The organism is Pseudomonas lactis (assembly GCF_001439845.1).
GTDB classification, from domain to species: domain Bacteria; phylum Pseudomonadota; class Gammaproteobacteria; order Pseudomonadales; family Pseudomonadaceae; genus Aquipseudomonas; species Aquipseudomonas lactis.
Genome location: NZ_JYLO01000002.1, coordinates 1 through 456,915 on the forward strand (window position 1 = coordinate 1; position 456,915 = coordinate 456,915).

General features: G+C 60.7%; 429 protein-coding genes, 1 tRNA gene, 1 rRNA gene, 1 other RNA gene, 4 pseudogenes and 1 riboswitch (1 of these 437 only partly in view). Of the genes and pseudogenes, 228 read left to right on the plus strand and 208 right to left on the minus strand.

Going from position 1 to position 456,915, the window contains the following annotated elements:
• The first annotated feature begins 2 nt into the window (after window positions 1–2).
• Window positions 3–118, plus strand: a 5S ribosomal RNA gene (rrf, locus tag TX24_RS02785).
• Window positions 119–450: 332 nt separating this feature from the next.
• A complete protein-coding gene (locus tag TX24_RS02790; RefSeq protein WP_057709665.1) occupies window positions 451–1,824 on the plus strand; it encodes an MFS transporter in 1,374 nt (457 codons plus the stop codon).
• A gap of 60 nt (window positions 1,825–1,884) precedes the next feature.
• Here the strand turns inward: TX24_RS02790 and TX24_RS02795 are convergent, their stop codons facing one another.
• The 4 genes from TX24_RS02795 to flgA form a co-directional block, all read right to left on the minus strand.
• Window positions 1,885–2,634 carry a flagellar brake protein gene (locus TX24_RS02795; protein ID WP_014719585.1) on the minus strand — a complete coding sequence of 250 codons (750 nt, stop codon included), beginning with the start codon at window positions 2,632–2,634 and terminating at the stop codon, window positions 1,885–1,887.
• A gap of 96 nt (window positions 2,635–2,730) precedes the next feature.
• Entirely contained in the window at window positions 2,731–3,201 is a 471-nt protein-coding gene (locus tag TX24_RS02800) for a flagellar protein FlgN (protein ID WP_003193583.1), read from the minus strand.
• Window positions 3,202–3,249: 48 nt separating this feature from the next.
• On the minus strand, window positions 3,250–3,573 hold the full coding sequence (flgM, locus tag TX24_RS02805; protein ID WP_003193581.1) for a flagellar biosynthesis anti-sigma factor FlgM: 324 nt from the start codon (window positions 3,571–3,573) through the stop codon (window positions 3,250–3,252).
• 141 nt (window positions 3,574–3,714) lie between these two features.
• On the minus strand, window positions 3,715–4,479 hold the full coding sequence (flgA, locus tag TX24_RS02810) for a flagellar basal body P-ring formation chaperone FlgA (protein WP_003193579.1): 765 nt from the start codon (window positions 4,477–4,479) through the stop codon (window positions 3,715–3,717).
• Window positions 4,480–4,553: 74 nt separating this feature from the next.
• Between flgA and TX24_RS02815 the strand changes: the two genes are divergently transcribed.
• From TX24_RS02815 to TX24_RS02845, 7 genes are all read left to right on the plus strand, one after another.
• The gene (locus tag TX24_RS02815) at window positions 4,554–5,486 is read left to right on the plus strand and encodes a chemotaxis protein CheV (RefSeq protein ID WP_003193578.1); all 933 of its coding nucleotides are present in this window, start codon (window positions 4,554–4,556) and stop codon (window positions 5,484–5,486) included.
• 42 nt (window positions 5,487–5,528) lie between these two features.
• A complete protein-coding gene (gene cheR, locus TX24_RS02820; protein WP_014719581.1) occupies window positions 5,529–6,356 on the plus strand; it encodes a protein-glutamate O-methyltransferase CheR in 828 nt (275 codons plus the stop codon).
• 313 nt (window positions 6,357–6,669) lie between these two features.
• Complete coding sequence (gene flgB / locus TX24_RS02825) at window positions 6,670–7,077, plus strand: flagellar basal body rod protein FlgB (RefSeq protein ID WP_003193573.1); 408 nt, start codon at window positions 6,670–6,672, stop codon at window positions 7,075–7,077.
• A gap of 3 nt (window positions 7,078–7,080) precedes the next feature.
• A complete protein-coding gene (flgC, locus tag TX24_RS02830; protein WP_003193572.1) occupies window positions 7,081–7,524 on the plus strand; it encodes a flagellar basal body rod protein FlgC in 444 nt (147 codons plus the stop codon).
• A 16-nt stretch (window positions 7,525–7,540) separates the two neighbouring features.
• Window positions 7,541–8,266 carry a flagellar hook assembly protein FlgD gene (gene flgD / locus TX24_RS02835; RefSeq protein WP_003193570.1) on the plus strand — a complete coding sequence of 242 codons (726 nt, stop codon included), beginning with the start codon at window positions 7,541–7,543 and terminating at the stop codon, window positions 8,264–8,266.
• A gap of 31 nt (window positions 8,267–8,297) precedes the next feature.
• Window positions 8,298–9,608: a flagellar hook protein FlgE gene (gene flgE / locus TX24_RS02840; protein WP_003193569.1), complete on the plus strand. Its 1,311-nt coding sequence runs from the start codon at window positions 8,298–8,300 to the stop codon at window positions 9,606–9,608.
• 177 nt (window positions 9,609–9,785) lie between these two features.
• Complete coding sequence (locus tag TX24_RS02845) at window positions 9,786–10,883, plus strand: hypothetical protein (RefSeq protein WP_169878732.1); 1,098 nt, start codon at window positions 9,786–9,788, stop codon at window positions 10,881–10,883.
• Between the two features lie 92 nt (window positions 10,884–10,975).
• Here TX24_RS02845 and TX24_RS02850 read toward each other — a convergent pair whose 3' ends face one another.
• Complete coding sequence (locus tag TX24_RS02850) at window positions 10,976–13,870, minus strand: ribonucleoside-diphosphate reductase subunit alpha (protein WP_003193565.1); 2,895 nt, start codon at window positions 13,868–13,870, stop codon at window positions 10,976–10,978.
• An 860-nt stretch (window positions 13,871–14,730) separates the two neighbouring features.
• Between TX24_RS02850 and TX24_RS02855 the strand changes: the two genes are divergently transcribed.
• Together TX24_RS02855 and TX24_RS02860 are read left to right on the plus strand one after the other, a co-directional pair.
• Entirely contained in the window at window positions 14,731–15,456 is a 726-nt protein-coding gene (locus TX24_RS02855) for a response regulator (protein WP_057709666.1), read from the plus strand.
• Window positions 15,453–17,063, plus strand: a complete 1,611-nt coding sequence (locus tag TX24_RS02860; protein ID WP_003193562.1) for an ATP-binding protein — start codon at window positions 15,453–15,455, stop codon at window positions 17,061–17,063. Before TX24_RS02855 ends, TX24_RS02860 begins: the two co-directional genes overlap by 4 nt.
• 103 nt (window positions 17,064–17,166) lie before the next feature.
• Here the strand turns inward: TX24_RS02860 and TX24_RS02865 are convergent, their stop codons facing one another.
• Window positions 17,167–17,883: a 4'-phosphopantetheinyl transferase family protein gene (locus TX24_RS02865; protein ID WP_057709667.1), complete on the minus strand. Its 717-nt coding sequence runs from the start codon at window positions 17,881–17,883 to the stop codon at window positions 17,167–17,169.
• Window positions 17,884–18,021: 138 nt separating this feature from the next.
• Here TX24_RS02865 and TX24_RS02870 point away from each other — a divergent pair, with 138 nt between their 5' ends.
• From TX24_RS02870 to TX24_RS02880, 3 genes are read left to right on the plus strand one after another with little or no spacing between them, the layout of a single operon-like run.
• On the plus strand, window positions 18,022–18,330 hold the full coding sequence (locus TX24_RS02870; protein WP_003193560.1) for a hypothetical protein: 309 nt from the start codon (window positions 18,022–18,024) through the stop codon (window positions 18,328–18,330).
• Between the two features lie 18 nt (window positions 18,331–18,348).
• Window positions 18,349–19,026: a response regulator gene (locus tag TX24_RS02875; RefSeq protein ID WP_003193559.1), complete on the plus strand. Its 678-nt coding sequence runs from the start codon at window positions 18,349–18,351 to the stop codon at window positions 19,024–19,026.
• The gene (locus TX24_RS02880; protein WP_019817208.1) at window positions 19,023–20,369 is read left to right on the plus strand and encodes an ATP-binding protein; all 1,347 of its coding nucleotides are present in this window, start codon (window positions 19,023–19,025) and stop codon (window positions 20,367–20,369) included. The genes TX24_RS02875 and TX24_RS02880 overlap by 4 nt, the downstream gene beginning before the upstream one ends.
• Window positions 20,370–20,871: 502 nt before the next feature.
• On the opposite strand, the gene TX24_RS02885 is transcribed toward TX24_RS02880, so the two are convergent.
• From TX24_RS02885 to TX24_RS02895, 3 genes are all read right to left on the minus strand, one after another.
• Window positions 20,872–22,485: an NAD(P)/FAD-dependent oxidoreductase gene (locus TX24_RS02885; protein ID WP_003193556.1), complete on the minus strand. Its 1,614-nt coding sequence runs from the start codon at window positions 22,483–22,485 to the stop codon at window positions 20,872–20,874.
• Window positions 22,486–22,570: 85 nt separating this feature from the next.
• On the minus strand, window positions 22,571–23,242 hold the full coding sequence (locus tag TX24_RS02890) for a COG3650 family protein (RefSeq protein WP_032895666.1): 672 nt from the start codon (window positions 23,240–23,242) through the stop codon (window positions 22,571–22,573).
• A 96-nt stretch (window positions 23,243–23,338) separates the two neighbouring features.
• Window positions 23,339–23,938 (minus strand): short chain dehydrogenase, encoded by a 600-nt coding sequence (locus tag TX24_RS02895; RefSeq protein ID WP_034135345.1) that lies wholly within the window; start codon window positions 23,936–23,938, stop codon window positions 23,339–23,341.
• 217 nt (window positions 23,939–24,155) lie between these two features.
• Between TX24_RS02895 and TX24_RS02900 the strand changes: the two genes are divergently transcribed.
• Window positions 24,156–25,070, plus strand: a complete 915-nt coding sequence (locus TX24_RS02900; RefSeq protein ID WP_003193552.1) for a LysR family transcriptional regulator — start codon at window positions 24,156–24,158, stop codon at window positions 25,068–25,070.
• On the opposite strand, the gene TX24_RS02905 is transcribed toward TX24_RS02900, so the two are convergent.
• From TX24_RS02905 to TX24_RS02945, 9 genes are all read right to left on the minus strand, one after another.
• The gene (locus tag TX24_RS02905; protein WP_003193547.1) at window positions 25,061–25,546 is read right to left on the minus strand and encodes a DoxX family protein; all 486 of its coding nucleotides are present in this window, start codon (window positions 25,544–25,546) and stop codon (window positions 25,061–25,063) included. The genes TX24_RS02900 and TX24_RS02905 overlap by 10 nt on opposite strands.
• Entirely contained in the window at window positions 25,543–26,319 is a 777-nt protein-coding gene (locus TX24_RS02910; protein ID WP_003193545.1) for an HvfC/BufC N-terminal domain-containing protein, read from the minus strand. The genes TX24_RS02905 and TX24_RS02910 overlap by 4 nt, the downstream gene beginning before the upstream one ends.
• Window positions 26,316–27,194 (minus strand): MNIO family bufferin maturase, encoded by an 879-nt coding sequence (gene bufB, locus TX24_RS02915; protein WP_003193544.1) that lies wholly within the window; start codon window positions 27,192–27,194, stop codon window positions 26,316–26,318. Before bufB ends, TX24_RS02910 begins: the two co-directional genes overlap by 4 nt.
• Window positions 27,195–27,216: 22 nt before the next feature.
• Window positions 27,217–27,513, minus strand: a complete 297-nt coding sequence (locus TX24_RS02920) for a BufA1 family periplasmic bufferin-type metallophore (protein ID WP_056786908.1) — start codon at window positions 27,511–27,513, stop codon at window positions 27,217–27,219.
• Between the two features lie 246 nt (window positions 27,514–27,759).
• Window positions 27,760–28,461 (minus strand): ABC transporter ATP-binding protein, encoded by a 702-nt coding sequence (locus tag TX24_RS02925; protein WP_003193540.1) that lies wholly within the window; start codon window positions 28,459–28,461, stop codon window positions 27,760–27,762.
• Between the two features lies 1 nt (window position 28,462).
• Window positions 28,463–29,230 (minus strand): high-affinity branched-chain amino acid ABC transporter ATP-binding protein LivG, encoded by a 768-nt coding sequence (livG, locus tag TX24_RS02930; RefSeq protein ID WP_003193538.1) that lies wholly within the window; start codon window positions 29,228–29,230, stop codon window positions 28,463–28,465.
• Complete coding sequence (locus tag TX24_RS02935; RefSeq protein WP_003193536.1) at window positions 29,227–30,480, minus strand: high-affinity branched-chain amino acid ABC transporter permease LivM; 1,254 nt, start codon at window positions 30,478–30,480, stop codon at window positions 29,227–29,229. The genes livG and TX24_RS02935 overlap by 4 nt, the downstream gene beginning before the upstream one ends.
• Window positions 30,477–31,400, minus strand: a complete 924-nt coding sequence (gene livH, locus TX24_RS02940) for a high-affinity branched-chain amino acid ABC transporter permease LivH (RefSeq protein WP_003193535.1) — start codon at window positions 31,398–31,400, stop codon at window positions 30,477–30,479. Before livH ends, TX24_RS02935 begins: the two co-directional genes overlap by 4 nt.
• 227 nt (window positions 31,401–31,627) lie before the next feature.
• Entirely contained in the window at window positions 31,628–32,755 is a 1,128-nt protein-coding gene (locus tag TX24_RS02945; RefSeq protein WP_003193533.1) for a branched-chain amino acid ABC transporter substrate-binding protein, read from the minus strand.
• 341 nt (window positions 32,756–33,096) lie between these two features.
• Here TX24_RS02945 and TX24_RS02950 point away from each other — a divergent pair, with 341 nt between their 5' ends.
• The gene (locus TX24_RS02950) at window positions 33,097–33,399 is read left to right on the plus strand and encodes a DUF2288 domain-containing protein (protein ID WP_003193531.1); all 303 of its coding nucleotides are present in this window, start codon (window positions 33,097–33,099) and stop codon (window positions 33,397–33,399) included.
• 227 nt (window positions 33,400–33,626) lie between these two features.
• Here TX24_RS02950 and TX24_RS02955 read toward each other — a convergent pair whose 3' ends face one another.
• Both TX24_RS02955 and TX24_RS02960 read right to left on the minus strand, forming a co-directional pair.
• Window positions 33,627–35,888 carry a putative bifunctional diguanylate cyclase/phosphodiesterase gene (locus TX24_RS02955; RefSeq protein ID WP_057709668.1) on the minus strand — a complete coding sequence of 754 codons (2,262 nt, stop codon included), beginning with the start codon at window positions 35,886–35,888 and terminating at the stop codon, window positions 33,627–33,629.
• Between the two features lie 139 nt (window positions 35,889–36,027).
• On the minus strand, window positions 36,028–36,396 hold the full coding sequence (locus tag TX24_RS02960) for a YkgJ family cysteine cluster protein (protein ID WP_003193526.1): 369 nt from the start codon (window positions 36,394–36,396) through the stop codon (window positions 36,028–36,030).
• A gap of 253 nt (window positions 36,397–36,649) precedes the next feature.
• Between TX24_RS02960 and TX24_RS02965 the strand changes: the two genes are divergently transcribed.
• A complete protein-coding gene (locus TX24_RS02965; protein WP_003193525.1) occupies window positions 36,650–37,996 on the plus strand; it encodes a spinster family MFS transporter in 1,347 nt (448 codons plus the stop codon).
• Window positions 37,997–38,162: 166 nt separating this feature from the next.
• Here the strand turns inward: TX24_RS02965 and rapA are convergent, their stop codons facing one another.
• Window positions 38,163–41,009 carry an RNA polymerase-associated protein RapA gene (gene rapA / locus TX24_RS02970; protein WP_057709669.1) on the minus strand — a complete coding sequence of 949 codons (2,847 nt, stop codon included), beginning with the start codon at window positions 41,007–41,009 and terminating at the stop codon, window positions 38,163–38,165.
• A 219-nt stretch (window positions 41,010–41,228) separates the two neighbouring features.
• Between rapA and TX24_RS02975 the strand changes: the two genes are divergently transcribed.
• On the plus strand, window positions 41,229–41,570 hold the full coding sequence (locus TX24_RS02975) for a hypothetical protein (protein WP_003193522.1): 342 nt from the start codon (window positions 41,229–41,231) through the stop codon (window positions 41,568–41,570).
• Here the strand turns inward: TX24_RS02975 and TX24_RS02980 are convergent.
• The 3 genes from TX24_RS02980 to TX24_RS02990 form a co-directional block, all read right to left on the minus strand.
• Window positions 41,567–42,748, minus strand: a complete 1,182-nt coding sequence (locus TX24_RS02980; RefSeq protein WP_003193521.1) for an aminotransferase class V-fold PLP-dependent enzyme — start codon at window positions 42,746–42,748, stop codon at window positions 41,567–41,569. The genes TX24_RS02975 and TX24_RS02980 overlap by 4 nt on opposite strands.
• Window positions 42,745–43,215 (minus strand): RidA family protein, encoded by a 471-nt coding sequence (locus TX24_RS02985; RefSeq protein WP_057709670.1) that lies wholly within the window; start codon window positions 43,213–43,215, stop codon window positions 42,745–42,747. Before TX24_RS02985 ends, TX24_RS02980 begins: the two co-directional genes overlap by 4 nt.
• Before the next feature lie 91 nt (window positions 43,216–43,306).
• Window positions 43,307–44,179: a LysR substrate-binding domain-containing protein gene (locus TX24_RS02990; protein WP_057709671.1), complete on the minus strand. Its 873-nt coding sequence runs from the start codon at window positions 44,177–44,179 to the stop codon at window positions 43,307–43,309.
• A 133-nt stretch (window positions 44,180–44,312) separates the two neighbouring features.
• Between TX24_RS02990 and TX24_RS32095 the strand changes: the two genes are divergently transcribed.
• The 8 genes from TX24_RS32095 (at window position 44,313) to TX24_RS03025 (ending at window position 50,500) form a co-directional block, all read left to right on the plus strand.
• Window positions 44,313–44,474, plus strand: a complete 162-nt coding sequence (locus TX24_RS32095) for a hypothetical protein (protein ID WP_003193515.1) — start codon at window positions 44,313–44,315, stop codon at window positions 44,472–44,474.
• A gap of 143 nt (window positions 44,475–44,617) precedes the next feature.
• Window positions 44,618–44,734, plus strand: coding sequence for a cytochrome c oxidase subunit CcoM (ccoM, locus tag TX24_RS32720; protein ID WP_019817835.1), 117 nt, complete (start codon window positions 44,618–44,620; stop codon window positions 44,732–44,734).
• A gap of 244 nt (window positions 44,735–44,978) precedes the next feature.
• Window positions 44,979–45,584, plus strand: a complete 606-nt coding sequence (locus TX24_RS03000) for a DUF4823 domain-containing protein (protein ID WP_003193513.1) — start codon at window positions 44,979–44,981, stop codon at window positions 45,582–45,584.
• A gap of 15 nt (window positions 45,585–45,599) precedes the next feature.
• Window positions 45,600–46,160: a DUF1285 domain-containing protein gene (locus TX24_RS03005; RefSeq protein WP_034135341.1), complete on the plus strand. Its 561-nt coding sequence runs from the start codon at window positions 45,600–45,602 to the stop codon at window positions 46,158–46,160.
• A gap of 70 nt (window positions 46,161–46,230) precedes the next feature.
• Complete coding sequence (locus TX24_RS03010) at window positions 46,231–46,944, plus strand: GntR family transcriptional regulator (protein ID WP_003193511.1); 714 nt, start codon at window positions 46,231–46,233, stop codon at window positions 46,942–46,944.
• A complete protein-coding gene (locus tag TX24_RS03015; protein WP_003193509.1) occupies window positions 46,941–47,942 on the plus strand; it encodes an ADP-ribosylglycohydrolase family protein in 1,002 nt (333 codons plus the stop codon). Before TX24_RS03010 ends, TX24_RS03015 begins: the two co-directional genes overlap by 4 nt.
• A gap of 187 nt (window positions 47,943–48,129) precedes the next feature.
• Entirely contained in the window at window positions 48,130–49,596 is a 1,467-nt protein-coding gene (locus tag TX24_RS03020) for a purine-cytosine permease family protein (RefSeq protein WP_003193507.1), read from the plus strand.
• Window positions 49,589–50,500 (plus strand): PfkB family carbohydrate kinase, encoded by a 912-nt coding sequence (locus TX24_RS03025; protein ID WP_057709672.1) that lies wholly within the window; start codon window positions 49,589–49,591, stop codon window positions 50,498–50,500. The genes TX24_RS03020 and TX24_RS03025 overlap by 8 nt, the downstream gene beginning before the upstream one ends.
• Before the next feature lie 117 nt (window positions 50,501–50,617).
• On the opposite strand, the gene TX24_RS03030 is transcribed toward TX24_RS03025, so the two are convergent.
• The 4 genes from TX24_RS03030 to TX24_RS03045 all read right to left on the minus strand — a co-directional run bounded on the left by TX24_RS03030 (window position 50,618) and on the right by TX24_RS03045 (window position 52,985).
• Entirely contained in the window at window positions 50,618–50,998 is a 381-nt protein-coding gene (locus TX24_RS03030) for a Rho termination factor N-terminal domain-containing protein (protein WP_003193505.1), read from the minus strand.
• Window positions 50,999–51,046: 48 nt separating this feature from the next.
• Entirely contained in the window at window positions 51,047–51,313 is a 267-nt protein-coding gene (locus tag TX24_RS03035; RefSeq protein WP_032895690.1) for a hypothetical protein, read from the minus strand.
• Between the two features lie 51 nt (window positions 51,314–51,364).
• Entirely contained in the window at window positions 51,365–51,703 is a 339-nt protein-coding gene (locus TX24_RS03040) for a hypothetical protein (protein WP_003193500.1), read from the minus strand.
• A gap of 85 nt (window positions 51,704–51,788) precedes the next feature.
• Complete coding sequence (locus TX24_RS03045) at window positions 51,789–52,985, minus strand: MFS transporter (protein WP_057709673.1); 1,197 nt, start codon at window positions 52,983–52,985, stop codon at window positions 51,789–51,791.
• A gap of 188 nt (window positions 52,986–53,173) precedes the next feature.
• Between TX24_RS03045 and TX24_RS03050 the strand changes: the two genes are divergently transcribed.
• The 6 genes from TX24_RS03050 (at window position 53,174) to TX24_RS03075 (ending at window position 59,130) form a co-directional block, all read left to right on the plus strand.
• Window positions 53,174–53,653: a GNAT family N-acetyltransferase gene (locus TX24_RS03050; protein ID WP_003193496.1), complete on the plus strand. Its 480-nt coding sequence runs from the start codon at window positions 53,174–53,176 to the stop codon at window positions 53,651–53,653.
• A 234-nt stretch (window positions 53,654–53,887) separates the two neighbouring features.
• A complete protein-coding gene (locus tag TX24_RS03055; protein WP_057709674.1) occupies window positions 53,888–54,709 on the plus strand; it encodes an SDR family oxidoreductase in 822 nt (273 codons plus the stop codon).
• A 32-nt stretch (window positions 54,710–54,741) separates the two neighbouring features.
• Window positions 54,742–55,722 (plus strand): substrate-binding domain-containing protein, encoded by a 981-nt coding sequence (locus tag TX24_RS03060; protein WP_003193492.1) that lies wholly within the window; start codon window positions 54,742–54,744, stop codon window positions 55,720–55,722.
• On the plus strand, window positions 55,719–57,218 hold the full coding sequence (araG, locus tag TX24_RS03065; protein ID WP_057709675.1) for an L-arabinose ABC transporter ATP-binding protein AraG: 1,500 nt from the start codon (window positions 55,719–55,721) through the stop codon (window positions 57,216–57,218). The genes TX24_RS03060 and araG overlap by 4 nt, the downstream gene beginning before the upstream one ends.
• Window positions 57,219–57,240: 22 nt before the next feature.
• Window positions 57,241–58,206: an L-arabinose ABC transporter permease AraH gene (gene araH / locus TX24_RS03070; RefSeq protein WP_057709676.1), complete on the plus strand. Its 966-nt coding sequence runs from the start codon at window positions 57,241–57,243 to the stop codon at window positions 58,204–58,206.
• 120 nt (window positions 58,207–58,326) lie between these two features.
• Window positions 58,327–59,130 (plus strand): IclR family transcriptional regulator, encoded by an 804-nt coding sequence (locus tag TX24_RS03075; RefSeq protein WP_003193487.1) that lies wholly within the window; start codon window positions 58,327–58,329, stop codon window positions 59,128–59,130.
• Here the strand turns inward: TX24_RS03075 and TX24_RS03080 are convergent, their stop codons facing one another.
• Window positions 59,131–60,183, minus strand: coding sequence for an NAD(P)-dependent alcohol dehydrogenase (locus tag TX24_RS03080; RefSeq protein ID WP_003193485.1), 1,053 nt, complete (start codon window positions 60,181–60,183; stop codon window positions 59,131–59,133). It lies immediately after the preceding gene.
• 180 nt (window positions 60,184–60,363) lie between these two features.
• Between TX24_RS03080 and TX24_RS03085 the strand changes: the two genes are divergently transcribed.
• A complete protein-coding gene (locus tag TX24_RS03085) occupies window positions 60,364–61,257 on the plus strand; it encodes an AraC family transcriptional regulator (RefSeq protein ID WP_003193483.1) in 894 nt (297 codons plus the stop codon).
• 168 nt (window positions 61,258–61,425) lie between these two features.
• Here the strand turns inward: TX24_RS03085 and TX24_RS03090 are convergent, their stop codons facing one another.
• Window positions 61,426–63,090, minus strand: coding sequence for an electron transfer flavoprotein-ubiquinone oxidoreductase (locus TX24_RS03090; RefSeq protein WP_003193481.1), 1,665 nt, complete (start codon window positions 63,088–63,090; stop codon window positions 61,426–61,428).
• Between the two features lie 516 nt (window positions 63,091–63,606).
• Here TX24_RS03090 and TX24_RS03095 point away from each other — a divergent pair.
• From TX24_RS03095 to TX24_RS03160, 14 genes are all read left to right on the plus strand, one after another.
• Complete coding sequence (locus TX24_RS03095) at window positions 63,607–64,356, plus strand: electron transfer flavoprotein subunit beta/FixA family protein (RefSeq protein ID WP_003193480.1); 750 nt, start codon at window positions 63,607–63,609, stop codon at window positions 64,354–64,356.
• A gap of 2 nt (window positions 64,357–64,358) precedes the next feature.
• Window positions 64,359–65,288 (plus strand): electron transfer flavoprotein subunit alpha/FixB family protein, encoded by a 930-nt coding sequence (locus tag TX24_RS03100; RefSeq protein WP_057709677.1) that lies wholly within the window; start codon window positions 64,359–64,361, stop codon window positions 65,286–65,288.
• Window positions 65,289–65,360: 72 nt separating this feature from the next.
• On the plus strand, window positions 65,361–66,176 hold the full coding sequence (locus tag TX24_RS03105; protein ID WP_057709678.1) for a substrate-binding periplasmic protein: 816 nt from the start codon (window positions 65,361–65,363) through the stop codon (window positions 66,174–66,176).
• A 9-nt stretch (window positions 66,177–66,185) separates the two neighbouring features.
• Window positions 66,186–66,548 carry a DUF4398 domain-containing protein gene (locus TX24_RS03110; RefSeq protein WP_003193475.1) on the plus strand — a complete coding sequence of 121 codons (363 nt, stop codon included), beginning with the start codon at window positions 66,186–66,188 and terminating at the stop codon, window positions 66,546–66,548.
• The gene (locus tag TX24_RS03115; RefSeq protein ID WP_003193474.1) at window positions 66,545–67,357 is read left to right on the plus strand and encodes an OmpA family protein; all 813 of its coding nucleotides are present in this window, start codon (window positions 66,545–66,547) and stop codon (window positions 67,355–67,357) included. Before TX24_RS03110 ends, TX24_RS03115 begins: the two co-directional genes overlap by 4 nt.
• Before the next feature lie 267 nt (window positions 67,358–67,624).
• Window positions 67,625–69,064 carry an aminotransferase-like domain-containing protein gene (locus tag TX24_RS03120; protein ID WP_003193472.1) on the plus strand — a complete coding sequence of 480 codons (1,440 nt, stop codon included), beginning with the start codon at window positions 67,625–67,627 and terminating at the stop codon, window positions 69,062–69,064.
• Window positions 69,065–69,157: 93 nt separating this feature from the next.
• Window positions 69,158–69,649 carry a hypothetical protein gene (locus tag TX24_RS03125; RefSeq protein ID WP_057709679.1) on the plus strand — a complete coding sequence of 164 codons (492 nt, stop codon included), beginning with the start codon at window positions 69,158–69,160 and terminating at the stop codon, window positions 69,647–69,649.
• Between the two features lie 162 nt (window positions 69,650–69,811).
• On the plus strand, window positions 69,812–70,066 hold the full coding sequence (locus TX24_RS03130; protein WP_003193468.1) for a YkgJ family cysteine cluster protein: 255 nt from the start codon (window positions 69,812–69,814) through the stop codon (window positions 70,064–70,066).
• A 41-nt stretch (window positions 70,067–70,107) separates the two neighbouring features.
• Window positions 70,108–70,713 (plus strand): START domain-containing protein, encoded by a 606-nt coding sequence (locus tag TX24_RS03135; protein WP_034133560.1) that lies wholly within the window; start codon window positions 70,108–70,110, stop codon window positions 70,711–70,713.
• 103 nt (window positions 70,714–70,816) lie between these two features.
• Window positions 70,817–71,053 (plus strand): hypothetical protein, encoded by a 237-nt coding sequence (locus TX24_RS03140; protein ID WP_014719530.1) that lies wholly within the window; start codon window positions 70,817–70,819, stop codon window positions 71,051–71,053.
• Between the two features lie 213 nt (window positions 71,054–71,266).
• The gene (locus TX24_RS03145; protein WP_003193463.1) at window positions 71,267–71,608 is read left to right on the plus strand and encodes a ribonuclease E inhibitor RraB; all 342 of its coding nucleotides are present in this window, start codon (window positions 71,267–71,269) and stop codon (window positions 71,606–71,608) included.
• Window positions 71,609–72,054: 446 nt separating this feature from the next.
• On the plus strand, window positions 72,055–73,464 hold the full coding sequence (locus TX24_RS03150; RefSeq protein ID WP_003193461.1) for a circularly permuted type 2 ATP-grasp protein: 1,410 nt from the start codon (window positions 72,055–72,057) through the stop codon (window positions 73,462–73,464).
• A gap of 4 nt (window positions 73,465–73,468) precedes the next feature.
• Window positions 73,469–74,419, plus strand: a complete 951-nt coding sequence (locus tag TX24_RS03155; RefSeq protein ID WP_003193459.1) for an alpha-E domain-containing protein — start codon at window positions 73,469–73,471, stop codon at window positions 74,417–74,419.
• Window positions 74,416–75,198, plus strand: a complete 783-nt coding sequence (locus tag TX24_RS03160; RefSeq protein WP_003193457.1) for a transglutaminase family protein — start codon at window positions 74,416–74,418, stop codon at window positions 75,196–75,198. Before TX24_RS03155 ends, TX24_RS03160 begins: the two co-directional genes overlap by 4 nt.
• 145 nt (window positions 75,199–75,343) lie before the next feature.
• Here TX24_RS03160 and TX24_RS03165 read toward each other — a convergent pair whose 3' ends face one another.
• Window positions 75,344–76,150 (minus strand): c-type cytochrome, encoded by an 807-nt coding sequence (locus tag TX24_RS03165; protein WP_057709824.1) that lies wholly within the window; start codon window positions 76,148–76,150, stop codon window positions 75,344–75,346.
• Window positions 76,151–76,797: 647 nt separating this feature from the next.
• Here TX24_RS03165 and TX24_RS03170 point away from each other — a divergent pair.
• The 3 genes from TX24_RS03170 (at window position 76,798) to TX24_RS03180 (ending at window position 81,095) form a co-directional block, all read left to right on the plus strand.
• The gene (locus TX24_RS03170) at window positions 76,798–78,003 is read left to right on the plus strand and encodes an acetyl-CoA C-acetyltransferase (RefSeq protein WP_057709680.1); all 1,206 of its coding nucleotides are present in this window, start codon (window positions 76,798–76,800) and stop codon (window positions 78,001–78,003) included.
• 16 nt (window positions 78,004–78,019) lie between these two features.
• Window positions 78,020–80,164: a 3-hydroxyacyl-CoA dehydrogenase NAD-binding domain-containing protein gene (locus TX24_RS03175; RefSeq protein ID WP_057709681.1), complete on the plus strand. Its 2,145-nt coding sequence runs from the start codon at window positions 78,020–78,022 to the stop codon at window positions 80,162–80,164.
• A gap of 205 nt (window positions 80,165–80,369) precedes the next feature.
• Window positions 80,370–81,095: an amidotransferase gene (locus TX24_RS03180; protein WP_034133557.1), complete on the plus strand. Its 726-nt coding sequence runs from the start codon at window positions 80,370–80,372 to the stop codon at window positions 81,093–81,095.
• Here TX24_RS03180 and TX24_RS03185 read toward each other — a convergent pair.
• The 3 genes from TX24_RS03185 to TX24_RS03195 all read right to left on the minus strand — a co-directional run bounded on the left by TX24_RS03185 (window position 81,092) and on the right by TX24_RS03195 (window position 83,838).
• Window positions 81,092–82,063 carry a magnesium and cobalt transport protein CorA gene (locus tag TX24_RS03185; RefSeq protein ID WP_003193449.1) on the minus strand — a complete coding sequence of 324 codons (972 nt, stop codon included), beginning with the start codon at window positions 82,061–82,063 and terminating at the stop codon, window positions 81,092–81,094. The two genes, TX24_RS03180 and TX24_RS03185, sit on opposite strands and share 4 nt — an antisense overlap.
• 147 nt (window positions 82,064–82,210) lie before the next feature.
• The gene (locus TX24_RS03190; protein WP_057709682.1) at window positions 82,211–82,933 is read right to left on the minus strand and encodes a 1-acylglycerol-3-phosphate O-acyltransferase; all 723 of its coding nucleotides are present in this window, start codon (window positions 82,931–82,933) and stop codon (window positions 82,211–82,213) included.
• Between the two features lie 212 nt (window positions 82,934–83,145).
• Complete coding sequence (locus TX24_RS03195; protein ID WP_003193445.1) at window positions 83,146–83,838, minus strand: crotonase/enoyl-CoA hydratase family protein; 693 nt, start codon at window positions 83,836–83,838, stop codon at window positions 83,146–83,148.
• Window positions 83,839–84,159: 321 nt separating this feature from the next.
• Here TX24_RS03195 and TX24_RS03200 point away from each other — a divergent pair.
• Window positions 84,160–84,249, plus strand: a tRNA-Ser gene (locus TX24_RS03200).
• A 133-nt stretch (window positions 84,250–84,382) separates the two neighbouring features.
• Here the strand turns inward: TX24_RS03200 and TX24_RS03205 are convergent.
• The 14 genes from TX24_RS03205 to TX24_RS03275 form a co-directional block, all read right to left on the minus strand.
• Window positions 84,383–85,576, minus strand: a complete 1,194-nt coding sequence (locus tag TX24_RS03205; RefSeq protein ID WP_057709683.1) for an Arm DNA-binding domain-containing protein — start codon at window positions 85,574–85,576, stop codon at window positions 84,383–84,385.
• 306 nt (window positions 85,577–85,882) lie between these two features.
• Window positions 85,883–86,179, minus strand: coding sequence for a hypothetical protein (locus TX24_RS03210; RefSeq protein ID WP_057709684.1), 297 nt, complete (start codon window positions 86,177–86,179; stop codon window positions 85,883–85,885).
• Window positions 86,169–86,873, minus strand: a complete 705-nt coding sequence (locus TX24_RS32375) for a hypothetical protein (RefSeq protein ID WP_057709685.1) — start codon at window positions 86,871–86,873, stop codon at window positions 86,169–86,171. The genes TX24_RS03210 and TX24_RS32375 overlap by 11 nt, the downstream gene beginning before the upstream one ends.
• Window positions 86,874–86,884: 11 nt before the next feature.
• Window positions 86,885–87,136 carry a hypothetical protein gene (locus TX24_RS03220; RefSeq protein WP_057709686.1) on the minus strand — a complete coding sequence of 84 codons (252 nt, stop codon included), beginning with the start codon at window positions 87,134–87,136 and terminating at the stop codon, window positions 86,885–86,887.
• On the minus strand, window positions 87,133–89,124 hold the full coding sequence (locus TX24_RS03225; protein WP_057709687.1) for a DNA cytosine methyltransferase: 1,992 nt from the start codon (window positions 89,122–89,124) through the stop codon (window positions 87,133–87,135). The genes TX24_RS03220 and TX24_RS03225 overlap by 4 nt, the downstream gene beginning before the upstream one ends.
• Window positions 89,117–89,584 carry a DUF2528 family protein gene (locus TX24_RS03230; RefSeq protein ID WP_082628739.1) on the minus strand — a complete coding sequence of 156 codons (468 nt, stop codon included), beginning with the start codon at window positions 89,582–89,584 and terminating at the stop codon, window positions 89,117–89,119. Before TX24_RS03230 ends, TX24_RS03225 begins: the two co-directional genes overlap by 8 nt.
• 261 nt (window positions 89,585–89,845) lie before the next feature.
• Window positions 89,846–90,193: a DUF7673 family protein gene (locus TX24_RS03240; RefSeq protein ID WP_057709688.1), complete on the minus strand. Its 348-nt coding sequence runs from the start codon at window positions 90,191–90,193 to the stop codon at window positions 89,846–89,848.
• Window positions 90,194–90,218: 25 nt separating this feature from the next.
• Window positions 90,219–91,076, minus strand: coding sequence for a hypothetical protein (locus TX24_RS03245; RefSeq protein ID WP_057709689.1), 858 nt, complete (start codon window positions 91,074–91,076; stop codon window positions 90,219–90,221).
• Window positions 91,077–91,101: 25 nt separating this feature from the next.
• On the minus strand, window positions 91,102–93,819 hold the full coding sequence (locus TX24_RS03250; RefSeq protein ID WP_057709690.1) for a toprim domain-containing protein: 2,718 nt from the start codon (window positions 93,817–93,819) through the stop codon (window positions 91,102–91,104).
• A gap of 12 nt (window positions 93,820–93,831) precedes the next feature.
• Window positions 93,832–94,065: a hypothetical protein gene (locus TX24_RS03255; protein ID WP_057709691.1), complete on the minus strand. Its 234-nt coding sequence runs from the start codon at window positions 94,063–94,065 to the stop codon at window positions 93,832–93,834.
• A 76-nt stretch (window positions 94,066–94,141) separates the two neighbouring features.
• Entirely contained in the window at window positions 94,142–94,513 is a 372-nt protein-coding gene (locus TX24_RS03260; RefSeq protein WP_057709692.1) for a hypothetical protein, read from the minus strand.
• Complete coding sequence (locus TX24_RS03265; RefSeq protein ID WP_057709693.1) at window positions 94,513–94,809, minus strand: ogr/Delta-like zinc finger family protein; 297 nt, start codon at window positions 94,807–94,809, stop codon at window positions 94,513–94,515. Before TX24_RS03265 ends, TX24_RS03260 begins: the two co-directional genes overlap by 1 nt.
• Window positions 94,809–95,279, minus strand: coding sequence for a YmfL family putative regulatory protein (locus TX24_RS03270; RefSeq protein WP_057709694.1), 471 nt, complete (start codon window positions 95,277–95,279; stop codon window positions 94,809–94,811). The genes TX24_RS03265 and TX24_RS03270 overlap by 1 nt, the downstream gene beginning before the upstream one ends.
• 29 nt (window positions 95,280–95,308) lie before the next feature.
• Complete coding sequence (locus TX24_RS03275; RefSeq protein WP_057709827.1) at window positions 95,309–95,509, minus strand: DNA-binding protein; 201 nt, start codon at window positions 95,507–95,509, stop codon at window positions 95,309–95,311.
• Between the two features lie 84 nt (window positions 95,510–95,593).
• Here TX24_RS03275 and TX24_RS03280 point away from each other — a divergent pair, with 84 nt between their 5' ends.
• The 3 genes from TX24_RS03280 (at window position 95,594) to TX24_RS03285 (ending at window position 96,923) form a co-directional block, all read left to right on the plus strand.
• Entirely contained in the window at window positions 95,594–95,932 is a 339-nt protein-coding gene (locus TX24_RS03280) for a helix-turn-helix domain-containing protein (protein WP_057709695.1), read from the plus strand.
• Between the two features lie 215 nt (window positions 95,933–96,147).
• On the plus strand, window positions 96,148–96,309 hold the full coding sequence (locus TX24_RS31755) for a hypothetical protein (protein WP_157255539.1): 162 nt from the start codon (window positions 96,148–96,150) through the stop codon (window positions 96,307–96,309).
• Between the two features lie 173 nt (window positions 96,310–96,482).
• Complete coding sequence (locus TX24_RS03285; RefSeq protein WP_134327138.1) at window positions 96,483–96,923, plus strand: hypothetical protein; 441 nt, start codon at window positions 96,483–96,485, stop codon at window positions 96,921–96,923.
• 5 nt (window positions 96,924–96,928) lie between these two features.
• Here TX24_RS03285 and TX24_RS03290 read toward each other — a convergent pair whose 3' ends face one another.
• The 26 genes and pseudogenes from TX24_RS03290 to TX24_RS03405 form a co-directional block, all read right to left on the minus strand.
• Window positions 96,929–98,233 carry a phage late control D family protein gene (locus TX24_RS03290; protein ID WP_057709697.1) on the minus strand — a complete coding sequence of 435 codons (1,305 nt, stop codon included), beginning with the start codon at window positions 98,231–98,233 and terminating at the stop codon, window positions 96,929–96,931.
• A complete protein-coding gene (locus TX24_RS03295; protein ID WP_057709698.1) occupies window positions 98,230–98,670 on the minus strand; it encodes a phage tail protein in 441 nt (146 codons plus the stop codon). Before TX24_RS03295 ends, TX24_RS03290 begins: the two co-directional genes overlap by 4 nt.
• 6 nt (window positions 98,671–98,676) lie before the next feature.
• On the minus strand, window positions 98,677–101,415 hold the full coding sequence (locus tag TX24_RS32380) for a phage tail tape measure protein (RefSeq protein ID WP_057709699.1): 2,739 nt from the start codon (window positions 101,413–101,415) through the stop codon (window positions 98,677–98,679).
• Window positions 101,405–101,524: a GpE family phage tail protein gene (locus TX24_RS30245; RefSeq protein ID WP_073843658.1), complete on the minus strand. Its 120-nt coding sequence runs from the start codon at window positions 101,522–101,524 to the stop codon at window positions 101,405–101,407. The genes TX24_RS32380 and TX24_RS30245 overlap by 11 nt, the downstream gene beginning before the upstream one ends.
• Window positions 101,525–101,532: 8 nt before the next feature.
• Complete coding sequence (locus TX24_RS03305) at window positions 101,533–101,868, minus strand: phage tail assembly protein (RefSeq protein ID WP_057709700.1); 336 nt, start codon at window positions 101,866–101,868, stop codon at window positions 101,533–101,535.
• 48 nt (window positions 101,869–101,916) lie between these two features.
• The gene (locus tag TX24_RS03310) at window positions 101,917–102,432 is read right to left on the minus strand and encodes a phage major tail tube protein (RefSeq protein ID WP_057709701.1); all 516 of its coding nucleotides are present in this window, start codon (window positions 102,430–102,432) and stop codon (window positions 101,917–101,919) included.
• 57 nt (window positions 102,433–102,489) lie between these two features.
• Entirely contained in the window at window positions 102,490–103,665 is a 1,176-nt protein-coding gene (locus TX24_RS03315; protein ID WP_057709702.1) for a phage tail sheath protein, read from the minus strand.
• A gap of 110 nt (window positions 103,666–103,775) precedes the next feature.
• Window positions 103,776–104,375: a phage tail assembly chaperone gene (locus TX24_RS03320; protein WP_057709703.1), complete on the minus strand. Its 600-nt coding sequence runs from the start codon at window positions 104,373–104,375 to the stop codon at window positions 103,776–103,778.
• 8 nt (window positions 104,376–104,383) lie between these two features.
• A complete protein-coding gene (locus tag TX24_RS03325; RefSeq protein WP_057709704.1) occupies window positions 104,384–106,342 on the minus strand; it encodes a phage tail-collar fiber domain-containing protein in 1,959 nt (652 codons plus the stop codon).
• Complete coding sequence (locus TX24_RS03330) at window positions 106,339–106,956, minus strand: phage tail protein I (protein WP_057709705.1); 618 nt, start codon at window positions 106,954–106,956, stop codon at window positions 106,339–106,341. The genes TX24_RS03325 and TX24_RS03330 overlap by 4 nt, the downstream gene beginning before the upstream one ends.
• Window positions 106,956–107,867: a baseplate J/gp47 family protein gene (locus TX24_RS03335; RefSeq protein ID WP_057709706.1), complete on the minus strand. Its 912-nt coding sequence runs from the start codon at window positions 107,865–107,867 to the stop codon at window positions 106,956–106,958. Before TX24_RS03335 ends, TX24_RS03330 begins: the two co-directional genes overlap by 1 nt.
• On the minus strand, window positions 107,864–108,208 hold the full coding sequence (locus TX24_RS03340) for a GPW/gp25 family protein (RefSeq protein ID WP_057709707.1): 345 nt from the start codon (window positions 108,206–108,208) through the stop codon (window positions 107,864–107,866). Before TX24_RS03340 ends, TX24_RS03335 begins: the two co-directional genes overlap by 4 nt.
• Entirely contained in the window at window positions 108,205–108,777 is a 573-nt protein-coding gene (locus TX24_RS03345) for a phage baseplate assembly protein V (RefSeq protein WP_057709708.1), read from the minus strand. Before TX24_RS03345 ends, TX24_RS03340 begins: the two co-directional genes overlap by 4 nt.
• Window positions 108,778–108,838: 61 nt before the next feature.
• Window positions 108,839–109,297, minus strand: coding sequence for a phage virion morphogenesis protein (locus tag TX24_RS03350; protein WP_057709709.1), 459 nt, complete (start codon window positions 109,295–109,297; stop codon window positions 108,839–108,841).
• Window positions 109,287–109,769, minus strand: coding sequence for a phage tail protein (locus tag TX24_RS03355; protein WP_057709710.1), 483 nt, complete (start codon window positions 109,767–109,769; stop codon window positions 109,287–109,289). The genes TX24_RS03350 and TX24_RS03355 overlap by 11 nt, the downstream gene beginning before the upstream one ends.
• Window positions 109,766–109,951 (minus strand): annotated as a pseudogene (lysC, locus tag TX24_RS32385) (Rz1-like lysis system protein LysC); the annotation flags it as partial. The pseudogene lysC and the gene TX24_RS03355, both read right to left, overlap by 4 nt.
• Window positions 109,866–110,309 carry an Rz-like lysis system protein LysB gene (lysB, locus tag TX24_RS03360; RefSeq protein WP_057709711.1) on the minus strand — a complete coding sequence of 148 codons (444 nt, stop codon included), beginning with the start codon at window positions 110,307–110,309 and terminating at the stop codon, window positions 109,866–109,868. The gene lysB and the pseudogene lysC, both read right to left, overlap by 86 nt.
• Window positions 110,306–110,509 carry a hypothetical protein gene (locus TX24_RS03365; RefSeq protein WP_057709712.1) on the minus strand — a complete coding sequence of 68 codons (204 nt, stop codon included), beginning with the start codon at window positions 110,507–110,509 and terminating at the stop codon, window positions 110,306–110,308. The genes lysB and TX24_RS03365 overlap by 4 nt, the downstream gene beginning before the upstream one ends.
• Window positions 110,506–111,351, minus strand: a complete 846-nt coding sequence (locus tag TX24_RS03370) for an N-acetylmuramidase domain-containing protein (protein ID WP_057709713.1) — start codon at window positions 111,349–111,351, stop codon at window positions 110,506–110,508. Before TX24_RS03370 ends, TX24_RS03365 begins: the two co-directional genes overlap by 4 nt.
• Complete coding sequence (locus TX24_RS03375) at window positions 111,348–111,626, minus strand: phage holin family protein (protein ID WP_057709714.1); 279 nt, start codon at window positions 111,624–111,626, stop codon at window positions 111,348–111,350. Before TX24_RS03375 ends, TX24_RS03370 begins: the two co-directional genes overlap by 4 nt.
• A 1-nt stretch (window position 111,627) precedes the next feature.
• The gene (locus TX24_RS03380) at window positions 111,628–111,981 is read right to left on the minus strand and encodes a putative holin (RefSeq protein WP_019818195.1); all 354 of its coding nucleotides are present in this window, start codon (window positions 111,979–111,981) and stop codon (window positions 111,628–111,630) included.
• Between the two features lie 27 nt (window positions 111,982–112,008).
• Window positions 112,009–112,221: a tail protein X gene (locus tag TX24_RS03385; RefSeq protein ID WP_057709715.1), complete on the minus strand. Its 213-nt coding sequence runs from the start codon at window positions 112,219–112,221 to the stop codon at window positions 112,009–112,011.
• Window positions 112,221–112,682, minus strand: a complete 462-nt coding sequence (locus TX24_RS03390) for a head completion/stabilization protein (protein WP_057709716.1) — start codon at window positions 112,680–112,682, stop codon at window positions 112,221–112,223. Before TX24_RS03390 ends, TX24_RS03385 begins: the two co-directional genes overlap by 1 nt.
• Before the next feature lie 105 nt (window positions 112,683–112,787).
• On the minus strand, window positions 112,788–113,489 hold the full coding sequence (gene gpM / locus TX24_RS03395; protein ID WP_057709717.1) for a phage terminase small subunit: 702 nt from the start codon (window positions 113,487–113,489) through the stop codon (window positions 112,788–112,790).
• Between the two features lie 10 nt (window positions 113,490–113,499).
• Window positions 113,500–114,552, minus strand: a complete 1,053-nt coding sequence (locus TX24_RS03400) for a phage major capsid protein, P2 family (protein WP_057709718.1) — start codon at window positions 114,550–114,552, stop codon at window positions 113,500–113,502.
• A gap of 46 nt (window positions 114,553–114,598) precedes the next feature.
• On the minus strand, window positions 114,599–115,444 hold the full coding sequence (locus TX24_RS03405) for a GPO family capsid scaffolding protein (RefSeq protein WP_057709719.1): 846 nt from the start codon (window positions 115,442–115,444) through the stop codon (window positions 114,599–114,601).
• 153 nt (window positions 115,445–115,597) lie between these two features.
• On the opposite strand from TX24_RS03405, the gene TX24_RS03410 reads away from it, so the two are divergent.
• From TX24_RS03410 to TX24_RS03420, 3 genes are all read left to right on the plus strand, one after another.
• Complete coding sequence (locus TX24_RS03410) at window positions 115,598–117,358, plus strand: terminase ATPase subunit family protein (protein ID WP_057709720.1); 1,761 nt, start codon at window positions 115,598–115,600, stop codon at window positions 117,356–117,358.
• Complete coding sequence (locus TX24_RS03415) at window positions 117,358–118,380, plus strand: phage portal protein (RefSeq protein WP_057709721.1); 1,023 nt, start codon at window positions 117,358–117,360, stop codon at window positions 118,378–118,380. Before TX24_RS03410 ends, TX24_RS03415 begins: the two co-directional genes overlap by 1 nt.
• Before the next feature lie 157 nt (window positions 118,381–118,537).
• The gene (locus tag TX24_RS03420; RefSeq protein WP_057709722.1) at window positions 118,538–119,332 is read left to right on the plus strand and encodes a DNA adenine methylase; all 795 of its coding nucleotides are present in this window, start codon (window positions 118,538–118,540) and stop codon (window positions 119,330–119,332) included.
• On the opposite strand, the gene TX24_RS03425 is transcribed toward TX24_RS03420, so the two are convergent.
• The 3 genes from TX24_RS03425 to TX24_RS03435 form a co-directional block, all read right to left on the minus strand.
• Window positions 119,329–120,009 carry an SOS response-associated peptidase family protein gene (locus TX24_RS03425; RefSeq protein WP_057709723.1) on the minus strand — a complete coding sequence of 227 codons (681 nt, stop codon included), beginning with the start codon at window positions 120,007–120,009 and terminating at the stop codon, window positions 119,329–119,331. The genes TX24_RS03420 and TX24_RS03425 overlap by 4 nt on opposite strands.
• A gap of 23 nt (window positions 120,010–120,032) precedes the next feature.
• On the minus strand, window positions 120,033–120,371 hold the full coding sequence (locus TX24_RS03430) for a hypothetical protein (protein WP_057709724.1): 339 nt from the start codon (window positions 120,369–120,371) through the stop codon (window positions 120,033–120,035).
• Between the two features lie 1,093 nt (window positions 120,372–121,464).
• Window positions 121,465–121,833 carry a winged helix-turn-helix transcriptional regulator gene (locus TX24_RS03435; protein WP_003193365.1) on the minus strand — a complete coding sequence of 123 codons (369 nt, stop codon included), beginning with the start codon at window positions 121,831–121,833 and terminating at the stop codon, window positions 121,465–121,467.
• 97 nt (window positions 121,834–121,930) lie between these two features.
• Here TX24_RS03435 and TX24_RS03440 point away from each other — a divergent pair, with 97 nt between their 5' ends.
• Complete coding sequence (locus TX24_RS03440) at window positions 121,931–122,683, plus strand: NADPH-dependent F420 reductase (protein ID WP_057709725.1); 753 nt, start codon at window positions 121,931–121,933, stop codon at window positions 122,681–122,683.
• Between the two features lie 127 nt (window positions 122,684–122,810).
• Here the strand turns inward: TX24_RS03440 and TX24_RS32390 are convergent.
• Window positions 122,811–122,921 (minus strand): annotated as a pseudogene (locus tag TX24_RS32390) (short-chain dehydrogenase); the annotation flags it as partial.
• A gap of 313 nt (window positions 122,922–123,234) precedes the next feature.
• Here TX24_RS32390 and TX24_RS03445 point away from each other — a divergent pair.
• From TX24_RS03445 to TX24_RS03455, 3 genes are all read left to right on the plus strand, one after another.
• On the plus strand, window positions 123,235–123,534 hold the full coding sequence (locus tag TX24_RS03445) for a 7(1) septoil knot domain-containing protein (protein WP_003193360.1): 300 nt from the start codon (window positions 123,235–123,237) through the stop codon (window positions 123,532–123,534).
• Between the two features lie 198 nt (window positions 123,535–123,732).
• Window positions 123,733–124,860, plus strand: coding sequence for a saccharopine dehydrogenase NADP-binding domain-containing protein (locus tag TX24_RS03450; protein ID WP_057709726.1), 1,128 nt, complete (start codon window positions 123,733–123,735; stop codon window positions 124,858–124,860).
• A 2-nt stretch (window positions 124,861–124,862) separates the two neighbouring features.
• Window positions 124,863–125,360, plus strand: a complete 498-nt coding sequence (locus tag TX24_RS03455) for a DUF2269 family protein (protein WP_003193355.1) — start codon at window positions 124,863–124,865, stop codon at window positions 125,358–125,360.
• 51 nt (window positions 125,361–125,411) lie between these two features.
• Here TX24_RS03455 and TX24_RS03460 read toward each other — a convergent pair whose 3' ends face one another.
• The 6 genes from TX24_RS03460 to TX24_RS03485 form a co-directional block, all read right to left on the minus strand.
• On the minus strand, window positions 125,412–125,615 hold the full coding sequence (locus TX24_RS03460) for a hypothetical protein (RefSeq protein WP_082628741.1): 204 nt from the start codon (window positions 125,613–125,615) through the stop codon (window positions 125,412–125,414).
• Complete coding sequence (locus tag TX24_RS03465; protein WP_057709727.1) at window positions 125,612–126,064, minus strand: thiol-disulfide oxidoreductase DCC family protein; 453 nt, start codon at window positions 126,062–126,064, stop codon at window positions 125,612–125,614. The genes TX24_RS03460 and TX24_RS03465 overlap by 4 nt, the downstream gene beginning before the upstream one ends.
• 132 nt (window positions 126,065–126,196) lie before the next feature.
• On the minus strand, window positions 126,197–126,829 hold the full coding sequence (locus tag TX24_RS03470) for a hypothetical protein (RefSeq protein WP_003193350.1): 633 nt from the start codon (window positions 126,827–126,829) through the stop codon (window positions 126,197–126,199).
• Between the two features lie 101 nt (window positions 126,830–126,930).
• Window positions 126,931–127,266: a hypothetical protein gene (locus TX24_RS03475; RefSeq protein ID WP_003193349.1), complete on the minus strand. Its 336-nt coding sequence runs from the start codon at window positions 127,264–127,266 to the stop codon at window positions 126,931–126,933.
• 185 nt (window positions 127,267–127,451) lie between these two features.
• A complete protein-coding gene (locus tag TX24_RS03480; RefSeq protein ID WP_003193347.1) occupies window positions 127,452–128,030 on the minus strand; it encodes a DUF4337 domain-containing protein in 579 nt (192 codons plus the stop codon).
• 53 nt (window positions 128,031–128,083) lie between these two features.
• The gene (locus tag TX24_RS03485; RefSeq protein WP_057709728.1) at window positions 128,084–128,968 is read right to left on the minus strand and encodes a LysR family transcriptional regulator; all 885 of its coding nucleotides are present in this window, start codon (window positions 128,966–128,968) and stop codon (window positions 128,084–128,086) included.
• Between the two features lie 94 nt (window positions 128,969–129,062).
• Between TX24_RS03485 and TX24_RS03490 the strand changes: the two genes are divergently transcribed.
• Complete coding sequence (locus TX24_RS03490; protein WP_014719514.1) at window positions 129,063–130,031, plus strand: NAD-dependent epimerase/dehydratase family protein; 969 nt, start codon at window positions 129,063–129,065, stop codon at window positions 130,029–130,031.
• On the opposite strand, the gene TX24_RS03495 is transcribed toward TX24_RS03490, so the two are convergent.
• The 3 genes and pseudogenes from TX24_RS03495 to TX24_RS30255 form a co-directional block, all read right to left on the minus strand.
• Window positions 130,018–130,374: a DUF2784 domain-containing protein gene (locus TX24_RS03495; RefSeq protein ID WP_057709729.1), complete on the minus strand. Its 357-nt coding sequence runs from the start codon at window positions 130,372–130,374 to the stop codon at window positions 130,018–130,020. The genes TX24_RS03490 and TX24_RS03495 overlap by 14 nt on opposite strands.
• 51 nt (window positions 130,375–130,425) lie before the next feature.
• The gene (locus TX24_RS03500; protein ID WP_003193344.1) at window positions 130,426–130,752 is read right to left on the minus strand and encodes a helix-turn-helix domain-containing protein; all 327 of its coding nucleotides are present in this window, start codon (window positions 130,750–130,752) and stop codon (window positions 130,426–130,428) included.
• Window positions 130,736–130,987 (minus strand): annotated as a pseudogene (locus TX24_RS30255) (type II toxin-antitoxin system RelE family toxin); the annotation flags it as partial. The gene TX24_RS03500 and the pseudogene TX24_RS30255, both read right to left, overlap by 17 nt.
• 223 nt (window positions 130,988–131,210) lie before the next feature.
• Here TX24_RS30255 and TX24_RS03505 point away from each other — a divergent pair.
• Complete coding sequence (locus TX24_RS03505) at window positions 131,211–131,897, plus strand: HAD-IA family hydrolase (protein WP_003193342.1); 687 nt, start codon at window positions 131,211–131,213, stop codon at window positions 131,895–131,897.
• Window positions 131,898–132,024: 127 nt separating this feature from the next.
• Here the strand turns inward: TX24_RS03505 and TX24_RS03510 are convergent, their stop codons facing one another.
• A complete protein-coding gene (locus TX24_RS03510) occupies window positions 132,025–132,771 on the minus strand; it encodes a 3-oxoacyl-ACP reductase family protein (protein ID WP_003193340.1) in 747 nt (248 codons plus the stop codon).
• A 107-nt stretch (window positions 132,772–132,878) separates the two neighbouring features.
• Here TX24_RS03510 and TX24_RS03515 point away from each other — a divergent pair, with 107 nt between their 5' ends.
• Window positions 132,879–133,802: a LysR family transcriptional regulator gene (locus tag TX24_RS03515; protein WP_057709730.1), complete on the plus strand. Its 924-nt coding sequence runs from the start codon at window positions 132,879–132,881 to the stop codon at window positions 133,800–133,802.
• A gap of 181 nt (window positions 133,803–133,983) precedes the next feature.
• Here the strand turns inward: TX24_RS03515 and TX24_RS03520 are convergent, their stop codons facing one another.
• From TX24_RS03520 to TX24_RS03530, 3 genes are all read right to left on the minus strand, one after another.
• Window positions 133,984–134,712, minus strand: a complete 729-nt coding sequence (locus TX24_RS03520) for an aspartate/glutamate racemase family protein (RefSeq protein ID WP_034136192.1) — start codon at window positions 134,710–134,712, stop codon at window positions 133,984–133,986.
• 13 nt (window positions 134,713–134,725) lie between these two features.
• Window positions 134,726–136,255: an NCS1 family nucleobase:cation symporter-1 gene (locus tag TX24_RS03525; RefSeq protein ID WP_003193334.1), complete on the minus strand. Its 1,530-nt coding sequence runs from the start codon at window positions 136,253–136,255 to the stop codon at window positions 134,726–134,728.
• A 490-nt stretch (window positions 136,256–136,745) separates the two neighbouring features.
• Window positions 136,746–137,480, minus strand: a complete 735-nt coding sequence (locus TX24_RS03530) for a phosphoadenylyl-sulfate reductase (RefSeq protein ID WP_034136191.1) — start codon at window positions 137,478–137,480, stop codon at window positions 136,746–136,748.
• A gap of 151 nt (window positions 137,481–137,631) precedes the next feature.
• Here TX24_RS03530 and thrH point away from each other — a divergent pair, with 151 nt between their 5' ends.
• Window positions 137,632–138,249, plus strand: a complete 618-nt coding sequence (gene thrH, locus TX24_RS03535) for a bifunctional phosphoserine phosphatase/homoserine phosphotransferase ThrH (RefSeq protein WP_003193330.1) — start codon at window positions 137,632–137,634, stop codon at window positions 138,247–138,249.
• Between the two features lie 110 nt (window positions 138,250–138,359).
• Here the strand turns inward: thrH and pabB are convergent, their stop codons facing one another.
• The 4 genes from pabB to rloA all read right to left on the minus strand — a co-directional run bounded on the left by pabB (window position 138,360) and on the right by rloA (window position 142,866).
• Complete coding sequence (pabB, locus tag TX24_RS03540; RefSeq protein ID WP_057709731.1) at window positions 138,360–139,703, minus strand: aminodeoxychorismate synthase component I; 1,344 nt, start codon at window positions 139,701–139,703, stop codon at window positions 138,360–138,362.
• A gap of 101 nt (window positions 139,704–139,804) precedes the next feature.
• Entirely contained in the window at window positions 139,805–140,791 is a 987-nt protein-coding gene (locus TX24_RS03545; protein ID WP_003193326.1) for an alpha-L-glutamate ligase-like protein, read from the minus strand.
• Window positions 140,791–142,323, minus strand: a complete 1,533-nt coding sequence (gene rloB / locus TX24_RS03550) for an osmotic stress tolerance membrane protein RloB (RefSeq protein ID WP_057709732.1) — start codon at window positions 142,321–142,323, stop codon at window positions 140,791–140,793. The genes TX24_RS03545 and rloB overlap by 1 nt, the downstream gene beginning before the upstream one ends.
• Before the next feature lie 18 nt (window positions 142,324–142,341).
• Entirely contained in the window at window positions 142,342–142,866 is a 525-nt protein-coding gene (rloA, locus tag TX24_RS03555) for a retropepsin-like aspartic peptidase RloA (RefSeq protein WP_014719501.1), read from the minus strand.
• Window positions 142,867–143,136: 270 nt separating this feature from the next.
• Here rloA and TX24_RS03560 point away from each other — a divergent pair, with 270 nt between their 5' ends.
• From TX24_RS03560 to prpD, 6 genes are all read left to right on the plus strand, one after another.
• A complete protein-coding gene (locus TX24_RS03560) occupies window positions 143,137–143,850 on the plus strand; it encodes a GntR family transcriptional regulator (protein ID WP_057709733.1) in 714 nt (237 codons plus the stop codon).
• Complete coding sequence (gene prpB / locus TX24_RS03565) at window positions 143,847–144,740, plus strand: methylisocitrate lyase (RefSeq protein ID WP_003193320.1); 894 nt, start codon at window positions 143,847–143,849, stop codon at window positions 144,738–144,740. Before TX24_RS03560 ends, prpB begins: the two co-directional genes overlap by 4 nt.
• Before the next feature lie 42 nt (window positions 144,741–144,782).
• Complete coding sequence (gene prpC / locus TX24_RS03570) at window positions 144,783–145,910, plus strand: bifunctional 2-methylcitrate synthase/citrate synthase (protein WP_014719499.1); 1,128 nt, start codon at window positions 144,783–144,785, stop codon at window positions 145,908–145,910.
• A gap of 124 nt (window positions 145,911–146,034) precedes the next feature.
• Window positions 146,035–148,629: a Fe/S-dependent 2-methylisocitrate dehydratase AcnD gene (acnD, locus tag TX24_RS03575; protein WP_003193315.1), complete on the plus strand. Its 2,595-nt coding sequence runs from the start codon at window positions 146,035–146,037 to the stop codon at window positions 148,627–148,629.
• An 11-nt stretch (window positions 148,630–148,640) separates the two neighbouring features.
• Window positions 148,641–149,831 carry a 2-methylaconitate cis-trans isomerase PrpF gene (gene prpF, locus TX24_RS03580; RefSeq protein ID WP_003193313.1) on the plus strand — a complete coding sequence of 397 codons (1,191 nt, stop codon included), beginning with the start codon at window positions 148,641–148,643 and terminating at the stop codon, window positions 149,829–149,831.
• A gap of 155 nt (window positions 149,832–149,986) precedes the next feature.
• Entirely contained in the window at window positions 149,987–151,471 is a 1,485-nt protein-coding gene (gene prpD, locus TX24_RS03585; RefSeq protein ID WP_057709734.1) for a 2-methylcitrate dehydratase, read from the plus strand.
• Window positions 151,472–151,602: 131 nt separating this feature from the next.
• On the opposite strand, the gene TX24_RS03590 is transcribed toward prpD, so the two are convergent.
• Genes TX24_RS03590 through TX24_RS03610 form a run of 5 tightly spaced genes read right to left on the minus strand, consistent with a single transcriptional unit; the run spans window position 151,603 to window position 157,125 of the window.
• A complete protein-coding gene (locus TX24_RS03590; protein WP_003193309.1) occupies window positions 151,603–152,331 on the minus strand; it encodes an alanyl-tRNA editing protein in 729 nt (242 codons plus the stop codon).
• Window positions 152,332–152,333: 2 nt separating this feature from the next.
• On the minus strand, window positions 152,334–153,326 hold the full coding sequence (locus TX24_RS03595) for a serine O-acetyltransferase (protein WP_003193308.1): 993 nt from the start codon (window positions 153,324–153,326) through the stop codon (window positions 152,334–152,336).
• 37 nt (window positions 153,327–153,363) lie between these two features.
• A complete protein-coding gene (locus tag TX24_RS03600; protein ID WP_003193306.1) occupies window positions 153,364–154,278 on the minus strand; it encodes a PLP-dependent cysteine synthase family protein in 915 nt (304 codons plus the stop codon).
• A 16-nt stretch (window positions 154,279–154,294) separates the two neighbouring features.
• Window positions 154,295–156,157 (minus strand): molybdopterin-synthase adenylyltransferase MoeB, encoded by a 1,863-nt coding sequence (moeB, locus tag TX24_RS03605; protein WP_057709735.1) that lies wholly within the window; start codon window positions 156,155–156,157, stop codon window positions 154,295–154,297.
• A 23-nt stretch (window positions 156,158–156,180) separates the two neighbouring features.
• Window positions 156,181–157,125, minus strand: a complete 945-nt coding sequence (locus TX24_RS03610) for a DMT family transporter (RefSeq protein WP_032900824.1) — start codon at window positions 157,123–157,125, stop codon at window positions 156,181–156,183.
• A 109-nt stretch (window positions 157,126–157,234) separates the two neighbouring features.
• Here TX24_RS03610 and TX24_RS03615 point away from each other — a divergent pair, with 109 nt between their 5' ends.
• A complete protein-coding gene (locus TX24_RS03615; protein WP_003193301.1) occupies window positions 157,235–158,659 on the plus strand; it encodes an aminotransferase-like domain-containing protein in 1,425 nt (474 codons plus the stop codon).
• Window positions 158,660–158,799: 140 nt separating this feature from the next.
• Here the strand turns inward: TX24_RS03615 and ppsR are convergent, their stop codons facing one another.
• Window positions 158,800–159,618, minus strand: coding sequence for a posphoenolpyruvate synthetase regulatory kinase/phosphorylase PpsR (ppsR, locus tag TX24_RS03620; RefSeq protein ID WP_003193298.1), 819 nt, complete (start codon window positions 159,616–159,618; stop codon window positions 158,800–158,802).
• A gap of 178 nt (window positions 159,619–159,796) precedes the next feature.
• On the opposite strand from ppsR, the gene ppsA reads away from it, so the two are divergent.
• The 8 genes from ppsA to TX24_RS03660 all read left to right on the plus strand — a co-directional run bounded on the left by ppsA (window position 159,797) and on the right by TX24_RS03660 (window position 167,935).
• Entirely contained in the window at window positions 159,797–162,172 is a 2,376-nt protein-coding gene (ppsA, locus tag TX24_RS03625; RefSeq protein ID WP_032895796.1) for a phosphoenolpyruvate synthase, read from the plus strand.
• Between the two features lie 106 nt (window positions 162,173–162,278).
• A complete protein-coding gene (locus TX24_RS03630; protein ID WP_003193294.1) occupies window positions 162,279–163,268 on the plus strand; it encodes an alpha/beta fold hydrolase in 990 nt (329 codons plus the stop codon).
• Window positions 163,269–163,497: 229 nt separating this feature from the next.
• On the plus strand, window positions 163,498–163,989 hold the full coding sequence (gene rraA, locus TX24_RS03635) for a ribonuclease E activity regulator RraA (protein ID WP_003193293.1): 492 nt from the start codon (window positions 163,498–163,500) through the stop codon (window positions 163,987–163,989).
• Window positions 163,990–164,014: 25 nt separating this feature from the next.
• A complete protein-coding gene (locus tag TX24_RS03640) occupies window positions 164,015–165,010 on the plus strand; it encodes a zinc transporter ZntB (protein ID WP_003193292.1) in 996 nt (331 codons plus the stop codon).
• 86 nt (window positions 165,011–165,096) lie between these two features.
• Window positions 165,097–165,342 (plus strand): hypothetical protein, encoded by a 246-nt coding sequence (locus TX24_RS03645; RefSeq protein WP_003193290.1) that lies wholly within the window; start codon window positions 165,097–165,099, stop codon window positions 165,340–165,342.
• A gap of 2 nt (window positions 165,343–165,344) precedes the next feature.
• Complete coding sequence (locus tag TX24_RS03650) at window positions 165,345–166,169, plus strand: mechanosensitive ion channel family protein (RefSeq protein WP_003193288.1); 825 nt, start codon at window positions 165,345–165,347, stop codon at window positions 166,167–166,169.
• An 87-nt stretch (window positions 166,170–166,256) separates the two neighbouring features.
• Entirely contained in the window at window positions 166,257–166,847 is a 591-nt protein-coding gene (gene sigX / locus TX24_RS03655) for an RNA polymerase sigma factor SigX (protein WP_003193286.1), read from the plus strand.
• 107 nt (window positions 166,848–166,954) lie between these two features.
• Entirely contained in the window at window positions 166,955–167,935 is a 981-nt protein-coding gene (locus TX24_RS03660) for an OmpA family protein (RefSeq protein WP_003193285.1), read from the plus strand.
• Between the two features lie 60 nt (window positions 167,936–167,995).
• Here the strand turns inward: TX24_RS03660 and cobA are convergent, their stop codons facing one another.
• The 8 genes from cobA to TX24_RS03700 all read right to left on the minus strand — a co-directional run bounded on the left by cobA (window position 167,996) and on the right by TX24_RS03700 (window position 179,272).
• Window positions 167,996–168,739, minus strand: coding sequence for a uroporphyrinogen-III C-methyltransferase (gene cobA, locus TX24_RS03665; RefSeq protein WP_003193282.1), 744 nt, complete (start codon window positions 168,737–168,739; stop codon window positions 167,996–167,998).
• Window positions 168,740–168,749: 10 nt separating this feature from the next.
• A complete protein-coding gene (locus TX24_RS03670; RefSeq protein ID WP_057709736.1) occupies window positions 168,750–171,458 on the minus strand; it encodes a nitrate reductase in 2,709 nt (902 codons plus the stop codon).
• Complete coding sequence (gene nirD / locus TX24_RS03675; RefSeq protein ID WP_003193279.1) at window positions 171,458–171,775, minus strand: nitrite reductase small subunit NirD; 318 nt, start codon at window positions 171,773–171,775, stop codon at window positions 171,458–171,460. Before nirD ends, TX24_RS03670 begins: the two co-directional genes overlap by 1 nt.
• On the minus strand, window positions 171,772–174,225 hold the full coding sequence (nirB, locus tag TX24_RS03680; RefSeq protein WP_020302634.1) for a nitrite reductase large subunit NirB: 2,454 nt from the start codon (window positions 174,223–174,225) through the stop codon (window positions 171,772–171,774). The genes nirD and nirB overlap by 4 nt, the downstream gene beginning before the upstream one ends.
• A gap of 233 nt (window positions 174,226–174,458) precedes the next feature.
• Window positions 174,459–176,126 (minus strand): bifunctional protein-serine/threonine kinase/phosphatase, encoded by a 1,668-nt coding sequence (locus tag TX24_RS03685; protein ID WP_057709737.1) that lies wholly within the window; start codon window positions 176,124–176,126, stop codon window positions 174,459–174,461.
• On the minus strand, window positions 176,126–177,337 hold the full coding sequence (locus tag TX24_RS03690; RefSeq protein ID WP_003193275.1) for a nitrate/nitrite transporter: 1,212 nt from the start codon (window positions 177,335–177,337) through the stop codon (window positions 176,126–176,128). The genes TX24_RS03685 and TX24_RS03690 overlap by 1 nt, the downstream gene beginning before the upstream one ends.
• Window positions 177,338–177,483: 146 nt before the next feature.
• Window positions 177,484–178,059, minus strand: coding sequence for an ANTAR domain-containing response regulator (locus TX24_RS03695; protein WP_003193274.1), 576 nt, complete (start codon window positions 178,057–178,059; stop codon window positions 177,484–177,486).
• Between the two features lie 13 nt (window positions 178,060–178,072).
• The gene (locus TX24_RS03700; RefSeq protein ID WP_003193272.1) at window positions 178,073–179,272 is read right to left on the minus strand and encodes a CmpA/NrtA family ABC transporter substrate-binding protein; all 1,200 of its coding nucleotides are present in this window, start codon (window positions 179,270–179,272) and stop codon (window positions 178,073–178,075) included.
• A 246-nt stretch (window positions 179,273–179,518) separates the two neighbouring features.
• Between TX24_RS03700 and TX24_RS03705 the strand changes: the two genes are divergently transcribed.
• From TX24_RS03705 to TX24_RS03725, 5 genes are all read left to right on the plus strand, one after another.
• Window positions 179,519–180,250 (plus strand): secretin N-terminal domain-containing protein, encoded by a 732-nt coding sequence (locus tag TX24_RS03705; protein ID WP_003193269.1) that lies wholly within the window; start codon window positions 179,519–179,521, stop codon window positions 180,248–180,250.
• A gap of 15 nt (window positions 180,251–180,265) precedes the next feature.
• Window positions 180,266–180,481 (plus strand): FliM/FliN family flagellar motor switch protein, encoded by a 216-nt coding sequence (locus tag TX24_RS03710; RefSeq protein ID WP_003193267.1) that lies wholly within the window; start codon window positions 180,266–180,268, stop codon window positions 180,479–180,481.
• 166 nt (window positions 180,482–180,647) lie between these two features.
• Window positions 180,648–181,037, plus strand: a complete 390-nt coding sequence (locus tag TX24_RS03715; RefSeq protein WP_044275094.1) for a winged helix-turn-helix domain-containing protein — start codon at window positions 180,648–180,650, stop codon at window positions 181,035–181,037.
• Window positions 181,024–181,491 (plus strand): transglycosylase SLT domain-containing protein, encoded by a 468-nt coding sequence (locus tag TX24_RS03720; protein WP_057709738.1) that lies wholly within the window; start codon window positions 181,024–181,026, stop codon window positions 181,489–181,491. The genes TX24_RS03715 and TX24_RS03720 overlap by 14 nt, the downstream gene beginning before the upstream one ends.
• Window positions 181,492–181,576: 85 nt before the next feature.
• Window positions 181,577–182,596 (plus strand): quinone-dependent dihydroorotate dehydrogenase, encoded by a 1,020-nt coding sequence (locus TX24_RS03725; protein WP_003193260.1) that lies wholly within the window; start codon window positions 181,577–181,579, stop codon window positions 182,594–182,596.
• A gap of 121 nt (window positions 182,597–182,717) precedes the next feature.
• On the opposite strand, the gene rmf is transcribed toward TX24_RS03725, so the two are convergent.
• Window positions 182,718–182,933 carry a ribosome modulation factor gene (rmf, locus tag TX24_RS30260; protein WP_002553055.1) on the minus strand — a complete coding sequence of 72 codons (216 nt, stop codon included), beginning with the start codon at window positions 182,931–182,933 and terminating at the stop codon, window positions 182,718–182,720.
• 532 nt (window positions 182,934–183,465) lie between these two features.
• Between rmf and rlmKL the strand changes: the two genes are divergently transcribed.
• Both rlmKL and TX24_RS03740 read left to right on the plus strand, forming a co-directional pair.
• Window positions 183,466–185,730, plus strand: coding sequence for a bifunctional 23S rRNA (guanine(2069)-N(7))-methyltransferase RlmK/23S rRNA (guanine(2445)-N(2))-methyltransferase RlmL (gene rlmKL / locus TX24_RS03730; RefSeq protein ID WP_034128371.1), 2,265 nt, complete (start codon window positions 183,466–183,468; stop codon window positions 185,728–185,730).
• 253 nt (window positions 185,731–185,983) lie between these two features.
• Window positions 185,984–188,368, plus strand: a complete 2,385-nt coding sequence (locus TX24_RS03740; RefSeq protein ID WP_057709739.1) for a sensor domain-containing diguanylate cyclase — start codon at window positions 185,984–185,986, stop codon at window positions 188,366–188,368.
• 147 nt (window positions 188,369–188,515) lie between these two features.
• Here the strand turns inward: TX24_RS03740 and dacB are convergent, their stop codons facing one another.
• Window positions 188,516–189,976, minus strand: a complete 1,461-nt coding sequence (gene dacB / locus TX24_RS03745) for a D-alanyl-D-alanine carboxypeptidase/D-alanyl-D-alanine endopeptidase (RefSeq protein ID WP_003193256.1) — start codon at window positions 189,974–189,976, stop codon at window positions 188,516–188,518.
• Between the two features lie 236 nt (window positions 189,977–190,212).
• Here dacB and TX24_RS03750 point away from each other — a divergent pair, with 236 nt between their 5' ends.
• Window positions 190,213–190,557: a YggL family protein gene (locus tag TX24_RS03750; protein ID WP_003193255.1), complete on the plus strand. Its 345-nt coding sequence runs from the start codon at window positions 190,213–190,215 to the stop codon at window positions 190,555–190,557.
• Between the two features lie 37 nt (window positions 190,558–190,594).
• Here the strand turns inward: TX24_RS03750 and TX24_RS03755 are convergent, their stop codons facing one another.
• The gene (locus TX24_RS03755; protein ID WP_057709740.1) at window positions 190,595–191,785 is read right to left on the minus strand and encodes a benzoate/H(+) symporter BenE family transporter; all 1,191 of its coding nucleotides are present in this window, start codon (window positions 191,783–191,785) and stop codon (window positions 190,595–190,597) included.
• A gap of 339 nt (window positions 191,786–192,124) precedes the next feature.
• On the opposite strand from TX24_RS03755, the gene TX24_RS03760 reads away from it, so the two are divergent.
• A complete protein-coding gene (locus TX24_RS03760) occupies window positions 192,125–192,889 on the plus strand; it encodes a GntR family transcriptional regulator (protein WP_003193251.1) in 765 nt (254 codons plus the stop codon).
• A gap of 152 nt (window positions 192,890–193,041) precedes the next feature.
• Here the strand turns inward: TX24_RS03760 and guaD are convergent, their stop codons facing one another.
• The 4 genes from guaD to xdhA form a co-directional block, all read right to left on the minus strand.
• Window positions 193,042–194,346 carry a guanine deaminase gene (guaD, locus tag TX24_RS03765; RefSeq protein ID WP_057709741.1) on the minus strand — a complete coding sequence of 435 codons (1,305 nt, stop codon included), beginning with the start codon at window positions 194,344–194,346 and terminating at the stop codon, window positions 193,042–193,044.
• A 12-nt stretch (window positions 194,347–194,358) separates the two neighbouring features.
• Complete coding sequence (gene xdhC / locus TX24_RS03770) at window positions 194,359–195,198, minus strand: xanthine dehydrogenase accessory protein XdhC (protein WP_057709742.1); 840 nt, start codon at window positions 195,196–195,198, stop codon at window positions 194,359–194,361.
• A gap of 65 nt (window positions 195,199–195,263) precedes the next feature.
• Complete coding sequence (gene xdhB / locus TX24_RS03775; RefSeq protein WP_057709743.1) at window positions 195,264–197,690, minus strand: xanthine dehydrogenase molybdopterin binding subunit; 2,427 nt, start codon at window positions 197,688–197,690, stop codon at window positions 195,264–195,266.
• On the minus strand, window positions 197,683–199,131 hold the full coding sequence (xdhA, locus tag TX24_RS03780) for a xanthine dehydrogenase small subunit (RefSeq protein ID WP_003193245.1): 1,449 nt from the start codon (window positions 199,129–199,131) through the stop codon (window positions 197,683–197,685). The genes xdhB and xdhA overlap by 8 nt, the downstream gene beginning before the upstream one ends.
• A gap of 280 nt (window positions 199,132–199,411) precedes the next feature.
• Between xdhA and TX24_RS03785 the strand changes: the two genes are divergently transcribed.
• From TX24_RS03785 to ligA, 4 genes are all read left to right on the plus strand, one after another.
• Window positions 199,412–200,071 carry a GntR family transcriptional regulator gene (locus TX24_RS03785; RefSeq protein ID WP_034136171.1) on the plus strand — a complete coding sequence of 220 codons (660 nt, stop codon included), beginning with the start codon at window positions 199,412–199,414 and terminating at the stop codon, window positions 200,069–200,071.
• Between the two features lie 2 nt (window positions 200,072–200,073).
• Window positions 200,074–203,562: a chromosome segregation protein SMC gene (smc, locus tag TX24_RS03790; protein WP_003193241.1), complete on the plus strand. Its 3,489-nt coding sequence runs from the start codon at window positions 200,074–200,076 to the stop codon at window positions 203,560–203,562.
• Window positions 203,563–203,820: 258 nt separating this feature from the next.
• The gene (gene zipA, locus TX24_RS03795; RefSeq protein WP_003193239.1) at window positions 203,821–204,684 is read left to right on the plus strand and encodes a cell division protein ZipA; all 864 of its coding nucleotides are present in this window, start codon (window positions 203,821–203,823) and stop codon (window positions 204,682–204,684) included.
• Window positions 204,685–204,771: 87 nt separating this feature from the next.
• A complete protein-coding gene (gene ligA / locus TX24_RS03800; protein ID WP_003193237.1) occupies window positions 204,772–207,138 on the plus strand; it encodes an NAD-dependent DNA ligase LigA in 2,367 nt (788 codons plus the stop codon).
• 14 nt (window positions 207,139–207,152) lie between these two features.
• On the opposite strand, the pseudogene TX24_RS32395 reads toward ligA, so the two are convergent.
• A pseudogene (locus tag TX24_RS32395) lies at window positions 207,153–207,275 on the minus strand (outer membrane lipoprotein carrier protein LolA); the annotation flags it as partial.
• 48 nt (window positions 207,276–207,323) lie between these two features.
• Between TX24_RS32395 and TX24_RS03805 the strand changes: the two are divergent.
• From TX24_RS03805 to TX24_RS03820, 5 genes are all read left to right on the plus strand, one after another.
• Window positions 207,324–208,490 carry a zinc-binding metallopeptidase family protein gene (locus tag TX24_RS03805; RefSeq protein ID WP_057709744.1) on the plus strand — a complete coding sequence of 389 codons (1,167 nt, stop codon included), beginning with the start codon at window positions 207,324–207,326 and terminating at the stop codon, window positions 208,488–208,490.
• A 98-nt stretch (window positions 208,491–208,588) separates the two neighbouring features.
• An RNA gene (ffs, locus tag TX24_RS30270) (signal recognition particle sRNA small type) lies at window positions 208,589–208,685 on the plus strand.
• Between the two features lie 150 nt (window positions 208,686–208,835).
• Window positions 208,836–210,797 carry a hypothetical protein gene (locus tag TX24_RS03810; protein ID WP_057709745.1) on the plus strand — a complete coding sequence of 654 codons (1,962 nt, stop codon included), beginning with the start codon at window positions 208,836–208,838 and terminating at the stop codon, window positions 210,795–210,797.
• A gap of 158 nt (window positions 210,798–210,955) precedes the next feature.
• Window positions 210,956–212,002 carry an N-acetylmuramidase family protein gene (locus TX24_RS03815; protein ID WP_057709746.1) on the plus strand — a complete coding sequence of 349 codons (1,047 nt, stop codon included), beginning with the start codon at window positions 210,956–210,958 and terminating at the stop codon, window positions 212,000–212,002.
• Between the two features lies 1 nt (window position 212,003).
• Window positions 212,004–212,594: a hypothetical protein gene (locus tag TX24_RS03820; RefSeq protein ID WP_003193204.1), complete on the plus strand. Its 591-nt coding sequence runs from the start codon at window positions 212,004–212,006 to the stop codon at window positions 212,592–212,594.
• 127 nt (window positions 212,595–212,721) lie between these two features.
• Here TX24_RS03820 and TX24_RS03825 read toward each other — a convergent pair whose 3' ends face one another.
• Complete coding sequence (locus TX24_RS03825) at window positions 212,722–213,585, minus strand: LysR family transcriptional regulator (RefSeq protein ID WP_003193202.1); 864 nt, start codon at window positions 213,583–213,585, stop codon at window positions 212,722–212,724.
• 98 nt (window positions 213,586–213,683) lie between these two features.
• Here TX24_RS03825 and TX24_RS03830 point away from each other — a divergent pair, with 98 nt between their 5' ends.
• The 6 genes from TX24_RS03830 (at window position 213,684) to TX24_RS03855 (ending at window position 220,346) form a co-directional block, all read left to right on the plus strand.
• Window positions 213,684–214,625 carry a DMT family transporter gene (locus TX24_RS03830; protein ID WP_003193201.1) on the plus strand — a complete coding sequence of 314 codons (942 nt, stop codon included), beginning with the start codon at window positions 213,684–213,686 and terminating at the stop codon, window positions 214,623–214,625.
• 77 nt (window positions 214,626–214,702) lie between these two features.
• Window positions 214,703–216,763 carry a DNA polymerase III subunit gamma/tau gene (gene dnaX, locus TX24_RS03835; protein ID WP_057709747.1) on the plus strand — a complete coding sequence of 687 codons (2,061 nt, stop codon included), beginning with the start codon at window positions 214,703–214,705 and terminating at the stop codon, window positions 216,761–216,763.
• 43 nt (window positions 216,764–216,806) lie between these two features.
• Entirely contained in the window at window positions 216,807–217,145 is a 339-nt protein-coding gene (locus TX24_RS03840; RefSeq protein WP_003193199.1) for a YbaB/EbfC family nucleoid-associated protein, read from the plus strand.
• Between the two features lie 141 nt (window positions 217,146–217,286).
• Window positions 217,287–218,321: an NADP-dependent oxidoreductase gene (locus TX24_RS03845; RefSeq protein ID WP_003193196.1), complete on the plus strand. Its 1,035-nt coding sequence runs from the start codon at window positions 217,287–217,289 to the stop codon at window positions 218,319–218,321.
• 66 nt (window positions 218,322–218,387) lie between these two features.
• Window positions 218,388–218,990, plus strand: a complete 603-nt coding sequence (recR, locus tag TX24_RS03850; protein ID WP_003193195.1) for a recombination mediator RecR — start codon at window positions 218,388–218,390, stop codon at window positions 218,988–218,990.
• Between the two features lie 207 nt (window positions 218,991–219,197).
• Window positions 219,198–220,346: an acyl-CoA dehydrogenase family protein gene (locus TX24_RS03855; protein ID WP_057709748.1), complete on the plus strand. Its 1,149-nt coding sequence runs from the start codon at window positions 219,198–219,200 to the stop codon at window positions 220,344–220,346.
• A gap of 109 nt (window positions 220,347–220,455) precedes the next feature.
• Here the strand turns inward: TX24_RS03855 and TX24_RS03860 are convergent, their stop codons facing one another.
• Window positions 220,456–221,004 (minus strand): adenine phosphoribosyltransferase, encoded by a 549-nt coding sequence (locus TX24_RS03860; RefSeq protein WP_003193191.1) that lies wholly within the window; start codon window positions 221,002–221,004, stop codon window positions 220,456–220,458.
• A 76-nt stretch (window positions 221,005–221,080) separates the two neighbouring features.
• Window positions 221,081–221,815 carry a fumarate/nitrate reduction transcriptional regulator Fnr gene (gene fnr, locus TX24_RS03865; RefSeq protein ID WP_005790290.1) on the minus strand — a complete coding sequence of 245 codons (735 nt, stop codon included), beginning with the start codon at window positions 221,813–221,815 and terminating at the stop codon, window positions 221,081–221,083.
• 154 nt (window positions 221,816–221,969) lie between these two features.
• Between fnr and TX24_RS03870 the strand changes: the two genes are divergently transcribed.
• A complete protein-coding gene (locus tag TX24_RS03870) occupies window positions 221,970–222,431 on the plus strand; it encodes a hypothetical protein (protein ID WP_003193188.1) in 462 nt (153 codons plus the stop codon).
• A gap of 6 nt (window positions 222,432–222,437) precedes the next feature.
• Here TX24_RS03870 and hemN read toward each other — a convergent pair whose 3' ends face one another.
• The 16 genes from hemN to ccoN (TX24_RS03950) form a co-directional block, all read right to left on the minus strand.
• Window positions 222,438–223,820, minus strand: a complete 1,383-nt coding sequence (gene hemN, locus TX24_RS03875) for an oxygen-independent coproporphyrinogen III oxidase (protein ID WP_003193186.1) — start codon at window positions 223,818–223,820, stop codon at window positions 222,438–222,440.
• A gap of 103 nt (window positions 223,821–223,923) precedes the next feature.
• A complete protein-coding gene (locus TX24_RS03880; protein WP_032895833.1) occupies window positions 223,924–224,607 on the minus strand; it encodes a sulfite exporter TauE/SafE family protein in 684 nt (227 codons plus the stop codon).
• Window positions 224,600–224,812, minus strand: coding sequence for a cbb3-type cytochrome oxidase assembly protein CcoS (gene ccoS / locus TX24_RS03885; RefSeq protein ID WP_003193184.1), 213 nt, complete (start codon window positions 224,810–224,812; stop codon window positions 224,600–224,602). The genes TX24_RS03880 and ccoS overlap by 8 nt, the downstream gene beginning before the upstream one ends.
• Before the next feature lie 22 nt (window positions 224,813–224,834).
• Window positions 224,835–227,285 carry a heavy metal translocating P-type ATPase gene (locus TX24_RS03890; protein ID WP_057709749.1) on the minus strand — a complete coding sequence of 817 codons (2,451 nt, stop codon included), beginning with the start codon at window positions 227,283–227,285 and terminating at the stop codon, window positions 224,835–224,837.
• A 125-nt stretch (window positions 227,286–227,410) separates the two neighbouring features.
• A complete protein-coding gene (locus TX24_RS03895) occupies window positions 227,411–227,950 on the minus strand; it encodes a FixH family protein (RefSeq protein ID WP_003193179.1) in 540 nt (179 codons plus the stop codon).
• A gap of 14 nt (window positions 227,951–227,964) precedes the next feature.
• The gene (gene ccoG / locus TX24_RS03900) at window positions 227,965–229,368 is read right to left on the minus strand and encodes a cytochrome c oxidase accessory protein CcoG (RefSeq protein WP_032900812.1); all 1,404 of its coding nucleotides are present in this window, start codon (window positions 229,366–229,368) and stop codon (window positions 227,965–227,967) included.
• Window positions 229,369–229,575: 207 nt separating this feature from the next.
• Window positions 229,576–229,986: a type II toxin-antitoxin system VapC family toxin gene (locus TX24_RS03905; RefSeq protein ID WP_003193176.1), complete on the minus strand. Its 411-nt coding sequence runs from the start codon at window positions 229,984–229,986 to the stop codon at window positions 229,576–229,578.
• The gene (locus tag TX24_RS03910; RefSeq protein ID WP_003193175.1) at window positions 229,986–230,240 is read right to left on the minus strand and encodes a type II toxin-antitoxin system Phd/YefM family antitoxin; all 255 of its coding nucleotides are present in this window, start codon (window positions 230,238–230,240) and stop codon (window positions 229,986–229,988) included. The genes TX24_RS03905 and TX24_RS03910 overlap by 1 nt, the downstream gene beginning before the upstream one ends.
• A gap of 167 nt (window positions 230,241–230,407) precedes the next feature.
• Complete coding sequence (gene ccoP, locus TX24_RS03915) at window positions 230,408–231,385, minus strand: cytochrome-c oxidase, cbb3-type subunit III (protein ID WP_003193173.1); 978 nt, start codon at window positions 231,383–231,385, stop codon at window positions 230,408–230,410.
• Window positions 231,382–231,567: a CcoQ/FixQ family Cbb3-type cytochrome c oxidase assembly chaperone gene (locus TX24_RS03920; RefSeq protein WP_057709750.1), complete on the minus strand. Its 186-nt coding sequence runs from the start codon at window positions 231,565–231,567 to the stop codon at window positions 231,382–231,384. The genes ccoP (TX24_RS03915) and TX24_RS03920 overlap by 4 nt, the downstream gene beginning before the upstream one ends.
• A gap of 5 nt (window positions 231,568–231,572) precedes the next feature.
• On the minus strand, window positions 231,573–232,181 hold the full coding sequence (gene ccoO / locus TX24_RS03925) for a cytochrome-c oxidase, cbb3-type subunit II (protein WP_003193167.1): 609 nt from the start codon (window positions 232,179–232,181) through the stop codon (window positions 231,573–231,575).
• Window positions 232,181–233,623 (minus strand): cytochrome-c oxidase, cbb3-type subunit I, encoded by a 1,443-nt coding sequence (gene ccoN / locus TX24_RS03930; RefSeq protein WP_057709751.1) that lies wholly within the window; start codon window positions 233,621–233,623, stop codon window positions 232,181–232,183. The genes ccoO (TX24_RS03925) and ccoN (TX24_RS03930) overlap by 1 nt, the downstream gene beginning before the upstream one ends.
• 462 nt (window positions 233,624–234,085) lie before the next feature.
• Window positions 234,086–235,033, minus strand: a complete 948-nt coding sequence (gene ccoP, locus TX24_RS03935) for a cytochrome-c oxidase, cbb3-type subunit III (protein ID WP_003193162.1) — start codon at window positions 235,031–235,033, stop codon at window positions 234,086–234,088.
• A complete protein-coding gene (locus TX24_RS03940; RefSeq protein WP_003193161.1) occupies window positions 235,030–235,230 on the minus strand; it encodes a cbb3-type cytochrome oxidase subunit 3 in 201 nt (66 codons plus the stop codon). The genes ccoP (TX24_RS03935) and TX24_RS03940 overlap by 4 nt, the downstream gene beginning before the upstream one ends.
• A 3-nt stretch (window positions 235,231–235,233) precedes the next feature.
• Window positions 235,234–235,842, minus strand: a complete 609-nt coding sequence (gene ccoO / locus TX24_RS03945; RefSeq protein WP_003193159.1) for a cytochrome-c oxidase, cbb3-type subunit II — start codon at window positions 235,840–235,842, stop codon at window positions 235,234–235,236.
• A 10-nt stretch (window positions 235,843–235,852) separates the two neighbouring features.
• The gene (gene ccoN, locus TX24_RS03950; protein WP_003193158.1) at window positions 235,853–237,277 is read right to left on the minus strand and encodes a cytochrome-c oxidase, cbb3-type subunit I; all 1,425 of its coding nucleotides are present in this window, start codon (window positions 237,275–237,277) and stop codon (window positions 235,853–235,855) included.
• 79 nt (window positions 237,278–237,356) lie between these two features.
• Here ccoN (TX24_RS03950) and TX24_RS03955 point away from each other — a divergent pair, with 79 nt between their 5' ends.
• Complete coding sequence (locus TX24_RS03955) at window positions 237,357–238,049, plus strand: alpha/beta family hydrolase (protein WP_003193156.1); 693 nt, start codon at window positions 237,357–237,359, stop codon at window positions 238,047–238,049.
• Between the two features lie 115 nt (window positions 238,050–238,164).
• Here TX24_RS03955 and TX24_RS03960 read toward each other — a convergent pair whose 3' ends face one another.
• Window positions 238,165–239,730, minus strand: a complete 1,566-nt coding sequence (locus TX24_RS03960; RefSeq protein WP_003193153.1) for a methyl-accepting chemotaxis protein — start codon at window positions 239,728–239,730, stop codon at window positions 238,165–238,167.
• A 205-nt stretch (window positions 239,731–239,935) separates the two neighbouring features.
• Complete coding sequence (locus TX24_RS03965) at window positions 239,936–240,727, minus strand: CPBP family intramembrane glutamic endopeptidase (protein ID WP_003193151.1); 792 nt, start codon at window positions 240,725–240,727, stop codon at window positions 239,936–239,938.
• Between the two features lie 421 nt (window positions 240,728–241,148).
• Here TX24_RS03965 and TX24_RS03970 point away from each other — a divergent pair, with 421 nt between their 5' ends.
• On the plus strand, window positions 241,149–242,009 hold the full coding sequence (locus TX24_RS03970) for a DMT family transporter (protein WP_034136158.1): 861 nt from the start codon (window positions 241,149–241,151) through the stop codon (window positions 242,007–242,009).
• Between the two features lie 112 nt (window positions 242,010–242,121).
• Here the strand turns inward: TX24_RS03970 and TX24_RS03975 are convergent, their stop codons facing one another.
• Entirely contained in the window at window positions 242,122–243,003 is an 882-nt protein-coding gene (locus TX24_RS03975) for a DMT family transporter (RefSeq protein ID WP_034136157.1), read from the minus strand.
• 161 nt (window positions 243,004–243,164) lie between these two features.
• Between TX24_RS03975 and aceK the strand changes: the two genes are divergently transcribed.
• The 5 genes from aceK (at window position 243,165) to TX24_RS04000 (ending at window position 251,397) form a co-directional block, all read left to right on the plus strand.
• Complete coding sequence (aceK, locus tag TX24_RS03980) at window positions 243,165–244,874, plus strand: bifunctional isocitrate dehydrogenase kinase/phosphatase (RefSeq protein ID WP_003193146.1); 1,710 nt, start codon at window positions 243,165–243,167, stop codon at window positions 244,872–244,874.
• 207 nt (window positions 244,875–245,081) lie between these two features.
• The gene (gene hrpA, locus TX24_RS03985) at window positions 245,082–248,993 is read left to right on the plus strand and encodes an ATP-dependent RNA helicase HrpA (RefSeq protein ID WP_057709752.1); all 3,912 of its coding nucleotides are present in this window, start codon (window positions 245,082–245,084) and stop codon (window positions 248,991–248,993) included.
• A 314-nt stretch (window positions 248,994–249,307) separates the two neighbouring features.
• Entirely contained in the window at window positions 249,308–250,429 is a 1,122-nt protein-coding gene (locus TX24_RS03990) for a beta-ketoacyl-ACP synthase III (protein WP_003193141.1), read from the plus strand.
• Window positions 250,430–250,552: 123 nt separating this feature from the next.
• A complete protein-coding gene (locus TX24_RS03995) occupies window positions 250,553–251,167 on the plus strand; it encodes an RNA polymerase sigma factor (protein ID WP_003193139.1) in 615 nt (204 codons plus the stop codon).
• Window positions 251,161–251,397: an anti-sigma factor family protein gene (locus TX24_RS04000; RefSeq protein WP_003193137.1), complete on the plus strand. Its 237-nt coding sequence runs from the start codon at window positions 251,161–251,163 to the stop codon at window positions 251,395–251,397. Before TX24_RS03995 ends, TX24_RS04000 begins: the two co-directional genes overlap by 7 nt.
• 104 nt (window positions 251,398–251,501) lie before the next feature.
• Here TX24_RS04000 and TX24_RS04005 read toward each other — a convergent pair whose 3' ends face one another.
• The gene (locus tag TX24_RS04005; protein ID WP_003193136.1) at window positions 251,502–252,824 is read right to left on the minus strand and encodes a putative porin; all 1,323 of its coding nucleotides are present in this window, start codon (window positions 252,822–252,824) and stop codon (window positions 251,502–251,504) included.
• A 285-nt stretch (window positions 252,825–253,109) separates the two neighbouring features.
• On the opposite strand from TX24_RS04005, the gene TX24_RS04010 reads away from it, so the two are divergent.
• The 3 genes from TX24_RS04010 (at window position 253,110) to TX24_RS04020 (ending at window position 254,816) form a co-directional block, all read left to right on the plus strand.
• Window positions 253,110–254,234: a GNAT family N-acetyltransferase gene (locus tag TX24_RS04010; protein ID WP_003193134.1), complete on the plus strand. Its 1,125-nt coding sequence runs from the start codon at window positions 253,110–253,112 to the stop codon at window positions 254,232–254,234.
• Window positions 254,235–254,311: 77 nt separating this feature from the next.
• Window positions 254,312–254,590, plus strand: coding sequence for a BrnT family toxin (locus TX24_RS04015; protein WP_003193132.1), 279 nt, complete (start codon window positions 254,312–254,314; stop codon window positions 254,588–254,590).
• Window positions 254,568–254,816, plus strand: a complete 249-nt coding sequence (locus tag TX24_RS04020; RefSeq protein ID WP_003193130.1) for a BrnA antitoxin family protein — start codon at window positions 254,568–254,570, stop codon at window positions 254,814–254,816. The genes TX24_RS04015 and TX24_RS04020 overlap by 23 nt, the downstream gene beginning before the upstream one ends.
• 148 nt (window positions 254,817–254,964) lie before the next feature.
• Here TX24_RS04020 and aqpZ read toward each other — a convergent pair whose 3' ends face one another.
• The 5 genes from aqpZ to TX24_RS04045 form a co-directional block, all read right to left on the minus strand.
• Window positions 254,965–255,666, minus strand: coding sequence for an aquaporin Z (gene aqpZ, locus TX24_RS04025; RefSeq protein ID WP_003193127.1), 702 nt, complete (start codon window positions 255,664–255,666; stop codon window positions 254,965–254,967).
• Between the two features lie 175 nt (window positions 255,667–255,841).
• Window positions 255,842–257,674, minus strand: a complete 1,833-nt coding sequence (locus TX24_RS04030) for an ABC transporter ATP-binding protein (protein ID WP_003193125.1) — start codon at window positions 257,672–257,674, stop codon at window positions 255,842–255,844.
• 82 nt (window positions 257,675–257,756) lie between these two features.
• Window positions 257,757–258,320 (minus strand): peptidylprolyl isomerase A, encoded by a 564-nt coding sequence (locus TX24_RS04035; protein ID WP_003193124.1) that lies wholly within the window; start codon window positions 258,318–258,320, stop codon window positions 257,757–257,759.
• Window positions 258,321–258,323: 3 nt separating this feature from the next.
• Window positions 258,324–259,127 (minus strand): alpha/beta fold hydrolase, encoded by an 804-nt coding sequence (locus tag TX24_RS04040; protein ID WP_057709753.1) that lies wholly within the window; start codon window positions 259,125–259,127, stop codon window positions 258,324–258,326.
• A 14-nt stretch (window positions 259,128–259,141) separates the two neighbouring features.
• A complete protein-coding gene (locus tag TX24_RS04045; RefSeq protein ID WP_003193120.1) occupies window positions 259,142–260,065 on the minus strand; it encodes a PA3225 family LysR-type transcriptional regulator in 924 nt (307 codons plus the stop codon).
• A gap of 49 nt (window positions 260,066–260,114) precedes the next feature.
• Here TX24_RS04045 and TX24_RS04050 point away from each other — a divergent pair, with 49 nt between their 5' ends.
• The 3 genes from TX24_RS04050 (at window position 260,115) to TX24_RS04060 (ending at window position 262,253) form a co-directional block, all read left to right on the plus strand.
• The gene (locus TX24_RS04050) at window positions 260,115–260,429 is read left to right on the plus strand and encodes a hypothetical protein (protein ID WP_003193119.1); all 315 of its coding nucleotides are present in this window, start codon (window positions 260,115–260,117) and stop codon (window positions 260,427–260,429) included.
• 151 nt (window positions 260,430–260,580) lie between these two features.
• Window positions 260,581–261,180: an FMN-dependent NADH-azoreductase gene (locus TX24_RS04055; protein ID WP_003193118.1), complete on the plus strand. Its 600-nt coding sequence runs from the start codon at window positions 260,581–260,583 to the stop codon at window positions 261,178–261,180.
• A 203-nt stretch (window positions 261,181–261,383) separates the two neighbouring features.
• Window positions 261,384–262,253, plus strand: coding sequence for a carboxylate/amino acid/amine transporter (locus tag TX24_RS04060; protein WP_003193117.1), 870 nt, complete (start codon window positions 261,384–261,386; stop codon window positions 262,251–262,253).
• Here TX24_RS04060 and TX24_RS04065 read toward each other — a convergent pair.
• The gene (locus tag TX24_RS04065) at window positions 262,210–263,238 is read right to left on the minus strand and encodes an NADP-dependent oxidoreductase (protein WP_057709754.1); all 1,029 of its coding nucleotides are present in this window, start codon (window positions 263,236–263,238) and stop codon (window positions 262,210–262,212) included. The two genes, TX24_RS04060 and TX24_RS04065, sit on opposite strands and share 44 nt — an antisense overlap.
• Before the next feature lie 61 nt (window positions 263,239–263,299).
• Window positions 263,300–264,088, minus strand: a complete 789-nt coding sequence (locus tag TX24_RS04070) for an SDR family NAD(P)-dependent oxidoreductase (RefSeq protein WP_034136147.1) — start codon at window positions 264,086–264,088, stop codon at window positions 263,300–263,302.
• Window positions 264,089–264,213: 125 nt separating this feature from the next.
• Between TX24_RS04070 and TX24_RS04075 the strand changes: the two genes are divergently transcribed.
• A complete protein-coding gene (locus TX24_RS04075; protein WP_003193112.1) occupies window positions 264,214–264,780 on the plus strand; it encodes a TetR/AcrR family transcriptional regulator in 567 nt (188 codons plus the stop codon).
• A gap of 16 nt (window positions 264,781–264,796) precedes the next feature.
• On the opposite strand, the gene TX24_RS04080 is transcribed toward TX24_RS04075, so the two are convergent.
• A complete protein-coding gene (locus TX24_RS04080) occupies window positions 264,797–266,089 on the minus strand; it encodes a mechanosensitive ion channel family protein (RefSeq protein WP_003193111.1) in 1,293 nt (430 codons plus the stop codon).
• A gap of 192 nt (window positions 266,090–266,281) precedes the next feature.
• Here TX24_RS04080 and TX24_RS04085 point away from each other — a divergent pair, with 192 nt between their 5' ends.
• On the plus strand, window positions 266,282–267,628 hold the full coding sequence (locus TX24_RS04085) for a DEAD/DEAH box helicase (RefSeq protein ID WP_003193110.1): 1,347 nt from the start codon (window positions 266,282–266,284) through the stop codon (window positions 267,626–267,628).
• Window positions 267,629–267,691: 63 nt separating this feature from the next.
• Here the strand turns inward: TX24_RS04085 and TX24_RS04090 are convergent, their stop codons facing one another.
• Window positions 267,692–267,961 carry a hypothetical protein gene (locus TX24_RS04090; protein ID WP_057709755.1) on the minus strand — a complete coding sequence of 90 codons (270 nt, stop codon included), beginning with the start codon at window positions 267,959–267,961 and terminating at the stop codon, window positions 267,692–267,694.
• A gap of 153 nt (window positions 267,962–268,114) precedes the next feature.
• Between TX24_RS04090 and TX24_RS04095 the strand changes: the two genes are divergently transcribed.
• The 5 genes from TX24_RS04095 (at window position 268,115) to copD (ending at window position 272,497) form a co-directional block, all read left to right on the plus strand.
• Complete coding sequence (locus TX24_RS04095) at window positions 268,115–268,504, plus strand: hypothetical protein (RefSeq protein WP_003193108.1); 390 nt, start codon at window positions 268,115–268,117, stop codon at window positions 268,502–268,504.
• Window positions 268,505–268,629: 125 nt separating this feature from the next.
• A complete protein-coding gene (locus TX24_RS04100) occupies window positions 268,630–270,345 on the plus strand; it encodes a copper resistance system multicopper oxidase (protein WP_057709756.1) in 1,716 nt (571 codons plus the stop codon).
• Window positions 270,346–270,355: 10 nt separating this feature from the next.
• Entirely contained in the window at window positions 270,356–271,183 is an 828-nt protein-coding gene (locus TX24_RS04105) for a copper resistance protein B (RefSeq protein WP_057709757.1), read from the plus strand.
• A gap of 49 nt (window positions 271,184–271,232) precedes the next feature.
• Window positions 271,233–271,619, plus strand: coding sequence for a copper homeostasis periplasmic binding protein CopC (gene copC, locus TX24_RS04110; RefSeq protein WP_003193103.1), 387 nt, complete (start codon window positions 271,233–271,235; stop codon window positions 271,617–271,619).
• On the plus strand, window positions 271,616–272,497 hold the full coding sequence (gene copD / locus TX24_RS04115) for a copper homeostasis membrane protein CopD (protein WP_057709758.1): 882 nt from the start codon (window positions 271,616–271,618) through the stop codon (window positions 272,495–272,497). The genes copC and copD overlap by 4 nt, the downstream gene beginning before the upstream one ends.
• Here copD and TX24_RS04120 read toward each other — a convergent pair.
• The 3 genes from TX24_RS04120 to TX24_RS04130 form a co-directional block, all read right to left on the minus strand.
• Window positions 272,494–273,360, minus strand: a complete 867-nt coding sequence (locus TX24_RS04120) for a DUF6279 family lipoprotein (RefSeq protein ID WP_057709759.1) — start codon at window positions 273,358–273,360, stop codon at window positions 272,494–272,496. The genes copD and TX24_RS04120 overlap by 4 nt on opposite strands.
• Before the next feature lie 66 nt (window positions 273,361–273,426).
• Complete coding sequence (locus TX24_RS04125) at window positions 273,427–274,149, minus strand: TorF family putative porin (RefSeq protein ID WP_034136144.1); 723 nt, start codon at window positions 274,147–274,149, stop codon at window positions 273,427–273,429.
• 210 nt (window positions 274,150–274,359) lie between these two features.
• On the minus strand, window positions 274,360–274,539 hold the full coding sequence (locus TX24_RS04130; protein ID WP_003193095.1) for a hypothetical protein: 180 nt from the start codon (window positions 274,537–274,539) through the stop codon (window positions 274,360–274,362).
• A gap of 323 nt (window positions 274,540–274,862) precedes the next feature.
• Here TX24_RS04130 and TX24_RS04135 point away from each other — a divergent pair, with 323 nt between their 5' ends.
• Together TX24_RS04135 and TX24_RS04140 are read left to right on the plus strand one after the other, a co-directional pair.
• Window positions 274,863–275,699: a CvfB family protein gene (locus TX24_RS04135; protein ID WP_019820451.1), complete on the plus strand. Its 837-nt coding sequence runs from the start codon at window positions 274,863–274,865 to the stop codon at window positions 275,697–275,699.
• Between the two features lie 111 nt (window positions 275,700–275,810).
• Window positions 275,811–276,209, plus strand: coding sequence for a DUF2177 family protein (locus TX24_RS04140; RefSeq protein ID WP_057709760.1), 399 nt, complete (start codon window positions 275,811–275,813; stop codon window positions 276,207–276,209).
• On the opposite strand, the gene TX24_RS04145 is transcribed toward TX24_RS04140, so the two are convergent.
• The gene (locus TX24_RS04145; protein WP_057709761.1) at window positions 276,153–277,331 is read right to left on the minus strand and encodes an MFS transporter; all 1,179 of its coding nucleotides are present in this window, start codon (window positions 277,329–277,331) and stop codon (window positions 276,153–276,155) included. The genes TX24_RS04140 and TX24_RS04145 overlap by 57 nt on opposite strands.
• 104 nt (window positions 277,332–277,435) lie before the next feature.
• Between TX24_RS04145 and ptrR the strand changes: the two genes are divergently transcribed.
• Both ptrR and TX24_RS32725 read left to right on the plus strand, forming a co-directional pair.
• Window positions 277,436–278,329, plus strand: coding sequence for a putrescine utilization regulator PtrR (ptrR, locus tag TX24_RS04150; RefSeq protein ID WP_034136141.1), 894 nt, complete (start codon window positions 277,436–277,438; stop codon window positions 278,327–278,329).
• A gap of 142 nt (window positions 278,330–278,471) precedes the next feature.
• Window positions 278,472–278,594, plus strand: a complete 123-nt coding sequence (locus tag TX24_RS32725) for a PA1414 family protein (protein WP_003193089.1) — start codon at window positions 278,472–278,474, stop codon at window positions 278,592–278,594.
• Window positions 278,595–278,722: 128 nt separating this feature from the next.
• Here TX24_RS32725 and TX24_RS04155 read toward each other — a convergent pair whose 3' ends face one another.
• Together TX24_RS04155 and speB are read right to left on the minus strand one after the other, a co-directional pair.
• Entirely contained in the window at window positions 278,723–280,105 is a 1,383-nt protein-coding gene (locus TX24_RS04155; protein WP_057709762.1) for a sodium:solute symporter family protein, read from the minus strand.
• Window positions 280,106–280,239: 134 nt separating this feature from the next.
• Entirely contained in the window at window positions 280,240–281,190 is a 951-nt protein-coding gene (gene speB, locus TX24_RS04160; protein ID WP_003193086.1) for an agmatinase, read from the minus strand.
• 244 nt (window positions 281,191–281,434) lie between these two features.
• Between speB and TX24_RS04165 the strand changes: the two genes are divergently transcribed.
• The 7 genes from TX24_RS04165 (at window position 281,435) to TX24_RS04195 (ending at window position 289,219) form a co-directional block, all read left to right on the plus strand.
• Complete coding sequence (locus TX24_RS04165) at window positions 281,435–282,328, plus strand: LysR family transcriptional regulator (protein WP_057709763.1); 894 nt, start codon at window positions 281,435–281,437, stop codon at window positions 282,326–282,328.
• A 7-nt stretch (window positions 282,329–282,335) separates the two neighbouring features.
• Entirely contained in the window at window positions 282,336–282,935 is a 600-nt protein-coding gene (locus tag TX24_RS04170; RefSeq protein WP_057709764.1) for a tRNA-uridine aminocarboxypropyltransferase, read from the plus strand.
• 105 nt (window positions 282,936–283,040) lie between these two features.
• Window positions 283,041–283,943: a cysteine synthase CysM gene (cysM, locus tag TX24_RS04175; protein WP_003193080.1), complete on the plus strand. Its 903-nt coding sequence runs from the start codon at window positions 283,041–283,043 to the stop codon at window positions 283,941–283,943.
• On the plus strand, window positions 283,943–285,295 hold the full coding sequence (gene rlmD / locus TX24_RS04180; RefSeq protein ID WP_057709765.1) for a 23S rRNA (uracil(1939)-C(5))-methyltransferase RlmD: 1,353 nt from the start codon (window positions 283,943–283,945) through the stop codon (window positions 285,293–285,295). Before cysM ends, rlmD begins: the two co-directional genes overlap by 1 nt.
• 121 nt (window positions 285,296–285,416) lie before the next feature.
• Window positions 285,417–287,660, plus strand: a complete 2,244-nt coding sequence (gene relA, locus TX24_RS04185; RefSeq protein ID WP_003193076.1) for a GTP diphosphokinase — start codon at window positions 285,417–285,419, stop codon at window positions 287,658–287,660.
• 154 nt (window positions 287,661–287,814) lie between these two features.
• Entirely contained in the window at window positions 287,815–288,648 is an 834-nt protein-coding gene (gene mazG, locus TX24_RS04190; RefSeq protein ID WP_057709766.1) for a nucleoside triphosphate pyrophosphohydrolase, read from the plus strand.
• 25 nt (window positions 288,649–288,673) lie between these two features.
• The gene (locus TX24_RS04195) at window positions 288,674–289,219 is read left to right on the plus strand and encodes a DUF2058 domain-containing protein (RefSeq protein WP_003193073.1); all 546 of its coding nucleotides are present in this window, start codon (window positions 288,674–288,676) and stop codon (window positions 289,217–289,219) included.
• Between the two features lie 65 nt (window positions 289,220–289,284).
• Here the strand turns inward: TX24_RS04195 and TX24_RS04200 are convergent, their stop codons facing one another.
• The 7 genes from TX24_RS04200 to purM form a co-directional block, all read right to left on the minus strand.
• Window positions 289,285–291,405, minus strand: coding sequence for a TonB-dependent receptor (locus TX24_RS04200; protein WP_057709767.1), 2,121 nt, complete (start codon window positions 291,403–291,405; stop codon window positions 289,285–289,287).
• Window positions 291,402–292,628, minus strand: coding sequence for an MFS transporter (locus TX24_RS04205; RefSeq protein WP_057709768.1), 1,227 nt, complete (start codon window positions 292,626–292,628; stop codon window positions 291,402–291,404). Before TX24_RS04205 ends, TX24_RS04200 begins: the two co-directional genes overlap by 4 nt.
• Window positions 292,618–294,543, minus strand: a complete 1,926-nt coding sequence (locus TX24_RS04210) for an IucA/IucC family protein (RefSeq protein WP_057709769.1) — start codon at window positions 294,541–294,543, stop codon at window positions 292,618–292,620. The genes TX24_RS04205 and TX24_RS04210 overlap by 11 nt, the downstream gene beginning before the upstream one ends.
• A 186-nt stretch (window positions 294,544–294,729) precedes the next feature.
• The gene (locus TX24_RS04215) at window positions 294,730–294,918 is read right to left on the minus strand and encodes a hypothetical protein (protein WP_003193064.1); all 189 of its coding nucleotides are present in this window, start codon (window positions 294,916–294,918) and stop codon (window positions 294,730–294,732) included.
• Between the two features lie 364 nt (window positions 294,919–295,282).
• On the minus strand, window positions 295,283–295,996 hold the full coding sequence (locus TX24_RS04220; protein ID WP_003193062.1) for a DUF3108 domain-containing protein: 714 nt from the start codon (window positions 295,994–295,996) through the stop codon (window positions 295,283–295,285).
• Window positions 295,997–296,004: 8 nt separating this feature from the next.
• Window positions 296,005–296,655 carry a phosphoribosylglycinamide formyltransferase gene (gene purN, locus TX24_RS04225; RefSeq protein WP_003193061.1) on the minus strand — a complete coding sequence of 217 codons (651 nt, stop codon included), beginning with the start codon at window positions 296,653–296,655 and terminating at the stop codon, window positions 296,005–296,007.
• Window positions 296,655–297,713: a phosphoribosylformylglycinamidine cyclo-ligase gene (gene purM, locus TX24_RS04230; RefSeq protein ID WP_014719398.1), complete on the minus strand. Its 1,059-nt coding sequence runs from the start codon at window positions 297,711–297,713 to the stop codon at window positions 296,655–296,657. The genes purN and purM overlap by 1 nt, the downstream gene beginning before the upstream one ends.
• 341 nt (window positions 297,714–298,054) lie before the next feature.
• Between purM and TX24_RS04235 the strand changes: the two genes are divergently transcribed.
• The 5 genes from TX24_RS04235 to TX24_RS04255 all read left to right on the plus strand — a co-directional run bounded on the left by TX24_RS04235 (window position 298,055) and on the right by TX24_RS04255 (window position 302,655).
• The gene (locus TX24_RS04235) at window positions 298,055–299,095 is read left to right on the plus strand and encodes a DUF2066 domain-containing protein (RefSeq protein WP_003193058.1); all 1,041 of its coding nucleotides are present in this window, start codon (window positions 298,055–298,057) and stop codon (window positions 299,093–299,095) included.
• Between the two features lie 55 nt (window positions 299,096–299,150).
• Window positions 299,151–300,224, plus strand: a complete 1,074-nt coding sequence (locus tag TX24_RS04240) for an AI-2E family transporter (protein ID WP_003193054.1) — start codon at window positions 299,151–299,153, stop codon at window positions 300,222–300,224.
• 203 nt (window positions 300,225–300,427) lie between these two features.
• Window positions 300,428–301,132: a DnaA regulatory inactivator Hda gene (hda, locus tag TX24_RS04245; protein WP_003193052.1), complete on the plus strand. Its 705-nt coding sequence runs from the start codon at window positions 300,428–300,430 to the stop codon at window positions 301,130–301,132.
• A 209-nt stretch (window positions 301,133–301,341) separates the two neighbouring features.
• Window positions 301,342–301,971, plus strand: coding sequence for a C40 family peptidase (locus tag TX24_RS04250; protein WP_003193051.1), 630 nt, complete (start codon window positions 301,342–301,344; stop codon window positions 301,969–301,971).
• Between the two features lie 144 nt (window positions 301,972–302,115).
• Window positions 302,116–302,655, plus strand: a complete 540-nt coding sequence (locus TX24_RS04255) for a C40 family peptidase (protein WP_003193049.1) — start codon at window positions 302,116–302,118, stop codon at window positions 302,653–302,655.
• 123 nt (window positions 302,656–302,778) lie between these two features.
• Here the strand turns inward: TX24_RS04255 and TX24_RS04260 are convergent, their stop codons facing one another.
• Window positions 302,779–304,092, minus strand: coding sequence for a PQQ-dependent sugar dehydrogenase (locus TX24_RS04260; protein ID WP_057709770.1), 1,314 nt, complete (start codon window positions 304,090–304,092; stop codon window positions 302,779–302,781).
• Between the two features lie 99 nt (window positions 304,093–304,191).
• Window positions 304,192–304,438: riboswitch (cobalamin riboswitch) on the plus strand.
• Between the two features lie 79 nt (window positions 304,439–304,517).
• Between TX24_RS04260 and cobO the strand changes: the two genes are divergently transcribed.
• From cobO to TX24_RS04330, 13 genes are all read left to right on the plus strand, one after another.
• Entirely contained in the window at window positions 304,518–305,129 is a 612-nt protein-coding gene (cobO, locus tag TX24_RS04270) for a cob(I)yrinic acid a,c-diamide adenosyltransferase (protein WP_003193046.1), read from the plus strand.
• Window positions 305,126–306,508 carry a cobyrinic acid a,c-diamide synthase CobB gene (locus tag TX24_RS04275; RefSeq protein WP_057709772.1) on the plus strand — a complete coding sequence of 461 codons (1,383 nt, stop codon included), beginning with the start codon at window positions 305,126–305,128 and terminating at the stop codon, window positions 306,506–306,508. Before cobO ends, TX24_RS04275 begins: the two co-directional genes overlap by 4 nt.
• Complete coding sequence (gene bluB, locus TX24_RS04280; RefSeq protein ID WP_034136132.1) at window positions 306,505–307,155, plus strand: 5,6-dimethylbenzimidazole synthase; 651 nt, start codon at window positions 306,505–306,507, stop codon at window positions 307,153–307,155. The genes TX24_RS04275 and bluB overlap by 4 nt, the downstream gene beginning before the upstream one ends.
• Entirely contained in the window at window positions 307,152–308,060 is a 909-nt protein-coding gene (cbiB, locus tag TX24_RS04285) for an adenosylcobinamide-phosphate synthase CbiB (protein WP_003193041.1), read from the plus strand. The genes bluB and cbiB overlap by 4 nt, the downstream gene beginning before the upstream one ends.
• Window positions 308,053–309,042: a threonine-phosphate decarboxylase CobD gene (cobD, locus tag TX24_RS04290; RefSeq protein WP_003193039.1), complete on the plus strand. Its 990-nt coding sequence runs from the start codon at window positions 308,053–308,055 to the stop codon at window positions 309,040–309,042. Before cbiB ends, cobD begins: the two co-directional genes overlap by 8 nt.
• A complete protein-coding gene (locus TX24_RS04295) occupies window positions 309,039–310,490 on the plus strand; it encodes a cobyric acid synthase (protein ID WP_057709773.1) in 1,452 nt (483 codons plus the stop codon). Before cobD ends, TX24_RS04295 begins: the two co-directional genes overlap by 4 nt.
• 202 nt (window positions 310,491–310,692) lie before the next feature.
• The gene (gene cobU, locus TX24_RS04300; RefSeq protein WP_003193037.1) at window positions 310,693–311,214 is read left to right on the plus strand and encodes a bifunctional adenosylcobinamide kinase/adenosylcobinamide-phosphate guanylyltransferase; all 522 of its coding nucleotides are present in this window, start codon (window positions 310,693–310,695) and stop codon (window positions 311,212–311,214) included.
• Window positions 311,211–312,266, plus strand: a complete 1,056-nt coding sequence (gene cobT, locus TX24_RS04305; protein ID WP_034136129.1) for a nicotinate-nucleotide--dimethylbenzimidazole phosphoribosyltransferase — start codon at window positions 311,211–311,213, stop codon at window positions 312,264–312,266. The genes cobU and cobT overlap by 4 nt, the downstream gene beginning before the upstream one ends.
• A complete protein-coding gene (cobC, locus tag TX24_RS04310; RefSeq protein ID WP_003193034.1) occupies window positions 312,263–312,838 on the plus strand; it encodes an alpha-ribazole phosphatase family protein in 576 nt (191 codons plus the stop codon). The genes cobT and cobC overlap by 4 nt, the downstream gene beginning before the upstream one ends.
• A 2-nt stretch (window positions 312,839–312,840) precedes the next feature.
• On the plus strand, window positions 312,841–313,569 hold the full coding sequence (locus TX24_RS04315; protein ID WP_034136223.1) for an adenosylcobinamide-GDP ribazoletransferase: 729 nt from the start codon (window positions 312,841–312,843) through the stop codon (window positions 313,567–313,569).
• A gap of 42 nt (window positions 313,570–313,611) precedes the next feature.
• Window positions 313,612–314,016 (plus strand): MarR family winged helix-turn-helix transcriptional regulator, encoded by a 405-nt coding sequence (locus TX24_RS04320; protein WP_003193031.1) that lies wholly within the window; start codon window positions 313,612–313,614, stop codon window positions 314,014–314,016.
• A gap of 54 nt (window positions 314,017–314,070) precedes the next feature.
• A complete protein-coding gene (locus TX24_RS04325; protein WP_003193030.1) occupies window positions 314,071–315,279 on the plus strand; it encodes an MFS transporter in 1,209 nt (402 codons plus the stop codon).
• Window positions 315,280–315,426: 147 nt separating this feature from the next.
• Complete coding sequence (locus tag TX24_RS04330) at window positions 315,427–315,978, plus strand: glutathione peroxidase (RefSeq protein WP_034136127.1); 552 nt, start codon at window positions 315,427–315,429, stop codon at window positions 315,976–315,978.
• Window positions 315,979–316,043: 65 nt separating this feature from the next.
• Here the strand turns inward: TX24_RS04330 and TX24_RS04335 are convergent, their stop codons facing one another.
• The 4 genes from TX24_RS04335 to TX24_RS04350 all read right to left on the minus strand — a co-directional run bounded on the left by TX24_RS04335 (window position 316,044) and on the right by TX24_RS04350 (window position 319,203).
• Window positions 316,044–317,321: an OmpP1/FadL family transporter gene (locus tag TX24_RS04335; RefSeq protein ID WP_003193026.1), complete on the minus strand. Its 1,278-nt coding sequence runs from the start codon at window positions 317,319–317,321 to the stop codon at window positions 316,044–316,046.
• A gap of 146 nt (window positions 317,322–317,467) precedes the next feature.
• Window positions 317,468–317,950, minus strand: a complete 483-nt coding sequence (locus TX24_RS04340) for a hypothetical protein (protein ID WP_003193024.1) — start codon at window positions 317,948–317,950, stop codon at window positions 317,468–317,470.
• Between the two features lie 279 nt (window positions 317,951–318,229).
• The gene (locus TX24_RS04345; protein ID WP_003193022.1) at window positions 318,230–318,454 is read right to left on the minus strand and encodes a hypothetical protein; all 225 of its coding nucleotides are present in this window, start codon (window positions 318,452–318,454) and stop codon (window positions 318,230–318,232) included.
• A 443-nt stretch (window positions 318,455–318,897) separates the two neighbouring features.
• Window positions 318,898–319,203, minus strand: coding sequence for a hypothetical protein (locus TX24_RS04350; RefSeq protein WP_003193020.1), 306 nt, complete (start codon window positions 319,201–319,203; stop codon window positions 318,898–318,900).
• Between the two features lie 457 nt (window positions 319,204–319,660).
• Here TX24_RS04350 and TX24_RS04355 point away from each other — a divergent pair, with 457 nt between their 5' ends.
• Together TX24_RS04355 and TX24_RS04360 are read left to right on the plus strand one after the other, a co-directional pair.
• A complete protein-coding gene (locus TX24_RS04355; RefSeq protein WP_003193019.1) occupies window positions 319,661–319,984 on the plus strand; it encodes an SEL1-like repeat protein in 324 nt (107 codons plus the stop codon).
• A 175-nt stretch (window positions 319,985–320,159) separates the two neighbouring features.
• Window positions 320,160–321,524, plus strand: coding sequence for a DNA recombination protein RmuC (locus tag TX24_RS04360; protein WP_169856798.1), 1,365 nt, complete (start codon window positions 320,160–320,162; stop codon window positions 321,522–321,524).
• Between the two features lie 201 nt (window positions 321,525–321,725).
• Here the strand turns inward: TX24_RS04360 and TX24_RS04365 are convergent, their stop codons facing one another.
• The 3 genes from TX24_RS04365 to TX24_RS04375 all read right to left on the minus strand — a co-directional run bounded on the left by TX24_RS04365 (window position 321,726) and on the right by TX24_RS04375 (window position 326,307).
• Window positions 321,726–325,196, minus strand: coding sequence for a hybrid sensor histidine kinase/response regulator (locus tag TX24_RS04365; protein WP_003193015.1), 3,471 nt, complete (start codon window positions 325,194–325,196; stop codon window positions 321,726–321,728).
• A 119-nt stretch (window positions 325,197–325,315) separates the two neighbouring features.
• Window positions 325,316–325,699 carry a YbaN family protein gene (locus TX24_RS04370; RefSeq protein WP_019818414.1) on the minus strand — a complete coding sequence of 128 codons (384 nt, stop codon included), beginning with the start codon at window positions 325,697–325,699 and terminating at the stop codon, window positions 325,316–325,318.
• 20 nt (window positions 325,700–325,719) lie between these two features.
• Window positions 325,720–326,307 (minus strand): UPF0149 family protein, encoded by a 588-nt coding sequence (locus tag TX24_RS04375; protein ID WP_003193011.1) that lies wholly within the window; start codon window positions 326,305–326,307, stop codon window positions 325,720–325,722.
• Window positions 326,308–326,583: 276 nt separating this feature from the next.
• Here TX24_RS04375 and recQ point away from each other — a divergent pair, with 276 nt between their 5' ends.
• Window positions 326,584–328,713 carry a DNA helicase RecQ gene (gene recQ / locus TX24_RS04380; protein WP_034136124.1) on the plus strand — a complete coding sequence of 710 codons (2,130 nt, stop codon included), beginning with the start codon at window positions 326,584–326,586 and terminating at the stop codon, window positions 328,711–328,713.
• A 121-nt stretch (window positions 328,714–328,834) separates the two neighbouring features.
• Complete coding sequence (locus TX24_RS04385; protein WP_003193007.1) at window positions 328,835–329,269, plus strand: MarR family transcriptional regulator; 435 nt, start codon at window positions 328,835–328,837, stop codon at window positions 329,267–329,269.
• A 129-nt stretch (window positions 329,270–329,398) separates the two neighbouring features.
• On the opposite strand, the gene TX24_RS04390 is transcribed toward TX24_RS04385, so the two are convergent.
• Window positions 329,399–331,588 (minus strand): patatin-like phospholipase family protein, encoded by a 2,190-nt coding sequence (locus TX24_RS04390; RefSeq protein ID WP_057709774.1) that lies wholly within the window; start codon window positions 331,586–331,588, stop codon window positions 329,399–329,401.
• A gap of 83 nt (window positions 331,589–331,671) precedes the next feature.
• Between TX24_RS04390 and TX24_RS04395 the strand changes: the two genes are divergently transcribed.
• Complete coding sequence (locus tag TX24_RS04395) at window positions 331,672–331,959, plus strand: Rdx family protein (RefSeq protein WP_003193004.1); 288 nt, start codon at window positions 331,672–331,674, stop codon at window positions 331,957–331,959.
• Window positions 331,960–331,993: 34 nt separating this feature from the next.
• Here TX24_RS04395 and TX24_RS04400 read toward each other — a convergent pair whose 3' ends face one another.
• Complete coding sequence (locus TX24_RS04400; RefSeq protein WP_003193002.1) at window positions 331,994–332,275, minus strand: hypothetical protein; 282 nt, start codon at window positions 332,273–332,275, stop codon at window positions 331,994–331,996.
• 130 nt (window positions 332,276–332,405) lie between these two features.
• Window positions 332,406–333,290 (minus strand): DMT family transporter, encoded by an 885-nt coding sequence (locus TX24_RS04405; RefSeq protein ID WP_003193000.1) that lies wholly within the window; start codon window positions 333,288–333,290, stop codon window positions 332,406–332,408.
• A 144-nt stretch (window positions 333,291–333,434) separates the two neighbouring features.
• Here TX24_RS04405 and TX24_RS04410 point away from each other — a divergent pair, with 144 nt between their 5' ends.
• Window positions 333,435–334,244, plus strand: a complete 810-nt coding sequence (locus TX24_RS04410) for a UDP-2,3-diacylglucosamine diphosphatase (protein WP_003192999.1) — start codon at window positions 333,435–333,437, stop codon at window positions 334,242–334,244.
• A gap of 176 nt (window positions 334,245–334,420) precedes the next feature.
• On the opposite strand, the gene TX24_RS04415 is transcribed toward TX24_RS04410, so the two are convergent.
• The 3 genes from TX24_RS04415 to phhA form a co-directional block, all read right to left on the minus strand.
• Window positions 334,421–335,614, minus strand: coding sequence for an amino acid aminotransferase (locus TX24_RS04415; RefSeq protein WP_057709775.1), 1,194 nt, complete (start codon window positions 335,612–335,614; stop codon window positions 334,421–334,423).
• Entirely contained in the window at window positions 335,614–335,970 is a 357-nt protein-coding gene (locus TX24_RS04420) for a 4a-hydroxytetrahydrobiopterin dehydratase (protein ID WP_003192995.1), read from the minus strand. Before TX24_RS04420 ends, TX24_RS04415 begins: the two co-directional genes overlap by 1 nt.
• A 98-nt stretch (window positions 335,971–336,068) precedes the next feature.
• Window positions 336,069–336,860 carry a phenylalanine 4-monooxygenase gene (phhA, locus tag TX24_RS04425; protein ID WP_003192992.1) on the minus strand — a complete coding sequence of 264 codons (792 nt, stop codon included), beginning with the start codon at window positions 336,858–336,860 and terminating at the stop codon, window positions 336,069–336,071.
• A 257-nt stretch (window positions 336,861–337,117) separates the two neighbouring features.
• On the opposite strand from phhA, the gene TX24_RS04430 reads away from it, so the two are divergent.
• From TX24_RS04430 to TX24_RS04610, 37 genes are all read left to right on the plus strand, one after another.
• Complete coding sequence (locus TX24_RS04430; RefSeq protein ID WP_003192990.1) at window positions 337,118–338,683, plus strand: sigma-54-dependent phenylalanine hydroxylase transcriptional regulator PhhR; 1,566 nt, start codon at window positions 337,118–337,120, stop codon at window positions 338,681–338,683.
• Between the two features lie 714 nt (window positions 338,684–339,397).
• Window positions 339,398–340,138: a flagellar basal body rod protein FlgF gene (locus tag TX24_RS04435; RefSeq protein ID WP_003192988.1), complete on the plus strand. Its 741-nt coding sequence runs from the start codon at window positions 339,398–339,400 to the stop codon at window positions 340,136–340,138.
• Between the two features lie 62 nt (window positions 340,139–340,200).
• Entirely contained in the window at window positions 340,201–340,986 is a 786-nt protein-coding gene (flgG, locus tag TX24_RS04440) for a flagellar basal-body rod protein FlgG (RefSeq protein WP_003192986.1), read from the plus strand.
• A gap of 52 nt (window positions 340,987–341,038) precedes the next feature.
• Complete coding sequence (gene flgH, locus TX24_RS04445; protein WP_003192984.1) at window positions 341,039–341,734, plus strand: flagellar basal body L-ring protein FlgH; 696 nt, start codon at window positions 341,039–341,041, stop codon at window positions 341,732–341,734.
• Window positions 341,735–341,740: 6 nt separating this feature from the next.
• A complete protein-coding gene (locus tag TX24_RS04450) occupies window positions 341,741–342,850 on the plus strand; it encodes a flagellar basal body P-ring protein FlgI (RefSeq protein WP_161793221.1) in 1,110 nt (369 codons plus the stop codon).
• A 4-nt stretch (window positions 342,851–342,854) separates the two neighbouring features.
• Window positions 342,855–344,114, plus strand: a complete 1,260-nt coding sequence (flgJ, locus tag TX24_RS04455; RefSeq protein WP_057709776.1) for a flagellar assembly peptidoglycan hydrolase FlgJ — start codon at window positions 342,855–342,857, stop codon at window positions 344,112–344,114.
• Between the two features lie 10 nt (window positions 344,115–344,124).
• On the plus strand, window positions 344,125–346,170 hold the full coding sequence (gene flgK, locus TX24_RS04460) for a flagellar hook-associated protein FlgK (RefSeq protein WP_032895936.1): 2,046 nt from the start codon (window positions 344,125–344,127) through the stop codon (window positions 346,168–346,170).
• 14 nt (window positions 346,171–346,184) lie between these two features.
• A complete protein-coding gene (locus TX24_RS04465; RefSeq protein ID WP_034136121.1) occupies window positions 346,185–347,795 on the plus strand; it encodes a flagellar hook-associated protein 3 in 1,611 nt (536 codons plus the stop codon).
• Between the two features lie 276 nt (window positions 347,796–348,071).
• A complete protein-coding gene (locus TX24_RS04470; RefSeq protein ID WP_003192977.1) occupies window positions 348,072–349,001 on the plus strand; it encodes a ketoacyl-ACP synthase III in 930 nt (309 codons plus the stop codon).
• A 401-nt stretch (window positions 349,002–349,402) separates the two neighbouring features.
• Window positions 349,403–351,118 carry a flagellin N-terminal helical domain-containing protein gene (locus TX24_RS04475; RefSeq protein WP_057709777.1) on the plus strand — a complete coding sequence of 572 codons (1,716 nt, stop codon included), beginning with the start codon at window positions 349,403–349,405 and terminating at the stop codon, window positions 351,116–351,118.
• Window positions 351,119–351,194: 76 nt separating this feature from the next.
• Entirely contained in the window at window positions 351,195–351,542 is a 348-nt protein-coding gene (locus TX24_RS04480; RefSeq protein ID WP_057709778.1) for a flagellar protein FlaG, read from the plus strand.
• An 82-nt stretch (window positions 351,543–351,624) separates the two neighbouring features.
• Complete coding sequence (fliD, locus tag TX24_RS04485) at window positions 351,625–352,992, plus strand: flagellar filament capping protein FliD (protein ID WP_057709779.1); 1,368 nt, start codon at window positions 351,625–351,627, stop codon at window positions 352,990–352,992.
• A gap of 128 nt (window positions 352,993–353,120) precedes the next feature.
• Window positions 353,121–353,510, plus strand: a complete 390-nt coding sequence (gene fliS / locus TX24_RS04490) for a flagellar export chaperone FliS (protein WP_014719355.1) — start codon at window positions 353,121–353,123, stop codon at window positions 353,508–353,510.
• A 25-nt stretch (window positions 353,511–353,535) separates the two neighbouring features.
• On the plus strand, window positions 353,536–353,832 hold the full coding sequence (gene fliT / locus TX24_RS04495) for a flagellar protein FliT (RefSeq protein WP_003192968.1): 297 nt from the start codon (window positions 353,536–353,538) through the stop codon (window positions 353,830–353,832).
• 169 nt (window positions 353,833–354,001) lie between these two features.
• Window positions 354,002–355,474 (plus strand): sigma-54 dependent transcriptional regulator, encoded by a 1,473-nt coding sequence (locus tag TX24_RS04500; protein WP_003192966.1) that lies wholly within the window; start codon window positions 354,002–354,004, stop codon window positions 355,472–355,474.
• A 110-nt stretch (window positions 355,475–355,584) separates the two neighbouring features.
• Window positions 355,585–356,796, plus strand: coding sequence for a sensor histidine kinase (locus TX24_RS04505; protein ID WP_057709780.1), 1,212 nt, complete (start codon window positions 355,585–355,587; stop codon window positions 356,794–356,796).
• A gap of 4 nt (window positions 356,797–356,800) precedes the next feature.
• Window positions 356,801–358,180: a sigma-54-dependent transcriptional regulator gene (locus tag TX24_RS04510; protein ID WP_003192962.1), complete on the plus strand. Its 1,380-nt coding sequence runs from the start codon at window positions 356,801–356,803 to the stop codon at window positions 358,178–358,180.
• Window positions 358,181–358,463: 283 nt separating this feature from the next.
• Complete coding sequence (fliE, locus tag TX24_RS04515) at window positions 358,464–358,793, plus strand: flagellar hook-basal body complex protein FliE (protein WP_003192959.1); 330 nt, start codon at window positions 358,464–358,466, stop codon at window positions 358,791–358,793.
• Window positions 358,794–358,809: 16 nt separating this feature from the next.
• The gene (fliF, locus tag TX24_RS04520) at window positions 358,810–360,585 is read left to right on the plus strand and encodes a flagellar basal-body MS-ring/collar protein FliF (protein WP_003192958.1); all 1,776 of its coding nucleotides are present in this window, start codon (window positions 358,810–358,812) and stop codon (window positions 360,583–360,585) included.
• Window positions 360,578–361,594 carry a flagellar motor switch protein FliG gene (fliG, locus tag TX24_RS04525; protein ID WP_003192957.1) on the plus strand — a complete coding sequence of 339 codons (1,017 nt, stop codon included), beginning with the start codon at window positions 360,578–360,580 and terminating at the stop codon, window positions 361,592–361,594. Before fliF ends, fliG begins: the two co-directional genes overlap by 8 nt.
• A gap of 10 nt (window positions 361,595–361,604) precedes the next feature.
• Window positions 361,605–362,369, plus strand: coding sequence for a flagellar assembly protein FliH (fliH, locus tag TX24_RS04530; protein WP_003192956.1), 765 nt, complete (start codon window positions 361,605–361,607; stop codon window positions 362,367–362,369).
• Window positions 362,359–363,717: a flagellar protein export ATPase FliI gene (fliI, locus tag TX24_RS04535; RefSeq protein WP_003192955.1), complete on the plus strand. Its 1,359-nt coding sequence runs from the start codon at window positions 362,359–362,361 to the stop codon at window positions 363,715–363,717. The genes fliH and fliI overlap by 11 nt, the downstream gene beginning before the upstream one ends.
• Window positions 363,718–363,720: 3 nt before the next feature.
• Window positions 363,721–364,170 carry a flagellar export protein FliJ gene (fliJ, locus tag TX24_RS04540; protein ID WP_003192954.1) on the plus strand — a complete coding sequence of 150 codons (450 nt, stop codon included), beginning with the start codon at window positions 363,721–363,723 and terminating at the stop codon, window positions 364,168–364,170.
• Window positions 364,171–364,352: 182 nt separating this feature from the next.
• Complete coding sequence (locus TX24_RS04545; protein WP_057709781.1) at window positions 364,353–364,658, plus strand: STAS domain-containing protein; 306 nt, start codon at window positions 364,353–364,355, stop codon at window positions 364,656–364,658.
• The gene (locus TX24_RS04550) at window positions 364,655–366,373 is read left to right on the plus strand and encodes a fused response regulator/phosphatase (protein WP_057709782.1); all 1,719 of its coding nucleotides are present in this window, start codon (window positions 364,655–364,657) and stop codon (window positions 366,371–366,373) included. Before TX24_RS04545 ends, TX24_RS04550 begins: the two co-directional genes overlap by 4 nt.
• Window positions 366,374–366,403: 30 nt before the next feature.
• Entirely contained in the window at window positions 366,404–366,760 is a 357-nt protein-coding gene (locus TX24_RS04555; protein ID WP_057709783.1) for an Hpt domain-containing protein, read from the plus strand.
• A 161-nt stretch (window positions 366,761–366,921) separates the two neighbouring features.
• Window positions 366,922–368,205 carry a flagellar hook-length control protein FliK gene (locus TX24_RS04560; protein ID WP_057709784.1) on the plus strand — a complete coding sequence of 428 codons (1,284 nt, stop codon included), beginning with the start codon at window positions 366,922–366,924 and terminating at the stop codon, window positions 368,203–368,205.
• Between the two features lie 262 nt (window positions 368,206–368,467).
• Window positions 368,468–368,968, plus strand: a complete 501-nt coding sequence (fliL, locus tag TX24_RS04565; RefSeq protein WP_003192946.1) for a flagellar basal body-associated protein FliL — start codon at window positions 368,468–368,470, stop codon at window positions 368,966–368,968.
• 9 nt (window positions 368,969–368,977) lie between these two features.
• Entirely contained in the window at window positions 368,978–369,946 is a 969-nt protein-coding gene (gene fliM, locus TX24_RS04570) for a flagellar motor switch protein FliM (RefSeq protein WP_003192943.1), read from the plus strand.
• A 43-nt stretch (window positions 369,947–369,989) separates the two neighbouring features.
• Window positions 369,990–370,457, plus strand: coding sequence for a flagellar motor switch protein FliN (gene fliN / locus TX24_RS04575; RefSeq protein WP_003192941.1), 468 nt, complete (start codon window positions 369,990–369,992; stop codon window positions 370,455–370,457).
• Window position 370,458: 1 nt separating this feature from the next.
• Window positions 370,459–370,893: a flagellar biosynthetic protein FliO gene (fliO, locus tag TX24_RS04580; protein WP_057709785.1), complete on the plus strand. Its 435-nt coding sequence runs from the start codon at window positions 370,459–370,461 to the stop codon at window positions 370,891–370,893.
• On the plus strand, window positions 370,893–371,636 hold the full coding sequence (gene fliP / locus TX24_RS04585) for a flagellar type III secretion system pore protein FliP (protein WP_003192937.1): 744 nt from the start codon (window positions 370,893–370,895) through the stop codon (window positions 371,634–371,636). The genes fliO and fliP overlap by 1 nt, the downstream gene beginning before the upstream one ends.
• Window positions 371,637–371,640: 4 nt before the next feature.
• Window positions 371,641–371,910 (plus strand): flagellar biosynthesis protein FliQ, encoded by a 270-nt coding sequence (fliQ, locus tag TX24_RS04590; protein WP_003192936.1) that lies wholly within the window; start codon window positions 371,641–371,643, stop codon window positions 371,908–371,910.
• A 4-nt stretch (window positions 371,911–371,914) separates the two neighbouring features.
• On the plus strand, window positions 371,915–372,700 hold the full coding sequence (gene fliR / locus TX24_RS04595) for a flagellar biosynthetic protein FliR (RefSeq protein WP_003192935.1): 786 nt from the start codon (window positions 371,915–371,917) through the stop codon (window positions 372,698–372,700).
• A 3-nt stretch (window positions 372,701–372,703) separates the two neighbouring features.
• Window positions 372,704–373,840 carry a flagellar biosynthesis protein FlhB gene (gene flhB, locus TX24_RS04600; protein WP_003192934.1) on the plus strand — a complete coding sequence of 379 codons (1,137 nt, stop codon included), beginning with the start codon at window positions 372,704–372,706 and terminating at the stop codon, window positions 373,838–373,840.
• A gap of 532 nt (window positions 373,841–374,372) precedes the next feature.
• Window positions 374,373–374,591, plus strand: a complete 219-nt coding sequence (locus TX24_RS04605; protein WP_244175815.1) for a cold-shock protein — start codon at window positions 374,373–374,375, stop codon at window positions 374,589–374,591.
• A gap of 17 nt (window positions 374,592–374,608) precedes the next feature.
• Window positions 374,609–374,812, plus strand: a complete 204-nt coding sequence (locus TX24_RS04610; RefSeq protein ID WP_057709786.1) for a cold-shock protein — start codon at window positions 374,609–374,611, stop codon at window positions 374,810–374,812.
• A gap of 113 nt (window positions 374,813–374,925) precedes the next feature.
• Here the strand turns inward: TX24_RS04610 and TX24_RS04615 are convergent, their stop codons facing one another.
• Window positions 374,926–375,180, minus strand: coding sequence for a DUF6124 family protein (locus tag TX24_RS04615; RefSeq protein ID WP_057709787.1), 255 nt, complete (start codon window positions 375,178–375,180; stop codon window positions 374,926–374,928).
• A gap of 404 nt (window positions 375,181–375,584) precedes the next feature.
• Between TX24_RS04615 and flhA the strand changes: the two genes are divergently transcribed.
• The 15 genes from flhA (at window position 375,585) to yegS (ending at window position 391,162) form a co-directional block, all read left to right on the plus strand.
• Window positions 375,585–377,699 (plus strand): flagellar biosynthesis protein FlhA, encoded by a 2,115-nt coding sequence (gene flhA, locus TX24_RS04620; protein ID WP_019818353.1) that lies wholly within the window; start codon window positions 375,585–375,587, stop codon window positions 377,697–377,699.
• 11 nt (window positions 377,700–377,710) lie between these two features.
• Window positions 377,711–379,027: a flagellar biosynthesis GTPase FlhF gene (gene flhF, locus TX24_RS04625; RefSeq protein WP_003192914.1), complete on the plus strand. Its 1,317-nt coding sequence runs from the start codon at window positions 377,711–377,713 to the stop codon at window positions 379,025–379,027.
• 105 nt (window positions 379,028–379,132) lie between these two features.
• Complete coding sequence (gene fleN, locus TX24_RS04630) at window positions 379,133–379,966, plus strand: flagellar synthesis regulator FleN (RefSeq protein ID WP_003192912.1); 834 nt, start codon at window positions 379,133–379,135, stop codon at window positions 379,964–379,966.
• Window positions 379,963–380,703 carry an RNA polymerase sigma factor FliA gene (fliA, locus tag TX24_RS04635; RefSeq protein ID WP_003192909.1) on the plus strand — a complete coding sequence of 247 codons (741 nt, stop codon included), beginning with the start codon at window positions 379,963–379,965 and terminating at the stop codon, window positions 380,701–380,703. Before fleN ends, fliA begins: the two co-directional genes overlap by 4 nt.
• A 167-nt stretch (window positions 380,704–380,870) precedes the next feature.
• Window positions 380,871–381,245 carry a chemotaxis response regulator CheY gene (locus TX24_RS04640; protein ID WP_003192908.1) on the plus strand — a complete coding sequence of 125 codons (375 nt, stop codon included), beginning with the start codon at window positions 380,871–380,873 and terminating at the stop codon, window positions 381,243–381,245.
• A gap of 18 nt (window positions 381,246–381,263) precedes the next feature.
• Window positions 381,264–382,052: a protein phosphatase CheZ gene (locus TX24_RS04645; RefSeq protein ID WP_003192906.1), complete on the plus strand. Its 789-nt coding sequence runs from the start codon at window positions 381,264–381,266 to the stop codon at window positions 382,050–382,052.
• Window positions 382,053–382,063: 11 nt separating this feature from the next.
• The gene (locus tag TX24_RS04650; protein WP_057709788.1) at window positions 382,064–384,268 is read left to right on the plus strand and encodes a chemotaxis protein CheA; all 2,205 of its coding nucleotides are present in this window, start codon (window positions 382,064–382,066) and stop codon (window positions 384,266–384,268) included.
• 48 nt (window positions 384,269–384,316) lie between these two features.
• Window positions 384,317–385,447, plus strand: a complete 1,131-nt coding sequence (locus tag TX24_RS04655; protein ID WP_003192904.1) for a protein-glutamate methylesterase/protein-glutamine glutaminase — start codon at window positions 384,317–384,319, stop codon at window positions 385,445–385,447.
• Window positions 385,447–386,187, plus strand: a complete 741-nt coding sequence (locus TX24_RS04660) for a flagellar motor protein (protein ID WP_003192902.1) — start codon at window positions 385,447–385,449, stop codon at window positions 386,185–386,187. The genes TX24_RS04655 and TX24_RS04660 overlap by 1 nt, the downstream gene beginning before the upstream one ends.
• Window positions 386,188–386,338: 151 nt before the next feature.
• Window positions 386,339–387,226, plus strand: a complete 888-nt coding sequence (motD, locus tag TX24_RS04665) for a flagellar motor protein MotD (protein WP_034136106.1) — start codon at window positions 386,339–386,341, stop codon at window positions 387,224–387,226.
• A 51-nt stretch (window positions 387,227–387,277) separates the two neighbouring features.
• Window positions 387,278–388,066 (plus strand): ParA family protein, encoded by a 789-nt coding sequence (locus TX24_RS04670; protein WP_057709789.1) that lies wholly within the window; start codon window positions 387,278–387,280, stop codon window positions 388,064–388,066.
• A complete protein-coding gene (locus tag TX24_RS04675) occupies window positions 388,066–388,857 on the plus strand; it encodes a CheW domain-containing protein (protein WP_003192897.1) in 792 nt (263 codons plus the stop codon). The genes TX24_RS04670 and TX24_RS04675 overlap by 1 nt, the downstream gene beginning before the upstream one ends.
• 79 nt (window positions 388,858–388,936) lie before the next feature.
• Window positions 388,937–389,419, plus strand: coding sequence for a chemotaxis protein CheW (locus TX24_RS04680; RefSeq protein ID WP_003192896.1), 483 nt, complete (start codon window positions 388,937–388,939; stop codon window positions 389,417–389,419).
• The gene (locus TX24_RS04685) at window positions 389,420–389,812 is read left to right on the plus strand and encodes a DUF2802 domain-containing protein (protein ID WP_003192894.1); all 393 of its coding nucleotides are present in this window, start codon (window positions 389,420–389,422) and stop codon (window positions 389,810–389,812) included.
• A 429-nt stretch (window positions 389,813–390,241) separates the two neighbouring features.
• A complete protein-coding gene (yegS, locus tag TX24_RS04690) occupies window positions 390,242–391,162 on the plus strand; it encodes a lipid kinase YegS (protein ID WP_034136104.1) in 921 nt (306 codons plus the stop codon).
• Here yegS and TX24_RS04695 read toward each other — a convergent pair.
• The 3 genes from TX24_RS04695 to TX24_RS04705 form a co-directional block, all read right to left on the minus strand.
• Window positions 391,121–391,780, minus strand: a complete 660-nt coding sequence (locus TX24_RS04695) for a response regulator transcription factor (protein WP_057709790.1) — start codon at window positions 391,778–391,780, stop codon at window positions 391,121–391,123. The genes yegS and TX24_RS04695 overlap by 42 nt on opposite strands.
• Window positions 391,777–392,670, minus strand: coding sequence for a sensor histidine kinase (locus TX24_RS04700; protein ID WP_003192890.1), 894 nt, complete (start codon window positions 392,668–392,670; stop codon window positions 391,777–391,779). Before TX24_RS04700 ends, TX24_RS04695 begins: the two co-directional genes overlap by 4 nt.
• A gap of 258 nt (window positions 392,671–392,928) precedes the next feature.
• Window positions 392,929–393,375 carry a hypothetical protein gene (locus TX24_RS04705; protein WP_003192888.1) on the minus strand — a complete coding sequence of 149 codons (447 nt, stop codon included), beginning with the start codon at window positions 393,373–393,375 and terminating at the stop codon, window positions 392,929–392,931.
• Between the two features lie 549 nt (window positions 393,376–393,924).
• On the opposite strand from TX24_RS04705, the gene TX24_RS04710 reads away from it, so the two are divergent.
• Together TX24_RS04710 and TX24_RS04715 are read left to right on the plus strand one after the other, a co-directional pair.
• On the plus strand, window positions 393,925–394,860 hold the full coding sequence (locus tag TX24_RS04710) for a chemotaxis protein CheV (RefSeq protein ID WP_003192887.1): 936 nt from the start codon (window positions 393,925–393,927) through the stop codon (window positions 394,858–394,860).
• A gap of 38 nt (window positions 394,861–394,898) precedes the next feature.
• The gene (locus TX24_RS04715) at window positions 394,899–395,705 is read left to right on the plus strand and encodes an MOSC domain-containing protein (RefSeq protein ID WP_003192885.1); all 807 of its coding nucleotides are present in this window, start codon (window positions 394,899–394,901) and stop codon (window positions 395,703–395,705) included.
• A 49-nt stretch (window positions 395,706–395,754) separates the two neighbouring features.
• On the opposite strand, the gene ppnP is transcribed toward TX24_RS04715, so the two are convergent.
• From ppnP to TX24_RS04755, 8 genes are all read right to left on the minus strand, one after another.
• Complete coding sequence (gene ppnP, locus TX24_RS04720; protein WP_003192883.1) at window positions 395,755–396,039, minus strand: pyrimidine/purine nucleoside phosphorylase; 285 nt, start codon at window positions 396,037–396,039, stop codon at window positions 395,755–395,757.
• A gap of 190 nt (window positions 396,040–396,229) precedes the next feature.
• Window positions 396,230–396,772, minus strand: coding sequence for a 3'-5' exonuclease (locus TX24_RS04725; RefSeq protein WP_003192881.1), 543 nt, complete (start codon window positions 396,770–396,772; stop codon window positions 396,230–396,232).
• Between the two features lie 74 nt (window positions 396,773–396,846).
• Complete coding sequence (locus TX24_RS04730) at window positions 396,847–398,730, minus strand: acetyl/propionyl/methylcrotonyl-CoA carboxylase subunit alpha (RefSeq protein ID WP_057709791.1); 1,884 nt, start codon at window positions 398,728–398,730, stop codon at window positions 396,847–396,849.
• Between the two features lie 109 nt (window positions 398,731–398,839).
• Entirely contained in the window at window positions 398,840–399,601 is a 762-nt protein-coding gene (locus TX24_RS04735; protein WP_057709792.1) for an enoyl-CoA hydratase/isomerase family protein, read from the minus strand.
• On the minus strand, window positions 399,598–400,755 hold the full coding sequence (gene atuD, locus TX24_RS04740; RefSeq protein WP_032895979.1) for a citronellyl-CoA dehydrogenase: 1,158 nt from the start codon (window positions 400,753–400,755) through the stop codon (window positions 399,598–399,600). Before atuD ends, TX24_RS04735 begins: the two co-directional genes overlap by 4 nt.
• Window positions 400,756–400,823: 68 nt before the next feature.
• A complete protein-coding gene (atuC, locus tag TX24_RS04745) occupies window positions 400,824–402,437 on the minus strand; it encodes a geranyl-CoA carboxylase subunit beta (RefSeq protein WP_057709793.1) in 1,614 nt (537 codons plus the stop codon).
• Between the two features lie 4 nt (window positions 402,438–402,441).
• On the minus strand, window positions 402,442–403,314 hold the full coding sequence (locus TX24_RS04750; protein WP_057709794.1) for an SDR family oxidoreductase: 873 nt from the start codon (window positions 403,312–403,314) through the stop codon (window positions 402,442–402,444).
• 12 nt (window positions 403,315–403,326) lie between these two features.
• Window positions 403,327–405,105 (minus strand): acyclic terpene utilization AtuA family protein, encoded by a 1,779-nt coding sequence (locus TX24_RS04755; protein ID WP_057709795.1) that lies wholly within the window; start codon window positions 405,103–405,105, stop codon window positions 403,327–403,329.
• Between the two features lie 150 nt (window positions 405,106–405,255).
• Between TX24_RS04755 and TX24_RS04760 the strand changes: the two genes are divergently transcribed.
• On the plus strand, window positions 405,256–405,879 hold the full coding sequence (locus TX24_RS04760) for a TetR/AcrR family transcriptional regulator (RefSeq protein WP_034136096.1): 624 nt from the start codon (window positions 405,256–405,258) through the stop codon (window positions 405,877–405,879).
• Window positions 405,880–405,971: 92 nt separating this feature from the next.
• Window positions 405,972–406,760: a substrate-binding periplasmic protein gene (locus TX24_RS04765; protein WP_057709796.1), complete on the plus strand. Its 789-nt coding sequence runs from the start codon at window positions 405,972–405,974 to the stop codon at window positions 406,758–406,760.
• Between the two features lie 526 nt (window positions 406,761–407,286).
• On the opposite strand, the gene TX24_RS04770 is transcribed toward TX24_RS04765, so the two are convergent.
• Complete coding sequence (locus tag TX24_RS04770) at window positions 407,287–407,838, minus strand: RNA polymerase factor sigma-70 (RefSeq protein WP_003192867.1); 552 nt, start codon at window positions 407,836–407,838, stop codon at window positions 407,287–407,289.
• Window positions 407,839–408,139: 301 nt separating this feature from the next.
• Between TX24_RS04770 and TX24_RS04775 the strand changes: the two genes are divergently transcribed.
• The 3 genes from TX24_RS04775 to TX24_RS04785 all read left to right on the plus strand — a co-directional run bounded on the left by TX24_RS04775 (window position 408,140) and on the right by TX24_RS04785 (window position 424,734).
• Entirely contained in the window at window positions 408,140–408,892 is a 753-nt protein-coding gene (locus TX24_RS04775) for a thioesterase II family protein (RefSeq protein ID WP_003192866.1), read from the plus strand.
• Between the two features lie 51 nt (window positions 408,893–408,943).
• Window positions 408,944–421,840 carry a non-ribosomal peptide synthetase gene (locus tag TX24_RS04780; protein ID WP_057709797.1) on the plus strand — a complete coding sequence of 4,299 codons (12,897 nt, stop codon included), beginning with the start codon at window positions 408,944–408,946 and terminating at the stop codon, window positions 421,838–421,840.
• Between the two features lie 167 nt (window positions 421,841–422,007).
• Window positions 422,008–424,734 (plus strand): hypothetical protein, encoded by a 2,727-nt coding sequence (locus TX24_RS04785; RefSeq protein ID WP_003192863.1) that lies wholly within the window; start codon window positions 422,008–422,010, stop codon window positions 424,732–424,734.
• Window positions 424,735–424,808: 74 nt separating this feature from the next.
• On the opposite strand, the gene dsbG is transcribed toward TX24_RS04785, so the two are convergent.
• Genes dsbG through dsbD form a run of 3 tightly spaced genes read right to left on the minus strand, consistent with a single transcriptional unit; the run spans window position 424,809 to window position 428,118 of the window.
• Window positions 424,809–425,570, minus strand: coding sequence for a thiol:disulfide interchange protein DsbG (gene dsbG / locus TX24_RS04790; protein WP_044274929.1), 762 nt, complete (start codon window positions 425,568–425,570; stop codon window positions 424,809–424,811).
• Window positions 425,546–426,391 (minus strand): TlpA disulfide reductase family protein, encoded by an 846-nt coding sequence (locus tag TX24_RS04795; RefSeq protein WP_057709798.1) that lies wholly within the window; start codon window positions 426,389–426,391, stop codon window positions 425,546–425,548. The genes dsbG and TX24_RS04795 overlap by 25 nt, the downstream gene beginning before the upstream one ends.
• Window positions 426,391–428,118, minus strand: a complete 1,728-nt coding sequence (dsbD, locus tag TX24_RS04800) for a protein-disulfide reductase DsbD (RefSeq protein ID WP_057709799.1) — start codon at window positions 428,116–428,118, stop codon at window positions 426,391–426,393. Before dsbD ends, TX24_RS04795 begins: the two co-directional genes overlap by 1 nt.
• 175 nt (window positions 428,119–428,293) lie before the next feature.
• Between dsbD and TX24_RS04805 the strand changes: the two genes are divergently transcribed.
• The 5 genes from TX24_RS04805 (at window position 428,294) to TX24_RS04825 (ending at window position 433,419) form a co-directional block, all read left to right on the plus strand.
• Window positions 428,294–428,974 carry a response regulator gene (locus TX24_RS04805; protein ID WP_032895992.1) on the plus strand — a complete coding sequence of 227 codons (681 nt, stop codon included), beginning with the start codon at window positions 428,294–428,296 and terminating at the stop codon, window positions 428,972–428,974.
• Window positions 428,974–430,293 carry an ATP-binding protein gene (locus TX24_RS04810; RefSeq protein WP_057709800.1) on the plus strand — a complete coding sequence of 440 codons (1,320 nt, stop codon included), beginning with the start codon at window positions 428,974–428,976 and terminating at the stop codon, window positions 430,291–430,293. Before TX24_RS04805 ends, TX24_RS04810 begins: the two co-directional genes overlap by 1 nt.
• 122 nt (window positions 430,294–430,415) lie before the next feature.
• Window positions 430,416–431,183 carry an N-acetylmuramoyl-L-alanine amidase gene (locus tag TX24_RS04815; RefSeq protein WP_057709801.1) on the plus strand — a complete coding sequence of 256 codons (768 nt, stop codon included), beginning with the start codon at window positions 430,416–430,418 and terminating at the stop codon, window positions 431,181–431,183.
• Window positions 431,184–431,711: 528 nt separating this feature from the next.
• Window positions 431,712–433,112, plus strand: a complete 1,401-nt coding sequence (locus tag TX24_RS04820) for an aspartate aminotransferase family protein (RefSeq protein ID WP_057709802.1) — start codon at window positions 431,712–431,714, stop codon at window positions 433,110–433,112.
• 82 nt (window positions 433,113–433,194) lie between these two features.
• Complete coding sequence (locus TX24_RS04825) at window positions 433,195–433,419, plus strand: MbtH family protein (protein WP_003192847.1); 225 nt, start codon at window positions 433,195–433,197, stop codon at window positions 433,417–433,419.
• A gap of 109 nt (window positions 433,420–433,528) precedes the next feature.
• Here TX24_RS04825 and TX24_RS04830 read toward each other — a convergent pair whose 3' ends face one another.
• From TX24_RS04830 to minC, 8 genes are all read right to left on the minus strand, one after another.
• Window positions 433,529–434,875 (minus strand): amidohydrolase, encoded by a 1,347-nt coding sequence (locus TX24_RS04830; protein WP_003192845.1) that lies wholly within the window; start codon window positions 434,873–434,875, stop codon window positions 433,529–433,531.
• Between the two features lie 16 nt (window positions 434,876–434,891).
• Complete coding sequence (locus tag TX24_RS04835) at window positions 434,892–437,057, minus strand: mechanosensitive ion channel family protein (RefSeq protein WP_034136087.1); 2,166 nt, start codon at window positions 437,055–437,057, stop codon at window positions 434,892–434,894.
• Between the two features lie 72 nt (window positions 437,058–437,129).
• A complete protein-coding gene (locus TX24_RS32100) occupies window positions 437,130–437,306 on the minus strand; it encodes a hypothetical protein (protein WP_164692207.1) in 177 nt (58 codons plus the stop codon).
• Window positions 437,307–437,496: 190 nt separating this feature from the next.
• Complete coding sequence (locus TX24_RS04840; RefSeq protein ID WP_003192841.1) at window positions 437,497–438,786, minus strand: M18 family aminopeptidase; 1,290 nt, start codon at window positions 438,784–438,786, stop codon at window positions 437,497–437,499.
• Window positions 438,787–438,981: 195 nt separating this feature from the next.
• A complete protein-coding gene (locus TX24_RS04845) occupies window positions 438,982–439,617 on the minus strand; it encodes an RluA family pseudouridine synthase (RefSeq protein ID WP_003192838.1) in 636 nt (211 codons plus the stop codon).
• A 201-nt stretch (window positions 439,618–439,818) separates the two neighbouring features.
• Window positions 439,819–440,073, minus strand: a complete 255-nt coding sequence (gene minE / locus TX24_RS04850) for a cell division topological specificity factor MinE (RefSeq protein WP_003175252.1) — start codon at window positions 440,071–440,073, stop codon at window positions 439,819–439,821.
• A 3-nt stretch (window positions 440,074–440,076) separates the two neighbouring features.
• The gene (minD, locus tag TX24_RS04855) at window positions 440,077–440,889 is read right to left on the minus strand and encodes a septum site-determining protein MinD (RefSeq protein WP_003192835.1); all 813 of its coding nucleotides are present in this window, start codon (window positions 440,887–440,889) and stop codon (window positions 440,077–440,079) included.
• Between the two features lie 199 nt (window positions 440,890–441,088).
• Window positions 441,089–441,826 carry a septum site-determining protein MinC gene (minC, locus tag TX24_RS04860; protein ID WP_003192832.1) on the minus strand — a complete coding sequence of 246 codons (738 nt, stop codon included), beginning with the start codon at window positions 441,824–441,826 and terminating at the stop codon, window positions 441,089–441,091.
• A 119-nt stretch (window positions 441,827–441,945) separates the two neighbouring features.
• On the opposite strand from minC, the gene TX24_RS04865 reads away from it, so the two are divergent.
• Together TX24_RS04865 and TX24_RS04870 are read left to right on the plus strand one after the other, a co-directional pair.
• Window positions 441,946–442,881 (plus strand): lipid A biosynthesis lauroyl acyltransferase, encoded by a 936-nt coding sequence (locus TX24_RS04865; protein ID WP_003192830.1) that lies wholly within the window; start codon window positions 441,946–441,948, stop codon window positions 442,879–442,881.
• A gap of 30 nt (window positions 442,882–442,911) precedes the next feature.
• The gene (locus TX24_RS04870) at window positions 442,912–444,060 is read left to right on the plus strand and encodes a patatin-like phospholipase family protein (RefSeq protein ID WP_057709803.1); all 1,149 of its coding nucleotides are present in this window, start codon (window positions 442,912–442,914) and stop codon (window positions 444,058–444,060) included.
• 108 nt (window positions 444,061–444,168) lie between these two features.
• Here TX24_RS04870 and TX24_RS04875 read toward each other — a convergent pair whose 3' ends face one another.
• From TX24_RS04875 to puuE, 8 genes are all read right to left on the minus strand, one after another.
• Window positions 444,169–444,954: an outer membrane protein OmpK gene (locus TX24_RS04875; RefSeq protein ID WP_003192827.1), complete on the minus strand. Its 786-nt coding sequence runs from the start codon at window positions 444,952–444,954 to the stop codon at window positions 444,169–444,171.
• A 23-nt stretch (window positions 444,955–444,977) separates the two neighbouring features.
• The gene (locus TX24_RS31760) at window positions 444,978–445,346 is read right to left on the minus strand and encodes a hypothetical protein (protein WP_137204238.1); all 369 of its coding nucleotides are present in this window, start codon (window positions 445,344–445,346) and stop codon (window positions 444,978–444,980) included.
• A gap of 44 nt (window positions 445,347–445,390) precedes the next feature.
• A complete protein-coding gene (locus TX24_RS04880; protein ID WP_032896003.1) occupies window positions 445,391–446,734 on the minus strand; it encodes a nucleobase:cation symporter-2 family protein in 1,344 nt (447 codons plus the stop codon).
• 195 nt (window positions 446,735–446,929) lie between these two features.
• On the minus strand, window positions 446,930–448,213 hold the full coding sequence (locus tag TX24_RS04885) for a urate hydroxylase PuuD (protein WP_003192825.1): 1,284 nt from the start codon (window positions 448,211–448,213) through the stop codon (window positions 446,930–446,932).
• A gap of 51 nt (window positions 448,214–448,264) precedes the next feature.
• Entirely contained in the window at window positions 448,265–448,768 is a 504-nt protein-coding gene (locus TX24_RS04890) for an ureidoglycolate lyase (RefSeq protein ID WP_003192823.1), read from the minus strand.
• A 135-nt stretch (window positions 448,769–448,903) separates the two neighbouring features.
• A complete protein-coding gene (gene alc / locus TX24_RS04895; RefSeq protein ID WP_017137848.1) occupies window positions 448,904–449,899 on the minus strand; it encodes an allantoicase in 996 nt (331 codons plus the stop codon).
• Between the two features lie 41 nt (window positions 449,900–449,940).
• Window positions 449,941–450,456: a 2-oxo-4-hydroxy-4-carboxy-5-ureidoimidazoline decarboxylase gene (uraD, locus tag TX24_RS04900; protein ID WP_003192819.1), complete on the minus strand. Its 516-nt coding sequence runs from the start codon at window positions 450,454–450,456 to the stop codon at window positions 449,941–449,943.
• The gene (gene puuE, locus TX24_RS04905; RefSeq protein WP_003192817.1) at window positions 450,453–451,379 is read right to left on the minus strand and encodes an allantoinase PuuE; all 927 of its coding nucleotides are present in this window, start codon (window positions 451,377–451,379) and stop codon (window positions 450,453–450,455) included. Before puuE ends, uraD begins: the two co-directional genes overlap by 4 nt.
• Window positions 451,380–451,808: 429 nt before the next feature.
• On the opposite strand from puuE, the gene uraH reads away from it, so the two are divergent.
• Window positions 451,809–452,162, plus strand: a complete 354-nt coding sequence (gene uraH, locus TX24_RS04910; protein WP_003192814.1) for a hydroxyisourate hydrolase — start codon at window positions 451,809–451,811, stop codon at window positions 452,160–452,162.
• Between the two features lie 155 nt (window positions 452,163–452,317).
• Window positions 452,318–456,915, plus strand: the 5' portion of a protein-coding gene (locus TX24_RS04915; RefSeq protein ID WP_244175813.1) for a dermonecrotic toxin domain-containing protein. Its footprint extends 592 nt past the window's final position; the window shows 4,598 of its 5,190 coding nt (coding positions 1–4,598); the start codon lies at window positions 452,318–452,320; its stop codon lies off the right edge, out of view.

Consider the following 456,915-nt stretch of genomic DNA (forward strand, 5'->3'; position numbering starts at 1 on the left):
TTCTTGACGACCATAGAGCATTGGAACCACCTGATCCCATCCCGAACTCAGTAGTGAAACGATGCATCGCCGATGGTAGTGTGGGGTTTCCCCATGTGAGAGTAGGTCATCGTCAAGATTAAATTCCGAAACCCCAATTGCGAAAGCAGTTGGGGTTTTGTTTTGGGCGCTTGAAAGTCGGACGCCTGCGAAGCTTGCACAGTGTTCTATCGAAATCTTTTGTGCAGATACCCTAATACGAGTCGAACCTTGCGTGTGATCAAGGTTCACAGGTGGTGCGCCGTGTATTTATCTCCACGGTTATGTACCTCACAGACACCCATGTGGCGTCTGAGCTGTGAAACAAAATAATCCCCGTAAACAGGCTCTGCCGCCTGTCCGGATTCAACTGCCCCGGACTATCATGCTGATAGCCCTACCCCTTACCGCAAGGAGCCGCTCGGAACGCCGATGCGCCAGATCTGGAAATCTTTTCGAGCCCTTTATTTCGCCTCCTTGATGATGCTGATCGGCTCCGGCCTGCTTAGTACTTATCTGGCTTTGCGTCTGGCAGCAGACAATGTCGACAGCTTGTGGGTCGGTGCGCTGATGGCTGCCAACTATTTTGGCTTGGTGCTGGGCGGCAAGCTCGGGCACCGCCTGATTGCCCGGGGCGGGCATATTCGTGCCTACGCCACCTGCGCGGGGATCGTCGGCGCAGCAGTGCTGGGTCACGGTTTGGTTGATTGGCTGCCAGCCTGGATTGTGCTGCGGATGATCGTGGGCTTGGGGATGATGTGCCAGTACATGGTTATCGAGAGTTGGCTCAATGAGCAGGCGGATGCCAAGCAGCGTGGCGTAGTGTTCAGCGGCTACATGATTGCGTCCTACCTTGGGCTGGTACTGGGCCAGTTGATCCTGGTCATGCATCCCCATCTGGGGCTTGAGCTGTTAATGCTCGTGGCGCTGTGCTTCGCGCTGTGCCTGGTCCCGGTGGCCATGACCCGGCGCATTCACCCGGCTCCACTGCACCCGGCCCCGATGGAGCCGCGCTTTTTTATCAAGCGCGTGCCGCAGTCGCTCAGCACCGTGTTGGGTGCTGGGTTGATCGTCGGTTCGTTCTACGGCTTGGCACCGCTCTACGCCTCTCAGCAGGGCCTGACAACTGAGCAAGTCGGCCTGTTCATGGGTAGCTGCATTTTTGCTGGATTGGTCGTGCAGTGGCCGCTGGGCTGGTTGTCGGACCGCTATGATCGTGCGCTGCTGATTCGCTGCTTTGCCTTGTGCCTGGCGGTGACGGCCTTGCCGTTGGCAATCATGACGCAGGTACCGTTGGAAGTACTGTTCGTGGCAGGCTTCTTCTGTTCGCTGGTGCAGTTCTGTCTTTACCCTTTGGCTGTGGCCTTTTCCAACGACCATGTGGAAGGCGATCGTCGGGTGTCACTGACGGCCATGTTGCTGGTGACCTACGGGATCGGCGCCAGCGTGGGGCCGCTGTTGGCAGGTGTGGTGATGAAGCTATTCGGCAGCCAGATGCTCTATGCGTTTTTCAGCTTGTGTGCGTTGATCCTGGTGTGGCGCATTCGACCCAAGGCTGTGACCAACCTGCATCAGGTCGACGACGCACCGCTGCATCACGTGGCAATGCCCGACAGCATGTCCAGTTCGCCCTTGGTGGCTGCCCTTGACCCGCGGGTGGATGAGCAGGTGGTACAGGAGCAGATGCAAGTGACTGTGCCTGATCCAGAGCCCGCCCCTGAAACCGAGGAGCCGACGAGCGAAGAGTCGCACGAGCCACCAGACCCGGACGAGCATCCCCATGACTTAAGCAGGGCACGCCCCTGAACGAAAAAACGGGCAGATCCCATCAGGATCTGCCCGTTTTTTTATCTCAGCGTCTAACGCTCAAAGATCGTCGTCTTTATCGAAGCGCCGAGCTTCACGTTGTAATTGGTAGACAAAGCGCTCCACTTGGCGCTGCACCAAACCACTCATGTTGTGAAAGCGCACGCCGGCAAAGGTGGTGTTGATCTTGTCTTCGAAGTGCAGGTAGCGCAGTTCCACAGAGGTGGTCATGCTGCCGAAGGGCAGGGCAGCGATAAAGCGGTCATAGACCTGGCCCAACTGCAGACGCTCGGAGATATCGCCTTCAAAGCGCAATTTGCAGCCGGTTGCCGAGATATCCAGCAGCTTACCGCTGATAGGCGCCTTGAGCTTCTCGCCACCCAACTGAATGTCCACCAATTGCGCGAGCTTAAGAGCGGCGCGGAAGGCATTGCGTCGTTGGTGGTAAACCACTTCGCCGGGCAGGCTGCCGCTGTAGATGCGGTGGCCGCCTTTTTCGCTGATGGTCAACGTGCCATTGCTTTCCCAGGCAACCCGCACACCCTCATGGAAACCTTCGATACGGAAGGCTTCGCCATTCTCAAGATAGCGTTCACCGTCACGGGGAATCATTTCGTCCAGTACCAGCGTCTTGCTGTCCCGGTCGATGTCCACCAGGTAGCTCTGGAAGCGCTGGCTGCGTTCGTGGAAAGTGATGATCAGTGGGTCATGGCTTTCTTGCAGCATCCGCAACGTGCTGGCGATTTCCAGAGGCGTGGTGAGCACCTTGGGTGGCTGCGGTGCATCTTCCGCATTAAGGGCGTTGAACACGGTTCTTCCATCTCCAGGCAAAATACGACTACACGCAAGAACCGGCATTTTGCCAGTATGTAGCGCGCCTTGGATAGGCCACGCTGTAAACCGGCGTCAGGCTTGGCTGCGGGTGCTTGGCTTGACCAGGCGTGAGGTGGAGCCTTGGGCGTTGTAAAGGGCCGGAGGCTCTCCGCCGTGCAGTATGCGCAGCTGATTGGCGGTCGTGGCTTGCTGAAGCTGGATCGACTGACCGTTGAGCAGGTTGGCTTCCTGGCACTGGGCAAGCAAATGATTGAGTTCTTTGCTTTGTGCCAGCAGTTGATCGCCAACTGAAGAGTGGCTGGCCAGTTGTGCCAGGCCATCATGATCGGCAGGCAGACCCAGGCTGATCAGAATCTCACTACGCTTTTTGCCATGCTGTTCAAGCAAGACAATCAGCGATTGTTTGCGCGCCAGGATTTCTTCCAGCAAGCGCATATCCCGGCCGTACAAGGCCAGGGATTCTTCCTTAAGCAGCTCGAGCAATTGTTGCGTCGGCGCCAGATCATCAATGATCAGTTGGAGCAAATGTTCGTCGTGGTGCATGGCTGGCCTTGGGTTTTAAGCGTCCAAAAGCCCTGCGCAGGCCTTTGCCTAGCGCTCGGCTTCGAAGTTGAGCAGCTTGCTGGCTACACGGTTGCTGTCGACTTTATAGCTGCCATCGGCGATCGCCTGTTTCAACTCGGCCACGCGGGCTTTATTGACGACGGGTTGATCGCGCAGCGAGTCAGTGACCTTTTGCAACTGTTGAGCCTCATTGCTCAGGTGTACCGATTCCCCACTCTGGCTGGCGGCGGCCTGCTCTGCTTTGGCAGGCAAGGGCTGCGGCTTGGCTTCTACGCTGTCCTTGGCACCGCCGGTGCGCGTATTGCCGGGCAAGGCCGGGGCGTTATTCAAACGACTGAAATCAATGACCATGTTGAAAAACCTCTGGGTATTTGGACGCTTGCCATGTTTTCGGCCATACCCGGGCAAACTTTAGGCTCGATTGACAATAAACCTGTTCGGCTCAATATCCAGCACACAGTGTAGGAAAAGCTGGCATTTGATTCCAGTCATCTATAGCGCCACCTCGACCTGACCTGGCGCGGTGACTCGCGCCTTGATCACGCGATTGGAGTTGAGGTTCTTGACACGGATCTGTTCGCTCATGCCGCCATTGGACAACGCCTCTCCCGGCATCCTGACGTTCAGGCCGCCACTGCTGGCGGAAATCACCACCTGGTCACCCTTGCGAATCACCTCGGCCTGTTCCAGATGAACCAGCGTGAGGACTTGGTCGGTGACCACCGGTCGCGTGAGTTTCTGCCCGACGGCCTGGTCCAGCGACGTCAGGTAGCCTTGGTTGATCAGGCTGATGTCCCGCTCGCGCAACGCCACATCGTCGTAGCCGATGATGCCGGTGCGCTTCAACGGTCTCGCCACGACCACCACGTCGCGAAACAGCTTGACCTGAGCCGGTACAAAAACCGTCCAGGGCGAGGCGCCCTCACAGCGCACCTTTACGGTCACACGGCCGATGGGCTGGGCGGGGCTTTCCAGGGTGGCTGTCAATTCCTTGTCGCACAGTGGCATGCGCAAACGGGGGTCCAACTGGTTGACCTGGATTTCATAACGCCCCGGCGTCTGGGTGGTCGCCAGATAATCTTCTACAGTGAACTCAAGAAAGCCTTGGGTGACGCCGATAAGTAGATCAGGCAGGGTAACGTTGTCGGCGCGGGCCGTGACGCCCAGGCCCGAGACAAGCAGCGCCAGCGCGGCGCAGAGCAGTCTGCGGTAGCGTGAGCGGCCAGGGTGTCGGGAAACTGTCGTTTTAATATCCATACTCAGTAAATAGCAAAGCTCGTGCCGTTTAGTGTTGGGTACGCGTCGTACCCCTAGGATTTAGGAGTCTGGGCATGGCAGGTGTAATGGATTCAGTAAACCAGCGCACACAGCTGGTAGGGCAGAATCGCCTGGAGTTGTTGCTTTTCCGCCTGGATGGCAATCAGTTGTATGGCATCAACGTGTTTAAAGTGCGTGAAGTGCTGCAATGTCCCAAATTGACGATCATGCCCAAGTCCAGTCCGGTAGTGTGTGGCGTGGCCAACATTCGTGGCGCGACCATCCCGATTCTTGACCTGGCAATGGCCACGGGGGCCGCGGGTTTGCAAGACCGCCAGAACCCTTTCGTGATCATCACCGAATACAACACCAAGACCCAGGGTTTCCTGGTGCGCTCGGTGGAGCGCATCGTCAATATGAACTGGGAAGAGATCCATCCGCCGCCCAAGGGCACGGGGCGCGATCACTACCTGACGGCGGTGACGCGGGTCGACAACCAGTTGGTGGAAATCATCGACGTGGAGAAGATCCTCGCCGAAGTGGCCCCCACCTCGGAAACCATCTCCGTCGGTGTGGTGGATGCCGAAACGGCACACAAGGCGGTTTCGTTGCGCGTGTTGACCGTGGACGACTCTTCCGTAGCGCGCAAGCAAGTCACACGTTGCCTGCAAACCGTCGGGGTGGAGGTGGTGGCCCTCAATGACGGGCGCCAAGCCCTGGATTACCTGCGCAAGCTGGCGGACGAGGGCAAGAAGCCCGAAGAAGAATTCTTGATGATGATCTCTGACATCGAGATGCCGGAAATGGATGGCTACACGCTCACGGCCGAGATACGTAACGATCCACGCATGCAAAAATTGCATATCATCCTGCATACTTCGTTGTCGGGGGTATTCAATCAGGCAATGGTCAAGAAGGTCGGTGCGGATGACTTTCTGGCCAAATTCCGTCCTGATGACCTCGCATCCCGGGTAGTCGACCGGATCAAGGCAGCAGATCACGGCTAGGGGATGTCCCCCGGCGGTCACACGATTTAAGAGGCGGCATCATTGTCTACGGGTAATTTGGATTTCGAACAGTTCCGGGTCTTCCTGGAAAAAGCCTGTGGCATATTGCTCGGTGAAAACAAGCAGTACCTGGTATCCAGCCGCCTCAACAAGCTGATGGAACAGCAGGGCATCAAATCCCTGGGTGAGTTGGTCCAGCGGATCCAGGGTCAGCCGCGCAGTGGGCTCAAGGAAATGGTGGTCGATGCCATGACCACCAACGAAACCTTATGGTTTCGCGATACCTATCCCTTTGAAGTGCTCAAGAACAAAGTGTTGCCCGAAGCCATCAAGGCCAGCCCGGGCCAGCGCCTGCGTATCTGGTCGGCGGCCTGTTCTTCGGGGCAGGAGCCGTACTCGATCTCGATGTCCATCGACGAGTTCGAGCGAACCAACATGGGCCAGTTGAAAGCCGGTGCGCAAATTGTGGCCACGGATTTGTCCGGCACCATGCTCACCAACTGCAAGACCGGTGAGTACGACAGCCTGGCCCTGGGCCGAGGCTTGTCCCAGGAACGCCTGCAACGCTACTTCGATCCCAAAGGGGCAGGGCGTTGGGCGATCAAGGCGCCGATCAAGAACCGCGTCGAATTTCGCTCGTTCAACCTGCTCGACAGCTACGCCAGCCTGGGCAAGTTCGACATGGTGTTCTGCCGCAACGTGCTGATCTATTTCTCGGCTGAAGTGAAGAAAGACATCCTGTTGCGCATCCATGGCACCCTCAAGCGCGGAGGTTATCTGTTCCTCGGTGCTTCCGAGGCGCTCAATGGGCTGCCGGATCACTTCCAGATGGTGCAATGCAGCCCTGGGATCATCTACCAAGCCAAGTAGTCTGGATGTATGCAATAAAAACTGTGGGAGCCGGGCTTGCCCGCGATGTCGGTGTGTCAGTCGATGAATAGGTCGGCAGGTACTGCGCCATCGCAGGCAAGCCAGCTCCCACATTTTTTTCTCGGCAAGCTGGAGTAAAGCGGCAAGCCCCATTGCCGCTTTACTGGCACTACGCGGAAATCGCTTGCCGCTTTTCTGGCATAGTCGCCGGCAACTTCCCTCGAGGCCCTTGATATACGGGCTCCCGCAAGATTGGCATGCACCTTGCTATAACCCTGCTAACGAACAGCAGGTCAGCCTAAAGGTTTCCGCCATGAGCATCAGCTTCGATAAAGCGCTCGGTATCCACGAACAAGCCCTGGGCTTCCGCGCCCAGCGTGCCGAAGTCCTGGCCAACAACATTGCCAACGCCGACACCCCGAACTACAAGGCTCGGGACTTGGACTTCTCCGCTGTGCTCGCCGCACAACAGGACAAGACCAAGAACGGCACCTTCGCCTTGAATATGACCAACAGCCGTCATATTGAAGCGCAAGGCCTGAGCAAGGGTGACGAGTCGCTGCTGTATCGCACACCGATGCAGCCGTCGATCGACCAGAACACCGTCGACGCCCAGCTGGAGCAATCGAACTACGCCGAAAACTCGGTGAACTTCCAGGCCAGCTTCACCCTGCTCAACAGCAAATTCAAAGGGCTGATGTCAGCCCTGCGCGGAGAGTAAGCCATGTCCCTGTCCAGTGTTTTCAATATTGCCGGCAGTGGCATGAGCGCGCAGACCACGCGTTTGAACACCGTCGCCAGTAACATCGCCAACGCCGAAACCGTCTCCTCGAGCATTGACCAAACCTATCGCGCCCGCCACCCGGTGTTCGCCACCATGTTCCAGGGGGGGCAGGCAAGCGGCAGCGATTCGTTGTTCCAGAGCCAGGACGCCGCCGGCTCCGGTGTGCAGGTGTTGGGCGTGGTTGAAGACCAGAGCAACCTGGAGGCCCGTTACGAGCCCAACCACCCGGCCGCGAACGAAAAGGGCTACGTCTACTACCCCAACGTCAACGTGGTCGAGGAAATGGCTGACATGATCTCTGCCAGTCGCTCGTTCCAGACCAACGCGGAAATGATGAACACCGCCAAAACCATGATGCAGAAGGTTCTGACCCTGGGTCAGTGATAAGGGGCGCCAAATAATGGCCATCGTTGATACGTCAAACAACACGGCGGTTCAGGACCTTTTCAATTCCAAGGTCAAGACTGCGACGAACAACAGCAGCGTCAGCGACGCTTCCAAGACGGCGACGGGCAACCAGTCGCTGGGCAAGGATGCGTTCCTGCAACTGCTCGTCACCCAGCTGAAAAACCAGAACCCGCTGTCGCCCCAGGACAACGGCGCGTTCGTCGCGCAGCTTGCACAGTTCAGCAGCCTGGAAGGCATCAATACCCTGAACGACTCGGTGAACAACATCTCCAGCAACTTCAGCTCGTCGCAGGCGCTGCAGGCTTCGTCGCTGGTGGGGCGCTCGATCATCATCCAGACCGACAAGGCCATGGTGGATACCAGCAAGAGCATGACCGGTTCGGTGGCAGTAACCTCGGCGGTGGGCAATGTCTCCGTCAAGATCACCGACAAAGACGGCAACGTGGTGCGCACCGTTGACATGGGCGCCCAGAGTGCCGGTACCCAGAGCTTTATCTGGGATGGCAAGAACGACAAGGGCGAGGTTGCCCCAGCTGGCACCTACACCTTCAATGCCACCACCAAGAACGACAAAGGCGACGCAGTGGCCTTGACCACTTCGCTGCCCGCCACGGTCACCAGCGTGACCCTGAGCAAGACCGGCGGCGAAATGCTGCTCAACCTTGCAGGCGGCATGGGCAGCGTCAAGCTGTCGCAAATTCAGACTATCGGTACATAGAGCCGGCTAAATACGGCAGAGGGAGAGAAACATGTCTTTTAATATCGGCCTTAGCGGCCTCTATGCGGCCAACAAACAACTGGACGTGACCGGCAACAACATCGCCAACGTCGCGACCACTGGCTTCAAGTCATCCCGTGCGGAATTCGCCGATATCTACGCGGCTTCCAAGCTGGGCACTGGCCAGAACAGCATCGGCAATGGTGTGAACCTGGCGGCGGTGTCCCAGCAGTTCACCCAGGGCGACGTCAACGGCAGCGGCGGCATCCTCGACATGGCGATCCAGGGCGGTGGCTTCTTCGTACAGAAGGGCAGCGACGGTTCGCTGGAGTACACCCGTAGCGGCGCTTTCCGTGCGGACAAGGACGGCTACATCACCAACAACACCGGCACTTCCCGCCTGCAAGGGTATGCCGCGGACGATAATGGCAAGATCAGCAAGGGTGGCTTGGTCGACCTGCAACTGAATCTGGCGAACCTGCCGCCCAAGGCGTCCACCAAGGTCGACTCCACCAGCAACCTGAACTCCTCGGAGCCGGTGATCGACCAGACGGCCAAGCCGTTTGATCCAACCAAGACCGAAACCTTCACTACCCAGTACAGCACCACCTTGTACGACTCCCAAGGTAACGCGCACCCGATGGTGCAGTACCTGGTGAAAACCGACGGCAACAAGTGGAATGCCTATACCCTGATTGACGGTCGCAACCCCGATGGTTCGGCTCCGACCGGCACCCCTTCGACGCCACCTGTGCCGTCGACATTGACCTTTGACGGCGCTGGCAATCTGACTACCGTCGTCACCAATGGTGTGTCCGACAAGACCCTCACCGTTGCCGGTTGGGTTCCCGGAAAGGTAACTGACGGCGTATGGAAGGCTAACGGTGCGGATGCCAACCCGGGTGGTATCGCCATCAACATGGCCAACATTACCCAGTACAACTCGGCCACCTACCGTAACCCTCCGGTCACCGATGGCTATGCCACCGGCCAGATCACCGGCCTGAAAATCGACGGCAGCGGGGTCCTGTTCGCCACTTTCAGCAACCAGCAGAGCAAGGCCATCGGCCAGATCTCCCTGGCCAGCTTCAACAACGAGCAGGGCCTGCAGCCAGCCGGTGCGACCACCTGGAAAGAGACCTTCGCCTCGGGCCAGCCGGGTTATGACAACCCGCAAGCCGGTACCCTGGGTTCGATCGTGGCCAACTCCCTGGAGAACTCCAACGTCAACCTGACCAGCGAGCTGGTGGACCTGATCAAGGCCCAGAGCAACTACCAGGCGAACGCCAAGACCATCTCCACCCAAAGCACCATCATGCAGACCATCATTCAGATGACCTGATGCCACCGCGCTAATACCCGCACACAAAAAGGCCCCTCGATCGAGGGGCTTTTTTGTGCGCGCGCGTTACTAGTTTACCGCTTGTTTCACCTCGCCTTACTGCTGGAACGCCCACCGCCCATTGCGCCACGTACGGGGCACGGGCGCCTGTCGCCCATCGATCAGCGGGAGAGAGGTATGGCGATGTACAAGCAGTGGGAAGGGGTGCCAGCAGGCAGCCATTGGTTTGTTCTGAATAACTACAGCGCCGGTCTATACAGACGCAAAAGTCAGTCGGATGAGCCCGGGGGAGGCAAGTCCTCTGATGCTGAATCGGTGAGGCAACTGCTCAATGAGTTGAGAGATGCCGAGAAAACATCCAAGAGCCAAACCGTCCAAGACCTTCGTGACAAGTTGAACGAGAAGCGCGAAGAGCTGGGTGATGAGAAATTCAAGGAGATCATGCAGGCGTTGATGGCGAAGGCGGACGTCTCCTGGCTGGAGATGCTGCGCCGTCTGATGAAGCAATGGTTTCCGGAAATCGACGATACATCACCCACACCTTCGCCGCCTTCTCCTCGCCCGTCGCCAGGTGGTGGCGGTGGGGGCGGTGGGGGCAGGCCAAGCCCCGGTAATTTCGGGCCCAGCGAGCCCATGAGTAATCTGCCGATTACCGAAGGTTCCAAGCACTTTAACTACAAGCCTGATCAAAGTAACCCAGGGAAAAAGCCGGACAACATCTGGAGTGGATTCAGCCAGGGGCCCGATGGCAACTGCGTCACGGTGTCAGCGATAAAGGGCGCAATGATGAAGTTCGGCCAGAAACCCACCGACGTTTTCAAGGAGGTAAAAGAGACGGCAGACGGTTATCACGTGAAGATGCGCGACGGCTTCGAACTTAATCTATCCAAGGATGAATTAAAGCAGGCGGCCAGGTATGCGCAGTTCAAGGGGGACAATCCGGGGATGATGACGGATGCCAACTTCATGTTCGCAGCGAGCGCCAAGCGGGCACAGATTGAAGGTAATGGCCTGGACGACAACCCTAGTCAATCCAAAAGAAGCTTCGCCCACGCGATGCAAAGTTTGAACAACGGCGAAATGCCCCACGAAGCATTGGATCGCCTGGGGTTGAAAGGGCTATACAGGCAGTCTTCAAGCAGTGAGCTGGCGAGCGGCAAGCTCGGTGTCGTGGCCTACGATCGCCATTCGATGGCGGTCATCGACGGGCGGGTGGAGTTGTGGGGGCGCAGAGGTGGCGCGCCCAAGCAAGGTATTGCGTACGCGTTTCTCTAAGGCGATAAGCAAAAAGCCCGATAAACCCTATGCAGTCGGGGTCTATCGGGCTTTTTCAAACCAGAGGGGCAATCCCCCTGGACTGGCTCAGCTTATTGGCAAGCTTCGCAATCGGGTTCGTCAATCGCGCAGGCCTTTGGCACAGGTGCCGGGCCGGCTGGCGCTGCGAGTACCGAGTCATCACCGTGGTTACCGCTGGAAACAGCGTTCAGCTTACCGGTGTTGATGGTCGACTTCTCGGTGCTGGTCGCGGCCAGGGCACGGAGGTAGTAAGTGGTTTTCAGGCCACGGTACCACGCCATGCGGTAGGTCACGTCCAGCTTCTTGCCCGAGGCGCCGGCGATGTACAGGTTCAGGGACTGGGCCTGGTCGATCCATTTCTGACGACGGCTGGCGGCGTCAACGATCCACTTGGTGTCCACTTCGAACGCGGTCGCGTAGAGCTCTTTGAGTTCTTGCGGGATGCGTTCGATCTGCTGCACGGAACCGTCGTAGTACTTCAGGTCGTTGATCATGACCGAGTCCCACAGGCCGCGCGCTTTGAGGTCGCGAACCAGGTATGGGTTGATCACGGTGAATTCGCCAGACAGGTTCGATTTCACATACAGGTTCTGGTAGGTCGGTTCGATCGACTGCGACACGCCAGTGATGTTGGCGATGGTGGCGGTCGGCGCGATGGCCATGATGTTGGAGTTACGAATACCTTTCTGCACACGGGCACGTACCGGCGCCCAGTCCAGGGTTTCGTTCAGGTCAACGTCGATGTACTTCTGGCCACGGGCTTCGATCAGGATCTGTTGCGAATCCAGCGGCAGGATGCCCTTGGACCACAGCGAACCCTGGAACGTCTCGTAGGCGCCACGCTCGTCTGCCAGGTCGCAGGAAGCCTGGATCGCGTAGTAGCTGACCGCTTCCATGGACTTGTCGGCGAACTCGACGGCTGCATCGGAGCCGTAAGGAATGTGCTGCAGGTACAAAGCGTCCTGGAAGCCCATGATCCCCAGGCCAACCGGGCGGTGCTTGAAGTTGGAGTTCTGCGCCTGTGGCACCGAGTAGTAGTTGATGTCGATGACGTTATCGAGCATGCGTACGGCGGTGTTGACGGTGCGTGCAAGCTTTACGGTGTCCAGCTTGCCGTTGACGATGTGGTTCGGCAGGTTGATCGAGCCCAGGTTGCAAACGGCGATCTCGTCCTTGTTGGTGTTCAAGGTGATCTCGGTGCACAGGTTCGAGCTGTGGACCACGCCCACGTGCTGCTGCGGGCTGCGCAGGTTGCATGGGTCCTTGAAGGTCAACCATGGGTGGCCGGTTTCGAACAGCATGGACAGCATTTTGCGCCACAGGTCTTTGGCCTGGATGGTCTTGAACAGCTTGACCTTGCCTGGGTACTCGGTGAGGGCTTCGTAGTACTCGTAGCGCTCTTCGAAGGCCTTGCCGGTCAGGTCGTGCAGGTCCGGTACTTCGGATGGCGAGAACAGGGTCCACTTGCCGTCATCGAAGACGCGCTTCATGAACAGGTCCGGGATCCAGTTGGCGGTGTTCATGTCGTGGGTACGACGACGGTCATCACCGGTGTTCTTGCGCAGCTCGATGAACTCTTCAATGTCCATGTGCCAGGTTTCCAGGTAGGCACACACAGCGCCTTTGCGCTTGCCACCCTGGTTCACGGCAACGGCGGTGTCGTTCACCACTTTCAGGAACGGTACGACGCCCTGGGACTTGCCGTTGGTGCCCTTGATGTACGAACCCAGTGCGCGCACCGGTGTCCAGTCGTTACCCAGGCCGCCGGCGAATTTGGACAGCATGGCGTTGTCGTGGATCGCGTGGTAGATGCCCGACAGGTCATCCGGCACGGTGGTCAGGTAGCAGCTCGACAGCTGTGGACGCAGGGTACCGGCGTTGAACAGGGTCGGGGTCGACGACATGTAGTCGAAGGACGACAGCAGGTTGTAGAACTCGATAGCGCGGTCTTCTTTGTTCTTCTCTTCGATCGCCAGGCCCATGGCCACGCGCATGAAGAACACTTGCGGCAGTTCGAAGCGGATACCGTCCTTGTGGATGAAGTAACGGTCGTACAGGGTTTGCAAGCCCAGGTAGGTGAACTGCTGGTCACGTTCGTGGTTGATCGCCTTGCCGAGCTTTTCCAGGTCGAAGGTGGCCAGGATCGGGTTCAGCAATTCGAATTCTATACCTTTGGCGATGTAGGCCGGCAGGGCCTTGGCGTACAGGTCGGCCATCTCGTGGTGAGTGGCGCTGTCGGCGACTTTCAGGAAGCCCAGGCCTTCGGCACGCAGGGTGTCCATCAGCAGGCGGGCGGTCACGAACGAGTAGTTCGGCTCACGCTCTACCAGGGTACGGGCGGTCATCACCAGGGCGGTGTTGACGTCGGTCAGGGCTACGCCGTCGTACAGGTTCTTCAGGGTTTCGCGCTGGATCAGGTCACCGTCGACTTCTTCCAGGCCTTCGCAGGCCTCGGTGATGATGGTGTTCAGGCGGCCCAGGTCCAGCGGTGCGAAGCTGCCGTCGGCCAGGGTGATGCGGATCGACGGGTGCGCTTGAACGGCGGCTTCTTCGGCCGGGGAACGTACGGCACGCTCCTTGGCGCGCGAGTCACGGTAGATCACGTAGTCGCGGGCCACTTTCTGTTCGCCGGCACGCATCAGGGCCAGTTCGACCTGGTCCTGGATTTCTTCGATGTGGATGGTGCCGCCCGATGGCATGCGACGCTTGAAGGTCGCGGTGACCTGTTCGGTCAGACGGGCAACGGTGTCGTGGATGCGCGACGAAGCGGCAGCGGTGCCGCCTTCAACTGCAAGAAACGCTTTGGTGATGGCGACGGTGATTTTGTCATCGGTATAAGGAACGACAGTGCCGTTACGCTTGATCACGCGCAGTTGGCCAGGTGCAGTGGCGGACAGATCCAGGTTCGAATCAGCGGCCTGCGGCACGGAGCCTTGCGGGTTCTCGCGAGTTGTGTCGGTTTGCATGAGGGGGTGTCTCCACATTCTATATTTATTTGGGCACCATCACGGTGCCCACCGTTCCGTCCTGAAGCACTTACAGCAGGCCTGGGCCTGGCATAACAACTTCGGGACAGGAGGAAGGGAGCTCATCGCGCCGCTTCCATGCCGAAGTCTTTGGTTCGGGGCCGGGGAGCCCTTCGCCGTATTCCTGGTGGGTGACAGTGGCCCCATTCAAGCCCTGCAACACCCGTACCGTTTTCTGCCAATCGGGCTGGAAAACGGTTGCCATCCGCGTGCGCGGTTTGGGCTTTCAAAAAATGCTTTGGTTCAACCAAACACGAGCAAGAAAGCGCTTGAGTTTCTTGCCGGATATGTGTTTGGTCTTTTCGCTGAAAACCCTACATGTAGGGTTTTTTTAGCGCCGAGGTACAAGATAATGCGTTTTGGGGGGCTTAGCAACGCACTACCTGTGGATAACGCTGTGGGTAAAATGTGTATGAATCATGGAACACCCGTGTAGGCCGCATTACTACTGGATTACACCGTTTGTCACCGAATATTCCCGGGTAGAAACTGCCGGCGGGAATTTTGAGGGCGCGAACCCTACCACAAAAAATCGCCATGACCGAATGGATTTCCCGGCTTGTGTTCAAGGGGCGGTGCATGGCTACAATCGGCCTTTGTTATGCCCTCACAACATGACAAACAGGCTATGCCTGCTGAAGATCAATAGGTGGGAGCTGGCTTGCCTGCGATGGCGGTGTATCAGCCACCCACAGGCTCGCTGACCCACCGCCATCGCAGGCAAGCCAGCTCCCACACCGACCGTATTTCACATTCGATTGTGTCGGCCAGAAGAAATTCTAATAACAACGAGGTAGCGCATGGAGCAAGAAGCCTGGCAGATACTGATCGTCGAGGACGACGAGCGACTCGCCGAGTTGACCCGTGAGTACCTGGAAAGCAACGGCCTGCGCGTGTCGGTAGAAGGCGATGGTGCCAAGGCCGTGGCGCGCATCATCGCCGAGCAGCCGGACCTGGTGATCCTCGACCTGATGCTGCCCGGCGAAGACGGCCTGAGCATCTGCCGCAAGGTGCGCGAGCGCTATGACGGTGTGATCCTGATGCTCACCGCGCGCACCGATGACATGGACCAGGTGCTGGGCCTGGACATGGGCGCCGACGACTATGTGTGCAAACCCGTGCGCCCGCGTTTGTTGCTGGCGCGTATCCAGGCGCTGCTGCGCCGCAGTGAACCGGTGTTGCCCGTTGCAGTGGAAAACCAGCGCCGCCTGCAGTTTGGTCCGCTGGTGGTGGACAATGCCTTGCGCGAAGCCTGGTTGCATGAGGGCAGCATCGAACTGACCAGCGCGGAATTCGACCTCTTGTGGCTGCTGGTTGCGAACGCCGGGCGCATCCTGTCCCGCGAAGAAATCTTCATCGCCCTGCGCGGCATTGGTTATGACGGCCAGGATCGCTCGATTGACGTGCGTATCTCGCGCATTCGCCCAAAGATCGGCGACGATCCGATCCACCCACGCCTGATCAAGACCATCCGCAGCAAAGGCTACCTGTTCGTCCCCGAAGCCGCTGCCGATATGCCGCTGTGAACTCGATCTTCCTGCGCATCTACGGCGGCATGTGCGCGGCGCTGATCCTGGTGGCGCTGCTCGGCGCCCTGGCGCTGCACCTGCTCAATGACGTGCGCAGCGGCCAGTACCGTGAGCGCCTGGCTCACGGCACCTTTGCGTTGATGGGCGATAACCTGCAACCCATGAGCACCATTGAACGCCAGCGCGCTTTGGCGGTGTGGGAGCGTTTGCTGGGCATTCCGCTGGAGCTGCGCACGTTCACCGACGCGCAATTGGACCTGGGCCAGCGCAACCGCCTGCAACGCGGCCAGGTCCTGGTGGAACAGACCGGCCCCCACGCGGCGCGGGTGCTGCGGTTGGTCAGCGAGCAAGAGCAACTGGTGCTTACCGGCGAGGTGCAGCAGATCAGCGAGCAATTGGCCCGTGCGACTATTTACCTGCTGGCCGACGAACTGGTGCGTTTCCCGGTGGCCGAACAACCCCAGCGTCTGGCCGACATCAAGCACGCCAAGGGTTTTGGTTTTGAAATGCACTTGACGGCCCTTGACCAGGCCGACATGGACGACGACCAGCGTCGTCGCGTGGCGGAGGGCGATACGGTGATGGCGCTGGGCAAGGGCGGCGATTCGATTCGCGTGTTTGCCGGGATGGTCGGCACCCCGTGGGTACTGGAGATCGGCCCGCTGTACCAGATGAACCCTTACCCGGCGCAGTGGCTGATCCTGATCACCTTGATCGGCCTGACCCTGATCGGCTTGATCGTCTATCTGCTGGTGCGACAACTGGAGCGCCGGCTCAAAGGTCTGGAGGCGGCGGCCACGCGTATCGCCAAGGGCAACCTGGAAGTGCGCGTGCCGGCTCGCGGCGCCGATTCGGTCGGGCGCCTGGCGGCAGCTTTCAATGGCATGGCTGAGCACTTGCAGCAATTGCTGGCGATTCAGCGCGAGTTGGTTCGCGCGGTGTCTCACGAGCTGCGCACACCGGTCGCGCGCCTGCGCTTTGGCCTGGAGATGATCGGTGACGCCGCCACGCCGCAAGCGCGACGCAAATACCTGGAAGGCATGGATGGCGATATCCAGGACCTCGATGGCCTGGTGGACGAGATGCTCACTTATGCCCGCTTGGAGCAGGGTGCGCCGGAGCTGAATTTCCAGCGCGTGGACCTGAATGCATTGCTCGACCAGGTGATTGGCGAATTATCGCCATTGCGCCCGCAGGTCACCGTCACCCGGGGTATTTGCCTGTCCTCGGCGCATTGGGATGACGCCTGGGTCGATGCCGAGCCGCGCTACCTGCACCGCGCCCTGCAAAACCTGGTGAGTAACGCCATGCGCCATGCCAAGGGCCAGGTGCTGATCAGTTATCAGGTAGGGCAGGTGCGTTGTCGCATCGATGTGGAAGACGACGGCCCCGGCGTGCCGGAAAGCGCCTGGGAGCGGATCTTCACGCCGTTCCTGCGCTTGGATGACAGCCGTACCCGCGCCTCTGGCGGGCATGGCCTGGGGTTGTCGATCGTGCGGCGGATTATCTATTGGCACGGCGGGCGGGCGTTGATCAGCAAGAGCAACAACCTGGGCGGGGCGTGCTTCAGCCTGAGCTGGCCCAGGGATCAGGATAAGCCCTGAAACCCAACTGTAGGAGCGAGCTTGCTCGCGAAAAACCTCAACGATAACGCGTGCTGCCTGAATAAACGCGGCGCCTGTGAGTTTTTCGCGAGCAAGCTCGCTCCTACATTGCGACAGCCACCAGGCTCAACAACTGCTCCCCTTGCACCACAAACTGCCCTTCCAGCTCTTTGCCATGGCCCCACTCTTGCGAAAGATCGGTCAGCAACCGCAGACGCACTCTCCCAGCCGCTGACCACTCCAACACCTCGGCATGCTCGAAATAAAAGCGCTTGTGCACGATCGGATAGAGCGCCTTGAACAGGCTCTCCTTCACCGAAAACGTCAGCGTCACCAGCAAGGTCTGTTGCTCACGGGGCAGGGCGGCCATGCGTTGCAGCTCATCGGCGGTCAGGATCTCCCCGGCCAGGCGGTCCGCCCTTTCCGGTGACAGCAGGTGCTCCAGGTCCATGCCCAGCCCGCGCCATTGCGCCTTGTGCCCGACAATCGCCGCAGCGTGCCCGGTGCTGTGGGTGATGGAACCACTGATATGCCCTGGCCAGACCGGGGCGCGGTCTTCGCCAATGGCCGGGATGCAGTGCAGATGATCGAGTCGTTGCAGTGCTTCGCGCGCGCACAGGCGGCCGGCGAGAAATTCCGCCTGGCGCTTGGCGACCGAGCGCTGGATGCTCGCCGGCGGCGGTACATCGCAGCGCTGGAAATCGCCCGGGCTCAATAAAGCTGGGTCGAATCGCGTGCTCAAAAACACCGTGCCCGGCAAGGGAACCGGCAACGGCCAATGATCATCGAGTGGGGTGCAGCAAGCGGGTAGGGGCGTCATGCGCGGTATTTTGCCGAGTTGGCGGGCCAGTGGATAGCCCGGTGCGGTTCAGCTGCGGTTCAGAGCCTGTTCAGGGGGAGTTCAGGGGCGCCTGCGTAGTCTGGACCCCACAGCCCAAACGCGTATGAGGTAACCACCATGACTGCGATCAAAAAGCTGATGTTGGCCTTGACCATGCTTGGCGCCACTGCTGGCGTGCAGGCGTCCGATGGCGCCTTTGCGGCCTTTGGCAGCGAGAAAACCAAGAAATCCAGCAACCTGATCCATCGTGTCAGCTTCGAAGACGCCGGCACCCAGGCCGCGCCGTGGGGCCAGGCCCTGGGCGCTACCCCTGCGCAACCCGACTATCGCAGCGGCTACGCGCACCTGACCGGCCACTACAATGGCATAAAACTGCGCCCCCAAGAGCTGCAGGGCCGCTATGATATCCCCCTGTCGGCTAGTTGAATTGCAGTGGAGAACCTTATGAAATTGCTGGTGGTGGAAGATGAGGCGCTGCTGCGTCATCACCTGTTTACCCGCCTGACCGACAGCGGGCATGTGGTCGAAGCCGTGGCCAATGCCGAAGAAGCCCTGTACCAGACCGGCCAATTCAACCATGACTTGGCGATCATCGACCTTGGCCTGCCCGGTATGGGCGGCCTGGACCTGATTCGCCAGTTGCGCACCCAGACCAAGACCTTCCCGATCCTGATCCTCACCGCCCGCGGCAACTGGCAGGACAAGGTGGAAGGCCTGGCGGCTGGGGCCGACGACTACGTGGTCAAGCCGTTCCAGTTCGAAGAGCTGGAGGCGCGCATGAACGCCTTGCTGCGCCGCTCCAGCGGTTTTACTCAATCGACTATTGTTGCCGGGCCGCTGCTGCTAGACCTCAACCGCAAGCAAGCCTCCCTGGACGAGCAACCCCTGGCGCTGACCGCCTACGAGTATCGGATCCTCGAATACTTGATGCGTCATCATCAGCAAGTGGTCGCCAAGGACCGCTTGATGGAGCAACTGTACCCGGATGACGACGAGCGCGATCCAAACGTGATCGAAGTGCTGGTCGGCCGCCTGCGCCGCAAGCTGGAAGGCCCGGCCGGGTTCAAGCCGATCGATACCGTGCGTGGCCTGGGCTACCTGTTCAATGAGCGCTGCCGTTGATTCGTTCGCTACGTGTGCGCCTGATGCTGGCGGCCGCCACCCTGGCCGTGCTGTTTATGCTCGGCTTGTTGCCGGCCATGCAAGGCGCATTCAGCCTGGCGCTGCAGGATTCCATCGAACAGCGCCTGGCCTCGGATGTGACCACGCTGATTTCCGCGGCGCGGGTCGACAATAACCGCCTGCTGATGCCGGCGCAGTTGCCCGATGAGCGTTTCAACCTCACCGACAGTCGGCTGTTGGGCTATATCTACGACCGTGAAGGCCATCTGGTATGGCGCTCGCGGGCGACCCAGGAAGAAAACATCAACTACAAACCGCGCTACGACGGGCGCGGCAACGAGTTTGCGCGGATTCGCGAGGCCAATGGCCAGGAATTCTTCGTGTATGACGTCGAGGTCCGGCTGCTGGGAGGCAAGAGCGCGGCGTTCAGCATTGTCGCCCTGCAGCCGGTACGCGAATACCAACTGACCCTCGAAGGCCTGCGCGAGAACCTCTACCTCGGGTTCGGCGCGGCCTTGCTGGTGTTGTTGACGCTGTTGTGGCTGGGCCTGACCTGGGGCCTGCAAGCCCTGCGGCGCCTGAGCCATGAACTCGACCAGATCGAAGGCGGCACTCGTGAAAGCCTCAGCGAAGAACACCCCCGCGAACTGCTGCGCCTGACCGGCTCCCTCAACCGCTTGCTGCACAGCGAGCGCGAACAGCGTGCGCGCTACCGCGACTCACTCGATGACTTGGCCCACAGCCTGAAAACGCCACTGGCGGTGTTGCAGGGCGTGAGCGAAGACATGGCCCAGCGCCCCGAAGAACGTAGCCAGGCGTGGGTGCTGCAATCGCAGATCGAACGCATGAGCCAGCAGATCGGTTACCAACTGCAGCGTGCCAGCCTGCGAAAAAGTGGCCTGGTGCGTCACCAGGTACGCCTGGAACCGGTGGTGCAAAGCCTGTGCGATACATTGGAAAAGGTTTATCGCGACAAGCGGGTCACCGTGACGTTTGATCTGCCGCAGGCCTGCGAGGTGCCCATCGAAAAGGGCGCGTTGCTTGAAATGCTCGGCAACCTGCTGGAAAACGCCTACCGCCTGTGCCTCAAGCAAGTGCGTATCAGCCTGGTGGAAAACCTCGATGGCATTGAGCTGTGTATCGAAGACGACGGCCCTGGTGTGCCACCGGACCAGCGTGCACGGATTCTGCAGCGTGGCGAACGGCTCGACCGCCAGCACCCGGGGCAGGGGATAGGGCTGGCGGTGGTCAAGGACATCATTGAAAGCTATCACGCGCGGTTGACGTTGGGAGATTCAGCGTTGGGTGGGGCGGCGTTCAGGATTCACTTTCCTGCCTTGTGATCTTGACCTTAAGCGCCCCGTTAAACCACGCTGGCCGTAATTCGACAGTGATTTGGGGGGTAAACCGGCAGGGATGCCGGTTTAGCCGCCCCGCGCCATGGATGGCGCGGGGCGGCGGCCCACGGATTCAAGACTGTGTTCGGGCACACCGAGCCTAGGCGAGGTGCCGAGTGGTGGGGCAAGAGCGTTTTGCTTACTTTTGACTGGGCCGGCAATCCGGCTTTTCAAAAGTGAGCCGCTGTCAGAGCGGAACCCTAGGTGGCCGTTACCGCAGCAATGGATATGTACACAATCCAACTGTGGTGACTGTCAGACCGTCTTCGCAGGCAAGCCAGCTCCCACATTTGGATCGTGGTGTGTCAGTTAGATCAGCGTCGGCTGTCAGTCCGTCACGGGAGCAAGCTCCCTCGCCACAGGCCCAGCGTCGTATCGAAGTTGTGTAGATACCTATGCTCATCGCAGGCAAGCCACACATTGGATTTATGCTTGCCGCCAGTGTGCTTTAGGCCTCGATGCCGAGCATATCCCGCGCCAGCGCCTCGGCGATCCGGATCCCGTCGACACCCGCCGACAGAATCCCACCGGCATAGCCTGCGCCTTCACCGGCCGGGAACAGGCCTTTGACGTTCAGGCTCTGCATCGATTCATTGCGGGTAATGCGCAACGGGGACGAGGTGCGGGTCTCGATGCCGGTCAGCACCGCATCGTGCAGCGAGTAGCCTTTGATCTGCTTCTCGAACGCCGGCAAGGCTTCGCGGATGGCTTCGATGGCGAAGTCCGGCAAGGCCAGGGCCAGGTCGCCCAATGACACGCCAGGTTTGTAGGACGGTTCCACACTGCCTAGCGCGGTGGAGGGCTTGCCGGCGATGAAGTCGCCCACCAGTTGCGCGGGGGCCTCGTAGTTACTGCCGCCGAGGATGTAGGCGTGGGACTCCAGGCGCTCCTGCAACTCGATACCCGCCAGCGGGCCGCCCGGGTAATCCACCTCGGGGGTGATGCCTACCACGATGCCCGAGTTGGCATTGCGCTCGTTACGCGAGTATTGGCTCATGCCGTTGGTCACGACGCGATGGGGTTCCGAGGTCGCAGCCACGACGGTGCCGCCCGGGCACATGCAGAAGCTGTAGACCGAACGGCCATTCTTGGCGTGGTGCACCAGCTTGTAGTCCGCTGCGCCCAGCTTCGGGTGGCCAGCGTATTTGCCCAGGCGTGCGGCGTCGATCAGCGACTGCGGGTGCTCGATACGGAAACCCACCGAGAACGGCTTGGCTTCCATGTACACGCCACGGTCGTGGAGCATGCGGAAGGTGTCACGGGCGCTGTGGCCCAGGGCAAGAATCACGTGCTTGGAGAGGATTTGCTCGCCGCCGTCGATGACCACGCCGTTCAACTGGCCGTCTTCGATCAGCACGTCGGTGACCCGCTGTTCGAAGCGCACTTCACCGCCCAGGGCGATGATCTGCTCGCGCATGTTTTCCACCACGCCGGTCAGGCGGAAGGTGCCGATGTGCGGCTTGCTGACGTAGAGGATTTCTTCCGGCGCACCGGCCTTGACGAACTCGTGCAGCACTTTGCGACCGTGGAATTTAGGGTCCTTGATCTGGCTGTACAGCTTGCCGTCGGAGAAGGTACCGGCGCCGCCTTCACCAAATTGCACGTTGGATTCGGGGTTGAGCACGCTTTTGCGCCACAGGCCCCAGGTGTCCTTGGTGCGTTGGCGCACTTCCTTGCCGCGTTCGAGGATGATCGGCTTGAAGCCCATCTGTGCCAGCAGCAGCCCGGCGAAAATCCCGCAGGGGCCAAAGCCCACCACGATTGGCCGCTCAGCCAGGCCTTCCGGCGCCTGGCCCACCACCTTGTAGCTGACGTCCGGTGCCGGATTGACGTTGCGATCATCGGCAAACTTGAGCAGCAGAGGGGCTTCACCCTTCACGTTCAGGTCGACGGTGTAGATGAAGCACAGCTCAGAGGTCTTTTTACGCGCATCGTAGCTGCGCTTGAACAGGGTGAAATCGAGCAGGTCATCACTGGCGATGCCCAGGCGCTGCACGATGGCCGTGCGCAGGTCTTCTTCGGGATGGTCGATGGGCAGCTTGAGTTCAGTGATTCGTAACATGACAGGATCCGGTAGGCGGCGGGCAAGAAGGCCGGCTGTTTTGCAAACCGGCGATTATAAGCCCCAATGGCGACTTTCCGTCAGGTTAATCGTCCCGCGAGCCGCCGAACGCCGCGCAACCGCGCTGCACCTGGCCGTTCACGCGCAACTCGGCGCTCATGTGTTGCAGGCTGCCGCTCACACTGTCGACGCAGCGCTGGGGCGCCACCCACAGTTCGATGTGCTGGTTATTGGCCTCGGTCATCAGGTTGAAACGGCCGTCGCCCAGTTGTTCCTCGACGTACGGTACTGCCAAAGGTGGCTGGCCTTCGCGTTCCAGCACCATGCCCTTGGCCGTGACATTCATTGCCCAGGCGGGTTTATGGCCATTGGCCCGCAGGATCATGCGCTTGAAATCCGGGTCGGAGCAGGCTGAGGTCGAGCGTTCGACGCGATACAGCTGTTGCAGGTCCACTGAGCCCTGGGTGCCGCTGGCGACGCCGGAAAATTTGCCACGCAGGTCGGCAAACAGCATGCCCTGCTGGCCGGCCAGCGAGGCCGCTTCCTGCAGGACGCTGGTGCCGCCGGTGTCGTTGACCACGTAGCTGCGCTGGTCGCCGCATGGCTGAAACAGCAGTTTGCCGTCCACCGCCGTCAACTCACCCTGCATACGGGTCAGCCCGACAGTCGATGGCTTGGCCGGCTCGCTTTCAAACAATTGGCAAGCGGCGAACAGAGGAAGCAAGGCAAACAGGGCGAGGGTACGGGCGGCGCGCATTATCGGGTCTCCAGGCAAGTGCCGCCACGTTACGCAGGCTGGCCGTGCATCACAAGCCCGCTTGCCAGCTTCAGGCGTTTCTTACGGATCTCACCTTCAACCTACGATAAAGGTCTGACCGGTTTGCAGGCCCTCGACGCTTTTCGCGTAAGCCAGCGCCACATCGGCGGCGGGGGCAGGTTTATAGCCGCGGAAATAAGGGGCATAGCTGCCCATGGCTTCCAGCAACACCGTCGGGCTGACCGAGTTGATGCGCAGGCCGCGTGGCAATTCAATGGCCGCCGCTTTGACGAAGGCATCCAATGCACCGTTGACCAAAGCCGCCGAAGCGCCGGTGCGGATCGGATCACGGTTCAGAATGCCGCTGGTGAACGTGAACGAAGCGCCATCGTTGGCGTACTCACGACCGATCAACAGCAGATTGACCTGGCCCATCAGCTTGTCACGCAGGCCCAGTTCGAAATCGCTGTCGTTCATGTCTGCCAGGGGCACGAAGTTGACGTTGCCTGCCGCGCAGATCAGGGCGTCGAACTTGCCGGTCTGCTCGAACAGCCTGCGGATCGAGGCGCTATCGCTGATATCCACCTGAAAGTCGCCGCTGGTGCGGCCGATGCTGATCACTTCGTGGCGCTGGGCCAGTTGCGCCTTGACCGCTGAACCGATGGTGCCGCTGGCACCGATCAATAGGATTTTCATCGTGCTGTTCCTCTGGGCTGATTCCCTGTAGGAGCGAGCTTGCTCGCGAAGAACGTCAACGATCACGCGGTAAAACTGACTACACGGCGGCGATCTTGAGTTTTTCGGGAGCAAGCTCGCTCCTACAGTGGTATGGGTTTGCATTCAGTCTAGTGTGGCTTTTTAGTCGGATAAACGCGCTAATAGGCAACCTTTGGTTTTCAAATGGAAACAATCCATGAGCGAAATGGATGACCTGGCGGCGTTCGCCGTGCTGATCGAGGCCGGTAGTTTCACCGTAGCGGCCGCACAATTGGGCTGCAGCAAAGGGCAGTTGTCCAAGCGCATCAGCCAGTTGGAAGCGCAGTTCGCCGTGGTACTGCTGCACCGCACCACGCGCAAGCTGAGCCTCACCGCTGCCGGCGCGGCGTTGCTGCCCCAGGCACAAGCGTTGGTGGTGCAGGTGGAGCGCGCCCGTCAGGCCTTGGCGCGACTCAAAGATGATTTGGCCGGCCCTGTGCGTATGACCGTTCCGGTGTCGTTGGGCGAAACCTTCTTCGATGGTTTGTTGCTGGAATTCTCCAAGCAGTATCCCCAGGTGCAGATCGAGCTGGAGCTCAATAACAGCTACCGAGACTTGGCACGGGATGGCTTTGACTTGGGCGTACGCTCCGGCGCCATCGAACATGAACGCCTGGTGGCCAAACCCTTGCTGGCCTGGCATGAAATGACCTGCGCCAGCCCGGCTTATCTGGAACAGCATGGCGAACCACTGACCCCGGCGGACCTGGCGGCGCACAGCTGTCTGCTCAACAGCCATTACAGCGGCCGCGAGGAATGGTTGTACCACCAGCAACACGAATTGCTGCGGGTAAAGGTGAGCGGCACCTTCGCCTCCAACCACTACAACCTGCTGAAAAAAGCCGCGTTGGTCGGCGCCGGTATTGCCCGCCTGCCGTCCTACGTTCTACCCGCGGAACTGGCTGACGGCCGATTGCGCTGGCTGCTGCGCGACTATCAGACACGCAGCATGCCGATGTACCTGGTGCATCCCTACCAGGGCGGCCTGCCACGGCGTACCCAGGTGTTGGCCGACTACCTGGTGGACTGGTTCAAGCGCAGCGGCGAAGCGCTGGATCGGCTTCAGCGATAGCGGCGGGCAATCAGGTGGTCGATGGACAGGCAGCCTGGGCCTTTGGCAAGCAACAGCAATAACAGCGCAAGCCAGGTGCCGTGAGTGGGATAGGCGTCAGGGTAGACGAACAGCTGGATGGTCAAGGTCATGCCGATCAAGGCCAGGGCCGAAAAACGCGTGGCGAACCCCAGCAGGATCAATACCGGAAAAAAATGTTCGGCAAAGGTTGCCAGGTGCGCGGCCACCTGCGGCGACAGCAGAGGCAATTGGTATTCGCTGCGAAATAAAAACAGGGTCGAGGCGGCAAGTTTGGGCTCACCCCATTGGAAGGTGCCGCTGATCAGGTCAATGGCAAAGCCTTCGACCTTGGTCTGGCCAGACTTCCAGAACACCGCCGCAATGGAGAAGCGCGCGATAAAGGCGATCAGGCTGTAAGGGATTTTTTCAAACAGTGCGACGGTTCGCTTTACCAGGCAGGGAGCGGGAAAGTTCATGGCGATACCTCTGGTTGCAGATGTAAATGGGTGATGGCGTCGTGGCTGATCAACAGCGTAAGACATTGGTGCAAATCGAATTCGTCAGAGGCTTGCAGGGCGTCAGCGATGGCCATCTCCAGCCCTGCGCCTTGGTTGAGTCGGTTGATAAAGGTCACAGACCCGCGGTCGATGGCGAATACCTTGACCGCCAACCCTTGGCGCAAGACCATCGCGCCTTGGGCATACCAGGGGTTCAAAGTGGCGATAGCCCCGTCGACCTGATGCGCCGCCCAAACCGATACCACCGCGTAGGAAGATTCCAGCGTGGCAAGTGACGGATGCAGTCGTACACGCAGTTGTCCCAGTTGTGCGCAGCCTTGCAGTTGCCGAAGTACGCTGTGCTGATCCAGAACCTGGCAATCCGCCGCGTGATAAGCGCGGACCCTCAAGCGTTCCAGCCGGGCGACATCGGCCAGGTAGGGCACGCTTGAGGCCGGTTCGAAAGCCTGGATAAAGTCAGCGAACGTGCCGCCGTACTCACTGATCAACGGGCTGATAGGCGGGTGGGCCTGGACATACAGGCCGGCCATGGCGCGGAAAAACTCATCGCCGACCAGTTGCCGCGCCACCGGGTAGGCGGCCGCCAAAGCATTGATCAACGCGCTATGGACATTGTTTCGATACACCGCAAAGCGGCTCGTCGGCTCAGCACCGTTGCTGCTGAACACGCCCTCGGGGCAGGTTGCTTGCGGGGCCAGTAAAGCCTGGGCAAATGCCTGCTGAATACTCATCGGGCCACCTGCGACAAATACCCTTCGGCCTGTCGGGCCTCTGCTTGCAGCACGCTGAACGCGGGCACCTGGTTATCCCGCTCGATCAGCGTGGCCACCGCTCCCGTCCGTGCCAATACCTGTGCATACAGCTGCCACACGGCGTTATCGATTGGCGCACCGTGGTCATCGATCAGCAGGCGGTCGCCCAGGCTGTCGGTGTCTTCGGCAAAACCGGCCAGATGAATCTCACCCACTGCGTGCAATGGCAGGGCATCGATGTAGGCCAGCGGGTCGCGCTGGTGATTGATACAGGACACGTAGACGTTGTTGACGTCGAGCAGCAGGCCGCAACCGGTACGGCGGACGATCTCACTGATGAAGTCGGTTTCGTCCAGGGTGGAGCGCTGGAACTGCAAATAGGTGGACGGGTTTTCCAGTAGCATCGGGCGCTTGAGCGTGCTTTGTACCTGGTCGACGTGTGCGCACACCCGGTTTACGGTGCTGGCGTCGTAGGCCAGGGGCAGCAGGTCGTTGAGAAACACCGGGCCGTGGCTGGACCAGGCCAGGTGTTCGGAAAAAGACTGGGGTTGGTAGCGTTCGATCAGCGTGGCCAGGCGAGCCAAGTGCTCGCGGTCCAGAGGGCCTTCGCCGCCGATGGACAGGCCGACGCCGTGCAGTGACAGGGGGTATTGCGCACGAATCAACCCCAGGTAGTGATGAAACGGGCCGCCGGCCACCATGTAGTTTTCGGCGTGTACTTCGAAAAAACCGATGTCGGGGCGGGTCTCGAGCACCTCAGTGAAGTGCTCGGTCTTGAGCCCCAGCCCGGCCCGATAGGGCAGGCCGGGCGCCTGAGCCGGTGAGACCGCGTGTTGGGCTGTAAGCGTCATCATCAGTACTCAGGCTGCGCGGGGTTCAGGATTTGGCGGTGAAGGCCGCTTCCTGGCCAAAACCGGTCGGCGAGGTGGTGCTTGGGGTCTGGGTGCATGTGCCGGCGGGGACCAGTTTCCAGGCATTGGCCTGGTCTTTGGTTTTAGAGGTGCCCGCGCAGGAAGTACCGGCGCCTGCGGCGCAATCATTCTTGCCGGCTTCAGCCACGCCGTAGCACTTCTGCATGTCGTCGGCCGCGTGGGCGGTGGTGGTCAGGGCGGACAGGCTCAGGGCAGAACCAAGGGCCAGAACGAGGGTGGCAGCGGACAGTTTGGTGGTCATGGTGTGTCTCCAGCAGTGGTTGAATGCGCAGGCTTGATTGCCTGCATGCACCACTAGAGAGAGCTCGACGAATTGCGTTACACAAACTTCGAAAATAAATTCAATAGTACGGTTCACACCAAACAAATGTGGGAGCGGGCTTGCTCGCGAATGCAGTGTGTCAGCCAACAGTTTCCGGCTGATTCACCGCATTCGCGAGCAAGCCCGCTCCCACATTTTTGATCCGGTTTCTATGGCAGCCTGTGTTTAGCCGCCCAGGTACGCCTCCCGCACTTTCGGATCGGTCAGCAATTGCTCACCGGTGCCCTGCATCACCACTCGGCCATTCTCCAGCACATAGGCGCGGTCAGCGATTTTCAGCGCCTGGTTGGCGTTCTGCTCTACCAAAAATACCGTCACCCCGTCCTTGCGCAGCTGTTCGATGATGTCGAAGATCTGCTGGATGATGATCGGTGCCAGGCCCAGGGAAGGCTCGTCCAGCAGCAACAGCTTTGGCTTGCTCATCAGCGCCCGGCCGATGGCGAGCATTTGCTGCTCGCCGCCGGACATGGTGCCGCCGCGCTGGCTGAAACGCTCCTTGAGGCGGGGGAACAGGTGCAGCACCTTGTCCATCTGCTCCTGGTAATCGCCCTTGTCGGTAAAGAACCCACCCATGGCCAGGTTCTCTTCGACGGTCAGGCGCGAGAACACTCGACGGCCTTCGGGCACCACCGCAATGCTCTTGCGCATGATCTCTGCCGAGTGCTTGCCCACCAGTTCTTCACCCATGTAGCGGATGCTGCCACTGTAGGCTTGCGGCGAACCGCACAAGGTCATCAGCAAGGTCGATTTGCCGGCACCGTTGGCGCCGATCAGGGTGACGATCTCACCCTGGCGTACTTCCACATTGACGCTGTGCAGGGCCTGGATCTTGCCGTAGAAAGTGGAAACGTTTTCGAATTGCAGCATTTTACGCTTCCCCCAAATAGGCTTTGATCACTTCAGGATTGTCGCGGATCTGCTCCGGCGTCCCGTTGGCCAGCGGCGTGCCCTGGTTGATCACCACGATGTGGTCGGAGATGCTCATGACCAGTTTCATGTCGTGTTCGATCAACAGCACCGTGGCGTTGTTTTCCTCACGCAGCACACTGATCAGCGCCTTGAGGTCTTCGGTTTCCTTGGGGTTCAGGCCGGCGGCAGGTTCGTCGAGCATCAGGATGCGCGGGCGCGTCATCATGCAACGGGCGATTTCCAGGCGCCGTTGCTGGCCGTAGGCGAGGGTGCCAGCCGGGCGGTTGGCGAACTCGGTCAGGTTGACCTTGTCCAGCCAGTACGCCGCGTATTCCATGGCCTCGCGCTCGCTTTTGCGGAACGCCGGGGTCTTGAACAGGCCGGCGAAGAAGTTGGTGTTCAAGTGACGGTGCTGGGCGATCAACAGGTTCTCGACTGCCGTCATGTCCTTGAACAACCGCACGTTCTGGAAGGTCCGCACCACGCCTTTGCGGGCGATTTCGTGGCCGGCCAGGCCCTGAATCGGTTGGCCGTCCAGCAGGATGCTGCCACCGCTCGGCTTGTAGAAACCGGTGAGGCAGTTGAACACCGTGGTCTTGCCGGCGCCGTTGGGGCCGATCAGTGCTACCACTTGTTTCTCTTTGACGGTCAGGGCCACGCCATTGACCGCCAGCAAACCGCCGAAGCGCATGCTCAGGTTTTCGACTTTCAGGATCTCGCGGCTCATTTGCGCAGCTCCATGTGTGGACGTTGCATGGGCAGCAGGCCTTGAGGACGCCAGATCATCATCAGCACCATCATGGCGCCGAACATCAACATGCGGTATTCGCTGAACTCACGCATCATTTCCGGCAGCAGGATCATCACGATGGCCGCCAGGATCACGCCCAGTTGCGAGCCCATGCCACCCAATACCACGATGGCGAGAATGATCGCCGACTCGATAAAGGTGAACGATTCCGGCGTCACCAGGCCTTGGCGAGCGGCGAAGAAGCTGCCGGCAAAACCTGCGAACGCAGCGCCCAGGGTGAATGCGGAAAGCTTGATGATGGTCGGGTTCAGGCCCAGGGCGCGGCAGGCGATTTCATCTTCGCGCAACGCTTCCCACGCGCGCCCGATGGGCATGCGCAGCAGGCGGTTGATCACGAACAGGGCCGCCAATGCCAGCAACAGCGCGACCAAGTACAGGAACACCACTTTGCTCACCGGGTTGTAGGCAATCCCGAAGTACTCGTGGAAGGTCTGCATGCCTTCGGCGGCGCTGCGGTCGAACGACAGCCCGAAGAATGTCGGCTTGGGGATGCTGCTGATGCCGTTGGGGCCACCGGTGATGTCGGTAAGGTTACGCAGGAACAGGCGAATGATTTCGCCGAAGCCCAGGGTCACGATGGCCAGGTAGTCACCGCGCAGGCGCAGCACCGGGAAGCCCAGCAGGAAGCCGAACGTCGCCGCCGCCATACCGGCCAGTGGCAGGCAGATCCAGAAGCTCCAGCCCAGGTAATGCGAGAGCAGCGCGTAGGTGTAGGCACCCACGGCGTAAAAGCCCACATAACCCAGGTCGAGCAGGCCCGCCAGGCCCACCACGATGTTCAGGCCCAGGCCCAGCAACACGTAGATCAGGATCAGCGTGGCAATGTCGACCGCGCCGCGCGAGCCGAAGAACGGCCAGATCAGCGCCGCGATGATCAGCCCGATGATGATGTAGCGCTGGGTGCGCGGCAGGGTCAGAAATTGGCTGACCTTGGGCGACACCAACGGGCCACGGTTGCCCTTGAACAGGGCTCCAACCTGCTGGGTGAACAGTACACGCAGGAACATCAGCACCGAACACAGCGCGATGACGGTCAGGGTGACAGGCCCGGTGCCATGCACTTCAAGGTTGATGCCGACAATGCTCAGCTTGAGACCGAGTACCGGAAAGGCCACGGCCCAGACCAGCAAGGCGCTGAAAAACGCCGATTTAAGATATCTGCTCATACTTTCTCAACCTCCGGACGGCCCAGGATGCCGGTCGGACGGAACAACAGCACCAGAACCAACAGGCCGAACGCGACGACGTCCTTGTACTGGTCACCGAAGATATCGGCGCCAAAGGCTTCGGCCACACCCAGCACCAGCCCGCCGAGCATGGCGCCCGGAATGCTGCCGATGCCGCCCAATACCGCCGCGGTAAAGGCCTTGAGGCCCACCAGGAAGCCGGCGTTGGGGTTGATCACGCCGTATTGCATGCTCAGCAACACGGCCGCCACGGCCGCCAGCGCAGCACCAATGACGAAGGTCAGGGCGATGATGTTGTTGGTGTTGATGCCCAGCAGGTTGGCCATCTTGATGTCTTCGGCACAGGCCCGGCAGGCGCGCCCCAGACGGGAGCGGGAGATGAACAGCGTCAGGCCCAGCATGGCCACCAGGGTGACCACGAAAACCAGAATCTGCATGTACGAAATCAGCACTTCTTGTGCGCCACCCGGGCCGAAGGAGATGCTCCCCGGAATCAGGTTGGGAATGGACTTGTCCTTGGAGTCCTGGGACAGCAATACGGTGTTCTGCAGGAAAATCGACATGCCGATGGCAGAAATCAGCGGGATCAAACGGTTGCTGCCCCGCAGGGGACGGTAGGCAACCCGCTCGATGCTGTAGCCATAGGCACTGGTCACGATGATCGATGCCAAAAACGCAGCGGTCATCAACAGCGGCAGGGAGTGGATCCCCATCATGGCCAGCCCGGCAAGGGCGATGAAGGCCACGTAGGAACCAATCATGTACACCTCGCCATGGGCGAAGTTGATCATTCCAATGATGCCGTAAACCATTGTGTAGCCAATGGCTATCAAGGCATAGGTGCTGCCAATGGTCAGGCCATTAACCAGCTGTTGGAAAAAATGATAGATCTCAGGCATTACAGCGCTCCTAAAAACCCGATACGCATTTCACTGGTGGAGTCATTTCCGGCTCGGTGCCCTGTTCTGTGACCAGGTTGCACAAAGCGTTTGCCAGCGAACCGCTGGTGACGGTTTTAAGATTTTCAGGTGAGCCAGCGCCCGGATCGCGGGTGACATGGCCCATAAACCTCGTAAAACAAAGCCCACTGCTTGCACAGTGGGCTTGTTGACCAGTAACGCCTGGCTTACTGAGGGGAAACTTCGGTTTTTGGTTTACCGAAGTGCCATTCGTAGACCACGAACTTGAAGTCCTTCAGGTCGCCCTTGGCGTCGAAGCTCAGGTCGCCCGTAGGGGTCTTGAAGGTACCGGCGTGGATGGCCTCGGCCACTTTGGCGGTGTCTTCGCTTTTGGCCGCAGCAATACCACCGGCAATCACTTCAACTGCCGAGTAGGCCGGGAACACGAACGGACCGGTTGGGTCCTGCTTGTTCTTGGCGAACTCTTCGACGATGGCTTTGTTGGCAGGGTCGGTGTCGAAGGATTTCGGCAGGGTCACCAGCAGGCCTTCGGAAGCGCCCTGGGCGATTTGCGAGATGGAGTCGTTACCCACGCCTTCCGGGCCCATGAACTTGGCGTTCAGGCCTTTTTCCTTGGCTTGGCGCAGGATCAGGCCCAGCTCAGGGTGGTAGCCGCCGTAGTAGACGAAGTCGACATTGGCTTGCTTGAGTTTCTGGATGATCGAGGAGAAGTCTTTGTCACCGGCGTTCAGGCCTTCGAAGACTGCAACCTTGGTGCCTTTTTCTTCAAGGGTCTTCTTCACGGCGCTGGCGATGCCTTCACCGTATTGCTGCTTGTCGTGCAGTACGGCGACGATTTTCGGCTTCACGTGGTCGGCGATGTAGTTGCCGGCCGCTGGGCCTTGCGCGCTGTCCAGGCCAATGGTGCGGAAGATCAGCTTGTAGCCACGGGAAGTGATTTCAGGGCTGGTGGCAGCCGGGGTAATCATGATGACGCCTTCGTCTTCATAAATATCCGACGCTGGCTGAGTGGAGCTGGAGCAGAGGTGGCCGACGACGAACTTGACGCCATCATTGACCACTTTGTTGGCAACGGCCACGGCTTGTTTTGGATCGCAAGCGTCGTCGTATTCCTTGGCTTCAAGCATCTTGCCGTCTACGCCGCCCTTGGCGTTGATGTCTTTGATGGCTTGCTTGGCACCCATGAATTGCATGTCGCCGTATTGCGTCACCGGACCGGTCTTGGGACCGGCGATGCCGATCTTGATGGTGTCGGCTGCGAACGAATGGCCGGCAACCCCAGCCAGGACCATAGCGGCAAACAGTTTGGAAATCTGCTTAGTAGCCTTATTCATAGTGCTCCACTCTTACTGTTGTATTTTTTATAGTTCTAGCGGCCTTGTGAGCTGCAGAACCGGATCAGATATCGCGGATATCCCCCCGGCATTGCCCTGGCAACTGTACCGGTACAGTGTAGAGCGCTGGCTGATCGCTTGAAAAGCTGGCAGCTGGGGGCAAAACCTGGGTATGTCGCTTAAATGAAAGAAAAAGACAGAATCGCGGCGGGTTGCTAACAGCTTTCAAGGCATTCCTTGGCTTTCCTGGCGCTTTCAATCGCTACTTCATTTGCTACTGGGTTTTTCTGCCTGAGCGACGGGGCTATGATTGCGCCGATTTTTTACTCAGGTGAATTCCCATGACGCAAGAACCAAGCACCCTCTATGCCAAGCTGCTCGGTGAAACAGCCGAAATTTCCTGGAAGGAGCTTGAACCGTTCTTTGCCAAGGGTGCCCTATTGTGGGTCGATGCCAGCCTGGATTTGATCGAGGCCGCCGAAGGAATGGCCGAAGACAACCGTGACAAAGTCGCCGCCTGGCTAGCTGCCGGGAGTCTTGGCGAAGTGTCTGCATCGCGGGCGTTGGACCTGGTGGAACGTGATCCGAGCTTGTGGGCAGTGGTGGTCTCGCCATGGATTCTGATCCAGGAAAGGGCGGCGTAAGAATTGCCAGCACTAAAAAGGTGCGTATTTTTCACGCGGTGAAGTGTGTAGGGGAGTAACCGCTTATCGCGTGATGGCACCTTGCCGTAGCGAAAGATCACAGGCGAGGGTGACGTAAACGTCACGGGCACAGTTCAGGTCGTCGGGAAATAGCCGCGCAATTGTTTCGGCGTATGACTCAGCGCTGCAGCGCGCGCATTCAAATCGTCAGCTTGCGCGTCTTGGTCTCAGCGGATCGGCCTGACAATAGAAGGCGGGCCGATACGTCCCGCAGCTGGGTCGTTTGGCGGTGGAGCGTCTTTGCCTTCCACGCTGAGCGGATATAGCGGATTACGCATGGCAATCCCCTGCATCACGCCGATGATGTCGTCGAAGGGCACCGCCGGGCTGAGCAGGTAGCCCTGGATGTAGTCGCAGCCATGCTTGAGCAACAGCTCGAACTGCGCCTGGGTTTCCACGCCCTCGGTGACCACCTGCAAGTGCAGGGTGTGGGCCATGCCAATAATCGCTTGGACAATTTCGCTGTCTGCGGTGGATTTGGGGATGTCCTGGATAAACGAGCGGTCGATCTTCAAGGTGTTGAGCGGCAAGCGCTTGAGGTAAGCCAGCGACGAATAGCCGGTGCCGAAGTCATCGATGGCCAGTGACACACCCAGGGCGCGAATCTGCCGCAACAGGGCCAGGGTGCTGCTGATATTGCCCATCAACGCGTTTTCAGTGACTTCCAGTTCCAGGCGGTTGGTGCCGATGCCGGCGAAGCGCAGGGCGTCTTCGATTTCATCGGCCAGTTCGTCACGCGCCAGGTTCAACGCAGAGCAGTTCACCGCCATGATCAACTCGGTGTCGCCCCGGTCAGACAACAGGCTCAGGTCGTGACAGGCCTGGCGCAATACCCAGTGGTCCAGCTCGGCGATCAGCCCGTTGTTCTCGGCAATGCCGATAAAGCGGTCCGGGGCCAGCAGCCCGTGTTGGGGGTGTTGCCAGCGCACCAGGGCTTCCAGGCGCGTGACCTTGCCCAGCTTCATGTCGAAGATCGGTTGATAAAACAGCACCAACTGGCTGCGCGTACGTAAGGCGGCGCGCAGTTCTTCTTCCAGTTGCAGCTCAAGAAAGGCACGGGTTTTAAGGTTGGAACTGAAGAAGTTCAAGCAATTGCGCCCGGCATCCTTGGATTGGTACAGCGCCAGGTCGGCGGTTTTAAGCAGTTCTTCGCAGGTGTGGCCGTCTTCGGGAAACAGGCTGATGCCGATGCTGGTGGTCATCACCATGCGCCGACCGGCCAGTTCGATGGGTTCTTTCATCTTCTGCATGATGCGCTGGGCCATGTGCCGGGCTTCGTCGCGGTGATGAATATTGACCAGGATGCAGAACTCATCGCCGCCAAAGCGTGCCACCACATCTTCATGGCTGCGTATCGAACCTTTGATATGCCCGGCGAGCACCGTGAGCAGCTGGTCGCCCGCATCATGGCCCAGGCTGTCATTGATACGCTTGAAGTGGTCGATATCGAGGAAGATCACCGCCATCATGCCCTGAGTGCGGGTTTTTTCCGCGACTTTCTCCGCGAAGATCTGATTGAAACCACGGCGGTTGAGCAGGCTGGTCAACGCGTCGAAGTGGGCCACTTGTTGCAGCGAGGCGCGGGCCTGGTCGAGTTCGCTGAGCAGCGCGTTGACCCGGCGCAGGTCGCGCTCCTTGTGTTGCAGCTTCTTGTCGGCCAGGGCTGCGCTGACGCTGCTGCCGATCACCAGCAAGGTGATCATCGCGACTGAGAGGCCCAGTTGAATCGGGTTGTCATCGGCCCGCAACGACAGATCCGTGCCGCTGGGCACCAGCATTTGCATGGCCGCCATGCCGGTGAAGTGCATGCTCAGGATCCCGGCGCCGAGCACCAGGCTGGCGGCGTATTTGAGCAGTTGGTGAAACACGCCGGCCCCATTGCGCAGGTAACTGGACAGCAACAACGCCGCCAGGCTGGCGCCCATGGCAATCGCCACCGAGGCCAAAAACAGCCGTGTTTCGAAGTACACCTGGGCCTGGGAACGCATGGCCGACATGCCCACGTAGTGCATCAGCGCGATGCCCAGGCCCATCCACACCGAAGCTACCAGGTATTGATGAAAACGCAGGTGGGTATGACTGAGGGTCTGCATGGCGAGCAGCGACGCGATCAGGGCAATCAGCAGCGAGACGAACGTCATGATCAGTTCGTAGTGAATGGCAATGGGCGCTTGGAAGGCCAGCATGCTGATGAAGTGGGTCGACCAGATGCCGCCTGCCAGGCAACCCGCACCCAGCCAGCGCCAATGGCGGCGGGCGGTGGGGTCTTCGACATGGCCGACACGTTCGGCCATGTCCAGGATACCGAAACCCGCCGCGCAGGCGACCAGGTACGCCAGCAGCACCAGAAACGGGTTATGAGTGCAATTGAGCAATAAATGCCCGCTGTCTGGAAGGTCGGTAAAAAAATGCTGCCCCAGCCATTCCATAGCTTATCCCGTCACAGAGCCCTGTCACTGCCAGCGGCGATGACCCATGAGGTCGAGTATAGGAGTCTCTCGAAATTTGCCATCAGTAATGGCGTTTTGATCTCAAATTATTTTGATATGCCTTCCATAGCGTTTGGTGCTAAGCGCTGATGGGCAGGTCGAGTTCGAAGTGCGGGGCCTCCAGCGGGGCCAGGCCAAATGCGGCACGGGCGGCGTCGCAATCGACATTTTGCACGCCCTGGCTCCAAGACGCCTCGAACTCACGGCATACACTGGAGCGTTGTTCATAAATTGAGCAACTGGTGGCTTGTCCGACTTCACCTTCAAGGCTGCAGCACCGTGCCGGCTTGCGGTCGGTGCCGATCATCGCCACGCGGCTGGGGTTGATCTGCACCACCAGCTCATCGGGCACCGTGCCCCCGGACGAGGCGCACTCACCCCAAAAGAAAGACACGCGAAAGTGTGAACAGCAGGCACCGCAATTCAGACACGGACTGGCTTCGGACATGGGCGTCATCAATAAGAAAAGTAGGAGGAGGGTGCTGCGAAAGGCTCGCCATTCTATCCGTGCCATGGCCGTTGGGAAGAGGGGTACGCACTTATATTTTCGTGGGCAAAATCCCCTGTTGCCTGGGTGAAATCATGCCCTATCAGCTTTACGAATCATTACAGACAATCACCGCCAGCCTGACTATGTTGCAGTGACCTGAGCAGGATGCACCGGGCATCGCAGCTCTCATAACAATAAAAGAGACGGACCCATGCAGAACTCGACCCAAGCGGCGAATGCCTGGCGCATTCTGTTCCTGCTGTTCCTCGCCAACCTGTTCAATTTCTTTGACCGTACCATTCCCGCGATCATCATCGAGCCCATCCGCATGGAATGGCACTTGAGCGACTTTCAGCTCGGTATCATCGGCACCGCCTTTACCATCGTCTACGCCATTGCCGGGCTGCCGCTCGGGCGCCTGGCCGACACCGGTTCACGCAGCAAGTTGATGGGCTGGGGCCTGTTTGCCTGGAGCGGGCTGACGGCGGTCAATGGCATGGTCGGCAGTTTCTGGACCTTCCTGCTGGTGCGCATGGGCATTGGCATTGGCGAAGCCAGCTATGCACCGGCGGCCAATTCGCTGATTGGCGACCTGTTTCCCGCCCACCGCCGCGCCCGAGCCATGGGGATTTTCATGCTTGGCCTGCCGTTGGGCCTGTTGCTGGCGTTCTTTACTATCGGTGCGATGGTCAAGGCGTTCGACAGCTGGCGCGCGCCCTTCTTTATCGCGGCGGTGCCGGGGCTGATCCTGGCGGTGTTTATGTTCTACATAAAAGAACCCAAGCGCGGCGCGGCGGAAACCGTGCAGGTTTCCCAGGAGCGCGTCGACCGCCCGATCCGCCGCGTGCTGGCCGTGCCGACCTTCCTGTGGCTGGTGCTGGCCGGGTTGTGCTTTAACTTCGCTACCTATGCGTGCAACTCATTCCTGGTGCCGATGCTGCAACGCTATTTCCTTATGCCGTTGCAGGACGCGGCCGTCGCGACCGGCGTCATCGTCGGCCTGACCGGCCTGGTGGGATTGACGCTGGGCGGCTGGATTGCCGACAAGATTCATCAGCGTGTCGCCAATGGCCGGTTGTTGTTTGCCGCGTTCAGCTTGATCATCTCCACGGTTACCACCGCCTGGGCATTGCATGCCGGGCGTGTCGAAATCGGGGTGTTTGTCGCGCTGTTCAGTGTGGGCTGGTTGTTTGCCTACAACTTCTATACCTGCGTGTATACCGCGATCCAGGACGTGGTCGAACCGCGTTTGCGCGCGACGGCGATGGCGCTGTTTTTTGCCGGGCTGTATTTGCTCGGCGGTGGCATGGGGCCGGTGGTGGTCGGGGCGCTGTCCGATCACTTTGCTCATTCGGCGATGTATGCGGACGGGGCGCAGCAGATGACCGAGGCTTATAAAGCCGTGGGCTTGCATGACGCCATGTACCTGATTCCGGTGGCGCTGTTCTTGACCATGCTGTTTCTGTTCCAGGCCTCGCGCAGTTTTGTGCGTGATGCCAAGCGGATGAAGGAAGGGTTGAGTGCGGTTGAGGTGCCGGCAACTGCGGTAACGGCGTGAGACCGAGTGATCGTTCCCATGCTCTGCGTGGGAACGCCGCTCTGGACGCTCTGCGTCCGCTTTAAAGTCGTGACGCAGAGCGTCACATGATGCATTCCCACACAGAGCGTGGGAACGATCTCTAAAAAGGCCCGCACTAAGCGGGCCTTTTACGTTCAGCGGTTTATCAACCTGCCACCAGCACCCGAATCGCTTCCAGTCGCAACGCCGCTTTATCAAGCATGGCCAGGCCTTGCTCGCGTTGGTTGCGCAGGGCAACCAGCTCGCTGTCGCGCACGGTCGGGTTGACCGCTTGCAACGCGGTCAGGCGCGCCAGCTCTTCGTCGGTGTCTGCCGCGAGGCGACGCTTGGCTTCGGCCACGCGTTCGGCGTGACGTGGGGCGATCTTCTCTTCGCCGGCGTTGATGCGCGGTGTGAGTTGGTCCCGCTGCGCCTGCACGAATTTGTTCGCGCTGGCCCGTGGCACGCTTTCCAGCTGGTCATTCAAGGTCACGAACGACACGCGGCCCGACAGGTCATTGCCGTTGGCATCCAGCAGGCAGCGCAAGGCGGCCGGCGGTAGGTAGCGGCCCAGTTGCAGGGAGCGCGGGGCGACCACTTCGCTGACATACAGCAGTTCAAGCAATACGGTGCCTGGCTTGAGCGCCTTGTTCTTGATCAGCGCCACGGCGGTGTTGCCCATGGAACCGGACAGCACCAGGTCCATGCCGCCTTGCACCATCGGGTGCTCCCAGGTGATGAATTGCATGTCTTCGCGCGACAGCGCCTGGTTACGGTCGTAGGTGATGGTCACACCTTCGTCGTCGCCCAGGGGGAAGCTGGCGTCGAGCATTTTTTCGCTGGGCTTGAGGATCAGCGCGTTTTCCGAATGGTCTTCGCTGTCGATGCCGAACGCGTCGAACAGGGTTTCCATGTAGATAGGCAGGGCGAACTGGTCGTCTTGTTCGAGGATGTCCTCGACCAGCGCATCGCCTTCGCCGGCGCCGCCGGAGTTGAGTTCCAGCAAGCGGTCGCGACCGGTGTGCAACTCCTGCTCCAGGCGCTCGCGCTCGGCACGGGCTTCGTCGATCAGGGCTTGCCACTCGCTGTCGTCGGCAGCTTCCAGCAAGGGCAGCAGGCGTGGGCCGAACTGATGCTGCAAGGCGTTGCCGGTCGGGCAGGTGTTGAGGAAGGCATTGAGCGCTTCGTGGTACCACTGGAACAGGCGCTCTTGCGGGCTGGTTTCCAGGTAGGGCACGTGCAGTTCGATCACGTGTTTCTGGCCGATCCGGTCCAGACGCCCGATGCGCTGTTCCAGCAGGTCGGGGTGGGACGGCAGGTCGAACAGCACCAGGTGATGGGAAAACTGGAAGTTGCGGCCTTCACTGCCGATTTCCGAGCAGATCAGCACCTGGGCACCGAACTCTTCATCGGCAAAATAAGCCGCCGCGCGGTCACGCTCCAGGATGTTCATGCCCTCGTGGAACACCGTGGCCGGAATGCCGGAGCGCACGCGCAGGGCGTCTTCCAGGTCCATGGCGGTTTCGGCGTGGGCGCAGATCACCAGGACCTTGGTGCGCTTGAGCATTTTCAGCTGGTCGATCAGCCACTCGACCCGTGGGTCGAAGCGCCACCAGCGGTTCTCTTCCTCGATGTCCGGTTGCGCCTGGAAGCTGACTTCCGGGTACAGCTCGGCGTGTTCGCCCAGGGGCAGTTCGAGGTATTCGTCCGGGTTCGGCAGCGGGTAGGCGTGCAGCTTGCGCTCGGGGAAGCCTTGCACCGCGGCGCGGGTGTTGCGAAACAGCACGCGGCCGGTGCCGTGGCGGTCCAGCAGCTCACGCACCAGGCGGGCACTGGCTTCGGTGTCGCCATCGTTGACGGCGGTGAGCAGGGCTTCACCTTCGTCGCCGAGGAAGCCTTGAATGGTCTTGTGTGCGGTCGGCGACAGGCGGCCCTTGTCCAGCAGCTCCTGCACGGCTTCGGCCACCGGGCGATAGTTTTCGCTCTCGGCGCGGAAGGCTTGCAGGTCGTGGAAGCGGTTCGGGTCCAGCAGGCGCAGGCGCGCAAAGTGGCTGTCCTGGCCCAATTGTTCCGGGGTGGCAGTCAGCAGCAGTACGCCAGGAATCACTTCGGCCAGCTGTTCGACCAGCGAGTATTCGGCGCTGGCCTTGTCTTCGTGCCACACCAGGTGGTGGGCTTCGTCGACCACGAGCAAGTCCCAACCGGCGGCAAACAGCGCATCCTGGGCCTTCTCGTCGTCCACCAGCCATTCCAGCGCAACGAGTGCAAGCTGGGTGTCTTCGAACGGGTTGGTGGCATCGCTTTCGATAAAGCGCTCTTCATCGAACAGCGCAACCTGCAGGTTGAAGCGGCGGCGCATTTCCACCAGCCATTGGTGCTGCAGGTTTTCCGGAACCAGGATCAGTACGCGGCTGGCACGGCCCGAGAGCAGTTGGCGATGGATCACCAGGCCCGCTTCGATGGTCTTGCCCAAGCCCACTTCGTCCGCCAGCAATACGCGTGGCGCGATACGGTCAGCGACTTCGCGGGCGATGTGCAGTTGGTGGGCAATCGGTTGGGCGCGTACGCCACCCAGGCCCCACAGCGAGGACTGCAACTGGCGGCTGGTGTGTTCCAGGGTGTGGTAGCGCAGCGAGAACCACGCCAGCGGGTCAATCTGCCCGGCGAACAGACGGTCACTGGCCAGGCGGAACTGGATGAAGTTGGACAGTTGGGTTTCCGGCAGGGTGACCTGCTCGTTCTGCCCATTGAGGCCGTGGTAGACCAGCAGGCCATCGACGTCGTCGACTTCCTGTACGGTCATTTTCCAGCCTTCGAAATGGGTGATGGTGTCACCCGGCGAAAACCTCACGCGAGTGAGGGGCGCATTCCGTAGCGCATACTGGCGCGTGTCGCCAGTGGCCGGATAGAGCACGGTCAACAAGCGGCCGTCCTGTGCCAGAACGGTGCCTAACCCCAGCTCTGCTTCGCTGTCACTAATCCAGCGTTGCCCCGGTTGATACTGCTGCGCCATGCTGCCTGACTCCCGCCGTGAAAAAGCCGACTATGTTAACGGAACACGGCCCGGCGCCCAAGAACTCTGACAAAAACTACGCTGTTTGTACGGGCCGGCGGAAATTGAATCGACGGATGGCGGGCACTTGAGAGTGTCGACTGAGTCACAGCTTGGCACGCGGGTGCTCAAGTCACCCTGCCACCCGCCGACAGCCTGTTGATCAGGAGAATAATTATCATGCTGCCACCCATGCTGCCCGTCAGCGTTGTGCCGGTCACGTCGCAACTCGACCCGGCACGCCAGAAGCCGGATATTCCGCCGGTGGTGCCCGTTCAAGCGGGCTCCAACGAGAGCACGATCGACCTGAAAAAAGGCGATGCCGAGCAATCGACCTTTCTGTTGCGCGAAGAGCAGCGGCGCCAGCAGGAGCAGCAGAAACGCCGGCGTGAAGCCGACGACGACGCGCAGCAGCATTTGCCGATTCCTGGCGACTTGCTCAACGCTGACAACACCGTGCCCGTGGCGCCGCTGATCGAAGACGCGCCGCGCCAGGGACTGTGGGTGGATATCGAGGTCTAGCCCTTCAGTTCGCGCAGGGCCTTCACCAGCAACTCAATCTCGTCATCGGTGTTGAGCGGGCTGACCGAGATGCGCGCAATGCTGGTCAACCCACGCGCTTGCATGTCCAGCGGGGTGTAGGCCACGCCATTGGCGCCGATGTTGATGCGCTTTGACCCCAGGCATTGTTTGAGTTCAAAACTATCCCAGCCGGCCAGGTTGAACGCGATCAAGCCTGAATGCGTGTTGCCCAAGTCGTGCAAGCTAATCCCCGGTATCTGACGCAGTGCTTCGCGGATTCGCGCGCTGGTCTGCAAGACTCTTTGCCATACCCGCTCAATTCCCAGTTGATTGATCTCGTGCAACGCGTTGCCCAGGCCGGCCAGCAGGGCGAAGGACACTTCGCTGGTTTCAAAGCGTCGCGCGTCGTTGCGCAGGTCGAAGCCTTCGGCGGTCCAGGGCGCTGAAAACACGTCGCGTTGGGCCGGGTTCAGGTGCTGGAGGAACTCCGGCCGGATGTACAGCAGTGCGGTACCGCGAGGCCCGCGCAGGTGTTTGCGGCCGGCAGACTTGAGCACATCGCACTGCAACGCTTGCACATCCACCGGCAGCTGGCCGACGGCTTGGCCCGCGTCGATGAAGTAGGGAATGGCATGCCGCCTGGCCACATCGCCGATGGCCTGGGCCGGGTTGATCAACCCCCCGTTGGCCGGCAGCCAGGTGAGGTCGATCAGCTTCACCTTGGCATCGAGCATTGCCTCCAGTGCCACCGGGCAGGCGGCGCCGCTGGCATCGCACGGGATGACCTCCACCCGCGCCCCGGCTTGAACGGCCAGTTCCATGCTCGCCAGGTTACCGCCCCATTCATGGCGCCCCACTAGAATTCGATCGCCCGGCTGCCACGGCCCCAGCGCCTGGAAGGCCATGCTCCAGGCCGTGGAGCCACTGCTGGCGAAGGCAATCGACGAAGCGGGCGCATTGAGCAGTTGCCCGGCGGCTCGGCGGGCCTTTTCCACTAAGACGGCACCTTGTTCGCCGGCCTCCATCGGGCCGTCGCGCGCTTCGCGTTGCAGCTGGTCGATGATGGCGTCGAGCGTCGCCTGGCTGGGCAAGGATGCCCCGGCGTGGTTGAAGTGCACGATGCCGGATTGGCAACCGGGCGTGGCCTCTCGCAAGTGCTGCACTTGCAGCGGGCTCATGGCTGCAGCTCGAAAATGGCATCTACCTCCACGGCGACGCCAGCCGGCAAACTGCAGACCCCTACGGCAGTGCGCACGTGTCGACCCTTGTCGCCGAGGGCGTTGACCAGCAGGTTCGAGGCGCCATTGGCGACCACGCTCTGGCGCTGGAAATCGGCGCTGCTGGCAATGAACACACCCAGACGCAGGACGCGCACCACCCGCGACAGGTCATCGCCCAGCGCATCGCTCAATTGCCCCAGCAGGCCCAGCGCCGCCAGTTCTGCCGCTTGGGCGCCATCTTCATCGCTGAGGGAGTCACCCAGGCGGCCAAGGTAGGCGGGTTTGCCATCGAGCAGGGGAATTTGCCCGGAGATGAACAGTTGATGCTGGCTGCTCACATGATTGATGTAGTTGGCCGCGGGTTGGCTGGGCGTGGGCAGTGTCAGGCCGAGGGCGTGTACGCGCTGGCGGATGGAGTCGGTCATGGTCAAACCCTCTGGTGTCAGAAGGTTCCAGCATGTTGGCGGTGGCGAGGGGCGACAAACGGATAGATCTCACTCGACGTATCGAAAAAACTCACGCGTCGGCGCACGCTTGTTTTAACCACTGGCTGAAGCATTCAGCCGCCTCACTGAGCGGCCCCTGGGGGGCGATCAGCCAATAGCCGATGTCGCTGTGATAGGGCGGCCAGTCAAAAGCCTCCACCAGGCTGCCGTCCTGGAGCCTGCGTTCGATCAGGCGATGGCGGCCCATGGCGATTCCCTGGCCGGCCACGCTTGCTTCGACCACGATGTTGTAGTCATGCAGCATCACGCGGGGGTGGTGATCGAGGTTGACCTGGTAATGGGCGGACCAATCGGTCCACTCGAAAGGGCGGTGCGAGGTCGCCATCAACAACGGGCCACTGGCGACCTGCCGGGCTTTGAATGCAGGGCTGCATACGGGTGACAGGGTTTCGGCCATCAGGCGCGTGGCGTGCACATCGGGCCAGTCGCCCTTGCCGTAGCGGATGGCCAGGTCAACCTCGGCCGTGGCGACGTTGGCCAATTGAATCGCGGGCAGCAACTCCACCTGGATATGCGGGTAGCGCTGTAGAAACTCGGCCAGGCGCGGCGCCAGCCACAGCGTGGCAAAGGACGCCAGCAAGCCGATACGCAACACATTGGCGCTGGGCGCACCCCGTTGGTTGCGCGTTGCAGCGGCGATGGCGTCCAGGGCAGGGCGGATCTGCTCGTAGTACGCTTGCCCCGCCAACGTCAGGTCAATCGCACGGGTACGCCGGATAAACAGCGGCTTGCCCAAGTGGTGTTCAAGCTTATGCACCTGGTGGCTCAGCGCACTTTGGGTCACCGACAACTCGTTGGCCGCCTTGATAAAACTCAAGTGGCGCGCCACGGCTTCGAAGGCGCGCAGGGCCAACAGTGGCGGAAGGTCGTTGTGCAAGGCCACCTGGATGCGCCTCCTGGGCAGGGTAGAAAGCGCCGATTCTGGTCGATGGCCTGCATTTTGTCGCCCGCTTAATTGCCGTCGGGCGGGGCAGGCCGCATTATTGAGGCATTCCCGCCACGACGTAAGCCAAGCCATGAGTGATGACGACAAGCTGATCGACCTGAACGCCGAACGCGCCAAGCGCGTGCACGACCTCAATGACAAACGCTTGAATGAAGTGCGCCAAGCCTTTGAACAAGCCATGCCTCTGGGCAAGCCCAAGAAAAAGCCCAAGAACAAACCGAAAAAGCGTTGAAACACCCTGCATCCGTTGATGCAGGTCAGTTATTCCCCTTCTTTACGCGCCGTTGTGGGCGATATTGATCCTGGTCAATTTCCCACCGCGCCTTCTCCATTAACTTAGCCCTATCGCAACAGGGCAAGTGCAGGAGGCCGGTCATGTTTTTCGATAATGTGGTTTTTGCCGGAGTGCTGACTGTTAGCCTCATGGTGTTGTTTTTTGTAGGGTTTGGATTTTTTATCTGGAAAGACGCGAACAAGCGTAAAAAACCTTAAGTTTTTCCGGGTTACATGAGCACGCAAGGCATTTTGGGCGACTTCGGTCGCCCTTTTTTTTGGCTGTTAATTGATGGATGAACAGCTCCCTCGCCACAGGTCCAGCGTCGTACCGACGTTGTGTAGATACCTATGCGCATCGCAGGCAAGCCCCACATTTGTCATGCGCTGTTCGAACTGGCGTAGAACCTGCATCCCACGCCCCATTCGCCGGTTTCCTGTCACCGGCCCCTGGAGGATTAGGATGCGTAGTCTGGTTTTGCTGCTGGCGTCATTGGCCCTGGGCGGTTGTATGACCGTCAGTGATATGGCCGAAGGCACCCGCTATCAGATGAGCGATGCCGGGCTGCTCGACCACAGCGATACGCGGCGTACTGCCTCGGTGCGCATACAGCCGGACTCCTTTGTGTTTATCGCCCAAGGCGCCTTCGTGCCGCCGGGCAGCGCCTACCCGCGGCCCAATGTGGTGGCCGAGGAAGCATTCAATGGCTTCGTCGAATATTTCCCCATGGTGCGCCGCGCCCGCCAGCCGGAAGGGCTGGAACAGGCCATGGCCGAAGCCCGCGACGCCGGTGCTCACTACCTGCTGTATTGCCGCTTTGCGGCAGCCGATGACCGCATCGGCAACGCCGACGAGTGGACCGACCAACAAGCTCTGGACCGCCTTGGCCTGGACAGCGGGGTGATCCAAGTCATGTTGATCGAGACCAGCACCCAGTATTTGATTGATACTGCACGTATTCGCAGTCGTGGCGGTTTACTGACGTTCCACGACACATCGCCACAAGATTTGATTGCCCGTCCCCTGGCGCAATATGCCCGCGGTTTACTGGGCATGAGCAATCAGTAAACAGAGGAGCCCGTCATGACCGATTCCGCCAAGGCCAATGATTTATTGGCCCAACTGCCCAAGGGCAAAGGGCCGGCACCGGTGCATCTGTGGAACCCGGCTTTCTGCGGCAATATCGACATGCGCATCGCCCGTGACGGCACCTGGTTCTACCAGGGCACGCCCATCGGGCGAAAGCCGATGGTCAAGCTGTTCTCCAACATCATCCGCCGCGATGGCGATGATTATTTCCTGGTGACGCCGGTGGAGAAGGTCGGCATCCAGGTCGATGATGCGCCCTTTGTCGCCGTGACCCTGAACGTGCAAGGGCAGGGCGAAAGCCAGGTTTTGCGCTTTACCACCAACGTCGATGAACAGGTCGAGGCAGGCCTCGAGCACCCGCTGCGGGTGGTGATCGACCCCGTCACCCAGGAACCGGCACCCTACGTGCGCGTTCGCACCAATCTTGAAGCCCTCGTGCATCGCAACGCTTTTTACCAGTTGGTGGAGCTGGCAGTGAGCCGTCCGATCAACGGTCAAAACTGGCTTGGCGTATGGAGCAGCGGGGAGTTTTTCCCCATCGGCCTGGAGCCCTGAGGCGGTTTTTGTCTTCAGCCTGAAATAATCCTCTTGCGGCAAATGCGCGCTTTCGGTTATCAATTTGTACATGATTAGACATGTTCGATTTGATAAGAAAAAACGCGTCGTCGACGAACTCATCCGCCGTATCGAGGGTGGGGTCATGGCCGACGGCTTCCTGTTGCCCGGCGAGCATCAACTGGCCGAGGAATTTGCGGTCAGTCGTGGCACGCTGCGTGAGGCGCTGTCCGAGCTCAAGCGTCGCAACTACATCGCCACCCAAAGTGGGGTCGGCTCGATCGTCACCTTTGACGGCATGGTGCTGGACCAACGCAGCGGTTGGGCCCAGGCCTTGGCCGATACGGGCGCCCAGGTAAGCACTGACATCCTGCGTTTCGAGGCCGTCACGCGCCCTGATCTGTTCAGCCGTTTCGGCACCGACCAGTTCATTACCCTCGACCGCCTTCGGCGCACCGCAGACGGCACAGCGGTGTCCCTGGAACGCTCGCTGATGCCGGCCGTTGGCGACCTGGAAAGCCTGCCGCGCATTGGCCTGATCGATAACTCCTTGACCATCACCCTGGCCGCCTACGGCTACGTCGGGGCCGAGGGCGATCAGTGGATCGGTGCCGAGCCGCTGAGTGATGAAGATGCCGAATTACTCGGGCGTCCCAGCGGCACAGTATTTCTCAAGGCTGCGCGCACCACCTATGATCGTCGCGAGCGTTTCATGGAACATGTCGAAAGCCTGCTCGACCCGCTGCACTTTCGCCTGCATCTGCAGTTTGGAGCGTCGAAATGACCCGCGAAAATCGCGCCCTTGGCGCCTTCTATGGCCTGGCCCTGGGCGATGCTTTGGGTATGCCCACCCAATCCTTGAGCCGCGAGCAGGTACAAAAGCGCTTCGGTGCCATCACCGCTCTGGAAGACGCCGACGCCGACCAGCCCATTGCACCGAACATGCCTGCCGGCTCCATCACCGATGACACCGAGCAAGCCATTCTGGTCGCCGAGTTATTGGTGCAAGGCCAGGGCCAGATCCAGCCCGCTGTGCTTGCCCAACGCTTGATCGATTGGGAAGCGGGCATGCGCGCCAAAGGCTCCCAGGACTTGCTCGGGCCGTCCACCAAGCGCGCGATCGACATGATCCTCGCCGGACATACCCCGGAGGAATCCGGGCGCTACGGCACCACCAATGGCGCGGCCATGCGCATCACCCCGGTGGGCGTCGCCGCTGATGTCAGCGACCCGGGGCGGTTTATCCAGGCGGTGATCCAGGCGTGCCAGGTCACCCATAACACCAGCTTGGGTATTTCCAGCGCTGCGGCCGTGGCGGCAGTGGTCTCGGCCGGCATCAATGGCGTGGACCTGGGGGAAGCCCTGAATATCGGGACCCAAATGGCTCGGCAGGCTGAAAGCCATGGTCACTGGATCGCGGGTGGACGCATTTCTACCCGCATTAGTTGGGCTCGCACTCTAAGCGTCGGCAGCGGCGATAAAGCGTTGTTTGCCGACCTGCTTTACGAGTTGATTGGTACTTCGGTGGCTTCCCAGGAATCGGTAGTGGTGTCGTTTGCCCTGGCGCAGCAAGTGGCATCGGGCGACATGAACGCCTTCGAAGCCCTGTGCCTGGCAGCCAGTCTGGGTGGCGACACCGATACCATTGCCGCGATCCTCGGCGCCATGCTGGGGGCGTGCCTGGGCATGCAGTGCTGGCCTGAGGCGTTGGTTGAACAGGTCAAGCGAGTCAATGGCCTGGACTTGCAGCCGCTGGTCAAAGCCTTATTGGCCTTGCGATAAACACGGAACTAATTGTGGGAGCTGGCTTGCCTGCGATAGCGGTTTTCCAGTGGCGGATGAGCTGGTTGCCCCACCGCAATCGCAGGCAAGCCAGCTCCCACATTAAAAACGTTGGGTCAGGAAGACCGGATAAAGATTCGACTCGCTGCCACAACCACAACAATACAGGCACCAGGAGCACCCTTTCATGAGCAGCCCCTCTTCCGGCCAAAGCGCTGGGCAATTGGAAACACGCGGCATCGAGCCGGTCCCGGAAGGCGAGTGCAACGGTCATCCGCTGCAACTGTTCTGGGTGTGGTTTGCGGCCAATATCAGCATCCTCGGTTTGCCCCTTGGCGCGACGCTGGTGGCGTTTCGTGGCCTGGCCATCTGGCAGGCGATCATCGTTGCGATTCTTGGCGCCGCTGGCTCCTTTGCCGTGGTGGGCATTATCTCCATCGCTGGCCGCCGCGGTCGCGCGCCCAGCCTGACCTTGTCCCGCGCCATCTTCGGGGTGCGCGGCAATATCGGCCCGACCTTGGTGTCGCTGATGTCGCGCCTGGGTTGGGAAACCGTCAACACCACCACCGCAGCCTTCGTGTTGCTGTCATTAAGCTCCATCCTGTTCGGCTCGGCAGTGGAGGCGAAAAGCGCGCCGGTGCTCACCCTGATCTTCATTGCCATCTTCGTGCTGCTGACCCTGGCCGTATCGGGCCTGGGCCACGCCACGTTGCTGGTGATCCAGAAGTGGGCGACCTACGTCTTCGGCGGCTTGAACATTCTGGTGGGCGGCTTTCTGTGCGCCACTATCGACTGGAGCGCGGTGTTCAACGCCACCCCCGCGCCGTTGAGCGCGATGATCATTGGCGTGGGCACCATGGCTGCCGGTACCGGTATCGGTTGGGCCAACGCCGGTGCAGACATGTCGCGTTACCAGCACCGCAGCGTCAAGGCCGTGCGCCTGGTGGCCTCCGCTGCGTTTGGCGCAGGCATCCCGCTGGTGCTGTTGATCACCCTCGGCGGCCTGTTGTCGGTGGGCAACAATGACCTGGCGTCGGCCACCGACCCCATCATCGCGATCCGCGACATGCTGCCGACCTGGATGGCCGTGCCGTACCTGATCACCGCGTTCGGCGGGCTGTTGCTGTCGAACAACCTGTCGGTGTATTCGGCCGGTCTCACTACCTTGACCCTGGGCTTGAAGGTCAAACGCGTGCATGCGGTGATCGTCGATATCGTCGCGATCTTTGCCGGCTCCATCTACTTCATGCTGATCGCCGACAGCTTTTATGGCCCGTTCATCACCTTCATTTCGCTGCTGGCGGTGCCGATCACGGCGTGGGTCGGGATCTTCGTGGTCGACTTGATTCACCGGCATTACTACAGCCCCACCGACCTGCTGGACGTCAGCCCCAGCAGTGCCTACTGGTATCGCGGCGGCGTGGAGTGGCGCGCATTTGGCGCCTGGGCGGTGGCCATTGTGTTGGGGTTCAGCTTCACCACCATTGGCACCACCGCCGAAAACATCTGGTTTGCCGGGCCGCTGTCCGACTCCTGGCTGGGCCATAACGGCCTGGGCTGGATCGTAACCTTCCTGGTAGCGGGCGGAATATATGCAGTATTGGGCGGGGCGTCTGACCGTCGTCCGGCTTTAGTCGAGAGCGCCAATGTCTAGATTGCTGCACACCGGCCAGGTCATTGTCGACCTGGTCATGGGCCTCGACACCCTGCCGGCAAGCGGCGGTGACGTGCTGGCCAACTCCGCCAGTTTTCAAGTGGGTGGTGGTTTCAACGTAATGGCTGCGGCGCGGCGCAATGGGTTGTCGGTGGTTTACCTGGGTCGCCATGGCGAGGGGCGCTTTGGCGAGCTGGCGCGTGCCGCGATGCAGGCCGAAGGTATTGAAATGGCCTTGGCGGCCAGCGCAGGCAAAGACACCGGCTTGTGCGTGTCGCTGACTGAAGCCAGCACCGAACGCACCTTCATCTCCCATCTCGGCGCCGAGGGTGAGTTGAGCGCCGACGACTTGGCTCGGATCGTCCCGCGTGTCGATGATTACGTATACCTCAGTGGCTACAGCTTGCTGCTTGAAGGTAAGGCGCAGCCTTTGCTTGACTGGTTGCAGGCGCTACCGCGAGAGATCGTGGTGGTGTTCGACCCAGGCCCGATGGTCAAGGCGCTGGACTCCGCGTTGATGCGCGCGTTGTTGCCGCGTATCGACATCTGGACCAGCAATGGCCCTGAAGCCCTGGCGTTTACCGGGGCGGCGGATATGAGTCAGGCGCTGCCCATGCTCAATCAGCACTTGCAGGCACTGCTGGTTGTGCGTGATGGGCCAAATGGTTGCTGGGTAGGGCGAGGGGCACAGATCGAGCATGTCCCTGGATTCAAGGTTCAGGCCGTGGACAGCAATGGCGCGGGGGACGCACATGCGGGAGTATTTATTGCCGGGTTGGCGAATGGCTTGAAACCGGTTGAGGCGGCGCGTCGAGCGAACGCAGCGGCGGCATTGGCGGTAACCCGCTGGGGGCCAGCGACCTCGCCCGGCACTGCTGAGGTCGATGCATTAGTGACTGAATAAACGAGGCCCAAAAATGTGGGAGCGGGCTTGCTCGCGAAGGCGGTGTGTCAGTTAAAGCATGTGCTGACTGATACTCCGCCTTCGCGAGCAAGCCCGCTCCCACAATGGGTTCTGCGTTTAGCCTGCTTTTTTCAGGGCTTGGATCAACTCATCTTTGCGCATGGTTGAGCGTCCTGAAATATTCTTTTCCCGCGCCTCTTTCATCAAGCTTTCCTTGGTCTGCGTACCCAATGAAGCGCGACTGCTGCGCGGGTGGCCTTCACGGCTGGCAGCGGCGCGCTTGGCCGATTCCTGCCGGTCCTGGGCCTTCTTGGTCGGTGCTTTGCGCCTGCCTGATCCGCCGGTTTTCTCACCGCCGCCAGACTGTTTGTTCACGGTGGCCCAGGCACGAGCTTCGGCTTCGTCCTTGGGCAACCCTTTGTGCTCATAACTGTCTTCGATATGAGCGGCCTTGCGTTTCTGTTCGTCGGTGTATTTGGCTTTGCTTCCACGAGGCATCGCTAAAACTCCTTCTGGCCCCAGTCGCGGGGCCAGGCCAGAAATGGATTACTGAGTACTTTGGGCGTCGAGCTTGCGCGCTTCATCCACACCAGAAGCGGTGAGCTTGATCGGCAGGTTCAACGCGTATTCGCCGGCGTCGTCGGTGGTCACATGCCCATCCTTGATCAGCCCGCGGTCTTGCAGGAACGCCAAGACACTGGCGACCTCTTTTTCACCGCGGTAATTGTCCAGCACCTCCTTGCCCAAGCCTTGCGGGTGAGCGTGCAGCAGGCGGGTGAGGACTTCTTTTTCAAGGTTTCTATCGACGTTCATGCGTACCTCTTCACGGGGAAATGGTCGGGTGTAGGTCGTACCAAGGGTGCATCAAGGCGCTGGTTGTTTCTGCGCGCCCGGGATGTTCGAGTCGTCGCCCTTGTTGATCTTCGGCTCATTGTTGCTCGTGCCTGGGCCCATCTTGCCGTTGCCCACGGCCGCCGGTGCCTGGCGCTGGGTATCGTTGCCTTTGGTGCGTGGGTCGGCGCTGTTGTCGATGATCGCGCCACCGTTGGTGTCCATGCCGGTGCCCATGGATTTTTGCGACTCGGTGGTGGCGTCCGGCGTTGGATCGGTGGGGCCGGTGGTCGAGCTGGCCGCGAAGGCGCTCAGGGACGCGGCAGACAACAGGCCGGTGAGGGCGAGGGCAGCAAATTTGGAATTTTTCATCAGGGTGTCTCCATATGATTAATGTCCTTACCCTGTATTGGTCTGCCCGCGATTGTTGATCGTGCCGGGAGGGCGACGAACGGTATCAGCTCACCTGTATCACTTTGTGTGCCGATACTCGGCGCGCTATCAAGCGTGCCACCGTGATCGCCCAGTTGAGGGCCGCGATCACCAGTACGCTCAGCATCATTGTCGCAAGGCCGAAGTCGACGATGATCTTGCCTGCGAGCCAGGGAAACCCGAAGACGCCGATAAAGTACGCCAGGCTGAACAACAACAACGCCTGGGAAGTGGTGCCGCTGGGCGCTTCGTTGGTCACCAGGCCGTTGATCACTGAATACGTCAGGCCATACCCGATCCCTAGCGTGGCGGCGGCGAGCACATAACTGAGGTTGCCGCTGACACCAAACGCGAACAGCGCGATCGCGCCGAACATCACCCCCGATAACACACAGGCAGCCTGGTACGCATCGCGCTTGACCACGAAGCCTGCGATCAGCAAGCGGCTGGTGATTGCTGCTGTCAGGAAGCCCGCGAAGAACAGTGAATAGTCGAGCTTATGAGCCACGGCATAGCTGGTCTGGAACGAAGACAGCCCCCCGAATACGCAGCCACCCAGGCCGACCATCAGGATGGCGAACGCCGCCTTGGAAGACAGTATGCGGCGGCTTGCGCGCCAGGAAATCCTGGCGGTTGGCATATTCGCGTGCTGTCGCAACCGGGAGCCCATGCGCCAGAACATCACCACCCCGGCGAGGCTGGCGAGCCCGGCGATATAGAACGCGGTGGTCAGGGGCAGGTCCAGCGCAGTGGCGGCGCGTCCCAGCAAAGGGCCGGAACCTATGCCGCTCAACATACTGCCCGAGAGCAAGGCGAAATATTTGGCCCGCTGGCGTGGTTCCACTAGCAGCGTCACGATGATTGGGCCCAGGGTATAGAACACGCCCCAGCCCAAGCCAAGGGACAATCCAAACAGCATCAAGCCTTGGCCAAACCCCGGCGTCAGGGCAAACCCCAGGCAGGCCACCACCAACAATAGGCCGGTACTCGCAATTGCTCGCGCCGCGCCCAGCGCATCAGCCAGGTGCCCGGAAAACACGACCGCCACAAAAGTGCTGAGCATCGCCGTGGCAATGACACTGCCCGCGTCGTGTTCATTACCGCCACGGGCATGGATCAGCAGTGACAACAAAAAGGTCGAACCGTAAGACAGTGACAGCAGGAAGCTGGCTAGGCAGAACAGCGCGAATGTCTTGGTGCCCACTGGTGGCGTGGCGTGCATGAGCAGGTCTCTGATCGTTGGATTTATGCCCATTGTTTACCATGGGCGTGCGCAGGCTTTGTTCTGTGGTTGCCGATGCTTGCATCACCCCGCACCGGAGTGAAACGCGCTCGTCGGCATCAATTGCACTGCAAACGGCCATCAAATCGCCTTAGTATGTGGCCTTTGAATTTGCCCAAGGCTCGCCCATGACCATCGAGATTCGCCCCGCCGTGCCCAGCGATGCTGCGCAAATCCTGACCTTCATCACTGAGCTGGCCGAGTACGAGAAAGCCCGGCATGAAGTGATCGCCAGCGTGGTGGACATCGAACGCAGCCTGTTCAGCGAAGGTGCCACGGCCCATGGCCTGATCTGCTTGCGCGATGGATTGCCGATTGGTTTTGCGGTGTTCTTTTTCAGCTACTCCACGTGGCTGGGTAGTAACTGCCTTTACCTGGAAGACCTGTATATCAACCCGGAACAACGCGGCGGTGGCGCCGGCAAGAAGTTGCTGCGTCACCTGGCCAAGATCGCCTGCGACAACGGTTGCGGGCGCTTTGAGTGGAGCGTGCTGGACTGGAACGAGCCCGCGATTGCCTTCTACAAATCCATCGGCGCCCAGCCTCAGGAAGAATGGGTGCGTTATCGCATGGAAGGCGATGCCTTGCGCGACTTCGCCCTAGGCTGAAGCTTCTTTCGTAAAGTCCCTAAAGATCCAATGTGGGAGCGAGCTTGCTCGCGAATACGGTGTATCAGTCAGCACATGCTTTAACTGACACACCGCATTCGCGAGCAAGCCCGCCCCCACATTTTTAGATTTGCTCATTATATGGGACGATAATTTATATATTGAGATATTTCAGGCGATGGGTTTATAGTCGCCAGCATCAGCACTCACTACAAAAAATAAAAAGGTGAAGCGATGCAGGCACATCCGTTGTCCCTACCCGCCGTGCCCGAGCCCACTTACGGCGAGCGGCTGAAGAACAAGGTGGTGATCATCACCGGCGCCGCCCAAGGCATTGGCGAAGCCATCGTTGCCTGTTTCCAGGCCCAGCAGGCGCGGTTGATCATTGCCGATATCCAGGGTGACAAAGTCGAGAAAATCGCCGCCCATTGGCGCGAACGCGGCGCGCAGATTTACGCCCAACCGGTTGATATCACTTCCAAGGAACAATGGCAGGCACTGGTCAACCTGGCCATCGAGCGCTTTGGCCGCGTGGATGTGCTGGTCAACTGTGCCGGGGTCAATGTGTTCCGTGACCCGCTGGAGATGAGCGACGAGGACTGGCGCCGCTGTTTCGCCATCGACCTCGACGGCGCCTGGTACGGCTGCCGTTCGGTGTTGCCGCACATGATCGAGCAGGGCATCGGCAACATCATCAATATCGCGTCCACCCATTCCAGCCACATCATTCCCGGTTGTTTTCCTTACCCTGTCGCCAAGCACGGCCTGCTCGGCCTCACCCGTGCCTTGGGCATCGAGTACGCGCCCAAGGGCATCCGCGTGAATGCCATCGCCCCCGGCTATATCGAAACCCAGCTCAACGTCGATTACTGGAACGGTTTCCCAGACCCCCACGCCGAACGCCAGCGCGCGTTCGACCTGCACCCGCCCAAACGCATTGGCCAGCCCATCGAAGTGGCCATGACGGCTCTGTTCCTGGCGACCGACGAGGCGCCCTTTATCAATGCCACTTGCCTGATGATCGATGGCGGGCGGTCTGTGATGTACCACGACTAAAGCGTTTTTCAATAACAAGAAGGAGGTGGTCCATGTTCAAGCAAACACTCGGTGCCGTGGCACTGGCGATGGCGTTCAGCGGCTGGGTATCGGCTGAAGAAGTGAAGATCGGTTTCCTGGTCAAACAGGCTGAGGAACCCTGGTTTCAAACGGAGTGGGCATTCGCGGAAAAGGCCGGCAAAGAGCATGGTTTTACCGTGATCAAAATCGCCGTGCCCGATGGTGAAAAGACCTTGTCGGCTATCGACAGCCTGGCCGCCAACGGCGCGAAAGGCTTTGTGATCTGCCCGCCAGACGTGTCCCTGGGCCCGGCCATCGTCGCCAAGGCCAAGGTCAACGATTTGAAAGTGATGGCCGTGGATGACCGATTTGTCGATGCCAAAGGCAACTTTATGGAAGAGGTGCCGTACTTGGGCATGGCCGCATTTGAGGTGGGCCAGAAGCAGGGCGCTGCCATGGCCGCCGAAGCGAAAAAACGCGGTTGGGACTGGAAGGACACCTACGCGGTGATCAACACTTTCAACGAGCTCGACACCGGCAAGAAGCGCACCGACGGCTCGATCAAATCCCTGGAGGAGGCCGGTATTCCGAAGGATCACATCCTCACCGCTGCGCTGAAAACCCTCGATGTGCCCGGCAGCATGGACGCCACCAACTCGGCCCTGGTCAAGCTGCCGAGCGGGGCGAAGAACCTGATCATCGGCGGCATGAACGACAACACCGTGCTCGGTGGCGTGCGCGCCACTGAGAGCGCCGGCTTCAAGGCCGCCAACGTGATCGGCATCGGCATCAATGGCACCGACGCCATCGGCGAATTGAAGAAAGCCGACAGCGGTTTCTTCGGCTCCATGCTGCCCAGCCCGCATATCGAAGGCTATAACACCGCGCTGGCGATGTATGAATGGGTCACCACTGGCAAGGAACCGGCCAAATACACCGCCATGGACGAGGTGACCTTGATCACCCGCGCCAATTTCCAGGAAGAACTGACCAAGATCGGCCTGTGGAAATGAGCGGCGCGGCCCTGCGTTTCAATGGCATCGGCAAGGAGTTTCCCGGTGTGAAAGCCCTGGCGCAGATCAGCTTTGAAGCGCGGCCGCATTCGGTGCACGCGCTGATGGGCGAGAACGGCGCAGGCAAGTCGACCCTGCTGAAAATCCTCGGCGGCGCCTACATTCCATCCACCGGCACCGTGCAAATCGGCGCGCAAACCATGGCGTTCAAATGCGCCGCCGACAGCATCGCCAGCGGTGTGGCGGTGATTCACCAAGAGCTGCACCTGGTGCCGGAAATGAGCGTGGCCGAGAACCTCTTTCTCGGGCATTTGCCCACGCGCTTTGGCGTGGTCAACCGAGGCCTGCTGCGCAAGCAGGCCCTGACCTGCCTCAAGGGCCTGGCCGATGAAATCGACCCCGACGAGAAGCTCGGGCGCCTGTCCCTGGGCCAGCGCCAATTGGTGGAAATCGCCAAAGCGCTGTCCCGCGGCGCCAACGTGATCGCCTTTGATGAACCCACCAGCAGTTTATCGGCGCGGGAAATCGACCGCTTGATGGCGATCATCGCGCGCCTGCGCGATGAGGGCAAAGTGGTGCTCTACGTGTCCCATCGCATGGAGGAGGTGTTCCGTATTTGCGATGCGGTGACGGTGTTCAAGGACGGCCGCTACGTGCGCACCTTCGAGGACATGAGCACACTGACCCATGACCAGTTGGTGACCTGCATGGTCGGTCGCGATATCCAGGATATCTACGATTACCGCCCGCGCGAGCTGGGCGAAGTGGCGCTCAAGGTGGACGGCTTGCTCGGTCCCGGCCTGCGTGAACCAATCAGTTTCCAGGTGCGCAAGGGCGAGATCCTGGGCCTGTTCGGGCTAGTGGGCGCGGGGCGTACCGAGCTGTTTCGCCTGCTCAGTGGGTTAGAGCGCGCCAGTGCCGGCAGCCTGGAACTGTGCGGGCAAGCGCTGCAACTGCGCTCACCCCGCGACGCCATCGCCGCCGGGGTATTGCTGTGTCCGGAGGACCGCAAGAAAGAGGGCATCATCCCGCTGGGCAGCGTCGCTGAAAACATCAACATCAGCGCCCGTGGCGCCCATTCCACCTTCGGCTGGCTGTTGCGCGAAGGCTGGGAGAAAGGTAACGCCGACCGGCAGATCCAGGCGATGCGGGTCAAAACGCCGAACGCGGCGCAGAAGATCATGTACCTGTCCGGCGGCAACCAACAGAAAGCCATCCTTGGCCGCTGGTTGTCGATGCCGATGAAGGTGTTGCTGCTCGACGAACCCACTCGCGGTATCGACATCGGCGCCAAGTCGGAGATCTACCAGATCATCCATAACCTGGCGGCCAGCGGCATTGCGGTGATCGTGGTGTCCAGCGACCTGATGGAGGTGATGGGTATCTGCGACCGCATCCTGGTGATGAGTGAAGGCGCCTTGACCGGTGAGTTACCCCGCGCCCAAGCGGATGAAGCGCGCCTGCTGCAACTGGCGCTGCCACAGTCGCGGGCTTGAACAAGAACAAGAGGGTTTGGCTATGTCTCAGGTAAAAACAGCAAAGGGCTTCTGGCCGGGTTTCAATCAGCGCAAATTTCTCGATGATTGGGTGATGCTTTTGGCGGCGCTGGGCATTTTTGTGCTCAGCGCGGTGTTCATCGATAACTTCCTGTCGCCGTTGAACATGCGCGGCCTCGGTCTGGCGATTTCCACCGTGGGCATCGCCGCCTGCACCATGCTGTTCTGCCTGGCCTCGGGGCACTTCGACTTGTCGGTAGGCTCGGTGATCGCCTGCGCCGGGGTGGTGGCGGGCATCGTGATGCGCGACACCGACAGCGTGGTACTCGGCGTGTCGGCGGCCTTGGCCATGGGCCTGGTGGTAGGGCTGATCAACGGCATCGTGATCGCCAAGCTGCGCATCAACGCGTTGATTGCCACCCTGGCAACCATGCAGATTGTGCGCGGCCTGGCCTACATCTTCTCCAACGGCAAGGCGGTGGGGGTGATGAATGAAGGGTTCTTCGTGTTCGGCAACGGCCAACTGCTGGGCGTGCCGGTGCCGATCATCATCACCGTGCTGTGCTTTGTGTTCTTTGGCTGGCTGCTCAATTACACCACCTACGGGCGCAACACCATGGCCATTGGCGGCAACCAGGAAGCCGCGTTGCTGGCGGGGGTGAATGTCGATCGCACCAAGATCATCATCTTTGCCACGCACGGTTTGATCGGCGCCTTGGCCGGGGTGATCCTCGCCTCACGCATGACCTCGGGCCAGCCGATGATTGGCCAGGGTTTCGAGCTGACGGTGATTTCGGCGTGCGTGCTGGGCGGCGTGTCGTTGAGCGGCGGTATCGGCATGATCCGCCATGTGATTGCCGGGGTGTTGATTCTGGCGATCATCGAGAATGCGATGAACCTGAAGAACATCGATACCTTTTACCAGTATGTGATTCGTGGCTCGATCCTGTTGCTGGCGGTGATAATCGACCGCATGAAACAACGCTGATGTTCACCCTGTGAAGATCAAACTGTGGGAGCAGGCAAGCCAGCTCCCACCTTGGATCTCCTGTGTTCAGGAGGGCCGTATTTGCCATAATGCCCCCGCTTTCATACTTATAGGCCCGATATGCAGGAAAACGCCCACACCCCCGTCAAAGACGCCGCCCCCACCGGCACCCAGACCCTGTTGCGCGGCCTGGGCGTGGTGCAAGCGGTGGCGGCCGGTGCGCGGGATCTCAAGGAGATCGCCCGGCGCATCGGCACCACGCGCAGCACGACACACCGCCTGGCCAGTTGCCTGGTAGACGAGCGCTACCTGCGCGTGGTGCCCCAGGTCGGTTATCTGCTGGGGCCCAAGCTGATCGAGTTGGGGTTCCAGGCCCGTGAAGAATTGCCCTTGGTGAACCTGGCGGTGCCGTACCTGGACGAGTTGTCGGCGCTGACCGGCGACACCATTCACCTGGCGATTCGTGAATACGACGAGGTGCTTTACCTGCACAAGAACCCCGGCCGCAACGGCCCGGAAATGCGCTCGCGGGTCGGCCATCGTATGCCGCTGGCGCGCACCGGTATCGGCAAGGCGTTGATGCTCGATGATTCACCGCAGGAGTGGCAGCGCTTGTACGAGGCGAGCTTGCCGACGGCGGGCAAAAGCCTGCAATGGCCGCAGCACCCGGAGCAATCCTGGGCGCAGTTCGAACAGCGCATGCATGAGTATGTGGAGGGGGGCTACGCGTTCGACCTGGAAGACAACGAGCCTTCGATCCGCTGCGTGGCGGCACCGGTGCGCGATGCCAGCGGGCGCATTGTCGCCGGCATCAGCATCGCCAGTACGGTGCCCTACATGCCGCTGGAGAAAATGGCCGAGCTGATCCCTGTGATCAAACAGGTCGCAGCCCGGCTGTCAGCGGAGTTGGGCGCCAAAGCCTGATCAGGCTTTCAGGCTCGCCATGTCGATGACAAAGCGGTACTTCACGTCACCGGCGATCATGCGCGTATAAGCCTCGTTGATCTGGCGAATGTCGAGCATCTCGATGTCGCAGGTAATGCCATGCTCGGCGCAGAAATCCAGGACTTCCTGGGTTTCGGCAATGCCGCCGATCAGCGAACCGGCCAACACTTTACGGCCCAGCACCAGCTTGGCGGCGTTGACGGGCGGGTCCACCGGCTCGATCAGGCCGACCAGGATATGCACGCCGTCAAAGCGCAGCACATCGAGGTAGGGGTTCAGGTCGTGCTGCACCGGGATGGTGTCCAGCAGGAAATCGAAGTACCCCGCAGCAGCTTTCATCTGCTCGGCATCGGTGGACACGATCACATGGTCGGCGCCCTGGCGACGGCCTTCCTCGGCCTTGCTGGCCGAACGGGTGAACAGCGTGACTTCGGCGCCCATGGCCTTGGCGAACTTGATGCCCATATGGCCCAGGCCGCCCATGCCGAGGATCCCGACTTTATCGCCGGCTTTTACGCCGTAGTGCTTGAGTGGCGAGTAGGTGGTGATGCCTGCGCACAGGATCGGCGCAGCGCTGGCCAGGTCAAGCTTGGCCGGGATCTTCACCACAAAGTGTTCACTGACCACGATGCTGTCGGAATAGCCGCCCATGGTGTTGCTGCCATCCACGCGGTCCGGCGTGGCGTAGGTCATGGTCGGGCCTTCGAGGCAATACTGCTCAAGGTCTGCTTGGCAGGCTTGGCAGTGACGGCACGAGTCCACCATGCAGCCTACGCCCACCAGGTCGCCGACTTTATGCGCGGTCACGTTGGCGCCGACCGCAGTGACCTTGCCGACAATCTCGTGGCCCGGCATCAGCGGGTACACGGCAATGCCCCATTCGTTGCGAGCCTGGTGGATGTCGGAGTGGCACACGCCGCAGTAGAGAATCTCGATGGCTACGTCATCGACGCGCGGGCTGCGGCGTTCAAATGACATCGGGGCGAGGGGCGTGGTGGCCGACTGGGCGGCGTAACCGATGGCGGTGTACATAGTAAACCTCACAAAAGCTTGGACTGCAGAGGCGGCAAAGTCTGCGCGCCGGCCCCTGGCGCGAACATGGCAATTGCTCCGAGTCTCATGCCTATTCGTCCGGCAGTGCCTGAGGTTTGGATATATTGGCCGCCAGACCTGCGATGATGCTGTCATCCCTCATTCGCGAAGTTTTTTGCCATGCTGTTGACCCGCCATTTGGACGCCAATGCCACGCTGGTTGCCTTGATCGAAGGGCTCACGCCCCGCGATGGTTTTTCCCCGACCCACCTGCCCGGCGTGCAGGTGCTGCGCGCCAGTTGCGATGTGGCGCGTGGGCCGCAGATCTATGAGCCAAGCCTGATGTTCGTGGCTCAGGGCAGCAAGGTCGCCTACCTTGGCCCGCGCACCCTGGAGTATGGCGCCGGGCATTACCTGATCCAGGCCATGCCGGTGCCGTTCGAATGCGAGACCTTTGCCATGGCCCCCGAGGCGCCGCTGTATGGCGTCACGGTAGGCATCGACCGCGTGGTGTTGGGCGAGCTGGTGATCGCCATGGGCATGCAGGCCGGGCCGCCGCCGACCGCGCAGACCTTGGAGTCGATGAGTTCGGTGGTGCTGGACGATGCGATGCGCGGCTGCGTCGAGCGGTTGTTGCAGTGCCTGCACGATCCGCTGGAAAGCCGGATCATGGGGCCTGCGCGGGTGCGCGAATTGTTGTTCACCGCCTTGCGCGGGCCCCAGGCTGATGTGTTGCGTGCGCTGGTGGAACAGCAGGGGCAGTTTTCGCGCATCGCCACCTCATTGAATCACCTGCATGCCCATTACGCCGAGCCGCTGAATATCGAAACGTTGGCCGGATTTGCGCACATGAGTGCCTCGACCTTTCATGAGCATTTCAAACGCTGCACCTTATTGTCACCGGTGCAGTACCTCAAGCGCTTGCGGTTATTGAAGGCCCAGCAGTTGTTGCTGGTGGAAGGCATGAGTGTGGCGCAGGCGGCGCACAAGGTGGGGTACCAGAGTACGTCGCAGTTCAGTCGGGAATACAAACGCTACTTCCTGCGCAACCCGGGCGAAGAGCGGGCGGCCTGACACCCCACGGTCTGTGTGGGAGCTGGCTTGCCTGCGATAGCGGTGTGTCAGCCATACATTTGGCACCTGAAGACCGCCATCGCAGGCAAGCCAGCTCCCACATTTTGATCGATGTCGCCCACAAAAAAGGCTCCCATCTCGGGAGCCTTTTTTGGCCAAACGAACGACTTACATATTCGGGTAAGTCGGCCCGCCCGCACCTTCCGGCGTCACCCAGGTGATGTTTTGCGAAGGGTCCTTGATGTCACAGGTCTTGCAGTGCACGCAGTTCTGGGCGTTGATCTGGAAGCGCTTCTCGCCGTCTTCCTTGGTCACCACTTCATACACGCCAGCCGGGCAGTAGCGCTGCGCCGGTTCATCGTAGAGCGGCAGGTTGGTGCCGATCGGGATGCTTGGGTCCTTGAGCTTCAAGTGGCACGGCTGCTCTTCTTCATGGTTGGTACCGGAGATGAACACCGAGCTCAGCTTGTCGAAGCTCAACTTGCCGTCGGGTTTGGGGTAGTCGATCTTCTGGCTGTCTTTGGCCAGCTTCAGGCAGGCGTAGTCCGGCTTGGTGTCGTGCAGAGTGAAAGGAATCTTGCCGCCGAAAATGTTCTGGTCGAGCCAGTTGAAACCGCCGCCGATGATTGCGCCGAACTTGTGCACGGCCGGGCCGAAGTTGCGGCTGGCGAACAGTTCTTCGTACAGCCAGCTGGCTTTGAAGCTGTCGACATAGGTGGTCAGTTCGTCGCCGCCTTCAGATTCGGCGAACAGGCGGTCGGCCACGGCGTCGGCGGCGAGCATGCCGGACTTCATCGCGGTGTGGCTGCCTTTGATCTTGGCAAAGTTGAGGGTGCCCAGGTCGCAACCGATCAGCGCGCCGCCCTTGAAGACCATTTTCGGCAGCGAGTTCAGGCCACCTTTGCAGATCGCGCGAGCGCCGTAGCTGATGCGCTTGCCGCCTTCCAGGTACTGGGCCAGCACCGGGTGATGCTTGAGGCGCTGGAATTCATCGAACGGCGACAGGAAGGTGTTGCTGTAGGACAGGTCGACGATCAGGCCGACCACCACTTGGTTGTTTTCCAGGTGATAAAGGAACGAGCCACCGGTGTTCTCGTTACCCATGATATCCAGCGGCCAACCGGCGGTGTGCACCACCAGGCCCGGCTGGTGCTTGGCAGGGTCGATTTCCCAGATTTCCTTCAGGCCGATGCCGTAGTGCTGGGCGTCGGCGTCGCTGTCCAGGTTGAAGCGCTGGATCAGTTGCTTGCCGATGTGGCCACGGCAACCTTCGGCGAACAGCGTGTACTTGCCACGCAGCTCCATGCCTGGGGTGTATAGGCCGTCTTTTGGCTTGCCTTCACGGTCAACGCCGAGGTCGCCGGTGATGATCCCGCGTACCACGCCGTTCTCGTCGAACAGCGCTTCCTGGGCGGCGAAGCCTGGGTAGATTTCCACGCCCAGGTTCTCGGCCTGCTGGGCCAGCCAGCGGCACAGGTTGCCCAGGGAAATGATGTAGTTGCCTTCGTTGTGCATGGTCTTGGGCACAAAGAAGTCGGGCACCTTGGTGGAGGCTTCCGGGCTGCGCAGCACATAGATGTCGTCGCGCACCACCGGTGTGTTGAGCGGGGCGCCGAGTGCTTTCCAGTCCGGGAACAGTTCATTCAGGGCACGTGGTTCAAACACGGCACCGGAGAGGATATGGGCGCCGACTTCGGAGCCTTTCTCGACCACGCAGACGCTGATTTCCTTACCGGCTTCGGCGGCCTTCTGCTTCAGTCGGCAGGCGGCAGACAGGCCCGCCGGGCCAGCGCCGACGATGACCACGTCGAATTCCATGTATTCGCGTTCCACAGGCTATCTCCTACTCAAGGCTCAACAGGCTTTTTTTTCTAATGGGTGGAGGTTCGGTGTGGTTCTGCGCGAAGGCAGCACCCACCTGTCTCTCTAGGTGGCGCATTATATATAGACCACTGACAGCGTCCAATACAAACGTTTGTTTGAATTGCCTGCAGCCTAGATAAATCAAAGCAACGGGGCTTATGACTGACCATTTTGCCGTATTGACCAGAATAGGCGTTCCGGTCAAGATACGGTCGGTTTTGCGCTTCCCGTAGGCAGACTGCAGGTTTCAAGAGCACGTCCAAAGACAGGCCGAAGGCAATAAAGGTGATGCGCACCCAAACGTTGGGGCGCAGTTTACACGCCGCGATAAAGAATGACCTCTCAGTCACCACTGACGAACGGTCGTCATTTCCCGTGTGCAAGGCCACTGCCGAGGTCTTTGGAGGTGCCCTTGTGTGCCGATGAGCATCAACCGCCAGGTTCGCCTAGGCGACTTTCTTTTCACCGGAGAGTAACGAGGAATCCATGAAGGTTCTTGTAGCTGTCAAACGCGTTGTCGATTACAACGTGAAAGTTCGCGTCAAGGCGGACAATTCCGGCGTCGACCTTGCTAACGTCAAGATGTCGATGAACCCTTTCTGCGAAATCGCTGTGGAAGAAGCCGTACGCCTGAAAGAGAAAGGCGTGGCGACGGAGATCGTCGTGGTGTCCATCGGCCCGACCACTGCCCAAGAGCAGTTGCGTACCGCTCTGGCCCTGGGCGCCGACCGCGCCATTCTGGTGGAGTCTGCTGAAGAGTTGACCTCCCTGGCCGTGGCCAAGCTGCTCAAGGCGGTTGTCGACAAGGAACAGCCACAACTGGTGATCCTTGGCAAACAGGCCATCGACAGCGACAACAACCAGACTGGCCAGATGCTGGCTGCACTGACCGGTTACGGCCAGGGCACCTTCGCTTCGAAAGTCGAAGTGAGCGGCGACAGCGTTGCGGTCACCCGTGAAATCGACGGCGGCGCGCAGACGGTTTCCCTGAAACTGCCGGCCATCGTCACCACCGACCTGCGTTTGAACGAGCCGCGTTATGCGTCCCTGCCAAACATCATGAAAGCCAAGAAGAAGCCTCTCGAGACGCTGACTCCGGATGCTTTGGGCGTTTCCACCGCCTCTACCAACAAGACCGTCAAAGTCCAAGCGCCGGCTGCACGCAGCGCGGGCATCAAGGTCAAGTCGGTGGCTGAACTGGTCGAGAAACTGAAAAACGAAGCGAAGGTGATCTGATCATGACTATCCTCGTAATCGCCGAACACGATAACAAGGTGCTGGCTCCGGCCACCCTGAACACCGTGGCCGCCGCCGCTAAAATCGGTGGCGACATCCACGTCCTGGTAGCAGGGCAGGGCGCTGGCGCCGTGGTTGAAGCCGCTGCGAAAATCGCGGGCGTGAGCAAAGTCCTGAACGCTGACAATGCCGCTTACGCGCATCAGCTGCCGGAAAACGTTGCACCACTGGTTGCAGAGTTGGGTAAGAGCTACAGCCACATCCTGGCTGCCGCCACCTCCAACGGCAAAAACATCCTGCCACGCGTTGCCGCGCAGCTGGACGTTGACCAGATCTCCGAGATTATCTCGGTAGAAAGCGCCGACACCTTCACGCGCCCGATCTACGCCGGTAACGCCATCGCTACCGTACAGTCCAACGCTGCGGTCAAGGTCATCACCGTGCGCGCCACCGGTTTCGACCCGGTTGCCGCCGAAGGTGGCTCGGCTGCCGTTGAAGCCGTCTCCGCTGCCCACGACGCTGGCACTTCCAGCTTTGTCGGCGAAGAGCTGGCCAAGTCGGACCGTCCTGAACTGACCGCTGCCAAGATCGTCGTCTCGGGCGGTCGTGGCATGCAGAACGGTGATAACTTCAAGCACCTGTACGCCCTGGCCGACAAGCTGGGCGCTGCGGTCGGCGCTTCTCGCGCAGCCGTTGACGCAGGTTTTGTACCCAACGACATGCAGGTCGGCCAGACCGGCAAGATCGTGGCGCCACAGCTGTACATCGCCGTCGGTATCTCCGGCGCGATCCAGCACCTGGCTGGTATGAAAGACTCCAAAGTGATCGTAGCGATCAACAAGGACGAAGAAGCGCCGATCTTCCAGGTTGCCGATTATGGCCTGGTAGCGGACTTGTTCGAAGCCGTACCTGAGTTGGAGAAGCTGGTCTAATCCAGCCACTTCACTTATAAAGAGCCCGGTCTTATGACCGGGTTTTTTTTTACTGATCGGGAGAGTCTTGCCATGGAACTGCGCCCCTGGGCCTTACTGTTGGGCCTTACGCTGCTGCCGAGCCTGACGCTCGCCGCCGGCAAGTGCGAGCGCCTGGTGATCACCGGCAGCCCGGACGCGCCGCCATTACTCTGGCGTGACCCCCAGGACCCTACGCACCTGATCGGCGCCACCGCTGACGTGCTGCAACAAGTGGGCAAGGACCTGGGGCTGAAAATCGACCTGCTCTACGGCGGCAAACGCTCCCTGGCCCTTGATGAAGCACGCAGCGGGCGCATGGACATTCTCGCCGACGCACCGCTGAACCTGGGCGAGCTGGACCACTTCGACTACATCCATCCAGCGCTGATGCAGACCGACTACCTGGTATGGACGCGCAAGGATTCCGCCCTGGTCTATTCCACCGCCGCCGATTTGCACGGCCACAAAGGCGCAGTCTCGGAGCGTGCGCGCTTGAGCGCCGAGTTCGAGACCTTCGCCGGCCAGCAACTCAACCTGCAACGTCTGCCCAACTTGACGCCGGCCTTTCAGAAGCTGCTGTTGGGTGAGGTGGACTACGTGCTGGCTGGGCGCTATTCCGGCATGGCCATGGCCCAGACTCTGGGCATGAGTAATGACCTGGTGGCTCATGATGTGCCTGTCGATCAGCCTGGCCTGTACTTGGCGATTTCCCACAACTCGGCCTGCAATGATCCTTGGCTGCGCGGACAGCTGACGAAAAAGATGACAGAATTGCCCGCCTCCGGTGTCGCGCAAGCCGCGCTGCAGCGCAATCTGGAGCGCTGGAAGGCGCAATTGCAACAACCTGTCGGCACCCCAACAAAGTAGGGATTTACAGTGATTTTTCGAGCTCTTTTCGCGGCCCTCGCCGTTGTTGCGCTGGCAGGATGTGCAACCGATCCTGCGCCGATCGAACAAATGCGCCTGACCCAGCAAGCCTTGGAACAAGCCACTGCGGTCGGGGCCAACACCGATGAATCCCCCGAACTGAAACTGGCCGAAGAAAAATTCGCCAGGGCCAAGGGCAACATGGCCGACCAATCCTACAAGCGAGCGCGTATGCGCGCCGAGCAGGCGGAGCTGGACGCGCGCCTGGCCGAAGCCAAAGTGCTGACCGGTAAGAGCCAGGAACAATTGAACGTGCTCAATACCCGTATCACTCGCCTGCGTAAGCAGCTGCAGTTGGGAGAGGCACAATGAGCCCGATGATCCGTGGTTTGAGTTGTGTACTGCTGCTGGGCAGCGTGGCCTTGGGCGGCTGTGCCAGCCAACCCACCAGCGAGCAGGCGTTGCAGCAGGCTGGCGATGACTTTCAGAAGGTCAAGGAAGACGCCAACGTGCTGCGCTTCGCGCCCAAAGACGTGATCCGCGCCGGCGAGTCCCTGGCTCGCGCAGACCGCCTGTCCAGCTACTGGGGCAGCGGCGCCGATGTGGTGCATTACGCCTACCTGAGCCAGCGTTACAGCGCCATTGCCCGAGAGCACACCCAGCAGGGCCTGAATGCCGAGCGCGGTACCCAACTGGAACTGGAGCGTCAGCGCCTGCAACTGGCCTTGCGCGAAAACAAGCTGGCCAGCGTGCAACAGCAGGGCAAGTGGGTTGAAGCGCAGATCGCCAGCCTCACCACCCAGACCGACCGTGGCTTGGTGATGACCCTGGGGGACGTACTGTTCGACACCGGCGAAGCTGAACTGCAGAACTCGGCCAATCGCACAGTGCTCAAGATCGTGCAATTCCTGCAACTGAACCCCAAGCGTCGGGTGCGCGTCGAGGGCTACACCGACAACACCGGTGGCGAGCAGGAAAACCTGAAACTGTCCCGCGACCGTGCTCAATCGGTGGCCGATCTGTTGATGGACCTGGGTATCGATGACAAGCGCATTGAGGTCGAGGGCTATGGCGACCAATACCCGGTGGAAGCCAATGCCTCCGAGCGTGGTCGTGCGCAGAACCGCCGGGTTGAAATTGTGTTCTCTGACGAGAAGGGCCAATTGGGCGCAGCACGCTAACATCCAGAACCGGATCAAATGTGGGAGGGGGCTTGCCCCCGATAGCGGTTGTTCAGTTGGTACATCCTTGACTGACACACCGCAATCGGGGGCAAGCCCCCTCCCACATTTTTTTGTGCTCTATGAATGCTGTCCCAGCCCCCTTACAGTTTTTACTGTCACTCCCGCCCGCGCTCGACTATTGTGGCAACTGTCCCCGTACACTTCTAAACTGTGCCGGTATGTTTCACACAAAAATAAAATACCCGTGAAATCGAGTGCTGCGTCATGACCAATCTGTTGCTTTACCAACGTATTGCCCAGCAACTGGCTGAGGACATCCGGCGCGGTGTCTATCAACCGGGGGAGCGCGTGCCGTCGGTGCGCAAGATGAGCTCCCAGCTCAATGTGAGCCATGCCACTGTGCTGCAGGCCTACGCCAACCTGGAAGACCAGGGGCTGATCCGGGCGCGGCCGCAGTCGGGCTATTACGTGCACCAGACGCCAGCACTCACGGCGCCTACGCCAGATATCGCACGGGTCGAGCGCCCAGGGTTGGTCACCCGTAGCAGCATCATCCAGCAGGTGCTGGTCGAGTCGCGCCGTGAAGGGGTGTTTCCGTTGGGCGCGGCGGTGCCGAGTGTCGACTACCTGCCGGTGCGGGCACTGCATCAGCAATTGGCCAAGGTCACACGCTTCCAGAGCCCACGGGCGTTCAGCTACATGTTCAGCCCTGGCTTTGAACCCCTGCGGCGCCAGGTGGCGATCCGCATGCGCGACGCGGGCGTGGTAGTGGACCCTTCCGAAGTGGTGATCACCCACGGCTGTGTCGATGCATTGCAGATGTCGTTGCGCGTACTGACGCGCCCTGGCGACCTGATCGCGGCTGAATCACCCACCTATTACGGCTTGCTGCAATTGGCTGATCTGCTGGGCCTCAAGGTGATCGAGATCCCTAGCGACCCCGCTACAGGCATGAGCCTGGAAGCCCTGCAACTGGCCGCCAACCAATGGTCGATCAAGGCGCTGGTGTTGACCACACGCCTGAGTAATCCGCTGGGCGGCACCATGCCGGAGGAGCGGCAGAAACAGTTGCTGCGCCTGGCGTCGGACTTCGATATCCAGATCGTCGAAGATGACATTTACGGCGAGTTGATGTTCGAACTTGGCCGCACCAAAGCCCTCAAGGCCTACGACCGCCTCGACCGCGTGATCTATTGCTCAAGCTTTTCTAAAACCCTGTCGCCGGGCGTGCGCATTGGTTGGATGATTGCCGGCAAGTACCAGCAGGAAATCCAGCGCCTGCAGATGTTCAGCACGCATTCTGCTTGCAGCGTCACGCAGATGGGCGTCGCGGCCTATCTGGAAAACGGTGGCTACGACCGTCATTTGCGCTACATCCGCCAGGAATACCGCAAGAACCTCAGCGCTTTCCAACTGGCGGTGCAGCAATACTTTCCCGAGGGCACCCAGATGACCCGCCCGACCGGCGGCTTTATCTTGTGGGTCAGTTTGCCGGGGCGGGTCAATACCCAGGAGCTGCATGTGCGTGCCCTGCAACAAGGCATTAGCATCGCACCGGGGCTGATCTTCAGTAATACCGAACAGTTCAACCACTGTATTCGTCTCAATTGCGGCACGCCGTGGAACCGCGAGGCAGAGCGGGCCCTGATGACCCTGGGAATGCTTGCCAGCCAGTTATGCCAAGAGGCCGCAGCGGGTTTTTGAGGCGTGTAAAGAGGACAAGGCTGATCTGTGCCCTTGTCATGCCGCGCACAACAAGCGAGCATATGGCCTTCTGCCGTTAATGCTGTTGGCGATATGACTTCTATTTTTCGCGTTACATGGATGATTGGCCTGCTGGGCCTGTGCAATGTGGGCAGCGTGCTGGCTGCAGCGCCGATGGCTGATGGCAAGCCTGCCGTCAGTGCCGAGCAAAAGACCTCAGCCAAGCAGCCAACCCCTGCGAAAAAAGCCCCCGCGGCACAAAAGAAGGCCGCCTCGACCAAAAAGCGTGCCCCCGTGGCGAGCAAGTCCAAGTCGGCCCGTGAAGTCGCCCAGACCAAGCTACCACCGGCACAGTTGGACCTGTCCCTGCCTTCGGACATGGTCAGGCATTTACAACCCATCGGCACCATGCCCAAGCCCAAGAGCGTGCCCTTACTGCCGCCGATGTTTGGCGAAAAGCCCACCGACAACAGCGCGTTCCAGATCAACGGCCGCTTGCTCAGCAACGAGATGAAGCTGCAACTGCGTAACGAAGAGCGCCGTGATGTTGAAGGCGCTGCGCTGGATTTCGAATTCAAGCAATAAACTTTCGGACCAGAGGTGACCCAGGTTGCCGACCATCTGTCGCAGACTGGTCGGTCACTTTTGTTTTGTGCGAAAAACCCCTGTTGGGCCATTTTAAAACGGCTGTTTAAGAGCGTACTCTAGCCCGGCCATCCCTATTGAGTCGTCGAGGACCTGCTGGTCATGAAATGCCGTGAAGGCTGTGGCGCCTGCTGCATTGCCCCCTCCATCAGTTCACCGTTGCCGGGAATGCCCCAAGGCAAACCCGCCGGCGTTCGCTGCGTGCACCTGTCGGTGGAACAACTGTGCCAGTTGTTCGGTCAACCGCAGCGGCCCGCCGTGTGCAGTGATTTCAAGGCGGATATCGACGTCTGTGGCAACGACCAGGCCGATGCCATCCGGCTGATCGGCTGGTGGGAGCAGATGACGGCGGCTTGATGGGCTTTACTATCGGAACTTCAACAATAAGGAATACAACGATGGGTTCGCTGAAACGAGTGGCTGTGCTGTGCGGTTTTACGCTGTTGTTTGCGGCCACTGCCCAGGCTGAGGATTGGCAAGTCGCCAAGGATGAAGACGGTATCAAGGTGTCCCTGAGCGAGATTGCCGGTTCCAAGTACAAGGCGTATCGCGGTGTGACGGTGATCAAGGCGCCTTTGGCCAAGGTCCAGGCGCTGCAGGAAGATGTGGTCGGTGCTTGCGCCTGGATCCATGAGTGCAAGTCTCAGAAGCTCGTCGACAAGAAAGGCGACGAGGCCTGGACCTATACCCAGTTCAAGGCGCCGTTCCCCGTGACGGACCGCGACTCGTACATCCACGTCACCACCAGCAAAGCCGCTGACGGCACCGTCACGCGCAAACTGGAAGGTGTGCCGACCTACAAGCCTGAAGAAAAAGGTTACGTGCGGGTCGCCCAGGTGGAGGGTTTCTGGAAACTGGTGCCAAAGGGCGATAACCAGACCGAAGTCACCTACCAGGTACACACCGAGCCGGGCGGCAGCGTACCTTCGTGGTTGGCCAACAAGTTCGTGGTGGACGCACCGTTCAACACCTTGAAAGCCTTGAAAGACCACGCTGAAAAATAAGTGCGGTTGATCCGGTGCCTCCGGGCTTGAGCGGAACGTTTTGCGCGCCGCCAAGGTCCAGATATGTGTAAGCCCACCTATGGGTTTTATCGAGGAGGCACCGATGCAAACGTGGCAAATTACCTTCGTTGATGATCACGGTGAAAAGTCCGTGCAGCAGTTCACCTGCGAACAAAAGCCCAGCCTCGAAGACGCTGCGCATATGATTCGTGCGAAGCTGGTGCCGATTGCTGCCGAACTCGATCTCAATGACCTGGAAGGCCGTAAACCCGAGCCGACGGTCAAGATTCTCAAAGACCAGAACAGTATCCAGATTCTCGATATTTCTCCCTCCGTCTAAACATTTTTCACACGCCACACGAGCACCTCTGGTGGAGGTGATAGCTTCGCGCTACTCTGCAATCGAGATCAGCGAATGAATCGCTAAGGTCTGGTCTTGTCAGCTACATGCTTGTTTTCCTGCGGTGTTGTTATGCCGTGGTGCCCGCGCCAGCAGCGCGCGGGGCTTCAGGAAGCACGGAAAGTCTATCCATCGGTTTGAGGAGGACGTTTCATGAGCACAGCCTATCAAGAAGACATCAGCACCAACGTATTGCGCCGCATGAAAGAAGGCGGCTTTGATTTCTCGCGTTTTCACCCCATCGAGTTCTACGCCATTTTCCCGGATGAGGAACGGGCGCGCAGGGCCGCGGGTCGATTTCGTGGGGAGTCCCTCAATGCCCAGGTCAGCGCGCGCGACGATGGCGCCTGGTACCTGGAACTGAGCAAAATCATGTTCGCAACCTACGACGGCATAGGAGATTTCGAGCAAGACTTTGAGGCAGTGGTGGAGCCCCTGGGTGGGATTATCGAGGGATGGGGCGTCAAGCAGGAGGTGCGTGGGTTACCCATGTAGTTGGTATTTATGAGCAGCACAGCGTATCGGCTGACCTTTGGGTCGGCCGATTTTGTTTGGGCGGCCGTGGCAGGTGAACCGCCGTTTTACGCGCAAAAAAAAGCCACCCAAATAGGGTGGCGGAAAGGGAAGTTCGAGGAGGTAGATCAGTACACGAAGTAACACCATATCGCTTGCACAAAAGGTTTAGCTGTAGGACATCTCCTGTTCAGCCGATGGAGGTGATTATCCGCAGTGCCAGCCGCGCAGTGAAATCAACTCTGACTATGCTGTTGATAGCCAAAGACCGCATTGCAATGAAGCGCACGGCTTGACCCAGGCAATTGCGCGCACCAGGACGGTGCGGCGCCTCCGCTTGGATTATTCAAGCGATTGATTATTAAGTGTTTATGCCGCTGGCACGGGCCTTGCGAAGGTTCTTGCGTCCGGGTGACAAGGAGTACGGCATGATCCGCACTTATTACGATGAAATGTACGATGGGGCAGGGCAGGTTCGCCCCCATTACCGCGAGTTCGCCCGTTGGCTGGCCGACACCCCTGCCGAACTGCTGGCCCAGCGCCGGCGTGAAGCCGATTTGCTGTTCCACCGCGCCGGCATCACCTTCACCCTCTACGGGGACGAACAAGGCACCGAGCGCCTGATCCCCTTTGACACCATCCCCCGCAGCATTCCGGCGAGTGAATGGCGGATCGTCGAGCGCGGCTGCATCCAGCGGGTCAAGGCGCTGAACCTGTTCCTCGCCGACCTGTACCACGACCAACGCATCATCAAGGCCGGCATCATTCCTGCCGAACAGGTACTGGCCAACGAGCAATATCAATTGGCAATGCAGGGCCTGGACTTGCACCGCGACATCTATTCGCACATCTCCGGGGTCGACCTCGTACGCGATGGCGACGGCACGTACTACGTGCTTGAAGACAACCTGCGCACGCCCAGCGGTGTGAGCTACATGCTGGAAGACCGCAAGATGATGATGCGTCTGTTCCCCGAACTGTTCGCGGCCCAGCGCATCGCACCCATCGACCATTACCCCAACCTGCTGCTCGACACCCTCAAAAGCGCCAGCCCCCTGGATAACCCCAGTGTGGTGGTGCTGACGCCCGGGCGTTTCAACAGCGCGTTCTTCGAACATGCCTTTCTGGCCCGGGAAATGGGCGTGGAGTTGGTCGAAGGCGCAGATTTGTTCGTGCGCGATGACCGTGTATTCATGCGCACCACCGACGGGCCCAAGGCTGTCGATGTGATCTACCGTCGCCTCGATGATGCATTTCTCGACCCCTTGGCATTCAACCCCGACTCCATGCTCGGTGTGCCCGGCCTGCTCGCCGCCTATCGCTGCGGCAATGTGGTGCTGGCCAATGCCATTGGCACCGGCGTCGCGGACGACAAATCGGTTTACCCGTTCGTCACTGAAATGATCCGCTTCTACCTCGACGAAGAGCCGATCCTGCAGAACGTTCCGACTTTTCAATGCCGTAAGCCTGACGAGTTGTCCCACGTACTGGCCAACCTGCCCGATCTGGTGGTCAAAGAAACCCAAGGCTCCGGTGGCTACGGCATGTTGGTCGGCCCTGCGTCTACAACCGCAGAAATCGAAGCGTTCCGGGCGCGTATCAAGGCTAAGCCACACGCTTATATCGCGCAGCCGACCCTGTGTTTATCCACGTGCCCGACCTTTGTCGAAAACGGCATCGCCCCACGTCACATAGACCTGCGCCCCTTCGTGTTGTCCGGCAAGGACACCCGCGTGGTACCGGGTGGCCTGACCCGCGTGGCGCTGCGCGAAGGCTCGTTGGTGGTCAACTCGTCCCAGGGCGGCGGAACCAAAGACACCTGGGTGGTCGAGGACTGATGCCATGTTGAGTAGAACTGCCTCGGATTTGTACTGGATGTCGCGCTACCTGGAACGCGCCGAAAACCTCGCGCGCATGCTCGATGTCAGCTATTCGCTGTCGCTGATGCCCCAGGACGGGCGCGGCGATGGCCTGCACGAATTGGCCATGCCGCTGTTGATCACCGGCACCCTGGAGGATTACCACGCGCGCCATGGCCCCTTGCACGCTGAACGCTTGCTGCACTTTTTTGCCCTGGACGCGGCCAACCCGGCGAGCATCTATAGCTGCCTGGGCGCGGCGCGGGCCAGCGCCCATGCGGTACGTGGGCGAATCACCGCCGACATGTGGGAAAACATCAACGCCACCTGGCTGGACATTCGCGATATCGCCCAGCAGGGGCTGAGCCACTACGGCATGAGCCGGTTTTGTGAGTGGGTCAAGGAGCGTTCCCACCTGTTCCGGGGGGCTACTTACGGCACCATCATGCGCAACGATGCCTTCCGCTTTATTCGCTTGGGCACCTTCATTGAGCGCGCCGATAACACCCTGCGCCTGCTGGATGCCCGCTACGAAATGGCCGGCGACCAGGCTGCAGCGGTCAGCGATGGCACGGCCCACGCGTATTACCAATGGAGTGCGTTGCTGCGTGCGCTGTCATCGTTCGAGGCCTACACCGAGATTTATCGCGATGCACCGGGGGCTCGGCAAGTGGCCGAGCTGCTGCTGTTACGCGCCGATGTGCCGCGTTCGCTGCGCGCTTGCAGCGAAGAGATCGACCAGATCCTCGCCAGCCTGCCCGGCATCAACGGCCGCCCGGCCCAGCGCCTGGCCGCCGAGATGGATGCGCGCCTGCGCTTTACCGCCATCGACGAAATCCTCGAGGAAGGCCTGCATGCCTGGCTGACCGACTTTATCCCCTTGGTCCGCCAGTTGGGCGACGCCATCTACAGTTCCTACCTGGAGGCGGCATGAGACTCTCCATCAGCCACGACACCACCTATCACTACGAAGACCAGGTGCGCGCCAGCATCCAGTACCTGCGCCTGACACCCCATGACAGCGAGCGCCAGCACGTGCTGAGCTGGCAACTCGACCTGCCACGCCCGGTGCGGGCCCAGGTGGACCCCTTCGGTAATATCTTGCATGTGCTCACCCTGGACGAGCCCCATGACGCCATCATCATTGGCGCCCGGGGCGTGGTGGAAATCGATGAATTGCGCGAAGCCGAACACGAAAGCCAGTCAGCTTTTCCGTTCCTGCGCTCTACGCGCCTCACCGAGCCCGACGACGCCCTGCGCGGCTTTGCCGAGCAACACTGCCATCAGCGTCGCGACCGCACCGCGCTTATCGACCTGATGCAGGCGCTTAACCACACCATGGTCTACACGCCCGGCGCGACCGACGTCGATACCTGCGCCGCCCAGGCCTTTGCAGGTGCCGCTGGGGTGTGCCAGGACCACACCCATGCGTTCCTGGCCTGCGCACGCAGCCTGGGGATCCCCGCGCGGTATGTGTCGGGGTATCTATACACCGAAGACAGCACGCACCTGGCCAGCCATGCCTGGGCCGAAGCCTGGCTGGATGACGCCTGGTACAGCTTTGACGTGACCAACCAACTGGCGCGGCCGGAGCGGCACTTGAAGCTGGCCGTGGGCCTGGACTACCTCGACGCCTGCCCGGTACGCGGCATGCGCCGTGGCGGTGGGCATGAGCAGATGCATGCCAAGGTATTCGTGGCGCCTCAGCAATGATCGCCCCCGCGCTCTGCGTTGCTTGATCGTTCCCACGCTCTGCGTGGGAATGCAGCCGAGGACGCTCCGCGTCCCAAAGCGTGACGCAGAGCATCACAAGAGGCGTTCCCACGCGGAGCGTGGGAACGATCGATACAGCGCAGGCTCAAGGTTGCTGTTTGCGGCCTGCCATGTGCCGCAGATAGCCCACCAGCAAATCCAACTCATTGTCTGGCAATACACTGGCTGTAAACGCCGGCATCTTCGCCTGTGGCCAATGCCTCAGGCTTTGCGGGTCGCGGATGTAACGCTTGAGGAACTCGCCGCTGAAATACTCGGTGGGGTTGTAGGGCACATTCAGGTCCGGGCCCATCTGGGCATCACCGCCGCCATTGAGGCGATGGCACGCCAGGCAGTTCTTCTGGAACAACGCAAAGCCCTGGTTGATCGGGTCGTTCGCCGCCAGTTTCGGGTCGGGCAATAGCGCCGGGAAACGCTCGCCAACCGTCTGCAACTGCTTGAATTTCGAGACTTGGAACGGCCACTGTTCGGGGCTGATATGCCCGGCTTGAGGGTGGGTCCAGACCAGATAGAACGGCCCGGCGCTGGGCTTGCCCTGTGCCAACGGTGGCCATGGATGGGCCGGGTCTTCCACGGCCAACCAGGCGCGGGCGCCGTTTTTTTCCAGTAAGGGCGCGGCGGCAAGTTCGGCGGCAAAACCATCAAGGGCAACGGCTTGCAGGTGGTTCGCAGGCTTAAGGCCCGGTAAGAGCGCCGCCAGGGGCACTGCACGGTAGGTCATCGTGCGCTTGTAGGACACATCATCGATGATCTGCACCGTTTGAGCGTCGGGGTGCTTGAGCAACTCGGCGGTCTGCCAGGTCTTTTGGCTGTGGTCCAGCTCGATGGTCAAGGGTGCCGCCGCCGCAGGCAGGCTCAACAGCAGGGCAAAAAGGGCGAGGATCGGTTTCAAGGCACAGGCCCGTTGCGAGAGAGTGAGGGCGCACACGATAACGGAAAACGGCAGGTAAAAAGACAGCCCCTGCAACAGGCGCGCTAAGCGCAATGTCCTGGCAGGTGCTGCCAAAAGCGGCTGGCCTGGTGCGGTGTGAGCACGGAAGCTGGGAGTGTCACCCAATAACCTTGGGTAAATTGGGCAAGATCAGAATCAGGGTGGTGGCGAACAGAATAAGTCCCGCCTGACGTACTTTCGATTGTTTGAACATGGCTGACTGCCTTTTCTTTTGTTGTTATTCCTGAGCGTCAAATGCGTGCCGTTGTATCCAGTATCGCGAGGTGACGTTGCACTTTTCTTACAGCTGCTCCAGCAAAACCCGGCAGCAGCGTCTTACAGGTTCAACCTTAGAGCGCCCGTTCTTTCTGGCTTAGACCCATTTCATATCAGCTAATAATTATTTGCGCTAAAAACGGCATGAGGCTTATTGCCATCTTGGCGCCAACCCTAGGGCTAGACCGCTAAAACGATTAATCAGGGTTTTCCCATAGGGACCTACCGTTCGTCCGAGCGAGGGGGTCAAAAGCAATGAGCGCATCCGTCATTGAAACCGTGTCAATCGGGCCTAAGGTAGGAGCACACACCCACAGCGGTTCGAGGATGTCATGACCCAAGCTTTGATTTTTGATGCGATACGCACGCCCCGGGGTAAGGGCAAGGCCGACGGTGCCCTGCACAGCGTCAAGCCGGTAAACCTGGTGGCTGGCTTGCTCACGGCGCTGGCGCAGCGCAGCGACCTCGACACCCGCCAAGTGGATGACATCGTCCTGGGCTGCGTCACGCCCGTTGGCGACCAGGGCGCCGATATCGCCAAGACCGCCGCGCTGGTGGCCGACTGGGATGTCAGTGTGGCCGGTGTGCAGGTCAATCGCTTCTGCGCGTCGGGCCTGGAAGCGGTGAACCTGGGGGCGATGAAGGTGCGTTCCGGCTTCGAAGACCTGGTGGTTGTTGGCGGCGTCGAGTCCATGTCCCGCGTGCCCATGGGCAGCGATGGCGGCGCCTGGGTACTCGACCCGCAAACCAATATGCACAGCCACTTCACGCCCCAAGGCATTGGCGCCGACCTGATTGCCACCCTGGAAGGCTTCACGCGCCAGGATGTCGACGCCTTTGCCCTACAGTCCCAGCAGAAAGCCGCCAGGGCGCGGGCAGACGGTTCCTTCAATAAGTCGCTGATCGCGGTGCACGATCAGAACGGCATCGTGCTGCTGGACCATGACGAATTTATCCGTGGCGACTCAACCCTCGAGGGCTTGGGCAAGCTCAAGCCCAGCTTCGAAATGATGGGCCAGATGGGCTTCGATGCCACCGCGCTGCGGGTCTACAGCCACGTGGAGCGCATCCACCATGTGCACACGCCGGGCAACAGCTCCGGGATCGTGGACGGCGCCGCGCTGATGTTGATCGGCTCCGAGGCCAAGGGCCGCGAGCTGGGCCTGCAACCACGGGCGCGCATTGTCGCCACGGCGGTGACCAGCACCGACCCGACCATCATGCTCACCGGCCCCGCGCCGGCCACTCGCAAGGCGCTGGCCAAGGCCGGCCTGCGGGTTGAAGACATCGACCTGTTCGAAGTCAACGAAGCCTTTGCTTCGGTGGTGCTCAAGTTCATCAAGGACATGGGCATCGACGCCGCACGGGTCAATGTCAACGGCGGCTCCATCGCCATGGGCCACCCCTTGGGCGCCACTGGCTGCGCGATCCTCGGCACCTTGCTCGACGAGCTGGAGGTGCGCCAGCAACGCTACGGCCTGGCCACCTTGTGTGTCGGCGGTGGCATGGGTATCGCCACCATTATCGAACGCCTCTGAGCCTAAGGAATTTGTCATGACCGATGCCATTCGTTACGAAAAAGGCCAGGACCAGATCGTGGTGCTGACCCTCGACATGCCCGGCCAGAGCGCCAACACCATGAACGCTGCCTACCGCGAAGCCATGGCGGCCACCCTCACGCGCCTGGAAGCGGAAAAGAACGAGATCGCCGGGGTGGTGATCACCTCGGCCAAGAAAACCTTTTTTGCCGGCGGCGACCTCAATGAGCTGATCAAGGTCGATAAAACCCACGCCAAGGCGTTCTACGACAGTGTGTTGGTATTGAAAGCGCAATTACGCCGCCTGGAAACCCTCGGCAAACCGGTGGTGGCTGCGATCAATGGCGCGGCCCTGGGCGGTGGGTGGGAGATTTGCCTGGCCTGCCACCACCGGGTTGCGCTGGACGACAAGTCAGTGCAACTGGGTTTGCCGGAAGTGACCCTTGGCCTGTTGCCAGGGGGCGGTGGCGTGGTGCGGATGGTGCGCATGCTCGGACTGGAAAAAGCCTTGCCGTATTTGCTCGAAGGTAAAAAAGTCCGGCCTGCCCAGGCCCTGCAAGCGGGCTTGATTGACGAGTTGGCGGCGGATCGCGAGGCATTGCTGGCACAGGCCCGTGCCTGGGTTCTGGCTAATCCCGAAGTCAGGCAACCCTGGGACAACAAGGGCTACGCGATCCCCGGCGGCACGCCGTCCCACCCTAAAGTCGCGCAGATGCTCGCCATTGCGCCGTCGATTTTGCGCAGCAAGACCCAGGGCTGCTTCCCCGCGCCGGAGAAAATTCTTTGTGCCGCCGTCGAGGGCGCCCAAGTGGACTTCGATACCGCGCACCTGATCGAAACCCGCTACTTCACCGAACTGGTGACCGGGCAAGTGGCAAAAAACATGATCAGCACCTTCTGGTTCCAGCTCAACCAAATCAATGCCGGCAGCTCACGCCCCCAGGGCTATGCGCCCTACGTCACGCGTAAGGTCGGTGTGCTCGGCGCCGGGATGATGGGCGCGGGCATCGCCTATGTCAGTGCCTGTGCGGGTATCGAGGTGGTGCTCAAAGACATCACCCTGGCCGCCGCCGAAAAAGGCAAAGCCCATTCGGCTGCACTGCTGGACAAGAAGGTCAGCCGTGGGCAACTGACCGCCGAACAGCGCGAAACCACCCTGGCGCGCATTCATCCTACGCAGGATGACGCCGACCTGGCCGGCTGCGACCTGATTATCGAGGCCGTACTCGAAGACCGCGCACTCAAGGCCAAGGTCTCGGCTGCGGCGCAAAACGTGGTGGGGGCCGACGCGGTGATCGCCTCCAACACCTCCACCTTGCCCATCAGCGGCCTGGCCACGGCGGTGCCCGATCAAGCCAAGTTTATCGGCCTGCACTTCTTCAGCCCCGTGGACAAGATGCCCCTGGTGGAAATCATCAAGGGCGCGCGCACCAGCGACGAAACCCTGGCCCGAGGGTTTGACTTCGTACTGCAAATCAAGAAAACCCCGATTGTGGTCAACGACAGTCGCGGCTTTTTCACCTCGCGGGTATTCGGCACCTTTACCAACGAAGGCATCGCCATGCTCGGCGAAGGCGTGGCTGCGCCGATGATCGAGACCGAAGCGCGCAAGGCCGGGATGCCAGTGGGGCCGTTGGCGGTGTCCGATGAAGTGTCCCTGAGCCTGATGAGCCATATCCGACAGCAAACGGCCAAGGACCTGCAGGCCGAAGGCAAGGCCATGCCGAACCATCCGGCGACGGCGGTGATTGATCTGTTGGTGAACGAATACAAGCGCACGGGCAAGGCGGCAGGCGCTGGTTTTTACGACTATCCCGCATGCGGCCAGAAGCACCTGTGGCCTGAGCTGAAAACCCGCTTTGAACAGCCTGGCAAGCAAATCTCACCTAAGGACGTGCGCGACCGCTTGCTGTTTATCCAAGCCATCGAAACCGTGCGTTGCGTGGAGGAAGGCGTGTTGATGTCCGCGGCGGACGCCAACGTTGGTTCCATCTTCGGCATCGGCTTTGCCGCGTGGAGTGGCGGCGCGTTGCAGTTTATCAACCAGTACGGGCTGAACGACTTCATCGCCCGCGCCCGCTACCTCGCCGAGGAGTACGGGGAGCGCTTCTCGCCGCCGGCGTTGTTGCTGGAAAAAGCCGCAAAAGGCGCGCTGTTTTAGAAGTTTCACTGTAGGAGCGAGCTTGCTCGCGAAGAACGCACAGGCAACGCTTTTATCCAGGATACCTGCGTTATCGTTGACGTTTTTCGCGAGTAAGCTCGCTCCTACAGTGTGTGTGGGTGCCCATTGAGGGCTTGCTTTGGGGGGGTATTTCAGGGCAGGCTCTGGGTGTGCAATATTCCCATCGCCGTGTCAGGTATTTTTTATGTCGCTACGCGTCTGCATCCTGGAAACCGATATTCTGCGTCCCGCTTTGATCGATGAGTACCAAGGCTATGGGCAGATGTTCAAGCGCCTGTTCGCCAAGCAACCGATTGCCGCCGAGTTTGTGGTCTACAACGTGGTGCAGGGCGAGTACCCACCGGATGACGAGGTGTTTGACGCGTACCTGATCACCGGCAGTAAGGCCGATTCGTTCGGAACCGACCCTTGGATCCAGACGCTCAAGACCTACCTGCTCACGCGCTATGAACGGGGCGACAAGCTGCTGGGTGTGTGCTTCGGCCATCAGTTGCTCGCGCTGCTGCTGGGCGGCAAGGCCGAACGTGCCAGCCAGGGCTGGGGCATGGGCACCCACGCTTACAAGCTGGATGCCAAGACGCCATGGATGAGTCCCGAGGTGCCGGAGTTGACGCTATTGATCAGCCACCAGGACCAAGTCACCACCTTGCCGCAAAACGCCACGGTGATCGCCTCCAGCGAATTCTGCCCGTTTGCCGCGTACCACATCGGCGACCAGGTGCTGTGCTTCCAGGGCCATCCGGAGTTTGTTCACGACTATTCCCGCGAGTTGCTGGAAATACTTCAGACAACCCTGGGTGAAAAGGTCTACAGCAACGGCGTGGCCAGCCTGGAACGCGACCACCACGGCGTCACCGTGGCGGAATGGATGATGCGCTTCGTTGCGCATCAGCCTGAAGCCAAGGCTTAAAGCCAGCCCGAACGCTTGAAGCTGGCCCATAACCCGGTACAGCCCAGGGTAATAAACCCGAGCACCGCAAAATAGCCGTAGTGCCATTGCAGCTCGGGCATGTTCTGGAAGTTCATCCCATAAATCCCCGCCACCGCCGTGGGGAACGCCAGGATCGCCGCCCATGCGGCGAACTTGCGCTGCACCACGCTCTGGCGCGAGGCTTCCAGCAGCACACCGATCTCGATGGTCTGGCTGGCAATGTCGCGCAGGGTGGTGAGATCTTCCATCTGTCGCGTAACGTGGATTTGCACATCACGGAAATACGGGCGCATGTTCTTGTCGATAAACGGGAAGCTGAGCTTCTGCAACTCCTGGCTGATCTCCACCATCGGCGCCACATGCCGCTTGAGCCGTAATACATCGCGGCGCAGGCCGTGGAGGTGCTGGATATCACGCTCGTTGAGTGAACTGCAAAGCACGTTACGTTCCAGCTCATCGATCTCGGCGTGGATCGCCTCGCTCACCGGCTGATAGTTTTCGGTGACAAAATCCAGCAACGCATAGAGTACGAAATCTTCCCCATGCTCCAGCAACAACGGGCGCGCCTCACAACGCTGGCGCACAAAACCGTAGGACGCCGAGTGGCCGTTGCGGGCGGTGATGATGTAGCCGTTGCCGGCAAAGATATGGGTCTCGATAAACTCCAGCTTGCCGTTCTCGCGCACCGGTGAGTAGGTGACGATAAACAGCGCGTCGCCGAAGGTTTCCAGCTTCGGGCGGCTGTGTTTTTCCATGGCATCTTCAATCGCCAGCTCGTGCAGGTTGAACTGGCGTTGCAGGTTGTTCAGTTCCTGGGCGCTGGGTTCTTCCAGGCCGATCCACACAAAGTGCCCAGGTTTGGCGGCCCAGGCCGCGCCTTCATCGAGAGTAATATCCGAGACTTTCTTACCGGCGCTGTAAACGGCAGCCGCAACAACTCTACCCATGGTGCTGATCACTTCTTATCAAGAGGACAGATGTTGGGCAGCTTAGCCTGAATGGCGTTCCGTTGTTGCTGGCTGATATCACTGATCGTTCCCACGCTCTGCGTGGGAATGCCGCCCGTGACGCTCCGCGTCACCCTAAGCGTGCGCCTACGCGCGTTGCAGTTCGCGATCCATCTGTGCAATGCACTCATCCATCTGCGTCTGACACGTCAGCAGCAACTGAGGGATGTCATCCACCGTCAACCCACAGGTAGGAATCGGCGGCAACGAGCGTATCAGCACACTGCCGCTGGCCCAGCGATTGAGCTTCATCTGCGTCACGTAATTGCTGACACACACCTGCACGATAGGCACACCGGCCGCAATCGCCATATGAAACGCGCCTTTTTTGAACGGCAACAACCCTTTGCCCAGGTTGCGCGTACCTTCCGGGAACACCCAGATTGACGTGTCCTCATGCTGCAAGGTATGCGTGGTGGTGAGCATCGCACGCCGGGCCTTGTGCGCATTGCCACGGTCGATCAGCACATTGCCAGCCAGCCAGAACAACTGGCCGAACAGCGGTACCCATTTCAGGCTCTTCTTGGCGATGCATACGGTGCGGTGCGGCACCACATTGCCGAGTACAAACAGATCGTAGTTGGACTGATGGTTGGCGATCACCACGCAGGTACCGGGCTTGTTGCGCAGCGAGTCGACGTCGGTCTTCACGTTAAAGCCCAGGATCCGCATGGCTGGCAACGCATAGAGGCGAGCGCAGAGACGGCTGTTGTCCGGATTGAACGGCCGGCACACACCGACCAGCACACCCAGCACGCCGGCGATCATAAAATGCAGGCCCATCAACAACATACGCAACAGAAAAAGCATCGACACGGCCCATCGGGACAAAAGGTGGCGCAGTGTACGGATGTGCACTGTATTCGGCAATTGCCCCTACAGACGTAGGAGATAGCCGATGTTTAAGCGCATGTTTCCACATGGGCCAATAACGGCTAACTAGAGCGGTTATGGAGGTTTCACATTCATAGGTAAGAAAAAGCCCGACTCAAGGTCGGGCTCGGACACGAAAGGTGTAGGACTTAGCTCAGGCTATGACCCTGATCCTGGATGATTGCATCGTCCAGGGCTTCGAGCAGTGCGCGGCGCACTTTCAACTTGGTGTGCTTGTGCGCGTTCATATTGATCTTCTTCAACTGCCGTGCCGCTTCCAGTGCAGCCGCTTGCAGTTCTTCCGGTGCAACCACCTTGTCGAGGAAACCTGCGTGCAGGGCGCCTTGTGGATCAAACATCTCGGCATTGATCACCGAACGCTGAAACGCCGACTTACGCAGGCGATCCCGCGCCAACTCGATACCGGCGTGGTGCATGGTCATGCCAATCGCCACTTCATTCAGGCCAATGCTGAACGGGCCTTCGACGCCAATCCGATAATCGGCCGACAACAACAGGAACGCGCCCTTGGCCACCGCATGACCGGGGCAGGCCACGATCACCGGGAACGGATGCGCCAACATCCGCCGCGCCAGGGTCGAGCCTGAGGTCACCAGGCTGATTGCCTCTTTAGGGCCGGCGGTCATCACCTTCAAATCATAACCGCCCGACAAAATCCCCGGCGTGCCCGTGATGATCACCACCGCCCGATCCTTCTCGGCCTGATCCAGCGCCGCATTAAACTCACTGACCACCGCCGGAGAAATGGCATTCACCTTGCCGTTGCTCAGGGTCAGGGTCGCGATACCGTCTTCGAAGTGGTAGGCAATCAACTCACTCATGACGCGGTTCCTTGTAGGGCTTGTTATAGAGATAGATGCGCAGACGTTACTCACCACGCCCGCGCGGGTAAAGCGCCGTGACTGACTACCCAGTCAGGCTTTTGCCCCATCCCCAAGGGTAGACACCCCGCAGCAGGGCGCAGCAAGCGCTCCAGACGCGTGCCGCCGCTGCCTGAGAATGGCACAATCATCACCCCTTGCCGCGCGGTGAATGGCATAACGGTCTAACCGCATGAAAATTCTGAAAAAAACCTTTGCCATCAGAAAGGCTTTCGACTACATTAGCGCGCCTCGACAGACTGAACTGGTTTGACGAGATACGGTGAAGTGTCCGAGTGGCTTAAGGAGCACGCCTGGAAAGTGTGTATACAAGAAATTGTATCGAGAGTTCGAATCTCTCCTTCACCGCCAAATTTTAAACGACTAAACCCCTGAAAACATTGAAGTTTTCAGGGGTTTTGTGTTTTCAGAGGGTCAAAAAAGTCCCATATGGGAACACCTATGGGAACACGGGCTGCTGATGCGCATCCGTTCGAACGCCGGTTTATGAGGCTTTGTCACCACTTGGTGGCTGAATGCCCAGGGCGTGCTGCAGCATGCCGATGACGTCCGGGCCGTCCTCGTTGATCCACATGCCGTAGTGCTGGCGGATCATGTTCGCGCTGGTGTGGCCCATCTGTTCGGCGATCCAGTCGACCGACGCCACGCCGGTGGTGAGCAGCTGGCTGGCGTACGTGTGTCGGCACTGACCAGGACCGCGATAACGAACGCCGGCCGCTTTCAAGTGCGCTTTGAAGAACCTGTCCCTCACGACGAAGTCGCTGACGTGTGGCATGCCGCTCTTGGTGTTCAGAAATACAAAGTGCAGCTTGTGCTTGCGGACGGTCTTGTTGTCCCGCTCGACCACGTCGACCGTGTCCACAGTCTTGAGCTGGTTGATGGCGTCCAGTTTGCGCAACGCATCCCACGCAGGCTCCAGCAGACGCACCTTGCGTGTAGAGCGCCGGGTTTTAGTCACGCGATAGGCCCCGCGAACCTTGGAGCGGCGAAAAGTGACCGTTCCCTGTTTCAGATCGACGTCCTCCCAGGCCAGCGCGATGGTCTCTGACACCCGAGGGCCTGCCCAAATCATGAACTGCACCATCAGCAGTTCCTGGGTGCGGCTGGTGTGTGTTCCAAGGATCTGCTTGATTTCCGCCCTGGTGAACGGGTCCGGCGCCTCTGGATCGGGCAGACGAACGAATAACCCCTCGGTCGGGTCGTGTGCGACCTTCTTCCGGGTGCGGTAGAGCCTGAACACCTGGCGCACATTGCTGATGATGTCGCGTATGGTTTTGTTCTTCAGCCGCTTCGACAGCGGCCCCTGAATCCACTCCTGCAGGTCCAGGTGGTCGATCTGATCAATCTGAACGTCTCCCCATCGTGGCCGCACATGAACCTCGGCCTTGTTCTTGTACCCACGGAATGAGGTCGCTGCCACGCTGTTGCTCTTGATGGTCAGCCACAGGTCTAGGTAGTGACCGAACGTGTTCTCGGCCAGCTTCGTCGACTCGGGAAAATGCCTGCGGTAATCGAAGGTGCCGGCCTGGATCTCGTACTCGATCACCGTGACCAGGCGCTTTGCGTGTTCCCGGTTTTCCGGTGTGTTGCCACCGGGCACCAGCTCCCGGCACAGCTCGCCATTGAAACGAAAATAGACCCGCACCGAATTGCCACGGGCCTCTACGCCATCTGCCATATGCGTCCCCACGCGATGTATCGAAAGATTCTCCCAGTAGGAAGAAAAAAGGCCCGTCGCCGGGCCTGATGTATTGCGGTTCAAGTGTTGCCGATCACTGCTGACGAAGTAACCAGAACAGGCTGGCACTTTTTCTAGGTGCCGGTGTGATTCCGGCTTGGGCCTCGTCGGCTCGACGCTTGGCGTTGGCTGCCTGGCGCGCCTTGCTGCACTTCTGGTGGTTGCCGTGGGCACGGGATCTGTTGCATTGGTCACAGACGCCCGTGAGGTCTAGGTTCCAGGGGAAGGACTTACCGTTGTTCATCTCTACACCCCCGGACGGCCGTTGAAGGCGAGCCAAATGTAGTGGCGACCTTTGGCGGTAACCTTGATTTTGCCCAGCTGTTTATTCCAGCTGATCAGGCGAAGCTCTTGCAGGATGGTGGTCAGGGTGTGGCCCTGATGCCAGCCGGCCAGCGCTTTTATGCAGCCCTGGGCCAGCAGTCCACGGAAGTCTGTGTGCCCGAAGTTGGTGCCTTGGAAGGCCGCATGCATTTGGTCGTCGCTGACCAGATCGGCAATGACGCGCACGGACCGATCACGGCGGTAGCACTTATGCGTCATCGCGGTCGCCCTCAGCTGGTTGGCCTTGCGTGACCTGCTTGAACTCGATCACCCAAACCCACGAGTTGGCATTCCACGAATCCATTCCGTTGATCATCGTCCACAATCCACCGAACAATTCGCAGGGCGAATAATCATTGCCGTCAGGATCGATATCGCTCTCGGCGCTTTTCACACCTTCCGCAAGAGCTTGCTCATTGGTGATCGCGTGCAGCCGCTCAACTCGCACATCGGTGATCTCCAGCAGGATACGGCTGGCCCAACGAGGCATGTGGATGCTTGGCTTCCAAACTGGCTGATCGGCTTCATACGGGGAAAGTCCGTCAGCGGCATAGACTAGCGTGCCGTCGGCCCGCGCCTCATTGATGTCTAGGTCATCAGGCTTGAGGTAAGGGCCGCGCATGAGCTCGAAGTGATCGCAGTACCAAGTCTCACGTACCCAAAGACGCGCACCAGGTTGGCCGTAAGGGCATTTGATACCACTGAGCTCCGTGATTTCCCCGAGCTTTTCAGATTGACCGATGACAGGCCCAAACACCTGGTTACCAAGCCGATTCTGATATGCCCTTATTCTTAACGCGCTGGTAGGTATTGGAGCTTTTACAACTCGTCGGGTGACAGTTTTATGCCCGCCGAGAATGGCGCGCACCATAGGCGCTCTGAACAATATTGGCTTTTCGTTACGTGTGATCATCACTGACTTCCTCACATCCGAAACGACTGATGAATGAACATGGGCTGAACCTTATGTTCTGCGGGCTTTGCGTCCTCGCCTTGGATCTCGCAGACGAACTGGTGCAGCTTGCGGTTGGGCGCAGTCAGCTCTGCAGTGAGGCTTGGGACGACGCCAATGCACTGCTCGTAGGCACCCGATCCGCTCCAGCTATCAACCTTCACCACCTGGCAATCGGTCCGGGTTGCGTCTACGCAGAGGTAAAGCAGAAGGGATACGCTCACGCGCCGACCTCCTGCTGAGCAACGCTCAACGCGATCGCCACCGGCTGCACCCAAATCGAAACGTTGCTGAGCATGAACGTCTCACCGGCCTCGGATAGCAGCAGCGTCATGCCGAACACGTCGGCCATAGCCCTTGCCGCCGCGCGGGGCACAGCATTGCCGATCCGCTCCCGGTGGTTGCCATCGTTGATGCCGTCGAGCCGGAATACCCCCGCCTGTTCGATCTTCCGAACCCGCTGCATACGCTCGATCTCATGGGCGGTTTGTGGATCTGCTGACCAGTGATCCTCCGGGTCAAATAGCGATTGCAGCGCGGCCAGCTCCAGCGTGGTGAACGGCCGATGCCAGGTGCCGTCCAGGCTAGTGATCATGCAGGTCATCCGGTCGTTGGGCGCCGGCATGCGCTGGTCTGCAACCGACCATCGCCCGTTGTCATGACACGCGCTGGCGGAAACGGCGCCGGCTGGAGTGTTGTACTCCACCACCCCGTAGTGCCCGCCGGTCAGGTAGGCATCGCCCTTGGTGCGCGACATGCCCGGGCGCGGGTCTGCGATCGACAACGCGCCGCTGGCAACCTGTTGCGAACCGGTCACGGTCTTGGCGTTATCGCACCAAGGCGTGATCCGCAGCTTTTGGGTGCTGGCGCTCGGATGCCAGTTTTTGTAAGCGGGATCAGCCACGGCGAAAGCGCCCTGCCCGGTGGTGCTGCCGGCGATCACGGTGCCGGCGGGCTTGCTGTAGTCGGTGACCAGGTATTTGCCAAAGCCTTTGGATGGCTGCCGAGGGTCGGCCACGGCCTGCCCGCCGGAACTGGGGCCGTGTCCAGCGGTGACGGTGCCAGCGGCTTGATCGTTGCGCACTACTCGGAAAACGTTGTTGTGGCGCTCGCCGCCCATGCGAGGGTCGGCAACGCTGAACGTGCCTTGCCCTGGGCTGCGTTGGCCGGTGACCACGCCGCAATGCCGGTCGTAGGGCAGCACGCCGTATTGGGTGTATTCAAACTTGCTGGTTGGCCGAGGGTCGGCGACCGAGAATTTCCCGTTGGTTGGGCTCGACCGCCCGGCAATTGTGCCGGCAGTGTCCTGCCATTCATGCACTCCCATGTAGCCGGCGCGGTATTCCGGCACGATCACGAAGTCACGCAGGTATCCGTCCTCGATCGCAAACCGGCTCAAGCTGCGCCAGTCCTTCCCGGCCTCCACCAGGGCCAGGCGTACCCACGTTTTCCACTGCAACGCAGGCACGCGATGCATCGGGCCGGCCTGGTCGATATCGCCGGCCAGAGGCATGCGGCTCAGCACATCACCGACAGCGCGCAGGCTGCGCTTTTCAGGTTCATACAAGAATGCTGGAACCTGTTCGACGTGCCTGGCCACCAGCAAGAAACGCTTCCGGCTCTGTGCCAACCCACCAATCTCGCCACAGTCGTGGGTAGTTTCCGCAACCGCGTAACCGTAATGGCGGAGCAGTTTGGTGATTTGATCCAGCAGGTAGCGGCCACGGGTTGCCAGACGCGGTACGTTTTCGAACACGATCAACTTCACCGGTCTGTGCTTCCAGGCTTCGCACATCAGCCACACACAGCGCAACGTCAGTTCATTGAGCGCCCGGTACTTGGGCGTCTGGCTCATCGTTTCAGACAGCAGGCCCGAGGCCCCTTTGCACGGGCTGCTGATGAACACGGCGTCCGGGTCTTCGTTGCCGGCGGCGCGGCGCAGATCCTCGGCGGTTGCCTCTTTCCATCCGGTGGGAGGCTGCTGGCCGTGGAAGGCTGTGAACTGCTCGCGGGTGAACAAATCCATCAGCGTGCCAGGTACGCCGGTCATCATCTGGAAGTCGCGCAGGCCAGCGGGGTCGACGTCGACCCCGCCGAGACAGCGCCATTCTGCTTGCACTGGGCCCAGCACCGGTTTGGAGTCGCTGAATCCAGCGGCGCCGCTGCCCAGGCCGCAGCAGAGGTGGAAGTGGGTGAGGGTGCGTTTAAGCATTGGACACCTCCTCCAGTTCGACGTCGTCGTAACCTGGTGCGTCCACATCAGCCGCGATAACACGAATTCCGCAAAAGCCGTATGGCCCATGGTCAGTGCCACCCCAACCTTCTTCGATGTGAAGGTCTTGGGTCCAAAAGTGTCCAGGATTATCGCCCGTCAGACAGTTTTTGGAGGTGATGCTGAAGCTGGCTCCACCTTCGCTCAGCATCCGATAGATCATCGTTTGGCCGAACAGGCGAATAACGGTACGGACAATATCGCCGTTTTCAGCGGAAAGCCGTTCAGCAGCATTCGACCAAAAGCCATTGATCAACGAAGCGGTTTCCTCAGTCAGAACGTCGTGATTCACCTCAAGAGTGACTTCGTATTCCTTCCACGTTTCCTTGACCAGGTATCGCTTGATATTCGGTTGGGTGCTAGCCTCTACGGCGCTGCTGCTTGGGGTCTGTGCTTGCATGGTGCTGCTCCTTGGTAGTGGTAGGTGTCGGGGAGTTGGCGCTCCTCGACACCATCTTTCAGGCCGGTTTGGCCTGGTCTTTCGTGATGAGTGCTATGACTTCGTCTTTATCCTTCGCGTAAGCGAAGGGCAGTTCGCCCCCTGGGCGAGTGATGGGGTATCGCGACTCTGGTAACCGGCACAACGCGACGGTGTAGCCGCTGTCGGTCAACCAGCAGTTCTGCTGGGCTTGCCCGTCCCTGTTGCGTTTCGGCGCCCATTTCATGCCCATGTCCCTATCAGTTCTTCCCAGATGGCATCGCCGTCGGGGAGGTACGTGTGCACCTCTTGCTCTGGCGAGTAGTCCAGTTGCAGCACCGCCAGGCAGTCATCGAACAGTGCGGTGTCGAGGCCGCGCAGGCTGGTGAGCACGAAGGGGTAGTCGTGGCCGTTGTAGAGCCCGAGCAGGAAGCGGCCGATCACTGCGCTCTGGCCTGTATCGCGCTGGGCGACAGGGACCAGACGGTTAAGTGCCTCGATACCGGCTTTACGGATGGCGGGGCGCTTGGCTTCGAACTCTTGCAACTGCTGAAACCAGTTGGGTTGCGGTTGTTGGGCAGGCGTATTCATGCGGGTTCTCCTTTCGAAGGCCTGATCAATAAGGAATGGTGTCGAGGAAAGCGATGTCGTGAACCACCTTGCGGGCTTCAAGCTGGACGTCCTGCGGGATCGCGAGAAGAGAGCAAAGCAGGTTGAGCAGAGCGAGCATTTGCGCGCAGTTGAGTGCGGTGCGCGCGTTCAGGCCTGGCCCGTATTTGTGCATTAGCTGCCCCTGGTAGCCGGGCAAACAAACTTTAATGGTGCTGGAAATCCAGTCTTCTGCCTGAGCCACCTTGATACCGAATGCACTTGCCTCGTCTGCGTTGAGGTCGCCAATAGCCTCGGGCCGGATTCTGGGCGTATGGGCGTCGGCTCCTGAAAGATCGACCACAACCATTCGACTGCGGACCGCCTCACTGCACTCCAACGGTTGGTTTGCAGTGATCACGAGAGCACCCTTGAAGGTCACGCGCTGGGTCCGATCACCTCCCTCCTGGTTGATGACGTCGCCGGAGCTATAGAGCGGCTTCAGTTCATCCCAATCAAAGGGTTGTTCTGGCTCACCGTGGTGTTCGCAAATATCAAAGGGTTGTTCTGGCTCACCGTGGTGTTCGCAAATGACGATCGGCCGTTCTGCGTTGGCGTAGATGCGAGCCCGTGCGGCCTGGGTAGCGTGGGACAGCGAATGTGCATAAGGGGCTTGGCCGTTCAACTTTTGCAGGTACTCCAGCATCAGCGACTTACCGCTGCCGGCGGCGCCGTTGATCTGAAGGAACGGGAAGCTGTTCTGGTCTTCACGAATACGGGCGGCATGCGCAGCCCCCATCCACCAGGCCAAAGCAACTACCCCTCTGGCGCCGAAGTAGGCGACAAAATCATTGAAGCGAATGGCTGATTTGAGTTCGTTTTGCATTGTGCTGCTCCTGTTGTTGCGGTGGTTACACGCCCTGGAATACCCAGCAGCGAATGGTTTTCGGTTTGTCGAAGGCGTCGACCTGGCGCGCCGAGTTGACGGGCTTGTTCGACTCCAGAAACTTGGGTGACTTGCTGGTCTTGAGCAGGCGCTTCAGATCGCTCAGCGGGGGAACCTGCTGCCGCTTGTTGGCGGCCATCTCCACGAATTCGTTGAGGTTCACGGCGATCAGGCCGTCGCGCCGCGCATGGTTGAGCGCGCTTTTCTCGTCCATGCCATTGAGGAATTCGTACAGGTCCCAAAATTCGCGCACGGTCGGGTGGTCGGCGTTGATTGCCTGCTGCCGCTCCAGGGCCATACGGCTGATTTCGGCATGTGCGAGGGCCTTGCGACGCTCGCCGAGCGGCACGACCCCGGCCAGTGCATCCACCAGGCTGCGCAGTTGGGCGTGATTTTTGGCTATACGCACAGTGCGCACGCCAGGCTGGGCCAGCAGCTCCTGCTCGTAGCCGGAGGTGTTTTCCTCCATCAGCCGCATGGTTTCAGCTTCACGTTGCAGCGCCTTGACCAGGAAGCCGCTGATGCTGTCCATCGGCATGCGCTCCAGTTGCTCGGCGTACTGCTTGGTTTCCGGGGTGTGGTGCTCGCGTGTCAGATGCACATGGCAGATACGCTGCAGGATCGGTTCCGAAGCGTTCACCGGGTTGTTCTGAGCGATCAGCAAGGCGGCGCGGAAGGGCGGTTCGTGGGTGTCGTTTCCGTTGTTTTTCACGCCCGTGGAGCGAACGCTGCGGCCGTTGTAGGCGGTTTTTAGTTCGTCCCAGTCGAAGTGCTTAACCGGCTGGCCTTCCTTCTGCTCGCGCTCGGACTCGATCAGCACCACCGGCAAGTTGCTGACCTGCGAGAAGTTACGCGCACGGCTTGCGGCCGTCGCTTTGGACGGGTCGAAGCCTTCGTAATCAGTACGCCCGACCGACTTCCACAGCAGCTCCACCAAGGTGGTTTTGCCCGAGCCAGCTTCACCCACCAGCTCCAGAAACATCAGTGACTTATGGATCTGGCGGATTTGCTCCGCGTGCAATGCGCCCAGCCACCAGGCGAGCACCACCAGGCCCTGTACGCCAAAGCAGCGCCAGTAGATGTCGAACCAACCCTCGTTGTAGGCATTGAGGTCGGTATTGATGTGCAACACAGGCGACTGGCTCTGCGACTTAATGCTCAGCTTGCCGAGGTCAAAGAAGTCTTCCTTGTTGCGCACCTGCACCTTGCCGCCGTGAAAGGCCAGGTCGTTGAAAACATAGGCACCATGGTCGCGGCTGTAGCCGATCCATTCGATGGTGTTGACGGTTTTCAGGCAGTCCAGCTGGGGCGCCAGAATTCGTTTCAGTTGCTGCGCACTGCCCTCAAACATCGCGCCGTTGGAGACGTTCAGGAGACGATTCGCGAACTCAGGTGCTGACGTGAGTTGCTTGGCCGTGAACGTGCTTTTGATGGCCGGCCCCTGCGGGCGCTCGATACGGAAGTAGTACCAGGCTTCATCTGTCAGGTCGTTGCGCATGTAATACAGCGCCTGGAAATTGCAGTTGGCGATGCTGGTCACTGATCCGGATTGGCGCAGTGCCTTGTAGCGCTTTTGGTCGTCGTTGAGCAGTTGGTCCTCATGGCGGTCTGAACTCTCCAGATCGGCCATGGCACGGTCGTACCGCTCAAGGTCCAGCCGAAACCAGTAAAGGCGCTTGCGGAAGGTGAAGTTGAATTCCTTGCGCTCGTCGCGCAGGTAAATGAGGAACCCCTTTTCTTCAGCCGAGTCAGCCAGCAGCAAATCGCCGTGGTGACGGGCTTCGTCCAGATCCTGCTCGATCCGCTCGGCACGCTTGTCGTCGCCCTCGATCGGCTTCCACCGTAGGTGCAGGTCGTTCCAATCAACCTTTTTGCCATTGGGCTGTGGGATCACCGCAGCCTTGCAGGTGAAGCCCAGCTCGCGCGCTTCCTTCGCCCAGCGGCGCATGTTGGCCTTGGCGACGGGCTCGTTATCCAATGCCCACACAAGTACCGGCAAGCGCCTGTCGGCGTCGTGGCGCAGCTTGGCCAGGGCCTTGAGTGAGTCGATGGGGCAGGGAGCGCTGGACATCATCGACACGGCTGGCACTTCGTTGTGCACCAGTGCAATGGAGTCGAAAATTCCCTCTACTATGAACAGCTCGTCGACTTCCAGCAGGTCGACGCTCGGCGGGCACCACCAGACGCCTTTGTAGCCGGACAAACCATCGCCGGTGGGGCGGAAGCGCGCTTTCATCTTGCCTAAGCGATCTGGCCGATCGATCAGCCGTTCCCAGTACCCACCCTTTTCCAGGGCGAAACGTACCGTGGCGCTGCCGATGTTTAGCCGGCCATCCCAGTAGTTTTCCTGGGTGAACCAACCGGCAATCAGCTCAAATTTGAAGCCCCGTGCAAATTCAAGGTATGCGCGTGCCGTGGCCTGGGGGTTGTCTGGCGTCGACGGGGCGGTCTTGCTCCAGTCGTTGAACAAGTCGTCGTAAACGTCCTTCACATGGACGCGGTGGTCGCACTTTTCCGGCCGTCCGCAGATCAGTGTCCAGGGCGAGTCGTAGAAGGTGTAGAGGGTCTTCTGGCCACAGGCAGGGCAAACACCCTTACGCATATATTCGGTGCCGCGCATGTGCTTGAGCTGGTAATCCCGCTCAATGCGTTGGATGACGTCGGCGCGCAGCCTTTCTTTCATTTCCATCGTGGCTTACTTCGCTTCGTCGAGACTGTGTTTAAGGGCGCCCATCAGGCTTTTTCTTGCTGCCAACCCGGGGAAGGCCACCAGCAATGAGCCGTGCCGCAAACCCTCGGGGATCATGCGAAACCGATCGTCATACCAGTGCTCGTTGAGCTGCGCCGAGTACTGCGCGCGCAGGTCCTGTAGCAGGGCCTCTGCCTGGTCGCGGGGCAGTTTTGCGGTGATGGCGATGTCGATTTCCATGGTCCACCTCGGATTGCGGGCAAAGCTCACCCAAACCCATTGGGAATGGGGCAGGGCGGGGGGTTAAAAGGAAGCGTTACTGAGGGTGTGGCTTGTGTACGGCGTTGCGCTGGTCGAGCATTTTTTGCGGCAGAAAGCGAGCCGGAACTGGGAAGCGTTGATCTGCGAGAACGTCCACCAGGTGTACACGGGTGCTGTCAGCCCCGGTGGCCCAGTCGACGCCGATCCAACGACGCTTTTTGATCATTTGCAGTTCAGTCCAAGCGTTGTGAACAAGCTTTGGCGCCATGAACACCGGAACTTCCAACGCAAGTGTCAGGTGGCGAATGCAGCGATCGAACAGCAAATCGGAATCCACCAGGTGTTCAGCCTCGTGGCGTTGCAGGTAAGCGAAAGCAGCTTGTTGCATGCTGCTGCGGTAGTCATGAGTCTGTTGATCGAGGTTCATCACGCGCGCTCCATTTCCAGTTGGTCCAGCAGATCGGGTTGATCGTTTTTCGACTTGAGGTTCTGACGTGCAAGTAGCCGAACCTTTGTGGGAGCCGTGGGCAAAACCGTCAGGGGCCGCTCAATGCCGGACGGGCTGAGCTGATATTCCCAAACCAACGACCCGGAGAAGGTGGCACCGCACAGCAAGTTGGTGCATTCCGAGTACATCGAGCGGAAGCAAGGCGTCTGCCCCTCGGAGGTACGGATGCGCATAGAACTGTTGCAGCAAGGGCAGACGAGTTTGTAAGTACTCACTAGACAGCTCCCTGGCTGTAAAGCTGGATAGTCGCGAACACCTCGGCGTAACGAGCCGACATGTAGGTGACCAGGGCGGCGATGATTGCGTCGGCCTCGCGCTTTTCGATGACTCCGTCATCCAGGGCCGCAGACATGATCTGGTCAACCCTGCCGCGCTTGGCCGAGGCTTTGAGCGAACGGGTGTACAGCTCAACGTTGTCCAGGGTTTCCGGGAGGCTCAGCGGTACGAACATGCCGCCGTACATTGAGGCGATGTAGTCCGGTAGGAAGGTGGTACCGGCAACCTTCTCCAGGCGGTGAATATGCTCGTCGGTCAGCGGGCGACTACCTGCATTTCCGTAGGCCTGGTTGTCGAACTTCTTAATCGGCATGCCGAGGTCTGCCGAGGCGTACGACCGACCGCCAGGGTAGGCACCGATCACGGCCATGACGACGCTTTTTCTGCTGTCTAGAACTGGGCGTTTCATCTTCTGGTATCCCCTTGGAGCCAGAGGCCCTAGTTTGTAATCACGCCGTCTTTGATCCCGAGCAATACCGCCGCCCGGTGTGCTTCGCCACGACGACCTTTCTTGCGGCCGTTAAGCAGGTCACTGACCAAATTTCTGTTCAACTCATATGTACGGCAGAACTCGGCAATGCTGACGCCCTTGCGGTCAAGAGCTGCGCGGGCTTGCTCGGGTGTCAGAGGGGCGGGCATAGTGTTCATGTGTGTTCGTTCGTGTTTGTGTGAGGGCATTTTTGAACAGAAAAATATACAAGTCAATAAGGATTGCTCATAAAAATGTACATTTCTGATGGGGTGGGCGATCGCCTAAAAGAAGAGCGCGACCGTTTGGGCCTTAGTCAGACTGATTTCGGGGCGTTCGGAGGTGTCAGCCGAGGGACACAGAAGGCTTACGAACAGGGCGCTAATTCGCCCGATTTGCGATACCTGGCGGCTCTTGAGAGAGCGGGTGTGGACATTCAGTACGTGCTGACAGGCGCGAAGACCTTGCTGTCGAAAGATGGGATTGACAGTGCTGAGTCTCGAATTCTAGAAAACTACCGATCCCTATCGGAGGGCGATAAAGCATCCGTCCAGAGGCTGACGAGCGCTTTAGCAATCTCTACTACTACTTAAACTTTTGTCTCGTTCTAGGTCTGCGGCGGCCAATCGGCCTTAGTTCCTGTGGACTGCACTGACTTATTTCTCTGCCCAAAGTGTTCGTTGCCTTTTTTGCATGGCGGGGGTGGTGGCACACCAAAACATGCTGAGAATCGCTCGTTCGCCGGGTGTTTTCGACGGCACTACCGATAGTGCCGGGCGCCCGTTACGTGTTGTAAAGGGAGTAGAACATGTTGGTGAACAGCGATGCAGAGACCAATCAAACCGCAAGCGGTGAAGAACAGCGTTTTACACACGCGGAGCTTCACTTGGTGAAGGTGTTCAGGCAGTTGAGCGAGGAACACCGGAACGACGTGCTGCGCTTTATTGATGCACTCTTGAACGCTCAGTAGGAGGGGAAGCCCGGTTCGCCGGGCTTTTTAAAGAGGCTGATGCTGCCAGTATGAGGCTTGCGCTATTGCCGAATTAGTGATTGCCAAATAGCCTATGTGCTTTGGCAATACCAAAGATCCGACGGTCTCAAGGAATGATCCATAGAGGGAATGCTGTGAAAACTGACGTACTGATGGGCGCCTTCACCGGCCTGATGCTGTTTGCACTCTCCACAAACGCCCTGGCAGAACCCTGCGACGATGTTCTCGCTGCGCTCCAGCAGGAACGCCACCTTTCCCAGGTCAAGCAAACTGAGGGCAAACAAACCACCGAGTATCGTGACGGTCCGAATATCGCGCTGTCGCTCAGTTGTGCCTTGGGTGCTCCCAACGTTGCTGTTACTTGGGATGGCCCAGCCCCTGATCAAGCGTTTTATGACCTTGTCGGCCGTACTGGCGGCCTGGTATCAAAACGCTCCGCTGCCGAAGTGGTGAAGGCGTCCAAGCAATGCCGCCAACAGGCACTGAAAGACGATAGCGAGATTGCGACCGTCGAGCAAAAAGGACTGGCCATCGAATGCCAGGCCTTTGCCCGTGACGGTGGTGGCACGACCATTACCGTGTTCGCCGAGTAACCTTCCTACACCTTGGCCCCGCCGTCCGCAGGGCCTCCCGTTTCAGCCTTCGTCGCCTGAAGCCGCTTCCACTCCCGATCCACAGCCCGCTTGGCCGTGTTCTTGTTGGCGTACAGCCACAGCAGACGCCGAGGCTTATCCTGGTCCCCGGCCGTCATAGTTTTCTCTTTCCCGGTTTTGTCATCACGGTAGTAGGCGATGATCCCGGTGTAATCCAGTTTGTTCTCCACCGCCAGGTCATCGACGGTGTCTTCCGGCAACTTGCTTTCCAGCTCCAGGCTCATGGTGTAGCCGTTGTCCGGGCTGAGGTTGTGTTGCACGTTGCCGCCGTACCAGATGATTTCGTCGATTTCAGCCTTCACGCCTTGCAGCGTGTAGGTCAGCTCCGGGATCAGATCGGGACGGCCCACCGCCAGGGTGTAGCTGAGGGTCGCGCTGCCACGGCGCAGGCGGTTGAATTCCGCCCGGGCAGCACGAAGGGCAGACTGCTTGTCGCTGTAGGTGTGGCGCAGGTCTTTGAGGTTTTCGCCGCCGCCGGCAATGGCTTCCTGCTTCTTGGCGCTGTTCACGTCGTAGAAGTAGGCACGCACACCGTCGTAGCTGTCGCGGTCAGCCAACAGGTAGCGGTGCTGGTCGCCGTCGGCGCGGGTGAGGGTGATGTGGGGCAGGTCCAGGCCGCTGGCGGTCTTGCCACCACCGGCTGGCATGCACAGCAGGCATCCCGCTTTGACGCTGGCCACCGCGTCGAACTCTTCACCCAGGCGGCTGATCAGGTTGGCGTCAGATTCGTTCGCCTGATCGAGCTGCAGGATGGGCAGACCGTCGAGCGCACCGGCAATGGTGGCGGTGAGGCCGTTGCCTATTGCGATATCGCCCAAGACGTCGCCGAGGGTGGTATTGCTCCAGCTGCGCTCGCGTTTGGTTTTGAGGGCCTTGCGTAGATCTGCCGAGCGAGCGCGGATGCTCAGCATATCCGGCGCACCACTGTGTTCGATCTCGTCGACGGTGTAGGTGCCTTTGTCGACCAAGCCGGTGTCACTCCAGCCCAGCCATAACCGCACCACCGCACCCTTGGGGGGAATCGACAGCAATCCATCGTGGTCGCTGAGGGTGATGCTGAGCTGATCGGCTTCGATGCCGCGGTTGTCGGTCAGTTCAAGGCTCATCAACCGCGGGCTGATGAGTTGGGCGATGTCGTTGCCGTCGACGGTCACGCGAAAAGCCGGTACCGGATACGCCGCATCGCGTTTGTAGCGATCGACCGTGTCTTTTAGAAACCCGGTCACACGGGAAAGGGCGGCGTCGATCATAGCAACCTGCGCAGGATATTCACGCCGACGGCGGTACCGGCGCCCAGTAGGTCGATCCGGTCATCATCGATACGTTTGAGGGACAGGCTGAATTCAATGCGCCGAGGCGTGCCGTCGCTAAAGAAAATAGTCTTGGTTTCGCTCAGACTTTCGATCACCCATAGGCCGTAAATGCGGCCGCTGCCTTCGACCATAGGCCAGGCCTTGCCGGTGTTAGCCATCAATCGAATGGCGTCCAGGCTGAGGCCGCTGCCCGCCAGCTCAGGCAGGATCACACCTGGCAGCGTGATGGTGTCGTCGCCACGCCCAAGGAACTGCCGCGCGGGTACGGCACCGATCCGATTGTTGCTGGCGTGACGCCATTCGGTTTGGCGCTGCAGTTCCTGATAGGCGGCGGTTGAGAGGCTGAACACGAACATGCCGAGGGCGAGCATCATGCGGGGTTACTCCAGGTCTGACAGTTTGCTGCGTGTACGGGCGTTTTTTTCGCTCTCAACACGGGCCAGTTCCGCACGCACGGCCCGCGCAATTGCCATGGCATCCATACCCTGACCGGGATGGATGTTGATTTCGTACTGATCGTGGCTGTCGTAAGTGGGGCTGCTCATCGCGCTGATGGGCGGGCGGTCATCAATTGCCAGCGCCGTTCCGCTCATCGTGCCCAGGGTCATTGCGCCGGCGGCAGTGAATTGTTTGCTGAACTTGCTCAGTGCGGTGAGTGGCCCCCCTTCACCGGTTTCGAGCCCCTGTGTCAGTCCCGCCATGGTGAAGCCGCCCAGCTCCGCAAACACCCGCGATGGGCTGTGTATACCGAGCTTTTCCTTGAACCACCCAATGGTCGAGTCTCCGATCGATACGATGGTGTCTTTCACCAGGCCCATGCCGGATATCAAGCCGTTCACCAACCCATTGACGATCATGCTGCCGAATTCGGTGAACCGTGACGGCAGCTCAATACCCAGATAGCTCAGTACCCCGGCGAAGGCTTGGTACACGAGCCCCAACGGACTGAAGTTCACCAGCGTGGCGATGATGCCGCCGATGCCGCCATCGAATCCGGCCTTGATCTCCGTCCAGGCGTTGCTGAAATATAGCTTCACTGCGTCCCAGTTCCGGTAGATCAAGTAGGCGCCGCCGGCAATTGCGGCGACAACGGCGGCGATGATCAGAACGATCGGATTAGCCGCAAGGCCCCACAGGGCAATGCCTACCATCCGAATTGCTGTCAGCAGCGCGCCGCCCATGGTCACGGCCAGCAAGCGAATGCCCTGCATTAGCATCGGGAACGCGTTTTTGGCGAGGCCAACCAATGTCGGGAACAGCCGCTGGGCGACGGCAACCACCCCGGCGCTCTTGAGGCCGAACAAGCCCATGCCGTAGCTGACCACGGCAAAGGGGCCGATCAAGCTGGCCAGGGTCAAGGCTAGCGCACCGAAGACACCCGCCAGCACGCCGACCACCATCAGGGTTTTCGTCATGGCAGCGGCGGCTGCAGGGTTCTCCTTCATCCATGCGGTGACGCCCTTGATCGCTGCGGTGATGCTTTTCAGCGCCTCGACGTAGGTGGGCAGAATCGCGTCGCTCATTTCCCGGTAGGCATTGGCTTTTTGTGCGAGCAGTTCCAGCTCAGCACCCTGAGCGGTGTTCATGCCTTTGTCGTAGAGCTGGTCGATGCCGTCGGCACCGGCATTGAGCTTGGCATTTTTGTGGATCTGCTCACGCTGCAAGTACATCTGCGCGAACAGGTTGGAGGCGGTTCGGTTGGAGAAAATGCTGCCTATGCTATCCAGCACCTGCTTCTTGTCCGTGATGCCTTTGGCGGCCAGCTGCGGCAGCAGGATTTTCTCCATCCACTCGAACTGGTTCTCGCGAAACAGCTCACTGCCCTTGATCGCACCGACGTCGAGGAAAGCAATTTGCCCAGCCTTGTCATGCTTGACCTTGGCCGGGTCGACCAGGCCCAGTTGTTCTAGATTGTTCGCCGCACGTTTGGTGGTCTTGCCCTGGTAGATGTTGGAATAGGCGCTCATCATCGCTGTACCCACACGATGGCCACCCATTTCCTGCACCAGCGGTTCCATCTGGTAGTAGAACGCTTCGTCCTTGATGCCCTTGGCCGCTACACCGCCGGTCTTGATCACGTTCAGCCATTCATTCGGCCCAACACGGCCCCCGGTGGCGGTAAGGATGCGCTGCACGATATCGGCTTGATTGATGAACGCTTCTTTACTGGCCAGGCCACCGCGCAGCTCAATCACCTTGAGCATATCCATGAACTTGCGTTCGTTCTCAGAGCCTTCTTCCTCACCGTACATCGCGTGGTTGGCAAACTTCATTTTCGCCAAGGTGGGAGCAACCATTTCCGCTTCATGCTCGTCGGCAAACACCGTCATTGCATCCCGAACCAACGTTAGGTTTTCCGTCACGCTGGTGCCGTAGGTTTTCATGCGCTTGGCAAACTCAATCGCCTTGCCGGTGTCTTCCTTGCCCAGGCCCATGGCGGCAACACGGTTTTCTTCAAGCGCGAACTGTTTACCCTCTTGTAGAGGCGCGTAAAGGCCATGGCCGATGGCGTATCCCGTGCCCATACCGGCGGCGCCTGCCATAGCAGCGTTGCCGGCGAACTGCTTGCGCCCGCTGTATGTGCTGTCGAGGCGTGCCCGGGTTTTTGCCGCGCGTTCCTGATTGGCGTTCAGGGCTCGCAGACGGCGCCCCTGCTCTGCAATGCTGTTGTTGGTGGCGCTGATCTGCTCACGTAACTGACGTTCGTGGGTGCTAAGATTTTTGGTGCCGATGCCTGCATCGGAAAGCTTGGACCGCAGCCCCTGGAGCTGTATGCCTTGCTGTAGGTGTTCTTGTTTTAGGCGTTGGGCTTCGCGCACAGCTGCGCGAAAGTCCTTGGTCATTGCTCTGGTCGGGGCGCCGGTCGCGGCGAATTGCTGGCTGAGGGCTTTAACTCGTTCACGGGCGGCGTCCAGGGATTGCTTGGTTTCGTCGGCGGCAGTTTTTTGGGAGCGCCAGGCGCTCACATCTTTCTGCTGGGTGTTGAGTTCTTTCAGGCGGTCACGGGCGGCTTTGAGTGCGCGGGCCGTTTCGGTGCTGCCCCCTGTGATTTTCTTCAACGGGCCTGTGGCTTTGTCGATGGCGTCGAGCAACACCCGCAGTTTTAAATCATTTGCCATCGACGCTGCTCCGAATACGCGCCCGTTCGCGCCAGTCCATCAGTTCCTGCAGGCCCAGCTGATCCATGTCAGCCGGCGCCCAGTGAAAAACCACGGCCAGATCGGCCATAGCGTCTTCTACGCAACGAGGGATGCATCCGTCTTCAGTTGCTTCTGCAACAAAAAACCAGACACCTTGTTGCCGAGGATGAACAGGTCGGCAGGGTCCATGCCGGCAAGCTCGACGGCCGTAAGGGTCGGGGTGCTGATGCGCGGTAGCACCTTGAGGAGGCTGGCAACGTCCATGTTCAGCAACTCGGCCAAGCTAACGCCGCGCAGTTCGCCCGAGTTTGGCTTGCGCAGGCTGATGCTGTCGATGGTGGTTGTGCCACGACGGATCGGTGTATCGAGGATAACGGTGTTGTCGTCGACCAATGGTTTAACGTCAGTCTGTGCGGTAGCTGCGGTGTCCATGAGTAAAGCTCCTAGTGATGGGCAAACGGTTATGGTGCGGTGGGGCTATCAAAAGCCGAGGGCGTTACGCTGTTTCTCCAGCATGTCGACACCATCAACCTTCTCGATGAAGTTGAGCAGGTCGACTTCGATGATCTCTTCGTTGTCGACGGTCAACTTGTAGTAGGTGCAGGTTGTTTTGATGGTGTGCTCAGTGTCCTCGCCTGGCTTTGCTTCGCCCATTTCAATGGACTCATGACGCCCACGGACGACAATTTCTACGGCGCTGACTTCTCCCGTATCGTCCTGCTCAAAGGCACCTGCAAAGCGCAAGGCCACACCGGACGCGTTGGCCATACCGAACTGTTTCAGGCTGATCAGATCCAGGCCACCTGTCTTCCATTCGAACTGGATACCGTCGTCGGAAAAGCCTAGGTCAGCCTTGACCGGGCCATTCATGCCACCGCCGCGATAGGCTTCCATCTTGCGGCCGAGCACGGGCAGGGTGATGGACTTCACCACCCCCCTGTAGATGTTGGCGTCGTTGAACAACATGAGGTTCTTGAGTTTGCGTGGCATAGCCATGGCGGTCTTCTCCGGGTATTTGGCAACGGGTCAACTCCCCTCGCGGGGAGCCCCGGTTTAGCCGTTGATCTGGCTGGCGAACTGCATCAGGTAGCGGTCGGTGATGCGCTGGCGCAGGGTGAGGTCTTCCAGCGGCGGCACAGGCGTGTAGTCGTAATCGATCGTCAGCTTGCCGGCCTTGAGGGTGTCCTTGTCGTTGATATCTTCCGGGTACCAGGCGCTGCCGCCGATCAGGTAGCCCTGGGCGATCAGCTCGCGAAACTTGGCGTTGATGCCTTCAAGGATGTCCCGCACCAGGGAGGCGTGCATGGGCTTGTCCACAGCCCACATGTGCGCCTCGGCCATGGTATCGGCGAGGATCTGCGCGGTACGGGTGTAGTTTTCGAAGGCGAACAGCGGATCGTCGCTGCAGGTACGGCTACCCCAGAAGCGGAAGCCGCCCTCGTTGATCAGGGTCGTGACCTCGTTGCTATTGAGGTAGTTGGCATCGGTAGCCGGGTTTTGCAGATCCCAGAACACGTCGGCGCTGATACCGGTCACGCCGTTGACGGCAACGTTGGAGAGAGTCTTGTGCCAGCCGGTTTCCTGATCGATCTTCGCCCGCAGGCCCAGGGCGCGTGCAACTGCCGAGGCGGTAACGGTCTTGCTGGTGACGGTGTCCCAATTGAGGAAGTCTGGCCAGATCACCATGGCTTCGCGGGCGCCGAAATTTTCGCGGTAAGCGACCACCTCTTCCTTGGTTTTACAGTTCCAGGCGCTGACGTACGCGAAGGCGCGCAGGTCTTGGGCAACCGACACCAAAGCCGTAGCCACCTGCAAACTGTCGAGGCCTGGTACGCCAAGGATGCGCGGCGTCATGCCCACGCGGGCCTTGGCGGCGAGCAGAGCTTTCATGCCGGTGTATTTGCCGTCGGCCGTGGTGGTGCCGATCAGGGCGCTGGTGGTGGTCGCTTCGTCAGCGCCTTCCTTGACCCGCACCACGATGGTGTATGGCTTGGTCTGATCGGCAATTGCCTGCAGGCTGGACGCAAGGGTCCCCTTCACACCGGCTTTGCCGATGGCGGCTTGAACGCTGGTCAGAAGGACAGGTGTGTCCAGCGGGAACATAAGTGGGTCTGCATCCTCAGCCGTGCATACCAGGCCGATGACTGCGGTGGGGATGGTGCGAATGGGGCGGGTGCCGTCGTTGAGTTCGATGACCCGCACGCCGTGGAGATAGTCTGAACCGGCCATGGGTGGTTGCCTGCGCTGTGATGGAATGACAGTGCACAGGCTGCCGCGCGCGCGCCGGTTGGGCGAGCGCGGGGGCTTGTAGGGAGAGGCATTACAGGTTCACGGAGGGGTTATTGCGATTGGTCGGCGATCCAGCCGGGAGCTGTGGGGCGTGAATCCAGAACCGGGAACTGGGCGGTCTGCGGCCAGTCGCGAAGGGCCTGTATGTACACCAGCAACTCGCGGAACTGAATCGAAGACAGGGACGGGTCCACCCCGATTTCCTGCTGATCCCGATGACGTTCCCGCAGCCATTTGACCGACTCGATCTCGGAGTCGCGCCACGCCCGCTCTGCCGCGATGAGCCCCGCCTGAGCCAGCGCATCGTCATAGATCCAGTCGCTCCCACCCCAGCGGTGGCCTGGCCCAGGGTACGGCAACGCGGTGAGGTTGTCCGGCAGCGGGCCGAATTCTTCCCACTGTAGCGGCGCACCTGTTTCGACCTGGTAAACCATCCCCCTGTGATCTGGTACCAGGCTCCACACCTGATCAGCGCCAGGTGTGTGAACGATAGCGAACCCGGCCTTTGGCTTGGGCGGGGCATCGGCAAAAGCCATGGCGGGAATGAGCCACTTCCCTTCGTCCAGCGGGTCGGGATCGGCCTGGGTCGGGCCGGTGTATTCACCCGTTACTGGATGCGCTTGGTATACGACCAACATGGAATCAGACATGGTTAACCTCAATACTTAATGCACATAAGTCGAGCAGTACTGCGAGGGCGGGCTTCATCACCACCGGACGCAGTAGTTTCATACATCACTTTCCCAGGGCTCACGCCCTGGATGCCGGTAGCGCTCAAACCATAATCGGTCTTGTGCTGTGCACCGTAAACGTGGGTGTGAGATTTGTTCTGCGAGTCGACCCAGCTACCTACAGTACGCCCTGGTTCAACGCCACGACCTTCGTCAGCACCGCGGATAAACTCGCCTCGGCTATCGGGAAGGTTGAACGTCGTGCTGCCATCACCAGCGCCGTAGGTCGTGCCGATTGCGGCGAATAGATTTGCATAGGTGGTACGAGAAACGGCTGCACCATTTTCTTTAAGGAACCCGGTAGGAACTGTCGGGCCTGCAAATGCAATGGTGGTGCCTGCGGGCATGAATTGATAAGGGTCAAGATTCCCCGTGTGCCAGACCCTTCGGGTTCTCCCCCAGGCTCCATTGCTCTTACAACCACGAACGTAGATATCCGGCTCTTCCAGCCCTTGACGAAACCCGAGCTGACCTGAATATCCCGAGTTGCCATAGGGGATGTTGACCAAGCCGACATTATCAGAGAAGCCTGAATTACCTCCCCCGTAGTAATAGAAGCCGCCAGGCAATCCAACCGTATCAATCGCTGCCGCTGGTGCCGTAGTTCCGCCCAGCCCATATTGTCCTTTCGCTAATGCATCAATGATCCCATAGCCCTCCAAGGTGGTGGCTTTGGCTGCCTTGCCATTCAATGCGGTCAGAATGGTGGTGGAAAAGTTTGGATCATTGCCCAACGCCGTGGACAACTCCTTCAACGTATCCAAGGCGCCCGGCGCCCCGTCCATAACCGCCGTGATAGCGTCCTGTACCGCCTTTTGCACGAAGGCCGTATTAGCCGCCAGCTTGTTGTTGGCTCCAACCGCTGCTGTCGGCACTTGCGGTTGACCCGAGAACACTGGACTTTCCAGCGGTGCTTTGAGGCTTAGAGCGGAATTAACCTGAGTAACGGTGTACGCGTCGGTAATGCCGTACCCTACCAATGTCGTGGCTTTGTCAGCTTTGCTGCCTGGATTGAACGTACCTGAGTGCCACAGCACACGTGTTGGAGTCCAGACGCCCGACCCTTTGCCAGCCCGTACCAAAATTCGTGGTTCATCGTTGCCTTGTGCGAAACCGATTTGTCCGGCGTAGCTGTCCGTGGCGTAAGGAACATTTATTAACCCGACGTAGTTACCGAAGGTGCTTCCACCATCGCCAAAAGAATAAAAGCCTCCCGGTAGCCCAATGGTGTCAATGGGAGCATTTGGAGCAGTTTTTCCACCTAAACCATACTGGCCTATGGCGATGGCATTGGTGATACCGAAACCATCCAGCGTGGTCGGATTACGGCCTGACTGCACCACCCCCCGCTTGTCTGTCGTCACCTGAAAGTAGGTACCGGGCACCTTGTTAGGTGGAAGCACCCGATCGACGGAGAGGTCGACATACTCCCTGGTGGCCAACACGACGGCGGGATCGATCTTCAGCACAATGTTGCCGGTGCTGGAGACGATGAGACTCATCCGCACGATGAGCGTGCGCGCCGATCCTTGGTCCATCAACGCCTTGTAACTCGGGGCACAGTTGGCAACCGCGACGAGGTCATTATCTTCGTCATACAGGCCAATCTCTCTAACCCACCAGCCACCGACGTCCGCAGGGATGATTTGCTCGGCGATGATGACAGCCGGGTTCACGGGATCAATCATGAGCTGATTCAGCGGCGCGCGACGACGTTCGTTGATCAGTTTGGTTTGGGTCGCGCTGGGCATGGGATTGGTGTCATTTGCATCACCCACCCCGAGTGCCGCGAGCTTCCAGGGAAGCCCCAACGAGTTGGCGTTTGCCAGTTTTGCGGCCCCCACGTTGGTGAGGATCGCCATAAATTGCGAGTTCTGATCGATCATGGGTACACGTCCAGGGTGTCTATGGTGTGTTCACGCCCGGCCACACCGATGTAACCAGTGACTTCAACGTCACGCTGCACGGGTGGGTAGACGTCGATTACGTCGCCTTCATAAACGGCGACACCGATGTTTAGGGCGCCTTGGGTTTCCAGGCTGATGGCTAAGCCAGTGAGGTGCCGGCTGCGGGGTTTGGCGTCATCGATCAGGAAGGTGAGTTCCTGATACATCTCTTCGGTGATGCCGGTATCCAGCACGCCGATCCGCAACTTGAATGTGCCAGGCACGCCCTCGGGCACGTCCTGCCACCACTCGACAATCTCAATCAAGTAGCCCAGCGGCTCGACTACGCGGCGCAGTGCACCGACGGTGCCTTTGCGCGAGTGGATGAAGTACGAGGCACGGATTGCCGCGCGTTTGGTGGCTTCAGACCAGGTGCTGTCCCAGCGGTCGACGGAAAACGACCAGGCCAGGTAGGGCAGAACGGCGACAGGGCAAAGATCCGGGTTCCACAGCAGTCGCAGCGGGATAGGTACGCGCTGAATTTGGGCCAGCGCAATTGCCGCCTGGCGTTCCAGCGGGGTCGAGTTGCCCGGGAGAAGGTGCTGAGCGCCCATCACTCCACCCCGACCGATAACTGAATGTCAGTGCAGTAGGGGGCCTGGTACAGCGTAGCGACGATATCGGTCCAGCCTTCCAGCTCAACCTTGCGCACACCTTCGACGTGTAGCGCGGCGTGGATCGCGGATTCCGACACCTCCATGCCGAGCCGACGGCGCTGATGCACATAGGCGCGCAGACGTTGCTCTGCGGTACTGCAGGCAGGCTCGGTCTCTGGTCCGCTGGTCAGCAGATAAAGTTTGGCCTTGACTTGGTAACGCAGGATTTGAGCAGCCTGCACGGTCAGCCGGTCAGCGACTGGCCGGCGGTTGTCATCGCTGAGGTAGGTTTTAACCACAGCCAACAGGTCGTTCTCGGCCGAGCCGTCCACAGACATACCTTGCACGGTCACCACCACCACGGCCGGCGACGGGCTTTCCGCCGTGGCATCGGCCACGCGCCCATCGGCCGCGCGGGCGTGGAAGATATAGCTGTTGCGGGGGCCGGCGGTGCTGAGGCCTTCCCAGGCCATTTGGGTACGCTCGCGCAGGCTATCGTCTGTTTCCATTACCTGCGGGACGGGCGGTGATGCTTGGGAGTTAGCCGCCTGAATTACCAGGCGCTTGACGTTGTAGTTCGCCGCCAGGTTCTCCAGATCGCTGCCCTTGGCGAAGGCAATCATGTTGGCGGTGGCCGCTTCATTGACGCGCTGCCGCCAGATGGTTTCCCGATAGGCGTTCTCCTCGACCAACTTGGTCAGCGGCTCCGATTCCATTTCGAGCCTGGCGGCAATGTTCGCTTGTTCCCCGGCGGGCCACAGGCTGATGGCGTAGGCCTTGCGTTTGGCGAGAATCTGCTCGTAATCAATCTGCTCGACGATCTGCGGCGCGGGCAACAGGCTGAGGTCGATGGCTGAGAAGGTGTTCATACGCTGCCACCCAGCTGCAGGGGCAGGCTCATGCTGAACGGCTCATTGCTGTCGACAATGCTGCCCTCCAGGTCCAACACTGACTGGCCTTGAAGGGTGGCACCCATAAATTGCACACGGCTGAGGCTCACCCTCGGTTCCCAACGCATCAGGGCCATGACCGCGCCCGAATAAACCCGCAGGCGTGTGACGTCATTGAAGGGGTGGTCCACCAGCTCGGGCAGCAGGCTGCCGTATTCGCGGCGCATAACGCGGGTGCCGATGCGGGTGGTGAGGATGTCAGTCAAGCACTGGGCGATATGGTCCAGCTCATCGATGGCGGCGCCGGTTTCTCGGTTCATTCTGGTTTCCCCGTCTTGCCGTTGCCTGGCATCACGCCGCTGTGGGGGTGGTTGACCAGGCTGATGCCGGCCGCGATGACGTCGGTGGTAACGGTCACGGTGCCGGTGACGTTTTGGTTTCCGGTTTGGATGTAATCGCCCTGATGAGTGATATCGCCGACGAGATGGATGCCGCCCGTGCTGACCAGGTTGGTGGTACCGCCGTTGGCGAGGGTTGCGTTGAGGTGATGGGCGACGCTGTCGTACTCGATCACCGTGCCGTCTGCGTAGGTGCGGCGGTGCAGGCCGGGGCGGTTGCCATTGGCGGGGATGTGGTCGCTGAAAAGGCCTGTGACAACTACACCATTGGCGAGTTGACCGGACGGGCTGAACAACATGACTTGTTCGCCCACGGTCGGAGGGTCCCACACCTGATCGGCTCCGGCGCGCTGCACGATCCAAGGTAGCCAGGCAGTCGTAAGCTCTCCGGTTTTCACCTTCACACGGGGAGGCTCCATCTGCACGGCGTCAATGACGCCGAAGCGGATGAGGTTTTCAAGCATGCGGGCAAAGGCGGCGAAATCGTTCATGGCGGCGATGGTGACGCCACGCGCGTGCGGGTGCAGCTTCGTCGCCTTGTAGGAGGGGGAGTTACAGTGTCAGGTGTGCGAGCAGGCTATCGCGAATTAAATCTAGGTCAGCATCAGTGAACCCCAAAACCTCCCGCTGCTCGTAACGCACGTCAGGAGCGCCAGGCTCTGCACGATCCTTCAAACCATACTGGTGAACCCTGGCAATGCGGGCAATACGGCCGGTGAACCCAACCGTTACGGCATTGCTATCACCACGGACCTTCAAATATGAAGCCGTCCGTAGCTTCTTGAACATCGCCAGCTTTCGGCGAATCCGTCCCTGCTTCCCTCGCAGGTCCCGCTTTTTGCGAGGGGCATACTTGCTCCCGTCCGGGTTCTCCTGTGCCATCACGCGCTTCTGCTGACTGCGACGCAACTCCTGTCCAATGGTCCGAGCCAGTTTGCTGCGCTCCCCAGGCTCCAACCGTGCCAGTAGAACCGCTGCCCAGGTCTCCAGCGCCTCCAGGTTACTTGCCATCGGGCACAATCCATTCACTGGTGTTGCCCTGGGCCCCCGGCTTCCAATTCGGATCGAGGTAGCCCGGCACGTACTGTGGTTCGTTCGGGTGTTTGACAGTGGTATTGCCCTGGTCGTCATTGCCCACGACGACGCGCTCTGTCAGTTGCAGAGTAATACTGAGGTCCACCTTGTTCTTGTCCAGGATGTCGGCTTCGAACTGAATACCGTTCTTGACCTTGTCGAGGCTTTCCAGCAGTTCGGATTGATTGACGCTAAGCCAGCCCAGAATCGGCAGGATCACGCTGTCGGGATGACCGGCGAACTCGGTGAGGATGATCTGCAGGTCAAAGCTGTATTCAAACGACAGGGTATGGGCAGCGGTGCAACGAACCCTACCGTTGTCGATGAATATCAGCAGGCGGTCGGGGTTGTGCTTGAACTCGGCAACGGTGGCAAGCAGGTGGGCGCGCAGGCTTTCGGGCTTGTTCATGGTTGGGCCTGCTGTTGCTTGTAGACCATGTCGACCTGGGCAGCGCAGTCGGCCCAGGCAGCTTCCGCGCGGTCCAAATCGCTCAACTGGTCACCGTTATTGCGCGGGCTGGTCGCTGGTAGTTGGCACGGCACCACGGCCGGACAGCCAGTCACGGTAAGCTGCGGCGCCGGTGAGGGCGGGGCGCTCGCGCAGCCGGCGAGCAGCGTCAGGCAAAGGCTGATCAGCCCAGTTCCGTAGTTCGGCGTTTTCACGTTTCAGGTCCTCTATGGTTTGCTCGCGTTTCGCCAGACCCTGGCGCAGTTGATCCTGTTGGACGCGCAGGGTGCTCTGGGCCTCGCGCTCCTGTTTCAAGGTAGCGATGAGGGTGTTGGCGGTTTGAAGGTTGCGGTCGGCGTCTTCGCGGGCGGTCTTGGCAGCTGACTTCGCCTGTTCGGTTTCGCCTTCGGCGACGTCGATGCGCGCTTCCTGCCCCCAGATCAGCAACGCCAGGGCGCCGAGCAGGGCAATGCCATATAGGGCTTGGCGCAGTGTGCTCACGCGCGGTACCAGCCAAGTTTGTTCATGGCGGCGGTGTCGAACTGCTTGATCGGGCCGCGCACGATCACGGCCCTGGCGCCGTTCATCATCTGGATGGCTTCGCCCAACAACTGCATGTCGTCCTGTTCGGTCGACTCAGGTACCACCAGCAGGTCACCATCCTGCACCCGCAGTTTTTCTACCGCGTCGAAGTCGATCATGCCGCCACTCCTTGCCCACACTCGCAACCGGCGTGCCGCTCGTAGGCGCGCTGAAGCTTGGTGTCGTAGAGATTCCGTAGGTAGTCCGGCCCGTTGTAGAGCTTGGCGAACTCGGCCCATTTGCGAGCTTTCAGGGCCTTGTGTAGCACCGGATCGGTCTCAATGAAGCGGGTGAAGGCGTCGAACTGCTGTGATTCGCCGGCACTCATTGCTGCCACAAATTCCTGCACGCTGGCATAGCCGAGACGCTTCCAGTGGAACCCCATGATCTGGAAGGCGCCCCAGGAAGCCGACTCCAGGGCGGCGGTGTCATCGATCAGGCGGGCCATGGCCAGGCGTTGGTGCTCGGCGGTACCGCCGATGTATCCGCCAGGCTTTGGATTGACCAGGGCGGGGTTGGCGGTGGCGAGCTGATCGGCGTGACGTTTGAGTTCGGCAGGGTCATCGCCCGCGTTTCGAGCCGTGGCGAGCTGGCGGTACATGATGTGGCGTTCGAACAGGATCACCGGCTTGCCGTTGTCGAGAAAGCCCTTGCCCTTGGATTCCACTTCGTTGACCGCGTAGATGCTCGCCAGCGGTACGCCGAGACGTTCGGCAGCGACCACTAGGTCGTTGTTGCGTAGCAGCTGGGTACAGTCGCCACCGGCAAGACTAGCTTGAGTCTTGGTGCCGGCAACGCCGTCGGCGACCAGGCCCACTTTGACCTGGTACGCGCGCACGGCGGTTTCTGTGGCGTCGCCGTAGTCACCGTCCGGCACGACGTTGGCGCCGTTCTTGTTGAGACTCTTTTGCAGCATCAGTACCGCTTGTGAACGGTCGCCGTGGCGGAGGGTGGTGGTCATGCGCTGGGCCTCAACAGGGCGGCGACGTTGCCGCGTGAACGGAAAATCAGGGTGCAGAGCAGCACGATGGACACGGCCTGCCAGAGGCTGGTGGGTTGGCGGTCAAGGAGAATTTCCAGACCGCAGATGCACAATGTGGCGCCAAACAAGCTCGCCAGTAGCGAAATGCTGCGCCGATATCGCGCATCGCCTCGGGTGTAGCAAGCCAGGCGCAGGGCGCTCAGTAGGTAGGCGATTGCCGTGATGACTTGAACAGCCAGTTCGATGTTCTGCATGTCAGGTGCCCCCTCTGATTCGACGCCAGATGTCCCAGATATCCGCTTTTTCCACCCAAACCATCAGTTTGATGCTGATCGGGATGACCACCAGTGCGCAGAGAAAGGCGCTGCCACCGCTGGTGATAAACGGAATTGCCTGTAAAGCCATCGGTGCGAACAGGTAGCCCACGCCGGCCGACAGGAATAGTGAGCCCAGCCGTTGCCAGACCTTCAGGTCACGCTTGGTACTGGTAACCAGCCAGGCACCGAGGATGGCGCCGAATAGCGCCCCGTCATCGATGACTGGCGTGACGCTGGCCAGGCCCAAGCCAATGAGCAGGCCAGACACAACGCTGGAAGTCGGATCAGCCATGGTGTGGGTTTCCTTGGTTGCAGAGGGTCAGTTCCATAGCTGCACCATCTGCCGCTGGGGCGCGCTGGTTTGGGCTTCGGGCATGTTGACGACAAGGCCGTGCGGCAGGATGGGCCCGTAGTCAGCCAGGCCGGGGTTGGCTTCAAGCACGGCCTCGGTGACGCCAGCAGTGCGGCCGTAGAACCGCCAGCAGAGGGCGTCAACGGTGTCGTTTTGGTTCGTGCGGACAGCGACGGGCATCAGATCAACTCCACGGTGGTGCGGCTTAAACCGAGGAAGTCGCGCACGGCCCAGCGCAGATCGCGGCGGTAGTCGTCGATGGTCGGGGCTGTTTCTTCTGCTTTATCGGTGCCGGTGTTGGTTGCGCTGTAGTCGCGGTACCGCTCGCAGACTTCGGCGCCGGTACCGGCCTCGATCGCACGCCGGTATAGGTGGGCCTGCACCGATACATCGTTGATCTTGTCGTCAGGGACGTCGGCCAGCGTGGTGTAGCCGGCGGCCAGTTGCTGGGCCTTCCACAACTTCAGCTCACGATTGAGGTTGATCGCTGCAGCGATTACGGCAGTTTCCAGGCGAGCGGGGGTGACGCTGTTGTCGATGCGTAGAGTGGCGCGGAGCTGCTCAAGGTCGATTGAGGGCCAGAACGGGTCGGTGTTGATGTGACCGCCGGTGACTGGGCCGCTGGCTACAAATGCGCTCATGGAACAGCACTCAGAAAATGGGTCGCCGGTGGTCGGGGCTTCACGTTCAGGAGGAGCGGCCTGGCCGATCCGCCCCGAGCCGGCGGGGTGCGTGGGGACGCTCGGTTAACTGCTTGGGGCAGTGTGTTTCTTGAGGAGACGCTCGACGCGCTCCAGATCTTTTTTGCCACCGCAGTTGCTGTGCAGGTCGATGGCTTTGGCCAGGTGCTGCTTAGCCTCTGCCAGGGCTACCAGGTTGTCGGCAGCCGAATCATCAGGAATGGCTGCGAGTGCTTTGCCGAGCGCCAGGTGCAGCTTGGCGCGAGCCTGGTCCGGCATGTCCTGTTCAGCAGTGATGCGCTGGGCTTCCTGTAGGAACTCCAGTGGAAAACGATCGCCAGCCTTTTGCGCTTTGAGGGCGGCTTCGGCGATTTCCTCGGCGATCAAGGTGCCGGTGGTACGTTCGAAGCGGTCCGGCATTTTCAGACCGTGCTTGATGGCGTAGTCAGCAATCGTCAGCGCGCCGCCGTAGCCGCCCGCGTCAATGCACCAGAGCATGATCGTGGTCAGGACTTCGTCCTGGGCACCGTTGCCAGCGGCCAGCACGCCTTGCACGTATGGTTCGTACTCAGGGATCAGCAGCGCCTTGAGTTCAGCTTTGCCCTGGTTGGACTGCACCTGCTTGAGGCGCGCGCGGTGCTGAGCCAGTTGGGCCAACTGGTGCTCGTAGGCAGTAGCGCCTTCCATTGAAGTGGCCGGCGCAGTTGCGGCGGCCTCAATGGCTGCGCGTTTGCGCAGCTGGTTACGTTGGGCTGGTGTCTGATGCATGGCGCGCCTCTTAGGCCTCGGTCGGTGCTGGATAGTTGACGGCCGTGATGCCTTCCACCAGTGCGACCAGGCCGAAGTCTTCGATGACATAGGCTTCGTTGGAGGACTGGTAGTCGGCGACACGATCCAGCTCGGGCTCGTCTTTCAAGTGGCGACGGCGGGCACCGTTTTGGTAGTAGATCGACAGGTTGCTGAGGGTGGTGACCAGGACGGTGTTATCCGGGAAGAACGGGGCGTCGACGACCGGCAGGCCACCCAAACGGGCGCGGCTGACAATCTCTTGAGCGGCGTTTTCTTCCTGGTTGGAGTCGGCACCCTTTTCCACGGCTGCCAGCAGCTTGCTGTGCATCAGGTTGCGGGAAACCATGACGCGCAGATCCGGGCGGGTGCGGTGCCACGGGTCGAGTATCTGGATGGCGTCGAACACCAGGCCGTCGAGGTTGGCGTAATCGCCCTCGAATACGGTGTCGACACCCGCAACCTTGATGACTTTGCGGGGGCCGATGGTGGCAGCATCGAGCACGCGGTCGTCGGCGCTGAGGCGGATTTTTTGCAGCCAGCCGATGTTGACGTCTTGCAACAGTGGGTTAGCGGCGCGGTTGGTGGTCGCAGCGGCGCTGGTGCCGTTGAAACCGATCATGATGCGGTCCAGCGCTTGGCGCAGGATGATCGCGTTGCTTAGCTTGACTTGGAAGTCGGGGAACTTGGCCCAGGCATCCAGCAGGGCGTAGGGGAACGCGCTGTCGAAGTTCGTCTGCTTGCAGGTGTAGGAATCTTTGCTCAGCGTGCTGCGGCCTAACGGGCTGCGGGGGGTACCTGTGGAGGTATCCGTGCGACTTGCAACTGGGCCGTTAACACCCAGCAGCAAGGCCTCGCCTGACTGTTCGTCTACGCCAATGATGTTGATCTGTTTCAGGAAACCATCGGATTCCTGCACAGCAACTTCCAGTTTTTGCTGGATGCTGGGGTCGACGCTGAATTTTTCGTGGGCACTGGCTACGCCATTGAGCAGGGCGATCTGCACGGCCAGGGCGGCGAAGGCGAAGCGTGTTTCTTTACGCATGGGGGTGTTCTCCGGTGAATAGGCTTGTCGGTGTTGGGCCGTGGGTTCAGTAAGCAGTCAGGACGGTGCCTGCACCGCCTGTGCTATGCGGGCGCTGTGGCTGGCTGAGGTCAGCGGTTTGCCCGAGCTTGGTTTTGAGCTCTTTAAGCTCGGTATCCAGGCTGGTGAACTGCTTTTTCAGATCGACCAAGGCCTTGCTTGAAGCGTCGGCTTGCTCAGCCTGCTGGGTGGCGAGGGTTACCAGGCTTTCCAGCGCTTCACCGATGTCGGAGAAAGTGTTGGCGTCCTTGCCATCCTTGTCCTTGCTCAGTTTGATGAACTCACCGAGCCTGGCCTTGATTGCTGCAAAAGCACTCGGCTGGTCGGTGACTTCTTCGAATTCAAGTAATGCTTCCTCAGCAGCGCTGAACAGGTTGTCTTTGTCCTGTTTGCGTCCGGCCAAGGTGCCGTGTGTAGCGCTGAAGCTCAGGGCTTCGGTGCCCAGGCTGGCAGGGGTATCAGTGATGGCGAGGCCGACCAGGTATGCCTTTCCGCTATCGGCAAACTTGGGCTGGATCTCGACCGAGGTGTAGACCTTCTGACCGGCCTTGTTCAAGGCCAGCAATGCGTCGTTCGGTTCGAGTTGGGCGAACAACGCCAATTTCTTGATTCCGGCAATCTCGACTTCTTCAGCCTTGAGCGCCACTACGTCGCCATAAGCGCCGAACTCGCCGCCGGGCCAGTAACCCTTGATGTGTTCGCAGTTGATGCGAGCGCCATAGGTGTTCTGGCTGTACTGCGAGGCCATGTCGTCAATCCAGCTCCGCTCGATGATGCGGCCATCGGTAGTCGCGCCTTCTACGGCAATGCGGGTCCACTTGGAGCGGAATTTCTGTTTGGTGCTGCTGGCCATGGGGAGTCCTCAGTGCGGTGGCGGCGAACTGCCGTTGCGATGTGGGCATGGTCGGCAGCTGCGGCCTCGCGGGCAACGAGCCGCACTTGTAGAGCAAGGCTTTACAGGGAGCAGAGCGGGTGTGCCACGCGCGCGGGAGGCAGCATCTGCGCCATGAATGCTCTCGCTGAAATTCCCGTCCGTGATAACCGTCGCCAGGCCAAATTTTTGTACTGGACGGGTTGGCGCATCACCGAAATTGCCGAGTACCTGGACGAAAAAGAGAAGACCGTCCACAGCTGGAAGGCCCGTGACGAGTGGGACCGGGCTGATAACGTCGAACGCATCGGCGGGGCGCTGGAGGCGCGGTTGGTGCAGCTGATCCTGAAGGACGGCAAGACCGGAGGCGACTTCAAGGAAATTGATCTGCTCCACCGGCAGTTGGAGCGCCAGGCCCGTATTGAGCGGTTCCAAGGCGGCGGTACCGAGTCTGAGCTCAACCCGAAACTGAATGACCGCAACAGTGGACCGAAGAAAAAGCCGAGCCGAAATGAGTTCAGCGAGGAGCATATCGAGCTGCTCACTCAGGCGTTTGTCGATGGGTGCTTCGGCTATCAGTTGGATTGGTACAAGGCTGGCAATCAGCGCACCAGGGCCATCCTTAAAAGCCGGCAGATCGGAGCGACCTTCTACTTCGCTCGGGAGGCGTTGATTGACGCTCTGACTACGGGGCGCAACCAGATTTTCCTGTCGGCGTCGAAGAATCAGGCTCACATTTTCAAGTCGTATATTCAGTCTTTTGCCAGGGAAGTTGTCGGCGTCGAGCTGACTGGCGATCCCATCACGCTCGCGAACGGCGCGGAGCTGCACTTCCTAGGCACCAACGCACGAACCGCCCAGGGCTACCACGGCAATTTCTACTTCGACGAATTCTTCTGGACGTTCAAGTTCAAGGAACTCAACAAGGTCGCCTCGGGTATGGCGATGCAGAAGCAATACCGCCGCACCTACTTCAGCACGCCGTCGAGCATGGCTCATGAGGCCTACACGTTCTGGACGGGGGAGCGCTTCAACAAGGGCAAGCCTGCCGCCAACCGCATTTCCGTGGATGTGTCCCACGATTCCCTCCAACAGGGGCGGTTGTGCGAGGACAAGGTGTGGCGGCAGATCGTCACGATTCTGGACGCCGAGCAGCGCGGCTGTGAACTGTTTGATCTTGAGGAACTGCGCCAGGAGTACGACGCCGAGGCGTTCCAAAACTTGCTGATGTGCCAGTTTGTGGATGACGGGGCGAGCATCTTCCCTTTGTCGATGTTGCAGTCGTGCATGGTGGACAGCTGGGTTGAGTGGGTTGAGGACTACAAACCTCTGGCACCGCGCCCGCTGGCCGACCGCCAGGTGTGGTTGGGCTATGACCCGGCAGAAACCGGCGATAGCTCTGGTCTGGTGGTTGTGGCGCCGCCGATGGTGCCAGGCGGTAAGTTCCGGGTGATCGAGCGGCATCAGTTCAGGGGGATGGACTTCGCGGCGCAGGCCGAGTCCATCCGCATGGTGACCCAGCGTTATTGGGTGACCTATATCGGCATCGACACGACGGGCATGGGCTCGGGCGTGGCGCAGTTGGTGCGGCAGTTCTTCCCCGGTCTTACAACGTTCAGCTATTCGCCAGAGGTGAAGTCGCGCCTGGTAATGAAGGCCTATGACGTGATCCACAAGGGCCGGCTGGAGTTCGACGCAGGCTGGACGGACTTCGCGCAATCACTGATGGCCATTCGCAAAACCATCACCGCCAGCGGCCGGCAGTTCACCTATACCGCAGGACGTAGCGAATCAACCGGCCATGCCGACCTGGCCTGGGCTCTTTTCCATGCACTACACCACGAACCGCTCGAAGGGCAGACGGCTGCCAATACCGGGCGGATGGAGCTTTTTTGATGAGTACAAAAAATGAGGTGGCAGTTGCCACGGAGCAGGCAGTGAGTGAGCACAAGTCGGTGGCGTTCACGTTCGGCGAGCCGGAGTCGGTGTTGTCGGCCAGGGAGATATTCGACTCGCTGGAGTGCTGGTTTAACGGGCGCTGGTATGAGCCTCCATTGTCGCTGGATGGACTTGCCCGGTCGGTAAAGGCCAGCGTTCACCTCGACTCGGGGCTGCGCTTCAAGCGCAACCAACTGACCCGCACGTTCATCCCGCACAAGCTGCTGACCCGCGAGGCATTTGACCAGTACGCCCAGGACTATTTGGCATTGGGCAACGGGTACGTTGAGGCGCGGCGGTCGTTGCTGGGTACGCCTGTGACGCTCAAGCCCGTGCTGGCGAAGTACATGCGGGCAGGTAAGGACGGGCGTTATTTTCAGGTGCAGGGGTGGAAGAGTGAGCACGAGTTTGACCAGGGCAGCGTGTTCCATTTGCGGGAGCTGGATCTGCACCAGGAAATTTACGGGTTGCCCGAGTGGCTCTGTGCGCTGCAATCGGCGCTGTTGAACCAATCGGCGACGTTGTTTCGCCGCAAGTACTACGAGAACGGCAGTCATGCGGGTTTCATCCTTTACATGACGGACGCGGCGCAGAACGAATCCGACATCGACGACTTGCGCACCGCTTTGAAAAATTCCAAGGGGCCGGGCAACTTCCGCAACCTGTTTGTGTACGCGCCGAACGGGAAGAAAGAAGGCATACAACTAATACCGGTCAGCGAAGTTTCGGCCAAGGACGAATTCAACTCGATCAAGGACCAGACTCAGGGCGATGTACTCGCAGCTTTGCGGGTTTATCCCCAACTGATGGGCATCGTGCCGAAAAACGCCGGGGGCTTTGGCTCGCCGAAAGAAGCCGGGGAAGTCTGGGCCACCCTTGAGCTTGAGCCGATTCAGACACGCCTGGCCCTTCTCAATGACTGGGTCGGCGAGGAGGTCGTGCGCTTCAAGCCCTTTGAACTTGGAGCGGGGGAGAAATAGTACCCCCGCGCAGTAAACGAGGCGACGAGTTGGTGCGCTAACACCCGCTCGACGCTGAATCACTCGAACACGCCGAGTGCTCCAACCAAGGCCTCGCCCCACTGCGCAGGGGGTGCGAAGCCTAAGCGAATCCAATTGTTGAAACAAGGATCACTTAATGAGCACACCAATTATCCCGTGGATGGGCGGCAAGCGTCGCCTGGCAGATCGCCTTATCCCGCTGTTTCCACCTCACGAATGTTACGTCGAGGTCTTTGCCGGCGGCGCCGCGCTTTACTTTATGCGGCCCCAGGCCGCGCCGGTTGAAGTCCTCAATGACATCAATGGCGATCTGGTGACGCTGTACCGCGTGGTGCAGAACCACCTGGAGGAGTTTGTGCGCCAGTTCAAGTGGGCGCTCAGCTCCCGCCAGGTGTTCGAATGGCAGAAGATGACCAGGCCGGAAACACTCACCGACATCCAGCGGGCTGCGCGGTTTTTCTACCTGCAGCACCATGCCTTCGCCGGCAAGGTCAGCGGGCAGACCTTCGGTACCGCCACCACTGGCCCTGCCATCAACCTGCTGCGGATCGAGGAGAACCTGTCTGCTGCCTGGCAACGGCTGTCGGGTACGTACGTCGAGAATCTGGGCTGGCTGGAGTGTGCGGAACGCTACGACCGGCCGCACACCTTTCATTACATGGACCCGCCGTACTGGCAGACCGCTGGTTATGGGGTGGACTTTCCATTTGAGAACTATGAGCGGATGGCCAACTTCATGCGGCGGTGCAAGGGCAAGGTGATGGTGAGTATCAACGACCACCCTGATATCCGACGTGTGTTTGACGGGTTCCACTTCGAGACGGTGGATATTCGATACAGCACTACCAATCAGCGGCAGGGAAAAGCCGAGGTCAGCGGCGAGCTCGTCATCATGAACTGGGAGCCGGCGGCACTGGGGGGGCTGTTCTAGGGCTCTGGCTGAATCAAACTGGCTTCCTTGTTTCTCACGTTGCCCACGGCGGCGCTGACCTTGAACCATTCAAAGGCCTCGGCCGGCTCGCCCTGGTGCAACACCATCTGCTCGGCACGCTCTTTCGGCGTTGCCGGGTTAAGCCATTCCCGGGCAAGGTCAGGCGCCAGAACCACGGGCCTCCGGTCGTGAATGTCCACCATGCCGCCGGCACTGTCAGCGGTGATGATCACAAAGCCGTCATGCTCGCCTGGGCCTGCAACGGCGTCAGGTAGTTGGCCGATGGCCGCGCACAAGATAGGCGCGCTGTCCCGCCTACGGATCAGATAAGGCTGTTTCTTTGGCCCACCTTCATCTACCCACTCGAACCAGTTGTCGATAGGCGTGATCGCCCGGTGCGGCCAGATCGCCCGGAAGAACGGCCCGTGGGCGACTTTCTCGACGCGTGCATTGATGGGCGCGGCACGGTCTTTCGCCCAGTGTGGCCTCCATCCCCACCGAACCGCATCAGCGTGCAGCAGGTCACCCTGCAGGTGCAGTAACGCCACCTGGGTGGTTGGGGCTACGTTGTATCGCTCGATCGGCTGATCACCCACCGAGTTTGCCAAGGCATTGGGCATGCTCAGTGCCGCAACAAAGTCGTGGATTCCTCTGTACTGCGACAGTCTTCCGCACATAGTCAGGCCCTCTCCGTTTGATCTTAGACAATCGTGATCGGTCCAAGCCTCATTTCATTGATGATCTGTTGCAAACAATCTGCTTTTTGCCTGCTTAAGTTGTCGGACGTTGTCAGCTTTGAGATCTGCTGCCGCATCTCAGCCGCTTCACCACCCTTCTGACGAAGGTAGCCAGCAAACTCTGCGTTCTTTGCCTGGGCGTCCAACAGCATCTGGCTGATACCGAAAACATCCGCCCGCGCTTTGCGTAGCTGCGCGTTCAGTTCCTGGATCTCGTTCTCCAGCAGGCGGCAGTGCTGTCGGTACATTTCCAACGGGGTAGGAAGGCCCAGCCATCCGAAGGTGTCGTCGTCATTGTTCATGAGTGCGAATCCAATACTGTATGCGCATACAGTAATTGAGGTTTGACTCTGGCGCGATTTGAGGCGACGAGCTGTAGGGGAGAGAGGGTTTTGGCAGGGAAATGTCAGCTGAGATAGATGAAATTTTGCCCTACAGCAGCATGAAAAAACCCATTTCAACATAGCATTTGCTGGCTGTCACGGCAAGCGTAGGGAGCTGCGTGGGCCAATAAATACGGGGCTTTCAGCATGTTTTGGCCTACCGCGCAGTCGCAGCCAGGACAGGCCCGGCTCGCGGCTGCCAAGGCGGGGAGTTGGCGTGCCACAAGTGGGGTAGTGACGTGCCACAAATGGGGCTGTGACGTGCTTCATCACTCGGCGCGCGCCGTCGTCCCCCCACCTCGCCTGCGGGCTAAATGGGTCTTTTTTTCTGCACACCTGCGGACCACTCTCGGCGGCGCAGGCTGGGCGCTTGGTTGGCATTGTGGGGAGGTCAAAAGCCTGCGGAACCCTGCACCGAGGGGTGAATTCTGTGAGCGGTCTGTAGCGGCTGTTGTACAGCTGGAGGGGGGGCATCTCAAAAAGAGTAATTTCAGTAACCACCCCAAGGGATCGGGCTGGAGGCCACGTAATCCGTGGGGTTTGGTATTACAAAAAGGAGTAACAGAGAAGTAATTGAAAAGGTAATTTTTAGGCAAGCTATTGTTTTTAAAGGGTTTTTATAAAGGTCAGAATTACATTTATAAAGAGTAATCAGATTACTTAAATATTACCTAAATATTACCTTTTGCCGAAAACATAAAACCCTTTAATTTCAATGGTTTGAGAGTAAAAAACGGTCAAGATTACTTATGTTACTCTTTTTTTTGCCCCCCTCTAGATTTCAGATTTGATGCCCTAACGCGTGTAATGCGCACGCGTACGCAGGTGTCAGTTGTCGGCCGTGGGAATGGCATGGGAATGAATTTGCGCACCTGGCACCGCTGGAGCCCTTGTATTCCGGGGCCTCGACCGAGAGATTGAGGGTGCGGGTACTTTCGAATCTCTCCTTCACCGCCACATTAAGTAAACACAAACCCCTGGTTTTCATAAAGAAAGCCGGGGGTTTGTGGTTTTAGGCCTCGTCAAAAGGGCTGCGCCTCTGTTCGGCCCATTCAATCAAAGCCTGCATCGACGGCCCTAACGCGTATCCATCCTCGGTCAACTCATACTCAACTTTCGGTGGAACCTGCGGGTAAACCGTGCGGCGAACAATTGCGTCTTTTTCGAGCTGCTTGAGCTGCTGGATAAGCATTTTCTGGTTGATACCCTCTATGAGCTTTTCAAGATCGGAAAAGCGCAGAGGACCTTTGGCTGCGAACAGCTGGCAAAGGATGATTATCTTCCATTTTCCCTCCAGTACACGGAGGGTCTCCATGGTTGCTTCAGCCCATTTCACTCGATTTTTTGGGTCGCCACAGTCCCATTCTCGTTCACTGTTCATAGTTTGGTTCGTTACTTACCTTTTGGTGTGTACTTATCATTATCTCACTGTTCTCCTAAGGTAGGCGCCTACCCGAAACCTATACGAGCGAGAACTCATGAAAATTGGAGTGATTGGGACAGGAAACATTGGCGCAACCCTTGCCCGGAAGATGATTGCCGCAGGCCATGATGTGCAAGTGGCTAACTCCAAAGGCATTGAGGGGGTTCGTGCATTCGCCAACGAGATAGGGGCGGTACCTGCAGATATTTCGGGCGTTGTTCGAGATGCCGAAGTGATATTTTTATCTATCCCTTTCCCAGCAGTGGCTGATCTGCCTGCTGACTTGTTCGCATCTGTTCCATTGGACGTCCCTGTCGTGGATACCGGCAATTACTACCCGGGCGTGAGGGACCAAAAAATTCCGGAAATAGATGAAGGCATGGCCGAAAGCGTTTGGGTTTCGAAACAGATTGGAAGGCCGGTGATCAAGGCGTTCAACAACTTGTTAGCCTATTCGCTCGCTGAGCTAGGCCAGCCCGAGGGCACGCCTGGACGATTGGCGGCGGCGGTCGCTGGGGACGATCAGGTCGGTGTGCAGACAGTCATGGAGCTGGTGAGCGAATCAGGTTTTGATCCAGTCAATGCGGGTTCACTTGAGCAGTCGTGGCGGCAACAACCTGCAACCCCTGCGTACTGCTGCGACTACACCGCCGTTGATATGCGCCGGGCCCTTGATGCGGCAGTTAAAGGTGAGGCGCCAAAAACTCGGGATCGCATGATAGAGCATTTCGCGAAGCTGGGTCCCAACCCTAGTCATGCGGATATCATTGCGATGAATCGTCAACTGAGCCCGATATCGCACGCGTAACAGAAGTTGGCGAAGGCACAGGTTTATTTGATTTTCGTTTCACCACGTTCACAGCAAACAAAACCCCAGGTTTCGAAAGAAACCTGGGGTTTTTTAATTTTTGAGTTTGAAACCTGCTGTTTTTAGATCATGCGCACGGCGCGTCCATTCGTCGCCCGATGACATCGAGCAAATCGCATCCATCGCGCAGTGGAATCGAACAGAGCAGTGCAAAGTCACTCAGCACCACCGCATCACTACCGGAAAAAGGGGACGGATTTATTTACTTTATGGCCCGCACAGCGTTGTGTTTTATCGCTAACTTCGCCGACGGGAACCCTCATGCTATTTCCGGCTCAGGGTTGCTATCCAAAGTCCGGAAACAACAAAGGTGAAACCCGCGCCCAGAATCGACCAAAGCAGTCAAAAGCCAGATCTCCGAGTTGTTGTGTGTGGCGTATGTTGACGCCGTCGGCAATGGGGCGGGTGAGTTTAAGGGATAGGCGTTTTTCGGCACGGCCTGCGCGGTTACGGATAGACTGGACGCCTCAATTTTTCAGGATGCAGCACTCATGTTCAAAGTTGCCCTCGCTTCCTTGCTGTTGACCTGCACTTTTTGCGCTCACGCCGGTACGACGGTCGATGTGTCGAAGATTTACGGCAAGATTCAGTTCGTGGACAGCTATCCCGACTACAAGGTGAAGGTGGTGAATCAATTCCCCGACCTCAAAGTAAAGAAGGTGGATTCCTGGCCTGATTCTGTCGGGAAATGGCAAACCGTCGATAGCTATCCTGATTACAAGATCCAGATTGTCGATTCCTATCCGGACTTCACCATTGAATATGTAGAGAGCTGGCCTGGAGTCAATTGATCGCGGTAAACCGTTGCAGGTGGTCTGAGACGGCTTGTGGGGCGGGCTGGTGATCAGGGCTCTGTAAAACCGTAGTCCTTCTTCTCACTCTCTCTGTTGATCTGGCCCTAGCTGTTAAGCAAATCGGGTATCTTTGCCGCCTCAGCCGCCAGCCTGCCTCAGGCGCAGCGCATGATCGTTTGTTTAGGGAAGAATGGAATGACACTCAGGGTGTTGGTAGTCGGTGGCTACGGCAATTTCGGCAGCATCGTTTGCCGGCATCTGGTGTTGGCGCCGGGCATTGAACTGGTGATTTCGGGTCGCGACCCTCATAAGCTGCAGCGCAAGGTGGATGAGCTGAAAAGCCAGTCGAACACCGCTTGCGAGGGCTGGTGCGGCGATGCCATGGGAGCCGGGTTCGCCTCCGTTTTGCGTTCGATGAACATCAGGTGGGTGATCCACACCGGCGGCCCGTTCCAGGGGCAGTCCTATGCTGTCGCCCAGAGTTGCATCTACGCTGGCGTGAACTACTGCGACTTGTCCGACTGCCGCACCTTCGTCAACGGTGTGAGCGTGCTGGATGCACAAGCACGGCAGGCAGGCGTGGCGATCCTTAGCGGGTGCAGCTCCGTGCCGACGCTGTCGTGCGCCATCATCGATCAGTATCGCTATCGCTTCACCCGTATCGACTCGATCGAGCACGGTATTTCCTCCTCGGCCAAGATGCCGGGCCTGTCCACCGTCGAAGGTGTGCTGGCTTACGCGGGCAAACCCATCAAGCAGCTCAGGCATGGTCAGGTGCATGAAGTGCTGGGCTGGCAGGACCTGACGCTGCGCAAAATGCCTGAGCTTGGCACGCGGGTGTTGGCGAATGTGGATGTGCCCGACATGGACATCTTTGCTGGCCGCTATGGTGCCCACACCCTGAGCTTCAAGGCTGGTGCGGGGCTCAAGCTTGGCGGTGTCGCCAACTATCTGCTGGCCCAGGCGCTGCGGTGGGGCGTCGTGCGTGACCATCTTGCCTGGGCTGCGCGGCTGCATCGGCTGGGTACTTGGTTCGAGCGCTTTGGCGATGGCAAAAGCGCGATGTACATCGACGTGAACGGCCTCGGTGCAGAAGGGCAACCGCTGTCCCTGGCGGTGCAACTGACGGCGCTGAATGACAAAGGCCCGGAAATCCCCAGCTGCGCCGCCGTTGCTCTGGCCCTCAAAGTCGCCCAAGGCTATGTGCCTGAACCCGGTGCGCGGCCGTGCGTTGGCGAAATCACCGTCGACGAATACATGGCCGCCATCAACGACCCGGCGAACCTTAGCCTAGCCGTGCATTTCTCTGACGGGCAGGGCTGACCATGCTCTATCTGAGCCTGAAATACATCCACATCATCGCGGCGATTTTCCTGTTTGGCTTCGGCATGGGCTCGTATCTGTATCTGATCGCCGCGAGCCGTACGGCCAACCCGCAAGTGATTGCCCATGTGGCGCGGATGGTGGTGCAGTTCGATACCTGGATCACTACGCCGGCGGGCGTCATTCAGATCATTACCGGCTTTGTATTGATCAAGCTTGCCGGACTGGGGTTGACCACCGAATGGGTGCTGACTTCGCTGATCATCTTCCTGTGTGTGGGGGCTCTTTGGCTGCCGGTGCTGGTGCTGCAGAAGCGTTTGCAGCAGATGGCGCTCAGTGCGGTTGAGACGGGCAGGGCGCTTGGTGATGGATACCGCGGCGTCTATAGGCAATGGTTCTGGATGGGAGTTTTGGGTTTCTCTGGGATGTTTGTGATCGTGCTGATCATGGTCACGAAGATGACGCCATGGCAGTTGATTGGGCTGTTGCTGTATGGCTGACATCAGCGCTGGCCGTTGCACTTGAGGCACTCGGGCTGAAATAAATGCCGTTCAGGGCTTGGGATTCCAAGCCACCGCACACAACGCCAACCCCGCCAGCGTGGCGAACAACTGCACCTGCTCGATCCCGTGCGCCTGGATCATTGCCCGCTCACCCTGGCTTAGCCACAGCAGCTTCGGCACCAGCCCATGGTAAGCAAACATGAAAGCCAGGCCGCCCCGCGCGATCCAGTTGATGCGCAACAGGGGGTTCATGGCTGATCCTTCAAAAAGCGCTGTTCATGATCCGCGTTCGGCAACAGACAGGTATCGTATTTCCCGAACAGCCGATAGCGATTGCGCGCGACGCGGTCGTAAGCCCAATCCCGAAGAAAGCGCGGGATGCCGCGCAGGAGCAGCATTGGGCGCCAGCGGGCAGGCAGTTGCGCAATGATTTGCAACACCGCCTCCGAACGCTCCCAACAGTGCCGATCGCGGATCACTGCGAGGGTGTCGAACTGCTCCAGCGGCAACCCCGCCCACGCCAGCAGCGCCTGGCCCTCAGGTGACTGCACGGCGGCTAATCGCAAGCACCGTTGGCGGTCGTGGCGGATCAGAAACCTTGCCCAACCGTTACACAGCTTGCACACCCCGTCGAACAACACCACGGTTTCACCGGGCTTGAGGAATGGCGCGGGGGTAGGGCGGGTGTCGGAGGCAGGCATGTACGTAGGTCCAGTCTGGCCGGGTTAGCCTGGATCATACCTGCCTTCGCCTGCACTGTAGTGTTTGGGGTTAGCTACCCCAATGAGCTTCAGGGGGCGCGCCGGTGATTCGAAGGCAGATCTGTCACCGCTTCAAGGCGATTCTTCGGTATTCAGAAACGGTCCGACTGAGCCAAATGGGTAACTGTTCATGCCAATACGCAAAGGCGCTATCGGGCTAGCTGCAGCGCCGATCAGCAGGACGTTGTCGATAACAATGGTCTCTCCCGGTGCCCGATTATCTGCGGCGACGATGAGGTAATAAGTACCGCTGTTTTTCACTGTACCGGTCAAGGCTTGGTTGATGACTCCGACTATGCCGGTCGCCTTGCCAAAGCCTTCGCCTTGCACATTACCCTGGGCATCCATGAGGATTAAATACGGGTTCAACGCGTATTTGCTGAATCCTAAGCAGGCGTTGACGCACCAAGAGTTAACGTTGATATGGAAGACTTTGTCTTTAACCAGGGTAGTGCTGAACACTCGATAATTAGAGGGCGTTCCATTGATCAGGATACGAGGTTCTGCGGCGGTAATTTTCCATTGAGGTGGTCGCCAGCCGGGGTCGACAGGCATGGGTACCGCCTGCGAAATATGCAGGGCTTCCACCGGTGTGAGAGCCAAAGGCGTCTGGCTGTTTTTGACTTGGTCTATAAACAGCGTTGCTGGACTGCTTGAACACGCCGTTATAAAAAAACAGAAGAGTGATACAAACAATATTCGCATGACTGCTTCCTTTAATCGGCTGCTCTCGACGTAGCACACCCGCTTATCACTTGCGCTAAAAAGCCGCTGTCTCATACCGAGATCAAGCGGCTTTTTCACACTTATTGCGCGGTCTTCAGCTTAATCACATCACCGGAGATCTTGGTGGTGTAGCCGTTCAATACCCAAGCCCAGAACCACTTTTCCTGCACTTGCGTGTTAATCAACGCGTCGCCGCCCTTGGCCTTGATGGCTGCATCCTGGGCGCGCACGAAGCGGTTGTTCTGGCCGATGGGGATGACGCCCAGCAGCATGATGCCAGTGGCGCTGGCTTCGCTGTGGCCCAGCACGGTGTATTGGCTGGCGTCGTATTGCTGGGTTTTCATGGCGGTGCCGGTGCAACCTGCCAGGGTGAAACCAAGTACGGCTGCTGCTACGACTTTACTGACGTATTTCACTCATAACTCCATAGATTCAATCTCGAGATTCAATTCTCGGGGGCGACACTTTAAGCCCTCAGTTGACAGATTGAAATCGATCAGCAAGGCTGGCATGCAGATGGCTCAGTCTGGCGGGTACTGCGCGGTGATCCCATCGCAGCCTCGCCGGGGCTCGACAGCGCCCACATTTATTCTTCGGCGTGTCAGAGATGCAGCCACGCCAGGCCACCCAACATCACCGCCACTCCGCCGGCGGTGTACGACATGCGTTTGAGCCATTCCTTGCGCGTGAGCAGGGTAATCGCCGCCAATGAAATCGCGATCTGAATCGCCGTCATCGCCTGGGCCCAGCGATGGTGCTGGTGCAGCGCTTCCTCGGATTTGTGGTCCCAGTCCCGTGAAGTGGCCTCAAGCGTTTCGGCCTGTTTACGCACTTCTTCCTTCTGGCGCTTGTAGCGCTCGATCTCCGCCTGGTAATGCGCCGCATCCACGCCGGGAATATGGCTGGCCAGTTCTGCCAGGTTCTGGCGGCTGGATTTGGCCTGGTAGTAGTTCCACTGGTTAGCGGCTTCGGTCTTGATGATGGCGGCGTTGTTCTTGTCCATCGCAGCTTCACTTTCGCTGGAGCCGGCCTGATAGCTGAGCATGGCACCGACGGTCGCCATGATCGCGGTCATCACGGCGATACGACTGGCAAAGCTATCGCCGCGGCCGTGAGCATGCTCGGTGGTGTGTTCAAGGTGTTTTTCGTGGGGGCTGGGAACTTCGAAGGCTTCGGACATGGGGCGACCGCGAACGGATTGAGGTGCGCTGATTGTTCACCAGCGCAGCTGTCTCAAGCCTGTACGTAACGCTGCAAACCTGCCACCAGTGCATCGAATGTCACCCGGCAGCGTGGGCTGTTGCGCAGGTCTTCGTGCATGCTTACCCAAGTGTCCATTTTAAATGCGAAGCCGTCAGGCAGCACTCGGCGCAGACGTGGGTCGCGCTGGGCCAGTTGTACCTGGCACCCACCGATGCCGGCACCGGCGCGGATCATTGCCAGTTGCGCCAGGTCGCTGTCGCTACTGATGGCGAAGGCGTTGCGCTCAAAACCCTTGATTGCCAGGCTGCGGATAAATGCAGTGGCTTGATCAAAGCCGATGACGGAGTGGCCGGCCAGGTCGTGCATGTGTTGGGGGATGCCGTGTTGCTGCAGGTAATCGTCACGGGCATGCAGGCCGACTTCGATCAGGCCGATACGCCGCGCCAGCAGCTGCTCCTGGCTGGGGCGCACCATGCGCACGGCAATGTCGGCTTCCAGCTGCAGCAGGTCGCTCAAGCGGTTGGTCAGCACCAGTTCCACCTTCAGGTGCGGGTGTTCCCGGCGCAATTGCGTGATGATCGGCGGCAGTACCTCCACACCCACCACTTCACTGGCCGATACTCGTACCACGCCGCGCACCTCATCGCCTTGGGACGAGGCGGCGCGTTCAAGGGCGGCGGCGGTACGCGCCATGGTTTCTGCATGCGCCCGCAGTGTGTGGGCGACCGTAGTGGGTAATAAGCCTGAGGGCGAGCGGGTGAACAACACGACGCCCAGCGCCGTTTCCAGCGCGGCGATGTGCCGCCCTACCGTGGGTTGGGTGATGCCGAGCTGCCGTGCGGCCCCCGACAGCGATCCTTCCTTGAGTACACCGAGAAATGACCGGTAAAGCTCCCAACCGATATCCGTAGCCATACATAAATGTATAGCGGCTCGATACTCTTGGGCAATTCCTCTATAGCTGTTCCGCATCCAACATACCCTCATCAACCAACAGTGGGAGAGGGTGATGAGCAAGGTTCTGGTTTTGGGTGCAACCGGTGGCATTGGTGGCGAAGTGGCGCGGCAGTTGAGCGCGGCGGGCTGGGAGGTGCGGGCGTTGACTCGGGATCTGATCAAGGCTCGCAGCCAAAATCCTGTTTTTACGTGGCTAAAAGGCGATGCCCTGAATCGCGACGACGTGATCGCGGCCGCCCGGGGCTGCGCGGTAATCGTGCACGGCGTCAATCCGCCGGGTTATCGCAAATGGGCCGAGTGGGTGTTGCCGATGATCGACAACTCCATTGCGGCGGCCATCTGCGAAGGCGCGACAGTCGTGCTGCCCGGCACGGTCTACAACTTCGGGCCGGATGCATTCCCTGTGCTGCACGAAGACTCACCCCAGCACCCGCTGACTCGCAAGGGCGCGATCCGTGTGCAGATGGAGCAGCGCTTGCGAGCCGCTTCCACTCAGGGCGCCCGGGTGGTGATTGTGCGCGCTGGGGATTTTTTCGGCGCCAGGGTGGCCAATAACTGGTTTGCCCAAGGCTTGGTCAAACCCGGCAAACCGGTGCACACCATCCGCTACCCAGGCGATTACGGCGTGGCCCATCAATGGGCTTATCTGCCGGACGTAGCGCGTACAATGCTTGAGTTGATTGAGCGTCGTGCCAGTCTTGGCGCCTTCGCCTGCTTTCATATGGCTGGGTACATGGATGCGGACGGTACGCAGATGGCTAAGACGATCCAGCGTGTGGTGCTGCGCAGGACGGGCCAGCAACCCAGGGTCGGCGCGTTTCCCTGGTGGTTGTTGAACTGGGCGGCGCCTTTTGTCGTCACCGTGCGTGAGATGCAGGAGATGCGCTACCTGTGGCAAACACCGTTGCGCCTGGATAACCAGCGCCTGCTCGCGACGCTCGGCCATGAGCCCCACACACCGCTGGAACAGGCGGTGGAGGCCACCCTGGTTGGCCTGGGTTGCCTGCCTACTTGCGTTTGATCAGGCGTGCATACACGGCGAGGTTGACCACCACCACCACGGCCCCCAGCACTAATTGAGTATTCGCAGTCAGCCCGGCTGGGTAGATCATCGTCAGAATGTAATGCTCGATAAACCCACCGCCATTACCATCCTGCCCGGCCAAGTGGCGAAACAGGTTTTCCCAACGGGTGAGTGGGCAGGGCAGGTGCAGCACCTCCACCGCGATGCCCCAGGCAACGGCGGGCAGGTGCAGCCACATTACCCTGGGCCACTTCAGGGTGAGCAGGCCGCCGAACAGCACGAACAGGATAAAGGCCAGGTGGAACAGCACGAGGCCGTCGGCGACTAGGCGGTAGAGCATGTTTGAGCTCGATGTGAGGTGAAGGGGTACGTGAATTTTTGCAGCGCGCCGTTATAGCTCCAGTTGACTGGCATTGATACCGAACGCCTTGGCAATCTTTTCCCGCGTGGTGCGGCGGGGTTTGCTGACCGCTTCCTGCTGGGCAAATGCCGATTGTGAAATACCCAGGCGTTGGGCGACTTCTTCCTGGGTCAAGCTTAGGTGCTCGCGCCACGCGCGGATAGGTGTTGCGCCATCCACCAGGCGGCTGACTACCGCATGGGGAATCAGGTTTGGATCGTTTTGCTGCGCCACATAGTGTTCATAGGGAATCACCACATAGGCTGGCTTGCCCTGCGTATTGTGGATGATCTGTACGGCAGTAGGTTCGCTCGTCACGTTTTTTAACCTCTTGGATGCTGACGACCTGGATGCTGCCGTCCCAGTCGAAAAGGACCCGGTAATGACCTACCCGCAAGCGATAGCTGTGAGGATGGTTAACCAGCACCTTGACGTTGATTGCATCGGGCATGTGTTCAAGAGCGGACACGGCATCGCGTACCTGTTGCTGATGATACGAATGCAACCGAAGCAATTGTTTGACGGCTTTTCGGGTCCATTGGATTGAGTTCATGGAGGTTAATAAGTCTTTTATAAGGTTTGCAATCGGTATTTTCAGATTCGTGTCGACGGGTCATGACGTTGTCCTCTCAAACCCTAGCTGGCCGCCGTCAGCGCCGAGGGTTAAAACTGTTGCGTGGTATGAATCAACGGTTGGTCCACGAAGGTTGCTTGCAGGCAACGAGGGCCGTTATTGTGCTGAATCCTTTTAGTCCTCGCCCCAAGGTTGTGTTGTGATGAATGCACCGCGTACCGCTGTCCCGATCAAGGCCGTGATTTTCGATATGGACGGGTTGTTGCTGGATACCGAAGGCATCTACACCGAAGTCACGCAGATCATTGCCGAACGCTATGGCCGTACCTACGACTGGGGCATCAAGCAGCACATCATCGGGCGCGGTGCTCAGGATTTGGCCGATTACGTGGTCAAGGCACTGGACCTTCCGATCACGCCCGCCGAGTTTCTGGAAATACGCGAACCGCTGATGAGCGAGCGTTTTCCCAAGGCCCTGGGCATGCCCGGCGCCGAGGCGTTGGTGCGGCACTTGAAGGCGCACAATATTCCAATTGCGGTGGGCACCAGTTCATCGCGTAATTCGTTTGGCCACAAGACCACCTTGCACCGTGAATGGTTTGGCCTGTTCGACACCATCGTCACCGCCGACGACCCGGAAGTCGGCGCCGCCAAGCCCGCGCCGGACATCTTCCTTACCGCCGCGCGCCGCTTGGGTGTGGCGCCTGAGGATTGCCTGGTGTTCGAAGACTCGCCGTTCGGCGTGACGGCGGCGAAGGCTGCCAACATGACCGCTATTGCGGTGCCCGATGAGGCGATGGCTGACAGCAAGTACCAGCATGCTGACCAGATTATTCGCAAGCTCGCCGACTTTGACCTGGCCGCCTACGGCTTGCCTCCCATGGCCTGACCCCGCGCGGTCAAAAATGTGGGAGCGGGCTTGCCTGCGAAAGCGGTAGCGCAGTGACAGATGTGCCACTGACACACCGCCTTCGCGGGCAAGCCCGCTCCCACATTTGGTGTGCGGTTTTGCAAAATCAGGCGCTGAACCCACCATCAATGGTCAGGCTGGCGCCCGTGATATAGCCCGCTTCCGGTCCGGCCAGATACGCCACAAAACTGGCGATCTCCTCCACATGCCCATACCGACCTACCGCCATCAACCCGATCAGGCTTTCGGCAAAATCGCTGTTCGCCGGGTTCATGTCGGTGTCCACCGGCCCAGGCTGCACGTTGTTGATGGTGATGCCACGTGGCCCCAGGTCCCGCGCCAATCCCTTGGTCAACCCCACCAGCGCCGCCTTGCTCATGGCGTAGGGCCCGCCACCGCCAAAGGGCATGCGTTCGGCGTTGGTGCTGCCGATATTGATCACGCGGCCACCTTCGCCCATATGCTTGGCGGCTTCCTGGGTGGCGATAAATACGCTGCGTACGTTGATCGCCAAGGTCTGGTCGAAGTCTTCCAGCTTGAATTCGTCCAGTGGGGCGATGGCCAGCACGCCAGCGTTATTCACCAGGATATCCAGGCGTCCAAACGCCTCGACCGTGGCGTTGACCGCCGCGCGAATCGCCGTGGCATCGGCGCTGTCGGCCTGTATCGCCAGGGCTTTGCCGCCTTCGCTGATCACTTCGTTCTGCAACGCTTGGGCCTTGGCGGCCGAGCTGACGTAGGTAAAGGCAACCGCTGCGCCCTGGGCGGCGAGGCGCTTGACGATGGCGGCGCCGATGCCGCGGGAACCGCCTTGAATCAAGGCGACTTTGCCGGTGAGGTTGTGTGTGGTCATGTCGATCTCCGAGGTAGTTGATGGAGCGAGTATCGACCTCACCCGCGCAGCTCGGTAGCCCGTGGTTGCTATAGTCTGTGTAAACCAAAAGTTTAGAGTGGGGCCATATGGAAAGCTTTGGCAGTATCGAATGCTTTGTGCGCAGCGCCGAGGGTGGCAGCTTTGCCGAGGCTGCACGGCACCTGAGCCTCACGCCTGCTGCAGTGGGTAAAAGCGTCGCCAAGCTGGAGGCGCGCCTCGGTGTGCGGCTGTTCCAGCGCAGCACTCGGCGCCTGGCGCTGACCGAAGCCGGCAAAATGTTCCTGGCGGAAGTCAGCAGCAGCCTCACCACCATTCAGAATGCGGTCGCCAACCTGGCCAGTGCCGAAGGGCGGCCGGTGGGCACGCTCAAGGTCAGCATGGGGCCAGTGTTCGGCAATCGGTACGTGGTGCCGTTGTTGGGCGAATTTATGCGGCGCTGTCCTGATATCAGTCCGGACTGGCACTTCGATAACCGCCAGGTCGACCTGATCGGGCAAGGCTTCGATGCCGCTATCGGCGGTGGTTTTGAGCTGCCCCAAGGCGTGGTGGCGCGCAAGTTGACGCCGGCGCACCGGGTGCTGGTGGCGTCGCCGGATTACCTGGCGCGGCGCTTGCCAGTGCTGGCGCCCGAGGACCTGTCGCACTGCCTCGGCATCTTGATTCGCTCGCCGCAGACTGGCCGGGTGCGTTCATGGCAACTGACCCACCGTGAGCGCGAGCACAGCCCACTGGTACTGAAGCCGGCCATGACCATGAGCGACTCCGAAGCCGCTTGCTGCGCCAGTGCCCAGGGCCTTGGTATCGCGCTGGTGAGCATGCCGATGGCCGTGCCGTTCTTGGACAGCGGGGCGTTGGTGCGAGTGTTACCCGATTGGTATGTGGACGACGGCAATATTTCCATCTACTACGCCGAGCATAAATTGCTGCCGGGCAAGACGCGGGCGTTTGTGGATTTCGTTATTGAGCAGTTTGCCGAGCAGAAACTGGCTCAACGGTTCAGTGCTATCTGAGCACGGCCTTACATCGAGTCGTGGCCATCGCGGGCAAGCCCGGCTCCCACATGGGGTCGCTGTCACTGTGGGCAAGCCCGGCTCCCACATGGGGTCGCTGTCACTGTGGGCAAGCCCGGCTCCCACATGGGGTCCCGATCACTGTGGGAGCCGGGCTTGCCCGCGATGCAGGCGCATCGGTCTACCGCCCGAACTTGCCCGGCCAACCGATGACCTTCTTCGGCCGCGGCGTGGCATACGTTCTGACCTTCGACGTGGACAACCCCAACCGCACCAACGACTCGGCCACCATCACCGCCGCCGTCACCCCGTCCACCACCGGCACCCCGGTGCGCTGGCGAATCTGCTCGTCCAGCCCGGCCATGCCGCCGCAGCCCAGGCAGATCACCTCGGCCTTGTCATCGCGAATGGCCAGTTCCGCCTGGCGCACGATGGCCTCCATGGCGCCCAACGGGTCTTCTTCCAGCTCCAGCACCGCCATGCCGCTGGCGCGCACCGAAGCGCATCGCTGGTAGAGGCCGGCGAGTTTCAGCCGGTCTTCAATCAGCGGCACAGTGCGGTCCAGGGTGGTCACCACCGAGTAGGCGTGCCCCAGGAACATCGCGGTGCTGGCCGCCGCTTCGGTGATATCCACCACCGGCACATTGAGCAGTTCCTGCAAGCCTTCGCGGCCATGTTCGCCATAGCCGGCCTGGATCACCGCATCAAAGGGCTGGTCGTAGGCCATTACCCGGTCCATCACGGCGATGGCCGCCAGGTAGCTTTCAAAATTGCCTTCCACCGATTCGGCGCCGAAGTACGGGGTTAGCCCGACAATCTCGGTGCCCGGTGAAGCCACCGCCCGTGCTTGCTGGGCGATGGTCTCGGTGATGGATTCGGTGGTGTTGACGTTGACCACGAGGATACGCATGGAAAGTCCTTGTTTAATGACTGACGTTATCGACGGCAATGCTTTCGCCGCTGACATCGGCGTAGTGCGGTTGGCGCTTGGCGATCAGCAGGTACAGCAACCCGGCAATGCCGGCGCCAAACAACCAGGAAAACGGCGAGACGCTGGCAAACCCCGGCAGCAGCGCCAGCAGGATGGCGATCACCGCCGCCGGAATAAACGCCGCCACCGCACGCATGTTCACCCCCCGGCTGTAGTAATAAATGCCTTGGGGGTCTTCGCTATACAGTTGTGGCACGTCCACCTGGCTTTTACGGATCAGCCAGTAATCGACCATGATCACCCCGTACAGAGGCCCCAGCAGCGCGCCGAGGCCAGAGAGGAAGTACACGATCACCAACGGGCTGTTGTAGAGGTTCCACGGCAGGATCAGTACGGCAACAAAGGCACTGATCAACCCGGCGCGCCGGAAGTTCAGGTACTTGGGCGCCAGGTTGCTCAGTACAAAGGCCGGGGCGACGAAGTTGGCCATGATGTTCACCGCCACGGTGACGATCAGGAAAGCCAGGCAGCCGAGCACCAGAAAGAAGGTGTTGGGGATCGCCGCGATGATTTCGGTCGGGCTTTCGATCACCCGGCCATTGAGTTGGAATTGCCCGCCGCACAGCAGCACGGTGATGGCGGCGAACACCAGGATATTCACCGGCAGGCCCCAGAAGTTGCCGACCTGGATGGTTTTGCGGCACGGCGAAGAGCGGGCGAAGTCGCAGAAGTTGAGGATCAAGGTGCCGTAGATCGCCAGCCATAGCGCGCCGCCGGCAAAGATATTGCGCCACATCTCGCCGCCACTCAGGGGCTCGCGGATCGACCAGGCAATTTGCCCGTTCGCCTGGAAGTACATCCAGCCGGCCAGCGCAGCCACGGTCAGCAGAATCACCGGCCCGGCGAAGCCTTCATAGCGACGTACCATTTCCATGCCATAGGCGAGAATCACCAACTGCACCAACCAGATCGCCACAAAGCACGCCCAACCCAGGGTCGACAGGCCGAGAATCGAGTCGTGGTCATAATCGGCAAACCCTGGATGAATGGCTGTCAGCAGTACGCGGAAAACCACCGAGGCCAGGTAGGTCTGGATCCCAAACCAGGCAATCGCAATTACCGCCCTGATCAATGCCGGAATCTGCGCCCCGTGGATGCCAAAACTGATGCGGCTGATAACCGGAAACGGCACACCGGTCTTCTGCCCCATGTAGCCCGACAAGTTCATGAAGAAGTACACCAGCGCCGCGCCGATCCCCAGGGACAGCAATATTTGCCAGCCGCCCAGGCCTAATGCATATAAGCCGATGGCGAATGAGTAGTTGGCGATGTTGTGCACGTCATTGGTCCACAACGCGAAGATGCTATAGCGCCCCCAGCGTCGTCCTTCGACCTTGGTGGGCGCCAGGTCCTTGTTGTGCAGGCGCGGGCTGAGCACCAGCGGGCCGGGGCCGGCGGCTGCAGGGTTTAATGGGGAGGAGGGCAGATCCAGTGCGAGGGTGTTCGAGAGGCTTGTACGCATTCCGGCAGGCTCCAGCGCATCTGCAGCAAAGCGGCGGATGGCAAAGTGTATGTAGGTTTTGTATTGATTGTATACAAAGCGTACTTATGCCTAAGCCATATGCGTGCCAATTTTCGATATATGAAAATCTTGGCTAATTTCGTTTTTATATAGTTTGAGAATAAATTACTGAATTACAAGCGTTATAAATTGACCGTTTGAACAGGTATTTATTTTTTTGTTAATTGCAGGGCTATTTATAGACAGCTCCATTGGCGCCGGGAGATGTTACGTTTTGGTGCGTTGTATATTAAGTTGCACACAAAAATGGCACTTATGGTTACAAGGTTGTGTACAAGATTCACCCGACCAAAAAGGAAATTTCGCTTTCTGTAGGAGCGAGCTTGCTCGCGAAAAACTCACAGACGCCGCGTTCATTCAGGAAACACGCGTTATCGTTGACGTTTTTCGCGAGCAAGCTCGCTCCTACAGAGGCGGTGGCATCAGAGGCTCAAGCCTTGCTGATGATATTCCCCGCATGCAGCCCGCATTCCTTCTGCGTGGCTTCTTCCCACCACCAGCGGCCTTCACGTTCATGCTGGCGTGGCAATACCGGCCGGGTGCAGGGCTCGCAGCCGATGCTGATAAACCCGCGCTCATGCAGGCTGTTGTACGGCAGCTCGAGCATGCGGATATAACCCCACACCTCCTCGCTCGTCATCTGTGCCAGCGGGTTGAATTTGTAAAGGGTGCGTTCCGGCGTGGAAAACGCCGTGTCGATTTCCAGCGCCGCCACCTGGCTGCGAGTGCCGGGGCTCTGGTCGCGGCGCTGGCCGGTGGCCCAGGCGCGTACACCGGCAAGTTTGCGGCGCAGCGGTTCGATCTTGCGGATACCGCAGCATTCGCCATGGCCGTCCTTATAGAAGCTGAACAGGCCTTTCTCTTTGACGAAGGGCTCCAGCTTGCTCGGGTCCGGTGAGATCAGTTCGATGTCGATCTTGTAGAACTCACGCACCTGCTCGATAAACCGGTAGGTCTCGGGGTGCAGGCGGCCGGTGTCGAGGCTGAACACCTTGACGTTCTTGTTCAGCTTCCAGGCCATGTCCACCAGCACCACATCCTCGGCACCGCTGAAGGAAATCCACAGGTCATCGCCGAACTGGCTGAACGCCAGCTTGAGAATGTCCTGGGCAGACTTGTTGGCATAAGTCGTGGCGAGTTCAACGACGTCGAAGGCTTGGTTCATCAGGACGGTTCCTACAGGTCAGTGGCGCTGAGCGCTCTCTAGGAGGGCGATGGTATCAAAATCTGTCCCGCGTTGCGGCGGCGGGCTTGAGTCGCTAGAGTTCGGCAGTCCTTTTGCTCGCTCAACTAACAACATCTAATAGGAGTGTCGTGTGGAAATTGCCTGCCTTGACCTGGAAGGGGTGCTGGTTCCGGAAATCTGGATCGCCTTCGCCGAGAAAACCGGCATTGAGTCCCTGCGGGCCACCACCCGTGACATTCCCGACTACGACGTGCTGATGCAGCAGCGCCTGCGCATCCTCGACGAGCATGGGCTCAAGCTGGCCGATATCCAGGCCGTGATCGCCACGCTCAAGCCGCTGGACGGCGCCATCGAGTTCGTCAACTGGCTGCGCGAGCGCTTCCAGGTGGTGATCCTGTCCGACACGTTTTATGAGTTCTCCCAGCCGCTGATGCGTCAGCTGGGTTTCCCAACCCTGCTCTGCCACCGCTTGATCACCGATGAAAACGACCGAGTGGTCAGCTACCAACTGCGCCAGAAAGACCCGAAACGCCAATCGGTGCTGGCATTCAAGACCCTGTACTACCGCGTGATCGCTGCCGGTGATTCCTATAACGACACCAGCATGCTGGGTGAAGCTGACCGCGGGATTCTGTTCCATGCGCCGGACAATGTGATTCGCGAATTCCCGCAGTTTCCGGCGGTGCATACGTTTGAAGAGTTGAAGACAGAGTTTATCAAGGCGTCGAATCGGCAGTTGAGCCTGTAAGTTATGCGGCGCGACTGATTGCCCCATCGCAGGCAAGCCAGCTCCCACCTTTGATCGCGGCGCGGTCGAAGGTGGGAGGGGGCTTGCCCCCGATAGGGCCGGTACAGGCCCTACAAACTTTCCAATGTCTGTAACAACACCCGCACCTTCGTCAGCGACTCCTGATACTCCGCCTGCCACTCTGAATCCGCCACAATCCCACCGCCACCCCAGCAACACACTTGCCCGTCCTTGACCAGCAAGCTGCGAATCGCGATGGAGCTGTCCATCTCGCCGCGCACGTCCAGGTACACCAGCGAGCCGCAATAGAGCCCGCGGCGGGTGGGTTCAAGCTCGTCGATAATCTGCATCGCACGAATCTTCGGCGCGCCGGTGATGGAGCCGCCGGGGAAGCTGCCGGCGATCAGGTCGAGGGCGTCTTTGTCGTCGGCCAATACGCCGGTGACGCTGCTCACCAAGTGGTGCACGTTGGGGTAGCTTTCCAGGCTGAACAGCTCCGGCACTTTCACTGAGCCGATGCGGCAACTGCGGCCGAGGTCGTTGCGCAGCAGGTCGACGATCATCAGGTTTTCTGCGCGGTCCTTGGGGCTGGCGAGCAACTCAGCGGCGTTGGCGGCATCCTCTTCGGGGGTTAAACCGCGAGGGCGGGTGCCCTTGATCGGGCGGGTTTCCACCTGACGCTCGCTGATGCGCACAAAGCGTTCCGGCGACAGGCTCAGCACCGCGCCGTCATCGGGCAAACTCTGGAACCCGGAAAACGGCGTCGGGCAGGCTTCGCGCAGCGCGCAGTAGGCTGCCCATGGATCGCCGATGCACGGCGCGCGAAAGCGTTGGGCAAAGTTGACCTGGTAGCAGTCGCCGGCCTGGATGTAATCCTGGATGCGAATGATGGCCTGGTGATACGCCTCGGCGCTGAGGTCCGGGATCATGGGGCCGTGAAGCTTGAAGGTCGTCGGCGCATCGTTTTGTGCCTGACTGAACACGTTGATCAAGCGTTGCCGCTCGCTGTCGGCCAGCGCAGGGTGAAAGACCAACTGGCTGGTTTGCACCTGGTGATCGCTGACCAGCGCCCAGGCATAGAGCCCGAAACGCGCATCGGGCAGATGCAAATCGTCCACGGCCAGGTGTGAAACCTGCTCCAGGTGCCGACCAAAGTCATAGCTCAGGTAACCGATCAAACCACCGGCAAACGGTAAGTCATAGCCATCAGGCAACGTCGCTTGACCCAACTGCGTGAGGTTCTTGCGCAAGCGTTGCAGGAAATCACCGCCACTTTCGTCCGGCCCTACCGTCAGGATCGCTTCGGGCCAGGCACTGAGCAGGTCATACCGGCCGCGAACAGCCATCGGGCGGCCGCTGTCGAGCAGCACCGCACCAGGGGCGTGGCGAATGACCGCAAAGAACTCGGCGGGATTGGCCCGGTAGGGCAACGGGTATACGGAACAGGTCGACATGCGGGGGTGGATCAGCCAATGGCGCGGGGGAGGGGGATTGTAGTCCCCTGTAGGATTTGCTCCTAGAGGGGATGTCGGGGATAGACAGTTCGAAGACCGGATCAGCCTTCCACGGGCGGAATATGCCCGAACATCTCCTGCACGAACTTCACCCGTTCCTCTGGGGTCTCTGTCACCCCGGCCGCCTTGAGTTCTTCCAGCCGCGCCTCTACTGCATGGGTGCGCAACGTCAGGCCGCAGTCGTTGGCAATCTGGATGTTCAGCCCAGGCCGTGCGTTCAGCTCAAGGATCAGCGGGCCTTTTTCCTGGTCCAGCACCATGTCCACGCCGATATAACCCAGCCCGCACAGCTCATAGCAGCCGGCGGCGAGCTTCATGAAACCGTCCCAGTTGGGCAGTTGCACGCCATCTACGGCGTTGGTGGTGTCGGGGTGCTTGGTGATGATGTTGTTCAGCCAGGTGCCGCGCAGGGTCAGGCCGGTGGCCAGGTCTACACCCACGCCGATCGCGCCCTGGTGCAGGTTGGCCTTGCCGCCGGATTGGCGGGTGGGCAGGCGCAGCATCGCCATCACCGGGTAGCCCATCAGCACGATGATGCGGATGTCCGGCACGCCTTCATAGCTGATGCTCTTGAAGATCTGGTCGGGCACCACGCGGTACTCGATCAATGCGCGGTCGCGGTGGCCGCCGAGGGAATACAGGCCGGTGAGGATGCTGGAAATCTGGTGCTCGATCTCCTCATGGCTGATGATTTTGCCGGACACCGTGCGATAGCGCCCCTCGAACCGGTCGGCCACCACCAGGATGCCGTCACCGCCGGCGCCCTGGGCGGGCTTGATCACGAAGTCGCTGCGCCCACCGATAATCTCGTCGAGCTTGTCGATTTCCTTTTCGGTGGAGATCACCCCGTACATTTCCGGCACGTGGATGCCGGCCGCCAGCGCCCGTTCCTTGGTGATGATCTTGTCATCCACGATGGGGTACAGGCTGCGCTTGTTGTACTTGAGCACGTAGTCGGCATTACGCCGGTTGATGCCCATGATCCCCCGCGCTTCCAGGGCCTTCCAGGTCTTCCAGAAGCCGAACATCAAGAGTCAGCCTTCAGGAACGCCTTGAAGCGCACCAGCTCGGTGAGGCGATAGCCGCGATAGCGACCCATGGCCAGCATGAAGCCCACCAGAATCAACAGGATCGCCGGGAAGGTGAACACGAAATACACCAGCTCCGGCACGCTCATGATCAGGTGCGCCAGGGACGCGGCGAACAGCGTGCCAATCGCCACTTTCAGCGCATGGTTGGCACCACGTTCCTCCCAGGTGATCGACAGGCGTTCGATGGTCATGGTCAGGATCACCATCGGGAACAGCGCCACCGACAAGCCACGCTCCAGCCCCAGCTTGTGGCTGAACAGGCTGATGGCGGCAATCAACACCACCACGAAGGTCAGCACCACCGACAGCCTCGGCAGCATCTGCAGTTTCAGGTGTTCAAGGTACGACCTGAGCGACAGGCCCAGGGCCGTGATGATCGTGAACAGCACAATCCCGAAGCCCAACTGGGTCTCGCGGAACGCCAGGGCGATCAGCACGGGGGTGAAGGTGCCCAAGGTTTGCAGGCCGATCAGGTTGCGCAGGATCAGGATCACCAGCACGCCAATCGGGATCATCACCATGATCATGAAGGTCTGCTGGGTTTGCAGCGGCAGGCCGTACAGCGAGTATTCGAGGAAGTTGGCGTCGGTGTTTTCGTCGGTCAGCTTGGCCAGGCGAATCGCGTTCATTTCGCTGTTGTTGAGGCTGAAGGTCACCATGGCCTTCTTGCCGCCATCGACCGTGATCAGGTTTTCATCGCCGGTCCACCACAGCAGGCGGTCGGCGGGCAGGCCCTGTTCGCCAGTCTCCGGGTTGAAGTACAGCCAGTCGTTGCCGTTGAAACTGCGCAGCCACAGCTCGGGGGTTTGCGGCTGGTCGGCCACCAGGCGGATGGTGTGGACTTTCTCTACCGGCACGTGGGCGATGGACAGCAGCAGCTCGACGATTTTGGCTTTGTGCGGCGTCGAGGGGTCGCCGGCCAGCAGCAACTTCACATTGTCGTCGTTGAGGTTGTTGGTGCGCTTGATGGCTTCGCTGATAAAGGTCTCGACGTCGGCCGAGTGCTGGCGAATCGGCGCCAGCAGGGCTTCGGCGGCGATCTTCTCGGGGCCTTCCACGGCGATGCTGTCGCGGAAGGTCGGGCCTTTGATCTTGACCTTTTCGCCGCTGTAGCGCTTGGTCAGCACCAGGCGGTAATAGAGGGTCTGGTTGCCCTTGGCCCGGCGCGCCGACCAGGTGACCTTGCGGTTGCCTTCGATGCGGTTGACGCTCACCCCGTAGTTGTTGGAGATAAAGCTTTCATTGAGGCTGACGAAGTCGCGGCTCAGGGGCGGCACGAACATCTGGATCTTGACCGGGTCTTTCGGGTTGGCGACGAACTCGACCTTGGCGTCGATGTTCCACAAGTCGTCGGTGGCATCTTCGGTGACGGGAATTCCCAGCACGAAGATCTGATAGGCGGTGACCGAAATGCCCAGCACCACCAGCAAGGTGATCAGGATTTTCAGGTGCAGGGTCAGAGAGCGCATTCGGTTTACTCGGCGGTATTAAGCGTCGGCGGCGCAGGCGGGTTTGCCTGCTGCATATTTAAGACTGGGGTCGACCAGCGCATCAAAGCGTTTGAGCGCTTCGGAGCCAATCAGCAGCGGGTATTGGAATGCGCTGCGGTCAGTCAAGTTCACTTCGATGCTGCGTAAAGCACTGCCCATGCAGATATCCAGCGCAATCACTGGGCGGGCGGTGTAGTTCTTGTCCTCATCGGGGTCGTAGTCGCCGGCGCGGCGCTTGATCTTGCTGACACGCGCCAGGGGCAGTTCGATGGGGTGGGAATGGGCGGTGTCGATGGCCAGGTAGAAGCGGACCCAGGATTCGCCATTGCGCTTGAAGCGCTTGATATCGCGGGCACTCAACGAGGCGGTCTTGGCGCCGGTGTCGAGTTTGGCCGCCACTTCCAGGTCGATACCTGCAAGTTTGGCGTATTCATTCAGGCCGTACACGGTCTTCTCGGCGCCAGCGCCAAGGCTCGGTATGCACAGCAGGCACATCACTAGTAGGTAAGGCTTGAGTCTCATAAATCCTGAGGCAGGGCAGTGCACTGTTCATTTCATGGCGACTGGCATTGCTGCGCAATCTCGGGTGCGCTCTTTCATCGTCTGATGTCAGGCAAAAGCGGCGGGCATTCTAACATGATGCTTTTTTGGCGCCAGCGCTGGCAGGCGGCCATGCCTTCGCAAGCGAATGAGGCGGTTATTAGACGATTGTCGACAATGTGTATTTATTCTTTGACTATGCGGGGCTAATTGACTAGTTTTTGCGGCATTGCTTTTCAAGGTGTCGACAATATGTTGGGGCAACTCGAAAAACCAGCGGTGGCACCGGACGATTCCCAGACCATGTCGGAGAACGTCTTCCGGCGTATCCAGGCCGCCATCGTCAAAGGCGAAATCGCCCCCGGCAGCAAGATTTCCGAGCCGGAGCTGGCGCGCACCTACGGCATCAGCCGCGGCCCTTTGCGCGAAGCGATCCATCGCCTGGAAGGCCAGCGCCTGCTGGTGCGGGTGCCTCATGTCGGCGCGCGCGTGGTGTCTTTGAGCCACGCCGAGTTGGTCGAACTGTATGAAATTCGCGAGTCCCTGGAGGGCATGGCCTGTCGCCTGGCCGCCGAGCGCATGACCGACGCGGAAATCGAAGAACTGCGCCAGGTGTTGCACACCCACGAACGGGACGCGGCGTTCCAGGCTGGTGTTGGCTATTACCAGCAGGAAGGCGACTTCGATTTTCACTACCGCATCATTCAAGGCGCCGGTAACCGCACCCTCACCCAAATGCTCTGCGGCGAGCTGTACCAATTGGTGCGCATGTACCGCATCCAGTTCTCCGCCACCCCCAATCGTCCACGCCAGGCCTTTGCCGAGCATCACCGCATTCTGGACGCGATTGCCGATCGCGACGGTGAACTGGCCGAACTGTTGATGCGCCGGCATATCGGCGCCTCCAAACGCAACATTGCCCGTCACTTCCCGGACGGTGCGCCTTCATCACGAGGTGAGTCATGAGTTCCAACAACAACAGCACTCCCGGCCAGCGTTTCCGTGACGCCGTCGCCAGCGAACAGCCCTTGCAAGTGGTGGGCGCCATCAATGCCAACCATGCGCTCTTGGCCAAGCGCGCCGGCTTCAAGGCGATTTACCTGTCAGGTGGCGGTGTAGCCGCCGGCTCCCTGGGCGTGCCGGACTTGGGCATCACCGGCCTGGATGACGTGCTCACCGACGTGCGCCGCATTACCGACGTGTGCGACCTGCCGCTGCTGGTGGACGTGGACACCGGTTTCGGCTCCTCGGCGTTCAACGTGGCACGTACCGTCAAGTCGATGATCAAGTTCGGCGCCGCCGCCATCCATATCGAAGACCAGGTGGGCGCCAAGCGCTGCGGTCATCGCCCCAACAAAGAAATCGTGTCCCAGCAGGAAATGGTCGACCGTATCAAGGCCGCCGTGGATGCGCGCACCGATGACAGCTTCGTGATCATGGCGCGCACCGACGCCCTGGCGGTCGAGGGCCTGGAGTCCGCGCTGGAGCGTGCCGCCGCGTGCATCGAGGCCGGTGCCGACATGGTGTTCCCGGAAGCCATCACTGAACTGGAGATGTACAAGCTGTTCGCCTCCCGCGTGAAGGCGCCGATCCTGGCGAACATCACCGAGTTCGGCGCCACACCGCTGTACACCACCGAACAGTTGAAATCTGCGGATGTTTCCATTGTGCTGTACCCGCTCTCGGCTTTCCGTGCCATGAACAAGGCGGCCGAGAATGTCTACACCGCGATTCGTCGCGACGGTACCCAGCAGAATGTGATCGACACCATGCAAACGCGCATGGAGCTTTACGATCGCATCGACTACCACACCTTCGAGCAGAAGCTCGACGCGCTGTTCGCCGCGAAAAAATAAACCCTGTGGTTCCCTGAACAACTACAAAATTGGAGAACGAACATGGCTGAAGCAAAAGTATTGAGTGGTGCTGGCCTGCGTGGCCAGGTCGCCGGGCAGACGGCACTGTCCACCGTGGGCCAGGCCGGCGCCGGCCTGACCTACCGTGGCTACGACGTACGCGAACTGGCCGCCGACGCCCAGTTTGAAGAAGTCGCCTACCTGCTGCTGTACGGTGAATTGCCAACCCAGGCCGAACTGGCCGCTTACAGCAACAAGCTGAGCAAACTGCGTGACCTGCCCCAGGCCCTGAAAGAAGTGCTCGAACGCATCCCCGCCGACGCCCATCCGATGGACGTGATGCGCACCGGGTGCTCGTTCCTTGGCAATATCGAGCCGGAGAAAGATTTCAGCGTGCAGCGCGATGTCACCGACCGCCTGCTCGCCGCGTTCCCGGCGATCATGTGCTACTGGTATCGCTTCAGCCACGACGGCCAGCGCATCGACTGCGTGACCGACGAGCCGAGCATCGGCGGCCATTTCCTGCACCTGCTGCATGGCAAGAAACCGAGCGAGCTGCATGTCAAAGTGATGAACGTGTCACTGATCCTCTACGCCGAACATGAATTCAACGCTTCGACCTTCACCGCACGGGTGTGTGCATCGACCCTGTCCGACCTGTATTCCTGCGTCACCGCTGCCATCGGCTCCCTGCGCGGCCCGCTGCACGGCGGTGCCAACGAAGCAGCGATGGAAATGATTGAGCGTTTCTCCTCGGCCCAGGAAGCGGTTGAAGGCACCCTTGGCATGTTGGCGCGCAAAGACAAGATCATGGGCTTTGGCCACGCGATCTATAAAGACAGCGATCCGCGCAACGAGGTGATCAAAGGCTGGTCGAAAAAACTCGCTGACGAAGTGGGTGACACCGTGTTGTTCCCGGTCTCCGAAGCCATCGATAAGACCATGTGGGAACAGAAAAAGCTGTTTCCCAACGCCGACTTCTACCATGCCTCGGCGTACCACTTCATGGGCATTCCGACCAAGCTGTTCACGCCGATCTTCGTGTGCTCGCGCCTGACCGGCTGGGCTGCGCATGTGTTCGAGCAGCGCGCCAACAACCGCATCATCCGTCCAAGCGCCGAGTACACCGGCGTTGAGCAGCGCAAGTTCGTGCCAATCGAACGTCGCTGAATGGGATGGGCTGTGCCCGCTGGCTAATGTGCTTTTTTGTGGGAGCAGGCAAGCCAGCTCCCACAGGAAACAGAGCCAGTGTCGACAGTTCACCTTTCGAACTTACCGTGACCGAGTCCTGACGATGAACACTGAATTTCGCAAACCGCTCCCCGGCAGCCGCCTGGATTTCTTCGACGCCCGTGCGGCTGTCGAGGCAATCACGCCCGGCGCCTACGCCACGTTGCCCTACACCTCGCGCGTGCTCGCCGAGAACCTGGTGCGCCGTTGCGACCCGGCCACCCTCGACGCATCCCTGAGCCAACTGATCGAGCGCAAGCGCGACCTCGACTTCCCGTGGTTCCCGGCCCGCGTGGTGTGCCATGACATCCTCGGCCAGACTGCTCTGGTCGACCTCGCCGGCCTGCGCGATGCCATCGCCCAGCAAGGCGGCGACCCGGCGCAGGTCAACCCGGTGGTGCCCACCCAGTTGATCGTCGACCATTCACTGGCCGTCGAGGCCGGTGGCTTTGACCCGCAAGCCTTCGAAAAAAACCGTGCCATCGAAGACCGTCGCAACGAAGACCGTTTCCACTTTATCGAGTGGACCAAAAAGGCCTTCAAGAACGTTGATGTGATCCCGCCGGGCAACGGCATCATGCACCAGATCAACCTGGAGAAAATGTCTCCGGTGATTCAGGTGCGTGACGGTGTGGCCTTCCCGGATACCTGTGTCGGCACCGACAGCCACACGCCCCACGTGGATGCCCTGGGCGTGATCGCCATCGGCGTCGGTGGCCTGGAAGCCGAGAGCGTGATGCTCGGCCGCGCGTCGTGGATGCGCCTGCCGGAAAGCGTGGGCGTGGAATTGACCGGCAAGCTGCAACCGGGCATTACCGCCACCGATATGGTGCTGGCGCTCACCGAGTTCCTGCGCCAGCAGAAGGTGGTCGGCGCCTGGCTGGAGTTCTTCGGCGAAGGGGCTGCGGCACTCACCTTGGGTGACCGTGCCACCATCTCCAACATGGCCCCGGAGTACGGCGCCACTGCCGCGATGTTCTACATCGACGCGCAAACCATTGCCTACCTCAAACTCACCGGCCGCGAAGACGAACAAGTCGCCCTGGTCGAGCAATATGCACGCCACACTGGCCTGTGGGCGGACGACCTGAAAGGCGCGCAGTACGAGCGCAGCCTGAGCTTCGACCTCTCCAGCGTCGTGCGCAACATGGCCGGCCCGAGCAACCCGCATGCCCGCCTGGCCACCCGCGACCTGGCGTCAAAAGGCATCGCTGGCCAATGGGATGACGTGCCGGGGCAAATGCCCGACGGCGCGGTGATCATCGCCGCCATCACCAGCTGCACCAACACCAGCAACCCGCGCAACGTGATCGCCGCCGGCCTGTTGGCACGCAACGCCAACAAGCTGGGGCTGACCCGCAAGCCGTGGGTCAAGTCGTCTTTGGCGCCGGGCTCGAAAACCGTGGCCATGTACCTGGAAGAAGCGGGACTTGGCCATGAGCTGGAAAAACTCGGTTTTGGCGTGGTGGCCTTTGCCTGCACCACCTGCAACGGCATGTCCGGCGCGCTCGACCCGGTGATCCAGCAAGAGATCATCGACCGCGACCTGTACGCCACCGCAGTGTTGTCGGGTAACCGCAACTTTGACGGGCGCATTCACCCTTACGCCAAGCAAGCCTTCCTGGCGTCGCCGCCGCTGGTGGTGGCCTATGCGATTGCCGGCACCATCCGTTTCGACATCGAGAAGGACGTGCTCGGCCTGGACGCCGATGGTAAGGAGATCCGCCTGCAGGATATCTGGCCGAGCGATGAAGAGATCGACGCGGTGGTCAAGGCTTCGGTAAAACCCGAGCAATTCCGTGCCGTGTATATCCCGATGTTCGCCATCCACGAAGACACCGGCCCCAAGGTCACGCCGCTGTACGACTGGCGCCCACAAAGCACCTATATCCGCCGCCCGCCGTACTGGGAAGGCGCGCTGGCCGGTGCACGGCCGCTCAAAGGCATGCGCCCGCTGGCGGTGCTGCCGGACAACATCACCACCGACCACTTGTCGCCGTCCAACGCGATCATGCTCGACAGCGCCGCCGGTGAATACCTGGCGAAGATGGGCTTGCCGGAAGTCGACTTCAACTCCTACGCCACCCACAGGGGCGACCATTTGACGGCGCAGCGCGCCACCTTCGCCAACCCGAAACTGTTCAACGAAATGGTGCAGGAAAACGGCAAGGTCAAGCAGGGCTCTCTTGCGCGTATCGAGCCGGAAGGCAAGGTCACGCGCATGTGGGAAGCCATCGAGACTTACATGGAGCGCAAGCAACCGCTGATCATCATCGCCGGTGCCGACTATGGCCAGGGCTCGTCCCGTGACTGGGCGGCCAAGGGCGTACGCCTGGCCGGTGTGGAAGCGATTGCCGCCGAAGGCTTCGAGCGCATCCACCGCACCAACCTGGTGGGCATGGGCGTGCTGCCCCTGGAATTCCTGCCGGGCACCGACCGCCACACCCTCAAGATCGACGGCAGTGAAACCTATGACGTGGTCGGCGAGCGCACCCCGCGTGCGCAGCTGACTCTGGTGATCAACCGCAAGAATGGCGAACGTGTCGAGGTGCCGGTGACGTGCCGCCTGGACACCGCCGAAGAAGTGTCGATCTACGAGGCGGGTGGCGTGTTGCAGCGTTTCGCCCAGGACTTCCTGGAATCAAAGGCAACCGCCTGAAGAGGATAACCATGGCACACGTAGCGCAAATCAGAATCCCCGCCACTTACATGCGTGGCGGCACCAGCAAGGGAGTGTTCTTCAGCCTTAAGGACCTGCCCGCAGCGGCGCAGGTGCCGGGCCCTGCACGCGACGCCTTGTTGCTGCGGGTGATTGGCAGTCCCGACCCCTATGACAAGCAGATCGACGGCATGGGTGGGGCCACCTCGAGCACCAGCAAGACCGTGATCCTGGCCAAAAGCAGCCGCGCCGATCACGACGTGGATTACCTGTTCGGCCAGGTCTCCATCGACAAGCCATTTGTCGATTGGAGTGGCAACTGCGGCAACCTGTCGGCGGCGGTGGGTTCGTTCGCCATCAGTGCCGGCCTGGTCGATGCGGCCCGCGTACCCCATAACGGCGTGGCCGTGGTGCGGGTGTGGCAGGCCAACATCGGCAAGACCATCATCGCCCACGTGCCGATCACCGACGGCGCGGTGCAGGAAACCGGCGACTTTGAACTGGATGGCGTGACCTTCCCGGCCGCCGAAGTGCAGCTGGAATTCATGGACCCGGCGGCGGAAGAAGAGGGCGGTGGTGGCTCGATGTTCCCCACCGGCAACCTCGTCGACGACCTGGAGGTGCCCGGCGTCGGTACCTTCAAGGCCACGTTGATCAACGCCGGTATCCCGACGATTTTCATCAATGCCCAAGACCTGGGCTACACCGGTACCGAGCTGCAAGGCGCGATCAACAGCGACCCCAAGGCCCTGGCGATGTTCGAGACCGTGCGGGCGTATGGCGCGTTGCGCATGGGCCTGATCAAACACCTGGACGAGGCCGCCCAGCGCCAGCACACGCCCAAGGTGGCGTTCGTCGCCAAGCCTGCCGATTACGTGGCCTCCAGTGGCAAGGCGATCAAGGCCGGCGATGTGGATTTGCTGGTGCGCGCCTTGTCGATGGGCAAACTGCACCACGCGATGATGGGCACTGCGGCGGTGGCGATTGGCACCGCCGCGGCGATTTCCGGCACTTTGGTCAACCTGGCGGCAGGCGGCGTGGAACGCAATGCCGTGCGCTTCGGGCACCCGTCCGGCACCTTGCGCGTCGGCGCCGAGGCCAGCCAGGTGGACGGTGAATGGGTGGTGAAAAAAGCCATCATGAGCCGCAGTGCGCGGGTGTTAATGGAAGGCTATGTGCGCATCCCCGGCGACGCTTTCTAGCTTGATCGTTCCCACGCTCCGCGTGGGAACGCCGCCTGGGACGCTCTGCGTCCTGCTGTGACGCAGAGCGTCACGGGATGCATTCCCACGCTCCGCGTGGGAACGATCAAACCCTGACCCTGAGGATGGAACAACCAACTTTTAGGAGAACTGCCATGAGCGCCAACGTCGACCAGAACAACCGTCCCGACTACGACCCGGTGTTGCAGGACATCGCCGACTATGTCCTCAACTACCGCATCGACTCCCAGGATGCCCTGGATACCGCCCGCAACTGCCTGATGGACACCCTCGGCTGTGGCCTGCTGGCCCTGCGCTTCCCCGAGTGCACCAAGCACCTGGGGCCGATGGTGGAGGGCACCGTGGTGCCGTTCGGTGCACGGGTGCCGGGCACTTCGTTTCGCCTGGACCCGGTCAAGGCCGCCTGGGATATCGGTTGCATCATGCGCTGGCTCGACTACAACGACACCTGGCTCGCCGCTGAATGGGGCCACCCTTCGGACAACCTTGGCGGCATCCTCGCCGTGGCCGATCACCTGTCGCAAAAGCGCCTGGCCAATGGCGACGCGCCGCTGACCGTGCGTGCAGTGTTGGAAGCGATGATCATGGCCCACGAAATCCAAGGGGTGATTGCCTTGGAGAACTCCTTCAACCGGGTAGGTCTCGACCATGTGTTGCTGGTGAAAGTCGCCTCCACGGCGGTCACCGCCAAGCTGATGGGGGCCAACCGTGAACAACTGTTATCGGCGTTGTCCCACGCGTTTGTCGATGGCCAGGCGCTGCGCACCTATCGCCATGCGCCGAATGCCGGCTCGCGCAAATCCTGGGCGGCAGGCGATGCATCGAGCCGCGGCGTGCGCCTGGCAGACATCGCCTTGCGTGGCGAAATGGGCATCCCCGGCGTGCTGAGTGCGCCGCAATGGGGCTTCTACGACGTGCTGTTCAGCCACACCAACAAGGACCTGGCGCTCAAGCCCGAGGACAACCGCGCCTTCAGCCTGCCCCAACCCTACGGCACCTACGTGATGGAGAACGTGCTGTTCAAGATCAGCTTCCCGGCCGAGTTTCACGCGCAAACTGCCTGTGAAGCGGCAGTCGCCCTGCACCCGCTGGTCAAGCATCGCCTGCATGAAATCGACCGTATCGTGATCACTACTCACGAGTCGGCGATTCGCATTATTTCCAAGGTCGGCCCGTTGGCCAACGCCGCTGATCGCGACCACTGCCTGCAATACATGACCGCCGTGCCCTTGGCGTTCGGCAACCTGGTGGCCGAGCAGTATGAAGATGATTTCCACGCGGCCCACCCGATCATCGATGAGCTGCGCGACAAGATGGTCGTCATCGAAGACCCGCGCTACAGCCGCGAATACCTGGAGGCCGACAAGCGCTCGATTGCCAACGCGGTGCAGGTGTTTTTCACGGATGGCACCTGCACCGAGCAGGTGGTGGTGGAGTACCCGATTGGCCATCGCCGCCGTCGGGTGGACGGCATTCCACTGCTGGAAGACAAGTTCAAGGCCAACCTGGCCACGCGGTTCACCGCGCAACGCAGCGCTGAGATTGTCGCCCTGTGCAAGGACCAGGCGCGGCTTGAGGCGACACCTGTGAACCGTTTCATGGACCTGTTCACGATCTGAAAAACAGCACGGTCGCTGTGGGAGCTGGCTTGCCTGCGATAGCGGTGTGTCAGCCCCACATGAATTGACTGGATGTCAGCTATCGCAGGCAAGCCAGCTCCCACAGTTGACTGAAGTTTCTGCTTCAGAATCTATTCAAACCGCAGTATCACCCTGCGGTTGTGTTTGCTCTTTTTCTCGATCTTCTCGCAGAACACCCGGCCGATTTCCTCGGTATTGAGTACATGAGTACCGCCGCAGGGCTGGATATCGATGCCGGGGATTTCAATCACCCGGACCGAACCCGAGACCACCGGCGGCGCAACCGCCTGGGTGCGGGTGATCTGCAGCAGGGTCGCGTACTCGGTGGCGGGCATCGACAGGGTTTTTACCGCGTGGGCCTGCTCGATCAGGGCGTTGAGGTCACGGGTGAGTCCGTCTTTGTCCAGGGTCATCTCCGGCAGGTCGAAATCCAGGCGGCCTTTATCTGCGCTGATGCTGCAACCGGTCACGGGCGCGTCGATCAGCGAACACAGCAAGTGCAGGCAGGTGTGCATCTTCATGTGCTGGTAGCGCCGCTCCCAATCCAGCCCGGCGTCGATCTGGACGCCAGCGGCCAACTGTTCGGGGCAGTGGTCCACCTGATGCCAGATGATCGAGCGCAACACCGGGTCGCGCACCGTGCCGGTCACTTGCACCCGTGTGCCGTCGGCCAGGGTGAGGTGGCCGGTATCGCCCGGTTGCCCGCCGCCGGTGGGGTAGAACAGGGTGTGCTCCAGGGCGATACCCTGTTCGCTGACGGCAATCACCCGGGCGCTGAAGGCGTTCTGGTAGGGCGCGCTGTCGAACAGCGCCAGGGTTTCCATGGTATGCACAGACATGTTCAACCTCCGACGATCAATGGGGTGGCTTGCAAGAGGTGGCGCACCAGTGCGCTCAAGCCAGGGGGAGAGAGCAGGGTGATTTCAAATTCCGGCCCGCACACCTTCAGGTTCAGCGGCAGGCGTGGCAGTTGTTCGTCGTTGTCGAGGCGACGCAGACGAAACTGCAGGTGGTGCCGCTCTTTCACCGTGGGTTCGAGCATCAGCCCTTGCAGGGGATGAAAGTCGGCGTCCAGCACGGTGACCTTGTGGCCGACACTCACTTCGCCCACCACGTGCAAGCGCTCATCCAGGGCAAAGGCGCCGAGGTAGTTGCTGTGGTCCGATTCATCGTTTTTTTGCAGTTGGATCTGGTTGACCACCTTGACCTTGGTGCCTGCCGGCACGTCCTGGGTAATCACGCAGGAGGGGCTGATAAACACGTTGTCGCCGATCGAAACATAGCCCAGCACCCGGGCGCCGGCGCCGACTTCGACGTTATTGCCCAGGCGTGGGTGGCGCTTGCCGTCCGGGTTGTTGGCGATACCGCGCGCGCCCAGGGTCACGCCGCAGAGGATGTAGCAGTCGTTGCCGATCACGCAGGTTTCGCCGATGACGGTACCGTAGCCATGGTCCAGCACAAAGCGCCGGCCAATACGCGCTGCCGGGTGAATCTCGGCGCCGGAGAGGATCTTGCCCTGGTTGCTCAGCTTGAGGGCCATGCGCGAAAACTCGCCGTTGTCAGCGGCCTGGAAATGCCACACCAGGTGCGCAAGACGGTAGAACAGTACGGCCTTGAACGAGGCGTAGGATTCCAGGATCAACTCACCGCGGCCACGGGACGCCGGGTCCCGATAGGCATAGGCGATCAGGTCTTCGGCCACTGCCTGGGCGGCGTTCTGGATCAACGGCGCCAGGTGCGGTTCCAGCTGCTTCATCTGCCCGGGCGTCAGGGTGGTGATGAGGTGGGTCAGCAACTCATCGTGCAGCTGTTGCATGTCGATAAAGCCCCCCATGGAGACACCCCCGTATGTTGAATGGTTAAAAGCCCGGTTATTCGAAACTGGGCAGGTAGCTGTCGGCATTGTCGTAGACCATGGTCAACACCACCGTTTCAGGCGGCAGTTCGGGGGCAAGTTGGGCGATGGCAACCATGTTGGCGGCCGAAGACAGCCCCAGGCTGATGGCATCGGTGCGCATGATGCGTTTGATCATGTCCAGGCAATCGGCGTGCGACACCTTGAGCATGCCGTCGATCACGTCCAGGTTGAGGATGCTGGGGATCAGGCCGATCGACAGGCCCTGGATCCCGTGCGCCGCGTGCCGGTCTTTGAGCAGGTCGCATTCTTCCGGTTCTACGCCCATCACTCGCAGCGCGGGCCAGGCGGCCTTGAGGGTTTCGCCGATACCGGTGATGTGGCCCCCTGTGCCTATGCCGCTGACGAAGTAGTCCACGCGCTGTTCACCGAAGGCGCGCAGGATTTCCGGGGCGGTGGTGTCGCGGTGGGTTTGGGGGTTGGCGCCGTTGCGTTGCTGGTTGAGCATCACGTAGTTGGGGTTCTCCAACTGCAGCTCCATGCACTTTTCACCGTGGGAGTTATTGCCCAGGCGACTGTCGGACAGCACTACCCTGGCACCGTACAGCCGCAGCAGCTTCTGTTTTTCCGGGCTGTAGTTGTCAGGGATCACCAGCACCACTTTGTAGCCCAGCACGTTGCCGGCCATCACCAGGCCAATGCCGGTGTTGCCGCCACTGGGTTCGATGATGGTCTGCCCGGAATCACGGATCAGCACACCGCGGCGCTCGGCATCCAGGATCATGCCTAGGGCGATGCGCGCCTTGTGGCTGCCGCCGGGGTTGAGGGACTCCAGCTTGGCGTAGACCTCGATGCCGAGGTCTTCGGAAAACTGGGCCAGACGCACGATCGGCGTTTGGCCGATCACGTCGAGAATGGAGTTGTGCAGCATCAGTACGCCCCCACCCTTAGTACAACGGCATGTCAGGTTCGACGTCGCGAACCCAATGTTTCATGCCGCCCTGCAAGACTTTGGTGTTGGCAAAGCCGGCGGCCAATAGCGTGCTGGCGGCTTGCTCGGCACGGGTGCCTGCGTAGCAGATCAGGTAGTGGGTGTTGTCGCGGCTCAGGCTGGCGAGTTGTCCATCCAGTTCTGCCAGCGGGATATGCACCACGCCGGGTAATTTGCACACCTCCAGTTCGCTGGCGTCACGCACATCCAGCAATACATCGGCGCTGCTGGGGTGTTCGAGCACTTGCTTGAGCCCTTGGGGCTTGATGTAGCGTTCTGCGGCCAGGGAGGGCTGGCTCGGTAAGGCATCGGCGCAGGTGGCCGGCGCGACGGTTTCGCTGTGGCGCAGGTCTGAACAGCAGGGGCAGTCGGCGCGGCGCTTGAAGCGGATCTCGCTGAACTTCATCGCCAGTGCGTCGAAGCGCATCAAGCGGCCGGACAAGGGTTCGCCAATGCCGATCAGCAATTTGATCGCCTCGGTGGCCTGGATCATGCCGACCACGCCCGGTAACACGCCGATCACACCGCCCGCGCTGCAATTGGGCGCCAGCTCAGCGGGCGGGGCCTTGGGGAACAGGCAGCGATAGCACGGCCCACCTTTATAGTTGAGCACGCTGATCTGCCCGTCGAAACGGTAGATGGCGCCGTACACCAAAGGTTTGCCCAACTGCACACAGGCGTCGTTGACCAGGTAGCGGGTGTCGAAATTGTCGGTGCCGTCGATCACCAGGTCATAGGCACCCACCAGTTCCAGGGCGTTGTCAGTGTCGAGCGCGGTGTTGTGCGCATTGATCTGGATATAGGGGTTGAGGTCCAGCAGGCGCTGCTTGGCGGACTCGACCTTGGGCATGCCCAGGGTGCTGTTGCCATGCACGATCTGGCGTTGCAGGTTGCTGCTTTCCACCACGTCAAAGTCCACCAGGCCCAGGGTGCCGATGCCGGCCGCCGCCAGGTACAGGCTGATGGGCGAGCCCAGGCCGCCGGTACCGATGACCAGCACCTTGGCTTTCTTCAGGTTCAATTGGCCCTCGCGGCCGACGCCCGGCAGGGTGATGTGGCGCACATAGCGCTGCACTTCTTCGTTGCTCAGGGTGTCGATGTCCATGCCGCCGGAGGTGGCGAGCAATACTTCGATACGGGCTTTTGCTGGCAGGGGTTCATCGGCGTCTATCAGCGCCTCCTCGGCGGTAAACAGGAAGTGTTCCTTGAGCTGGTCGTTATTTTCATGGAACAGGTGCTGACGCAATTGGGGGTGATGGGTGCAGAGATTTTCAATGACTTCGCGCAATGTCGATCCGGCGCCCTCAAGGGTCGATTCCGGCAGCTTGGCCACGCGAACCAGAATGTCGGGGAAAGAGACAGCGTTCATGGACAACTCCGTGTGCAGGTCGTTGAAAGGTTGAAGGGAGAAATGCTTGCCATCCCAGGCAAACAGCTTGGAGCCCAGGGCCTGGCCCTGACGAACATCCACCACCAGGTAACTGACGGGGAAGATCGGCTCGCCCAGGAACAGTGCCTTGTCCTGGTCTTCGTCACTGAAATAGGCGCCCACATCCGGGTGTGAGTGGTAGATCACCACCACCGGGTTGTCGCTGCGAAACGCCTTGTTCATCAGCAGGGTGTCGGCCACCGAAAAGGTGTAGCCGTTGGCCGCGCTGCGTGGGTACATCTGGGGGTTCTTGCGGTGCAGCTCATTCTGGATATTGCTGCCCAGGTACACGCTGCCGTCGGCGAAGACAAAACCACAGCACTCCTCGGGGTAGCTGCGGCTGGCGTGGGCGTAGATCTGTTCCAGGGCGGTGGGGCGGAGGACGTCCATGTTTCTCTCGCGTTGGTTGAGGGTCACTTTTTCTTGGCCATGAGTTTTTCGATCGGCAACTTGGTGATCGCAAAGCCGGCCAGCAGGATCGCCGAATACAGCATCAGGTCGCGGGAAATTTCCACGCCTTCGTACCAGGCACCGATGATGACCGCGAACACCGGGAAGATGATGAAGACGAATGACAGGATGATCGGGCTCAGGCGCTTGAGCAGCATGAAATACACAATGAACCCGCCCACCGAGGCCACCAGGCCCAGGTAGAACAGCGCGCTCCAGGAACGCAGGGTGATGGCGTCGAACGTCGGCGTTTCAAACCACAGGCCGGCAAGGAACAGCATCAGCCCGGCAATGCCGATGGGCAGGGTGTTGTAGGTGATGACGCTGATGGCGCTGCCTTTTTGCTTGGTAATGACATAGCACAAGGCGTGCATGATCGCGGCGCTCAGAATGGCCAGCACCCCGAGGAACTCGGCGTGGTCCAGGTGCAGGCCCTGGCTCCTGATGATCATGTAGAGGCTGCCGAAACCGATGCCGATGCCGACCACCTGGGAGAAATAGATGCGCTCGCGCAGGAACAGCGCGGAGAAGATCAGGATGAACACCGGCATGCAGCTGAACAGCAGGGCGGTGAGGCCCGACGACACATGCATTTCGCCGTAATTGAGCAAATAGTAGGGAACGCTGAAGTAGGACAGGGTCACGAATACGAAGAACCAGCGGCTTTCCCGGGGAAACAGGATCGGCTCACGGCGCACCATGGCAAAACACAGGAACAGCGGAAACGCGATGAGAAAGCGCAGGCCGGCGGATGTCAGCGGCGGCACGCTCTCGACGGCGATCTTGATGCCCAGCCAAGTAGTGCCCCAGCTCAGGCAAACGATCAGGAACATCACGCTGGTCACCAGCCCGGCGAGCCACTGTTTTTGCGTTTTTGTTTTTGCAGTGTTTTCGAGAACGGCGGACATTGGCATCGTTTATTGCTTCCCTGAGCCGGAATTGAACTCTATATTGAACTTGTAATGAGTTATGTTTATCGGCGATTGAACCCGTAAAAGCACACTATTAGGGCGAAAGATGGCTGTCAAAACAAATATTGACATGGTGTCAATTATGCGTGAGGGCTTGTCCAACGGGCAGGGCGTGAAGTACAAGCGCCTGTCCGATGTGATGGAACGGGGCATCCTTGAAGGCTTGATTGAACCGGGACGAAAACTGCCGCCCCATCGGGTGCTTTCCGACAATTTAGGCGTGACCATCGGCACCATCAGCCGGGCCTACGGTGAACTGGAGCGCCTGGGCCTGGTGGTTGCACGGGTCGGTGACGGCACCTTCGTGCGCAAGCGTGGGATGGAGCGCCAGCGTGATGAGGGCTTTCGCAATTTCAGCGAGGAGCCGCGCCAGTACTTCGACATGAGCCGCAACATGCACATTCCCGGGCAAGAGACGGTGTTTCTCGCCCAGAGCTTTCAAACCCTGTCGACCAACGCCAAGTTCCTCCAGGACATCAGCGCCTACACCCCGGACGCCGGCCTGCCGCGTTACCGTGAAGCGGGCGCGCAATGGCTGGTGCAGCGCGAGTTTCATCCGATTCCCGAGCAGGTCATCTGCGTCAACGGCGGCCAGCACGGCTTGCTGTGCGCCATGATGGCCCTGCTGCGCGCTGGCGATACGGTGGTCACCGAGCAATTGACTTACCCCGGGCTGATTACCGCTGCGCGCATGCTGGGGGTGCGGCTGATCGGCCTGGAGATGGACGAGGAGGGTGTGCTGCCCACGGCGCTGGATGAGGTCTGTCGTAATCACCGGATTTCGGCGTTGTATTGCACGCCGACTATCCAGAATCCGACCACCGCCGTGTTATCGGTTGCGCGCCGCGAAGCCTTGGCCAGGGTGTGTCGCGAACATAACCTGCTGATTCTGGAGGACGAAGCCCACGGTGTGCTGGTGGAGGACCGTCCGCCGCCCCTCAGCTATTTCGCGCCAGAGCGTACGATCTTGATCAGCAGCCTGAGTAAGGCGGTGTCAGCCGGTTTGCGGGTGGGCTACGTGCATGCGCCACCTGCGCTGGTCAGCCGCATCTCGGCGGCGATCCGTTCGACCTGCTGGATGGCCACACCTGTGACCTTGGAACTGGCGACCCAGTGGATTGAAAACGGCACGGCGGAATATTTGTTGCGTCAGCAGATCAACGAGATCAGCCGGCGCAAGACGTTGGTCGAAGATCTATTGACCGGCCTGGCTTATCGCACCCACCTCAACAGCCCGCACTTCTGGATCGAAGTGCCGGAGCCCTGGCGGGCCTCGGAAATCGAGGCGGAGCTCAAGCAGAACAATTACCTGATCGCCACCGCCGAGGCGTTTGCCGTGGGGCAGACGGCGGTGCCGCAGTTTATTCGGGCGAGTATCTGCAACACGTCGGGCGATGATCAGTTACTGCGCGAGGGGTTTGATGCGCTGGCGACGGCGTTGGGGCAGGGAGGCGGGCGGTTTCATCTGTAAATCCGCGTTACCGTTGCTCGTTCCCACGCTCTGCGTGGGAATGCATCTTGCGACGCTCCGCGTCGCTATTGCGGGACGCGGAGCGTCCCAGGCGGCGTTCCCACGCAGAGCGTGGGAACGATCAGATCAGGCGACAGAGATCACTTGAAGCGCCGCTCCACACCCTTCTCCACCAAAATCTTCGCCGAAATCTCTTCCACCGAAAAATGCGTGGAATTGATGTGCGCAATATTCTCGCGGCGGAACAGATTTTCTACTTCACGCACTTCAAATTCACACTGGGCATAGCTGGAGTAGCGGCTGTTGGGCTTGCGTTCGTTGCGGATGGCGGTCAGCCGGTCCGGGTCGATGGTCAGGCCGAACAGCTTGTGTGAATGCGCGCGCAAAGCGGCGGGCAGGGTCAGGTGTTCCATGTCATCTTCGGTCAGCGGGTAGTTGGCCGCACGAATACCGAACTGCATGGCCATGTACAGGCAGGTCGGGGTCTTGCCGCAACGCGATACGCCCACCAGGATCAGGTCGGCCTTGTCGTAGTAGTGGGTGCGGGCGCCGTCGTCGTTGTCGAGGGCGAAGTTCACCGCCTCGATACGCTCCATATAGTTGGAGTTATGCCCGATGGAGTGGGACTTTCCGACGGAATAGGACGAATGTTCACTCAACTCCTGTTCCAGCGGCGCCAGGAAGGTAGAGAAAATGTCGATCATGAAACCATTCGACGTTGCGAGAATCTCACGAATGTCTTGATTGACGATGGTGTCGAAAATGATCGGGCGAAAACCGTCTTTTTCAGCCGCCAGATTGATTTGTTGTACCATGGCCCGCGCTTTATCCACGCTGTCTATATAAGGCCGGGTGAATTTGGCAAAGGTAATGTTTTCGAACTGCGCGAGCAGGCTCTGACCCAATGTTTCGGCTGTAATGCCGGTGCCGTCGGAAATAAAGAAAGCAGATCGTTTCATTTGAGCCCTGGGCCTTAAGCTGATGGCGAATCTTGGATATGATAGGCGCGATTTTGCCGTCCCGCAGTGGGCCGCATTCTCACTTATTTTCCAGGTCCAGGCCACAAGCGCTGGCGTTAGCTCCTACTGAGCAACCCGCGTCCTGAGCTTTTCCAACACAGAAAGTGGAGAGATCACCTTGGTAGAGTACGTAGTTTCCCTCGATAAGCTCGGCGTCCATGATGTAGAGCATGTGGGGGGCAAGAACGCATCCCTCGGCGAGATGATCAGTAATCTTGCAGGCGCTGGTGTCTCGGTGCCCGGTGGTTTCGCCACCACGGCCCAGGCTTACCGCGACTTCCTCGAGCTGAGCGGCCTCAACGCCCAGATCCACGCCGCGCTGGACGCCCTGGACGTCGATGACGTCAACGCCCTGGCCAAGACCGGCGCCCAGATCCGCCAGTGGATCATGGAAGCCGAGTTCCCCGAGAAGCTCAACGAAGAAATTCGCACCGCCTTTGCCACCCTGTCCGCCGGTAACCCGGACATGGCCGTTGCCGTGCGCTCCTCCGCCACCGCCGAAGACTTGCCGGACGCCTCCTTTGCCGGCCAGCAGGAAACCTTCCTCAACATTCGCGGCGTCGAAAACGTGATCCGCGCGGCCAAGGAAGTGTTTGCCTCCCTCTTTAACGACCGTGCGATTTCCTACCGCGTACACCAGGGTTTCGACCACAAGCTGGTGGCCCTGTCTGCCGGCGTGCAGCGCATGGTACGTTCGGAAACCGGCACGGCCGGCGTGATGTTCACCCTCGATACCGAATCCGGTTTCCGTGACGTGGTGTTTATCACCGGCGCCTACGGCCTGGGCGAAACCGTCGTACAGGGCGCGGTCAACCCCGACGAATTCTACGTACACAAGGGCACCCTCGAAGCGGGTCGCCCGGCCATCCTGCGCCGTAACCTGGGCAGCAAGGCCATCAAGATGATCTACGGCGACGAGGCCAAGGCCGGTCGCTCGGTTAAAACCGTTGACGTCGACAAGGCCGAGCGCGCGCGTTTCTGCCTCACCGACGCTGAAGTCAGCGAGTTGGCCAAACAAGCGATGATCATCGAAAAGCACTACAAGTGCCCGATGGACATCGAGTGGGCCAAGGACGGTGACGACGGCAAGCTGTACATCGTGCAGGCACGCCCCGAGACCGTGAAGAGCCGTACTTCGGCCAACGTCATGGAACGCTACCTGCTCAAGGAAACCGGCACCGTGCTGGTGGAAGGCCGTGCCATTGGCCAGCGCATTGGCGCAGGCAAGGTGCGGATCATCAAGGACGTGTCCGAGATGGACAAGGTCCAGCCGGGTGACGTACTGGTTTCCGACATGACCGACCCGGACTGGGAACCGGTGATGAAGCGCGCCAGTGCCATTGTCACCAACCGTGGCGGGCGTACCTGCCACGCGGCGATCATCGCTCGTGAACTGGGGATTCCGGCCGTCGTGGGTTGCGGCAACGCCACCCAACTGCTCAAGGATGGCCAGGGCGTGACCGTGTCCTGCGCCGAAGGCGATACCGGCTTTATCTTCGAAGGTGAGCTGGGCTTTGATATCAAGCAAAACTCCATCGACGCCATGCCCGACCTGCCGTTCAAGATCATGATGAACGTCGGCAACCCGGACCGCGCCTTTGATTTCGCGCAGTTGCCGAATGCCGGTGTGGGCCTGGCCCGCCTGGAATTCATCATCAACCGCATGATCGGCGTGCACCCCAAGGCACTGCTGAACTATGACGGCCTGCCACTGGACATCAAGGAAAGCGTCGACAAGCGCATCGCCGGCTACAACGACCCGGTAGGTTTCTACGTCGAGAAACTGGTTGAAGGCATCAGCACCCTGGCTGCGGCGTTCTACCCGAAAAAGGTCATCGTGCGCCTGTCGGACTTCAAGTCCAATGAATACGCGAACCTGATCGGCGGTAAGCTCTACGAGCCGGAAGAAGAAAACCCGATGCTGGGCTTCCGCGGCGCCTCGCGTTACATCAGCGAAGCCTTCCGTGACTGCTTCGAGCTCGAATGCCGTGCGCTCAAGCGCGTGCGCAACGAGATGGGCCTGACCAACGTCGAGATCATGGTGCCGTTCGTGCGCACCCTGGGCGAAGCGAGCCAAGTGGTGGACCTGCTGGCCGAAAACGGCCTGACCCGTGGCGAGAACGGCCTGCGCGTGATCATGATGTGCGAATTGCCGTCCAACGCCATCCTGGCTGAAGAGTTCCTGGAGTTCTTCGACGGTTTCTCCATCGGCTCCAACGACCTGACCCAGTTGACCCTGGGCCTGGACCGCGACTCGGGGATCATCGCCCACCTGTTCGACGAGCGTAACCCGGCGGTCAAGAAGCTGTTGGCCAACGCCATCCAGGCCTGTAACAAGGCGGGCAAGTACATCGGTATCTGCGGCCAAGGCCCTTCGGACCACCCTGACCTGGCCAAATGGCTGATGGAACAGGGAATCGAGAGCGTTTCGCTGAACCCCGATTCCGTGCTGGAAACCTGGTTCTTCCTGGCTGAAGGCCAAGCGTCCGCCTAAGATCGCCTGGTCAAAAGTGCCGGTCACTCGTTGCGGGTGACCGGCATTCTTATCTGTACAGGGCGGGAATCCTTGCGGACGCCGCCCTTTTTTGTGCAAGAGCATTATGCAAAGCAGCAGCAATCTATTTCCTGTCGCCCTGATCAGCGCTGAACGTCGTGGCGACCTGAGTGAAGATGTCTATCGGCTCAAACCCGGTAACAGCCCGGACGGCACCGTCGAGTTGGCGGTGACCCGTTTGGGCCTGGCCGATGTCCCGGAAAACCGGGGCACGCCGATTATTTTATTGCATGGCAGCTTTTCCAACCGGCGCTTCTGGTACTCGCCCAAGGGCATCGGCCTGGGGGCATACCTGGCGCGTCGCGGATTTGATGTGTGGATCCCGGAAATGCGCGGCCATGGCTTGTCCAAGCGCAATCACGACTACGCCAGAAACCATGTCGCCGATTACGCACGCTACGATTTGCCGGCTGTGGGGGCGTTTGTGTCTGAGCAAAGCGGGCAGGTTCCGCACTGGCTCGGGCATTCCCTCGGCGCCACCACCTTGGCTGCGGCCTTGGGCGGGCAGCACTTGGATGCATCTGCGGTGGCATCGGTGGCGTTGTTCGGCTGCCAGGTCAGTCGTACCCATTGGCCGTTGAAAATCCCACCGGTGCAGTGGGGTGGGCGCTTTATTCTCAAGCGCCTTGGCCACCTGTCCGGCCCGCGCTTCAAGCGTGGGCCCGAGGACGAACCGGCTGGCGTGATGATCGAAGCGATGCGTTGGAACGGCCTGTTCGGCCGGTTTGGCGATGCCGAGCATGACTGGTGGAAAGGCTTGGCGCAGGTCGATGTGCCGCTGTTGGCGGTGAGCGCAGCGGGCGACCGACAAGACCCAGACTGGGCCTGCCGCAAGCTCTTCGAGCAAGTGGGCAGCGAGCATCGCCAGTACCTGTGCCTGGGGCGTCAGCAAGGTTTCAGCGAGGATTTCGGCCATGTGCAGATGCTGGTCAGCAAAGCCGCCCAGGCCCAAGTGTGGCCTTTGGTCGAGCGTTGGTTGAACGACCCGCTGACACCTTTATTCGGCACGCAGCCCGAGGTGGCTGCAACGGTTTGACGAAACGCTCTGCCAGGGGCGTTTCACTCTTGAAGGGTTGCGGCTAAGATATGACGCGCCACGCGGTTCTGGTCATATTCAGTCGCGCAACGTGTATTGCGTTGCGCTGATCGGGGTTTGATCATGGCCGCCGCCAACGAGCAGGCACTTAAAGAATGCCTGTCGCGAGGCGTTTTCTTGATGTACACCGTGGATGTTCGACCTCTTCTTTGATGACAGGAGTTTCTCGATGAACCATTACGTGACCCCCGACCTGTGTGACGCCTACCCGGAGCTGGTGCAGGTAGTGGAGCCGATGTTCAGCAACTTCGGTGGCCGAGACTCCTTTGGCGGCGAGATAGTCACCCTCAAATGCTTCGAGGATAACTCCCTGGTCAAGGCGCAGGCTGACCTGCCGGGCGCTGGTAAAGTGCTGGTGGTCGACGGTGGCGGTTCCCTGCGCTGCGCGCTGCTGGGTGACATGATTGCCGAGAAAGCCGCGAAAAACGGTTGGGAAGGGCTGGTCATCTACGGGTGTATCCGTGACGTCGACGTCATTGCCCAGACCGACCTGGGCGTGCAGGCCCTGGCCTCGCATCCGAAAAAAACCGACAAGCGCGGCCTTGGCGACCTGAACGTGGCGGTGACATTCGGGGGCGTGACGTTCCGCCCCGGTGAGTACATTTACGCCGACAACAACGGGGTGATCGTGTCGCCCAGCCCACTGAAAATGCCTGAATAAACTGCCGTAACCGATTGGGGTGAGGATGTTCGAAGAAGAAAACGCGCAATGGGGGCTGGTGCATGCCCTGGTGCTGGACGGTAAAGGCGGTGCGCGTTCGATTGCCCGGACTGAGCTCGACGATCTGCAGTTGCAGCCCCAGGAAAGCCTGTGGCTGCACTGGGATCGCAGCCATCCTCAAACCCAGACCTGGCTGCGCAAATCCAGCGGCCTGAGCGAGTTTGCCTGTGACCTGCTGCTGGAGGAGAACACTCGCCCACGCCTGTTGCCGCTGCCGGACGCCGAATTGCTGCTGTTTCTGCGCGGGATCAATCTCAACCCAGGCGCCGAGCCCGAAGACATGGTGTCGGTGCGCATCTTCGCCGCTGCCAACCGAGTGATCTCGTTGCGTTTGCGCCCCTTGCGCGCCACCGATGAGTTGCTGGTGCAACTGGCAGACGGTAAAGGCCCCAAGACGGCATCCGAGCTCATCCTTTATATGGCTCAGTACCTGACCAATAAAGTGCAGGATCTGGTCGCTGGCTTGTCTGAAATCGTCGATTCCGAGGAAGAAAAACTCGATGCCGACGAACGGTATACCCCGGAGCACGGCAGCGTTCTGCAGATACGTCGAAGAGCCGCCGGACTCAAGCGCTTCCTGGCTCCCCAGCGGGATATTTTTGCCCAGCTCACGCGAATCAAATTGGCGTGGTTCTGCGACGACGATGCCGACTATTGGAATGAATTGCACAACAGTCTGACCCGTTACCTGGAAGAGCTGGAATTGGCCAGAGAGCGCGTGGGGCTTGTGCTTGAGGCCGAAGACCGGCGTTTGAGCCTGCGCATGAACCGCACCATGTACCGCTTCGGGATCATCACCGGGATCTTCTTGCCGATGAGTTTTCTCACCGGTCTGCTCGGTATAAATGTGGGCGGCATTCCGTTCTCCGAGAGCCCTTATGGATTCATGATTGCGTGCCTGTTGATGGTGTCTGTGGCATTGGGGCAATGGTGGTTATTTCGACGATTGCGCTGGGTTTGACCTGAATATGACCTGAACGTAAGAAAGGGCCGATGTGACCCGATGAATTTTACCCTCGTCTTTTAAATCACTTGCGAGAGGTCTCTATGCACGATCCGTTCGAACAGTCTTTGCGTGACATGCTCAATGCTTCGCCATCCAACCGTGATGACGATGCTTGCCTGGGCCGCGTACTGAAAACCGCCAACCGTCAGGTAGGGGCGGGTGACCTGTTCGGTCTGCTCGGGCGTTGGGTGCCGGCATTGATGATGGCCCTGAACAACGGTTCGGCCCATGTGTCACCGGTTTCCCGTCGTAAACCTCTTGCTAGCACTGCTGATAAGGCTGATTGAATATGGAACTTGATCTCTGGACCCAGAGCCTGGTCACCGCGATGACCGCATTGTGGACCAAGGTGGCGAATTTCATTCCCAACCTGTTTGGTGCCCTGGTCCTGGTATTGCTGGGTTTTGTCGTCGCCAAGCTGCTCGATACCCTGCTGTCCAAATTGCTCGCCAAACTGGGCCTCGACCGCCTGATGGCCGGCACTGGCCTGACCAAATTGCTTGGCCGCGCGGGGTTGCAAGTACCGATTTCGACCCTGATCGGCAAGATCGTCTATTGGTTCGTTCTACTTATTTTTCTGGTTTCTGCAGCGCAGTCCCTTGGACTTGAGCGAGTTTCAGCTACGCTCGACATGCTGGCACTGTATTTGCCGAAAGTGTTCGGCGGCGCGCTGGTGCTGCTGGTGGGGGTTTTACTCGCGCAATTGGCCAACGGGCTGGTGCGCGGGGCCGCCGAAGGCGTGGGCTTGGACTACGCGGCGGGCCTGGGGCGAATCGCCCAGGGGCTGGTGATCATCATCAGTATTTCTGTCGCGATCAGCCAGTTGGAGGTCAAAACTGACCTGCTCAACCACGTGATTGTGATTGTTTTGATTACCGTTGGTCTGGCAGTTGCGCTGGCCATGGGGTTGGGAAGCCGGGAAATTGCCGGTCAGATTCTTGCGGGAATCTATGTGCGTGAGCTGTATCAAGTTGGGCAACAGGTGCGTGTGGGCGAGGTCGAAGGGCAAATCGAGGAGATCGGCACAGTCAAGACGACCGTGCTGACCGATGACGGGGAACTGGTGTCGCTGTCTAACCGGATTCTCCTGGAGCAGCAGGTCAGTAGCCGCTAATCCGGCAAATCCTGCTAATGTACGCCGCCGCAAACCCGGGTGACCGGGTTGCAGCGGACATTGACCTGACTGTCGGCACGACTTGTTTTGAATAAAGCCCAAACGCTGTCCACGCGCTATGACCCCCGTGAGCTCTCTGATGAGGAGTTGGTCGCGCGCTCGCACACGGAGCTGTTTCACGTAACACGCGCGTACGAAGAATTGATGCGCAGGTATCAACGCACTCTGTTCAACGTTTGTTCAAGGTATTTGGGGAACGATAGAGACGCGGATGATGTCTGTCAGGAAGTGATGCTCAAGGTGCTATACGGCCTGAAGAACTTCGAGGGCAAATCGAAGTTCAAGACCTGGCTGTACAGCATCACGTACAACGAGTGCATCACGCAGTATCGGAAGGAACGGCGAAAGCGTCGCCTGATGGACGCTTTGAGTCTGGACCCCCTTGAGGAGGCGTCTGAAGAGAAGGCGCCGGCACCCGAGGAAAAGGGCGGACTTGATCGCTGGTTGGTGCATGTGAACCCGATTGACCGCGAAATTCTGGTGCTTCGATTTGTCGCAGAGCTGGAATTTCAGGAAATCGCTGACATCATGCATATGGGTTTGAGTGCTACAAAAATGCGGTACAAGCGTGCTCTTGATAAATTACGTGAGAAATTTGCGGGCGAGACTGAAACTTAGTGCGTAGCAAATATCTCTTACGTGTAGGCAAGTTCTGTTAGACTTGTCGCCGAGTTGTCCCCCGGTTTGTGGGACTGCTTTACAATCACCAGATGGGGATTTAACGGATGAAACTGAAAAACACCTTGGGCTTGGCCATTGGTTCTCTTATTGCCGCTACTTCTTTCGGCGTTCTGGCACAAGGCCAAGGCGCAGTTGAAGGCGAGCTGTTCTACAAGAAGCAGTACAACGATAGCGTTAAGCACATCGAAGACGGCTTCAACCCAGGCGCTCGCATTGGTTACTTCCTGACCGACGATCTGTCGTTGAATCTGTCGTACGACAAGACCAACCACACCCGTTCGAACGACGGCACTGGCAACCAGAAGATCAAAGGTGACACTGGCAGCCTCGTTGCTCAGTACCACTTCGGTCAGGCTGGCGTTGATAGCCTGCGTCCATACGTTGAAGGCGGTTTCGGCCACCAGAGCCGTGGCAACGTGCGCGCTGACGGCCACACCGGTCGCGATCAGACCACTTTCGCTACCATCGGTACCGGCGTGAAGTACTACTTCACCAACAACCTGTACGCTCGTGCTGGTGTTGAAGCTGACTACGGTCTGGACAACGGCAAGTGGGACTACTCCGCACTGGTCGGCCTGGGCGTGAACTTCGGCGGTAACGCTGGCGCAGCAGCTCCAGCTCCTACCCCAGCACCAGCTCCAGAGCCAGTTCCAGAGCCAGAAGCTCCGGTTGCTCAGGTTGTTCGTGTTGAGCTGGACGTTAAGTTCGACTTCGACAAGGCCGTTGTTAAGCCTAACAGCTACGGCGACGTTAAAAACCTGGCCGACTTCATGGCTCAGTACCCAGCTACCAACGTAGAAGTTGCTGGTCACACTGACTCCGTAGGTCCAGACGCTTACAACCAGAAGCTGTCCCAGCGTCGTGCTGACGCTGTTAAGCAAGTCCTGGTTAAAGACGGCGTTGCTCCTAGCCGTGTAACTGCTGTTGGTTACGGCGAATCCCGCCCAGTTGCTGACAACGCAACTGAAGCTGGTCGCGCTGTTAACCGTCGCGTAGAAGCGTCGGTTGAAGCTACCGCTCAGTAATTACTGAGTAGTAAAGAAAAGCCCGGCTCAGGCCGGGCTTTTTTTCGCCTGCGATTTGCCTCAGGCGCTTGCCGCAGCGGCGATGCTAGCCATCTGTGCGGCGCCGGCAACCTGGCCAATCACCAGGATGGCCGGGCTTTTGAGTGCAAAGGCTGTTGCAGCTTCATGCATGGCCGCAAGCGAGCTGCGGCATTCGCGTTGTTGGGGCAATGAAGCGTTTTCGATCATTGCCACCGGCATATCCGCAGCCATGCCGCCGTTGAGCAGCTGTTCGCGGATTTCGTCCAGCTTGGCCACGCCCATATACACCACCAGCGTGGTTCCACCCTCCGCCAGCGCACGCCAGTTCAAGCTGCTGTCATCCTGGGTATGCGCGGTGACCAAGGTCACTCCACGGCTCACCCCGCGCAAGGTCAACGGGATGTCACACTGGGTCGCCCCGGCCAGCCCTGAGGTGATGCCATTGACCAATTCCACCTCGACACCACGCTCGCGCAGCCAGGTTGCCTCTTCGCCACCGCGGCCAAAAATACATGGGTCACCGCCTTTAAGGCGTACCACGCACTTGCCCTGGCGTGCATAACGCAGCATCAGGCGGTGAATAAACTCCTGCGGGGTAGAGCGGCAGCCGCCGCGCTTGCCGACGGTAATCACCCGGGCGCTGGCGCAGTGTTCCAGTACTGCCGGGTTGACCAAGTCATCAATCAGCACGACGTGCGCTGCCTGCAGAGCCCGGACCGCCTTGAGGGTCAGCAACTCCGGATCACCCGGCCCTGCGCCTACCAGCCATACTTTTGCGCTCATGTTGTTCCCCTTACACACTGATGGCGATTGGCTGCGGGTTGCTGGCCAAAAGACGTTTGATTTCCGGCACGCAGGAGCCGCATTGGGTGCCGCAGCCCAGTGCCTGTTTGAGGCCATCCAGGTCCAGGCCGCTGCCGATACCGGCACACACGGCGTTTTCGCTGACGTTCTTGCAGTTGCACATAATCTTGTTGCTGGCCGTGGTACCGCCCGGTGGCGCGCTCAAGGGCGCCAGTAACCAGCGCCGCAGTTGCTCGTCGGCCCGGCCTTCCAGCCACAGGCTTTGCAGCCAGTGACGGGCCAGGGTTTCGCCGGCCAGGCGCAGGGCGGTAATGCGGCCTTTCTCGATTTTCACGCGCTTGCCGATTGAGCGGCGCGGGTCGTCATAGGCCATTACCGGGCCGTCGTTGAGGCCCAGCAGGTGGTCGATGCGGGTCAACAGTTGCAGGTCGGGCGCCTCGGTATGCGCGGCGCGCACCAGCAGCGCGGGGCGTTCACGGCCAGCCAGGCTCAGGCTGACGTAGGCAAAGGTTTCACACAGTGGGCGCAACGCTTCGAAGTGCTGCTGCACATCGCCTTCGATCAGCGCAAACAGCTGCCATGGCAGTTGCACTGCTTCCAGGCGCACGCCGCTGTGCTTGAGCTCCGGCTGCTTGGACAAAGGGTCGAACGCCGGTTGAGTGAGGGTATTAACGCCGCCCTTGAGAAAGCGGTCGCCCCAGTGCATGGGCAGAAACGCTTGGCCGGGGCGCACGCTGTCATCGCTGCAAACGGCGACGATCACACTGCCGCGACGGCTTTTCAGGCTGACCAGGTCACCCTCTTTGAAGCGGTGGCGGCGCAGCTCATCCGGATGCAGGCTCAACAGCGCCTCACTGACGTGCCCGAACAACTGGGCGGCGGTGCCGGTGCGGCTCATGCCGTGCCATTGATCACGCAGGCGGCCGGTGATCAGGGTCAACGGGAATCGCGCATCGCGTTGTTCTTTAGCGGCGCGATAAGGCTCGGCGACAAAGCGCGCCCGCCCAGTGTCAGTAGGGAAAATGCCGTCGGTGTACAGGCGCGACGTACCCGCCTGGGCGCCCTCTGGAAAGGGCCACTGCTGCGGGCCGATCCGGTCGAGCAGGGCATGGCTGATGCCGGACATATCCAGGTCACGGCCTTGGGTCAGTGGCTTGAATTCATCAAACAGCTGCGCCGCTTGTTCAAAGGCGAACAGGCTCGGCAACCCCGGACGCAGACGGCGCTCCAGGCGCTGGGCGAAATCCACCGTGATCGCCCAATCCGCGCGTGCTTCACCCGGTGGGTTGATGGCGCGGCGCACGTGGGAAATACGCCGCTCGGAGTTGGTCACCGTGCCGTCTTTTTCACCCCAACTGGCGGCGGGCAGTAGCAGGTCGGCATAGGCGGCGGTTTCGGTGGTACGAAACGCTTCCTGCAACACCACGAACGGGCACGCGGCCAAGGCGGCGCGCACTGCGTTCTGGTCGGGCAGGGATTGGGCAGGGTTGGTACAGGCGATCCACAGTGCCTTGATCTTGCCAGCCTGCACCTGTTCAAACAGTTCGATGGCGGTAAGGCCGGTGGTCGCCGGCAGTTGCTCCACGCCCCAATAGGCTGCCACTTCAGCGCGGTGTTCAGGGTTGGCCGCGTCGCGGTGGCCCGGCAGCAAGTTGGACAGGCTGCCGGTTTCGCGCCCACCCATGGCGTTCGGTTGGCCGGTCAGGGAAAACGGCCCGCAACCCGGGCGGCCAATGGTCCCCGTGGCTAAATGCAGGTTGATCAACGCGCTGTTTTTGGCGCTGCCGGCGGTGGACTGGTTAAGCCCCATGCACCACAGCGACAAAAAGCTGCTGGAGGTGCCGACCCACTGCGCACACAGGCGTAACTGTTCGACGCTGATACCGCACAGCTGCGTGACCATCTGCGGCGTGTAGTCATGCACCAGGCGCTTGAGTTCGGCCAAGCCGTCGGTGTGGGCCTGGATAAACGCGCGGTCCACCCAGTCTTCCCACAGCAACAGATGCAAGATCCCGTGGAACAACGCCACATCCGTTCCTGGCAAGATCGCCAAGTGCAGGTCGGCCAAATCGCAGGTGTCAGTACGCCGAGGGTCAATCACCAGCACTTTCATGTGCGGGCGTTGCGCCTTGGCTTGCTCCAGGCGCCGGAACAATACCGGATGGGCGTAGGCCATATTGCTGCCGACGATCATCACGCAGTCGCTGTTTTCCAAGTCTTCATAACTGCACGGCGGTGCATCGGCGCCCAGGCTGCGCTTGTAGCCGACCACTGCCGACGACATGCACAGCCGGGAGTTGCTGTCGATATTGTTGGTGCCCACCAACGCACGGGCCAACTTGTTGAAGCTGTAGTAGTCCTCGGTCAGCAGTTGCCCGGAGATATAGAACGCCACACTGTCGGGCCCGTGTTCGGCAATGGTATCGGCGAACACGTTGGCCGCGTGGTCCAGGGCGGTGTCCCAGTCGGTGCGGGTGCGTGCCAGGTCTTTGCCCAAGCGTAATTGCGGGTAGAGCGCGCGGGCGCTCAAGTCGCCGGTCAAGTGCAGGCTGGCGCCTTTGCTGCACAACTTGCCGAAGTTGGCCGGATGGCTGGGGTCGCCTTGCACCCCCAGGATCTGTTCGCCGTCATGCTCGATCAGCACGCCGCAACCCACCCCGCAATAACAGCAGGTGGACGCGGTGGTCTGGCGGTTCATCAACCCGCGTCCCGCAGGGCCAGCATCACCCGGCCGTTTTCCACCCGGGCCTGGTGATGGTGGGCACAGCCGATATCCGGGGCCTGGGCTTGGCCGGACTCAAGGTCGATCTGCCAATTGTGCAATGGGCAGGCCACGCGCTTGCCATAGATCAAACCTTGGGACAGCGGCCCGCCCTTGTGCGGGCAGCGGTCGTCGAGGGCAAAGACTTCGTCGTCACTGGTGCGAAAAATCGCGATGTCACCTTTCGGCCCGCTGATGATGCGCGAGCCCAGGGCGTTGATTTCATCGAGGGCGCAGATATCCAGCCAGTTCATAGCGAGACCTCCAGTTGTTTGACAGGGATCACGTCGAATTCCTTTTTCAGCAGCGGCTGTTCCAGGCGTTCCTTCCACGGGTCCTGCTCGAATGACAACGAGAACTGCAAACGCTCATTGAGGGCCTGGCGGCGCGCTGGGTCTTCCAATACAGCCTTCTTGATATGCTCCATGCCCACCCGCTGCAGGTAGTGCACGGTGCGCTCCAGATAGAAGGCTTCTTCGCGGTACAACTGCAGGAACGCGCCGTTGTATTCGCGTACTTCCTCCGCGGTTTTCACCTTGACGAAGAACTCCGCGACTTCGGTCTTGATCCCGCCGTTGCCGCCGATGTACATCTCCCAGCCCGAGTCGACGCCGATAATGCCCACATCCTTGATGCCCGCTTCCGAGCAGTTGCGTGGGCAACCGGAGACCGCCAACTTGACCTTATGGGGCGACCACATATTGAACAGGTCATGCTCCAGCTCGATGCCCAGTTGTGTGGAGTTCTGCGTACCAAACCGGCAGAACTCGCTGCCCACACAGGTTTTGACGGTGCGGATGGATTTGCCATAGGCGTGCCCGGACGGCATATCCAGATCCTTCCACACACCTGGCAAGTCCTGCTTCTTGATACCGAGCAAGTCAATGCGCTGGCCACCGGTGACCTTGACCATCGGCACGTTGTACTTGTCGGCCACATCGGCGATGCGGCGCAGCTCCGAAGGGTTGGTCACACCGCCCCACATCCGTGGCACCACAGAATAGGTGCCGTCTTTTTGAATATTGGCGTGGGCCCGTTCGTTGATCAGCCGTGATTGCGGGTCGTCCTTGGCTTCGCCGGGCCAGGTGGAGATCAGGTAATAGTTGAGCGCCGGGCGGCAGGTGGCGCAGCCATTGGGGGTGCGCCAGTTCAAGTAGCGCATGGTGCTGTCGATGGTCAGCAGGTGCTGCTCGCGAATGGCCTGGCGGATCTGCCCGTGGTTGAGGTCGCTGCAGCCGCAGATGGCTTTTTCACTTTTGGGCTTGACGTCGGCGGCGCCGCCCACGGTGTTGATCAGGATCTGTTCGACCAGGCCGGCACAGGAACCGCAGGAACTGGCGGCCTTGGTGTGTTTTTTCACCTCATCGACACTGAACAACCCTTGTTCCTGGATCGCCTTGACGATGGTGCCCTTGCACACGCCGTTGCAGCCGCAGACTTCGGCGCTGTCGGCCATGCTCATGGCTTTGTCCTGGCCTTGGTGGCCGACATCGCCGAGTGCATTTTCACCGAACATCAGGTGATCGCGGATTTCACCGATGGCGTGATTCTCACGGATCTGGCGGAAATACCAGCCGCCATCGGCGGTATCGCCGTACAGGCAGGCGCCGACCAGAATGTCGTCCTTGATCACCAGCTTTTTGTACACGCCACCAATCGGGTCGGAGAGGGTGATGGTCTCGGTGCCTTCGCCGCCCATGAAGTCGCCAGCGGAGAACAGGTCGATGCCGGTGACTTTAAGTTTTGTCGAGGTCACCGAGCCCTTGTAAGTGGCAAACCCCAGTTGGGCCAGGTGGTTGGCGCAGACCTTGGCCTGTTCGAACAACGGCGCCACCAAGCCATAGGCGATGCCGCGATGGCTGGCGCATTCACCGATGGCGTAGATGCGCGGGTCGTAGGTTTGCATGGTGTCGTTGACCAGGATCCCACGGTTGCAGGGAATGCCGGACTTTTCCGCGAGTTCGGTGTTGGGGCGGATGCCGGCAGCCATCACCACCAGGTCGGCGGGGATGATGTCGCCATTTTTGAACTGCACCGAGCCGACGCGGCCATTGCCGGCATCGTGCAGGGCCTGGGTCTGCTCGCACAGGCGGAACACCAGGCCGCGACTTTCCAGTTCGGTTTGCAGTAGCTGGCCGCTGGTCTTGTCCAGTTGCCGCTCCAGCAGCCATTCACCGATGTGCACCACCGTCACGTGCATGCCGCGCAGCATCAGGCCGTTGGCCGCTTCCAGGCCGAGCAGGCCGCCGCCGATCACCACTGCATGCTTGTGAGTCTTGGCGGTGTCGATCATCGCTTGGGTGTCGGCGATGTCGCGGTAGCCAATTACGCCCTGCAGGGTATTGCCGGGAATCGGCAGGATAAACGGCGTGGAACCGGTGGCGATCAGCAGGCGATCATACTCGGCCTCGGTGCCGTCTTCGGCGATGACTTTGCGCTTGACCCGGTCGATCTGCACCACCTTGCGGTTGAGCAGCAGCTTGACGTTGTTGTTCAGGTACCAATCCAGGTCGTTGAGCACGATCTCTTCGAAGGTTTGCTCACCGGCCAGTACTGGCGACAGCAGGATGCGGTTGTAGTTGGTGTGAGGCTCGGCGCCGAACACAGTGATGTCGTACAGCTCGTTGCTCAGCTTGAGCAGTTCTTCCAGGGTGCGAACCCCGGCCATGCCGTTGCCGATCATCACCAGTTTGAGTTTTTTCATGTCGTTCTCCGCAATGGCTCGACAAATCGTGCGCAAACAAAAAAGGCGTCCCCGCTAGTCAGCTAGCGAGGACGCCTTTGTCCTGGTCCCGTTCTCTCGGGAAGCTCGGCCCTTCGTCGTTGAAGGAGCGGCTATATGTGGGGTGTTGGGAAAGCTAATGCAGCAGCTGTGCCAAGTCCCTATAGCCCCAGTTTTACTGGGCGTTTACACGCAGAACCGGCGGATTCTGCCCGTTAGTGGTGCAGCAGCCAGTACAACAGCACCAGATTGAGCAGCATTGAAGCCACCGCCAGGGTTTGCCAGACCTTCAAGGGTTCGCGTTCGAGCAAAGGCCGTGGGCGTAGGCTCAATTCGCGACGGTCGGCCTGCTCCAGCACCAATAGCCATTCTTCGGCAGTTTCATAACGTTGGGCCGGGGCAGCGGTCACCGCTCGTTCCAGGCTGTGTGGCAACCACTCCGGCAAGTCGGGGCGATAACGGCTGGCGCTGACGGGCTGGTTAAACCTGGGCCGTTGGAAGGCCTCGATTTCACCGTAGGGGTAATGCCCGGTCAGCAGGTAATACAAGGTCACGCCGACGCTATACAAATCCTGTTGCGCCGTAGGCTGCTCGCCAGCGAACGCCTCGGGCGCGATAAAGCTCGGGGTGCCGGGCAGCAGGTGGGCACGGTCCTCGGAGAGCCCGGGGCAATAGGCCAGGCCGAAGTCCAGCACCCGCAGTTCGCCATCTTCTCCCAGCAGCAGGTTTTCCGGCTTGATGTCGCGGTGCAGGATCTGCCGGCGATGCAGCAGGCCCACGGCGCGCAGCAAGCGTTCTGCAATCGACTGCCATTGTGCCAACGGCAGCGGGCCCTGTTGTTGGAACAGTTGGGCCAGGGTTTGCCCGGCGTATTCGCGCATCACGTAGTACAAATGCTGACGGCCACTGGCGGCATGCACTTCGGGAAAGGCACGGCCGGCGACCCGGCGCAGAAACCATTCCTCCGATAACAACGCCTGGGCCGCATCGGTATCGTCGCAACGTAACGGTAAGGTCTTGAGCAGCCAGGGTTGCCCCTGGGCGTCGTGCACGCGGTACAACAACGACTGCCGACTCTGCGCCAGCACGCTTTGCACCTCCCAGCCTTCAAAGGTTTGCCCGACTTTCAGCGGTGGCGGCAGTGGCCATTGCTGCAACTGCACCAGGGCGTCGCCGAGGGTGGCGGCGCCGAGTTGATCGATGCGCACCAGCAAGGCGCTGGCGTTGTCTTGGCTACCCGCCAGGTGGGCGGCGTTGACCAGTGTGTTGACGGCCAGATCGAGGTCGCTTTGTTCGCGCAGTATCGCGCCGATGCTGTGATCGCCCAGCGTGGCCCACACCCCATCGCTGAGCAGCAGGAAACTTTCGCCCTCGCGCAATGGACCATCGAGGAAGTCCAGCACCAGGTGCTGATCCAGGCCGAGGGCGCGCTTGAGCACATGCTGCATCCCCGGCTGTTCCCACACATGGTCTTCGCTGATGCGTTGCAACTCGCCGTCAAGCCAACGATACGCCCGGCAATCACCGACATGGGCCAGGGTGAAACGTTGGCCGCGAAACACCAGGGCGCTCAGGGTGGTGAGCAACGGTTGCCCGCCGCCGTTGGCTTGCAACCAGCGATTCTGCGCCAGCAACAGACGCTCCAGCGCCTGGGCCACGCCCCAGGTCTGTGGCGTGGCGTAGTAGTCCAGGGCCAGGGCCTGCACGGTCGAGCGTGCGGCCAGGCCACCGTCGGCGCACTGGCTGACGCCATCGGCCAGTGCGCACAGGTAGCCTTTGCTCGCGGCCAGTTCCGCCATCGGTGTGACCACCCGCAGCGCGTCCTGGTTTTCGCTGCGCGGGCCGATGGCACTGGCCTGGGCGACGCTCAGTCGTAAGCTCATCAGACGCGGGCGGCGGTCACGGCGGCCGAGCCCCAGGTGGTTCTCCAGCGCCGTTTCACCCCATGCAGGCCGAACCAGGCCAGCACACCGAGGCTGGCGAACAACCACAGGGCCAGTTGATAGCTGCCGGTGCTCTGCTTGATGGCGCCCATGCCTGCCGCGAGGGCGAAGCCGCCGATGCCACCGGCCATGCCGATCAGGCCGGTCATGACGCCGATCTCACTGCGAAAACGCTGCGGCACCAGTTGGAATACCGCGCCATTCCCGGCGCCCAGGCCGAGCATGGTGCAGACGAAAAGCGCCAGCGCCGCGTAGGAACTGGGCAGGTTGAACCCCACTGCCGCAATGCAGATCACCGCCACGCTGTACATGCCGAGCAGGGTCTTGATCCCGCCGAACCGGTCTGCCAGGGCACCGCCCAAGGGGCGCATCAGGCTGCCGCCGAACACACAGGCGGCGGTGTAGTAGCCGGCGGTCACCGGGCTCAGGCCGTACTGGTCGTTGAAGTAGCCGGGCAGGGCGCTGGCCAGGCCGATAAACCCGCCGAAGGTCACGCTGTAGAAGAACATGAACCACCAACTGTCGCGGTCGCCCAAGGCCTTGAAGTAGTCGGCCATGGCTTTGGCTTTTGGCCGCTGAGGGGCATTGCGCGCCAGCCAGGCGAACACGATCAGGGTCAGCACCAGTGGGATCAGCGCAAAGCCGAACACATTGCTCCAACCAAATGCGGCCGCCAGCACGGGCGCCAACAGCGCGGCAAACACGGTGCCGGAGTTACCGGCGCCGGCGATGCCCATGGCCTTGCCCTGATGCTCCGCCGGATACCACTGCGACGCCAAGGGCAGGGCGACCGCGAAGGACGCGCCGGCCATGCCCAGGAACATGCCCAGCAGCAGCGCTTGTTCGTAACTGTGGATCCCCAGTTTCCAGGCGCAGAACAGCGCCACAATCACAATCACCTGGCCAATCAGCCCGGCGGTCTTGGGCGACAGCTTGTCGGCCAGCATCCCCATCAAGAAGCGCAGCACCGCGCCCGCCAGGATCGGTGTGGCCACCACCAGGCCACGTTGTTGGGTGGTCAGGTGCAAGTCAGCGGCAATCTGCACCGCCAGGGGGCCCAACAGGTACCAGACCATGAAGCTCAGGTCGAAATACAGGAACGCGGCAAACAGGGTCGGGGTGTGCCCGGATTTCCAGAAGCTTGATTTCATCACGCACCTCAACGGTTGGGGGTCTAGAAACGAAAAAACGCCGCCACCGGGTTCGCGAGGGCAAACCGGGTGGGCGACGTCTTTGTCGTGGAGGGGCAACCGCCGTTGGCTACCTGTGATAATTCTTTAGCAAGAGCTGAGCCACATCAGCCGAGCAACTCGCTCATGGCAATAATCTGCTCTGCCACCTGGATCAGTTTCTGTTGACGGCTCATGGCCTGGCGGCGCATCAGGGTGTAGGCCTCTTCTTCGTTACAGCTCTTCATCTTCATCAACAGGCCCTTGGCCAATTCGATGCGCTTGCGTTCGGCCAGTTGCTGGTCGCGGGCATGAAGCTGGGCGCGCAGGGCCTGGTCACTTTCGAAGCGCGCCATGGCCACATCGAGGATCGGTTGCAGGCGCTGGGCCTGAATGCCTTCAACGATATAGGCACTGACGCCGGACTTGATGGCCTGGCGCATCACATTAGGGTCGTGCTCATCGGTAAACATCACGATGGGCCGGGGCTGATCGCGGCTGACCAGCACCACTTGCTCCATCACATCGCGCCCGGGTGACTCGGTATCGATCAGGATCACATCCGGGCGCACTGTTTCGACGCGTGCGGGCAGGTCAATGGTCAAGCCGGACTCATCGATCACCTCAAAGCCGGCCTCGGTCAATGCGGCCTTGAGGCGCCCGACCTTGCGCGGGGTGTCGTTGATCAACAGGATTCGCAGCATCGTCGGGCTCCTGTCAGCGCAGCGCTTGGCGGTTGGCGTTATCGGCCAAGGCGTGGAGGTGGAAGCTGCGCGCATAGCCGGCGGGGTCGCTGCCGTCCCAGGTCTTGCCGTCGAGCAACTGGCTACGGCGCATGTCCGAGTTGCCTTCGGCAATGCCCAGCGCCTCAGCCGCCTGGCGGTACAGCGCCAGTTGCTGCACCTGCCGGGCGACGCCCAGGTAGTCCGGGTCTTCACGCAGCAAGCCCCAGCGCCGGAACTGGGTCATGAACCACATGCCATCGCTGAGGTAGGGCAGGTTCACCTCGCCGTCGGCGAAAAAGCGCAGCGCATGGGGATCCTGCCACTGGTTGCCCAGGCCGTCGTCATAGTGCCCCAGCAGGCGTGGTTCGATGCAAGCCACAGGCGCATCGAGGTATTCAGGGGCACTGAGCAACTGGGCGGTAGAGCGGCGGTTTTCACGGCTCTGCTCGATAAACCGGCTGGCCTCGAGGATCGCCATGACCAGCACGCGTGCGGTATTGGGGTACGCGTCAACGAAGGCTTGGGTGCAGCCCAGGACTTTTTCCGGGTGGTCCGGCCAGATCGCCTGGCTGGTCGCCAGGGTGAAGCCCTGGTTCTGTTGCACTGCGCTGGCGCACCAGGGTTCACCCACGCAAAGGCCATCGATGCGTCCGGCTTGCAGGTGCGCCACCATTTGTGGCGGCGGCACTACTACGCTGTTCACATCCTGCAAGGGATGAATGCCTTGGCTCGCCAGCCAGTAATACAACCACATGGCGTGGGTGCCGGTGGGAAACGTCTGGGCGAAGGTGAGTTTTGTCCGGCTTTGGTGCACGTGGCGTTTCAATGCTTCAGGAGTGATCACCCCTTGCTGTTGCAGGCCATGGGAGAGGTTGATGCCCTGGCCATTCTGGTTCAGCCCCATCAGCACCGCCATGGGGCTGGGGGCGACGCCGCCGATGCCCAGGTGTACGGCATAGATCAGCCCGTAGAGACTGTGGGCGGCGTCCAATTCACCGCTGACCAGCTTGTCGCGCAGGTTGGCCCAGGACGCCTGGCGCTTGAGGTTGAGTGTGAGGCCGTAGGGTTGGGCGAAGCCCTGGGTGGCGGCGACCACCAGCGAGGCGCAATCGGTCAGGGCCATGAACCCAAGGTCCAGGCTGCTCTTTTCCGGGGCATCGCTGCCGTTTACCCAAGCCAGTGGATCGTTCATCAATACCTGCCTTTTTCTGAAAAAAAAGCGCCGTTTCCCTGGTTGGCGTATAGGCCATTGCAGGGGAACGACGCCTTTGTCCGTAGGCCCGTGCCGCCGTTGGTGCGAGCCTGATCCAGAGTGCAAAGCAAGGCACATGCCATGGGCAGGACGTCGCAGTTGGCCGTCAACTTTCCATCATGATTGATCCTCGTGCGCCTCGCAGTATGGCCGCTTCTTCAGGCCAGACCACCAGGCATACCCACGGTGCACGCTGATTTACTCGCAACCCTCAATTGCCGCTGGCTGTACAGCGCGCTGCTGTGCGCCGTGCTGTTGCTGGGCAGTCGTACGGCCTGTGGCGAGGTGTTGCAGCTCTACGCTGCCGACGACACGAGAAGCTCGGCGGTGGTACTGCGGCATATTTCCGTCAGTAGGCTGCGCGGCATCATGCGCCGTGCGGGGCTGGATGAGCCGCGTTACCCACTGCGTGAACACGGCAAGCGTACGTTCTATGTAACCGGCCCTTCCAGTTATGTCGACCAGGTGTTGCATCTCGCCCAACGGATGGACCGACCCCCTCGCAAGGTGCCAGAGCGCGCCCCGGTATTCGGCGTGGTGAAAGTGATCAATGTCCTCGTGGACGATCACCTGCAGGGCGCTGGAGCCAACAAGGTCCAGGTACCGGGCATGGCCTCCATGCTCGAAGCTCGGCTATCCCAGGCGCAGAAGGACCAACTGGCCGATGGCCGCCTTGTGTTGATGGCCTATCCAGATACCAACAGTCTGTTGATCAAGGGCCCACCCGCCCAAGTGAAGGTTATTGAAAAACTGGTGGCCGAGCTGGATGTCGCCCAGCCGCTGGATGAGGCCTCGCCAGGGCAGGCTGGCGTAGATGGCGACGTACTGCCCTGGATCGGCCCACCTCAGTTGAGCGCCGCGCAACACGAGCGTGTGCGACGTGCGTTCCTGGGAGCGGACCCTGAGTTTTCCCCCTGAAAAAGGCGTTTGTCCATGCACCTGGAAATATTGCTGCAGGAGCAACTGATCAGCCGCAAGCGTTTGGCCGCATTCGCACCGGGGAAGGTGCTGCCCTTGGACCCAGGCGTCACCCGCTGCGTGGAGGTGCGGGTCAATGGACAACTGATGGCAGTGGGAGAGTTGGTGCAGTTGGAGGATCGGCTAGGGGTTGAATTGCAGGAGACGTTTCAGGAGTGGTTGCCGCGGTAAGGGTGCGTTAGCGAATTGTCTGACCGGCAGTGGCCAAAAAAAGGCGAATGAATGGGTTTTTTCCTAACGCGGGTCTTCGAGCCGGTTTTTTATAGTCGTGCCAATGGCAGATGAGCTGGTCACACAATAAGGATTTTAATGTCAGTAGTCGACTACAGAGGTGCGTATGGCCGTCGTGACGGATGAAACGACGACGTCCCTGGTTTTCGCGCGTTGGACCTTGCATGGCGACGGCCGGTTGACGGGCGTGGAGGCGGATATTCAGTTGCCTCCCAAGGAGGGGCACGTGCTGCGGTTGCTGCTGGCCTCCGGTGGCGCGCTGATGACCAAGGACCGTTTGCTGGAACTGGCCTGGCCTCGGGGCGAAGTGGCCGAAGAGTCACTCACGCGGTGTATTTATTCCCTGCGCAAGCACTTGAGGGCCGACAAAGGCTTTATCAAGACGATTTATGGCAAGGGCTATCGCTTTACCTGCCCGGTGCGCACAGGTGATCAACCCAGGGCAGTGGCACACGTGTGCGCCGTCTGTGGTCAGGCCAGCAATGTCCAGGGTTAAGGCATGGGGCAAAGGCCTGGTGCTCGGGGTATTGATGGGCAGCAGCCAGGCCTGGGCCTTTTGCTGGGAAGAGGCGGCCAGCCGCTACGACCTTGAGCCGGAGTTGCTGCAAGCTATCGCCTTGGTCGAATCGGGTTACCGGGCGCAAGCGATGAACTACACCAACCGCAATGGCACGCGGGATATCGGCTTGATGCAAATCAACAGCATCCACTTGCCGCGCTTGCTCAAGCAGGGCATTACCGAAGAACGGCTGTTGAGCGAGCCTTGCCTGTCGGTGGAAGTAGGCGCCTCGATTCTTGCCGAGTTCATCCAGCGTTTTGGCTACAACTGGACGGCGGTGGGGGCTTACAACGTGGGGCCGGGGCCCGGGCCACAGCGTGAGGCATTGCGTCTGCGCTACGCCGAAAGGATCTGGGTGCGTTATGAGGCGTTGACGGCGCAACGTCAATGAGATCAGGTGGCACGCCTCGCATGCAGGCCGCCACCCCGGCTATAATCACCGCCACCTTTTGCCGCCATCCGAGTCTAGCCCGCCCATGTATACTCTGGCCCGCCAGCTGTTGTTCAAACTCTCCCCGGAAACCTCCCACGATCTGTCCCTGGACCTGATCGGTGCCGGTGGCCGCCTGGGGCTCAATGGCCTGGTATGCAAGGCACCGGCGAAAGTGCCGGTGTCGGTGATGGGGTTGAACTTCCCCAACCCGGTCGGGCTGGCAGCCGGCCTGGACAAGAACGGCGCGGCCATCGACGGGTTTGCGCAGTTGGGTTTCGGCTTTGTCGAAATCGGCACCGTAACGCCGCGGCCGCAACCGGGCAACCCCAAGCCGCGCATTTTCCGCCTGCCGGAAGCGGAGGCGATCATCAATCGCATGGGCTTCAACAACCTCGGGGTCGACCATCTGCTGTCGCGGGTTCAGGCGGCGAAGTACACCGGCATCCTGGGTATCAACATTGGCAAGAACTTTGACACGCCGGTGGAGCGTGCGGTGGATGACTACCTGATTTGCCTGGACAAGGTCTATGCCCACGCCAGCTATGTCACCGTCAACGTCAGCTCGCCCAACACCCCGGGCCTGCGCAGCCTGCAATTTGGTGATTCCCTCAAGCAACTGCTCGAAGCCTTGCGCCAGCGCCAGGAAGACTTGGCCGTGCGTCATGGCAAGCGTGTGCCGCTGGCTATCAAGATAGCGCCGGACATGAGCGATGAAGAAACCGTACTGGTGGCCCAGGCCCTGGTGGATTCAGGGATGGATGCGGTGATTGCGACCAACACCACCCTCAGCCGCGTGGGCGTCGAAGGCCTGGCTCATGGTGACGAGGCGGGCGGCCTGTCGGGCGCACCGGTGCGTGACAAGAGCACCCATATCGTCAAGGTGCTGGCGGCCGAGTTGGCTGGGCGTTTGCCGATCATCGCGGTGGGCGGTATCACCGAAGGCAAGCATGCGGCTGAGAAGATCGCGGCCGGCGCCAGCCTGGTGCAGTTGTACTCGGGCTTCATCTACAAAGGCCCGGCATTGATTCGCCAGTCGGTGGATGCCATCGCTGCCTTGCGCTGAGCAGGCAATAAAAAGGGCTCCATGAAGGAGCCCCTGGGCCGAAGCCCGCCGCCCGGATGGGGCGCGCGTGGTTAAGTCGTTACAGATTCAAAGATGTGTGTGTCGCAATTAAATCCCCTGATTAGCCGACGGCGTGAAGTTCGTTGAGTCTGTGGATGCCCGCAGTGCCAGTCATACCGTCCCAGTTGTCGCCGCGTCCTTCTCGCCAGCCGTTGATCCAGGCTTGGCGTACCGACGGTAGAGTAAATGGGCAAAGCTCACGGGATTTTCCATGAACGCCATATTGATATCCGCGTAAAAATGCTCTTTCCAACGGATCACGCTTAAGTCTTCTCATAGGGTGTTTCCCTCACTTGTTGACTGTCTAGATATCCTTCGGCCTTGTCCAAGGCCGGGCAGAGTTTTTCTGCCGTTGGTGGGCTCGCTGCCGGCGTGGCGAGCCAATGTGTTGGCACCGTTACGGCGCCAACCTGTGTTGAGTTCTAACCAATAGGTCACATGTATTCAATGATCGTTTTGTCATAAGCACGTAACGATAACGATGCTATAGCCATAAGCTGGGCTGGTTATTCGCCCCTTTTATAGGGCAAAGCCAGCTATGATGTGCCCTGCAAAGAGGAAAGGTTTAATTCCTTAGTGAGAATGCCCGCCTGTTGCAGTCGGTTATTATTCGACGAAGGGTCGGAATATTTCTTTTTGTTGCGCAACATTCTTCTTCTGCCTCGCCCATAAAGGCTCAAGAGCCCGCCAGACGGGGTGGAACGGCACATTCGTGCCACGCGAGCACTCTTCGAGAAAAGTGCTTGATTGAAAACCGAACCGGCGATGCGTCGCCTGTTCACTTATTGCTGAAAAGCCTGGAATGCCCCATGTCGGACCGTTTTGAACTCTTCCTCACCTGCCCCAAGGGCCTCGAAGGCCTGCTGATCGAGGAAGCCGTCGGGCTTGGCCTTGAGGAAGCCCGCGAGCACACCTCGGCCGTGCGCGGCATGGCCGACATGGAAACCGCCTACCGCTTGTGCCTCTGGTCGCGCCTGGCCAACCGTGTGTTGCTGGTGCTCAAGCGCTTCCCGATGAAGGACGCCGAGGATCTTTACCACGGCGTGCTGGACATCGAATGGGCTGACCACATGGTCCCCGACGGTACCCTCGCGGTGGAGTTCAGCGGCCATGGCTCGGGCATCGACAACACCCACTTCGGCGCGCTGAAGGTCAAGGATGCGATCGTCGACAAACTGCGCACCCCGACCGGCGAACGTCCGTCCATCGACAAGATCAACCCTGACCTGCGCATTCACCTGCGCCTGGACCGTGGCGAAGCCATCCTGTCCCTGGACCTTTCCGGCCACAGCCTGCACCAGCGCGGCTACCGCCTGCAGCAGGGCGCGGCACCCCTGAAGGAAAACCTGGCGGCGGCGATCCTGATCCGCGCCGGCTGGCCGCGTATTGCAGCCGAAGGCGGCGCACTCACAGACCCGATGTGCGGTGTGGGTACCTTCCTGGTCGAGGGCGCGATGATCGCCGCCGACATGGCCCCCAACCTCAACCGTGAACTCTGGGGGTTCACTACCTGGCTGGGCCACGTCCCGGCGCTGTGGAAAAAACTGCACGCAGAAGCCACTGAGCGTGCCGCCATCGGCATGAACAAGCCGCCGTTGTGGGTACGTGGCTACGAAGCCGACCCGCGCCTGATCCAGCCCGCACGCAACAACATCGAACGCGCCGGCCTGAGCCACTGGATCAAGGTGTACCAGGGCGAAGTGGGCACGTTCGAGCCGCGCCCGGACCAGAACCAGAAAGGTTTGGTGATCTGCAACCCACCCTACGGTGAGCGCCTGGGTGACGAAGCCAGCCTGTTGTATCTCTATCAGAACCTCGGCGAACGCTTGCGCCAAGCCTGTATGGGCTGGGAAGCCGCAGTGTTCACCGGCGCGCCGGACCTGGGCAAGCGCATGGGTATCCGTAGCCACAAACAGTATTCGTTCTGGAACGGCGCATTGCCGTGCAAATTGTTGCTGATCAAGGTCAACCCGGATCAGTTCGTCACTGGCGAGCGCCGCACTCCTGAACAGCGCCAGGCCGAACGTGAGCAAGCGGCCTACGACCAGGCCCCGAGCGAGCCGGCAGAGCGTCAGTACAACAAGAACGGCAACCCGATCAAGCCCGCCCCGGCCCCCGTGGTGGAGCAGGCGCGCTTGAGCGAAGGCGGGCAGATGTTTGCCAACCGCCTTCAGAAGAACCTCAAGCTGCTGGGCAAATGGGCCAAGCGCGAAGGGGTGGATTGCTACCGTGTGTATGACGCCGACATGCCTGAGTACTCCATGGCGATCGACCTGTACCACGATTGGGTGCACGTGCAGGAGTACGCCGCGCCTAAATCCATCGACCCGGAAAAAGCCTCGGCCCGCATGTTCGATGCCCTGGCGGCCATTCCCCAGGCACTGAACGTCGACAAGAGCCGTGTGGTGGTCAAGCGTCGTGAGCGTCAGAGCGGCACCAAGCAATACGAGCGTCAGAGTGCCCAAGGTAAATTCACCGAGGTCAGTGAAGGCGGCGTGAAGTTGCTGGTCAACCTTACCGATTACCTGGACACCGGCCTGTTCCTCGACCACCGCCCGATGCGCATGCGCATCCAGAAGGAAGCGGCGGGCAAGCGTTTCCTCAACTTGTATTGCTACACCGCCACCGCGAGTGTGCATGCCGCCAAGGGCGGTGCGCGCAGCACCACCAGCGTCGACCTGTCCAAGACCTACCTGGACTGGGCGCGTCGCAACTTCTCCCTCAACGGTTTTTCCGACAAGAACCGCCTGGAACAGGGTGACGTGATGGCGTGGCTGGAAGCGAGCCGCGATGAATTCGACATGATCTTCATCGACCCGCCGACCTTCTCCAACTCCAAGCGCATGGAAGGCATCTTCGACGTGCAGCGTGACCATGTGCAGTTGCTCGACCTGGCCATGGCGCGCCTGGCGCCGGGTGGCGTGTTGTACTTCTCCAACAACTTCCGCAAGTTCCAGCTGGAAGACAACCTCAGCGAACGCTATGCGGTCGAGGAAATCAGCGACAAGACCATCGACCCGGATTTTGCGCGCAATGCCAAGATCCACCGCGCCTGGAAAATCACCGCACGCTGATTTTCCCCTGTAGGAGCGAGCTTGCTCGCGAAGATCGTCAACGATACCGCGGATATCCTGGATGAACGCGGTGCCTGTGAGTTTTTCGCGAGCAAGCTCGCTCCTACAGTAAGCCTCTGTGGCGAGGGAGCTTGCTCCCTCGCCCACAATAAGTCCGTGACGGTTTTACGCTGGTCAAACACCCTGCCGATGGCTATAACTTAAGCCCTAGCCAAAGTGACACCCCCGCACACTGGCGCTGTGAGTGTTGCCTATGCCGATGCAAGTCGTTCGCCCGAAAATCCTTGGTTTTATCAGTGAGCAGGCATCGGCTTGGCTGGTGGCATTGGTGGTGTTATTGATCGGTAGCGCGCTGACGGTGGTCGTCGCGTGGGCGGCATCCGACTTATATCAGCAACAGGTGCGCCAGCGGTTCCAGTTGCTGGTCAACGAGCGCTACACCCGCATCCAGGAACGTTTTGAAGACCAGGAGCAACGCCTGGGCAGCTTGCAGCGCTTTTTCGTCAATTCCGGCGAGGTGTCTCGCGCCGAGTTCGACGGTTTCGCCAAACCGCTGTTGTTGCATGCCCGTGCCTATGCCTGGGCCCCACGGATATTTCGCACGCAGCGCAGCCTGTTTGAGCAGGACATTTCTCGCCAGCGCGGCATTCCCTTCAGTATCCGCGAACTGAATACTGCAGGTGAGTTGGCACCAGCGGCCGAACGCGATGAATATGTACCGGTGCTGTACAGCCAGACGCAAAGTCTGCTGGGCTCGCCGCTGGGCTTTGATCTGCTGGCCCAACCCCTGCGTCGCTCAGCCCTGGAGCGTGCGCAAGAAAGCGGCCAGCTGGCAGTGTCGCAACCCATGCAGTTGGTGGGGGTGGAACCCGCATATGCCGCAGGCGTGTTGTTGGTGGCGCCCGTGAGCAAACTCGCTGGTGCCGAGCCCTACGGTTATGTGATGGCGGTGATCAGCATGCGTCAGCTGGTAGCCGAGGGGTTGCCCAGGCCCAACCGGGACAACCTGGTGATGCAGATCGTAGACACCTCCGACACCCAGCAACGGGTGTTGTATGCCTCCAGCAACACCTTGGGCAGCAGCGGCTTGACGGCTGCGCGCCGCCTCACCCTGGGCGATCATGTCTACGCCCTGAGCCTGAGCGCCAGCGAAGTGTTCGACAGGGCCAACCATTCTTCGATGCACACCATTCTGGCGATGGGCGTGTTGCTCAGCGCCTTGCTCAGTGCGCTGCTTTACATGCTGGTGAGCCAGCGCCAGCGCGCACTGAAACTGGTGGAGCAACGCACCGTACAATTGCGCGCCCGTGAGCAGGAGTTGCGTGGCGCCCATGGGCAATTGCGCAGCGTGCTGAATGCGGCGACTCAAGTGGCGATCATTGCCACGGACCTGCGCGGGGTGATCAACACCTTCAATGCCGGTGCCGAGCAGATGCTGGGCTTTACGGCCGAGGAGGTGCTGGGGCATATGACCTTGGACCGTCTGCACGTAGCCATGGAACTCGACGCCCGCGCCGAGCCGTTGAGCAGGGCGCTGGGCAAGCGCATCCCCGCGAGCCAGGCGATGCTGGTGGAGAGCCCGGACAGTCAACATGAAGGACGTGAGTGGACGCTGGTGCGCAAGGACGGCAGCCAACTGACGGTCAACATGTTGCCGACCGTGCTCTTGGATGACCATGGCCTGTGGGTCGGGCACCTGGCGATTTACCTGGATGTCACCGAGCAAAAGCGCGCCTATGAGGCCCTTGCCGTACGCGACCGCCTGCTGAAAAAACTCAGCGCCCACGTGCCGGGTGGGATCTTCCAGTTCACCCTGGAGCCCCAGGACACCTGGCGTTTCATCTATGCCAGCGAAGGCATGCGCGATATCTATGAAATCGAACTGGGCATGCTGCAGCAGGATGCGGGCAAAGTGCTGGAGCGCATTCACCCCTTGGACCTGGAGCGCGTGCGTGCGTCGATACGCCTTTCTGCGTTGCAACTGAGCCATTGGCGCGAAGAGTACCGTGTGCAATTACCCCAACGAGGCCTGCGCTGGATTCGCGGCGAAGCGACGCCGGAAGAGTTGCCGGGAGGCGGTACGCTTTGGCACGGTTATGTGTCGGATATTTCTGATCTCAAACGGGTCGAGGAAGAACTGCGTGCGCTGTCCATCACCGACTCTCTGACAGGGATCTATAACCGTCGCTATTTCCAGGATCGCCTCAAGGGCGAAATGCTCCGGCTCAACCGTATGTCTGGCGCGCTGTCGTTGATCATGCTCGATATCGACCACTTCAAGCGCATCAACGATCAGCACGGCCATGCCGTGGGCGACTGCGTGCTGCAGGAGTTGTGCAAGCGTATCGGCCAACGCTTGCGCCGCACCGATGTGTTTTGCCGGATCGGCGGGGAAGAGTTTGTGGTGCTGTGCCCCAACACCGATGGCGCCCAGGCCTACAGCCTGGCGATGCAGTTGTGGCAGTCGCTGCGCGGTGCGTCGATGGAGCCGGTGGGGGTGGTTACCGCCAGCTTCGGCGTGGCCAGTTGGCGGCTCGACGAAGGTATCGATGGCTTGCTGCTGCGCGCGGATTCGGCGGTGTACGTGGCCAAGCAGGCGGGCAGGGATCGGGTCGAGGAAGCCCTGACGCTTGAATGATCGTTCCCACGCGCTGATCGTTCCCACGCTCTGCGTGGGAATGCATCCTGAGACGCTCCGCGTCACGCCTTGAGCGCGGACGCAGAGCGTCCAAAACAGCATTCCCACGCAGAGCGTGGGAACGATCAGACAGGGTGATGTGGTGCTTTAGAGAACCGGCGCGGCGGCAACGGCCTTCGGCTGGCGATACAGGTCCAGCAGCACCTGATCCAACACCGACGAGGCTCCCCAAGGCTTGGGGTCGTTGAGAATCGCCACCACCGCCCAGGTATTGCCATTGTTATCGCGGCTGTAACCGGCGATGGCGCGTACGGTGTTCAAGGTGCCGGTCTTTACATGGGCTTCGCCGCGCAGGGCGGTGGTTTTCAGGCGTTTACGCATGGTGCCGTCGGTGCCGGCGATCGGCATCGAGCTGATGTACTCCGCCGCATAAGGGCTTTTCCACGCGGCTTGCAGCATGGCCGCCATCTCGCGGGCGCTGACCCGTTCGGCGCGGGACAGGCCGGAGCCGTTTTCCATCACCAGGTGCGGCGCGGTGATGCCTTTCTTGGCTAGCCACTGGCGCACGACACGTTGCGCAGCCTTGGCATCGTCGCCATCGGCATCGTTGCGAAACTGCGCACCCAGGCTCAGGAACAACTGCTGGGCCATGGTGTTGTTACTGTATTTGTTGATGTCGCGGATGATCTCCGCCAGGTCCGGCGAGAAGGCCCGGGCAAGTACCTTGGCATCCTTGGGCACCGGTGCCTGGATATCACGGCCCTGGATGGTGCCGCCCAACTCCTTCCAGATCGCCCGCACGGCGCCTGCGGTGTAGGTGGCGTGGTCGAGCAGCGACAGGTAGGTCTGCGAGCTGCAGCCATCACCCAGTTGGCCGCTGACGGTCACGGTCACGCTGCCGTCGGCGGCGGTCACCGGGCTGTAGCGCACGTCACCGGTGCACTGTTTGGCGTTGGTGACTTTCACCTGGTTGTCGATGCGGATGCTGGCAATCGGCGGCTCGACCGACACGATCACCCGCCCTGAATCATTGCGGGTCACAAAGCGCAGGGCCTTGAGGTTGACCAGCAAGGCGTCGGGCTTGACCAGGAATGGCTTGTTCTCATCGTTGCCGTCGTCGTTGAACTCGGGCAATTGCGGCTGGTTGAAGAAGTTGCGGTCCAGCACCAGGTCGCCGGTGACTTGCTGCACACCATTGGCACGCAGGTCGCGCATCAGCAGCCAGAGTTTTTCCATGTTCAGCTTGGGGTCGCCGCCGCCCTTGAGGTACAGGTTGCCGCGCAACACGCCGCCGCTGAGGGTGCCATCGGTGTAGAACTCGGTCTTCCACTGATGGTTGGGGCCGAGCATTTCCAGGGCCGCGTAAGTGGTGACCAGCTTCATGGTGGAGGCCGGGTTCACCGAGACGTCGGCGTTGAAAACCGTAGGGGTACCAGGGCCGTTCAGGGGCAGCATCACCAGGGACAGCGCGGTATTTTGCAGCTTGGCCTTCTGCAAGGCCTGGGCAACGCTGGGTGGCAGGGTGTTATTGACGGGAGCGGCGCAAACGGAAAAGGCCAGGGGCAAGACAACACTGGCAAGTAACACTGAACGCAAAGATTTGATCATAAGAAATAAAACCCTACTGCTGAGGAGGGTGAAAAAGGCGAGGGGTATGGAAGAAAATCCCTCAGTGGTCACGAAAGTGTCGGCATTATGCCCCAAGCTGGCGCCACGTGTAGCTGAACGATAGCTGCTAATCGTGGTTTTTTTGCGCGCATTTGCCCGTCGGTCCCAGAGAGTCGGGCAATTGCCGCCTTAAACTGCTAAAGTGCCGCCCGTTAATACTTATGAGGATTGTTCCAATGGCGACTAACCGTTCCCAGCGTCTGCGCAAAAAACTGTGCGTTGATGAATTTCAAGAGCTGGGTTTCGAACTGAACCTGGACTTCAACGAAGGCCTGAGTGAAGAAGCTATCGACGCTTTCCTCGAAGCATTCATCAAAGAAGCCATGGAAGCCAACGGCCTGGGCTATGTCGGCGGCGATGACTACGGTCTGGTTTGCCTGCAGAAGCGTGGCTCGGTCTCCGAAGAGCAGCGTGCTGCGGTCGAAGCCTGGCTCAAAACCCGTTCCGAGCTGACCAAGGCTGAAGTCAGCCCGTTGCTGGACGTGTGGTATCCAGAAAAGCCGATCAACGCGGCTAAGTGATACTGAAAAAAACGGCGACCTGAGGGTCGCCGTTTTTTTATGCCTTGCGCCAATTCAGAATCAGCAGCGTCAACACCCCCGCCACAATCCCCCAGAACGCCGACCCGATGGAAAACAACGTCAAGCCTGACGCGGTGACCATAAAGGTGATCAGCGCCGCTTCCCGTTCCTTCGGCTCATTCATGGCGATGCTCAAGCCATTGATGATCGAGCCCAACAACGCCAACGCCGCAATCGACAGCACCAACTCCTTGGGCAGCGCCGCGAAGAGTGCCGCCAGCGTGGCGCCGAATACCCCGGCAATTCCATAGAACACCCCGCACCACACCGCCGCGGTGTAGCGCTTGTTGCGGTCTTCATGGGCGTGGGGGCCGGTGCAGATCGCGGCACTGATCGCCGCCAGGTTGATGCCGTGGGAGCCGAACGGTGCCAGCACCAACGACGCCAGGCCGGTGGTGGTGATCAATGGCGAAGCCGGCACGGTATAGCCGTCGGCGCGCAGTACGGCTACGCCGGGCATGTTCTGCGAGGTCATGGCCACCACGAACAGCGGAATGCCGATGCTGATGGTCGCCGCCAGCGAGAAGTGCGGCGTCGTCCAAACAGGCGTCGCCACCTCCAGATGAAAGCCGCTGAAATCCAACAACCCCATCAGCCCTGACAAGGCGGTGCCGATGAGCAAGGCGGCCAGCACGGCATAGCGCGGCGACAGGCGCTTGATGATCAGGTAGGTGAAGAACATCCCCAGCACCAGCCCGGTACGGTGCTGGGCGGCGACGAAAATTTCGCTGCCGATCTTGAACAGAATCCCCGCCAGCAGCGCCGCCGCCAGTGAGGCCGGAATCCGCTTGACCAGTTTCTCAAAGCTGCCGGTCAACCCGCAGACCGTCACCAGTACCGCACAGGTGATGTAGGCACCGATGGCCTCGCCATAACTCACGCCGCCCAGGCTTGTGATCAACAGCGCCGCGCCAGGGGTGGACCAGGCGATGGTGATCGGTGTGCGATAGCGCAGGGACAGGCCGATGCTGCACACCGCCATGCCGATGGAAATCGCCCAGATCCATGAAGAAATCTGCGCGGTGGTCAAGCCGGCGGCTTGGCCGGCCTGGAACATCAGCACCAGGGAGCTGGTGTAGCCGGTCATCATGGCGATAAAGCCGGCGACGACGGCCGACGCAGAAGTGTCGGCCAGTGGGCGCAAGGGCGCTTGGGTGGCGTCGGTCATGGAGAGGTGTTCCTTTTTACCTGACTCCGCACGCTGTAGGAACGAGCTTGCTCGCGAAAATCGCCAACGATAACGCGGGCAATCAGATTAAACGCGGCGCCCTTGGGTTCTTCGCGAGCAAGCTCGCTCCTACAGTGGGATGTCGTTCATGGGAAATCGTGGATTCAAGCCTAAACTCAAACGTAACCAGTCATTGCAATACAGCCGAGCCCGCAAACAGCCGTACAGTGTGTTGGCACAGTGGGTTGTGTACAATGTGCGCTGTTTTTAGGTGATACTTGCCAGCGACACGCTGTTGCCGTATTACCGTTAATTCGCCGTTCTCAAACCCGAGTGCCCATGAACGAACAGTTGCAACCTCTCAAGAAACAACCGCGAGCCGGCAAGGCCGGTCGCAGCGGAACCCAGGACGATATCGTCTATGCGCATATCTTCGAGGCGATCCTTGAACAACGCCTGGCGCCCGGAACCAAATTGAGTGAAGAGGCACTGGGCGAGATCTTCGGCGTGAGCCGCACCATCATTCGCCGCGCGCTGTCGCGCCTGGCCCATGAAAGCGTGGTACTGCTGCGGCCCAATCGCGGTGCGGTGGTTGCCAGCCCAAGCGTCGAAGAAGCACGCCAGGTGTTCATGGCCCGGCGCTTGGTGGAGCGGGCGATCACAGAATTGGCGGTGCAGCACGCCACGACCGAGCAGTTGGCCGAGTTGCGCCAGATGGTCAACGACGAGCGCGACAGCTTCTCCCGTGGTGACCGTGGCGCCGGTATCCGTCTCTCCGGCGAATTTCACTTGAAGCTGGCCGAAGCCGCGAAGAACGCGCCGCTGATCAGCTTCCAGCGCAGCCTGGTGTCGCAGACGTCATTGATCATCGCCCAGTACGAAAGCGGCAACCGCTCGCACTGTTCCTACGATGAACATACCCAGTTGATCGACGCGATCGAAGCACGGGATGCGACGTTGGCGGTGAACTTGATGATGCATCACATGGATCACATCGACAGCAAGCTCAACCTCGATGAAGAGAGCGCGTCGGATGATTTGCATGCGGTGTTTTCGCATCTTTTACAGACTAAAAAACCTGGGCGCTCGTCTGTAAAGTTGTAAACCCAATCAAATGTGGGAGCAGGGCTTTTGTGGGAGCCGGGCTTGCCCGCGATGCAGGCGCCGCGGTGTATCAGTTACACCGCGGTGATGCTATCGCAGGCAAGCCAGCTCCCACACAAGCCAGCTCCCACATGGGTTGTGTGTAGCTTGAATCAGCGCTGGTGCACGAGCTGGCCGGCTGCATAGGTCTGCAGTACCGTCCGATCATCCCCCAGCGTCATCAGCACAAACAACGTCTCGGCAATGTTATTGGCCTGTTTCAGGCGATAGCTCAGCAGCGGCGTGGCGTTGTAATCCAACACCAGGAAGTCTGCATCGGTACCTGGCTGCAACGTGCCGATCTTGTCTTCCAGGCGCAGCGCCCGCGCGCCGCCCAGGGTCGCCAGGTACAGCGACTTGAACGGGCTCAACCGCGCACCTTGCAGTTGCATGACCTTGTAGGCTTCGTTCAGGGTTTGCAGCAGCGAGAAGCTGGTGCCGCCACCCACGTCGGTGCCCAGGCCCACGTTCAAGTTGTGTTTCTCGGCCATCGGCAGGTTGAACAGACCACTGCCGAGGAAGAGGTTCGAGGTCGGGCAGAACGCGACTGCCGAGCCGGTCTCTGCCAGCCGTGCGCATTCGTCGTCACACAGGTGTACGCCGTGGGCAAACACCGAGCGCTCGCCGAGCAGCTTGTAATGGTCGTAGACATCCAGATAGCCGTTGCGCTCCGGGAACAGCTCATTGACCCACTCGATTTCCTGCTTGTTCTCGCTGATGTGGGTCTGCATGTACAGGTCTGGGTATTCGCCCAGTAACTGACCGGCCAGCGTCAGTTGCTCCGGCGTGCTCGTAGGCGCGAAGCGTGGCGTCACCGCATAGTGCAGGCGCCCCTTGCCGTGCCAGCGCTCGATCAGCGCCTTGCTTTGCTGGTAGCTGGATTCGGCGGTGTCGGTCAGGTAGTCCGGTGCGTTGCGGTCCATCATCACCTTGCCGGCGATCATGCGCAGGTCGAGTTTCTCGGCCGCTTCAAAGAATGCATTCACCGATTGCGGGTGCACGCTGCCGAACACCAGCGCGGTGGTGGTGCCGTTGCGCAGCAGTTCCTTGATGAAGATATCGGCGACTTCTTCGGCGTGAGCCTTGTCGGCAAACTGGCTTTCACAGGGGAAGGTGTAGGTGTTGAGCCAGTCCAGCAACTGTTCGCCATAGGCGCCGACCATACCGGTTTGCGGCAGGTGGATATGGGTGTCGATCAAGCCAGGGGTGATCAGCGCGTCCTGGTAATGGGTGATGTCAATATCGGCGGGCAGGCTCGGCAGCAGGTCGCTGGCGTGACCAAGGGCGCTGATCTGGCCGTTGTCGATCACCAGCAGGCCGTCCTCGAAATATTCGTAGGAGGCATCGATCCCAACAACGGCAGGGTCGGCGATGCTGTGCAGGATGGCGGCACGGTAGGCTTTGCGAGTCAAAGGCATGATCGTCTCAATTTAGATAGCGTGGCTGCGGCGCGAAGCCGGCAGCAGTTTGGCAATAGGTTCGGCGCCGGCAAGGTGCTGGCCGAAATTGGCGTTATAGGTGGCGATGATTTCGCCGGCGATGGAGATGGCGATCTCCACCGGTAGCTTGCCCTTGACCTCGGGGAGGCCCATGGGGCAGCGCATGCGCTGTAACTGCGTGGCATCAAAGCCACGGTCACGCAGGCGGTGTTCGAATTTGACCCGCTTGGTTTTCGAGCCGATCAGGCCGAAGTAGGCGAAGTCGTTGCGCTTGAGCAGGGCGGCGGTCAGTTCCAGGTCCAGCGCGTGGTTGTGGGTCATGACGATGCAGTAACTGCCTGCTGGCAAGTCGGCAATTTCGTCGACCGGCTCTTCGCTGACGATTTTACGCACGCCTTGGGGAATGTGCTGCGGGAATTCCTGCTCGCGGGAATCGATCCAGCGCACCCGGCAGGGCAGGCTTGCCAGCAATGGCACCAACGCACGGCCGACATGGCCGGCGCCAAATACAGCGATGTGCGCCTGCGCCTGGCCCATGGGCTCGAACAGCAGCACGGTCACGCCGCCGCAGCATTGGCCCAGGCTGGCGCCGAGTCTGAAGCGCTCCAGGTGAGTGTTCTGCTGGCCGCGCACCAACATGTCCCGGGCGATCTGCATCGCCTTGTATTCCAGGTGCCCGCCGCCGATGGTGTCGAAGGTGTGCGCGGCGCTGATGACCATCTTGGAACCGGCGTTGCGCGGGGTGGAGCCGAGTTCTTCGATGATGGTGACGAGCACGCAGGGTTCGCCCTGGTTTTGCAGGGTGGCGAGGGCGCTGATCCAGTTGTCCATGTCTACCTCCAGTCAGATCGTTCCCACGCTCCGCGTGGGAATGCATACCGTGACGCTCAGCGTCACTAGAGCGGACGCACAGCGTCCAGGGCGGCATTCCCACGCGGAGCGTGGGAACGATCAACAGCCTTTAGCGCCTGCAACTGCCGCATCTGCTCACAGCCCCACAACACCCGCTCGGGCGTGGCCGGCGCATCAATTTTGGGCTGATGGCGATAATCACCGAGGCTCGCCACTGCATCCTTGATCGCACACCACGAAGCAATCCCGAGCATGAACGGCGGTTCGCCCACAGCCTTGGAATGGAACACCGTGTCTTCCGGGTTCTTGCGGTTCTCTACCAGCTTCACCCGCAGGTCCAGCGGCATGTCGGCCACCGCCGGGATCTTGTAGCTGGCCGGGCCGTTGGTCATCAGCTTGCCCTTGTTGTTCCACACCAGCTCTTCCATGGTCAGCCAGCCCATTCCCTGGATGAAGCCGCCTTCCACCTGGCCGATGTCGATGGCCGGATTCAGCGAGGCACCCACGTCATGCAGGATGTCGGTGCGCAGCATTTTGTATTCGCCGGTCAGGGTGTCGACGATCACTTCGCAGCAGGCCGCCCCGAACGCGTAGTAGTAGAACGGCCGCCCGCGTGACTGGCTGCGGTCGTAGAAGATTTTCGGGGTTTTGTAGAAACCTGTGCTGGAGAGCGATACCTGGGCGAAATACGCCTGCTGGATCAACGCCTCGAAGCTGAGGATCTGTTCGCGCACGCGCACATGGCCGTTGCGAAACTCCACGTCCGCCTCGCTCACGTCGTACTTGCGCGCCGCAAATTCCACCAGGCGCTGCTTGATGGTTTCGGCCGCATTCTGCGCGGCCTTGCCGTTCAGGTCGGCGCCGCTGGAGGCAGCGGTGGGGGAGGTGTTGGGCACCTTGTCGGTGTTGGTGGCGGTGATCTGGACGCGGTCGATGTCTACTTGGAACACTTCGGCCACGACTTGCGCAACCTTGGTATTCAAGCCCTGGCCCATCTCGGTGCCGCCGTGGTTCAGGTGGATGCTGCCGTCGGTGTAGATATGGATCAGTGCGCCAGCCTGGTTGAGGAAGCTGGCGGTGAACGAAATACCGAATTTCACCGGGGTCAGCGCCAAGCCCTTTTTCAGGATCGGGCTGTGGGCGTTGTACAGGCGGATCGCTTCGCGGCGCTCGGCATATTGGCTGCTGGCTTCCAACTCGGCGGTCATTTCTTCGAGCATGTTGTGCTCGACGGTCTGATAGTAGTGGGTGACGTTGCGCTCGGTCTTGCCGTAGTAGTTGGCCTTGCGCACGGCCAGCGGGTCTTGGCCCAGATGGCGCGCGATGGCGTCCATCACCTCTTCGATGGCGACCATGCCCTGGGGGCCGCCGAAGCCGCGATAGGCGGTGTTGGAGGCGGTATTGGTCTTGCAGCGATGGCCGTTGACCGTGGCGTCGCCCAGGTAATACGAGTTGTCGGCGTGGAACATCGCGCGGTCGACAATCGAGTTGGACAGGTCCGGCGAACAGCCGCAGTTACCCGCCAGCTCCAGGTTGATGCCGTGCAGGCGGCCGTTGTCGTCAAAGCCCACGTCGTATTCGATATAGAAGGGGTGGCGCTTGCCGGTCATCAGCATGTCTTCGACCCGTGGCAGGCGCATCTTGGTCGGCTGGCCGGTGAGGCGCGCCACCACGGCGCACAGGCACGCCGGGCTGGCGGCCTGGGTTTCCTTGCCGCCAAAGCCACCGCCCATGCGGCGCATGTCCACCACAATCTTGTTCATCGACACATCCAGCACCTCCGCCACCAGCTTCTGCACTTCGGTGGGGTTTTGCGTGGAGCAATAGACGATCATGCCGCCATCTTCGGTGGGCATCACCGAAGAAATCTGGGTTTCCAGATAGAAGTGTTCCTGGCCACCGATATGCAAGGTGCCCTGAATACGGTGCTTGGCACTTGCCAGCGCAGCGGCCGAATCGCCGCGCTGGTGAGTGTGGCTGTCGAGCACGAAGTGCTTGTTGCGAAACGCCTCGACCACATCCAGCACTGGCTCCAGGTCTTCATATTCGATCACCGCCGCCATTGCCGCCTTGCGTGCGGTCTCCAGGTCGCGGGCGGCCACGGCCAGCACCACCTGGCCGACGAACTGCACGGTGTCGATGGCCAGCAGTGGGTCGCCGGGCATCAACGGGCCGATGTCTTTCAGGCCCGGTACGTCTTCATGGGTGATGACTATGCGTACGCCGTCGAAGGCATAGCAGGGCGCGGTATCGATGCTGATGATGCGGGCGTGGGCACGGTCGGACATGCGCGCATACAGGTGCAACTGGTTGGGGAATTCCAGGCGGTCATCGATGTACTGCGCTTCACCGCTGACGTGCTTGGCGGCGCTGTCATGCTTGACGCTGCGCCCCACCCCGGTGGTGAGGTCCTGGGCAAACAGTGCGGCAAGTTCGGCCTGGGTTTTTACCACGGCGTGATGGTTAGACATAAGCGGTCACCCGAGTCTCGATGTGCGGCGTTTGCAGTTCGATGAAGTATTTGCGCAGCAGGTTCTGCGCGCTGAGCAGGCGGTATTCCTTGCTGGCGCGAAAGTCCGACAGTGGAGTGAAGTCCTGTGCCAGGGCGGCGCAGGCTTTCTCGACCGTGGCCAAGTTCCAGATGGCGCCCAACAACGCGGCCTCGCAATTTTTTGCGCGTTTTGGTGTGGCGGCCATGCCTCCGAAGGCAACGCGAGCCGCGCTGATCACACCGTTGTCGATCTTCAGGTTGAACGCCGCGCACACGGCGGAAATATCATCGTCCAGGCGCTTTGACACCTTGTAGGCCCGAAACAGCGTGTGGCCCTTGGGCACGATGATAGTCTCGATGAACTCACTGTCCTGGCGGGCGGTGACGCGGTAGTCGATGAAGTAGTCTTCCAGCGCCAGGGTACGGCGGGTGTTGCCCTTGCACAGTACGATCTGTGCGCCCAGGGCAATCAGCAGCGGCGGCGAATCACCAATGGGCGAAGCGTTGCCGATATTGCCGCCCAGGGTGCCCTGGTTGCGAATTTGCAGGGAGGCGAAGCGGTGCAGCAGTTCGCCGAAGTCCGGGTATTCGTGGTGCAGCGCGGCGTAGCAGTCGGAGAGGGCGGTGGCTGCGCCGATTTCCAGGCGGTCGTCGAACTGCTCGATGCGTTTCATGGCTTCAATGTTGCCCACGTAGATCATCACCGGCAGGGTGCGGTGGAACTGGGTGACTTCCAGCGCCAGGTCAGTGCCACCGGCCAGCAGGCGGGCCTGCGGGTAGGCGTCATAGAGGTCGGCCAGGTCGGCGACGGTCAGCGGCACCAGGCAGCGCTTGTCACCGCTGTTGAGTTCACCGGTCTGGGTCGGCGCGATGGCCTTGAGGCGGGCGATGGTTTCAGCCTGGCGGCTGTCGAATTGATCCTGGGGTTTGTTGCAGCAGGCCTGTTCGGCAGCGGCGAGGATCGGGCGATAACCGGTGCAGCGGCACAGGTTGCCGGCCAGGGCTTCATGGGCTTTCTGGCTGTCGGGGGCGTCGCTGTTTTTTTGCAGGGCAAACAGCGACATCACAAAACCTGGGGTGCAAAAGCCGCACTGCGAACCGTGGCACTCGACCATGGCCTGTTGCACGCTGTGCAGTTGGCCCTGGTGCTTGAGGTCTTCGACGCTGATCAGTTGTTTGCCGTGCAGTGACGACACGAACGTCAGGCAGGAATTGAGGCTGCGATAACGAATCTGCTCGGCGCCTTGCTCGTCGGTGTGCAACTCGCCGACCACCACGGTGCACGCGCCACAGTCGCCGCTGGCGCAGCCTTCCTTGGTACCGGGTTTGCCCACATGCTCGCGCAGATAATTGAGCACGGTCAGGTTGGGGTCCAGGGCGTGCTCGCTACGGAGTTCCTGGTTAAGTAAAAACTGGATCACGGAAGGCCTCGCAGACTCATTATTGTTGTTAACCGCTTTGCGCCGAATCTAGTCATGTCTGACTTTTCGGTCAATTGTTTTCTGACCTAAGGGTCAAGAAAATGCGGTCGCAACACTTTCAATTATGGTCCAGTCTTCTGGAACCGGCGTTTTTGGCGGCTTACAGGCTTTCAACGTTGCTTATTTCGTGCCAAATTCGCCACGGTGGGCGTAGCGCCATCAGCGGGCCAATGCGCTACACTGCCGCGCTTGTACCGATAGCAGATTTTGAAGGGAAAACATGACGTTCAAGGCGCCGGACAGTCTCGCCGAGCAAATTGCTCACCACCTCGCCGAACGTATCATTCGCGGCGATCTCAAGCCTGGGGAGCGGATCCAGGAACAGAAGGTCACGCTGGCGCTCAACGTCAGCCGTGGTTCCGTGCGCGAAGCTTTGCTGATCCTTGAGCGCCGCCATCTGATCGCGATCCTGCCGCGCCGTGGCGCCCACGTCACCGAACTCACCGCGCACAAGGTGCAGAGCCTGTGTACGTTGATGGGCGAGATGTACATCCTGCTCGGCAATGCGGTTGCCGAAGGCTGGCAGACCCAGGCCGACATGGCGCCGTTTCTGCAGATCCAGCAACGCCTTCAATTGAGCCTGGAGCGCGAGGACATCCGCGCGTTCGTCGAAGAAAGCTTCAACGTGATGCGCGCCGCGTACCCCTTCGCCAACAACCCGTATTTGCAGGAAACCGTCGAAAACCTGCAGCCGGCGATGAACCGCGCTTATTACCTGGCCCTGGATCAGCGCAAGGCGTCCATGAGCGAGTTCCAGGCGCTGTTCGCGCAATTGCTCGCCGCGGTACTGGCCCGTGACCTGGCGCAGATTCGCCTGGTACTCACAGCCTATTGCCAGCGCAGCAGTTCGCTGGTCATCGCAGCCTTGGCGGACGCCTAAGCGTGCGGCTCAAGTGCATCAAGTTGGCGGGGTTCAAATCCTTCGTCGACCCCACCACCGTGAACTTCCCCAGCAACATGGCGGCGGTGGTAGGGCCCAATGGCTGCGGCAAGTCGAACATCATCGACGCCGTGCGTTGGGTGATGGGCGAGAGCTCGGCGAAAAACCTGCGCGGCGAGTCGATGACCGACGTCATCTTCAACGGCTCCACCAGCCGCAAGCCGGTGAGCCAGGCCAGTATCGAGCTGGTATTCGATAACTCCGACGGCACCCTGATCGGCGAATACGCGGCTTACGCCGAGATTTCCATCCGCCGTAAAGTCACGCGCGACAGTCAGAACAGTTACTTCCTCAACGGCACCAAGTGTCGCCGTCGCGATATCACCGATATCTTCCTCGGCACCGGCCTGGGCCCGCGCAGCTACTCGATCATCGAGCAGGGCATGATCTCCAAGCTGATCGAAGCCAAGCCCGAAGACCTGCGTAACTTTATCGAAGAAGCGGCCGGCATCTCCAAGTACAAGGAGCGCCGCCGCGAGACTGAAAACCGTATCCGCCGCACCCACGAAAACCTCGCCCGCCTCACCGACCTGCGCGAGGAGCTGGAGCGCCAGCTCGAACGCCTGCACCGCCAGGCCCAGGCCGCCGAGAAGTATCAGGAATACAAGGGCGAGGAGCGCCAGCTCAAGGCGCAACTGTCGGCCCTGCGCTGGCAGGCATTGAATGATCAGGTGGGCCAGCGCGAAGCGATTATTGGCACCCAGGAAGTCAGCTTTGAAGCGCTGGTGGCCGAGCAGCGTAATGCCGACGCCAGCATTGAACGCCTGCGTGACGGCCACCATGAGTTGTCCGAACGCTTCAATCTGGTGCAGGGTCGCTTCTATTCGGTGGGCGGTGACATTGCTCGGGTCGAGCAGAGCATCCAGCACGGCCAGCAGCGTTTGCGCCAGTTGCAGGATGACTTGAAGGAAGCCGAGCGCGCGCGCCTGGAAACCGAATCGCACCTGGGCCATGACCGCACCTTGCTGCTGACCCTGGGCGAAGAGCTGGACATGCTCACCCCCGAGCAGGAAATCACCAGCGCCGCCGCCGAAGAAGCCGCCGCGGCCCTGGAAGAATCCGAAACCACCATGCACGGTTGGCAGGAGCAGTGGGACGCCTTCAACCTGCGTTCCGCCGAGCCACGCCGCCAGGCCGAGGTGCAGCAGTCGCGCATCCAGCAGTTGGAAACCAGCATGGAACGCCTGGCCGAGCGCCAGCGCCGGCTGCAGGAAGAGCGCGTACTGCTCGCTGCCGACCCGGAAGACGCGGCAATCATGCAGTTGAGCGAGCAACTGGCCGAAAGCGAAATGACCCTGGAGGAGCTGGAGGCCAGCGAAGAACAGCAAGTGGAGCGCCTGGAGCAACTGCGCCAGCAATTGCACACCGCGACCCAGGCGCAGCAGCAGGCCCAAGGCGATTTGCAGCGCCTCAATGGTCGGTTGGCTTCGCTGGAGGCCTTGCAGCAAGCCGCGCTCGACCCCGGCACCGGCACCGCCGAATGGCTGCGCGACCAGCATTTGGCCGAGCGCCCGCGCCTGGCTGAAGGCTTGAAAGTCGAAGCCGGCTGGGAGTTGGCGGTGGAAACCGTACTGGGCGCCGATCTGCAAGCGGTGCTGGTGGATGATTTCGGCGGCTTCGACCTGGCCGGTTTTGCCCAGGGTGACCTGCGCCTGCTCAGCCCAGCGGCTGATGGTGCGCGGGTGCCGGGCAGCTTGCTGGACAAGGTCGAGGCGGCGATAGATCTGTCGCCCTGGCTGGGTCAGGTCAGGCCGGTGGAGTCTCTTGAGCAAGCCCTGGCCCAACGCGGGCAGTTGGCGGCCGGCGAAAGCCTGATCAGCCGCGATGGCTATTGGGTCGGCCGCCACTTCCTGCGGGTGCGTCGCGCCAGTGAAGCGGAAAGTGGTGTATTGGCCCGTGGCCAGGAAATCGTCAACCTGAGCGCCGAGCGTGAAGAACGCGAAGCCACCCTGGAAAGCCTGGAAACCGAACTGCAAACCCTGCGCGCTACCCAGCGCCAGCAGGAAACCGGCCGCGAACACCTGCGTCGGCTGTTGCAGGACGAAGCGCGCCAGCAAGGCGAGTTGAAGGCCCAGTTGTCTGCGAGCAGGGCCAAGGTCGAGCAATTGACCCTGCGCCGCACCCGTCTTGACGAGGAAGTGGCCGAAATGGGCGAACAGCGCGCCCTGGAACATGAACAGATCGGTGAAGCGCGCCTGCACTTGCAGGAGGCCCTCGACAGCATGGCCCTGGACACCGAACAGCGCGAATTGCTGTTGGCCCAGCGCGACAGCCTGCGTGAGCGCCTTGACCGCGTGCGCCAGGAAGCCCGGCAGCACAAGGACCACGCCCATCAGTTGGCCGTACGCCTGGGCTCGTTGCGCGCCCAGCATGATTCCACGCGCCAGGCTCTTGAGCGCCTGGAGATGCAGTCCGAACGCCTGACCGAAAAGCGCGAGCAACTGAGCCTCAACCTGGAGGAGGGCGAGGCGCCGCTGGAAGAGCTGCGCCTCAAACTTGAGGAATTGCTCGACAAGCGCATGACCGTCGACGTGGAGCTCAAGACCGCTCAGATCGCCCTGGAAGACGCCGACCGCGAACTGCGCGACGCCGAAAAGCGCCGCACCATGGCCGAGCAGCAGTCCCAGTTGATCCGCGGCCAGCTCGAACAACAGCGCATGGAATGGCAAGCCCTCAGCGTGCGGCGCAAGACCTTGCAAGACCAATTGCTGGAAGACGGCTATGACCTGCACGGCGTACTCAACACCCTGACCGCCCAGGCCAACGAGAAAGACGCCGAAGAAGAACTTGAACGGATTGCCGCACGTATTCAACGCCTGGGCGCGATCAACCTCGCCGCTATCGATGAGTACCAGCAGCAGTCCGAGCGTAAACGTTATCTGGATGCCCAGGACGCCGATCTGGTTGAAGCCCTGGACACGTTGGAAAACGTGATCCGCAAGATCGACAAGGAAACCCGTAACCGCTTCAAAGATACCTTTGATCAGATTAATGGCGGTTTACAGGCGTTATTCCCAAAAGTTTTCGGTGGTGGCAGCGCCTACTTGGAACTGACGGGCGAAGATCTACTCGATACAGGGGTAACGATCATGGCGCGGCCTCCGGGCAAGAAGAACAGCACCATCCATTTGTTGTCCGGCGGCGAAAAAGCCCTGACCGCATTGGCCCTGGTATTTGCCATCTTCAAGTTGAACCCGGCGCCGTTCTGCATGCTCGACGAAGTTGACGCGCCGCTGGATGACGCTAACGTTGGACGCTACGCTCGGTTGGTTAAAGAGATGTCCCAGACCGTGCAGTTCATCTATATCACCCACAACAAGATCGCCATGGAAATGGCCGACCAGTTGATGGGCGTGACGATGCATGAACCGGGATGTTCGCGATTGGTCGCGGTGGATGTGGAAGAGGCGATGGCGATGGTGGAATCCTGAGCCATGCCGGAGAGAGAATTTACAGTGCGGCGTAGGGCGATTTACCGGTCTGGGGAAAGTGGCAAATGGACATATTTGTTCAAGGCATTTTGACAGACGGTGTAAAGTTATCTTTGGTCGTGCTAGTTTAATGTCAATTTTTCGTGTGTGTGGGCAAAACGTCAGTCAGAACATAGAGTTGGCGCCACGTTTTAAAGCGGTTTGCACGGTGCTAAACCCCTTATTTTTCAGCATTTTTTATTAGAGGCACGGGATTACATGGAAATCGGTCTGCGCGAGTGGCTGATCGTCATCGGCATTATTGTCATTGCCGGTATTCTTTTTGATGGCTGGCGCCGCATGCGCGGTGGCAAGGGCAAGCTCAAGTTCCGTCTGGACCGAAACCTGTCCAACTTGCCTGACGACGACGGCGCCGCTGAGCTGCTGGGGCCGCCCCGTGTGCTGGATACCCACAAAGAGCCGCAACTGGACGAGCACGACCTGCCGTCGATGAGCGCGCCGCTGCGTGAAGCCCGTGAGCCGTCGTCCAAGCGTGGCAAGCGCGGTAGCGCGGCGGTTGCCGAGCCGCATCAGGGCGACCTGAACCTCGACGTCGATGATGGGCCGAGCTTCAGCAGCCGCGATGATGATTTCCCGGATGAGACGTCCAGCAAGAGCGCGGTACGCCAATCGGTGAACGATCAGCCGGCGGCCGAAGAAGTGCTGGTGATCAGCGTGATCTGCCGCGACGCCGGCGGTTTCAAAGGCCCGGCACTCTTGCAGAACATCCTCGAAAGCGGCCTGCGTTTTGGCGAGATGGATATCTTCCATCGTCACGAAAGCATGGCCGGTAACGGCGAAGTGCTGTTCTCCATGGCCAACGCGGTCAAGCCGGGCACCTTCGATCTGGACGATATCGACCTGTTCAGCACCCCGGCGGTGAGTTTCTTCCTTGGCCTGCCAGGCCCGCGTCACCCCAAACAAGCGTTCGACGTGATGGTGGCCGCGGCCCGCAAGCTGTCCCAGGAACTCAACGGCGAGCTCAAGGACGACCAACGCAGCGTGCTGACCGCCCAGACCATCGAACACTACCGTCAGCGCATCGTCGAGTTCGAGCGTCGCGCCCTGACACAGAAACGCTGAGGTTCGATCTTAAGCGTTGTCTGTAGAATCCGTGCACTAACATATTGAGCAGCTTCGGCTGCTCTTTTGCTTTATGAGAGAACACCCATGACCGCCGCCCATACCCGCATCCTCGAACTGCGCGCTGAACTGGATCAGCACAACTACCGCTACCACGTCCTCGACGAGCCGAGCATTCCGGACGCCGAGTACGACCGCCTGTTCCACGAGCTCAAGGCCCTGGAGGCCGAGCACCCGGAACTGGTAACGCGTGATTCGCCAACGCAGCGGGTCGGCAGTGCGGCGCTGTCGGCGTTCACCCAGGTCAAGCACGAGATCCCGATGCTCAGCCTGGGCAACGCCTTTGATGAAACCACCATGCTGGAGTTTGATCGCCGGGTCACCGAGGGTCTTGATCTGCCGGTGGGCGATCTGTTTGGCGCTGGCGCGGCGGTGGAATACAGCTGCGAGCCGAAGCTGGACGGCCTGGCGGTCAGCCTGCTGTACCAGAATGGCGAGTTGGTGCGCGGTGCCACCCGCGGTGATGGCACCACCGGCGAGGACATCAGCGTCAACGTGCGCACCGTGCGCAATATCCCTCTGAAACTGCACGGCACGGGCTGGCCGGCCACCCTGGAAGTGCGCGGTGAAGTGTTCATGTCCAAGGCCGGTTTCGAGCGATTGAACGCCTCGCAACTGGAAGTGGGCGGCAAGACCTTCGCCAACCCCCGCAACGCCGCAGCAGGCAGCCTGCGCCAATTGGACTCGAAGATCACCGCCAGTCGCCCGCTGGAATTCTGCTGTTATGGCATCGGCCAAGTGACCGCGGATATCAGCGACACCCATATCGGCAACCTCAAGCAGTTGCAGCAGTGGGGCATGCCGATCAGCCACGAATTGAAGCTGGCCAAGGGCATCCAGGAGTGCCTGGACTACTACCGCGACATCGGCGAGCGCCGCAATGCGCTGGGCTATGAAATCGACGGCGTGGTGTTCAAGGTCAACAGCATTGCCTACCAGCGCGAACTGGGCTTCCGTGCCCGCGAGCCGCGCTGGGCGATCGCGCACAAATTCCCGGCCATGGAAGAACTCACCGAGCTGCTCGACGTGGAATTCCAGGTTGGCCGCACCGGTGCGGTGACGCCGGTGGCGCGCCTCAAACCGGTCAAAGTGGCTGGCGTGACCGTGTCCAATGCCACCCTGCACAACATGGACGAAGTGGCACGCCTGGGGCTGATGATCGGCGACACCGTGATCATCCGCCGCGCCGGTGATGTGATTCCGCAGGTGGTCTCGGTGGTCACTGAGCGCCGCCCGGAAAACGCCCGCGCCGTGCAGATCCCGCAGAATTGCCCGGTGTGCGGTTCCCATGTGGAGCGCACGCAACTGGTCAAGCGTAGCAAGGGCAAGGAAACCGTCAGCGAAGGCGCAGTGTACCGTTGCGTCGGGCGCCTGGCCTGCGGCGCGCAGCTCAAGCAGGCAATCATTCATTTCGTCTCGCGCCGGGCCATGGACATCGACGGCCTGGGCGACAAGACCATCGAGCAACTGGTGGATGAAAAGCTCATCGGTTCGCCGGCCGATCTCTACAAGCTCAAGTACGAACAGATCATCGACCTGGAAGGCTTTGCCGATATCTCCAGCAAGAAGCTGATCAGCGCCATCGAAAACAGCAAGACCCCGACCCTGGCACGCTTTATCTACGCCTTGGGCATTCCCGACGTGGGCGAGGAGACGGCCAAGGTCCTGGCGCGCTCGCTGGCGTCTCTGGAGCGTGTTCAAAAGGCGTTGCCAGAGGTGCTGACGTACTTGCCGGATGTCGGGCTGGAAGTGGCCCATGAGATCCATAGCTTCTTTGAAGACGGCCACAACCAGCAGGTGATTGGCGCGCTGTTGTCGCCGGACGAATGTGGCCTGCAATTGCAGGAGCAGGGCGAGCTCAGCGCGGAATTCGCCGCCAGCACCACCTTGGGCGGTTTGCTCGACAAGCTGCATGTGCCGTCGGTGGGCCCGGGCGCGGCGCAGAAGCTCGCGGACAAGTTCGGTTCACTGGAAGGCGTAATCAAAGCTGACTGGCTCGATATGCGCCAAGCGCTGCCCGAGAAGCAAGCCAAGGCTGTACGGGAGTTTTTCGACAATGCCGACAACGCCAACCGTGCCTTGGCCATCGAGCAGCAACTCAAGGACTTCGGCATGCATTGGCAGAGCGAGAAAAAGCTCGTCGAAGGTTTGCCTGAAGCCGGGCACACCTGGGTACTCACCGGCTCCCTGGAGCTGATGAGCCGCGATGTGGCCAAGGACAAGCTCGAAAGCCTGGGGGCCAAGGTGGCCGGTTCGGTTTCGGCGAAAACCCACTGTGTGGTGGCCGGGCCGGGCGCCGGTTCGAAATTGGCCAAGGCCAATGAACTGGGCCTGAAAGTACTGGACGAGGAAGCCTTCGTCGCCTTCCTGGCCAAGCACAACATCACCGTCTGAACGGAGCGATCTCTCCACACTGTAGGAGCGAGCTTGCTCGCGAAGAACCGGAGGGCGCCGCTGTGAACCAGGCAGCCCGCGTTATCGTTGACGATCTTCGCGAGCAAGCTCGCTCCTACAGGGAGTAGTTGAACGATCTCTCACGAGAAATGATCTAGTCTCTGTCACCCCAGGGAGAGATCGCCATGTTCCGCTACTTCGAGCAACTCAGCACGCGCATCGCCGCTCCGTTCATGGCCGAAACCTCGCGCAACAGCAAGGTGTGGCAATGCCGGTGTGGCCAGTCGCTGTTCTTTCGCAACAGCCAATGCCTGGCCTGTCAGGCGGCGTTGGGTTACCAGCCGCAGCAAAGCCGCCTGTCGTCCCTGCAACCTGGGCCGGTGGTCGGTACGTGGCTGGCCGACGACAATCTCGATGCCGGCGCTTTCCGGCGCTGCGCCAACCTCGACTCACCGGCTGCGTGCAATTGGTTGATTCCTGCCCACAGCACCGCGCCGTTGTGCGTGGCCTGTAGCCTGAACCGCACCATCCCTGATCTTTCCGTTGCGGAAAACCCCGAACGCTGGCGCAAAGTCGAAACCGCCAAGCGCCGACTGGTGGCGCAACTGATCAGCCTGGGCCTGCAAGTGGTGCCCAAGAGCGTTGACGAAGAGACTGGCCTGGCCTTCGACTTTATCGGTATCGACCTGGAAGGCAACGCGCCCACCACCGGCCACGCCAATGGGCTGATCACCCTGGATATCAAGGAAGCCGATGACGCCCACCGCGAAAAAGTCCGGGTACAGATGCGCGAGCCGTACCGCACCTTGCTCGGCCATTTTCGCCATGAAGTCGGCCATTACTACTGGGATCGCCTGATCGCCAACGGTCACTGGCTTAGCCCTTTTCGCGACCTGTTCGGCGACGAACGCGCCAGTTATGCCGAGGCCCTCGACCGGCACTACCAGAACGGCCCGCGCCCCGACTGGCAACTCACCTGCGTGAGCGCCTACGCCACCATGCACCCCTGGGAAGACTGGGCCGAAACCTGGGCCCACTACCTGCACATGATGGACGCCGTGGACACAGCCCTGGGCTTTGGCATGAGCGCCCGCGAGATGGACCTGGATTACCAGCCATTCCCCCTGACCACGCTCTACGACCCCCAACACCCTGGCGGCCCGGCATTCCTGTCCTTCGTCAATGCCTGGATCGAACTGGCCGGCATGCTCAACGAACTGTCCCGCGCCATGGGCCAGCCGGATTTCTACCCCTTCGTGCTGCCGCCTGCGGTGATTGCCAAGCTGCACTTTATTCACCTGGTCATCCAGGAAGAAGGCGGCAGGGCCGATGGGGTTATGGCAAGTGCTTGAGCCTTCTCATTTTTTAATCCGGAACCAACGGTTGTAACTTCCGATGAGATGGGTACAATGGCGCGGCTTGCCGAGAGGCAGCGTCGTTATGGTGACCCCATCGGTCCCCCCGCAACGATTACCCGTGAACCTGGTCAGAGCCGGAAGGCAGCAGCCACAGCGGGAACATTGTGTGCCGGGGTGTGGCTGGTGGGGTTGCCTCCATAACGCTCCCTTCTGCAGTCCCTTCTAAATCCAAGTTATTTTCAGCCAGTCATCTGTGATGCTTATTGCACAGTGCATGACGGTCATTTCGCATCTAGTGGCATACTCCCAAGCGTCTCTTCCCCCTGGCTACGAGGCTCTATGCACTCGGAACATTTCGACTTATCCAGCCCTGTTTTCTTGCCGATCACCGAGCACACCTGCGCGGGTTTGTTGGGCAACGAGGGTTTCGATGCGCTTGTAGCCCTGAGTGAGCCGCAATTGGCGGCGGTGCTGGTGATCCAGAACCTGGCGCAGGTGCCGGAAAGCGACCTGAGCGCCAGCGGTGCGGAAAAAGTGTTGGCCAAGCTGATTGACTGGGCAGTCGATGCCAGCCATTCGGCCAGTGTGTCCCTGCTCTCTGAAGCGCAGCGGCTGTTTGATCAGAGGAAGTTGTACTTCGGCCTCAATGTGGTCAAAAGCCTGAAGCTGCGCTTTCTGCTGGAGGAGGAAGTACAGGCGCGGGACTATCTGTTGCCCACTGGCAAATGGGACGTCGAGTATAAAGTCCGCCATCTCAAGGCCAATGATCCGTTCAGCCAGCAGGTGATCACGCCCAGGCACCGCGAGCGCTGGTTGAGCGCCGAGCAGGACAAGCTGCTCAGAACCTTCCGCGCCAACCTGAACGAAGACCTGCATGTGCAAGGCTACGCCGGCATTGGCAAGAGTCACCTGCTGGTGGCCTTGCTGGAGCACCTGCGCCCGGAAAAGACCTTGTTGCTGGCGCGTACCCCGGCAAAACTCGAAACACTGCGTGCCCGCATGGTGGGTGTACGGGAGCGTAAGGCCGGGCATACCTTCCAGGGCTTTGCCCATGCGCTGTTGCATGGGCCGAGGCCACAGCCGTTGAATACACCGGCGAGGGTGCCGACCAAGCAGGCGCTGGCTCAAGAGTTGAATATCTTTGGTTTTCGCCGCCTGGAAGGGCAGGCGGTGGTGGAGGTGTGCCTCAAGGTGCTTGAGGCCTACTGCCGCTCTTGGGAGTACAGCTTGTCGGCCCAGCATTTGCCGCATTTCAAGCAACCGCTCGCCGGCGTCGATGCCAGGGTGCTGCTCGAATATGCCAGCCGGTTATGGGGCTACCTTGAGGCGAACCCGGCCTGGGGCCGCCACACCGGGTTTGAAGCCTTGTTGATGATCAAACGCGCGAGCCTGGCAGGCTGCGTGGTGCCCGAGCGCTATACCCATGTGCTGATCGATGAGAGCCAGGATATCCCGGCGCCGCTGCTGCAAATCATCGAGCGCGGCCGCCAGGTGCTGATCACCTTGGGGGATGAGTATCAGCAGGCCAGCGGCGGCGTGGTCAAGCGCGCCCGTGAGGTTCGCCATACCGACGTGTGCTACTCCGTGCGTTCCGGGCGCAATGTCGAGCGCCTGGTCAACCCATTGATCAGCTTGCACTCGGAAAAAACCAAATCGCTTTTCGAGGGCGCCCGCGATGCCGACGTGGGTATTGAGTTTTACCCCCAGGGTTTTGTGCCCCCGCAAGGTTGCGTGGTGTTGACCGCCTCCCATTGGGACACCATGCAGTGGGCGATCCAACTGAGCCACGCCCGTTGTGCGTTCGGCCTGGCGAGCAAAGAGGCCCAGCAGTCGCTCAAGCACTTCATGGACACGGTCATCGCGTTGTTCAAACCCGATTTCTATAGCAATGAGTTCAATGACCTCGGCCCCCATCCGTTTTTCAGCGACATGGCCGATTGGCAGCAGGTGCGCGAAGCCTGCCAGTTCGATGAGGCGTTTGTGTGGGTCGAGGCCGTGCTGGAAAAAGGCTTCAACGTGGCGGATGTCACGCGGTTGAACCGGTTGAGTGGCCATCCGGACGAGCGCGTCCTGCTGATGCTGGCGCAGGACGCGGGCGGCATGGAGTTCGACCGAGTACTGCTCACCCCGGAACTGTTGACCAATGTGAAGTTCCAGGACGCCTACGCGTTCGATCAACGACTCTGTGCGGTGTATATCGCGATTTCACGGGCCAGGGTGCAGTTGTATCTGCCTTACGATGTGGTCGAGTGGCTCGACTACCACAAGTATCAAAAGACCCGTGAATCCCACGGTTACTAAGCAATTTAATCCGGCTGTTTCACAACTTTCATAAAGCCCTCTGGACAACCCGCAGACCGCCTTGTTAGCTTGCGCCGGCCACTTGTTTCAGAGTATGACAAGGGCATGGATTTGATATTGAAGTGCTATCGCTTCTTTCACTCACAAGGATGTCTGTCATGAAAAGCCTGCAAGGGTTGCCTCGTCTTATCAGTGCTTCGGTAGGGACGCCCGGCAAAGCCCGCAACTTGCCCGCCGATGTTCAGTGCATCCAGTATCTATTCAATTTGATCATTCCCAAGATGGGGTTTGCCTTGCTGGAAAACGGCAAGTGCGACGGCCAGTTGGTGCAGTGCATCAGCCAGTATCAGTTTCGCCATCTCAAGTACGCCCATCCCGATGGCGTGATCGACCCCACCGGGCGCACGTTCAACAGTCTGATCGAAGAGGCGCTGAAGGTGCCGGTGCGGGCTTTTCCTAACACGCGCATTCCGACGTTTCTCAACATTTTCGGCAATAACAACATCGATGCGGTACAGGCCACGGTCAATGTGTACCTGGACCGTGTGCGTGCGGTGATCGAGGCCGAGCGGCGTAACCGGCAGTTGATGATGCAGTCCACCTGCGACGGCGGGACGACCTTGAGCGATACGGATTTCCAGAACGCCGCCAAGCAATTGGGCAACGGTATTTCGGTGAATGTGGTCAAGGCGTTCGCCACGGTGGAGTCGGGCGGGAAGGTGGGGTTCGGGCCTGCCAAGTTGCCGATCATCGCCTTTGAAGGGCACCACTTTCGCAAGTACACCAAGCACATCTACGACCAGTCGCAGCCGCTGCTGTCGTATGTCTACAAGAAAAAAGCCGGCCCGCAATGGCAGACGAACAACAAGGATCAGGTCAAGGCCTGGGAGACCATGGCCACCGCCTTTGCGCTGGATCAGGAAGCGGCCTTGATGTCGGCCTCCTGGGGCATGTTTCAGATCATGGGGTTCAATTTTGCGGCGTGCGGGTTCAAGACAGTGTTTGAGTTCGTAGCCTCATTGAAGATCAATGCCGGTAACCAACTCAAGGCCTATCTGAGCCTCTGCAGCCACAACTCGGCATTATTGAGCGCGATGAAAAACAAGGATTTTACCGCCATGGCCCGTAACTATAACGGCGACGATTACGGCAACTATGACGTCCTGATGAAACAAGCCTACGAAGCCTTTGAAGGGAAGAAATAAGATGATTCGTTATCTGGCGATGGGAGTGTTGTCGTGGTGCGCCGTGGCGCCCGTGTTGGCCGGCTCGGCGGCGTTGCATTCAGGTAAATATGAAGGGCTGATGCTGGCGGTGACGCCTGGGCATCAGGTCGAGGGGTTCTATCAGGAATCGATGGGCGAGGGTGTGGTCCGTGGTTGCACGTTCTACCTGCAAGGCAAGCCCGAAGCGCTCACCACCTGGCGGGACGCTGCCTACCCAGGCAGTGTGGCCGCGGCGCTCGACGGGGTGACCCTGACGGTGGCGCAGGGCCGCCAACACCCTGGCTGCATCAATGTGCTGATGCCGGAGATCGCCACCGGCCTGGAGTTGAGCCAGACCGCCAGCAAACCATGGATCGGCTTGGTGACGGTGTCTGCCGACAAGGCTTACCTGCTGAAAACGCCGGGCGCCAAAGCGGCAAAGCGGCCCTACATCGTCAAGCATGACGTGGTGGGCGTACTGGCGTTCAAGGACGGCTGGGCGCAGGTGGAATTCATCAACGCTGACGACCGTTCGTTCACGGGCTGGATCAGTCAGGGCCAGTACGCACGGTTGGCTGCGCCGAAGCCCTGAATTGTAGGAGCGAGCTTGCTCGCGAAAAACGTCAACGATAACGCGTGCTTTCTGAATAGACGCGGCGCCTGTGAGTTTTTCGCGAGCAAGCTCGCTCCTACATTAGGATTAGGACAATTAGGGCAAGTCAGCCGAAGGTCTCGCGCAGCAATCCGGCAAACGCATCTCGCGCCAGGTGCCGCTGGGTGTCCGTGTGCCAGAACAACAGGTTGTCCACGGGCGCCAGCGCTTCAAAGCGATACGACGCCAGCTGATTGGCCTGCTCATAGCGCGCCAGGATCCCCTCGGGTGCCAACGCCACGCCAATCCCCGCACTGACGCATCCGATGATCGTGCCCCAACTGGCATAGCTGGCAATCGCTGGCTTGACGTCATGGGGCTTGAGCCAGTTTTCCAGGGCGGCGCGATAAGGGCAGCCCGGCGGCCATACCAGCAATGTACGGCCGGCCAAGTCCTCGGCGCTATTGATAGGTGCGCTGCACGCGCTGGCGATCAGCACCAGGCGTTCGCTGTAGACCACGCTCTGTTCCAGTTTCGTGCGTTTGCCGCCGGCTGCCACCAGCGCCACGTCCAGGCGGTGGTGCTGCAGGTCGTCCAGCAATTGCGCCCAGGCACCGGTGACCAGTTCCAGGCTGACATCGGGATAACGCCGGTGGTATTCCGCCAGTAATGGTGGCAGGCGCCCGCTGGCACTGGATTCCACCGCACCGATGCGCAAGGTGCCACGGGGAATGGCGTTGGCATCCACCGCGCGTTTGGATTCATCCACCAAGGCCAGGATACGTTCGCAGTAATCCAGGAAGATCTCTCCCGCAGCGCTGATCGCCAGCCCTCGGCCAGCACGGATAAACAACGGCGTGCCCAACTCGCTTTCCAGCTGCTTGATGCGCGTGGTGATGTTGGACGGCACGCAGTGCAATTGCAGCGCAGCCTGGGCCACGCTGCCGGTTTGCGCCACGGCTCGCACCATTTTCAGTTGGGCCAGTTCCATTGCTCAGTTCCAATGATTTCAGAAGTCAGAAACGCTTAATTGTCCTACGCCTGGCCTGGGCCAAGACTGGCTGCATTCCTTTTGCGTGGATGCTGTCGATGAATACTCCGTCACCTCTGAAGCTTACGCTAGTCATTGCCAGCGTTATCCTCTGTTGGGCGTATTCGCCCATCGGCGTGCACATGGGGCTGCACAGTTATAGCCCCGGCCAATTGGCGCTGCTGCGGTTTCTGATCGCGTCGGTATTCATGGGCGGTGTGGCCTGGGTGGTGGGAATTGGACGGCCACCGTTGCGCGACGTGCCGTGGCTGTTGGTGTTGGGTTTTTTCGGGGTGTTCCTGCACCACACCAGTCTCAATTACGGGCAGCAATGGGTGACGGCGGCAGCGTCGAGTGTGTTGGCGCAGTCGGCGCCGCTGTTCAGTGTGTTGATCGCGTTTTTCTGCTTGAAGGAGCGGGTCAGCGCCTGGCGGTGGGGCTGCGTGCTGTTGGGGTTGGCCGGCGTGCTGGTGGTGATCTGGGGCGACCAGGGCATGGGCGATCTCAACCCGCGAGGTTTGCTGATCTTGCTGGCGGCCTGCTCTTGGAGTGTGTACTTCGCCATACAGCGGCATCATGCCCAGCGCTACAGCCCGTTGACCATGGCGTGCTACATGGTGTGGTCTGGCACCCTGATGCTGTGCGTGAACCTGCCGGGCCTGCCCGTCGCCATCGTGCAGGCACCGATGGCGCAGAATCTCGCCGTGTTGGTGCTGGGCATTTTTCCCAGCGCCTTGGCCTATCTGGCCTGGGGTTACGTGTTGAAGCACGTCGAGGTCAGTCGCGCGTCGGTGGCGATGTACCTGATCCCACCGGTTGCGATGCTGATGGCTGCCACACTGCTCGGTGAGCACGTTGCCCTGCAGGTGATGCTGGGCGCGGTGATCGTGCTGGCCAGCGTTGCCGCTATCAGTCTGGAAGGGCGCTGGTGTTCAAGCGTGCTGGCAGAACGCCCGAAGACGCCCTCTGAAAGGCCAATTGAACAGGCTTCGTCAGATTAGACGAGCGTGCCGGATGCAATTTCCCCCTTGCTCCGCTAGCATTACCGGCTTCCGCTTCCCAGTTGCGACGGTTTTCGATGAGTTATCAGGTTCTTGCACGTAAATGGCGCCCGCGCTCGTTCCGCGAAATGGTCGGCCAGACCCATGTGCTCAAGGCTCTGATCAATGCCTTGGACAGCCAACGGCTGCACCACGCCTACCTGTTCACCGGTACACGCGGGGTGGGCAAGACCACGATTGCGCGCATCATCGCCAAGTGCCTGAATTGTGAAACCGGTATCACCTCGACGCCTTGTGGCACCTGTTCGGTGTGCCGTGAGATCGACGAAGGGCGTTTCGTCGACCTGATCGAGATCGACGCCGCGAGCCGTACCAAGGTCGAAGACACCCGCGAGCTGCTGGATAACGTGCAGTACGCGCCGAGCCGTGGCCGCTTCAAGGTCTACCTGATCGACGAAGTGCACATGCTGTCCAGCCATTCCTTCAACGCTTTGTTGAAAACCCTGGAAGAGCCGCCGCCCTACGTCAAGTTCATCCTGGCCACCACCGACCCGCAGAAACTTCCGGCAACGATTTTGTCGCGGTGCCTGCAGTTCTCCCTGAAAAACATGACCCCCGAGCGTGTGGTCGAGCATTTGACCCATGTGCTGGGCGTCGAGAACGTACCGTTCGAAGACGACGCACTGTGGTTGCTGGGCCGCGCCGCCGACGGTTCGATGCGCGATGCCATGAGCCTCACCGACCAGGCCATCGCCTTCGGTGAAGGCAAGGTCATGGCTGCCGACGTGCGCGCGATGCTCGGTACCCTGGACCACGGCCAGGTGTTCGACGTGCTGCACGCGCTGATCGAGGGTGACGCCAAGGCGTTGCTCGAAGCGGTGCGCCACCTGTCGGAGCAAGGCCCGGACTGGAACGGTGTGCTCTCGGAAATTCTCAACGTACTGCACCGCGTTGCCATCGCCCAGGCCCTGCCGGAAGGCGTCGACAACGGCCATGGCGACCGTGATCGCGTATTGGCCCTGGCCCAGGCCTTGCCGGCCGAAGACGTACAGTTCTACTACCAGATGGGCCTGATCGGCCGCCGCGACCTGCCCCTGGCACCCGACCCGCGGGGTGGCTTTGAAATGGTGCTGCTGCGCATGCTGGCGTTCCGGCCAGCAGATTCGGCAGACGCGCCGAGACAGCCGCTAAAGCCAGTGGGGATCAGCCAGGCCACAGTTGATTCCGCCAAACCCGTGGCTGGCGCGGCCGTTGTTGCGCCAGTAGTTGCTGCGCCTGAGCCGGTTGCGCCGGCACCTGAGCCCGAACCTGCGCCGGTTGCCGTCGCACCGGTGGTCGAGCCCGAGCCGGTCATCGAGCCCGCGCCCGTGGTCGACTTGCCCTGGAATGACCCGGTCGAAGCGCAAGTAGAACCCGAGCAACAGCCCTCGGTAGAGCCCGTGCTGGAAACCACGGGCGAGCAACCCGAGCTGACGCCGATGCCTGCGCCGACTCCGGACAGCGTGGTGCCGGATGCCCCTGAGTGGGTATCGGCACCGGTTCCCGAGCCGACGGTCGCCCAGGTTGACGCGGCCACCCCAGGCATTGACCTGGACGACGAACCGCCGCTGGACGAAGACTATATCGAGCCGGACATGGATTCGGCTTACAGCTACCTGGACGACTTGGCCAGCGAACACACCGCCGAACCTGCGCCCGAGCCCGAGGCAGAACCTGCCGCGGCCCCGGCTACCGGCCTGGCCCTGCAATGGCTGGAATTGTTTCCGAAATTGCCGATCTCCGGCATGACCGGCAGTATCGCCGCCAACTGCACCCTGATTTCCATCGAAGGCGACCACTGGCTGCTGCACCTGGACCCGGCCCATAGCGCCTTGTTCAACGCCACCCAGCAGCGCCGGCTCAACGATGCGCTCAACCAATACCGCGGGCGCACGCTGACTATCGCCATCGAACTGATCAAGCCCGAGCAGGAAACCCCGGCCCAGGCCGCGACCCGTCGGCGCCTTAACCGCCAGCGCGAGGCCGAGGATTCGATCCACGCAGATCCGCTTATCCAACAAATGATGCAACAGTTCGGTGCGGTCGTCCGCCACGATACTATTGAACCTGTCGAAGCCCCGGTGTCCCAAGCGTCATGACTCCGGGCTACTCATTGATCCACGTACTTTTGAGGTGATTCCCATGATGAAAGGTGGCATGGCCGGCCTGATGAAGCAGGCGCAGCAGATGCAGGAAAAAATGGCCAAGATGCAGGAAGAGCTGGCCAACGCCGAAGTCACCGGTAAAGCCGGTGGCGATATGGTCAGCGTGGTGATGACCGGTCGTCACGACATCAAGCGTGTCAGCATCGACCCAAGCGTATTGCCGGGCGTGGGTGAAGATGACCTGGAAATGCTCGAAGCGCTGTTCGCCGCAGCCGTCAATGACGCTGTGCGCAAGATCGAAGCCAACAGCCAGGACAAAATGTCCGGCGTGACCGCTGGCATGCAACTGCCACCGGGCATGAAACTGCCGTTCTGACACACGCTTTTAGCTAGACTCAAATGCCAGGCATCGCGCCTGGCATTTTTTTTGCGCGGTCGAAACATCGAACCCCAAGCCTTCACCGATGGTCTGCACCCTATACCGTTGAAACCATTCACCGATAAAGGAGCCCCGCTGATGCCTCAAGAAATGACGCTCAACCAACGCATCGTTCTGGTCTCACGCCCTCAAGGCGCACCCACGCCGGAAAACTTTCGCCTGGAACGTGTAAGCCTGCCGGACCTGGCAGACGGCCAGGTGCTGCTCAAGACCCTGTACCTGTCTTTGGACCCCTACATGCGTGGACGCATGAGTGACGCGCCGTCCTACGCAGCCCCCGTGGAAATCGGTGAAGTGATGACCGGTGGGGCTGTCAGCCGTGTCGAGCAATCGCGCAACCCGAAATTCGAAGTGGGCGACCTGGTGGTCGGCGCCACTGGCTGGCAAAGCCACTGCATTTGCGAAGGCCATAACCTGATCCCGCTGCCCAAGGGCCTGCCGAGTCCGTCGATGGCCTTGGGCGTATTGGGTATGCCGGGCATGACGGCCTATATGGGCTTGATGGATATCGGCCAGCCCAAGGCCGGGGAAACCCTGGTGGTGGCGGCTGCGTCGGGCGCGGTGGGGTCGGTGGTGGGCCAGGTGGCCAAGCTTAAAGGCTTGCGCGTGGTGGGCATTGCCGGTGGCGCGGACAAATGCCGCTATGTGGTGGATGAGTTGGGCTTTGACGCCTGTATCGACCACAAGAGCGAAGATTTCGCCCATGAACTGGCCCTGGCCTGCTTCAAAGGCGTGGACATCTACTTTGAAAACGTCGGCGGTAAAGTCTTCGATGCTGTGCTGCCTTTGCTCAACCCCAAGGCGCGCGTGCCGCTGTGCGGGTTGATCGCCGGCTATAACGCCCATGAAGCGCCCAGCGGCCCCGACCGTTTGCCGGCGCTGCAACGCACCTTGCTGACCAAGCGGGTACGCATCCAGGGCTTTATTGTGTTCGACGACTATGGCGACCGCCAGCCGGAGTTCCTCAGTGCCATGGCGCCGTGGGTGCGCGAGGGCAAGATCAAGTTCCGCGAGGACGTGGTCGATGGACTGGAGCAGGCGCCCGAAGCCTTTATCGGCCTGCTCGAAGGACGCAACTTCGGCAAGTTGGTGGTGCGCGTCGCGCAGGATTGAGTATTTGACGCTAATCCGGGGCGCGGGTATAAACCGCGTCTCGTTGTTTTGTCGGACCCTTCGCCCATGAGCTTCAGCCCCCTGATTCGCCAACTGATCGACGCCTTGCGCACTTTGCCCGGTGTCGGCCAGAAAACTGCCCAGCGCATGGCGCTGCAACTGCTGGAGCGTGATCGCAGCGGCGGCACTCGCCTGGCCCAGGCCTTGAGCCAGGCCATGGAAGGCGTGGGCCACTGCCGCCAGTGCCGCACCCTTACTGAAGAAGAACTCTGCCCGCAATGCGCCGACCCGCGTCGCGACGACACATTGCTGTGCGTGGTGGAAGGGCCGATGGATGTGTACGCCGTGGAGCAGACTGGTTATCGCGGGCGTTACTTTGTACTCAAGGGCCACCTGTCGCCGCTCGATGGCCTGGGGCCGGAAGCCATCGGTATTCCACAACTGGTGACGCGGATACAAGAGCAGGGCACCTTTACTGAAGTGATCCTGGCGACCAACCCGACGGTGGAAGGTGAAGCCACCGCGCACTACATTGCCCAACTGCTGACCAACAAAGGCTTGATCACTTCGCGGATTGCCCATGGCGTGCCGTTGGGAGGGGAGTTGGAGCTGGTGGATGGCGGTACCTTGGCGCACTCGTTCGCAGGCCGCAAACCCATCGCCCTCTAAAACCCACTGCAATCTGGGACTTCCTAACCCTGTAGGAGCGAGCTTGCTCGCGAAAAACCAATAGGCGCCGTGTTCACGCAGGAAGCACGCGTTATCGTTGACGGTTTTCGCGAGCAAGCTCGCTCCTACAGGGTTAGCGCAGACACATGACTTGATAACCAAGCAAGCGCTTGGTAAGTTCGCTCCATCCCGCCATGGAGCTTGCCGATGTCTGCCTATCAGGAATACTTCGATCCCAGCCACCAATTGGTCCGCGACAGCGTGCGCCGCTTCGTCGAGCGTGAGATGTTGCCCGGCATCGAGCAGTGGGAGGAGGCGCAAAGCTTTCCTCGCGAGCTCTACCTCAAGGCCGGTGCGGCGGGGATTCTAGGCATTGGCTACCCCGAAACCCTGGGTGGCAGCCACGAAGGCGATCTGTTCGCCAAGGTCGCTGCCAGCGAAGAACTGATGCGTTGCGGCTCCGGTGGGGTGGTGGCGGGGCTCGGCTCCCTGGATATCGGCCTGCCGCCCATCGTCAAATGGGCCCGGCCCGACGTGCGTGAGCGCATAGCGCCTCGGGTGCTGGCTGGCGAAAAGATCATCGCCCTGGCGGTCACCGAGCCCAGCGGCGGCTCAGATGTGGCCAACCTGCAAACCCGCGCAGTGCGTGAGGGCGAGCATTACCGCGTGAGCGGCGCCAAGACCTTTATCACCAGCGGCATTCGCGCTGATTTCTACACCGTGGCCGTGCGCACAGGCGGGCCGGGCTTTGGCGGCATCAGCCTGCTGCTGATCGAAAAAGACACCCCCGGTTTTACCGTCGGCCAGCCACTGAAGAAGATGGGCTGGTGGGCGTCGGACACCGCCGAGTTGTTCTTCGACGATTGCCGCGTGCCAGTGGGCAATCTTATCGGCGTCGAGAACATGGGCTTTGCCTGCATCATGGGCAACTTCCAGAGCGAGCGTCTGGCCTTGGCCTTGATGGCCAACATGACCGCGCAACTGGCCTTGGAGGAAAGCCTCCAGTGGGCCGCCCAGCGTGAAGCATTCGGCAAACCCATCGGCAAATTCCAGGTGCTCAAGCATCGCCTGGCGGAAATGGCTACCGCGGTGGAGGTTTCCCGTGAGTTCACCTATCGGCAGGCTGCGAAGATGGCCGCTGGCAAGAGTGTGATCAAAGAGATTTCCATGGCCAAGAACCTGGCCACCGATACCGCTGATCGAGTGACGTATGACGCGGTGCAGATACTGGGTGGGCAGGGGTATATGCGTGGCAGCCTGGTGGAGCGGCTGTATCGTGATAACCGGATTCTGTCGATTGGTGGCGGGACGCGTGAAGTGATGAATGAGATCATCAGTAAGCAGATGGGGTTGTAAACCGGGGTGTTCTTTCGGGCCTCATCGCGGGCAAGCCCGGCTCCCACAGGGGAATGCATTCCAAGGTGGGAGCCGGGCTTGCCCGCGATGACGGCAGTACTGACGACGCTTATCTCTCAGTCAGCCCAAACTGCGTCAGGCAAAACGTCGGAATCCCCATGTCTGCCAAACGCTGCGAGCCACCCAGCTCTGGCAAATCAATAATCGCCGCAGCCTCAAAAATCTTTGCCCCCATGCGCCGCACCAGGTTCGCCGCCGCAATCAGGGTGCCGCCGGTGGCGATCAGGTCATCGAACATCAGCACAGAATCGCCTTCGCACAGGCTGTCGGCGTGCACTTCCAGGAAGGCTTCGCCGTACTCGGTCTGGTAACCCTCGGCCAGCACGTCCGCCGGCAGCTTGCCTTGCTTGCGAAACAGGATCAGCGGCTTGTTGAGCTGGTAGGCGATGATCGAGCCGATCAGGAAGCCACGGGCATCCATCGCACCGATATGGGTGAAGTCGGCTTCGACATAGCGTTGGGCAAAGCTGTCGGCTACCAGGCGCAAGGCGCGGGGCGATTGGAACAGCGGCGTGATGTCACGGAAGATCACCCCAGGCTTGGGGAAGTCGATGACGGGGCGAATCAGGGATTTGATGTCGAACGAATCAAAGGTCATCGTCGAGGAGTCCAGAGCGGAAAACGGACCCGAAGTATACCTGCGGCCTCGCCGATTGGCGCGGCCGCAGTCTGGGTCAGACCTCCAGAGAACCGCCAGCCAATGCACACAGCTGGATCGGGTCGAGGATATGCACCTCTTTACCTTCTGCGGCAATCAACTGGTTCTGCTGGAAGCGGGTAAACACGCGGGACACGGTCTCCACTGCCAGGCCCAGGTAATTGCCGATCTCATTGCGCGACATGCTCAGGCGGAACTGGTTGGCCGAGAACCCACGGGCACGGAAGCGCGCCGACAGGTTGACCAGGAACGTGGCGATGCGCTCGTCGGCGGTTTTCTTCGACAGCAGCAGCATCATTTGCTGGTCGTCACGAATCTCGCGGCTCATCACGCGCATCAATTGGCGGCGCAATTGCGGCAGTTGCAGGGCCAATTCATCCAGGCGCTCGAAAGGAATTTCGCACACCGACGTCGTCTCCAGGGCCTGTGCCGACACCGGGTGAATCTCGGTGTCCATCCCCGACAGCCCGACCAACTCGCTGGGCAGGTGGAAACCGGTGATTTGCTCTTCGCCGCCGTCGCTGAGGCTGAAGGTCTTCAATGCGCCCGAACGTACTGCATAGACGGAATCAAACTTGTCGCCCTGGCGAAACAGAAACTCGCCTTTTTTCAGCGGGCGGCCGCGTTTGACGATGTCGTCCAGCGCATCCATGTCTTCCAGATTCAATGAAAGTGGCAGGCAGAGGGGGGCCAGGCTGCAATCCTTGCAATGGGCCTGGCTGTGAGCGCGCAGTTTGACTGGCTCGGACATTTCTTAAATCCTTGTGGGAAAACACACATAAGACGTAAGGGTAACGCACTGGGGGCCACGGAGGCCAGCCTGTACAAAAACCTGTCGCGAAGTAAAGATTTGCCCGAAACGGCCGATAGCACTGCCATCGAATACCAACGCGGTGGCTCAGACCATGTTATCCCTCAGTACACAACTGGCTTCACGTACCCAGATCCAGGCACTGCCCGAAACCAAGAAGGCTGCCGCGACCGATGCTGCTGCGGTTGCGCCGACGGATGAAGCCAAGCCTGCGGTGTCAGTGACCATTTCCGGTGCTGCGATGAAAGCGGCGGCGGCTGAGAAAACCTCAAACAGTGACATCGACGACAGTGGCTTGGCGGACAACGTCAAGAATCTGCTGAAGATGATTCGTGAGATCAAAAAGCAGATTGCCGAGAAACAGGCCGAGATGGCTGCGGTAATGGCCGACAGAAATCTCAGCCCTGAACAGGCCCGTGCCCGACTCTCCGGGCTGCAGTCAGCGTTGAGCGCACTGCAAGCCAGCTTGACTAGCGCCCAGGCGTCCCTGACCAAGGCGATGAAAGACATGAGTGCCGGTGATGCAGTCAAGGCCGCCAGCTTGGCCATGAAATAAGGGCCTTTAGATAACCCGCGAAAACCGTTGCCTGTTCTGGTGCTCCAGGTAGGCATCGAACACCATGCACACCGAGCGCACCAGCAAGCGCCCGGCCGGCAGCACGCGAATGCCCTGGACGTCGAGTTCAATCAAGCCATCGTCAGCCATGGTCTGCAATTGTGGCCATAGCTCGGCAAAGTAGCCGCGAAAATCGATGTTGTACGCCTGTTCGATCCCCTCGAATGCCAGGTTGAAATTACAGATCAGTTGCTGGATCACGTCCCGGCGCAAGCGGTCGTCGGTGGTGCAGACCAGGCCGCGGCTGGTCGCCAACTGCGCGCCCGCCAAAGCGTTCTGATACTGGTTCAGGTCGCTGCTGTTCTGGCAATACAGGTCGCCGATCTGGCTGATCGCCGACACCCCCAACCCAATGAGGTCGCAGTGCCCGTGGGTGGTGTAACCCTGGAAATTGCGCTGCAGCTTGCCTTCTTCCTGGGCCACCGCCAGTTCGTCGTCCGGCAGGGCAAAGTGGTCCATGCCGATGTAGCGGTAACCGGCCTGGGTCAGTTGTTCGATGGTGGTTTGCAGCATCAGCAGTTTTTCTGCCGGCGAGGGCAGGTCGTCGGTGTTGATCCGCCGTTGGGGCATGAAGCGTTCCGGCAGGTGCGCGTAGTTGAACACCGACAGGCGGTCAGGCTGCAAGCGGATGACTTCTTCCACGGTGCGCGCAAAGTTCAACGGCGACTGCTTGGGCAGGCCGTAGATCAGGTCGATATTGATCGAGCGAAATTGCAAGGTGCGCGCTGCATCGATCACGGCGCGGGTTTCTTCCAGGCTTTGCAGGCGATTGACCGCCCGTTGCACCTCGGGGTCGAGGTCTTGCAGCCCAATGCTCACGCGGTTGAAGCCCAGTTCGCGCAGCAGGCCCATGGTGGCCCAGTCGGCTTCGCGCGGGTCGATTTCGATGCCGTAGTCGCCCGAGTCGTCCTCCAGCAAATTGAAATGCTGGCGCAGGCATTTCATCACCTGGCGCAGTTCATCGTGGCTGAGAAAGGTTGGCGTACCGCCGCCGAAATGCAGTTGCTCCACGGGCTGCTGCGGGTCGAGGTGGCAGGCCACCAATTGGATTTCCTGCTCCAGGCGCTGCAGGTAGGCCTGGGCGCGGCCACGGTCCTTGGTGATCACCTTGTTGCAGGCGCAGTAGTAGCAAATGTTGGCGCAGAACGGCACATGCACATACAGCGACAGTGGCCGCACGGCCTTGCGGCTGTCACGCAGGGCGTGGAGCAGGTCGAAGGTGCCGACCTGGCTGTCAAATTGTACGGCGGTGGGGTAGGACGTGTAGCGCGGCCCCGCCAAGTCGTAGCGGTGAATCAGATCTGTGTCCCAACGAATGGCGTCGAGCATGCGGGCGGTCCCCCGGATTGGCTAGTGGGCCGAGTCTAGGGGCAGGGCGGTGCAGGCATCTTGATTTGCATCAACGGGGAGCGGCGCTATGCCACAGGGCCTGTTAATGCCCCATGAGCCAGTGCTGGTGGGGGCCAGGCAAGGTCCAGAGACCGAAGATCATCACCAGCACGCCACCGGCCACACGCACGCTGCGCTTGCGCAATAACGCCGTCACCCGTTCGGCGGCCAGCCCGGTGGCCAGCAGCACCGGCCAGGTGCCCAGCCCGAACGCCAGCATCAGCAAGGCGCTGTCCAGTGCATTGCCCTGGCTCGCCGCCCATAGCAGGGTGCTGTAGACGAGCCCGCACGGCAACCAGCCCCACAGCGCGCCCAGCAGCAAGGCTCGCGGCAGGCTGGACACCGGCAGCAAACGGTTGGCCACCGGCTGCAGATGCCGCCACAGGCCGCGTCCCAGGCTTTCGATACGGGTGAGGCCGCTCCACCAGCCGGCCAGGTACAGGCCCATACAGATCAGCAGCAGCCCGGCAAGCACTCGCATGAACATCGCCGCCGGGCTGTTGGCCACTGCCCAGCCGGCCAGGCCGATCAGTAAGCCGGCGGTTGCATAGCTGAGGATGCGCCCCAGGTTATACGCCAGCAGCAGGCGAAAACGGCGGCTGCGTTGTTCCTTGGGGATCGCCAGGGTCAGCGCGCCCATCAGTCCGCCGCACATGCCCAGGCAATGGCCGCCGCCGAGCAGGCCGAGGATCAGCGCCGAGACCAGCAAGGGCGCCAGCTCAAGCATGAGGGGGCTCTTTGGGCGGCTGCTCGGGGCTGTTGGCTTCGTCGATGGCGGCCAGGTGGTTCGGGTCCTGGTCGTCGAACAGCACGCTGTGGGCCGGGCCATCGAGGTCTTCGTATTGGCCGCTGTCCACGGCCCAGAAGAAGATGTAGATGGCCACACCCACTAATAGCAGTGCCGCCGGAATCATCACGTAGAGAGCTGGCATCTGTACTCCATGCCCGCGCGGCTCAGGCCGGCAGCGGGCGGGTTAGTGGGGCGGTGCCCGGGGCTTGCGCGCTCGGCAGGCGAGTCAGGCGCAACGCGTTGAGCACCACGGTCAACGAACTGATGGACATGCCGATCGCCGCCCAGATGGGCGTGATCCAACCCAGGGCGGCAAACGGCAGCATAAGCCCATTGTACAACCCGGCCCACAACAGGTTCTCGATGATCACCCGGCGAGTGCGCCGCGCCAGGCTGAAGGCCTGCACCAGCGCATCCAGGCGGTTGGACAACAGCACCGCATCGGCGCTGGTTTTCGCAAGGTCGGTGGCCGAGCGCATCGCCACACTGATATCGGCAGCGGCCAGCACTGGCACATCATTGACCCCATCGCCGAGCATCAACACTTTGCGACCTTCTTTGTGCAGGTTTTGCAGTACCTGCAGCTTGTCGTCAGGGCGCAGGCTGCCGTGGGCTTCGTCGATACCCAGCTCAGAAGCGACACTGGCCACCATCGGCGAACTGTCCCCCGAGAGTAGCAGCGTGCGCCAGCCCCGCGCCTTGCATGCGGCGAGCAAGGCGGGTGCGTCGCTGCGCAGGCGGTCATCCAGTACGAACCAGGCCAGGGCACCGCTGTGGTCGCCCAGCAGCAGCCATTGCCCGGCCTCGTCCGGCGAGGCGGGAATCGCGCAGCCACTGAGTTCACAGACAAAACCCGGCTGGCCGATGCGCAACAGACGTTCTCCCACACGACCTTCCAGGCCCAGGCCTGGAGTGCTCAGCACTTCATCAGCGGCCAGCGGCGCACGGCCGAAGGCACGGGCAATCGGGTGTTCGGAACGGTTCTCCAGGGCGGCGGCAAGGCCCAGGCATTGGTCGCTGTCCAGCGCACTCAAGGGCCGAATGGCGCGCAACGCCAGGCGCCCTTCGGTGAGGGTGCCGGTCTTGTCGAAAATCACCGTATCAATCTGGTTCAGGCCCTCGAGCACATGGCCGCGGGTCAGCAGCAACCCGAGACTGTGCAAGGTGCCGGTGGCGGCGGTGAGCGCGGTGGGCGTGGCCAGGGACAGGGCGCACGGACAGGTCGCCACCAGCATCGCCAGCACAATCCAGAACGCTCGGGATGGGTCCAGCTCCCACCACAGCAGGCCGATCAGCGCGGCGGCGATCAGTGAGCACAACAAGAACCACTGCGCAGCGCGGTCGGCGATCTGTGCCAGGCGCGGCTTCTCGGCCTGGGCGCGCTCCAGCAGGCGCACGATGGCGGACAAGCGCGTGTCATGCCCCAGGGCGCGCACTTGGACGGTGAGCGCGCCTTCGACATTCAGCGTGCCGGCCGTGACGCTGTCACCCGTACGCCGAGGTTGCGGCAGGTACTCGCCGGTCAGCAGGGATTCATCGATGCTGGATTGGCCGTCGAGAATTACGCCATCCGCCGGCAGCACCGCACCGGGATGCACCAGCACACGATCACCCAGCGCCAACTCGCTGAGCAGGATGCGTTCGCTCTGTCCATCATCCTTGAGGCGCAAGCAGGAGGCGGGCAACAGGTTGACCAGTTGGGCAGTGGCTGCGGCAGTGCGCTCCCGGGCGCGGCGCTCAAGGTAGCGCCCGGCCAGCAGGAACAGGGCAAACATGCCCACGGCATCGAAATACAACTCGCCTACGCCAGTGATCGCGGTCCAGATGCCAGCCAGGTACGCGCCGCCAATCGCCAGGGACACCGACACGTCCATGGTCAGGTGGCGCGTGCGCAGGTCACGTAGGGCGCCTTTGAAGAAGGGCGCGCAGCTGTAGAACACGATGGGCGTGGTCAGAAACATCGCCACCCAGCGCAGGATGACGTGCAATTCCGGGCTCAGGTCGATATTGAATTCCGGCCAGGTGGCCATGGTTGCCATCATGGCCTGGAACCACAGCAAACCAGCGACCCCCAGTTGTCGCAGGGCCAGGCGGTTTTCGCTGGCTAATTGTTCGGCGGCGCGGTCGGCCTGGTAAGGGTGGGCGGCGTAACCGATATGGCGCAGCTCGCTGAGCAGTTGGCTCAACGGCAATTGCCCATCGGCCCAGCGCACGTGCAGGCGGTGGTTGGACAGGTTCAATCGCGCTTCGGCCACGGCAGGCAGGCTGCGCAGGTGTTTCTCGATCAACCAGCCGCAGGCGGCGCAACTGATGCCTTCCATCAGCAGGGTGGTTTCGGCCAGGTCGCCTTGATGGCGCACAAAAGGTTTTTGCACATCGGCGCGGTCGTACAGCGTCAGTTCGTCCACCAATTGCACGGGCAGCGCCTCGGGGTTGGCCGAGGCTTCGCTGCGGTGTTGGTAATAGTTTTCCAGCCCGCCGGCCACTATCGCCTCGGCCACGGCCTGACAGCCCGGGCAGCAGAGTTCACGGCGTTCGCCCAGGATCTGGGCGGTGAACCGGCTGCCGGAGGGGACGGGTAGGGCGCAGTGGTAGCAGGGGGTGGGTTGGGTCATTGCTCAGTTCCGCAGATCGTTCCCACGCTTTGCGTGGGAATGTTGCCCGTGACGCTCTGCGTCACAAAGCGGACGCAGAGCGTCCAGCAAGGCGTTACCACGCAGAGCGTGGGAACGATCATCGTCTACTTCTTCAGGTCTTCAGCGCCCTGTAACGGTTCGTCACCCAGCAGCAAGTCCTTGTCGTGGCTGACCTCTTCTTCTTCGAACAGGCGCCAGGTGTTGCCGCCCTCCACGCCAAGCAGTTCCACGAAACGGCGACCTTCGACCTTGTCGGTGACCTGGCCGATGTAGCGGCCTTGCTCACTGTCGCTGCGGGTGAGGTTGATCTTGCGATCCTTCTCTGGCTGGGTCGGGGAGATAAGGTTCAGCTCCAGGGTTTTCGGATTGCTGTAGCCAGTCAGTTGCAGCTCGACCTCGCCGGTCAGTTCGTCCAGGTGCAGCTTGCCGCGCAGTTGCAGGGTCTGGGCCAGGCGTTCGCGGTCCAGGGAACGGTTGATGCCTTTGCCGGCCTCGTAGTAGTTGTCGTTGACCAGGTTGTCCGGGTTATTCACCGCGATGGTCACCATGGACAAGGTCAGGGTCACCGAGCAGGCCAGGATCGCGATGATGATCCAGGGCCAGAGGTGCTTGTACCAAGGGCTGGCGGCAGTAGTTGCGGGCATGGGTATGTTCCCTGTTAACGGACTTGTGGGCCGATGAATCGGCTCTTGGCTTCAATATGAACGCTGGTGTCATCGGCGTCTTCGAGGATGAAGGTCACCTCGTTGGTGCTCGACGGCAACTGCTCCGGCGCACTCGACAACTCCACTGGCATGCTGACGATATCGCCGGCGGCCACTTTGATTTCGCGCCGGCCTTGCAGCTTGAGGTCGGGCAGCCCAGCGGCGTCGAGCACGTAGGTGTGGTCGCGCTGGTCTTTGTTCATGATCTTCAGGCTGTAGACGTTTTCGATGCGCCCTTCGGCGTTCTCGCGGTACAGCACGCGGTCCTTGCTGACGTCGAAACCCACCAGCGAGCGCATGAAGAAGGCCGCCACCAACAGGCTGATCATCGCCAGCAACACCAGGGCGTAACCGATCAGGCGCGGGCGCAGCTTATGGGTTTTCTGCCCCGACAGGTTGTGTTCGGTGGTGTAGCTGATCAGGCCGCGTGGGTACTCCATCTTGTCCATGATGTTATCGCAGGCATCGATACAGGCGGCGCAGCCGATGCATTCGATTTGCAGCCCGTCGCGGATATCGATACCGGTAGGGCACACCTGCACGCACATCGTGCAGTCGATGCAGTCGCCCAGGCCTTGGGCCTTGTAGTCGGTACCCTTTTTACGTGGCCCACGCACTTCGCCACGGCGCGGGTCATAGGACACGATCAAGGTGTCCTTGTCGAACATCACACTCTGGAAGCGCGCATAGGGGCACATGTAGATGCACACCTGCTCACGCAGCCAGCCGGCGTTGCCGTAGGTGGCGAGAGTGAAGAAACCCACCCAGAAATATGACCAGCCATCGGCCTGGCCGGTGAAGAAATCGAATACCAGTTCGCGGATCGGTGAAAAGTAGCCGACGAAGGTGATGCCGGTGGCAAAGCCGATCAGCAGCCACAGGCTGTGCTTGCTGAACTTGCGCAGGAACTTGTTGGCGCTCATCGGCGCCTTGTCGAGCTTGATGCGCTGGTTGCGGTCGCCTTCGGTGACCTTTTCGCACCACATGAAGATCCATGTCCATACGCTTTGCGGGCAGGTATAGCCGCACCACACGCGCCCGGCGTACACGGTGATAAAGAACAGGCCAAATGCCGCCACAATGAGAATGCCCGAGAGCAGGATGAAATCCTGGGGCCAGAACGTTGCACCGAAAATAAAGAACTTACGCTCCGGCAGGTTCCACCACACCGCCTGGTGACCGCCCCAGTTCAGCCACACGGTGCCGAAGTAGAGCAGGAACAGAGCGGCACCGCCGACCATGCGCAGGTTGCGGAACAAGCCAGTGAAGGCGCGGGTGTAAATCTTCTCTCTCGAAGCGTAGAGGTCGACGGTCTTGGCAGGCGGGGTAACGTTATGTACCGGTATCTGGTCGCTCATCATTGCATCCCACGGCGGTGGAGATTTGCCTCGGCCAGTACGTGCCAACCGGGGTCAAATTAAGGGTGTTGCAGTGGCCTAATGATACGCCCCCGAGGGTGTGCAAAGGGTGCGACCTTTGGTCGCGTTGGGGGAAATCAATTGATGGTGTACGTGATCTGGATCAATTGACTTGGCAAGTATGGACGGTTTTTGCCAGTAAGCCGGTCATTCGTCCCATGGATTGAACAGTGGCACGCCACTCGATTTGAAGTCGCTGACGTTGCGCGTGACTACGGTGAGTCCGTGAACCAGCGCGGTTGCGGCAATCAATGCATCGCTTTCGTTGGCTTGGTCGGGTACATGCAAGTGCGCGCAACGCAACGCGACTGCTGCATCGACGGGCAGGATTCTGGCATCGAAGGCGGGCATTACATGACGCTTGAGCCAGGTTCTCAACACCTTCCCCTGAACCGGGTCTCGCCGTTCAATTCGCAGGACTCCGGTTTCCAGTTCCTTCAGCGTGATCGCCGAAATAAACATGCGCGGCGCTACTACGCTTTTTGCCCAAGCCACGACATTTGCATCAGCCTGAGGTTTACGCAGTTCAGAGATCACATTTGTGTCGAGTAGATACATCAAGAAAAGTCCACGGGTCGATGAATGATCACGGCACGTTCGGTTTCGAAGTCGATATCGGCCGCTTCCGGCATCACCAACAGGTCGACAATGTCGGCGTTCAGACCTGTCAGCTTCTGGTACTCCTCAATGCTTAGCAGTACATGGGCAGGCTTGCCGCGATCAGTGATAAAAACCGGCCCTTTGCGGGCGGCTTTTTTGGCACCACTTGTATCTTGATTGAATTCGCGGCTGGAAATGGTCGTGATGGTCATGGGGTAGGCCCCCTTCGCTGGACTTAATGTAGTTACGTTACTACTTGGCGAGTGCGCGCGGCAAGGTTGAGGTTACGAACGGTAGAGTTGGCTTTGCAAGGTTCGGCGCCAGAACAAAAAAGCCCCGCCAGCATTCGCTGCGCGGGGCTCCATTTGTTTCAGAGGTCTTACTGCTCCTCAGCCTTCTTATCCCCATGAGACAAGCTATATACATACGCCGCAAGCAGGTGCACCTTGTCATTCCCTTGCAACTGCTCCTGCGCCGGCATCTGGCCCTGGCGGCCATAACGGATGGTCTGTTGCAGTTGCGCAAAGCTTGAACCGTAGATGAACGCACCCGGATGCGTCAGGTCGGGCGCGCCCATCGCTGGCGTGCCTTTACCCGCCGGGCCGTGGCAGGCCACGCAGTTGGCGGCGAAGAGTTTCTCGCCGTTGGCCACGTCGGCCTTGGCGCCTTCCGGCAGTTTGCGGCCGTCGAGGTTGGTCACTACAAAGGCTGCTACGTCGGCTACGCCCTGCTCGCCGATGACTTCAGCCCAGCCTGGCATCACCGCGTGCCGGCCCTTCATGATGGTTTCCTTGATGGTGTTGGGTTCGCCGCCCCAGCGCCAGTCGGCGTCGGTCAGGTTGGGGAAACCGTAGGCGCCCTTGGCGTCGGAGCCGTGGCACACCGAGCAGTTGGAGGCGAACAGGCGGCCGCCCATCTTCAAGGCTTGTGGGTCCTTGGCGACTTCTTCAATCGGCATCGACGCGAACTTGGCGAAGATCGGCCCGAACTTGGCTTCCGACCTGGCCATTTCCTTTTCCCATTCGTGCACGCCGGTCCAGCCGGTCTGGCCGTTGGCGAAGGGGGTTTGCTTGTCGTTGTCGAGGTAGTTGTAGCCTGGCAGCAGGCCCTTCCAGTTGCCCAGGCCAGGGTAGAGCACCAGGTAACCAAGGGCGAAGACGATTGTGCCGACAAACAGCATGAACCACCACTTGGGCAGCGGGTTGTCGTACTCCTCGATGCCGTCGAACGAGTGGCCGACGGTCTCGTCCGTCTGCTCGGTGCGCTGGCCCTTGCGGGTCGACAGCAGCAGCCAGGTCAGGGCGAAGATGGTACCCAGACTGAGGACTGTGACGTACAGACTCCAGAACGTAGTCATTCTTTGTTACTCCTAGAAGCTTGCTCGACGCGCTTGATGGCTTCGGGGTCATCTGCGAAGGGCAGCATGGTCGCGTCGTCAAACTCCGACTTGCGCCGTGGGCTGAACACCCACAACGCCAGGCCGATAAAGGCCACCATCACCACAACGGTGCCCAGGCCACGAATCATCCCGATATCCATGAAGGTCACCGTTTGCTTTTGATGATGGTGCCAAGGCCTTGCAGGTAGGCCACCAATGCGTCCATTTCGGTCTTGCCCTTCACGGCGGCGGCCGCACCGGCGATGTCTTCGTCGGTGTAGGGCACGCCCAGGGTGCGCAAGACTTCCATCTTCTTGGCGGTGTCCTTGCCGTCGAGCTTGTTTTCCACGAGGAACGGGTACGCCGGCATTTTCGACTCCGGCACGACGTTGCGCGGGTTGTACAGGTGCGCACGCTGCCAGTCATCGGAGTAGCGCCCACCCACACGGGCCAGGTCCGGGCCGGTGCGTTTGGAACCCCACAGGAACGGGTGGTCCCACACGCTTTCACCGGCAACCGAGTAGTGGCCGTAGCGTTCGGTTTCGGCGCGGAAGGGGCGGATCATCTGCGAGTGGCAGCCCACGCAACCGTTGGCGATGTAGACGTCGCGGCCTTCCAGTTCAAGGGCGGTGCGTGGCTTCATGCCTTCGACCGGCTTGTTGGTCACGTCCTGGAAAAACAGCGGGACGATTTGGGTCAGGCCGCCAATGCTCACGGCGATGACCATGAAGAAGGCCAGCAGGCCGATGTTCTTCTCGACGACTTCATGCTTCATCAGTGAGCTCCCACAACGGCGATCTTGGTGGCGGCTTCGGCTTCAACAGCGTCGCTGGCACGCACGGTGCGCCACACGTTGTAGGCCATCAACAGCATGCCGCTGGCAAAGAACGCACCGCCCAGGGCACGTACGATAAAGCCCGGGTGGCTGGCTTGCAGCGCTTCGACGAAGGAGTAGGTGAGGGTGCCGTCATCGTTGATCGCACGCCACATCAAGCCCTGGGTGATGCCGTTGACCCACATCGAGGCGATGTAGAGCACGGTGCCGATAGTGGCCAGCCAGAAGTGCGCATTGATCAGCCCGACGCTGTGCATCTGCGCGCGGCCGAACAGTTTGGGGATCATGTGGTACAGCGCGCCGATGGAGATCATCGCCACCCAACCGAGAGCGCCAGCGTGCACGTGGCCGATGGTCCAGTCGGTATAGTGGGACAGCGAGTTGACGGTCTTGATCGCCATCATCGGCCCTTCGAAGGTCGACATGCCGTAGAACGCCAAAGACACCACCAAAAACCGCAGGATCGGGTCGGTGCGCAGCTTATGCCAGGCGCCCGAGAGGGTCATCATGCCGTTGATCATGCCGCCCCAGCTTGGTGCCAGCAGGATGATCGACATCGCCATGCCCAGGGACTGTGCCCAATCCGGCAAGGCGGTGTAGTGCAAGTGGTGAGGGCCGGCCCAGATGTACAGGGTGATCAGCGCCCAGAAGTGCACGATGGACAGGCGATAAGAATAGATCGGACGCTCGGCCTGCTTGGGCACGAAGTAGTACATCATCCCCAGAAAGCCGGTGGTGAGGAAGAAGCCTACGGCGTTATGGCCGTACCACCACTGGATCATCGCGTCCGTCGCACCGGAGTAGGCCGAGTAGGACTTGAACAGGTTCACCGGCAGGGAGGCGTGGTTGACGATGTGCAGCATCGCCGTGACCACGATAAAGGCGCCGTAGAACCAGTTGCCCACGTAGATGTGCTTGGTCTTGCGCTTGACGATGGTGCCGAAGAACACCAGGCCGTAGGTCACCCACACGATGGCAAGCAAAATGGCGATCGGCCATTCCAGCTCGGCGTATTCCTTGGTGGTGGTGTAGCCCAGGGGCAGGCTGATGATGGCGCCGACGATGACCGCCTGCCAGCCCCAGAAGGTGAATGCGGCAAGGCCATCGGAGATCAGTCGCGTCTGGCAGGTGCGCTGCACGACATAGTAGGAGGTGGCAAACAGTGCACATCCGCCGAAGGCGAAGATCACCAGGTTGGTGTGCAGCGGGCGCAGGCGGCCGAAGGTCGTCCAGGGCAGGTCGAAATTCAATTGCGGCCAAACCAGTTGCGAGGCGATGAACACCCCGAGCCCCATGCCAAGGATCCCCCAGACCACCGTCATGATGGCGAACTGGCGGACTACCTTATAGTTATAAGCAGTCGGACTGATTGCTGTGCTCATTCTAAGGTTCCACGGTTTAGGTTTTTTTATAGGTAAAATCGGTCGCAAGTATGTAGAAAGCGAGGGGCCATTGCAACGCAATGGCTGACCTGGATCAATGCGTTCCACGCCAGATTCTGCGCCCTTTCCATGTTTGGCGTAGGGACAAAATCCAAAATAGAAAGCTGATCGAGTGGACAGGAAATTTCAGGGGCGCAACGGCTACCGTCGCGTAGGCCAGGAATGGTCCACTGTGGGAACAAGCGTAGACCCGAATAGGAGGAGGGGAAAGGTGGGCTTGGAAGGGGTGCGACACTTGGTCGCGCAAATGAAAACAACACCGGATCCCTGTAGGAGCGAGCTTGCTCGCGAAGAACCTGAGGGCACCACGCTTATCCAGTATAAACGCGGCGCTCTGATGTTCTTCGCGAGCAAGCTCGCTCCTACAGTGAAACGGGTTGCCGCCCCGGGCCGGGGCAGCGGTTACTCGGTCGCGCTGTCTGGCGTTGCACCTTCAGCGTTATGGGACAAGCTGTACACGTAAGCCGCCAGCAGGTGCACCTTGTCATTGCCTTGCAGCACATCCTGGGCTGGCATCTGGCCCTGGCGACCATGGCGGATGGTCTGCTGCAGCTGCGCCAGGCTGGTGCCGTAGATAAAACCGGCAGGCTCGGTCAGGTTAGGCGCGCCCATGGCTTCCACACCGTGGCCTTGTGGGCCGTGGCAGGCCACGCAGGTGGTGTTGAACGCGGCTTGCCCGGCTGCCAGGTCTGCGCTGTTGTCAGCAGGCAACGGCAGCTTGGCCAGGTCGTGGCGCACGTAGGCGGCGACGTTTTTCACCCCGTCCTCGCCCAGCACTTCACCCCAGGCCGGCATCGCCGCGTGGCGACCGTTCAGGATGGTGGCTTTGATAGCCTCAGCCGAGCCGCCCCAGCGCCAGTTATTGTCGGCCAGGTTGGGGAAACCATAGGCGCCCTTGGCGTCCGAACCGTGGCATACCGCGCAGTTGGAGGCGAACAGGCGACCGCCCATCTTCAACGCTTGCGGGTCCTTGGCGACTTCTTCCACCGGCATGGCCGCGAACTTGGCGAAGATCGGCCCGAACCTGGCGTCGGCCTTGGCCATTTCCTTGTCCCATTCCTTGGTCTGGGTCCAGCCGTCTTCATAGCCCGGCAGTACGCCTTTCCAGTTGCCCAGGCCCGGGTAGAGGATCAGGTAGCCGACGGCAAACACCAGGGTGCCGGCGAACAACATGAACCACCACTGGGGCAGCGGGTTGTCGTATTCCTCGATACCGTCGAAGGCGTGGCCCATGGTCTGGTCGACGCTGCCCTTGGTCTCGCCCTTGCGGGTGCCGACCAACAGCCAGGTCAGACCGATCAGGCTGCCCAGGGTCAATACGCAGATCCATGTACTCCAGAACGTAGTCATGGCCGAGTGCTCCTTGTGGCTGGCTCTGCTTGAGCGTCGGGTGGGGAAGGTTCATCGGCAAACGGCAGCAGGCGCGCCTGCTCGAATTCCGCATTGCGGCGGTTGTTGAATACCCACAGCGACAGGCCGATAAAGGCGATGGCGACCACCAGCGTGCCAAGGCCGCGGATGGTGCCTGCATCGAATTCAAATCCCATGGCTCACCTCTTGCTCTTGATGGCAGTGCCGAGCACTTGCAGGTAGGAAACCAGCGCGTCCATCTCGGTCTTGCCCTTGAGGCTGGCGACTGCGCCATTGATGTCGTCGTCGGTGTACGGCACGCCGAGGGTGCGCATCACTTTCAACTTGGTCTCGGTGTGGCTGCTGTCGACGGCGGCGGTGACCAGCCAGGGGTAGGCCGGCATTTTCGACTCTGGCACCACGTTTCGCGGGTTGTATAAGTGCGCGCGGTGCCAGTCGTCCGAGTAGCGTGCGCCGACGCGGGCCAGATCCGGGCCGGTACGCTTGGAACCCCACAGGAACGGGTGGTCCCACACGCTTTCGCCGGCCACCGAATAGTGGCCGTAGCGCTCGGTCTCGGCGCGGAACGGGCGGATCATCTGCGAGTGACACTGCACGCAGCCTTCGCGGATGTAGATGTCGCGGCCTTCCAGTTGCAGCGCGGTGTAGGGCTTCATGCCTTCGACCGGCTTGTTGGTCACGTCCTGGAAGAACAGCGGGACGATCTGGGTCAGGCCACCGATGCTCACGGCAAGCACCATCAGCAGCATCAACAGGCCGACGTTCTTTTCAATCGTTTCGTGTTTCATCATCGACTCCTCAGGCCATTTGCGCGGCAGCGGTGACTTCGGCAGGTTGCGCCGAACGCACGGTGCGCCATGTGTTGTAAGCCATCAGGAACATGCCGCTGAGGAAGATAGCACCGCCCACCAGACGCACGATGAAGCCTGGGTGGCTGGCCACCAGGGTTTCGACGAAGGAGTAGGTGAGGGTGCCGTCTTCGTTGACCGCACGCCACATCAGGCCCTGGGCGATGCCGTTGACCCACATCGACGCGATGTAGAGCACGGTGCCGATGGTGGCCAGCCAGAAATGCGCGTTGATCAGGCCGAGGCTGTACATCTGCTCGCGACCGAAGATTTTCGGGATCATGTGGTACAGCGCGCCGATGGAGATCATCGCCACCCAGCCCAGCGCCCCGGCGTGTACGTGGCCGATGGTCCAGTCGGTGTAGTGGGAGAGGGCGTTGACGGTCTTGATCGCCATCATCGGGCCTTCGAAGGTCGACATGCCGTAGAACGCCAGGGAGACCACCAGAAAGCGCAGGATCGGGTCGCTGCGCAGCTTATGCCAGGCGCCCGAGAGGGTCATCATGCCGTTGATCATGCCGCCCCAGCTCGGTGCCAGCAGCACCAGTGACATCACCATGCCCAGGGACTGCGCCCAGTCCGGCAGAGCGGTGTAGTGCAAGTGGTGCGGGCCGGCCCAGATGTACAGGGTGATCAGCGCCCAGAAGTGCACGATGGACAAGCGATACGAATACACCGGGCGTTCGGCCTGCTTGGGCACGAAGTAGTACATCATGCCGAGGAAGCCCGCAGTGAGGAAAAAGCCTACTGCGTTATGCCCATACCACCACTGCACCATGGCATCCGTCGCACCGCCGTACAGCGAGTAGGACTTGGTCAGGCTGACCGGGATTTCCAGGTTATTGACGATATGCAAAATGGCCACGGTGATGATGAACGCACCGAAGAACCAGTTGCCCACATAGATGTGCTTGGTCTTGCGTTTCATGATCGTGCCGAAGAACACGATGGCGTAGGCGACCCAGACAATGGTGATCAGGATGTCGATCGGCCATTCCAGCTCGGCGTATTCTTTGGAGCTGGTGTAGCCCAGTGGCAGGCTGATCGCGGCCAGCAGGATCACAAGCTGCCAGCCCCAGAAGCAGAACGCGGCGACTTTCGGCGCGAACAGCTGCGTCTGGCAGGTGCGTTGCACCGAGTAAAAGGAGCTGGCGAACAGCGCACAGCCACCGAACGCGAAGATCACCGCGTTGGTGTGCAAAGGGCGCAGGCGGCCGAAGCTGGTCCAAGGCAAATCGAAGTTGAGCGCAGGCCAAACCAATTGGGCGGCGAGAAAAACCCCGAGCCCCATGCCGACGATGCCCCACACCACCGTCATAATGGCGAATTGGCGGACCACCTTGTAGTTATAGGCGGTACTTAAAGTAGTGTTCATGGTTCCCCATCCACGGTTCAACCCAAGCAAATGCGGCACTTGGGCTGGAGTTATAGGCAGACTAAAAAGCGAGGCAAGCATGGGCAAAGAGCACAAGGCCAGTATTGACGGGGATCAATGGGCGCAGTGTGTACGGGAACATGGCTGGTTGTGGGATGTCGCCACGGGCACGACGTCGGGTGAGCCGGTCACGCTGATCCTAGCCCACGGCGCCGGCGCACCGATGGACTCGGCGTTCATGAACGACATGGCTGCACGCCTTGCCGCGCATGGCGTGAACGTGTTGCGCTTCGAGTTCCCGTACATGGCCCAGCGCCGCTTGGACGGGGGCAAACGCCCGCCGAATCCGGCGCCGAAACTGCTGGAGGCGTGGCGTGAGGTGTATGCCCAGGTGCGACGTCATGTCGCTGGGAAACTGGCGATTGGCGGCAAGTCCATGGGCGGGCGGATGGCCAGTTTGTTGGCCGATGAATTGGGCGCCGATGGGTTGGTGTGCCTGGGCTATCCGTTCTATGCGGTGGGCAAGCCAGAGAAACCCCGGGTGGAGCACTTGGCTGCGCTGAAGACGCCGACGTTGATAGTGCAGGGCGAGCGCGATGCCTTGGGCAATCGGGCGGCGGTAGAAGGTTATGACTTGTCAGACAGTATCGAGGTGATGTGGCTGGTGGCGGGGGATCATGACTTGAAGCCGCTGAAGGCTTCGGGGTTCAGCCATGAGCAGCATCTGGAGGCGGCGGCGGTGCGCGTCGCTGAGGTTCTCAGGGGTTGTTGATCGTTCCCGCGCTCCGCGTGGGAATGCAGCCCAGGACGCTCTGCGTCCCCCTCTAAAATTGTGACGCAGAGCGTCACAGGAGGCGTTCCCACGCAGAGCGTGGGAACGAGCCCGTTCAGCGGTTAAAACGCTCCACCAGCGAATACTGGGTATTGGCGGTATGCGTCAACTCTTCACTCAGTTGCGCCGAGTTCATCGCCTGCTCCGAGGTCTGGTCCGCCAACAGCGCAATGGTGCTGATATTGCGGCTGATCTCCTCGGCCACCGCGCTTTGCTCTTCGGTAGCAGCAGCAATCTGGGTGGTCATGTCGGTGATATTGGCCACCGCCTCACTGATGCCCACCAAGGCCTGGTCGGCTTCCATCACCCGCGCTACACCTTCTTCAGCCTGGCGGTGCCCGGCGTCCATGGTTTGCACGGCGGCAGCCGCCGTGTGTTGCAGCTTGGCAATCAGGGTATGGATCTGCCCGGTGGATTCGGCCGTACGCTGCGCCAGTTGGCGCACTTCATCGGCGACCACCGCGAAACCACGGCCCATCTCACCGGCACGCGCGGCTTCGATGGCGGCGTTGAGCGCCAGCAGGTTGGTCTGGTCGGCGATGCCTTTGATCACATCAACCACGCCGCCGATTTCATCGCTGTCCTTGGCCAGTTGCGTGACGGTCACACCCGTCTCGCCCACCGCCACCGACAGCCGCTGAATCGCCTCGCGGGTTTCCCCGGCGATATCGCGGCCGCGCCCGGTCAGGCGGTTGGCTTCCTGGGTGGCATCGGCGGTGCGCTGCACGTGGCTGGCCACTTCCTGGGTGGTCGCCGCCATCTGGTTCACCGCAGTGGCCACCTGTTCGGTTTCCACGCGCTGGCGTTCCAGGCCGCTGGAGCTGTTGTGCGCCAGGGTGTTGGACTGCGCCGCCTGGTCGTTGAGGTGCTCGGCGGTGTCCTGCAGGCGGGTAAGACAGGTCTTCAGACGCGCTTCCTGGCTGAGGATCGACATTTCCAGACGCGCTTGTGCGCCACGGCTGTCGGTGTACATCTGCGCGATCAACGGGTCGGACGTGGTCTGTTCGGCCAGGCGCAGCAAACGCTTGAGACCGCGCTGTTGCCAGCTCAAGCCCAGCAGGCCCAACGGCACCGACAGCGCCGCTGCCAGGGCAAAGCCCCATTGGGAGGTGAGGGTGGCGCCGATCATGAAGCTCAGTTGGCTGACCAGGATAAACGGCAGCCAGTCCTGCAGCACCGGCAGCCACTTGTCCCGCTGGGGAACGGCCGACTTGCCCTGGTTGATACGTTGATAGAGCGCTTCGGCCCGGCGGATCTGCTCGGCGGTGGGCTTGATGCGCACCGATTCGTAGCCGATCACCTGGTTGCCGTCGAAGACCGGCGTCACATAGGCGTTAACCCAATAGTGGTCACCGGTCTTGCAGCGATTCTTGACAATGCCCATCCATGGCAAGCCTTGTTTGAGCGTGGACCACATATGCGCGAACACGGCCGGCGGCACATCCGGGTGACGCACCAGGTTATGTGGGGCGCGGATCAGTTCTTCGCGGGTGAACCCACTGATTTCGACAAAGGCGTCGTTGCAGTAGGTAATCACACCCTTGGCATCTGTGGTGGAGATCAACCGTTGCTGAGCGGGGAAGGTACGTTCGCGCTGGGTAACGGGTTGGTTATTACGCATGATTGTTCAATCCGCAAGGCTTTCAGGGGGTATCGGCCATGCGGGGCATTTATTTAACTTATTTTTGCAACAATCCTGCGAACGGTGTTGCCCCTGTAGGAGCGAGCTTGCTCGCGAAACACTCAAGGGCAACGCGTTCATTCAGGATGCCCGCGTTAGCGTTGAAGTCCTTCGCGAGCAAGCTCGCTCCTACAGTAAGGAAGGTTTAGCCTGCGAGCATCGGGTAGGTGAACAACCCGAAGTGCAGCAGATTCAAGCCAAAGTGCGTGGCAATCGCCGCGCCGAGCCCGCCAAAGCGATAGGCCAGGCCGTAACCCACGCCGGCAATACTCGCCAGCAGCATCCACTGCCAACCCGCAGCAAAATGCACCAGGCCGAATAACAGCGAGGCCAACAGCAGCGCGAGGTTCTCGCCATAGGGCAGGTGTTTGAAGCGTCGGCTCAGGCCGCCCTGGATATACCCGCGAAACAGCGCTTCTTCGACCAACGTCACCAGCAGCAGGTTATTCAACACCCACAGCCACGCCTCGTCCGGCCATTTCGGCGCCCAACTGATCATCCCTAGCAGCGCTGCGCCACCCAGGGCGGCGATGGCGGCCAGGGTCAGGGCCACGGCCGTGACGCAGATCGACAGGCGCAATGAGCGTCGCGCCACAATCCATGGGCAGGCCAGCAACAGCCAGAAGCCGATCAGGGGTTTGTCCTGGTTCAGGTACATCGAGAAGGGCACTGAGTCCGGAGTAAAACGCTGGGGCGCAATACCGCGGCCGTTATAGAAACCCGGCAGCCAGTGCATCGCCAGGCCCAGGGCCAGGACAATAAACAAGCCGTGACCCAGGTAGCGCGCCCAAGGGTTGCGTTGCTGGCGCACGGCGTACCCGGCCACCAGCAGCAGTGCGATGGAGACCGCCGCCAGTACGCCCAGTTGGCCGTAGATCAAGGCCACGACATAGCCAATGGAAAGTAGGGTGAGGTACAGCCAGGGCAAAGCAATCATGTGAAATCCTTCGAAAAATCCGGGCAGCATTATAGCGAGTGGCCAGGTTCCAGGGCATGAAAACGCCTCCACGTACAAGGCAAGGGGGAAAGGATTGCAAAGTATGTTTGCGGCTGGTTATAGTCGTCGCGTCTTAGTCCCTTCAAAAAAGATCAGCACATGCCAGCTTCCCAGCGCATAGCGGTAGTCGATTCAGCGGTCAACGCCGTGGTCGTGCCGTGCCGAGGCAAGCAGCCTGCGCAGATCAGTCATTACCCCCCACCTGTCAGTAGCACGCCGGTGCACGCAGTCGTAGCACCGCCGGGTGTTGGCATTTCGGGCTGATCAGCGATTCGCTGTTGCCCGTGCCTGCCTGAAAAAAACCTACTGAAATTCAGTTTTTTACTGAGTCGGCTTTTTTGCCTGATAACAGGTGGTAACCATGTCTGTGCTTTCAAAACAATCCGTGGCCGCGGCGGCCTCGACGAGCGTGTTTGTCTTGCTGTGGAGCAGCGGGGCGATCTTCTCCAAGTTGGGCCTGGCCCATGCTTCGCCCTTTGCATTTCTGTTGATCCGGTTTGCCATCGCCCTGATGGGGTTGGTGGTGTTGGTACCCATCCTCAAGTTGAAGCTGCCTCGTCCCGGCAAACCCCTGCTGTATGCGGCGGCGACGGGCTTGGTATTGCTGGGGGCCTACCAGATTTTCTATCTGCTGGCCCTGGACCTCAACGTCACCCCCGGCGTGATGGCGACCATCATGGGCGTGCAGCCGATCCTTACCGTGGTACTGATGGAGCGCCAACGCTCCTGGCGCCGGCTGTTCGGCCTGGGGTTGGGGTTGGCGGGCTTGATCATGGTGGTATATCAGGGCATCGGGCTGGCGGGCATGTCCCTGGCGGGGATGCTGTTCGGGCTGCTGGCGCTGGCGAGCATGACGTTTGGCTCGATCATGCAAAAACGCATCACCGACAATCCCTTGGGCACGCTGCCACTGCAATACCTGGCCGGGTTGCTGCTGTGCGCGGTGTTCGTGCCGTTCCAGCCGTTCCACTTTGAACACAGTGCGCGTTTTTACCTGCCGGTACTGTGGATGGGGCTGGTGGTGTCGGTACTGGCGACGCTATTGCTGTACCGCCTGATCGCCCGGGGCAACCTGGTGAATGTCACCAGCTTGTTCTACTTGGTGCCGGCGGTGACGGCGGTGATGGACTACCTGATCTTCGGCAACCGCCTGGCCCTGTTGAGCGTGTTGGGAATGGCGTTGATCATCGTCGGGTTGGTCTTCGTGTTCCGTAAAAACTAAAAACCACTCACTGTAGGAGCGAGCTTGCTCGCGAAGAACGTCAACGATAACGAGGGCATCCTGAATGAACAGGGTGCTCTCGGGTTTTTCGCGAGCAAGCTCGCTCCTGCAGTTATTTGGACCAGCGCAGCACCAACCACAGCGCCCCGGCAATCAACACTCCGCCATACAGATGGGCCATGGACAACGGCTCATCCAACAGCAACGCCCCCCACAACACGCCGAACGGCGGAATCATGAAGGTCACAGTCATCGACTTGACCGGGCCAATGGATGACAACAGGCGGAAGTACAGGATGTAGGCAAACGCCGTACACACCAGCCCTAGCCCCAGCAGCGACGACCACACCTGCCAGCCGCCCCAGCTCGCCGGTGGATGGCTGATGGCGCTGTAGGCAAAGAACGGCAACAGAAACAACGTCGCCCCCAACATGCTGCCCAAGGCCGAGAGACGGCTGTCCAACCCGCCGCGCTGGTCCAGCCAACGCCGCGCCAGGAAACCGGCAAAGCCATAGCAGGTGGTTGCCAGCAGGCACGCCAATGCGCCCATCAATAATTCCAGATCAAAGGCCACCGGCCCCGCACGCGTGAGCACGGCAACGCCAAACAGCCCCAAGGCGACACCTGCGATTTTCGACGGCGTCAGGCGTTCGCTGAAAAACAATCCGCCAATCAGCACGCCCATCAGCGGTGTGGTGGCGTTGAAAATCGCCGAATAACCCGCCGGCAGTACCTGCGCCGCCACTGAATACATGGTCGCCGGAATCCCGGAGTTGATCACCCCCAGCAGCAAAACGGTTTTGAACTTGCCCTGGAAATCCCAGCTCACGCGCATCATCGCCAGGATCACCAATAAACCCGCGGCGGCAATCGACACGCGGAAGAACGCGGTGGGCACCGTGCCGATTTCCGGCGCGATCATGCGCATAAACAGGAAACTCGCGCCCCAGATGGCAGCCAGCCCCAGCAGATACAGGGTGTCAACAGGTCTCACGGAAAACTCCTACGCCAATCGGGCGCAGAAGTGTTGCCCAGCGGGCAGGTCGGCACAATGGCTAATTGCAGTCAGTTCACCGCCGTGCAAAATCATTCTTCTCCTGCCTCGGTTCACTGGCTAAGCTCTGGGCTTCCAGATACCCGTTCGAGGTTTCCCGCATGTCGCAGTCCGCCCTCGCTATCGCCCGGATGATCCTCGACGGTTTCGACGATTACCGTGAGCACTTCCGCCAGATCACCGATGGCGCCCGTGAGCGTTTCGAGAAGGCCCAGTGGCAGCAGGGGCAGGCCGCGTCGGCCGCGCGCATCAACCTCTATGAAGAGAAGGTCGCTGAGGTCACGACCCGCCTGCGCGCCAGTTTTGACCCTGCGGCGTTGCAGGACATCGGCCAGTGGCCCCTGGTAAAAAGCGCCTATATCGGCCTGATCGATCTGCGTTTTGACGATGAACTGTCCGAGACCTGGTACAACTCGATCTTCTGCGGCCTGTTCAGCCATGACCTGATCAGCGACGGCTGTATGTTCATTCACACCACCCGGCCTAGCCTGCGCCGGGCGCGGGCGGCGCAAACCCGTATCTACACGCCGGCCGGTAAAATAGCGGACATGCTCGCGCAGGTTTTCTCTGACTACAGCTTCAGCGAGCCCTACGCCGACCTGCCCGCCGACCTGCGCCGCCTCGAAGCCCAGTTGCGTGAAAACCTGCCGGATTGGGTGTGCAAGGACCCAGACCTCAAGGTCGAGTTGTTTTCCTCGGTGCTGTACCGCAACAAAGGCGCCTACCTCGTGGGGCGCATCTACACGCGCGACGAACAATGGCCGCTGGTGATTCCGCTGCTGCACCGCGAAGGGCGTGGCATTCAGATCGATGCGTTGATCACCGACGAAGCCGACGTGTCGATCATCTTCTCGTTCACCCGTTCCTATTTCATGGTCGACGTGCCCGTGCCCGCGGAATTCATCGGCTTTCTCAAGCGCATCCTGCCGGGCAAGCACATTGCCGAGCTGTACACCTCCATCGGTTTCTACAAGCACGGCAAATCCGAGTTCTACCGCGCGCTGATCAACCACCTGGCCACCACTGATGACCAGTTCATCATGGCCCCCGGTGTGCGTGGCATGGTCATGAGCGTGTTCACGCTGCCGGGTTTCAATACGGTGTTCAAGATCATCAAGGACCGCTTCTCGCCGTCAAAAAATGTCAACCGCGCCACGGTGATCGAAAAGTACCGCCTGGTAAAAAGCGTCGACCGGGTAGGGCGCATGGCCGATACCCAGGAGTTCGCCGACTTCCGCTTCCCCTTGAGCAAGTTCGAGCCCGAGTGCCTGGCCGAGTTGCTGGAAGTCGCCGCCGGTACTGTGGAGGTAGAGGGCGACACCGTGCTTATCCGCCACTGCTGGACCGAGCGACGCATGACCCCGCTCAACCTCTACCTCGACAACGCCAACCCCGCCCAGGTGCGCGAAGCGTTGGAAGACTACGGCCTGGCGATCAAGCAACTGGCGGCGGCGAATATCTTCCCCGGCGACATGCTGCTGAAGAACTTTGGCGTCACCCGCCACGGCCGCGTGGTGTTCTACGACTACGACGAAATCTGCTTTCTCACCGAAGCCAACTTCCGCCATATCCCCGCGCCGCGCACCCCCGAGGATGAAATGGCCTCCGAGCCCTGGTACTCCATCGGCCCGCTGGATGTGTTCCCCGAGGAGTTCCCGCCGTTCCTGTTTGCCGACGCCGGGCAACGCAGATTGTTCGATGAGCTGCATGGCGAGCTGTACAACGCTGATTACTGGAAAGGCCTGCAGGACGCGATTCGTGCCGGTAAGGTGATCGACGTGTTCCCCTACCGCCGAAAAGACCCTCTGTAACGCATTCCCCCCTTGTGGGAGCGGGCTTGCTCGCGAATGCGGTGTGTCAGTCACAGATGTATCAACTGAACCACCGCTTTCGCGAGCAAGCCCGCTCCCACATTTTGGTTCGGTTTACTCCCGTTGCAGCTCAACCGGCTGCCCGCTCGGCTGCTTTTCTGCCACACTTGCCGGCCGTGCATAAATAGATGACCGTCGAACTAGCTGATGACAGACCAAGCACCCACCCTCGACCAACTGCTCAAAACCCTCGATCACGCCATGCTCGCCGACCGCCACCGCTTGCGGCGCCAGTTGCTTGAGCTGCGCAAGAAGCCCGACGAGGAGAAGCTGGCGCAGTGGGTGGCGCGCATGCAGGCATCGTGCGCGCAGGTCACGGCGCGGCGCGCCAGCCTGCCGGTGATTCGCTATGACGACAGCCTGCCGATTGCCGCCAAGCGCGATGAGATCAAGGACGCGCTGAACAAACACCAGGTGCTGATCATCGCTGGTGAGACCGGCTCGGGTAAAACCACGCAGTTGCCAAAAATCTGCCTGGAAATCGGCCGCGGCCAGTTCGGCCTGATCGGCCATACCCAGCCGCGCCGGATTGCGGCGCGCAGTGTCGCCAGTCGCGTCGCTGAAGAACTGGCCACGCCACTGGGCGCGTTGGTCGGCTATCAAGTGCGCTTTGAAGACCAGAGCGATGCCAACACCCTGATCAAGCTGATGACCGACGGCATCCTGCTGGCCGAAACCCAGAACGACCGTTACCTGGAACGCTACGACACGATCATCGTCGACGAAGCCCACGAACGCAGCCTGAACATCGACTTCCTGCTCGGCTACCTCAAGACCCTGTTGCCGCGTCGCCCCGACCTGAAAGTCATCATCACCTCGGCCACCATCGACCTGGAGCGCTTTTCCAAGCATTTTGACGATGCGCCGATTGTCGAGGTGTCGGGCCGTACCTTCCCGGTGGACACTTGGTACCGCCCGCTCACCCTGGAACAGGACGAGGAGGGCAACCGCGTCGAGGACGACCTGACTGTCGACCAGGCGATCCTTGCTACCCTCGATGAAATCGCCGCCTATGAACGCAGCGAACGCCGCAGCCCTGGCGACGTGCTGGTGTTTTTGCCCGGCGAGCGCGAGATTCGTGACGCGGCCGATATGCTGCGCAAGGCCCAGCTCAAACACACCGAGATTTTGCCGTTGTACGCACGGCTGTCGCCGGCCGAGCAGCAGCGCATTTTCCAGTCCCACCCGGGCCGGCGCGTGGTACTGGCGACCAACGTCGCGGAAACCTCGCTGACCGTGCCGGGCATTCGCTATGTAATCGACAGCGGCACGGCGCGCATCAGCCGCTACAGCTACCGCGCCAAGGTGCAGCGTTTGCCTATCGAGGCGATTTCCCAGGCCAGCGCCAACCAGCGTAAAGGCCGTTGCGGCCGGGTTGAGCCGGGCATTTGCGTGCGCTTGTACAGCGAAGAAGATTTTATCGCGCGCCCGGAATTCACCGACCCGGAGATCCTGCGTACCAACCTGGCCGCCGTGATCCTGCAGATGCTGCACCTGCGCCTGGGCGAGATCACCGATTTCCCGTTTATCGAACCGCCGGATGGCAAGGCCATCAGCGACGGTTTCAACCTGCTGCAAGAACTCTCGGCGGTGGACCGCAACAGCCAGCTCACACCGCTGGGCCGCCAGCTCGCCCGCTTGCCGGTGGACCCGCGCATGGGTCGCATGTTGCTGGAAGCGGCCAAGCTCGGCAGTTTGCAGGAAGTGCTGATCGTCGCCAGCGCCATGTCGATCCAGGACCCACGCGAGCGGCCGCCGGAGCGTCAACAAGCGGCCGACCAAGCCCACGCACAGTGGAAAGACCCGGATTCGGACTTCGCCGGGTTGGTCAACCTGTGGCGCGGTTTCGAGGAGCAGCGCCAGGAACTGACCGCCAGCCCGTTGCGCAACTGGTGTCGCAAAAACTTCCTCAACTACTTGCGCCTGCGCGAGTGGCGTGATTCCCATCGCCAGTTGAGCCTGATCTGCCGCGACATGCAGCTGAGCCTCAACAAAGAGCCCGCCGACTATCCGAAGCTGCATAAAGCCGTGTTGTCCGGCCTGCTCAGCCAGATCGGCCAGAAGACCGAAGACGGCGACTACCTCGGGGCGCGGCAGCGACGCTTCTGGATTCACCCGTCTTCGGGCATCGGCAAGAAGCGCCCGCAGTGGCTGATGACCGCCGAACTGGTGGAAACCACCAAGCTCTATGCACGCATGGTGGCGAAAATCGATGCCGATTGGATCGAACCGCTGGCCGGGCACTTGATCAAGAAAAACCACTTCGAACCCCATTGGGAGAAGAAGCGCGGCCAGGTGGTGGCGTTTGAGCAGATCACCCTGTTCGGGCTGATCGTGGTCGGGCGCCGGCCGGTGCATTACGGGCCGATTGACCCGGTGGCGTCCCGCGAGCTGTTTATCCGTGAAGGCCTGGTACGTGGCGAGATTCAGTCCCGTGCCAAGTGCCTGACGGCCAACCAGAAACTGCTGGAGCAACTCGATGAGCTGGAAGCCAAGGCTCGCCGTCGCGACATCCTGGCCGACGAAGAAACCCTGTACGCCTTCTACGATGCGCGCTTGCCCGCAGAGATTCACCAGACCGCCACCTTTGACAGTTGGTACAAGGTCAACAGCCAGAAAGACCCGCAACTGCTGATCATGCGCGAAGAGGACGTACTGGCCCGCGAGGCCAGTGAAGTCACCGCCGCGCATTACCCGGACACCTTGCACTTGGGCGACCTGGCCCTGGCCTTGAGTTACCACTTCGAACCCAACCACCCCCGTGACGGCGTGACCCTGCGGGTGCCGGCGCCGTTGTTGCCGGCGTTGCCAGCCGAGCGCCTGGAGTGGCTGGTGCCGGGGTTGATCGAAGCCAAGTGCATCGCCCTGGTGCGCAACTTGCCCAAGGCGCTGCGCAAAAACTTCGTGCCGGTGCCGGACTTCGTCAAGGCCGCGCTGCAACGCATCGAATTCGGCCAGGGCTCGTTGCCCCAGGCGCTGGGGCGTGAATTGCTGCGCATGACCGGTGCGCGGGTCAGCGATGAGGCGTGGGCCGAGGCGGCGCAGCAGGTGGAAAACCACCTGAAGATGAACCTGGAAGTGGTCGACGGCCAGGGCAAGTTCCTCGGCGAAGGCCGCGACCTGGCCGAGCTGACCGCACGGTTCGCCGAAGCCAGCCAGGCCGCCTTGGCCGTGCCGCAAACCGCGAAAAGCCAGCAACCGGTAGAGGCCAAGGTGTTTGCGGCGGTGGCGCAAAAGACCCAGCAAAACATCGCCGGCCTGTCGATGACGGTGTACCCGGCCCTGGTGGAAGAGAACGGCGCGGTCAAGGAGGGGCGCTTCTCGACTGCCGCCGAAGCCGAGTTCCAGCACCGTCGCGCCTTGCAGCGCCTGCTGATGCAGCAATTGGCGGAACCGGCGAAATTCCTGCGCGGCAAATTGCCGGGCTTGACCGAGTTGGGCCTCATGTACCGTGAACTGGGGCGTATCGACGCGCTGGTCGAAGACATCCTGCTGGCCAGCCTCGATACCTGTGTACTTGAAGGCGAAGATAGCCTGCCACGCGATGGCGCTGGCCTGGCAGCCTTGGCTGAACGCAAGCGCGGCAGTTGGACCGAGCACGCCGAGCGCCTCGCGCGCCTGACCCTGGAGGTGCTGAAGCTCTGGCACGGCCTGCAAAAGCGCTTCAAGGGCAAGATCGACCTGGCCCAGGCCGTGGCCTTGAACGATATCAAGCAGCAACTGAGCAACCTGGTGTACCCAGGCTTTGTACGGGAAACCCCGGCCCAGTGGTTCAAGGAACTGCCGCGTTTTCTCAAGGCCATCGAGCTGCGCCTGGAAAAACTGCCGAGCCAGGTGCAAAAGGACCGTGTGTGGAGCAGCGAGTTGGGCGGTTTGTGGGCGCAGTACCAGAACCGCCTGAACAAACACACCCAGGAAGGCAAGCGCGACCCGCAACTGGAGCTGTACCGCTGGTGGCTGGAGGAGTACCGGGTGTCGCTGTTTGCCCAGCAGTTGGGTACCAAGGTACCGATTTCCGATAAGCGCCTGAGCAAGCAATGGAGCCAGGTAGAGCCCTGAACCCCTGGCCCACCTGTAGGAGCGAGCTCGCTCGCGAAAAACGTCAACGATAACGCGGGTATCCTGGATAAGCGCGTTGCCTGTGGGTTCTTCGCGAGCAAGCGCGCTCCTACAGGCATTAGGGCAAGCCCCATCCCACAATGGGATGTTTGTCTGGCCTATAGCGCCAAATCCCCAGGGTTGTGGCAAACTTCGCGGTTACAAGAGTGAATAAAAGCATTGCCAGTTTGATGCCCGCTGGATGACATCAAACCACTTTAAGTTTGGTACGACGGTACCAATATCTTCTGCCTGACAGATTTAGAGGAACGACCGTGCATAACGTCGTCATCAGCGGCACTGGCCTGTACACCCCGGCCAACAGCATTTCCAACGAAGAGCTGGTGCAGTCTTTCAATGCCTACGTACAACAGTTCAACGCCGACAACGCCGCCGCTATCGAACGTGGCGATGTGCAGGCGCTGACCGAGTCGAGCGCGGCATTCATCGAAAAGGCATCCGGCATCAAGAGCCGTTTTGTGATGGACAAGGACGGCATCCTCGATCCGCAGCGCATGGCTCCACGCCTGCCCGAGCGCAGCAACGACGAATGGTCGGTGCTTTGCCAGATGGCCATCGGTGCCGCCGAACAAGCCCTGCAGCGCGCCGGCAAGACCGCCGCCGATATCGACGGCGTGATTGTCGCCTGCTCCAACCTGCAACGCGCCTACCCGGCGATCGCCATTGAAGTCCAGGAAGCCTTGGGTATCCAGGGTTTCGGTTTCGACATGAACGTGGCGTGTTCCTCGGCCACCTTCGGCATCCAGAACGCGGCCAACAGCATCCAGTTGGGCCAGGCCCGGGCGATCCTGATGGTCAACCCGGAAGTCTGCACCGGCCACCTGAACTTCCGTGACCGTGACAGCCACTTCATCTTCGGTGATGCCGCCACGGCGGTGATTCTGGAGCGTGCTGACCTGGCGACGTCCGAACATCAGTTCGACGTGGTGAGCACCAAGCTGCTGACCAAGTTCTCCAACAACATCCGCAACAACTTCGGCTTCCTCAACCGCACCGCGGAAGAGGGTATCGGCGCTCCCGACAAGCTGTTCGTGCAGGAAGGCCGCAAGGTGTTCCGTGATGTCTGCCCGATGGTGGCCGAATTGATCGGCGAGCACTTGGCAGAAAACCAGCTGAGTGTCACCGATGTGAAGCGCTTCTGGCTGCACCAGGCCAACCTGAGCATGAACCACCTGATCGTGAAGAAACTGCTGGGGCGCGACGCGTCGGTGGAAGAAGCGCCAGTGATCCTCGATACTTACGCCAATACCAGCTCGGCCGGCTCGGTGATTGCGTTCCACACTTATCAAGATGACCTGCCCAAGGGCGCGGTTGCCGTCCTCAGCTCCTTTGGCGCCGGGTATTCGATTGGCAGTGTGATCCTGCGCAAACGCTGAGTATGTGGGAGCTGGCTTGCCTGCGATGGCATCACAGTGGTGTGCCTGATACACCGAGGTGTCTGCATCGCAGGCAAGCCAGCTCCCACAGGGTCGGGGGTGCACTTTTAGATCGAGGTTTGAATGGCAGCAGCGGACGACACGCACCTGCTTGAACGCCTGCTCAAGGGTGAGCAGCAGGCTTATAAGGAATTGGTCAACACCTACCAGAGTGCAATGCGGGCAGTGGCCTATGCCATCGTCGGCCAGCGCCATGCCGATGAGGTGGTGCAAGATGCCTGGCTCTCGGTGGTGCGCAACCTGGCCAAGTTCGAAGGGCGATCCAGCCTCAAGACGTGGTTATTAACCATTACTGCCAACTCCGCAAAGAGTCGTTACAAACAAAATCGTCGGGAAGTGCTGCTCGACGACTTGCCCTCACCCCACGGCACTATCGGCGATGACCGCTTCAGCCCCGATGATGGCCATTGGGCTGTCGCCCCGTATGCCTGGCACCAGGACACCCCGGAAGCGCTGCTGACCGAAGATGAATTGCGCCAATGCCTGGAGCATACGATTCTGAGCTTGTCCGAATTACAAAGCAGTGTGCTGGTGTTGCGTGAACGCCAGGGCCTGGAGCTGGAAGAGATCTGTAATCTTCTCACCCTTTCACTCTCCAACGTCCGTGTGCTGTTGCATCGAGCACGGCTTAAAGTCTTCGCCACGGTGGAGCATTTTGAGGAAACGGGCGAATGTTGACCTGTAAAGAGCAAGTAGCGCGTTCCAGTGACTATCTCGATGGGCAATTGACCTTTCGGGAGCGTCTTATGGTGCGTCATCACTTGATGTTTTGCCCGAACTGCCGGCGCTTTATCCGTCAGATGCGCCTGATGCAGGCGACGCTCAAGCGTATGCCGCAGGAGCCGGTGGAGGGTGTGGATGCGCTGGCTGAACAACTGGCGGCCGAGCGGCGTAAAGACATCATGTAGGAGCGAGCTTGCTCGCGAAGAACGTCAACGATAACGCGGGTATCCTGGAGAACCGCGTTGCCTGTGGGTTCTTCGCGAGCAAGCTCGCTCCTACAAGTTAAGCATTAGAACTTGGCTTCAGCATCCAGTTGCAAGGTGTTGGTGTCGGCATCCCGCTGGGTCCGGCTGGCAAAGTCAGCCTTGGTCAGGAAGTAGGTGGCGCCGATGGCGAAGTTCTTGTCGATGTCGTAGCTGACTTTCATCTTGTGACCGCGCGAACCGGTGGTGCCGTTGGCGAAGTCCGAATCGGTGAAGGCGCCTACGACGGCATTACGTTGAACGTCGCGGTAGTTGTAGTCCAGGTTCAAACCGAACACCTTGGACTTGGCACCCAGCAACCAGGCGGTGTCCTGGTCGGTCACCGCATCGTTGTTTTTCACGTACTGGCCGTAGAACGACAGCGGCACAGCCAGGCCACCGATGTCTGCTTGCGCAAAGCCTTCGTACAAGCGGAATTCGTTGTTGGCCGAGTTGCCGTTGACCGCCAATGCGCAAGGCGTGGTGGTGGTTGTGCAACGGCTGTCTTCGTCATTCTTGTAGGCGTAGATGCTGCCGCCCAAGGTCATTTTCAGGTTGTCGGTGACCGAGAAACGCGTACCCAACTGGCCGGACGTCAGGCGCAGGTCATGGCGAAATTGCACGCCGTCACCGTCCACGTTGTCCTTGAGGTTGTAGTTACCCAGGCTGCCGAACAGTTCTGCGCTGCTCCCCAGCGGGTATTTGTAGGTGACGGCCAGGCCTTCAGGGTTGATGTCGCTATCCCAGATCACGTCGCCCATGTTCACCCACGGTTGCAGCATCTTGCCGCCGATCACGTGCAGGTTCTTGATCTGGTCCGGGTGGTAGTCGATGTAGCCGAGGTCCAGCCAGATCGATTTCTTATCGAAGTAACCATCCTGGTCCTGGTTAGTGGAACGTGCATCGTCGCCGCCGCCGGTGGCGATACGGATACCGGTGTCCACTTGCGGGTTGATTTCGGTGTAGGCACCCAGGCGGGCACGGATACGTTGACGGTCCTTGTCACGCCCACCGTTGTTGGGCTCGCCGTCGATCTTGATGGTTTCCTGACGGAAGCGCACATCACCCTTGAACTGGGTCTTGGCTGCCCAAGCCAATTTCTGGTCGAAGCTGCTCAGCTCGTTGGTTTTTTTCGCAGTGGCCGCGATCTGCTCGTTGGTCTCTTGTTGAGCCTGGCGGGCGATCTGTTGTTCTTTCTGATCCCTGGCCAGTTCCATTTGCAGTTCGGTGTACTGCGCCGCGGTGATCTGGCCGTTGGCCTTGAGCATGTCGAGCAATTTAGCGTCGACTGCAGCGCTGGCCGGAACGCTCAGTGCCAGCAACAGGCCGCCACACAGGACCGCCGCAGTTTTAGTGGAAGCAAGACGCATATCAATCTCCGAAAGTGAGGAGGGAGGGCAACACCCTCCAGGACACAACCGACCCATGACGGACGGAAAAAATGTCGCCCGGTAGACCCGGACGCTCTAAAAACTGGCGTCAGTATCGCGACCGTTTATGACGGAGTAGTGGCTAAGTGATTTCATCTAGATGACAAATCGTTACGCTACGGAACTAAGGGTTTTGACGTCTGTCCGCGTGTTTTCTGGGTGTGTGTGCGGCTGTGATCAGCGATACTCGCCAGGTTTTCATGCCAAGAAACAATGAGGATGCCGATGCCGTTGCAACGCCTGGACAGCCTGTCCGATATCGCTGCGCACACGTGGGATGCCCTGATGCCACAGGCCCAGCCGTTTATGCAGCATGGGTTTCTGAGCGCGCTGGAAGACAGCGCCAGCGTCGGCCCGCATTCGGGCTGGCAGACGGAGCATTTGCTGCACTGGGAAGGCGACCGGTTGATGGCGGCATTGCCGGGTTATCGAAAATGGCATTCTTATGGCGAGTACGTGTTCGATCACGGCTGGGCCGACGCCTGCGAGCGCGCTGGCATCGACTACTACCCCAAGTTGCTGACGGCCGTGCCGTTCAGCCCGGTCGGTGGGCCGCGCGTGTTGGCTGCCAGTGCCGCAGACGCTTTCGAATTGCTCAATAGCCTGCCGGGGTATCTGGAGATCGAAGGCCTGTCGAGCGCCCATATCAACTTTACCGATGCCCTCGCCGATGAAGCCATGGCCCAACACCCCGGCTGGTTGCAACGCCTGGGTTGTCAGTTTCATTGGCAGAACCGAGGCTACCGCGACTTCCAGGATTTCCTCGACGCCCTGAGTTCACGCAAGCGTAAACAGATGCGCAAAGAGCGCGAACAAGTGGCGGGGCAGGGTATCGAGTTCGAGTGGTTGCAAGGCCACGAGCTGAGCGAAGCCCAATGGGATTTTGTCTACGCCTGCTACGCCAACACCTACGCGGTGCGCCGGCAATCGCCCTACCTGACCCGCGCGTTTTTCAGCCTGCTGGCTGAGCGCATGCCCGCAGCCATCCGCGTAGTTTTGGCCAAACAAGGCACGCGCCCGGTGGCCATGGCCTTCAGCCTGCTTGGTGGCGACAGCTTCTATGGCCGCTACTGGGGTTGCCTGGCGGAATTCGACCGCCTGCATTTCGAAACCTGTTTCTACCAAGGCATGGACTACGCCATCGCCCATGGCCTGCAACGCTTCGATGCAGGTGCCCAGGGGGAGCACAAATTGATTCGCGGGTTTGAGCCTGTGATTACGCGCTCATGGCACTATTTGCGCCACCCGGGGTTGAAGAACGCTGTGGAAGATTTTCTTGAGCGCGAACGGGTGGGGGTTCTGGCGTATGCCGAAGAGGCGAGGGCGGCTTTGCCTTATCGGCAGGTCTGAACCATCGGTCTGGCAACCCTGCTGACTAACAATAAAACCGCTAATCTGTATGTACAAACGTACATACAGGGCGTGCCATGCATTTTGAGTGGGATGAATCTAAGAACAAAGCCAATATTTCTAAGCACGGCATCGACTTTAACGACGTCCCAGATATTTTTCGGCATCCAATGCTGGCCTTGCGCGATGATCGGGCAGATTATGGCGAAGAGCGTTGGATCAGTATTGGCTGGATCAAATTGTTAATGGGTGTGGTCGTATATACCGAGCGGTGTGGTGATGTGATCCGTATCATCTCTGCGCGAAAAGCAACCAAGAAGGAGGCCAAATACTATGACGCAAACATCGAAAACTGATTGGGAGCGCCTGGCCAACATGAATGATAAAGAAATCGACACCAGCGATATTCCTGAGCTGGACGCCGAATTTTTCCGACGCGCTGAGTTACGTGTTCCGGTGAAGCAGACGGTGACCATTCGGCTGGATGCCGATGTTCTGGAATGGTTCAAAGGCCAAGGCACCGGATACCAGACACGCATTAATCAATTGTTGCGTCAGTACATGCAAGCCCACCAAGGTTGAAGCGCATTCAATTGAAGTCAGCCAGTAAAACACCCTGTAGGAGCGAGCTTGCTCGCGAAGAATGTGCAGACGACGCGGGTTTACAGCTGTAAGCACCGCGTCATCGTTGGCGTTTTTCGCGAGCAAGCTCGCTCCTACAGGGATTGGGTCAAGCGGGTTTTTCTTCACCCAACCATCGGTAGGTAATGCCGCCGATCACCGCGCCGAGGATCGGCGCGAGCCAGAACAGCCACAATTGCTGCAGCGCCCAGCCGCCGACAATCAACGCAGGCCCCGTGCTGCGGGCTGGGTTGACCGAGGTGTTGGTGACCGGGATGGAGATCAGGTGGATCAGCGTCAGCCCCAGGCCAATGGCGATGGGCGCGAAGCCTGCCGGGGCTCGACGGTCGGTGGCGCCAAGGATGATCAGCACGAACATCGCGGTCATCACCAGCTCACAAACAAAGCCTGCCGCCATGGAATAACCACCGGGCGAATGCTCGCCATAGCCATTGCTTGCCAGCCCGGAGGCCAGTTCGAACCCAGGCTTGCCGCTGGCGATGAAGTACAGCAGTGCGGCGGCGATGGCGCCTCCGATCACTTGCGACACGATGTAGGCTGGCAACTCCTTGGCCGGGAACCTGCCGCCGACCACCAGCCCCACCGAGACGGCCGGGTTAAGGTGGCAGCCACTGATATGCCCGATGGCAAACGCCATGGTCAGTACCGTGAGCCCGAAAGCCAGTGACACACCGAGCAGGCCGATGCCTACATTGGGGAACGCTGCGGCCAACACCGCACTCCCGCAGCCACCCAACACCAGCCAAAACGTACCCAGTCCTTCCGTTACGGAACGTTTGAACAGTGACATGAACACTTCCTTAGATTGCTCTATCTGATTAACGGTCTGTGTGGCTTCCCTGCCGCCTTAAATCAGGGCCCTCCTGGGGCCTGATTGCAGTACAGCAGGATTGTGTCGCAAGACCAGCCAGATAGAGAAAGCTGTCAGAATTGTTCGGAATTGAACGGCGGTTTACCCAACAAAATCAGTCTATACCGACAAATCCCCCGGTTTGATGCTGCCATAACCGCGAATAAAGCCCGCCGTATGCCAGCAACTCGGAATGGCTGCCGCTTTCGGCGATCTGGCCTTTTTCCAGCACCACCAGGCGGTCCATGCGTGCGATGGTCGACAACCGGTGTGCGATCGCAATCACCGTCTTGCCCTGCATCAGGGTTTCCAGGCTCTCCTGGATCGCCGCTTCCACTTCCGAGTCCAGCGCAGAGGTGGCTTCGTCCATGATCAGGATCGGCGCGTCCTTGAGCAGCACGCGGGCGATAGCGATACGCTGACGTTGCCCGCCGGAGAGTTTCACCCCGCGCTCACCCACATGGGCATCCAGCCCGGTGCGGCCCTCGGAGTCCGACAGCAGCGGGATGAACTCATCGGCGCGGGCCTTGTGCACCGCCGCCCACAGTTCTTCGTCAGTCGCGTCGGGCTTGCCATACAGCAGGTTGTCGCGGATCGAGCGGTGCAGCAACGAGGTGTCTTGGGTGATCATGCCGATCTGTGCGCGCAGGCTTTCCTGGGCCACTTCGGCGATGTCCTGGCCGTCGATGAGGATGCGCCCGCCCTGCAGGTCGTAAAGGCGCAGCAGCAGGTTGACCAGCGTCGATTTGCCTGCGCCGGATGGGCCGATCAAGCCGATTTTTTCCCCGGCCTTGATCTCAAGGTTGAGGCCGCCAATGATTCCGCTCTTCTTGCCGTAGTGGAAGTCCACTTGCTCAAAGCGTACCTGGCCGTGGGGCACCGTCAGGCGCGGAGCGTTTTCACGATCGACCACGGCCAGTGGCTGGGCGATGGTTTTCAGGCCGTCCTGCACGATACCGATGTTTTCGAAGATGCCGTTGACCACCCACATGATCCAGCCGGACATGTTGACGATGCGGATCACCAGGCCGGTGGCCAGGGCAATTGCGCCCACGGAAATCAGCGACTGCGTCCACAGCCACAGGGCCAGGCCAGTAGTGGTGACAATCAGCAGGCCGTTCAGAATACAGATCACGGTGTCCATGCTGGTGAGTACGCGGGCGGCCAGTTGGGTTTTTTCGGTCTGCTCGATGATCGCTTGCTTGGCGTATTCCTGTTCATTCTGCGTATGGGCGAACAGCTTCAAAGTGGTGATATTGGTATAGCCGTCGACAATTCGGCCCATCAACTTGGAGCGCGCCTCCGAGGAGACCACTGAGCGTTCTTTCACGCGAGGTACGAAGTAACGCAGGGCCAGGCTGTAGCAAACGATCCAGGTGATCAGCGGAATCATCAGCCGCCAGTCAGCCTCGGCAAACAACACCAGGGCACTGATGGCGTAGATCGACACGTGCCAGATAGCCTCTGCGGTCGCCACCGCCGAGTCACGCAAGGAGTTGCCGGTTTGCATGATCCGCTGGGCGATGCGCCCGGCGAAATCGTTCTGGAAGAAATTCAGGCTCTGTTTGAGCACGTAGCTGTGGTTTTGCCAGCGAATCAGGCTGGTCATGCCAGGGTTGATGGTCTGGTGCACCAGCAAGTCATGCAGGCCGTTGAAGAGCGGGCGTAACAACAGGGCGACCACGGCCATCCAGATCAGCTCGGCGCTGTGGATCTGGAAGAAGTTCGCCGGCGGCGTGCCCTGGGCCAGGTCGATGATGCGGCTCAAGTAGCTGAACAACGCCACTTCGATAAGGGCGCCCACCAGCCCCACCACCAACAGCGCGGCAAAGCACGGCCACACCTGGCGCAGGTAATAGAGATAGAAGGGCAGGACTTTTTCGGGAGGGGCCGCGCTGGGGGCGTCGCGGAAAATATCGATCAGCTGTTCAAAACGACGATAGAGCATTAGGTTTGACGCCCGCCGGGCGGGCTCTCCTTTCAAGTGCGCGCGGTGCCGTGTGGGCACCACGCGAAGCTACCTGCAGACCTCAGTCGATGCGCTTGGCCGACTTGATCAACACAGGATCGATTGGCACGTTCTGCATGCCTTGTTTGGTGGTGGTCTGGGAGTTGACGATGATGTCGACGACGTCCATGCCCTTGACCACTTTGGCGAACACGGCATAACCGGCATCGCGGCCCGGGTCGAGGAAGGCATTGTCAGCCACGTTGATGAAGAATTGGCTGGTGGCCGAGTTCGGGTTCGAGGTGCGGGCCATCGACAGCGTACCGCGCACGTTATGCAGGCCGTTGCTGGCCTCGTTCTTGATCGGTGCCTTCGTGTCTTTCTGTTGCATTTGCTGGGTGAAGCCGCCGCCCTGGACCATGAAGCCCGGGATCACGCGATGGAAAATCGTATTGGTGTAGAAGCCGCTGTCGACGTACTCAAGGAAGTTCTTGGTGCTGATCGGCGCCTTGACCGGGTCCAGTTCGATTTCAATCTGGCCGTTGGTGGTGTCGAGCAAAACATGTGGCGCCTTGGCCGGCTCAGCCGCCATCAGGTTGGCAGCGAACAAGGCGGAACCGGCAAATAAGGCGATTTTTTTCAGCATGGGTCAGTGATCCTGGGTAGTGGTTTCGACGGTCTTTAGAAAATCGAGCAAGGTCGCGTTAAAGACCTCGGGTTGGTCCAAGGGCGTGGCATGGCGGGAATCTTCGATGACCACCAGTCGCGCATCGGGCAGCAGTTTTACATAGATTTCTTTCTGCGCCACGGGGGTGTAGTCATGGTCGGCGCTGATGACCAGGGTTGGACAGGTAATTCTCGACAGTTGTTCCTGTATGCCCCAGCCTACAATGGCGTCGAAGCTGGCGAGATAAGCACGTTTGTCGTTTCTTGCCCAGCGTTCGGCCATCTTGCGGCGCAGGTCGGCCTGCTCAGGTTTGGGGAACAGCCGATCGCCCAGGGCCTTGCCGATGGTGCCCAGGCTGAGCACGCGGGCCAGGGTCCAGCGTTTGGCCCACTGCCAATAGTCATCGGCACTGCGCACCTTGACCTCAGGCGCGCTGTTGACGATGCACAGGCTCTTGACCCGCAGGGGTTCATCCACTGCCAGTTGGAAGGCGATCATGCCGCCCATGGATAAACCCACCACGTGGGCCGCTGGCAGGTCGAGGTGTTCGATCAGGGCGATCAGGTCGAAGGTAAACCCCTTGATGCTGTAGCGCTCCCGGGGTTTGTCCGAGCGACCATGGCCGCGCACGTCAACTACGATCAGGCGGTAGTGTCGGGCGAGTACCGGTACTTGCAGTTCCCAATCCTGGCTGCTGGAGCCCAGGCCGTGGATCAGGACCAGCGGGTTGCCATGGCCATACTCTTCGTAATGCAGGCTGCAGCCTTCATGGTCGAACCAGGCCATGGGTGAACTCCGTTTCAGGCTTGTTGGGGGGCGGCAAAGGGCGCGTCCAGGGGAGCGGTGTCAAAGGTGCGCAGCAATTCCACAAGGATCTGCGTGGCGGGCCCCAAGGGTTTGTCTTTGTTGGAGTACAGGTAAAACGTCGGGTTGCGACTGCCGCCTTTTTCCAGGGGAAGCTGCTTGAGCACGCCTTCCTTGAGTTCGCGCTCGATCATGTGCCGGGGCAGCCAGGCAAAGCCCAGGCCGCTGCCGACGAAGGTGGCGGCGGTAGCGAGGCTGCCGACGGTCCAGCGCTGTTCGGCGCCGAGCCAGCCGACGTCGCGCGGTTGCTGGCGGCCGGAGTCGCGGATCACCACCTGCATCTGGCTCTCCAGGTCATGGAAACTCAGCTCACGGTTGAGGCGATGCAGCGAGTGATCGGGGTGAGCCACGGCGACGAACTCCACATCGCTCATTTCCGTGCCCAGGTAGCCGGGGATGATAAACCCGCAAATGGCCAGGTCCGCCATGCCGTCGAGCAGCAACTCTTCGACGCCGGACAGCACCTCTTCGCGCAGGCGCACCCGGCAGCCACGGCTTTGCGGCATAAAGGCGGTCAACGCGCGAACCAGACGGGCGCTGGGGTAGGCGGCGTCCACCACCAGGCGCACTTCGGCTTCCCAGCCCTGTTCCATGTGATGGGCGAGGTCTTCCAGCTGGCTGGCGTTTTTCACCAGTTGGCGGGAGCGGCGCAGCAGCACCTCACCGGCCTCGGTCAGCACCGCTTTGCGCCCGTCGATGCGCAGCAGCGGGACGCCGAGTTGGTCCTGCATGCGCGCCACGGTGTAGCTCACCGAAGATTGCGAACGGTGCAGCGCTTCGGCGGCTTGGGCGAAGCCGCCATGGTCGACCACGGCTTGCAAGGTGCGCCATTGATCGAGGGTAACGCGGGGCGCTTTCAAGATGAGCTCCTCTTGTCCTAAGCTGGCGGTCCTTATTGGAGACTGCCGAATGAGAAAATTGTGTTGTGTGTTGCTGGCGCTGCTGCCGATGAGCGCGTTTGCCTATCCTATCGACGTGACGAAAAAGATCGATGGCGTCAGCATTGATTACACCGCGTCCGATGTGGACGCAGACATCAGTTCGATTCAGCTAAGCAACTACGGCATCCGGGATGCTGTGTGTTCGGTAATCTTCACCAATGGCCCGGAATCGCCACGCCGCCGCACCGTGACCGTGCCAGCCGGCAAAAGCACCAACACCACGGTCAAGTTCAATCGCTCCATCATCAAGATGCGTATTGCCCTGAACTGCGCGCCAAAATAAAGCAGCAGCGGAGCATGCCCACAGGAATACTCCGCATATAAACAAATTTCTAGATGGGTTGTAGCAGTTTTTTGCGCTTTTTTATCGAATGGGCCCTGGCTAACCTTCTCTCCATCGACTTACAGCAATTACCGATGGAGCCTACGAAGCCATGTCCAATGTTCTGATCATCGAAAGCAGTGCGCGCCAGCAGGATTCCATTTCCCGCCAGCTCACCCAACAGTTCATCAGCCAATGGCAAGTCGCCCATCCGGCAGACCACATCACCGTGCGCGACGTTGCGCTCAATCCGGTCCCCCACCTGGATGCCAACCTGCTGGGTGGCTGGATGAAGCCGGCGGAGCAGCGTAACGACGACGAACAGGTATCCCTGGACCGCTCCAACGAGTTGACTGACGAATTGCTGGCCGCCGACGTGTTGGTGATGGGCGCGCCGATGTACAACTTCGCCATTCCGAGCACCCTTAAAGCCTGGCTGGATCACGTGTTGCGGGCCGGTGTGACCTTCAAATACACCGCCACCGGGCCTCAGGGGCTGTTGACCGGCAAGCGCGCTATCGTGCTTACCGCACGCGGTGGTATCCACACCGGCGCCACCTCGGATCATCAGGAACCGTACCTGCGCCAGGTCATGGCATTTATCGGCATTCATGACGTTACCTTCATTCACGCCGAAGGCGTCAACCTGGGCGGCGACTTCCAGGAGAAGGGCGTCAATCACGCCAAGGCACTGCTGGCCCAGGTGGCCTGAGGCGTTAATCGTCAGATAATCCCGTGCTGCTTATATAGCCCCACGCAAACCCTTCAAGTACGCGTATCGAACCTCCCTTTGCACTTTTTGCTCCTGAGTGCTCCTGCCCGACTGCCGCTTTAGCGAGGTCGGGTTTTTTTTGCGCCGAGTTTCCTCAAAACCCAAAAAGCTTTACTGTCGCGCCCATTCGAAACGAGGCGCGCATGGGCTATCTACTGGTTGTCACCCTGATTCAGGCATTTTCCTTCAGCTTGATCGGCGAATACCTCGCCGGTCACGTCGACAGCTACTTTGCCGTGCTGGTGCGCGTGGTGCTGGCCGGGCTGATCTTTATTCCTTTGACGCGCTGGCGCTCGGTGGAGCCCGCGTTCATGCGCGGCATGTTGGTGATCGGCGCATTGCAGTTCGGCGTGACCTACGTCTGCCTGTACCTGAGCTTTCGTGTGCTCACGGTGCCGGAAGTGCTGCTGTTCACCATCCTCACACCGCTGCATGTGACGCTGATCGAGGACGCGCTTAATCGCCGCTTCAATCCCTGGGCGCTGGTGGCGGCCTTGGTGGCGGTGGGTGGTGCGGCGGTGATTCGTTTCGATCAGATCACCCCGCACTTTTTGATGGGCTTCTTGCTGCTGCAATTGGCCAACTTCACCTACGCCGCCGGGCAAGTCATGTACAAGCACCTGGTGGCGCGTTATCCCAGTGACCAGCCGCACTTTCGGCGTTTCGGTTATTTCTACCTGGGCGCCTTGTTGGTGGTGTTGCCGGCGTTCCTGCTGTTCGGCAAAGCTGACTTCCTGCCGCAAGCGCCGCTGCAATGGGGTGTGCTGGTGTTCCTCGGGTTGGTCAGCACCGCGCTGGGCATGTACTGGTGGAACAAGGGCGCCTGCCTGGTCAATGGCGGCACCCTGGCGGTGATGAACAACCTGCATGTGCCGGTGGGGCTGTTGCTGAACCTGTTGATCTGGAACCAGCACGAACCGCTGGGCCGTTTGGCCCTGGGCGGTCTGGTGATTCTGGGGGCGGTGTGGATCAGCCGGCTGGGTGTGCGTCGGGCGGTGCCGTCGCCATTGTGATCACCACCTTGCCTTTGGCGCGGCCTTGTTCGACATAGTCCAGGGCGGCAGCTGTGGATTCGAAAGGAAAGGTACGGTCGATGACCGGCCGGATAATCCCGGACTCGACCAGCGCGGTGATTTCATCCAGTTGGGCGCCGCTGGCACGCATGAACACAAAGTCATAGCTCACGCCTTGCTTGCGTGCTTTCCTGCGGATACCGCTGCTCAACAGGCCCATGACCAGGCCCAATACCCATGGCAGCTTCTGGGCACGGGCGAAGGCGGGCGTCGGCGGCCCGGAGATGGAGATGAGTTGACCGCCGGGCTTGAGAATCTTCAGTGACTTGGCCAGCGCATCCGGGCCCAGGCTGTTGAGCACCACATCGTAGTCTTGCAGCACGGCCTCGAAGGCTTGCTGTTTATAGTCGATCACCACATCCGCGCCTAACGCCTTGACCCACTCCACATTGGCGGTGCTGGTGGTGGTCGCAACGAAGGCGCCCAAATGCTTGGCCAACTGGATAGCGATACTGCCCACTCCGCCTGAGCCCGCATGAATGAACACCTTCTGGCCTTTCTTCAGCTTCGCGGTTTCCACCAGCACCTGCCACGCCGTCAGCGCGACCAGGGGCAGGGAGGCGGCTTGCTCCATGTTGATATTCGCGGGTTTGCGCGCCAGTGCGTCTTCGTGCACAGCAATCAACTCGGCGAAGGTGCCGATACGCTGCTGAGGCGGGCGGGCGTAGACTTCGTCCCCCGGCTTGAAGCGTCGTACCGCAGCGCCGACGCTGAGCACCACGCCGGCCAGGTCATTGCCCAGTGTCAACGGCAACGCATACGGTAGGACCAGTTTGAATTCGCCTTTGGCGATCTTTGCATCCAGCACATTGACACTGCTGGCTCGCACCTGAACCAGCACGTCGTGCTCACCCACGATAGGCGCGGGGGCCTCGATGAGGCGGCCGGGCTGTTTGCCGTACCGTTCGATGGAAAATGCCTTCATGGTTCAATGCTCGTTGCTTGGCTGAGAAGGGCAGGCGCGGAGCACGCCTGCTACCGGTTGATCAGGCGTTGGCCAGATAACGCTCGGCAACCTGGGACTGCTTGATCTGCGTCAGCAGGCCTTGTCGCGCAGCTTGCAACGCATCCCAGCGGGCGCCGTCCTGCAACGGCGGAATGGTCACCGGCTCGCGGCGATCGAAGCCCACCAACGCCGCGTCCACCAGATCGCCCACTTCCATCACGTCCGTGAGGGTGTTGATATCAATGCCCGCACGTTCCCAGATCTCGGTACGTGTGGCGGCGGGCAGCACGGCTTGCACGTATACGCCTTTGGGCGCCAGTTCCAGGCTCATGCCCTGGGACAGGAACAGCACGAACGCCTTGGTCGCGCCGTACACCGTCATGCCGAATTCCGGGGCCAGGCCCACTACCGAGCCAATGTTGATGATAGCGCCGTTGCCGGCTGCCGCCAGGCGCGGCGCGATGGCACTGGCCAGGCGTACCAGCGCGGTGGTGTTGAGGGTGACCAACTGCGCGACGCTGTCGGTGGACTGTTCGATAAAACTGCCGGACTGCGCGGCGCCTGCATTGTTGACCAGGGTGCCAATGCTGGCGTCGTCGCGCAGGCGCGCTTCAACTGCGGCCAGGTCAGCGTTCTGGGTCAGGTCGGCCGGGAGGATATCAACGTTGACGGCGTGGTGCTCACGCAACCTGGCGGCGAGCGCTTCCAGGCGCGTGATGTCACGGGCGACCAGTACGAGGTCGTGGCCGCGTGCGGCAAAGCGTTCGGCGTAGGCGGCGCCAATGCCGGTCGAAGCGCCAGTGATCAGAACGGTAGTGGAAGTGCTCATGGTGTGATGCTCTGTGAGTGCGAGGAGGTTTTATGATGTCGATCATAATCAAAGCTGTCAACGGTTTTGATTATGATCGACATCATAGTAATATGCCTATCTCGCAAGCTGGCAGGACCACAGACATGAAGATCACCAAGGCGCAGTCACAGAGCAATCGGGCCCATATCGTCGCGACAGCTTCCGAGCTGTTCCGCGAGCGGGGTTTCGACGGGGTGGGCGTGGCCGAGTTGATGGCTGCAGCCGGTTTTACCCAAGGCGGCTTTTACAAGCACTTCGGTTCCAAGGCGGACCTGATGGCGGAAGCGGCCGCCAACAGCCTGGCGCAGTCACTGGCTGATAGCGCGGAGATGGAGGTGGAGCAGTTTTTCGAGGTTTACCTGTCCAGGCAGCACCGCGATCATCGCGGCGGTGGATGCACATTGGCGGCGTTGTGTGCCGATGCTGCCCGTCAATCGGACACGCTGAAGGCGACCTTTGCCGACGGCTTGGAAAACACCCTGCAGGCCTTGGAAGCAAAGTACAACGCGGTTCATGACGGGCCACAGGAAGACGTGCGGGCGAAAATGCTCGACAGCATGGCCCATGCCATTGGCGCAATCATGCTGTCGCGGGCGTGCCCGGACGATTCCGCCCTGGCCGATGAAGTGCTTGAGGTGTGCCGCAAGGAGATTACGGCGTCACTGCCGTAATCCCGTTCGCATCACCTCATGCCGTTTCGGCGACGGACACCTGCGTGGCTCCGGCCAACGCAGGCAGCACGCCGGCGCGCAGGTCATTACCGCTTGGCTGCTGATACAGGCTTAGCCCGAACTCCGGCAACACCGCCAACAGGTAATCGAAGATATCCCCCTGGATCCGCTCGTAATCGCCCCACGCGGTGGTGCGGGTAAAGCAGTAGATCTCCAGCGGCACGCCCTGGGCGGTGGTTTGCATCTGGCGCACCATGCAGGTCATGTTCGGCTGGATGTCCGGGTGGCTTTGCAGGTACGCCAAGGCGTAGGCGCGGAACGTGCCGAGGTTGGTCATGCGCCGACGGTTGGCCGACAGTTGCGCGCTGTGGCCCTGGGCCTCGTTCCAGGCCTTGAGTTCGGCCTGTTTGCGGCTGATGTAGCCGCTGAGCAGGTGTACCTGGGTCATGCGCACTTCTTCCTCATCGTTCAGGAAGCGTACGCCGCTGGCGTCGATGTACAGGCTGCGCTTGATACGGCGCCCACCGGAGGCCTGCATGCCACGCCAGTTCTTGAACGACTCGGACATCAAGCGCCAGGTGGGGATGGAAACGATGGTCTTGTCAAAGTTCTGCACCTTCACCGTGTGCAGGGTGATATCCACCACATCGCCATCGGCGCCGACCTGGGGCATTTCGATCCAGTCACCCACGCGCAGCATGTCGTTGCTGGTCAATTGCACACTGGCGACGAACGACAGCAGGGTGTCCTTGTATACCAACAGAATCACCGCCGACATCGCACCCAGGCCTGACAGCAGCAACAGCGGCGAGCGGTCGATCAGGGTGGCGACGATGATGATCGCGCCAAACACGAACAGCACCATTTTCGCCAGTTGCACATAGCCCTTGATCGAGCGGGTGCGTGCGTGTTCGGTGCGTGCGTAGATATCCAGCAGCGCGTTGAGCAGGGCGCTCATGGCCAGCACCATGAACAGAATGCTGATCGCCAGTGCGACGTTGCCGATGAACAGGATGGCGGTCTTGCTCAGGTCCGGCACCAGGTACAGGCCGAACTGGACCACCAGCGATGGCGTCATTTGCGCCAGGCGATGGAAGACTTTGTTGTGCCGCAGGTCGTTCAGCCAGTGCAGCGCCGGTTGCCGGCCGAGCAATTTGACCGCGTGCAGGATGAGGTAACGGGCGACCCGTCCCACCACCAATGCCACCACCAGCAACACCAGCAAGCCGAGGCTGGAATGCAGGACCGGGTGTTCATCGAGGGCGCCCCAAAGGTCTTGGACGTTGAGCCAGAGCTGTTTGATATCCATGAGTGAACCGATTCTTCTGTAAGACAACACGGGGCGATTAGAGCATTTAAGTGCAACAAAGTTGACGCTCTGGACAAAATCGCTGACAAAAAAGCAGCTGATTAGCCCCGTTCGCGTAAAGAAACTCGGTTTGGGCGCGCGAAACCGGTAACCTATGCAGCTGATATTTTGTATTTCTTCGAGGTAGCACCCGTGTTTTCCCAATTCGCCCTGCACGAACGCCTGCTCAAAGCCGTGGCCGAGCTTAAATTTGTCGAGCCTACGCCTGTGCAAGCAGCGGCCATCCCGCTCGCGCTGCAAGGGCGTGACCTGCGGGTGACGGCGCAAACCGGCAGCGGCAAGACCGCCGCTTTCGTCCTGCCGGTGCTCAACCGCCTGATCGGCCCGGCCAAGGTACGCGTCAGCATCAAGACGCTGATCCTGCTGCCGACCCGCGAGCTGGCCCAGCAGACCCTGAAGGAAGTCGAGCGTTTCTCGCAGTTCACCTTCATCAAGTCCGGCATCATTACCGGTGGCGAAGACTTCAAGGTCCAGGCCGCCATGCTGCGCAAGGTGCCGGATATTCTGATCGGCACCCCTGGCCGCATGATCGAGCAGCTCAACGCTGGCAACCTTGACCTCAAGGAAGTCGAAGTGCTAGTGCTCGACGAAGCCGACCGCATGCTCGACATGGGCTTTGCCGATGATGTGCAGCGTCTGGTCGGCGAGTGCGTCAACCGTCAGCAGACCATGCTGTTCTCCGCCACCACCGGTGGTTCGACCCTGCGCGACATGGTCGCCAAGGTGCTGAACAACCCTGAGCACTTGCAGGTCAACAACGTCAGCGACCTGAACGCCACCACGCGTCAGCAAATCGTTACCGCTGACCATAACGTGCACAAAGAACAGATCCTGAACTGGTTGCTGGCCAACGAGACCTACCAGAAGGCCATCGTGTTCACCAACACCCGTGCTGCCGCCGACCGTATCTACGGGCGCCTGGTTGCGCAGGAATACAAGGCGTTCGTGCTGCACGGCGAGAAAGACCAGAAGGACCGCAAGCTGGCCATCGACCGTCTCAAGGCGGGCGGCGTGAAGATCCTGGTGGCCACCGACGTTGCCGCACGCGGCCTCGACGTGGACGGCCTGGACCTGGTGATCAACTTCGACATGCCCCGCAGCGGCGACGAATACGTGCACCGCATCGGCCGTACCGGTCGGGCCGGCAATGATGGCCTGGCCATCTCGCTGATCTGCCACGGCGACTGGAACCTGATGTCGAGCATCGAACGCTACCTGAAGCAGTCGTTCGAGCGCCGTACCATCAAGGAAGTCAAAGGCACGTACACCGGGCCGAAGAAGGTCAAGGCCTCGGGCAAGGCCGTTGGCGTGAAGAAGAAAAAGACCGACGCCAAGGGCGACAAGAAGAAAACCGGCGCCAAGTCGCCGACCAAGCGCAAGATCGCCAACCGGCCGAAGACCGACAACCTGTCGCTCGTCAGCAAGGACGGCATGGCCCCGCTCAAGCGCCGCAAGCCAGAAGCGCCGGCTGCCGAATAAGCAGGCGGGCATAAAAAACCGGACGATGTCCGGTTTTTTTTCGCCATCAGCGTCGCGCTGTGCTCAACGCTTCCCCGCAGCTTCTCTGAGCTCCTTGAGCCGCGCATCGATCAACTGGCACTTGTCGGGAAACTCGGCGCTTTCGGTATCCAGATCCATTTTCTGCAACTGGTCATTCATCTCCTTGGCCTTGGTCGGGTTCTGCTCGGTGAGCTTGGTTACTTCCTTGGCCAGTTCTTCGCGCTTGGCGGTGGCCTCCTCGGGCGTGCAGGCCCAGGCGGGCAGGGCGCTTAACAGCGTGGCGGCGAGAGTCAGCTTCATCAAGGTTTTCATGATCGGACTTCCTTGGCAGTGATGTGCAGTTGAGGCGGCGAACCTCTGGAAAGTTCAGAGAAATGACGCCCGTCCGTTCGGTTGAACGGCCAGTGCCAGGACGTGTCACTCCCTTAGACGGGCTAACTCCATCGGCCTGCAGGAGGAATCAGGATGACGACTTACAATTGGGATCTGATCGAACGTCTGCTGCATGAAGTGCAGAACGGCGAGGGCAGCTTTGCCCCGCGCAAATACGCCGAGCAGGAAGCGGCCGAGAAGGCGACGGCCGGCGAGGACACTGGCAACCTGGATGCGCTGAAGAAGACCGCGGCCGATTACGAAGCGCTGCTGTTCAAGCGTGGCTTTATTGAGTCGCGGCCGGAAGAAGAGGGCGGCAATGGCGAGAATTTCATCCTGACGGCGCTGGGTGCGCAATTGCTGGCGCTGATCGACAGTTCGATTCCGGGCAATGATCATCCGCGTCAGGTGTTGGATGAACAGGTAGATGCGCTTGATCCGGCAACGTTTGCTGAAGTGGCGTCCAAAGCCCAGATCGCTTGATCCTTTTATGTCCCGGCGCCCCAAGGGAGCCGGGCGAACCTGTCGAATCGGTAATCTGCCGCTAAGGTTGCTGACAGCCGGCGAATCCTAATCTGCTGCCATTCAACTCACGGACTTGAATCGGCATGCACTCCACAACCTCCAGACGCACATTCGTCAAAGGCCTGGCCGCAGGCGGCCTGCTCGGCGGGCTTGGGCTTTGGCGCCCGCCGGTGTGGGCGCTGACCAGCCCCGGCCAGCCCACGGTACTCGCCGGCAGCGAATTTGAGCTGTTTATTGACCAGACCCCCGTCAACCTGACAGGCCGTGCGCGCACTGCGTTGACCGTCAACGGCAGCCTGCCCGGCCCGCTGTTGCGCTGGCGCGAAGGCGACACCGTGACCCTGCGCGTGAGAAACCGCCTCGGGGAGCCCACCTCGATCCACTGGCACGGCATCCTGCTGCCATCGACCATGGACGGCGTGCCCGGCCTGAGCTTCAAGGGCATCGAGCCGGGCGGCCTTTACGTCTACCAGTTCAAGGTCAAACAGCACGGCACTTACTGGTATCACAGCCATTCCGGGCTTCAGGAACAGCAGGGCGTGTATGGTCCGCTGGTCATCGACCCCAAGGAGCCCGAGCCGTATGCCTACCAGCGCGACTACGTGGTGATGCTGTCGGACTGGACCGACGAAGACCCCGTCGCCCTGATGAAGACCCTCAAGAAACAGTCCGATTACTACAACCTGCACAAACCCACCCTGGGCGATTTCATCCGGGATGTGGGCGAGCAGGGCTGGTCGGCCACGGTTGCCGACCGGCTGATGTGGGCACAAATGAAGATGAACCCCACCGACCTTGCGGACGTCAGCGGCGAGACCTACACCTACTTGCTCAACGGCCAGCCGCCTGGGCAGAACTGGACCGGAGTTTTCAAGGCGGGGGAAACGATTCGCCTGCGCTTTATCAATGGCTCGGCGATGACCTATTTCGATGTGCGTATTCCCGGGTTGAAGATGACCGTGATCGCCGCGGATGGGCAGCCGGTGAAGCCGGTGAGCGTCGATGAATTCCGTATCGCCGTAGCGGAAACCTACGATGTGCTGGTCGAGCCCGTAGCAGACGCCTACACCCTGTTTGCCCAGTCCATGGACCGCACAGGGTTTGCTCGTGGCACCCTTGCCAGGCAGCCTGGCGCGACTGCGCCGGTACCGCCGCTGGATCCGCGCCCGTGGCTGACTATGGCAGATATGGGCATGGGTGGCATGGATCACGGTGCCATGGCCGATATGCCGGGCATGGAAGGCATGGATCACAGCGCCATGGGCGCGATGGCGATGCAGAAACACCCCGCCAGCGAACAGAACAACCCGCTGGTAGACATGCAGGCGATGAACCCGGTGCCCAAGCTCGACGACCCTGGGATTGGCCTGCGCAACAACGGCCGCCGGGTGCTCACCTATGCCGACCTGCGCAGTACCTTCGAAGACCCCGATGGCCGCGACCCCTCGCGCACGCTTGAATTGCACCTCACCGGGCATATGGAGAAGTTCGCCTGGTCGTTCGATGGCGTGAAGTTTTCCGATGCCGAGCCGTTGCAACTGACTTATGGCGAGCGCGTGCGGGTGGTGCTGATCAACGACACCATGATGGCCCACCCGATTCACCTGCATGGCTTATGGAGCGACCTGGAGGACGAAAACGGCCAGTTCCAGGTGCGCAAACATACGATCGACATGCCACCGGGCTCCCGTCGCAGTTACCGCGTCACCGCCGATGCCCTGGGACGCTGGGCCTATCACTGCCACCTGCTGTACCACATGGAAATGGGCATGTTCCGTGAGGTGCGCGTGCATGAATAAGGAAGCGAGCATGAACCGTTGCGTTCTACCCGTTTGCATCGCCTTCGCCACGCAGGGGTTCGCCCCATGGGCGTTGGCGGCCGAGGATGAATTTCAGGGCATGAGCCCGGCGACGCCAGCGCTGACGCAAAGCCGTACGCCGATTCCGGCGCTGACCGACGCAGACCGTGCAGCGGTCTACAGCGCGCCGGGAGGGCATCAGGTGCACGACAGCGGCGTGAACTCGATGCTGCTGATCAACCAGTTGGAATGGCAGGGCGGCGACGGCAACGCGCAGAGTTGGGACATCAAGGGTTGGGTCGGCGGTGACATCGACCGGCTGTGGCTACGCAGTGAAGGCGAACGCAGCGCCGGCCGTACCGAAAGCGCCGAAGCCCAAGCCTTGTGGGGGCATGCCATCAGTCCGTGGTGGGACCTGGTCGGCGGCGTGCGCCAGGACTTCAAGCCCGGTGACAGCCAGACCTGGGCGGCCTTTGGCCTACAAGGCATGGCGCTCTACAACTTCGAGGCCGAAGCGACGTTGTTTGTCGGCGAATCGGGGCATACCGCCGCACGCCTGGAAGGTGACTACGACATCCTGCTCACCAACCGCCTGATCCTGCAGCCCACCGCAGAACTCAACTTCTATGCGCAGAACGATCCGCAACGGGGTGTCGGGTCGGGCTTGGCGCAAAGTGAACTGGGCCTGCGCTTGCGCTACGAAGTTCGCCGCGAGTTTGCGCCATATGTCGGTCTCAGCTGGAACCGCACTTATGGCCAGACCGCGCAATACGCACGGGACGAAGACGAAGACATCAATCAACTGCGCTGGGTCGTCGGCGTGCGCTTGTGGTTCTGACGGGTTTCCCTTTTTATTATTCGCCGCCTGGCGCGGCCTGGAGTCTTGCATGTCTATGTTGAAAACCACGCTGCTGGGTGCTGCGCTGTGGGTAGGTTTAAGTCTTAGCCTGCCCGCTTCGGCCCACCCCAAGCTGCTGTCATCCATTCCGGCGGCAGGCGCACAGGGCGCCGCTCCCGCAGTGATTGAATTGCATTTCTCAGAAAACCTGCTGACCCAGTTTTCCGGGGCCAAGTTGATCATGACCGACATGCCGGGCATGCCCAATTCGCCGATGCCGGTGAAGGCCAGCGTGTCGGCGAGCAGCGACCCCAAGGTGATGTTGATCAAGCCGGTCTCCGCACTTACCACCGGCAGCTATCGGGTGGATTGGCGTGCCGTGTCGTCCGATACACATCCGATCACCGGTAATGTGGTGTTCAGCGTGCAGCCATGAGTGAGCTGATCTCCATCGCATTGCGCTTCGCGCTCTATCTCGACCTGATGATGCTATTTGGATTGGGACTGTTCGGCCTTTATGGTCTGCACGCTGAGCAACGTAGATGGCTCAATCTAAGGGCATGGATGGGATTGACGGGCGGCTTGGGGCTGGCGTTTTCGGTGGCGTCGCTATTGGTCATGACCCAATCCATGAGCGGCGCCACTGATTGGCAGGCGCTATGGCCGCATGTGCAGATGATGCTGTGGCAGACCGACTTGGGGCTGACGTGGTGGGTGCGTATCGCGGCGCTGGTCCTGGCGGCACTGAGCACTCATCTGGCGCTGGCCACGCTGTCGGCTGGCGTGGCGTTGGCCACCCTGGTGTGGACAGGGCACGGCGTAATGCACGAAGGCGTGCAAGGTGTGTGGCATATCGTCAGCGACAGTGCACACCTGTTGGCAGCGGCGGGTTGGGTGGGGGCGTTGGCGGCATTCGGTTTGTTGTTGATGCCTGCGCCGTTGCCACAGGATGATCGAGTGCAGGTTCTGGCCAGCGCATTGGCAGGCTTTGAGCGCATTGGCGCGGGATTTGTCTTGGTGCTGATCGGCACTGGCGTTGCCAATTATCTGTTTGTTGTCGGGCCGAATCTGGGGGGCATCAACGGCGGAGTCTACGCGGTGCTGCTATGCCTGAAGCTGGGGTTGTTCGGCGTGATGCTGGCCTTGGCGGCGCTCAATCGCTTTCACCTGACGCCGCTTCTGCAACAATCTATCGCGGCGGGCAATTATAACGTGGCGATCCGTGCGTTACGGCGCAGCATGGCCCTGGAGTTTGGCGCTGTGGTGCTCATCCTTGGCCTGGTGGCCTGGCTGGGCACCTTGGCGCCTGACTAAGACTGTGCGCTTTTCAGGCATTTAAGCGTCTGGAAGTCGCTGCGGACCTTGTCGATTTTCTGGGTGAGTTTCACGCGCTGCGCTGGGGAGCTTTGGGCCATCACGTCCACGAGCAAGCCGCGCGCGGCGGCTTCGGTCTGTGCGTAGGCGGCGCGGTATTGCGGGGTCCACAGGCTTTCGCGATCCACCAGCAGTTGCTGGATTTTCTGCGGGAAATCGGCACTGTGACGCTGTTGCAGCGCCTCGATAAATTGCGCCTGCCAATGGGCACGGTTGCCGATCCATGCCTGGTTCTGTGCGCCCAACTCGGCGGACCAGGCTGTTACGCGGTTTTGCTGGCCTGGGCTCAACGGGCCGATCCAGGCGTCCAGTCGCTTGCTCATGCGTTCGGCGCGTTCCTTGATTTGCTGGGCCAGCGGCGGCTTGAGGTATTCGTCCTGGCGTTTACGCAGGTCCTTGGCCAGGGCGTCGCTCATGTCCTTGACCTGCTGATCGTCCAGGCCTTGCAGCAATTGCACGGCTGAGGGGGTGATTTCCCGCGCAATCTCGGCAATTGCCTGTTTGGCTTCGACAGTACGGGTTTGCAACGCGGCGTCGGTGACCTGGTTGCTGTCGACCATCTGTTGCAGGCGGTCGAGCCAGTCCAGGTAGCCAGGCAATTGCGTAGTGCAGTGCCAGGCCAGGTGCTCCTTGAGGGTGTCGTTGAACCAGCTCTTTTGCCCGGCATTCATGTCCAGGTAGTCGTTGAGGGTCCAGGGGATGATCACGTCGAGGTTTCGGTAGGCCAGGCCCACGCGATTGCAGCCGGCAAGCACCAGGCTCAGGGTCAGCAATACCATCAGGAGTTTGAGCCGGCGCAACATGGGCAGGTCCTTGCATGGAGGGCGTTAATGCATGTGAACCTGCGCGGGGTGCGACAGTTCAGCCCATCAATAAAACGACCGTGCAGCCTTCAAGGTCAACAGCCCATCACATTGCGAATTGTGTCCAGAGTAGGCCGAGCAGTCACTGCCGCTGAGGCTGGAGCCGCTGTAGATCAAGTCCAGGTCAATGCCTTTCCAGGCCCGGGAAAATTGCACCGACCAATCGCTGAAACTGCTGATGGCGCCGTTCTCTACCGAGACCGGTGTGCCCAGTTGATGGGTGGTGTACTTCATGCTGACGCCGATGCCAAAAGGCTGGGTGCCGCCCAGGTCGGCGAACAGGGTACTGTCCTGGCGGTCGGGGTCGTTGCTGAAAGACACGCCAAAGCGGTTGCCCAACAGGTTCAGCCCACCGTAGAACTCCTGGCTATCGAGGGGGCTGACCTTGGGGTAGCTGTAGTGGATCAAGCCGACTTCGTAGCCCAGGGTCTGGTCGAACGGACGCTTGAAGCCCATGTAGGAGTCGACTTCAAGGTTATTGGCCGACGACAGGCCCATGTTCGGGGAAAACTGGCCGAAATACAGGCCGCTATCGTGGGTAAGGTCCAGGCCACCGTGGAACGAGTCGCTGCCAGGGGCGGTCGGCTTGACCAGGCCCTGGGCCATGGTGCGGCTGGGGGTGGTGCCTAATTTCAGGTCGAAGTCACCCAGTTCACGCTGGAAGATATGCGCTTGGGCCAAAGGGCTGGCGACCAGGAGGCTGACCACGACAATACAGCGTTTAAGCATGCTTCACTCCATGAAAAGCGAGGAGCAGTAACGGAAAGATTCAGGCGGATGCCCGTGCTAGACGTGTGCAAGGATACCGGCGAATGCCAGGCGTTGAGGCCCGTTCGTCGATTAGCTGCGTATGAAGGTGTGAGGAGGGGGTTGCAACTCTAGTCCTAGCGCCTTGAGGCAAGACGCTTAGGGACCAGATGCAGTGCGCGGGTAAGACTATTACTTCTTGCCCAGGCTGATCTGCTTGGACGGGCCGAAAGTCTGGCCGCTCACGCCCTTGGCAATTTGCTGGATTTCGCCGCCGGACTTGAGGAACGCAGCAATCTGGCTATTGATCGATTCGCTGGTTTCAACGGCGGGAGCTGGCTTTGCTTTGCTGTTGGATGCTTTTACACGCATGGCGGCCACTAACCTGTAGAAAATTAACTTGGCCAGGCATCGTACAGGAAATACTTGACAATTGCTTGGCAAATATCCCTCAGGATTAATATCCAGCGCTGGAAATAGCCGAAGTTCAACGCCGAAATAAAGCGCTAACTTACTGTTTTAGCTGGAAACCACAGGCCGGGTGGCCCGCTGATGGCCTGCTCAAAGTGAACCGAACGATCAGACGAGTGGGGCGCTGCCATTGGAACGCCATGCCAGCCCGCGATTTTTCAGGCGCGCGCGCGTGCAGGGCCCAACTCGGGTAGAATGCCGCCCACGCAATGAGGGTATTGGAAATGGCTTTAGTCGGGCGCTACAACAGCTTGCAAGTGGTCAAGCACACTAACTTTGGTTTGTACCTCGATGGTGCGCAAGATGGGGAAATCCTCTTGCCTAATCGGTATATCCCTAAAGATATTCCCAGTGAAGATGAAGACTGGCTCAACGTTTTCATTTATCTGGACAGCGATGACAAACTTATCGCCACCACCGAAAAACCCAAAGTTCAAGTCGGTGAATTTGCCAGTTTGAAAGTTGTGGAAGTCAACAGCATTGGCGTGTTCCTTGATTGGGGTTTGCCCAAGGATCTGCTGCTGCCGTATTCGGAAGAAAAACGCCAGCTGACCGCAGGTGAGTATTGCGTGGTGCACGTCTACCTCGACAAGCACACCAAGCGCATCACCGCCACCGCTCGCCTTGACCGTTACCTGGACAAGACGCCAGCCAACTACCAGGTGGGCCAGGAAGTCGACCTGCTGGTGGCCGAAGCCACCGACATGGGCTTCAAGGCGATCATCAACAACAAGCACTGGGGCCTGATCCACAAGAACGAAGTGTTCAAGTTCCTGCGTCCGGGTAAGGAAGAGAAGGGTTTCATCAAAGAGATCCGCGCCGATGGCAACATCAGCCTGAGCCTGCAACCGGTGGGCCAGGAAGCGGCCTCCAGCCTGAACTCGAAGATCCTCGCGAAGTTGCGCGACAACAACGGCACCCTGCCGGTCAGCGACAAAAGCGACCCGGCGGTGATCAGCAACTTGTTCGGCGTGAGCAAGGGCAACTTCAAGAAGGCCATTGGTGCGCTCTACAAGCAAGGGCAGATCGTGATTCATGCGGACCGCATTGAACTAAGCTGAGTACAGGCTGCTCTCCTGTAGGAGCGAGCTTGCTCGCGAAAATATTCCAGGCGCAGTGTGGCGTCGGATGTACGTTTTTCGCGAGCAAGCTCGCTCCTACAGGGTTGTGTCATGTCGAAAAGAACGGTTTTTGCCTACCTCGGCACCTTGCTCGCCTTCCTGGTCCTCGACGGCCTCTGGCTCGGCGTGCTCATGGGCTCCACCTACAAATCCCTGCTCGGCGCGCTGATGCTTGATCAGCCACGCCTGCTGCCTGCGGTATTGTTCTATCTCCTGTATGTCCTCGGTTGCGTAGTATTGGTGGTCTTGCCCAGCGCCAGTTGGCAGCGCGCTGCGCGTTTGGGCGCCTTGCTTGGCCTGGTGGCCTATGGCACCTATGACTTGAGCAACTGGGCCACGCTTCAAGGCTGGTCCGCTGGGTTGGCGCTGATGGACATGGCGTGGGGCACGTGCCTAACCGCCATTTGCTGCACTGTTGGCCACTTGTGTGCAAATCGGCTGCGGCGGTAGAGGGCGGTTGATCAGTACTGAACCGCCTAATAACAACCCGGTACCGGCAACGACCAATGCCGGTTGCAGGCCGCCACTGAGATGGCTGCTGACCGACGCCAATAGTGGCCCGCTCAATTGGCCGACGGCGAAGCTGGCGGTCAGCAACCCCGTGCTGCGTTGGTAGCCATGGGGCGCGACTTCTCTGAGCCGCGCCATCACCAGTTGCATGCAGGCCAGAAAGGGCGCACCGCACAGCAACACGCCCAGCGCCAAGCCCCAGCCATTGCCAAGCAGGCAGGCGAACACCCCGGCCGCTTGCAGCCATAAAGTCGCCATTAGCCAGTGACGGGTGGTATTCGGGTGCTTGCGGCGCAGGCTGGCCACCCCCACTCCCAGCGCGGCCGCCAGGCCAAAGTAGGGCCAGAACAGATCGGCCTGCCAGGCCCCGTGGAATTGAGCGCTGGCCATCTGCGACAGAAAGGTCGCCGGGATGATGTAGCCCAGGCCGAACAAGAAATAAATCCAGCACAGGTGCGCGATGCTGCCGTTGCTCCCCGCGCTGGCGGCCTGTGTAACAGTGATGGCCGGCTTGGGTAAAAATGGCAGGATCGCCAGCAACATCACCAGCGCCACCGTCCCGTAGAGCAACCACAGCGTTGCAGAGCTTTGCCCCAATAGGTTGGAAACCAGCGCCAGCAGCCCCGTCAGCACAATCCCCAACCCCGGCCCTGCAAACACCAGCGCACCCAGGCGTGGACGGCCGGCGGCAATCGCCAGTGGTTGGCTCAGGCTGGTAATCATCACCAGAGCCCACGCACTGGCGACCCCGGTGCCGAAGCGCAGCAGCACATGCGGCCAGAACCCGTTAGCCCAGTAGGACGCCAGGGTCAGCAATACGCACAGCCACAACCCGCCGTAGAGGCGCCCGCGCACATGCTGATGGCTACGGGCAAAGATCGAGTCCACCGCGCCGACGAAATAACCCAGGTAATTGGCGGCAGCGAGCAGGCCGGCGCCGGTCAGGTCGATCTGGCCTTCACTGAGCAAATGCGGCATTTGCGGAGTCAGGGCGAAGCGGCCAATGCCCATGGCTATCATCAGGGCGACGAAGCTGGCGAGTAAACGAATCAGCGGGGACATATTCAGGTTTCCTGCAAAGAAGCGAATGCCTTGCAGGCTAAGACGGATTGACTTTCTGTAAAATTGAATAATAGTGAGTAACTTGTTCATTTTTGGAGAAAGTAATGGAGTTCAGTCAATTGCGCATTTTCCAGGCCGTGGCGGAAGAGGGCTCCATCACCCGCGCCGCTGAGCGCCTGCACCGCGTGCCCTCCAACCTGTCGACCCGGCTTAAACAAATGGAAGAGCAACTGGGCGTCGATCTGTTCGTGCGCGAGCGCCAGCGTTTGCAGCTTTCTCCGGCGGGCAAAGTACTGCTGGATTACAGCACCCGCCTGCTGGCGCTGCACGACGAAGCCCACGGCGCGGTACAAGGCGGGCAGCCGGCCGGTGACTTCGTCTTGGGCAGCATGTACAGCACCGCCGCGGTTCATTTGCCAAAGCTGCTGGCGCGCTATCACAAGACTTACCCCATGGTGAACCTGCAGGTGCAGTCGGCGCCCAGTGGGGAGTTGCTGGAAGGGCTGATTACCGGGCGCCTGGACGCAGCCTTTGTCGACGGCCCGCTGACCATCGCCACCCTGGATGGCGTACCGCTGTGCGAAGAGCGCCTGGTGCTGATTTGCGAGGCCGATCACCCGCCGGTGCGTGGCCCCCAGGATGTGGCGGGCCGTGCGGTGTTCACGTTCCGGCGCAGTTGCGCCTACCGCACGCGCCTGGAAACCTGGTTTTCCCACGAGCGTGTGGCGATGGGGCGAGCCATCGAGATCGAGTCCTACCAAGGCATGCTCGCCTGCGTGATTGCAGGTTCCGGCGTGGCGTTGATGTCTGAATCCATGCTCGACAGCCTGCCCGGCAAGGACAGCGTGTCCGTTCATCCGCTGACCGGGCCTTTTGCCACTGCGACCACCTGGCTGATGTGGCGAAAGGGTATGCTCGGCGCTAACCTCAATGCATGGATCGACCTGCAGCAAGACGGCAATCCGCGATGCGTGCAAGACACACGTGCCATTGCTTGAACGATCCGTCAGGATTCGGATCAATTCAGTAATAGTTCGTTGTGGTTTCCTTCAAGCATTACCTAGGACTTAGGGCTACTATCACTGTAGGAAACGGCGACAGAACTCACGCCGGCCAGCACTACCCTCAAAGGGGGCAATCATGAAAGAGAAAATCCAAAACTGGCTCCACGACCTTGGCGTTGCATTGGGCTTGATCGAGCCTCCACTGCAACCGGTGCCGATCCGCACGGATGACGAGCAGCGTCGGCCACGTCGCCGCTAATCACGCGGTCCAAAAAATGTGGGAGCGAGCAAGCCCGCTCCCACAATTACTTTCTATCAGGCGAAAAAAACGGGCGCGACCTCCGACGTCGCGCCCGCTGAAGAAAATATCCCCGTCCCTGTTATAGCTTAAACCACCGCAGCCGCCACCTTGGCCGGCCGACGCGACAGCAAGCTCACCAGCACAAAGCTCGCCAGCGCCACCGCCAGGCTGTAGTAGATCGGTGTGTTTGCATCCAGCCCATCCTTGAACATGAATACCAGCGCGGTCACAAAGCCCAGGCTCATGGAGGTGATTGCGCCCGAGGTCGTCGCGCGTTTCCAGAAGATCGCGCCGATCAAGGGCACCAACATGCCGCCCACCAACAGGTTATAGGCCAGGGTCAGGGCGCTGATCACATCGTTCACCACTAACGCGATGCCCAGCACGGCAATGCCGGTCAACAGGGTAAACAGGCGGTTGATACGCAGGCTCGACGCCTTGCCGCCGCGCAGGCGGGGCAGCAGGTCTTCGGTCAACACGGTGGAGGCGGCGAGCAGGCCGGCGCTGGCGGTGGACATCATGGCGGCCAGCGCGGCGGCGATGACCAGGCCGCGAATGCCGTCCGGCAGCGAAGCTTTGACGATCGCGGCGAAGGCATTGTTGACGTTGTCCAGATCCGGGATCAGCACATGGGCAGCCATGCCGATCAGCGCACAGGCCAGGCCGTACAGGATGCAATAGAAGCCGGCGAAAGTGCCTGCGTACTGGGCGACCTTTTCGTCACGGGCGGTGAACACCCGTTGCCAGATATCCTGGCCGATCAGGATGCCGAAGAAGTAGATCATGAAGTAGGTGATGATCGTGTCCCAGCCGATCGCGGTGAAGCTGAAGTTCGACGCAGGCAGCTTGGCCACCAGCTCATCCCAGCCACCGACGCGGTACAGGCAGATCGGCAAGAGGATGAACATCAGGCCGACGGTCTTGATCACAAATTGCACAATATCGGTGAGGGTCAGCGACCACATGCCACCGATGGTCGAATACACCACCACCACGCCGCCGCCCACCAGTACCGACATCCAGAACGGCAGGTCGAACAGCACTTGCAGCACGGTGCCGATGGCCAGGATCGAGGTCACGCCGATCATCAGCGCGTAGGCCAGCATGATCACCGCGCTGGCCTGGCGGGCCATGGGGTTATAGCGTTTTTCCAGGACCTGGGTGACGGTGAAGATTTTCAGCTTCAACAGGGGTTTGGCCAGGAACAGGTTCAGGGCAATGATGCCCGCGCCGAGTGCGGCGCACAGCCAGAAACCCGAAATACCATGCACATACCCCAGGCGCACGGTGCCGACGGTGGAGGCACCGCCTAGTACCGTGGCGGCCATGGTGCCCATGTACAGGGACGGGCCGAGGTTACGGCCGGCGACCAGGTAGTCTTCGTGGGTCTTGGCGCGACGCATGCCGTAGTAGCCGAGCACCAGCATGCCGGCGGCGTAGATGAGTACGACGAATAAATCCAAAGCCATGACGGCGGTTCTCCGATTATATTTTTTATGGGCGATCAGGCGGCAGCTGGCTCGGTAAACACGCGAGCGAAAGTCAGGTACATCGTTGTGGGGACCTGTTAGATCCCCTTGATTGTTAATGTGAAGACGCTGTATCAGCGATGCGCGACGCCAGGCAGTACGCATAGCATCTCGTACAGCAAGTTGGCGCCCAGCAGCGAGGTGTTGCCGGTGGTGTCGTAGGGCGGCGACACTTCTACCAAGTCGCAACCAATCAGATCGAGGCCCTGGCAGCCGCGGATGATTTCGATGGCCTGGATGGTGGTCAGCCCGCCGATTTCCGGGGTGCCGGTGCCGGGCGCCCAGGCGGGGTCGATGCCATCGATGTCGAAGCTCAGGTACACCGGGCCGCCGCCGACTTTTTCTCGCACTTCGGCCATCAGCGGCGCCAGGGAGTGATGCCAGCATTCTTCGGCCTGGACCACGCGAAAGCCTTGCTTACGGCTCCAGTTGAAGTCTTCGGCGGTATACCCCTGGGCACGCAAGCCGATCTGCACCACGCGGTCGCAATCGAGCAAGCCTTCTTCCACGGCGCGGCGGAAGGTGGTGCCGTGGGCAATTTTCTCGCCGAACATATGGTCGTTGACGTCGGCGTGGGCATCGATATGCACCAGCCCGACCTTGCCATGTTTTTTGTGGATCGCCCGCAGGATCGGCAGGGTGATGGTGTGGTCGCCGCCCAGGGTCAGGGGGATGACGTCGTGCTCGAGAATCTCATCGTAGGCCTCTTCGATGATGCGCACCGCGTCGAGCAGGTTAAAGGTATTGATCGCCACGTCGCCGATATCGGCCACTGACAGTGAGTCGAACGGGGCGGCGCCGGTGGCCATGTTATAGGGCCGGATCATCACCGATTCGGCGCGGATTTCCCGAGGGCCGAAGCGCGTACCGGCGCGCAGCGAGGTGCCGATATCCAGGGGTACGCCGATAAAGGCAGCATCCAGGCCCTTGGCCGTTTGCAGGTGGGGAAGACGCATCATGGTGGCGATGCCGGCGAAGCGCGGCATTTCGTTGCCGCCCAGTGGTTGGTGGAGAATCTTGTCCACGGGATTGCCTCGTTGTTTTAGTTGTCAGGGGCCGATTCTGCGAAAAGCCTGGCGTAGGAAGAATCGGCAGAGGCAAATACTTAGTTCAGATTTTTCTAAACTAAAGCCTGGGGTAAACTCCATCCAAATGTGGGAGCTGGCTTGCCTGCGATGGCGGTCTGTCAGGGATAGACCGGGTGGCTGATACAGCGCCATCGCAGGCAAGCCAGCTCCCACAATTTTAGTGTGCCCCCCTGGAGCCCCCATGGCCAACGCCTTGCCCGACCTGAAACTCCTGCGCATCTTCGTCAGCGTCGTACGCCATCAAGGGTTTGCCAGCGCCCAGCACGAACTTAACCTGTCGACGTCGGCCATCAGCACCTACATGAGCCAACTCGAATTGGCCTTGGGTCTGGTGCTGTGCCATCGCGGCCGTGGCGGCTTCAGCCTGACCAGCAAGGGCGAGCTGTTTCATCAGGAAACCTTGCGCCTGTTGGGCGAACTCGAAGGTTTCGAGCAATACGCCGCTGCGTTGAAAGGCGAATTGCGCGGCACCCTCAAACTCGGGGTGCTCGACTCCACCGTCAGCGACAAGGCCTTGCCGTTCGCCGAAGTGATTGGCGCCTACAGCCTGGAGCACCCGGCGGTGCATTTGCACCTGTCGGTGATGAGCCCCTACGAATTGCAACTGGGGGTCCAGGACAATCGCCTGGACCTGGCCATCGGTGCGTTTTCCAACCGCATGAGTGGGCTGATCTACATGCCGCTGTACCGCGAACAGCACTGGTTGTATTGCAGCACCCGACATCCTCTGTTCAACGAGCGGCGCATCCCGGAGCAAGTGATCACCCAGCAACGCATGGTCGGGCGAGGTTACTGGAGCCAGGCCGAACTGGCGCGCCACGGCTTCAAGCACAGCGCTGCGACGGTGGAAAGTATGGAGGCGCAGCTGATTCTGGTGTTGTCGGGCGCTTATATTGGCTACCTGCCGGAGCACTACGCCCAGGCCTGGGCGGACAAGGGCGACCTGCGCGTTTTGCTGCCAGCCACCTTCGGTTACCAGGCGCCGTTTTCGATGATCATGCGCCGTGGCCGCAGCCGCGAGCCACTGATCCAGACTTTTCGCGATTTGCTCAAGACCCAGCTCAACCAGGCCTGAAAACACCATGTCCCGACCCCATTGCCCGCGCTGCCTGCGCCCGACCACGCACTGCCTCTGTGCGCTGATCCCCCACCTCGACAGCCGCACCCGCGTGTTGGTGTTGCAGCACCCGAGCGAGGTCGGCCATGCGCTCAATACTGCGCGGTTGGCGGCGTTGGGCCTGAACAACGCGCAGTTGGTGGTGGGGGAGGTGTTTGATGATCTGCCTATGCTATTGAACCCGCCTGGCTATCGAGCACGCCTGTTGTTCCCGGCGGATGACGCCGAGCCGCTGCACGCCTACGCACCTGACGATCAGCCACTGCTGTTAGTGGTTCCCGATGGCACCTGGCGCAAGGCACGCAAGCTGTTGCACCTCAACCCTTTGTTGGCGGCGCTGCCCCGGGTGACATTGGCCGACGGCGGTGTTTCCCGCTATCGCTTGCGCAAGGCGCCGGGGCCTGGCGCCTTATCGACGGTCGAAGCGATCACGCAAGCGTTGCAGGTATTGGAAGCGCCGACGTCGTTTGAGCCACTGCTCAAACCCTTTGAAGCGCTGATCGAAGTGCAGATTGCCGCGATGGGCGCTGAAGTTTTCCAGCGTAATCATAGCGACCCGACATAAACGCTGCTTATGCCTTTAAGCCATAAGCACCGCACTTTGCGTGATATGGCCCGCCGGCCTTTCCCGGTATGATGTGCGCCCCGCAGTCTGGATTGCGAATACGCCATGACCTTGCAGTACCCAACAATCGCCGATTGCGTCGGCAACACGCCCCTGGTCCGCTTGCAACGCATGGCGGGTGAAACCAGCAATACCCTGTTGCTCAAACTTGAGGGCAACAACCCGGCCGGCTCGGTCAAAGACCGCCCGGCGCTGTCGATGATCGCCCGCGCCGAGTTGCGTGGGCAGATCAAGCCCGGCGACACCCTGATCGAAGCCACCTCCGGTAACACCGGGATCGCCCTGGCCATGGCCGCAGCGATCAAAGGCTACAAGATGGTGCTGATCATGCCCGACAACGGCAGCGCCGAGCGCAAGGCGGCGATGACCGCCTATGGCGCCCAGCTGATCCTGGTGACCCAGGAAGAAGGCATGGAAGGCGCCCGCGATCTTGCCGAGCGCATGGCCGCCGAAGGCCGTGGCGTGGTGCTCGATCAGTTCGCCAACGGCGACAACCCCGAGGCGCACTACACCAGCACCGGCCCGGAGATCTGGCGCCAGACGCAGGGCACCATCACTCACTTCGTCAGCTCCATGGGTACCACCGGTACCATCATGGGCAACTCGCGCTACCTCAAGGAGCAGAACCCGGCGATCCAGATCGTCGGCTTGCAACCGATGGAAGGCGCGGCCATCCCGGGTATTCGTCGTTGGCCCGAAGAGTATTTGCCGAAGATCTACAACGCCACGCGGGTAGACCGCATCATCGACATGGCCCAGCGCGAAGCCGAAGACACCACCCGGCGCCTGGCCCGTGAGGAAGGCATCTTCTGTGGCGTGTCCTCCGGTGGCGCGGTGGCCGGTATGTTGCGCTTGTCCAAAGAAGTGGAAAACGCGGTGATCGTCGCGATCATCTGTGACCGAGGCGACCGTTACCTGTCGACCGGCATTTTCGACGAACCCAACTGATGGCCAAGCACGAGAGAGGCCTGCGCTTCCAACCGACAGGCGGCAGCCGGGCCCCACAAATACCCGTGGGCAAGAAACAACGCCTGACCATCGAGCGCCTGGCCAATGACGGCCGAGGTATCGTGTTCTTTGAAGGCCGCACCTGGTTTGTGAATGGCGCGTTGGCCGGCGAAGAGGTGGAAGCACGGGTGTTGGGCGCCCATGGCAAAGTGGTCGAGGCGCGTACCGAGCGGGTGTTCCAGGCCAGTGAGTTGCGTCGCCCGGCACCCTGCGCCCATGTTGGCCGCTGCGGCGGTTGCAGCGTGCAGCACCTGCCCCATGAAGAACAACTTGCCCTGAAACAGCGCATGCTTGCCGAGCAATTGTCCCGGGTAGCCGGCGTCGAGCCGCAAGAGTGGGCAGCGCCGTTGAGCGGGCCGGAATTCGATTACCGGCGCCGCGCCCGCGTAGCCGTGCGTTGGGACGCCAAGGCGAAGCAACTCGAAGTGGGTTTTCGCGCCGTGGCCAGCCAGGACATCGTCGCTATCGATGATTGCCCGGTGCTGGTACAGGCCTTGCAGCCGATCATGCAGCGTTTGCCCACGATGCTGCGTCGTTTGAGCAAACCGCAGGCGTTGGGGCATGTGGAGTTGTTCAGCGGCTCGTCCATCGCGGTGTTGCTGCGGCATATGGCGCCGTTGTCCGAGGCTGACCTGCAGATCCTCAAGGAATTCTGCGCTTTCCATGACGCCCAATTGTGGCTGCACGGGGAAGGGCAGCCGGAGCCCGTTGAGCCGGGTCAGGCCCTGGGCTTTCGTTTGGATGCCTGGGACTTGGAGCTGGCGTACCGGCCGGGCGACTTTGTGCAGGTCAATGCCGGGGTCAACCAGGCGATGGTCGCCCAAGCGCTGCATTGGCTGGCGCCACAAGCCGACGAACGGGTACTGGACCTGTTTTGCGGCCTGGGCAACTTTGCCCTGCCACTGGCTCGCAATGTGCGCGAAGTGGTGGCGGTGGAGGGCGTGCAGGCCATGGTGGACCGTGCGGCGCTCAATGCCGTCAGCAACCATTTGCATAACGCACAGTTTTTTCAGGCGGATTTGTCCCAGCCTTTGACTGACGCAGAATGGGCCAAACAGGGCTTTTCTGCGGTACTCTTGGACCCACCCCGCGATGGTGCCCTGGAGGTTGTGCGCAAACTTGCAGCCTTGGGGGCCAAGCGCCTGGTGTATGTGTCCTGCAACCCAGCCACGCTGGCGCGGGACACGGTTGAGTTGGTCAAGCAAGGCTACCGGCTAAAGCGTGCCGGGATCCTCGACATGTTTCCGCAGACCGCGCATGTCGAGGCCATGGCGTTATTTGAAGCGGGCTAGGATGCCCGTTTAATCCGACTGGCCTGCGTTCTCCAGGGCCTGAACACTGCCACGGAGCTCGCAGTAAAAGTCGGCGATGATTTTGGCGCATCGAAGGTGCGTCGTAGGGAAGGTAAGCAAGATGGTACAGGTGAGAGCACACCAGCCGATCAACACCGACGGCAGTATCAATCTCGAGGCATGGCTGGATCATGCCGTCAGTGTCGACCCGGCACTGGACCGTGAAGCCTTGAAAGCAGCCTGCGAGTTCGCTCGTGAGTCTGAACAGCAAGACAATGCGGCCAAGAACCTGTGGGCCGAAGGCACTTCAAGTTTTCGCACTGGCCTGGAAATCGCCGAGATCCTGGCCGATCTCAAGCTGGACCAGGATTCGCTGATCGCCGCCGTGCTCTATCGCGGCGTGCGCGAAGGGCACATTGCGTTGCCGCTGGTCAGCCAGCGTTTCGGCGCGGTGGTGGCCAAGCTGATCGACGGCGTGCTGCGCATGGCGGCCATCAGCGCCAGTCTCAGCCCGCGCCAGTCGATGGTGCTGGGCACCCAGGGCCAGGTAGAGAACCTGCGCAAAATGCTGGTGGCGATGGTCGACGACGTACGCGTCGCCCTGATCAAGCTGGCCGAACGCACCTGCGCGATCCGGGCGGTGAAGACCGCCGATGACGAAAAGCGCAACCGCGTGGCCCGCGAAGTCTTCGACATCTACGCGCCGCTGGCCCATCGCCTGGGCATCGGCCATATCAAGTGGGAGCTGGAGGATTTGTCCTTCCGCTACCTGGAACCCGACCAGTACAAACAGATCGCTACGCTGCTGCACGAACGGCGCCTGGACCGCGAGCGCTTTATCAGCGACGTGATGGGCCAGTTGCGTTCGGAGTTGCAAGCCACCGGCGTGGACGCCGACATCAGCGGCCGCGCCAAGCACATCTATTCCATCTGGCGCAAAATGCAGCGCAAGGGCCTGGCCTTCAGCCAGATCTACGACGTGCGTGCGGTGCGCGTGCTCGTGCCGGAAATGCGCGACTGCTACACCGCGCTGGGTATCGTCCACACGCTGTGGCGGCACATTCCCAAGGAATTCGACGACTACATCGCCAACCCCAAGGAAAACGGCTATCGCTCGCTGCACACGGCGGTAATCGGCCCTGAAGGCAAGGTGCTGGAAGTGCAGATCCGCACCCACGCCATGCACGAAGAGGCCGAGCTGGGGGTGTGTGCGCACTGGCGCTACAAGGGCACCGACGTCAAGGCCGGGTCCAACCAGTACGAAGAGAAAATTTCCTGGCTGCGCCAAGTGCTGGAATGGCACGAGGAGCTCGGCGACATCGGCGGCCTGGCCGAACAACTGCGGGTGGATATCGAGCCGGACCGGGTCTATATCTTCACGCCTGACGGCCACGCTATTGACTTGCCCAAGGGCGCCACGCCGCTGGACTTCGCCTACCGCGTGCACACCGAAATCGGCCATAACTGCCGCGGCGCCAAGATCAACGGGCGCATCGTGCCGCTCAACTACAGCCTGCAAACCGGTGAACAGGTCGAGATCATCACCAGCAAGCACGGCACGCCGAGCCGCGACTGGCTGAACCCTAACCTGGGCTACATCACCACCTCGCGGGCGCGGGCGAAGATCGTCCACTGGTTCAAGCTGCAGGCGCGTGACCAGAACGTTGCCGCCGGCAAGACCTTGCTTGAACGCGAACTGGCGCGCCTGGGCCTGCCTCAGGTGGACTTCGACAAGCTGGCCGAAAAGGCCAACATGAAGATCGCCGAAGACATGTTCGCCGCCCTCGGTGCGGGTGACCTGCGCCTGGCGCAACTGGTCAACCTGGCCCAGCAACTGGTCGAGCCGGAGCGCGGCAACGAACAGCTGGAGCTGATCCCGCGCAAAGCCACGGGCTACAAGCCGGGCAAGCGCGGCGATATTCAGATCCAGGGCGTGGGCAACCTGATGACGCAAATGGCCGGCTGCTGCCAGCCACTGCCGGGCGACGCGATTGTCGGCTACATCACCCAGGGCCGTGGCGTGAGCATTCACCGCCAGGACTGCGCCTCGGTGCTGCAACTGGGCGGGCGCGAACCGGAGCGGATCATCCAGGTCAGCTGGGGCCCGGTGCCGGTGCTCACTTATCCGGTGGACATCATCATCCGTGCCTACGACCGTTCCGGCTTGCTGCGTGACGTCTCGCAAGTGCTGCTCAATGAGCGGATCAACGTGCTGGCGGTCAACACCCGTTCGAACAAGGAAGACAACACTGCGTTGATGTCATTGACCATCGAGATTCCGGGGTTGGACGCACTCGGGCGGTTGCTGGGGCGGATTTCCCAGTTGCCGAACATCATCGAAACCCGGCGCAACCGCACACCATGAATAGCTGGATGGGCGCGAACTGAATTGTGTTAGCTGCTTCATGTGGGAGCTGGCTTGCCTGCGATAGCATCACCTCGGTTTAACTGAAGCACCGAGTCGCGAGCATCGCAGGCAAGCCAGCGCCCACATTGGATTTTCAGCGGAAAGAGATACGATGTATTCACTCGAAGACCTGCTGCACCTGATGAGCCGCCTGCGCGACCCGCAATACGGCTGCCCGTGGGACATCAAGCAAACCTACGCCACCATCGTCCCGCACACGCTGGAAGAAGCCTACGAAGTGGCCGACGCCATCGAGCGCGGCGATTTCGATCACCTGCAGGGTGAGCTGGGCGACCTGCTGTTCCAGGTGGTCTATTACAGCCAACTGGCCCGGGAAGACGGGCGCTTTGAATTTGCCGGCGTGATCGACAGCATCACCCGTAAGTTGATTCGCCGGCATCCTCACGTGTTCCCAACCGGCGACCTGTACGCGCCGCTGGATATCCCGCAGTTGAGCGAAGAACAGGTCAAGGAGCGCTGGGAGCAGATCAAGGCCGAGGAGCGCGCAGAAAAGTCCGACGCTCCCGAGCAACTCTCCCTGCTCGATGATGTGCCCACCGCCTTACCGTCGTTGTCCCGTGCGGCCAAATTGCAAAAGCGCGCCAGCCAGGTTGGTTTCGACTGGCCGTCCGCGTTGCCGGTGGTGGACAACGTGCGCGAAGAGTTGGACGAAGTGCTCGAAGCCATGGCCGATAACGACTCGGTGGCTATCGCCGATGAAGTGGGCGACCTGTTGTTTGCCGCGGTCAACCTGGCGCGTCACCTCAAGGTCGACCCGGAAACCGCCTTGCGCGGTGCCAATGCCAAGTTCGAACGACGTTTCCGATTTATCGAACAAGCATTGCGCGATACGCACCAACCCATAGAAGATTGCACCCTCGAAGAGTTGGACGCCCTCTGGGGCGAAGCCAAACGCCAAGAAAAGAATGTGTCCAGCTGCGGTTGAGCAGTTGCCTAAGTGAGTAAGCAGCATGAGCCTTTCCCTTCGCGACCAGTTGCTCAAAGCAGGTCTGGTCAACCAAAAGCAGGCCAAGCAGGTCGGCAAAGAGAAACAGAAACAGCAGCGCCTGGTCCACAAAGGCCAGGCCGAAGTTGATGATACCCAGGCGCGCCTGGCCGCCGAGGCCCAGGCCGAGAAGGTCAAGCGTGACCAGGAGCTGAACCGTCAGCAGCAGGAAAAAGCCGAGGCCAAGGCGCGTACTGCCCAGGTCAAGCAACTGATCGAGACCTCGCGCCTGCCCAAGCTGACCACCGAGGACTACTACAACTTCGTGGATGACAAGAAGGTCAAGCGCCTGTCGGTCAACACCTTGATGCGTAACAAGCTGAGCAACGGTTCCCTGGCGATCGTGCACCACGGTGGCGGCTACGAGGTGATCCCGCGCGAGGCGGCGCTGAAGATCCAGGAGCGTGCTCCGGAGCGTATCGTGCAGCTCAACATCCTCACCGAAAGCCAGGTGCCGGATGAGGACGATCCGTACGCCGCTTACCAGATCCCAGATGATCTGATGTGGTAAACCGCTAAAAACGACAAACCCCGCCAAATGGCGGGGTTTGTATTTAAACGTGCAGCACCAGCCTGTTACCAATCCACTGCGTAACTCAGGCTGAAGGTACGACCCTCGGCATTCGGGTACGGTGCGCGGGCATTGGCCTGGGCGAACATGTTCTGGTAGTTGCGGTTGGTGAGGTTGTACACCGCACCTTCCAGGCGACCTACCGGCAGCCTTACCGAGCCCAGCAGGTCGACCAGGGTGTAGCCCTGGATATCGCGACCGTTGTTGTCCTTGGCCGCCGCGTCGTAATTGGCCAGGCGCATGCCCTGCAAGCGCAGGCTGTAGTCGTCACGCTCATAGCCGACAAAGGCTGTGGTCTTGGCGGGGGAGATGCGGGTGGCAGGCAAGTCGATCCACTTGCCATTCTGCTGGGTCTCGCCTTTGGCATACGCGTAGGTACCGCCGACAGACCATTGGTCGCTGATGTTATAGGTCAGGCCGGTCTCGAGGCCACGCACGCGTTCTTTCTGATTGATCAGGCGCAGTACACGATCATTGGCATCATAGAACTGCGTGACATCCGAGGTGTTTTCGTACGCGGTAACACTGGCCTGCCACTTGTCCCAGTCGCCACGCCAGCCCAGCTCGTAGCTGTCGACTTTCAAGGCCTGGGCATTGAGATCCTGGATATCGTATTTGCTGTTCACGTCACGCAGGAAGCGCTGGATATCCGGCAGGGAAAAGCCCTGGCTGAAGTTGACGAACACATCCTGGTTGTCGGTCAGGTGGTACACCGCACCGAGGTTATACAGCGTGTCATCGTATTTGAGCGTGCCACCGGGCAGTGTCGCACGGTTGCCGGTCTGGACGATTTCGCCATACGCGATGCTGTCGGAGACCTTGCTCTCAATCCATTCGCGACGTACGCCACCGCGCAAGGTCCAGTTGTCGATGTCGTAGGACAGTTGGCCAAAGATGGCTTTGGTGGTGGTCTCGATATCCGGACCCAGTTCGAACGTGGTACCGGTTTTGGTGTAGGTCAGGCCATTGACCCGGTATTGGTCGCCACGCTGGCGTGAGGTTTCATGGTCGTAGTCCGCGCCCCATACCAGGTTGCCCGTTGCCGGGCCGATGTCCGGCATTTGTGTGTCGATCGCCGCCCGCAGGCCGTAGACATCCTGCACGCTGTTGTTGTCTGACACGCCTGCCCGACCTCGGGACAGGTCCGGGAAGAACAGTGCATCCGCCCGCCGCCAGTAACTTTCGACCTGCAAACCCTGACCGTAAAAATCCTTGTCGGCGTAGTTGAGGTTGACCGCCTGGTTGTGGGTGTAGGGTTGGTCGCCCAGGTCCAGGCCTTTTACGGCGACTGCGTTGCTGGTGATGCGGGGGTTCTTGGTGTAGCGAGTGTCTTGTTCGTCTTTATAGTCTTGCAGCGACAGGCTGATCTTCTTGTCGTCATCAAGCTCATAGCCGAAGCGACCTTGCAGGTCGTAGGTATCGGTGTCCATGTTGCTGCCCTGGGACGTGTCCTGGGGAATGCGCTTGCCATTACCGTCGAACTGATCGTTGCGCTGCACGGTGTTGCCCGAGAGGTACCAGTCCACCGGGCCCTTGCGCCCGGTGGCGCTTTGGAACGCTTGATAAGCGAACCCCTTGTGGCTGAAGTTGTTGCCGGCGGTCATGCCGATCTTGCTGCTGAACGCCAGGTCTTCACCTTGGTTGCGTTTGGTGATGATGTTGATGATGCCGCCCGAGGCGCCTGCACCGTAGACACTGCTGGCGCCGGAGATCACTTCGATACGCTCGATGCTTTCTGGTGCGACGCTGTTGAGCTGGCGGAAGTTATCGCGGGTGGCGTTTTGCGAAACCCCGTCGATCAGGATCAGGGTATTACGCCCGCGAAGCGTCTGGCCGAAGTTGCTCATACCGCCGCTGGAAGGCGCAATGCCAGGCACCAATTGGCCGAGGATATCGGCGACCCGACGTCCTGCACCCGTCTGCTGGCGGATTTGCGCTTCATTGATCACCTGCACCGAGCCTGGAATCTGCGCAATGCTGGTTTCGCTGCGCGTGGCCGATACGACTGTTGCCTGTAATTGCAGGCTGGTCGGCGCTGCCGGTGTCTGTTCTGTCTGATCGGCCCAGGCGGGCGCACTCATCGAGCCGAGAAGCGGCAGCAGAACGGCCAATTGCGATTTATTCATGGGTTTGTCTCAGAGTGATTAGAAGTATTGACAGAAAAATCGGATGTCTCAGGCGCTCGCGCAAACGAACGGATGGCGCGGATACTTACGGCGGCCAGGGCATAGGTGAGTGCGACCAGCCAGAAGCTGTGCGCCAGGCCCACCCACCCCATGCCGATACCGCCCAACAAGGCGCCGCACAGCGCACCGGCTTTGGCGGCGCTATTGCCCATGCCCAGGGCAAAACCCTGCTGGCTGTGCGCTACGGTAGTGGCGATCAGTGTGTAGGCCACGGGCAACAAAGCACCCTGCCACACGCCCCACAGCAGCCGGCTGGCGATAAAACCCACCCATTCACTGGCCAGCGCCGTGCAGGCCAGCGTGAAGGCGCAGGCCCACGTGACCCACTCGATGATGCGCAGCGTATGGGCTGGCTGATGCCGATCGAACAGGCGCCCCCACAATGGCGCGGACAGTGCCAGGGTCAAGGCGCTGGCGCCATAGCTGGCGCCGATCAGCCACGCAGGTGCGTGCAAGACCTGGGCGACATACAGGGCGTAAAACGGTTGCGGCATCATCCTGGCTGCCTGGATCAATACGATGATCCCCAGCATCGCGCCAATCCAGCCTTTGGGGAGTGCGGCAGGCTGGGACGTGCGGGCAGGTCTCGATCGTGGTGAGTCGCTGGGTAAGAACGCGCTGATTATCGCGCACAACAGGCAGACGCCGGTGGCGCTGTAGCACAGCAATGCGAAACCGGATATGTCCATCAGCCAGCCGCCCAACACCGGCCCGGCCAGGGAGCCTACGGCAGTGGCTGATTGCAGCCGCGCAAGAATGTGCCCCCGTCCGCCGTCGCCGCAGCAGGCCAGTGCGTAGGCTTGGGCTGCGGCGATGAAACCAGCCAATGCGCCTTGTACTACACGGATAGCCACCAGCCACCATGGATCAGGTGTAATTGCAGCCAGCGCCTGGCACACCGCTAACGCCAGCAGCGCGCGGATGATCATGAGCTTATGGCCGGTGCGGTCGCCCAGTCTTCCCCACATAGGCGTCAGGATCATCGCCGCCATCATTGGCCCTGCATACACCAGCGAAGACAGCAGGCCGGTGTACTGGGCATTGGCGACGCCCAACAGCTTCTGGATTTGCAGCGGCCAAAACGGTCCGCTCATCTCCATCGCCCCCATCGACACCAACTGAATCACCACCAGCAGCCGCAGCGCTGTGTTGTTAGTCGGCATTGGCGGCCGCGCTCAACGGGTTAGGCAACCGCCCGACGATATCGGCATGACTCTCCAGCAGGCGCATGCGCATGAACGACTTGGCCGGCCACGCGTGCTCCAGCAGTGCTTCGCGCTCGGTGGCCCAGCGCTGCGGATCAACCTGCGAACGCAGGTCGTCAAAACACTGGCTGACCTGTGCCGACAGTTCATTCCAGAGCAGCGCCTGGGGGATGTCGAAGTGGCGCGCGGCAAGCAGGATGAGCTCGCCCAGATGGCACATGAATACGGTGTGCAGCAGCTTGTCCCGTACGAAACCTGCGTCGTCGTACAGCGTCATCTTCGGGTCGTGCAGTTCAATGTCCAGGCCGTGGGCGTGCAAGGTTTTGCGGTCGATTCGGATATCGCCGAAGTCGCGCAGCAACAGGCGGCTCAATTGTCCGTCTGCGGCCATCACCATGAAGGAATTTTGCTGATGGGCCTCAAAAGCGATGCCATAACGCAAGTACATGCCCAGCAGTGCTGGCACGGTGATCGCTGCGTAGTCATGGAAGAACGCGAGCATGGCCGCCGCGTCATCCTTGCCTTGGCTCAGGCGCACCCATTGGCGCAGCAGCGGCTGGCCGTGTTGATCAATGGCAAACAGGCTGCCCACTGGCACGGCCATTTCCCCTGGCTGGAGCTGGCTCTGGGGATTGTCGCGATAGAGCACCGCCAAATGGCGGGAGTGCTCGTCATTGGCCGGTACCGGCTGGAAATGCACACCGATCCGCTCGGGAATGATGCTGAGGATGTTCTGGATCGCAGGCTCGCGTTCCAAGATGCTCAGTAGCAAATGGCTGATCCGTGGGCCCATGCGCGCTGAACGCGGCGATACGGTGCGCTGTACGCTGGTCAGGCGCAGTGACACGGGCAGCTTGATCATCGGCGCATCGCAACGGCCTTCAGGCAACACGGTTCTGAATGACATGGTGGGGTGGGCGGTAAACGCGACGATATCGGTCAGCACCAGCAGCTTGTCGCCGATTGCATCGGCGAACAGCTGAGGCAGCTCCTGGCGTGCCTGCCAGGGATGGGAGGGCAACGGCAGATAATCGCCAGCCTCGAGGCCCTGTGCTTGAAGGGTTGCGGTTAATTGCTGCGCTGCCTGTGGAAAGTGGTTGCTCCACCACTGCCAGTAATCTGTAGTCCCGGCCAAACTTTCGACATGGGCAAATTGGCGATGCAGTGCGCACAGCAGCACCGGGAAGCGTGCTTCGAATTCCGGCGAATAATTGATGACCTGCTCCGTATTCAGGCCCAGCTTGGTCTTGTAGTTGGGGTGCCATGGGTGACCCAATGTTCCCCACTGCTCAAGCACGGAAGTCGGGTTGATAACGCTCGGGCTGTTTTTGAGATGACTCAAGAGATTGTCTTGATGCACCGGGTCCATGGACGCATGCAGCTTGAGCGTCCATTGCTCGTGGAAGGCCAGGCACAAGGTGTCGTTGATGAAGCTATCGTCGATCTCGACGTTGAGGCGGTTGAGCACTTCCCGGTCGGCAGGCGACTCAAGGCTGGCGTTAAGCAACGTCAACAACTGTGAGGGGAACTGGATTTTCTGTTCGGGCTGGCCTTCGCGCAACAGGATGACTTCGCCGCGCAGGTCCCAGCTTGCCATGCGGCCAGGCCGCAAATGTTCGAAACGTAGTCGGGCTTGGCAAGGCAGTATCAGCGAGCAATGCCCACGTTCGTCATAAATGAGGGTGCTGGAGTCCAGCAGGCTTTCACGAAACAAAGCTTGGATCAGGCGTTGGAAGCTACGTTCGGCGGCGGGTGCCAGCGTGTTGATCAGGGCTTGGAGGCTGATGTGGCTGGCCTGAAATTGCGCAGTGGCAAGTGCTTCGCTCCAGCGTTCCAGTAACGCGTTTTCTGGCTTGCTGCTATTTCCATGCATCTAATTGATTCCCTGATTCGTGAGCCTGAATGAAAAGCGAACGAATGATATCGAGAATCATTATTTGTGTGTGTTTTTGTTACATTAATTTATGGCGATTATTGACAAAAAAACCGCGCTCCAAAGGCGCGGTTCCTTGTAGACGGCCCGGCTGCGTGGACCGGGCGTCCACATGATTTCAGAGCTTCAGGAGCTTTTTGCCTGGCGTTGCAGTTCGAGAGTTTCGAGCTCGTTTTTATAATTGTGGGCGTCGCTCTCGTTGTGAAACATGCCGACCAATACGTCTTGCTGATGGACATCCCAGATGTGAATCCCGTGGCCTACGGCTTCATGGGACATATGTTCATCGTCGCGTTCAGTTACTTTTACAGTCATCTGCTTGCTCCAATCTCTGGTTGATCTGCGGCAAGTCGTCGCAGGCCTCTGTTATATGATTTGTTAGCTTGCTAAGTAAACTGATTTTGCGCGCAATAATTCATTGCAGAAAGCGCAACAATGCTACAGGCCGCGTAAACCGAGGCATTGCGTCGCCACCTCCGGGGGTTTATGACAAAAGTTTCATGTTCAGGGCGGCTAGGTTGACCTCGGTACCGCTATCGCAGGCAAGCCAGTTCCCACCTTGAAATGCATTCCACTGTGGGAGCTGGCTTGTCTGCGATAGCGGTAGTGGCCGCGCCTAAAATTCCAGGCAAAAAAAAGCCCCGCATTCAGCGAGGCTCTTTCCAGCACATCAGCCCAATCAGCTACCCTTGACGGCCTTACCGTCAACAGTGCCATCCTGCAGCATGATGTTGTATTCCTTGCCATCGGTCTCAACCTGACGCAGGGCAACCAGGATACCGCCCTGGTCCTTGGCAAACCACATTTGGGTGATGCGCTTGCTCTGGGACGGATCACGCACGCGCTCGACCTTGATCGCGTCGATCGAACCGACCTTGGTCTGGACCTTTTCCGAGCCGATCACGCGGAAGTCGTAGGTATCGGTATCGGTACCCTCAACCACGCGGTAGCTCATGCTTTTTTTGCCCGCGGCAACATCGCGTTGCAGAGCAAGCTGGTAGGTGGACTTGTCGAGCATGCCGCTTTCGAGCGTGACATTGACCGGGTCTTTGTTTTCAAAGCCGGTGACTTTTTTGGCGCTCTGGTCGAAATCCAGGTTGATCTTCTTCGCCTTGCCCAGGCCGCCGCGTTCGAAGCTGTAGCTCTTGGGTTGCAGGGTGTCCTTGTCGAACAGGATCACGCTGGTTTCGGTCAAGCTGGCGATCATCATCGAGGCCTTGAAATTCAAGGTCCAGGTACCGTCGCCATTCTTGGCCAGGCTGCGTTCAGCCGAACCGCTCATGGGCAGTTGTTTCCAGTCGGCGGTGTAGCTGACGGAGAAGGGGTGAAGGTCTGCCGCTTGTACGGCAGGCAAAGCGAACAGCGCAAAAGCGAAAAGCAGGGCGCGACGCATAAAATCTCCTAGGTTCGAATCAAGTGGCCGCTGGCCGCGAGTAACTGGCCGTCCAATAATGCACCCTGGTCGCCAAGAATCAACCGTCCTTCGGCAAACCAGCGAACAGCCAGCGGGTAAATCCTGTGTTCCTGGGTATGAACCCGTTGCGCAAGTGTCTGCGCCGAGTCGCCTGACTCTACCGGAACCACTGCCTGTACGACCAGAGGCCCGCCATCGAGTTCCTCGGTCACAAAGTGCACGCTGCAGCCATGCTCACTGTCGCCGGCGTCGAGGGCGCGCTGGTGGGTGTGCATGCCTTTGTACTTGGGCAGCAGGGAAGGGTGGATATTGAGCAGGCGCCCTTCGTAGTGCCGGACGAAATCTGCGCTGAGGATGCGCATGAAACCGGCAAGGACCACGAGTTTGGGGTTGAAGGCGTCGATCAGTTCGATCAAGGCGCTGTCGAAGGCCTCGCGACCGTCGAACGCCTTGTGATCCAGGGAGCGAGTATCGATACCCGCGTCACGGGCGCGTTGCAGACCGTAGGCGTCGCTGCGGTTGGAAATCACCGCAGCGATGCGCACCGGGCTGTCGCCGGTGCGCGTGCTGTCGATCAGGGCCTGCAAGTTACTGCCGGTGCCGGAAAGCAGCACCACGACATCACAGGTCTGGGGCATCAGTGAGCCTTGAGGTTCTTCAGTTCAACCTGGGCTGCGCCTTCGGCCGCAGTGGCGATCTGGCCAATGACCCAAGGTTGCTCGCCGGCTTCACGCAGCACGTTCAGTGCGGTTTCAACGTGTTCCTGCGCAACGCAGATCACCATGCCCACGCCGCAGTTGAGCACGCGGTGCATTTCGGTTTCGTTGACGTTGCCTTTTTCCTGCAGCCAATCGAAGACTGCCGGGCGCTGCCAGCTGGCCACGTCGACAATCGCCTGGGCGCCTTTTGGCAGGACGCGCGGGATGTTGTCCAGCAGGCCGCCACCGGTAATGTGGGCCATGGCCTTGACGGCGCCGGTGTCCTTGATCAGCTTGAGCAATGGCTTGACGTAGATGCGGGTCGGCGCCATCAGCAGGTCGGTCAGTGGCTTGCCGTCGAGCTGGATGTTCTCGATGTCGGCGCCGGACACTTCGATGATCTTGCGGATCAGCGAGTAGCCGTTGGAGTGCGGGCCGGACGATGGCAAGGCGAGCAGGGCGTCACCAGCAGCGACTTTGGAGCCGTCGATGATCTCGGCCTTTTCCACCACACCCACGCAGAAGCCGGCCAGGTCGTAGTCTTCGCCTTCGTACATGCCTGGCATTTCAGCGGTTTCACCGCCCACCAGGGAGCAACCCGACAGTTCACAGCCCGCGCCGATGCCGGTCACAACCTGGGTAGCGGTCTCGACATTGAGCTTGCCGGTGGCGTAGTAGTCGAGGAAGAACAACGGCTCGGCGCCGCACACCACCAGGTCGTTGACGCACATGGCGACCAGGTCGATGCCGATGCTGTCGTGCTTGTTCAGGTTCAGGGCCAGGCGCAGCTTGGTGCCCACGCCGTCGGTGCCGGACACCAGTACAGGCTGCTTGTAGCCGGCCGGGATTTCGCAGAGGGCGCCAAAACCGCCCAGGCCACCCATGACTTCAGGGCGCGCAGTGCGCTTGGCGACGCTCTTGATGCGTTCGACCAATGCTTCACCGGCGTCGATGTCTACACCGGCGTCCTTGTAGCTCAGGGAGGGTTGCTTGCTCATGATCCAGGCCTTTAGGGGGGATTTCTGGGTAACGACCGGGCGGGCGGGGGCTTTTGGAAAGGGCCCTGCCGTTGACGGTCTGCGAAGGCGCGCGATTTTATCAGGCTTGAGGGGCAGCGGCCATCCTCGGGCCGACGGGCAGGGCATATGAGCTCAAAAAAATGCAAATCGGGCCGGTAATCGTGCGTATTAAGGTATAGCCTTGAGCTCGCTAGCGTTATGACAGTATGAAAACTTACCGGGACCCTGTGAATGTTTTACCGGTCGCTGTGTCACAGCCTTGCCAAACCGAGATCACGCGGTCTGTTCCAACCGCTAAATTTGTCGTTCGGGAATCTTCCATGCGTCTGTGTAAATTCTTCTTTGTGGGCTGTTTGTCGTTGGTCAGCCTGGCGAGTCATGCCGAAACCCTCAATGGCCTCTATCAAGTGCTCGAACCGGTCAGCAGCCAGTCGCCCCAAGAGCGCGACCAAGCCACCCAGCGCGCCGTGCAGACCCTGGTGATCCGCCTGACCGGCGACGCCAAGGCCGCCGATGGCCCGGGCCTGGCGGCTATCCGCAAAGACCCGCAACAAATCATCAGCCAGTACGGCTACGACGCCGGCCCGCCGGAAAGCCTGCAAGTGGACTTCGACCCGGTCAGCACCGACCGTGCCTTGCGTGATGCAGGCCTGTCGATCTGGGGCAGCAACCGGCCGTCGATCCTGGGTTGGTGGCTGAACGATTCAACCGAAGGCAGCAGCCTGGTCGGCGATGGCCAGGCCGTGGCCCAGGCCCTGCGCCGGGCCGCGCAACACCGGGGGCTGCCGCTGCGCTTGCCGCTGGGAGACCTGGATGAACAGGTAGTTGCCACCGCGCCGAATCTTGAGAGTCCGGACGCCACGCCGTTGCGTGCAGCGTCCGAGCGCTACGGTGCCGATGCGTTGCTGGCGGTGCATGCGCGCCAGGAAGGCAGCCAGTGGCAGGCCAAATGGCGCCTGTGGCTGGGCGACAAGGCTGAGGAGGGCACCGCCCAAGGCGCTGACACTGCCGCGCTCGCCGACGCTGTCTTGCTGGCGGTCAGTCAAAAGCTGGCGCCACGCTTTGCCGTCAAGCCGGGCGTGAGCACTGAGCAACTGCTTGAAGTGCAAGGCATGAACCTGGAGCGCTACGCCGCCCTGGGTCGTTTGCTCGAGCCCTTTGGCGGCCAGCCGCAGTTAGTGGATGGCAACCGGATTGTGTATCGCGTCAATGGCAGCGCCGAACAACTGCGCACCCAACTGAGCCTGGCCAAGCTGCAGGAAATTCCTGCTGGCGAAGCCCCGGCCCAGCCAGCTGTGATCGATGGCGCGCAACCGGCTGCTGCACCTGAGCCTCAGGCGCAACTGCGTTTTCGTTGGTAAACGGTGTTCCTCCTTCTATATAGAAGAAGGGCGTAAATAACAGATGGAGTGGTTTATGGCGGATACGCGTCGTTGGGTGTGGCTTGGCGGGATTGTCCTGCTGTGCGTTTTTGTGTTCTTGCTGCATTCGATCCTGACGCCGTTCCTGGTGGCGCTGCTGCTCGCCTATCTGTTCGATCCGGTGGTGGATCGCCTGGAAAAAGTCGGCATGTCGCGCACCTGGGGCGTGATCACGGTGTTTGCGCTGTTCACGTTGATCATCACGGCGCTGGTGTTGATATTGGTGCCGATGTTGGCCAAGCAGCTGTTCCGCCTTTATGAACTGGCGCCGCAGATGCTCGACTGGTTGCAGCACACGGCAATGCCGTGGGCCCAGTCCAAGTTCGGGCTGGCAGATGGCTTCTGGAAGTTCGACAAGGTCAAGGCGGCCATCAGCGAGCATATGGACAAGACCACCGATATCGTCACGGTGGTGCTCAGCCAGGCAACCGCGTCGAGCCTGGCGCTGATCGGCTGGTTGACCAACCTGGTGCTGATCCCGGTGGTGGCGTTCTACCTGCTGCGAGATTGGGACATCATGATGGCCAAGATCCGCAGCCTGCTGCCCCGTGACCGCGAAGAGCGCGTGGTTTCACTGGCGGCGGAGTGTCATGAGGTGCTGGGCGCGTTCGTGCGCGGGCAGTTGCTGGTGATGCTGGCCCTGGGCGTGATTTACGCTGCGGGCCTGATGGCGATCGGCCTTGAGCTGGGACTGTTGATCGGCTTGATCGCGGGCCTGGCGGCCATCGTGCCCTACATGGGCTTTGTGATCGGCATCGGCGCGGCGTTGGTGGCGGGGCTGTTCCAGTTTGGCGGCGACCTGTACCCGATGCTGGGGATTGTCGCGGTGTTCATGGTCGGCCAGGCCTTGGAAGGTATGGTGCTGACGCCACTGCTGGTGGGCGATCGAATTGGCCTGCACCCGGTGGCGGTGATCTTTGCGATCCTGGCGGGTGGTGAGCTGTTCGGCTTTACCGGCATCCTGCTGGCGTTGCCGGTGGCGGCGGTGATCATGGTGCTGGTGCGCCATGTGCACGACTTGTACAAGGATTCGGACGTTTACACAGGGGTGGATGAGCCCGAGTTGTAATCGCAATGTCACAAACCCGGCCCTGGCCGGGTTTGTTGTTATTGGCGCCGGGTGCGTCAAACAATTCGCGTAAACCTGCGAGTTAACGCAAACCTTTGATTTTGCTTGTGGTCTGCTGCATTGTGCGCCCGGCGTCACGGGTATAAACTTTGCAAACTTTACACAGAGGCCACTAACGGTTCGATGGGAGCCGTTCAGTCAGCATGAAACCGATTCAGCTGCCCCTAGGTGTGCGTCTGCGTGATGACGCTACCTTTATCAACTACTACCCAGGCGCCAATGCCGCTGCACTCGGCTATGTCGAGCGGCTCTGCGAAGCCGACGCCGGGTGGACTGAAAGCCTGATTTATCTGTGGGGCAAGCATGGCGTGGGGCGCACCCACCTGCTGCAGGCCGCTTGCCTGCGTTTCGAACAGATGGGCGAACCGGCGGTGTACCTGCCCCTGGCAGAGTTGATGGACCGCGGCATCGGCATCTTCGATAACCTTGAGCAATACGAACTGGTGTGTCTCGACGACTTGCAGGCAGTGGCCGGCAAAGCAGAGTGGGAAGAGGCGCTGTTTCATCTGTTCAACCGCCTGCGCGACAGCGGCCGACGCCTGCTGATTGCGGCCTCTACCTCGCCCCGCGAGCTGCCGGTGAAGCTGGCCGACCTCAAGTCGCGGCTGACCCTGGCGCTGATCTTCCAGATGCGCCCGTTGTCCGACGAGGACAAGCTGCGTGCGCTGCAACTGCGTGCTTCGCGTCGTGGCCTGCACCTGACCGACGAAGTCGGGCACTTTATTCTCACCCGTGGCACCCGGAGCATGAGTGCGCTGTTCGATTTGCTTGAACAACTCGACCAGGCTTCTTTACAGGCGCAAAGAAAATTGACGATCCCTTTCCTCAAAGAAACCTTGGGTTGGTAAGGTCTTGATTTTCCATATGTCGGCATTTTCAAGGCGTCAGAAACCCTGCGTTTGAGCCTTAAGGGCTACGCAGCTGAAGCAATAAATGGAATCACGGCTTAGATGTCACGGTCGAAACGGGAAGTCACATAGATCACGATTGAATTTGCAAATCGATGTGATAGAGGGCATAGTCTCGGCTTCTTTACACATCAGCCACGGTCGTGCCCATGCTAAATCGCTTCGCACCCCTCGTGCCTCTCGCACTCGTTACCCTGTTGTTTGGTTGCGCCTCCCACCCTCAGCAGGTGGCAGAACAGCAAAAACCACAGGTTCAAAATCAGGCAAAGTTCGTTGCTGCACAGTCTGCTTCTGTTTATGAAGAAGAGGTGGCAACCGAAAAAGAACTCGCCGAGTTCTCCGACAGCAAGCCTTACCAGCTGCCACTTCTGGCCGACAGCATCCTTGAGCGCGGCATGTCCTTGATCGGTACCCGTTACCGTTTCGGCGGCACCTCGGAAGCCGGTTTTGATTGCAGCGGTTTCATTGGCTACCTGTTTCGTGAAGAAGCCGGTATGAACCTGCCGCGCTCCACGCGCGAGATGATCAACGTGAATGCACCGTTGGTCGCACGAAACAACCTCAAGCCCGGTGATCTGCTTTTCTTTAGTACCAGTGGCCGCGGTCGTGTCAGCCACGCCGGTATCTACCTGGGCGATAACCAGTTTATTCATTCCAGCAGCCGCCGCAGTGGTGGTGTTCGGGTCGATAACCTCGGTGACAGCTACTGGAGCAAAACCTTCATCGAAGCCAAGCGCGCACTCGCCATGGCCCCGACGACGGTTACCGCTAGTAAGTAAAGTTAAAGTGATACTTGAAGTTTGACGTGTAAGCGCTAGAATCCCTGGACATTGTTGTTATCCGTTCGCGCGAGCTTTGCTTGCGCGTTCTGGTTTTCAACGTTCGGCAGCGAAAGCCGCATCCAGACCAGGATTGTTCTGCACATGTCGACCTCGGCCCGCCTGATGCTTATTGTTTGCGCCGCGCTGCTCAGCGCCTGCGCCAGTCGCACACCGCCGCCCGCGCCCGTCGCGGTCAAGCCTAAGCCGGTGTTCAACTATGCCACCCAGAATTTCTCGCCAGCTGCCGAAGACGTGCTCTTTCGTGCGCTGGGCCTGGTCGGCACGCCTTATCGCTGGGGCGGCAACACACCGGACTCGGGTTTTGATTGCAGCGGCCTGATCGGCTTTGTATTCCGCGACGCTGCTGGCATCTCATTGCCGCGCACCACCCGTGAACTGATCGTGATGCGTGCCCAGGACGTCAGCGAACAAAACCTGCAAACCGGTGATTTGCTGTTCTTCGCCACCGGTGGTGGTTCGCGGGTCAGCCATGCGGGTATTTATGTGGGGGAGGGCCGCTTCGTACACGCGCCGCAAACCGGCGGTACGGTGAAGCTGGATACGCTATCCAAAGCGTATTGGCAGAATGCCTACCTGAGTGCTAAACGCGTGTTGCCAGGGAATCTGGCGCGTAACCCCTGAATCAATAAAACTCCAAAATGTGGGAGCGGGCTTGCCCGCGAATGCAGTGTGTCAGTCAACGGCTTAGTTGGCTGGGCCACCGTAATCGCGGGCAAGCCCGCTCCCACATTGGTATGTGGTTATTTACTTAACAGCCGACACCCGCCAAACCTTATTGCCCACATCATCGGCCACCAGCAAATCCCCCTGCTGATCTATCACCACGCCGACCGGCCGGCCCATGGCTTTCTCATCGCTATCAAGAAACCCCGTCAGCACATCCACCGGTTGCCCTTTCGGCTGGCCCCCTTCGAAGGGAACGAAAATCACCTTGTAGCCACTGTGCGGCTTGCGGTTCCAGGAACCATGCTGGCCGATAAATGCGCCATTACTGAAGGGGGCGGGCAGTTTGCTGCCCTCGGCGAAAGTCAGCCCAAGCGACGCGGTATGAGGGCCTACCGCATAGTCCGGAGCGATGGCCTTGGCGACCATGTCCAGGTTCTGCGGGGTCACACGCACATCCACATGCTGGCCGTAATAACTGAAAGGCCAGCCGTAGAAGCCACCATCCTTGACCGAGGTGATGTAGTCCGGCACCAGATCACTGCCGATCTCATCGCGCTCGTTGACCGCCGTCCACAGCTTGCCGCTCTGTGGTTCCCACGCCATGCCGTTGGGGTTGCGCAGGCCGGAGGCAAAAATGCGGTGCTGGCCGCTGGCGCGGTCGACTTCCCAAATGGCGGCGCGGCCCTGTTCGGCTTCCAGGCCGTTTTCGCCGACGTTGCTGTTGGAGCCGACGCTCACGTACAGCTTGCTGCCGTCCTGGCTGGCCACCACATTTTTGGTCCAGTGGTGGTTCAAGGGGCCACCGGGTAAATCCACCACCTTGGTGCCTGGGGAGGTGATTGCGGTTTCACCCGGCTGATAGTGGAAGCGCAGCAACTTATCCGAATCGGCCACATACAGGTCGTTGCCCACCAGGGTCATGCCAAACGGCGAGTTGAGATTCTCAAGGAACACCGTGCGAGTTTCTGCCACGCCATCATGATCGGCATCGCGCAGCAAGGTAATGCGGTTCGGGCTCTGCACCCCGGCGCCAGCGCGGTCCATGACTTTTTCCATCACCCAGCCACGTACGCCTTTGGCGTCGTCCGGTTTGGGCGGTGCATTGGTCTCGGCCACCAGCACGTCGCCGTTGGGCAGCACGTAGAGCCAGCGCGGGTGATCCAGGCCTTCGGCGAACGCAGCCACTTGGGTGCCTGCGGCCGCGATGGGCTTGGCGCCTTCGGGCCAGCCGATGGCCGGGGCGATATTGACGGTGGGGATCAGCGTCTTGTTCGGCTCCGGCAGCTTGGGCGAGGGGCCGGTGCCATCGGCGACCTGCAGGGTCGAGCTTTCGCCGCACGCAGCGAGGCTACCGGCGAACATGATCAGTAGGGCGAGTCGGGTTTTAGGCATGGTTTTCTCCTTGATACCTGTAGGGGTAGAGAAGCACGAACGGCGGATGGTTCAAGTCCAAGGCCAGCTTTAATTGACGCTCCACCCCCAACCCACTAACCTTCGCGGCTTGTTCCAGGTGCTCTGTGGCGTACGCGTCGACGGAGTGAAACAGGGAAGCCGGTGAGTGAGCGCACTTGTACACAGTGCTGCCGCGATTCCGGCGCTGCCCCCGCAACGGTAAATGAGTCAAGACGGTGCTGTTTGCCACTGTATCGCGTGCGATATGGGAAGGCGCACCCTCGGCTGCTTGCTATCAAAAGCGCCACTCATGAGCCCGGAGACCGGCCTGGATCATCCAACAGCATCACGGTGGGCGATGCTTGGCTGTCTGTTTTTTCTTTTTCCTGCCCGCCGTTTTTGTCCAGCCCCAACGGAGAGCTGCCATGACTGATTCCCCCGAACGCGACGAACGCCACCTGGCGCGCATGCTGCGCAAAAAAGCCGTGATTGACGAGCGCATCGCCAATTCCCCCAACGAGTGCGGCCTGCTGCTGGTGCTGACCGGCAATGGCAAAGGCAAGAGCAGTTCGGCGTTCGGCATGCTGGCCCGAGCCATGGGCCATGGCATGCAATGCGGTGTGGTGCAGTTCATCAAGGGGCGTAACAGCACCGGCGAAGAATTGTTCTTCCGCCGCTTCCCCGAGCAGGTGCACTTTCACGTGATGGGCGAAGGCTTCACCTGGGAAACCCAGGACCGCCAGCGCGATATCGCCGCCGCCGAAGCGGCTTGGGCGGTGTCCCGGGCCATGTTGAATGACCCCTCCATCGGCTTGGTGGTGCTGGATGAACTGAACATCGCCCTCAAGCACGGCTACCTTGACCTGGACCAGGTACTCAGCGACCTGCAAGCGCGCCCGCCCATGCAGCATGTAGTGGTTACCGGCCGTGGCGCCAAGCCTGAACTGATCGAAATGGGCGACACCGTCACCGAAATGGGCATGCTCAAGCACGCGTTCCAGGCCGGTATCAAGGCACAGAAAGGCGTCGAACTTTGAATCAGCCCCGTCATTGCCCGGCCGTATTGATCGCCGCTCCGGCGTCCGGCCAGGGCAAAACCACGGTCACCGCCGCGCTCGCCCGCTTGCACCGCAACCTGGGACGCAAGGTGCGCGTGTTCAAATGCGGGCCGGACTTTCTCGACCCGATGATCCACGAGCGTGCCAGTGGCGCGCCGGTGTACCAGTTGGACATGTGGATGGTGGGCGAGCAGGAAAGCCGCCGTCTGCTCTGGGATGCGGCGGGGGAGGCCGACCTGATTCTCATCGAAGGCGTGATGGGCCTGTTCGACGGCACGCCTTCCAGCGCTGACCTGGCGCGACACTTCGGTGTACCGGTGCTGGGTGTGATCGATGGCACCGCCATGGCCCAGACGTTCGGCGCCCTGGCTTTGGGGTTGGCGCGCTATCAACCCGACCTGCCGTTCGCCGGCGTGCTGGCCAATCGCGTCGGCACCCTGCGCCATGCGCAATTGCTCGAAGGCAGCCTTACCGAGGGCTTGCGTTGGTACGGTGCATTGTCCCGCGAGACCGGCATCGAACTGCCCAGCCGTCATCTGGGCCTGGTGCAAGCCAGCGAACTGAATGATCTTGACGTGCGCCTGGACGCTGCCGCCCAGGCGTTGGGCAGCAGCTGCGAAGTGGCCCTGCCGCCGCCGGTGACCTTTGCCGCGCCCGAGGTGATCGAAGCCGAACCCTTGCTGGCCGGTGTGCGTATTGCCGTGGCCCGTGACGAAGCCTTTGCCTTTACTTACGGCGCCAGTTTGGATTTGCTGCGGGCGATGGGCGCCGAGCTGAAGTTCTTCTCACCGATCCATGATCGGCAACTGCCCGAAGCTGACAGCGTCTATCTGCCCGGCGGGTATCCAGAACTGCACCACCAGGCATTGTCGGCCAATACCGCGATGCTGGACGCCATTCGTGCTCATCACGCCGCTGGCAAACCGCTGCTCGCCGAATGCGGTGGCATGCTCTATCTGCTCGACTCGTTGACCGATGTGGAGGGTACACGTGCCGAACTGGTTGGCTTGTTACAAGGCGATGCGGTGATGCAGAAGAAACTCGCGGCCCTGGCGCTGCAAAGCGTTGAGCTGCCGGAGGGCACGTTGCGTGGGCATACCTATCACCATTCCCTGACCAGTACCGAATGGGCGCCGATTGCCCGTGGTCTGAGCCCTAACGGCGGGCGCGGTGCCGAAGCGGTTTACCGACAGGGTCGTTTGACCGCCTCCTATGTGCACTTTTATTTTCCGTCGAATCCGGGCGCGGTGGCCGCGTTGTTCGCGCCCGACGTTGAGACCGCTATCGCAGGCAAGCCAGCTCCCACAGGGGAATGCATTCCAAATGTGGGAGGGGGCTTGCCCCCGATGAGGCCATGACTGACAACGCCTTCCCCGAGGCCGACCGCCAGGCCGTCTACCGCGCCATCGCCGAACGCCGCGACATGCGCCACTTCAGCGGCGGCAATGTCGCGCCTGAACTGCTGCAACGCCTGCTCCACGCCGCGCACCAGGCGCCCAGCGTCGGCCTGATGCAGCCGTGGCGTTTTATCCGCATCAGCGATCGCCCGCTGCGCAGCCAGATTCAACAGTTGGTGGAAGAAGAGCGCGTACGCACAGCCGAAGCATTGGGCGAGCGCTCCGATGCGTTCATGAAACTCAAGGTCGAAGGCATCAACGACTGTGCCGAGGTACTGGTCGCAGCGCTGATGGACGACCGCGAGCGCCATATCTTCGGGCGCCGCACCTTGCCGGAAATGGACATGGCCTCGCTCTCCTGCGCGATCCAGAACCTGTGGTTGGCGGCGCGCGTGGAAGGATTGGGCATGGGCTGGGTTTCGCTGTTCGATCCCCAGGCCCTGGCCGAGCTGCTGGGCTTGCCGCCCGGCGCAAAACCCCTGGCTGTGTTGTGCCTGGGGCCGGTGGCCGAGTTTTACCCGGCACCGATGTTGCAGCTAGAAGGCTGGGCCGAGCCGCGACCGCTAAGTGACATGCTGTATGAAAACACGTGGGGAGTGAGTCAATGAGTGTGGCCTTGCTGTGTGTGGCTGCGGTGGCGCTGGATGCGCTGCTGGGTGAGCCCAGGCGCTGGCATCCGCTGGTGGCGTTCGGCAATTTCGCCGGGCGCATCGAGCAACGCTTCAATAGCGGTGGGCGTGGCTGGCGCAGCCATGGCGTGACCGCGTGGTTTATCGCCGTGGTGCCGCTGACCCTGCTGGCCACGGCGTTGTCGTGGGCGCCCTATATCGGCTGGCTGCTGGAGATTATGGCGTTGTACTGCGCCCTGGGCATGCGCAGCCTGGGTGAGCACGTAACCCCAGTGGCCCAGGCCCTGCGCCGTGATGATCTGGACGAAGCGCGCACCCGTGTGAGTTACCTGGTCAGCCGCCAGACCAGCGAACTGGACCGCACTGAAGTCGCCCGTGCTGCCACCGAATCGGTGCTGGAGAACGGCAGCGATGCGGTATTCGCCGCGTTGTTCTGGTTTGTGGTAGCCGGTGTGCCGGGCGTGGTGCTCTATCGCTTGAGCAACACCCTGGACGCCATGTGGGGCTATCGCAATGAGCGCTTTGAGCGCTTCGGCTGGGCAGCCGCCAGGATCGATGATGTGCTCAACTATATTCCTGCGCGTTTGGTGGCCTTAACCTACGCGTTATTGGGTAAAACCCGCCTGGCGCTCAAATGCTGGCGCACCCAGGGCCCGACTTGGGACAGCCCCAACGCCGGCCCGGTGATGGCGGCAGGGGCCGGCGCCTTGGGTGTGGAGCTCGGCGGCGCGGCGATTTATCACGGCGAGGTGCACCAGCGCCCGCCATTGGGCGAAGGCCCGCCGGCCGACGCCGATTCCATTGATCGCGGCTGGCAACTGGTGCAGCGCGGCGTATGGTTGTGGCTGCTGGTCCTGTGCGTGGGGGCGCAAATCTATGCTTGAACATGGTGGTCGGCTGCGTAAGGCCGCGATTGAGTACGGCATTTCCGAAGCGGATTGGCTCGACCTGTCCAGCGGCCTGGCGCCCTGGCCGTGGCCGATTCCCGAGATTCCCTTGCGTGCCTGGGCGCGCTTGCCGGAAACCGATGACGGTTTGGAGAAGGCTGCCAGCGAGTACTACGGCGCCGGCCCGTTGCTGCCGGTGCCGGGCTCCCAGGCGGCGATCCAACTGCTGCCGCGCCTGCGTCGTTCCGGCAAGGTCGGCGTGCTTTCGCCCTGTTACGCCGAGCACGCCGAAGCCTGGCGCCGCGCCGGTTATGTGGTGCGCGAAGTGCAGGAGCAGGAAGTCGACTTCTTTCTCGACAGCCTCGACGTGCTAGTCGTGGTCAACCCCAACAACCCCACGGGCTTGAGCCTGAGCCCGCAGCGCCTGCTGGATTGGCATGCGCGGTTGGCCCAACGTGGTGGCTGGCTGGTGGTGGACGAGGCGTTTATTGACGTAACCCCGGACTTGAGCCTGGCCAGCCATGCCGATCAGGTCGGCTTGATCGTGCTGCGCTCATTCGGCAAGTTCTTCGGCCTGGCCGGCGTGCGCCTGGGCTTTGTGCTGGCCGAGCGCAAGTTGCTCAAGCTGTTGGCCGAACAGGTCGGGCCCTGGGCCGTCAGTGGGCCGACGCGGGTGCTGGGCCAAGTGTGCCTGCGCGATACCGCCGGGCATGCGCTCCAGCGCAGTCGTTGCATCGCAGCCGGCCAGCGTCTGTTCGAGTTGCTTGAGCGCCGCGGCCTTCAACCTCACGGCGGCTGCGCCTTGTTCCAGTGGTTGATTACCCCCCACGCTGAACGGCTGTACGAATTCATGGCCCAGCGCGGCATCCTGCTGCGCCTGTTTGTGCACAACAGCAGCGTGCGCTTGGGCCTGCCCGACACCGACGCCGACTGGCTGCGCCTTGACGAAGCCCTGGCCGCCTACAAGGACGCCACATGACCACGTTGATGGTGCAGGGCACCACCTCTGACGCCGGCAAAAGCACCCTGGTGACCGCGCTGTGTCGCTGGCTGGTACGCCAGGGCGTCGCGGTGGCACCGTTCAAACCGCAGAACATGGCGCTCAACAGCGCGGTGACCGCCGAAGGCGGCGAGATCGGCCGCGCCCAGGCGGTGCAGGCCCAGGCCGCCAACCTGGCGCCCCACACCGACATGAACCCTGTGTTGCTCAAGCCCAACAGCGACACCGGCGCCCAAGTGATCATCCATGGCCGTGCCGTTACCAGCATGAATGCCGTGGCCTACCACGACTACAAAGCCATTGCGATGCAAGCGGTGTTGGCCTCCCACGCGCGCTTGCGTGAGGCCTACCCGGTGGTGATGGTGGAAGGCGCGGGCTCCCCGGCCGAGATCAACCTGCGCGCCAATGACATCGCCAACATGGGCTTCGCCGAGGCGGTGGACTGCCCGGTGCTGTTGATCGCAGACATCAATCGCGGCGGCGTGTTCGCCCATCTGGTCGGCACCCTGGAACTGCTGTCGCCCAGTGAGCAGGCGCGGGTCAAGGGCTTCATCATCAACCGTTTTCGCGGTGATATCGCGTTACTGCAACCCGGGCTGGATTGGCTCGAAGCGCGCACCGGCAAGCCGGTGGTCGGCGTGCTGCCCTACGTGATGGACCTGCACCTGGAGGCAGAAGACGGCATCGACCAGCGCCAGATCGACAAGGCCTCCCAGGTGCTCAAGGTAGTGGTGCCGGTGCTCCCGCGCATCAGCAACCATACCGACTTCGACCCGCTGCGCTTGCACCCCCAGGTGGATTTGCAGTTCGTCGGGCCGGGCCAGGCGATACCTGCCGCTGACCTGATCATCCTGCCGGGCTCGAAAAGCGTGCGCAGTGACCTGGCCTATCTGCGTGCCAATGGCTGGGACACCGCCGTGGCGCGACACCTGCGTTATGGCGGCAAGGTGCTGGGGATTTGCGGCGGTTTGCAGATGCTTGGCGAGCAAGTCCATGACCCGTTGGGCCTGGAAGGGCTTGCGGGCTCCAGCGACGGCCTCGGGTTACTGGCGTTCAGCACCACCCTGGAACAAGAGAAGCAGTTGCGCAACGTGCGTGGACGCCTGGTGTTGGAAGACGCTGAAGTCAGCGGTTATGAAATCCATGCCGGGGTCACCTGCGGCGCTGCCTTGGCAAGCGCTGCGGTGCTGCTGGACGATGGCCGCAGCGATGGCGCACAGAGCCCCGATGGGCAAATTCTAGGCACCTACCTGCACGGCTTATTCGAGACCCCGGCAGCGTGCAGCGCCTTGCTGCGTTGGGCCGGGTTGCAGGACGTACAAGAGGTGAATTATCACGGCCTGCGCGAGCGCGATATCGAGCGCTTGGCGGACTTGGTGGAGCATCACCTGGATACCGATTTATTACGCAAGCTATGTGGGATCTGAAGATGTTTACACGACCCCATCGTGGGAGCTGGCTTGCCTGCGATAGCGCCCTGGCGGCCGCCTCATGTCCACCTGACGCACCACAATCTAACTGTGGGAGCAGGCTTGCTCGCGAATGCGTTGGGTCAGCCATGGCTGCATTCACTGACACACCCTATTCGCGAGCAAGCCCGCTTCCACATGGTTTACCAGGGGTCTTTGCATGCATCAATTGATCCTCGGCGGCGCCCGTTCGGGCAAGAGCCGCCTGGCCGAAAAGCTTGCCGCACAGAGCGGGCTTGCCGTCATTTATATCGCCACCAGCCAACCTCTCGACGGTGAGATGAACGAGCGCGTCGCGCTGCACCGCCAGCGTCGGCCCGACCATTGGGGCCTGGTTGAAGAACCCATCGACCTGGCGCGCGTGCTGCGTGAAAACGCCGCCACTGATCGCTGCCTGCTGGTGGATTGCCTGACCTTATGGCTCACCAACCTGCTGATGCTCGAAGACCCGGCGCGCCTTGCATCCGAGCGTGATCACCTGCTGCAAACCCTGGCCTCGCTGCCGGGGGAAATCATTTTTGTCAGCAACGAGACCGGTCTGGGTGTCGTGCCGCTGGGCGAATTGACTCGCCGCTATGTGGATGAAGCCGGTTGGCTGCATCAAGCCCTGGCCGAGCAATGTCAGCGCGTTGTGCTGACGGTTGCCGGCCTGCCCCTGACTTTGAAAGGTACTGCGTTATGACCGATTCCTGGTGGCTCAACCCCTGCAAGACCATTGATGCCACGGCCCACGAACAGGCGCTGGCGCGTCAGCAGCAGTTGACCAAACCCGCCGGCTCCCTCGGCCAGTTGGAAGCGTTGGCGGTGCAGCTGGCAGGTTTGCAAGGCCAGGCCAAGCCCTCGGTAGAACACCTGTGGATCGCGATTTTTGCTGGCGATCACGGTGTGGTCGCTGAAGGTGTATCGGCATTTCCCCAGGCGGTCACTGGCCAGATGCTGCAAAACTTCGTCACCGGTGGTGCGGCAATCAGCGTGCTGGCGCGGCAACTGCAAGCGCAATTGGAAGTGGTCGACCTCGGCACCGTCACGCCGTCCTTGGATTTGCCCGGCGTTCGTCACCTGAATATCGGCGCGGGCACGGCCAATTTCGTCCATGGCCCGGCGATGACCCAGGCCCAAGGGCAACTGGCCCTGAACGCCGGGCGAGACAGCGCACGCCGCGCCCTGCAAAGCGGTGCGCAGTTGTTTATCGGCGGCGAGATGGGCATCGGCAACACCACCGCGGCCAGTGCCTTGGCTTGCGCATTGCTGGATTGCCAGGTCACTGACCTCACAGGCCCTGGCACCGGTTTGAACGCTGCTGGGGTCAGCCACAAGGTCGCGGTCATTGAACGGGCCTTGGCGTTGCACGCCGGCCAGCGCAGCGATGCGCTGCAAACCCTGTTCAATCTCGGCGGTTTTGAAATAGCCGCGCTGGTCGGCGCCTACCTGGCCTGCGCCCAGGAAGGCATCGTGGTGCTGGTGGATGGGTTCATCTGCAGCGTGGCCGCGCTGGTAGCGGTGCGCTTGAACCCGGCGTGCCGCGAATGGCTAGTGTTCGGCCATCGCGGCGCCGAGCCGGGCCATCGCCATGTGCTGCACAGCCTCGATGCGCAGCCGTTGCTGGAACTGGGCCTGCGCCTGGGCGAAGGCAGCGGCGCCGCGTTGGCGGTGCCCTTGTTGCGCCTGGCGTGTGCGCTGCACGGGCAGATGGCGACGTTCGCCGAAGCCGCCGTGGCGGATCGCCCCGCATGACCTTGCGCCTGGACCTGCTGCGCCACGGCGAAACCGAACTGGGCGGCGGCCTGCGTGGCAGCCTGGACGATGCGCTGACCGCCAACGGCTGGCAGCAGATGCGCGACGCAGTGGTGGGGCAGGGGCCATGGGATCGGCTGATCAGCTCACCCCTGCAACGCTGCGCCCTGTTTGCCCAGGAGTTGGGGGCACAGCTCGATGTGCCGGTGAGCCTGGAGCCTGACTTGCAGGAGCTGCACTTCGGCGCCTGGGAAGGGCAGAGCGCGGCCGCGTTGATGGACACCGATGCCCAAGGGCTGGGCTTGTTCTGGGCCAATCCCTATGCCTTCACTCCGCCGGAAGGCGAGCCGGTCATCCGGTTTTCCGAGCGCGTGCTTGGCGCTGTCGCCCGGCTGCGTCAGGCCTATGCTGGCCAGCGCGTGCTGTTGATCAGTCATGGTGGTGTAATGCGCCTGCTGCTGGCCCAGGCGCGAGGGTTGCCCCGTGAGCAACTGCTGAACGTCGAAGTGGGTCACGGCGCCTTGTTCGGCCTGCTGGTTGAAGCCGATGGCGTGTTGAAGGAAGGACGCTGATGATGCTGCCGTTCTGGATCGCCCTGCAATTTCTCAGCAGTCTGCCCATTCGCTTGCCGGGCATGCCGCAGCCTCAAGAGCTCGGTCGTTCGTTGCTGTTTTATCCGCTGGTTGGGCTGCTGTTCGGTGTGTTGTTATGGGGCCTCAACCAGGTGTTGCTGGGCGCCCCATTGCTGTTGCACGCCGCGTTGCTGCTCACGGCCTGGGTGTTGCTCAGCGGTGGCTTGCACCTGGACGGCCTCGCCGACAGCGCCGATGCCTGGCTGGGTGGCTTTGGCGACCGCGAACGCACCCTCAGCATCATGAAAGACCCGCGCAGTGGCCCGATTGCGGTGGTCACCCTGGGCTTGGTGCTGCTGCTCAAGTTCAGCGCCTTGGTGGCGTTGATCGAACAACACAATGGCACCGCCTTGATCCTGGCGCCCCTGATCGGACGCGCTTCGATGCTGGCGCTGTTTCTCACCACGCGCTATGTGCGGGCGGGCGGATTGGGCCAGGCACTGTCAGACCATCTGCCGCGAATTGTCGGCCAACAGGTGCTGATCCTCAGCGGCTTGGCCTGTATCCTGATCGGCGGTTTCAACGGCGGCATCGCGGTGTTGCTGGCGGCATTGTGTTTCGTGTGGCTGCGCCAGTTGATGGTCAAGCGTCTGGGCGGCACCACGGGCGACACCGCTGGCGCACTGCTGGAGCTGCTTGAAGTCGCGGTGCTGGTCGGGCTGGCGTTGTAACGCTTTCTTGCAATTGGTTAACTCCGGGTATATACACGCTCTATGCTTGCCTCCCAATGTTTATGCACCAACCTGCGACGCGCCGCCCGTGGCGTCAGCAGGCACTACGACGGCGCTCTCGACGGCTTCGGGATCAACGTTGCCCAGTATTCTCTGTTGTGCAACCTGCAGCGTCTCGACCAGCCGAGCATTTCCAGCCTGGCGGACGCCATGGGCCTGGATCGCAGCACCCTGGGGCGCAACCTGCGTGTCCTGGAAGGTGAGGGGCTAGTGCAATTGGTGGAGGGCGACGATTTGCGCAACCGCCTGGTGGTGTTGACTGACGCCGGTCATGAAAGGCTGGCCGCTGCGTTGCCGGCGTGGGAAGCAGCGCAACAGAAACTGATTGATAAGCTTGGCGCCGAAAAGCGCGAAATGTTGTTGGCCTTGCTGGATGAACTCGCCTGAACGGCGGTTTGTTCGACTACAAGCGGGTATATACCCGCGAATGGAGAATAAGAAATGAGCTCGATGTGGCGCACCAGTGGTTGGGTCCTTTTAGGCAGTGCGCTGATCCTGGCGTTGTCCTTGGGCGTACGGCATGGCTTTGGCCTGTTTCTGGGGCCGATGAGCAGCGAATTCGGTTGGGGGCGTGAAACCTTTGCCTTTGCCATCGCCTTGCAGAACCTGATCTGGGGCTTGGCGCAGCCGTTTACCGGGGCCTTGGCCGACCGTTTCGGCGCGACCAAGGCGGTGTTTGTCGGCGGGGTGCTGTACGCCGTCGGCCTGGTGCTCATGGGTATGTCTGATTCTGCCTGGTCACTGTCATTGAGCGCAGGCTTGCTGATTGGCATTGGCCTGTCCGGCACCTCGTTCTCGGTGATTCTCGGCGTGGTTGGTCGCGCCGTTGCACCCGAAAAACGCAGTATGGCCATGGGTATTGCCAGTGCGGCGGGGTCGTTCGGCCAGTTCGCCATGGTGCCCGGCACCCTCGGTTTGATTGGCTGGCTCGGCTGGTCGGCAGCATTGCTGGCGCTGGGCTTGATGGTGGCGCTGATCCTGCCGCTGGTCGCCATGCTCAAGGACCGGCCGCTGGCGGTCACGGTGGGCCAGCAAACCCTGGGTGAGGCGCTCAAAGAGGCCTGTTCTCACTCCGGCTTCTGGTTGCTGTCCTTCGGCTTTTTTGTCTGCGGTTTCCAAGTGGTGTTCATCGGTGTGCACTTGCCGGCTTACCTGGTCGACCAGCACCTGCCGGCCACGGTGGGCACCACCGTGCTGGCGTTGATTGGCCTGTTTAATGTGTTCGGCACCTATACGGCAGGTTGGCTTGGTGGGCGCATGTCCAAGCCGCGCCTGCTCACCGGCTTGTACCTGTTAAGGGCGGTGGTGATTGTGTTGTTCCTGTGGGCGCCGGTCACTGAAGTCACAGCGTATCTGTTCGGCATGGCGATGGGCTTTTTGTGGTTGTCCACGGTGCCGCTGACCAACGGGACCGTCGCGACCCTGTTTGGTGTGCGCAACCTCTCGATGCTCGGCGGGATTGTGTTCTTGTTCCACCAGCTTGGCTCGTTTCTCGGCGGATGGCTGGGCGGGGTGGTCTATGATCGAACCGGCAGCTACGATTTGATCTGGCAGGTGGCAATTTTGCTCAGCCTGCTCGCCGCCGCGCTGAATTGGCCGGTGCGTGAGCGGCCGGTGGCACGTATACAGGCGCAGATGGAGGCGGCATGAGCATGACAGCGCGTCTTATGCTGTTGGCGGTGGGGATGGTGTTGCTGTTGGCCTGGTGGGGTTGGCAGCGGGGCGGCCTGGCGTTGATGCAACTGGGTATGGCGATCTGTTAAGTTGTGGGTCTGAACCGACTCAAGGACTTTTGACATGCAGATGCGCTGGCTCGCTGTACCCGTCCTGATGGCTATTGGCAGCGTGGCGATGGCCGCCAGTTGCCCGCCGTTGCTGGAGGGCCAATTGCCCAAGCTGCGGGCCAAGGAATCCATCGACCTGTGCCAGCAATTCGCTGGCAAACCTTTGGTGATCGTCAATACGGCGAGTTTCTGCGGTTTCGCTCCGCAGTTCAAAGGCCTGGAAGCCTTATATCAGCGCTATAAGGGCCAAGGCCTGGAAGTGATTGGCGTGCCGTCCGATGACTTCAAGCAGGAAGCCAAGACCGGTGAGGAAACCGCCAAGGTCTGCTACGTGAACTATGGCGTGACCTTCACCATGACCGAGCCGCAGAAGGTCAAGGGGCCGGATGCGGTGCACCTGTTCAAGGTGCTTGCACAGCAGGCCGACGCGGCGCCGAAGTGGAACTTCTACAAGTATGTAGTGGATCGCCAGGGCAATGTTGTGGCCAGTTTTTCCAGCCTGACCAAGCCGGACAGTCCGGAGCTGATCAAGGCGGTGGAACAGGCATTGGCTTCCAAACCCTGACCGCCAGCCAAACAAAAGCCCCGCCTCCTTCACAGGAGAGCGGGGCTTTTTTATACGGCTGCGGGTTAGAACTTGTAGGTCATGCCCAAGCCGAAACCGTTGGCGCTGTTTTCATACTTGGCGTTGTAGCTGGCCAATTGGTTGGAGCGCGAAATCTTGACGTCCTCTTCCTTCAGGTAGGAGTAGGCCAGGTCGATGGTCATGTTATCCATGACCTGGTAGCCCAGGCCCAGGCTGAAGATAGTACGGTCGCCAGTCGGGATGCGCGGCGAGCGATCCGTGTTGTTGGTCGGCGACTGGTCGAACGTCAAGCCGGTACGCAGTACCACTTGCTTGGTGAGCTGGTACGAAGTACCCACGGCGTAGGCCCAGGTGTCGTGCCAGTTCTGGTCTTCCTTGATTGTGCTGACAAGGCCTGGGGCAAGCGCGCCGCCGGTAGCGCCGCTGACGCCTTCGTTCTTGACCGTGATGTCTTTCAGGCGGCTCCAGCGCGTCCAGGTCGCACCGGCGTAGAGTTTCCATGCGTCTGTCAGGTCTTGAGTAACGGACAGGTCGTAGGACTCAGGGGTGTCGATTTTCAGCGAGGCGTCGTAGCGGTTGCTGCGCAGGAACGGCGAGGTCGCGGTCGGTGCGGTGACTTCGGTGTGGCCGTCCAGCTTGTAGCTGACCTTGGAATGGTAGGTCAGGCCGACACGGGTGGTATCGGTGGCTTGAACCAGCACGCCGATGTTGAAGCCCAGTGCGGTGTCGTCACCCTTGATCTTGATATTGGTGTCTGGCGCGCGAGGGTTCAGCGTCAGGTCCGATTCCAGGGTGCCGGCAATGCGGTTGATGGTCGGGCCGAAACCTACGGAAACGCGATCGTTGAAGGCGTAGCTGACGGTCGGTTGCAAAGTGATGACTTTCACTTCGCTCTTGCTGCCAAAGCCACGGCCCTGGAAGCCGCTTTCGTAGTCGGTCACCAGGCCGAACGGCGCATAGACGCCGAAGCCGACAGCCCACTGGTCGTTGAGTTTATTGGTGTAGAAACCGAAAGGCACGGCGGTGAAAGGCACCATATCGCCTTTGTTGCTACCAGCGGAGCGGCCGCTGACATTGCTGATATCGGTAGAGGCATCAATGGCTGCAACGCCACCAGTGATCTGTTGGCCTTCCAGACGTGCCATACCGGCAGGGTTACCGAACACAGTGCTCGCATCATCGGCAGAAGAAGAGCGACCTGCGAAACCGGTACCCATCCCGCTCACGCTCTGTTCGTTGAGCGCAAAGCCGCTGGCGAACAGTTGGGAGGATGCCATGGCAACGGCGAGGCTAAGTGTGGTCTTGAGCATTACTTTTTTCATTATTAGAACTCCGTGTGATCACCGCTGCGGAAAGTATCAATAAATTTCAGATCGCGCTATAGGCTGTAATGCTGGAGATAGAGCGGTTTTGTAGGACAATCCGACCAAAATTGCCGTTTTTTTGCCGAATCTTGCAATTTGCCCGGTCAGCAAGCTGCCTGTTTCATTGGGATTACACAGGTTTGCCAGGCGTGGGTGAAATCTCGCAGGCGGCCCTGGGGGTGGAATATTTCTTTCCAGATACGCGCCATGGCCAGTACATCGCCGGGCGCGGGCAGGGCGGGACGATGTTGTTCCACCAACAGCCAGGCGATCGCCGTGGCGTAGCGCAGGTTTACCGTCAACTCCAACTGGGGCGCGCTGAGGAACGCATGTTGGCTGGCCAGCCCACGCACCAGGCTGGCGCGTTCTGGGTCCAAGGCCAGGTAGCCATCCCAGAGGGCGCGGTGGCGGGGTTCGGTGATGCTGTAGAGGCCATGGCCGCGACGGTCATGCAGCGCCGAGCCCAGTTCGGATTGGCTGGCGGCAATGCCCAGCAGCAGGGATTCGGCTGTTGGGCTGTGACGGCCGAGGTACATCAGCGTCGGCCGGATCACATAACGACACAATTCACTGGCGGCAATACCCATACGAGCCTCAGTCCTTGCAAAGAGTGGACGAGCCTGAGAAGGGGAGCTTGGCAGCGGTGAATCGGATCTCAGGCCCGTCGTAAGCGGATCATGCCGCTTGAGTTGAAGTGTAGTGTCATATTCACGATGTAAAGGACTGTTTTTAAAACATCTTCTGCAATCGGTTATAACGTTTATATCGATTTGTACTTAGCGCCACGGGTTCAAGGCCAAATTCCAGGCAATAAAAAACCCTGTTATTCAAACAGGGTTTTTTGAGGTTTCAGCGACGCGGGTCGATCAGGCAGTCAGTGCCTGACGGGTACGATCGATCACGGCCTGCAGCGGTTCTGCGCTGGAGTATTGATCGGGGTACAGGCGTTCGCTGTGACGAGCGATGCCGTGTTCGTTGACCAGGGTGAAGCTGAAGCAGCCTTTGCGAGCGGCCATGATCAGGCAGTTCATTGGGGCAAAAGCGTTGGTGAGGGTGCGAATGGCATCCTGAGTGTGGATTTGAGCGTTCATATTATTGGTGTTCCTACAAATGACACGGATAAGAACCGTGCAACGTTAAAACGTTCCAGTAACGCTGATCACCATTGATCAAACGAAGAACCCGACTGGAACAAAGCAGCCAGTTTGAAGCGCTATTAAATTTGGCGCGCTTGGGCTGGCAGGTAGGTACTTAGGAGGGCAGGCAACACAACAGGGGCAAAGGTTCTGGGCCCGGGGTGAAGATCCTGATCAATTTGCAGGTTGGTTCGGTCAGAGTATTGGAACTTCGCGCCACCCTTTGCTTGTTCAAAGGCAGTGTCGTCGCAAGGAATACCTGGAAACCATCGAGGTGGTCGATCCCATGTGGTTCAGGGGACGTGTTCGACCAGAATTGACTTTCAGCTTGGTACTAACGCCGCGGATAGTAACGGATTGAAACAGGGAAGGGAAGGCCGATTGCAAAAAAACTTCGATCAGCCGCCGAGCAACTCGCGATAGACCAGCACGGTCATGGACGCGGCCAGTGCGCACCCCAGCCCGTAGGCGGCGAGCGTCAGCCGCAAGGACTGGCCGGTCTCGATCATGCGGATCACCTCGCGCATGTCATTGATCCTTCCGTCACTGAGTTCGATGCACAGGATCACGGCGGTAAAGGCGGCTGACAGCAAGATAGCAATGGCGAACAGTGCGCCGTCCGGAGAGGGGAGCGCGGCATTGATTCCCAGGGAGATCGCGCAGATGGCCAGTAGCAGCCCGGCGAATAACAGAATTCCTTTCATCGGCCCTACTGGTTTGCATTGTCGGTGGCGCAGTGTGGCGAGCCGAGGCAGATTTGAAAAGCCCTTGGGTTTGCCTGCTCAGTAACATGTTTAACCGGTGTTGAATCAAAAAACGCCGACGATATAACCAGCCGATAAGGACTTGTGCACATTCAAGGCCAAGGGTGTAACCCTGCTGTCACTGGTGTGCAAGTGCGCCCATTTGCCTGTAATCAAAATTTAAGTCAATGAAAAATCTCGCTTTTTTTTATTGGTGAAAAAATCGTCAGTTTGACTGCGGCCCCCGTTCCATGGGGCTTTGCGCCTGTTCCAGGGGGGTTGTCCACTGAGTTATCCACAGCTTCTGTGGATTGTCCCGAGCGCTTGCTCTAGGACGGGCGTGCACGGTTTTTTCAGCTTTACCTGTACGAAAAAAAGAGTAGAGTGGCGCGCCTTCCGTTCTGCCCCACAGTGCTTTATGAAGTTTCGCTCAGTATCACATTCTGTTACCGACACGCCCCAAACTGTTACCGCACCCAAGCGTTTTTCCTTGAAGGTCGCTTTGTGGCTGCTCGACAGCCCGCGCCTTGGGCAGAGCACCAATATCAAGCATCTTGCCGGACGCTTGCTCAAGCAGCCCGCCCGCGAAGGCGTGGTGGCCGCTCAGAGCCGTCTTGGCCAACTGATGTGCCGCGAGTGCGGAAATGCCCGTGACCGGCGCATCGGCCACGATTTGTTGCGTTCGGCTGCTCGCGCCGGCGACCGTCGCGCCCAGCGCGAACTGGGCCAGGTCGAAGACTGAGCTGTCCTCCGGCCTTAGGCTTGGTTACCCTTGATCTTTTTCGGTGATGGCAGAAATGGCTATGGTGTTTGACTGGACCAGTATCGCCTTGGGTCTTGTGGGCGCAGCCGTGCCGCTACTGGCGCTGTGCTGGCAACTCCAGCGGCGCCTGACCGCACGCACCACCGGCTGGGAGCTGCTGGAGGAGCGCCTGGCGACCGCACAACTGGCCCAGGAAGGGCTCGCCGCTCAACTGGACGCCAGCCGCGATGAGATCAGTGACCTGAGCCAGGCCAATGCTGCCAAGCAAGCCGACTTGGCGGCGCTGCGCCGTGAAGTCGAGCTGTTGCAGATCGACCGCGATAACGCCCGCGATGCCGCGCACGCCTGGAACCTCGATCGTAGCGCCAAGGAAGCCGAACTGCGTCGCCTCGACGCCTTGGCCGCGGCCCTGAGCGCCGAATTGCGCGAGCAGCAAGAGAGTCATCAGCAACGCCTCACCGACCTGCAAGGCTCACGAGACGAACTGCGTGCGCAATTTGCCGAGTTGGCCGGCAAGATCTTCGACGAGCGTGAGCAACGCTTTGCCGAAACCAGCCAGGAACGCCTCGGTCAACTGCTGGACCCGCTCAAGGAACGTATCCAGTCCTTCGAGAAACGTGTCGAAGAAAGCTATCAGAACGAAGCCCGTGAGCGCTTTTCCCTGGCCAAAGAGCTTGAGCGCCTGCAGCAATTGAACCTGCGCCTGTCGGACGAAGCCACCAACCTGACCCGTGCCCTCAAGGGCCAGAAAACCCAGGGCAACTGGGGTGAGCTGATTCTTGAACGGGTGCTGGAGCATGCGGGCCTGGAGAAGGGCCGTGAGTACCAGACCCAGGTCAGCCTCAAAGGCCCGGATGGCGAGCGTTTCCAGCCCGATGTGCTGATCATGTTGCCGGGCGACAAGCAGGTGGTGGTCGACTCCAAGGTCAGCTTGACCGCCTATCAACAGTACGTTGCGGCGGATGACGAGGTGATTGGCCAGGCCGCCTTGAAGCAACACGTGCTGTCCCTGCGCAATCATGTCAAAGGCTTGGCCGGCAAGGATTACAAGCGCCTTGAAGGTTTGCACAGCCTGGATTTCGTGCTGCTGTTCGTACCGATCGAGGCTGCCTTTTCTGCGGCATTGCAGGCCGAGCCCAACCTGTTCCAGGAAGCCTTCGACCGCCATATCGTAATCGTCAGCCCCACGACCTTGCTCGCCACCCTGCGCGTGATCGACAGCTTGTGGAAGCAGGAGCGCCAGAGCCAGAACGCGCGGGAAATTGCCGAGCGTGCCGGTTGGCTGTATGACAAGTTCGTGCTGTTTATCCAGGACCTGGACGAAGTGGGCAACCGGCTGCAACAGTTGGACAAGGCCTACAGCGCGGCGCGCAACAAGCTGACGGATGGGCGTGGGAACCTGGTCAGCCGTACCGAGCAATTAAGGTTGCTCGGGGCCCGCGCCAGTAAGAGCTTGCCGGCAGATCTGCTGGAGCGGGCAATGACCGATTCGGACGGCGTGGCGCATCTCCCGGAATAAACACGGATCGAAATTGTGGGAGCGGGCTTGCTCTAATGCCAGTCAGTTAAGCGGTCATCGCCTTCTGTAGGAGCCAGGGGGACGCCTAGTTCTTGCTCGCGAAAAACGTCAACGATAACGCGTGCTTGCTGAATGAGCGCGGCGCCTTTGAGTTTTTCGCGAGCACGCTCGCTCCTACAATAGCGATCGAATACAGCCCCGTTACAGGGGCAAATGCCTGCTCAATAGCGCCCGCAACGCCGCCGGCTTCACCGGTTTGGCCAAGTAATCCAACCCCGCCCCATGCACCTCGGCCACCATCTCCGGTCGCCCATCGGCACTGATCACCACACCGGGAATCGGCTCGGCCAATTGCGCACGCAGCCAGCCCATCAACTCGGTGCCGGTTTCGCCGTGGTCCAAGTGGTAATCCACCAACGCCAGTTGCGGGCGTATACCGTCGGCCAGCAACGCCGCGCATTCGGCCTGGTTGGCGGCTGTCCAGACTTCACAGCCCCAGCGCGTGAGCAGGCTGCGCATGCCGATCAGGATGCTGTCTTCGTTATCCACGCACAGCACCCGTGCGCCACTCAAGGGCAGGCCGGTTTCTGCCGGCGCCTTGGGCTGCGCGCTGGCCTGGTTGCGGGCCAGCGGCACGCACACGCTGAAGACGCTGCCGTTGCCCGGCCAGGAGCGCACGCTCAGGCGATGGCCCAGCACGCGGCACAGGCCGTCGGCAATCGCCAGGCCCAGGCCCAGGCCTTTTTCGGCACGGGTCTGGTGGCTGTCCAGACGCTTGAACTCTTCGAAGATCACCTTTTGTTTATCCGGCGCAATGCCAGGGCCGCGGTCCCAGACCTCCAGGCAGAGTTCGCCCTTGCGGCGACGTACGCCTAGCAGTACCGGGCCGTCGGCATAACGGAAGGCATTGGTCAGAAAGTTCTGCAAAATCCGCCGCAGCAGCTTGATGTCGCTGTCCACTCGCAAACGGCTGCCGCGCCAGCGAAAGCGCAAGTGTTGCTCCTGGGCCAACGCCTTGAATTCTGCGCCCAGGGTGTCGAACAACTCGTTAAGGACAAAGGGCTGGCGTTGTGGATTGATCTTGCCGTTTTCCAGGCGCGAAATATCCAGCAAATCACTGATCAAGTCTTCAGCCGAGCGCAGTGAGCTGTCCAGATGCTGCACCAACTGCCGTGCCTCGCCGGACAGGCCATCGGCCTGGTGGGAGAGGGCGGCGGAAAACAGTCGCGCAGCGTTCAGCGGCTGCATCAGGTCATGGCTCACGGCCGCCAGGAACCGCGTCTTCGACTGGCTGGCGGATTCGGCCACGCCCTTGGCGTCGGTGAGGGCCACGTTCAGTTGCGACAGTTCATGGGTGCGCTCGGTCACCCGCTGCTCAAGGCCCTCGTTGGCTTCGGTCAGCGCTTGTTCGGCTTCGCGGAACGCGGTGATGTCGGTGAAGCTCATGACAAACCCGCCGCCGGGCATCGGGTTGCCGATCAACTCGATCACTCGACCATTGGGGAACAGGCGCTCGGAGGTGTGCGCACGCCCCTGGCGCATCCAGTGCAGGCGACGCGCCACGTGCACTTGCGCTTCACCGGGGCCACACAGGCCGCGCTCGGCGTTGTAGCGAATGATGTCTGCAATTGGCCGGCCGACGCTGATCAAGCCATCCGGGTAGTTGAACAGTTCCAGGTAGCGCCGGTTCCAGGCCACCAGCTTGAGCGACTGGTCCACCACGCTGATGCCCTGGGTGATGTTCTCGATGGCGCCCTGCAGCAGGGCACGGTTGAACTGCAGCACTTCCGAGGCCTCGTCGGCGATACGGACCACGTCCTCCAGTTGCATTTCCCGCCCTTCGATTGCCGCTTTCACCACCGCCCGCGTCGAGGAGGCCCCGAGTACGCCGGCCAGCAAGCGTTCGGTGTGGGCGATCCAATCGTTATCGGCATTCTGGTTGGGGTTGAAGCCTTTGCCTTGGCGGTAGGCGAAGCGAATAAAGCTCTGCTGGGCCCGTTCTTCCCCGACGAAGCGTGCCGCGAGGCTGAGCAGGTCGCTGATCTGCACCGACAGCATGGAGCGCGCACTCGCACGCTGGCTGATTTCCTGGCCGATAAAACGGCCTGCCTGCCAGTGCTCGGAAACCCGTGTGCGCGACAGCATCGACACCCACACGAAGAGGGTGAAATTCCCCGCGAGGGAGAACACGGTGCCCAAGGTCAGCGACGTGACCGACAGCCCGAACGGGTGGGAATGCATCCAGGTCAGGCCGGGGAAAAGGTTGAGCGACCAGCCCAGACTTTTCGCCGTCACTGGCAAGACCAAGGTGTAGAACCACAGGAAGGTACCGGCGGCCAAACCGGCAAACACCCCACGCCGGTTGGCCTGCTTCCAATAGAGTGCGCCGAGCATCGCCGGGGCCAGTTGGGTCACGGCGGCAAAGGCGATCTGGCCGATGGTCGCCAGGCTGGCGGTGGAGCCCAGCAGGCGATAGCTCACGTACGCCAGCAGCAGGATGATCACAATGCTCACCCGGCGCACCGACAGCATCCAGTGGCGGAACACTTCGAATGGCCGTTCGGCGCTGGAACGCCGCAACAGCCAGGGCAGCAGCATGTCGTTGGAGACCATGGTCGACAAGGCGATGCTCGCCACGATCACCATGCCGGTGGCCGCCGACGCACCGCCAATAAATGCCAGCACCGCGAGCGCCGGGTGCGCCTCGGCCATCGGCAGGCTGATCACATAGGAGTCCGGCAGCACTGAGCTTGGCAACAGCATCTTGCCGCCCAGGGCGATGGGCACCACAAACAGTGCCGCGAGGATCAAATAAGCCGGAAATACCCACTTGGCCAGGCGCAAATCCTGGGGGTCGATGTTCTCCACCACCGTCACATGAAATTGTCGCGGCAGGCAAATGATCGCCATCATGGCGACGCCGGTCTGCACCACCATCGATGGCCAGTTGATGGTCTCTTTCCAGTATTCCTCCAGGCGCGGGGCGAGCATGGCCTGGCTGAACAGGTCGCCGAAACCGTCGTACAAGCCGTAGGTGACAAACGCACCCACGGCCAGAAAAGCGAACAGCTTGACCAGCGACTCAAAGGCAATCGCCAGCACCATGCCGCGGTGGTGTTCAGTGGCGTCGAGGTTGCGTGTGCCGAACACGATGGTAAACAGCGCCAGCACCAGTGACACGATCAAGGCCGTGTCCTGGGCGCGGGTGCCGGTGGTGTCGGGGCCGGCGCCGATCAGCAGGTTCACGCCCAGCACAATGCCTTTGAGCTGCAGCGCGATATAGGGCAGCACGCCGACCAGGCAAATAAGTGCCACCACCACCGCCAGGGACTGGGACTTGCCGTAGCGGGCGGCGATAAAGTCGGCGATGGAGGTGATGTTTTCCTGCTTGCTGATCAGGATCATCTTCTGCAGCACCCAGGGGGCCAGCACCAGCAACAGCACGGGCCCCAGGTAGATCGGCAAGAATGCCCACAGTTGTTCGGCCGCTTGGCCCACGGCGCCGAAGAAGGTCCAACTGGTGCAGTACACCGCCAGCGACAGGCTATACACCCAGGCACGCACGCGCGGCGGCAGCGGCGCATGGCGGCGGTCACCGTAAAAGGCGATGGCAAACATAGTGGCCATATAGGCCAGGGCAACGGCGGCGATCAGCCCGCTGGACAGCGTCATGGTAACTCCGAGCATAAGAACACCCGGGCATTCCAGGCCCGGTTGGACAGTCTCGCATGATGCCTGGTGTTAGTCAGTGTCGACCAAGGTCGTGTGGGATCGAATGTCGCAGGCGGCGTTCAGCGTGGCGGCAGGGTTTTCTGGCGCAGGATGTAGATCGTCACCAGCACCGCACTGGTCAGCATAAAGCCCCGCGCCCATGGCAGTGGCACCAGGTAGCAGGAAATCGAGATGCTCAGCCACATCAAGCCGATGGCGTAGACCTTGCCTTTGAGCGGGATGCCATTACCGTCCAGGTAATCGCGCACCCAAGGCCCCAGGCGCGGGTGTTCCACCAGCCAGTGGTAGAAGCGCGGGGAGCTGCGAGCGAAGCAGGCGGCGGCGAGTAGCAGGAAGGGTGTGGTCGGCAATACCGGCAGGAAAATGCCGATCACTCCCAACGCTACGCTTAGCCAGCCGATGGCCAGCAGCGCATAGCGCAGGAGCAGTGGACGGTTGCCCATGGGTTCCACGGGCAAGCGACTCAGTGGTGACGTGGCTTGAGGATCGCCGGTTTTTCGTCAGGCGCGTTGCACAGCAGATACAGCGCGGTCAGGGCTTCCGGGATCTGCACGATCATGTCGTCCATCAGGTTGGCGTCGGCGGCGATGTCGGAGAACTCTGCTTCCTCTTCGAACAGGCCCGAACCGACCATGATCGGCAGCAGCATTTCGCTGACTTCTTCTTCGGCGGTTTCGAACCAGGCGGCTTCGCGCAGGAACACGCCTTCCATGAAACCGATGCACCAGCCGCGCAGGTCGGAGTCATCCGGATCGTCGCCCAGGTCCAGCTCGCACGGCAGCTCGAACTCTTCGTCGGAGGCCAGTTGGCGGGCGATGTGCGCCTTGAGGGCGACCAGGGTGGATTCGATTTCTGCGCGCTGGGCGTCGTCGCTGTAGTGAGGCTCTTCAGCGAACAGCGCATCGATCCATTCACGGTCCGGGACGGGGTCGGAGCAGATCGACAGGGCGGTCAGGTAGCCGTGGGCGGCCACGTAGTCCAGCGCCTCGTCATGCAGCTCATCGGCGTCGAGGAAGGCTTGCAGGCGGGTTAGTTGCTCAGCGAAGGACATTGAAGGGCTACCTTGGGAATAAACGATGCTGAATTCTAGGCTTTCTTGAGCGCCCAGGCCAGCCGCACGGCATATTTGCCCGGTTTTAGCCTGGTGCGTCTATTCGTCAGTGGCGCCCTTTGGTGGATAACGCTCGGGTATACTGCCGCGTTTTGTGATGCCCCTGCAGGCCCAGCGCCAATCCGGGAAAACTTCGCTTACGGATTATTTTTCGTGAGCGCGGTTTTTTTCGGCCAGCCTGTATAGAGGGATTTCGGCACCATTTTGGAGTTTTACATGCTCGAGCAGGCTCAACGCGTCCTCAAGGACATCTTCGGCTACGACAGTTTTCGTGGCCGCCAGGGTGCGATCATTGAGCGCGTGGCCAGTGGCGGCGATGCCCTGGTACTGATGCCTACCGGTGGCGGCAAGTCGCTGTGCTTCCAGGTGCCGGCGCTGTTGCGCAATGGCCTGGCCGTGGTGGTGTCGCCGCTGATTGCGCTGATGGACGATCAGGTCGCCACCCTTGAAGAACTCGGAGTCGCCGCCGCGTCGTTGAACTCCACCCTCAGCGCCGAGCAGCAGCGCGACCTGGCTGCTCGCATCAAGCGTGGCGAGGTGAAAATGCTTTACCTGGCGCCGGAGCGCCTGGTGCAGCCACGCATGCTGGCCTTTTTGCAGAGCCTTGAGATCGCGCTGTTCGCCATCGACGAAGCCCACTGCGTGTCGCAATGGGGTCACGATTTCCGCCGCGAATACCTGCAGCTTGGCCAATTGGCCGAACTGTTTCCCGATGTGCCGCGCATTGCGCTGACCGCCACCGCCGACAAGCGTACCCGCGAAGAGATCGTCGAGCGCCTGCATTTGCAGAACGCCGAGCGCTTCCTGTCGAGTTTTGACCGGCCCAATATTTTCTACCGCATCGTGCCCAAGGAGCAGCCACGCAAGCAGTTGCTGGCGTTCCTGTCCGAGCGGCGTAGTGACGCGGGCATCGTGTACTGCCTGTCGCGCAAGAAAGTCGACGAGGTCGCGGCGTTTCTCTGTGAACAAGGCTACCCGGCACTGCCTTACCATGCCGGCCTGCCCAATGAAACGCGATCAGCGCACCAAAAACGCTTCCTCAACGAGGAAGGCCTGATCATGGTGGCAACCATCGCCTTTGGCATGGGCATCGACAAATCCAACGTGCGTTTCGTGGCGCACATGGACCTGCCCAAGTCCCTCGAGGCCTATTACCAGGAAACCGGGCGTGCTGGCCGCGATGGCCTGCCGGCGGATGCCTGGATGGTCTACGGCCTGCAAGACGTGGTGATGCTCAAGCAGATGCTGCAGAACTCCGAGGGCGACGAGCGCCACAAGCGCCTGGAGCAGCATAAGCTCGACGCCATGCTCTCGTTGTGCGAAGAGACCCGCTGCCGTCGCCAGACCCTGCTGGCGTATTTCGACGAAGACATGCCTGAACCCTGCGGCCACTGCGATAACTGCATCGACGGCGTACAAACCTGGGACGCCACCGAGCCGGCGCGCCAGGCGTTGTCGACGATCTATCGCACCGGTCAGCGTTATGGTGTGGGCCATCTGGTGGACGTACTGCTGGGCAAGGACAACGAAAAAATCCGCAGCTTCGGCCACGAGAAACTCTCGGTGTACGGGGTCGGCAAAGCCCGCGCCGAAGGGGAGTGGCGTTCGCTGTTTCGCCAGATGGTTGCCCGTGGTCTGGTCGACATCGATATCGAAGGCTACGGCGGGCTACGCCTGAATGACAGTTGCCGGCCGTTGCTCAAGGGCGAAGTGAGCCTGGAACTGCGCCGCGACCTCAAGCCGCAGACCACCGCCAAAAGCAGCAGCGCCAGCCAGGCCAGCCAATTGGTGCGGGGCGAGGAGCGCGAACAATGGGAAGCCTTGCGCACCCTGCGGCGCAAACTGGCGCAGGAGCACAGCGTGCCCCCCTACGTTATCTTCCCCGACTCCACCTTGCTGGAGATGCTGCGCGAGCAGCCCACCACCATGGCCGAGATGGCCCGGGTCAGCGGTGTGGGCGCGCGCAAACTGGAGCGCTACGGCCAGGCCTTCCTGGAAGTGCTCGGCGGCCAGGCCGAAGCGCCGAAGGAAATCGCCGATATTCGCCACGAACTGATCAGCCTGGCCCGTGCCGGCATGACCCCGATCCAGATCGCCGGCCAGCTGCAATGCTCGGAAAAAAACGTGTACACCTTGCTCGCCGAAGCCATCGGCAAGCAGCAATTGTCCCTGGAGCAGGCCCTTGATTTGCCTGAGGATTTGCTCGGTGAAATCCAGGACGCTTTTCTCGATGGAGAAGGCGAATTGCCAGCTGTCACGGAGATTGCGCCGTTATTTACCGGGCGTGTTCCGGAAGGCGTTTTGTACTGCGTGCGTGCTGCTTTGCAGTCGGAATTCGAAATTTAGTGTGCCAATTACGACAATGTAACGAATCAGTACATAGCGGGCCTTGCCTACTGACAGGGCTCATGCTTAGCTGACTAATAATTAGCCATACTTTATTTTCAGTCTTAAACATGAGTTTTTTATGCCGTTAACCGATCAACACCGTTTTGGCATGCAGTTGGCGCAAATGTCCCGAGGTTGGCGCGCCGAACTGGATCGCCGGCTGGCGGGGCTGGGCTTGTCCCAGGCGCGCTGGCTCGTGCTGTTGCACCTGGCTCGTTTTGTCGAAGCACCCACCCAGCGTGAATTGGCCCAAAGTGTCGGCGTGGAAGGGCCCACCCTGGCCCGTCTGCTCGATAGCCTGGAAGGCCAGGGCCTGGTGCAACGCCAAGCCGTGGTGGAAGACCGTCGTGCCAAACGCATCCTGCTGTGCGATACCGCCCAACCGCTGATCGACCAGATCGAAACCATCGCCACGGCGTTGCGCCATGAGTTGTTCGTGGGTGTGAATGAGGAAGACCTGCGGGTGTGCATGCGGGTGCATGAGCACATCCTGGCGAACCTGGAAAAGTCCTGATCTGCAGTATGTAGGAGCGAGCTTGCTCGCGAAAAACGTCACGATAATGCGGGCTTTCTGAATAAACGCGGCGTCTGTGGATTTTTCGCGAGCAAGCTCGCTCCTACAAAAGTCCTTGGCAATCCTTTCCTAGAACGTCTGGCCCAGGTTCAAGTACACCGCCTTCTGGTTATCATCATTGAACCCATAGCTGAAATTCAGCGGCCCCAATGGCGTATCAAACCCCAGGAAAATACTCGCGGCATTGATATAGCCGCTGTCGAACTCGTTATCGTTGTTCCACGCCCGGCCCCGTTCCAGGGATGCGCCCAGGTACAACGGGAAGTCCAGCGGCAGGTACGAGCGCGGGGTGAGCCTGCGGAAGTACACTGCGCGCATCAGGCTGATGTTCTGCCCTGAAATCGCATCTTGGCGGAAGCCCGACAATTGCCGTGCGCCCCCCAGCAGGAAGCTGGAAATCACCACATCCGAATCATCCAGGGTGCGCCCATAGCGGCCGCCCAGTATCAGGGTGTCCGGGCCGTGGCTCATGGCCTTGTCCAGCTTGAATTCCCACTGGCGGTAGCGCTGGTCGGAGCCCAGGCCGGGTTCGAACTCGCGAAAGGCCAGGCTGATGTCTTCGCCGCTGTGGGGGAAGTACACGTTGTCCAGGGAATCGAAGGAGTATTTGAGCTCATAGAAGCCTTCGCTGAAGTTCACACTCGGTAGATCGCGGTCGCCAATGCGCACGTCCGCCTTGCCCCAGGCTTCGCCCACGCCGAAGCGGATCTCGCCGCTGTTGCCGATCTGTCGGCCCACGTTCAAACCAAAGCCGTAGCGTTCCAGGCGGTATTCGGAGATGGGGTCGTTGTCCAGGATTAGCTCGACGTTCTGTGCCTCGGCCTTGATGTAGGGGGCCACAAAGTAGCGTGAGCCGGTGTCCATGGGTTGGTAGAACTCGCTGTACAGCTCCTGCCGATCACCAATCTGCACCCGCGTCAGCCATTCCGCGCCGAGGCGGTTGATGCCGTTCACGCGGTAACTGGCGCCGAGGTTGAAGGCGCTGTCGCCGCGCATGTCGTCCGAGAGGTTCAAGCCCAGGCGCAGGTAGTCGGTGCCGCTGCGCTTGCCGCGTGCACTGATCACCAGGGTGTTGTCCTGGCCTTTTTTTACCACTCGGTATTGCACCTGCTCGAAGTAATCCAGGCCGTACAGGGTGCCCATGTCTGATTGCAGGCGGCCCAGGTTCAACGGTTCTCCCAGCCCCTGGCGAATGTAGTAGCGGATAACGTCGTCGCTGACCTTGGAGTCGTTCTCCACCTGGATTGCGGTGATCACCGGGGTGCGTTCGCCCGGCGTGCGCGCAGCTATCAGGTCGGCGTCGATGGGTTCGGCAGGGCGTAGGTGTGCCAGGCGTACGTCGAGGGCACGGGTGGCGCGGTAGCCGGCATCGATCATGTCCTTGGCGCGGCCAAAGTCGGTGACGCCATAAGCGGCCAGCGGCGGTTGGATCAACACGTCCTTGGGGTACAGGGCCTTGAGTTGTTCCTCGGAGTTACGCCGGGTCATCAGGGTGATGGACTGGTTGAGCACGTCCACCACGGTGGCCAGTTGCTTGCGCGAGCGCAGCGGGGTGCCGATGTCGACCACAATCGCGATATCAACGCCCATCTCCCGCGCCACATCCAACGGGATGTTGTCGGTCATACCGCCGTCCACCAGCAGGCGGCCGTCCAGTTCCACCGGGGCGAACACCGCGGGGATCGACATGCTGGCGCGTATCACCTGGGGCAGGTGGCCTTTGCTGAACACCACTTTTTCGCCGGTGGTGATGTCGGTGGCCACGGCACGGAAGGGGATTGGCAGCTTGTCGAAGTTACGCGTGTTGCTGCTGTGGGCGAACATGCTCTCCAGCAGCAGCGCCAGGTTCTGGCCCTGGATCACGCCCAGCGGCAGGCCGAGGCTGCCATCGTCGCGGAAACTGAGTTTTTGTTTGACCAGGAAATCCCGGTCATCCTGTTTGCGCCGAAACGGTACGTCTTCACGCGGTGGCGCGTCGGACAGGGCCTGCTGCCAGTCGATACCCAGCGCCAACTTCTCCAGCTCGTCAATTTTGTAGCCCGACGCGTACAACCCGCCAATCACCGCCCCCATACTGGTGCCGGCAATCGCATCGATATGAATACCTTGCTCTTCGAGCGCCTTGAGCACGCCGATATGCGCCAGGCCACGGGCGGCGCCGCCGGACAGCACCAGGCCGATTTTTGGGCGGGGGGCTTCTACCGCGTCGGCAAGTAGGGGGAATAGGCACAGGAACAGGCAAGACAGCAGGCGGCGCATCATCAATCTCGTGGCTGGGCGACAAAGGCCGCTATTATAGCCACCCGATTCGCTGAGCCTGTTACGCCAGGAGCCGCTTAATGATGTCTGCATGCAAACCCGAGATCGTGATCACCTATTGCACCCAGTGCCAGTGGTTGCTGCGCGCCGCGTGGCTGGCCCAGGAGTTACTCAGCACCTTTGCCGATGACCTGGGGCGCGTGGCGTTGGAACCGGCCACCGGCGGCGCGTTTCGCATCACCTGTGATGGCGTGCAGATTTGGGAGCGCAAGGCCGATGGCGGTTTTCCCGAGGCCAAGGTGCTCAAGCAGCGAGTGCGCGACCAGATCGATCCCCAACGCAATCTGGGCCATAACGATCGTACACAATGAAAGTCACCGCCGCAGAGGGGCGGTGACCCTATCGCTACTTGGCAGCTAGCTTTTGTTTGATAAAGCCTACGGCCCACGTCAACACCAACCCACCGACGCCACCGCCGACGATATTGCTGCCGATCGCGGCCACATCCAGTGCTTCGCCGCTGGTGGTGCCTGTGAGTGCGGCGACAATCTGGCCTAGCACCAGGCCGCCGACTCCGCCGAGAAAGGTATTGAGCCCCGTCCCCAGGCTCTGTTTGGTCATGCCGGCGATGTTGCCACCGACGGCACCGCTGATGATCTGGACCAGCAAGCTGATGAGCATTTCTATAATGAAGCTCCTGCATCGCATTGAGGGATGACCACTCGCTTGCAGCAACTTCAGAAAACACCAAGGCTGTCGTCGAGGAGTCTTTATCCGTTGAACGACTACAGACTGTTGCGGACGTTTAAAGTATAGATCAGGCTGTGGCTGCCGGTTGCTTGGCCTGGCTGGCGCTGCCCATCAGGCCGGAAAGCACGATGGCGACGATGATCAAGGCGCCGCCCAGCAACATGCGCAAGGTCGGGGTTTCGGCAAACAGCAGCCAGGCCACGGTGATGCCGTAGACCGGTTCCATGGCAAACACCACCGAGGCGGTGCGTGCCTTGATTACGGCGAGGCTGGCGACAAACAGGCTGTGGGCCAGGCCGGTACAAAACACCCCCAGCAGCCCGATCCACAGCCAGTCGATTGCACGCACATCTGCCAGCCCCGGCGCGGCCACGGGCAGCAGGCAGGCGGCAACTACGACGTTCTGGCACAGCGCGGCCTGTACCGCAGGAATCCGCCCGGAACTGGCGCGATTGTTCAGCGACAACAACGAGAACAACAGCCCCGAGGCGATGCCCCATAGCAGCCCGCCCGTGGCCTCGCTGGCGAGATTGAAATCCGGGGTCACAAGCACCAGGCCAACGGTGACCAGCACCACCAGCAGCACTTCATTGGCGCGAATGCGCTCGCGGAAGATCAGCCCTTCAAGAATCACGGTAAAGGCCGGAAAGGCAGTGAACCCCAGGGTCGCCACGGCCACGCCCGCGACTTTGACGGCAATAAAGAACGTCACCCAATGGGCGGCCAACAACACACCGCTGACCAGCAGCCGGCGCCAGTCACGCATCTCCAGCCTCTTCCACGGAGCATTGCTGGCAAAGCGGGCGAATACCGCCAGCGCCAGCACGGCAAACGCCGCCCGGCCAAATACGATGATGGCGGGGGAGGCGGCTGCGAGTTTGCCGAATACGCCGGTAAGGCCAAACATCAATGCGCCGATATGTAGGGCGCCGAGGGCTGAGCGGGGAGTCATTGCGATCCTTAGCAGCAGGGGGGGGCAGGGCGGTAGTCTAACAACGCTTGTCGGCGTGTGCGCTGTCATCAGACTGACGCACGCTTGTCATGGGCTATTAATCGCCAGGGCGCAAGCTCGCCAAAACAGCGTCGAGGGATGCCCATGACCCGTGCCGAGTTCACCAAGCCCAGCCGCAAGCAACGGGTGCGAACCCTGTGGATTTCCGACGTGCACCTGGGCACCCGGGATTGCCAGGCCGAACACCTGTCGCACTTTCTCAAGGGCTACCACGCCGACAAGGTCTACCTGGTCGGTGACATCATCGACGGTTGGAAAATGCGCGGCGGCATGTATTGGCCTCAAGCCCATACCAACGTGATCCGCCGCCTGCTGACCATGGCCAAGCGTGGCACCGAGGTCATCTATGTCACCGGCAATCATGACGAGTTCCTGCGTCGCTATTCCAAGCTGATCCTGGGCAATATCCAGTTGGTCGATGAAGCCGTGCACGTCACCGCCGATGGTCGCCACTTGCTGGTGATTCATGGCGACCAGTTTGATGTGATCACGCGCTATCACCGCTGGCTCGCCTTCCTCGGCGACTCGGCCTACGAATTCACCCTGACGCTGAACCGCTGGCTGAACCACTGGCGTGCGCGGTATGGCTACGGTTATTGGTCGCTGTCGGCGTACCTGAAACACAAGGTCAAGACGGCAGTGAGTTTTATCAGCGATTTCGAAGAGGCGATTGCCCACGAGGTGACCAAGCGGGAATTGCACGGGGTGGTGTGCGGGCATATTCACCATGCCGAGATTCGCAAGGTGGGCGAGGTGGATTACCTCAACTGCGGGGATTGGGTGGAGTCGTGCACGGCCTTGATCGAGCACTGGGATGGGCATATCGAGTTGTATCGGTTGGCGGATGCGCAGGCCAAAGAGGCACTGCTAAAGGCCGAAATGGTCGCTGGCTGAAGCCCTGCGTGCTTATAAAAGTGGGCGCTGGCTAGGTATCGCACACGGATTCAGCGTCCGGCATCAATCCCCTGTGGGAGCGGGCTTGCCCGCGATGGCGGTGGGCCAGGCAATTAATCTGCAACTGAACCACCGCCATCGCAGGCAAGCCAGCTCCCACACGTAATCCTGTTGCTTCAGTTGGAAACGTCGGCGATGGCTTGAGCCAGCAACGTCAAGCGCGTTGCATCAACACCGGCCACGTTAGCCCGCCCCGAACTGACCATATACACACTGTGCTTCTCGCGCAGTTGCTTGACCTGCTCGGCACTCAAGCCGGTATAGGAAAACATCCCACGCTGCGCGCCGATATGCGCAAAGCGCTCGGCCAGCCCATGGGGCGCAAGCGCTTCCACCAACCCGGAACGCAACTGGGCGATCCGCGAACGCATGGCCTCGACTTCCTCGCTCCACTGCTTTTTCAGCTGCGCATCACCGAGGATGGTCGCCACCACGGCGGCGCCGTGATCCGGCGGTGTCGACCACAGGTTGCGAGCGATATTCGCCAGTTGGCTGCGTACATCGGTGAGCTTTTCGGCATCCGCCGCACAGACGATCAATGCACCTACGCGATCGCGATACAGGCCGAAGTTCTTCGAGCAGGAGCTGGTGATCAGCACTTCCGGCAGCTCGGCGGCAAACAGGCGCACCGCCCAGGCGTCCTGCTCCAGGCCATCGCCAAAGCCCTGGTAGGCGAAGTCGATCAGCGGCAGCAACTGGCGTTCACGCACGATCTGCAAGACCTGGCGCCAGTCATCCTGGGACAGGTCAAAGCCGGTCGGGTTATGGCAGCACGCGTGCAGTAATACCACGTCGCCCTTGGGCACGCTGGACAGGGTCGCCAGCATCGCCGTCAGGTCCAGGCGGTTGTCGCTGCCCACGTAAGGGTAATGACTGACCTTGAGCCCGGCCTTGGCAAAAATGGTTTCGTGTATCGGCCAGGTCGGGTTGCTCAGCCACACGCCACGGCCCGGCAGGCTGTGGGCGATAAAGTCGGCACTCAGGCGCAGGGCGCCGGTGCCGCCGGGGGTTTGCGTGGCGCCAGCGCGGCGGTCACGCAGCAAGGCCGAGTCGGCGCCGAGCACCAGTTCGCTGATCAGGCTGCCGAAGGCTGCATCGCCATGGCCACCGATATAGGTCTTGGTCACTTGGGTCTCGACCAGGCGCTGTTCCGCCAGCTTCACCGAGTGAGGAATCGGCGTCAGGCCTTGGTCGTCCTTATAGACACCTACGCCCAGGTCGAACTTGTTCGGGTTGGCATCCTGGGCATACAGGTCCATCAGCCCGAGGATCGGGTCGCCGGGCACGCGACCAATGGCATCGAAATGCATTACTTGCGGCCCTCGGCGGTCTTGGCCACTTCGTCGGTGCGCGCGGCCATGATGAAGTCGTTACGGTGCAGGCCCTTGATGGAGTGGCTCCACCAGGTCACGGTGACTTTGCCCCACTCGGTGAGCAGGCCTGGGTGATGGCCTTCGGCTTCGGAGATTTCACCCATGGCGTTGGTGAAGGCCAGGGCGAATTTGAAGTTCTTGAACAGGAAAACCTTTTCCAACTGCATCACGCCGTCGCGCACTTCGATGTTCCAGTCAGGGATCTGCTTGATCAGTACCGGCAGTTCTTCATCGCTGACTTGCGGGGCATCGGCGCGGCAGGCTTCGCAGTGGGCTTGGTTCAAGGTGGTCATGGAAGGTGTCCTGAATTCGAATGATTGAAGGTCAGTGGCGTTACCCTAAAGCAACGCGGGGCCAGGGAACAGACTCACCTGGCCTTAAAACGTGAGGTTCACGCGGCTTTGGGCTTGGGTGGGAATTTCGGTGCGTGCAGACCCAGCTGCATACCGCGCTCGACCATGCCCATGATGTCTTCCTGCGCCACGTCGAACAGGCGCTTGAGTTCGGGCAAGACGAAGTACAGCGGTTGCAGGATGTCGATGCGATAGGGGGTGCGCATCGCTTCCAGCGGATCAAAGGCCTGGTGCTCAGGCTCGTCCGACAGGCAATACACACTTTCTTTAGGCGACGACAGGATGCCGCCACCGTAGATACGCCGGCCCTGGGGCGTGTCCACCAGGCCGAACTCGATGGTCATCCAGTACAGGCGCGCAAGGTACACCCGTTGCTCCTTGGTGGCCGCCAGGCCGAGCTTGCCGTAAGTGTGGGTGAATTCAGCGAACCAGGGGTTGGTCAGCAGCGGGCAGTGGCCAAAGATCTCGTGGAAAATATCCGGCTCTTGCAGGTAGTCCAGTTCTTCACGGGTGCGAATAAAAGTCGCCACCGGGAACTGCTTGCTGGCCAGCAATTCAAAAAAGGTCTGGAAGGGAATCAGCGCCGGCACGCGGGCGACTTGCCAGCCGGTGGTGTCGGCCAGCACCTTGTTGATCTCGCCCAGTTGGGGAATGCGGTCCAGGGGCAGGCCGAGCTTGTCGATGCCGTCCAAGTATTCCTGGCAGGCGCGGCCCTCGATCACTTTCAATTGGCGAGTGATCAGGGTGTTCCACACCGCATGTTCTTCTGGCGGGTAGTGGATAAAACCTTGCGCATCGGGCTCGCGGGCCACGTAGTGCGTCTGCTTCATACGGCTCTCCTGCTAGGCATTCGTTCTTGTTATGTCCTGGGATGCCTCTATTGATAACCGGATAGGCGCAGGATTCCATCAGCCTTTAATGGACGCATGTAGGAAAAATCACCGACAATCGTAAAGTATTCGTTACGATAGTCCGACTTGTCACAGCTATGGGCTGGGAATGGCTGCCGTACTGTCACATAATCTTGACGACTATCTGCGCCCAGCGACAAAAAGACGCGGCGCCTACTCCCTTTTCGAGTCTTTCCATGCGTATCAAAGTGCACTGCCAGAACCGCATCGGCATCCTGCGGGACATCCTCAACCTGCTGGTAGAGTACGGCGTCAACGTCGCCAAGGGCGAAGTCGGCGGTGAGCATGGCAACGCCATCTACCTGTTCTGCCCTAACCTTGTGAACATGCAGTTCCAGGCGTTGCGACCGCAGTTCGAGGCGATTGCCGGGGTGTTTGGCGTCAAGCGGGTAGGGCTGATGCCCAGCGAGCGTCGGCATATGGAACTCAATGCGTTGCTCGGCGCCCTGGAATTTCCAGTGCTGTCCATTGATATGGGCGGCTCCATCGTGGCCGCCAACCGTGCGGCGGCGCAGTTGCTTGGCGTACGGGTAGATGAAGTGCCCGGGATTCCCCTGTCGCGGTATGCCGAGGACTTCGACCTGCCGGAACTGGTGCGCGCCAGCAAATCGCGAATCAATGGCCTGCGTGTCAAGGTCAAGGGCGACGTATTTCTGGCGGACATCGCGCCCCTGCAATCCTCCGAGCACGACGACAGCGAAGCCATGGCCGGCGCCGTGCTCACCCTGCACCGGGCCGACCGGGTCGGTGAGCGTATCTATAACGTGCGCAAGCAAGAGCTGCGTGGTTTCGACAGCATCTTCCAAAGCTCCAAGGTCATGGCCGCAGTGGTGCGCGAAGCACGGCGCATGGCGCCGCTGGATGCGCCGCTATTAATAGAAGGCGAAACCGGCACCGGCAAGGAGCTGCTGGCTCGAGCCTGCCACTTGGCCAGCCCGCGGGGGCAGTCGCCGTTGATGGCGCTCAACTGCGCGGGGTTGCCCGAGTCGATGGCCGAGACTGAACTGTTTGGCTATGGCCCCGGCGCATTTGAAGGGGCGCGGGCGGAAGGTAAATTGGGCCTGCTTGAGCTGACGGCGGGCGGTACCTTGTTTCTCGATGGCGTGGGAGAAATGAGCGCGCGCTTGCAGGTCAAGCTGCTGCGCTTTCTGCAGGACGGTTGTTTTCGCCGGGTGGGCAGTGATGAAGAGGTGTACCTGGACGTGCGGGTGATCTGCGCGACCCAGGTGGACTTGTCGGAACTCTGCGCCCGGGGTGAGTTTCGCCAGGACCTTTATCACCGGCTGAATGTGCTGTCGCTGCATATCCCGCCGTTGCGCGAATGCCTGGATGGCCTCGCGCCGTTGGTCGAGCACTTTCTCGACCAGGCCAGTCGGCAGATCGGTTGCCCACTGCCCAAGCTGGCCCCTGCGGCCATGGACAAACTCAGCCACTACCACTGGCCGGGCAACGTGCGGCAATTGGAAAACGTGCTGTTCCAGGCGGTGTCGTTGTGTGAGGGCGGTACGGTCAAGGTTGAGCATATTCGTCTGCCGGACTATGGCGTGCGCCAGCCGCTGGGTGATTTTTCCCTGGAGGGCAGCCTGGAGGATATCGTCGGGCGCTTTGAGAAGGCGGTGTTGGAAAGCCTGTACGCCGAACACCCCAGCAGTCGCCAGTTGGGCAAGCGCCTGGGGGTGTCGCACACCACCATTGCCAACAAACTGCGCGATTACGAAGTGCTCAAGGCTGATCGCAGTTAAAACGGTGGGAGCTGGCTTGCCTGCGATGACGGCCTAACAGTCAACACAGTTGGACCGGGTACATATCCGTTATTTAGGTAACGGCCACTTAGGGTTCCGCTCTGACAGCGGCTCACTTTTGAAAGGAGCCGGAATGCCGGCCCAGCCAAAAGTAAGCAAAAGGCTCTTGCCCCACCACTCGGCACCTCGCTTAGGCTCGGTGTGCCCGAACACAGGCTTGAATCCGTGGGCCGCCGCCACGCGCCATCCATGGCGCGGGGCGGCTAACCCGGCGTCCTGCCGGGTTACCCACGAATTCAAGCCTGCGTTCGGCCAGCGTGGTTTAACGGGGCGCCTGAGATCAAGATCAAGAGCAGATCAAGAGCGACTTGCTTCGCATCGTGGTTACCGTTTGCTGCTACAGCCCACAAGGTTGTGTAGATATCTATGCTGCGATAGGGGACTGTCAGTTGGCATATCAGTGCCTGTTCCGCCGCTATCGCAGGCAAGCCAGCTCCCACATTTGAGCTCTGTCGTTTTTCAGGCCGGTGTTTGCCGCTGGCGGCAGTAGTCCGCCGTTTTTTCGACTGTTTCTCCCTTGCCTATTTCAGATACCTCCACGAAACCCCCGCCGCGCCTGGACTTTGGCCTCTTTTGAAAAGTTGGTTCGCAAATTGCTTAAGCCTCCTCAGTACAGCGGTGGGCGGCAAGCGTCCGTCAGAAAGAGGATAGAGCGTGGACAAGTACCTTTATGTGGCAATGACCGGCGCCAGCCAGAATGCACTGGCGCAGAAGGCCCATGCCAACAATCTGGCGAACATTTCCACCAACGGCTTTCAGCGCGACCTGGAGCAGGCGCGTTCGATGCCGGTGTTCGGTGACAGCTTTCCGGCGCGGGCGTTTGCCATGACCGAGCGGCCGGCCACTGACTTTTCTCCGGGCGCGATGATCGAAACCGGCCGCGACCTCGACGTGGCCGTCAGCGGTGACGGCTGGATGGCCGTGCAAACCCCGGATGGCGGCGAAGCCTACGTGCGCAGCGCCAGCATGAACGTGGATGCCCTGGGCGTGCTGCGTGCCGGCAACGGTATGCCAATCATGGGCAACGGTGGCCCGATTGCCGTGCCGCCCCAGCAGAAAATCGAAGTGGGTTCGGACGGCACCATCAGCATCCGTGCCATGGGCGAAGGCCCGCGGGTGATGGCGGAAGTGGACCGTATCAAGATGGTCCAGCCTGACCTCAAGAACATGACCAAAGGCCTGGACGGCACCATCCACACCAAGGATGGCCAGCCGGCCCAGGCCGACGCGAACGTGCGGCTGACCTCGGGTTTCCTGCAGGCAAGCAACGTCAATGCCGTGGAAGAAATGACCGCGGTGCTGGCGCTGGCCAAGCAGTTCGAGCTGCACATCAAGATGATGAACAGCGCTAAAGAAGACGACCAGGCCATGACGCGCGTCATGCAGATGAGCTGATTCAAGCCCACTAATTAATTTGCAACGCAGCGCCAACCATCCGGCGCACGAAGGAGAACAGCATGCTTCCGGCTCTATGGGTTGCCAAGACAGGCCTGTCCGCCCAGGACACCAACCTGACGACCATTTCCAACAACCTGGCAAACGTGTCGACCACGGGCTTTAAACGTGACCGCGCCGAGTTCCAGGACTTGCTCTATCAGATCAAGAAGCAACCGGGCGCCCAATCGACCCAGGACAGCGAACTGCCGTCGGGCCTGCAATTGGGTACCGGTGTGCAGATCGTCGGCACCCAGAAAAACTTCAGCGCCGGTAACCTGCAGCAAACCGGCCAGCCCCTGGACATGGCGATCAATGGTCGCGGCTTTTTCCAGGTGCTGCAACCGGATGGCACCACCTCTTACACCCGTGACGGCACCTTCCACCTGGACTCCAACGGCCAGATCGTGACCGCTAACGGTTTCGCCCTGGAGCCTGCCGTCGTGGTGCCTCCCGACGCCAAGACCTTCACCGTCGGCAACGACGGCACCGTGTCCATCACCGTCGCGGGCAACCCGGCGTCCCAAGTGATCGGTAACCTGCAAACCGCCGACTTCATCAACCCGGCCGGCCTGCAGGCGATGGGCAACAACCTGTTCCTGGAAACCGCCTCCAGTGGCGCGCCGCAAATCGGCACCCCTGGCTTGAACGGCTTCGGTACCACGCTGCAAAGCACCCTGGAAACCTCCAACGTCAGTACCGTTGAGGAGATGGTCAACATGATCACCACCCAGCGCGCCTACGAGATGAACTCCAAGGTGATTTCCACCGCCGACCAGATGCTTTCGTTCGTCACGCAGAATCTGTAATCAGTCTATGGGGCGCCCTTGAGGGTGCCTGCAACACCGTGAGGTTAGGGTCATGAATCGCTATGTTTGTGTGTTGGCATTGAGTGGGATCGCCGTGCTTGCGGGCTGTGTCGCCCCCTCGCCAAAGCCCAATGACCCGTACTACGCGCCGGTGTTGCCACGCACGCCGCTGCCGGCGGCGGCCAACAATGGCTCGATCTACCAGGCCGGGTTCGAGCAGAACCTGTACAGCGACCGCAAGGCGTTCCGGGTCGGTGACATCATCACCATCACCCTGAACGAGAAGACCCAGGCCAGCAAGAACGCCAACTCGCAGATCGGCAAAAACAGCAAGACCAGCATTGGCCTGACCTCGCTGTTCGGCGGCGGCTTGAACACCAACAACCCGCTGGGCGGTGGTGACCTGAGCCTGGACGCCGGCTACAGCGGCGACCGCGCCACCAACGGCAAGAGCGCGGCCGGGCAGGGCAACAGCCTGACCGGTTCGATCACCGTGACCGTCGCCGACGTATTGCCCAACGGCATCATTGCCGTGCGCGGTGAAAAGTGGATGACCCTCAACACCGGCGACGAGCTGGTGCGCATCGCCGGCATGGTCCGCGCCGATGACATCTCCACCGACAACACCGTGCCGTCGACGCGCATTGCCGATGCACGCATTACCTACTCGGGCACCGGTTCGTTTGCCGATGCGAGCCAGCCGGGCTGGTTCGACCGCTTCTTCCTCAGCCCGCTGTTCCCTTTCTAGGTGGCCATTTTGAAGTTCAAACAGCTGATGGCGATGGCGCTTTTGTTGGCCTTGAGCGCTGTGGCCCAGGCCGAGCGCTTGAAGGACATCGCCAGTATTTCCGGCGTGCGCTCCAACCAGTTGATCGGCTATGGCCTAGTCGTGGGGCTTAACGGCACGGGTGACCAGACCACCCAGACGCCGTTCACCCTGCAAACCTTCAACAACATGCTCTCGCAGTTCGGCATCAAAGTGCCGCCAGGCTCGGGCAACGTGCAGTTGAAGAACGTCGCAGCGGTGTCAATCAGCGCCGATCTGCCCGCGTTCGCCAAGCCGGGGCAGGTGGTGGATATCACCGTGTCGTCCATGGGTAACTCCAAGAGCCTGCGCGGCGGCACCTTGCTGATGACGCCGCTCAAAGGTATCGACGGCAACGTCTACGCCATCGCCCAGGGCAACCTGGTGGTCGGCGGTTTTGACGCCGAAGGCCGCGACGGTTCGAAGATCACCGTCAACGTGCCGTCGGCCGGTCGTATCCCCGGTGGCGCCACGGTTGAACGCACCGTGCCGAGTGGTTTCAACCAGGGCAACAGCCTGACCCTGAACCTCAACCGCTCCGACTTCACCACCGCCAAGCGCGTGGTCGACAAGATCAATGACATGCTCGGCCCTGGCGTGGCCCAGGCCATCGACGGCGGCTCGGTTCGCGTCACTGCGCCTTTGGACCCAAGCCAGCGTGTGGACTACCTGTCGATCCTGGAAAACCTTGAGGTGGACCCCGGCCAGGCCGTGGCCAAAGTCATCATCAACTCGCGCACCGGCACCATCGTGATCGGCCAGAACGTCAAGGTCTCGCCAGCGGCGGTAACCCACGGCAGCCTGACGGTGACCATCACCGAAGACCCGATCGTCAGCCAGCCTGGGCCGTTGTCCGGTGGCCAGACGGCCGTGGTCCCGCGCTCGCGCGTCAATGCCCAGCAAGAAGCCAAGCCGATGTTCAAGTTCGGCCCCGGCACCACCCTGGACGAGATTGTCCGTGCGGTGAACCAGGTGGGCGCTGCGCCCGGCGACTTGATGGCGATCCTCGAAGCTTTGAAGCAGGCCGGCGCGTTGCAAGCCGACCTGATCGTGATCTGAGGCCATGGCCATGGATATGCGCAAGAGCGGTATCAGCAGCACGGCGGACTCGGGGTCTTACTCCGACCTGAACCGGCTTAACCAGCTCAAGGTCGGCGACGACAAAAACAGTGAAGGCAACCTGCGCAAAGTGGCGCAGGAATTCGAGTCGCTGTTTTTGAACGAGATGCTCAAGTCCATGCGTTCGGCCACCGAGGCCCTGGGCAAGGACAACCCGCTGAACACCCCGGCCGCCAAGCAATACCAGGAAATGTACGACCAGCAATTGGCGGTGTCGATGTCCCGCGAAGGCGGTGGTATCGGCCTGGCCGATGTGCTGATGCGCCAGATGCAGAAGAACAAGCCGGTGGAGGCCCAGGCCGCCACCTTGCAAGGCCCGGCGGCGGATGCGCCGGTGAAGAAAGTCGATGTGCCGACCGAGATTGCCGCCGGTACCCAGGCCGAAGGCCCGTTGGGCCGCTCCAATGGCCAGCGGCCTTTGTGGGCGTATCGCGTGGCCGTGCCTGAGGGCGCCAGCACCCATGCCAACGACATGGAACTGATGAACCAGCGCCGTATCGCCTTGCCCAGCAGGCTGGCCGACCGCCTGCTGGCGGGCATCGTGCCGAACGCTCCGGTCGAAGCCAAAGCCGCGCCCCTGCGTAACAGCGCTGCCGACGACACGGTCATCAACAGCAGCGCGCGTAGCTTTGCCGTGCCGAGCGGGCGCATGCAGGTGTATGGCCGCGCCATTGCGCAGCCACCGCTGGCGCCGGCCAAGAAAGCCTTCAGTTCCCAGGATGAATTTGTTGCCACCATGCTGCCGATGGCCAAGGCCGCCGCCGCACGTATCGGTATCGACCCCAAGTACCTGGTGGCCCAGGCCGCACTGGAAACCGGCTGGGGCAAATCGGTGATGCGCGCCGAGGACGGCAGCAGCAGCCACAACCTGTTCGGCATCAAGGCCGGCCAGAGCTGGCAGGGCGGCCAGGCCCGGGCGATCACCAGCGAGTTTCGCGATGGTGCGATGGTCAAGGAAACGGCGCAGTTCCGTTCCTACAGCTCCTATCAGGACAGCTTCCACGACCTCGTGACCCTGCTGCAAAGCCATGATCGCTATAAAGAAGTTGTGAAATCAGCCGACAACCCGGAACAGTTTGTACGCGAGTTGCAAAAAGCCGGTTATGCAACCGACCCGGATTACGCCAGCAAGATTTCGCAGATCGCAAAAAACATGAACAGTTACCAGAACTACGCTGCCGCTGGCGCAACCACACATTTATAAGGTCTGAACCATGAGTTTGCTCAGTATCGGGATGTCAGGGCTCAATGCCGCTCAAGGATCGTTGTCGGTCTTGAGTAATAACATCGCCAACGTGAATACCCCGGGGTACTCGCGTCAGCAGACCACGCAAAATACCAATGCGTCGAACCCGTTCGGCGGCGTGTACATCGGCAGCGGCACCACCCTGGCCGATGTGCGCCGGGTGTACAACGAGTACCTGGACACCGCTTACCAGAACAGCACGGCGCTCAATAACGACGCCAAGGCGTACCTGGATCAGGTGGGGGCCGTCGACAAAGTGCTGTCGGACAAAACCACCGGCCTGTCCTCGGTGCTCAGTTCGTTCTTTGCCACCCTGCAAACCGCCGCGTCCAACCCCAGCGACCTGTCGGCCCGCCAACTGCTGGTGACCAACGCCCAGACCCTGAGCAGCCGTTTCAACGCGATCTCCACGCAGTTGACTCAGCAGAAAGAGACGATCAACAACCAACTGAGCAGCATGAGTGACCAGGTCAACCAATTGACCGCCTCGATTGCCTCCCTCAACCAGCAGATCTCCCAGGCCCAAGGCAGCTCCAACAGCGCCCCGGCCAACCTGCTGGACTCGCGTAACGAGGCAGTACGTTCGCTCAATGAGTTGATTGGCGTGACGGCCACCGAGAAAAACGGCCAATTCAGCGTGACCACCGGCAGCGGCCAGTCTCTGGTAGAGGGCGGGATCTCCAACAAGATTTCCGCCGCGCCAAGCAAAACCGATAACAGCCAATACACCATCCAGCTGGACATGAACGGCACCACCCTGGACCTGGGCTCGGTGATCAGCGGCGGCAGCATCGGCGGCCTGTTGCGCTATCGCAGCGATGCCCTGATGCCGGCCATCAATGAGCTGGGCCGTATCGCCATCGCCACGGCAGACACGCTCAACAACCAACTGGGCCAGGGCCTGGACCTCAACGGTGACTTTGGCGTTTCGCTGTTCAAAGACATCAACAGCGCCGCCGCCATTGCCTCGCGCAGCCAGGGTGCCTCGGGCAACAGCGCCGGCGCGGGCAACCTGAACGTGACGATCAAGGACAGCAGTCAGTTGTCCACGTTTGACTACACCGTGACCTTCAGCGACAAGACCGATCCTAACAAGATCACGGTGTTGCGTTCGGACGGCAAGGCCATGGGCACCTTCGACATGAGCTCAACACCGCCGCCGACCCTGGATGGCTTCACCCTGGCGCTGGACGGCAAGGGTACCATGGCGTTTGGCGACAGTTTCAAAGTCAGCCCCACCGCCACGGGCGCCAGCGGTATTGGCGTGGCGCTCACCGATGCGAACAAACTGGCGTTCGCCGGCCCGTTGGCAGGTACCAGCAGCACGACCAACAGCGGCACGGGCACCTTTACCCAGCCGGCCTTGACGGTGCCTCTGGATATCCATGGCGGCACCGACACCGCGCAGTTGCGCGCTGGTATTGAAAACTCGATGCCGGTGAAGATGGTGTTCGGCAAGCCCGCCGCCGACGGCACGCAGTCCTATACCATCAACGACTCCAAGGGCAACCCGATTGGCACTGGCTCGATCATTCCGGGGCAGGGCAACAAGATCACCGTGGACGTGCCGATGCGCGACGCCAGCGGTGCCGCCATTCCCGGCAAGAGCTTCAAGTTCGACACCACCGTCAACGGCTCGCCGGCAGACGGCGACAGCACCACCTTTGCCTTCAACAGTGGCGGCAAGTCCGACGGCCGCAATGCCCAGGAACTGCTGAACCTGCAAACCAAGGCCACCGTCGGCATGGGCGATGGCAACGCGGGCACCAGCCTGGTGGGTGCCAACAGCAAGCTGGTCTCGACCGTGGGGGCCAAGGCCAGCCAGGCCGGGGTCGACACCGCCGCCACCGGCGCGTTGCTCAGCGCCAACAAGGAAGCACGCAACTCGGTATCCGGGGTCAACCTGGATGATGAAGCGGGCGACATGATCAAGTTCCAGCAGTACTACACCGCGTCGTCGCAGATCATCAAGGCTGCGCAGGAAACCTTCACCACACTGATGAATGCTCTTTAAGGGAGGCTGGGACGATGCGTATTTCTACACAGCAGTATTTTGAGACCAGCTCTGCCAAGTACCAGAGCAACTATTCCAGCGTGGTCAAGGCCCAGGACCAGGCCAGCTCCGGTGTGCGCGTGCAGACCGCCGCGGATGATCCGGTGGCGGCGGCGCGGTTGTTGATGCTGCAGCAGCAGAAAGACATGCTGGCGCAGTTCAATGGCAACATCGACACCCTGAAAAACTCGCTGACCACCCAGGACGGCGTGCTGGAAAATATCAATATCGCGATTCAACGGGCCAGTGAGTTGGCGCTCAAGGCGGGTAACGTCGGCATCAGCGACGCTGACCGCAAGTCGACGGCCGCCGAGATTGGCGCCATTGAAGACCAGGTCCTGGGCCTGCTCAATACCAAGGACGCCAGCGGCAATTACTTGTTCTCCGGCAGCAAGACCGACACGCCGCCTTACGCCCGCAACAATGACGGCACCTACAGCTACCAGGGCGATGACACGCCGCTGAGCTTGAAGATCGCAGAGAACCTGTCGGTTGCCATGGGCAATACCGCCAAGAGCATGCTTGAAAGCTCGGCGAATACGGGCCGTACGCAAACCGCGCCAATCCTCGTGCCGCCAGCGGTCGACGATGGCAAGGTCACCGTCTCTGCCGGGCTGATCGCGGCCAACAGCAGCTATAACAGCAGTTTTTCCGATGGTCAGCCGTATAAGCTGACCTTCACCAGCAGCACCCAATACGTCGTCACGGACAATGCCGGCAAGGACATCACCTCGGAGATTCCGGGCAACGGCACTTTCGACGCTACCAAGGAAGGCGGTTCGACTATCAGCCTGCGCGGGGTCAAGTTCGACATTGGCTTGAACCTGGGCAAAGACGCGCTGGGCAAAGACATACTGCCAGGCGCGCCGTCGGACGCCATCGTCAAGGACCGCGAATTCAGCCTGTCGGTCAAACCAGACACCTTCAGCGTTTCGCGCACCCCGAGCAATCCGTCCACCGCGCAACTGAGCGGCGGCACGGTGAGCGATCCGGCGGCTTACGCCAGCACCTTTCCCAATTCGGGCGTGATCGTAAAGTTCGGGGCCGCTGGCGCCTATGACCTGTATGCGCAGCCGTATAGCGCAGACAGCAAATCCATCGCCAGTGGCACCCTGGCGGCCGGCGCAACCACCATCACGGCGGCAGGGGTGACCTTTGATGTCACCACCGCACCGGCGCCGGCAGCCGGCGACCAGTTTGCGATCAGTGCCACCAGCAACAAGAACGAGAACGTCCTCGATACCCTGAGCCATCTGCGCAAAATTCTGGAAACGCCGTCAGACGGCAATCCGGCGGCGCAGAAGGAGCTCAAGGATGTGGTAGCCAAGTCGATTGGCAACTTGACCAATGCCTACGGGCAGATCGACCAGGCACGCGGCTCACTGGGCGCGCGCCTCAATGGCCTGGATATTCAGTCCAAGGAAAACGTCAGCCTGGACCTGGCCAATACCACCACCATGAATGCCCTGGGCAATGTCGACTTCGCCGAAGCCGCCGTCAACCTGAGCTTGCAGCAAACCATGTTGCAGGCTTCGCAACTGGCCTTCGTGAAAATCTCGCAGTTGAGCCTGTTCAACAAGATGTAAACGGCGTTCAGTCAAGCGGCCCGCTCTGGAAACAGGGCGGGCCGTTATCGTTTCTGGGGCTAAATTGTTGAAACGTTTTGCATAAACCACGCAAAATTGAGTGACCTGTGAGTCATAAAGCGCATCTTCACTGTATCGTGTGAAAAGGATAAGTCGTCACAGGGCCTTCATCGGGCGGCTTTCAGCGAGATTTTCATGGGGTTATCCCCTTTATTGTCAGCACTCCCGGCGTAGCCCGAGGGGTGTTCTCCAGCTATTTAGTATTGGGAAGCCACAATGATTGGCATAAAAAGCATCGCCAGTTACGTGCCGGCAGACGGGATCGATAACTACGCCCAGGGTGCCAAATTCGCCAAGGATGAAGAGTTCATCATCGGCAAGATCGGTTCGGCGTTTCTGCCGCGCAAGGAAGCTGCACAGGAAACGTCCGACCTGTGCGTCGAAGCCGTCAACGCATTGTTCGCCAATAACCCGGATTTGAAGCGCGAGTCCATCGACGCGCTGATCGTCGTCACCCAGAACGGCGATGAAGAGGGCTTGCCCCACACCGCCGCTATCGTCCAGGACAAACTGGGCCTGCCGACTCACGTGGCCGCCTTCGATATCTCCCTGGGCTGCTCCGGCTACGTCTACGGCATCTACGCGATGAAGGGCTTCATGGAAGCCGCCGGCCTGAAAAACGGCCTGCTGATCACCGCCGACCCGTACTCCAAGATCGTCGACCCGGAAGACCGCAACACCACCATGCTGTTCGGCGATGCCGCCACCGCCACCTGGATGGGCGAGGACGCGCCATGGCTGCTGGGCAAATCCAAGTTCGGCACCGACGGTTCCGGCGCACCGCACCTGAAGGTCAGCGACGGCGTGTTCTTCATGAACGGCCGCCAGGTGTTCAACTTTGCTTTGCTCAAGGTGCCGGCGCACTTGCACGAGCTGCTCAATGAGTCGGACCTCAAGGCTGATGACATTGACGCGTTCTGCATTCACCAGGGCAGCGCGGCCATCGTCGACGCCGTGGCGCGCCGCTTTGAAGAAGCGCCGGTGGACAAGTTCATCAAGGACATGGTCGAGACCGGTAACACCGTGTCGTCGAGCATCCCGCTGCTGCTGGAAAAGCATGTGATGGACGCCACCTGGAAGCGCGTGGCAATCAGCGGCTTTGGCGTAGGCCTGTCGTGGGGCTCGGCGATTCTCTATCGTCCGTGATGCTTTAGCCGCTGCACAAAAAGCGCCGATGATCCCACGATCATCGGCGTTTTTTTTGCGCCCCCCCCCTGTAGGAGCGAGCTTGCTCGCGAAGAACGTTAACGATAACGCGGGCATTCAGAATGCACGCTGCGTTCTCAGGTTCTTCGCGAGCAAGCTCGCTCCTACAAGGGGGGATGTCTTGAAGGCGAAGTTTTGGCGCCAGTAACCCGTGATTACGGGCGTTTCACGCCTCTATAAGGCCTTGAAATACAAGGGCTGGCACAGGGCTACTAAAAAAAATCAAAAAAATCCTCAAGCAACCGGCTACCACGACGATAACTATTACGTAGGTTCTCTAGGCCACACCCGGCGGTCGCCAGGGCCGGAAGCCGCAGTATCCAAACCACGAGGATTTCGTCATGGCATTATCAGTAAACACCAACATCACCTCCCTGGGTGTCCAGAAGAACCTGAACAAAGCTTCCGACGCTCTGAGCCAGTCGATGAACCGTCTGTCCTCCGGCCTGAAAATCAACAGCGCCAAAGACGACGCTGCCGGCATGCAGATCGCTAACCGTCTGAACAACCAGGTCAAAGGCCTGAACGTTGCCATCGCCAACGCCAACAACGGCGTGTCGATTGCCCAGACTGCTGAAGGCGCGATGCAAGAATCCACCAACACCCTGCAGCGTCTGCGTGAACTCGCCCTGCAAGCGGCCAACGGTGATAAAAGCGACGCTGACCGTGTTTCCCTGCAGCAAGAATTCACCGCTAAAGTGGGCGAGCTGAACCGTATCGCCAGCACCACCACCTTCGGTGGTCGTAACCTGCTCGACGGCTCGTTCAGCAACGTAGCGTTCCAGATCGGCGCCAACGCCAACGAGACTATCTCGTTCGGTATGACCGATATCAGCTCGACTGCGCTGAAGGGTAACTACAAAGAAGCTGCTGTAGATGGCACTGCAATGACAGGTCTGGCTGCAACTGCTACTGGCTCGGTATTGGGTGACAAAGCTGTTAAAACAGGTACCGCTGCTACTGCCGCCGTTGCTACTGATGCCTTCACTATCAACGGTGTAGATATCAAGCTGACCGGCACCGCAGCTGGTGGTCCTGGCGGTACGTCGGCTGTTGCCGATATCAACGCTAAAACAGCTCAGACCGGCGTAACTGCCAGCACTGATGCTGCTGGTATTGTTACTCTGACCTCGAAGAATGACATTGTTCTTGGCGCTTCAGCTACTGTCGGTGCTACTGACGGTCTGGCCAAGCTGGGCTTCGGTGCTGCGGGTACTACCGCTGCCGTGCCTACTACGCTCACTAGCGACATTGGTACTGCAGGCGCTATCTCCGTTAATGGTAACGCTGTCACTTGGGGCGCTACTGACGACCTGACTGCCATCCTGGGTAACATCGCTACTGCTGCTGGTACCGGTGCGACCGCAGTGTTCGCAGACGGTCGCGTTAAAGTGACTTCTGGTAACGGTGAAGATATTAAGCTGGCTAACACTTCCAGCGGTTCGCTGTCGCAACTGGGTCTGTCGGCTGGTACTACTCAAGCCAAATTGACCGCTGACACTTCCATCGACGTAAACGGCGTTGAAGTTAAGTTCAAGAAGGGCGACACCGCTGACGCGATCGTTTCCTCGATCAACAGCGCGAGCACCGGTGTTCAAGCCAGCAAAAACGCTGACGGTACCCTGAACCTGTTCGCTGACAAAGACATCACCATCAAGGACGGCAGCGCCGGTACTGGCCTGGCTGCATTGGGTCTGACCGCTGTTGCTGCGGCCGGCACTAAGTCCGCCGTCACCATGGAAACCAGCGTTTCCGACCTGAGCATCCTGTCTGCCGCTTCTTCGCAGCAGGCCATCCAGGCTCTGGACGACGCCATGCAGCAAATCGACAGCCAGCGTTCGCAGCTGGGTGCCGTACAAAACCGCTTCGCCAGCACCGTGGCCAACCTGCAGAGCATTTCGCAGAACTCCTCCGCTGCCAAAGGCCGCGTAGAAGACGCTGACTTCGCTTCTGAAGCCGCTGAGCTGACCAAGCAACAAACCCTGCAACAGGCTTCCACTGCGATCCTGTCCCAGGCCAACCAACTGCCATCGTCTGTTCTGAAGCTGCTTCAGTAATAGCGCTAGCGGTTAAATAACGGGAGGGTGCGTTTAACAACGTGCCCTTCCGTTTTTTCAGTTTGGAGGTGGTGACATGGACATGAGCATCAAGCTGACCTCGTCTTACCCCGCAGGCACGGCCCCGGCCAACCTTGGCGCAGTGGTGACCCAGGCCAAGCCTGTGGCCAGCAATGAGCCGAGCAAAAGTGAAGAGCCTCAGCGCGTTGCGCTGGAAAAGGCTGTTACCGATATGCGTGAGTTTGTGCAGGCTTCACAGCGCAACCTGGATTTTTCCATCGATGACTCTACCGGCAAGGTAGTGGTCAAGGTGATCGCCACTGACAGTGGTGAAGTGATTCGACAGATTCCATCGGAGACCGCGCTGAAATTGGCGCAGAACCTGAGCGATGCCGGCAGCCTGTTGTTTGATAGCAAGGCTTGAGTTGGCACGAAACATGTTTCTGATTGCGGTCTAGGCGTATAAGCGCCAAAAAACGGCCGCTGCAGGACAAGGAGAATGGCAAATGGCTAGTTCAACGATTTCCGGCCCAGGTTCGGGCTACGACACCCAAGCAATCGTCAAGGCGCTGGTCGGTGCCGAGCAGGCGCCCAAGCAGGCTCAGATCACCAACGAGCAGAAGAAAGCCACCGTGCAGTTGTCTGCCGTGGGCTCGGTCAAGACGGCGTTGGAAGCCTACCAGGCGGCGATCACCAAGTTGAACAATGCTTCGGCCTTCAACGGGCTGGCGGCGACTTCTTCGGAAGAGAAAAACGCCAAGGTCACCCTGACTGACGGTGCATCCAGCGGCAAGTACCTGTTGAAGATCGCCAACCTTGCGACCGCCTCGAAAGTCACCACGGCGGTGAACGCGGAGGGCGCGTCGGGCAAGGCCAACAGCACCGACGAAGACCAGACGCTGACCATCAACCAGTCGGGCAAAAGCTACGACGTGGTGATCCCTGGTGGCGCGACCTTGCAACAGGTGCGCGAGTCGATCAATACCCAGCTCTCGTCCCAAGGCATCAGTGCCAACGTACTGAGTGACTCCAATGGCGCACGGCTGGTACTCACCTCGACCAATATGGGTGAAGGCACCGACATCACCCTCAGCGGTGATTCGCAACTGGCTACCGGGTATGACAAAGGTACGCCGCCGACCAACGCCAAGTACTCCATCGACGGCATTGATATGTCATCGACCAGCAACAAGATCACCTCGGCGATCAGCGGCGTGACCCTGGACCTGTTGGACACGGTAGACATCACCAAGCCGACCACCATCACCGTGGCCAGCAACACCGACACGCTGAAAACCTCGGTGCAGTCCTTCGTCAGCGCCTACAACACGCTGATGACGGCGATCAATACCCAAACCAAGGTCACTGCCACCGGTGATGCCTCCACCACCACCGCAGGTGCGTTGACCGGCGATGCGTCGATGCGTCAATTGGTGAACAGCCTGCGTTCCGAGTTGGTCAACGGCTCCGGCGCGGGCACCATGACCAGCCTGGCGCAGATGGGCATTACCACCGACCAGAAAACCGGCCTGCTGAGCCTGGATGACAAAACCTGGGACAAGGCCGTGGTCAAGGGCGCTGGCGACATTGCCAAGCTGTTCACCGGCGACTCGGGCTTGATCACCCGCATGAACAAGGCGACCAACAGCTATGTCGGCACCACCGGCACCCTGGCGACCCGGGCCACCGATCTCAACAACAAGTTGACCGACTTGACCAAAGAGACCGATGACCTCACGCGGCGCATGGATGCCTTGCAGAAGTCCCTGACCGCCAAGTACACGGCGATGGACACCATGATCGCGCAGATCAACGCCAGCAGCTCCAGCATCCTGACCACCCTCAACTCGCTGAACAATCCTAAGTCGAACTGATGAGCGGTGCGCGCCAGGGCCCTGTCCAGGGGCTCTCGCGCAGGGTGCTGGATTAAAGTTTTTATCGCCGTGGTCGAAAAACTGGTTAAGCAAACCTATTCGATTGTCGCCAGTAACGAGGTAGCAACATGAACCCGATGAGAGCCCTTCGCCAGTACCAGAAGGTCAATGCCCACGCTCAGGTCTCCGAAGCCAGCCCGCACCGCCTGGTGCAGATGCTAATGGAAGGTGGCCTGGATCGCATGGCCCAGGCCAAGGGGGCGTTGAGTCGCGGGGACATCGCGCAAAAGGGCCTGATGCTGGGCAAGGCGATCGAAATCATTTCGGGCCTGCGCGATGGCCTGGAGCCTGAGAAAGCCGAAGATCCGGCCGCGATCCAGCGTCTGGATGCGTTGTATAACTACATGGGCAATCGCCTGGTCGAGGCCAACCGAGTCAATGATGTCGAGATGATCGACGAAGTCGCCCGTCTGCTGATCACCGTCAAGACCGGCTGGGATGCCATCGCTCCACAATAAGGCCGATCGCCTTGAGGTACACATCATGAGCCACGCACTGCAACGCATCGACGAAACCCGCGAAGCCCTGATCGGCGCGCTGGCCGAGCGCAACTGGGAAGCTGTCGGCGAGTTGGACCTGGGGTGTCGAGCGGTGATTGATGAGGTGCTCAGCGAGGCGCCGGTAGATGAGGATGCACTGCGCGAAAAGCTGGAAAGCCTGCTGGTGGTGTATCGGCAGTTGCTGGAGGTGACGACCGGCGAGCGCCAGGCGATTTTCGAAGAGATGTCGCAGATCAACCAAGCGAAAAATGCGTCAAAGGTTTACCATCTGTTCGGTTGAACGGGCGCAGTTAATCCGAACGGCGCGTCATATATTTGACTGTGCCAACATTTTTGACTTAACTAGTGCTGTTTTCAGATTTCAGACGTCTAGAAGGTAAGAAATCTTACAGACGTCTAGATTGCCCTCATTCCGGGGCAGGAAGTTTTACTAGGGAAGTTGCTATTGCATGTGGCGTGAAACCAAAATTCTGCTGATCGATGACGATAGCGTCCGCCGCCGCGATTTAGCGGTGATTTTAAATTTTCTCGGTGAAGAAAATTTACCCTGCGGCAGCCACGATTGGCAGCAGGCGGTCAGCTCGTTGTCGTCGAGCCGTGAAGTCATTTGCGTATTGATCGGGACGGTAAACGCTCCTGGCGCAGTTCTGGGCCTGTTAAAGACACTGTCTACCTGGGATGAGTTCCTTCCGGTGTTGCTGATGGGCGATATTTCTTCCGTGGACCTGCCGGAAGACCAGCGCCGCCGTGTGCTTTCCAACCTGGAAATGCCGCCCAGCTACAGCAAATTGCTCGATTCCCTGCACCGCGCCCAGGTCTATCGTGAGATGTACGACCAGGCCCGCGAGCGCGGCCGTCACCGTGAACCCAACCTGTTTCGCAGCCTCGTCGGCACCAGCCGTGCCATCCAGCACGTGCGCCAGATGATGCAGCAAGTGGCCGACACCGACGCCAGCGTGCTGATCCTCGGCGAGTCAGGCACCGGCAAGGAAGTGGTCGCGCGCAACCTGCACTATCACTCCAAGCGCCGCGACGGGCCCTTCGTGCCGGTCAACTGCGGGGCGATCCCGGCAGAGCTGCTGGAAAGCGAATTGTTCGGCCACGAGAAGGGCGCCTTTACCGGGGCGATCACCAGCCGTGCCGGGCGCTTTGAGCTGGCCAATGGCGGCACCCTGTTCCTCGACGAAATCGGCGACATGCCGCTGCCGATGCAGGTCAAGCTGCTGCGCGTATTGCAGGAGCGCACCTTCGAGCGCGTGGGCAGCAACAAGACCCAGAGCGTGGACGTGCGCATCATTGCAGCCACCCACAAGAACCTCGAAAGCATGATCGAGGTTGGCAGCTTCCGCGAAGACCTGTACTACCGCCTCAACGTATTCCCTATCGAGATGGCCCCGCTGCGTGAGCGCGTGGAAGACATCCCGTTGCTGATGAACGAACTGATCTCGCGCATGGAGCACGAAAAGCGTGGCTCCATTCGCTTCAACTCCGCGGCAATCATGTCCCTGTGCCGCCACGGCTGGCCGGGCAACGTCCGCGAACTGGCCAACCTGGTGGAGCGCATGGCGATCATGCATCCGTACGGGGTGATCGGCGTGGTCGAGTTGCCGAAGAAATTCCGCTACGTCGACGACGAAGACGAGCAGATGGACAGCCTGCGCAGCGACATGGAAGAGCGCGTGGCGATCAACGGGCATACCCCGGACTTCGGCGCCACCGCGATGTTGCCGCCCGAAGGCCTGGACCTCAAGGACTACCTCGGCAACCTGGAACAAGGGTTGATCCAGCAGGCCCTGGACGATGCCCATGGTATCGTGGCCCGCGCCGCCGAGCGCCTGCGCATCCGTCGTACCACCCTGGTGGAGAAGATGCGCAAGTACGGTATGAGCCGCAAAGAAGGTGATGAACAGGCGGATGATTGACGCCTGTTTTTCAACTACTTGATTTATAGCTAGATTTTTTTCGGCACGGGTATTGCTACAGCCCTCGCAACGTTCCGTTTAACTGACGGTCAGCCAAGCGAGAGAGCATCATGCCCCACGCCGCCCAACTATCTTCGGCCCCTGCCATCCAGGGGCTGGTTTCGCCTGTAGAACCGCCAACCCGCCAGGGCCTGGAGCACGCGTTCTCGCAGTTCAACCAGATGTCGAGCCAGCTGACCGACTCCTACAGCCTGCTTGAGGCTCGGGTTTCCGAGCTTAAAGGCGAATTGGCGGTGGTCAGCGCCCAGCGTATGCAAGAGCTGGCCGAGAAAGAGCGCCTGGCCAACCGCCTGCAAAACCTGCTCGACCTATTGCCCGGTGGCGTGATTGTCATCGACGACCAGGGCCGTGTGCGCGAAGCCAACCCGGCAGCCTGCGACCTGCTCGGCCTGCCGCTGGAAGGCGAGCTGTGGCGTGAAGTCATCACCCGCTGTTTTGCCCCCCGTGAAGACGACGGCCACGAAGTCTCCCTCAAGGACGGGCGTCGGCTGTCCATCGCCACCCGTTCCCTGGACGCCGAGCCGGGCCAGCTTGTGCTGCTCAATGACCTGACAGAAACCCGGCACCTGCAAGATCAACTGGCGCGCCATGAGCGGCTGTCGTCCCTGGGGCGTATGGTCGCTTCCTTGGCGCATCAGATTCGTACGCCGTTGTCGGCGGCATTGATCTACGCCAGCCATTTGACTGACGAGCAATTACCGGCGGCCACCCACCAACGCTTTGCCGGGCGCCTCAAGGAGCGCCTGCATGAGTTGGAGCACCAAGTGCGCGACATGCTGGTGTTTGCCCGTGGCGAACTGCCGCTGACCGATCGCGTTACACCTGCCGGCTTGATGCAGTCCCTGCAAGCGGCAGCGGCGATCCATGTGCAGGAGGCCAACCTGCGCTGGCAGTGCGACAGCCATCAGGGCGAATTGCTGTGCAACCGCGACACCCTGGTGGGCGCGCTGCTCAACCTGATCGAAAACGCCACCCAGGCCAGTGGCCCCGGGGCGCGCCTGAAAGTGCACCTGTACACCCGCGGGCAAACCCTGCGCCTGTGCGTCAGCGACAGCGGCAGCGGTATCGCCCCGCAGGTGCTGCAACGTCTGGGCGAGCCGTTTTTTACCACCAAGACCAACGGCACTGGCCTGGGCCTAACGGTGGTCAAGGCCGTGGCCCGTGCCCATCAGGGACAATTGCAGCTGCGTTCCCGCGTGGGGCGTGGCACCTGTGCATTGATGAGCTTGCCGCTGTTTACCAGTGCGGCAAGCGCGGAGTAAGAGGATGAAAACTATCAAGGTTTTATTGGTGGAAGACGATCGCGCCCTGCGTGAAGCATTGGCTGACACGCTGCTGCTAGCGGGCCATGACTACCGTGCGGTCGGCTCTGCCGAGGAAGCCTTGGAGGCGGTCGAACAGGAAACCTTCAGCCTGGTGGTCAGCGACGTCAACATGCCCGGCATGGACGGCCACCAGTTGCTCGGCCTGCTGCGGGTGCGCCAGCCGCAACTGCCGGTGCTGCTGATGACCGCCCATGGCGCGGTGGAGCGGGCGGTGGATGCCATGCGTCAAGGCGCAGCCGATTACCTGGTCAAGCCGTTCGAACCCAGGGCGTTGATCGAGCTGGTGGCCCGGCATGCCCTCGGCGTGATGCCCGCAGCCGACGGCGATGGCCCGATTGCCTTTGAACCGGCCAGCGCGCAATTGCTGGAACTGGCAGCGCGGGTAGCGCGCAGTGATTCCACCGTGCTGATTTCCGGCGAGTCCGGCACCGGTAAAGAAGTGCTGGCGCGGTATATCCACCAGCAATCGGGCCGTGCCAAGCAACCGTTCATTGCGATCAACTGCGCGGCGATCCCCGACAACATGCTCGAAGCTACCTTGTTTGGCCATGAAAAGGGCTCGTTCACCGGCGCCATCGCGGCCCAGGCCGGCAAGTTCGAACAGGCCGACGGCGGCACCATCCTGCTCGACGAAATCTCGGAAATGCCCCTGGGCCTACAAGCCAAGTTGCTGCGCGTATTGCAGGAGCGTGAAGTAGAGCGCGTGGGTGCACGCAAGCCGATCCAGCTGGATATCCGCGTGGTCGCCACCACCAACCGCGACCTCGCGGGCGAAGTAGCGGCGGGGCGCTTTCGTGAAGACCTGTTCTACCGGCTGTCGGTGTTCCCGCTGGCCTGGCGCCCATTGCGCGAGCGCCCGGCGGATATCATCCCCTTGGCCGAGCGCCTGCTGAACAACCACGTCAAAAAAATGAAGCATGCCCAGGCGCGTTTATCACCCGAGGCCCAGGCGTGCCTGGTCAGTTATCCATGGCCGGGCAACGTGCGCGAGCTGGACAATGCGATCCAGCGTGCGTTGATTTTGCAGCAGGGCGGTTTGATCCAGCCGCAAGACTTTTGCCTGGCCATGGGCAATGGCGCTGCGCCGCTGCCGAGCCTGGCCCCGGCTCCCGTGGTCGCCGAGGCAGAATCGGCCGGAGCCCTGGGCGATGACCTGCGCCGCCGTGAATTCCAGATGATCATCGACACCCTGCGCGCCGAGCGCGGCCGCCGCAAAGAAGCGGCCGAGCGCCTGGGCATCAGCCCGCGCACCTTGCGCTACAAGCTGGCGCAGATGCGCGATGCCGGGATGGACGTGGAAGCCTATCTTTTCGCCACCTGACCTCGCGCCAATCCCGTGTGTAGGAGCGAGCTTGCTCGCGAAGAGTCCATAGGCGCCGCGGGCATTCTGGAAGCGCGCGTTATCGTTGACGTTTTTCGCGAGCAAGCTCGCTCCTACAAAAAAACGTGCGGGAAGAAGGGCGCAAAAAACTTGCGGTAACAAGTTCGACAAGCTTTGTCGCCTTTTCTTACGAGTTGCTCCAGAGCTGGCACCCTTGTTGCTACCACCCCTGGTAACCGCTGCGTAGTGTCAAAAAATTGCGGGTCGTCGGAGAGAGAAGGTCATGAGCCAGGGTATTGAGTTCAATCGGTTGATGTTGGATATGCGCGCCATGCAAATGGATGCCATGGCTCAACCGAAATCCGTCGCGCCAGCGCCGGAATTGGGCCAAAGCAATTTTGCCGACATGCTCGGTCAGGCAATCAATAAAGTCAGCGATACCCAGCAGGCGTCCAGCCAGTTGGCGACGGCCTTCGAGATCGGTAAAAGCGGCGTGGACCTCACCGATGTGATGGTCGCTTCGCAGAAGGCCAGCGTGTCCTTCCAAGCCTTGACCCAAGTGCGTAACAAGCTGGTTCAGGCGTATCAAGACATCATGCAGATGCCGGTTTAAGGACGAGATTTAAGTCATGGCTGAAGCAGTCTCCGACAACCTCCCCGCCAAGGCCGACGGCAAGCCGCCGTTGTTTGGCCTGTCGTTCCTGGAAAACCTCTCGGAAATGACCATGCTGCGTCAGGTGGGCCTGATGGTGGGCCTGGCAGCCAGCGTGGCGATTGGTTTTGCCGTGGTGCTGTGGTCGCAGCAACCCGATTACCGCCCCCTGTACGGCAGCCTGTCGGGCATGGATTCCAAGCAGATCATGGAAACCCTCGCCGCCGCCGACATCGCCTACACCGTGGAGCCCAACTCCGGCGCCTTGCTGGTCAAGGCCGATGATGTGGCCCGTGCACGGATGAAGCTGGCCGCCGCTGGCGTGGCGCCGTCCGACAGCAATATCGGTTTTGAAATCCTCGACAAAGACCAGGGCCTGGGCACCAGCCAGTTCATGGAAGCCACCCGTTATCGTCGTGGTCTGGAAGGCGAACTGGCGCGCACCATTTCCAGCCTGAATAACGTCAAGGCTGCCCGTGTGCACCTGGCGATTCCGAAAAGCTCGGTGTTCGTGCGTGACGAACGCAAGCCCAGCGCCTCGGTCTTGGTCGAGTTGTTTGCTGGCCGCTCCCTGGAGCCTGGTCAGGTACTGGCGATCGTCAACCTGGTGGCCACCAGTGTTCCCGAATTGAGCAAGTCGCAAATCACCGTGGTGGACCAGAAGGGCAACCTGCTGTCCGACATGGCCGAAAACTCCGCGCTGACCCAGGCCGGCAAGCAATTCGACTACAGCCGCCGCATGGAAAGCATGCTCACCCAGCGCGTGCATAACATCCTGCAACCGGTACTGGGCAACGACCGCTACAAGGCTGAAGTGTCGGCCGATGTGGATTTCAGCGCCGTCGAGTCCACTTCCGAGCAGTTCAATCCCGACCAACCGGCCCTGCGCAGCGAGCAGTCCACCAGCGAACAACGCACTGCCAGCAATGGCCCCCAAGGTGTGCCGGGTGCCCTGAGCAACCAGCCACCTGCGCCGGCCTCGGCCCCGCAAACCACCGGTGGCGCCGCCGCTACCGCTGGGGCGATCCAGCCTGGCCAGCCGCTGTTGGACGCCAACGGCCAACAGATCATGGACCCGGCCACCGGCCAGCCGATGCTTGCGCCATACCCTGCGGACAAGCGTAACCAGTCCACCAAGAACTTCGAACTCGACCGTTCCATCAGCCACACCAAGCAGCAGCAGGGCAAGATCAATCGCCTGTCGGTGTCGGTGGTGGTCGATGACCAGGTCAAGGTCAACCCTGCGGACGGCGCGGTGACCCGTGCGCCGTGGACAGCTGACGAACTGGCGCGCTTCACCCGCCTGGTGCAAGACGCCGTTGGCTTCGATGCCAGCCGTGGCGACAGTGTCAGCGTGATCAACATGCCGTTCTCCGCCGAGCGCGGTGAAGTCATCGCTGACCCGGCGTTCTACACCCAGCCGTGGTTCTGGGACATCGTCAAGCAAGTGCTCGGGGTGTTGTTCATCCTGGTGCTGGTGTTCGGCGTATTGCGCCCGGTGCTCAACAACATCACCGGCGGCAGCAAGAAGCAACTGGCGCTGGCCGGTGGCGACGTCGAGTTGGGTGGCATGGGCGGCCTGGACGGCGAACTGGCCAACGACCGGGTCAGCCTCGGCGGCCCGCAAAGCATCCTGTTGCCAAGCCCGAGCGAAGGCTATGACGCTCAGTTGAACGCAATCAAGAGTCTGGTGGCAGAAGACCCGGGCCGTGTGGCCCAGGTCGTGAAAGAGTGGATTAACGCAGATGAATGATCGAGCCGCTGTGGCCAAGCTGTCCCGGGTCGACAAAGCCGCCGTGCTGCTGCTGTCCCTGGGTGAAACCGACGCGGCCCAAGTGCTGCGCCACATGGGCCCTAAAGAGGTCCAGCGAGTGGGCGTGGCCATGGCGCAGATGCGCAATGTGCACCGCGAGCAAGTCGAGCAGGTGATGAGCGAGTTCGTCGAGATCGTCGGCGACCAGACCAGCCTGGGCGTCGGTTCCGACAGCTACATTCGCAAGATGCTCACCTCGGCCCTGGGCGAAGACAAGGCCAACGGCCTGATCGACCGCATCCTGCTGGGTGGCAACACCAGCGGCCTGGACAGCCTCAAGTGGATGGAGCCGCGCGCAGTGGCCGACGTGATCCGCTACGAGCACCCACAGATCCAGGCGATCGTGGTGGCCTACCTGGACCCGGACCAGGCCGGCGAAGTGCTCGGCCACTTCGACCATAAAGTGCGCCTGGACATCATCCTGCGCGTGTCGTCGCTCAACACCGTGCAGCCGGCGGCGCTCAAAGAACTCAACACCATTCTGGAGAAGCAGTTCTCCGGCAATTCCAACGCCTCGCGTACCACCCTGGGTGGCATCAAGCGCGCGGCCGACATCATGAACTTCCTCGACAGCTCGGTGGAAGGCCAGTTGATGGACTCGATCCGCGAGATCGACGACACCCTGTCCGGCCAGATCGAAGACCTGATGTTCGTGTTCAACAACCTGGCCGATGTCGACGACCGTGGCATCCAGGCGCTGCTGCGCGAAGTGTCCTCGGACGTGCTGGTGCTGGCGCTCAAGGGCTCGGACGAAAACGTCAAAGAAAAGATCTTCAAGAACATGTCCAAGCGCGCCTCGGAGCTGTTGCGCGACGACCTGGAAGCCAAGGGCCCGGTGCGCGTCAGCGACGTGGAAACCGCCCAGAAGGAAATCCTCACCATTGCCCGCCGTATGGCCGAAGCCGGAGAAATCGTTCTCGGCGGGAAGGGCGGCGAAGAAATGATCTAAGGCGCCTTGCATGTCGAATAAAGATGAGGCGCCTAGCGATCTGATTCGCGCGCGGGATGTCGGCGGCTTTGACATCTGGTCGCTGCCCAGCTTCGACCCCCATGTGCCGGAGCCCGAGCCTGAACCGGTGGAGGAACCACCGGCGGAAATGGAAGAAGTGCCGCTGGATGAAGTCCAGCCACTGACCCTCGAAGAGTTGGAAACCATCCGCCAGGAGGCCTATAACGAAGGCTTTGCGGCGGGGGAAAAAGACGGCTTTCGCAGCACCACCCTCAAGGTTCGCCAGGAAGCCGAGGCGGCGCTGGCCACCAAGCTGGGTAGCCTGGAGCGCCTGATGGGTAACCTGTTCGACCCTATCGCCGAACAGGACTCACAGCTGGAAAAATCCATGGTCGGCCTGGTGCAGCACATCGCGCGCCAAGTGATCCAGCGCGAACTGGTGCTCGACTCCAGCCAGATCGAAGCGGTGATGCGTGAAGCCCTCAAGCTGCTGCCCCTGGGCGTCGGCAATGTGCGGCTGTACATCAACCCCCAGGATTTCGAACAGGTCAAAGCCCTGCGCGAGCGCCATGAAGAAACCTGGCGCATCGTCGAAGACGCTTCGTTGCAGCCCGGCGGTTGCCGCGTCGAGACCGAACACAGCCGCATCGATGCGACGGTGGAAACCCGCATCAGCCAGATCATGGCCAAGTTGTTCGATCAACTGCATGAACAAGCCCTGCACCCCGCCGAGCCGGATCTGAGCGTTGACCTGGACGCCACCGATGCGCCTTGATCGCACCAGCTTCGCCAAGCGCCTGGGCAGCTACGCCGAGGCCACCGAGTTGCCCGGCCAGCCGATCCTCGAAGGGCGCCTGTTGCGCATGGTCGGCCTGACCCTCGAAGCCGAGGGCCTGCGCGCCGCCATGGGCAGCCGCTGCCTGGTGATCAACGACGACAGCTACCACCCGGTGCAGGTCGAAGCCGAGGTGATGGGCTTTTCGGGCAGCAAGATCTTCCTGATGCCGGTCGGCAGCCTCGCCGGCATTGCCCCTGGCGCCCGCGTGGTGCCGCTGGCCGACACTGGCCGCCTGCCCATGGGCATGAGCATGCTGGGCCGCGTACTCGATGGTGCCGGTCGTGCGCTGGACGGCAAGGGCGGCATGAAGGCCGAAGACTGGGTGCCGATGGACGGCCCCACCATCAACCCGCTCAAACGCAACCCCATCAGCGTGCCGCTGGACGTGGGCATTCGCAGCATCAACGGTTTATTGACGGTCGGTCGCGGCCAGCGCCTGGGCCTGTTCGCCGGTACCGGCGTGGGTAAGTCGGTGTTGCTGGGCATGATGACGCGCTTTACCGAGGCCGACATCATCGTGGTGGGACTGATCGGCGAGCGGGGCCGCGAAGTGAAGGAGTTCATCGAGCACAGCCTCGGTGAGGAAGGGCTCAAGCGTTCCGTTGTCGTCGCTTCTCCGGCAGACGATGCACCGCTGATGCGATTGCGCGCGGCGATGTACTGCACGCGCATCGCCGAATATTTTCGCGACAAGGGCAAGAACGTCCTGTTGCTGATGGACTCGCTCACGCGTTTCGCCCAGGCCCAGCGCGAGATCGCCCTGGCCATCGGTGAACCGCCCGCGACCAAAGGTTACCCGCCGTCGGTATTTGCCAAGTTGCCCAAGCTGGTGGAGCGTGCCGGTAATGCCGAAGCCGGCGGTGGCTCGATCACCGCGTTCTATACCGTGTTGTCTGAAGGCGACGACCAACAGGACCCGATTGCCGACTCGGCCCGGGGCGTGCTCGACGGCCACATCGTGCTGTCGCGGCGCCTGGCGGAAGAGGGGCATTACCCAGCCATCGATATCGAAGCGTCCATCAGCCGGGTGATGCCGGCGGTGGTCACGCCGGAGCATATGGCTCGTGCCCAGCAGTTCAAGCAGCTGTGGTCGCGCTACCAGCAAAGCCGTGACCTGATCAGCGTCGGCGCCTATGTGGCCGGTGGCGACCGCGACACCGACCTGGCCATCGCCTTGCAGCCGCAACTGGTGACCTACCTGCGCCAGGGTCTCAACGACAAGATCACCATGGGCGAGAGCCAGTCGCACTTGCAGTCCATCTTCGCCCCGGCGCCGGGCGGCTAAGCCATGGCCAACAGCCGCGCCGCGCGCCTGGCCCCAGTGGTGGACATGGCCGAAAAGGCCGAGAAAGCCGCCGTACAGCGCCTTGGCTACTTCCAGGGCCAGGTGCGTTTGGCCCAAAGCAAGCTGGGCGACCTGGAGCGCTTTCGTGGCGAGTACCAGCAACAGTGGATCGAGCGCGGCAGCCAGGGTGTGTCCGGCCAGTGGCTGATGGGATACCAGGGCTTTCTCAACCAGCTTGAAACCGCCGTTGGTCAGCAACGCCAGAGCCTGGCCTGGCACGAGGCCAACCTCGACAAAGCCCGCGAGGCCTGGCAACAGGCGTTTGCCCGGGTCGAGGGGCTGCGCAAACTGGTGCAGCGCTACATCGACGAGGCGCGCGCCATCGAAGACAAGCGCGAGCAAAAGCTGCTCGATGAATTGTCCCAACGCCTTCCCCGCCCAGAACAGTTCTAATCGGCACTACAAACCCAGTGTGGGGCTGGCTTGCCTGCGAAAGCGGTGGTTCAGTTAAAGATTCCGTGGCTGACACGCCGCCATCGCAGGCAAGCCAGCTCCCACAGTTGATTCGCTGTGTTGCTCAGATGCTCTTCAGCTGCTACACCTTGTGTCTAGTGCAACGACAAGGAAGCAGTCACATGTCAGTCGAGTCAGAAGTATCCCTGGACGGGAAGAAGTTGACGATCGCAATCAAGGGCCGGTTCGATTTCGGCAGCCACCAGGCGTTTCGGGAGGCCTACGAGCGTTTCTACAAGGTCCCCGACACCTATATCGTCGACCTCAAAGATGCCACCTACATGGACAGTTCAGCCCTCGGCATGCTGCTGTTGCTACGTGATCATGCCGGCGGCGATGACGCCGAGGTCCGCGTGACGAACAGCAACTCCGACGTGCGCAAGATCCTCGCCATCTCCAACTTCGACAAGCTGTTCGACATCAGTTGAGCGCCTTGGCCCCGGTCCTTGAAGCGCTGACCATCCTGATCGCCGAAGACAGCGCCGCCGACCGCCTGTTGCTGGCGAGCATCATCCGCCGCCAGGGCCATCAGGTGCTGACTGTCAGCAATGGCGCCGAAGCGATTGAGGTGTTTGCCCGTGAGCGCCCGCAACTGGTGTTGATGGACGCGCTGATGCCGGTGATGGACGGCTTTGAAGCCGCGCGGCAGATCAAGCAATTGGCGGGGGAGGCGCTGGTGCCGATCATCTTCCTCACCTCGCTGCGCGAAAGCGAAGCCCTGGCCCAGTGCCTGGACGCCGGTGGCGATGACTTTTTGCCCAAGCCCTATAACCCCTTGATCCTGGCGGCGAAGATCAACGCCATGGACCGCCTGCGCCGCCTGCAGGCCACGGTTTTGCAACAGCGTGACCTGATCGCCAAGCATCACGAACACCTGATGCATGAACAGCGGGCGGCCAAGGCGGTGTTCGACAAGGTCGCCCATTCCGGTTGTATCAACGCCGCGCCGAATATTCGCTACCTGCAATCGCCTTATGCGCTGTTCAACGGTGACTTGTTGCTGGCGGCCTACACGCCATCGGGTGACATGCACGTGCTGCTCGGGGATTTCACCGGCCATGGCTTGCCGGCCGCCATCGGCGCCATGCCCCTGGCCGAAGTGTTCTACGGCATGACCGCCAAGGGCTACGGCCTCACGCAGACCCTGCGGGAAATGAACGCCAAGCTCAAGCGCATCCTGCCGGTGGACATGTTCTGCTGCGCCACCTTGCTGTGCCTGAGCGCCCAGCGGCGGGCGGTGGAAGTGTGGAACGGCGGCATGCCCGAAGGCTATGTGCATGAAGTCGCCACCGGCAGGCGCACGCCGTTGATGTCGCGGCACCTGCCCTTGGGGGTGTTGTCGGCAGAGGCGTTCGATGACAGTACCGAGGTCTGGCCCATGGCGTTGGGCGACCGGGTGTTTTTGCTCTCCGATGGTGTGCTGGACACCGCTGACGCCAACGATCAACTGTTCGGCGCCGAGCGCTTGCAGCAGGTGTTCGCCGCCAACCGCGAGCCTGACCGCCTGTTCGAGGACATCGAGCAGGCCCTGGCGGCCTTTCGCGGCCAGGCGCGCGATGACGTCAGCATGGTCGAGATCACGTTGCAGGCAGGCCAGCCCTTGCGGGCGGCCGAGCCGATGTATGCTGACAGCGGCCAGTCGTGCCCGCTGGATTGGTCGGTGAGTTTCGAATTTCGCGCCCAGACCCTCAGAACCTACAACCCGCTGCCGTACCTGCTGCAACTGCTGCTGGAGATCCACGGCCTGCGTGAGCAGAGTGGGGCGCTTTACAGCGTGATGGCCGAGTTGTATTCCAACGCGCTGGAGCATGGCGTGCTGGGCCTGGACTCACGGCTCAAGCGCGATGCCCAGGGGTTTGCGCAGTATTATCGCCAGCGCCATGAGCGGCTGGCGCAGTTGGACAGCGGTTACGTGCGCGTGCATGTGCAGGTGGTACCCACCGACAAGGGCGGCAAATTGACCTTGCGCGTCGAAGACAGCGGGCAGGGTTTTGATGTGGAACAGGAGCTGGCCCGCCCCGTGGACATCGACCGTCTGTCTGGTCGGGGTCTTAGCCTGGTGCGTCAACTGAGCAGCGCTGTAGGCTGGTCCGATGGCGGGCGCAGTGTCTGCGTGGAGTTTTGTTGGGAGGCTCTGGCATAATCCGCCGATTCTTGATCAAGGAGCGAGCAAGTGGCTGAGATTCATTTGGACCCCGACGTGTTGTCGGACTTGCAGGAAGTAATGGAGAGCGAGTACCCGACGTTGCTCGACACCTTTATCGAGGACTCGCAAGAGCGCGTCGCAGCACTGCGCAAGGCTGGAGGCGACGCCAAAACGTTGGGGCGGATTGCCCACAGTTTCAAAGGCAGCAGCGGCAATCTAGGGGCGGTGCGTTTGGCCCAATTGTGTGAGTTGCTGGAGGCCGAGGCCGTCGAGGCGGCCTCGGATCTAAGTGCACTGGTTGATCAGATTGATCATGAGTTCGCGCTGGTCAAGCCACTGTATGAATGTAGGAGCGAGCTTGCTCGCGAAAAACGTCAACGATAACGCGTACTTCCTGGATGAATGCGGCGCCTGTGAGTTTTTCGCGAGCAAACTCGCTCCTACATTGAATCGGATATGTCCAGGCATTTTGTAAACCTGGCCCGACTCTTGCTCTACCTCCATAGACTGCATCCCCGACCCCCATGCAGTGGAGACCCTTACTTATGCCAGTCGCCCCCCATTCGCTCCTTCAGGCTGCCACCGCGGCCAAGCCTCAAGCGCCGGCCGCCACGCCTGCGGTAGCGCCTGCGGCCCCGCGGGACAAGGGCGCTGGCTTCGCTCAAGTGTTTGCCAAGCAAGCTGCCAAACCGCAGGCCAAGAGCGACGACGCGCCAGCCAAACCCGTGCGCGACAAAGCGGCTGAAGCCAGCGATAAACCTGCCGCCAGCGCGCCAGCGGTTGCCGATAGCGGCAATCCCTTGCCTGCCAAGCCGGCCAAGAGCGACGACCACGCTGACAGTGAAGGCGAGCCACCGGCCGACCCGTCCCTGGCGCAGCAACCGGTGGCCGACCCGGCGCTGGTTGCCACCGTAACGCCGGTGGCGGTCCCTGTGCCCGTACAAGCGCCTGCCGTCGCTGCCGAAGATGACCAGGCCCTGCCGCTCATCGCGGTGACCGAGGAGCCCAAGCAGCCGGCCTTCGACCCCGAGGCTGACCCGCTGGATTCGATGCCGGCCGTGCGCCTGGCGATGGAGCAGGGCGGTCACGTCTCGGCCAGCAGCCAGGCGCCGCAGAAAGCCGCGCCCACCACCCAGGACCAACCGACCGCTGCGCAGAACTTTGCCGCTGGCCTAGCCAACATGGTTGACCAGCAAGCCACCAAGGACAGCACCGACCAAGGCGGTGACAAGGCCTTCGGCGCGCTGATCGATGACGGCCTCAAGGACCTCAAGAACGCCAGCAGCGACACCCGTGTGGACGACTTCGCCAACCGCCTGGCCGCGCTGACCCAGGCGGCCACACCGAAAACCGCGAATGCCTTGCCGCCCGTCACCAATGCGCCCCTGGCCATGCACCAGAGCGGCTGGACCGAAGAGGTGGTCAACCGCGTGATGTACCTGTCCAGCGCCAACCTCAAGTCGGCCGAGATCCAGTTGCAGCCCGCTGAGCTGGGGCGCCTGGATATCAAGGTCAACATGACGGCGGATCAGCAAGCCCAGGTCAACTTCATGAGCGGCCATGCGGTGGTGCGTGAAGCGCTGGAGAGCCAGTCGGGGCGTTTGCGGGAGATGTTTGCCCAGCAGGGCATGGGGCAGGTGGATGTGAATGTCTCCGACCAATCGCGGGGGCAGGACCAGCAGCAACAGCAGGGCCAGGCGCGGGGCGTCAGTGGCAGCGGCAGGCGTGCTGACAGCGGCGACGCCGGTGGCCCTGTGGACGTGGCCGAAGTGGCGGCGCCAGTGAGTCAGAGCGTGATTGGCTCCAGCGCGGTCGACTACTACGCCTGACTTCCTGTTCAAACCCGGTCAGTGTGGGAGCTGGCTGATCGTTCCCACGCTCTGCGTGGGAATGCCACCCCGGACGCTCCGCGTCCCGAAGTCGGCGATGTTTTCGACCGTTGCGCACGGTGACGCGTAGCGTCACAGGATGCATTCCCACGCAGAGCGTGGGAACGATCATCTTCCTGCGCCTGCCAGCCAACTCTGGCATAACACTTGCTCTTGCCTTGCCATAGATCTACGAATCCCCGAATAGTGACGGATTATTGGCATGGCGAAGAGCGACGACGCAGCAACTCCCCCCGCAGGCAAAGGCAAGCTCAAGCTGATCCTGTTGATTGTGCTGGGCCTGCTCCTGGCCATCGGCGCCTCGGTGGGCGGCACCTGGTACATCATGCACAGCAGTGCGAGCAAACCGGCGCCCGCCGCCGAAGCTGCCACCAACGTCAAGCAACCGGCAATCTTCGAGCAGATGCTTCCGGCCTTTGTCGCCAACTACAACCAGAATGGTCGCCAACGCTATCTGCAGGTGAGCATCACCTTGCTGGCGCGCAACCAGGCGGACCTCGATGCCCTCAAGGTGCATATGCCGGTGATCCGCAACAACCTGGTGATGCTGTTCTCCGGGCAGAGCTTCGACAGCCTGGCCACGCCCGTCGGCCAGGAAATGCTGCGCCAGAAGGTCACTGCCAGCGTGCAGGAAGTGGCCCAGAAAGAACTCGGCAAAGTCGTGGTCGAACAGGCGCTCTTCACTAACTTCGTATTGCAGTAGGATCACGACATGGCCGTGCAAGACCTGCTGTCCCAGGATGAAATCGACGCGCTGTTGCATGGCGTGGACGATGGTCTGGTACAGACCGAAATGGCTGCCGAACCCGGCAGCGTCAAAAGTTACGACCTGACCAGCCAGGATCGCATCGTGCGGGGGCGCATGCCGACCCTGGAGATGATCAACGAACGCTTTGCCCGCTACACCCGCATCAGCATGTTCAACATGCTGCGCCGCTCGGCGGACGTGGCCGTGGGCGGTGTGCAGGTGATGAAGTTCGGTGAATACGTGCACTCGCTGTACGTGCCCACGAGCCTCAACCTGGTCAAGATCAAGCCATTGCGCGGCACTGCGCTGTTTATCCTCGACGCCAAACTGGTGTTCAAGTTGGTGGACAACTTCTTCGGTGGCGACGGCCGTCACGCCAAGATCGAAGGGCGTGAATTCACCCCCACCGAACTGCGCGTGGTGCGCATGGTGCTGGAGCAGGCCTTCATCGACTTGAAGGAAGCCTGGCAGGCGATCATGGAAGTCAATTTCGAGTACATCAACTCGGAAGTGAACCCGGCCATGGCCAACATCGTCGGCCCCAGCGAAGCCATTGTGGTGTCGACCTTCCACATCGAACTCGATGGCGGTGGCGGCGACCTGCACGTGACCATGCCGTATTCGATGATCGAGCCGGTGCGCGAAATGCTCGACGCCGGTTTCCAGTCCGACCTCGACGACCAGGACGAACGCTGGGTCAAGGCCCTGCGCGAAGACCTGCTGGACGTCGACGTGCCGCTGAGCGCCACCGTGGCCCGCCGCCAGTTGCGCCTGCGGGATATTTTGCACATGGCGCCTGGGGACATCATCCCCGTCGACTTGCCGCAAGAGCTGATCATGCGCGCCAACGGCGTGCCGTCATTCAAGGTCAAGCTCGGTTCCCACAAGGGCAACCTGGCGCTGCAAGTGGTTGAGCCGATCAACCGCCGCTGATTCAACCCTAATTCATGATTGTTTGCTGCGCCGAGGACATGTAATGGCTACCGAACACGAAAACACTTCCGCCGAAGACCAGGCCCTGGCTGACGAGTGGGCTGCGGCCCTGGAAGAAACCGGCGATGTTGGCCAGGACGACATCGACGCGCTGCTGGCCGCCGACGCCGCCACCGCGCCGGCTGGCAACCGCCTGGCCATGGAAGAATTCGGCAGCGTGCCGAAGAACAACGACCCGGTGAGCCTCGACGGCCCGAACCTGGATGTGATCCTCGACATCCCGGTGTCGATTTCCATGGAAGTGGGCAGCACCGAAATCAACATCCGCAACCTGTTGCAGCTCAACCAGGGCTCGGTGATCGAACTGGACCGCCTGGCCGGCGAGCCATTGGACGTGCTGGTCAACGGCACCCTGATTGCCCATGGCGAGGTGGTGGTGGTCAACGAGAAGTTCGGCATCCGCCTGACCGACGTGATCAGCCCGAGCGAACGCATCAAGAAGTTGCGCTGAGATGAAGTACTCGATGGCGGGACTGTTGCTGGCGCTGCCATTGAGCGCCTTGGCGGCTGAGCCGGTGGCGCAGGTGGTTGCGGCGCCAGCGGTCGGCAGCGTCGGCGGGCAGTTGACGCAACTGGTGCTGGGCCTGTTGCTGGTGATCGGCCTGATCTTCCTGCTGGCCTGGTTGATGCGCCGCGTGCAGCGCATCGGCCCGGGCAACGGCCAGGTGATAGAGCTGGTGGGCTCGCGCGCCCTCGGACCGCGTGATCGGCTGGTGCTGGTGCAGGTGGGCGAAGAGCAGATCCTGCTCGGCATCACCCCCGGCCGCATCACCCCGCTGCATGTACTCAAGACCCCGGTGGACGCGGTCAAGACCGAAGCCGCCACGCCAGAATTCGCCCAGCGCCTGATGGAGTTGCTGGGCAAGGATCAGAAGGATAAGAAGTAATGCGCGTTTTGTTGACGCTCATGCTGTTGCTGGCCGCGCCGATGGCCCTGGGCGCCGACCCGTTGTCGATCCCGGCGATCACCCTGGGCACCAATGCGGCGGGCGCGCAGGAATATTCGGTCAGCCTGCAGATCCTGCTGATCATGACGGCGCTGAGTTTTATCCCGGCGTTCGTCATGCTGATGACCAGCTTTACGCGGATCATCATCGTCTTCTCGATCCTGCGCCAGGCCCTGGGCCTGCAGCAGACGCCGTCGAACCAGATCCTCACCGGCATGGCGCTGTTTTTGACGTTGTTCATCATGGCGCCAGTGTTCGACAAGGTGAACCAGCAAGCCCTGCAACCTTATCTGGCAGAAAAGCTCACGGCCCAGGATGCCATCGACAAGGCCCAGGGCCCGATCAAGGACTTCATGCTGTCGCAAACTCGCTCCAGCGACCTTGAGCTGTTCATGCGCCTGTCCAAGCGCACCGACATCGCCACCCCGGACCAGGCGCCGCTGACCATCCTGGTGCCGGCGTTCGTCACCTCTGAATTGAAAACCGCATTCCAGATCGGCTTCATGATCTTTATCCCGTTCCTGATCATCGACCTGGTGGTGGCGAGCGTGTTGATGGCCATGGGTATGATGATGCTGTCGCCGTTGATCATCTCGCTGCCGTTCAAGATCATGCTGTTTGTGCTGGTGGACGGCTGGGCGCTGATCATTGGCACCCTGGCCGGCAGTTTCGGAGGGGTATAGCGCTATGACGCCAGAAGTCGCCGTCGACCTGTTCCGTGAAGCGCTGTGGCTGACCACCCTGATGGTTGCCGTGCTGGTGGTGCCGAGCCTGTTGGTCGGCCTGCTGGTGGCGATGTTCCAGGCGGCCACCCAGATCAACGAACAAACCTTAAGCTTCCTGCCGCGCCTGCTGGTAATGCTGGTGACCCTGATTGTCGCCGGCCCATGGCTGGTGCAAACCTTCATGGAATACATCCTGCAGTTGTACGGCAGTATTCCGCAGTTGATCGGCTGAGCCGATGCAATCCTTGCTGGCCTTGACCGACACCCAGATCAGTACCTGGGTGGCCTCGTTCATCCTGCCGCTGTTTCGCGTCACGGCCATGCTGATGGCCATGCCGGTGTTCGGCACCACCCTGGTACCGCGTCGCGTGCGTTTGTATTTTGCCGTGGCGATCACCGTGGTGATCGTGCCTGGCCTGCCGCCGATGCCGCCGGTGAACGCCCTCGACCTGAGCGCCTTGCTGCTGATTGCCGAGCAGATCCTGATCGGCGCCATGCTGGGGTTTTCCCTCACGTTGTTCTTCCAGGCGTTTGTGATCGCCGGGCAAATCATCTCGATCCAGATGGGCATGGGCTTCGCGTCCATGGTCGACCCTACCAACGGGGTGTCGGCGGCGGTGATCGGGCAGTTTCTGACCATGCTGGTGACCTTGCTGTTTCTGGCCATGAACGGTCACCTGGTGGCGTTCGAAGTCTTGACCGAAAGCTTCACCACCTTGCCGGTGGGCTCGGGGTTGGTGGTCAACCATTTCTGGGAGCTGGTGGGGCGCCTCGGTTGGGTGTTGGGCGCAGCGCTGTTGCTGGTGCTGCCGGCGATCACGGCGCTGCTGGTGGTCAATATCGCGTTTGGCGTGATGACCCGTGCGGCGCCGCAACTGAACATCTTCTCGATTGGCTTCCCGTTGACCCTGGTGTTGGGCATGGGGATTTTCTGGGTCGGCCTGGCTGACATTCTCAATCAGTATCAACCGCTGGCGAGCGAAGCCTTGCAGTTCTTACGTGATCTGGCACGGGCGCGCTGAGCCATGGCCGAGAGCGAGAGTGGTCAGGACAAAACAGAAGACCCCACGGAGAAACGTAAAAAGGACTCCAGGGAAAAGGGCGAGATCGCGCGCTCCAAAGAGCTCAACACCTTCGCCACCATGATCGCTGGCGCAGGCGCCTTGCTGATCTACGGCGGTGGCCTGGCGCTGGACCTGCTGGAGATGATGAAGCACAACTTCAGCTTGCCGCGCGAAGTGTTGCTCAACCCCGACGCCATGGCCCAGTACCTGCTGCACTCGGGCAAGATCGCGTTGCTGGCGGTGCAGCCGATTCTGATCACCTTATTGCTGGCCGCGCTGATCGGCCCGGTGGCCCTCGGCGGCTGGCTGTTTGCTGCGGGCAGCATGGCACCCAAGTTCAGCCGCATGAACCCGGGGGCGGGGCTCAAGCGCATGTTTTCGGTCAAGGCCCTGGTGGAATTGCTCAAGGCCCTGGCCAAGTTTTTCCTGATTCTGTTCGTGGCCTTGGCGGTGTTGTCGTCCGACATCGACGACTTGTTGCGTATCGCCCATGAGCCGCTGGAGTCGGCGATCATCCACAGCGTGCAGGTGGTGGGCTGGAGCGCGCTGTGGATGGCCCTCGGGCTGATCCTGATCGCCGCCGTGGATGCGCCGATTCAGCTGTGGGAAAGCCACAAGAAACTGCTGATGACCAAGCAGGAAGTGCGCGACGAACACAAGGACCAGGAAGGCCGCCCCGAGGTCAAGCAACGCATCCGCCAACTGCAGCGGGAAATGTCTCAGCGCAAGATGATGGCCTCGGTGCCCGACGCCGACGTGGTCATCACCAACCCGACCCACTACGCCGTGGCCCTCAAGTACGACCCCGAGAAAGGCGGCGCGCCGATGCTGCTGGCCAAGGGCAGCGACTTTACCGCGTTGAAAATCCGCGAAATCGCGGTGGCCAACGACATTCTGTTATTGGAGTCGCCAGCATTGGCGCGTTCGATTTTCTACTCCACCGACCTCGACCAGGAAATCCCGGCCGGCCTGTACCTGGCGGTGGCGCAGGTGTTGGCCTACGTGTACCAGATCCGCCAATACCGCGCCGGCAAGGGCAAGCGGCCTGATCCGCTCAAAGACCTGCCGATCCCGCCAGACCTGCGCCGCGATTCCTGACCGCTGCTGCCCACTGTAGGAGCGAGCTTGCTCGCGAAAAACTCCCCGTCGCCGCGTTCATCCTGACTCCCTGCGTTATCGTTACCCACCTACGCGAGCAAGCTCGCTCCTACAACCTGTCAACTTTGACAGTAGCCAATACGCCGCCTTCACTGTTTGATACAGCGATGAGACGTGCAGCCCTGCACGACTCGGGAGGCGGTGATGGATAGGGGTACGGTCAGGTGGTTTGATGCGGTCAAAGGCATCGGCTTTATTGCCCGGGATCGCGATGGCAACCCGGTTGCCGTCCAATCGGCAGGCACGCAATGCAGTGATCTGCCACCCACCCCTGCCAAGCCGCGAAAACCCCGCAAGCGCAAAAATACATCGGATGCATGAATCGTCTGTTGCGCCACCGCTAGCACCTATCGGCAGCTCGCGTCTACCTGTCAAATCTGACAGTAGCCAAAGGATGTTTCCCGTTGTTCTATGACTGAACCAAACACTGCACGTATGTAGTTAACGAGAGGCAGGGAGAGCGGGATTGAAGGTGGCTACAGGGACTGTCAAATCCTATGACTGGATCAGGGGCGATTGGCTGATCGAATTGGATGAAGGGACTGAAGAGGTCTTCATCAATCGCAAGGATTGGCGTTGCACGGCGCTGTCGGTGGGTAAGCAACTGAGGTTTCAAATGGTCCATCGGCCCAAGGGCATCTATGCGTTGCCCGTCAGGGTGCATCACCGGGGTGGGTTGGGTTCTGAGTAAATGTAAGGAGAGCGGCAATGGCAATGGGTACTGTGAAATGGTTTAACGCGGATAAGGGGTATGGTTTTATTACACCGGATGATGGGAGTGCAGACGTGTTTGCCCATCACTCGGCTATTCAGACGAACGGGTACAAGAGCCTGGATGAGAACCAAAAAGTAGAGTTTGAAATCACACAAGGTCCAAAAGGCCGACAGGCTGCGAATATACGGCCAGTTTAAAAAACGAATCATGTGTGGGAGCTGGCTTGCCTGCGATGGTTGACTCACAGCCAATATCCCGGTGCCTGACACACCACAATCGCAGGCAAGCCAGCTACCACCCTTGTCCCGTATTATCCGCTGCTTGCTTTGCCCGCCATTGCTGCGCCAAGGTGCAAGCGATCAGCCAGTAACTGCGCCAGTTCGATCAACTGCGCAACGCCGAGCAATTCCTCTCGTTTCGAACCTTCCAGGTCAAAGGCCAGGTCACAGCTCAAGGCATTGGCCGAAGCGAGCGTTTCGCTGAGGTTGACCAGCAGGTCTTCGCTGCTGATGCCGTCGGCTACGGTAAACAGCCGGATGGGGGGATTTGGGGCGTGTTTGATCACTGTGAAGCTCCTTTTACTGAAAGGGAGAGGGTGCTTTTGCTCCTAGGTAATCCGGGCCGCGACGCCCGTCCGCTGCGTTTGCAGCGGTGTACGGAGACTAGAGAGCGAGTTTCCTAGGGGCAACCCCAAATCCTTGTCAGAAATTTCCTCAGCAATACCGGTTGCACACAAATCCAAATGTGGGAGCTGGCTTGCCTGCGATGACTGACTCACAGCCAATATCTGCGTGACTGACACACCGCAATCGCAGGCAAGCCAGCTCCCACACTCGAATCGGTTACCACCCGACGATCACTCCAAAAGCAAAGTTGGAAGGCTTCTTGCAACCCCGCCTCCAAGTCGCCCTCCAGCGTCAAAACTTTGCTTCAAGGACCCGAGGAATACCGGTGGTAGATCGCTCTCAAATGCTCAACACGGCCCGTGGCACCCTGACTGACTTGTCGCGGGGCAATCTGGGTGTGCCGTTGTTGTTGCTGGTGATGCTGGCAATGATGATGTTGCCGATGCCGCCGTTCCTGCTCGACGTGTTCTTTACCTTCAACATTGCCCTGTCCGTCGTAGTCCTGCTGGTGTGCGTGTACGCCCTGCGGCCGCTGGATTTTGCGGTATTCCCGACGATTCTGCTGGTGGCGACCCTGTTGCGCCTGGCATTGAACGTGGCTTCCACGCGGGTGGTGATGCTCCACGGCCAGGACGGCCACGCGGCCGCCGGTAAGGTGATCCAGGCGTTCGGTGAGGTGGTGATCGGCGGTAACTACGTGGTTGGTATCGTGGTGTTTGCGATCCTGATGATTATCAACTTCGTGGTGGTGACCAAGGGCGCCGGGCGGATTTCCGAGGTGAGCGCGCGGTTTACCCTCGACGCCATGCCCGGCAAGCAGATGGCCATCGACGCCGACCTCAACGCCGGCTTGATCGACCAGAACCAAGCCAAGTCGCGCCGGGCCGAAGTTGCTCAGGAAGCCGAGTTCTACGGCTCCATGGACGGCGCCAGCAAATTTGTGCGCGGTGACGCCATCGCTGGCCTGTTGATTCTGTTTATCAACCTGATCGGCGGCATGGCGGTCGGTATCTTCCAGCACGGCATGACCTTCGGTGATGCCGGCAAGGTGTACGCCTTGCTGACCATCGGTGACGGTTTAGTGGCGCAATTGCCATCACTGTTGTTATCCACAGCGGCGGCCATCATGGTTACCCGTGCTTCGGGCTCCGAAGACATGGGCAAGCAGATCAGCCGGCAGATGTTCGCTTCGCCCAAGGCCCTGGCCGTGGCGGCGGGCATTATGGCGATCATGGGTATCGTGCCGGGCATGCCGCACTTCTCGTTCCTGAGCATGGCGGCCCTGGCGGGTGGCGCGGCGTACCTGTTCTGGAAGAAGCAGAACCAGGTCAAGGTCCAGGCCGAGCAGGAGATTGCCCGTCAGCAGGATCTGCTGCCATCCCCGGCTCGTGCCCAGGAAACCAAGGAACTGGGCTGGGATGACGTTACGCCCATCGACATGATCGGCCTGGAAGTCGGCTACCGCCTGATCCCACTGGTCGACCGCAACCAGGGCGGGCAACTGCTGGCGCGAATCAAGGGCGTGCGCAAGAAGCTGTCGCAGGACCTGGGCTTCCTGATGCCCACCGTGCATATTCGCGACAACCTCGACCTGGCCCCCAGCGCCTATCGCCTGACGCTGATGGGGGTGATCCTGGCCGAAGCCGAGATCTACCCAGACCGCGAACTGGCGATCAACCCAGGGCAAGTGTTCGGTACGCTCAACGGCATCACCGCCAAAGATCCGGCTTTCGGCCTGGAAGCAGTGTGGATCGAAGTGAGCCAGCGCAGCCAGGCGCAGTCTTTGGGTTACACCGTGGTGGATGCCAGCACCGTGGTCGCCACGCACCTCAACCAGATTCTCTACAAGCACTCCCACGAGTTGATCGGTCACGAGGAAGTCCAGCAATTGATGGGCTTGCTGGCCAAATCGTCGCCGAAACTGGCCGAAGAACTGGTGCCGGGCGTGTTGTCGCTGTCGCAGTTGCTCAAGGTGTTGCAAGCGCTGTTGGCCGAACAGGTGCCCGTGCGCGACATTCGCAGCATTGCCGAGGCCATCGCCAACAATGCCGCCAAGAGTCAAGATACTGCCGCTCTGGTGGCGGCGGTGCGTGTCGGCGTGTCCCGCGCAATCGTGCAAAGCATTGTAGGGACTGAGTCCGAGCTGCCTGTGATCACCTTGGAACCCAGGTTGGAACAAATATTGCTCAATAGTATTCAGAAGGCAGGGCAAGGCCAGGAAGAGGGCGTTTTACTGGAGCCAAGCATGGCTGAAAAGCTGCAGCGTTCGTTGATCGACGCCGCACAGCGCCAGGAAATGCAGGGCAACCCGGTGATCCTGCTGGTGGCCGGCCCGGTTCGCGCGATGTTGTCGCGGTTTGGACGCCTGGCTGTACCGAATTTGCACGTGTTGGCTTACCAGGAAATTCCTGACAATAAGCAAGTGACTATCGTCGCGACAGTTGGGCCCAATGGCTGAGGTAGTGGGTTATGCAAGTTAAGCGTTTTTTCGCCGCCGATATGCGTCAGGCCATGAAATTGGTCCGCGATGAGCTGGGCGCCGATGCCGCGATTATCGGTAACCGTCGGATTGCCGGCGGTGTCGAGCTGACGGCTGCCCTGGATTACACACCCCAGGCGCTGGCCCCGCGCGTACCGAACATGGAACTCGAAGACGAGCTGCGCAAGACCGCCTCGCGCATTGTGTCGGCCCAGGCTGAACTGAGCATGCGTGGCGACAGCGATGCCAGCACCAATCGCCAGTTGTTTGCCGGCCTGCCGCTGACCGCCGCCGAGCCGCTGGTTGAGCCCACCTTTGTCGAACCGCCGCGTCCTGCAGCGCCTGCCCCGGCTGCCGCAGTTGACCAGCGCGTGATCGACTCGATGCGTTTTGAACTCAACGGCCTGCGTGAATTGCTCGAAGTGCAGCTGGGCTCGCTGGCCTGGACCCAACTGCAAGGCAGCAAGCCGCAGCAAGCCAACCTGTGGCGTCGCCTGCAGCGTATCGGCCTGTCCGGCCCGTTGTCCCGCGACCTGCTGGCCTTGACCGCTGAAGTCGAAGAGCCCCGCCAGGCCTGGCGCATGCTGCTGGCGCACTTGGCGCGCATGATCGCCACGCCGGAAATCGAACCCCTGGAAGAGGGCGGTGTGATCGCCATGGTCGGCCCCGCCGGCATGGGCAAGACCACCACCCTGGCCAAGCTGGCTGCCCGTTATGTGCTCAAGTACGGCGCGCAGAATATCGCGCTGGTGAGCATGGACAGTTACCGCATCGGCGCCCAGGAGCAGCTCAAGACCCTGGGTCGCATCCTCAACGTGCCGGTGACTCATGTCGACCCGGGCCAGTCCCTGGCCAATGCCCTCGACCCGCTGCTGCGCAAGCGCGTGGTGCTGATCGACACCGCCGGCCTGCAAGCCAGCGACCCGGCCCTGCGCATGCAACTCGAAAGCCTGGCCGGCCGTGGCATAAAATCGAAAAATTACCTGGTGCTTGCAACCACCAGCCAGAAACAGGTTCTTACCGCTGCCTATCACAGTTACAAGCGTTGCGGCCTGGCCGGTTGCATCCTCACCAAGCTCGACGAAACCGCGAGCCTGGGCGAGGTATTGAGCCTGGCCATCAGCCATGAATTACCGGTTGCCTACCTCACCGACGGGCCGCGGATCCCGGATGATTTGCATCTGCCGCGCCGTCATCAGTTGGTCAGCCGTGCCGTGAGTGTGCAAATGCAAGACGAGCCTAGCGAGGAAGCGATGGCCGATATGTTCGCCGACCTTTACCACCACCCGGCTAAACGGGTGGGTTGAGGCAGGATGAACACCGTGAAATGTACCTACATCGATGGTCTGCAAGCGATTCACGCGGCCAAGCCATGTAGCCTGCGTCTAAGCAAGACAAGGTAAAGAAATAAAATGGGCAGCATGCATCCCGTACAGGTGATCGCGGTGACCGGCGGCAAAGGTGGCGTCGGGAAAACTAACGTGTCAGTGAATTTGTCCCTGGCCCTGGCAGAGCTTGGCCGTCGCGTCATGCTGCTGGATGCTGACCTGGGTTTGGCGAACGTGGACGTTCTGCTGGGGCTGACACCCAAACATACCCTGGCCGATGTAATCGAGGGCCGCTGTGAGCTGCGCGATGTGCTGCTCCAGGGCCCCGGAGGCATCCGCATCGTGCCGGCGGCCTCGGGCACCCAGAGCATGGTGCACCTGAGCCCCGCGCAGCATGCCGGGTTGATCCAGGCGTTCAGCGACATCGGCGACAACCTCGACGTGCTGGTGATCGACACCGCCGCCGGCATTGGCGAATCCGTGGTCAGCTTTGTGCGCGCTGCGCAAGAAGTGCTGCTGGTGGTGTGCGACGAACCCACCTCGATCACCGATGCCTACGCGCTGATCAAACTGCTTAACCGTGACTACGGCATGAACCGCTTTCGCGTGCTGGCCAACATGGCCCAGAGCCCGCAGGAAGGGCGCAACCTGTTCGCCAAGTTGACCAAGGTCACGGATCGCTTCCTCGATGTGGCTTTACAATACGTCGGCGCAGTTCCCTATGACGAGTGTGTGCGCAAGGCCGTGCAAAAGCAGCGTGCGGTCTATGAAGCGTTCCCTCGTTCGAAATGTGCACTGGCGTTCAAGGCCATTGCCCAGAAGGTCGATACCTGGCCGTTGCCCGCCAACCCGCGGGGGCATCTGGAGTTTTTCGTCGAGCGTTTGGTGCATCAGACGAGCGCAGGACCGGTGCTATGACATCCAGCGGCTACAACCTTTACAAAAAGTCGGCACGTGACAGCCAGGGCGAATTGATCGAGCGCTATGCGCCGTTGGTCAAGCGCATTGCCTATCACCTGTTGGCGCGCCTGCCCGCGAGTGTGCAGGTCGAAGACTTGATCCAGGCCGGCATGATCGGCTTGCTTGAAGTGTCGACCAAATACGACGCCAGCAAGGGTGCCAGTTTCGAAACGTATGCGGGTATCCGTATCCGTGGCGCGATGCTCGATGAAGTCCGTAAAGGCGATTGGGCGCCGCGTTCGGTACACCGCAATACGCGCATGGTCAGTGATGCAATTCGTGCAATTGAAGCAAAAACCGGTCGTGACGCTAAAGATCATGAAGTTGCGGCCGAACTCCAATTGAGTCTCGACGATTACTACGGGATTTTGAACGATACCTTGGGCAGCCGCCTGTTCAGTTTCGACGACCTTTTACAGGACGGCGAACACGAAGGGCTGCACGAGGACGGCGCGAGCGCGCATACGGAGCCGTCGCGCGACCTGGAAGACGAACGTTTCCAGGGCGCGTTGGCCGATGCAATCGCCAATCTGCCGGAGCGTGAGCGGCTGGTGCTGGCGCTGTACTACGACGAAGAGCTGAATCTCAAGGAAATCGGTGAGGTCCTGGGGGTCAGCGAATCGCGTGTCAGCCAGTTGCATAGCCAGTGCGCAGCCCGCTTGCGGGGGCGATTGGCCGAGTGGCGCGCGCGCTGACAGGCAGTGTGGGGACACTGCAGACGCTACCGTGAAACCGCAGGGTTTTGCGGGTGAGTACCGTGGTGCCCTGGGCAGTCCTTTTTGTGTAACGCCTGTTGATTGAAATGGCGCGTCCAGGTGCTGGGCGCGTTTAAGACTGCTTGGAGGTCGAATTGGACAAGAACATGAAAATCCTCATCGTTGATGACTTCTCAACGATGCGGCGGATCATTAAAAACCTGTTGCGTGACCTTGGGTTCACCAACACGGTCGAGGCGGATGACGGCCTGACGGCCATTCCGATCCTCAACAGCGGGAGCATCGACTTTCTGGTAACCGACTGGAACATGCCGGGCATGACCGGTATCGACCTGCTGCGCCATGTGCGCGCCGATGAAAAACTGCGCAGCCTGCCTGTGCTGATGGTGACCGCCGAAGCCAAGCGCGAACAGATCATCGAAGCCGCCCAAGCCGGGGTCAACGGTTACGTGGTCAAGCCATTCACGGCACTGGCCTTGAAAGAGAAGATCGAGAAAATCTTCGAACGCATCCACGGCTAATGCCATCGCGGGGGAGCTATGGAGCATAACGAAACGTCACAGGGCGACTTTGAGTCGACCCTGAAAAAACATGCTCACCAGTTGGTCGACAGCCTGGAAAAAGGCCAGTTCGCCGATGCGGTGCAGTTGATCCATGAGCTTAACCAGACCCGTGACCGCGGCCTGTACCAGGAAGTGGGCAAGCTCACACGCGAGCTGCACAGCGCAATCGTCAATTTCCAGATTGACCCGCGCATGCCCCAGGCCGAAGAAATTTCCCAGATCACCGATGCCACTGAGCGCCTGTCCTATGTGGTCAGGCTGACTGAGGCGGCGGCCAACCGCACCATGGACCTGGTGGAAAACGCCACGCCCCTGGTCAATGGCATGGCCACCGAAGCCCAGGCCTTGAGCCAGGACTGGGGCCGCTTCATGCGCCGCGAAGTCGGTGCTGAAGAGTTTCGTGAATTGGCGCGTCGCGTCGACGGGTTCTTGTCGCGCAGCGAACAGGAAAACCGCACGGTGGCCAGCAACCTCAACGACATCCTGCTGGCCCAGGATTACCAGGACCTTACCGGCCAGGTGATCAAGCGCGTGACCCAGTTGGTCACCGAAGTGGAAAGCAACTTGCTCAAATTGGTGCTGATGGCCGGCCAGGTCGATCGTTTTGCCGGCATCGAACATGACCGCGAAGCGATCCTCTCGGAAAAAGATCCACAAAAACATCTCGCCAAGGGTGAAGGTCCGCAGATTCATGCCGATAAACGTGAAGACGTTGTGTCAGGTCAGGATGACGTAGATGACCTGTTATCCAGTTTAGGCTTCTAAGGAGCACCCACATGAGCTTCGGCGCCGATGAAGAAATCCTTCAGGATTTCCTTGTAGAGGCCGGCGAAATTCTAGAGCAACTGTCCGAACAACTGGTCGAGCTGGAAAGCCGACCGGATGATGCGAACCTGCTCAATGCAATTTTTCGCGGTTTTCACACTGTAAAAGGGGGCGCCGGCTTCCTCCAGCTCCATGAGCTGGTGGAGTGCTGTCACATCGCCGAGAACGTGTTCGACATCCTGCGCAAGGGTGAGCGTCACGTCGACTCGGAACTGATGGACGTGATTCTCGAAGCACTGGATGCGGTCAACGGCATGTTCAGCCAGGTGCGTGAACGTGCGCCTATCACCGCCGCCACACCGGAACTGCTGGCCGCCCTGGCGCGCCTGGCCGAACCTGCCGACACCGCGGCTGCGCCGGTGGTCGAGGCCGCGCCGGAGCCGGTGGCGCAAGCCGAGCCGGACGTGACCGACAGCGAGTTCGAACAACTACTCAACTCCCTCAGCGCGGTCAAGGCCGAAGCTGAATCGCCGGTGCAGCCTGCCGCGACGCCGAGCAGTGAAGACATTACCGACGCTGAGTTCGAGTCGTTGCTCGACCAGTTGCACGGCAAAGGCCAGTTCGCAGCAGATGCCGTGGCACCGCCTGCGGCAGCGCCAGAAGCACCCGCTGCCAACGCCAGCACCGACATTACCGACGACGAATTCGAGGCACTGCTCGACCAACTGCATGGCAAAGGCACCTTTGTGGCCGAAGCCCTGCCCGAGGTTGCAGCGACTGCCGCCGCCGCTGCGCCAGCGGCCAGTACCGCACCGGCCGGTGACGGGTTGATCTCCGACCACGAATTCGAAGCCCTGCTCGACGAGTTGCACGGCAAAGGCAAGTTCAGCGAAGTGGCCCCGGCCGCTGCCGCCCCGGTTGCAGCGCCAGCCGCTGCTACTGCGGCACCGGTTGCTGCCAAACCTGCGCCGGCTGCCAAGCCAGCACCCGCCGGCGCCCCTGCGCGTGCAGCGGCGCCGGCTGTTGCGGAAAAGCCCGCCAGCGAAGCCGAAACCACCGTGCGTGTGGATACCGCGCGCCTGGACGACATCATGAACATGGTGGGCGAACTGGTGCTGGTGCGTAACCGTCTGGTGCGCCTGGGCCTGAACAGCGGCGACGAAGCCATGCAGAAGGCCGTGTCGAACCTTGACGTTGTCACCGCCGACCTGCAAACCGCGGTGATGAAAACGCGGATGCAGCCGATCAAGAAAGTCTTCGGCCGTTTCCCACGCCTGGTTCGCGACCTGGCGCGCCAGCTCAAGAAAGAAATCAACCTGGAACTGGTGGGCGAAGAAACCGACCTCGACAAAAACCTTGTCGAGGCCCTGGCCGACCCGCTGGTCCACTTGGTGCGCAACGCGGTCGACCACGGCGTAGAAACCCCGGAAGAACGCGAAGCCGCCGGCAAGTCCCGCAATGGCAAAGTGATTTTGGCGGCGGAGCAAGAGGGCGACCACATCCTGCTGTCGATCACCGATGACGGCAAAGGCATGGACCCGACCATCTTGCGCAATATCGCGGTCAAGCGCGGTGTGATGGACAAGGACGCCGCCGACCGCCTGACCGACACCGAGTGCTACAACCTGATCTTCGCCCCGGGGTTTTCGACCAAGACCGAGATCTCCGACGTGTCCGGGCGTGGCGTGGGCATGGACGTGGTGAAGACCAAGATTAGCCAGCTCAACGGCTCGATCAATATCTACTCGACCAAGGGCCAGGGCTCCAAGATCGTCATCAAGGTGCCGTTGACTCTCGCGATCATGCCGACCCTGATGGTGATGCTGGGCAACCAGGCGTTCGCCTTCCCGCTGGTCAACGTCAACGAGATCTTCCACCTCGACCTGTCGCGCACCAACGTGGTGGACGGCCAGGAAGTGGTGATCGTGCGCGACAAAGCGTTGCCGCTGTTCTACCTCAAGCGTTGGCTGGTGGCCTCGGCTGCCCATGAAGAACAGCGCGAAGGCCATGTGGTAATTCTGTCCGTGGGCACCCAGCGCATCGGCTTTGTGGTCGACCAACTGGTGGGCCAGGAAGAAGTGGTGATCAAGCCTTTGGGCAAGATGCTGCAGGGCACCCCAGGCATGTCGGGCGCAACCATTACCGGTGACGGTCGCATCGCACTGATTCTCGATGTTCCGAGCATGCTCAAGCGTTACGCCGCACGGCGTATTTGATTCTGGTGGGGCAGGGCGGTCATGCCCGCCCCGCCTAACGGAGTGTTTATGGCAGTCAAGGTCCTGGTGGTGGACGATTCGGGTTTCTTCCGCCGCCGCGTCTCGGAAATTCTTTCCGCTGATCCAACGATCCAGGTGGTCGGCACGGCCACTAACGGCAAAGAGGCGATCGATCAAGCCATTGCCTTGAAGCCGGACGTGATCACCATGGACTACGAGATGCCGATGATGGATGGCATCACGGCCGTGCGCCACATCATGCAACGCTGCCCCACACCGGTATTGATGTTTTCCTCGCTGACTCACGAAGGCGCGCGGGTGACCCTCGACGCCTTGGACGCCGGCGCGGTGGATTTTTTGCCGAAGAATTTCGAAGACATCTCGCGCAACCCCGACAAGGTCAAGCAGATGCTGTGCGAGAAGGTGCACAGCATTTCCCGCAGTAACCGTCGCAGCCTGTTCAGCACACCCGCGCCAGCCCCTACGCCTGCGCCCGCCGCAGCGGCGCCCAGCTCATCGTTTGCGCGCCCGGCGCCTGCGCCCGTGGCCCGACCTGCGGTCGCGCCGGTACGTGCCGCCGCAGCGCCGAGTGCGCATTCGCCGGCACCCAAGCGCAAGGCTTACAAGCTGGTCGCCATCGGCACCTCCACCGGTGGCCCGGTGGCCTTGCAGCGGGTGCTGACCCAACTGCCGGCCAACTTTCCGGCGCCGATTGTGCTGGTACAACACATGCCGGCGGCGTTCACCAAGGCGTTCGCCGAGCGCCTGGACAAGCTGTGCCGCATCACCGTCAAGGAAGCCGAGGATGGAGACATCCTGCGCCCTGGCCTGGCACTGCTTGCGCCGGGCGGCAAGCAGATGATGGTGGACGGGCGTGGCGCGATCAAAATCCTGCCGGGCGATGAGCGCTTGAACTACAAGCCGTGCGTGGACATCACCTTCGGTTCGGCAGCCAAGTCCTACGGCGACAAAGTTCTGGCGGTGGTGCTCACCGGCATGGGCGCCGATGGCCGTGAAGGTGCGCGCCTGCTCAAGCAGGGCGGCAGCGCCATCTGGGCCCAGGATGAGGCCAGTTGCGTGATCTATGGCATGCCCATGGCCATCGTCAAGGCTGACCTGGCCGATGCGGTCTACAGTCTGGACGACATCGGCAAGCACCTGGTGGAGGCCTGCCTCTGATGGATGTCTTGAGCCTGATCGGCATCACCATGGCGTTTGTCGCCATCATTGGTGGCAACTACCTGGAAGGCGGCCACCTCGGCGCCTTGGCCAACGGCCCGGCAGCCCTGATCGTGATCGGTGGTACCGTGGGTGCGGCGTTGTTGCAGTCGCCCCTGAGCTCGTTCAAGCGTGCCATGCAGATTCTGGTGTGGATCATTTTTCCGCCACGGGTCGACCTGGCAGGCGGCATCGACCGCGTGGTCAATTGGAGCCTCACCGCCCGCAAGGAAGGCCTGCTGGGCCTGGAAGGCGTGGCGGATGCCGAGCCTGACAGCTACGCGCGCAAGGGCCTGCAACTGTTGGTCGATGGTGCCGAACCGGAAGCGATCCGCAGCATCCTCGAAGTGGATTTCTACACCCAGGAAAGCCGTGACATCAATGCGGCCAAAGTCTTTGAAAGCATGGGCGGCTACGCGCCGACCATCGGCATTATCGGTGCGGTGATGGGCCTGATCCACGTGATGGGCAACCTGGCCGACCCCTCGCAACTGGGCAGCGGTATTGCCGTGGCATTTGTCGCGACCATCTACGGCGTGGCCAGTGCCAACCTGGTGTTGCTGCCGGTGGCCAGCAAGCTCAAGTCGATTGCCATGCGCCAGTCGCGTTATCGCGAAATGCTGCTCGAAGGCATCCTGTCGATTGCCGAGGGCGAAAACCCGCGCTCCATCGAATTGAAGCTTCAGGGCTTCATGGATTGATGCACATGAGCACCCGTACCCCCGTAGGAGCGAGCTTGCTCGCGAAGAACCCGAGAGCGCCGCGTGCATTCAGGATGCCCGCGTTTTCGTTAACGATCTTCGCGAGCAAGCTCGCTCCTACAGTGGGGTGGGTGTGTGGGGGGGAGTGTCTGTGAGCCGTCGCCGTCGCGAGCCTGAAGAACACGTCAATCATGAGCGCTGGCTGGTGTCCTACGCGGACTTCATCACCTTGCTGTTCGCGTTTTTTGTGGTGATGTACTCGATCTCGTCGATCAACGAAGGCAAGTACAAGATCATTTCCCAGGCGCTGGTGGGTGTATTCAACGATTCCGAGCGGGCGCTCAAGCCGATCCCCATCGGCGAAGAGCGGCCCAAGACCGTGACCCCGGCCAAGCCTCTGGTCAATGACAGTGATGAAACCGCCGCCGGCATCCAAGGCACCAGCGACCCGCTCAAAAGCATCGCCGACGATATCAGTGCTGCCTTTGGCGACTTGATCAGTTCCAACCAGATGACCGTGCGCGGCAATGAGCTGTGGGTGGAGATCGAATTGAACTCCAGCCTGTTGTTCGCCAGTGCCGATGCGTTGCCCAGTGACCAGGCATTCACCATCATCGACAAGGTCGCGGCAATCCTCAAACCGTTTGAAAACCCGATCCACGTGGAAGGCTTCACCGACAATTTCCCTATCAGCACTGCGCAGTATCCGACCAACTGGGAACTGTCCTCGGCCCGTGCGTCGAGCATCGTGCGCATGTTGGCCATGCAGGGCGTGAACCCCCAGCGCCTGGCGTCGGTGGGCTATGGTGAATTCCAGCCGGTGGCCAATAACGCCACGGTCGAAGGCCGCGCCCGTAACCGCCGGGTGGTGCTGGTGGTCTCGCGCAACCTGGATGTGCGTCGCAGCCTGACCGGAACCGGCACCGCCAATGCCACCCCGGATGCGGCGTTGAAGCGTGCTGGCACACAAACTGCACCGCCCGTTGTCAAGCCGCCGGTCCGACCGAGTAACGTCAATTCTCCGTCGCCGGCTCAATAACCGTATGCAATGTCTCGGTCGCGCCTGTGCCCGCCGGGAGGAACCAACCGAATGAGAGTCTGGGCAGTTGCCAATCAAAAGGGTGGAGTCGGCAAGACCACCACTTCCATCGCCTTGGCCGGTTTGCTGGCCGAAGCGGGCAAGCGTGTGTTCGTGGTCGACCTGGACCCCCACGGTTCCATGACCAGCTATTTCGGCTACGACCCGGATGCGCTGGAACATAGTTGCTATGACCTGTTTTTGCACAAGGGCAGCGTGCCGGCGGATCTGCCTGGGCAACTGCTGTTGCCCACCAGCAACGAAAGCATTTCCCTGCTGCCGTCGAGCACCGCCCTGGCCACGCTGGAGCGCCAGTCGCCAGGCCAGAGCGGCCTGGGCCTGGTGATCGCCAAGACCCTGGCGCAGCTTTGGCAGGACTTCGATTACGCGATCATTGACAGCCCGCCGTTGCTCGGCGTGCTGATGGTCAACGCGTTGGCGGCCAGCCAGCAATTGGTGATCCCGGTGCAGACCGAGCACCTGGCGGTCAAGGGCCTGGAGCGTATGGTCAGCACCCTGGCGATGATCAACCGTTCGCGCAAGCAGGCGCTGCCGTTCAGCATCGTGCCGACCTTGTTCGACCGTCGCACTCAGGCGTCCCTCGGTACCTTGCGCGTGTTGCGCGATGCCTACCCGGACACCATCTGGAACGGCTACATCCCGGTGGACACGCGCCTGCGTGACGCCAGCCGTGCCGGGCTCACACCGTCGCAGTTCGACGGCAAGAGCCGTGGCGTGCTGGCCTACCGTGCGTTGCTCAAGCACCTGCTGTCGCAACAACTTGTGGCGCAGGTGGCGTGATGAACCGTCCTGTCGAATTCAAGACCCGGCCGCAACTCGCACTGGAATCCTACCTGGATGCCTTGCTGCAGGACGCGACGGCCGAGGAACTGCCAGAACCGATTCTGGTGCTTGAGCCTGCTGTTGAGCCCGACAGCCCGCTGGATGAATTCCAGCAGGCAGTGATGGAAGAGCAGGCGCGGGATGCGAAGGGGGTGGAGGCGCCCGTCGTGGTGCCGAGCGCTCCGGCAGTGGTGGCGCCCCCGGTGGTCGAACCGCTGGTGGACGTGCACCTGCCGCCCAGCATCACGCCGCCACCGGTGACGGGCGACGGTCGCCCTTCGTGGGCTGCCGAGCCGTTCGAGTGCCTGCTGTTCGACGTCGCCGGGTTGACCCTGGCGGTGCCGTTGGTGTGCCTGGGCTCGATCTATTCCCTGGAAGGCCAGGAGCTGACGCCGTTGTTCGGGCAGCCAGAGTGGTTCCTCGGCATCCTGCCCAGCCAGGCCGGCAACCTCAAGGTGCTGGACACGGCGCGCTGGGTGATGCCCGACCGCTACCGCGATGATTTTCGCCAGGGCCTGCAATACGTGATCTCGGTGCAGGGCTACGAGTGGGGGCTGGCAGTGCATCAAGTCAGCCGCTCGTTGCGCCTGGACCCCAATGAAATCAAATGGCGCAGCCACCGTGGCCAGCGGCCGTGGTTGGCGGGCACTGTGATCGAACACATGTGCGCGTTGCTGGATGTCGCCGAACTGGCCGAGTTGATCGCCAGCGGTGCGGTGAAGGCGATGCCACAGAACAAACGCAGTTGATTGAACAATAAGGGCCGTGCGGTTGCGCGGCCCACTTGCACACACGCCGTCGATAGCGGCATTTGAAGGGGTCAGATGAATGAACAAGTCAGCGTCCGCACAAGGTTTGGATGATCCGATCCTGCAATGGGTGACCTTCAAGCTGGACAACGAAACCTACGGCATTAACGTGATGCGCGTGCAGGAAGTGCTGCGCTACACCGAGATCGCCCCGGTTCCAGGCGCGCCAAGCTACGTGCTGGGCATCATCAACCTGCGCGGCAACGTGGTGACGGTGATCGACACCCGCCAGCGTTTCGGCCTGGACACGGTTGAAGTCAGCGACAACACCCGTATCGTGATCATCGAGGCCGACAAGCAAGTGGTCGGCATCCTGGTCGACAGCGTGGCCGAGGTGGTTTACCTGCGCCAATCGGAAGTGGAAACCGCACCGAACGTCGGTAACGAAGAGTCGGCCAAGTTCATCCAGGGCGTGTGCAACAAGAACGGCGAACTGCTGATTCTGGTTGAGCTGGACAAGATGATGAGCGAAGAAGAGTGGTCGGAACTGGAGAGCATCTGATTGTTCCTTGAGGCAGCGGTGATTGTCCTGGCCCTGTTATGGGCCGGGACCTTGGCGTTTGTGCTGCGCTATGTGCGCCAGCAGCGGGAGTTGGCCTTGCAACAGGCCGAGCGCGATGCGGTGCGTGACCGGCGCATTCTGGAACTGGTCAAGCGCGTTGATCATTACCAGCAAAGTGCGGTGCGGGTGGGGGATGAGGTGCATGAACTGCGTGCGATGCTTGCGCCGTTGCCGGACAGGTTGGTGCAGTTGGAGCAGCGTGATCCGTCGAACCTGTCGTTTGCCCAGGCGGCCAAGCTGGTTGGCATGGGGGCGACGGTGGATGAGCTGACCCAGTCGTGTGGGTTGACCCAGGCTGAGGCGCAGTTGATGAGCAAGTTGCACAAGAGCTGATTCTCGGCGCGGCCTGGCCGCCGCAGCGATCCAACTGTGGGAGCTGGCTTGCGATGACGGCCTGCCAGCCGCCCCATATCTACCTGACACCCCACAATCCAACTGTGGGAGCTGGCTTGCCTGCGATGACGGCCTACCAGCCGACATCTATCTACCTGATACCCCACAATCCAACTGTGTGCGGGCTTGCTCGCGAAGGCGGCCTGAGATCAAAAGCAGATCAAGATCAAGAGCGGCTCGCTTCGCATCGTGGTTACCGTTGGGTGGCAGATTTGAGATGTTTGTCGATTGAGCTGCCGCCATCGCAGGCAAGCCAGCTCCCACAATTTTGATCTGTGTACTTCAATCAATTTTCTTCAGCCCACAGACTTTTCCTGTTCCTCAAAGGTCAACATCCTTCAAGCACCTAGACCCAGGAGATACCCTCAAATGACCGCCCCCAAAGCCCTGTTGATCCTTCACGGCAAACAAGCCCTCAACGAGGATGTGCGCGCTGCCGTGCTGGCGCGGCGGGAGCAGGGTGGGGAGTTGGCCGTGCGGGTGACGTGGGAGGGCGGCGATGCTCAGCGCCTGGTCAATGAAGCCTTGGCCGCGGGCTACACCCACATCATTGCCGGCGGTGGCGACGGCACCTTGCGCGATGTGGCTGAAGCCATGGCCCATGCCAACACTGATGCCAGCCTGGTGCTGATGCCCCTGGGCACCGCCAATGATTTCGCCAAGGCGGCCGGCGTGCCGTTGGAGCCGGCTGGTGCGTTGGCCTTGCTGGACGTGCAGCCCAGGGCCATCGACCTTGGCCAGGTGGGTGGGCAAATCTTCCTGAATATGGCCACCGGTGGTTTTGGCAGCCAGGTCACGGCCAATACCTCCGAAGATTTGAAGAAGGTATTGGGCGGTGCCGCTTACCTGTTCACCGGTTTATCCCGCTTCAGTGAATTGAAAGCCGCCTACGGTGAATTGGAAGGCCCGGATTTCCATTGGAAAGGCGAGTTGCTCGCGCTGGGCATCGGTAACGGTCGCCAGGCCGGTGGCGGGCATGTGTTGTGCCCCGGTGCATTGGCTGATGACGGGCTGCTGGATGTCAGCATTCTGCCGGCGCCCCAGGAAGTGGTTGGCACGCTGCGTGAGTTGATGAACAACGGCTGGGGCCTGGACACCATGTTTGTGCGCGCACGCCTGCCGTGGGTGAAGATCAAGGTGGCGCAGGGCTTGTACATCAACCTCGACGGTGAGCCGCTGGAAGGCGACGACCTGCATTTCGAGGCACTGCCCAAGGCCCTGCGCGTGCACTTGCCGCTGGGCTCGCCGTTAGTCGTCCAGGCTGATGATCTGCTCACGCACGGCAAATAACACCAGGCCCGCCACGTCAAAAATCTGCAAGCGCTTCATGATCTGCGAGCGGTGGGCTTCGACGGTCTTGATACTCAGGCCCAGACCGTGGGCAATTTCCCGGGTGGATTTACCGCGCACGATCAAGCGCAAAATCTCCAGTTGCCGCGCCGTCAGGTTGTGGCTGTGGGCGACAGGCGCGTTGGGGACCTGGCTACGGATCAGCGCCTGGTTGATCACTGTGTGGGCGATGGCGGGGCTCAGGTAGCGTTCGTTGTTGCGCAGGGCCAGCAGGGCGTGTTCCAGCTCATTGGCGGTGGTGTCCTTGAGCAGGTAGCCGTGGGCGCCGGACTCCAGTGCGCGCATGATAAGGTCCGGCTCGGTGTGCATCGACAGAATCAGTACCTTGCACGTGGGGTAAAAACGCTTGAGTTGCTGCAAGGCATTCAGCCCGCCGGTGTGCTTCATCGACAGGTCGAGCAGCACGATATCCGGCTGCAAGGCACTGTATTGCTCCAGCAATTGCGCGCCATCGCTGGCTTCGCCGATGACGCTGTAGTCGGGAATATCCAGAATCAGCGCGCGCACGCCGGCGCGAATCAGTGCGTGGTCGTCTACCAGGAGTAAATTGCAGGTCACTCGAGAACCTTAGGGGCGCTAGCCCGTTCGAGAGCGCGGGGCGCCCAAGGGAAAAGTGCGTTGATGCGTGTACCTTTGCCGGGCTCGCTGCTGACGGAAAAGGAGCCTCCCAGCTGGTGTGTTCGTTCGCACATACCGGCCATGCCCCGTTGGCCTTCCCGGCCCGGATCGAGGGCAGGCAAGAACCCCTGGCCGTCATCGCAGATCATCAGCGACAAGCCTTCAGGCAGGCGTTGCAGACGCACCAGCAGGTTGCGCGCCTTTGCATGGCGAAGCATGTTGGTCACCGCTTCCTGAGTGACGCGAAAGGCCGCCACGGCCATTTCTTCGGGGATGCCGGTGAGCCGTTGGTGGCACTCCAGGCTCCAGCACACCTGGGTGTTTTCCAGGGCCTTGAGCAGGTGCGCGCGCAGGCTGGCTTCCAGGCCCAGGCTGGTCAGTTGGCGCGGGTTGAGGATGGCGGATACGTCACGTACCTTGGCCAGGGTTTCATTGAGGGTATTGCACAGCACCGAGCAATGGTCTTGCAGATCCTGGGGCAGGCGGCGCTGCAGCCATTCACTTTGCAGCTTGGCGGCTGTCAGTAACTGGCCGATGTCATCATGCAGTTCGCGGCTGAGCCGGTGACGTTCGTTCTCCTGAACTTGCAGCAGGCGGGCGGCCAGTTCCTGGGGCTCGAACTTGATAGCTCTGCGCGAGCGCCACTGTTGCAGGCCCACCACCATCAGCGTGGCGAGGTTGAGCAGCACGATCAGCAATGGCAGCGGCGCGCCCATCAGATAGGCCCACAGGCTGGCCAACAACGAGCACAGGCACAGCGAAAGGGCAAGGTGGCACGCGTGGCTGCGGGACAAGGACCTGACGATAAGTGACTTGAAACTGGCGTACATAGCGGATGGAGCCAATGAGGGTTCACTGCGGGGAGGCCGGTTGACCGGGCTCTGTTTGGAGTGCGCTGCCAAATCGTTTTTAAGCCTGTTGAAGTTAAATCACTTCGGGGGCGCATAGTAACACCCCTATTAGCGTTGGTCGTCTGATTGGGTTATGACCCACGCGAGTACTCTGGGCGGGCACCCCAGAGTTCAAAATGGAAAGTTGTATTAATGAAGTTGGTTTGTATCGTTATTGCATTGATAGCTAATTGATATTTATTGGGCGCGCCGATCATGCTGCGCAGTGTATTGGTGGGCTTTTTGCGGGATCTGCAAGCTGACCGCCTCAATCAACGATGATTGCTCTTCTTCATCCAGACTAAGCTTGCCAGTACGGATATCGATCAGTTCCAGTTGCCAGGCCAGTAGCGTCAAGCAGTCATGCAAGGCATCCAGCGCCTGGTCATGCAATTGCACCGGGCTCACGGCATTGGCAATCAAGTATTGAATCTGCCGGGAAAACTCGCTAATGGCCTGCAATGCAAGGCAGTCTGCGCTCTCGGCGAGCTTGTTCAGGCTGGCTTTCATGCAGTCGATAGCGTCACTGTCGTTTCGAATCAAATGCAGGTGGTTCAAGCACTCTTCTGACCTGATCAGCAGCTTTTCAGCCTCGTGCAGGAACTCGGGAAGTGCAAGTTGCCACTCGTTACCGTCGTTCATCATGCAGGTCTCCGCAACGTAAGGTCGGGTGATGAGATGTCGCACCGGGTGAATGGCGTAAAACTAGCGCTGAAATACGGCTCGGACTTGTAGGTCGATTCTGATATTCCAGTAGGACATTTAGTGAAATGCTCACGAAAGTCGTATGTAGCCCCGGTTGTGCGGGATGACACGACTTCAGTTGCCGGTACGTGAGTGCCTGAAAGGCCCGTGGGCCAAGGGCTGGGGATGGCAAACAAAAGCCTGACTCCATTCATGCAATGAGAATGGCGTCACATTAATGGCTATTAGATATCGCGAATATCAGGTTGGGCCTGATTGCGCATAGGGGAATCCCCTATGTCGTGGAACTGCACGTCAATTCGACTGTCGCGCAAGGGGGGCTTGAAAGAGGCTCAAGGGCCCAAGCAGTAAAGCATGATGTCAGTGTGACATCAATGGGTTTGCATGGCATTTTATTGGGGTCAAGGTCCGGCGCTTGCCGCCGATAACGTGCTTATACAGCTGCACACCCTTTCAACGCGCCTGCGGCGTGTACACCAGGAGTTTTTAATGGCCGGCATTCTCGACACGGTAGATCAACGCACGCAATTGGTGGGTGAGAATCGCCTGGAAATTCTCATGTTCCGCCTCTTCGGACGGCAGTTGTTCGCGATCAACGTGTTCAAGGTGCAGGAAGTCCTGCAACTGCCCAAGCTGACCCTGATGCCCCAGCGCCACCCGTTCGTGTGCGGGGTGGTCAACCTGCGTGGCCAGACCCTGCCGGTGATCGACCTGTCCCAGGCCATCGGCATGCGCCCTTTGGTGCCGGGCCCCAACAGCACCATTATCGTCACCGAATATAATCGCTCGGTGCAGGCGTTCCTGGTGGGTGGCGTCGACCGCATCGTCAACATGAACTGGGAAGCCATCCTGCCGCCGCCGACCAGCGCCGGTCGCCAGCACTACCTCACCGCCATCAGCAAGGTCGATGAGCAACTGGTGGAAATCATCGACGTGGAAAAAGTCCTCGCCGAGATCGTGCCCTACAACGCCAAGGTCTCCCGGGACAAACTTGAAGACCCGGTGCTGGAGCGTGCCCGTGGCCGTGAAGTGCTACTGGTGGATGACTCCAACGTGGCCTTGTCGCAGTTGCGTGACACCCTGGGCCAGTTGGGCGTGAAGATGCACATTGCCAGCGACGGCCTCAAGGCACTGAACATGCTCAAGGCCTGGGCCGACAGCGGCCAGGTCATGACCGACAAACTGCTGATGATCTTTACCGACGCTGAAATGCCCGAGATGGATGGCTACCGCCTCACAACCGAGATCCGCAACGACCCACGTCTGCGCGGTCTGTACGTGGTGATGCACACCTCGCTGTCGGGCAGCTTCAACGACTCCATGGTCAAGAAGGTCGGCTGCGACAATTTCCTCTCCAAATTCCAGCCGGACAAGCTGGTGGACGTGGTGCGCCAGCGACTGATGTTGGACGAAATGCCCGCCTGACTTTAGGATGACACTTTGTTTCCTAGGAAGGCAGGCCCATGCTGCGTCTCAGCGCGTTGTACCGTTACCCCTTGAAGTCCGGCAAGGCCCAAGCCTTGCAGCAGATTGGCCTGGATAAACTCGGGTTGGACGGGGATCGACGCTGGATGCTGGTGGATGAAGCCAGCGGGCGGTTCCTGACGCAACGGGCGGTGGCGAAGATGAGCCAGCTCATCGCGTTGTGGAACAGCAGCGGGGGCCTGACTCTGAGTTCGCCGGGCTACGCGCCGCTGGACGTGGCAATGCCTGGCAGCGCCAGCGAACTGCGCGGTGTGACCATCTGGCGTGACACCCTGCGTGTGCCGGATGCTGGCGATGCGGCCGCAGCCTGGGTCAGCGAGTTCATTGGCAAGCCGACGCGCCTGGTGCAACTGCCCCTGGAACGTGCGCGCACCACCGAAGCCGGGTATGGCAAGGATGACGACAAGGTCGGCTTCGCTGACGGCTACCCGTTGCTGTTGATCGGCCAGGGCTCCCTCGACGACCTGTGTACGAAGATCGGCCGCCCGATGGAGATGCTGCGTTTTCGTCCCAACCTGGTGATCGAAGGCGCCGAGGCCTTCGCCGAAGATGGCTGGAAGCGCGTGCGCATTGGCGACGTGGAGTTTCGGGTGGTCAAGCCGTGCTCGCGGTGCATCCTCACCACCATCGACCCCCAGACCGGTGAGCGCAGCCCCGACCGCGAGCCCTTTGCGACGCTGGAAACCTACCGCAAGACCGAAAAGGGCGCGATGTTCGGCCAGAACCTGGTCAACGATGGCATTGGGCGCCTGGAAGTCGGCATGCCGGTAACGGTGTTGGAATAAAAAAGCCCGTCTCGTGGGAGACGGGCTTTTTTGTGTGTCGGGTAGTGCCTTAGCCGCGGTATTCACACAGGTAAGCGGTGTCCACCGCGACCTTCAACTGGAACTTGCTGTTGGCCGGGACGTGGAACTGGCTGCCGGCGGCGAACGTTTCCCAGTCGCTGCTCTCAGGCAGCTTCACGGTCAGGGCGCCGGAGACCACGTGCATGATTTCGCGTTGGGCGGTGCCGAATTCGTATTCACCCGGAGCCATCACGCCGATGGTCGCTGGCCCTTCTGCGGTGCCGAAAGCGATCGACTTGACGGTGCCGTCGAAGTACTCGTTGACTTTGAACATGGGTGAATCCTCGGAAAAAGGTCAAGGCTTACGCCAACCACTGTAGGCGCGAGCTTGCTCGCGAAAAACCTGAGAACACTGCGTTTAACCAGAGGCGCTGCGTTATCGTCGGCGATCTTCGCGAGCAAGCTCGCTCCTACAGAGCAGCAGGAAAATGGCTGGCCAGTATGCCCAAGGCTGCAAGCGCTGCCTAGACCGGCAAAATCAAGGGCAGCAGGCGCGCGGTATTGCGGGCATCCTCCAGGGCGCGATGCTGCTGGCCATGGAACTGCATCCCCGCCAATTGCAGCGCACCATTGAGCCCCAGCGGTTTGTCCAGGCGCCGGGCCTTGGCAAAGCGTTGCTTGAGGTTCACATGCGGGGTGTCGCCCAGGGCGCTGGCGAGGCCATGGCGCTGCCACTCCAGCTCAAGCTGCACGCGGTCATAATCCCCCCAACTGGCCCAGCCTTCCAGGCGTGGCTGATGTTGGCCCAGCCAGCGCTCGAACAGCGGCCACACCTCGGTGATCGGCGCGGCCATGTCGATATTGGCCTGGGTGATATGGGTGAGTTTGCGGCAAAAGGGCGTCAGCAAGGGCCGCCGCAAGGGCCGCACAAAGCGCTGGAAGTGGTCCAGTTCGCGGCCCTGGCGGTTGACCAGGCTGGCGCCGATCTCGATGACTTCCATCTCTGTCACGGGCCAGCCGCCGTCATCCGTTGTGGCTTCAAGGTCAATAATCAGCCAATGAGGCATGTGCAGGTTCCCGTACTCGTCCCTTCCTGATGGGGATAGAGCGTAGCCCGGCCCTGTAGTTCCGCCTAGGGGCGTTATTCGATCTCGAGCAAAACCTGGCGGTTGCGTACCTGATCGCCCGTCACGACCCGCAGTTCCTTGACCGTGCCATCGATACCGGCCTTCAACGGGTGCTCCATTTTCATCGCTTCGAGCACCAGCAAAAGCTGGCCTTTGCTGACGCTTTCACCGACGCACACCCGTATATCGACGATGGCGCCGTCCATGGGTGCCTGGACCGTGCCACTGCTGGCGTCGGCCGGGCGGCTGGCGACTTGCTGGGTGCGGTCGATGACGGTCAGCCCTGGCAGCCACAGCCGGTTGCCGTCCAGGTGATAGGCGATGCGGCGGCGAACCCCCTTGATGACAAAGGTGGCGTGGCGACCGTCGGTGGTGAGTGGCAGGTCGTCAATGGTCACGCTATGGAGTTGGCCGTTGATCTCCAGGCGGTATGTCACCGGGGCACTCGCCGTGTTGCGCCAGCGCGCGAGGGGGTGTGAGTGCTGGTTGGCGCTGTGTTGATAAAACAGCGCGGCGGCCAGCGAGAGCTGTTCAGCGGTCGCTTTGTGCTGTGGGATGACGCTGAAGTGTTCGGCGATCAAGCCCGTGCTGAAGTCGCCGGCGATAAAGTCCGGGTGCTTGAGCAGGTCGATGAGCAAGCGCTGGTTGGTCGCCACGCCGAGTAACACCGTGTCTTCCACGGCCCGCAGCAATTTGCGCCGGGCTTCTTCGCGGCTGGCGCCGTGGGCGATGATCTTGCCCAGCATCGGGTCGTAGAACGGGCTGATGGTTTGGCCTTCACGCAAGCCATGGTCGATGCGCACGCCGGGGGCGGGTTCCCAGCGCAACACGTCACCGGTTTGCGGCAGGAAGCCCTGGGCCGGGTCTTCGGCGTACAGGCGCACTTCCATGGCGTGGCCGGTCAGGGTCACCTGTGATTGGGTAAGTGGCAGCGCTTGCCCGGCGGCGATCTGCAACTGCCAGTCCACCAGGTCGAGGCCGGTGATCATCTCGGTAACGGGATGTTCCACTTGCAGGCGCGTGTTCATTTCCAGGAAATAGAACTGGCCGTTGCGGTCGAGCAGAAACTCCACGGTGCCGGCACCCACATAATTCACCGCCCGCCCGGCCTTGAGCGCGGCTTCGCCCATGGCCTGGCGCAGATCGGCGGTCATGACGGGGCAGGGCGCTTCCTCGATGACTTTCTGATGGCGGCGCTGGATCGAACAGTCGCGCTCGCCGAGGTAGATGAGGTTGCCATGGCTGTCGCCGAACAGTTGCACTTCCACGTGTCGCGGGTCGATCAGCGCCTGTTCGAGGATCAGCTCGTCGCTGCCGAATGCATTCATGGCTTCCGAGCGAGCGGTGCGCAGTTGCTCCAGCAGCTGTTCGCGCTGGTGCACCAGGCGCATGCCACGCCCACCGCCACCGGCGCTGGCTTTGATCATCAGCGGGAAGCCGATGCGTTCGGCTTCCTGTTGCAAGGTGGCGTCGTCCTGGGCACTGCCCTGATAGCCGGCGATGCAGGGCACGCCGGCGTCGAGCATGGCGAGTTTGGACAGGCGTTTGCTGCCCATCAGTTCGATCGCCTCGACACTGGGGCCGATGAAGGTGAGCGTGGCCTGCTGGCAGGCGCGGGCGAAGTCGGGGTTTTCCGAGAGGAAGCCGTAGCCGGGGTGAATGGCATCGGCGCCGGTCAGTTGGGCGGCGGCGAGGATGGCCTGTGTGTTCAGGTAGGACTGGTGTACGGGCGCCGGGCCGATGTGTACGGCTTCGTCGGCCATCTGCACGTGCAGGGCATCGGTATCCGCGTCGCTGTACACGGCCACGGTGCGGTAGCCCAGGGCCTGGGCAGTGCGCTGGATGCGGCAGGCGATTTCGCCGCGGTTGGCGATCAGGATCTTGCTGAATGCGGGCATTGGGTTATCCCTTGATGAATGTGGCGTGTGTTGGGGCCTCTTCGCAGGCAAGCCAGCTCCCACATTTGAAATGTGTTCCCCTGTGGGAGCTGGCTTGCCTGCGATGGCGTCATCGAGACCAACTCGGCTTTCGCTTCTGCACAAACGCCTGCGTCCCCTCAACCCCTTCCTCACTCCTCACCGCCTCGGCAAACCACTGCGCCCCGCGATCCAGCACGGTCTCAAGCGGCTCATCCAGGCTGGCCAGCAACAGCGCTTTAGTCCGTGCGTTCGCCCCCGGCGCACACTGCAACACCTGCCCCAATACCTCATCCACCCGCTGCGCCAATGCCTGCGAGTCGTGCTCGACAAAATGCACCACCCCCAGCCGCCCAGCCTCCACCCCATCAAACCGCGCCGCCGTCAGCGCCAGGCGCCGCGTGTGGGTAAGGCCAATACGCTTGACCACAAACGGCGCAATCTGCGCCGGCAGCAACCCGAGGCGGGTCTCGGGCAAGCCGAACTGCGCCTGGCCCGCTGCAATCGCAATATCACTTACGCACGCCAGCCCGAACCCACCGCCCAGTACCGCGCCTTGCAGCACCACGATCACCACCTGCGCCAGCGCCTGAACCTCTTGCAGCAAGGTGCCAAACGCGCGGTTCAATGCTTGCAACTGCCCCCCGGCGCCGGCCAGGTCCTTCACATCGGCCCCCGCGCAAAAGTGCCCGCCCGCGCCGCTGATCACCACGGCGCGCACCTGGCTGTCCAACTGCGTCAGTACCGCACGCAGTTCATTGACCATTTCAAGGCTCATCGCATTGCGACATTCGGGGCGGTTGAGGGTGATGTGCAGCACGCCGTTATGGGCTTCGAGCAGCAAGGTATTCATGGCTTTTTACCGGGCAGGGTGCCCATCAGTTTGCAGATGATGCCCAGCATGATTTCGTCGGCACCGCCGCCAATCGACACCAGGCGCACGTCGCGATAGGCGCGGGCTACCGGGTTGTCCCACATGAAGCCCATGCCGCCCCAATATTGCAGGCAACTGTCGCTGACCTCACGGCCCAGGCGCCCGGCCTTGAGCTTGGCCATGGAGGCCAGCCGCGTGACGTCCTGGCCCTTGATGTACTGCTCGGTGGCCTGGTAGACCAAGGCGCGCAGGCATTCGATTTCGGTGGCCAGTTCTGCCAGGCGAAAGTGGATCACCTGGTTATCAATGAGCGCTTTGCCGAAGGTCTGGCGCTCTTTGCAGTATTCGATGGTGCTATCGATGCAGTGCTCCAGGCCCTTGATCATATTGGCCGCGCCGAACAGGCGTTCTTCCTGGAACTGCAACATCTGCATCATGAAGCCCGCGCCTTCATGGCCGATGCGGTTGCGTTGCGGCACGCGCACGCCGTCGAAAAACACCTGGGCGGTCTCGGAGCTGTGCATGCCGAGTTTTTCCAACGGCGGGCTGACGCTGATGCCGGGGCTGTTCATCGGCACCATGATCAGCGACTTGTTGATATGCGGTTTGTCGTCGGACGTGTTGGCCAGCAGGCAGATGAAGTCGGCGCTGGGCGAATTGGTGATCCACATCTTGCTGCCGTTGATCACATAGTCATCGCCATCCTTGCGCGCATGGGTCTTGAGCCCGGCCACATCGGAGCCGGCACCGGTTTCCGAGACGCCGATGCAGCCGACCTGTTCGCCGCTGATGGCCGGGCGCAGGAACTCCTCGCGCAGTTCATCGGAGCCGAAGCGCGCCAGGGCCGGGGTGCACATATCAGTCTGCACGCCGATGGACATGGGAATGCCGCCGCAACGGATGGTGCCGAACTCTTCGGCGGCGACGATGGAATAGCTGTAGTCCAGGCCCATGCCGCCGAATTTTTCCGGTTTGGAAATGCCCAGCAGGCCGAGGTCGCCGGCTTTGCGGAAGATCTCGTGAATGGGAAAGCGCCCGGCTTTTTCCCATTCATCCACGTGCGGGTTGATCTCGCGGTCGACGAAGGCGCGCACGGTGCGGCGCAGTTCCTGGTGTTCCTGGGTGAAGATCATTTTTATTGTTCTCCCGGTTGGGACGCGGAGCGTCCTGGTCTGCGTTACCACGCGGAGCGTGGGAACGATCAGCGCGCTACGCCGAAGGTGTTGGGTTGCAGTTGCCGCCGTTCGGCTTCGTGACAGATATCCAGCAAAAAACCGAGCAAAGTGCGGGTGTCCCGTGGATCAATCAGCCCGTCGTCCCACAGGTTGGCGCTGGCGTAGAGGGCGGTGGACTGGCTGTCGAGTTTCTGCGCGGTGACCTGTTCGAGCATGTCGAGCACCTTGGGGTCGGGCACCAGGCCGTCCTTGAGTTGCTTGGCCTCGGTGACAATCCGCAGCACTTTGCCGGCCTGTGCGCCGCCCATCACCGCGGTGCGGCTGTTGGGCCAGGCGAAGATAAAGCGGGGGTCCAGGCCGCGACCGCACATTGCGTAGTTGCCGGCACCGTAGGAACCACCGACCACGATGGTGAGTTTAGGCACACGGGCATTGGCCACCGCCTGGATCATCTTCGCGCCGTGCTTGATCACCCCTTGCTGTTCCGACTCGGTGCCCACCATAAAGCCGGTGGTGTTGTGCAAAAACAGCAGCGGCGTGCGGCTTTGGTCGCACAGCTGGATAAACTGCGCGGCCTTGCTCGCGCCCTTTGGGGTGATGGGGCCGTTATTGCCGATCACGCCCACGGCGCGCCCCTGGATATGCAGATGGGCGCAGACGGTGTGGGGGTCGAACTCGCCTTTGAATTCCAGCAGGTTGGAACCGTCGGCCAGGCGCGCCAGGATCTCGCGCACGTCATAGGGCTTTTTCGGGTCATCGGGAATCAGCCCCAACAGCTCTTCAATCGCGTACAGCGGTTCGCGATAGGCGCGTTGGGGCGCGTGCGGCAAGCGGTCATTCCAAGGCAGTAGGCCCACAATCTCACGCACGATGCGCACGCCATCGGCATCGTTCTGGGCCAGGTACTCAGCGGTGCCGGCGGTTTGCGCGTGCATCTGCGCGCCCCCCAGTTCTTCATCGGTGGCGACTTCGCCAGTGGCGGCCTTGAGCAACGGTGGCCCGGCGAGAAACAGCTTGGCCTTGCCGCGCACCACCACCACGTAATCCGACAAGCCCGGCTGATACGCACCGCCGGCCGTGGCCGAGCCGTGTACCACGGTGATCTGCGGCAAGCCCATGGCCGACATGCGCGCCTGGTTGGCAAAACTGCGTGCGCCTTCGACGAAAATCTCGGCGGCGTAGTTGAGGTTGGCGCCGCCGCTTTCGGCGAGAGTCACCACCGGCAATTTGTTCTCCATGGCGATCTGTTGCAGGCGCAGGGATTTCTTCAGCCCGGAGGGGGAAATGGTGCCGCCTTTGATCGCGCTGTTGTTGGCCACCACCAGCATGCGCACGCCGCTGACGTAACCGATGCCGGCGATCAGCCCGCCACCAGCGGCGCTGCCGTCTTTGTCGTCGTGGAGCTTGTAGCCGGCCAGGCTGGCCAGCTCCAGGAACGGCGCGCCGGGGTCCAGCAGCAGATTGAGGCGCTCACGGGGCAGCAATTGCCCGCGCTTGTCGAACTTGGGCTTGGCTTCCTGGGCCTTGGCCAGCAGGGTGTGTTCCAGTTGGCGCAACTGGGCGATGGACGCCAGCATGGCTTCGCGGTTTTGCGCGAACGCTGGGCTGTTGGGGTCGATCAGGGTTTCAATGACTGGCATGGCGTTATTGCTCCGCCTTGAGCACATCCGGCAGGTAGGCGCGGTGGAACCCATTGAACGGCTCGCTCGGTACCTGCGCCTTGTGCAGCGGCCATGCGCGGCTACCCAGGCTGGCGGCGCCGTCGATGCGCAGGGTGCTGCCGCTGATGAAGGCCGCAGCCGGGCTGAGCAGGAAGACGATGGCCGCGCTGACTTCCGACTCGGTGCCGATGCGCTTGAGCGGTACATGCTCACGCAGGGTGGGAATCACCGCCTTGAAGGCGCCTTCGTAGGTGTCCATGCCGCTGGAGGCGATCCAGCCAGGCGCCACGGCGTTGACGCGCACCCCGGCATAGCCCCACTCAAACGCGGCGGTCTTGGTGAAGTTGTCCATGCCGGAGCGCGCCGCGCCGGAGTGGCCCATGCCGGGCATGCCGCACCACATGTCGGCGAGCATGTTGACGATTGCGCCGCCGTGCTTGCTCATCGACTGGTTGAACACTTCCCGTGCCATCAGGAAACCGCCCACCAGGTTGGTGCGCAGTACGGTTTCAAAGCCCTTCTGGTTGATCGCGGCCAGGGGCGACGGGTATTGGCCGCCGGCGTTATTCACCAGGCCATGAATGGGGCCGTGGTCGTGCAGAACTTGCGTGACCAGTGCCTTCACCGCCTCTTCATCGCGGATGTCACAGGCCTGCCAATGGGCGACGCCGCCGTCTTGGGTAATTTCCTGGGCTACCTGTTGCAACTTGTCCGGCTTGCGCCCCACCAGGATCACGCGGGCGCCAAGCGCCGCCAGTTCATGGGCGGTGCAGCGGCCAATGCCACTGCCGCCACCGGTGACGATCAGGGTGTGCCCCTGGAACAGGTCGGCTTTGAAGATCGAGTCGAAGGCCACGGCAACGGTCCTTTAGCTGAGTTGATCGGCAATGTGTTGCGGTACGGCGATGGGGATTTCCAGCAGTTGCTGGGCGAAAGCCTTGCCTTGGGGATCTATGCGCAGGCTGGCGATGCCGCCGCCGCCCAGGGCGTTTTCCAGCAGGAAGTTGAGGCTGTGGCTGCCGGGCAAGTACCAGCGTTCGACGCGGCCATGGATCGGGTCGAGCACGTGGTCCATCCAGTCGACGATCACCTCCGGGGTCAGGGCTTCGGCGATCCACGGCAGGTAGTCGGGGTGGCGGGCGATCACCCCGATATTGCTGTGGTTGCCCTTGTCACCAGAGCGCGCCACGGCGAGTTTCACCAGCGGTACGCTGGCATCGGCACGGCCCAGGGGCTTGGCCGGCTCGATGGGCGCAGCCGGCGTGAGCAGAGGCGCGGAGGCGGGCAGCTCGACGGCATAACGTTGGCCTTGGTACTCGATGGCGACGCTACACAATGATTTGTCGACCAGGAACGAAAACAGCCGAATCAGCGGATACACCGTCGGCCGCCCGCCGACAATGCCGGTCAGCCCCGGTGCCATGCCGGTGGCCGCCTGGGCGATCTCGCGGGCGAACAGCGCCAGCGCCTGCTTGTTCGGGTGCCGCACCGCCAGCTTCACCACCACTTCGCGGCAATCCGCACGCCGGGCGTGGGCGCCGTAGGTGGCCTCGCTGCCGAGCAGTTCGATGTTGACGTCGGTGTAGGGTGCCCAGCCGCGCTGGCTGAACAGCTCCGAGGTCTTGTTGATGAGCGCCTGGCTGACCCGCTCGGCCTTGGCCACCGCGTCGATGCCGGCGATCAGGCAACTGGCGGTACAGCGAAAACCATCGGGGTAGGTGGCGCTGACCTTGTACTGGTCGGTGGGTGGCAGGCCCTTGGCGCCGTGCAGGCGCACCGCATGTTTGCCTTGTTGCTGCAGTTTGACCTGGCTGAAATCACAGATCACATCCGGCAGCACATAGGCGCGCGGGTCACCGATTTCATACAGCAGTTGTTCAGCCACGCTGAGTTCGCTGATCAGGCCGCCGCTGCCCTCGACCTTGTTGACGGTGAACTGGCCGTCGGCGCTGACTTCGACGATGGGGAAACCAATGTGTTCGTAGTCCGGCACGTCACGCCAGTCGGTGAAGTTACCACCGGTGCATTGGGCGCCGCATTCGATGATATGCCCGGCCAGGGCGGCCTGGGCGAGGTGATCGTAGTCCTGCCACGACCAGTTGAATTCATGCACCAATGCCGCGCTGACCACTGCGCTGTCGACCACGCGGCCGGTGATGACAATATCGGCGCCGAGCCCCAGGGCCTGGGCAATGCCCGGTGCGCCGAGGTAGGCATTGGCGGACACGCACAGGGGCGGCAGTGGGGCGCCGTTGAACATGTCGGTGACAGGCGGCAGCTGTTTGAGTTGAGGGTGCAAGTCATCGCCGAGCAACACGGCGATTTTCAGCGGGATGTGCGCGTTATCGCAGGCCGCTTGCAGGGCAGCGGCGCAGGCCTGGGGGTTGGTGCCGCCGGCGTTGCTGATCACCCGGATGCCTTGGCGCTGGATATCCGCCAGCAGGGGCGTCAGCACCTCGACAAAGTCCGTGGCGTAACCGGCCTTGGGGTCTTTCAGGCGGGCACCGGCGAGGATCGACATGGTGACTTCCGCCAGGTAATCGAACACCAGGTAATCCAGGGCGCCGCCCTGCACCAATTGGGCGGCGGCGGTGCAGGTGTCGCCCCAGAAGGCGCTGGCGCAGCCGATACGTACCGTCTTGCTCATGAGAAATCCTTCCTCCAAGGGCTGGCGTCGAGACTACCAAGCAAGCGCTTGGTTTGTAAACTCCAGTCACAAGTTTTACCCAAGCGCTTGCTTGGGTGGCGGTCACGGCCTAAATTGCCGGCCATGACAGTAGAGGTGAAGGAGAGCAACATGGATGAGCACAAAGCCCTGAGGGTGATGCGCACCATGGTCGATGGTGGCCAATTGACCGACCCCGAGAGCGCCCGCGGCAAATTGCTGCAAACCGCGGCTCATCTGTTTCGCAACAAGGGTTTCGAGCGCACCACCGTGCGTGACCTGGCCGGCGCCGTGGGCATCCAGTCCGGCAGCATCTTCCATCACTTCAAGAGCAAGGATGAGATCCTGCGCGCGGTGATGGAGGAAACCATCCATTACAACACCGCGATGATGCGCGCTTCACTGGAGGAGGCGAGCACCGTGCGCGAACGCGTGCTGGCGCTGATCCGCTGCGAGTTGCAGTCGATCATGGGCGGCAGTGGCGAAGCCATGGCGGTGCTGGTCTACGAATGGCGCTCGCTGTCGGCCGAAGGCCAGGCGCACGTGCTGGCCCTGCGTGACGTGTATGAGCAGATCTGGTTGCAGGTACTGGGCGAGGCCAAGGCCGCTGGCTACATCCGGGGCGATGTGTTTATCACCCGGCGCTTCCTCACCGGCGCCTTGTCCTGGACCACCACCTGGTTTCGCGCCCAAGGCAGCCTGACCCTTGAAGAGTTGGCCGAAGAGGCCTTGTTGATGGTGCTGAAGGCGGACTGAGGCGCAAGCCATTAATTTGCTGGCGAAAGTTGTCTCCCCCGGTAAAAACGCCTAGCTTATCGGCATTGAACTCTTCAACGGTGTGTGCCTCGATGTTTTCGCCATGGCGGCTGGCTGCAGGACTGACTTTATGGGCACTGGGCACCGCCGCGTGGACGCAGGCCGGTGCCGCGCAGTTGGTGAGAATCGGCGCGGCGCACTTTCCGCCCTATACCGTTCGCCCCGAACAAGGCGCCGACACCGGGTTGCTGCCGCAATTGGTCGAGGCGTTGAACGCTGCGCAACCCGATTACCAGTTTGTGGTGGTGCCTACCTCGATCCCCCGGCGTTTTCGTGACTTCGAGCAAGGCCGGGTCGACATGGCGATCTTCGAAAACCCGTCCTGGGGTTGGCAGAATATTGCCCATACCAGTGTTGATATGGGGCTCGAAGATGCGGAGATTTTTGTCGCTCAGCGTCAGCCCGGGCGCGACCAGAGTTATTTTTCTGACCTTACCGGTAAACGTCTGGCGGTGTTCAGTGGGTATCACTATGCCTTTGCTGACTTCAATCCTGATCCCAAGAACATGGCCGAGCACTACAACGCCACGTTGACCTATTCCCACGACAGCAACTTGCTGATGGTCGCCCGTGGGCGTGCGGATATTGCGTTGGTTACCCGTTCGTACCTGAGTGATTTCATGGTGCGCAACGCGGACATGGCGGGGCAGTTTTTGGTGTCGGAGCGTATTGATCAGGTGTATCACCACTACGCGTTGCTGCGGCCAAAGGCACCGATCACGGGGGAGGCGTTTTCGGCGTTGCTCAAGGGGCTACGCAGCAGTGGGCAGATGCTGAGGATTTTTGAGCCGTATCGTATTGATGTGACGCCACTGCCCTAGATCGCAGTAAATAAGCTCCTTTGGGCTCAGTGGGGTCAACTGTGGGAGCTGGCTTGCCTGCGATGATGGCCTGCCAGCCGACACCTATCTACCTGACACCCCACAATCCAACTGTGCGGGCTTGCTCGCGAAGGCGGCCTGACAGGCGACACAGTTGGATTGTGTACATATCCATTCCTGCGGTAACGGCCACTTAGGGTTCCGCTCTGACAGCGGCTCACTTTTGAAAGGAGCCGGAATGCCGGCCCAGCCAAAAGTAAGCAAAAGGCTCTTGCCCCACCACTCGGCACCTCGCTTAGGCTCGGTGTGCCCGAACACAGGCTTGAATCCGTGGGCCGCCGCCACGCGCCATCCATGGCGCGGGGCGGCTAACCCGGCGTCCTGCCGGGTTACCCACGAATTCAAGCCTGCGTTCGGCCAGCGTGGTTTAACGGGGCGCCTGAGATCAAGATCAAAAGCAGATCAAGAGCGACTCGCTTCGCATCGTGGTTACCGTGGGCCCTTACCCAGAATGTCCTCGCTGTGCTCAAACCCGCCGCGCAAACGTATCGCTATGACTGCCCGACACCTTGCGGCAATGCACCAGCGCATCGCGAATCATGAAGTTCACCAAGGTCGGAGACACCCCAAGCTCCTTGGCGATGTCTTTTTGCGGCACGCCATGCAAGCGGTACATCTCGAACGCGTAGCGGGTGCGCTGTGGCAACTCCGTCAGGGCGTCGGCGATGTTTTCCAGGGTGTTGAAATTGATGTGCGAGGTTTCCGGTGAAGCGCCGTGAATAACCACATTCAAGCCTTCCTCTTCGGTCCCGGAATATTTGAGCTCCAGCGCCTGCTTGCGATAGTGATCGATCGCCAGGTTTCGCACGATCTGGAACAGATAACTCAGTTGAGCCTTGAACGATGAGGTGATGGTCGGTGCCGACTGCAGCCGAAAGTAGGCGTCTTGCACCACGTCTTCGGCGCGGGAGCGGCACCCGGTGATGCGGGCCGCGATCTTCACCAGGATCAGCCGATTGTCGACGAATGCCTGGAGAAGGGGTGAATCGCACCTGCCTGTGGATACTGGTTCCGTCATGGAAATCACCTTGTTGCTAATAGGTTAGGGGAGGGCATCCCTGCTGAGGCCTCCTACACATCGGGCAACAAATTATGCTGAATGATAATGATTGTCAAATGAGAAGACGAACTAATCTTATGCCTTGGGCAAAGGTGTGAACCACGTCTCGCTCGCCCCCGGCGACTAATTATTTGCTGGCTCCGTCCGTTCTCATGGGTGACAGGTTCGTTAGTACAACGGCCAAGGATCAGCACCCGCAGGAGGACCAGATGGGTTTTTATCGTGCATTCAGCGTGTTTCAGTTTGGAGTCCTCGCGCGATGAGTACGCCCCTGCGGCTGCGCCTGTTTTGCCTGCCCCATTCAGGCGCCAGCGCCTCGGTCTATGCGCGCTGGCGCCGGGTTCTGCCGGACTGGCTGCAGGTGTGCCCGCTGGAATTGCCGGGGCGCGGCATGCGCATGGACGAGCCGTTGCAGCGCGATATCAAGGCCTTGGCCGCGCAGCTTGCTGAAGAGATCAGCCGTGATCTCGATGGCCCCTATGCCTTGTTCGGCCACAGCCTTGGCGGGCTGTTGGCGTTTGAATTGGCCCACGCTTTAAACGCACGCAATCTGCCTGCGCCGCTGGCGTTGTTCGCGTCCGGCACGGCGGGCCCGGCGCGTCGTGATGTGAGCGAGTACGCCGTCGAAAAGACCGATGCCCAACTCATCGCCCGCCTTCGTGAGTTACAAGGCACCGCCGAGGAAGCCCTGGCCAACCCCGAGTTGATGCAACTGATGTTGCCGATCCTGCGCGCCGATTTCCTGCTGTGCGGCAGTTTCACCTATGGCGAGCGCCAGCCCCTGGCGCTGCCGATCCACGTGTTCGGTGGCAAGCAGGACAGCGTGCGTGCCGACCAGTTGCTCGACTGGCAACTCGACGCCGCCAGTGGGTTTTCCCTGGACATGTTTGACGGCCATCACTTCTTCCTCGTGCAGCAAGAAAGCGCCGTGCTGCGCTGTGTGCGTCGCTATGCCGACGAGCACCTGGCGCGCTGGCGCATTGGCGCGGCGCGGCAGCTCGCCGCCGGCTGAACCCCACCGATTTCCCGAATTTCCCGTAAGCCGATTTCAGGCAGGAACCCCATGATGGACGCCTTCGAACTCCCCCGCACCCTGGTCCAGTCCCTTCAACAGCGTGCTGCGCAGACGCCGGACCAAGTCGCCTTGCGCTTCCTCGCCGAGAGCGCCGAGCACAGTGTGGTGCTCAGTTATCGCGACCTCGACCAACGCGCCCGCACCATCGCCGCCGCCCTGCAAGCCAACGCTGGCCTGGGCGAGCGTGCGGTGTTGCTGTTCCCCAGTGGGCCGGACTATGTGGCGGCGTTCTTTGGTTGCCTGTACGCCGGGGTGATCGCGGTGCCGGCGTATCCGCCGGAATCCACGCGCCGTCATCACCAGGAGCGTCTGCTGTCGATCATCAGTGATGCCGAGCCGCGCCTGCTGTTGACCATTGCCAGCCTCAGCGAGGGCCTGGCGCAGATTGAAAATGCGCCCACGGTGTTGAGCGTCGACACCCTGGAGGCGCAGTTGGCCGACCAGTGGGTCGAGCCCGACCTCAAGGTCGACGACATCGCCTTCCTGCAATACACCTCCGGCTCCACCGCATTGCCCAAAGGCGTGCAAGTCAGCCACGGCAACCTGGTGGCCAACGAAGTGCTGATCCGCCGTGGTTTTGGCATCGACCTCAACCCCGACGACGTGATCGTCAGTTGGTTGCCGCTGTACCACGACATGGGCCTGATCGGCGGCCTGCTGCAACCGATTTTCAGCGGCGTGCCCTGCGTGTTGATGTCGCCGGCCTACTTCCTTGGCCGACCTTTGCGCTGGCTGGAGGCGATCAGCGAATACGGCGGCACCATCAGCGGTGGCCCGGATTTCGCCTACCGCCTGTGCAGCGAACGGGTCAGCGAGTCGGCCCTGGAGCGCCTGGATTTGAGCCGCTGGCGCGTGGCCTATTCGGGTTCCGAACCGATCCGCCTCGACACCCTGGAACGCTTCGCGGAAAAATTTGCGGCCTGTGGTTTCACCCCGAATAATTTCTTCGCCTCCTACGGCCTGGCCGAAGCCACCCTGTTTGTCGCGGGAGGCATCCGTGGCCGTGGCATTCCCGCGATGCGCATGGACGAGCAGGCGCTGGCCGCCAACCGCGCCGAACCGGGGCAGGGCAGCGCGATCATGAGTTGCGGCACCAGCCAACCGGACCACGCCGTGTTGATCGCCGACCCGCACATTCTCACCGAGCTGCCCGACCAGTGCGTCGGCGAACTCTGGGCCACCGGCCCGAGCATCGCCCACGGCTACTGGCGCAACCCTGAAGCCAGCGCCAAGACCTTTGTCCAGCATGCTGGCCGCACCTGGTTGCGCACTGGCGACCTGGGCTTTATTCGCGACGGTGAGGTGTACATCACCGGGCGCCTGAAAGACCTGCTTATCGTGCGCGGCCACAACCTCTACCCCCAGGACATCGAGCAGACCATCGAGCGCGAAGTGGAAGTGGTGCGCAAGGGCCGGGTTGCCGCGTTTGCGGTCAATGACCAGGGCCTGGAAGGCATCGGCATCGCCGCGGAAATCAGCCGCAGCGTGCAGAAAATACTGCCGCCCGAAGCGCTGATCAAGGCGATCCGCCAAGCCGTGGCCGAGGCCTGCCAGCAAGCCCCGAGCGTGGTGGTGCTGCTCAACCCCGGCGCCTTGCCGAAGACCTCCAGCGGCAAAGTGCAGCGTGCGGCCTGTGCGCTTCGGCATGCCGATGGCAGCCTCGACAGCTACGCGCAGTTCCCCGGGCAGCAGGGGCCGGCGAGCGAAGTGGCGCTGGAATCGGACCTGCAACAGCAGATTGCGGCGATCTGGTGCGAGCAACTGCAACTGGCTCATGTGGCGGGCGACGATCACTTTTTCTTGCTGGGCGGCAACTCCATCACCGCGACCCAAGTGGTCGCGCGCCTGCGCGAAAGCCTCGGGCTGGAGCTGAACCTACGCCTGCTGTTCGAAGCGCCGACACTCGCGGCCTTTGCTGCGGCTGTGGCGCACCTGCAACAGGACGGCGGCGTGGCCCAAGGCGCAATACACGCGCTGTCACGTCAAGAAGACCTGCCCCAATCCCTGGCACAGAACCGCCTGTGGATCACCTGGCAATTGGACCCTCACAGCAGCGCCTACACCATTCCCGGCGCCTTGCACCTGCGCGGCGAGCTGGATGAAGACGCGCTGCGTCACAGCTTCCAGCAACTGATCCAGCGTCACGAAGCCCTGCGCACGCGCTTCTACGAGCGCGACGGCCAGGCGTTTCAGCGTGTCGAGGCAACGGCGGATTTCGAACTGCCGATCATCGATCTCAGCGACCTGCCCAACACCGAACGCGAAGCCCGTGCGCAACGGGTCCGCGAAGACCAGGCACGCAGTCCGTTCGACCTGGAAAAAGGCCCCTTGCTGCGGGTTACCCTGGTACGCCTGGGCGATGAAGAGCACCAACTGCTGGTGACTTTGCACCACATCATTGCCGACGGTTGGTCGCTGAATATCCTGATCGACGAGTTCTCGCGCCTGTACGCCGCTGCCGCCCAAGGCCAGTCCCTGGAGCTGCCGCCGCTGGCCTTGCAATACGCCGACTACGGCAGCTGGCAGCGCCAATGGCTGGCCGAAGGCGAGGGCCAGCGACAGCTGACGTACTGGAAAGCGCAGTTGGGTGACGAGCATCCGGCCCTGAACCTGGCCACCGATCATCCGCGTGCCGCCCAGCATCGGCACAGCGCCGCGCGCCATAGCCAGCGCCTGGATGCGCGCCTCAGTGCGGCGATCCGCCAGACCGCCCAGGCCCATGACTCGACGCCGTTCATGCTGCTGCTGGCGACGTTCCAGACCTTGCTCTATCGCTACAGTGGCCAGCGCGATATCCGTATCGGCGTGCCCAATGCCAACCGCCCACGCCATGAAACCCAGGGCCTGATCGGCTTCTTTATCAACACCCTGGTGCTGCGCGCCGAGCTGGACGGGCGCCTGCCGTTCAACCAGCTGTTGGCCGCCACTCGCGAGACCACATTGGCCGCCCAGGCCCATCAGGACCTGCCCTTCGAACAACTGCTGGAAGCCTTCCCCCAGGCCCGCGAACAGGGCCTGTTCCAGGTCATGTTCAACCACCAGCAACGGGACCTCAGTGCCTTGCGCCGCCTGCCGGGCCTGCTGGCCGATGAATTGCCCTGGCACAGCCGCGAAGCCAAGTTCGACCTGCAACTGCACAGCGAAGAAGACCGCAATGGGCGCTTGAGCCTGTCGTTCGACTACGCCGATGAGCTGTTCGAACCTGCGACCATCCAGCGTCTGGCCGAGCAGTTCATCCATCTACTTAAAGCTGTGTGCGCGCAACCACAACACGCCATCGGCGACCTGCCATTGATGCAGGCCGACGAACAGCAACCCTGGAGCGAAGCCCCCTGCGCGCCGGCCCGGCACTGGCTGCCCGAGCTGCTCAGCCAACAGACGTCGGACGCCACCGCGCTGGTCTGGCAGGACGGCAGCCTGACCTTCGCCCAACTGCACACCCAGGCCAACCGCCTGGCCCATTACCTGCGCGACAAAGGCGTGGGCCCGGACGTGTGCGTGGCCATCGCCGCCGAGCGTTCGCCGCAATTGCTGATCGGCCTGCTCGCCATCATCAGGGCCGGTGGCGCCTACGTGCCGCTGGACCCGGATTACCCCGCCGAGCGCCTGGCCTACATGCTCAAGGACAGCGGCGTGCAGCTGCTGCTCACCCAGACCGCCTTGCTCCCCCAACTGCCCAGCGCCGAAGGCGTGTGCGTGATTGCCATGGACAGTCTGCACCTCGACAGCTGGCCGACCCAGGCGCCAGGCTTGCACCTGCACGGCGATAACCTCGCCTACGTGATCTACACCTCCGGATCCACCGGCCAACCCAAAGGCGTGGGCAACACCCACGGCGCCCTGGCCGAGCGTTTGCAGTGGATGCAGGCCACCTATCAACTGAACGAAACCGATGTGCTGATGCAAAAGGCGCCGATCAGTTTCGACGTGTCGGTGTGGGAATGCTTCTGGCCATTGATTACCGGCTGCCGCCTGGTATTGGCCGGGCCGGGCGAACATCGCGACCCGCACCGTATCGCGCAGCTTGTGCAGGAACATGGGGTGACCACGCTGCACTTCGTGCCGCCGCTTTTGCAGCTGTTTATCGACGAGCCGCTGGTGGCCGAATGCACCAGCCTGCGTCGGCTGTTTTCCGGCGGCGAAGCCTTGCCTGCCGAGTTGCGTAACCGCGTACTGGCGCGCTTGCCAGCGGTGCAATTACACAACCGCTATGGCCCGACCGAAACTGCAATCAACGTCACCCATTGGCAGTGCGCTGCCTCGGATGGCGAGCGCTCGCCGATTGGCCGGCCATTGGGCAATGTGATTTGCCGCGTACTGGACGAGCAGCTCAACCCGCTGCCGGCCGGTGTGCCGGGCGAACTGTGCATCGGCGGTATCGGCCTGGCGCGGGGTTACCTGGGCCGTGCCGGGCTGACGGCCGAACGTTTTGTCGCCGACCCGTTGGGCGCGGCGGGCACTCGGTTGTATCGCACCGGTGACCGTGCGCGCTGGAACGCCGATGGCGTCCTCGAATACCTCGGGCGCCTCGATCAGCAGGTCAAGCTGCGCGGTTTCCGTGTGGAACCGGAAGAAATCGAAGCGCGCCTGCTGGCCCTCGCAGGCATCGCCCAAGCCGTGGTGCTGGTGCGTGATGCCCAGTTGATCGGCTACTACACCGCCGACACCGAACTGGATGAGCAAACGGTCAAAACCGCCCTGGCCGCCGAGTTGCCGGAGTACATGGTGCCTGCGCTGCTGATGCGCCTGGATGCCATGCCCCTGAGCCCCAGTGGCAAGCTCGACCGGCGCGCCTTGCCAGAGCCGGTATGGCAAACCCGCGAACACGTCGAACCGCACACAGTCTTGCAGCTGCAAATCGCCGCGATCTGGCGCGAGGTGCTGGGCCTGCCACGCATCGGCCTGCGCGATGACTTTTTCGCACTGGGCGGGCACTCGTTGCTGGCCACGCAAATCATCTCTCGCACCCGCCAGACCTGTGACGTCGAGCTGCCGCTGCGCACCCTGTTCGAAGCCAGCGAGCTGGGCGATTTTGCCGAGCAGGTCGGGCTGATCCAGGCGGCGGGCCAGCGCAACCAACAGACTGCCATCGCCAAAGTCGACCGCAGCCAGCCGGTCCCCTTGTCCTATTCCCAGCAGCGCATGTGGTTCCTCTGGCAGATGGAACCGGACAGCCCGGCCTATAACGTCGGCGGCATGGCGCGCCTGCGCGGGGTACTGGATGTGGGGCGTTTCGAGGCAGCCTTGCAAGCCTTGATCATGCGTCATGAAACCCTGCGCACCACTTTCCCAAGCGTTGACGGTGTGGCCTGTCAGAAGGTCTCGGCGCAGACCACTGTGCGCATGGGCTGGCAGGACTTCTGCGCATTGGATGAGCTGCAGCGCCAGCAGCGTTTGCAGCAACTGGCCGATGTCGAGGCGCACACGCCGTTCAACCTGGAAACCGGGCCGCTGTTGCGCGCCTGCGTGGTCAAGGCTGGCGAGCAAGAGCATTACCTGGTGCTGACCCTGCACCATATCGTCACCGAAGGCTGGGCCATGGACATCTTTGCCCGTGAACTCAGCGCCCTGTATGAAGCCTTTATCGACGAGCGCGACTCGCCGCTGCCCGCGTTGCCGGTGCAGTACCTCGACTACAGCGTGTGGCAACGCCGGTGGATGGAAGCCGGTGAGCGCCAGCGCCAGCTGGACTACTGGACCGCGCAACTGGGCAACGAACACCCGTTGCTGGAACTGCCCGGCGACCGTCCACGCCCACCGGTGCAAAGCCACCGGGGCGAGCTGTACCGCTTTGATTTGAGCGATGAGCTGGCCGCCCGTGTGCGTGCCTTCAACGCGCAACAGGGCCTCACGCTGTTCATGACCATGACCGCGACCCTGGCGGTGTTGCTCTACCGCTACAGCGGCCAGACCGACCTGCGTATCGGCGCGCCCGTGGCCAACCGTATCCGCCCGGAAAGCGAAGGCTTGATTGGCGCGTTCCTCAATACCCAGGTGCTGCGTTGCCAGCTCACTGGGCAGATGCAGGTCAGCGAGTTGTTTGAGCAGGTGCGCCATACCGTGATCGAAGGCCAGTCCCATCAGGACCTGCCGTTCGACCACCTGGTGGAAGCTCTGCAACCACCGCGCAGCGCGGCGTACAACCCGTTGTTCCAGGTGATGTGCAACGTGCAGCGCTGGGAATTCCAGCAAAGCCGCCAACTGGCCGGCATGACCGTGGAGTACCTGGCCAACGATGCGCGGGCGACCAAGTTCGACCTCAACCTGGAAGTCACCGACCTCGACCATCGCCTGGGTTGCTGCCTGACCTACAGCACCGACCTGTTCGACGAGCCGCGCATTGCACGCATGGCCGCGCATTGGTGCAACCTGCTCGAAGCGTTGATCGCCGATCCCGGCCAGCGCCTCAGCGAATTGCCGTTGCTGAGCGCGGATGAGCAACGCGCCTTGCAAGACAGCCTGGGGGTGGAGAAGGGCGCGCATCGCCTCGACCAGTGCATCCATCAGCTGTTCAGCCAGCAGGCCAGCCAGCGGCCGGATGCCCCGGCGCTGACCTTTGCCGGTGTGACCCTCACGTATGCACAACTGGATGAGCGCGCCAACCGCCTGGCCTGGATGCTACGCGAGCGTGGGGTGGGCCCGCAGGTGCGCGTGGGCCTGGCGCTGCCGCGTTCGCTGGAAATGGTCATCGGTTTGCTGGCGATCCTCAAGGCCGGCGGCGCCTACGTGCCGCTGGACCCGGAATACCCGCTGGACCGCTTGCATTACATGATCGAAGACAGTGGCATCGGCCTGCTGCTCAGTGATGCGGCCCTGTTCGAAGCCCTGGGTGAATTGCCGGCGACGGTGGCGTGCTGGTGCCTGGAGGATGACTCGCCGGTGCTGGTCAATTACCCCGCCGAGGCGCTGCCGTTCGTGAGTCTGGCGCAACACCAGGCATACCTCATCTACACCTCGGGCTCTACGGGCAAGCCCAAGGGCGTGGTGGTGTCCCACGGTGAGATCGCCATGCACTGCCAAGCGGTGATCGAGCGCTTTGACATGCGCCCGGATGACTGCGAGCTGCACTTTTATTCGATCAACTTTGACGCTGCCACCGAGCGTTTGCTGGTGCCGCTGCTGTGCGGGGCGCGGGTGGTATTGCGCGCCCAGGGCCAGTGGGATGCCGAAGAAATCTGCGCGCTGATCCGTACCCATCGCATCAATGTGCTCGGTTTTACCCCTAGCTACGGCAGCCAGCTGGCGCAGTGGCTGGCGACCCAGCAACAGACGCTGCCGGTGCGCATGTGCATCACCGGTGGCGAAGCCTTGACCGGCGAACACTTGCACCGCATCCGTGCGGCATTCATGCCCCAGCTATTCTTCAACGCCTACGGCCCCACCGAAACCGTGGTGATGCCCCTGGCCAGCCTGGCGCCCGAGCAGTTGGAGGAGGGGGCCGGCAGTGTGCCGATCGGCAGCATCGTCGGCGAGCGCGTGTCCTACATTCTCGACGCCGACTTGGCGCTGGTGCCCCAAGGCGCCAGCGGTGAGCTGTACATCGGTGGCGCCGGCCTGGCTCAGGGTTATCACCAGCGTCCGGGGATGACGGCGGAGCGTTTTGTCGCGGATCCGTTTGCCATCGAGGGCGGGCGTTTATATCGTACCGGCGACCTGGTGCGCCAACGCGCCGATGGCCTGGTGGAGTACCTGGGGCGCATCGACCATCAGGTGAAGATTCGCGGTTTCCGCATCGAACTGGGCGAAATCGAAACACGCTTGCTCGAACATGAAGCTGTACGCGAAGCAGTGGTGCTGGCCCTGGATGCGCCGAGCGGCAAACAGCTGGTGGCGTACCTGGTCAGCGATGCCGAGCACGCCGCCTTGCGCGACGCGTTGAAGGCGCACCTCAAGGCGCAACTGCCGGACTACATGGTGCCCGCGCATCTGATCGTACTTCAAAGCATGCCACTCACCGCCAACGGCAAGCTCGACCGCCGCGCCTTGCCGGAGCCGGACCCAGAGGCCAATCGCCAAGCCTACGTGGCCCCTCGCAGTGAGCTGGAACACAGCCTGGCCGCCATCTGGTGCGCGGTGCTGAACGTGGAGCAAGTCGGCCTCGACGATAATTTCTTTGAACTGGGCGGCGACTCGATCCTGTCGATCCAGGTGGTGAGCCGTGCGCGCCAGGCCGGGATTCATTTCAGTCCCCGTGACCTGTTCCAGCACCAGACTGTACAAAGCCTGGCGGCCGTGGCGACCCGCTCGGAGCGCGTCATCGCCGAGCAAGGGCTGCTGACCGGTCCTTCGGGCCTCACGCCGATCCAGCACTGGTTCTTCGACACCGACATCCCGGCTCGCCAGCACTGGAACCAGGCGTTGGTGCTCAAGCCACTGCAACTGCTCGATGCCCATCGCCTGGAGCAAGCGCTGCTGGCCGTGCTGGAACACCACGACGCGCTGCGCTTGAGCTTTACCCCGCGTGGCGCGCAATGGCATGCCGAGCACTTGGGCGTGCCGGAAGGTGGCGTGCTGCTGCAGGCGCAGGTGCGCGACATGCAGGCGTGCACGGCGTTGTTCACCGACACCCAGCGCAGCCTCGACCTGGCACAGGGGCCGCTGTTGCGCGCCTTGCTGGTGGACGGGCCGCAAGGCCAGCAGCGCTTGCTGATCGCCATCCATCACCTGGTGGTGGACGGCGTGTCGTGGCGCGTCCTGCTGGAAGACCTGCAAAACGTTTATCGCCAACTCAGTGAAGGCCAGTCCGTCAGCCTGCCGGCCAAGACCAGCGCACTGCGCGATTGGGCTGCGCGCTTGCAAGCCTATGCCCACAGTGAGTCCTTGCGCGAAGAGTTGAGCCTGTGGCAAGCGCAATTGGCTGGCCCGGCCGTGGCCTTGCCGGTGCAGCGTCCCCAAGGCGCACGGCGCAATAGCGATGCCGAAACGGTCAGCGTGCGCCTGGATGCCGAGCGCACCCGGCAGTTGCTGCAACAGGCGCCGAGTGCCTATCGCACCCAGGTCAACGACCTGTTGCTGACCGCCCTGGCCCGCGTACTGTGCCGCTGGAGCGGGCAGGCCTCGGCACTGATCCAGCTGGAAGGCCATGGCCGCGAAACCTTGTTCGATGACATCGACCTGACTCGCAGCGTGGGCTGGTTCACCAGTGCCTATCCGTTGCGCCTGACGCCGCAGGCCGAGCAGGGCGACTCGATCAAGGCGATCAAGGAGCAACTGCGTGGTGTGCCCCATAAAGGCTTGGGTTATGGCGTGCTGCGTTACCTGGCCGATGACCTGTGCAAACAGAGCATGGCCGCCTTGCCGAGCGCGCAGATCACCTTCAACTACCTGGGCCAGTTCGACCAGAGTTTCGGCGCTGACGCGTTGTTCCATCCGCTGGAGGAAACCGCCGGTCTGGCCCATGACCCGGATGCGCCGTTGCCCAATGAACTGAGCATCGACAGCCAGGTCTACGGCGGCGAGCTGGTGCTGCGTTGGACGTTCAGCCGTGAGCGTCATGATCAACAGGTGATTCGCGATCTGGCCGAGGCTTACCTGGCCGAATTGCACAGCCTTATCGCCCATTGCCTGCAGGATGATGCCGGCGGCCTCACGCCGTCCGACTTCCCCCTGGCACACCTGACCCAGGTGCAACTGGACGCCTTGCCGGTCCCGGCCAGCGCCATCGAAGACGTTTACCCGCTGACCCCGATGCAGGAGGGCTTGCTGCTGCATACCCTGCTGGAGCCCGGCACCGGCCTGTATTACATGCAGGACCGCTACCGCATCAACAGCGCCCTGGACCCGGAGCGTTTCGCCCAGGCCTGGCAAGCGGTGATCGCCCGCCACGAAGCCTTGCGCGCCTCGTTCTGTTGGAACGTCGGCGAAGACATGCTGCAAGTGATCCACAAGCCCGGCAGCACGCCGATTGAATACCTGGACTGGAGCGCCGCCCCGCAGGATGAGCAGGAGCCGCGCCTGCAAGCCTTGCTCAAGGCCGAGCGCGAAGCCGGTTTTGACCTGCTCAACCAAGCGCCTTTCCACTTGCGCCTGATTCGCGTGGGTGAGGCGCGCTACTGGTTCATGATGAGCAACCACCACATCCTGATCGATGCCTGGTGCCGTTCGCTGCTGATGAATGACTTCTTCGACATATACACGGCCCTGGGCGAAGGCCGCGATGCGCAACTGGCGATGCCGCCGCGCTATCGTGACTACATTGCCTGGCTGCAACGCCAGAACCTCAACGAAGCGCGCCAGTGGTGGCAGCAAAACTTGCAAGGCTTCGAGCGCGCCACGCCGATCCCGAGCGACCGCCCGTTCCTGCGCGAACACGCCGGTGGCAGCGGCGGCATGGTGGTGGGCGACTGCTACACCCGCCTGGATGCCCGCGACGGTGCGCAACTGCGCGAACTGGCCCAGGCGCATCAGCTTACCGTCAACACCTTCGCCCAAGCGGCGTGGGCCCTGGTGCTGCGGCGTTTGAGCGGTGATCGCGATGTGCTGTTCGGCGTCACGGTGGCGGGTCGCCCGGTGGACATGCCTGAGATGCAACGCACCGTCGGCCTGTTTATCAACAGCATCGCGTTGCGGGTAAAACTGCCCGAGGACGGCCAGACGTGCAGCGTGCGCCAGTGGTTGAGCGCCTTGCTCGACAGCAATATGCAACTGCGCGAGTACGAATACCTGCCGTTGGTGACGATCCAGGAACACAGCGAATTGCCCAAGGGCCAGCCGCTGTTCGACAGCCTGTTCGTGTTCGAGAACGCACCAGTGGAAGTCTCGGTGCTGGACCGAGCGCAAAGCTTGAACGCCACCTCGGATTCCGGGCGTACCCACACCAACTTCCCGCTGACTGCCGTGTGCTATCCGGGGGATGACCTCGGTTTGCACCTGTCCTACGACCAGCGTTATTTCGACGAAAGCACCGTGCAAGGCATGCTCGCTGAGTTCAAACGCCTGTTGCTGGCGCTGGTGCAGGGCTTCCATGGCGACATGGCCGAGCTGGCGCTGATCGGCGAGCAGGAGCGTGAGTTCCTGGTGGCGGGCTGTAATCAGAGTGAGCAGGCCTATCCGCTGGAGACGAGCTACATCGAGCTGTTCGAGGCCCAGGTGGCAGAGCATCCGCAGCGTATCGTCGCCAGTTGCCTCGACCAGCAATGGAGCTACGACGAGCTGAACCGCCGCAGTAACGGCCTGGGCCACGCGTTGCTTGCGGCCGGTGTGGGCCTGGACCAACCGGTGGCGTTGCTGGCTGAACGTGGGTTGGACTTGCTCGGCATGATCATCGGCAGCTTCAAGGCCGGTGCCGGTTACCTGCCGCTGGACCCAGGGCTGCCTGGCCCGCGCCTGAGCCGCATCATCGACCTGAGCCGCACACCGTTGCTAGTGTGCACCGAAGCGTGCCGGGAACAGGCCATCGAACTGCTTGAAGGCTTCGACTGCCAGTTGCTGGTGTGGGAGGAAATCCCCGCCCGTGGCGAAAACCCAGGTGTCTACAGCGGCCCGGACAACCTTGCCTACGTGATCTATACCTCGGGTTCCACTGGCTTGCCCAAGGGCGTGATGGTCGAACAGCGTGGCATGCTCAACAACCAGTTGAGCAAGGTGCCGTACCTGAACTTGAGCGATGCCGATGTGATCGCCCAGACCGCGTCGCAAAGCTTCGATATTTCTGTGTGGCAGTTCCTCGCCGCGCCGCTGTTTGGTGCGCGGGTGGACATCGTGCCGCCTGCCATTGCCCATGATCCGCAAGGGCTTCTGGCCCACGTTCAAGCACAGGGCATCACCGTGCTGGAGAGTGTGCCATCGCTGATTCAGGGCATGCTGGCCCAGGAGCGTATCAGCCTCGACGGCCTGCGCTGGATGTTGCCGACCGGGGAGGCCATGCCGCCGGAGTTGGCCCATCAGTGGCTGCTGCGTTACCCGCAGATCGGCTTGGTGAATGCCTACGGCCCGGCGGAATGCTCCGATGATGTGGCGTTCTTTCGCGTCGATCTGGCCTCCACCCGTGGTACTTACCTGCCGATTGGTACGCCGACCGACAACAACCGCTTGTACCTGCTCGATGGCGCCTTGGAGTTGGTGCCCCAAGGCGCGGTCGGTGAGTTGTGCGTCGCCGGCACCGGCGTCGGTCGCGGCTACGTCAGCGATCCGCTGCGCACCGCCCAGGTGTTTGTACCCAACCCCTTTGGCGCGCCTGGCGAGCGGCTCTACCGTACCGGCGACCTGGCACGGCGTCGCAGCGATGGGGTGCTGGAGTATGTCGGGCGTATCGACCACCAGGTGAAGATTCGCGGCTACCGCATCGAACTGGGTGAAATCGAAGCGCGCCTGCATGAACAACCGCAGGTGCGTGATGCGGCGGTGGGTGTGCAAGAGGGGGCTAATGGCAAGCATCTGGTCGGCTATCTGGTGGTCGCCGACGCCACGCTGGACCCGAGCGAACACCTGGAGCGCATCAAGCAACGCCTGCGTACCGAACTGCCCGAATACATGGTGCCGCTGCATTGGCTATGGCTTGAAAGCCTGCCCCTGAATGCCAACGGCAAACTCGACCGCAAGGCCTTGCCGACCCTGGAGATCGGCCAGTTGCACAATCAGGACTATGTGGCGCCGCGCACTGAACTGGAAACCACGTTGGCGGGTATCTGGGCCGAGGTGCTGAAGGTCGAACGGGTCGGGGTGCAGGACAATTTCTTCGAACTGGGCGGGCACTCGCTGCTGGCTACGCAGATCGCTTCGCGGGTGCAAAAAACGTTGCAGCGCGACGTGCCATTGCGGGCGATGTTCGAGTGCAGCACCGTGGCGGAGTTGGCCGCGTATATCGACGGGTTGGCGGGCAATGAGATCAGTGCCGAGAAGGTGGATCGGTTGAGTGATTTGATGGCGGAGTTGGAGGGGCTTTAAGGCTTGAGTGGGCGCTACCCGTTGGTCGGGTAGCGCCTTTTTTTTAGCCAGAACTGTCAATTCTGACAGTAGGCGGGAGAGGAAAAATAGGACTCACTTAAGGGAGTTCCTTGGCCGGGTTGGGCGGGTCGAGGATACCTACCTCTTTTGAACACGGAGTTCTGAAAATGGCCAAGCAAACCTCCACTCCTGAAACCCCCTCAAGTACCGACAATGCGTCAACGCCACAAAACCTTGAATCAATTACAGCACAACCGCAGGCGCTGGAAGTTGCAGCGCCAATCATTTCCAGTGAGCTGTACGGGACGATTACTACGGAAGCGATGAAGAAAGGCTCATACCTGACTGTCGATTCGCGCATGGACAGGTCGGACATCATCGTAAAATTCAGGATAGAAGAAGAACCGGACATAACGTTTGAGCCGATTGTCGACTCAAGTGGGGTGTCGGGCACCAGAGAAATTCCGATTCCTCTGAAGTACCTGACCAGGGCCATGAGGTTCACACTGGTTTTATGGTACGAGGGAGCGGTGGGCGGCAAACCAGCGGTTTCACTGGCCAAGTACGTAACGGTGAACTTTTACCCCGCAGAGCAGAGTAAAGCGTTAGCGCCTAAGTTGAGAGATGAAAAAATAGTCGAAAATACACCAAGGTACGACATGCACGATCACGAAGGGGACGAGAAGGTTGACATACCGATTCCCGATCTTGCGCAAGAAGGCGATAAAATTTACTGCAGTGTCATTACGACGCAATTTGAGAAAAACCCCGCCTCCTATCTTGTAGTTTACGGATATGCATTAACGCTCGAAGATATAAAAGCAGGCCAAAACCTTGAGTTCTCCATTCCTCGTGGTTGGCTTGCACGTCAAAAACCAACCGAAGAAGCGATCACTTGCCACGCGGGTTGGATTACCAGTGGCTTGCCGGCCGAACCGCCGAAGGACACTGATAACCCCGATGAGAAGACCTTTCTTCCAGCGAATGCTCTTGATATCCAGTATCGTCGTACCGCTCAATTCATTGGGGATCAAGGCTTGGAAGATTTGCAGCCTCCCCACTTGCGACAGTCTGCTTTTTTCGACGATAAGTGGTGCCTTAACCCCGAACTCACAAAAAACGGGGGAGATGTAGACGCGCCGGAGCTGGACACTTATGCAGGTGATCAGATCTGCTTTTACGTAAGTGGGCCCGGGTACGGATCAAAGTCACTTGGCTGCGTAGAGATTCAAAACGATGGAGAGCAGGCATCGGTCAAGTTGCCACGCTGTGTGATTGCCTGTTTCTTTAACAAGCCGATGGCGCTGAGCTATACCGTTCGATTTCCTAACTTGATGGGGCCTGAACCACAGTCTCCGGAGCGAGTGGTCAATGTACTTAAACCTAAACTTTCACAGTCGGAGATTGCAGAGGCGACCCACGGTAAGGTCAATCTCAATATTTTCTCTGAGGACGCAACGGCGTTTGTTCAGATAGGGGATTATGCCACCTGCGCCAATTATTGCTGGGCGTGGATCACAGGTACGCATGAGCACGGAAGTGACTATCGGTCTGATATTCTGATCAAGGAGCCTGTTACCGAGGACTGGATGAATAAAGGCGTTGAAACATTTATCCCCAGAGATAAGCTGCAAAAAATGGACGATTGCAGTGACTTTGAACTGCATTTTGCCTTTAGCTTCTGCGAAGCCTCTGAACGATCAGACGCTATTGAAACTCCGGCCGCGAAGTTCCATATCATCCAGGAAGACCTGGTGCTGCTCCAACCCACCGTCGACAAGGCGCAAGACAATGAATTGGAGCCGTGGAACGCTAGGGATGGCCTGGAAGTGACTGTCAGTTACTTGCGTATGAGCGGAAAACATGAGATCGCTCTATGTTGGGAGAGACCCAACGGACTCTACTGGACACTGGAGCCTCAACCCGGCAGTCGTGAAGGCGTTGTCAAATTTCTCCTGCCTGCTGAAGCCGTGATCGAGAGCATGGGCAAAACCCCGAAGATTATTTACACCGTGACCACCACCTGTAGGGAGAAGGCCCAGACTTCATTGCCGCTGAATTTGAAGATCAATCTGCCCACACGGCTGAATGCTCCGAACGTGCTGGAGGCGACGCCGCCAGAGACCCAGAACGCCATCTTGGACACCAGAATATTTGCCGGGAATGCCAACTCCCACGAAGACCCTATGTGGTTTTTGCGGGCAGGCCAGAAGTGTTGGCTGCGGGCAAAGGGAACGGATAAAAACGACAGCCCTTATACGTTCGATATATATGCCGACAGGACCATTACACCCCAGGAGGTAACAGAGGGGGTGGGATATCCAGTCCTGCGATCCGAGTTAGATAAATTAAAAGACAACACCCAGTTGACGCTGACATTCAGTGTGGCAACGGACGCTAGCTTGAATGAGAATGTGGTGTGTCCATCGCGGACACTGGTCGTGCGCGTGATCACGTTAGTCACCGAGGACTTTACGACTACGCTGCCGGGTTACTTTCCGGCGGGCTCTCCAGCACAGGCGCCGACAATGACCATTACAGCCAGGTCCGGTATCGTCGGTATCCATGCGGCTTCACCAGCTGTTCCTGGAATGACCTCAGGCAATGCCATCGCATTGAGTTGCTCCACTGGCACTGAGGGGCCGACGCCCTCTCAATCAGTTGACCTATTTCTGAAGCGTGAGTATCTGCGTGTCAGGTTTGCTTTTACGCGCAATGCCTATTACGGGGTGTGCTATTTCTATGGCCGAAACGGCGAACTCCTTGGAACTCGCTCGGGATTGCCAGTCAATAGCTGGGTAGACTTCAGCGCCCCGGATGGGAAGTTAATCAGCAAAATTAGCGTCGTCAGCCAACAGCACTCTTATTTGGATAGCTTCCAGTTCTACTACTGACTAAGTGGGCCGGCTTGTCGGCCTAGTGCTTTTTTAAAATGCTCCCGGTAACGCGGGAGCATTTCTTTTTTACGCTACTTCGGCCCCAGTATCTTCACCAACTTATCCGGCGAAGGCGCGCCTTGCTGCTGCTGCAACCCCCCTTTGTCATCCAGATAGAAAATCGCCGGCGTCGCCGACAACTCCAGTTCATCCATCAGCTTCATATTCGCATCAAGCTTGGCCTCGACCTCGGCCGGGATCTTTTCCAAGGCCTTGAGCTTGCTGCCCTTGCCGGCCGCTTCGTGCTCTTGCAGGGCTTTTTGCGGGTCTTTGGCGGCGAGCAGGGCGGCGGATTTGCCTGGGCTGTCTTCGCGGATGATGCCGACCATGATGTGGCGCAACTGCACCTTGCCGGCCTTGACCCATGGGCGGGCCTGTTCCCAGAACATGTTGCAATACGGGCAGTTGGGGTCGCTGAACAGGTAGACGGTGCGCGGCGCGTTTTTATCGCCGTCCTGGATCCAGCTGCTGTTTTCCATCTTGGCCCAGACTTCCTTGGCCATCGGCGCGTACACCAGTTTTTCCAGGGGCGCGGTGCTCAGGTCATTGCCCTGGGCGTCGTACAGGTTGCCGGCGATGACGTTTTTGCCGTCGGCGGTCAAGTACAGGGCCATGCCACGGTTCTGGTACTGGGCTGCGTAGCCGGTGAGGCCGCTGGGGGCGTCGAATTTGCCGATGATCTTGGCACCTTTGGCTTCGATCTGTTTGATCGGGGCCGGCAGGTCTTCGGCCTGGGCCAGCGCAGCGGCTAGCGTCAACGGCAGCAGGGTCAGCAGGTGGCGGAGGCGAGGCATGTCGGTTTCCTTATCGTGGCGTTGTCGAAGGGTTCCATGGCGCGGGCCAGGCTGGCTTCGGAGAGTTCGCCCAGGTGGCTGTTGATCAGGCGCCCATCGGCTTGGTAGAACAGCGTAGTCGGCAGCGCCATGGAACCCACGGCCTGGCCGAGGCGGCCGCTGGCGTCGAACAGCACGTTGTCCAGGTTCAGACCCTGGGTGGCCAGGTAGGTGCTGACGCTTTGCATGCTTTCGGCCTGGTTGACGAACAGGAAGGTCACGTCGGGGCGCATGCGCTGGGCGTTTTCCAGCACCGGCATTTCGCGTCGGCACGGCGGGCACCAGGTGGCCCACAGGTTGATCACCAGCGGGCCGCCCTGATAATCCGCCAGTTGCACCACTTCGCCATTGGCGTTGCGTAGGGTGATGTCCGGCAGGCGCGTGCCTTTTTCATACAGGCTCAGGGACAGGCTGGTCATGCCCCAGAACAACAGGCCGGTGATCACCCCGGCGCTGAGCGGCTTGCGCAGGGCAGGGCGACGCCAGCCGTAGACCAGCGCGCCGAGGATCAGCGCGATGATCCCGGGCCAGGCGAGAAAGCCGCCGTCACGCAGGTCGACCATCTCCACCCAGTCGTTGCTGTAATAACTCCAGTACATCAGCACAAAGCTGACCCGGGCGGCGAGCAGGCCCAGCAGGAACAGGCTGAACAGCACCGACTCCGGGTTCTCGCCGCCGCGCTTGGCCACGCGCCAGCCCACCAGGGTGGCGAGAATCAGTGCGCTGATCAGCAGCAGGTGATTCAGGGCGATGGCGAAGGTGCCGATGGTCAGGGTCAGCATCAGAGGGCATCCCGCGTCTGGGTCCAGCGTTGCAGGAAGGCGGCGGCGTCTACTTCGCCGGTGATGCGTTGGGCGCGGCGTTCTTCACCGTCCGGGCCGATCCACACGAAGCTCGGTGGCCCCGGCACTTTGTAGCGGCCCAGCAGCTCGCGGCTGGCGGCGTTGTCGGCGGTGACGTCCAGGCGTAACAGGCGCACGTCTTTGAGCGCGTCCATCACCTCGGGTTTGCCAAACACCTGTTTCTCCATGATCTTGCACGACACGCACCAGTCGGCGTAGTAGTCCAACAGCACCCACTGGCCCTGGGCCTTGGCGCTGTCGAGTTGGCTTTGCAATACTGCCGGGTCGCTGACCGTGGTGAAGGCATCGTGAGCGCTGGGTACATCGGCGACCCGCGAGCCGCTGTAGACCTTCAACGGCTGCCACAGCTCATCGCTGCCACCGGCCGCACCCACCACCAGCACCGCGCCCCACAGGCCCAGTACCAGGGAACCGGCGCCGAATACCTTGGCCGCCAGGCCGGACTCACGGGCCAGCGCCCAGCCACAGTACGCCATCACCAGCGCCAAGGCGCCCCACAGGCCGATCCACAGGCTGTCGCCGACCACCGGGCGAATCATCAGTACCGCGGTGCCCAGGAACAGGAAGCCGAAGACGCCCTTGAGCACATTCATCCAGGTGCCCGGCTTGGGCAGGAAGCGATTGCCCACGGTGACCAGCAGCAGCAAGGGAATGCCGATACCGATGCCCATGGCAAACAGGATCAGGCCACCGTGCAGCGCGTTGCCGCTCTGGGCGATGTACAGCAGGGCGCCAGCCAGGGGCGCGGTCATGCACGGCCCCACCAGCAGGCCGGACAATGCGCCGAGCACCCCTGCACCCACCAGGCTGCCACCGCTTTGCTGGCGGCTGACGTTATCGAGGCGGTCGCGCAGGAAGGCGGGCAGTTGCAATTCAAAGAAGCCGAACATCGGCAGAGCGAGCAGCACGAACAACGCCGCAAAGCTGCCGAGGATCCACGGTGTTTGCAAAAGTGCGGCAAGGTTGGCGCCGAGCAACGCGGCCATCACCCCCAAGGCGGCATATACCAGCGCCATGCACACGACGTAGCTGCCGGCCAGGGCAAAGCCACGGCGCGGGCTGGCGCCACTGCCCACTACCAGGCCGGCGAGGATCGGCAGCATCGGCAACGAGCAGGGTGCAAACGCCAACAGCAGGCCCAGGCCGAAGAACACCAGCAGGCTCCACCCCAGGCTGCGCTGTTGCAGGCCGCTGGCCAGGCTTTGATCCTGGGCTTGCGCGGTGGCGGCGACGGCCGGGTTGCCGCCCAGGTCCACGGTGATCGACTGCGGCGGATAGCACAGGCCCGCATCGGCGCAGCCCTGCCAGCCGAGCTTGACCTGGCCGGTGGTGCCGGCGGGGATCTTTACTTCCAGGCCCTGGCGATACACTTGCTGCTCGCCAAAGAACTCGTCGCTATGGGCTTCACCCTCGGGCAGCACGGGTTTTTCGGCCAGGCCGTCGAACTTCATGCGCTGCTGGTACAGGTAGTAACCGTCGGCAATCTGCCAGAACAGCTGGGTTTCGCCGCTTTCAAGACGTTCGGAGGTAAAGGCGAAGGCTTTGCCCACCGGGAGGAAGTCGGGTTTGGTTTCGAAGGGGCTGCCCGGCGCTGCCTGGGCGAATCCCGCGAACAACACCAGCAGAAAGGTAAACAGATGCCGCATGGTCAAGCCTTAGTTCGATGCAAGTGAGGCACACAATGTGTGGCGTTGATTAACCGATGATTAACCACCGCTATTCTAGAGTGTAGGGATTGTCCGGTGTTGCGAACTTTAGCGGCATAATGCGCGCTTAATCCGTGGCTTTTCTAATCGCGCCATCTTTCATGAAGGGTTAACCATGCACGTACTGGTCTGTGAAGACGACGAACTGATCGCCAGTGGCATCGTGGCCGGCCTGACCGCCCAAGGCTTTACCGTGGAGCGCGTGGCCACGGCCTCGGCTGCGCGGGCGATGCTCAAGGCTGCGGCCTTCGACATCATGGTGCTCGACCTTGGCCTGCCCGACGAAGACGGCCTCAAGCTGCTGCAACAACAGCGCAGCCAGGGGTTGGAGATTCCGGTGCTGATCCTCACCGCGCGGGATTCGGTGACCAATCGCGTCGACGGCCTGCAAGCCGGCGCCGACGACTACCTGCTCAAGCCCTTTGACCTGCGTGAACTCGCCGCGCGCCTGCAAACCCTGCTGCGCCGGGTGGCAGGCCGTAGCGTCAACCTGATCGAACATGGCCGCCTGGCCTACGACCCCAGCAGCCGCGAGACCTTCCTCGGCGGCCAGCCGGTAGATTTGTCCCGGCGTGAACAGGCGTTGTTGCAGGCGCTGTTGCACAACAAGGGCCGCGTTCTGTCCAGCGAACAGCTCAAGGACAGCGTCTACGGCTTCAGTGACGAACTGGAAAGCAACGCGCTCAACGTGCACATCCACCACTTGCGACGCAAGTTGGGCAACGGCATCGTCGAAACCGTCAGGGGGCTGGGCTATCGCCTGGGCACGGCTGATGGGGGAGAAAACACGCCGTGATGAGCTTGCGTCTGCGCCTGACGTTCAAGCTGGGCGCCGCTTTTGTGCTGATCTGGGTGCTGGCGGCCGCCTGGATGCTCAACGATTTGCGCAACCAGATGATGTTTTCCCTGGACCAGCGCCTGGTGGCTTCGGCGCGCATGGTGGCCGGGCTCACCGAGCAGATGCCGGGCCTGGCCAGCGTCAGCGGTGGCGCGCATTTGCGCACCGAACAACTGAATGTGCCGGGCGGCATGGCCTGCCAGGTCAGTTCTTTGCGCGGCGAGATCCTGGCGCGCAGCCATACCACGCCGGAGGAAGGGCTGGAGTCGCGCCGCAGCGGTTTTCGCGACCAGATCATCGACGGTGTGGGCTGGCGCAGTTTTACCCTGTCCCGTGGCGATTTGCTGATCACCACCGCCGACCGCCAGGTGGAGCGCGAAGCCCTCAACCTGTCGATCCTGCTGGCGGCGTCGGTGCCGGTCGGCGTGGCGTTGCTGGGCTGCCTGTGCCTGCTGTGGCTGGGCATCGGCCAGAGCCTGGTGCCGCTCAACCGTATGCGTGACGCGCTGATGCGGCGCAGTGCCGATTCCCTCGAACCCTTGCAGATTCACCCGCTGCCCAGCGAACTCAAACCGTTGCTCGACACCCAGAACCAACTGCTGCAACGCATCGCCAAGACCATCGAGCGCGAACGTCGCCTGACCGGTGATGCCGCCCATGAACTGCGCAGCCCGTTGACCGCGATCAAGACCCACCTGCAAGTCGCGCGCATGACCGAGGGCGCGGCCCGCGACCAGTCCCTGGCGCACGCCGAGGAGGGCGCCGACCGCTTGCATCGCACCCTGGAGCAACTGTTGTTGCTGGCGCGGGTGGAAGGCAGCCTGTCGTTTGATGATGGCTTGCAATCGAGTGCCGAGGAAGTCGCCCGGTTGGCGATCCAGGATGCCAACGCCGGTGACAATTCCCGTATCGATCTGATCCTGGCGCCGGATCTCTCCCACGTTCCGGTAGAAATGCCCGTGGGCCTGGCCGTCGCGGCCTTGCGTAACCTGCTGGACAACGCCTTGCGCCATACCCCCGCCGAGACTCGCGTGGAACTGCAGGTGTTTTCTACCCCGGATAACGTGGTGTTCCGCGTGCGTGACCATGGCCAGCAGATCTCCAGCGAAGACCTGCAATACCTCACCCAACGCTTCTGGCGCAATGGCAGCAGCGAAGGCTGTGGCCTGGGCCTGGCGATTGTCCAGGCGATTGTGCAACGTTGCTCCTGCTCGTTGCATTTTGACAGCCAGCCCGACGGTATGCGGGTCGACCTGGGCATGCCATTGCGGCGCTGAACTGACTTTTCACGTGGCAAATAATTACCGCCCGCCTGAGGCTCAAGCCTTCAGGATGGCGGTAATTTTTTTGCGCTTGAACGGGCCGAATGAGTCGGCCTGAATTGAAAAGGACCGTTCTTATGTTGGTGATCGACACCAGTTTCCCCGCCAGGGATTTCAACGACCGCCGCGGCGAAACCGTGCAACAGGTGGTTTTGCACTACACCGCTTCGCCCTTTGCTTCCTCGCTACGCACCCTCACTCAAGATGGCGTCAGCGCTCACTATCTGCTGCCCGACCCTGATGAACCCAGCTACCGCGCCGCCGGTTATGAAGAACTGCGGGTGTTTCGCCTGGTGGACGAGGGCCAGCGCGCCTGGCATGCCGGCGTGAGCTATTGGGCGGGGAAGGCTGACCTCAACAGCCGCTCGATGGGCATTGAAATCGTCAACCTGGCGCGGGATGACGCCGGCGTCTTTACCTTTCCTGAATACACGTTGGCACAGATTGACGTACTGATTGAATTGCTTCGCGACTTGCTGGAGCGCTATCCGCAGGTCGGCCCCACTGACTGGCTCGGGCATTCGGATGTGGCCTACTGGCGCAAGAGCGACCCGGGGCCTCGGCTGCCCTGGCGTGTGCTGCATGAGGCCGGCATCGGGGCCTGGTTTGATCAATCGACCCGGGCGATGTACCAGCGCCGCTTTTGTCTCGGCTTGCCGCCGGAAGTGGAAGTGGAGCGGGCGTTTCAGCGGTATGGCTATAAGCCCGCGCAGAATCGCCAGGCCTTTGAGCAGCGTACCCGAGCGTTCCAGATGCACTTTCGGCCACTGGATTATTGTGGGTTCCTGGATGCAGAGACTTGCGCGATCTTGTATGCACTGAACGAAAAGTACCGTGGGATTTGATGCCGAGCACTGTTCAAATGTGGGTCCCCCATGTGGGAGGGGGCTTGCCTGCGAACACGACCTGACAGCCGACGCTTATCTACCTGACGCGCCGCGATCCAACTGTGGGAGCTGGCTTGCCTGCGATGACGGCCTGCCAGCCGACACTGTTATACCGAGTACATATCCATTGCTGCGGTAACGGCCACTTAGGGTTCCGCTCTGACAGCGGGTCACTTTTGGAAGGACCGGAATGCCGGCCCAGCCAAAAGTAACCAAAAGGTCCTCGCCCCAAATCACTGGCGGATTACGGCCAGCGTGGTTTAACGGGGCGCCTGAGATCAAAAGCAGATCAAGAGCGGCTCGCTTCGCATCGTGGTTAGCGGTGGCTGCGGCGAACTGCATAGTCGGTAAATATCCGACCAACCTCCTAAATCCCCGTGCACCTGAAGCGTCTCCACAACAGGAAATCCGTGCGCATGCCCTTGGGCCAGACGCCAACGGATCGGCAGTTTGGTCACCATCATCAGCGTATTGAGGGATCCAGAGATGTCAGTCGCTACCAGCCGTATCGAAGACGCCCCGGTGCAGGCCGCGGAAACGCTCTATCAGTTTGACGAAAGCCCGCTGCTGGCCCGTCAGCGCCAGCAGGAATCCAACGCCCGCAGCTACCCACGGCGCATTCCCCTGGCGCTCAAGCGCGCCAAGGGCATTTATGTGGAAGACGTGGAGGGGCGCCGGTTCATCGATTGCCTGGCCGGCGCCGGCACCCTGGCGCTGGGGCATAACCACCCGGTGGTGATCCAGGCCATCCAGCAAGTGTTGAGCGACGAACTGCCCCTGCACACCCTGGACCTGACTACGCCGGTCAAGGATCAATTCGTGCAGGACCTGTTCGGTTTGCTGCCCTCGGAACTGGCGCGGGAAGCCAAAATCCAGTTCTGCGGCCCCACCGGTACCGATGCGGTGGAAGCCGCGTTGAAGCTGGTGCGCACCGCCACCGGGCGCAGCACCGTGCTGTCGTTCCAGGGCGGCTATCACGGCATGAGCCAGGGCGCGCTGAGTCTGATGGGCAGCCTGGGGCCGAAGAAACCCTTGGGCGCATTGCTCGGCAACGGGGTGCAATTCCTGCCATTCCCGTATGACTACCGTTGCCCGTTTGGGCTGGGTGGCGCCGAAGGTGTGCGGGTCAACCTGCATTACCTGGAAAACCTGCTCAACGACCCGGAAGCCGGCGTGTTGCTGCCGGCGGCGGTGATTGTCGAAGTGGTCCAGGGTGAGGGCGGTGTGATCCCGGCGGACCTCGACTGGCTGCGTGGCCTGCGCCGTATCACCGCGCAAGCGGGGGTGGCGTTGATCGTCGATGAAATCCAGAGTGGCTTTGGGCGTACCGGCAAAATGTTTGCCTTCGAACACGCTGGCATCATCCCGGATGTGGTGGTCATGTCCAAAGCCATTGGCGGCAGCCTGCCGCTGGCGGTGGTGGTGTATCGCGAGTGGCTCGACACCTGGCTGCCGGGTGCCCATGCCGGGACCTTTCGCGGCAATCAAATGGCGATGGCGGCGGGCTCGGCGGTGATGCGCTACCTCAAGGATCACGACCTGGCAGGCCATGCGGCGGCCATGGGCGAGCGCCTGGGCGAACACCTGCGCATCCTGCAGCGCGACTTCCCGCACCTGGGGGATATCCGCGGGCGTGGGCTGATGCTGGGGGTGGAGCTGGTAGACCCGACTGGCACGCCTGACAGTCAGGGCCACCCACCGGTGCATCGCCAGTTGGCACCGCTGGTGCAGCGCGAATGCCTCAAGCGCGGGCTGATCCTGGAACTGGGCGGGCGCCATGGCAGTGTGGTGCGTTTCCTGCCACCGCTGGTGATCACCGCTGGCGAAGTCGACCAGGTGGCCGAGATTTTCGGGCGCGCCTTGGCGGCGGCCGTGGCCAGCGTCTAATTTTCCAGGCCCTTGGTACGTTTCTACAGATATCAGTGCTGCGCGTGGTGCGCAGCCAGCCTTTGAGCGACGGAGAACAGCAATGACCTCAGTATTTGACCGCGACGACATCCTCTTTCAGGTAGTGGTCAACCATGAAGAACAGTATTCGATCTGGCCCGACTACAAGGCCGTGCCAGAAGGCTGGCGCACCGTGGGCAAGAGCGGCATGAAGAAAGAATGCCTGGCCTACATCGAGGAAGTCTGGACTGACATGCGCCCGCTGAGCCTGCGCCAGAAAATGGATGGCGCGGCCCTCGCCAACTGATTCACCCCAATACACTGTAGGAGCGAGCTTGCTCGCGAAGAACGCAAGAACGCCGCGTTTACCCTGAATAAACGCGGCGTTCTGAAGTTTTTCGCGAGCAAGCTCGCTCCTACAGGGGGGTGTGGGTGTAAAGGTAATCCGTCGCCAACGACGCCAGTGTCCTCACGCCCACCACCAATGCCGACTCATCCACAAAGAACCCTGGGTTGTGATTCGGCGCCGCCTTGCTCATGTCCTGGTCCCTTGGGGTCACCCCCAGGAACACAAACAGCCCCGGCGCTTCCTTGGCATAGAACGAGAAGTCTTCGGCGCCACCTACCAATGGGCCTTGCACCACATCATCCTGAGCCGCCCAACGCAGGCTCGGCAGCATTTTCTCGGTCAGCGCCGGGTTGTTGATGGTGGGGTCGTACTTCTCGATGATTGTCACTTCGGCCTTGGCGCCACCGCTTTCGGCGATTTTCTCTACGGTTTGACGCACGTCTGCATGCAGCTTCTGACGAATGCCATAGTCGTAGGAGCGAATGGTGCCGCTCATGTCCACCGACTCGGGGATGATGTTGTAGCGAGTGCCACCGTTGATGGTGCCGATGCTCACCACAGAGGGGAATGACGAAATATCGGTACGGCGGCTGACCACGGTCTGCAGGCCGACAATGGTTTGCGCGCCGACGGTGATCGGGTCGATACCGTCCCAGGGGCGGCCGGCGTGGGTCTGTTTGCCGAGGATTTTGATGCGCAGGTCATCGGAGCTGGCCAAAGTCGGGCCCGGGCGATAGGCGATTTGCCCGGCAGGCACACCGGCCCATACGTGCAGGCCAAACACCGCATCCGGCTTGGGCGCTTTCATTACCCCTTCCTGCACCATCATCTTCGCGCCCCAGGTGTTCTTGCCGTCGGGGATAAAGTCGCTGGGGCCTTCTTCGGCCGGTTGGAAATAAAACACCACGGTGCCGGGCAGGCGCTCGCGCATCCCCGTAAGAATCTTCGCAGTGCTCAGCAGGATAGCGGTATGTGCGTCGTGGCCGCAGGCGTGCATCACGTCGACTTCCTTGCCCAGGTAGGTGCCCTTGGCTTTGGAGGCGAAGGGCAGGTCGGCGACTTCCTTGACCGGCAGCGCATCCATGTCGGCGCGCAGGGCCACGGTCGGGCCGGGCAGCGCACCTTTCAAGATGGCGACGACGCCGGTGCGGGCCACCCCGGTCTTCACCTCAAGGCCGAGTTCGCGCAACTGTTTGGCGACCAACTCGGCGGTGCGGGTTTCGGTATTGCCCAGTTCGGGGTGGGCGTGGATATCGCGGCGGGTTTCCAACAGGCTGGGTTCGAGGATTTTTGCCTGGGCGGCAATTTCCTCCCGGGCACTGTCCTGGCCGCTGCTGGCGGCAACCACGGCACTGCTCGCAACCGCGCCGAGCAACCCCAAAACCCATTGGTGTGTAAGACCGTTCATTCGCATACCAACCTCTCCTTGCTTATTGTTGTGGATCTTTCTCCTGCACGCTGCCGGCGGTCAGCACCTGCACGCTCAAGCGCGGCGTTGCCAGGTCCAGCCCGGCTTCATCCAGGTGCCGTTTGAGCGACAGGTTGAACGCCCGCGACACTTCCCACTGCTTGATCGGCGCGGTCTTGAAACGTGCGCGCAGGATCGCGCTGCCGGACTCGAAACTTTCCACGCCCTGGATCTCCAGCGGCGACCAGATATTGCGGCGTTGCAACGGGTCGTTACGCATGGCGTGGCCGACCTCGCGCATCAGTTTGATCGCGTCGTCGATTTCCATGTTGTAGGGGATCGCCACGCGGAAGATCGCGTAGCCGAACTCCCGGGAGTAGTTCTTGATGCTCTTGATTTCGCTGAACGGGATGGTGTGCACGATGCCGTCGATATCGCGCAGGCGCACGGTACGGATGGTCAGGCCTTCCACCGTGCCGAGATGGCCGCCCACATCCACGTAGTCGTCGATGGCCAGGGAGTCTTCGATGATGATGAACAGGCCGGTGATCAAGTCCGCCACCAGCGACTGTGCACCAAAACCGATGGCGATACCGATCACACCCGCACCGGCCAGCAAGGGCGTGACGTTCATGCCCATGTTCGCCAGGGCGACGATGGCGGCTATGATGAAAATGGTCACGAACAGTACGTTGCGGATCAACGGCATCATGGTTTGCGCGCGGGCGTTGGCCAAGCCTTTGCGCGAGCGCGTCAGGGCGTGGTGGATCGCGGTGTCGCTGAGGATCCAGATCAGCCAGGCAAACAACAAGGTCCCACCGAGGCCGAACAGCTTTACGGCTATTTCATGGCCTTCACCTTCGGTAAAGCGAATCATCGACAGGCCCCAGACCCGCAGCCCCAGTTCGATAAATACCAGCCACACCACCAGGTGCACCAGGGTGTAGACAAAGCCTTTGAGGCGCTCGGAATACAGCGCATGGCGCTTGTGCCCGCGGTGCGGCTTGAGGGCGTGGCGGCGCACCAGGCCGTTGATCACCATGCACAACACCAGCAGCACCGTGCACAGCAACGACTGGCGCAGGGCGGTGCTGGTGTCGCCGGCCGACAGGAAGGTGGCGAACAGTGAGATGCCCACCAGCAGAAGAGCCGGGATGTACCAGAAGGTGCCGATGATCGACAGAGTATCGGTGAGGGCGCGGCGGGTCAGTCGGCGCGACAGCGGCTGGTTGCGGATCAGGTGCGCAATCGGACGGCGGAACCGCAGGATAAACACCCCGGTGGACAACGCCGCCATGACATTGGCCACGGTCGCGGCGGTGTGGGCCAGATGCTGGCCGAGCGCGGCAACCAGGCGCGGGTCGCTCAAGGCTTCACCGAAGGCGGCAAAGCTGCCGATCCACCACAGCGGGCGGAACGCCTGATGGCGCAGGATATACAGGGCACGGTGGCGGTGCGGGCCGTCGAGTACGGAGAAGGCAATCACGCAGATGGCCGAGAAGCAGGTGCCGACCACCAAGGCATAGGCCAGCACCATGGCCAACGATTTACCCAGGGATGAGGGCAGGGCGTAGCTCAGGTACACCGTGATCACCAGGGCGATCAGCCATGGGCCCAGCTTGCGCAGGGCGAAGCGCAGCATGTCCCAGGTGCGCGGGTGCTGGGGCAGCTCTTCGGGCAGGCCGAAACGCTCGCGCACCCGATGGCTGAGCCAGATCAGCGCAGCGGCCAGCAGGCTCCATACGGCCAGGATCACGGCAAAACCGAAGATGATCGGCAGCCATTCGCTGGCCGGCAGCATCAGGGCGGCCAGTTCATCCTTGGCCAGGTCGACTTCATTGGACCAGCGCCCCAACGGGCTGTCGGCGCCGGAAAACTGCTGCTCAAAGCCCGACAGCGTACTGCCGATCAACCCGAGTACCCCGAGTTCGGCGGCGGGCTGGGCCTTTTGCGTGGCGGCGCGCAGTTTCTTCAGGTCGCTGAGCAACTGGGTGCGTTGCTGGTCGTTTTCCAGGGTTTTGATCACTTCGTCCAGCGACTGCCCCAGGGGCACTTCCGCCTGGGGTTGGGTCTTGCTGGAGCCGCCCAGCATCCCGGGCAAGCCCACGGCTTGGGCGGGCATCACTGGCAGCAGCGTGAGCAGGGCGATCAGCAGGTAGCAGGGCAGGGCAAACAGACGGGAGAACACGAGGCGGTCAACCTTGAAAACGACGAATTGACCGAGTGTACGAGGCCGCTATGCCCAATGCGAGCGCATTTGTCACTGCGCCAGTTTGGCGAGGATCTTGTAGAGCACGGTGCCAAGGATCAACAGCATGCCGATCCACATGCCAAACACGCCCAGAGGCTTGTCACGAAAGTTGAAGCCGACCGCGAGCATGATCATGCCGATCACGATGGGGATCAGCATGGCGTGGAAGGAGGACATTGAGATCATGGCGGGGGCGGCCTTGTCGGACTGGAAGTTCTGACAAGTCTAGGCCGGATTGGCAGAAGTGCAGTTGATGTGAGTCAGATAGCCTTACATCTGTTTGGAAACCCATCGCGGGCAAGCCCGCTCCCACACTGAAATGCATTCACAGATCAAATGTGGGAGCGGGCTTGCCCGCAATGGGCGCGCCTCGGTCTCAGGGTAAATCGCGGCTGGCGTAGAACGCGCCCAGCACCTTGACCAGGTGCGCCAGGTCATGGCTGCCGCACAGCTCGCGGATCGAGTGCATGGCAAAGGTCGGCAAGCCGATGTCCACCGTGCGCACGCCCAGGTGGCTGGCGGTGATGGGGCCGATGGTCGAGCCACAGCCCATGTCGCTGCGCACCACGAAGCTCTGCACTGGCACTTCCTGGGCCATGCACAGGTGGCGGAAGAACCCGGCGGTTTCGCTGTTGGTGGCGTAGCGCTGGTTGCTGTTGACCTTGATCACCGGGCCGGCGTTGAGTTTCGGGCCGTGGTTGGCGTCGTGTTTCTCGGCGTAGTTGGGATGCACGCCGTGGGCGTTGTCTGCCGACACCAGCAGGGATTTCTGAATGGTGCGTACGAATTCTTCACCTTCGGGCAGCAGGCGACGTAGGGTCTGTTCCAGCATCGGACCATCGGCACCGCAGGCTGAGCAGGAACCGACTTCTTCGTGGTCGTTGCACACCAGCACGCAGGTTTCATCGGTGTCGCTGGTGAGCAAGGCTTGCAAACCGGCGTAGCACGACAGCAGGTTGTCCAGGCGCGCACCAGCGATAAAGTCGCCATTGAGGCCGATCACGGCGGCACTTTGGGTGTCGTAGAAACTCAGCTCGTAGTCGAGCACCACATCGGCATTCAACCCATGCTCGCGGGCCAACTGCTCGGTGAGCACGGCGCGAAAGTCCACGCGCTCGTCACCGGCAAACTGCGCGAGGATCGGCGGCAGCTCGGTCTGGGCATTGATCGCCCAGCCTTGGTTGGCTTCACGGTTGAGGTGAATGGCCAGGTTGGGAATGATGGCGATCGGCAGCTTGAAGTCGATCAGTTGGCTCTCGACCTTGCCATCGCGGCGGAAGGTGACACGCCCGGCCAGGGACAGGTCGCGGTCGAACCAGGGTGCCAGCAGCGCGCCGCCGTAGACTTCCACACCCAGTTGCCAGAAGCCCTGGCGTTGCAGCTCCGGCTGGGGCTTGACCCGCAGGCACGGGCTGTCGGTGTGGGCGCCGACCATGCGGATACCATCTTGCAGCGGCGATTGGCGGCCGAGCTTGAAGGCGATGATCGAGGAATCGTTGCGGGTCACGTAGTAGCGACCGTTGGCCTCGGTGGCCCAGGTGTCGCGCTCGTCGAGACGCTGGTAGCCGGCGGCTTCCAGGCGCTGGGCCAGGGCGGCAGTGGCATGAAAAGGAGTAGGGGAGGCCTTGAGGAAGTCGATCAGGCCTTGATTCAACGCTTCGCGCATAAATAGCTCCAGACAGCAGTGGCGAGAGTTTACCGTATTGGCCAGATATTTGGAGTGAGCGTGCAGGGTCGAGAACCACACCAAACCCTGTGGGAGCTGGCTTGCCTGCGATAGCGGTCTTTCTGTGCAAGATGTATTGGCTTGCACGCCGCTATCGCAGGCAAGCCAGCTCCCACATTTGACCGCATCCGCCCTTCAAAAAGGCGCTGGGCACTCGAAGCGCAGGCGCTCGCCGCTTTGCGGATGGGTGAAGCTGAGCATGCTTGCATGCAGGCACAGGCGTGGCCAGGCGGCCAAGGCTTGTTCATGGGCGTACAAGCCATCACCCAGCAACGGATGCCCGATGGACAACATATGCACGCGCAGCTGATGCGAACGCCCGGTGATCGGTGTCAACTCCACGCGGCACCAGTCGCCGCAACGCTCCAGCACTTTCCAGAAGGTCAGCGCATGTTTGCCGAACTCATGGTCCACCACATGGCGGGGCTTGGTCGGCGGGTCGTAGCGCAGGGGCAGGTCGATACTGCCGCTGTCCAGTGCCGGTTGGCCCCAGGCCAGGGCGGTGTAGGCCTTTTCTGTTTCGCGGTCGTGAAACTGGCGGGACAGTTCGCGGTGGGTATCCGCGTCCCGGGCCAGCAGGATGATCCCCGAAGTTTCCCAGTCCAGGCGATGGACGATGCGGGCTTCGGGGTAGCCGTTTTCCTGCAGGCGGGTGATCAGGCAGTCCTTGTTGTCGTCGGCGCGGCCAGGCACCGAGAGCAGCAGGGTGGGCTTGTTCACCACCAGGACAGCGTCGTCCTGATGCAGGATATGGATATTGGACAGCGGCATTAAACAGCCTCGTAACAAACACCAACGGCGGCTCCACTGACCGCCCCCTCACCCTGTAGGAGCGAGCTTGCTCGCGAAGAACTTATCGGCACTGCGTTCATTGAGGTTAAACGCGGTGTTCTCAGGTTTTTCGCGAGCAAGCTCGCTCCTACAGCAGTACAGGGCCAGGTAGCAGAGCCGCCGTGGCGACCGCCCGTTCGATCAACGATCGGGCAGGGTGATATTGAGTTCCAGAATCGAGCAGCTGCCGTCATTTTCCAGGGCGACATGCACGTCATCGTTGCCGATATTGACGTACTTGCGGATCACCTCGACCAGTTCCTTCTGCAAGGCTGGCAGGTAGTCCGGGGTGCTGCGTTGGCCGCGTTCGTGCGCCACGATGATCTGTAGACGCTCTTTCGCGACCGATGCGGTACTGGGTTTTTTGTTGGCGCGAAAGAAGTCGAGAAATTTCATTGTTTAGTTGCCTCCAAAGATACGCTCGAAGAATCCCTTCTTCTTGACATCGAGGAAGCGGTGTTCCACGGTCTTGCCCAGCAAGCGATCCACGGCATCGCTGTACGCCTGGCCGGCGTCGCTCTGGTCGTCGAGAATCACCGGTACGCCCTGGTTGGATGCTTTCAGCACGGCCTGGGATTCCGGGATCACGCCCAGCAGGGTCACGGCGAGAATTTCCTTCACGTCTTCAACACCGAGCATTTCGCCGTTGTTGACGCGCTCCGGGTTATAGCGGGTGAGCAGCAGGTGTTCCTTGATCGGGTCCTGGCCTTCTTCGGCGCGCTTGGACTTGCTGGCCAACAGGCCGAGCATGCGGTCCGAGTCACGTACCGAGGACACTTCCGGGTTGGTCACCACGATGGCTTCGTCGGCGAAGTACATCGCCAGGTGAGCACCGGTTTCGATACCGGCCGGCGAATCGCATACTACGTATTCGAAGGTTTCCTTGAGCTCGGCGAGGACTTTGCCCACGCCTTCTTTGGTCAGCGCGTCTTTGTCGCGGGTCTGGCTGGCGGCCAGCACGTACAGGTTCTCAAGGCGCTTGTCCTTGATCAGGGCCTGTTGCAGGTTGGCTTCGCCGTTCACCACGTTGACGAAGTCGTACACCACGCGACGCTCGCAGCCCATGATCAGGTCAAGGTTACGCAGGCCGACGTCGAAGTCGACGATGACTGTCTTGTGGCCGCGCAGAGCGAGGCCGGTACCGATAGCGGCGCTGGTGGTGGTCTTACCCACACCACCCTTGCCGGATGTAACCACGAGAATCTTGGCCAAGGTGTTTCACCCCTAAGGAAAAAGGACTTTCGGTCCCTGAAAAACATCTCTTGAAACTCGCCGCAGGCGGACAGCCTTTGCAGGAAAAAGCCGAGGTTTCCATGGGGAAACACCAACTTCCAAAAAGTCCTACACAAGTCTTGCCGGTTTCGCTTTGCTATCAGAGTCTAGAGATGCTTGGAAAATGCGGCAGTATCCGTTAAAGACGGATGATGTTCAACACATCGCCCGACAGGTTGACCTGTACCGAAGCGCCCCACAGTGGATCGCGGCGCAAATCTTCGGAAACCTTGTACTGACCCGCGATGGAAACCAGCTCAGCGGTCAACTGCTGGCAAAAAATACGCGCCTTGGTATCACCCTTGATGCCGGCCAGGGCGCGTCCGCGCATCGGGCCGTATACATGGATGTTGCCATCGGCAAGAAGTTCCGCCCCCGGGCTGACCGAGGAGACCACCACAAGGTCGCCACCCTGGGCGTAAATCTGCTGCCCGCCGCGTACCGGCGAGGTGATGATCTTTGTAGGCCTGATCGCAGGCTCGGGTGGTTTTTCCGGTTTTTTCTTTTCTTCGCCGACCAATGGCTCAAGCGCACGCTCGCGGGCGCCGGACGGTGGCAGTACTGGCAGTTCAATGGCGATGGCGGCGGCGATGTCTTCGATGCGGCTGGCGCGAATCGCCAGTGTGCGCAGGCCGTGGGAACGGCATACGCGCATCAGGCCGGGCAAATCAATCACGCCCTGGCCAGCCGGCAGCTTGTCCAGCGCCAGCACCAGCGGGGCGTTGTTGAAGAAGTTCGGCGCCAGGGCGACCTTGGCGGCCAGTTGGCGGTCCAGGGCGTCGAGGTCATTGCGGGCCAGTTCCAGCACGGTAATGGCGAGCATGCTGCCTTTTAGCTGGAACACGGGATCTTGGTCTAGCGGTTCGGTTTGGCTCATGGTCGGCGAAAGCGGCTTGTCACGAAAAGTGTCGAGACTTATAACGAGAACACTCACCCGCCGCAAGCCGAGTCGAACCGTTGTAGAATGCGCGGCCCTTGTCTTTACCGGAATCTGTAATGGATCGCCCGCGTTTTCGAGCTGTATTTCTTCACCCGCGTTTTTGGCTGCTATGGCTGGGGCTCGGCCTGCTGTGGCTGGTCACTCAATTGCCGTATCGGGCCCTGTTGACCATTGGTCGCCTGCTGGGCGCGGGCATGTACCGTGTGGCCGGTGATCGTCGCCGTATCGCGGCACGCAACCTTGAGCTGTGCTTCCCGGAAAAATCCGCCAAGGAACGCAAACGCCTGCTCAAGGAAAATTTCGCTTCCACCGGCATCGCCTTCTTTGAAATGGCCATGAGCTGGTGGTGGCCCAAGCCGCGCCTGGCGCGCCTGGCCCATGTCGAAGGGCTGGAGCACCTCACGCAGGCGCAGTTGGAAGGCAAGGGCGTGATTCTCATGGCGCTGCACTTCACCACCCTGGAAATCGGCGCGGCGCTGCTGGGGCAAAAGCACACCATTGACGGCATGTACCGCGAACACGGCAACCCGCTGTTCGACTTTATCCAGCGCCGTGGCCGCGAACGCCATAACCTCGACTCCCTGGCCGTGGAGCGTGACGACGTGCGCGGCATGCTCAAGCTGCTGCGCGCCGGCCGGGCCATCTGGTACGCGCCAGACCAGGACTACGGCGCCAAGCAAAGTATCTTCGTGCCGCTGTTCGGCATCCAGGCCGCCACCGTCACCGCCACCAGCAAGTTCGCCCGCCTGGGCAAGGCGCTGGTGGTGCCGTTTACCCAGGAGCGCCTGGCTGACGGCAGCGGTTACCGCCTGGTAATCCATGCGCCGCTGACCGACTTCCCGGGTGAAACCGACGAGGTCGACTGCCTGCGCATCAACCAGTGGGTCGAAGCCTCGGTGCGCGAATGCCCCGAGCAATACCTGTGGACGCACCGCCGGTTCAAGAGCCGGCCACCGGGTGAGCCCAAGTTGTACGAAAAGCGCCGTCGATAACCCCAACCCCTTCTCACATGGAGTGACGCAATGCGCCCAGCGGAACCGGTCACAGGTTTGATTCTTTCCGGCGGCGGGGCGCGCGCGGCGTATCAGGTGGGGGTGTTGGCGGCGATTGCCGAGTTGCTGCCTGCGGGGGCAGCGAATCCTTTTCCGGTGATCGTCGGCACCTCCGCTGGTGCGATCAATGCGGTGAGCCTGGCCAGTGGCGCCAGCGATTTTTCCGCGGCCATCCAACGGCTGACGTCCTTCTGGCAGGGCTTTCGCAGCCACCAGGTGCTGCGCAGTGACTGGCCGGGGGTGATGCGCCAGGCCAGTCGTTTCCTGATCCATAGCCTTTTGGGCCTGGGCAGCCAGGTGCCGGTGGCATTGCTCAACAGCTCGCCACTGCGCGACTTGTTGCAAGAGCGCTTGAACCTTGGCGGCATCGACGAGGCGATCCGTCGCCAGCATTTGCAGGCGGTGGCGGTGACCGCGTTTGGTTATGAGTCCGGGCAAGCGGTGACCTTCTATCAGGGCGGCGGCACCATTGATGCCTGGCTGCGCCATCGGCGTATCGGTGTGCCCACCCAATTGACCGTAGAGCACCTGCTGGCCAGTTCGGCGATCCCGCTGCTGTTTGCCCCGGTCAAACTCGGCCAGGAGTACTTCGGCGATGGCGCGGTGCGCCAGTCCGCCCCCATCAGCCCGGCCTTGCACCTAGGCGCCAGTCGCGTGTTGGTGGTGGGGGTGAGTGGCAACCCTCGGGGCAATGAACCTTCGGTGCAACGCAGTTACACCGGCCAGCAACCGACCCTGGCGCAAATTGGCGGGCACATGCTCAACAGCACGTTCATTGACAGCCTGGAAAGCGATATCGAGCTGCTGGAGCGCTTGAACCAGTTCAGCCGCGTCGTGCCTGTGGATGCGGCGGTCCAGGGCCTGGCGCCAGTGGAGGTGCTGGTGATTGCCCCCAGCCAGCCCATCGATGAAATCGCCGCGCGACATCGCCAGGAATTGCCGGCGGCACTGCGTGTGTTTTTGCGGGGGCCTGGGGCGACCAAGACCAGCGGCGCGGGGGTGTTGAGTTATCTGTTGTTCGAGGCGAAGTATTGCAGCGAGTTGATCGAACTGGGGCGCAAGGATGCCTTGGCCAAGCGCGAAGAAATCACCCGTTTCCTCGGCCTGACGCCGAACTGAATGTGGGAGCTGGCTTGCCTGCGATAGCGGTATGCCAGCCAACACTGCTGGCACAGACACACCGCGATCGCAGGCAAGCCAGCTCCCACAAGGAACCGCGATCAACCTTTAGAAGTGGTACTTGACCAGGAAGCTTGCCGTGTCCTGAGTCGTCTTGAAAGCGCCGCTGTCTTCAATCCCGTATTTGTTCTTCCAATAGTCGTATTCAAAACCCACATACAACTGCTTGTCGCCCCAATGCAAGGCTTTGCCCAAGTCGTATTTGACCTGTGGGTTGAAGTGCAGGTTGGCGTGGTAAGTGCCGCGGGCGTTCTTGTCGTTATCCACCACCCAGTCCATGAAACCGTCGATCAGCACGTCAGAATTACCCACGGGAATGGTGTACGACCACACCGGGGTGATCTGCCACACGCCGTCACCCGGGCGATTGCCTTCGGTCTGGCGCTGGTAGAAGTTCAGCTGGAAGTAGTCGAAACCGGGAATGTTCAAATCGAATGCCGGGCCCAGCAAGTAGGACTCGTTATCGCCCTCGCCGAACTCGTAGGTGAAGGCCAGCAGCACGTCCTTGATTGGGCCGAACGACAGGTCCTTGTCCAGGATCTTGCCGAACGACAAACGCGGGCTGAACTCGCCGTAGTAAGTATTCGGGCCGACATTGCCGTCTTCCTTGCCGTTGTAAAAGATACGGTCTAGGAAGAAGAAGTTATCGCCATACTTCCACGCGTCGGCATGTTCGAAGGTGACGGTTTGCTGGATCTGCGGGTTGACGGTAAAGCTCTTGCCCCACAGGTAAGTCAGGCTGTTGTTTTGCCACTGCAACAAGTCACCGGCTACGGCTTGGCCACCGGCCAACAGTGATCCTGCCAGCATCAGGCCTTTGAACATAGGTTTCATTCGGTTGCTCCCGAGTTAAAATTTTATGGTTTTTCTTCTACGCAGGCGCTCTGGTGTGGCGCCTTTTGGTTCGCTGCAAAAATCGTCTGTTCGGTCAGCTTTGATGCTTTTAGCAAGAGCTGCGCCAAGGTGTTCAAAAAGCCAAAAAATCCCCGTCGGCTGCAGCGGATGCAGTCGAATTCAGGGGACTTTTGTGCACTTTGGCAGCAAACATCAGGCCGGGATAAGTTGGCCTTGAGGTCAGCTTTTACATTCGCTGTTTTTTTTTGAGTCGATTCGAGCGGGCGCGGAGAATACTGGCTCCCAGGCCTGGGCTCAAGTGCGCTGTAACAGAGCGCGAGGGGCAAGAATGGGGCGCGGCGTGTGGCCGGCCCCATGTCAAGGTTGTGCATGTGGGTGTTCCCTGTTTGTTGTTATTTTTGTACTAACAAAGGAATCAATGCGTATGTGCGACTTCGGGGCGCTCAGCGCCGCCGAGAATGTTGAACAGGATGTTCAGCGACAGCGCACTGAGGGTGGCCATGGCGATGCCGCTGTGGGTAATCGGGCTCATCCACAACGGCAGCTGTGCGAAGAACTCCGGGCGTACCACGGGGATCAGGCCCATGCCGATACTCACTGCCACCAGCAACTGGTTACGGCGGTCGGCGATGTCGGCTTCCTGCAGAATCTTGATCCCGGTTGCCGCCACCATGCCGAACATCGCAATCGCCGCGCCGCCGAGTACCGCAGGTGGAATCGACGCCACCAGATAGGCCGCCTTGGGCAGCAGGCTGAGCACGATCAAGAACGCGCCGGCCATGAGCGTGACCGAGCGGCAGCGCACGCCGGTCATCTGCACCAGGCCGATATTCTGGGCGAAGGAGGAGTGGGTAAAGGTGTTGAAGAAGCCGGCAAAGAACGACGCGCCGGCATCACACAACAGGCCGCGTCGCAGCATCTTCGGCGTGACCTCCTGGCCGGTGATCTTGCCCAGGGCGAGGAACATGCCGGTGGACTCGACAAAAATGATCACCACCACCAGGCACATCGACAGGATTGGCGCCAACTCGAACTTGGGCATGCCAAAGTGCAACGGCGTTACCACCTGCACCCATGGCGCCTGGGCCAGGCCACTGAGGTCGACCATGCCGATCACGCCACACAGCGCGTAACCCAGGCCCATGCCGATCAGCACCGAGATGTTCACCCAGAAGCCGCGCATGAAGCGGTTGATCAGCAGGATCGTGGCCAGTACCAGGGCGGCAATCGCCAGGTAGACCGGCGAGCCAAACGTGGCGGCGGCGCTACCTCCGCCGGCCCAGTTCACCGCCACGGGAAACAGCGAAAGGCCGATGGCGGTGATCACGGTACCGGTCACCAGCGGTGGGAAAAAGCGCACCACCTTGGACATGAACGGCGCGATCAGCATGCCGAAGAACCCAGCGGCGATGGTCGCGCCGAAGATGCCCTGCAAACCGATGCCGGGCATGCCGGCCATGGCGACCATGCTGCCCACGGCGGCAAAACTGGCGCCCATCATCACCGGCATGCGGATGCCCATCGGGCCGATGCCGAACGACTGCACCATGGTGGCAATACCGGCTACGAGTAGGTCGGCGTTGATCAGAAAGGCGATTTCTTCACGGCTCAAGCCGGCGGCTTGGCCAATGATCAGGGGCACGGCGACGGCACCGCCGTACATCAGCAAGACGTGTTGCAGGCCTACCAGAATCAATTGCAAGAGGGGCAGCCGCACCATGGCGGGCGCGGCAGGAGTCTGCGTTTCTAACTGGGACATGCAACACCTCGAATCTTTTTATTTTTGTGTTGTTTGGCATTCAATTGCCGGATGAAACTCAATCTTCAAGCCATTACTGATCTCCCTTGTGGGAGCTGGCTTGCCTGCGATGGCGGTGTGTCAGTCAACGAAAGCGTTGGTGATCTACCGCTATCGCAGGCAAGCCAGCTCCCACATGGGAACGGTGTGAAACAGTCAGTTGGTACGGGCCCCTTGGTTGATCCAGGTGCCGATCAAATCCCGCTCCTGCTGGGTCATCTGGGTAATGTTGCCCAGCGGCATGATCTGGCTGGCCACGGCCTGCGCTTGAATGCGCGCGGCCTGTTGCTGGATCTGTGCCGGTGTGTCGAACATCACCCCAGCCGGAGCGGTGCTGAACAGCGGGCTGGTGGGCTTGGCCGAGTGGCACACGGTGCAGCGTTGCTCGATCACGTGGTGCACCTGGCCGAAGTCCGTGGTGGCCTGGGCCGGTGCCGGTTCAGCGGCGGGTGCGGCAGGCGCGGCGGGTTTCAAGCCACCGCCCAATGCAGTTTCCGGCAGGGGTTGGTACTCGATGGCAGCCGGTGCCTTGGCAATCGGTTCAGCCGGTTTGGGCCCGGTCACGTAGGCCAGGCTGATCATCGCCAAGGCGCCCACGGGCAAGGTCCACGCATACTTCTGGCTGTCATGCCGGGTGTTGAAGTAATGGCGCACCAACACCGCCGCCACCGCGATCCCGGCCAGGATCAGCCAGTTGTATTGGCTGCCATAGGTGCTCGGGAAGTGGTTGCTGATCATGATGAACAGCACTGGCAAGGTGAAGTAGTTGTTGTGGCGTGAGCGCAACAGGCCCTTGGCCGGCAGCGCCGGGTCGGGTGTGCGGTTCTCGGCGATGGCCGCCACCAGCGCGCGTTGGGCCGGCATGATGATGCGGAACACGTTCCCCACCATGATCGTGCCGATCACCGCACCCACGTGCAGGTAGGCACCCCGGCCGCTGAATACCTTGCTGAAGCCGTAAGCCGCCGCAATCAACAGCACGAACAGGATCAAGCCGAGCAGGGCAGGGCGTTTGCCCAGGGCCGAGTCGCACAGAAAGGAGTAGATGAACCAGCCGGCGAACAGTGAGCCGATGCCCAGCAACACGCCTTCGGTGCCGCTGAGGCTGCTGCCGGGGGCGAGCAGGTACAGCGTGGGGTTGAGGTAGAACACCACGCACAGCAGCGCGACGCCCGACATCCAGGTGAAATAGGCTTCCCATTTGAACCAGTGCAGGTTGTCCGGCATGGTCGGCGGGGCCAGTTTGTATTTTTCCAGGTGGTAGATACCGCCACCGTGGATCGCCCACAAGTCACCGGCCAGGCCGTTCTTGGGGTTGACGCGATTAAGGTTGTTTTCCAGCCAGACGAAGTAGAAAGAAGCGCCGATCCAGGCGACGCCAGTGATCATGTGAACCCAGCGCACGCTCAGGTTCAGCCATTCCAACAGATGTGCTTCCACAGTCTTTACCTCTCGCCTGTCACCCTTGTTGTCGGGTGATCAGACCTTCTCTTATTGGTGGGGGGCGAGGATCAACCGCTCATCCTCTTTGAAAAAATGCTCATCGCAGTTATTGCCTGTGCCACTGCGATCAACCACCAGGAAGTCATCCCGCTTTTCGATCGTCAGCACCGGGTGGTGCCAGACGCCGCGATGGTAATTAATGCCCTGCCTGCCGTTGGTGACGAAGGCGCGGACCAAGCCTGATACAGGTTCATCGCCAAGTGGCGCGACCACGATCAGAAAGGGGTTGCCGAGCAGCGGAATGAAAGCCTGGCTGCCCAGCGGGTGTCTCTCCAGCATGCACACAGTCAGCGGCATGTCCTGCGCGTCGGCGCGGAAGATGCTGATGATGGCGTGGTCTTCCGGCTTCGCGGTTTCGACCGTGGCCAGTTTGTGAAAGCGCATGGTCGACCCGTTGTTGATCATGAAGTGATCGCTGCCATCGGTTTCGATAACGTCTCCGAAGGGGGCGAAGGCTTCTTTGGTCAAAGGTTCGATCATCAGTGTGCGCATGGCTGTCTTCTTGTCTTGTCTATAGATCGTTCCCACGCTCTGCGTGGGAACGCTGCCCTGGACGCTCTGCGTCCGCTGTGTGACGCGGAGCGTCACGGGGTGCATCCCCACGCAGAGCGTGGGGACGATCGGGTGTTATTTGGCGACCTTGCCCAGGACGCGCAGGCGACTCACCCCACCATCCGGGAACACGTTCAAGCGGATGTGGGTAATCGGCCCCAGCGCTTTGATCTGCTCGGCGAAGGTGTGTTCGGCGTGCATTTCCAGCTTCTGCGCCGGCAGCAATTCGCGCCAGAACAGCGATTGGGTTTCGATCTGGCTGTCGGTGCCGCCTTTCACGAAGGCGCCCTGGATCGAGCAAGTGTCCGGGTAGTTGCCCTTGAAGTGCAGGGTGTCGACCACGATTTTCTCGATCTCGCCCGGGTGGCCCAGGGCGACAATCACCCAGTCATTGCCTGGCGTACGACGACGCGCGGTTTCCCAACCGTCGCCCATGTTGATGCCACGGCCTGGGTTGAGGATGTTGCTCATGCGGCCGAAGTGTTCATCGGAGCAGGCCAGGGCACGGCCGCCATTGAGCGCGGCAGCCAGGTCGACCTGTTCGTTGTCGCCCACCGAGGACCAGTCGCGGAACGGCACACCGTACACACGCAGACGGGCTACGCCGCCATCCGGGTAGATGTTAAAGCGCAGGTGGCTGAACGCCTGGTCGTTGTTGATCTCGTGGTAGTGGTGGCTGTTGCCTTGCAGCTCGACGGCTGACAGCACTTCCACCCACTGGGTATTGGCATCCGGCTCACCCGAGGCCAGGAAGCAGGCTTCCAGGGAGGCCGACGGCGGGAAGTTGCCGGTGAAGAATGAAGTGTCGATGTCCACGCCTTTGATCGAACCCGGCACGCCCAGGCGGATCACCGCGCTGTCGTAGCCTTCGAAGCGCTTGCGGCGTGACTCCCAGCCGTCCATCCACTTGCCGTTGTCATCGAAAACGCCCTCCTTCCACACGGCCGGGGTCGGCTGGAACAGGCGGTTGGCGTCAGCGAACCAGTCATCGGTCACCGAGATGATCTTGGTGCCCAGGCGGGCGTCGGCCAGGTTGACGAACTTCTCGAAAGGTACGGCGTAAGCTTTCATTCTTCTTGTCTGCCTTAGATAGAGTGGCTGGGGATGGACTGCTAGAGGGTCAGTAAGCGGAACAACGCGATCTTGTTGATCTCGTCCAGCGCGCACTTGAACTCAGCGTCTGCAGAGTTGTGGATGCGCGTTTCGAACGCGGCGAGGATCTGATGCCGGTTGCTGCCTTTTACCGCCATGATGAAGGGAAACTTGAACTTAGCTTTGTAGGCCTCATTCAGCTCGGTGAAGCGAGAAAACTCTTCGGCCGTGCATTGGTGAATACCCGCGCCTGCTTGTTCATCGGTGCTGGCTTGGGTCAGTTGGCCCTGGACGGCGGCTTTGCCTGCCAGGTCCGGGTGAGCATTGATCAGCGCCAGTTGCGAGGCGTGATCAGCACTCAACAGGATATCGCTCATGCGCTGGTGCAGGGTTTCGATCTGGTCGATCGACGTATCCTGGCCCAGGTCGAAGGCCTTTTCGGCCACCCATGGCGAGTGTTCGTAGATATCGGCGAAGGCTTGGACGAATGCGTCGCGGCTCAAGGTCGAGGGTTTAAGGGTTTGGAACGCAGTCATTTCGCCGCTCCCGTGCAGGGGTGGGTTTGGTGCCAGTGACGGGCGATGTCCACGCGGCGGGTGAACCACACCTGGTCATGGCCTTTGACGTATTCAATGAAGCGCTTGAGCGAGGCCAGGCGTGCCGGGCGGCCGATCAGGCGGCAATGCAGGCCGATCGAAAGCATCTTCGGCGCCTCGGCACCTTCGGCGTACAGCACGTCGAAGGCGTCCTTGAGGTACTCGAAAAAGTCATCGCCCTTGTTGAAACCCTGCACCTGGGTGAAGCGCATGTCGTTGGTGTCCAGGGTGTAGGGGATCACCAGGTGCGGCTTGCCGTTGGGGGTGTTGGGTTCCCAGTAGGGCAGGTCATCGTCGTAGGTGTCGCAGTCGTACAGGAAGCCACCTTCCTCCATCACCAAACGGCGGGTGTTGGGGCCGGTGCGGCCGGTGTACCAGCCCAGTGGGCGTTCACCGGTGAGTTCGGTGAGGATGCGGATGGCTTCGAGCATGTGCTCGCGCTCCTGGGTCTCGTCCATGTACTGGTAGTCGATCCAGCGGTAGCCGTGGCTGCAGATCTCATGGCCGGCCTCGACCATTGCGCGGATCACATCCGGGTGGCGCTGGGCGGCCATGGCCACGGCGAAGATGGTCAGCGGGATATCGAATTCTTTGAACAGCTTGAGGATGCGCCACACGCCGGCACGGCTGCCGTACTCGTACAGCGACTCCATGCTCATGTTGCGCTCGCCTTGCAGCGGCTGGGCCGAGACCATTTCCGAGAGGAAGGCTTCTGACTCTTTGTCACCGTGCAGAATGTTGCGCTCGCCGCCTTCTTCGTAGTTGAGTACGAACGACAGCGCAATGCGTGCCTTGCCCGGCCAGTGGGGGTGAGGAGGGTTACTGCCGTAACCGATCAGGTCGCGTGGGTAGTCAGCGCTCACTGCAGTCTTCCTTCTTGTTCGTGGTAGCAAATGTGTGGCGGCCGGGCAGTGGAATGACTGAGTGGCGTCACAGCGATGAGTGATTGTATACAACTTATCGCAAACTTTGTAAGCCTGCATTTCTGCATTTTTTCTGAACGGTCTGTCTGCAAGAAACTTGCCTAAGTGGTCAGGTTAAGATGAAAAAGCCCACTGTAGGAGCGAGCTTGCTCGCGAAAAACCTGAGGGCGCCACTTTTAATCCTGATAGTCCGCGTCATCGTTGACGTTTTTCGCGAGCAAGCTCGCTCCTACAGGGGGTTGGAAGGCTGTTGAATTTATTGTGTACAATTTTTTAGAAAAATGTCTTAATCAGCCATCGCCGGCTTTTTCACTGCCCTGAAAGAGTGCGGGTTTCTCTATGACTGACTTCGGGAGGCGCATAAAAGCCATGGGACGTTTGACCACACACGTTTTGGACGCCGCGCACGGCTGCCCCGGCAGCGCCATCAAGGTTGAGCTGTACCGCGTCGAAGGCGCGCAGCTGGAGCTGGTCGCTACCGCCACCACTAACAGCGATGGCCGTTGCGACGCACCGCTGCTGCAAGGCGAGGACTACCGCAGCGGCGTGTACCAACTGCAGTTCAGCGCCGGTGATTACTACCGGGCCCGTGGGGTGCAGTTGCCCGAGCCGGCTTTTCTGGACGTGGTGGTACTGCGCTTTGGCATCAGTGCCGAACAGGACCATTACCATGTGCCCCTGCTGATTTCGCCTTACAGCTACTCCACTTATCGCGGTAGCTGAGTCGTCACCTCGCTTCACACCCCCAAATGCTCTTCGTTGGTTTCGCCCGCGCACACTGCGGGCTTTTTTTTGCCTGGCGTTTGTTCAACTATCTAACGCCTGTTGCGTCAGTGGCGTGCCTAGGCTGGGTGTTTTCCTCAGGTTAAGAAAACATCATGGCCCCACCCATCGACACGACCGACCCCACTGCGCAAGCGTCCATACAGCAAATGCGCAGCCAACTGTCACGACGGATCAACAGCCACCCGCAGCCCAGCCGCCTGATCAACCAGCTCGGCCTTGCCGACCAACGATGCGCCAACACAACCAAAGCCCTGATGCATTTGACGGTACGCGCGCCCAAAGTCTTGAAGGTGATTCGCGCAGCACTGCGCAAAGCGTTCGACATCGACCCGGACAAACTACTGTTCACCCAAGCCATGCCGCCGCCAGCACTGCACAGGGTCGACACCCTGACGGAACGGACGCTGCTCTCGCTGGCGCTACCTGCCGTGCCAATCAACCTCAATCAGTTCACCACGCTGAGCGTCAAGGATGAACCGGCCCGTGTGTGGCCGTTGACGCCCTTGCAGGTGCTGCAGCAAGTACTCGCGATGAAGCTGTTCGAACGTCTGGCCCCCGCGTTCAGCCGCTACTGGGAAACACTGGTGGCCGGCTCCTGGCAGACGCGTCAGGAACACTGGTGCCAATTGCAGGCCGAGTTGTTCGCTGATCGGGCCTTTATCGCGGGGCAGTTGGGCGAGCTGTCGAGTGAGGCGTCAAGCCTGGTCCAGGCGCTGATCGATGCGCCGAGCCCCGAAGCTCGCCAGCGGGCCGGGGGCGACTGGGCCAGTGTGCGCGCCAGCCAATTGATGTGGCCCGGCTCACCCGCGGTAGCGATCCCCGGCGCCTTGCACATCTATCGTGCGGATGACCCCAGTGATGTGCCGCATGTGATCTACCTGCCGGGTGTAGCGCGCAATTTTTATGAGTATCCGAGCTTCTTCTTCCTGCAGTGCGGCCTGCTGAAACTGACCAGCCAGGCGTTGTTCGACGAGCTTTGGCAGTGCCTGCCGCTCAAGCGCCGCCATGAACTTTGCCGGCCCACGCACTACACCCCGGCGAGCAGTGTTGCCCGTGGTTCGGTACTGGACGGGGATGCGTTGGCGTTGAGCGCGCAAGCGCTGTTGGACGGCCAGTGGGAAAATGAATTGGCCTGTGCGTTGGCGATCAATCAGAGCCACCTATATTCCCAACGACGGCCGCCGCCTCAGCCGCTGACGGCTGCGCCTTTTCTGACGTTTATCGAACGTGCCAGAAAGCAATTGGTCGGTGAGGCGCGGCTGGGTGCATCAGGCAAGTCGTTGCTGGAATGGGATGCGCGGCGTCGGCGACGGGAAATCTGCTTTGCCAATCTTTTGTCCGGCCAACCCATGCTCGCGATGCATGCTCGGCTCAAACGCTACGAAAAGGGCTTGCTCGCGTTACTCGATGTGGCTGATCCCAGCGTCGATACCACGCAATTTCAGGAGGTTGTGGCCCTCGCGCGCGAGCTCCAGGAGCATGCGCAAACCATGGACTCACTGAGCAGCGGTGCGCAGAAACGGCTGTATGAGTATGGGTTCTGGATCGAACGTCCTACCCAGACCGAAAAGCGCGCCACCCTGTTTTTGCAGGCTCAAGGCGAGGCCTTGCGCTGCGAGGTCCAATTGCAGCACCGGCTCAAGCTGATACCCACGGCACATCGAGACCTGGTGATCAAGATAGTGGACCAGCACCAGGCCGCCAAGCGTGAATACGGTGACGCACGCGTCTTGTCGGTTTCGGTGGGCAGTGCGCCGGATGCGTTCTACCACGTGCATAACCTGATGGTGGTGACCACAGCGACGGCCGTTGAGAAGCCTGGCCGCTCGGTCCCGGTGGTGCTATGTGGGTTTGGACAATCGGGCGGGGTGCTGTCTTTTTCCAGTCTGCAAGCCCTGACTAAAAGCCTGTTGGCCAGTTTCAACAGCAGTGATGAGTCAGTGCTCTGGAGGTGCATCGAGCGAAAGGTACGGCAAGACCTACGCAAGCATGCCGCGCGAGGCACCTTGGCAGTGCGCTACGAGCTGATCGAAAAAGGGCCTCTGGAGTTTTCGTTCAAAAAACTGATGAAGCACTATGGGACTTTGCACACAAGCTCGGCGGACGCGACGCAGCTTTTCGGTGAGGTTAAGAGCCCTGCGTTCAGCCGTGATCTACTGCTGATAGAACTGGGCGAACATCTGAAAGTACCGGCCAATGATCTGCTTGAGCAGAGCCAGGCCCATCTTGATGTACTGCGCAAAGCCACCGCCGATGCGAAAAAGCTGCCGGCATGGCTGGCGGGCGCGTCGAGCGCCCAGCGCAAGATCTTCAAGAAACTGCAGGGCCGACACTTGGCCAGCGTCCTCGCGGTTGAAAACCGGCTTGAGCAGCGTCTGGAAGACCTGGAGACCTTCGCCCGCACTGCCTTGATCGCCCGTTTAACAGAGGACGGTTTCTATCCGGGGCTGGATATCGAGCAGCCCTTACTGACTATGCCGGACGACGTCGCCAGCAGTTTCTGCGGTTATGAAAGCCGCTGCACACCGGGCGATCGCAAGGAAATTCAGACCCCCAGCCTTGAGCGCAGCACTTTCAGCCTGCTGCAACTGGCGCTCCATAACCTCGACCCGCAAGCGCCCTGGACGCGCAAGCGCTTGAACCACGCCACCTACCTGCAGCCGGACTGGCGCAGACGGCTGGATGCGGACTACCTGATCAAGACAATCTCCGCGCTGGATATCGGCGGTCAATACGCAGCAAAGATCGAGCGCACGTTTGAGCCTGCGGCCCAAGGGCTGAGCGAAGGCCGTATTCCGGAACTGATGCAGCGCATGTTGCGCGACTGTGCCAAGGTACGGCTGTATTCGGCCATCCGCCAGGGGCTGAGTGCACCCGCGCAAAGCCTGTTCAATACAGCGATGGCCGCGCGAACGCCAGAGGACTTGCTGAAGAATGGCCATCGACTGAGCCTGTCAGTGGTGCATCTGGTGGGGCACACGCTGCAGCATGATCGCTACATCGCCGGCATTGTGGTCATGCAGGATCAGGCCAATGGGCGCTGCGTAGTGTATTGGCCGAACGCTGCCACTGCCTTGGCCGTTACCGAATACGCCAGCGTGCAAGAGGCGCACGTGGCGCTCAATCGCATCGCGACCCAGGCCGAGCACGCCAAACAGCTGGCGCGGCAGGTCGCACCGGGCTGGGCATTCGAGGCCGTCACCCATGATGCCGAGCCCGACGCTACGCTGGACGAACTGCTGCGGGCCACGTTCTTTTCCGGTGTGTGGCGGGGCGTGAAGTTCATTCGCTCCTTTGCGGTCAAGCATCTGGAGCCGACGCCGGTGCCGCAGGACATTGAAAAGCAGTTCCAGGAGCAGGTCGATACTGACCCGCTGAACGCGCTGGCGATCGTGCCCACTGCCCACAGCGATGCCAACGCGTTGCTGTACAAGGCCTGGGTGCTTGATTTGCAGCGCCGAACCCAGGCGGCGTGCAATTCCAGCAAGGCATTGGACCGCTATCGAACCAAACGCCTGGAGGAGCAAAATGATACGCGCATGCGCGCCTTGGTGGGTTTTTTCGTGCCGCCTTACGGCATGGTCAACGACTTCTACGAGTTGCTGCTGGCTGCGCGGCGGTACCACCGTTTTGGCCGTTCCTCGGATGCGGTTGATGTTGGCTTCATGAGCATTTTTCTGACGGTTGAACTGTTATTGGGTTTTATACCCGGCGCCAAAACCAGGGCGGGCGCCGTGGGAGGAATAACGCGGCGTTCGCTGGCCACCGGGTTGAGTCGAATCCGCCACCTGCACATGACGGCGCCCAGAACACTGGCCGCTGGGATATCACGGCCAATTACCCAGCTCAAAGCCCTGGAGCATTTTCGGCTAAAGGGCGTGCCTCAAGACGCTGTCGCGCTGAGAGGCGTGGGTGAAAAGGGTGTGTACGTCAAAAATGGCGAGGCCTTCCTGGCGGATGATACGCATCGTTATCCGGTGTACCGGCGCCAGAACGAACACTCATTACGCCTGAAAAACAAACAGGCAGGCGAAGAAGATGAGTTGCTCGTGCATATCTATCAGCCCGAAGAATGGTTATTGGGCGCGGACGCGCCAACTCCGGGGCCGAGTTCGGGAACCCATCGGCCGTGGCAACCTCCGAGGCCTGACGTGTCGGACTGGCAACCGCCGGTGCGTGTAGCGAGCGAAGACAGGATTCGCCAGTTCTCTACCACAGCCACGCATTGGTTGGATTGGCAGACTCAGCTTCATCCAGGCCAGCTATCGAGCTCGCCCGCTCCAGGGATATTTCATGTCGCAGCGGACCCTCAAGGCTATCCTCACCATGTGCTGCGTGTTGCGCCTGAACGTTCCAGCCTGACCGATCCGAGCAGCCGTTTTTACCGGTTGCTGCCCCCAGGTGAGGATGCCGGGCTTCATGGTATCGTGTTCATCACCAGGAATGAGCCGCTGGTGTCATTGGCCAGCGTTGACATCCTGCGTTGGACCAGCAACGACCTGCTCGAACAGCCGTTACCTGCATCCCGCACGGCAACGGGCGCCTGGCATTTGCATGCGCCGATTTTCGACCGGCCGTTGGAGCAGTCCGTGGCCATCGCCTTTCCCACCCTTACCAACAGGACCCGAGATCATGTGGTGAGCCGCTTGATCGAATTGTCGGGTCCGGCGCGCCCGGCAACTGCCACGCA

Coding starts and splice junctions, on each gene's coding strand:
- TX24_RS04875 (WP_003192827.1), bottom strand. CDS start 444,954: ATGAAACCTATGTTCAAAGGCCTGATGCTGGCAGGATCACTGTTGGCC.
- TX24_RS03000 (WP_003193513.1), top strand. CDS start 44,979: ATGCGTAGTCTGGTTTTGCTGCTGGCGTCATTGGCCCTGGGCGGTTGT.
- TX24_RS03080 (WP_003193485.1), bottom strand. CDS start 60,183: ATGTACACCGCCATCGGTTACGCCGCCCAGTCGGCCACCACGCCCCTC.
- TX24_RS03435 (WP_003193365.1), bottom strand. CDS start 121,833: ATGAACAGTGAACGAGAATGGGACTGTGGCGACCCAAAAAATCGAGTG.
- TX24_RS04765 (WP_057709796.1), top strand. CDS start 405,972: ATGTTTTCGCCATGGCGGCTGGCTGCAGGACTGACTTTATGGGCACTG.
- TX24_RS03020 (WP_003193507.1), top strand. CDS start 48,130: ATGAGCAGCCCCTCTTCCGGCCAAAGCGCTGGGCAATTGGAAACACGC.
- TX24_RS03210 (WP_057709684.1), bottom strand. CDS start 86,179: ATGACGCATAAGTGCTACCGCCGTGATCGGTCCGTGCGCGTCATTGCC.
- TX24_RS03185 (WP_003193449.1), bottom strand. CDS start 82,063: ATGGGTAGAGTTGTTGCGGCTGCCGTTTACAGCGCCGGTAAGAAAGTC.
- TX24_RS04165 (WP_057709763.1), top strand. CDS start 281,435: ATGGCCAACGCCTTGCCCGACCTGAAACTCCTGCGCATCTTCGTCAGC.
- purM (WP_014719398.1), bottom strand. CDS start 297,713: ATGAGCAAGCAACCCTCCCTGAGCTACAAGGACGCCGGTGTAGACATC.
- TX24_RS03515 (WP_057709730.1), top strand. CDS start 132,879: ATGGAAAGCTTTGGCAGTATCGAATGCTTTGTGCGCAGCGCCGAGGGT.
- TX24_RS03970 (WP_034136158.1), top strand. CDS start 241,149: ATGTCTGTGCTTTCAAAACAATCCGTGGCCGCGGCGGCCTCGACGAGC.
- atuC (WP_057709793.1), bottom strand. CDS start 402,437: ATGCCAGTCATTGAAACCCTGATCGACCCCAACAGCCCAGCGTTCGCG.
- TX24_RS04005 (WP_003193136.1), bottom strand. CDS start 252,824: ATGCGTCTTGCTTCCACTAAAACTGCGGCGGTCCTGTGTGGCGGCCTG.
- TX24_RS04670 (WP_057709789.1), top strand. CDS start 387,278: ATGAGAGTCTGGGCAGTTGCCAATCAAAAGGGTGGAGTCGGCAAGACC.
- TX24_RS03285 (WP_134327138.1), top strand. CDS start 96,483: ATGGGCGCCTTCACCGGCCTGATGCTGTTTGCACTCTCCACAAACGCC.
- TX24_RS03720 (WP_057709738.1), top strand. CDS start 181,024: ATGTCCAGGGTTAAGGCATGGGGCAAAGGCCTGGTGCTCGGGGTATTG.
- dsbG (WP_044274929.1), bottom strand. CDS start 425,570: ATGCCTCGCCTCCGCCACCTGCTGACCCTGCTGCCGTTGACGCTAGCC.
- TX24_RS04075 (WP_003193112.1), top strand. CDS start 264,214: ATGAAGATCACCAAGGCGCAGTCACAGAGCAATCGGGCCCATATCGTC.
- TX24_RS03825 (WP_003193202.1), bottom strand. CDS start 213,585: ATGGAACTGGCCCAACTGAAAATGGTGCGAGCCGTGGCGCAAACCGGC.
- TX24_RS04705 (WP_003192888.1), bottom strand. CDS start 393,375: ATGATGAACGACGGTAACGAGTGGCAACTTGCACTTCCCGAGTTCCTG.
- TX24_RS03260 (WP_057709692.1), bottom strand. CDS start 94,513: ATGAACCTCGATCAACAGACTCATGACTACCGCAGCAGCATGCAACAA.
- TX24_RS03595 (WP_003193308.1), bottom strand. CDS start 153,326: ATGGGGGGCTTTATCGACATGCAACAGCTGCACGATGAGTTGCTGACC.
- ccoP (WP_003193162.1), bottom strand. CDS start 235,033: ATGACTACGTTCTGGAGTACATGGATCTGCGTATTGACCCTGGGCAGC.
- cobA (WP_003193282.1), bottom strand. CDS start 168,739: ATGAGCGCAAAAGTATGGCTGGTAGGCGCAGGGCCGGGTGATCCGGAG.
- TX24_RS04845 (WP_003192838.1), bottom strand. CDS start 439,617: ATGCCGCTGTCCAATATCCATATCCTGCATCAGGACGACGCTGTCCTG.
- TX24_RS03610 (WP_032900824.1), bottom strand. CDS start 157,125: ATGTCCGCCGTTCTCGAAAACACTGCAAAAACAAAAACGCAAAAACAG.
- TX24_RS02855 (WP_057709666.1), top strand. CDS start 14,731: ATGGAGCAAGAAGCCTGGCAGATACTGATCGTCGAGGACGACGAGCGA.
- TX24_RS04260 (WP_057709770.1), bottom strand. CDS start 304,092: ATGCCTAAAACCCGACTCGCCCTACTGATCATGTTCGCCGGTAGCCTC.
- TX24_RS04410 (WP_003192999.1), top strand. CDS start 333,435: ATGACCCGTGCCGAGTTCACCAAGCCCAGCCGCAAGCAACGGGTGCGA.
- mazG (WP_057709766.1), top strand. CDS start 287,815: ATGTATTCACTCGAAGACCTGCTGCACCTGATGAGCCGCCTGCGCGAC.
- hemN (WP_003193186.1), bottom strand. CDS start 223,820: ATGCTCGACGCCATTCGTTGGGACACAGATCTGATTCACCGCTACGAC.
- TX24_RS04700 (WP_003192890.1), bottom strand. CDS start 392,670: ATGTACGCCAGTTTCAAGTCACTTATCGTCAGGTCCTTGTCCCGCAGC.
- TX24_RS04815 (WP_057709801.1), top strand. CDS start 430,416: ATGTTGGTGATCGACACCAGTTTCCCCGCCAGGGATTTCAACGACCGC.
- TX24_RS03805 (WP_057709744.1), top strand. CDS start 207,324: ATGTTCCGCTACTTCGAGCAACTCAGCACGCGCATCGCCGCTCCGTTC.
- TX24_RS04675 (WP_003192897.1), top strand. CDS start 388,066: ATGAACCGTCCTGTCGAATTCAAGACCCGGCCGCAACTCGCACTGGAA.
- TX24_RS03345 (WP_057709708.1), bottom strand. CDS start 108,777: ATGAACGATTTCGCCGCCTTTGCCCGCATGCTTGAAAACCTCATCCGC.
- fliE (WP_003192959.1), top strand. CDS start 358,464: ATGAGCCAGGGTATTGAGTTCAATCGGTTGATGTTGGATATGCGCGCC.
- TX24_RS04890 (WP_003192823.1), bottom strand. CDS start 448,768: ATGCGCACACTGATGATCGAACCTTTGACCAAAGAAGCCTTCGCCCCC.
- TX24_RS02910 (WP_003193545.1), bottom strand. CDS start 26,319: ATGAGTATTCAGCAGGCATTTGCCCAGGCTTTACTGGCCCCGCAAGCA.
- TX24_RS03940 (WP_003193161.1), bottom strand. CDS start 235,230: ATGGGATTTGAATTCGATGCAGGCACCATCCGCGGCCTTGGCACGCTG.
- TX24_RS04375 (WP_003193011.1), bottom strand. CDS start 326,307: ATGTCCTTCGCTGAGCAACTAACCCGCCTGCAAGCCTTCCTCGACGCC.
- TX24_RS32380 (WP_057709699.1), bottom strand. CDS start 101,415: ATGGCAAATGATTTAAAACTGCGGGTGTTGCTCGACGCCATCGACAAA.
- TX24_RS03695 (WP_003193274.1), bottom strand. CDS start 178,059: ATGCTGCGAATCCTGTTGATCAACGACACCCCGCGCAAGGTCGGGCGC.
- TX24_RS03820 (WP_003193204.1), top strand. CDS start 212,004: ATGATTCGTTATCTGGCGATGGGAGTGTTGTCGTGGTGCGCCGTGGCG.
- TX24_RS04385 (WP_003193007.1), top strand. CDS start 328,835: ATGCCGTTAACCGATCAACACCGTTTTGGCATGCAGTTGGCGCAAATG.
- TX24_RS03725 (WP_003193260.1), top strand. CDS start 181,577: ATGTATACTCTGGCCCGCCAGCTGTTGTTCAAACTCTCCCCGGAAACC.
- TX24_RS04655 (WP_003192904.1), top strand. CDS start 384,317: ATGGCAGTCAAGGTCCTGGTGGTGGACGATTCGGGTTTCTTCCGCCGC.
- phhA (WP_003192992.1), bottom strand. CDS start 336,860: ATGAAGCAGACGCACTACGTGGCCCGCGAGCCCGATGCGCAAGGTTTT.
- TX24_RS03005 (WP_034135341.1), top strand. CDS start 45,600: ATGACCGATTCCGCCAAGGCCAATGATTTATTGGCCCAACTGCCCAAG.
- TX24_RS04560 (WP_057709784.1), top strand. CDS start 366,922: ATGCCAGTCGCCCCCCATTCGCTCCTTCAGGCTGCCACCGCGGCCAAG.
- aceK (WP_003193146.1), top strand. CDS start 243,165: ATGTCGCAGTCCGCCCTCGCTATCGCCCGGATGATCCTCGACGGTTTC.
- ccoP (WP_003193173.1), bottom strand. CDS start 231,385: ATGACTACGTTCTGGAGTCTGTACGTCACAGTCCTCAGTCTGGGTACC.
- TX24_RS03170 (WP_057709680.1), top strand. CDS start 76,798: ATGACCCAAGCTTTGATTTTTGATGCGATACGCACGCCCCGGGGTAAG.
- moeB (WP_057709735.1), bottom strand. CDS start 156,157: ATGGACGTCCTCCGCCCCACCGCCCTGGAACAGATCTACGCCCACGCC.
- TX24_RS02900 (WP_003193552.1), top strand. CDS start 24,156: ATGAGCGAAATGGATGACCTGGCGGCGTTCGCCGTGCTGATCGAGGCC.
- TX24_RS03135 (WP_034133560.1), top strand. CDS start 70,108: ATGGGTTCGCTGAAACGAGTGGCTGTGCTGTGCGGTTTTACGCTGTTG.
- TX24_RS03955 (WP_003193156.1), top strand. CDS start 237,357: ATGGGCAAAGAGCACAAGGCCAGTATTGACGGGGATCAATGGGCGCAG.
- zipA (WP_003193239.1), top strand. CDS start 203,821: ATGGAAATCGGTCTGCGCGAGTGGCTGATCGTCATCGGCATTATTGTC.
- fliI (WP_003192955.1), top strand. CDS start 362,359: ATGCGCCTTGATCGCACCAGCTTCGCCAAGCGCCTGGGCAGCTACGCC.
- ccoN (WP_057709751.1), bottom strand. CDS start 233,623: ATGAGCACAGCAATCAGTCCGACTGCTTATAACTATAAGGTAGTCCGC.
- rlmKL (WP_034128371.1), top strand. CDS start 183,466: ATGTCGGACCGTTTTGAACTCTTCCTCACCTGCCCCAAGGGCCTCGAA.
- TX24_RS04130 (WP_003193095.1), bottom strand. CDS start 274,539: ATGCGTGTAAAAGCATCCAACAGCAAAGCAAAGCCAGCTCCCGCCGTT.
- ccoN (WP_003193158.1), bottom strand. CDS start 237,277: ATGAACACTACTTTAAGTACCGCCTATAACTACAAGGTGGTCCGCCAA.
- TX24_RS04220 (WP_003193062.1), bottom strand. CDS start 295,996: ATGCGTCGCGCCCTGCTTTTCGCTTTTGCGCTGTTCGCTTTGCCTGCC.
- fliJ (WP_003192954.1), top strand. CDS start 363,721: ATGGCCAACAGCCGCGCCGCGCGCCTGGCCCCAGTGGTGGACATGGCC.
- TX24_RS03995 (WP_003193139.1), top strand. CDS start 250,553: ATGGCAGCAGCGGACGACACGCACCTGCTTGAACGCCTGCTCAAGGGT.
- TX24_RS04140 (WP_057709760.1), top strand. CDS start 275,811: ATGTCGAAAAGAACGGTTTTTGCCTACCTCGGCACCTTGCTCGCCTTC.
- TX24_RS04775 (WP_003192866.1), top strand. CDS start 408,140: ATGAGTACGCCCCTGCGGCTGCGCCTGTTTTGCCTGCCCCATTCAGGC.
- TX24_RS04105 (WP_057709757.1), top strand. CDS start 270,356: ATGAACCGTTGCGTTCTACCCGTTTGCATCGCCTTCGCCACGCAGGGG.
- TX24_RS03445 (WP_003193360.1), top strand. CDS start 123,235: ATGTTCAAAGTTGCCCTCGCTTCCTTGCTGTTGACCTGCACTTTTTGC.
- yegS (WP_034136104.1), top strand. CDS start 390,242: ATGACCGCCCCCAAAGCCCTGTTGATCCTTCACGGCAAACAAGCCCTC.
- TX24_RS04090 (WP_057709755.1), bottom strand. CDS start 267,961: ATGAAAACCTTGATGAAGCTGACTCTCGCCGCCACGCTGTTAAGCGCC.
- TX24_RS03525 (WP_003193334.1), bottom strand. CDS start 136,255: ATGCGTACAAGCCTCTCGAACACCCTCGCACTGGATCTGCCCTCCTCC.
- TX24_RS04715 (WP_003192885.1), top strand. CDS start 394,899: ATGCTGCGTCTCAGCGCGTTGTACCGTTACCCCTTGAAGTCCGGCAAG.
- TX24_RS04650 (WP_057709788.1), top strand. CDS start 382,064: ATGAGCTTCGGCGCCGATGAAGAAATCCTTCAGGATTTCCTTGTAGAG.
- TX24_RS03140 (WP_014719530.1), top strand. CDS start 70,817: ATGCAAACGTGGCAAATTACCTTCGTTGATGATCACGGTGAAAAGTCC.
- TX24_RS04015 (WP_003193132.1), top strand. CDS start 254,312: ATGCATTTTGAGTGGGATGAATCTAAGAACAAAGCCAATATTTCTAAG.
- TX24_RS04610 (WP_057709786.1), top strand. CDS start 374,609: ATGGCAATGGGTACTGTGAAATGGTTTAACGCGGATAAGGGGTATGGT.
- TX24_RS04145 (WP_057709761.1), bottom strand. CDS start 277,331: ATGTCCCCGCTGATTCGTTTACTCGCCAGCTTCGTCGCCCTGATGATA.
- livH (WP_003193535.1), bottom strand. CDS start 31,400: ATGCCTGAGATCTATCATTTTTTCCAACAGCTGGTTAATGGCCTGACC.
- prpD (WP_057709734.1), top strand. CDS start 149,987: ATGAGCGCCAACGTCGACCAGAACAACCGTCCCGACTACGACCCGGTG.
- TX24_RS03660 (WP_003193285.1), top strand. CDS start 166,955: ATGAAACTGAAAAACACCTTGGGCTTGGCCATTGGTTCTCTTATTGCC.
- TX24_RS04125 (WP_034136144.1), bottom strand. CDS start 274,149: ATGCTTAAACGCTGTATTGTCGTGGTCAGCCTCCTGGTCGCCAGCCCT.
- TX24_RS02790 (WP_057709665.1), top strand. CDS start 451: ATGCGCCAGATCTGGAAATCTTTTCGAGCCCTTTATTTCGCCTCCTTG.
- TX24_RS03295 (WP_057709698.1), bottom strand. CDS start 98,670: ATGATGCTCGCCCTCGGCATGTTCGTGTTCAGCCTCTCAACCGCCGCC.
- bufB (WP_003193544.1), bottom strand. CDS start 27,194: ATGATGACGCTTACAGCCCAACACGCGGTCTCACCGGCTCAGGCGCCC.
- TX24_RS02980 (WP_003193521.1), bottom strand. CDS start 42,748: ATGAGCCCGCTGCAAGTGCAGCACTTGCGAGAGGCCACGCCCGGTTGC.
- TX24_RS03015 (WP_003193509.1), top strand. CDS start 46,941: ATGACCCGCGAAAATCGCGCCCTTGGCGCCTTCTATGGCCTGGCCCTG.
- TX24_RS03035 (WP_032895690.1), bottom strand. CDS start 51,313: ATGAACGTCGATAGAAACCTTGAAAAAGAAGTCCTCACCCGCCTGCTG.
- TX24_RS03460 (WP_082628741.1), bottom strand. CDS start 125,615: ATGAACCCCCTGTTGCGCATCAACTGGATCGCGCGGGGCGGCCTGGCT.
- TX24_RS03670 (WP_057709736.1), bottom strand. CDS start 171,458: ATGAACCGCCAGACCACCGCGTCCACCTGCTGTTATTGCGGGGTGGGT.
- TX24_RS03410 (WP_057709720.1), top strand. CDS start 115,598: ATGAATGCTCTCGCTGAAATTCCCGTCCGTGATAACCGTCGCCAGGCC.
- TX24_RS02975 (WP_003193522.1), top strand. CDS start 41,229: ATGCTGCCACCCATGCTGCCCGTCAGCGTTGTGCCGGTCACGTCGCAA.
- TX24_RS04465 (WP_034136121.1), top strand. CDS start 346,185: ATGCGTATTTCTACACAGCAGTATTTTGAGACCAGCTCTGCCAAGTAC.
- TX24_RS04510 (WP_003192962.1), top strand. CDS start 356,801: ATGAAAACTATCAAGGTTTTATTGGTGGAAGACGATCGCGCCCTGCGT.
- TX24_RS02945 (WP_003193533.1), bottom strand. CDS start 32,755: ATGAATAAGGCTACTAAGCAGATTTCCAAACTGTTTGCCGCTATGGTC.
- TX24_RS03145 (WP_003193463.1), top strand. CDS start 71,267: ATGAGCACAGCCTATCAAGAAGACATCAGCACCAACGTATTGCGCCGC.
- TX24_RS03355 (WP_057709710.1), bottom strand. CDS start 109,769: ATGAACAAGCCCGAAAGCCTGCGCGCCCACCTGCTTGCCACCGTTGCC.
- TX24_RS03365 (WP_057709712.1), bottom strand. CDS start 110,509: ATGATCGACTTCGACGCGGTAGAAAAACTGCGGGTGCAGGATGGTGAC.
- flhA (WP_019818353.1), top strand. CDS start 375,585: ATGCTCAACACGGCCCGTGGCACCCTGACTGACTTGTCGCGGGGCAAT.
- recR (WP_003193195.1), top strand. CDS start 218,388: ATGAGCTTCAGCCCCCTGATTCGCCAACTGATCGACGCCTTGCGCACT.
- alc (WP_017137848.1), bottom strand. CDS start 449,899: ATGAAAGCTTACGCCGTACCTTTCGAGAAGTTCGTCAACCTGGCCGAC.
- TX24_RS03480 (WP_003193347.1), bottom strand. CDS start 128,030: ATGTCCGAAGCCTTCGAAGTTCCCAGCCCCCACGAAAAACACCTTGAA.
- dacB (WP_003193256.1), bottom strand. CDS start 189,976: ATGATCAAATCTTTGCGTTCAGTGTTACTTGCCAGTGTTGTCTTGCCC.
- TX24_RS03100 (WP_057709677.1), top strand. CDS start 64,359: ATGACTATCCTCGTAATCGCCGAACACGATAACAAGGTGCTGGCTCCG.
- flgH (WP_003192984.1), top strand. CDS start 341,039: ATGAATCGCTATGTTTGTGTGTTGGCATTGAGTGGGATCGCCGTGCTT.
- livG (WP_003193538.1), bottom strand. CDS start 29,230: ATGAGCCGCGAGATCCTGAAAGTCGAAAACCTGAGCATGCGCTTCGGC.
- TX24_RS04350 (WP_003193020.1), bottom strand. CDS start 319,203: ATGAAAGGAATTCTGTTATTCGCCGGGCTGCTACTGGCCATCTGCGCG.
- minC (WP_003192832.1), bottom strand. CDS start 441,826: ATGAGCCAAACCGAACCGCTAGACCAAGATCCCGTGTTCCAGCTAAAA.
- TX24_RS03840 (WP_003193199.1), top strand. CDS start 216,807: ATGATGAAAGGTGGCATGGCCGGCCTGATGAAGCAGGCGCAGCAGATG.
- TX24_RS03075 (WP_003193487.1), top strand. CDS start 58,327: ATGCAGGAAAACGCCCACACCCCCGTCAAAGACGCCGCCCCCACCGGC.
- TX24_RS04880 (WP_032896003.1), bottom strand. CDS start 446,734: ATGTCCCAGTTAGAAACGCAGACTCCTGCCGCGCCCGCCATGGTGCGG.
- TX24_RS03055 (WP_057709674.1), top strand. CDS start 53,888: ATGCAGGCACATCCGTTGTCCCTACCCGCCGTGCCCGAGCCCACTTAC.
- TX24_RS03095 (WP_003193480.1), top strand. CDS start 63,607: ATGAAGGTTCTTGTAGCTGTCAAACGCGTTGTCGATTACAACGTGAAA.
- TX24_RS04240 (WP_003193054.1), top strand. CDS start 299,151: ATGGCGGATACGCGTCGTTGGGTGTGGCTTGGCGGGATTGTCCTGCTG.
- TX24_RS03830 (WP_003193201.1), top strand. CDS start 213,684: ATGAATACTCCGTCACCTCTGAAGCTTACGCTAGTCATTGCCAGCGTT.
- TX24_RS03960 (WP_003193153.1), bottom strand. CDS start 239,730: ATGCGTAATAACCAACCCGTTACCCAGCGCGAACGTACCTTCCCCGCT.
- ccoM (WP_019817835.1), top strand. CDS start 44,618: ATGTTTTTCGATAATGTGGTTTTTGCCGGAGTGCTGACTGTTAGCCTC.
- TX24_RS04235 (WP_003193058.1), top strand. CDS start 298,055: ATGCGTCTGTGTAAATTCTTCTTTGTGGGCTGTTTGTCGTTGGTCAGC.
- TX24_RS04320 (WP_003193031.1), top strand. CDS start 313,612: ATGCTTGCCTCCCAATGTTTATGCACCAACCTGCGACGCGCCGCCCGT.
- TX24_RS03385 (WP_057709715.1), bottom strand. CDS start 112,221: ATGCCCGTCGCTGTCCGCACGAACCAAAACGACACCGTTGACGCCCTC.
- dsbD (WP_057709799.1), bottom strand. CDS start 428,118: ATGCGGCATCTGTTTACCTTTCTGCTGGTGTTGTTCGCGGGATTCGCC.
- TX24_RS03125 (WP_057709679.1), top strand. CDS start 69,158: ATGACTTCTATTTTTCGCGTTACATGGATGATTGGCCTGCTGGGCCTG.
- ptrR (WP_034136141.1), top strand. CDS start 277,436: ATGGAGTTCAGTCAATTGCGCATTTTCCAGGCCGTGGCGGAAGAGGGC.
- TX24_RS04255 (WP_003193049.1), top strand. CDS start 302,116: ATGTCGACCTCGGCCCGCCTGATGCTTATTGTTTGCGCCGCGCTGCTC.
- cobO (WP_003193046.1), top strand. CDS start 304,518: ATGACTGATTCCCCCGAACGCGACGAACGCCACCTGGCGCGCATGCTG.
- TX24_RS04335 (WP_003193026.1), bottom strand. CDS start 317,321: ATGAAAAAAGTAATGCTCAAGACCACACTTAGCCTCGCCGTTGCCATG.
- TX24_RS03180 (WP_034133557.1), top strand. CDS start 80,370: ATGTCGCTACGCGTCTGCATCCTGGAAACCGATATTCTGCGTCCCGCT.
- TX24_RS04735 (WP_057709792.1), bottom strand. CDS start 399,601: ATGAATACCTTGCTGCTCGAAGCCCATAACGGCGTGCTGCACATCACC.
- TX24_RS04730 (WP_057709791.1), bottom strand. CDS start 398,730: ATGCCCGCATTCAGCAAGATCCTGATCGCCAACCGCGGCGAAATCGCC.
- TX24_RS02800 (WP_003193583.1), bottom strand. CDS start 3,201: ATGCACCACGACGAACATTTGCTCCAACTGATCATTGATGATCTGGCG.
- TX24_RS31755 (WP_157255539.1), top strand. CDS start 96,148: ATGTTGGTGAACAGCGATGCAGAGACCAATCAAACCGCAAGCGGTGAA.
- TX24_RS04865 (WP_003192830.1), top strand. CDS start 441,946: ATGGATCGCCCGCGTTTTCGAGCTGTATTTCTTCACCCGCGTTTTTGG.
- ppnP (WP_003192883.1), bottom strand. CDS start 396,039: ATGTTCAAAGTCAACGAGTACTTCGACGGCACCGTCAAGTCGATCGCT.
- TX24_RS04020 (WP_003193130.1), top strand. CDS start 254,568: ATGACGCAAACATCGAAAACTGATTGGGAGCGCCTGGCCAACATGAAT.
- TX24_RS04395 (WP_003193004.1), top strand. CDS start 331,672: ATGTCTGCATGCAAACCCGAGATCGTGATCACCTATTGCACCCAGTGC.
- TX24_RS03105 (WP_057709678.1), top strand. CDS start 65,361: ATGGAACTGCGCCCCTGGGCCTTACTGTTGGGCCTTACGCTGCTGCCG.
- TX24_RS04825 (WP_003192847.1), top strand. CDS start 433,195: ATGACCTCAGTATTTGACCGCGACGACATCCTCTTTCAGGTAGTGGTC.
- TX24_RS03690 (WP_003193275.1), bottom strand. CDS start 177,337: ATGAAATCAAGCTTCTGGAAATCCGGGCACACCCCGACCCTGTTTGCC.
- TX24_RS03890 (WP_057709749.1), bottom strand. CDS start 227,285: ATGACCCAACCCACCCCCTGCTACCACTGCGCCCTACCCGTCCCCTCC.
- TX24_RS03420 (WP_057709722.1), top strand. CDS start 118,538: ATGAGCACACCAATTATCCCGTGGATGGGCGGCAAGCGTCGCCTGGCA.
- TX24_RS03225 (WP_057709687.1), bottom strand. CDS start 89,124: ATGCTTAAACGCACCCTCACCCACTTCCACCTCTGCTGCGGCCTGGGC.
- TX24_RS03305 (WP_057709700.1), bottom strand. CDS start 101,868: ATGGACACCGCAGCTACCGCACAGACTGACGTTAAACCATTGGTCGAC.
- TX24_RS04390 (WP_057709774.1), bottom strand. CDS start 331,588: ATGCGCCGCCTGCTGTCTTGCCTGTTCCTGTGCCTATTCCCCCTACTT.
- TX24_RS03010 (WP_003193511.1), top strand. CDS start 46,231: ATGATTAGACATGTTCGATTTGATAAGAAAAAACGCGTCGTCGACGAA.
- TX24_RS03845 (WP_003193196.1), top strand. CDS start 217,287: ATGCCTCAAGAAATGACGCTCAACCAACGCATCGTTCTGGTCTCACGC.
- TX24_RS03405 (WP_057709719.1), bottom strand. CDS start 115,444: ATGGCCAGCAGCACCAAACAGAAATTCCGCTCCAAGTGGACCCGCATT.
- flgA (WP_003193579.1), bottom strand. CDS start 4,479: ATGGATATTAAAACGACAGTTTCCCGACACCCTGGCCGCTCACGCTAC.
- atuD (WP_032895979.1), bottom strand. CDS start 400,755: ATGATCTTCACCCAGGAACACCAGGAACTGCGCCGCACCGTGCGCGCC.
- TX24_RS04060 (WP_003193117.1), top strand. CDS start 261,384: ATGGGCTATCTACTGGTTGTCACCCTGATTCAGGCATTTTCCTTCAGC.
- TX24_RS03965 (WP_003193151.1), bottom strand. CDS start 240,727: ATGATTGCTTTGCCCTGGCTGTACCTCACCCTACTTTCCATTGGCTAT.
- TX24_RS04365 (WP_003193015.1), bottom strand. CDS start 325,196: ATGACGCTGTCCAGCGGGCTGATCGCCGCCGTTGCCCTGGCCTATATG.
- flgJ (WP_057709776.1), top strand. CDS start 342,855: ATGGCCATGGATATGCGCAAGAGCGGTATCAGCAGCACGGCGGACTCG.
- TX24_RS03490 (WP_014719514.1), top strand. CDS start 129,063: ATGAGCAAGGTTCTGGTTTTGGGTGCAACCGGTGGCATTGGTGGCGAA.
- TX24_RS02955 (WP_057709668.1), bottom strand. CDS start 35,888: ATGGAATGGCTGGGGCAGCATTTTTTTACCGACCTTCCAGACAGCGGG.
- TX24_RS03415 (WP_057709721.1), top strand. CDS start 117,358: ATGAGTACAAAAAATGAGGTGGCAGTTGCCACGGAGCAGGCAGTGAGT.
- TX24_RS03120 (WP_003193472.1), top strand. CDS start 67,625: ATGACCAATCTGTTGCTTTACCAACGTATTGCCCAGCAACTGGCTGAG.
- TX24_RS03375 (WP_057709714.1), bottom strand. CDS start 111,626: ATGCAGAACATCGAACTGGCTGTTCAAGTCATCACGGCAATCGCCTAC.
- gpM (WP_057709717.1), bottom strand. CDS start 113,489: ATGCATCAGACACCAGCCCAACGTAACCAGCTGCGCAAACGCGCAGCC.
- rloB (WP_057709732.1), bottom strand. CDS start 142,323: ATGCGCTCTCTGACCCTGCACCTGAAAATCCTGATCACCTTGCTGGTG.
- TX24_RS03050 (WP_003193496.1), top strand. CDS start 53,174: ATGACCATCGAGATTCGCCCCGCCGTGCCCAGCGATGCTGCGCAAATC.
- TX24_RS03870 (WP_003193188.1), top strand. CDS start 221,970: ATGTTATCCCTCAGTACACAACTGGCTTCACGTACCCAGATCCAGGCA.
- fliR (WP_003192935.1), top strand. CDS start 371,915: ATGCAATCCTTGCTGGCCTTGACCGACACCCAGATCAGTACCTGGGTG.
- flhF (WP_003192914.1), top strand. CDS start 377,711: ATGCAAGTTAAGCGTTTTTTCGCCGCCGATATGCGTCAGGCCATGAAA.
- cysM (WP_003193080.1), top strand. CDS start 283,041: ATGACCTTGCAGTACCCAACAATCGCCGATTGCGTCGGCAACACGCCC.
- TX24_RS04200 (WP_057709767.1), bottom strand. CDS start 291,405: ATGAATAAATCGCAATTGGCCGTTCTGCTGCCGCTTCTCGGCTCGATG.
- TX24_RS03370 (WP_057709713.1), bottom strand. CDS start 111,351: ATGACCACCACCCTCCGCCACGGCGACCGTTCACAAGCGGTACTGATG.
- TX24_RS02865 (WP_057709667.1), bottom strand. CDS start 17,883: ATGACGCCCCTACCCGCTTGCTGCACCCCACTCGATGATCATTGGCCG.
- TX24_RS32725 (WP_003193089.1), top strand. CDS start 278,472: ATGAAAGAGAAAATCCAAAACTGGCTCCACGACCTTGGCGTTGCATTG.
- TX24_RS03910 (WP_003193175.1), bottom strand. CDS start 230,240: ATGACCATCACGACCATTTCCAGCCGCGAATTCAATCAAGATACAAGT.
- rmf (WP_002553055.1), bottom strand. CDS start 182,933: ATGAGAAGACTTAAGCGTGATCCGTTGGAAAGAGCATTTTTACGCGGA.
- fliN (WP_003192941.1), top strand. CDS start 369,990: ATGGCTACCGAACACGAAAACACTTCCGCCGAAGACCAGGCCCTGGCT.
- TX24_RS04330 (WP_034136127.1), top strand. CDS start 315,427: ATGCAGATGCGCTGGCTCGCTGTACCCGTCCTGATGGCTATTGGCAGC.
- cobU (WP_003193037.1), top strand. CDS start 310,693: ATGCATCAATTGATCCTCGGCGGCGCCCGTTCGGGCAAGAGCCGCCTG.
- fliO (WP_057709785.1), top strand. CDS start 370,459: ATGAAGTACTCGATGGCGGGACTGTTGCTGGCGCTGCCATTGAGCGCC.
- TX24_RS04050 (WP_003193119.1), top strand. CDS start 260,115: ATGAGAAAATTGTGTTGTGTGTTGCTGGCGCTGCTGCCGATGAGCGCG.
- TX24_RS04040 (WP_057709753.1), bottom strand. CDS start 259,127: ATGGCCTGGTTCGACCATGAAGGCTGCAGCCTGCATTACGAAGAGTAT.
- TX24_RS03750 (WP_003193255.1), top strand. CDS start 190,213: ATGGCGACTAACCGTTCCCAGCGTCTGCGCAAAAAACTGTGCGTTGAT.
- TX24_RS03440 (WP_057709725.1), top strand. CDS start 121,931: ATGAAAATTGGAGTGATTGGGACAGGAAACATTGGCGCAACCCTTGCC.
- cobD (WP_003193039.1), top strand. CDS start 308,053: ATGCTTGAACATGGTGGTCGGCTGCGTAAGGCCGCGATTGAGTACGGC.
- TX24_RS04345 (WP_003193022.1), bottom strand. CDS start 318,454: ATGAACGCTCAAATCCACACTCAGGATGCCATTCGCACCCTCACCAAC.
- flgD (WP_003193570.1), top strand. CDS start 7,541: ATGGCCATCGTTGATACGTCAAACAACACGGCGGTTCAGGACCTTTTC.
- nirD (WP_003193279.1), bottom strand. CDS start 171,775: ATGAACTGGCTGGATATCTGCGCCCTCGATGAAATCAACGCCCTGGGC.
- TX24_RS04405 (WP_003193000.1), bottom strand. CDS start 333,290: ATGACTCCCCGCTCAGCCCTCGGCGCCCTACATATCGGCGCATTGATG.
- TX24_RS03685 (WP_057709737.1), bottom strand. CDS start 176,126: ATGAGCTTACGACTGAGCGTCGCCCAGGCCAGTGCCATCGGCCCGCGC.
- TX24_RS03710 (WP_003193267.1), top strand. CDS start 180,266: ATGCACCTGGAAATATTGCTGCAGGAGCAACTGATCAGCCGCAAGCGT.
- TX24_RS04805 (WP_032895992.1), top strand. CDS start 428,294: ATGCACGTACTGGTCTGTGAAGACGACGAACTGATCGCCAGTGGCATC.
- TX24_RS03785 (WP_034136171.1), top strand. CDS start 199,412: ATGACGTTCAAGGCGCCGGACAGTCTCGCCGAGCAAATTGCTCACCAC.
- TX24_RS03155 (WP_003193459.1), top strand. CDS start 73,469: ATGTTGAGTAGAACTGCCTCGGATTTGTACTGGATGTCGCGCTACCTG.
- TX24_RS04760 (WP_034136096.1), top strand. CDS start 405,256: ATGGATGAGCACAAAGCCCTGAGGGTGATGCGCACCATGGTCGATGGT.
- TX24_RS03245 (WP_057709689.1), bottom strand. CDS start 91,076: ATGCAAAACGAACTCAAATCAGCCATTCGCTTCAATGATTTTGTCGCC.
- TX24_RS04170 (WP_057709764.1), top strand. CDS start 282,336: ATGTCCCGACCCCATTGCCCGCGCTGCCTGCGCCCGACCACGCACTGC.
- TX24_RS03340 (WP_057709707.1), bottom strand. CDS start 108,208: ATGAACCGAGAAACCGGCGCCGCCATCGATGAGCTGGACCATATCGCC.
- TX24_RS04295 (WP_057709773.1), top strand. CDS start 309,039: ATGACCACGTTGATGGTGCAGGGCACCACCTCTGACGCCGGCAAAAGC.
- prpF (WP_003193313.1), top strand. CDS start 148,641: ATGGCACACGTAGCGCAAATCAGAATCCCCGCCACTTACATGCGTGGC.
- pabB (WP_057709731.1), bottom strand. CDS start 139,703: ATGTCGACCTGTTCCGTATACCCGTTGCCCTACCGGGCCAATCCCGCC.
- TX24_RS03230 (WP_082628739.1), bottom strand. CDS start 89,584: ATGCAAGCACAGACCCCAAGCAGCAGCGCCGTAGAGGCTAGCACCCAA.
- TX24_RS04680 (WP_003192896.1), top strand. CDS start 388,937: ATGAACAAGTCAGCGTCCGCACAAGGTTTGGATGATCCGATCCTGCAA.
- TX24_RS04135 (WP_019820451.1), top strand. CDS start 274,863: ATGGCTTTAGTCGGGCGCTACAACAGCTTGCAAGTGGTCAAGCACACT.
- TX24_RS04475 (WP_057709777.1), top strand. CDS start 349,403: ATGGCATTATCAGTAAACACCAACATCACCTCCCTGGGTGTCCAGAAG.
- flgE (WP_003193569.1), top strand. CDS start 8,298: ATGTCTTTTAATATCGGCCTTAGCGGCCTCTATGCGGCCAACAAACAA.
- TX24_RS03275 (WP_057709827.1), bottom strand. CDS start 95,509: ATGCCCGCCCCTCTGACACCCGAGCAAGCCCGCGCAGCTCTTGACCGC.
- TX24_RS04325 (WP_003193030.1), top strand. CDS start 314,071: ATGAGCTCGATGTGGCGCACCAGTGGTTGGGTCCTTTTAGGCAGTGCG.
- flgC (WP_003193572.1), top strand. CDS start 7,081: ATGTCCCTGTCCAGTGTTTTCAATATTGCCGGCAGTGGCATGAGCGCG.
- prpB (WP_003193320.1), top strand. CDS start 143,847: ATGAGTTCCAACAACAACAGCACTCCCGGCCAGCGTTTCCGTGACGCC.
- fliM (WP_003192943.1), top strand. CDS start 368,978: ATGGCCGTGCAAGACCTGCTGTCCCAGGATGAAATCGACGCGCTGTTG.
- TX24_RS03920 (WP_057709750.1), bottom strand. CDS start 231,567: ATGGATATCGGGATGATTCGTGGCCTGGGCACCGTTGTGGTGATGGTG.
- araG (WP_057709675.1), top strand. CDS start 55,719: ATGAGCGGCGCGGCCCTGCGTTTCAATGGCATCGGCAAGGAGTTTCCC.
- TX24_RS03045 (WP_057709673.1), bottom strand. CDS start 52,985: ATGCACGCCACGCCACCAGTGGGCACCAAGACATTCGCGCTGTTCTGC.
- prpC (WP_014719499.1), top strand. CDS start 144,783: ATGGCTGAAGCAAAAGTATTGAGTGGTGCTGGCCTGCGTGGCCAGGTC.
- TX24_RS02870 (WP_003193560.1), top strand. CDS start 18,022: ATGACTGCGATCAAAAAGCTGATGTTGGCCTTGACCATGCTTGGCGCC.
- TX24_RS04725 (WP_003192881.1), bottom strand. CDS start 396,772: ATGCCTCATTGGCTGATTATTGACCTTGAAGCCACAACGGATGACGGC.
- TX24_RS03640 (WP_003193292.1), top strand. CDS start 164,015: ATGTTCGAAGAAGAAAACGCGCAATGGGGGCTGGTGCATGCCCTGGTG.
- TX24_RS04795 (WP_057709798.1), bottom strand. CDS start 426,391: ATGCTGACCCTGACCATCGGCACCTTCGCCATCGCCCTGAATCACCTG.
- TX24_RS03600 (WP_003193306.1), bottom strand. CDS start 154,278: ATGCTGCACAACTCCATTCTCGACGTGATCGGCCAAACGCCGATCGTG.
- TX24_RS04030 (WP_003193125.1), bottom strand. CDS start 257,674: ATGCTCTATCGTCGTTTTGAACAGCTGATCGATATTTTCCGCGACGCC.
- TX24_RS04755 (WP_057709795.1), bottom strand. CDS start 405,105: ATGAGCAAGACGGTACGTATCGGCTGCGCCAGCGCCTTCTGGGGCGAC.
- TX24_RS04545 (WP_057709781.1), top strand. CDS start 364,353: ATGTCAGTCGAGTCAGAAGTATCCCTGGACGGGAAGAAGTTGACGATC.
- fliS (WP_014719355.1), top strand. CDS start 353,121: ATGAACCCGATGAGAGCCCTTCGCCAGTACCAGAAGGTCAATGCCCAC.
- TX24_RS04205 (WP_057709768.1), bottom strand. CDS start 292,628: ATGCCGACTAACAACACAGCGCTGCGGCTGCTGGTGGTGATTCAGTTG.
- fliP (WP_003192937.1), top strand. CDS start 370,893: ATGCGCGTTTTGTTGACGCTCATGCTGTTGCTGGCCGCGCCGATGGCC.
- cobT (WP_034136129.1), top strand. CDS start 311,211: ATGACCGATTCCTGGTGGCTCAACCCCTGCAAGACCATTGATGCCACG.
- TX24_RS30245 (WP_073843658.1), bottom strand. CDS start 101,524: ATGGCCGATCTGGCCGTGGTTTTTCACTGGGCGCCGGCTGACATGGAT.
- TX24_RS03130 (WP_003193468.1), top strand. CDS start 69,812: ATGAAATGCCGTGAAGGCTGTGGCGCCTGCTGCATTGCCCCCTCCATC.
- TX24_RS03455 (WP_003193355.1), top strand. CDS start 124,863: ATGCTCTATCTGAGCCTGAAATACATCCACATCATCGCGGCGATTTTC.
- TX24_RS04215 (WP_003193064.1), bottom strand. CDS start 294,918: ATGACTGTAAAAGTAACTGAACGCGACGATGAACATATGTCCCATGAA.
- TX24_RS04000 (WP_003193137.1), top strand. CDS start 251,161: ATGTTGACCTGTAAAGAGCAAGTAGCGCGTTCCAGTGACTATCTCGAT.
- flgK (WP_032895936.1), top strand. CDS start 344,125: ATGAGTTTGCTCAGTATCGGGATGTCAGGGCTCAATGCCGCTCAAGGA.
- TX24_RS03715 (WP_044275094.1), top strand. CDS start 180,648: ATGGCCGTCGTGACGGATGAAACGACGACGTCCCTGGTTTTCGCGCGT.
- xdhB (WP_057709743.1), bottom strand. CDS start 197,690: ATGTCTAACCATCACGCCGTGGTAAAAACCCAGGCCGAACTTGCCGCA.
- acnD (WP_003193315.1), top strand. CDS start 146,035: ATGAACACTGAATTTCGCAAACCGCTCCCCGGCAGCCGCCTGGATTTC.
- TX24_RS04070 (WP_034136147.1), bottom strand. CDS start 264,088: ATGAGCACTTCCACTACCGTTCTGATCACTGGCGCTTCGACCGGCATT.
- aqpZ (WP_003193127.1), bottom strand. CDS start 255,666: ATGTCACTGTTCAAACGTTCCGTAACGGAAGGACTGGGTACGTTTTGG.
- copD (WP_057709758.1), top strand. CDS start 271,616: ATGAGTGAGCTGATCTCCATCGCATTGCGCTTCGCGCTCTATCTCGAC.
- TX24_RS04065 (WP_057709754.1), bottom strand. CDS start 263,238: ATGAAGGCATTTTCCATCGAACGGTACGGCAAACAGCCCGGCCGCCTC.
- TX24_RS04470 (WP_003192977.1), top strand. CDS start 348,072: ATGATTGGCATAAAAAGCATCGCCAGTTACGTGCCGGCAGACGGGATC.
- TX24_RS03175 (WP_057709681.1), top strand. CDS start 78,020: ATGACCGATGCCATTCGTTACGAAAAAGGCCAGGACCAGATCGTGGTG.
- TX24_RS02885 (WP_003193556.1), bottom strand. CDS start 22,485: ATGTTACGAATCACTGAACTCAAGCTGCCCATCGACCATCCCGAAGAA.
- TX24_RS04195 (WP_003193073.1), top strand. CDS start 288,674: ATGAGCCTTTCCCTTCGCGACCAGTTGCTCAAAGCAGGTCTGGTCAAC.
- nirB (WP_020302634.1), bottom strand. CDS start 174,225: ATGAAAAAACTCAAACTGGTGATGATCGGCAACGGCATGGCCGGGGTT.
- TX24_RS32095 (WP_003193515.1), top strand. CDS start 44,313: ATGAGTGATGACGACAAGCTGATCGACCTGAACGCCGAACGCGCCAAG.
- TX24_RS03700 (WP_003193272.1), bottom strand. CDS start 179,272: ATGAACGATCCACTGGCTTGGGTAAACGGCAGCGATGCCCCGGAAAAG.
- TX24_RS03810 (WP_057709745.1), top strand. CDS start 208,836: ATGCACTCGGAACATTTCGACTTATCCAGCCCTGTTTTCTTGCCGATC.
- TX24_RS03335 (WP_057709706.1), bottom strand. CDS start 107,867: ATGAACACCTTCTCAGCCATCGACCTCAGCCTGTTGCCCGCGCCGCAG.
- TX24_RS04785 (WP_003192863.1), top strand. CDS start 422,008: ATGGCCAAGCAAACCTCCACTCCTGAAACCCCCTCAAGTACCGACAAT.
- TX24_RS04250 (WP_003193051.1), top strand. CDS start 301,342: ATGCTAAATCGCTTCGCACCCCTCGTGCCTCTCGCACTCGTTACCCTG.
- hda (WP_003193052.1), top strand. CDS start 300,428: ATGAAACCGATTCAGCTGCCCCTAGGTGTGCGTCTGCGTGATGACGCT.
- TX24_RS04830 (WP_003192845.1), bottom strand. CDS start 434,875: ATGCGAATGAACGGTCTTACACACCAATGGGTTTTGGGGTTGCTCGGC.
- TX24_RS03390 (WP_057709716.1), bottom strand. CDS start 112,682: ATGAGCGCATTTGTAGCCAGCGGCCCAGTCACCGGCGGTCACATCAAC.
- TX24_RS04055 (WP_003193118.1), top strand. CDS start 260,581: ATGTCCAATGTTCTGATCATCGAAAGCAGTGCGCGCCAGCAGGATTCC.
- TX24_RS03325 (WP_057709704.1), bottom strand. CDS start 106,342: ATGATCGATCAGAACTCGCAATTTATGGCGATCCTCACCAACGTGGGG.
- TX24_RS03470 (WP_003193350.1), bottom strand. CDS start 126,829: ATGCGAATATTGTTTGTATCACTCTTCTGTTTTTTTATAACGGCGTGT.
- TX24_RS03150 (WP_003193461.1), top strand. CDS start 72,055: ATGATCCGCACTTATTACGATGAAATGTACGATGGGGCAGGGCAGGTT.
- araH (WP_057709676.1), top strand. CDS start 57,241: ATGTCTCAGGTAAAAACAGCAAAGGGCTTCTGGCCGGGTTTCAATCAG.
- TX24_RS03240 (WP_057709688.1), bottom strand. CDS start 90,193: ATGAATACGCCTGCCCAACAACCGCAACCCAACTGGTTTCAGCAGTTG.
- TX24_RS03195 (WP_003193445.1), bottom strand. CDS start 83,838: ATGAGTGAGTTGATTGCCTACCACTTCGAAGACGGTATCGCGACCCTG.
- TX24_RS02875 (WP_003193559.1), top strand. CDS start 18,349: ATGAAATTGCTGGTGGTGGAAGATGAGGCGCTGCTGCGTCATCACCTG.
- TX24_RS02985 (WP_057709670.1), bottom strand. CDS start 43,215: ATGACCGACTCCATCCGCCAGCGCGTACACGCCCTCGGCCTGACACTG.
- TX24_RS02920 (WP_056786908.1), bottom strand. CDS start 27,513: ATGACCACCAAACTGTCCGCTGCCACCCTCGTTCTGGCCCTTGGTTCT.
- TX24_RS03650 (WP_003193288.1), top strand. CDS start 165,345: ATGGAACTTGATCTCTGGACCCAGAGCCTGGTCACCGCGATGACCGCA.
- uraD (WP_003192819.1), bottom strand. CDS start 450,456: ATGACTGCGTTCCAAACCCTTAAACCCTCGACCTTGAGCCGCGACGCA.
- TX24_RS03905 (WP_003193176.1), bottom strand. CDS start 229,986: ATGTATCTACTCGACACAAATGTGATCTCTGAACTGCGTAAACCTCAG.
- TX24_RS04480 (WP_057709778.1), top strand. CDS start 351,195: ATGGACATGAGCATCAAGCTGACCTCGTCTTACCCCGCAGGCACGGCC.
- fleN (WP_003192912.1), top strand. CDS start 379,133: ATGGGCAGCATGCATCCCGTACAGGTGATCGCGGTGACCGGCGGCAAA.
- TX24_RS02925 (WP_003193540.1), bottom strand. CDS start 28,461: ATGCTGCAATTCGAAAACGTTTCCACTTTCTACGGCAAGATCCAGGCC.
- TX24_RS03290 (WP_057709697.1), bottom strand. CDS start 98,233: ATGATCGACGCCGCCCTTTCCCGTGTGACCGGGTTTCTAAAAGACACG.
- TX24_RS04370 (WP_019818414.1), bottom strand. CDS start 325,699: ATGGGCAACCGTCCACTGCTCCTGCGCTATGCGCTGCTGGCCATCGGC.
- TX24_RS04820 (WP_057709802.1), top strand. CDS start 431,712: ATGTCAGTCGCTACCAGCCGTATCGAAGACGCCCCGGTGCAGGCCGCG.
- TX24_RS02965 (WP_003193525.1), top strand. CDS start 36,650: ATGCAGAACTCGACCCAAGCGGCGAATGCCTGGCGCATTCTGTTCCTG.
- TX24_RS03450 (WP_057709726.1), top strand. CDS start 123,733: ATGACACTCAGGGTGTTGGTAGTCGGTGGCTACGGCAATTTCGGCAGC.
- TX24_RS03560 (WP_057709733.1), top strand. CDS start 143,137: ATGTTGGGGCAACTCGAAAAACCAGCGGTGGCACCGGACGATTCCCAG.
- TX24_RS03760 (WP_003193251.1), top strand. CDS start 192,125: ATGAACGAACAGTTGCAACCTCTCAAGAAACAACCGCGAGCCGGCAAG.
- rloA (WP_014719501.1), bottom strand. CDS start 142,866: ATGAGACTCAAGCCTTACCTACTAGTGATGTGCCTGCTGTGCATACCG.
- TX24_RS32100 (WP_164692207.1), bottom strand. CDS start 437,306: ATGATCTCAATGTCCTCCTTCCACGCCATGCTGATCCCCATCGTGATC.
- TX24_RS03205 (WP_057709683.1), bottom strand. CDS start 85,576: ATGGCAGATGGCGTAGAGGCCCGTGGCAATTCGGTGCGGGTCTATTTT.
- TX24_RS32375 (WP_057709685.1), bottom strand. CDS start 86,873: ATGATCACACGTAACGAAAAGCCAATATTGTTCAGAGCGCCTATGGTG.
- TX24_RS03330 (WP_057709705.1), bottom strand. CDS start 106,956: ATGGGCGCTCAGCACCTTCTCCCGGGCAACTCGACCCCGCTGGAACGC.
- flgG (WP_003192986.1), top strand. CDS start 340,201: ATGCTTCCGGCTCTATGGGTTGCCAAGACAGGCCTGTCCGCCCAGGAC.
- TX24_RS03115 (WP_003193474.1), top strand. CDS start 66,545: ATGAGCCCGATGATCCGTGGTTTGAGTTGTGTACTGCTGCTGGGCAGC.
- TX24_RS03880 (WP_032895833.1), bottom strand. CDS start 224,607: ATGCTTGAGCTGGCGCCCTTGCTGGTCTCGGCGCTGATCCTCGGCCTG.
- ligA (WP_003193237.1), top strand. CDS start 204,772: ATGACCGCCGCCCATACCCGCATCCTCGAACTGCGCGCTGAACTGGAT.
- TX24_RS04640 (WP_003192908.1), top strand. CDS start 380,871: ATGAAAATCCTCATCGTTGATGACTTCTCAACGATGCGGCGGATCATT.
- rraA (WP_003193293.1), top strand. CDS start 163,498: ATGAACCATTACGTGACCCCCGACCTGTGTGACGCCTACCCGGAGCTG.
- TX24_RS02935 (WP_003193536.1), bottom strand. CDS start 30,480: ATGAGCAGATATCTTAAATCGGCGTTTTTCAGCGCCTTGCTGGTCTGG.
- TX24_RS03060 (WP_003193492.1), top strand. CDS start 54,742: ATGTTCAAGCAAACACTCGGTGCCGTGGCACTGGCGATGGCGTTCAGC.
- TX24_RS04340 (WP_003193024.1), bottom strand. CDS start 317,950: ATGGGTATTGCCGCCAGTGAATTGTGTCGTTATGTGATCCGGCCGACG.
- TX24_RS03485 (WP_057709728.1), bottom strand. CDS start 128,968: ATGGCTACGGATATCGGTTGGGAGCTTTACCGGTCATTTCTCGGTGTA.
- ccoO (WP_003193167.1), bottom strand. CDS start 232,181: ATGAAGCATGAAGTCGTCGAGAAGAACATCGGCCTGCTGGCCTTCTTC.
- TX24_RS03350 (WP_057709709.1), bottom strand. CDS start 109,297: ATGGCAAGTAACCTGGAGGCGCTGGAGACCTGGGCAGCGGTTCTACTG.
- TX24_RS04660 (WP_003192902.1), top strand. CDS start 385,447: ATGGATGTCTTGAGCCTGATCGGCATCACCATGGCGTTTGTCGCCATC.
- TX24_RS03040 (WP_003193500.1), bottom strand. CDS start 51,703: ATGAAAAATTCCAAATTTGCTGCCCTCGCCCTCACCGGCCTGTTGTCT.
- ccoO (WP_003193159.1), bottom strand. CDS start 235,842: ATGAAACACGAAACGATTGAAAAGAACGTCGGCCTGTTGATGCTGCTG.
- TX24_RS04500 (WP_003192966.1), top strand. CDS start 354,002: ATGTGGCGTGAAACCAAAATTCTGCTGATCGATGACGATAGCGTCCGC.
- fliD (WP_057709779.1), top strand. CDS start 351,625: ATGGCTAGTTCAACGATTTCCGGCCCAGGTTCGGGCTACGACACCCAA.
- ccoS (WP_003193184.1), bottom strand. CDS start 224,812: ATGCCAGCTCTCTACGTGATGATTCCGGCGGCACTGCTATTAGTGGGT.
- TX24_RS03615 (WP_003193301.1), top strand. CDS start 157,235: ATGGCTGTCAAAACAAATATTGACATGGTGTCAATTATGCGTGAGGGC.
- TX24_RS03380 (WP_019818195.1), bottom strand. CDS start 111,981: ATGGCTGATCCGACTTCCAGCGTTGTGTCTGGCCTGCTCATTGGCTTG.
- TX24_RS04100 (WP_057709756.1), top strand. CDS start 268,630: ATGCACTCCACAACCTCCAGACGCACATTCGTCAAAGGCCTGGCCGCA.
- TX24_RS04780 (WP_057709797.1), top strand. CDS start 408,944: ATGATGGACGCCTTCGAACTCCCCCGCACCCTGGTCCAGTCCCTTCAA.
- TX24_RS03430 (WP_057709724.1), bottom strand. CDS start 120,371: ATGAACAATGACGACGACACCTTCGGATGGCTGGGCCTTCCTACCCCG.
- relA (WP_003193076.1), top strand. CDS start 285,417: ATGGTACAGGTGAGAGCACACCAGCCGATCAACACCGACGGCAGTATC.
- TX24_RS04645 (WP_003192906.1), top strand. CDS start 381,264: ATGGAGCATAACGAAACGTCACAGGGCGACTTTGAGTCGACCCTGAAA.
- flhB (WP_003192934.1), top strand. CDS start 372,704: ATGGCCGAGAGCGAGAGTGGTCAGGACAAAACAGAAGACCCCACGGAG.
- uraH (WP_003192814.1), top strand. CDS start 451,809: ATGGGACGTTTGACCACACACGTTTTGGACGCCGCGCACGGCTGCCCC.
- fliG (WP_003192957.1), top strand. CDS start 360,578: ATGAATGATCGAGCCGCTGTGGCCAAGCTGTCCCGGGTCGACAAAGCC.
- TX24_RS04710 (WP_003192887.1), top strand. CDS start 393,925: ATGGCCGGCATTCTCGACACGGTAGATCAACGCACGCAATTGGTGGGT.
- TX24_RS03425 (WP_057709723.1), bottom strand. CDS start 120,009: ATGTGCGGAAGACTGTCGCAGTACAGAGGAATCCACGACTTTGTTGCG.
- fnr (WP_005790290.1), bottom strand. CDS start 221,815: ATGTCCGAGCCAGTCAAACTGCGCGCTCACAGCCAGGCCCATTGCAAG.
- TX24_RS04035 (WP_003193124.1), bottom strand. CDS start 258,320: ATGCTGAAAAAAATCGCCTTATTTGCCGGTTCCGCCTTGTTCGCTGCC.
- rapA (WP_057709669.1), bottom strand. CDS start 41,009: ATGGCGCAGCAGTATCAACCGGGGCAACGCTGGATTAGTGACAGCGAA.
- flgM (WP_003193581.1), bottom strand. CDS start 3,573: ATGGTCATTGATTTCAGTCGTTTGAATAACGCCCCGGCCTTGCCCGGC.
- TX24_RS03630 (WP_003193294.1), top strand. CDS start 162,279: ATGCAAAGCAGCAGCAATCTATTTCCTGTCGCCCTGATCAGCGCTGAA.
- TX24_RS03030 (WP_003193505.1), bottom strand. CDS start 50,998: ATGCCTCGTGGAAGCAAAGCCAAATACACCGACGAACAGAAACGCAAG.
- TX24_RS04430 (WP_003192990.1), top strand. CDS start 337,118: ATGCGTATCAAAGTGCACTGCCAGAACCGCATCGGCATCCTGCGGGAC.
- bluB (WP_034136132.1), top strand. CDS start 306,505: ATGACTGACAACGCCTTCCCCGAGGCCGACCGCCAGGCCGTCTACCGC.
- TX24_RS02890 (WP_032895666.1), bottom strand. CDS start 23,242: ATGCGCGCCGCCCGTACCCTCGCCCTGTTTGCCTTGCTTCCTCTGTTC.
- TX24_RS31760 (WP_137204238.1), bottom strand. CDS start 445,346: ATGCACAACCTTGACATGGGGCCGGCCACACGCCGCGCCCCATTCTTG.
- TX24_RS03530 (WP_034136191.1), bottom strand. CDS start 137,480: ATGAACCAAGCCTTCGACGTCGTTGAACTCGCCACGACTTATGCCAAC.
- fliL (WP_003192946.1), top strand. CDS start 368,468: ATGGCGAAGAGCGACGACGCAGCAACTCCCCCCGCAGGCAAAGGCAAG.
- TX24_RS04010 (WP_003193134.1), top strand. CDS start 253,110: ATGCCGTTGCAACGCCTGGACAGCCTGTCCGATATCGCTGCGCACACG.
- TX24_RS03855 (WP_057709748.1), top strand. CDS start 219,198: ATGTCTGCCTATCAGGAATACTTCGATCCCAGCCACCAATTGGTCCGC.
- TX24_RS02850 (WP_003193565.1), bottom strand. CDS start 13,870: ATGCAAACCGACACAACTCGCGAGAACCCGCAAGGCTCCGTGCCGCAG.
- TX24_RS03590 (WP_003193309.1), bottom strand. CDS start 152,331: ATGTCTGTGCATACCATGGAAACCCTGGCGCTGTTCGACAGCGCGCCC.
- ppsR (WP_003193298.1), bottom strand. CDS start 159,618: ATGAAACGATCTGCTTTCTTTATTTCCGACGGCACCGGCATTACAGCC.
- TX24_RS02895 (WP_034135345.1), bottom strand. CDS start 23,938: ATGAAAATCCTATTGATCGGTGCCAGCGGCACCATCGGTTCAGCGGTC.
- fliF (WP_003192958.1), top strand. CDS start 358,810: ATGGCTGAAGCAGTCTCCGACAACCTCCCCGCCAAGGCCGACGGCAAG.
- TX24_RS03465 (WP_057709727.1), bottom strand. CDS start 126,064: ATGCCTGCCTCCGACACCCGCCCTACCCCCGCGCCATTCCTCAAGCCC.
- TX24_RS04355 (WP_003193019.1), top strand. CDS start 319,661: ATGAAGTTTCGCTCAGTATCACATTCTGTTACCGACACGCCCCAAACT.
- TX24_RS04120 (WP_057709759.1), bottom strand. CDS start 273,360: ATGTTGCGCCGGCTCAAACTCCTGATGGTATTGCTGACCCTGAGCCTG.
- TX24_RS03190 (WP_057709682.1), bottom strand. CDS start 82,933: ATGCTTTTTCTGTTGCGTATGTTGTTGATGGGCCTGCATTTTATGATC.
- TX24_RS03025 (WP_057709672.1), top strand. CDS start 49,589: ATGTCTAGATTGCTGCACACCGGCCAGGTCATTGTCGACCTGGTCATG.
- TX24_RS04155 (WP_057709762.1), bottom strand. CDS start 280,105: ATGGCTTTGGATTTATTCGTCGTACTCATCTACGCCGCCGGCATGCTG.
- TX24_RS04810 (WP_057709800.1), top strand. CDS start 428,974: ATGAGCTTGCGTCTGCGCCTGACGTTCAAGCTGGGCGCCGCTTTTGTG.
- TX24_RS04415 (WP_057709775.1), bottom strand. CDS start 335,614: ATGCATTTCGATGCCATTGGTCGCGTGCCCGGCGACCCGATCCTCGGG.
- TX24_RS03310 (WP_057709701.1), bottom strand. CDS start 102,432: ATGGCTATGCCACGCAAACTCAAGAACCTCATGTTGTTCAACGACGCC.
- cbiB (WP_003193041.1), top strand. CDS start 307,152: ATGAGTGTGGCCTTGCTGTGTGTGGCTGCGGTGGCGCTGGATGCGCTG.
- cobC (WP_003193034.1), top strand. CDS start 312,263: ATGACCTTGCGCCTGGACCTGCTGCGCCACGGCGAAACCGAACTGGGC.
- fliQ (WP_003192936.1), top strand. CDS start 371,641: ATGACGCCAGAAGTCGCCGTCGACCTGTTCCGTGAAGCGCTGTGGCTG.
- TX24_RS03255 (WP_057709691.1), bottom strand. CDS start 94,065: ATGGAAATCGACATCGCCATCACCGCAAAACTGCCCCGCGACCAGGCA.
- TX24_RS02905 (WP_003193547.1), bottom strand. CDS start 25,546: ATGAACTTTCCCGCTCCCTGCCTGGTAAAGCGAACCGTCGCACTGTTT.
- minE (WP_003175252.1), bottom strand. CDS start 440,073: ATGAAATTTCTCGACTTCTTTCGCGCCAACAAAAAACCCAGTACCGCA.
- fliH (WP_003192956.1), top strand. CDS start 361,605: ATGTCGAATAAAGATGAGGCGCCTAGCGATCTGATTCGCGCGCGGGAT.
- TX24_RS04870 (WP_057709803.1), top strand. CDS start 442,912: ATGCGCCCAGCGGAACCGGTCACAGGTTTGATTCTTTCCGGCGGCGGG.
- copC (WP_003193103.1), top strand. CDS start 271,233: ATGTCTATGTTGAAAACCACGCTGCTGGGTGCTGCGCTGTGGGTAGGT.
- TX24_RS03315 (WP_057709702.1), bottom strand. CDS start 103,665: ATGGCCGGTTCAGACTATCTCCACGGCGTGCGGGTCATCGAACTCAAC.
- flgB (WP_003193573.1), top strand. CDS start 6,670: ATGAGCATCAGCTTCGATAAAGCGCTCGGTATCCACGAACAAGCCCTG.
- TX24_RS02815 (WP_003193578.1), top strand. CDS start 4,554: ATGGCAGGTGTAATGGATTCAGTAAACCAGCGCACACAGCTGGTAGGG.
- recQ (WP_034136124.1), top strand. CDS start 326,584: ATGCTCGAGCAGGCTCAACGCGTCCTCAAGGACATCTTCGGCTACGAC.
- purN (WP_003193061.1), bottom strand. CDS start 296,655: ATGCCCCAGACCTGTGATGTCGTGGTGCTGCTTTCCGGCACCGGCAGT.
- TX24_RS04505 (WP_057709780.1), top strand. CDS start 355,585: ATGCCCCACGCCGCCCAACTATCTTCGGCCCCTGCCATCCAGGGGCTG.
- TX24_RS03160 (WP_003193457.1), top strand. CDS start 74,416: ATGAGACTCTCCATCAGCCACGACACCACCTATCACTACGAAGACCAG.
- dnaX (WP_057709747.1), top strand. CDS start 214,703: ATGAGTTATCAGGTTCTTGCACGTAAATGGCGCCCGCGCTCGTTCCGC.
- TX24_RS03815 (WP_057709746.1), top strand. CDS start 210,956: ATGAAAAGCCTGCAAGGGTTGCCTCGTCTTATCAGTGCTTCGGTAGGG.
- rlmD (WP_057709765.1), top strand. CDS start 283,943: ATGGCCAAGCACGAGAGAGGCCTGCGCTTCCAACCGACAGGCGGCAGC.
- TX24_RS03495 (WP_057709729.1), bottom strand. CDS start 130,374: ATGCTCTACCGCCTAGTCGCCGACGGCCTCGTGCTGTTCCACCTGGCC.
- TX24_RS03645 (WP_003193290.1), top strand. CDS start 165,097: ATGCACGATCCGTTCGAACAGTCTTTGCGTGACATGCTCAATGCTTCG.
- fliT (WP_003192968.1), top strand. CDS start 353,536: ATGAGCCACGCACTGCAACGCATCGACGAAACCCGCGAAGCCCTGATC.
- TX24_RS03545 (WP_003193326.1), bottom strand. CDS start 140,791: ATGTTCGGCTTCTGGAAGACCTGGAAGGCCCTGGAAGCGCGGGGGATC.
- TX24_RS02960 (WP_003193526.1), bottom strand. CDS start 36,396: ATGTCCGAAGCCAGTCCGTGTCTGAATTGCGGTGCCTGCTGTTCACAC.
- TX24_RS03895 (WP_003193179.1), bottom strand. CDS start 227,950: ATGCCCGCAACTACTGCCGCCAGCCCTTGGTACAAGCACCTCTGGCCC.
- TX24_RS03400 (WP_057709718.1), bottom strand. CDS start 114,552: ATGCGTAAAGAAACACGCTTCGCCTTCGCCGCCCTGGCCGTGCAGATC.
- TX24_RS04315 (WP_034136223.1), top strand. CDS start 312,841: ATGCTGCCGTTCTGGATCGCCCTGCAATTTCTCAGCAGTCTGCCCATT.
- TX24_RS04080 (WP_003193111.1), bottom strand. CDS start 266,089: ATGGATATCAAACAGCTCTGGCTCAACGTCCAAGACCTTTGGGGCGCC.
- TX24_RS03755 (WP_057709740.1), bottom strand. CDS start 191,785: ATGACCGACGCCACCCAAGCGCCCTTGCGCCCACTGGCCGACACTTCT.
- fliA (WP_003192909.1), top strand. CDS start 379,963: ATGACATCCAGCGGCTACAACCTTTACAAAAAGTCGGCACGTGACAGC.
- TX24_RS03270 (WP_057709694.1), bottom strand. CDS start 95,279: ATGAAACGCCCAGTTCTAGACAGCAGAAAAAGCGTCGTCATGGCCGTG.
- TX24_RS03085 (WP_003193483.1), top strand. CDS start 60,364: ATGCTGTTGACCCGCCATTTGGACGCCAATGCCACGCTGGTTGCCTTG.
- TX24_RS03860 (WP_003193191.1), bottom strand. CDS start 221,004: ATGACCTTTGATTCGTTCGACATCAAATCCCTGATTCGCCCCGTCATC.
- TX24_RS04210 (WP_057709769.1), bottom strand. CDS start 294,543: ATGCATGGAAATAGCAGCAAGCCAGAAAACGCGTTACTGGAACGCTGG.
- TX24_RS03740 (WP_057709739.1), top strand. CDS start 185,984: ATGCCGATGCAAGTCGTTCGCCCGAAAATCCTTGGTTTTATCAGTGAG.
- TX24_RS02845 (WP_169878732.1), top strand. CDS start 9,786: ATGGCGATGTACAAGCAGTGGGAAGGGGTGCCAGCAGGCAGCCATTGG.
- hrpA (WP_057709752.1), top strand. CDS start 245,082: ATGACAGACCAAGCACCCACCCTCGACCAACTGCTCAAAACCCTCGAT.
- TX24_RS02950 (WP_003193531.1), top strand. CDS start 33,097: ATGACGCAAGAACCAAGCACCCTCTATGCCAAGCTGCTCGGTGAAACA.
- TX24_RS03250 (WP_057709690.1), bottom strand. CDS start 93,819: ATGAAAGAAAGGCTGCGCGCCGACGTCATCCAACGCATTGAGCGGGAT.
- TX24_RS04770 (WP_003192867.1), bottom strand. CDS start 407,838: ATGACGGAACCAGTATCCACAGGCAGGTGCGATTCACCCCTTCTCCAG.
- ccoG (WP_032900812.1), bottom strand. CDS start 229,368: ATGAGCGACCAGATACCGGTACATAACGTTACCCCGCCTGCCAAGACC.
- TX24_RS03280 (WP_057709695.1), top strand. CDS start 95,594: ATGTACATTTCTGATGGGGTGGGCGATCGCCTAAAAGAAGAGCGCGAC.
- TX24_RS04420 (WP_003192995.1), bottom strand. CDS start 335,970: ATGACCACCTTGAACCAAGCCCACTGCGAAGCCTGCCGCGCCGATGCC.
- TX24_RS03320 (WP_057709703.1), bottom strand. CDS start 104,375: ATGTCTGATTCCATGTTGGTCGTATACCAAGCGCATCCAGTAACGGGT.
- TX24_RS03505 (WP_003193342.1), top strand. CDS start 131,211: ATGAATGCACCGCGTACCGCTGTCCCGATCAAGGCCGTGATTTTCGAT.
- guaD (WP_057709741.1), bottom strand. CDS start 194,346: ATGCCTTTGACTCGCAAAGCCTACCGTGCCGCCATCCTGCACAGCATC.
- TX24_RS03510 (WP_003193340.1), bottom strand. CDS start 132,771: ATGACCACACACAACCTCACCGGCAAAGTCGCCTTGATTCAAGGCGGT.
- TX24_RS04840 (WP_003192841.1), bottom strand. CDS start 438,786: ATGCGCGAAGCGTTGAATCAAGGCCTGATCGACTTCCTCAAGGCCTCC.
- TX24_RS04095 (WP_003193108.1), top strand. CDS start 268,115: ATGACGACTTACAATTGGGATCTGATCGAACGTCTGCTGCATGAAGTG.
- TX24_RS03520 (WP_034136192.1), bottom strand. CDS start 134,712: ATGCGTATCCTCGTGGTCAACGTCAACACCACCGAATCCATCACCGAG.
- xdhC (WP_057709742.1), bottom strand. CDS start 195,198: ATGGACAACTGGATCAGCGCCCTCGCCACCCTGCAAAACCAGGGCGAA.